This is a genomic window from Aeromonas sp. 2692-1 (assembly GCF_013085505.1).
Lineage (GTDB): Bacteria > Pseudomonadota > Gammaproteobacteria > Enterobacterales > Aeromonadaceae > Aeromonas > Aeromonas hydrophila.
Genome location: NZ_CP038513.1, coordinates 3,065,891 through 3,527,263, shown reverse-complemented (window position 1 = coordinate 3,527,263; position 461,373 = coordinate 3,065,891). Strand labels below are relative to the sequence as shown.

Here is a 461,373-nt window from a genome sequence, read left to right as displayed (position 1 = left end):
CGCGGGGGATCATGGCCAACATCGCCCCCTGTCCGGACTTTATCTCCACCCTGAAAAACCTATGGTGGCGGCTCGATCGGGCGCTCGATGAAGAGTCCCTCTACTACAGCGGCCTCATCTGCTCGCTGGAGGCGATCAAGAGCGGCTGCAGCGCGGTGATCGACCACCACGCGTCGCCCAACTTCATCAAGGGCTCCCTCAACGTGCTGCGCAAAGGGTTTGTGGAGGCGGGTCTGCGCGGCATGACCTGCTTCGAGACCACGGATCGCAACGGCGGCCTCGCCGAGCTGCAGGCCGGGGTGGAGGAGAACATATTGTTCGCGCAAGCCATCGATGCGGCCAAAGCCAAGGGGAGCGAGCCCTATCTGGTTGAAGCGCACATCGGTGCCCACGCCCCCTTCACCGTACCCGACGAGGGGCTGGCCATGCTGCGCGAAGCGGTGCAGGTCACCGGTCGCGGGCTGCATATCCATGTGGCGGAAGACAGATACGACATGGCCCACGGCCACCACCACCATGGCAAGGAGCCCATCGCCCGGCTGGACGAGTTTGGCCTTGTCGACAGCAAGACCCTGATCGCCCACGGCATCTACTTAAGCCCGGCCGACATCGAGCTGCTCAACAGCCGCGATGCCTTCCTGGTGCACAACGCCCGTTCCAACATGAACAACCACGTGGGCTACAACCTGCACCTGCCGGAATACCGCAATCTGGCGCTCGGCACCGATGGCATAGGCTCCGACATGCTCGAAGAGCTCAAGTTTGCCTACTTCAAGCACAAGGATGCCGGCGGGGCGCTCTGGCCAGACAGCTTTGCCCGCTTCCTCTGGAACGGCAACCGCCTGCTGGAGCGCAACTTCGGCGCCAAATTTGGCCGCCTGGAGCCGGGCTACAAGGCCGACCTCACCATTTGCGACTACGCCGTACCGACCCCGCTGGCACCGCGCAACCTCGGCGGCCATCTCGCCTTTGGCATGGGCTCATCCTCGGTCAACAGCGTGATGGTGGAGGGGCGCATGGTCTATCAGGATCGCGAGTTCGCCTTTGACGTCGAGCCCCTTTATGAGCAGGCCAGCAAGGTGGCGAGCCGCCTGTGGCAACGGATGGATCAGCTGGCCTGAGGCCACCCTCCGCACGTTTGGACTGGATTGCCCGCCCTGTGGATTTGCCCGGCGGCGGGCAGCAATAGTAAGGACGACACATGATTGAGCAATTCTTCCGACCCGAGCAACTGGGTCAGGCTTTGGAACTCAAGGCCCGCTTTGGCAACGACGCCGTCTACATGGGGGGCGGCAGCAAACTCAACGCAGCCCCGACCCGCACCGACAAGAAGGTCGCAATCTCGCTGGACAAGCTCGGACTTGGCCAGATTGAGCAGCAGCATGGTCAACTCCACATCGGCGCCACCGTCACCCTGCAAGCCCTCAAAGACGACCCCCGTACCCCGGCCGCCCTGTGCGAGGCGCTGGGGTTTGTCTACTCCCGCCATGTGCGCAATCAGGCCACCATTGGCGGCGAGCTTGCCTGCCAGCAGCAGGACTCCCCGCTGTTGCCGGTACTGCTGGTCCTCGAAGCCGTGGTGGTGCTGGAGAACAACCAGCTGCAACCCATCGATGCCTATCTGGCGGGCCAGCGCAAGGAGCTGGTACTGGGGGTGGTGTTGCCGGAGCCCGTGCTGCGCTGTGCCACTCGCCGCATCAGCCGTAACGCCGATGGTCTGGCGGTAATGACTGCTGCCGTGGCCCTCGATGCCCTTGGCGAGATGCGGGTCGCTGTTGCTGGCGTTACGCCGCAGCCGATGCGCCTGCGTGATGTGGAGCGCCGCGATCTGCACGATGCCGCGCTGGAGGCGGCTGTGAGCGAGCTGGTTGCTCCGCGCGAGGATCTCGGCGGCAGCGTGGCCTACAAGCGCTATATCAGCGGCGTGGTGGTGGCGGATCTGCTGGTGGAGTGCCAGCAGCAGGAGGTACAGGCATGATGGAACTCAACTTTACCCTGAACGGTGCCCTGCGCACCGTCATCGCTCCGGCGGGCGAGAATGCCCAGCGGGTGCTGTTCAACCAATGCCGGATGCACTCGGTGCGCAACAGCGACGACGGCTTCGGCTTTGCCGGCTCCGACGCCATCCTGTTCAACGGCAAGGTGATCAACGCCTCCCTGCTGATCGCCGCCCAGCTGGATGGGGCGCAGGTGCGCACCGCCGAGTCGCTGGGCAGCTGGAACCAGCTCAGTCTGGTACAGCAGGCGATGGTAGATGTGGGCGTGGTGCAGTCCGGCTACAACGATCCGGCTGCGGCGCTGATCGTCACCGACCTGCTTGATCGCCACCCCGAGCCCAGCCGTGATCAAATCGACGATGCCCTCTCGGGCCTGTTTCACCGCGATGGCGGCTACCAGCAGTTCTATCAGGCCATCGAGCTTGCCAGCTCGCGCCTCAAGGATCCCGATTACCTGTGCCAGATTGCCCCCGAGTTTCGTGACGACTTGCGCCACATCGGCAAGAGCTGCCCGAAAGTGGACGCCGCCAAGATGGTGCAGGCCAAGCCCTGCTACGTGGAGGACAGGGTCAGCGAGGATGCGCTGGTCATCAAGATGCTGCGAAGCCCCCATCCCCATGCGGTGATCACCAAACTCGACGTGAGCCGCGCCGAAGCCATGCCGGGCGTGGTGCACGTCATCACCCACCTCAACTGCCCGGATGTCTACTACACCCCGGGTGGCCAGAGCGCCCCCGAGCCGTCACCGCTCGATCGCCGCATGTTTGGCCGCAAGCTGCGTCACGTGGGTGATCGTGTTGCCGCCGTGGTGGCGGAGAGCGAAGCCATCGCATTGGCGGCGCTCAAACTCATCGAGGTCGAGTATCAGGTGCTGCCCGCAGTCATGAACATAGACGAGGCGATGGCCCCCAATGCGCCGCTGGTGCATGACGAGCCCATCGTCTACATGGCCGGTGCGCCAGCGGATCTGGAGCAGCAGAACGCCTGCTCGGTGCGCCGCGGCGACGAGCATATGATCATCAACTTCCCCATCGGCTCCCGCCCGCACGAGAACCTGGCAGCCAGCGTCCATGGCCAGATTGGCGATGTGGCCAAAGGCTTTGCCGAGGCGGACGAGATTGTCGAGCGCACCTACGAGTCGACCCAGGCCCAGCAGTGCCCGACCGAACCGCACATCTGCTTCACCTACATGGATGGGGAGCGTCTGGTCATTCACGCCTCCACCCAGGTGCCCTGGCACGTGCGCCGTCAGGTGGCGCGCATCGTCGGCATGAAGCAGCACCAAGTGCATGTGATCAAGGAGCGGGTAGGGGGCGGCTTTGGCTCCAAGCAGGATATCCTGCTGGAAGAGGTGTGCGCCTGGGCGACCAGGGTCACCGGCCGTCCCGTTACCTTCCGCTACACCCGTGAAGAGGAGTTCATCAGCAACACCTCCCGCCACGTGGCCAAGGTGAAGGTGAAAGTGGGGGCCAAGAAAGATGGCACCATCACCGCCATCGAGATGGATTTTCGTGCCAACACCGGCCCTTACGGCAACCACTCTCTGACGGTGCCGAGCAACGGGCCGGCGCTCTCCCTGCCGCTCTACCCGTGCGAGAACGTGCGCTTTACCGTCAACACCTACTACAGCAACATCTGCCCGACCGGGGCCTATCAGGGTTATGGCGCCCCCAAGGGCAACTTCGCACTGACCATGGCCATCGCGGAACTGGCCGAGAAACTCGGCATCGATCAGCTCGAGATGGTGGAGCACAACCGGGTGCACGAGGGGGACATCCTCAAGGTGCTGGGTGCCATCGGCGAGGGCAAGATGCCGACTTCTGTGCCCCACGCGGCCAGCTGTGCCCTCGAACCCATCCTCAAGCAGGGCCGCGAGCTGATTGCCTGGGATAGCCCCAAACCCGCCGACGGGGATTGGCGCATCGGTCGTGGCGTCGCCATCATCATGCAAAAATCGGGGATCCCGGACATCGATCAGGCCAACTGCATGGTCAAGCTGGAATCGGACGGCACCTTTATCGTCCACTCCGGTGGCGCCGATATCGGCACCGGCCTCGATACCGTGGTGGCCAAGCTGACTGCCGAAGTGCTGCACTGTCCGCTCGGGGATGTGCACGTCATCTCGGGCGACACCGACCACGCCCTGTTCGACAAGGGGGCCTACGCCTCGTCAGGCACCTGCTTCTCCGGCAACGCGGCCAAGAAGGCGGCCGAGAATCTCAAGGAGAAGATCCTGTTCCACGGTGCCGCCATGCTGGGCGAGCCGGTAGCCGATGTTGAACTGGCGTTCCCGGGCCTGGTGCGCGGCAAGTTGGGGGAGGTGAGCCTCGCCAAGCTGGCCCACAAGGCCGAGACCGGTACCGGCTTCGGCATCCTGGTGGGCACCGCCAGCTACATCACCTCGGAGCTCGCCTTCCCGTACGGGGCCAACTTCGCCGAGGTGGCGGTCAACGTCAGAACCGGCCAGATCCGGCTCGACAAGTTCTACGCCCTGCTCGACTGCGGCACCCCCATCAACCCGGAGCTGGCGCTCGGCCAGATCTACGGGGCGACCATGCGGGCCATCGGCCACTCCTTGACCGAGGAGATCTGCTACGACGGCAAGGGCATTCCGCTGACCCGGGATCTGAAGAGCTATGGCGCGCCCAAGATTGGCGACATTCCGCGCGATTTTCGGGCCTTCCTGGTACCGAGTGACGACAAGGTCGGCCCTTACGGCGCCAAGTCCATCTCGGAGATCGGGGTCAACGGCGCGGCGCCCGCCATCGCCACCGCCATCCACGACGCCTGCGGTGTCTGGCTGCGCAAGTGGCACTTCACGCCGGAGCAGATCCTGCGTGAACTGGGCAAGCTGGAGCAACAAGCGTCGGCATAACAAAAGAAAAGGTGAGGGGTGGGCGCAGGCTCGCCCCCAGCACCTGACGGCGGAATGAGTACTCCGCCCATATTCTGTGTGATGGGACAATCAAGATGTCTAAAACAACACGCAAGCACTCGGACCTGATTTACGCGCTCGAAGACAAACCTCCCTTTTACCAAACCCTGATGGGGGCCGTGACCCACCTGCTGGCCATCTTCGTGCCCATGGTGACGCCGGCTCTGATCGTGGGCGGGGCCCTTGGCCTCTCCACCGAGACCACCGCCTACCTGGTCTCCATGGCGATGATCGCCTCCGGCATCGGCACCTGGCTGCAGGTGAACCGCTACGGCCCCATCGGCTCTGGGTTGCTCTCCATCCAGTCGGTCAACTTCTCCTTCGTCACCGTGATGATTGCGCTTGGCAGCGCCATGAAAAAAGATGGCCTGCACGAGGAGCTGATCGTCTCGACCCTGCTCGGGGTCTCCTTCGTCGGGGCCTTCCTGGTAATGGGCTCCTCCTTCGTGCTGCCCTACCTCAAGCGGGTGATCACCCCGACCGTGAGCGGGGTGGTGGTGCTGATGATTGGCCTGAGCCTCATCAAGGTGGGGATCATCGACTTTGGCGGCGGCTTCTCCGCCATGAGCAGCGGCACCTTCGGCAAATACGAGAACATCGGCCTGGGGCTCTTGGTGCTCTGCGTCATCGTCGCCTTCAACTGCAGCAAGAGCCCCTTGCTGCGCATGAGCGGCATCGCCATCGGCCTGCTGGTGGGCTATGCGGTGGCCCTGATGCTCGGCATGGTGGATTTCTCCGCCCTTGAGAACCTGCCGCTCATCACTGTACCCATCCCGTTCAAGTACGGTTTTTCATTCGATCTGCACGCCTTCGTGCTGGCCGGCACCATCTATCTGTTGAGCGTGCTGGAGGCGGTGGGGGACATCACCGCCACCGCCATGGTCTCCCACCGTCAGATCCAGGGTCCCGAGTTTCAAAAACGACTCTCCGGCGGCGTGCTGGCGGACGGCCTGGTGTCGGTGATCGCCTCGGCGCTCGGCTCCCTGCCGCTCACCACCTTCGCCCAGAACAACGGCGTCATCCAGATGACCGGGGTGGCCTCGCGCCACGTGGGCAAGTTCATCGCCGTCATCCTGGTGCTGCTCGGCCTTTTCCCGGTGGTAGGGCGCTTCTTCACCACCATACCGTCGCCGGTGATGGGGGGCGCCATGGTCATCATGTTCTCCATGATCGCCATCGCCGGCGGGCGCATCATCATCAGTCACGGCTTCGATCGGCGCGAGACCCTGATCGTCGCCACCTCGCTCGGGCTGGGGCTCGGGGTCTCCTACGACCCGAACGTCTTCAAGGTGCTGCCGGCGGGGATCTACATGCTGGTGGAGAACCCCATCTGCGCCGGCGGCATCACCGCCATCATCATGAATCTGGTGCTGCCGCAAAGCCGCAGACGCCAGGCGGCCGCCAATGCCGCCGAGGCGGTGGAGCTGATCCAGCTGAGCGACAAGCCCGACACCCGTTTTGCCACCCGGCCCGCCTCGTCGGCCACAGCCCGCCAACAGGGGCTGGCGACGGACGAGGCCCAGGTGCGCGCCCCGCAAGTGGATCGCGGCTAACGAACAACAAGAGGGAATTGAGAGATGAAAAACGACAACTCCGTCAAGGCGGTGCGTGGCAGCTTCTTTGACATCACCCGGGTGGTGAGCCAGCCCGAGGAGATAGAGCCCAATGCCCGCCTCATCGAAGACGGCCTGCTGATCATTCGCAACGGCTGCATCGACTGGTTCGGCCAGTGGGAGGAGGGCCGTGATCGCATTCCGGCCCAGGTGCGGGTGCGCGACTATCGCGGCAAGATGATAGTGCCGGGCTTTGTCGATACCCACATCCACTACCCGCAAAGCGAGATGGTGGGGGCCTATGGCGAGCAGCTGCTGGAGTGGCTCAACCGCCATACCTTCCCGGCTGAGCGGCGCTACAACGATCTCGAGTACGCCCGCGAGATGTCCACCTTCTTCATCAAGCAGCTGCTGCGAAACGGCACCACCACGGCGCTGGTGTTCGGCACCGTCCACCCCGAGTCGGTGGATGCCCTGTTCGAGGCGGCCAGCCGCATCAACATGCGGATGATCGCGGGCAAGGTGATGATGGATCGCAACGCCCCCGACTATCTGCTCGATACTGCCGAGAGCAGCTATGCGCAGAGCAAGGCGCTCATCGAGCGCTGGCACGGCAACGGCCGCTTGCTCTACGCCATCACACCGCGTTTTGCCCCGACCTCGACCCCGGCGCAGCTGGCGATGGCGAGACGACTGCGCGAAGAGTACCCGACCACCTATCTGCACACCCACCTGTGCGAGAACAAGGACGAGATAGCCTGGGTGAAATCCCTCTTCCCGGCGCATCAGGGCTATCTCGACGTCTATCACCAGCACGGGCTGACCGGCCACCACTGCGTGTTTGCCCACTGCGTCCATCTGGAAGAGCAGGAGTGGGACTGCCTGAAGGAGACCGGCTCCACCATCGCGTTTTGTCCCACCTCCAATCTGTATCTGGGCAGTGGGCTGTTCAAGCTGCACAAGGCGTGGCACAAGCAGGTGAAGGTGGGGATGGGCACCGATATAGGCGCTGGCACCACCTTCAACATGCTGCAGACCCTCAACGAGGCCTACAAGGTGATGCAGTTGCAGGGCGAGCGCCTCTCGGCCTATCAGGCCTTCTACCTGGCGACCCTGGGCGGTGCCCATGCGCTGGGGCTGGACGAGCAGATCGGCAGCTTCGCGGTGGGTAAGGAGGCGGATTTCGTGGTGCTCGACCCGGTCGCCACCCCGCTGCAGCAGCTGCGCTACGACAACTCCACCACCCTGCGCGACAAGCTGTTCGTGCTGCTGACCCTGGGGGATGACAGATCCATCTACCGCACCTATGTGGATGGTCAGCTGGTGCACGAGCGGGGCTGATCCGGTTTTCACAGGAGAGGGGCGAGCATGCTCGCCCCGGGAACACGGCAGCAGGGGCCAGCGTGGTGCCTGCGCCGCACGACAGGCGAGGCGCTTGCCCCGCCACAGCAGGTGAAATGGCCCGGTTTTTTTTAGATGGCAAGTCAAACGTTTGCCTTGCCTGCCAACCCCATGATGCCGGCGACCGTGGCAGCAGAGATCCACGGCACCGACCGCCATTTCGTCACGACACATTCAGGGATGCAGGAAGGAGTCGGCCATGAGCCAGACAAACAGGATAAACGAGATGGACGGGGCAGTTGCGGACAAGGGGGCTGCGGCGGGACGACAGCCCGCCGGCGGCACGCTCGATCGCTACTTCATGATCAGCGAGCGGGGCAGCAACGTGCGCCAGGAGGTGCTGGCGGGGCTCACCACCTTCCTCGCCATGGTCTATTCGGTGATCGTGGTGCCCAGCATGCTCGGCAAGGCGGGTTTTCCCCCCGGCGCCGTGTTCGTGGCCACCTGTCTGGTGGCGGGCTTTGGTTCGCTACTGATGGGGCTCTGGGCCAAGCTGCCGATGGCCATCGGCTGCGCCATCTCGCTCACCGCCTTTACCGCCTTCAGCCTGGTGCTGGGGCAGCAGATCTCCATCCCGGTGGCGCTCGGCGCCGTCTTCCTGATGGGGGTGCTGTTTACCGCCATCTCGGTGACCGGGGTGCGCAGCTGGATCCTCGACAACCTGCCGATGGGGATCGCCCACGGCACCGGCATCGGCATCGGGCTCTTCTTGCTGCTGATCGCCGCCAACGGGGTGGGGCTGGTGATCAAGAACCCGCTGGAGGGGCTGCCGGTGGCGCTGGGGGCCTTTACCTCCATGCCGGTCATCATGTCTCTCATCGGGCTGGCGGTCATCGTCGGGCTGGAGAAGCTCAAGGTGCCGGGCGGGATCCTGCTGGTGATCATCGCCATCTCCATTTTCGGCCTCATCTTCGATCCGGCGGTCAAGTACCAGGGGCTGTTCGCCATGCCGAGCCTCGCTGACGAGCAGGGCAAGTCCCTCATCTTCAGCCTGGACATCATGGGGGCGCTCTCGCCGCTGGTGCTGCCAAGCGTGCTGGCGCTGGTGATGACGGCGGTGTTTGATGCCACTGGCACCATTCGCGCCGTGGCGGGACAGGCCAACCTGCTGGACAAGGATGGCCACATCATCAACAGCGGCAAGGCGCTCAGCGCCGACTCCATCAGCAGCATCTTCTCCGGTCTGGTGGGGGCTGCGCCGGCCGCCGTCTACATCGAATCGGCGGCGGGCACGGCGGCAGGCGGCAAGACCGGCCTCACCGCCACCGTGGTGGGGGTCTTGTTCCTGCTGATGCTGTTCCTCTCGCCGCTTTCCTACCTGGTGCCGGCCTATGCCACCGCACCGGCGCTGATGTACGTGGGGCTCTTGATGCTGAGCAACGTCGCCCGGCTCGACTTCGATGACTTCGTCGGGGCCATGTCCGGCCTGCTGTGCGCCGTCTTCATCGTGCTCACCTGCAACATCGTCACCGGCATCATGCTGGGCTTCAGCGCCCTGGTGATCGGCCGCATCTGCTCGAAGGAGTGGCGCAAGCTCAACGTCGGCACCGTCATCATCGCCCTGGCGTTGGTGCTCTTCTACGCTGGCGGCTGGGCCATCTAGTCCGCATCGCGTCCTTCTTTATCGCGGGGCCAGCCTCTCTTGGCCGGCCTCGCCCTTCAAACCGAACTCATACCATTTTGATAACGGGGCTTACCAGATTGATAACTCCGCCCGACCACTGGCGCCGCCGAGTCCTCCATGGGCTGCTGCTGCGGGGCCGGCCACGGCCATGACGGAGAGCCTGATGGGCGCCGGATGGGATCTTCTTCACACTTCTTCCCTTTGCTCGCCGCCTTTGCCCCCCGGTTGGCCCGACGTGCCGGAAACGGGCGCATATCTTGCTGTTTTTTATACCGGTTCTGATTTTTTCTGCCTGACAAAGGACTTGCATATGTCCATAGGATTACCGCTCAAGCGGGTGGATGCCGAGGCCAAGGTGACCGGCAGCGCCCGCTACACCGATGACAACATCATGCTCGGGATGCGCCACGCCAAATACGTGCGAAGCCATATCGCCCACGGCAAGGTGCTCACCATCGATGCCAGCGAGGCGCTGACCCTGCACGGGGTTGAAGCCGTGTTCACCCACGAGGATGTGCCCACCACCTGTTTTCGTACCGCCGGTCACGCCTGGTCTCTCGATGAGACCAAACGGGACGTGAAAGACCGCCGCCTGCTCACCGACCATGTGCGTCACTTCGGCGATGGTGTCGCCATCGTGGTGGCGCGCGATCCGCTGGTCGCCGAGAAGGCCGCCGCCCTGGTCAAGGTGACCTACGAGCCGCTGCCGGTGATGACGGATGCGGCCAGCGCCCTGGCCGAGGGGGCCTGTCCCATCCACCGGACCGGCAACCTGCTGCGCCAGAGCCAGATCCGGGCGGGGGAGCCGGAGCAGGCCATCGCCGCCGCCGACTTGCAGTTCAAGGGGCACTACCAGACGCCGGTGGTGCAGCACTGCCATCTGGAGACGGTCACCTGCTACGCCTACATGGATCAGCCGGACCACATCATCGTCGTCACCAGCACTCAGATCCCCCAGATTGTGCGCAGCCGGGTCGCCAAATCCCTTGGCCTGCCCTGGTCCAGCGTGCGGGTGATCAAGCCCTACATGGGAGGCGGTTTTGGCAACAAGCAGGATGTGCTGGAAGAGCCGATGGCGGCGTTTCTGAGCTACCAGCTTGGCGGCGTGCCGGTCAAGGTGACCCTGAGTCGGGAGGAGTGCTTTTTTGCCTCCCGCACCCGCCACGGCTTTGCCATCGACGGCACCCTTGGCATCAACCGGGATGGCACCCTCAAGGGGTATCAGCTGGACGTGCTCTCCAATACCGGCGGCTATGCCTCCCACGGCCACTCCATCGCCAGCGCCGGCGCCAACAAGATAAGCTACCTCTATCCGCGCAGCGCCTTTGGCTATGACGCCAAAACCTTCTACAGCAACCTGCCCACCGCCGGTGCCATGCGCGGTTACGGCGCGCCGCAGGTGGTGTTTGCCCTCGAATGTATGCTGGACGATGCTTGCGCCGAGTTGGGTCTGGATCCGCTTGCGGTGCGCATCGCCAACGTGGCGCGCGAAGGGGACGTCAATCAGGTCAACCAGAAGACCATCTACAGCGCAGGGCTCCCTGAGTGTCTGCGTCGGGGCGGCGAGCAGTTTGAGTGGGAGCGGCTCAAGGCCGAATGTCTGGCGCAGGATCCTACGAGTCGGGTACGGCGCGGCATCGGGGTGGCGTGCTTTAGCTATGGCTCCAACACTTATCCGGTGGGGGTGGAGATCGCCGGCGCCCGCATGCTGCTCAACCAAGATGGCACCGTCAATCTGCAGATCGGTGCCACCGAGATAGGGCAGGGCTCGGACACCGTTTTTGCCCAGATGGCGGCCCAGACGCTGGGCATTCCGTTTGAGCAGATCCGGGTCATCTCGACCCAGGATACCGACATCACCGCCTACGACCCAGGCTCGTTCGCCTCGCGCCAGAGCTATGTGGCGGCCCCTGCCATCCATCAGGCGGCGCTGCAACTTCGGGCCCGCATCCTCTCGCTGGCGGCCCAGCTCTGCCATCAGGATGTAGGGTCGCTCACCCTGATCGACGGTTACGTGGTGCTGGCGGGTGCGCCGGACAAGGTGCTGATCAGCGTCGCCGAGGTGTCGGTCAACGCCTACTACCACCTCACCATCGGCGGCCAGATCACCTCGGAAGTCTCCCACAAGACCACCACCAACCCGCCGAGCTTTGGCTGCACCTTCGTCGATCTCAGTGTCGATATCGATCTCTGCAAGGTGATCATCAACCGCATTCTCAACCTGCACGATGCCGGCAAGATCCTCAATCCGCAGTTGGCGGAAGGGCAGGTGCACGGCGGCATGGGGATGGGGATCGGCTGGTCCCTGTTCGAGGAGATGATCATCGACGCCAAGACCGGCGTGGTGCGCAACCCCAACCTGCTCGACTACAAGTTCCCCACCATGCTGGATTTGCCCGAACTTGAGTGCGACTTCGTGCAGACCTACGAGCCCCAGTCGGTCTATGGCCACAAATCCCTGGGGGAGCCACCCATCATCTCGCCGGGCCCGGCGATCCGTAACGCCATTCGCATGGCGACCGGGGTCGCCATCAACGAGCTGCCCATCACCCCCAAGACCCTGTTCCGGGAGTTTGTCGCGGCGGGTTTGATTGGCGAGGGAGCAGGGGAGGAGCAACACCATGTTTGATATTGCCCGTTACTACAAGGCCCACAGCGTGGCCGAGGCGGTCGCCCTGCGCCAGGCCGACCCCGAGGCGCGCCTGCTGGCCGGTGGCACCGATGTGATGATCCAGCTCCATCACCTCAACGCCGCCTATCGTCATATCGTCGATATTCACGACTTGCCCGAATTGAAGGGGGTGAGCGAGTTGGCCGACGGCGCTATTCGTATCGGCTCCGGCACCACCTTTACCGAGCTCATCGAAAACGAGCTGGTGCAGCGCCGCCTGCCGATGCTGGCGGAAGCCGCCGCCACCATCGCCGGCCCGCAGATCCGCAACGTCGCCACCTATGGCGGCAACATCTGCAACGGCGCCACCAGTGCCGACTCGGCGGCGCCCACCGTCGCACTGGAGGCCGAGCTGGAGATCGCCGGCCCCGATGGCACGCGCCGCATTCCCATCGCCGGCTTTCACACCGGCCCCGGCAAGGTGGCGCTGCAACCGGCGGAGATCCTGGTGGCGTTTCACTTTGCCCCGGACGCGCACCCCCAGGTGGGCTCCCACTACTTCAAGTACGCCATGCGGGGCGCCATGGACATCGCCACCATCGGCTGCGCCGCCTACTGCCAGATTGAGCATGGCCACTTCAAGCGCCTGCGGCTGGCTTATGGGGTGGCGGCCCCGACGCCGGTGCGCACCCCGCACGCCGAAGCGGCGGCCGAGGGGCAACCCCTGACTCGCGCCACACTGGCCGCCATTGCCGAGGCGGTGGTGGCCGACGTGGCGCCGCGTTCCTCCTGGCGGGCAGAAAAGGAATTTCGCCTGCACCTGATCAAAACTCTGGCGCAGCGGGTGATCACCTGCGCCGTCGAACGTGCCGGAGGCAAGATCCTATGATGCAACCGCAAAGCTGTCCCACTGTTGCGATCCAGTGCGAGATCAACGGCAAGCCTTACTCCTATGCGGTGTCGCCTACCATGTCGCTGCTTCACTTCCTGCGCGGGCAGGGGCTTATCAGCGTGAAAGAGGGGTGCAGTGTCGGTGAGTGCGGCGCCTGTACCGTGCGGGTGGATGGCACCGCCATCGACAGCTGCCTCTATCTGGCGGTGTGGGCCGATGGCAAATCCATTCGCACCGTGGAGGGAGAGCGCAGAGGCAACGAGCTCTCCGACGTGCAGCAGGCCTTTATCGACGAGGGGGCGGTGCAGTGCGGTTTTTGCACCCCGGGCCTCGTGATGGCGAGCGCCGCCCTGCTCGACAAGACAGATCGCCGACCCTTGACCGAGGCGGAGATCCGCCGCGGCCTGTCGGGGAATCTGTGCCGCTGCACCGGTTATCAGAACGTGGTGCGGGCGGTGAAAAAGTGCTGCAAGGGGTGACGGGGTCGCCCCTTGATTAGCTTCCCAAACCGTCGTTCGGCAGCGAGGTGACAGCGCCTGAAATAGGCCGGGAGGTTATTTGCACCCCGCCGCTCAAGCGCGCATCCCGTTATTTCGGGTGGGCAATGGGGAGCACTCATCCCGTGTTGCCCACCTGCTCGCCTGAATAATAAACAATCGGCTGCGTGCGGCGGCCGGTGGGTGGCAAGCGACTGTTTTTACGCGATATGTCAGCTTGTGTCGCCATCTTGTGCGCCGCCTTTGCCTATTGGCGACAGCAAATACCGGCGGGCGGGAAATAACGGAAAATAATGGCAAGGGGTCTGAAAAAAGCCCCCTTTTTTGTCACGTGGTCGCAACATTTTTCTGTAATTGTTAGCCAGCTCGCGGTGACCCTTCGCTGAAACGGGCAGAGTAGGCGCCATGGTCGGCGAAGGCCGCCATGATGCGCAATCAGGGTTGTAATCAGGTGCTGCGGCCCGTCTGGCGGGGCGCAAAACATAACATCAAAAAGAAAAAGGAAACTGGCATGTCAGGAAGACACTCTCTGGTAGCGCTGGCCGTCGGGCTGGCGCTGGCGGGACCGGCACAGGCACAGCTGCTCATCAGCGAATACCTGGAAGGCTCGGGCAACAACAAGGCGGTGGAGCTGAGCAACCTCGGCAGCGACCTCGTCGATCTCTCCCAGTATCGGTTGGCACTCTACGCCAACGGCAAACCCATCAGCGAATCACCCACCAACAATCTGGCGCTGCAAGGTACGCTGGCCCCGGGCGCCACCCTGGTGCTGGCCAACCCCTCCGCCAGCAGCGAGATCCTGGCCAAGGCCAACCGCACCAGCGGCAACCTGGTGTTCAACGGTGATGACGCCCTGGTGCTCTATCGCGGCAGCGAGATAATCGACAGCTTCGGCCAGGTGGGGGTGGATCCGGGCACGGCCTGGGTGTCGGGCAACGTCTCGACCCTGGACATGACCCTGCGCCGCAAGGCCACCGTCACCATGGGGCGAACTGATGCAACCGCCCCCTTCGATCCGGCGCAGGAATACGTAGCCGCCCCGAAAGATGACGCCAGTGGCCTAGGCTGCAGCGGCGATGGTCCCTGCGATGGCACCCAGCCGCCAGCCTTCGTCTGCCCGGTGGACAGCCTGGTGCCGGTGCCCGCCATTCAGGGCCCGGGCACTAGCAGCCCGCTGGTGCCGGCCGGCAAGTTCGAATCGGAACAGGCCTACGCCACCCGCGGCGTGGTGACCCAGGTGGTCAGTGGCCTCTACAAGGGCTTCTTCATTCAGGATGAGCAGGGGGACGGCGATCCGGCCACCTCCGACGGCCTCTTCGTCTACACAACCAAGGCCAATGCTGCCATCGTGCCGGGCGCCGAGGTGTGCGTCTCGGGCAAGGTGAAGGAGTATTTCAACCAGACCCAGCTCAACGCCGACGAGCTGGTGGTGACCCGGCCGCTGGGGGCCACCCCGGCCGCGGTGGATCTGCTGCCGGTGGCGGGAGAAAGCCTGAGCCAACTGCTGGAGCGTCACGAGGGGATGCAGGTACGGCTGGTGCCGGGCTCCAGCCTGGTGGTGACCCGCAACTTCAGCTTCGATTACGACGGCAAGCGCAACAACCTGGTGCTGGCCTATGGCGCGCCGCTTATCAAGTCGACCCAGAAATTTGCCGCCATGAGCCAGGAGGCGAGCAACTGGGCCCTGCGCAACCAGCAGAACCAGCTGGTGGTGGAGACTGACGCCAAGGCGCCGGACGGTGTGCTGCCCTGGTTCCCCGGCTTCAACGCCGAGGATGGCTACCTGCGCATCGGCGACAAGCTCAACGGGCTGGAGGGGGCGCTTGGCTACTCCTACAACCTGTTCCGACTGGTGGCCAGCAACCGCATTGACGCGAGCCAGATAGATCACAGCGGCTGGGATCGGGTGGAAACGCCGGAACTTGCCGAGGCGGGTGATCTGCGGGTCGCCAGCTTCAACGTGCTCAACTTCTTCACCACGGTCGTGGGGGGCGATGCCAACCCCACCGGCAGCAACCGGGGCGCCCCGACGGTGGCGGAGTTCGAGCTGCAGCGCACCAAGATCGTCAGCGCCATCACCCGCCTCAATGCCGACGTGGTGGGGCTGATGGAGATCGAGAACAACGGCTACGGCGACAACTCCGCCATCGCCAACCTGGTGGCGGCCTTGAACGCTGCCCAGCCGGATGAGGCGGATCACTACCGCTGGATTGCCTCGCCGGATGGCAAGCCCATCGGTACCGATGCCATCACGGTGGGGCTCATCTACCGACCCGCCAAGGTGGCCCCGGAGGGGGCCGCCAGCCTCATCGCGCTGCCGGTGCAGCAGGCTGAGGCGGTGGATGCCAGCGGTAAGCCGGTGACCATCAATCAGGGGATGCGCGAGTCGCTGGTACAGCGCTTCAGCTCGCCCAAGGGAGATGCACCGCTGACTCTGGTGGTCAACCATCACAAGTCCAAGGGTTCCGCCTGCTTCGAGGATTACCCCGACTACGCCACTGCCGATCCGCTGGATGGCCAGGGCCACTGCAATGCGCTGCGGGTCTCCGCCGCCAAGGTGCTGGGGGAGCATCTCAAGGATTTGGCCGGGGATCTGCTGCTCATCGGCGACATGAACGCCTACGGCATGGAGGATCCCATCCGGGTGCTGACCAACTATGATCCGGCCGCCCAATCGCGCCAGATCATGAGCGCCTCCTTCACCACTCTGGCGGGCCAGCCCTTCGAGGAGAGCGGCAGCGCCCTTGGTAAGGGGTATGGCTTTATCAACCTCAACACCCGCTTCCACGGCACCGACACCTACTCCTACAGCTACGAAGGGGAGCTCGGCAACCTGGATCACGCCCTGGCAAACCCGAGTCTCGCGGCCAAGGTGATCGGCATCGAGGATTGGCACATCAACTCCGCCGAGAGCAACTTCTTCGAGTACGGCAGCAAGTACAGCGGCCAGCTGGCGAAATCCGAAGGGCCCTTCAGCGCCTCGGATCACGATCCCGTGCTGGTGGCCATCCAGTATCCGCTGCCGCCCGCCGGGGTATTGAGCCTCGAGAGCGCCGCTGCCAACGTGGAGGAGGGCAACACCCTGGCCTTGAGCGTGGCGCGCCGCGACGGCAGCTATGGTGAGGCCAGCGTCAGCTACCGCATTGCCTACGGCAGCGCCGATGCCAACGACGTGGCGCCGCTCACCGGCACCCTGCACTGGGCCGCCGGACAGAGCGACAGCCAGACCATCAGCATCCCGGTGAAGAGCGACACCCTGCGCGAGGGGGACGAGACCTTTACCCTGGAGCTGTTTGACCCGAGTGGCGCGACCCTGGGCGAGCAGCATCAGACCCTGGTGACCATCAAGGACAAGCTGGCGCCGTCCACCATTTCGCTGGCGCGCGCCAGCCTGACGGTGAACGAGGGGCAGTGGTTTGCCGAGATACCGCTGGTGCGCAGCGGCGATCTGAGCAAGCCGGCCCGGGCCCGGGTGGCCCTTGACGGGGTCACGGCGCGCTGGGGACTGGATTTCCTGCCATGGTTCGGTCAATCGGTGAGCTGGGCCGCGGGCGAGGGGGGCAGCAAGTCGGTCAAGGTGCTGATCATCGATGACTGGTTTGTCGAGCCCACCGAGCAGTTCAAGGTGAGCCTGGCGGCGCTGCAGGGTGGTCAACCGGGTAACCTGCAGGAGACCCGGGTCGACATTCTGGACAACGACAAGTCCTGGTGGCCCTTCGGTCGCCACTGAGGATGATTTCTCAATATGAAAAGGGGCCTGCGGGCCCCTTTCTGTTGTCAGCCACCTTGCTGTTGTCAGCCGAGAGCGCCGAAAACAGCGAGGCCCATCACCAGGATGGGCCTCTGAGTTGGACACGCTGACGGGATCAGCTGCCGCTCTGGGATCCGTCGATCACCAGCTTGCCATCCTTGACCGGGATGGTGGCACCGGGAGCCTTGTTCATGCGGATCACCCCTTCCTGACCGGCGAGGCGGTAGGTGACGTCATAGCCCAGGGTGCGGGTGCTGCTCTCCTGCACCGTCTTGCAGCGCTGCTCGGTGGTGGTATAGGTATCACCGGCCTGCATGTTGCCCTGCACCTGGTTGCCGGCATAGCCACCCGCCACGGCGCCTGCGGCGGTCGCCACCTTCTTGCCGTTACCGCCGCCGAACTGGTTGCCGAGGACGCCGCCCAGTGCCGCGCCGACCACGGTACCCAGGATCTTGTGCTCGTCCTGCACCGGTTTGCGGTGGGTCACGGTGACGTTGCGACACTCCTGACGGGGGGTCTTGATGGTCTCGGTCACCGCTTTGCTGGCCAGCACTTCGGCGAACTGAGGCTGTGATGAAAACAGGGATCCGCTGGCGGCGGCTGACAAGGCCAGCGCAGAGGCCACACCGATCCCGACTCCTGCCAACATGGATTTGTTCATTTTCTCTTCTCCTCAAATGCATCACGGGATGCGTCTCTTGCTTGCGGTCATCTTGGCACAAGGGCAAGGAGGCACAAGGCAAAGCCGGTGCGGGCACGACAGCCCCTGACTGCACCGAAAAGAGCCTCGTCAAAAAGGTGTCGGGCTTTGGCGACAAGGGGCGGGGGGAAGGCAGCAAAAGCGATCTGCGAGTGGCATTTTGCGATTCAGCTGGGCCTGTTTTCCCATTTTGCGCCAATCTGCTGCCGCCGCCGATTGGCGCAGTGGCAAACAAGGGGGGCCTAGTCGTCAACAAGGGCCAGTCAGGGTGCGCCAACCGCTTGATAAATCACTGTTGCCAGAATGGCTGGCGGCCGATAACAGATCACGGCAAGCATTATGCTTGCTCTGTTGGCAGAGAGGATCAATCGCGCGTCTCTGGCGGCCCGCACCCATGTGAGCCGGCAGGCGCCACCCGCAGTCAGGCTCGTTCGGCTGCGGTCATCCGGTCAGCAAGGGGGTTCATATGTCGATGCTGCCAAGATGGATACAACCGGCCGTGCAGGCCGGCATCATCACCCGGGAACAAGCCCAGCGGCTGCTGGACTCCCTCTATCAACCCCTCTGTGAGACGGCGCAGGAGCTGCCCGCCGACCTTGCCGACATCAGCCTCAAGCTCTTCTGTTTTCGCCAGCAGCACAGGGTGCGCCACTAGTTCCCTCAGAGCTGCGTCTTGGATAAGGCATGACCCCCGCCTAGGCGGGGGCCATGTGCCCTAGATCAGCATCACCTGCGCCACCAGCATCAGGGCGCCGAAGCCCAGCACGAAGCCCACCATGGGCAGCACGAACCTGACCCACTGGTTGAACTGGATGCCGAGCATCTGCAGGGTGACCAGTACCAGCCCGGTGGGGGCCAGGAACAGCATGGCGTATTGTCCCCAGTTGTAGGCCGACACCACTATGTAGCGCGGGATCATCACGGTATCCGCCAGCGGCGCCATGATGGGCATGGAGAGCACCGCCAGCCCCGAGGAGGAGGGCACCACCAGCCCCAGCAGGGTGAACACCAGCATCTGGGCCACCGCAAACACGGCGCCGTGCATGCCGGCCACCAGACTGGAGGCATAGGCCAGGATGGTATCCGAGATCATCCCCTGATCCAGCACCAGGTTGACCCCCCGCGCCAGCCCGATGATGAGCGACACCGCCACCAGCTCGGACGCGCCCTGGGTGAAGGCCTCGACCGCCTCTTTCTCCCTGAGGCCGGAGATGAAGATGATGACGATGGCGACGGCAAGGAAGGAGGCCGCCATCTGCGGGAACCACCAGCCAGCCATGGAGACGCCCCACACCATCAGGGGGAAGGCGAGGATGAACAGGGTCAGGATGATCTTGCGGCGCAGGGTGAAGGGGACTCCTTCATCGAGGGATCCCTCTTTGAGGAAACGGGCCCGGAAGCTCTCTCTGTCCTCATAGGTGTAGGAGAAGGCCGGGTTGGCCTTGATCTTCTTGCAGTACCAGTAGAGATAGGCGATCACCACCAGGGTGCCCACCAGGCAGCCGACGGCGCGAACGCTCAGCCCCTCGGTAAAGGGGATGCCGGCGGCGTTGGAGGCGATCACCACCGAGAAGGGGTTGATGGTGGAGAAGGTGGTGCCCATGGAGGCGGCAAGGAAGATGGCCCCCACGCAGACGATGGCGTCATAGCCGAGCGCCAGAAAGATGGGCACCAGGATGGGATAGAAGGCGACGGCCTCCTCCTCCAGTCCGCAGGTGGTGCCCCCCAGCGCCATCACCAAGCAGACCAGCGCCACAAACAGGAACTCGTTGCCGCGGGTCTTGCGCGACAGCGCCACCAGCCCGGCGTTGAAGGCCCCCGTCTTGTTGATGACGCCGATAAGCCCCCCCAGCACCAGGATGAAGACGATGATGTCGGCCCCCTCTATCGTGCCCTTGACCATGCTCACCGCCACGTCGGAGAGCCCCTTCGGCGCCTGGGCCAGCCGCTCATAGGTGCCGGGGATGGCGATGGGCTTGCGGATGGTACCGTTGACGAACTGCTCCACCCCGATATTGATGTCGAGTCTGGTCAGTTCATCCTGAGTGGCGGGCACTCGCTGGGTTTCCCCTTGCGGCGTATTGATGGTCAGCATATGGCTGGCGGCATTATAAGAGAGCTTGGCATAGGCGCCCGCCGGAATTATCCAGGTGAGGGCGATGGCCAACAACATGATCAAAAACAAAATGGTAAACGCGGTGGGAAATTGTCTGCGGGTCTGGGTATTCGGCTCGGCACACATAAAATGCTCCTCGATAAAGCAGGTTCGGGCTCGGCGGAATATCGGGTCGATAGGGTTCCTTCGTCATGCAGCGGGAGTGCGCAAACTCACTGGTTGTAGCGCATCGTATGGCGAGAAATCTGGCCTGATATTGAACATCCGGTAGATTGTTTCACCAAGAAACCATAACCCGCCGAGGGGAAGCATGAACAGCGCTGCGGGCCTGCTTTATGGAAGCCGTCACAAAATATATTTAATGAGAAATCCGTCATTAATTTATTGGCAATAAATCGATGTGCTTGCTTATGCCATAAATATCCAGACAGCGGTTTTTATAAATATATCGATATCGATAAACCTGCAACCTGATATGGCCAGCTTGCATGCCAACATCAGCATATTCATTATTTGCCGGGTTTTATGCCGCAGATATTTGCAGTCGATATTTGTCGCTGAAAAAACAGGCACCAGCATGCAGTTCGGTCAGATTGGCGGCGCCAGCTCGGCGCCTCTAAGACGTTTTGCTAATACCTGTGGCCATCACCTCGCGCTAGGCTGTGATCCCCGATACGAGCACCCTCTGGCAGGACGCCAGAGGATGGTTGCCGGCGCTCCCGGGAGCGCACCGCTTTTGCTACCTGCGAGGAAGGAACCCGATGACAGAGCAGAACATCTATCAGCGCGATCTGGAAAAAAATCCCGCCAATTATGAGGCGCTGACCCCCATCAGCTTTCTGGGGCGGGCCGCCCGAGTCTACCCCGACTATCCGGCGCTGATCCACGGCCCCCTGCGCCAGAGCTGGGCCCAGACCGAGCAGCGTTGCCGCCAGCTGGCCTCGGCCCTGCGCCGCCGCGGCATCGGCGAGGGGGATACCGTCTCCATCGTCGCCCCCAATACCCCGGCCATGTTCGAGGCCCACTTCGGGGTGCCCATGAGCGGCGCCGTACTCAACACCATCAACACCCGGCTCGATGCCGAGTCGATGACCTTTATCTTCCAGCATGCCCAGAGCAAGGTGGTGCTGGTGGACCGGGAGTTTGGCGCCGTGGTGCGCAAGGCGCTGACATTGATTGAACTCGCGCCGCTCCTCATCGCCATCGACGATCCCCTCTACCGAGAGGGGGAGCTGGTCAGCGACCTCGACTATGAGGCGTTTCTTGCAGAGGGCAATGGGGATGAGCCCGGCTGGCTGCCGCAAGATGAGTGGCAGGCGATTTCCCTCAACTACACCTCCGGCACCACCGGCAACCCCAAGGGGGTGGTCTATCACCATCGCGGCGCCCACCTCAATGCGGTCAACAACGTGCTCTCCTGGGAGCTGCCCAAGCACAGCGTCTATCTCTGGACCCTGCCGATGTTTCACTGCAACGGCTGGTGCTTCCCCTGGACGCTGGCGGCGACGGCCGGGGTGAGCGTCTGCCTGCGCCATGTGCAGGCGACAGCCATCTATGAGGCGCTGCACGAGCACAAGGTGACCCATTTTTGCGCCGCGCCCATCGTACTCAACATGCTCAACAACGCCGATCCGGCCCTCAAACGCGGGCTCGACCACCCCATCAAGGTGATGACGGCAGGGGCGGCGCCCCCCGCCACCGTGATCGCCGGTATGGAGGCGATGGGGATCGCCGTGACCCACGTCTACGGCCTCACCGAAACCTATGGCCCCTGCGTGCTGTGCGAGCCGCAGCAGAGCTGGCAAGGGCAGGATGCCACCACGCTGTCGCGTCTGAAAGCACGCCAGGGGGTGGCCTCACCCCTGCAGGGGGAGATGCGGGTCATCAACCCGGTCAGCGGCGAGCCGGTCCCCCGGGACGGCAAGACCATGGGCGAAATCGTGCTGCGCGGCAATGTGGTGATGAAGGGCTATCTCAAGAACCCGGTCGCCAGCGCCGAGGCGATGGCGGAGGGGTGGTTTCGCAGCGGCGATCTGGCGGTATGGCACCCGGACGGTTACGTGGAGATCAAGGACAGATCCAAGGACATCATCATCTCCGGCGGGGAGAACATCTCCAGTCTGGAGGTGGAGGACGTGCTCTATCGCCATCCCGATGTGGACGAGGTGGCGGTGATCGCCATGCCGGACGAGAAGTGGGGGGAGGTGCCCTGCGCCTTCGTCAAGCTCAAGGAGGGGCGCGAACTCACCCAGGCCGAACTGATTGCGTTTTGCCGCGAGCAGATGGCCCACTTCAAAGCCCCCAAGCGCGTCATCTTTACCCCGCTGCCGAAAACCTCCACCGGCAAGGTGCAGAAATTTATGCTGCGCCAGCAGCTGGGGTAGGAGCTAGCCACTCTTATCCAACGTTTTGAGTTGGTGCCATTTTGCCTGGAGCAATATGGCGCCAAATTTCTATGTTCATCAAATTCTTTCGGGACTCACTCTGGTAACATCCTGCTCAATAATCGGGGCAGGTAAATATTATGACGCGTGCAAAATTAGATTGGACAAATTCCATTGTATGGGGTGGTCCTGGAGCCATTGAAGGGGTAAAAGAAACGCTCGCAGGAGATCGGCTGGACCGCGCTCGCTATGCCGAGTTTATGACCAATTATCTGGCGACAGAGGGCAAGCAGCGCAACTATGTGCTGAACCTCAATGCCGAATGGGGGGCGGGCAAGACCTGGTTTATCAAGCGCTGGTATATGGAGCTGAAACAGCACTATCCCACCGTCTATATCGATGCCTGGCAGCAGGACTTTTCTGATGATCCCTTATTGACGGTCATTTCGTCGATAATTGAACAGTTGAAAGAAGAAGCAGGTAGTCGACAGCTGTCCCCCTATCTATCGACCAAATTAGCATCATTGTTAAAAGCAACTGCGCCGATAGTAACCAAGGCTCTGTTTAAAAAAATCTCTGGCATCAATATTGATGAAGTCCAAGAGGTCATTACGGCTGATGACGCGGGTAAACTGGTTGAATCACTTTTTCAAGATACTCGCAAAAAGACAGAAGCAGTACAGTTGCTCAAGCATGAGATAAAGCAGTGGGTAGAGGCTATTATTGGCAAGAAAAAGAAACAGTCACCAGCATTTATCCTGATTGATGAGTTGGATCGTTGTCGCCCTTCCTATGCGGTAGAAATGCTGGAAACCATCAAGCATATTTTCGATATCCCCGGTGTGGTCTTTGTCTTGGCAACGGATACCGAGCAGTTACAACATGCCATAAAGGTAATATATGGTGAAGGATTTGATGCATCTGCTTATCTAAGGCGTTTTTTCAGACGGCAATTTTCCTTAAAGGAAATATCAAAAGCGTCATTCATTGAAAGCTATATGACTCTTGATGATGCATCATGTGAGCATATTTTCCCAAGATTTAAAAAATTAAGCGAATTGTCATTGTTATTATCCGTAATCGCAGATGCTTTTAATCTTAAACTTAGAGATATTGAGCAGTACATAGACAAGGTAATGGCTGCAATATCGAACGTTAGTGATGATTTTGATTTAGTGGTTTTTTCCATACTTCTTTTATCCAAAGAGTATGAACCTAACTTCTATAGGCAGATAGTTAGTTTAGAACTATCACTTAGAAATGATAGTTCTAAACCAGTCTCCAACATTGGGTTCTACGAAAGATTTAAATTCAATAAAGAATTGAGTTTTTATGTTCCTTTGGAGAACAATCGTTCAGAGCTTTTAAAAGCTGACATAAGTATATCAAAGTACATAGGTTGTTTCTTTTACTCCATCAAAAATAACGCTCAATTAGTTGCGGCAAAGGAAGGCATTTCGATAGGCGGAATATTGGGTAAACATTCAATTGATTCATTTTCAGAGGCTAGGCATGAAGAAGCGCTATTGGCATATTATTTGGCGAATCAGAGTTTCAATATTAATGAGTATCAAGATCTTGTTGAGCTAGCATGCAATTTAAAATAGAAATGGGCATACGCCCATTTCTGTACAGAAATATTATTTCTGATGGCGCTCATAAAGCCGCTGTACCACATCCTTCAACGCCAGCCCTTCGTTTTGCAGCAGCACTGTGAGGTGGTAGAGCAGGTCGGCGGATTCGTTGATGAGCTCCTCCCTGTCTTTCGCCATCGCGGCCAGTGCCACTTCGACACCCTCTTCACCCACCTTCTGGGCAATGCGCTTGGTGCCCTTTGCATAGAGGCTGGCGGTGTAGCTGGTGGTCGGATCTGCGCCTTTGCGTGCTGCCAGGATCTGCTCGAGCTCGGCCAGGAAGCCAAGCGGCGGCACAGGGTGGCCGTCGAAGCAGGAGGGGTTGCCCAGATGGCAGGTGGGGCCGACGGGGTTGGCAGCGATCAGCAGGGAGTCCTGATCACAGTCGGTGGTGATGGCGACCAGCTGGAGCACATGGCCCGAGCTCTCCCCCTTGGTCCAGAGGCGTTGCTTGCTGCGGCTGAAGAAGGTGACCTGGCGGGTCGCCAGGGTTTTATCCAGGGCTTCCCGGGTCATGAACCCCTGCATCAGCACTTCGCCGCTGGCGGCATGCTGGACGATGGCGGGGAGCATGCCGCCACATTTTGCCCAATCCAGGCGTTCGGCGAGCGACTGCTCGTTGTTTACTGCTTGATTATTCACGGATGGCGACTCCTTCGGTTTTCAGCCAGCGTTTCAGTTCGGGAATGGGGATAAGGCCTTTGTGGAACACGGAGGCAGCCAGCGCCCCATCCACGTCGGCGAGGGTGAAGGCATCGCGAAAGTGCTCCATGGCACCGGCGCCGCCGGAAGCGATGAGCGGCACCTTGCAGATGGCCCGCACCAGCTTGAGTTGCTCGAGATCATAGCCCTGGCGCATGCCATCCTGGTTCATCACGTTCAGCACGATTTCACCGGCGCCACGCTTTTGCGCCTCCTGCACCCAATCCAGGGTATGCCAGGCGGTGGTGCGGGTGCGGCTCTCGTCGCCGGTAAACTGTTTGACCTGATAGTGACCGCTCTGCGCATCAAAATAGGAGTCGATGCCCACCACCACGCACTGCACGCCGAAGCGTTCGGCCAGTCGGGTGATGAGGGTTGGGTCGGCCAGCGCCGGCGAGTTGATGGAGACCTTGTCCGCCCCGAACTCCAGGATCTGGCGGGCATCCTCCACGCTCTTGATGCCGCCGGCAACGCAGAAGGGGATGTCGATGACTTCGGCCACCCGGCTTACCCAGCTCTTGTCCACCACCCGCTCATCGCTCGAGGCGGTGATGTCGTAGAACACCAGCTCGTCGGCCCCTTCGCTGGCGTAGCGGCGGGCGAGCTCGACGATGCCGCCCATCACCTCGTGATTACGAAACTGCACTCCCTTGACCACCACGCCATCTTTGACGTCGAGGCAGGGGATAATACGCTTTGACAACATGCTCGTTGCTCCATGTAAAGCACTGTTAAAACTAACGTTGTTGCCAACGGGCCCAGGGGCCCGGCGGCGAGTGAAAAAGGTGGCTTGCATGCTTTAACAGCGGGTTCCTGAGCGGGAAAAGAGACCCGAAACGGGCGGCGTCTTCACTCGGGGGAGTACCACTATATGCACGACTTTATTCAGTGATTCAACCCTTTATCCAGCTTGCTCGCGCCCTGATGCCGGCTGGTGCCAGCAGGCGCCTGGCCGCTCAAGCCTGGCTGAGAGCCATCTGTTGCCAGCAGCTCACGAAGGGTGAGCAGGGCACCGTCAAAATCAAACACTTTCAGCTGGCGAGCCAGGATCTCGCCTGGCGTCCCCAGGGTGAGCAGCAGAGGGGCCGCGTACTGCTCAAACAGCGGGATCACGGCGGTGTCGCTCTGCACCAGCAACTCCTCAATCTGGCGCAGCAGCTGTTGTTGCCAGTGGCTGCCAAGCGGCGCGGCGTTCGCGGCGGGGCTGGGGTCTTCCTCCCCCAGCAGACTTGGCAGTTCGCTGAGGAGGCGGGAAATGGGGGCCATCCGCTCGGCCAGGGTCTGGCTGTTGTTGGCCAGCTCCTGTTCCAGTTGTTGGCTCTGGGCGGCCAGTTCCACCAGCCCGAGGGTGCTGGCCACCCCGCGCAGGGTGTGGAGCAGCCGGCTGGCGGCTGGCCTGTCGCCAGCGTGCAAATGGCTCTCCAGCTGCTGCATGTCCTGGCTGTGCTCGCTGGCGAAGTGGCGCAGCAGGGCGACGTATTTGCTCTGGTTGCCCTGCAGCGCCGCCAGCCCCTGTTGCAGATCCAGCCCGGGCAGATTTTGCAGGCGGGTGAGGGGACCGGTCAGCAGGTCGGTCGTCCGCCGCTGGTATCTGGGAGCTGCGGCCGTGCTGCTGGGCAGCCACTGCTGCAGCGCCTCGAACAGCTTGGTGGGGGTCACCGGTTTGGCGATGAAGTCGTTCATGCCGGCGGATTTGCAGGCCTTTCTGTCTTCTTCGAAGGCACTGGCGGTCAGCGCCAGAATGGGGACCTGCTCCCAGCCCGGCAGGGCCCGGATGGCCCGGGTGGCGCTGTAGCCATCCATCAGCGGCATCTGTATGTCCATCAGGATGAGATCGAACGGGTGCTGGCTGACGCGCTCCAGCGCCTCTTGGCCATTGACCGCCGTCTCGATGACGAGGCCGCTGTTGTTGAGCAGTTCCAGCACCACCTCGCGGTTGATGGCGTTGTCCTCCACCAGCAGTACCCTGGCGTGGTTGGCAAAGAACAGGGCCTGCTGCACCGTCTGTTCGAGCGCTGCCGGTTGCTGCGGTTCGCCCTGACCCACCGCGAGACGGGCGGTAAACCAGAAACAGCTGCCCTTGCCAAGGGCGCTGGTGACCCCGACTTCCCCGCCCATCAGGGTGGCAAGCCGGCTGGTGATGGCCAGCCCAAGGCCGGTGCCGCCATATTTGCGGGTAGTGGAGACATCCGCTTGTTCGAAAGCCTGGAACAGCTTCTCGCTCTGCTCCGGGCTGATGCCGATGCCGGTATCCTCCACCTCGAAGCGCAGCAGATAGCCGCCGGCAAGCGGGCGATCCAACCGGACCCGCAGGGTGACCGAGCCCTGCTCGGTGAATTTGATGGCGTTGGCCGCGTAGTTGAGCAGCGCCTGACGCAGGCGGGTGATGTCGCCGTGCACCCAGGCCGGGGTATCGCCGATGTCGACTATGATGGTGAGCCCCTTGGCGCGCGCCTGCTCGCTCATCAGGGCGCTGACGTTGTCCAGCATGGCGGTAAGGGAGAAGTCGCTCTGCTCCAGCGCCATCTTGCCTGCGTCGATCTTGGAGAGATCCAGGATGTCGTTGATGATGGTGAGCAGGTGCTGGGCGGCGTTGTCGATCTTCTCCAGTCGATCCTGCTGGGTGTGATCCGGCGTGTCGCGCTTGAGCAGGTAGGTGAGCCCCAAAATGGCGTTCATCGGGGTGCGGATCTCGTGGCTCATGTTGGCCAGGAAGGCACTCTTGGCGCGGTTGGCACTCTCTGCCCGTTGATGGGCCTGAGCCAGCTGCAGGGTGCGCTCGTTGACCATCTCCTCCAGGTGGTAGCGGTACTGATCGAGCTCCTCGCCGAGCTGCTTCTTCTCGGTGATGTCGGCCTGCACCGTCACGTAGTGGGTCACGGCCCCGTTCTCCTGGCGAATGGGAGAGACGGTAGCGAGCACCTGATAGTGGGAGCCGTCCTTGCGCCGGTTGATGAACTCGCCGTGCCAGCGCTGGCCGCGCTTGATGGCATCCCACAGGGCGATGTAGGTGGCCTTGGGGGTGAGGCCGGAGCGCAGCAGAGAGGGAGTCTGTCCTATCACTTCGCTCTGCTGGTAGCCGCTGGCAGCCAGGAAGGCGACGTTGACATATTCGATGCGGGCCTGGGTATCTGTGATGAAGACGCCATCCGGGCTCTGCTCCAGGGCGAGCGAAAGCTGGCGCAACTGCTGCTCGGCCTGCTTGCGCTCGGTGATGTCGAGGTGAATGCCGAGCAGGCGCAGCGGGCGCTGCTGGGCATCCCGGTAGATGCTGCCCTTGCTGCTGAGCCAGCGTACATCGCCATTTGGCAAGAGGATGCGAAATTCGATCTCGATGGGTTTGCCGCTTGCCGGCAACTCGGCCAGCAACTTGTCGAGGCGGGGCTTGTCGTCCGGGTGCAGACAGCTGTGCCACTGCTTGAATTCGCTGAGCTGTTCGGCGCTGCGGCCATAGAGGCGGGCGCATTCGGGCGAGAAGAAGAGCCGGCCGCCCTGCATGTTCCACTCCCAGATCCCGACATGGGCACCCTCCTGGGCCATCAGCAGCCGCTGCTCGCTCTCGCGCAGGGCGCTGCTGGTGGTTTCGGCGCGGATGCGGGCGCTGATGGCGTCGTCCATCAGGTTGAGCGCCGCCAGCCTGGCACGGCGCTGGGTATCGAGGGCCACCTGCTGGTTGTGCAGCAGTTGCTGCTCGGCCAGCTTGCGTTCGGTGATGTCCTGCACGGTGCCATACAGCTCGACGATGGTGCCGTCGTTGGCGCGCAGGGCGGCGCCGCGGGCGATGATCCAGATGGGTTCGCCCTGCTCGTGGATCACCTCGGCATCGCACTCGTAGGGCAGGCCATCTTGCAGACAGCGTTCGACTGACTGGGCGATGGTACGCCAGCCATCCTGGGTGAAGTACTTTCTCACCTCGGGGTAGATGGCCGGGGGCAGGGAGGGATCGCGACCATAGATACGGTAGATCTCCGGCGACCAGAAGTGGCTGTCATCGGCGATGTTCCAGCGCCAGTTGCCAATCTTGGCCAGGTGCTGGGATTCGCGCAGGATCCCCTCGTTGCGACGCAGCGCCTCTTCGGTCTCCTTGCGTTGCTGGTGATCCTCGATGACCGAGATGAAGTAATCCGGTTTTCCCTTGAGGTCCTTGACCAGCGCCACCGTCAGGGTGATCCAGAGGACCTCGCCGCTCTTGCGCAGATAACGCTTTTCCAGGGTGTAGTGCTGACGCTCACCCGCCAGCATCTGGGTCACATAGGTCTGGTCGATGAAGAGGTCATCCGGGTGGGTGATCTGCTGGAAGGTCATATTCATCAGCTCGTCGGCCTGGTAGCCCAGCATGTCGCACAACCGCCGGTTGACCCGCAGCCACTTGCCCTCTGGAGAGACCAGGGCGATACCAACTGCGGCCTGCTCGAAGGTAGCCTGGAAGCGGGTTTCGCTTTGTTGCAGGCGGGACTGGATGCTGCTGAGCTCCTGCCAGCGTTGGGTTTCCCGGGCGCGGGAGCGGTGTATGGCTGCACTGAGCAGGCTGATAAGGATGCCGTTGGCGATCAGAATGCCCCACTGCACCAGATCCTGCCCGGATCCAATGCGCAGTTCGTGAAGCGGAGCGAGCAGGAAGTAGGTGGTGAGCAGACTGCTCACCAGGGTACAGAGCAGGCCTGGCAGCAGGCCGCCGAGCAGGGCGCAGACGGTGATGGGCAGCATGAACAGCACCAGCAGCGGCCGCTCGCCAAAGGCGATGGGCAGCTGGACCCGGATCTGCAGCATCAGCACGGGCAGCAGCACCGCCAGCAGGCAGACCCCCCAGCGCTGTCTGGGGGGGCGAGGGAGCCACAGTGAAGACCAGCGCGTCATAGGGACTCCTCCGGCGGGGTAGGGGCCTGCGGATAGGGAGGCTGTTGCCCGAGCTGAAGCGACAGCTCGTTGATCTTGTGCTTGAGGGCCAGCATGGCCAACTCCCGGTCCACCATCACCTTGTTGAACCGCTCCAGTTCATTGTTTTGCTGACGGAGCTCGCTGGCCTGACGGGTCAGGGCCTGCTCGACCTGTTCGCGCTCGGTGACATCCAGCAGCAGGCCAAGCACGGCAGGCTGGCCGCGATAGTCGACGCGGCGCCCATAGAGCTCCATCTCGATGTTCTGGTGGTCGTGGTGCAGGGCGGTGAAGCGGGTGTGGATCTCGCTGTCTTCCTGTTCGCAGCGCTGCAACTGCTCAGCCACCCTGGCGCTGTCTTTCGGACTGGCGAGGGCGTGCAGGGTGCCAATTTTGAGCAGGGTAGCGGTCGAGGCGTAGCCGAACAGGCGGGCAAAACCTGGGTTGATGTAACAGAGCTGGCCCTGCTGGATGATGTAGATGCCGGCCAGTGACTGTTCCACCAGGGCGCGAAACAGCCCCTCCCGCTCACGCAGGCCCGCTTCGGCCCGCTTGAAATCCGTGATGTCGCGAGAGATGCCGAAGATGCCTATCACCTGGCCATCGCTGTCCTGCAGCGGCCCCTTGGTGGCGAGAAACACCCGCTCGCCGCCTGGCAGGGTCAGGTACTCCTCCTGGGTCTGTACCCGGTTGTTGGCGATCACCTGTTCACCCAGCGCCATCAGCATGCGGGCCTGATCGGGGGGAAAGATGGCCATGTCGTCCTGACCCAGCATCTCGCTGGCGGATTTGCCGACAAACTGGCTGGCGGCGCGGTTGAACAGAATGTATTTGCCCTCTCTGTCCTTGGCGAAGATGGCATCTTCCGAGCTGTCGGCGATGGCGGAGAGCAACTGCAGCGCCTGCAGGCGGCCGGCCTGGGACTGGCGAACCTGCTCGGCCATCTGCAGCCGGGTGTGCTGGCGCAGCAGTACAATGCCGGTGTTGGCGATAAGCAGCACCAGCAGGCCAATGAGCCCGATCCAGATGCTCTCTTTGAGCTGCGCCCGGGTGAGTTCGGCTTTGTCTATCTTGGCCAGCAGATACCAGTCGGTGCCCATGACCGGCTGTACGGTGCCAAATACCGGCGTGTTGCGGTAATCCTTGCCAAAGAAGAGCGCCTTGCCCTCTTCATTGCGACTCTGCTGCAGGAACTGGGCTGCCAGCAACTCCTTGCTGCTGACGGGCAAATGCAGGGTGAGGGCCGAACCGGGGCGATAGCGCACATCGTTGAGAAACTGGATCTGATCGCCGCTGCGGCGAAACAGCAGGGCCTCACCGCTGCTGTCCGGCACCGGCCAGGATTTGAGAATGTTGTTGAGCCAGTCACTGCGGCTTATCTGCAGCACGATGAAAGGTGACTTGTCGCCCGCCATGGGGAGTGGGGCGATAAAGTCGAGGCGGGCTTGACCCTGTTCGTCCAGATAGGGGCCGACCCGGGTGATGCTACCGCTTTTTGCGTCCTTCAATGCTGCGCGCAACTGGGCGCTCAGGCCGCTGGCATCCGGGGTGTGCCACAGCAGGTTGCCCTCTGGCGAGAGCACGCTGGCGGCACTGAAGCGGCGAATGGAGATAAATTCGTCCAATTTGGTCATCAGGTTGGCATGACCGGCCCGGGTGGCCTGGGCCTCGCGATAGAGGGCCGCGTACAGCGGATTTTCAAACAGAATGTGGGCGTCAAATTCCCGGGCGCTGAGCCATTCGGTGATGCGCTTGCTCTTGAGATCGGCAATGGTCTCGAGCCGGGCTGCCTCCTTGTCCTGGGTCAGGTTGATGTTCTGGGCGATGGCCATGGCGGTCAGGGTCAGGATCAGGCCGTTGAGCAGCACGAACGGCAACAGCTGGCGCCGGGTAGGGGAAGTGGTCACCGTCGGCTGGTCGATGCGCCGGCGCAGCATGGTATAGAGCATGGTGGCGGTGATGAGGATGAACAGCCACCCCTTGATGGTGCTGGCCAGCGCGAACTGGGCCGGGGTGCTGAACAGCCACTCCACCGCCTTGTCGGAGAGCAGGATCCACAGGCTCGCCACCGCGGCATAGGTGAGCACGACGTTGAGCACATGGGCCCGGGTCAACGAAGGCTGCTCAGCCATGTCTGGCCTCATTGTCATCCTGGTAGCGCTCGGCGATGGCGACGAACTGCTCGAAATGGTTGTCAAACGCCGTCACCACATCCGGGTCGAAATGCTGGCCGCTGCCGGAGAGGATCAGGGCGCGGGCCTCCTCATAGGGCATGGCCGCCTTGTAAACCCGCACATTGATCAGCGCATCGAACACGTCCGCCAGTGCCATCAGGCGGGCCGAGAGCGGGATGGCGTCCCCTTGCAGGCCGTCGGGATAGCCGCTGCCATCCCACTTTTCGTGGTGCCAGTGGGCTATCTCCTTGGCCAGGGTGAGAAACACCAGTGGCTGCTCGATATCCCGTTCGGCCTCTTCGATGGCGTCGCTGCCGAGCTTGGCGTGGGTGCGCATGATCTGCCACTCCGCCGGGGTCAGCTTGTCCGGCTTGAGCAGGATCTGATCCGGAATGCCCACCTTGCCGATGTCGTGCAGCGGCGCCGAGCGGCTCAGCAGATCGATGTAGCGGGGGGTCAGGGTGTCGGTAAAACGGGGATGACTGGCCAGCGCACAGGCCAGTTGCCTGACATAACCCTGGGTGCGCAAGATGTGATTGCCGGTCTCGGGGTCGCGGATCTCCGCCAGATGGGCGAGCGCCCGGATGGAGACTTGCTGGATGAGGTCGTTCTCGGTCATCCGGCGTGCCACCTCGGCCTCCAGCGCCGCGTTCTGATGCTGCAGGCCGTCGCGGGCCTGTTTGGCCTCCAGTTGGGTGCGCACCCGCGCCTGGACGATGGCCGGTTTGATGGGTTTGGTAATGTAGTCGGCGGCTCCCAGCGACAGGCCGTACTCCTCGCTCTGGGGGTCGGCGAGGGCGGTGAGCAGCACCACAGGGATTCGACTGGTTACAGGGGTAATACGCAGCTGTTTGAGCACCTCATAGCCGTCCATGCCAGGCATCATCACATCCAGCAGGATGAGATCCGGGATTGTCTTGCCAGTGGCGATCCGCAGACACTTCTCCCCGCTCTGGGCGGCGAGCACCCGATAGGTGGGAGAGAGCAGGTCGGTCAGCACCATCAGATTTTCGGGTGAGTCATCGACAATCAGGATGGTGGCGGAGTGAGATGTAAACATAGATCCTCCGTGACGTTGTCTCAGTGAATTCGAGTATAGAGTCAATTGTTACCAAGTAATAAGGACTTACCTCGATTTACCCCTTGATGAAGAGGCTTCCGGCCGGACGGCCCGGCAGGGAGCCTCTCTCTCAATCGACGTCCTGATGGCGACGCTGCGGCTTGCTTACAGGCTGCCATTCCCCCAGCAGGCGATGGCATCCCCTACCGAGAACTTGCCCTCCAGCAGGGCGCGGCCGAGGATGATCCCCTTGACCCCTGAGCCCTTGAGCGCCTCGATGTCTTCGATGCCGCCAATGCCGCCAGAGGCCTGAAAACCGACGCTCGGATAACGGGCGCAGAGATCCCGGTAGAGTTCGACGTTGGTGCCTGAGAGGGTGCCGTCACGGCTGATGTCGGTGCAGAGCACGTGCTTGAGACCGGCAGGGAGGAAGCGCTCGATCAATGCTTCGATGGTCACCCCGCTGTTCTCCTGCCAGCCGGCCACCGCGATATGGCGATTGCCCTGGGCATCAATGTTGACGTCCAGCGCCAGCACGATGCGCTCGGGGCCGTATTTTTCCATCCAGCTGGCCACCAGATCCGGCGATTTGACGGCGGTGGAGCCGATCACCACCCGGCTGACGCCAGCGGCCAAGAGGTCTGCCACATCCTGCTCGCTGCGCACGCCGCCCCCCACCTGCACCGGTGCTTCGGTGGCCGACAGCAGCTGGGCGATGAGGGGGAGCTGGCGCGCCTTGGCATCCTTGGCACCATCAAGGTCCACTAGGTGCAGTTGCACCGCCCCCTGGGAGACATATTCGTCGAAGCGGGCCTGCGGGCTGTCGCTGTAGGCGGTCTTCTGAGCGTAGTCGCCCTGATAGAGCCTCACGACTTGGCCGTTAATCAGATCAATGGCTGGAATAATCATCCTTGTTACAGCTCCAAAAAGTTTTGCAGTAGGCGGGCACCGGCCGCGCCGGAGCGCTCCGGGTGGAATTGGGCGCCAAAGAAATTGCTGCGCTCTGCAACCCCGCCCACGATGGCGGTGAAAGGCTTGCCGTAGTCACAGGTCGCCAGCGTCGCTTCGGTTACCTCCAGCGCATAGGAGTGTACGAAGTAGAAGTAGCTGCCGCTCGGGATCCCCTTGAGCAGAGGATGGGTCTCGTCGTGCTCAATCTGGTTCCAGCCCATGTGGGGTAGGCGCAGGTTGCCCACCTCCATCAGCTTGATCCTGCCCGGTACTATGCCAAGACAATCGATCAAGGCATGGGTCTTGCCATCGGCAGCCATGCTCTCTTCGGACGCCTCCGCCAGCATCTGCATGCCGAGGCAAAAACCGAGCAGCGGCTGCTTGGCGGCGCGAATGAGTGGCACCAGCCCCCGTTCGTTGAGATTCTTCATGGCGGCCACCGCGGTGCCGACGCCGGGCAGGATCAGCTTGTCCGCCCGCTCGATGTCGGCAGCTTCGCGGGAGACCCGCGGCTGCACGCCGAGGCGCTCGAATGCCATGCGCACCGAGGCGAGGTTCGCGCAGCCGGTGTCGATGATGACCAAGTTCTGTTTCGTCATCACAGCACTCCCTTGCTGGAGGGAAGCTCGCTCCCTTCCACCCGAATGGCCTGGCGCAGGGCGCGGCCAAAGCCCTTGAACAGCGCCTCCACCTGATGGTGGGTGTTGCCGCTGCCCACCTTCATCTGCAAGGTGATGGCCATGGCGTCCGAGAGGGAGCGGAAGAAGTGGGGCACCATCTCGGTGGCCATCTCGCCCACGCTGTCGCGGCCAAAACCGCTCGGGCAGTCGAACACGAAGTAGGGGCGGCCGCTCAAGTCGAGCGCGGTGGCCACGTCCAGCTCGGTCAACGAGGGGGCCTGGGCACTGTCATTGGCGCCGTCAACCAGGCGGGGGCGACCGTCGATCACCGCCTGCACCTCGTCCATCGCCAGCACGAAGCCGAAGCGGCCGATGCCGCGCTTGTTGCCAAGGGCCTGGCGCAGCGCCTGACCCAGAGCCAGCCCGACGTCTTCCACCGTGTGGTGATCGTCGATGTGCAGATCGCCGCTCACTTTGAGCTTGAGCCGAAAACCTGCGTGGGTCGCTATCTGATCCAGCATGTGATCAAAGAAGCCGATACCGGTGGCGATCTGGTTGCCGCCGCTCTTGTCTAAATCCACCGCCACCTGAATGCGGGTCTCCTTGGTGTAACGCTCCACCTCGGCCACGCGTCCCTTGGACAGCAGCTGATCACGGATGGCGAGCCAGTCGTGATCTTGCGGGTGGTAGCGGATCCCGCGAATGCTCATGTTGTCGGCCAGTTGCAGATCGGTCTGTCTGTCACCAATCACAAAGGAGTTGGCAAAGTCGATGCGACCGGAGGCGAGATATTCCTTCACCAACCCGAGGTGGGGCTTGCGGCAGCTGCAGCCATCGGTGGGAAAGTGCGGGCAGATCAGCACCTGCTCCCAGTTCACCCCTTGTGATTCGAACAGGTGCATCATCAGGTCGTGGGGGGGCTGGAAGTTCTCCAGCGGCAGGCTGGCGGTACCCAGCCCGTCCTGGTTGGTCACCATCACCAGCACGTAGCCGGCGGCCTGCAATTCGCGCAGCACTGGAATGACCATGGGCTCGAAGCGCAGCTTGGCGAGGCTGTCCACCTGCTTGTCGGTCACCGGCTCTTCAATCAGGGTGCCGTCGCGGTCGATAAACAAAAACGGGGTCTTCATCGCTACATCCTTGTCTTAAAAAGAGGGAGAGGGCAGGTCACGCAATACCGCCAGCACGGCGTCCATCTCGCCCTGATAGCCGATGGTGACGCGAATGCTGTTGTCCAGGCCCGGCTTGCTGGAAAAATCCCGCAGTATGATGCCGGCGGCCTTCATGGCGGCAAAGACAGCGGCGCCATCCACAAAGCGCACCAGCACGAAGTTGCCCTTGTCCTCGAACACCTCCTTCACGCAGGGCAGGGTTGCCAGCGCGGCCTTGAAGGCGGCTTTTTGCTTGTTGAGCTCCACCACTCGCTCGCCCATCAGCTCCAGTCCCATGGGGGAGAGGGCCTGCGCCGCGATCTGGGCGATGGGCTCGGGGATGGGATAGGGGGCGATCACCTTGGCCAGCATGGCGATCACCTCGGGGTGGCCTAAGGTAAAGCCGCAGCGGATCCCCGCCAGGGCAAAGGCCTTGGAGAGGGTGCGGGTCACCACCAGATTGGGGAAGCGGGCCAGCAGGTCCACCACGGACGCCTCGGGGCAGAACTCGATATAGGCCTCGTCCACCACCACGATGGCGCGATCCCGGGCTTTCTCCAGCAGTGCGATGAGACCATCGCGGCCCACCAGATCTCCGGTGGGATTGTTGGGGGAGCAGAGGAACACCAGCTTCACGTCGGAAAGGCGATCGGCAATGGCGGGCCAGTCAGGCTGGCGGCTGGCGGTGAGCGGCTGCTCGACGATACCGACACCGCAGGTCTCGGCGCTGATGGCGTACATGCCGTAAGTGGGCGGGCAGATCAGGATCTGATCTTCACCCGCTTCGCAGAAGGTGCGGATCAAGAGCTCGATGGCCTCGTCGGCACCGCGGCTCACCAGCACCTGATCGGGGTTGACTCCGGCGTAGGCGGCATAGCCATTCACCACCTCGGCCGGCTGGCACTCGGGGTAGCGGTTGAGACGGCTGCCCTCGATGATGAAGGGATAGGCCAGCGGCGCCTCGTTGGCGTTGAGCCAGACGTGGCCCTTGCCGCCGATGCGGCGAGCGGATTGATAGGGGGTGAGGGCCCGCACCACGCGGCGCGCCAGGTTGGCAATGCTCATGACAAATCCTTCTGCTGTGCTGTTGGTTGGGACGTGGCGGCCAGGGCGTTCAACCTGAGGGTGACGGCATTCTTGTGGCCATCAAGCCCCTCGGCCTGGGCGATGCGCTCGACGATGGGACCAAGGCCCTGAATGCCGCGCTCGCTCAGCTCCTGCACCGTGTAGCGGCGCTGATAATCGGCGAGGCCCAGGCTGGAGCAGGTGCGGGCATAACCGTAGGTGGGCAGGGTGTGGTTGGTGCCGCTGGCGTAATCGCCGACCGACTCGGGTGTCCATGCCCCGAGGAAGATGGAGCCGGCATTCTCAAGCTGATCCAGTAGATCACGGGGAGCGCGGGTCTGCACGATCAGGTGCTCCGGCGCGTAGGCGTTGGAGATGGCGCAGGCTTCTGCCAGATCGTCGCAGAGGATCACCAGACTGCTGCCGAGCGCCTGGGCGGCGATATCGCGCCGAGTCAGCTTGGCCAACTGGCGCTTGATCTCGCCGTTGATGGCGTCGGCCAGCAGCGGCGAGGTGGTTACCAGCACCACCTGGCTGTCGGGGCCGTGTTCGGCCTGGGAGAGCAGATCCGCCGCCACGAAGGCAGGGTTGGCGCTCTCGTCGGCGATCACCAGCACCTCGGAGGGGCCGGCCGGCATGTCGATGGCGGCGCCGCGCCAGTCGCGCGACACCTGCCCCTTGGCTTCGGTCACATAGGCGTTGCCCGGGCCGAAGATCTTGTCCACCTTGGGGATGCTCTGTGTGCCGTAGGCCATGGCGGCGATGGCCTGGGCGCCGCCGATGGCGAACACCTTCTCGACCCCGCAGGCGCGGGCGGCGAACAGGATCTCGTCGCTGGCCGGGGACGGGGTGCAGAGCACCACTTCACGGCAACCGGCCAAGCGGGCCGGAATGGCCAGCATCATCACAGTAGAGGGGAGTGGCGCGCTGCCCCCCGGCACATAGAGGCCGACCCGGCTGATGGGCTGGGTGCGCAGCTCGCACACCACCCCGGGCTGGGTCTCCACCCGCACCACCGGCTGCACTTGGGCTGCGTGGAAGGTGCGAATGTTGGCAATGGCCGCCTCGATGGCGCCCTTGATGTCGTCACCCAAGCGGGCGCAGGCGGCCTCGATTTCGGCGTCGCTCACTTGCAGTTGCTGGCGCGGGGCGCGCTCGAAGCGCTGGCTCAGCTCGCGCAGGGCCTCGTCGCCCCGGCTGCGCACCGCAGCGATGATCTCCCGCACCACGGCGCCGATGTCGGCTTCGTCACTCAGGGCCGGCCGGGTCAGTACGTCGGCCTGCTGGGCGGGGGAGAGGGTCTTCCAGATCAGGGTCTGCATGATGTCCCTTCCTTATTCCATCATTTTTTCGATGGGCAGCACCAGAATGGAGCTGGCACCCAGCGCCTTGAGCTGTTCCATGGTCTCCCAGAACAGGGTCTCGCTGGAGACGACGTGCAGCGCCACCTGGTTGGTCTCGCCCGCCAGCTGCATGATGGTGGGACGCTCGGCGCCCGGCAGCAGATCGGTGATGGCATCGAGCTTGTCCTTGGGCGCGTGGAGCATGATGTACTTGCTCTCGCGCGCCTGCTGCATCCCCTGAATGCGGGGCAGCAGGGTGTCGATGATCTTCTGCTTGGCATCGGACAAGGGGTTGGGGGCCTGCACCAGTACTGCCTTGGAGCGGTAGATCACTTCCACTTCTTTGAGGCCGTTGGCCTCCAGGGTGGCGCCGGTGGAGACCAGATCGCAGATGGCATCGGCCAGGCCCGCGCGCGGCGCCACTTCCACCGAACCGCCCAGCATCACGCTCTTGAAGCTAAGCCCTTTTTCATCGAAGAAACGCTTGAGCAGCCCCGGGTAGGAGGTGGCGATGCGCTTGCCGGCGAGGCTCTGTGGCCCGGTGTAGGTGACGTCGTCCGGTACCGCCAGGGAGAGGCGGCAGCCGCCGAAGTCGAGCTGCTTGAGGGTTTTGACCGCAAAGGGCTGGCCCTGGGAGGCGCGGATGAGCTGCACCTCTTCCAGCACGTTCTCGCCGATGATGCCAAGGTCGACCACCCCTTCCATCACCAGTCCCGGGATGTCGTCATCGCGCACCCGCAGGATGTCGATGGGCATGTTCTCGACATGGGCGATGAGGCGCTGTTCGCGCAGGTTGATCTTGAGGCCGCAGCTCTTGAACAAGGCCTGGGAGTCCTGGCTCAGACGACCGGATTTTTGCATGGCGATGCGCAGACGTTGTGTTTCCATTGCTCGATTTCCTTCTAGTCAAAAACGAAAAAGCCCTCGGAAGTCAGTGCTTCCGAGGGCTTATGAATCTTGCGGTCCTTTTGGAAGTCACCAGTTAAGTGTCTTCCAGCAGTCAACCTCCTGAAAGACTATTCGGGATGATGATGGTGGTGATGAGTCTTCAGGCTGGTGAACTGCATGTAATTAATCCTTTACAAATAAGATGTCGTAGTTGACGCCCGATTTAAACTACCTGCCTTGACGGAAAAAGCAACCGGAAAATGTGATTTGGTCGATTAAAGTTGAGAAAACGGTTTTCTGGTCGATAACTAGACAAGGTGAGCCAGAGGAGGCGACATCATGCCCAGCCAGGACCTGTTATTCCCCATTCTGCCCCGGGCACCGGCTGCCCCGAGCAGTGACGACATCAAGCGGGAAGTGACCCAGATCAGCCAGAAGCATCAGCTGCGCAAGACCAGTACCGACAACGGTGACTCCCAGCAGCGCCAGCAACCTTATCCATCGGCCAAGCGTGATCAGCCAGCACCTGAAGAGGACGATCACAAGCCGGATCCCGATCACCAGATCGATCTCTTCGTCTAGGCGCAGAATCAGTCCCGCTTTTGCCACACTTTTGGCATAATGCCCCCTTTTGCTGCGGGACGCCCTTTTGACCATCCAGACCCTGTTCAAGCCAGACGGCCCTCTGGCCAGCCATATCGACGGCTTCAAAGCCCGTGCCCCGCAACTGGAGATGGCCGAGGCGGTGGCGCGTGCCATCAAGGAGCATGGTCGCTTGCTGGTGGAGGCGGGCACCGGTACCGGCAAGACCTACGCCTACCTGGTGCCTGCGCTGGAATCCGGCAAACGGGTGGTGATCAGCACCGGCTCCAAGAACTTGCAGGAGCAACTTTTCTACCGGGATCTCCCCACCATCACGGGGGCGCTCTCCTACACCCCGCCGGTGGCCCTGCTCAAGGGGCGCAGCAACTATCTGTGCATCGAGCGGATGAACCGGCTGCTCAGCGAATCCCACCTGCAAAAACCGGAAGTGCTCAATGATCTGGTCAAGGTGAAGTCCTGGTCCACCGCCACCGACAACGGCGACGTGGGGGATATTCCGGGGCTGCAAGAGAATGCCGAGATCCTCGCGCACGTCACCAGCACCAATGAAAATTGCCTCGGTCGCGACTGCCCCTATTACGACGACTGCCATCTGGTGGTGGCTCGCCGCCGTGCCATGGATGCCCAGGTGGTGGTGATCAACCACCACCTCTTCTTCGCCGACATGGCGGTCAAAGACACCGGATTTGGCGAGTTGGTGCCCGAAGCGCAGGTCTACGTGTTTGACGAAGCCCATCAGTTGCCCGAGATCGCCACCAACTACTTCGGCAAATCGGTGGGCAGCCGCACCATCCTGGATCTGGCGCAGGATATCCAGCTCGCCTATCGGGCCGAGGCCCACGACATGGCCCAGCTCGGCAAGGCGGCCGACCGGCTCGCCATCGCCAGCCAGGATCTGCGGCTCGCCTTCGGGGTGGACGGTGGGCGCGGCAACACCCGCGACATGCTGCGCCAGCCGCTCTGGGGCCAGGCGCTGGCCCGCCTCAACGATGCCCTCGGACTCTGTTATGAAGTGTTGAAGCTGGCGCTCGGGCGCGGCGAGCAGCTGGATCACTGTTTCGAGCGGATCAGTGAGCTGCGCACCCGCTTGGGAGAGGTATTGGCCATCAACCAGACCGGTTTCTCCTACTGGTACGACTGCTCGCGGCTGCACTTTACCCTTAACCTGACACCGCTGTCGGTGGCCGAGCGCTTTGGCGCCGAGGTGCTGCGTCCCGAGGTCGCCTGGGTGTTTACCTCGGCCACCCTGACGGTGGACATGCGCTTTGATCACTTCAAAGCCGAGCTGGGGCTGGCCGGCAGCGCCGAGCTTATTCTCGACAGCCCGTTCGACTATGGCGAGCAGGCGCGGCTGTGCGTGCCGCGCTTTCTGCCCGAGCCCAATGCCTTTGGCCGTGGTGAGCAGCTGGCCAATCTGATGATCCCGCTCATCAACAAGACGCCGGGGGGCTGTTTCTTTCTCTGTACCAGCCATCAGGTGATGCGCCAGGTGGCCGAGGTGCTGCGCCGGGAGATCGGCCGTACCGTCCTGCTGCAGGGGGAGGACAACAAGCAGCGATTGCTCAAGGAGTTCGTCGAGAATGGCCGCGCCGTGCTGGTGGCGACCAGCAGCTTCTGGGAGGGGATCGACGTGCGGGGGGCGGCGCTCTCCTGTGTTATCATCGACAAGCTGCCGTTTGCCAGCCCCGATGATCCGCAGCTTAAAGCGCGAGTGGATGACTGCAAGCTCAGGGGCGGTGATCCCTTCGCCGATATCCAGCTGCCGAAGGCGGTGATCGCCTTGAAACAGGGGGTGGGGCGGCTCATCCGTGATCGCGGCGATCACGGAGTACTGGTCATCTGTGATCCCCGCATGGTCAACAAGCCCTACGGCGCCACCTTCATCAAGAGTCTGCCCGCCATTCCACGGACCCGGGAGCTGGCGATGCTGGGAAATTTCTTCGAGCAGCAGGCGCTCGCCGGGCGGTGAGCGCGTTTGCGCTGGTGCGGCCGGGCAAGCTTGCAACATTTTGAAAAACTGCTGGTACTGTCTGCTTGCAGATAATGTAATTGACTGATTTTATAGAGATTGGAAAGCATGAACGAGTTGAAGATCCTGGCCGTTGATACCGCCACCGAAGCCTGCTCCGCCGCCTTGCTGGTGGGGGAGCAGGTGTTCTCCCGCTGGGAGGAGGCACCGAGGGATCACACCCGCAAGATCCTGCCCATGGTTCAGGCTGTGTTGGACGAAGCCGGGATAACCTTGGATGAGCTCGATGCCATCGCCTTTGGCCGTGGTCCCGGCTCCTTTACCGGGGTGCGCATCGGCATCGGTGTGGCGCAGGGTCTGGCATTTGGGGCCGGCGTGCCGCTGATCGGCATCTCCACCCTGGCCGCCATGGCGCAAGGTGCCCATCGTCTGGATGGTGCCGAACAGGTGCTGACCGCTATCGATGCGCGGATGAACGAGGTCTATTTCGGCCGCTATGAGCTGGTCGATGGCCGCATGCAGCTGGTGGGCGACGAGGTGGTGAGCGACCCGGCGGCACTGGTTGACGCCCGTGGCAAGCTGGCGGGTCGGGTGACCTGCGTTGGTACCGGTTTTGAAACCTATGGCGAAATTTTAAGTGGCCTTGCCGATGAGCTGGCGGTGAGTCAGGTACGCTTCCCGGCGGCGCTGGACATGCTGCCGCTGGCGCGCAGCGCCTGGCTGGCGGGCGAGGCGGTGGCGGTGGAGCAGGCGACCCCGGTCTATTTGCGTGACAAGGTGACCTGGAAGAAGCTGCCGGGCCGCGAATAAGGGTGGGAGTGGCAGGCATGTCGCTTACGCCGATGGGAACATGCCCCATTGCGGGTGGTTGACAGGCCGGTTTCATCCGGCCAGAGGAGCGTGACATGTTGAAGCGTGCAATGGTGATGGGGGCCGCAGGGCTCTTGCTCGGTGCCTGCAGCTCGGTCCCGAAAGAGCTGGCCTATGAGCCCGCCAACCAGCTGGTGGCCTACCAGCCGGCCCTTGCCGGCCTGGAGGGCAAACCGGCCCGCTGGAGCGGGGTCATCTCGGCGGTACACAACAAGGCGGATCAGAGCGTCATCGAAGTGGTCTATCTGCCGCTCAAGTCCAACGGGGTGCCGGAGCAGACCGAGCAAAGCCCCGGTCGTTTTCTGGCCATCATGCAGGGCTTTGTCGACCCGACCCTCTATGCCAAGGGGCGCAGCCTGACGGTGCTCGGCACCATCGACAAGCCGCTCGACAGCCAGATAGGCGAGCACAAATACCGTTTCTCGGTGCTCAAGGTGACGGGCAGCAAGCTGTGGCCGCCGGTCAAGGAGGTGGAGGTTCGCTATGTGGATCCCTACTTCTACGACCCCTTCTATGATCCCTACTGGCCGAGACGGCCACTGCGCCGCTAGGGCCGGGAGTGAAGACCGTGCTGCAGGAGCGCTTCCTGACCCTGGCCGATGGCCGCCGGGTGGCCTTGCTTGAGAGTGAGCCGGTGCCGGGTGAGCAGACCAGCAAACCCTTGCTGGTTGCGCTGCATGGCTGGCTCGACAACAGTGCGAGCTTTGTGCCCCTTGCCCCCTATCTGACCCACTTTCAGCTGGTCTGCATCGATCTGCCGGGGCACGGTCACTCGGATCACAAGAGCACGCCCTATGTGTTCGTCGACTGGCTGGACGATCTCTACCAGATCGCCCAGGCGGCGGGCTGGACGACATTCACGCTGCTTGGTCACTCCCTCGGGGCCTTGATCGCCTCCGCCTATGCCGGGGTCTTTCCCGAGCAGGTGGAGCGACTCATCCTGCTGGAGGGGCTCGGGCCTCTCAGCCAACCCGACGAGGCGGTGCCGGAGCAACTGCGCCGCGCCATCCTGAATCGCAGTCGTACCCGCGAGCGAGCCTCCCAGGGTTTTGCGTCCATCGATGAAGCGGTGGCGGCGCGCTGCAAGGTGGCCGACATTGGCCCGGATTCGGCACGCCTCATCTGCGAGCGGCAGCTGGCAGCACGGGCAGGGCGCTGGCACTGGCGCAGCGATCCTCGTTTGCGGGATCTCTCCCCCATGCGCATGAGCGAAGGGCAGGCCCAGGCGCTGATCCGGGCCATTGCCTGTCCTGTGCTGTTTATTGCCGGCGCAGAGGGTTTTGCCAGCCTGCAGGCGCAGTGGCAACAGCGTCATGCCGCGTTTGCCCAGATAGAGAGGGTCGTTTTGGCGGGAAACCACCATTTTCATATGGAAAATTCGGCAGAGACCGCGGTTTGTATCGAAAAATTTTGTCAAATTCGGTAGAATCGACGGCTTTCAATAATTCCAGGTTTGTCTTCTCCCTCACATTTTTCCGTTGTTAATTTGCTGTTAATTGATGTTGCCCTATGTAAATATGGGCGGCATTAGAGTATGAGCTTAAAACAACTGCTTGAAATGGATGTGAACAGGGACGGAGGCAACACAGTGAGCGCACAGGTGCTAGTTATGCAGGAGAAGTTCGTGGAAAAAGTCTGGCTGAAGCGTTATCCAGAAGGGGTGCCCGCCGAGATCAATCCAGACCAATACAGCTCCCTGGTCGAGATGTTTGAAGAGTCGGTGAACGAATTCGCCGACCAGCCTGCCTTCGTCAACATGGGGCAGACCATTACCTACCGTCGCCTCGAAGAGCAGTCCCGCGCCTTTGCCGCCTACCTGCAAAACGAGCTCAAGCTCAGCCAGGGTGACAGGGTCGCCGTGATGATGCCCAACCTGCTGCAGTACCCCATCGCGGTGTTCGGCATCCTGCGTGCCGGCATGATAGTGGTCAACGTCAACCCGCTCTACACCCCGCGCGAGCTGGAACATCAGCTCAAGGACTCCGGTGCCAAGGCCATCGTCATCGTTTCCAACTTTGCCCATACCCTGGAAAAAGTGGTGTACGACACCCCGGTCAAACACGTGATCCTGACCCGCATGGGGGACAACCTGGGCCTGGCCAAGGGCACCCTGGTCAACTTCGTGGTGAAATATGTCAAGAAGCTGGTGCCCAAATACAATCTGCCCCATGCCAGCACCATGCGCCAGGCGCTGGCCAAGGGCCGCTATCTGCAGTACATCAAGCCCGAGATCAACAACGACGATCTGGCCTTCCTGCAGTACACCGGCGGCACCACCGGCCTCTCCAAGGGGGCCATGCTGACCCACCGCAACATGATTGCCAACGTGGAGCAGTGCCTCGGCGTCTATGGCCCCATGCTGGAACGGGGCAAGGAGTTTGTGGTCACCGCACTGCCGCTCTACCACGTGTTTGCATTGACCGTGAACTGCCTGCTGTTCATGCGCATCGGCGGTTACAACCTGCTCATCAGCAACCCGCGCGACATCCCGGGCTTTGTCAAAGAGATCAGAAAGTATCCCTTTACCTGCATCACCGGGGTCAACACCCTGTTCAATGCGCTGGTCAACAATGGCGAGTTCCAGTCGATGGACTTCTCCCGGCTGAAGCTGACCATAGGTGGTGGCATGGCGGTGCAGCGGGCGGTGGCCGAACAGTGGAAAGGGCTGACCGATACGCCGCTGCTGGAAGGCTACGGCCTGACCGAGTGTTCGCCGCTGGTGAGTGTCTGCCCCTATGATCTGCTCGACTACAACGGCTCCATCGGCCTGCCGGTCTGCTCCACCGACATCCGGCTGGTGGATGATGCAGGTCAGGTGATCCACGAGCTTGGCAAACCCGGCGAGATGCAGGTGCGTGGCCCGCAGGTGATGAGCGGCTACTGGCAGCGGCCGGAAGCCACCGCCGAGGTGATGCAGGATGGCTGGCTCTGTACCGGCGACATCGCGGTGTGCGACGAGCAGGGCTTCTTCAAGATCGTCGATCGCAAGAAGGACATGATCCTGGTCTCCGGCTTCAACGTCTATCCGAACGAAATTGAAGACGTGGTGGCGCTGCACCCGAAAGTGCTGGAGGTGGCCGCCGTCGGCGTGCCGCACAAGGTCTCCGGCGAGCTGGTGAAGATCTTCGTGGTCAAGAAAGATGCAAAGCTGCAGGAAGACGAGATTATTGCTCACTGCCGCAAACATCTGACTGCCTATAAGGTGCCGAAACTGGTAGAATTTCGTGACGAACTTCCCAAGACCAATGTGGGCAAGATCCTGCGCCGCGTGCTGCGCGACGAGGAGATTGCCAAGCAGTAACCGGCGTGGCGCTGCCAAGCAGCATGCCGTCGTTATGCAAAACCGTGGGTCAGCCCACGGTTTTTTCTTTTGGCCCTGATCAACGCGCAGGCACAGATGCACTATCAACTCATTTCACAGCAAGCCGAACTGGATCAGTATCTCGCCTCCCTGGCCGACGTTCCCCTGGCCATCGATACTGAATTCGTTCGCACCCGCACCTACTATCCCCAGCTGGGCCTGTTCCAGATCTATGACGGTGAGCATCTGGCACTGCTGGATCCGCTGACCCTGGATCTCTCCTCCCTCTGGCAACGGCTCGGCCGGGCAGGGCAGATCGCCATCTTGCACGCCTCCGGTGAAGATCTGGAGCTTATCCAGCATCAGGCGGGCCATCTGCCCAACCAGATGCACGACACCCAGCTGGCCGCCGCCTTCCTGGGTTACGGGGTATCGGTCGGTTTTGGCGCCCTGGTCAACGAGTTTCTCGCGGTGGAGCTGGAAAAGGATCAGGCCCGCACCGACTGGCTGGCACGCCCGCTTACACCTCGCCAGCTCGAGTACGCGGCGGCCGACGTGTTTTATCTGCTGCCGCTCTACGAGAAAGTGATGGCCAAGCTGCATGAAAGCGGCAAGTTCGCCTGGTTCGAGCAGGAGTGCCAGAACCACTCCGCCCGCAAGACCCAGACCAGCGATCCCCGCCAGGCCTATCTCGACATCGTCAATGCCTGGCAACTGGGGCGTCGTGAGCTGGCGATCCTGCGTGAGCTGGCCGCCTGGCGTCAGCAGGAGGCGGTGCGCCGTGATCTGGCCCTCAACTTCGTGGTCAAAGAGCTGCACCTGTTCAAGGTGGCGGAGCGCAGACCCACCTCCTTGCGCGATCTGAACGAGCTAGGGCTGGCCCCCATCGAGATCAAGATCCACGGCAAGCGGATGCTCGACATCGTGGCCGCGGCCCAGCAGAGCGATCCCGACAGCTGGCCCGAGCCCATTCGCCGGCTGGTGGACTACCCCCAGTACAAGGCCGAGCTCAAGCGCATCAAAGGGATGGTGGAAGAGAAGGCCAAGGCCAGCAACATTCCGCCCGAGCTGGTGGCCAGCAAGAAGATCATTCACCAGTACTTCACCTGGAGCTGGCGCATGAGCGACGAAGAGCGCGCCCGGGCCGACAAGCCGATGCTGCTGCAGGGCTGGCGCCATGAACTGGTTGGCCACTTGCTGGCACAGTGATCACAAAACAGAAAAAGGGGGCCCTCGGGGCCCCTTTTTTTTGCTGGTGTTACTGCAGCGGATAGCGGTAGCGAGCCAGGATTTGCCCGTACTCCGGGCTCTGCAGCAGGGCCCGGATCGCCTCATCAAGCCGTTGCAACTGCTGCGGCGTGGTGGTGCGACGACTCAGCATCAGGTGGACCGGGGTCTGCTGGATGTCGAGCAGGGTGGTCAGCTGATCGAGGGGGATCCCGGCCAGATTGAGCTGCTGCAATCCCATGGGGTCCATGACAACCCCCTGGATCCGGCCAGCCAGCAGCAGCTTGATCAGCGGTTCCATTTTGAGCCTTACCAGCAGTCGCTGCTGCATCTGGGGTGACTGCATGAAGGTGCGAAAATCGGTGCCGTAATCAAAATCACGCAGCAGGCCGATGGTGAAGTCCGGCCGGGAGAGCAAGTCGGAGAGCTGGGTTATCTCCTGCCAGCGCCCCTTGTCTTGACGGCGGATGAGCAGCACTGTCTCTTCATTGCGATAGGGCAGGGTAAAGCGGGCATACAGGTCGCGCTCGGCGGTCTGGTTGGCGGACATGGTCAGTTGGATGGTGCCGAACTCCAGCTCGCGCAGCACGCGGGCCCAGGGCATCTCGCTGTAGTTGGCGTGAAACCCAGCCCGGTTGAAGATGGCTTCCAGCAGGTCGATATCCAGCCCCTGCAGTTGCTGCTGTTCGTCACGAAAGCTGAACGGGTGCCAGCTTGACCAGCCTACCAGCAGCGACTCTTGCGCCCAGGCGGAGCAGCACAAACACCATAACAACAAGACTCTGTACACGGAGATGTCCCTGTTCAGCGTGGTTGTTGTTGATTATTGAATAGAAATGTCGGGCTGACCAGCCCGTAGGAGAGGATGCACGGACGTGCATCCCTCAGAGTTCGTGGGCGTGGAATCCCTTGCGATAGCGGGCTTCGCAGCGCGGGCAACGTTGCAGGGTCGGGTCCTGTTCCAGCTGTTCGATGGCCAGCGGCTCCTCGCAGTCGGAACAGAGGCCATAGAGGCCCAGATCCATCTGACAGAGGGCGGCATCGATGCGTTTGAGGCGAGCCACGCTCTGCTCCACCTTGGGCAGGTCGAGGCGGCTGGTCAGATCAACCAGTTGATCCCGCTCGCAGTGATCCACCTTTTCTGCCCACTCGTCACGCCGACAGGCTTTGAGCTGACCGATCAGCTCTTCTCTTACTTGCGCCCAGTCAGTCAGCAGGCGATCACGCCACACGGCCAACTGAGCTTGCGTCATTTCACACACACTAGCCCCCAACAGACGAATTACGAATCTGGGGCAGTATAGGGAAGCGACAGGATTATCAAGATGATATGCGTCAAGTAAAGGACGGTTAGATCACAGTTTTCGACGCCTGCAGCAAGGCATCCCGGATGGGATGGGTCTCCTTGAGTACCCGGATTTCCCCAAACAGCCGATCCGCCTCGGGATACTCCCGCTTGAGATAGCTGAACCACTGCTTGATCCGGCTCGGGTAGTAGTCCGCCTTCTCGCTCGCCAAGTCCTGCTCGGTGTAGCTCACCATCAGCTGCAGTACCTCGGCCCAGCTCATATGGGCGCAGCCGGTTTTCATCACGTTGGCCAGATTGGGCAGGGAGATGGCGCCGCGGCCCACCATCAGGGTATCGCAGCCGGAGACCTGGGCGCAGGCGAGGGCATCCGCATGATCCCAGATCTCGCCGTTGGCGGTGACGGGAATGGGCAGGGCACGGCGAATGGCATCCACATACTCCCAGTGGGCCGGCGCCTTGTAGCCTTCGCGCTTGGTGCGGGCGTGCACGGCCAGCTCGTTGGCGCCGCCTTGATGCACTGCCTGGGCGTTCTCCAGATAGAGCTCTTTGTCATCGTAGCCGAGGCGGATCTTGGCGCTCACCGGCAGATGGGCAGGCACCGCTTCGCGCACCGCCTTGACGATGCGATAGATGGTCTCAGGCTCTTTGAGCAGCACGGCGCCCCCCTTGCTCTTGTTGACCGTGGGGGCGGGGCAGCCGAAGTTGAGATCGACGCCGGGGGAGCCGAGTTCGATGGCCCGCAGCGCGTTTTCGGCCAGCCATTCGGGGTGCTGGCCCAGCAGTTGTACCCGCACCGGGGTACCGGCCCGGGTCTTGCCGTCCTGTTTGAGCTCGGGGCAGAGGCGATGGAACACCTTGGCCGGCAGCAGCTGATCGACCACCCGGATGAATTCGCTGACGCAGAGGTCGTAATCGTTGACGGAGGTGAGCACCTCCCGCATCAAGTGATCCAGCACCCCCTGCATGGGGGCCAAAATAACGCGCATAACCGGTTCCGAAGGGCAAACAGAGAAAAAAGAGCGCAGATTGTAGTGGTAACGGGGCAGGTTGTCAGCCGTCATGCCACGGGAATGGGCGGGTTCAGGCCATTACTGGCGCGCAAACCCCGCAATCCGGGCCATCAGTTGCCATGATAATGGGAATCGTTGTCAACATGGGGGCGGATCCTGTTAGGATGACGAAAGGGCATGGTAAGAGGGGTTGTGATGAAACGTTGGTGTTTGATGGGGTTGGGCTGGCTGGCATTCGTGACCGGCATCATCGGCATCGTGCTGCCCCTGTTGCCGACCACGCCCTTCATGCTGCTGGCGGCGGCCCTGTTTGCCCGCTCGTCACCCCGTTTTCACCGCTGGCTGCTGGCCCATCCCTGGTTCGGGCCGCCCATTGCCGACTGGCAGCAGTATCGCGGCATTCGCCGCCATGCGCGGCGGCGCGCCATCCTCTTCATTCTGCTCTCCTTCTCGATGTCGCTGGCGGTGGTCCCCCTGCTGTGGGTCAGGCTGCTGCTCATTGCCATAATGGTGATCCTGCTCACCTGGTTAATGCGTCTGCCGGTGCTGGAGCCAGTTGCAATGGAGAAGTGAAGTCCCTAAGCTATTGCGGCAATAATGCTATGGAGTCGGCCTGTCATTTTTGCGTGACGGGCCTTTTTATTTCCCGCTGGCGGGAAGCTGAGAGAAACGACCATCTGCGTCGAAAAACAAACGGTCAAACCATGAATCCGGAAACCCTGAAATTTATCGAAGCGAGCATCAAGACCATTCCCGACTATCCGAAGCCGGGCATCCTGTTTCGCGACATCACCAGCCTGATCGAGAATGCCGACGCCTTCAAGGCCACCATCGATCTGCTGGCCAATCACTATCGTGATCAAGGGATCACCAAGATTGTCGGTACCGAAGCGCGCGGCTTCATCTTCGGCGCGCCGGTAGCCTACGCCATGGGTCTGGGCTTCGTGCCGGTTCGCAAGCCGGGCAAGCTGCCCCGCGCCGTCATCGAAGAGTCCTATGCCCTTGAATACGGCACCGACACCCTGCAACTGCACACCGACGCCATCGTGCCCGGTGACAAGGTGCTGGTCGTGGACGATCTGCTGGCCACTGGCGGCACCGTCGATGCCACCGTCAAGCTCATTCGCCGTGCCGGCGGTGAAGTGGTTGATGCCGCCTTCATCATCTCCCTGCCGTCCCTCGGTGGTGATGCCCGCCTGACTGCCGCCGGCGTCAAGGTGGTTTCTCTGGTCGAACTGCCGGGCGAATAAGCCCTCAGTCTCACCAAGCAGGCAGGTCTCGTCAGCCTTGCCTGCGTCCAGACCGGTGCCCGTACGGGCATCGGTTTGAAATTCAAGCGATCCCTCCCGCCCTGGCCGATAGCCGATACAGCCCGCCCCGCATTTGTGTTAGCATCCAGCCTCAATGCCTTGTCATCCCTGCATCGAGATCTATGAGCTATCAGGTTCTGGCGCGTAAATGGCGCCCCCATACGTTTGAACAAGTGGTAGGCCAGCACCATGTGCTGACCGCCTTGACCAACGCCCTGGATCAGGGACGGCTGCATCACGCCTATCTGCTGAGCGGCACCCGCGGGGTCGGCAAGACCACCATCGCCCGCATCCTGGCCAAGAGCCTCAACTGCGAGCAGGGGATCAGCAGCCACCCGTGCGGGGTGTGCGACACTTGCCGCGAGATCGATCAGGGCAACTTCGTCGATCTGCTGGAGATCGATGCGGCGTCGCGCACCAAGGTGGAAGACACCCGCGAACTGCTCGACAACGTGCAGTACCGGCCGGCCCGTGGCCGCTTCAAGGTCTATCTCATCGATGAAGTGCACATGTTGTCGCGCCACAGCTTCAACGCGCTGCTGAAAACCCTGGAAGAGCCGCCCCCCTATGTGAAGTTCCTGCTGGCCACCACGGATCCGCAGAAGCTGCCGATCACCATCCTCTCGCGCTGCCTGCAGTTTCATCTGAAGAGTCTGGATCAGACCCAGATCGCCAAGCAGCTCGAATGGGTGCTGGATCAGGAGGGGCAACCCTTTGAACCGCGCGCCCTGCTGGCGCTGGCCAAGGCGGCTGACGGCAGCATGCGCGATGCCCTGAGCCTGACCGATCAGGCGCTGGCTCACGGCAATGGCAGCGTGCGCCTCGACAGCGTGCTGGCCATGCTGGGTACGCTCGATCATCGCCATCTGCACCAGCTGCTGGAGGCGGTGCTGCGCCAGGATGCGCCGGCCACCATGGCCAAGATCACCGAAATCGCCACCTTGGGACCCGACTTTGATCAGCTGCACGCCGAGCTGGAAGGGCTGCTCCATCGCATCGCCATGGCCCAGCTGTTACCGGCCAGCGTGCAGGAGCAGGGGGCGGACGCCGATGCCCTGCTGCAGCTGGCCCAGGCCATGAGCCCGGAAGAGGTGCAGCTCTGCTATCAAATCGTGCTGGGCGGCCGTAAAGACTTGCCCTGGGCCCCCGATGGCCGCACCGCGCTGGAGATGACTTGCCTGCGGATGCTGGCCTTCTCGCCCCGGCGTGAAGTACTGCACCCCGCCAGCCTGACGGCGCTGCCCCCTGCCATGGGAGGGTTGGCGACAGAGGCGAGAAGTGGCGCAGCGGCGCCGGGAAAGTCCCAGGGGGCTGAGCCGGCCCCGGCTGCCAGCGCAGCGCCACTGGCTCCGTCAGCGGTTGCATCCGCCGTGCCTGCAGCGACCATGGCCCCTGTAGTGATGGTTGAGCCAGCAGCTGTCGAGCCTGCTTTGGAGAGACAGGATAACGGCGCCGAGCTGGATCCGCTGTTTGCCGAGCAGGATGAGTTGCTGCGCGAGGCTGAGCAGATGGGTTACGAGGCGGTGACGTTGCCGGCCGCGTCCGGCGACCTGCCGGCTGAGGCGTCTGTAGCTCCCCCTTCAGTGCCTGTCATGGCCGAGTCCGAGCCCGAATCAATCCCGCAGGCCGAGGTTGTGGCCGACACAGATACCGTCCCCTCGACGGTCTCCAGCATGCAAAGCCTGCTTGGCAAGCGCAATCTGCTGCGCAGTCGCCTGCGTAGCGAACCGTCTGCGGCTACCAGCGCTGCGCGCACAGCGCCCGCCAAACCGGTGGCTGCCGCCAGACCGGCAACGGTGATGCAACCAGCCGCCGCCACGCCAGCCCCGGCTTGTGAACCGCAACCGGCGCGGGTTGATGGGCAAGGGCAGGCGTCTGCCCGGCCAGCCCTGCAGACGGGGTATGACGACTTGCCGCCGCTCGATGCCTATGAAGAGAGCGGCAGCGACTACGAAGAGTATTTGAGCCAAGGTTTCAGCGATGCGTTTGCCAGTGCCCCTCTGCCGGAGCGGGCTGCCCAGGCGGTGCCACCGGCGCCTCTCCCCGCGGCCGTGACACGTCCTCAGTCAGACGATCTGCCGCCCTGGGATCTGGACGGCAGTGCACCTCGGCAGGCTAGCGCTGCGCCTGTTGCGGCCCCCGTGACGGCCTCTCGCGAGGTCGTTGTCAGCGAGCCGGTGCCTGCTGTCTCGGTGATGGAAACCATCGACTGGGACGAGCTGGAGGGTGACAGCCAGCCGCAAGCGGGAGAAGTGGCGGCCAGATTGATCCCGTCCTCCCTGCTGAACAGCTGTGGCGATCCCTGGGCTGAGCTGATTGCTCGCACCGGCGTCGGTGGTCGGCTGCGTCAGCTGGCCATCAACTCGGTCATGAGCCAGCAGGGGGACAAGGTACTGTTGACCCTCAAACCGGAGCAGCGCCATCTGATCAGCGACAGGGCACGGGCCGATCTGGCCGAGATCATCGGCCCCGAGCTGGGGCAACCGGTGCAGGTGGAGGTCACGCTGGGCAACGTGCCTGAGCAGGAAACGCCGCTGGAGATAGAACATCGCCTCTATCTCGGGGTGCGTGAGCAGGTCACCCGGGATCTGGAGCAGGATCCCAACGTGCAATTTTTGCAGCAGCGATTCGGCGCCGTGCTTCACCACGACAGCATAGAGCCACTGAGTCGCTGACAAACACCATGCCGGGCCTGGTGCCCGGTTGAAAAATGGTTTGGCTGTCCCCACTTAGGACGGGTAAACCCACGGCCCGGCGCTGGATGCCGGATTTCAAGACGAGAGACGACATATGTTTGGTAAAGGTGGAATGGGGAACCTGATGAAACAGGCCCAACAGATGCAAGAGCGCATGCAGAAGATGCAAGAGCAGCTTGCCCAGATGGAAGTGGTTGGTGAAGCCGGCGCTGGCATGGTCAAGGTCACCATGGCCGGTAGCCACAGCGTGCGCCGCATCGAGATCGACCCGAGCCTGATGGAAGATGACAAAGAGATGCTGGAAGATCTGGTGGCCGCAGCCGTCAACGATGCCGTGCGTCGCGTGGAAGAGCAGAACAAGAGCAAGATGGGCGAACTGACCGGCGGCATGCAATTGCCCCCCGGCTTCAAGTTGCCGTTCTAAGCTCGGCCTGGCAGGGCGCGCCGCACCGCGTTTTTTGCGCACGATGGCGTGACCAGATGACACCGCGGATACAGAGATGTATCCGCGGTGTTTTTTTATCCGGTTTGCAAGGCGATAGCCGGTCTTGTTTGGTTGCCTGAAGGCGTACAACTGCGCAGTGCTAACCAAGCCATGTGGGAGCAACTATCAAGGGTGGCAGCGTCCCTTCACCCAATAGATGGCTCGGGCATCCTTGTCTACCCTGGGGTGGCCTGTCGCCAGTAGCCGGTAAGGCAGCCCTGCCAGCAACTCGGCCAGTTGAAACTGCGGATCATCCTGGTTGATGAGCAGGCTGGTATAGACGGGGTCCTGGCAGGTCAAAATAGCATTGAGGCGGGTCTTGTCGACATTGGTTATTTGCCAGTTGCCATATACCGAGAATAATCCGCGTTCGGTTTCACCAAATTGCCAGCCAGCAATATTGGCGCGTTGTGCTATCGGTATTTTAAACAAGAAATGTTGGGTGTCATCTTTCATATTCTTGGCGGCATCAATGGCGGGGTAGGCCAGAATAAATGTCAGCATGAACATAATACCGGCAGCGCTGGCCAGCAAGGTCGCGCCATGTATTTCACGCCAGCGCCACAACTGTTCTACTGCGAATATAAGAAATATGGCCGCAAATACATGCCGCCAACCCAGCGTACTGATGACCCTGAGCACCTTGTCGGGTATTTCCAGCGGCAACAGCGGCAGATAAAAGGGGGCCGTCAGCAGCGCCAGTGCAAACAGGAACATGAACAAGGTCCAGCCACGACCATAACCATTGAGCCAGCGAGGCCAGCAGACGCTCAGTTGCCCGATCATCAGGGCAAAGACCGGCATCAGTGGAAAGAGGTAGAGAGTCCGCTTGGTGGAAGCAATGCTGAGCAGCAGCAGGGTGCCCAGCGCCCAGCTCAGCAGAAACAGGCGGGAGGTGCTCCACTGCTTTTGCCTCAGGGTCTGCCAGCACCAGAGCAGCACCAGGGGCAGCCAGGGCAGGGTGTATTCGGCCAGCCCGCCAAGGTAAAAGAAGTATTCACCGGGCTTGATGTGACCGAGTTCGGTCGAGCTGCCCGTCAACCTGCCCACCTGATTTTGCCAGAACCACTGCTGCCAGAGCGACTCCCCCTCAGGATGCTGCCACAGGGCCAGCAGCCAGCCGGCGATAGGGGTGATAAACAGAAGGGTCATGCCGAGGTGCTGTATCACGAAGCGGCCTCCCTCCTGGCGTGCAAGATGGCGTTTGAGTGCCGGCAGAAACAGCGCCAGCCAGCCGAAGAAGAGGGTGATGGGGCCGATGGGGCCCTTGACCAGAAAGCAGAGGGAGAGCCCAAGCCCTGCACACCAGAGCATGTGCTGGCGATCCGCCAGATACCATTCGGCAAATGCCCACATGGTGAAGGCGACGAAAAAGGCGAGGCTGGTATCGACCCGGATCCAGTGGCTGTTCATGATGAAGCCTTCCATGGTTCCCAGAGCGACCACCGACCAGAGGGCGGCAGTGCTGGAGCCCAGTACCCGTCTGGCCAACAGGCCGGTGAACAGCAGGGTTGCCATGGCCCACAGCGCCCCTACCAGACGCAGCGCCACCGTGACGCCGAGGTTGTCGTGCAGCAGGGCAAGAAAGGGAATGGTGAGGATGTAATAAAGGGGCGGTTTTTCGATGAAGCTGCTGCCGCCCAGCGTCGGGATGGCCAGTTCACGGCTGGTGAACATCTCCCAGGCGATGGCTGCCTCGCGAGGCTCGTCAGGGGTCCACAGCTGGTGCCCAAACTGGCCCATCAGGGGGATGGCCAGCACCATCAGCAATAATCCGTACAGATGCGTATTAGGGGTTGTATTAGTGGGTTGCATGAGGTCCTCTCGGCAGGCAAGGCTGCGTTTTGACAACGAACGGTCTGACACCCGTGGTTTGAGAATGGGTCATGGTAATATCCATATTGATAAAGGCTCACCACACTAAAATGTCGATGTTCAATCTAGTATCACATATTCTTATGGATGCTAATGAACAAGTTGTTACCAAATATTACTTAAGACGTTTACCTTTATTGTGGTGAGACATTGTGTCTTGTTTCACCATTCGTCAATAAATACCTCGATGGCTTCATTTACACTTCTGATTTGGTCATCACTGAAGTGCTTGGCGAACCCTTAATAAATATGTTGACCATATATTGAGATTCCTGAACGTTGTTATGCTTTTATTTTTGCATATCAGTTTTCTGGAGCTCGATATATGCGACTTCCTGATGGAAGGTGCACCAGGTATCGAGGCAATGGCGAAGGTAGGCAGAGCAGATGCATTGTGTTGGGATCTTCGCTTGACTGGATACGTCAACAGCAAGTGAGGTGATAGCGTCTTTTGGGTGTGCTCATTCTGCAGCCAGATCACCGCCAGCTGATCCACGTTGACCGAGACGATGAGGAGAATGCCGGCGACGAAGGTCGAGATAAAGCGCTTCGAGTTGCCGAGAGTACTTTGGTGGTTGCCCCTATCCGGACAAGTTGCCAGCCAATACGCTCGAATCGAGGAGTGCGTAGCGCCAGCGGCAGACCCAGAATAACTGGGGCAACGGCCCGGCTGGCGGGATGATTTTGTCGCTGCAGTGCAACTTGTCGCAACAAATGGCGTGAAGGAAGTGGTTTTGCGTGCAATCGACCGTTGGACTGGCCTGTTGCCTTGTTGCAGACAAACCCAACATCAACGACAAAAATCATATAAAACATTAACTTGGATTTAAGATTTTCGCTTTCGAAGACGCTTATGTCGTTTCATCATTACTATTTATGGATCAGTTATAAAACCTTTGTTCATTTGACTACTTTTCGCGTTTCTCATTGCAGAGTAAGATGCCACTTCAATAAAAATAAGAATTAGGAGTTCGGGTGTGAAGGCATTAGTAAAAGAAAGGGTATCGCCCTATATAAGCCAGTTATATGAGTGCGGTATTAATGATTCTGACATTAAGTTGGTGGTGGATCAGTTCCGCTCCGACGTGTCGGGCAGCTCGTCGCTGTTCCTGTTGCGCGATGATGACAAGAGCGACGGCATCAAGCTCTTCGCGAGCGGCTTGACCGAGGCCCAGCAGCAGTTCTACGTCCAGCACCATCGCCAGGATGTGTGGTTCAATCACTATCTGGACAAGGGCTGCCAGGGGATCGTCAGCGCCAACACGCTGTCCAACTCGGCGGGTCTGCTGGCCAGCTTCGGCGCCCAGTTCGCGGCCGGTGGTGTCTGCCGGGTGAAGGGGCGGGGACTTAGCAGCCTGTGTACTTATCGGGCGGCCACCCAGGATGATTTCAGTGCCCAGGAAATTTCTTCCCTTGGCGAAGTTTATTCTGGTCTTGCGGCCTGGAGCCAACATTATTGGAACCTGCTGGCCCTGGAAACCCAGAACTATCAGCTGCAACAGCTGGTGAAAAACCACAATAAACCCAGCGCCATCGTGGATGACAAAGGGCATATTCATTATTCCAACGTGGCCTTCAATCGTATTGCTGACGAAAACGTGGAGTTGCGGGCAGGCAATGGTATTTTCTCGCTGCAAAATAAGGAGCAACAGCGCCAGTTCAAAGAGATATTGAATGGCTTTGCCTATCTGCTGCCCGGTGCCAGCGCTTATATGTCCATTCCCCGTCAGCCCAATCTGCGGCCGTTGCTGATCCAGTGCACCCTGATGAGCGGTCTCAACCGCTTCGAGCGGTATGTGGAAGTGGTACTGCGGGATCCCGAACACTCCTTCAACCCCGACATCGAAGCGCTGGCCAGTCTCTATCCGCTCACCATCGGCGAGAAAGAGTTGCTGGTGCTGATGAGCAAGGGCTACAGCAGCAACGACATCGCCGAGCTGCGCGGTGTCAAGGTGGAAACTGTGCGCTCGACACTGAAAGGGGTCTTCAAGAAGACCGATTGTCACAGCCAGAACGAGCTCTTGCTGTTGCTGCAATCCATCTCCTGATCCATGCAAGCTATGCTTGGAGTGAGCTGGACATAGTGCCCGGCTCGCGCCTCCCGGCCGGGAGGCCGGTTGGGGGAATGCAGGATGGAATCACTCAAGGCAAAGGATTATATGCAGACTCGGCCCATCACCTTCAGCGCAGAGATGATGGTGCAGGCGGCGGTGGAAAAATTTCTCAACAGCCGCCAGCTTGGCGGCCCCGTGGTGGATGGGCGGGGCCATCTGGTGGGCTGGGTCTCCGAGCAGGACTGCATCGCCGTCATGTTGAAAGAGGCCTATCACTGCGAACAGGTGGCCCAGGTACGGGACGTGATGCGCAAGGAGGTACTGGCCGTCGGCCCCGATACCAGCATCCTGGAGCTGGCCGAGATGATGATGGGGCAAAAACCCAAGATTTACCCGGTGGTGGAGGAGGGACATCTGCTCGGGGTCATCAGCCGCCACGACGTGATGCAGGCCATCCACGCCCAGCTGGGAGCCTGCTTCGTGCGCAAGGCGCGGGCCTGAACTCGGCTGATGGGGGTACTGTTGTCATCCCAAGAGCAGGCATCTGGCCTGCTCTTTCTTATGGTGATGGGGAGTGCCGCCTACCCGGATAACGCCTCTTTCATCGCCCTCGCGGCCGCTTTAAGGCTTGCACCCTCCGGCCTCGCTCTTTAGGATCTCTCCCAGCTATCGATATGGCCCTCTTGCCGGGCACTCTTTTAAGGAATTCGTACCTTGTCTCTCTCTATCGAGGCGCTGCGCCGCCGTCTCCCTGCCTGCATGAATCTCGACGCCCGCCGTCTCTCCAGCCGTCTGCACGGGGCCAAGAAGCTGCCCGAGGGCAAACAGGCGGCCGTGCTTGAGACCATCGCCGCCGATCTGGATGCGGCACTGGCGCGTTATCAGTCCCGTCTGGCAGGCGTACCCAAGGTCACCTATCCGGACAACCTGCCGGTCAGCCAGAAGCAGTCGGAGATCGCCAAAGCCATTGAAGAGCACCAAGTGGTGATCATCGCCGGTGAAACCGGCTCGGGCAAAACCACCCAGATCCCCAAGATCTGTCTGGCGCTCGGGCGTGGAGTGAAGGGTTTCATCGGCCACACCCAGCCGCGTCGTCTGGCGGCCCGCACCGTGGCGGCCCGCATTGCCGAAGAGATGGAGTCCGAGCTCGGTCACTACGTGGGCTACAAGGTGCGCTTTACCGATCAGGTGAGCGAACAGACCCACATCAAGCTGATGACCGACGGTATTCTGCTGGCGGAGATCCAGAACGACCGGATGCTCACCCAGTACGACACCATCATCATCGATGAGGCCCACGAGCGCAGCCTCAACATCGATTTCATCCTAGGTTACTTGAAGCAGCTGCTGCCAAGGCGCCCCGACCTCAAGGTGATCATTACCTCGGCCACCATAGACCCGCAACGCTTCTCCCGCCATTTCAACAAGGCACCGGTGATCGAGGTCTCCGGTCGCACCTATCCGGTGGAGGTGCGCTACCGTCCGCTCACCAGTGATAAAAGTGAAGGGCTGGAGGAGCGCGACGAGCTGCAGGGGATCTTCGATGCAGTGGAAGAGCTGGCCCGCGAGGGGCTGGGGGACATCCTCATCTTCATGAACGGCGAGCGGGAGATCCGCGATACCGCCGATGCCCTGCGCAAGCTCAACCTGCGCGACACCGAGGTGCTGCCGCTCTACGCCCGCCTCTCCAACGCAGAGCAGAACAAGGTGTTCCAGCAACACGCCGGGCGGCGCATCGTGCTCGCCACCAACGTGGCGGAAACCTCGTTGACGGTGCCGGGCATTCGCTACGTCATCGATCCGGGCACCGCCCGCATCAGCCGCTACTCCTGGCGTACCAAGGTGCAGCGCCTGCCTATCGAGCCGGTCTCCCAAGCCAGCGCCAACCAGCGTAAGGGTCGCTGCGGCCGGGTGGCGGACGGTATCTGTATCCGCCTCTACTCCGAGGAGGATTTCAACGGCCGCCCGGCCTTCACCGACCCCGAGATCCTGCGCACCAACCTGGCCTCCGTCATCCTGCAGATGCTGGCGCTCGGCCTTGGCAACATGGAGGCCTTCCCCTTCGTCGAGCCACCCGAGTCGCGCCATATCAAGGATGGCCTGACCCTCTTGAAAGAGCTGGAGGCGGTGCGCGAGCTGCCCGCCACGGGCGATCGCGAAGCGAAACTGCAGCTGACCGAGACCGGTCGCCAGCTCTCGCGCATCCCCCTTGATCCGCGTCTGGCGAAGATGGTGATCAGTGCGGCGCAGACCGGCTGTCTGAGCGAAGTGATGGTGATCACCGCGGCTCTCAGCATTCAGGATCCTCGCGAGCGGCCCATGGAGAAGAAGCAGGCCGCCGATGAGCAGCACAGACGCTTTGAGGACAAGGATTCCGACTTCCTCGCCTTCGTTAACCTCTGGAACTATCTGAAAGAGCAGCAGGATTCCCTTGGCAGCAACCCGTTCCGCCGCATGTGCCAGAAGGAGTTTCTCTCCTACCTGCGGGTGCGCGAGTGGCAGGACATCCATTTCCAGCTGCGTCAGACGGTGAAAGAGCTGGGTTTTAAAGCCAACCATGAACCGGCGGATTTCAAGACGGTGCACTGCGCGCTGCTGACCGGCCTTTTGAGCCACATCGGCAACAAGGATCTGGAAAAGCCCGAGTTCCTCGGGGCCCGCAATGGCCGTTTCCACCTGTTCCCGGCCTCGGGTCTGTTCAAGAAGCCGCCCAAGTGGGTGATGGCCGCCGAGCTGGTGGAGACCTCGCGCCTCTACGCCCGTATCAACGCCAAGATTGAACCCGAGTGGGTGGAGCCACTGGCGGGCCACTTCATCAAGCTGCACCACAGCGATCCCCACTGGTCGAAGAAAAATGGTGCCGTGATGGCCAAGGAGAAGGTGACGCTTTATGGCCTGACCCTGGTCAATGAGCGCACCATCAACTTCAGCCGTATCGACCCGGCGCTGTGCCGCGAGCTGTTTATCCGCCGCGCCCTGGTGGAAGGGGATTTCGAGACCCGTCACCGTTTCTTTGGCGATAACCGCAAGCTGCTGGCCGAGGTGGAGGCGCTGGAGCACAAGTCCCGTCGGCGCGACATCCTGGTGGATGACGAGGATCTGTTCCGCTTCTACGATGCCCGCTTGCCAGAGGAGGTGATCTCCGCTCGCCATTTCGACAAGTGGTGGAAAGAGGCGCAAAAGCAGGACGCCGAGCTGCTCAACTTCGAGAAAGAGATGTTGATGAAGGGGGATGCGGCCCACATCAGCGATCTCGACTACCCCAACTTCTGGCAGCAGGGGCGCCTCAAGCTCAAGCTGACCTATCAGTTCGAGCCGGGGGAGGCGGCGGATGGCGTGACCCTGCATATTCCGCTGCCGCTCCTGAATCAGGTGGAGGTGAAGGGGTTCGAGTGGCTGATCCCGGGGCTTCGTCACGAGCTGTTGGTGGCCCTCATCAAGTCGATGCCAAAGCCGATGCGCAAGAACTTCGTGCCGGCGCCCAACTATGCCGATGCACTGCTCGCCAGCATCAATCCCGAGCAGGGGCCGCTCTTGGACGAGATGGAGCGCCAGCTGCGCCGCATGACCGGCGTGACCGTGCCCCGTGAATCCTGGGACTGGAATGCGGTGCCCGATCACCTGAAACTCACCTTCCGGGTGGTGGACGACAAGCACAAGAAGGTAGCGGAAGGCAAAAATCTGGAGGCCTTGAAAGAGTCGCTGCGCGGCAAGGTGCAGGAGACCCTCTCCCAGGTGGCGGACGATGACATCGAGCAGTCCGGCCTCACCCTGTGGAGCTTTGGCGAGCTGCCCCAGGAGTACAGCCAGAAGCGGGGCGGGTTTGAGGTGAAAGCCTATCCGGCCCTGGTGGATCAGAAGGATTCGGTCGCCATCCAGCTGGTGGAGAGCCCGGTGGTGCAGCAGCAGCTGATGTGGGCGGGCCAGCGCCGGCTGGTGCTGCTCAACGTGCCATCGCCCATCAAGTATCTGCAGGAGAAGCTGCCCAACAAGGCCAAGCTGGGGCTCTATTTCAACCCGTTTGGCAAGGTGGCCGAGCTTATCGACGACTGTATCGCCTGTGGTTGCGACAAGCTGATTGAGCAGCACGGCGGCATGGCGTGGGACGAGGCCGGTTTCGAGGCACTCAAGGAGTATGTTCGCGCCGAGCTCAACGATGCGGTGGTGGAGGTGGCCAAGCAGGTGGAAGCCGTGCTGACCCTGTCCCACGAGATCAAGAAACGGCTCAAGGGCAAGATGCAGCTCGACACCGCCTTTGCCATGTCGGACATCCAGCAGCAGCTCGGCAACCTTATCCATAAGGGCTTTGTCACCGAGACCGGCTGGCAGCGGCTGCCTGACTTGTTGCGCTACCTGCGGGCCATCGAGCGGCGCCTGGAGAAGCTCGCCATCGATCCCAACCGGGATCGGGTCTATATGCTCAAGGTGCACAGCGTGGAGTCGGAGTACAAGGCGCTGCTGGCCAAGATCCCCAAATCCCAGCTTATTCCCATCGAGGTGGCCAATATCCGCTGGATGATCGAGGAGCTGCGGGTATCGTTTTTTGCCCAGAATCTGGGGACCCCCTATCCGGTCTCCGATAAACGGGTGCTGAATGCTATCGCTCAGTGCTAATCTGCTGTAAAGGAGAGAGGCCGGTGCCGTGTTGCCGGCCGGTTGGACGCTGACGGAGGAGCAAGGATGCTTGGAATCTGGTTAGGGATGGCGATGGTCAACATCAGTGGCTATCAACCCATTGCCGAGCAAACCTGGGTGCAACTGAACCCGGAATACTACCCGCTGCAACGCACCCCGCCCGCCATGTTCGTGGCCTGGCGGGGCAATCAATTTCCCACCCTGGAACTCAAGAAGAAGAAGGGGCGCTGGCAGGTGCTGTTTCCGGCCAGGCTGGTGCCCCCATTCGATCTGTTCGAAGGGGAGGCCGAGCTCTCCAAGGCCTATCTGGCCAGGTTAAGGCGCATTGACGAGGCGGCCTACGGGCTGGCACCCGTTGCGGTACCCCCTTACCAGCACCATGCGCAGCAAGAGGTGGCCACCCTTGGTGTGCCCTTCATGGCCGAGTTTGCCGCGCCGCAGCGACCAGGTCAGCCCCGTAGCAATAGTACAGAGGATGCCGAGCCCCTGCTGGCCGTTCTGAATCTGCGAGCAGCAGACTGGCAAGCGCCTACGATACTGCTTGCTCAAGCAGGTGAGGCGCAGGATCCCGCTCTGGTTTCACTGGCGAGCGAGCCGACCGGCAGTACCCTCACGCTGGCGGCGCCAGCGGCGGGCGGCAAACGGGTATGTCATCAGGTCGCGGCGGGGGAGACGCTCTGGCGTATCGCCGCCATGCTGGCCCAGAGCGGTACCGTGACGGGGGCGGCAGGGGATACCTACAGCTATCTGCTGGCTATCGTCGATGACAATCGGGCGCTGATGGGCAATGGCATTCGGGTCAAGGCCGGAGACACCCTGTATTGTCCGGCGCCGCAGACCCTGGCCCGCTTCGATGCCCTGAGCCCAGCCCAGCGGCAGCAGCGCTTTGCCCGGTTGGAGCAGGGGCGTTAAGGTCTCTTGTCACTGTTCGGGGCCCGTGATAGTATGCGCCCTCGTTTTGCGAGGTGCTGACCGGTCGCAGTCAACACCATACATTCATCTATATGAGATAAACATTATGTCTTTCGTATTCCAAGCTGAAGTCCGTTCTGACCTGGGGAAAGGTGCGAGCCGCCGCCTGCGTCATGCTGACCAAGTTCCTGCCATCGTTTACGGTGCAGGCAAAGAAGCCCAGTCCATCACCGTTGACCACAAGAAATTCATCCTGGCCCAAGAAAAGCCGGAATTCTACGAGTCTGTACTGACTCTGGTTATCAACGGCGAAGAAGTTAACGTGAAAGTGAAGGCTATCCAGCGTCACCCGGTACGTTACAAGCTGGTTCACCTGGACTTCGTTCGCGTTTAATCGACAACGAACGTTCCAGTAAAGAGGCCACCCAATTGGGTGGCCTCTTTGTTTTTACAGCGTTTTTCCCCGATAAAAATAAAATACTCAAATAGTACTGTTAGTCTTTACTTGTAGGCATGATTGACAGCAACACACCAACTGTGATGCTCTGGCATCTACAAAGTATTCGAACAAGTCCAAATACGGGGTAATGTTGACCGTGATGAAGGGAATCATACGGGGATATTTCCTGCTGTTCACACCCATTCTGGTACTGGTTTTGGTGGGTGGGTATCTGCTGGGTGACGCACTGATCGAGCGCGAGCTCTACCGTGTACGCAGCGATGAGAGCACCTTCCTGTCGCTCGCCAGCGGTCGTCTCGACGACGAACTGGCGGTGCCGCTGCGCCATGTGCGCAGCATGTCTGAAGAGCCCATCCTGCTCGAAGCGGCGGGTCGCAACGAGCGTGACAACATTGCCGCCCAGTTTACCGTGCTGATGAACCGCAATCCTGACTACGCCCAGGTGCGTTGGCTGGCGCCGGATGGCATGGAGTTGGTGCGCTTCAATCGTCAGGGCCAGCATCTGCAGCGTGTTCCCGATGACCAGCTGCAAAACAAAAAGGATCGCTACTATTTCCGCGATGCCATGGCGCTGCCCTGGGAGCGGATTTACGTCTCGCCGCTCGATCTCAACGTCGAGCAGGGGGTGATCGATCGCCCCTTCAATCCCATGATCCGTATTGCCAAGCGCCTGCGCCTGGGGGATCGCGATCTGGGTTTGCTGCTCATCAATGTGCAGGCTGGCCGTATGCTCAAGGTCTTTGCCAACAGCAGTGGCAGAGCCGCCGATCACACCATGCTGCTCAATCAGGATGGCTATTGGCTGCGCAGCCCGGATCCGGCACAAGAGTGGGGCTTCATGCTTGAGCGTCCGGACCTCACCTTGAAGCAGTTTTCTCCCCAGGCCTGGCAGGCATTCTTGGGGGCTTCGAGTGGCCAGGTTGAGCTTGCCGATGGTCTGTGGAGCTGGACCACGCTGTACCCGGCACTGAATCACGATCAGCTGGCCTGGAAGGCTGCCTCCATGGTGCCACGCAGCGAGCTGCTGGCCATTCGCACTCATATCTGGGGGATCATCTCGGCCACTTGCGCCATCTTGCTGTTGCTGTTCGGCGCCGCAGTGGCCTCGCTGGTGCTCAGCCGGCATCGGGAGCAGCTGGCGCAGCAGGAGGCGGCCAGATTGGCGCGGGTCAAAGGGGATTTCATCGCCAACATGAGCCACGAGATCCGCACCCCCATGAACGCCATCATGGGGCTGGCCTACCTGCTCGAACAGGGGGGGCTCGACGATGGCCAGCGCGCCCTGGTGCGCAAGATCCATCAGGCCGGGCAGGCTCTGCTCGGGATCATCAACGACATCCTCGATTTCTCCAAGATTGAATCGGGCCGGCTCGAGCTCGAGCAGGTGCCATTCAGCCTGGAAGAGGTGCTCGATCATGTGGCGGCCATCATGTCCACCTGCGTTGGCAACAAGCACCTCGAGCTGGTGGTGAGCAGTGCCCCCGAACAAGCCGCCCACCTGGTTGGGGACGCCCTGCGCCTCGAGCAGGTATTGCTCAACCTGACCGGCAACGCCATCAAGTTCACCGAGCGCGGGGAGGTGGAGGTCAAGGTCGAGCTGGAAGCCGAGCAAGACGGCATGGCCACCTTGCTGTTTCGGGTGCGTGACACCGGGATTGGCATTCCGCCCGAGCAGCAGGCCAACATCTTCAATGCCTTCTCCCAGGCCGACTCCTCTACCAGCCGCCGTTTTGGGGGAACCGGGCTCGGCCTGACCATCAGTCGCCGCCTGGTGAACCTGATGGGGGGCGACATCGGCGTCACCAGCGAACTGGGCAAGGGGAGCGAGTTCTGGTTCCGTGTCCGGCTGGAGCAGGTAGAGCGGCCCGAGGCTTTCCACGAGCGGTTGCAGCACGTCTCGCTGCTTATCGCCGACGACAACCAGGTAACCCGCGACACCCTGTCGATGACGGTGGGTTCCCTCGGCTGGCAGTCACGGGTGGTGGAGTCGGGCGAGCAGGCCTTGCACCATCTGCTGCGGCAGGGGGAGCGTTTCGACGTGATCCTGCTCGACTGGATCATGCCGGGCATGGACGGTCTCGAGACCTGCGTGGCCATTCGGCGAGCCTTCGAGCAGCAGGATCGCTCGCCCATCATCATCATGGCAACGGCCTATTCCCAGGAAGAGTTGATGCGTCGCCCCGGCTCGGAGCAGGTGGATCTGGTGTTGCACAAGCCGGTCACCGGTTCCAGCCTCTACAACGCGGTGGCACGCCTCATCCATGAGAAGCGCGAGCATGTGGATCTGCTGGAGAGCGGCCAGCGCCGTCTGCGCCTGCCTGGCGTTCACATACTGCTGGTCGATGACAGCGACATCAACCTGGAAGTGGCAACCCGCTTGCTGCAGCGGGAGGGGGCCGAGGTGATCACCGCCATTGACGGGGAGCGGGCCCTGGCCTGTCTTGCCGATCCGGCGCAGCGTATCGATCTGGTGCTCATGGACGTGCAGATGCCGGTGATGGATGGCTACGAGGCGACCCGTCGCCTGCGCCAGCTGCCGGGACACAAGGAGACGCCCGTGCTGGCACTCACCGCCGGGGTGTTCAAGGATCAACGCGAGGCAGCGCTGGCCTGCGGCATGAACGATTTCATCGCCAAGCCGCTCGACGTGGAGCAGCTCATCGCGACCCTGCTGCGTTACCTGCCCGACAGTGTGGTGCCGCTCACGATCAGCGACGCGCCACCTGCCGTGGAGCCGGTGGCCGGCATTGACATCGATACCGGGCTTCGCAACTGGGGTGAGGCCTCCGTCTATCTCAAATACCTGCGCCGATTCCGCGATGACTACATGACGGTCGGTACCGTGCTGCCGGACTACATCGCCCAGCACGAGACTGATGCGGCCGCGAGCCTGACACACAAGCTCAAGGGAGTGGCGGGCAGTCTGTCGCTCACCGATGTGGCGCGCATCAGTGCAGAACTGAATGAGGCCATAGAGCAGGGAGGGGACACCAGCCAGCTGATGGCTCCGTTCCTTGAGGCGCTGGAACGGGCGCAGCAGGCCATCGACCTCTATGCCGGACGCGAGCCGGGGGCCGTCAGCTCCCCGCTGGCGCAGGGTGAGGCGCAGGAGGTGTGCCTGCACGCCCTGCGTGAGGCCCTTGTGAGCGAGGATCTGGAACTGATTGAACCTGCGCTGGGTCAGGCCAAGAGTTACTTGCCTGCTGAGCTGGTGAGCGAGATCAGTGCGGCCCTGGAGCTGTTCGATATCCAGCTCGCGACCTGCAAGCTGGAAGGGTATCTGGACAATCGGGAGGCACCTGGATCATGAATCGACCGCGCGTGTTGATCATCGACGACGAACCGAGCAACCTCGGGCTGTTGCGGCAAATCCTCAAGGAGGAGTACAGCCTGTTTTTCGCCAAGGGCGGTGAGGAGGGGCTGGCCGCCGTGGCGCGCCACGAACCGGCCCTGATCCTGCTTGACGTGCGCATGCCTGACATGGACGGCTACGAGGTGTGCCGCAGGCTCAAGGCCGATCCCGCCCACGCCGGGATCCCGGTGCTGTTCATCACGGCGAGCGACAACCCGGACAGCGAGAGCCAGGGGTTCGAGGCGGGCGGGGTGGATTACATTTACAAGCCGGTCTGCCCAAGCACGGTGCGCGCCCGGGTGCGCACTCACCTCTCGCTGGTGCGCCTCGATCAGCTCGAGCGCAGTTACCGCACCGCCATCGTGATGCTGAGCGAGGCGGGTCACTACAACGACACCGACACCGGGGTACATATCTGGCGCATGGCCGCCTATGCCCGAGCCCTGGCCGACGCGGCGGGCTGGAGTGCGGATCAGTCCGAGCTACTGGAGCTGGCGGCCCCCATGCACGACATGGGCAAGATTGGGATCCCCGATCACATCCTCAAGAAGCCCGGTCCTCTCACCGAAGAGGAGTGGGCCATCATGCGCACCCATCCGCGCATCGGTTACGAAATCTTGAAGCGCTCAGACGGGCTCATCTTCCGCATGGCGGCGGAGATTGCCCTGCATCACCACGAGAAGTGGGACGGCTCGGGTTACCCCGCAGGAGAAACCGGCGAAGGGATCCCCGAGGCGTCGCGGATCGTGGCCATCGCCGATGTGTTTGACGCCCTGAGTGTGCGTCGCCCTTACAAGGAGCCCTGGCCCCTGGAGCAGGTGCTGGCGACGATGCGTGACGGCGCCGGCCAGCACTTTGATCCCCGGCTGCTCGCCTGTTTTCTCGAGATCATGCCGGAGATCTTGCGCCTCAAGGCCCAGTGGGACACCCGCGAGGAGCGGGGGATCACCAGATAGGTTGTGTCAGGTAGGGATTGCTTGCCTGCTCGCGGCCGAATGTCGAGCTGGGACCGTGGCCGGGGATGAAGACGATGTCATCGCCAAGGGGCAGCAGGGTCTCGGTGATCGACTTGATCAGCGTCCCGTGATCGCCACGGGGAAAATCGGTCCGACCTATGCTGCCGGCAAACAGCACGTCGCCCACCCAGGCAAGCCGCTCGGTTTGAGAGAGCAGCACCACATGGCCCGGGGTGTGGCCAGGGCAGAAGTACACCTCCAGCTCGCATTGACCCACCTTTACCTTGTCACCTTGCTCAAGCCAGTGATCCGGCGTGAACGCGGGGGTATGAGCGAAGCCAAACATCTGGCTCTGCTGGGGCAGCATGTCGAGCCAGAACGCATCCTCTTTGTGGGGGCCGGTGATGGCCACCCCGGTTTTCTCCCGCAGCTCGGCAGCGGCACCCACGTGATCCAGATGACCGTGAGTCAGCAGGATATGGGTCAGGGTCAGCCCGCGTTTGGCGATGGCGGCCAGCAGCTTGTCCGCTTCGCCGCCCGGATCGATGAGGGCGGCCTGATGGGTCTCGTCACACCAGATGAGGGAGCAGTTCTGGGCAAACTGGGTGACCGGGATCACCTCGAATTTCAACATATGGGGTCCTCTTGATGGGCCGCTGATTCAGGCACGCTGCTTGGCAAAGAAGTCGAGACAAGCCTGCTTGTCACCCTGAAAGATGATGCGCTCGCGCTTGTTGCCAAGCTGGTAAAGGTACATGGGATCGTAATAGCGGGTCAGCAACAGGGTGATCCAGGCCAGGTGCAGCGAGGTATCACCGCTGCTGGCTTGCTCGGCGAGCGCGCTCTGCATCAGGGTGTCCAGCTCGCGATGGGCCTGATCACCGAGCCGGCGCTTGAGTCTGGCCAGTGCATCGGTCAGGTAAGCGGCAAACAGTGGCCAGCCCTCTTCGGCGCCAAACATCGCCTGATAGCGCAGCCAGAGGTCGTGCACATAGTCCTGGCGGATCTGTTCGGCGCGCTCTTCTTGCGGCACCTCGACCACCACCAGCGGTGCCTGGCTCATGGCATCGAACAGTGGATTGGGCAGGCAGCAGCGGCCGATGAGGCGGCTCTCATCCTCCACCACGAACGCCTGCTCACCCTGATGGCGGCGCTTGAGCAGCTCGATGGCCAGGTTGTTTTCAAAGTTGATGTTGCTGGGCTGGCCGCCAGGCAGCTGGCCAAACGACGACCCCCTGTGATGGGCATGGCCTTCCAGATCCAGCGCCTGGGCCACCTCGGCCAGCATGTGGGTCTTGCCGGAGCCGGTCATGCCGGTCAGCACGGTCCACTGGCACTGCGCCGCTGCTCCATCGAGGGTGTCGATGAGGAAGCGGCGCAGATCCTTGTAGCCGCCAGCGATCCGCGGGCGAGTGACCCCAGCTTCATGCAGCCACTGCTGCACCGTTTGCGAGCGCAGGCCGCCGCGAAAGCAGTAGAGCACGGCATCCGGTTGCCGGCGCAGCTGGGCCAGCCAGCCCTCGAGGCGTTCTGCCCGTACGGCGCCACCGACCAGTTGATGGCCCAGTGCGATGGCGGCCGCCTGCCCCTGCTGCTTGAAGCAGGTACCGACCTGGGCCCGCTCATCATCCGTCATCAATGGCAGATTGGTCGAGCAGGGGAAGGCCCCCTCCTTGAACTCGATGGGGGCGCGCAGGTCGATGAGCGGAACGTCATCGAGAAAAATTCGGGCGTAATCCGTGGCCAGTGGCAGTGCACTCATTGGACAACCTCGATGAACTGGTTGCCGGTGCGGGCCTGCAGCTGGCCGACGGGGGAGAGGGTCAACCCTGCCTGTGCGGCAATGGCGAGGAGCTCGGCTTCACTTTCTTTACCGACGGCTACCAGCAGGCCGCCGCTGGTCTGCGGGTCGCACAGGATGTTGCGGGTGCGATCATCCATGGCGTCTAGCTTGTCACCATAGGAGTCGAAGTTGCGCAGGGTACCGCCCGGTACGCAGCCCTCACTCAGGTAGTAATCCACCTCGTCCAGCAGCGGCAGCGCCTTGAAGTCCAGACGGGCACTGACGCCGGAACCTTCGCACATCTCCAGCAGATGGCCGGCCAGACCAAAGCCGGTCACGTCGGTCATGGCATGCACACCGGGCAGTTCGGCAAAGCGCTGTCCAATCTTGTTGAGGGTGCACATGGCGTTGGGGGCCAGTTGCTCGTGCTCGGGTTTGAGCTTGCCCTTCTTCTGGGCGGTGGTGAGGATACCGATGCCGAGAGGTTTGGTCAGATAGAGGGTGTCACCCACCTTGGCGGTGTCGTTCTGCTTGATGGCGTCGAGCGGCACGATACCGGTCACCGCGAGGCCGAAGATGGGCTCGGGGGCATCGATGCTGTGGCCGCCGGCCAGAGAAATTCCCGCTTCGTGGCACACCTGGCGGCCGCCGTCGATCACCTGCTGGGCCACTTCCGGCGCCAGGGTGTTGATGGGCCAGCCGAGGATGGCGATGGCGACGATGGGTTTGCCGCCCATGGCGTAGATGTCGCTGATGGCGTTGGTGGCGGCGATGCGACCGAAGGTGAAGGGGTCATCGACGATGGGCATGAAGAAGTCGGTGGTGGAGACGATACCCTGACCGTTGCCGATATCGACCACGGCCGCGTCATCCTTGCTGCTGTTGCCGACCACCAGTGTCGGGTCGTCAAAGCCCGGAATCTGGCTCTTGAGAATGGTGTCGAGCACCTTGGGAGAGATTTTGCAGCCGCAGCCAGCGCCGTGGCTGTATTGGGTCAGACGAATGGAAGACATACTTTCCCCTTGTGTGTGCAAACTTGCGTGTACAAATAAGTGCAGCGGCTCTGTGGAGCCGTCAAATGTGCGCGTATGCGCGCGAAATTCGGGTGGCCTTGGCTGGCTTTGAGCGCAGCGATGTCAGGCAGCCGTGCAAGGCAGTCTGGCAGGACGGGGGAGGAGAGGCGACAGATGCGCCGGCGCAGCCCCGCCAAGGGCCACAGGACGGGCCATTATGCCACAAATGGCCGCTCTGGTTCGAACTGGAATTCACACAAAGCGCAGGGAATTGGCGGGTTTAGAGAAAGGGGGCCGCCCTCGCCATGACGCAGGCAAGGCTCTCCCCCGGCGTAGCCCCGAAGGCGAGCCGTGCTGCCATCGGGGCTATCTTTGGTGGGGAACTTAGCCGGCTTGCTCCATCACCGGCTGGCGCGCCTTGCCGAGCCGGCGCAGGCGCCGTTGCAGCGGCCGCTCCAGCAGGGTGTAGCTCAGCGCCGAGAGCCCGATCAGCACAGCCAGCATCAACAAGGTGGCCAACACACCCAGCAGCGGGTTGGTCTGGGCGTACCACCACTCGGTGAGCCCTGGCGCCAGATAGTGGACAAGCTCGCAGCCGGTGAGCAGCACCAGCGCGTGCAGCAGGTAGATGGAGTAGGAGAGATCCCCCAGCCAGTTGGTGAAGCGGTTATCCAGGAGGCGCAGCAGCGGGCTCTGGCGATCGCCCTGGCAGGCGGCAATCCAGATCAGCAGCACGTAGGTGCTGATCAGCAGCAGGGTCAGCTGCGGCGTCATGGTGAACTGTATCAGCGCGAAGGGGAGCAAAAAGGCGAGCAGCAGCGGCAGATCCCACTGCATCATGGGCCACTGGCGGGCAGCCTTGACCTTCGGCAGCAGCCAGAGGCCGAGCACGAATTCACTCACCCCGCGCCCGATGGCCAGTGTCCCGCTGGTGACATCCAGGGTACCCCGGCTGTGCACGATAAAGGCCAGCACCGTCAGGGCCAGCAAGGGGGCGAGGTTGCTCCAGCGGCTGCGGGTGACGGCGAGGGGAATGAGCAGCGGAAACAGCAGATAGCTAATCCACTCCACGCTGAGCGACCAGGCAGCGAAGTTCCAGGTCAATCCGTGATCGGTCACCACCTGCAGCAGCAACAGGCTGCTTGGCAGCGCCTCGGCCGGGGTAAAGGGTGAGCCGAAAGGAGGCATCCCCCCCCACTCCCACATCTTGAACAGGGGACCGGCGTAGAAGCCAATCCCATGGTGGGCCTTGTAGAGCTCCCAGCCCACCAGCAGCAGCAGGGTTACCAGGTAGAGGGGATAAACCCGGGTCAGCCGCAGCCAGAGGAAGTGGCCATAACTTATGGTGCGGGGCGTGCGGGCGAAGGCCTCCCCGTAGACGTGGGCCAGCACCAGTCCGCTCAAAATAAAGAACAGATCGACCCAGAGGTAGCCGTTTTCGATGAGTTGGGTGTGGCCGGCGATCGACTCCATCCACTGGGGAAAGAGCAGCAAGCGGGCGTGGAACAGCACCACCATCAGGGCAGCGATGCCCCGCAGCGGCGTCAACAGCGGCAATGATTGATTCATGACGGGATCCTTGATGATGTTCAGCTTGGCCTGACATCGATTTTTGTTGTGGTGCCGCTCATCAACCCTGATGAGTCGGCTGCCCAGGCTTGGCGGCCACAGGCGGGATCACCCTACCTAAAAGAGAGCCATACGGGTGTGATTTTCGTCATGAATGCGCATTTATCATCCAAAAACCAGCAAGGGATCAGTGCTACAGCGAAGGTGAAGAGGGGATCTAGACTAGGGAAGTCATCCATCAGCGTGCAAGGAGCCTCCCGATGAAACTCTATGCCCATCCTTTCTCATCCTACAGCCAGAAGGTGTTGATCGCCCTCTACGAGAATGCCACCCCGTTCGAGTACCGGAATCTCGAAGAGCCGGCGGCCAACGCCGAACTTGCCGCCCTCTGGCCACTCAAGCGCTTCCCGGTGCTGCTGGATGACGGTCGCTGCATTCTCGAGAGCAGCACCATCGTCGCCCATCTGCAGGCGCACCACCCGGGCCCCGTCTACCTGATCCCGCCTGGCGATGCGGGCCTGGAGGTGCATATGCTGGATCGCGTCTTCGACAACTATGTGATGACGCCGATGCAAAAAGTGGTGCTGGATGCACTGCGCCCGGTCGCGGATCGCGACCGTTATGGCGTAGCGGAGGCCCGCGAGCTGCTCGATCAGATCTACCCCTGGCTCGATCAGCGGCTCGAAGGGCGCCACTGGATTGCCGGTGCTGGCTTCACGCTGGCCGATTGCGCCGCCGCCCCCTCGCTCTTCTACGCCGACTGGGCTCACGAGATCCCCGCTGGCTATGGCCGTCTGCGTGCCTATCGCGCCCGTCTGCTCAATCATCCCTCCATCGTGCGGGCAGTGGAGGAGGCCAGGCCATTTCGGCACTACTTCCCGCTGGGTGCGCCGGCGCGTGATTGAGCGGGATGGTTTGTGGCGGGCGGGCATTGCCGCCCCGGGCAATGTGCGAGGCGGGGTCAATTGCAGGGGAAAAACAGTAATATTCACTCGGTTGAGTGAGTATGCATTTATGGCCGATGTTTCCCCGAGGAATTTTTAATGTTGATGCGTAATATTTCATTTTTTTGCATAAAGAAAGTGCCAGGAATGTCTCTGCTGGCGGGCTGTGTATGCCATGTCTGGGTGAAAGAGAGGTGAGAAGCGGGCTAACGATGCGGCAATTCTAGATTGAGGATGGCTGCAGTCAGTCGAAGAGGATTGTTGGGGTCATCCATCGCTGCTGGTGGCAGAGTCAGGGTGAGGGTGAGGGTGAGGGTGAGGGTGAGGTTATCTCTTTGGCGGCCGCATAAAAAAAGCCCGCTAAGATAGCGGGCTTTTTGATGGCTTGCCGAGCCCAGCCCTGGCCCGGATCTGAAACCGGGGACAAGGGAGCTGCGCTGGTCTGCTCGGCTTAGCGGGCGCGCACCACCAGCCCCTTGAGGTAGAAGCCTTCCGGATAGGCGGTACCGATGGGGTGATCGGAGGCCTGGGACAAGAGCTCCAGGATCTGGGCGTCGCGGCCGGCATCGAGCGCCGCATCGGCGACGATCTTCTGGAACAGGCTCTGCTCCATCAGGCCGGAGCAGGAGTAGGTCAGCAGTACGCCACCCGGCGCCAGCAGCTGGAACGCCAGCATGTTGATGTCCTTGTAGCCGCGGCAGGCACCCAGCAGCTGGGCCTTGCTCTCGGCAAACTTGGGCGGATCCAGCACGATGACATCGAACTTCTCGCCCTTCTCGCGGTATTCACGCAGCAGCTTGAACACGTCGTGACGGACGAACTGGGTGTTGCTGGTATCCAGCCCGTTCAGTTCGGCGTTCTGGCGGGCGATATCCAGCGCGTTCTGGGAGAGATCGACGTTGACCACTTCCTTGGCGCCGCCCTTGAGGGCGTAGACGCCAAAACCACCGGTGTAGCAGAAGCAGTTGAGCACCCGCTTGCCTTCGGTGTACTTGGCGGCAGCCTGGCGGTTGTCCCGTTGATCCAGATAGAAACCGGTCTTGTGGCCGTTGCGGATGTCTACCAGGATCTTGACGCCGCCATTCTCCTCGATCACCACCGGCTCGGTCGGGGTCTCGCCATAGATGACGCCGGTGCGTTCTTTCAGCCCTTCCTTCTTGCGTACCGCCACGTCGGAGCGCTCATAGATGCTGCACTCTGGGTAAAGGGTACGCAGCGCTTGGGTGATCAACTCGCGCTGGAACTCGGCACCGGCGGAGAGAATTTGGCACACCAGAAAGTCGGCATAGCGGTCGATGGTCAGACCCGGCAGGCCGTCGGATTCGGCGGCGCATAGGCGGTAGCCGGTGAGGCCTTGGCGCTTGATGAGCCCATCGCGGGACTCCTGGGCGTATTTGAGGCGACGGATGAAGAAGTCGAGATCGACGGTTTCATCTTTGTCGAAGGTCCAGACCCGGGCACGGATCTGGGAGCTGCCGGACCAGGCACCGCGGGCGAGCCACTTGCCATCCTGGGTGTAGATCTCGACGGTATCGCCATCGATGGGGTTGCCCTGTACCCGCTCGATCCCTTTGGAGAAGATCCAGGGGTGGCGACGCAACAGGGATTTTTCGCGGCCTTTGACGAGATAGATGGAAGCGCTCATGGGGGTTGCCAGATGGTCAAAAGAAAAGGGGCCACATTCTATGTGGCCCGCTGGCAAAACTCAAACAACCTTGGCAGATAGCGTCAGGCTTTGGGAGCTTGCTAATCAGATTTTTAGCCCCTTCAATGCCTGTGCCAGCTCGGTGGCGGTGGCCTTGAGGCCGGCGGTGCCGGCCACCGAGGCGCTGGCGGACTCTTCCACCTGACCCGCTTCGTGGCGCACCTGATCCAGATTGCGGGTGATCTCCTCGGCCACCGAGCTCTGCTGCTCGCTGGAGGTGGCGATCTGGGTGCTCATCTCCAGCACCGCATCGCTGTGGTTGCTGAGTTTGTCGATGTCGAGCCCCACTTCGCTGATCAAGGCCTGGCTGCTGGCGGCGCGACCTACGGTTTTCTCCATGATGTCGTTCAGCGCGCCGGTGCCGGCCTGCAGCTCTTCGATCATCTGCTGGATCTCCACCGTGGCCTGCTGGGTGCGGCTGGCGAGGGTGCGAACCTCGTCGGCCACCACCGCAAAGCCGCGGCCCTGCTCGCCGGCACGGGCCGCCTCGATGGCGGCATTGAGGGCCAGCAGGTTGGTCTGCTGGGAGATAGCATTGATGACGTTGACCACTTCGTTGATGCGATTGGCGTTGTGGGTCAGCCGTTCCACTGCGCCGGAGGCGTTGCCGATCTCGTCGGCCAGGGTACGGATGGCGGTGATGGTGCGCGATACCCGGGCGGCGCCGTTGGCTGCCTCTTCGCTCGACTGGCGGGTCTGCTGCAGGGTGTCGTTGGCGTTGCGGGCCACTTCACGGATGGCGGCAGACATCTGCTCCATGGCGGCGGCCAGGGAGTCCATGTGCTGGCGCTGGGAGCGGGCCATGCTCTCACCCTCGCTGGCATGATCGCGAAACTCGTCGGCGGCCAGGGTGAGCGCCTCGGCGGACTCTTCCACCAGTTGCACTATCTTGTGCTGGCGGTCGGTGAACCTGTCGATGCTGCCCGCCAGAATGGAGAACTCGTCCCGTACCGGGAAGAAGTTGAGGCGGAAGGTGAGGTCGCCATCCGCCACGGTCTGCAGTGCCTTGTTGGTTGAGTAGAGCGCACCGGAGACAAAGGTCATCAGGTAGTGGGTGACCAGGGCCAGCAGGGCGGCCAGCACGGCGATGATGGTGAGCGTGGTGCTCTGACTATCCCACATGGAGTAGCGGGAGGCATCCAGGGTGCCGGTGACGACCCCGGCCTGACCGGCGCTGGCGCCGTATCGATAGATGTCGCCTTGCCGGGTTAACCCTGTGCTGCCGGTCGGGCTCAGGGTGAGCTCGGCCGGCAGGGTGAGACCGGCGTGCTGGCTTGCTAGCTGGGCGCTGAGTTCGACCCGCTGCTTGAGCTGATCCAGGCGCAGCTGCATCTGTTGCTGGTGGCCGTCTGCCAGCAGATACCAGCTGAGAAAGGCGATGAACAGCAGTGGGCACCAGAAGGTGATGAGAAATTTTTCGCTGATCGTGAGGTGAATGAGATAACGGTCAACCCACCGAAACTTTACTTCTTTCATAATGGTATTGCGTCCTGCAAGGGGATGAGAGTGTCGCGCTCATTATCGCCTTGGGGGGAAATTTCTTAAGGGGAAGGTGTGAGAAATGGGAGAGCAATCGTTTGTCGTGCGAGTGTGGGGCCTGGTTCAGGGGGTGGGGTTTCGTTACTTCACCCGGGAGCGGGCGCTACAACTGGGGCTGCGGGGCCACGCCTACAACCTGGAAGATGGCTCGGTGGAGATCCTCATCTGCGGGCCGGAGCAGAGCGTGCAAATGATGCTGGGTTGGCTGGAGCGCGGGCCGCGCACCGCCGAGGTGACCCGGATGGAGTATGAAGTGGCGCCGCCACCCAAGGGGAGCGGCTTTCATACCAATTGAGCGCCTTGCCACGCCAATTACGCCGAACAGCCATGAAAAACGGGAGCCACACAGGCTCCCGTTTGCATTGATGGCACTCTTGAGTCAGCCGGCCTGGGCGGCATCGGCGACGGCCTGGGTCTTGGCGAGCACCGCCTGCAGGGCGGGGCGTTTGGCCAGACGATCCCGATAGGCCGCCAGCTTGGGGGTAATGGTCTGCTCGAAGCGGGTGGCCCACATCAGGGTATGGGCCAGCAGCAGATCGGCGATGGTGATCTGCTCCCCGAGCAGGTAACCCTGCTCGGGTACCCAGGATTCGGCGATGGCCGCCGCCTTGTCGAACTCCCACTTGGCGGTGGGGAAGATGGCCGGCAGACGTTGGGCCTCGGGCAGGGCGAAGCGGTGCTTGCCGATGGTCCACAGCGGCTGCTCCAGCTCGCAGGTGATGAAACTGACCCACTGGGCGTGCAGCGCCGAGGCCTGGGTTCCTCTGGCTGGCAGCCAGTTTGGGCCATACACCTCGGCCAGGTACTGCATGATGGCGGCAGATTCGGTCAGCACGAATTCCCCGTCCTTGAGCACCGGCATTTTGCCGCCCGGGTTGAGGGTCAAAAACCAGTCGCTGCGGTTCTCGCCCTTGGCGAAGCCGAGAAACTGGAACTGCCATGCCACGTCCAGCTCTTCCAGTAACCAGGATACGCGCAGGGCCCGGCTGACGGGGGTGCCATATAAGGTGATCATGCTTGCTCCTTGCCTGATGAAGGGGGCCATGGGCCCGAAGTGAATCGCCAGTCTAGGCAAATTACCCAGGTGCAACAAGCACCGAAAGGGTGAAGCGCGCCCACAACCCAGGGCGTTCAGTGGGGAGAGGAGAGAGGGAAGGGGGCGAAGAGGGCAAATAAAAGGCTCAGTCCCAGTTATGTGTTGAAAGGCTAACCTTGAAGTAGGTCATCACCTTGAGGGCCGCCATCATGGATACCCAAGCCTTTCAACATCTACTGTCCCTCTTCCCATTGCTCACTTTGCGTCAGCGTCGTCTCGCGCAACAGGAACTCACCACCCCTCACCCCATCACCTCGTTGGCCGCTCAACTTCCCGCATGCCAATGCTGCCCTCACTGTCAGGCCGAGGCCACACTGCTGGCCCCCTGGGGCTGGTCTCGAGGGCTGCGCCGTTATCGCTGCAAGCAGTGTTTGCGCACCAGTTCCGTGCTCACGAACACGCCTCTCGCCCGACTTCGCAAGCCACAATGCTGGGAAGATTATGCACAGGCCCTCATCGACGGTCTGACCGTCCGGCAGGCGGCGCTCCGCTGTGGGGTCGGTAAAAACACCGCCTTTTTGTGGCGTCACCGCTTCCTGAAGGCCATGGCTAGCCACCAGGCGGTACGGGAAGAGGGTATTGTCGAGGTCGATGAGACCTTCTTCCTGGAGTCGTTCAAAGGACAGCGCGGATTGTCCCGCCCGGCCCGCCATCGTGGCGGTAAAGGCCGTACCCGAGGCACAGGACCGGATTACATCCCGGTGATAGTGGTGCAAGACCGGGCAGGCCACCTGGCTGACTTCCAGTTGGAACAGTTGAATGCCAGGGCGGTGAAGGCAGTGCTTCAGCCGCTTATCGCCCCGGATGCCGTCCTGTGCAGCGATGGTGCCGGGGTGTATGCGAGTTTCAGCGAGAGACTGGGGATAACACACCAAGTGGTGCGCAATCGAGCGGGAGAGCGGGTGGTGGGTGCATATCACATCCAACATGTGAACGGGTACCACAGGCGATTGAAGGAGTGGATGGAACGGTTCCATGGGGTCGCGACCCACTATCTGAGGAATTATCTGGGTTGGCGAAGGATGTTGGAGCGCTATGGGCGGGAAGTGAATATCTCACGTTGCTTGCATGAGGCGCTGGGGCGCCCCATGCAACACGTAATTGGGACATAGCCAAATAAAAGGGAGGCCGCAGGCCTCCCTCGTTGCTTGATGACCGGGCAGTGCTTACTTGACACGCATGCCGGGCTGGGCGCCTTCCTGCGGCTCCAGGATCCAGAGATCCTTGCCGCCCGGGCCTGCCGCCAGCACCATGCCTTCGGACATGCCAAAGCGCATCTTGCGCGGGGCCAGGTTGGCCACCATCACGGTCAGTTTGCCTTCCAGATCTTCCGGGTTGTAGGCGGACTTGATGCCGGCAAACACCTGACGGGTCTCACCGCCGATATCCAGCTGCAGCTTGAGCAATTTGTCCGCTTCCGGTACCGCTTCAGCCTTCTTGATCAGGGCCACCCGCAGGTCAATCTTGGCGAAGTCGTCGTAGCTGATGGTCTCGCTGATGGGATCGTCTACCAGCGGGCCGCTCGCTTTCGGTGCCTGCTCTTTGGCCAGATCTTCCTTGGATGCGTCGATCATGGCTTCGATTTTGGCCGGTTCGATGCGGGAGAACAGCGCTTTGAACGGGGCAACGGTGTGATCAACCAGCGGCATTTCGACACCATCCCAGCTGAGGGTTTCCCCCAGGAAGGCTTCGGCGCGCTCGGCCAGCAGCGGCATCACCGGCTTCAAGTAGGCCATCAGCACCCGGAACAGGTTGATGCCGACGGAGCAGACCGCCTGCAGCTCGGCGTCAGCGCCTTCCTGCTTGGCGATGACCCAGGGAGCCTTGTCATCCACGTAGCGGTTGGCCTTGTCGGCCAGCGCCATGATCTCGCGGATGGCGCGGCTGAACTCGCGGCTCTCGTAGGCCTCGGCGATGGCAGTGCGGGCGTTGGCGAACTCGGCGTACAGCTCGGGCTCGGCACAGGTTGCCGCTAGCTTGCCGTCGAAACGCTTGGCGATGAAACCGGCGTTGCGGGAAGCGAGGTTGACCAGCTTGTTGACCACGTCGGCGTTGACGCGGGCGACGAAGTCATCGAGGTTCAAGTCCAGATCGTCGATGCGGCTGTTGAGCTTGGCGGCGTAGTAGTAACGCAGGCACTCCGGATCCAGATGGTTGAGATAGGTGGAAGCCTTGATGAAGGTGCCCTTGGACTTGGACATCTTGGCACCGTTGACGGTCACGTAGCCGTGCACATTGACCTTGGTCGGCTTGCGGAAACCGGCGCCTTCCAGCATGGACGGCCAGAACAGGCAGTGGAAGTAGGCGATGTCCTTGCCGATGAAGTGGTAGAGCTCGGCCTCGGAGTCCGCCTTCCAGTAGCTGTCGAAATCGATGTCGCCGCGCTTGTTGCACAGGTTCTTGAACGACGCCATGTAACCGATGGGGGCGTCCAGCCAGACGTAGAAGTACTTGCCCGGGGCGCCGGGAATTTCGAACCCGAAGTAGGGGGCGTCACGGGTGATGTCCCACTGCTGCAGGCCGCTTTCGAACCACTCCTGCATCTTGTTGGCCATCTCCTCCTGGATGGCGCCAGAGCCGCGCACCCACTCTGCCAGCCATTTTTCAAACTGCGGCAGATCGAAGAAGAAGTGTTCGGAGTCCTTCATCACCGGGGTAGCGCCGGAGACGGCGGATTTCGGATCGATAAGCTCGGTCGGGCTGTAGGTGGCGCCGCAGCTGTCGCAGTTGTCGCCATACTGCTCCGGGGACTTGCACTTGGGACAGGTACCCTTGACGAAGCGGTCCGGCAGGAACATGGACTTTTCCGGATCGAACAGCTGGGAGATGGTGCGGCTCTTGATCTTGCCGCCGGCCTGCAGACGGCCGTAGATCAGCTCCGCCAGCTCGCGGTTCTCGTCGCTGTGGGTGGAGTGATAGTTGTCAAAACTGATGTTGAACCCGGCGAAGTCGGCCTGGTGCTCCTTGGAGACGGCCGCGATCATCTCTTCCGGGGTGATCCCCAGCTGTTGGGCCTTGAGCATGATCGGGGTGCCGTGGGCATCGTCGGCACAGACAAAGTGCACCTGGTGACCGCGCATTCGCTGATAACGAACCCAGATATCGGCCTGGATGTGTTCCAGCATGTGGCCAAGATGGATGGAGCCATTGGCATAGGGAAGGGCGCAGGTTACCAGCATTGTACGAGGATCAGTTGCCATATAGTCGTTCTTGATGTGCTTGTTGGGATGATAGAGTGCCGTGCATGTTACCCGAATTGGGGGTAGCCTGCCTAGGGTTGTGGCTCGTCCGCCCTGCCGGCACACGCTGGTCGACCAGCAGGCAAGCCACTGATTTGTGTGCGGTAACCGTTCACCTCAAGATAAAGACAAGATAATGAGGAGTTAATGGTGATTGATTCAGTAAAACAGATCCTCGCCGAATTTAAGCCAGCTGGCTGGAGCAAGGATCTGGTGGCTGCCGGCTTCGTGCGCAGCATCGACAAACAGGGCTCGACGCTGACCATCAAGCTGGTGCTGCCCTTTGCAGGCCACTCCCTGTTTGAGCAGATCAAGCAGGAGTTTGACGCCCGCCTGCGCAGCGCCACCGGCGCCACCCGTATCGACTGGGTAGGCGAAATCGAGGTCGCCAGCTTGCCGCGAGCGCAAGGGCTGGCGGCGGTGCAGGGCATTCGCAACATCATCGTGGTTGCCTCCGGTAAGGGCGGGGTGGGCAAGTCCACTACCGCGGTCAACCTGGCGCTGGCGCTGCAAAAAGAGGGGGCGCGGGTCGCCATTCTAGATGCGGATATCTACGGCCCCTCCATTCCGACCATGACCGGGACCTTGAAGGAGCGTCCTGTCAGCCATGACGGCAAGCTGATGGAGCCGGTGATGGCATGCGGCCTCAAGAGCAACAGCATCGGTTATCTGGTGGCCGAGCAGGATGCCACCATCTGGCGTGGCCCCATGGCGAGCAAGGCGCTGGCCCAGATCCTCCACGAGACCCGCTGGGGCGAAGTGGACTATCTGGTGGTGGACATGCCGCCGGGTACCGGCGACATCCAGCTGACCCTGGCCCAGCAGGTGCCGACCACGGCGGCGGTGATCGTCACCACGCCGCAGGACGTGGCGCTGGCGGATGCCCGCAAGGGACTGGCCATGTTCAACAAGGTCAGCGTGCCGGTGCTTGGCATCATCGAGAACATGAGTTACCACGTCTGCAGCGCCTGTGGTCATCATGAGCCGCTGTTTGGTACCGGTGGTGGCCAGAAGATGGCGGAACAGTATCAGGTGGCACTGCTTGGCCAGCTGCCGCTGCACATCGACATCCGCCAGCACATGGACGATGGCTGTCCGACCGTGTTCGGCGCCCCGACCGGGGAGCTGGCAGAGGCCTATCTGAAACTGGCTCGTCGGGTGGGAGCTGAACTCTATTTCAGCGGTAAACCGATTGCGACCCCCCTCTATGCCATGGCGCTGGATGAATAATCGGCGGTCGACCGCCTGGGGTGGATTTGAGGGTGGGCATGGCTCACCCTTTTTTATATAATGGATCGGTTTAAACCATCCCCACTGCTCTTCTCTTTAGGTATTTTCAATGTCTGATACTCAACATTCGTGTGTGATCATCGGTATTGCTGGTGCATCCGCTTCCGGCAAGAGTCTTATAGCCCAAACCATCTATGAAGAGCTGGTGGCCGAGCTGGGAGCCGGTCAGATTGGCGTGATCACCGAAGATTGCTACTACCGCGATCAGACCCACCTGACCATGGAAGAGCGGGTCAAAACCAACTATGACCACCCCAACGCGCTGGATCACGACCTGCTGGTCCAGCACCTGAGCCAGCTGGTGCAAGGTGATGCGGTCAATATTCCCCAATACTCCTATACCGAACATACCCGCATGAGTGAAGTGACCCCGTTCGCACCGCGCCGGGTGATCATTCTGGAAGGGATCCTGCTGCTGACCGACAGCCGCTTGCGGGATCTGATGGATGCCTCCATCTTCATGGATACGCCGCTCGACATCTGCCTGCTGCGCCGTCTGGTGCGTGACGTGCAGGAGCGTGGCCGGACCATGGATTCGGTGCTCAAGCAGTACCAGAAGACGGTACGCCCCATGTTCCTGCAGTTTATCGAGCCTTCCAAGCAGTACGCGGATGTGATCGTCCCCCGTGGCGGCAAGAACCGCATAGCCATTGACATGCTCAAGGCGCGTATTCGCCACATGTTGATTGGTTGAGAGATATCAAGCCGGGTGATGCCCGGCTTTTTTAAATGAACAATTTGTCAGGAGAGTCGCCCAATGCGTCTTTGTGATACCGATATCGAACGTCATCTGGATGAAGGCAAGATCGTCATTGAGCCCAGACCCGGTATTGAACGGATCAGCGGCGTCAGCGTCGACGTGCTGCTGGGCAACGAGTTTCGGGTGTTTCGCGATCATACCGCCCCCTATATCGATCTGAGCGGCCCCAGCAGCGAAATGGCCGACGCCATCGATCGGGTGATGAGCGATGAGATCCATGTGCCGGATGGCGAAGCCTTCTATCTGCACCCTGGCCAGCTGGCCCTGGCGGTGACCTATGAATCGGTCACCCTGCCGGCCGACATCGTCGGCTGGCTCGACGGCCGCTCTTCCCTGGCCCGCCTCGGGCTGATGGTGCACGTGACCGCGCACCGTATCGATCCGGGCTGGTCCGGCCGCATCGTGCTGGAGTTCTACAATGGCGGCAAGCTGCCGCTGGCGCTGCGCCCCAAGATGAAGATCGGTGCGCTGAACTTCGAGATGCTCTCCGGTGTGGCGGCACGTCCCTACAACAAACGGGAAAACGCCAAGTACAAGAGCCAGCAGGGTGCGGTTGCCAGCCGCATCAATCAGGACTGAGAGCGGGTCGACAGTCGAGCCGTTGGCAATATGTTAAAAGAGGGCGCTGATTGCGCCCTTTTCCTATTCGCTTCGGCAGGTGGATGTGGCGAAGAGGGCAGGGCGAGGGAGTGTTCTTGCCTGCCATTTGTACAAGTACGGCGAGACGGTCGGTCGAAAATTGACGGAGCCTAAGTCGGTGAGAGTGGCTTTTGCGGCATGCTGATGATGAATTGTCCCCATTTGGGAACTGTTTTTGTCAGGCAAGGTCTGTTTAATTAATCAAGGACAAGCCGCATGGTGACTGGCTCTAAGCTATTTGCAGGCGAAATGCTCTTTTTTTTTCTTACTGAAATATTTCAACAACGGGTATGGCGTTACCAGCCTTCTGGCATAATCCGCCGCAACTCATAAACAGGTTCGTTTTTTATGTTTGAAATGTTTAGTGGTTTGGGTTTGTGGTGGTCAATCGGTTTGGTATTGGCCGTTTTTTTTGTGTTGGCCTATGAATTCATCAACGGCTTTCACGATACCGCCAACGCGGTAGCAACGGTTATCTATACCAAGGCGATGCCGGCACACATGGCGGTAGTTGCCTCCGGTTTGTTCAACTTTGCCGGGGTAATGATGGGTGGTCTGGGGGTGGCTTATGCCATTGTCCACCTGTTGCCCATCGATCTGCTGCTGGGGATGGACTCCACTCAGGGTCTGATCATGGTGTTCTCCCTGCTGTTTTCCGCCATCGTGTGGAATCTGGGTACCTGGTTCTTCGGGATCCCGGCGTCCAGCTCACACACGCTGATCGGCTCCATTCTGGGGGTAGGTGGCGCCTATGCCTGGATCAGCCATCAACCGCTGCAGGAAGGCATCAACGTCGCGAAAGCCATCGACATCATGCTTTCCCTCATCATCTCTCCTACCGTCGGTTTCATCATCGCCGCGCTGCTGTTGTTCGCCATGAAACGCGTCTGGCAGGGCAGCAAGATCCACAAGACCCCGGAAGAGCGTCTGCTGGTGGATGGCAAGAAGCATCCGCCGTTCTGGGCGCGTCTCACTCTGGTGGCATCTGCCATGGGCGTGAGCTTTGTGCACGGTTCCAACGATGGCCAGAAGGGTATTGGTCTGGTGATGCTGGTGCTGATCTGCATGGCTCCTGCCTATTTCGCACTGGACATGAACAGCCGCTCTTATGACCTGGATCGCACCCAGGATGCCAATCAGCGCATCATGGAGATCTATCAGCGCAACCATGAGCAGGTTTCCAAGGTCGTGAACTTCAGTGTGCCTGCCCAGGCCCAGGAAGAGTTGATGACTCACTGTTCTGCTGATGGTGCTCTGCAGGCCATGGCCACGCTGGACAATCGTCTTGCCCAGGTGCGGACCTATGAAGAGATGGACCTGACCGACCGCCGTGAAGTGCGCCGCCTGCTGCTGTGCATCGACGATACCGCTCGCAAGGTGTCCAAGCTGCCGCTGCCGGCCAAAGAGCTGACTGACCTTGCCAAATGGCGCAAGGATCTGACGGCCACTGCCGAATATGCACCGACCTGGGTCATCGTCTCCATCGCGCTGGCGTTGGGCTGTGGCACCATGGTGGGCTGGCGTCGTATCGTCTACACCGTAGGCGAGAAGATTGGCTCCTCCGGCATGACCTATAGCCAGGGGATCGCCGCCCAGATCACCGCTGCCGCTTCCATCGGCGTGGCAAGCTTGACCGGGATGCCTGTATCGACCACCCACATCCTCTCCTCTGCGGTAGCGGGGACCATGGTGGCCAACAAGTCGGGTCTGCAGAGCCAGACCATCAAGACTATCCTGATGGCCTGGGTGCTCACCCTGCCGCTGACCATGCTGCTCTCTGGTGGCCTATTCCTGATCAGCCATCATCTGTTCAGCTGATTACAGATACCAAAAGAGTGTTGAGAAAGGGCCCTTGCGGCCCTTTTTTCATGGCCTCAAAACGGATGTGTGATGCCTGCCTCCCGCCAGCCGGGTTTCCAATTTGATCATTCTTTATATGCCATCAAACTAAATTTTCCATCCAATCAATTACTTCTCTCACCTACTAAGATCATCCCCACCCATCAACAGGCATTCAAAACAGAGGGAGGTTGCAGATTGGGCATCTTTTGCGGTTAATACCCCCTGCATAGGGTGCTGCGAGAGTCATGGAGCTGCTCGGCTAAGGTTGATGCCTGCCATCTCATGGCACATGACTGCCTAAATTAGCAGATGGGATTACTTGTGTTGGCGGCAGTGGAAGAGAGGTCTTTGCCTGCATTGGTCGGCAGTACGTCTGGAGTACCGAGAGGATGGAAGGTCGAATGGCCAACCGATGCCAGTTGATAGAGGCATACGCACTTCAAACCGACTTCGAGATAAGTAGCAGGCTTGACCATGCAGTTCATGTACACCAGTGTCGTCAAAGACGTATACACACAGCGCGATATTTGCATCTAGTGCCGGTTCTTATCTTATCCACTCTGCCTAAACCAGGAGCCATACAGTCGCAGCAGCAGGAAGACAAAACAAGGAGTGTGGATTGAGCCGCAGCGAGCCAATGGCCGTGGTTATTCAATATGATGATGAAGACTTGGGGCTATAAGTGCTAGTAGGTTGGTCGTGGCGTGGTAAAGGGACTGGTAACCGAGACGAGCTGACGGTGCTATGCCGCACGCACATAAAAAAAAAGAGCCACACAATGTGTGGCTCTTTTTGTCAGACTAGTGAGTCATCAAGGACGACCGGCCGGGCTGGTTGCAACGTTGACGGCAGCGGTGCTGCCGCCATGGCGACCTGAGCTTGCCACTTCACTGCGCACCAGCGGCGCATGATCCACCGGCTCGCGTACCGGCAGGGCAGGGGCAGCAGCCGGTGTTGCCATTGGCGCAGAGGCCTTGCGGGCACCGGCCAGCAGGCCACCACCACGTTTGACTTGCTTGGTCACAGGGGCGGCTACGGCAGCAGCTACCGGAGCCTCGTCAGCGATGACAGGCTCAGCGACCGGAGCTGGCTGTTCAACCACCAGAGGGGCAACCTCGGCTACAACCACTGCCGGAGCCGCTTCTTCAACTGCTGGAGCAGCAGGTGCCGCTTCAACCACGGCAGTTTCGATGGCCGGAGCCTCGACCGCAACGGCTTCCGCAATGACCGGGGCAGCAACTTCTGCAACCACTGGCTCGTTGACAACCGCTACCTGGGCTTCTTCAGCAACTACCGCTTCGGTTACCACTGGCTCTGCGGCCACGACTTCAGCCTGCTCGTGAGCCTCGGCCACAACGGCTTCAGGCACGACATGCTCGGTCAGCGCAGCAGAGGCCTGCAGGGCGGCGGCAACCGCTTCAGCACTGGGGATGGTGATGACAGGAACTGCCGGCTCTTCCACTTTCACCTGAGCGGCATCTGCCTGGGCAGCTGCAGTCAGGGTAGGGGTAGTGCCTTCGGCAGACTGCTCTTCATCTTCACGCTGGCTGCGGGCATCTTCATTGATGCGCTTGCGACGCTGGCCTTCGATACGCTGATTGCGCGGCGTACGGCGGGAACGACGCTGGCCTTCGGCCTGCTCATCGTGCTGCTCTACTGCGTCGGAGGCTTCTTCGGCAACAACCGGAGCATCGGCAGGCAGGGCGGCAACGTCGCTGGCCGGGGCATCGACCCGGATCTGCTTGCGCAGTTGACGGCGTTCGCGGCGCTCAGCCACTTTCTGCTCTTTTTCCAGACGCGGCTCGTCGTTGACCATGATGGCATCGACGGTTTCTACCGCGTCAACGACCACTTCGGCGCGAGGTTCACGCGGAGCACGGGGTTCACGAGCCGGGCGCGGTGCGCGGGGTGCGCGTTCCTGACGCGGCTCACGAGCCTCGCGAGGTTCACGTTCCATGCGCTGTTCACGCACTTCGCCACGGGCTTCACGCTCCTGGCGCGGCTCACGCTCTTTGCGGGGACGACGGTTGCGGCTTTCACCACCTTCACGGTTGGCACCCGCTTCCCGCTTCTCTGCGGTATCGGCAGGGCTGCGGTTACCACGGTTGTCATCACGACGACCACGCTGACCACGGCTGCGGGTTTCATCACGTTGATGACGATGACCCTCATCCTTGCGTGCTTCGCGCTGGGCTGCCGGTTTGTCGGCAGGAGCCTTCACGTCGGCAGGGGCGGTGTCGGAACCGAACAAGCCGGAGATGGCCTTGAACAGTTTGCCAAACAGACCGGCTTCGGGCGCGGCCGGTGCTGCGGGAGCCACGACCGGGGCCGGCGCGGCGGGGGCCGGCTGGGGCGCCTGGACAAAACCTTGCAACAGCGGTTGTTCGCGCTCGATCACCTGAGCCTGCTTCGGCTGGTAGACCGGCTTGGCAATCTCGGTTTTCAGCTCGTAGCTGGCCGCTTCCGGGATCTCGTTCTGACGGATGCGGGTCACTTCGTAGTGCGGGGTTTCCAGATGCTGGTTCGGAATGATGTAGACACGCACATCATTGCGCTGTTCCAGGCTGGCGATGGAGGCACGCTTCTCGTTGAGCAGATAGGCGGCAACATCCACCGGCACCTGACCGTGAACCTGCTCGGTGTTGTCCTTCATGGCCTCTTCTTCGATGAGACGCAGGATGGACAGCGCCAGTGATTCGTTGTCACGGATCACCCCCTGACCCTGGCAACGAGGGCAGATATGGCTGCTGGACTCGTTGAGGGAGGGACGCAGACGCTGGCGAGACATCTCCAGCAGACCGAAACGGGAGATCCGGCCCAGCTGGATGCGGGCACGATCCTGATGCACCGCTTCACGCAGACGGTTTTCCACTTCGCGCTGATGACGAACCGGGGTCATGTCGATGAAGTCGATGACGATCAGGCCACCCAGGTCGCGCAGGCGCAATTGACGGGCAATTTCGTCGGCCGCTTCCAGGTTGGTTTGCAGCGCCGTCTCTTCGATATCGCCGCCCTTGGTGGCGCGGGAGGAGTTGATATCGATGGAGGTCAGTGCTTCGGTCGGATCGATGACGATGCTGCCGCCGGAGGGCAGACGCACTTCACGCTGGAAGGCCGACTCGATCTGGCTCTCGATCTGGAAGTGGTTGAACAGGGCAACTTCACCCTTGTACAGCTTCACGCGATTGAGGAAATCGGGACGAACCAGCTCGATATGCGCCTTGGCACGCTCGAAGATGACCGGGTTGTCGATCAGGATCTCGCCGACATCGCGACGCAGGTAGTCACGGATGGCACGCACAATGACGTTGCTTTCCTGATGGATCAGCACCGGCGCGGAGCGGCTCTGTGACGCCTTGTGGATGGAATCCCAGTGGTTGAGCAGAACGTTCAGATCCCATTCCAGCTCTTCCGGAGATTTACCCACACCGGCGGTACGCACGATGAGGCCCATGCCGTCCGGCACGGTCAGGCCGCTCAGGGCTTCTTTCAGTTCAGTCCGTTCATCACCTTCGATACGGCGGGAGATACCACCGGCGCGAGGATTGTTCGGCATCAGTACCAGGTAGCTGCCGGCCAGACTGATAAAGGTGGTGAGGGCTGCACCCTTGGTGCCACGCTCTTCCTTGTCGATCTGGACGATCACTTCCTGGCCTTCGCGGACCACTTCTTTGATGTTGGGACGACCCTGATAGGAGTAACCGGAGGGGAAGTAATTGCGGGCGATTTCCTTTAACGGCAGGAAACCGTGGCGCTCGGCGCCATAGTCGACAAAAGCAGCTTCAAGACTGGGTTCTACGCGGGTGATTTTGCCCTTGTAAATGTTCGCTTTTTTCTGCTCGTGTCCCGGACTTTCAATATCCAGATCGTAGAGCTGTTGTCCGTCAACCAGCGCTACGCGCAACTCTTCTTCCTGAGTCGCGTTGATTAGCATTCTTTTCATTGAGTTCTCGTTATTTTGTCATTTTGATTTCCTCCACAGGATCCTGCCGGCGCCGGCCTCGGGTCTTCAGCATACTGGGGCAACCTCCCGGTTGGGGTATGCATGAGGCGCAAACTAAGGGCACTCTGGTCCAGCCTTCTCGAGAAGGCATGAAAAGGATACCGGTGTGGAGACAAATTAGCGGTTCTGTTTGCGTTCTCCATGCGCTGTACCTCGCACCCGGGAACCGTCATGTTCTTGTATACACGGTGTTTCGGGATTGGGTGGCATAAATTTTGGCCACTTAGTACAAGGCTTGAACACAATGACAAAACCTTGTTTATTATCCCATTTAAACCACTTTTATAGCAAGGCGCCATTTTTCAACAAAGCATGCAGCCAAGGGCCGCCGGCAGTGTTAAAATCCGCGCCATGACACAGATACATCAACAAGTGCAGCTGCTCACCATCGAAGCTGAGCATGAAGGGCAGCGCATCGACAATTTTCTCAAGACTCAGCTAAAGGGCGTCCCCAAGAGCCTGATCTATCGCATCCTTCGCAAAGGGGAAGTGCGCGTCAACAAAAAGCGCATCAAACCGGAATACAAACTCTGCACGGGCGACGAGGTACGGGTCCCCCCGTGCGGGTTGCCGAAAAGAATGAATTGCCCTCGGCCAATCTCGGCAGCATCCAGCGTCTGGAGAGCCAGATCCTGTTTGAAGATGACGCCATGATCGTGCTGAACAAGCCGTCCGGCATGGCGGTACACGGCGGCAGCGGCCTGAGCTTTGGCGTGATTGAAGGGCTGCGTGCCCTGCGCCCGGAAGCCCGTTTCCTCGAACTGGTGCATCGGCTCGATCGCGACACCTCCGGTGTACTGCTGGTTGCCAAGAAGCGCAGCGCTCTGCGCAGCCTGCATGAGCAGCTGCGGGTCAAGACCATGCGCAAGCAGTACCTGGCGCTGGTGCGTGGCCAGTGGCAGCCTCACGTCAAGGTGGTCAATGCGCCGCTGCGCAAGAATGACCTGCAATCCGGCGAGCGGGTAGTGCGGGTCAGCAGCGATGGCAAGCCCTCCGAGACGCGTTTCCGGATTGCCCGTCAGTTTGCCGAGGCCACCCTGGTGGAGTGCAGCCCGATCACCGGTCGTACCCACCAGATCCGGGTGCATACCCAGCATGCGGGTCACCCCATCGCCTGTGATGACAAGTATGGAGAAGCCGCATTTGACGATAAAATGCGCAGCCAGGGGCTGAAACGACTGTTTTTGCATGCCTGGAAGCTGAGCTTCATCCATCCGGCCGATGGCCGCGAGATGCAGGTGGAAGCCCCGCTGGCCCCCGAACTCGACGACTTCCTGAACAAGTTGGCCCGCTGATGCAGACCATCCGGCTCGCCATCTTCGACTGGGACGGTACCCTGATGGACTCGGTGGGCCGGATTGTTGCCTGTGTGGCGCACGCGGCGGGTGATTGCGGTGAGCCCGTGCCCACCGCCGTCGAGACGCACCAGATCATCGGTCTCAGTCTGGAGGTCGGTATCCCCCGGCTGTTTTCTCTGGAGCAGGGGAGTGAACGAGCCAACGCCCTGATCGCCCGCTATCGCCACCATTACGTGCATGACAGCACACCCAGCCCGTTGTTTGCCGGGGTGAGGGAGCTGTTGCAGCATTGGCATGCACAAGGGGTGGCCCTGGCGGTCGCCACCGGCAAGTCACGGCGTGGATTGGACAGGGTACTGGATGAAACCGGGTTGCGGCCGCTCTTTGCCGCCACGCGCGGGGCGGACGAGGCCAACTCCAAGCCCGATCCTCTGATGCTGACGCAAATTCTGGATGAGCTGGGCATTGCCCCGCACCAGGCGGTGATGATCGGCGATTCCATCCACGACATGGCGATGGCCGAGGCGCTGGCCATGCCGCGGATCGGGGTGAGCTGGGGTGTGCACGACCGTACACGCTTGCTGACCCATCATCCACTGGCGGTGGTCGATACCATGGCGGAGCTTCAACGGTTGCTGAGTTAGCTTTGCGATATGACTGATGAATAAATGAAAAACGGGAGCCTTGGCTCCCGTTTTTCATGGCTGGTGTACCGCTCCCATCAGGGCAGGGCGATACTGTGGCGGGCCAGCAGCTCGATCAGGCCGATCAGCGGCAGGCCGATCAGCGCATTGGGATCGCGCCCTTCCAAGGCCTTGAACAGCACGATCCCCATGCCTTCACACTTGAAGCTGCCGGCACAGTCGAGGGGCTGTTCAGCTTCTACATAGCGGCGGATGGCCGCCTCATCGAGCTGGCGAAAGTGAACGGTGAAGGGTTCTATCAGCTGTTCGGCGCGTCCAGACGCGGCGTCCAGCACGCACAGGCCGGTATAAAAGGTGACGCTGCGTCCCTGGGCCGCCATCAGCTGGGCCACCGCTCGCTCGACCGTTCCCGGCTTGCCCAGGATCCGGCCATCACAGACGCACACCTGATCCGAGCCGATGATCAACCCCTGATCATGCTGGTCGGCGATGGCACGGGCCTTGGCATGAGCAAGGCGTGCCACCAGCGTTTGTGCATCTTCACCGGGCTGCACAGATTCATCAACATTTGGCGCTGCGCACTCAAAGGGGAGGCCCAGCTTTTCCAGCAGGGCTTTGCGGTAACGGGAGGTGGAGGCGAGGATCAGGGGACGCGACATGACAATCAGGTATCCAGGTTCAGAAACGGGCAGGCGTGGATGGTATCGCCCCCGTGCGGCGAGGGCAAATATCGCCGCCATTCTCTCCAGCATGTCGAGATTGGAAAACACCGCTATCGGCTTATTCATCCGGCCTGACGCTATAGTGCCCCGTCGATGCTACCCATTCGCTGAGGAGTCACCATGGGCCGTTACATGCTCTGCTGTTTTTTGATGATCACGCTCTACCCGGTAGGGATCGATCTCTATCTGGTGGCGTTGCCCAACATAGGCGCCAGCCTTCAGGCCAGCGAGGCTCAGCTGCACACCGCGTTTTCCCTCTATCTGCTCGGCATGGCCGCGACCGTCCCGCTGGCCGGCCTGCTGGCAGATCGCCACGGTCGCAAGCCAGTGATCCTGAGTGGGGCCGGCTTGTTTATGCTGGCGTCGCTACTGGCCGCCAGCGCCGACGACCCTGCGCAGTTTCTGCTGGCACGGGTGTGCCAGGGGGCAGGGGCTGGCGCGCTCTACATCATGACCTTCACCGTGCTGCGAGACGTGTTGCCACCGGCCCGGCTGGCGGCCGTGCTGTCGGCAATCAATGGGGTCATCTGCGTGATCCCCGTGCTGGCGCCGCTGCTCGGCTACCTCATCCTGACCGGCTTCCCATGGCCTGCCATCTTTCAGGCCATGGCGCTGCTCGGCGGCGTGGTGCTGCTGATCAACCTGCTGGGGCTGAAAGAGAGCCTGCCGGCGCACCCTGAGCCATCCTCGAGTGCGTCAGCAGCCCGCTTTGCCTTCTTGCGAGTGCCGCAGTTCCTCTGGATGTGTGGGCTGAGCAGTGCCGGCATGACCTGCATTCTGACCTACGTCAGCACTTCGCCCATGATCCTGATGACCCAGAAGGGGCTGGCAACCGCAGAGTATGCCCGCATCATGATGATCATGGCGATGATCAGCATGATCACCTCCTTCTTCGCCCCCTTGTTGCTGCGTCGGCTTCACAAGCACAACTTGCTTGCACTGGCCCACGGTGGATTGGGATTGGCGCTGCTGCTGATCCTGGCCTCTCATCTTGAGAGCTCCTGGGGCCTGTGGCTGCTGCTGGCGGGCTTTGCCTTCACTTGCATCGGTTTTTCCGCGAGCTTCGGCATCGCCATGGGCGAGGCGCTGGCCAGTTGCCGTCATCAGATAGCCCTTGCCAGCGCCACCCTCTGTCTTGCCCAGATAACCGTGAGCGCCGGCTATATCTGGCTGATGGGGTGGCTTGGCTGTGCACCCAGCACGCTGCTTGCCTGTGCCCTGCTCGGCACCGTGTTACTCTATCTGCTCTTTCGCGCCCTGGGGCCGGTCTTCGACAGCCCCGCCCACGGCGCCCCGGTCATGGAGAATCCCTGAGCATGCGTCCCTTGATCGACCTCGATCTCAATTTGTTGGTGGTATTTCGGCTGTTGCTGCAAGAGCGCAGTGTCACCAAGGCTGCCAAGAAACTCAATGTCACGGCGCCCACCGTCAGCAAGGCGCTGGCGCGGCTGCGCGACTGGTTCGACGACCCGCTGTTCCTTCGCACTCAGCGGGGGTTGGAGCCCACCAATCTGTCGCTCACCCTGGAAGAAGAGCTCAAGGAGTGGTTCCAGCTATCGGGCAACATCGCCTCTCTCTGCGGCAATGCCATTCCGGCGGGGGCCGCGTTCAGGCTGGTGTTGGAGTCGCCCTTTTACATCAGCTTTCTCAATGATCTGCCCATGGTGATTTATGAAACCTATCGCAAATCGACCATCCGGATCATGAACTGGGACCATCACTCCCTCAACGACATCATCAATGGCGATGCCGATCTCGGCTTCTGTGCGAGGGAAACCCACCCCAGCTCGCTGGCCAGGGTCAACCGGTTGCCCTATTACATCGATCACGAGGTGTTGTTTGAAGACAGGCCCATGGTGTTTTTGCGCAAGGATCACCCGTTGCTGGCCCGCACCTGGAACCTCGACAACTTCCTCGCCTATCCCCATGTCAGCGTGGTGTGGGAGGCGAGCGATGCCTGGGCGCTCGACAGCCTGCTGGATGATGAGGGGCTCAGCCGGCAGGTGCCGATCCGGGTCTCCAGCTTCGAGCAGGCGCTGCACATCGCAGCCCAGTCTGACCACGAACTGATCGCGGTGGTGCCCTCCTATTGCGCCAGCTATGCCCGCCAGCACCACGACAATCTCATCTCCTTGCCGCTGCCACTGGATGAAGCCCTGTACCGGCAACTCGACATCGCCTTCATCCTGCTCTGGCACAAGCGCAACAACCACAACACCAAGGTGCTGTGGCTGCGCGACGAGATCAAACGGCTCTACCACCAGCATATCGGGGCAACCGGCGCAGGTTAACCCTGACCTCTACCTCGCAGGGCTAGAAAAACGGCTATAAGCATAGGAATGGGCAAGGCGGGGTCATGGATGATGAGAGCCGGGATATGGCTGTTATGGTTGCTTTGCGTGCCGGCCTGGGCACAGGGCTGGCACCTGCAGGCGGGGGAGGCGGGCATATTGCTCTGGAGCCGGGCTCACCCTCCCGGCGCCTTTCTGGCTTTGCGCCTGGAGATGAACGTGGCTGCTCCGCCGTCGGCGCTGCTGGCCGTGCTGCGTGATACCGCCCGCCATCAGGAGTGGCTGCCCCAGAGCCTGGAGGTAAGGGTACTGGCCAAGCCGGCACCCGATGAAGATCTGGTCTATACCCGGCTCTCTGCGCCCTGGCCGGTGCAGGAGCGGGAGCTTATCACCCACTCCCGCCTGCAACGCCTGCCAAATTGCGCCCTGGTGCTGACGGTATGGGCCGCCCCTGATGCACTGCCACCTTACCCCGGTCGGGTGCGGATCCGCACCAGTGAAGGACGCTGGGAGGCGGTGCCGCAACTCAACGGCACCACCCTGATACGCCTCGAAACTTATACCAACCCGGGTGACAACCTGCCTGGCTGGCTCATCAACCCCATCGCCGCCCAGGCGGCGCTGGACAGTTTTCGAGCCATCCGTCTCCTGATGGAGGCCATCCCACCCGAACCTTGCCCTTGCGCCCATATGCGGCAGGGGCGTCAAGTCGGGCTGTGCGGCAGCCATCCATGAACCCCGTTGGGGCAGGGGAGTGGTTGAGCCACCTGCGCTGTGAAATGCTGCTGTCAAGGAGTGAGCCGGATCCCCACCGTCAGCGCAAATGCGGCCAGGATCCGGTGTCGGATCCGTTGGTTTATGGCATAATCAGCCACCGGTGAGCGCAAGTTCCGCCATGTGCGGGGGTTGTGAGGTTAAAATCATCGGCGGTAAGGACTTTTTCCTTTGACTATCAGTTGTTGGACCTATAATATTCGCGCCCTATGCAAAAGGTGAAGTTGCCCGTAAAGGTTGATCCAGTCCGTAGTGCCTCGAAGCTGCTCGATTATGTCGGGATAGTGGAAAAGTCGCAGATGCCCAGGCTGGAGGAATCAACCGCAGGCTTGCAGAGTGATATCGATGTATCGCTGCACTTTGGCAAAGATGTCCAGAAGTTGACCGTTATGAAAGGCACTGCCCATGCCAAGGTTGACCTGGTTTGCCAGCGTTGTGGAGAAACATTCGAGCATCTCTGTGAAGCTGAATTTATCTACACTCCGCTGTTCGAGAGAACAAACGAGGAAGAACTGCCGGAAGCTTATGAGCCCATTGAGTTGGACGAAAACGGCGAGATGGATCTTCATCAAATCCTGGAGGATGAACTCATCCTCTCGTTGCCGCAGGTGGCCATGCATCCCATGGATGCGTGCCCGCGCGGTAACATGGAGATGACCTGGGGTGAAATCGAACCTGCTGATGAGCGGCCGAATCCCTTTGCAGTTCTTGAAGAGCTTAAACGTAAGTGAATTTAGGAGTTAGCCTACAATGGCCGTACAACAGAACCGTAAAACCCGTGCCAAGCGTGGCATGCGTCGTTCCCACGATGCGCTGACCACCGCTGCCCTGACTGTTGATCAGACCAGTGGCGAAATCCATCGTCGTCACCACGTGACTGCCGATGGTTTCTACCGCGGTAAAAAGGTAATCGCTTAAGGATTGCCTTTGTCTACGCAAACTGTCGCGCTAGACATCATGGGGGGAGATATTGGCCCCTCGGAAACAGTGCCTGCCGCCGTGCAGGCACTGTCTCTTTTACCCCAGTTGAAACTGATCCTGGTCGGTGACCAACACCAGACCACCCCTCTTTTGCAGCAACATGGCTTGCTGAATCATCCCCGCGTTCGTTTCGTGCATGCATCCCAGGTGGTTGGCATGGGCGACAAGCCGATCGTGGCGCTGCGCACCCTGAAAGACTCCTCCATGCGGGTCGTCCTCAATCTGGTGAAGGCCGGCGAGGCCGATGCCTGCGTCAGCGCCGGCAATACCGGTGCGCTGATGGCCATGGCCAAGTGCGTGCTCAAATCCCTGCCCGGGGTCGACCGACCCGCCCTCATCAAGGCGCTGCCCACCCTTTCCGGCAAACGTACCGTGATGCTGGATCTTGGCGCCAACGTCAGCTGCGATGCCGATACCCTGCTGCAATTTGCGGTGATGGGCGCCGTGGTGGCTGAAAAGGTGGAGGGCATTGCCACTCCCAGGGTGGCCCTGCTCAACGTGGGGGAGGAGGAGATCAAGGGCAACGATCTGGTGCGCCACAGTGCCGAGTTGCTGCGCCAGTGCCAGGCGCTCAACTTCGTCGGTTTTGTCGAAGGGGACCGGATCTTCAGCGGTGAGTGCGACGTGATCGTCTGCGACGGTTTTGTCGGCAACGTGGCCCTCAAGACGGCGGAAGGGGTCGTGCGGATGATGGCCCAACTGGCCGGATATCCCCGCAAAAAACGCAGTTTTCTTGGTCGTATCGCCGGATTTATGTTCAAACGGCGTTTTTCTTACCTGAACCCCGACCAGTATAACGGTGCAAGTCTGTTAGGATTGCGCGGCATTGTGGTAAAAAGCCACGGGCGGGCCGAACGGCGCGCCCTGTGTAACGCGATCCTGCTGGCCGCGCAAGAGGCCAAGCATCAACTTCCATTGCAAATAGCAGATCGCCTTGAATCTGTCTTTTCCGACAGGGATCTATAAGAACTCTATGCATAGCAAAATTTTGGGTACTGGCAGTTATCTGCCGAACTCGGTACGTACCAATGCCGATCTCGAACAGATGGTGGAAACCAGCGACGAGTGGATTGTGGAGCGTACCGGGATCCGTGAACGTCGCATTGCCGGTGCCGATGAAACCGTCGCCACCCTGTCTCACCAGGCCGCTCTGCGCGCCCTGGACGCGGCGGGCCTGACCGCTGCCGATCTCGACATGATAGTGCTGGCCACCACCAGTGCCGAGAATGCCTTCCCGGCCGCCGCCTGTGAATTGCAGGGCCTGCTCGGGGTGCAAGGGATCCCGGCCTTTGACGTGGCCGCCGCCTGCGCTGGCTTTACCTACGCGCTCTCCATCGCCGATCAGTTCGTCAAATCCGGTGCCGCTCGCCACGTACTGGTGGTCGGAGCCGATGTGCTGTCACGGATGTGCGATCCGGAAGATCGCGGCACCATCATCCTCTTTGGTGACGGGGCAGGGGCCGTGGTGATCGGCGCCAGCGACACGCCGGGCATTCTCTCCACTCATCTGCATGCGGATGGCCGCTACGGTGATCTGCTCAAGCTGCCGCAGCCGCGCCGCGGTATGCCGGGGGCCGAGCTTGAAGCCTACATGTACATGAAGGGCAACGATGTGTTCAAGGTGGCGGTCACCCGTTTGAGCGAGATCGTCACCGAAACCCTGGCTGCCGCCGGCATCGCGCCGAGCGAGCTGGACTGGCTGGTGCCTCATCAGGCCAACTTCCGCATCATCAGCGCCACCGCCAAGAAGCTTGGCATGGGGCTGGACAAGGTGGTGCTGACCCTCGACAAGCACGGCAACACCTCTGCCGCCTCCGTGCCCATCGCCTTCGATGAAGGGGTGCGTGACGGCCGGATCAAACCGGGCCAGCTGGTATTGCTGGAGGCCTTCGGCGGTGGTTTTGCCTGGGGCTCGGCGCTGGTTCGCCTCTGATCGTGGTCGGGATGAGCAATCTGGCTCATCCTGCCGCTCTCATTTTTGTCTTATCTAAAGGAATCAATGATGACCCAATTTGCCATTGCCTTCCCGGGACAGGGCTCCCAAACCGTCGGCATGCTGGCCGAGCTGGCCGAACAACATGCCGTGATCAAGGAGACCTTCGCCGAGGCGAGCCAGGTGCTGGGTTATGACCTGTTTGCCCTGGTGATGAATGGTCCGGCCGACGATCTGAACAAGACCTGGCGCACCCAGCCCGCCTTGCTGACAGCCTCTGTCGCGCTGTGGCGCCTGTGGCAACAGCAGGGTGGGGCCACCCCCGCCGTGATGGCCGGCCACAGCTTGGGTGAGTACTCCGCCCTGGTGTGCAGCGGTGCACTGGCCTTTGCCGATGCGGTCAAACTGGTCGAGCTGCGTGGTCTGGCCATGCAGGAAGCCGTGCCGGAAGGCACCGGTGCCATGGCCGCCATCATCGGCCTGGACAATGACGCCATCGCCGCCAACTGCGAAAAAGCGGCACAAGGACAGGTGGTCTCCCCGGTCAACTTCAACTCTCCGGGCCAGGTGGTCATCGCTGGCCACAAAGAGGCCGTCGAGCGTGCCAACGTGCTGATGAAAGAGTCCGGCGCCAAGCGTGCACTGCCGCTGCCGGTCTCCGTGCCTTCTCACTGCGCCCTGATGAAACCTGCCGCAGAAAAATTGGCAGCTGCGCTGGACGGGATCGAGATCAAGGTTCCTGCCATCGCTGTCATCAATAATGTCGACGTATCCTGTGAACAGGATCCGGCCGCCATCAAACAGGCTCTGGTGCGTCAGCTGTTCAGCCCGGTTCGTTGGACCGAGACTGTCGAGCGGATGGCCAATGAGGGGGTTACCCTCGAGATCGAGATGGGACCGGGCAAGGTATTGACCGGGCTCGCCAAGCGCATCGACAAGCGCGTGGAAGGTATTCATGCCAACGACGCCGCCTCTTTCGAGCAGGCGCTGGCCCAGATCAAGTAAACAGGAGCAAGTAATGAGCTTTACCGATAAGGTTGTGTTGGTGACAGGTGCCAGTCGTGGCATCGGCCGTGCAATTGCCGAAACTTTTGCGGCCCGTGGCGCCAAAGTAGTCGGCACGGCGACCAGCGAGAGTGGCGCCGAGGCGATCAGCGCCTATCTGGGTGAACAGGGTTGCGGCATGGCACTGAACGTGACCAGCCAGGAATCCATCGAAGCCGTCTTCGCCGCCATCAAGGCGCGTTTTGGCGACATCGACATCCTGATCAACAACGCCGGTATCACCCGTGACAACCTGCTGATGCGGATGAAGGACGATGAGTGGAACGAGATCATCGACACCAACCTCACTTCCCTGTATCGACTGAGCAAACCGGTGCTGCGCGCCATGATGAAGAAGCGCAATGGCCGCATCATCAGCATCGGCTCCGTGGTGGGCACCATGGGCAATGCCGGTCAGGTCAACTATGCTGCCGCCAAGGCGGGGCTGGTTGGTTTTACCAAGTCGCTGGCCCGTGAAGTGGCCTCCCGCGGCATTACCGTGAACGCGGTTGCCCCCGGTTTCATCGAGACCGATATGACCAAGGCGCTCAATGAAGAGCAGCGTGCCGGCATCATGAGCCAGGTGCCTGCCGCTCGTCTGGGCGACCCGAAAGAAATTGCCGCTGCTGTGGTATTCTTGGCATCGGATGATGCCGCCTACATCACTGGCGAAACCCTGCATGTTAATGGCGGGATGTACATGGTGTAATCAATTTGTCGTGAGATCTGTTCAAATTTGCGATAGTACGCCGAAGTTTGGCGAATTTCGTGGTTTGACCAGCGGCAAGCCACTTGCAAACTCACGTCAATTGAATAAACTACCCCAACCAGACGCAATAGCGTATTTTTAAAGGAAAATTCAGGTCATGAGCAACATCGAAGAACGCGTAAAGAAAATCATCATCGAACAACTGGGTGTTAAAGAAGAAGACGTTAAGAACGCTGCCTCCTTCGTCGACGACCTGGGCGCTGACTCTTTGGATACCGTTGAACTGGTAATGGCGCTGGAAGAAGAATTCGATACCGAAATTCCTGATGAAGAAGCCGAGAAGATCACCACTGTTCAAGCGGCTATCGACTACATCACCGCTAATCAGGAATAAGTTCCTGTTCTGAAAGAAGCGGCCCAAGGGCCGCTTCTTTTATGTTTACCCCTTTTCAAAACACCTCTCGGAGACTACCTCAGTGTCAAAACGCAGAGTCGTGGTGACCGGCTTGGGGATGCTTTCCCCGGTAGGCAACACTGCCGAATCCAGCTGGCAAGCCTTGCTCAACGGGCAGAGCGGCATTTCTCCCATCGAACACTTTGATGCCAGCGAGTTTGCGACCCGTTTCGCAGGCCAGGTCAAGGATTTCGATCCCGAGCAGTACGGTATCAACCGCAAAGAAGCTCGCAAGATGGATCTCTTCATCCAGTACGGTATCGCCGCAGGCATACAGGCACTGGATGATGCCGGTCTCGTCATCAACGAGGCAAATGCCGAGCGCGTCGGTGTGGCGATCGGTTCCGGTATCGGCGGCCTGGGTCTGATTGAACAAAACCACAGCAGCCTGGTCAACGGCGGCCCCCGCAAGCTGAGCCCCTTCTTCGTACCGTCCACCATCATCAATATGGTGTCCGGTCATCTCTCCATCATGAAGGGTCTGCAAGGGCCGAACATCGCCGTGACCACCGCCTGCACCACAGGTACCCATGCCATCGGCATGGCCGGCCGGATGATCGCCTACGGTGATGCGGACGTGATGGTGGCCGGCGGCGCCGAGAAAGCCTCCACCCCGATGGGGATGGGCGGTTTTGCGGCGGCCAAGGCGCTCTCCAACCGCAACGACGAGCCCACCAAGGCCAGCCGTCCGTGGGATAAAGATCGCGATGGTTTCGTGCTGGGTGATGGCGCCGGGGTGCTGGTGTTGGAAGAGTACGAACACGCCAAGGCCCGCGGCGCCAAGATCTACGCCGAGCTGGTCGGTTTTGGCATGAGTGGCGATGCCTACCACATGACGGCGCCTCCCGCTGATGGCAACGGTGGCGCTCGCGCCATGCAAAATGCCATCAAGGATGCCGGCATCGCCCCCGAGCAGGTGGGTTATATCAACGCCCACGGCACTTCCACCCCCCTGGGTGACGTGGCCGAACTGCGTGGCATGAAAGCGGTGTTTGGCGAGCATGCCAAATCCCTGATGATCAGCTCCACCAAGTCGATGACCGGTCACCTGCTGGGTGCCGCCGGCGCCATCGAGGCGATCATCACGGTACTGGCGCTGCGCGATCAGATGGCGCCGCCCACCATCAACCTGGACAACCCGGATGATGAGTGCGATCTGGACCTGGTGCCTCATGTTGCCAAGGCTGGCGACTTCGAATATGCCCTCTCCAATTCCTTCGGTTTTGGTGGCACCAATGGCTCACTGATCTTCAAACGCGTATAATTCGCCCTGGGCGGATAGTATGGGCCCGATACGACAGTATCGGGCCTTTTTTATCGGAGGGATCCTTTTGCTGATCAATGGAATACCGACAGACAGCGTTTCCGCCATGGATCGTGGCCTGGCTTATGGCGATGGCCATTTCACCACCTTGCTGGTCAAGGATGGTCGACCCGTCTGGTGGCCGGCTCACCTGGCACGGCTGCAGCAAGCGAGCGCCAGACTCGGACTTGCCGAGCTGGACTGGCAACGCCTTGGTGATGAGGTCGCCGGGATGGCTCGCGACCAGACGCTGGCGGTGATCAAGGTGATGCTGACCCGAGGCTGTGGTGGCCGGGGGTATGATGGCACTGCCTGCCATGCGCCGACCCGGATCCTGTCGCTGGCCGCTTACCCGGCTCACTACCCGGCGTGGCAGCAGACCGGCATTCCCCTGCTGGTATGCCAGCAACGATTGGGCGATGCCCCCATGTTGGCGGGCCTCAAGACCCTCAACCGGCTGGAGCAGGTGCTGCTGAAAAGCGAACTTGCGGCGCGTTCGGGAGTCGAAGGTATAGTCTTGAACAGCCGGGGATTTCTGGTAGAAGGGGTCAGTGCCAATCTGTTTTGGCGCCGTGGCAGAACGGTGTTTACGCCGGATCTTACCCACTGCGGCATAGACGGCATCATGCGGCGCCATGTGATGGCGATGCTAAAACAGATGAGCATTGAACTGCGTGTCGTGGAGGCTCCACTGGAGTCACTGTGGCAGGCCGAAGAGGTATGGCTGACCAATACCCTGATGGGCATAGTGCCGGTGACCGGCATCGGGGAGACCCAATATGCCAGTCCGGTATTGATCCGCCGTTTACAGGAGCGTTTGGTCATTGAAGTTTAATCGGCTTTACACCCTGCTCGCGGGCGCGGCGCTGACAGTCGCCGTGGCCGGGGGCTATGTACATTACAAATGGCAGCAGGTGGAGACGCTCACCAACAAGGGGCCAACCCGCCTCTTTACCGTCGAGAAGGGGGCCCATGCGGCGCGCCTGATCGCCGAACTGGGGGAGGGGGAAACCAGCCCCTGGGCGGTGCGGCTCTGGCTGCGCGGTCACCCCGAGCTGGTTGCCATCAAATCCGGCACCTATGAGATCAAGGAAGGGGCTCCCCTCAAGGAGACCCTCTCCCTGTTCGCCTCCGGCAAGGAGTTTCACTTCAGCCTGACCTTCGTTGAAGGATCCCGTTTCGAGGATTGGCTGAAGCAGCTGGCCAGCGCCCCTTATCTGGAGCGGTTGACGGTGGAGCAGAGCGAAGCGGATCTGGCTCAGGAGCTTGGCATCGACAATGGCAAGCTGGAGGGGTGGTTCCTGCCGGAAACCTACGCCTATACCACTCATGCCAGCGATATTTCCATCTTGCGTCGCGCCTATCAGGACATGCGAGCCCTCCTGCAGCAGAGTTGGGACAAGCGCCAGGCCAATCTGCCTTACAAGACCCCTTACGAGGCGCTGATCATGGCCTCTATCATCGAAAAAGAGACGGGGATGCCGGAAGAGCGTGCTCAGATTGCCTCGGTATTCGTCAATCGCCTGCGCCTTGGCATGAAGCTGCAGACCGATCCCACCGTCATCTACGGGGTGAAGGACAGGTATGATGGCAACATCCGCCGCAGCGACCTGACCGACGTGAACCCCTATAACACCTATGTGATCGACGGCTTGCCGCCCACGCCCATCGCCATGCCGGGCAAGGCTTCCATCGAGGCGGCGCTTAACCCCAAATCGACCGACTACCTCTATTTTGTCGCCAAAGGGGGCGGTGCCCACTACTTCTCCAAGACCCTCGATGAGCACAATCGGGCGGTCCGCGAATACATATTGAAGAAACCCTAATGTCTAAATTTATCGTGATTGAAGGACTGGAAGGAGCAGGGAAGAGCTCCGCGGTGCGTTATGTGACCGACTATCTGCATGGCCACGGCGTGGCTCGGCTCGAGTGTACCCGTGAGCCGGGCGGTACTCCGCTGGCCGAGCGGATGCGGGCCATCGTCAAGGAGGTGCACGACGAGCGCCTCACCATCGAAGCCGAACTGCTGCTGATGTACGCCTCCCGGGTCCAGCTGGTCGAGACCCGTATCAAGCCGGCCCTGGCTGACGGCATCTGGGTGGTAGGTGATCGCCACGATCTCTCGTCCCAGGCCTATCAGGGTGGTGGCCGCGGCATCGATGCCAACCTTATCGGTGCCATTAAACGGGCCGTGCTCGGCGACTTCAAACCGGATCTGACGCTCTATCTCGACATCGATCCCGCTATCGGCCTGCAACGGGCCCGCCACCGCGGTGAGCTGGACCGGATCGAGCTCGAGCAGCTCAGCTTCTTCGAACGCACCCGCCAGCGCTATCTGGAATTGGCCGCTGCCGATGAGTCAATCAAGGTGATCGATGCCGGCCAAGCGCCGGAGCAGGTCAAGGCGGCCATCGAGACTGCACTGGCCCACTATCTGAAAGATGAGCCCTCATGTATCCTTGGTTGATCCCGGACTGGCATGCCTTGAGTCAGACCGCCGCGGCCGGTCGACTCGGTCACGCCTGGTTGCTGCTCGGCGATCCCGGTCTTGGCAAGGAGCAGCTTGCGGAACAATTGGCGCGCTTGCACCTCTGCCATCGGCCCGAACGGGGTGAGCCCTGTGGCCAATGTCACTCCTGCCAGCTGTTTGAGAAGGGCCATCATCCGGATCTGGGCACCCTGACGACGGAGAGCAAGACCATCGGGGTCGAGGCTATCCGCGAGATCTGTTCGCGCCTGCAGAATTCGGCCCAGCTTGGTCGCGGCAAGGTGGTGATCATCCCCGATGCGGAGCGCATGACAGAGTCGGCCGCCAACGCCCTGCTCAAAACCCTGGAAGAACCGGCCGGCGACAGCTTGCTGCTGCTGATCGCCTCTCAGGTTTCCCGTCTGCTGCCGACCATTCTCAGTCGCTGTCACAAACATGTCTGCCAGTTGCCCGCCGAAGGTGAGACGGTGCGCTGGTTGGCCGAGCAGGGTCATCAGGCCACGCTGGCCCAGGTACGGATCTGCCAGGGGGCGCCGCTGCGGGTGCTGCGCTATATCGAAGAGCAGCAAGACAGTGCCCGCCGGGATCTGCTGGAGAGTTTCCTTGCGCTGGCGCAGACGCCGACCCGGGCCAACCATGTGTGCGGTCTGCTGGGGAGCGATACACAGGTCAGGCTGCACTGGTTGCAGCTGTTCTTGTGCGATGCCCTCAAGACGCAGGCAGGTTGTGGCCATCATCAGCTGGCGATGCCGGATCTGACGGCGCTCAGCCAGCAACTTGCCGAGCTTCATTCCAGCGAGAAGCTGCTGGAGGCAGAGCAACAGCTGGTCGAGCTGAAGATGGTCTGTCAGCCGGGGCAGCTCTCCAATCCCACCATCCATCTGATGAACTGGCTGACTCGCTGGTTATAGATCTAGCTACAAAGGTTTTATATGTTACTCGTTGATTCCCATTGTCATCTCGATCGCCTGAGCTATGGCAGCAAGCAGACCAATATGGCCGATGTGCTGGCCAAGGCCGCCGAGCAGGACGTGGGATATTTTCTGTGCGTGAGCGTCACCCTGGTGCAGTTCCCGACCATGCTGGAAGCGATCGCCCCTTATCCTCAGGTATTTGCCTCCTGTGGTGTGCACCCTCTCAATCAAGAGCCTGGCGTCGATGCCGCCTTGTTGCTGACCCAGGCAGCAGATGAAAGGGTGGTGGCCATCGGTGAGACCGGGCTCGACTACTTCTATTCGCCGGAGAACAAGGAAGTACAGCAGGCTTCTTTCCGCGAGCATATCCGGGTGGCCCGTACCTTGAACAAGCCCCTCATCATCCACACCCGCGATGCCCAGCAAGATACCCTGCAGATCATGCGCGAAGAGGGGGCTGAGCAGGTCGGCGGGGTGTTGCACTGCTTCACCGAGTCGCTCGAGATGGCGGAGGAGGCCATGGCGATGGGTTTTTATATCTCCATCTCCGGCATTGCCACTTTCAAGAATGCGGCTGCTCTGCAGGCGGTGGTCAAGGCGCTGCCGCTTGAGCGGCTGCTGGTTGAAACCGACTCACCTTATCTGGCACCTGTTCCGCACCGGGGCAGGGAGAACGAGCCGGCCTTCGTACGTGACGTGGCCCAGTTTATCGCGGATCTGCGGCAAATGTCGCTGGCCGATTTGGCCCAAGCGACCAGTCACAACTTCTTCGAGTTGTTCAAGTTGGCAAAGCGATAAAACAAACAACGCCCCGCATAGCGGGGCGTTTTACTATGACAATCGACACTATCATGACCAACCCAAAAACGATCACGGTAGGTCGTTATCTCTCACTTGGTGTAGTGGATGCTGATGAGATCAAATCACCAACCGCTGATAAACGAAGCTGGGTTCAGAGGGTATTTGAGGAATAAATGAGGGGGCTGAAATGGGTAAAAAGGATTCTTCATAAGTATCGATAATATTCATTATCGATACTTGATAGATCTGCAAGATCCTGTAAGATCCAACGAAACTTCGCATTAAATCATAGAGTTAAGTGAACTACCCAGATATCCAGGCTCAAACTCAACAGGCTTTGCAGAGTGTCTTCGATCCTCAACTGAACAGCCGGGCCAGACGCTTCCTGCGCAGCGCCAAAGCCGATTCCACCCTCAATGCCTATCAGGCCGATACCCGCATCTTCGTGTTCTGGTGCCAGCTGCATGGGCTCGATCCGCTGCAGACTACCCATCATCACATCATGAACTTCCTGGCGGATCAGGCCGACGGCATCCTGGCGGACTGGGTCTGGCTGGACAAGGAAGAAGGGAGGGCGGAGCTGCGTAACGGTGAACCCCGCAAACCGGCCACCCTGGTAAGACGGCTCGCCGGCATTCGTTATGCCTTCAAGCAGAAGGGGATCCACCCCATGCCGACCGAGCACGCGGAGATAAAGGAGATGATGCGGGGCATAGTGCGGCTCGGTGACAACCGCAAACACAAAACGGGGGCGCTGACCCTCAAACCGCTGGCCTGTGTGCTCGACGAAATCGACACAGGCAATCTGGCGGGACTGCGGGATTACACCCTGTTGTTGCTGATGTTCAGCGGCGCCTTGCGACGCTCGGAGGCGGCAAGAATTGAAGTGGATGATCTCCATTTTGTGGGGCAGGGGATCCGTCTTCGGCTCAAACCCAGCAAACATCAGCTGCATGAGACGGAGATCGCCCTGGTGCCCGGCAAACAATATTGTCCGGTGTCGGCACTGGCGCGCTGGCTCAAACAGAGCAGGATCAGCGAGGGCGCCCTGTTTCGCCGCATGAATCGCTGGGGTCAGCTCATGCAGGAGCCGCTCGGTCCGCAGGGTATCAACCTGATGATCAAGCGGCGTACCGGTCAGGCCATCGACGATCTCCAGGTCAGCGGCCACAGTCTGCGCCGCGGCTTCATCACCTCGGCGGTCACCGCCGGCAAACCGATGAACAAGATCATCGAAGTTACCCGCCACAAGGACATCCGCACCTTGCAGGAGTATTTCGACGATGCCCACAAGTTCTCGGATCACGCCCTGGATGGCTTGCTTTAAACCAACTGCGTCACTGATTTTTTTATGTTAAATGATATCTTGTTGATCCAATGATATATTTGCAGCGCACTGAACTCACCCCATCAAGAGGGGGAGAGTCAGGCTCCTCACGTTCGTCAGCGGATGGTGAAGAATCGATGAGAGATAACAGGCGATAAAAATCAAAGTTGCAAGGTGATATGAGCCAGGAAATGAAAGTGAGCAGTGCGCAAGACAACGCCGAGCGGCAGCGCCAGCACGTGAAACGCAAGCAGGAAACTCACAGCCGATTGCAATGCTGGATCAGCAATCGCCACGCCGAACGGTTGGCCATGCTGGGGTTGCAACTCGAAGACAGCCAGGCCTCTCTCATCGAGCAGGCCATCGATCTGCTCTATCAACATGAGCTTGAACAGAAACAAACCACGCCGCATGTCGAAGTTCCAGAGCCGGCAGAGGTGCTCGAGTAAACGTACCGGCGGCATGATGCTTCATTGCTAGATGCGAACGGCGAGCATAAAAAAAGCCAGGTACGAATTCCTTGTACCTGGCATAGGGGAATTGGCTCCTTGCAGAGCCGTGCGCTAACTGGTGTTCGGATAGCCTTAAGCTTAGACAAGGCTCAAGGCTTTTCAAGATCCACGTAAAAGTTCAACCGGAGTGTGGGTTTTCCTGCTCCAACAACACTCGTTACACAAACAGATTGTTGTCGCGCACCAGCTCGCGGGGCAGGGCATTCTTGACCCGGCTGCCCACCCATTTCCCCATGCCCAAGGTATGACCCTGATAGCGGACGATCACCTCACCAGTGCCGGCGGCTTGCTCAGGCCATACATCCCGCCCCATCATGAACTCCCGCGCATCAGCAATGCCGAGCTCGACGAATCCCTTGCTCGCACCGTCACCATAGGCCAGCGCCCACTCATGGGTCAGCCGATACCCCTTCTTGAAGTTCTCCGCCAGTTTCAGCCCGATGCGATCGAAACGCAGCTTGCCCTGTACCTGTTCGAACAGCTGGGGGAAGAGCCAGATCTCCTCGCTGCGGCCAAACAGATTTCCCTGCGGCACGACCCCGAAGGCGGCTTCAATCTCGCGCAACATGGGCTCGGACTCTTTGGCCGGCAGCGGCAAGAAGGGGAACTTGCCGAGCTTGCCCGGTTTGAACATGGTGTTGGGCACGGAGTGGTGCTTGCGCAATCTGGCGACGAAAAAGCCTTCACTGTCGAAAATTTGGGGCCAAACGTGCAGGTATCCTTCCGGCGTGCATGCCTGCTCTGCAGCGGGGAAGAGATCGGCCAGCGAGTCAAAGCTGAACGCATCGCCGAACTTGTCCAGCAGTGACTGACAGACGGCCTGGTTCTCCTGCAGGCTCAAGGTGCAGGTGGAGTAGACCAGCACGCCGCCCGGTTTGAGGGCATGAAAGGCACTCTCCAGCAATCCCTGCTGCACCACCGCAATCTCGTCGATGCTCTCGATGCTCCAGTTGCGCAAGGCATCTTCATCCTTGCGCACCGTGCCCTCGCCGGAGCAGGGGGCATCGAGCAGGATGGCATCGAAGGTCTCCGGCAACCACTGGCCGAAGACCTTGGCATCGAAGTGGGTCATGCCCACGTTGGTCACGCCGCAGCGCTGCAGATTGGCGCTGAGCACCTTGAGCCGGCTGCTGGAGTACTCGTTGGCAACCAGCATGCCCTGGTTGTTCATCAAGGCCGCGATCTGGGTGGTCTTGGAGCCGGGGGCCGCCGCCGCGTCCAGCAGCATGCCATCGCGCCGGGTCTGCTCGCAGGCAAACAGGGCGGTGACCGGCAGCATGGAGCTCGCCTCCTGAATGTAGAAGAGACCGCTCAAATGCTCGGCGGTGTTACCAAGGGGCACGCTCTCGTCTTCACGGCTGAGCCAGAAGCCGGTGTCGCACCAGGGCACGGGATCGAGCTGCCAACCGAGAGGCTGCATCTGCGCTACAAATGCCGCCACCGAGATCTTCAGGGTATTGACCCGAATGCTGCGCCGCAGCGGTCGTCGACAACTGGCCACGAACTCATCCATGGAGAGGTGCGCCGGCATGATGGCCGCGATATGGCGCAAGAAGTGATCGGGAAGATAGGTGTTGTCGTGCACGGTGCAGTCTCGTTGACCGAAAAAGAGGGGCGACATCTTATCACAAGGGTAGGAATATTCTGAAAGCGCGGCGGGTAAAAACAAGCCCGGCACAGTACCGGGCTTGGGTGAGCATGGGTGAGCATGGGTGAGGGGAGAGATCAGGGCTGGATGCGGGGGCTCCACTCCTGCCACTCTTTCTCAGCCTTGGCATGCAGCGGGTAGCTGTGACCGGCCTTGACGGTCGGCCCCATCTCTTTCTCCGGAGTGTTGAAGGCGATGCCGCCGGCGAGCAGGCTCTGCACCGTCTCCACCTCGATGGTGCCACCGGTCAGGCCGATATCTGCCTTGACCCCGGAGACATTCCAGAAGCGGGAGTTGGCCCGCACCAGATGGGCGTACTCCTGCTCCACGTTGACGTCGATCAGCACCTCGCTGCCATCGCGGGCCAGCGCCACCTTGGTCACGCTGCCCACCACCATCTTGCGAAACAGCAATGGGCTGCCGACGCTCAAACCGTTGACCGACGCGCTCTTGAGGGTGAGCGCCAGACCGGCCGGGCCGCTTTGGCTGAGGGGGAAGCGCTCCTTGCCAGCGCCCTGGCCGGGCTGCGCCTCCACAAAGGCGCCCTTGATCAGGGTATCGAGGTGGGCCACGCCGCCCAGCCCCAGCTTGGCCTGGACCAGGGTAAAGCGGGCACCAGACTGCAGGAAGCGCGCGGCATACTGGCCATCCAGCTCGGCCTTGAAGATCACCTGGCCCAGGGTCGGCTCCAGCTCAATCTGTTCAATCTTGCCGATGTCGACCCCGCGGTAGCGGATCGGGCTGCCGACTCCGAGTCCCGGGTTGCTGTCGGCCACCAGGGAGAGGGTCCGTACCTTGGCCTTGGCCTGCTCCTTGCTGTCAAACAGCTGGTGACTGCTGCGGCCCGTGCCGAGCCGATCGAATTCGATGGCGCCGCGCAGCAGGGTGGCGAGATTCCCCACCTTGACCTGCACGCCATCCACCCGCACCCGGGTATCCAGCGCCGGCTTTTTCCAGAATTGCGGCTGCTGCTCCAGCAGGGGGGCATAGACACCGGCGATCTCGAGTTCGATCTCCACCCCCTCCTTGGCGGCGCGCAGCGCATTGACCTTGCCCGCTTCGAGCCCCAGATAGAGCACGGGGGAGCCGATGCCGATGCCGTCAGCCTGTTCCGCCTTCAAGATCCAGCGACGGGGCTTGGCATCCCGGGTGCCGAGCAGGGCCAGCTCCTGGCTGGGATAGAGCCGGTTGACCCGCTCGCCGGCGGGGGCCTGCACCAGCTTGATGCCGCCGCCGATCCAGGCGCTGGCCGGACTGGTTTCCACCTTGATGCCGCTCAGGTCGGCATCGATCTGCAGCGGCGCTGCCCGATAGAAACGGGCCCGGCTCAGCAGATGCTGATACTGGCTCTGCACGACCAGGGCCACGCTGGCATTGCCGCCGCCATCCAGGGTGAGCTGGCTGATCTGACCCACCTGCAAGCCCTTGTACCAGAGCGGTGCCCCCTCGTTGAGGCCGGCCAGATCATCGGCCTGCAACACCAGCTTGATGCCACCCGGTTGTTCTTTGCTGCTCAGGGTCATGGCCTTGACCCGCTCGCCCGCCACATAGTCGAGGCGAATGGCCGGGCCCGCCAGCAGGCGATCCGCATGCTTGATGCCACCGGCGCCGAGGGAGACGCTCTCCCACACCAGACGGCTGTTGCCGGTGATCCGAAACGCCTGCTCCGGGTTGATCAGCGCGGTCACCACCCGGCCCTTGTCGGTCAGGCGAATGGGGTCGAGGCGTCCAATTTCGATGCCTTCGAACAGGATCGGCATCCCCTCCTTGATGGGCAGATCCCCCGCCTGGATGGCGATCCGCTCGCCGCGGGCCGCTTCAGCCAACCCTTTGTAGAGGGTAAAGACCTGGCCTTTTTCCGGCTCCGGAGAGTCCTTGGGAGAGTCGAAGGCGATGCCGCCGCTCAGAATGGAGGTAAGACTGCCGGCCTCCACGTTCACCCCGGCCAGGCTGAAGGAGCCCTTGATGCCGCTGATGTTCCAGAAGCGGGTATCGGCCTTGATGAGGTGCTCAAAACGCGGCTCGATCACCAGATCCAGGATCACGTTCTGGTTCTCTTCGCCAAGACGGGTGTTGATGACGCTGCCCACCTCGATGCCGCGAAAATAGAGTTTGGCGCCGATGCCGACCGAGCCGAGCGAATCGGCAGTCAGGTGCAGCATCCGCCCCTGGGCCTGATAACCAGGGGGAGGGCCGTCCAGCGCGTCGAACTCCTCCTGCAGCGGGTTGTTGTCTCGGCCGGGCTGCAGGTTGATGTAGTTGCCGGAGACCAGGGTATCGAGGCCGGAGATCTCGGTGAGCGACGCCTTGGGGCTCACCAGCCAGAAATCCGAGCCTTTGCGGATGAGCGGGCGGGCCCGGCTGTCAATCTTGGCCAGCACGGCTATCTTGCGGCCATCCTCGGCCAGCTCCAGCTCCTGCACCACCCCGATGGCGACCCCCTGATAGCGCACCTGGGTCTTGCCCGGCAGGATACCGTTGCCCTGGGCGAAGTTGATGCGGATCAGCTGGCCACTGCTGGCAAACTGCTGGTAGATGAAGCCCCCCGCCAGCAACAGGGCGATAAAGGGCAGCAACCAGACGGGTGACAACCAGCGACGCTTCTCAATGACGGGTTCAGCCCCGATCATACCGACTCCTTAATTGGCTGAGATAAACAGCAGTTCAGATAAAGACAAACAGTTTCAGGCATATGTGATGGCCGACCCTAGCGGGCCGCCTTGTCCCACAGCAGGCGCGTATCCAGCATGCGGGCCGACATCATGGTCAGCACCACCACGCCGGCAAAGGCGGTGGCGCCGGGGCCGGCCCGCACGTTGAGCAGTACGCCACGATCCACCAGGGCCACCATCAGCGAGATGACGAACAAGTCCAGCATGGACCAGCGGCCGATGAAATCGATGATGCGATACATGATGAGCTGGCGTTTGCGGCGCACCGGCTTGGTTCGCTGCAGCTGCCAGCAGATCCAGCCCAGCCCCAGGATCTTGCCCACCGGCACTATGATGCTGGCGGTGAGGACGATGGTGGCGATGCCCGACATCTTGCTGCGATAGAGCATCATGATACCGCTGAAGATGGTGTCGGACTGCAACAATCCCTTGTTGTAGAAATGGGTGATGGGCAGCAGGTTGGCGGGCAGCAACATGAAGCTGGCCAGCGCCAGCAACCCCCAGGACCAGGCCAGGGAGTGGGGAATGCGCACCTGCAGCCGGCTATGACAACGAGGGCAGACGCTGCCCGCCTGATAGCGCACCAGCAGGCCGCAGGTGTGGCAGCGGCAGAGCCCCAGTTCACGGGCGCTGGTCTGGGACATGGTCCGGCTCCTCCAGCGGTACTCGCTCCCAGTAGGGGGCCGGGTCAAACAGGATCAGCAGGGTCAGGTTGAGCAACATCAGGATCCCCAGGCTCAACAGACCGCCGCCGAGGCGTACGTCGGCGATGTCGATCAGCTTGAACAGGGCAACCAGCAGGCTGACGATATAAACCTCCAGCATGGCCCAGTGACGAAACACCTCCACCGCCTTCAGGGTCGGCGCCAGTATGTGCCAGCGTTTGGCGAGGCCCGAGGCCAGCGCAAAGATCCCGAGCAGCAAGCCCACCGGCGCCAGCACGGCGCACCAGAACACCAGCCCCGCCACCCAGATCTCGTGCTCGAGCAGCAGCACCATGATGCCCTTGAGAAGGTTGGCGTCCGAGTTGACGCCGGCCAGGCGCAGGTAGATCAGCGGTTCGAAGAAGGCGGACGGGAGCAACAGGAAGCCGGTGATGGTCAGCGCCATCAATTGGGAGGGGCGAAATGCATAGCGCCCGTACAGATGCTGGTGACAGCGGGGGCAGTGGGCGTGGCGCCTCAGCGGCAATAACTTGCGTTCGATCAGCAAGTCGCAAGCCGGGCAGACGATCACGGGATTGAGATCCGACATTACGATTCAACCTGTTGAAGGAATTGGTGAAATTTACCCTAAAACCCGCGTCCTGTCTTGCCTGGCGGGGGCATGCCACGAAAGTATGATTGACGTTAACGTAAACGTGATATTAGATAGTCTCACCAGACAAGTGAAAGGAGTCATGATGTCCAGCCTTACCCCCTCGGCAGGCCTGCGTTTTCGCACCGCCCTCGCCAACGAACGCCCCCTGCAGATCGTCGGCACCATCAATGCCTACATGGCGCTGATGGCGGAGCGCAGCGGCTTTCAGGCCATTTATCTGTCAGGCGCCGGCGTTGCCAACGCCTCCTATGGCCTGCCGGATCTCGGCATGACCTCCCTCAACGATGTACTGATCGACGCCGAACGCATCACCGCAGCCACCCGTGTGCCACTGCTGGTCGACATCGACACCGGCTGGGGCGGGGCATTCAACATCGCCCGCACCGTGCGCGCCTTCGAGCGGGCCGGAGTAGCCGCCGTGCACATGGAAGATCAGGTGGCCCAGAAGCGCTGTGGCCATCGGCCCAACAAGGCGGTGGTCTCGCAGGAGGAGATGTGCGATCGCATCAAGGCGGCGGTGGATGCCCGGGAGAATGGCGAGTTCGTCATCATGGCCCGCACCGATGCGCTGGCGGTAGAAGGGATTGGCCCGGCGCTGGAGCGCGCCGCCGCCTATGTGGCCGCCGGGGCCGACATGATCTTCGCCGAGGCGGTGACCGAGCTCGGTCAGTATGACCTGTTCAAGCAGGCGGCCGGGGTGCCCATTCTCGCCAACATGACCGAATTCGGCAAAACCGAGCTGTTCGACAAGGAGGCGCTCGCCGCCCACGGTGTCGACATGGTGCTCTATCCCTTGAGTGCCAGCCGGGCGGCCAATCAGGCGGCCCTCAACGTCTATCAGCACCTTCGCCAGGATGGCCATCAGCGGGCCGTCGTCGACACCATGCAGACCCGGGAGTCGCTCTACGACTTCCTCGGTTATCACCACTACGAGCAGACGCTGGACCGTCTGTTTACATCCAGGGACTAGGAGGAAAGGCAATGGGACAGCAAAAACCGTTGGGTGGCGCCGGCCTGCGTGGCCAGAGCGCAGGGGAGACCAGCATCTGCACCGTGGGCAAGAGCGGCACCGGGCTCACCTATCGCGGCTATGACATCCAGGAGCTGGCCGATGGCGCCCAGTTCGAAGAGGTCGCCTACCTGCTGCTCAAGGGCGAGCTGCCGGACGAGCAGCAGCTCGAAGATTACAAGCGGACGCTGCGCAGCCTGCGCACCCTGCCTGCCGCCCTGCTGGAGGTGCTCGAACGCATTCCCGCCGACGCCCATCCCATGGATGTGCTGCGCACCGGCTGCTCCATGCTCGGCGATCTGGAGCCGGAAGATGGCTTCGAACACGAGCATGAAGTGGCGGATCGGCTGCTGGCCGCCTTCCCGGGCATTCTCCTCTACTGGTACAAGTTCAGCCACGACGGGGTACGCATCGCCCTCGACACCGACGAGGAGTGCATCGGCGGCCACTTCCTGGCACTGCTGCACCAGAAGGCGCCGAGCGAGCTGGAGCGCCAGGTAATGCACGTCTCCCTCATTCTCTACGCCGAGCATGAGTTCAACGCCTCCACCTTCGCGGCGAGAGTCTGCGCCTCGACGCTCTCTGACATGTTCTCCTGCGTCACCGCGGCCATCGGCACCCTGCGTGGCCCGCTGCACGGCGGCGCCAACGAGGCCGCCATGGCGATGCTCGAACCCTGGCAGGATGAGGCCCAGGCGCGGCGCGAGCTGCTGGCCAAGCTCGCGGCCAAGGAGAAGATCATGGGCTTTGGCCACGCCGTCTATCGCACCTCGGATCCGCGCAACGTCATCATCAAGGGGTGGTCGGCCAAGCTGGCCGAGGCAGTGGGCGATGACCGGCTCTACCGCGTCTCCTGCGAGGCGGAGAAAGTGATGTGGGAAGAAAAAGAGCTCTTCCCCAACGCCGACTTCTTCCACGCCAGCGCCTATCACTACATGGGGATCCCGACCAAGCTGTTCACCCCCATCTTCGTCTGCTCGCGGGTCACCGGCTGGTGCGCCCACGTGATGGAGCAGCGCGAACACAACCGGATCATCCGCCCGAGCGCCGATTATGTTGGTCCGGCGCCCCGTCATTTCGTCTCGCTGCAGCAGCGATAAACATGGGCGGCCCTGTCACTCCCTTGCCTCACCCGACCCCGGCAGCACCGGGATCGATGCGCGCAGAGGGACGGGCAGGGCGCCGTTTCATCACCCTGTTTCATTCACAACAACGATAAGGAAGTCACGATGTCCGCCAACGTCGACGTCAACCACAGACCAGACCCCGATCAGGTGCTGGTCGATATTGCCGATTACGTCTGCAATCACCCCATCACCAGCCAGGCCGCTCTCGATACCGCCCGTTACTGCCTGATGGATACCCTGGGTTGTGGCCTCTTGGCCCTGCGTTTTCCCGAGTGCACCAAACACCTTGGTCCCATCGTGCCGGGCACCGTCGTGCCCTTCGGGGCCCGGGTACCCGGCACCCAGCTCTGCCTCGACCCGGTCAAGGCGGCCTGGGATATCGGTGCCATCATCCGCTGGCTCGATTACAACGACACCTGGCTGGCCGCCGAGTGGGGTCACCCCTCCGACAACCTGGGTGGCATCCTCGCCACCGCCGACTGGCTCTCCCGCACCCGGGTGGCCGAAGGCAAGGCGCCGCTCACCATGAGTGATGTGCTGACGGCCATGGTCAAGGCCCACGAGATCCAGGGGGTGCTGGCGCTCGAGAACTCCTTCAACCGGGTCGGTCTCGATCACGTGGTGCTGGTGAAGGTTGCCAGTACCGCCGTGGTGACCCACATGCTGGGCGGCAGCCGCGATCAGGTGATCGATGCGGTTTCCCAGGCCTGGGTCGATGGCCAGAGCCTGCGTACCTACCGTCATGCGCCCAATGCGGGGTCGCGCAAGAGCTGGGCGGCGGGGGATGCCACCTCCCGGGCGGTGCGCCTGGCCCTTATCACCATGAGCGGCGAGATGGGGTATCCCGGCGTGCTGAGCGCCCCCAAGTGGGGCTTCTACGACGTGCTGTTCAAGGGTAACCAGTTCGCCCTGCACCAGGGGTACGGCAGCTATGTGATGGAGAACGTGCTGTTCAAGATCTCCTATCCCGCCGAGTTCCACGCCCAGACGGCGGTGGAGTGCGCCATGAAGCTGCATGAGCAGGTGAAGGGACGCCTCGACGAGATTGACCGCATCGAGCTCACCACCCATGAGTCGGCCATTCGCATCATCAGCAAGGTCGGCACCCTCAACAACCCGGCCGACCGGGATCACTGCCTGCAGTACATGGTGGCGGTTCCGCTCATCTTCGGGCGACTCATCGCCGAGGATTACGAGGACGCCGTGGCCATCGATCCCCGCATCGATGGGCTGCGAGCCAAGATGGTGGTGCAGGAGGACAAGCGCTACAGCCGCGAGTATCTGGAAGCGGACAAGCGCTCGATTGCCAACGCCATCCAGGTCTTCTTCAAGGACGGCACCCACACCGCCAAGGTGGAGGTGGAGTACCCGGTCGGTCATCGTCGCCGCCGCGAAGAGGGGATCCCGCTGCTGGTAGAGAAGTTCCGCCACAACCTGGCCACCCGCTTCCCGGCCAAACGGTCCGAGGCGATCCTGGCCCTCTGCCAGGATGGCAAGCAACTGGCCGCCACCCCGGTGCACGCCTTCATGGACCTGCTGGTGATCTGACCGCTCGCCTATCGGCGCACAGCCATAAACGAAAAGCGGGCCACTCGGCCCGCTTTGTGATGTTTGACTGCATGTCTGCCCGCATGGCTCCCTGGGTCAATCCAGTACTGTGTCGTCGCCCGCCAGCAGCGCCTGCATGATGGCCGTCTCGCGGCTGGCGATGGTCTCGAGAAACTCGTTGGCCCGCCCCATGTGGTGACACACCCGGTAACCCCGTTCGACAAAGGTAAACAGCTCGCCCAGTCCCGCCAGATGGGCCGGCCCCGAGATCAGCTTCAAAGTCGCCCCGAGCAGCGACTTTCTGGCCAGCCGGTCCAGGGTCATCCCCAGTTCGTTGACCAGTTGCAACTGATGACGGCGACGCGCTTCTTCCCCGACCTCCTGATAGGCGAGGGCATAGGTCTTGGCGTTCAGCCGCGCCATGCGACCACTGCGACGCAGCGCCACCACCATCAGGTAGTCGAGCTCCTCGGAGAGGGCATCGAGTTCAATGGCCTGCGCCAGCACCTTGAGACCGGATTCCGGCAACAGTCGCTCGGCGGTCGGCATCACCCGCATCACGTCTGCATCCCGGCGGGCACAATCTCCCGGCCCGTAGAGATCGGTCAGGAAGAACTGCGCGGCCGGCCCGTAGCGCTTGCTCTCCAGCAGATCGCGGTGGGTACGCCCCAGCCGATCGGCCTGCCATTGGCGCAATGCGTCCCTGTCTTGCTGATCCTGCGGATGGGTGCGCATCTGCTCGCGCAGCGCGGCCACCCGGTTGAGCTGGCGATAGAGTCGCGCCAGAGTACTCTCTTCATCCGGTTGCGGGTCATCGAATGGTTGTTGCTGTTGGGTCATCTGCTGCTCTCTTGACCTGTTTCCAATGGCCTGTCACGGATAGACATGACGACAGGCGGCGTCTTGCCGAGGCTCGTCACGTGTTGCCGGCCCAGTGTAACGCGGCGGCAGCCCAGGCGGAATCGATGGAGCTTTTACTCAACAGGCTTTGTTAAGTGAGTCCCAAAAATGTTGCAAATGGCTTTCACTTGTTTGATTCATGTGTTTAATATCAATAAATGTTGTCATCGCTCAGAGAGTTAGCATGTTTCTATACGATCCCCTTGCCGGCAGCAGCCTGTCGACCATCCAGGTCAGCCGCCAACACCCGCTCGGCCTCGCCGGCGCCAGACTGGCCGCCGAAGCCATCGCCCAGGACATGAGCGAAGAGTACGAACTCGACTGCGAGTGGGAAGACGAGGAGAAGACCCGCTTACTGTTTCGTGGCGCCGGGGTCAACGGCTCTTTGTTCCTCACCGAGGATACCCTGTCGCTGGAGGTGCGCCTCGGCCTGATGCTGTTGCCGGTACGCAGCGTGCTGGAGCAGGAGATCCTCGAATACGTCGATCAGCGCCTGCCTTGCCCAACCCGGCGCTGATGAGGCCAATAAATACTGATCCAGCGCAAGAAACAATCATGAAATAACCGATTCCACTATCGTTACCCGGCCTGATATTTATTATTAAAAGGGCCATGCACACTTTGTTTGTTTTATTTTAAGGGGCATGAAAATTGCCTCCATTTTTGTCATGAAACATCATCTTGAATTAATCGATGTGCAGTTTCACCAACATATAAGTGCTATTTGTTCATTCACTCCTGATCAAGCCAATTCATGAAACGACAGGAGACAAATAACGCGAAACGATAGGGATAATACATGTCTGTGTGTGAACTCATCTCCTGTGTCGATACCGCCTGGCTGCGGATGGACCGGCCCAACAACTTGATGCAGATCGTCGGCGTGCTGATGTTCGACGGTCAGCTGGATGAAGCCATCTTGCGGGAGAGCCTGCTGCACACAGTTCGGGTACAGCCGCGCTTCGGGCAGAAGGCCTGTCTGGAAGGGGGCGAATACTACTGGCGCACCGATCCCGACTTCGACCTCGACCTGCACCTCAAGCGGGTGATTCTGCCAGGCAAGGCCGGCAAGGTCGAACTGGAGCGGCTGGTGGCCGACTTTGCCTCCACCCCGCTCAACCACCAGCGCCCGCTGTGGGAGATGCACCTGGTGGATACCTCTCTGGGCGGCCAGGCGCTGGTGGTGCGTTTTCACCACGCCATGGGGGACGGCTTCTCCCTGGTGCGGGCCATGCTGACCATGATGGACGAGAGTCCGGTGGCGCCCCCCAGGCCACAACCCGAGCCGGTGGCCAATGACGACGGCGACGAGGAGCACGATCAGCAGGGCAGTCGCCTGTTGCGGGCCGGCCTCAAGCTGACCGGCACCCTCTGGTCCAAGTACGTCGAGGTACTGACCCATCCCACCAAGGCGATGGACTACCTCAAGACCAGCCGGGACGTGACCGCCGAGCTTTACACCATCGCCACCCTCTCCGACGATGCCAATACCCGGCTCAAGGGGGAGACCGGCAGCACCAAGCGGGTAGCCTGGTCAGAACAGATCCCGCTGCCGGACGTGAAGGCGGTAGGACGGGTACTCGGCTGCTCGGTCAACGATCTGCTGATCGCCGCCACCGCCGGCGCGTTTCGTCACTACCTGCTGGAACAGGGCGACCAGACCGACATCGACATCCGGGCGCTGGTGCCGGTCAACATGCGCGCCCCGGACGACAAGGGGGCACTTGGCAATCGCTTCGGGCTGGTGGCACTGGATCTGCCCCTCAACATCGAGCACCCGCTGCAGCGGCTCTATGCGGTGCGGGATCGGATGCAGGCGCTCAAGTCCTCCCTGCAACCGGCGGTGGTGCTCAACCTGCTGGAAGTGATGGGCATGGCCCCCAAGGCGGTGCAGCAGCAGGCCATCGACATCCTCTCTGCCAAGGCCAGCGCGGTCATCACCAACGTGCCGGGCCCGCAGCAGACCCTCTATCTGGCCGGCGCCCGCCTGCGTCAACCGCTGTTCTGGGTGCCCCAGGCCGGCGACATCGCGGTCGGCGTCTCCATTCTCTCCTATGACAACAAGGTGCAGCTCGGCCTCATCACCGACAAGAAGCGGGTGCCGGACCCGGATCTCATCGTCGAGCGCTTCGCCGTGGAGTTTGAGCAGTTGCTGCTGCTGGTGTTGATGGAACCGGACCTGATCTACGATCCCGACATGCTGGATCTGCTGCTGCACGGCTGACCGCGCCACTCTTGCAAGACGAGGAGCCGGCAAGAAAAGAAGTCTAAAGAGAAGAGGCCAACCCAAGGGTTGGCCTCTTTCATTGCGGCAATGGCACCTTACTCGTCCGCCAGCTCCTCGCGGGCGGCTTCCACGTCGAGCCGCTCCATGGCATCCAGCGGCTTGCACGCGGCGGCCTCGCCGTAGAGCGCCTCGGCGGCCGCTATCTTGCTCTTGCCGTGCATCATCACCATGGCATTGGCGTACTCCATGCGGGCGATGGCGGAGTGGGGGATGATAGCCAGCGCCGCCTTGAAGTGACGCTCGGACTCATCCTTCTTGGCGCCGTAGGTGATGCCGCCGATCATGGCCCCCAGCTTGTCGATGATTTCCGCATGCCAGGCACCGAAGGCGATATGGGCTTCCGCGTGATCAGGTTCAAGGATCAGCGCCTGCTCCAGGCTGCTCTTGATCTTGTCACCGATACCGATGGAGAGCGCCTTGGAGACCGAGATCACCTGGCTGTAGCGACCCAGCGCCAGGGCGTGGAAGTACCAGGCGTTGACGTTGTCTGGCTGGCGTTTTTGCAGCTTCTCGGCGTTGCTGGCGGCCAGCTCGAATGCTTCGCGCTTGGCATACTTATCATCCAGCAGGTAGCTGGCGTGGATCACCAGCGCCTTGTTCGCCACGTTGAGGCCATCCTCGCCGGCGCCCAGCCCTAGGCTGACGGCGCGGGCGAAATCACCGGCGTGATAGGCGCGCCAGGCTTCCTGCACCTGTTCATCTTCGGGCCAGGGCTCGGCATCCCCCTGGTGCAGCCGTTCCCAATGCTGCGCAAGGCGCTCCCCGGCATAGTCATAGGCCGCGTCCGGCCAGGGGAAGGGGGTGAAATCGGACAATTTGGGCTGTGAAGTGGTCATATGATTCTCCCTGTTAAAAACACAATCAAATACACGATGCTGTCAGCTCGCCGTGGTGGCGGGCTGATAATGGGTGGCGATGGCATCCAGATCGGCGCGGGCATCGGCTCGTAGCCGGGGGGCCACCAGCTGCATCACCTGAAACACCCCGAGCGCGATGTCGGCATCGGCCCGCGGATGCAGCGCCCGCTGGTAGGAGATCCAGAAGGTCCCGACCAGCGCGATGTTGGCGGCCAGCGCCGTCACCTGCGTCTCATCGCCTTGCAGCAGGCCGCTGCGCCAGAGGCTGTGACAGATGGCGGCGGCGGTCTGCTCCTTGCGCCGCAGCAGAGCCGAGAAGCGCAGCTCCACCTTGTGGTTGCCGCTCATCAGGGTGCTGATGTCGTAGTAGAAAAAACGGTACTTCCAGATGAGTTCGAACATCAGGTGCAAGAAGAACCAGATGTCCTCCGCCTCGTTCAACGGCGGGGTAATGGTATCGAGCAGGTGGGCCATCTCCTGTTCGAACTCGCCGAACAGGGCGTTGACGATCTCCTCCTTGTTGTGAAAGTGGTAATAGAGGTTGCCCTGACTCATCTCCAGCTCGGCCGCGATGGCGGAAGTGGTGACGGTCGGCTCGCCCAGCAGGTTGAACTGGGCGAGGGCGGTGGCCAGGATGCGATCCCGCGTGCGCCGCTTGGGTTTGCAGTCCATGCTACTCCTTCGATTGCCGGCGACCCTTGCCGCCATAGCGGCGGGTCAGCCAGTGCTGCAGCTGGGTCAAAGAGGCATCCAGCGCCGCCACCGAGCCGGTGCCCGGGGTCAGCAGGGAACGCTGTTCATCGGCCAGCGCGCCCAGATCCAGTTCCAGCCCATGTTTGGCGAGGATGGGGCCAAGCTCGGCCCGTCGCCGCCAGAGATCCTGGCGGGTATGCTGGAAGGCGTGCTCGCACAGATGGCGCCGATCCCGGTAACTGAACACATTGGTAAAGAACATCTCGCCGTCCGCCGAGGAGGGTTCGAACAGCAGGGCATCCGCCTCCGGATACTGGTGCTTGTAGCGATCCATCCCCACGTGCATGCGCGAATGGATGATGGCGCGAAACGTCTGGGCCAGCACCACCGGCAGGCCGCGATCCACCAGCTTGGCGGGGTGTTCGCTGGCCAGTCCCGCATCAAAGGGCACCAGCGGATTGATGCAAAACACCAGGTCGGCCCCCTCCTGCAGGGCCACCGAGGCGTGCAGCGTCTTGATCAGCGCCCCGTCCACGTAGTAGCGGCCATCGATGAGCGAGGGCGGGAACAAGCCGGGCAGGGCGGCCGAGGCCTGCACCGCGGCCGAGATGGGCACCTGGTCTAGCCCCGGGCTGCCGAAGGCCACCGCGCGGCCGGTATCGAGCTCGGTAGCGATCACGAACAGCCGGCTGGCAAGCTCACGAAAGTCGTTGCTGCGACCGGGGCGGGAGAAAAACTGGGTGAGGATCCGATCCACCCCGCGGCTGTCGAACATGCCGGTCGGGATCGCTCGGGACAACCCCTGCAACGAGCCGAGCAGGCTCTTGTTCCAGGGAGAGGAGAGATAGTCGGCCAGACACGTCAGCACCAGCGGTGGCAGCGAGGTAAGCCGGTCAAAATACTCCCCGAAGGCAGGACGCAGCAGGGTGGAGGGGTCGAAGAACTCGCCGGTGTCATCGCTTAACAGGATCCGCACCAGCTTGTCCGGCGAGATGCCGTTGGCCAGCGCCGAGGCGATCACCGCACCCGAGCTCACCCCCACATAGATATCGGCCTGCTCGAAACGCAGCCCCTTGATGCTGTCGGCCAGGGCGGCGCAGGCTCCGATCTCGTAGATCCCCCCCAGAGGTCCCCCTCCGGCGAGGGCAACCGCAATCGTGCTCATGATTTGCCTCCCTTCTCATGCAAAACCGGCCCAGCAGAGGGCATGGGCCGGTGGATCATTACGCAATCAGAACAAGCCGGTCAGTGGATCAGAAGAGCGTGGTTTCACTCTTCTCCTTGACCTCTTTGGCCACGCTCTCCACTTCCGTTGCCAGTGCTTTCACCTCTTCCTTCACCTTGGCGATGGGGGCGGCGGCTTTCTTGACCGGCGGCTTTTTGGCTGCCACCGGCTTCTTGGCCGCGGCGGCGGCAGGCTTGGCCTCGTCAGCCGGGGCAACGTCATCCAGGTCCTGGGCATCGATCAGCTGCTGTACCACCTCGGTCAGCTCGGCCATGCGCTTGGAGAGCTTGTCGATGTCCTTGCGGGTCGGGATGCCAAGGCTGGCGACGGCGCGGGCCACGCGATCCTCGAACACCTGCTCCAGACGTCCCCAGGTACCGGCAGTCTTGTCGGTCATGGCAGCAATCTTCTCGTCTGCGCTCTGGCGGGTACGGGTTTGCAGGGCTTCCCCTTCCTGCACCAGGGCTTCGAAGATTTTACCGCCTTCTTCCTGGGCTTTGGCATAGGCACCCAGACCCGCCAACCAGATCTGCTGGGTGGACTCCTTGATGGTGGAGGTGAGTTGGTTGTCGGTCACCGAACTTGCCAGTGCTTTCAATTTTTTGGCCATGACAATCTCCTTGCTCGTGATATAGATGATGGTAATGACAACAACCTTGATATATTCGTTGTGGCATTACTTGGCTTTCATCCTCAGTCTATGGAGAAAAAATAGAGGGTTCTACCTAATAACGGAACAAGCAACCCTGGTAATTTTGGTCTGGGTCACGAAGAATGATATTCGAATGAATATTTTGCGTTAAATCGTGATATATCTAACAGCAACTAACAACCCAATCAGTAAGGGATATAAATACCATGGACTATTTCATCACGGGGGGCAGCGGCTTTATCGGTCGCCGGCTGATTAAAAAAGTGCTGCAGCGCCCGAATAGCCGGGTGCATTTCTTGATGCGTGCCGCCCATCTCGATCGGGTACCCGATCTGCTGGCCTACTGGGGGGTTGAGGCTGATCGCGCCATCCCCGTGGTCGGCGACATGACCCACCCGCTGCTCGGAGTGGGCAGTGCCGAGCTGGAGCCCCTCATCGGCAAGGTCGACCACTTCCTGCATCTCGCCGCCATCTACGATCTCAACGCCAAGGCGGGCATTCAGCAGCAGGTCAATGCCGAAGGCACCCGTCAGGCCCTGCAACTGGCCGAGCAGCTCCAGGCCCGCTGTTTCCATCACTGCAGCTCCATCGCGGTGGCCGGTCTGTTCGACGGCCTGTTTCGGGAAGACATGTTCGATGAGGCCGAACACCTCGACATGCCCTATTTCCAGACCAAGCACGAAGCCGAAGGAATAGTGCGCAAGGAGAGCACGCTGCCCTGGCGCATCTATCGACCCGGTATCGTGGTCGGTGATGCCAACACCGGCGAGATGGACAAGGTGGACGGCCCCTACTACTTCTTCAAGACCATCCAGAAGCTGCGCCGCATGCTGCCGCCCATGCCCCTGAGCCGGCCATTCGCATCAATGCGGCCCTGTTCAGCTTCATTCCCCGCCATCTGATGACCATGCTGATGGCGCTGACGCCGGTGCGGCGCATTCGCGATGCCGCCATTGCCGATCTGGGGCTGCCCAAGGATATCTTCCGGCTCATCAACTATCCCACCCGCTTCGACAACCGCGAAACCCAGCGGGTACTGAAGGGGACCGGCATCGAAGTGCCGCCGCTGCACAGCTATGCCTGGCGACTGTGGGATTACTGGGAGCGTCACCTCGACCCCGAGCTGTTCATCGATCGTACCCTGCGCGGCCGGGTCGAGGGCAAGGTGGTGCTGATCACCGGTGCCACCTCCGGCATCGGCAAGGCCACGGCAAGAAAGCTGGCCGAGGCGGGGGCCAAGGTACTGACCATCGCCCGGGACGAGCACAAGATTGCCGAGACCCAGGCCGAGTTTGCCGAGCTGGGACTGACCCTGCAGGTCTATCAGGGGGATCTGGCCGATCTCGCCCAAGGGGAGGCGATCACCCGCCAGATCGTAGCCGAGCATGGCGGGGTGGACATCCTCATCAACAATGCCGGTCGCTCCATCCGCCGCGCCATCGAGGACTCCTTCGATCGCTTCCACGATCTCGAACGCACCATGCAGCTCAACTACTTTGGCACCCTCAAGGTGATCATGGGGCTGCTACCCACCATGATCGAGAAGAAGAAGGGCCACATCATCAACATCTCCTCCATCGGAGTGCTGACCAATGCGCCGCGCTTCTCCGCCTACGTCGCCTCGAAATCGGCGCTCGATGCCTGGGTGCGCACCGCGGCCTCCGAGTTTGCCGACAAGGGGGTCAACTTCTCCATCATCAACATGCCGCTGGTGAAGACCCCCATGGTAGCGCCCACCAAGGTGTATGAGCAGGTGCCCATGATGACCCCGGAAGAGGCCGCCGATCTGGTGTGCGACACCATCATCAACAAGCACGTGCGACTGGCTACCCGGCTCGGGGTGTTCGGCCAGGTGATCCATGCCCTGGCGCCGCGAGTGGCCCAGGTGATCATGAACACCAGCTTCCGCACCTTCTCTGACCCTAAGGAGGGCAACGAGTCCAAGGCCTCGGCGGATCAGATGGCGGTCTCCACCCTGATCAAGGGGATCCACTTCTAGGGGGACGACAGCGAACTGAGGTAGCAAAAACGGAAAGGGCCTGAGCAATCAGGCCCTTTTCATTTGCGGCTGCGGGCGGGAGAGCAGGGTCAACAACAAGGCCGTGGTACGGCGGGAGTAGAGCAGGGAGAGATGGCCGAGGGCGGCGAGCTCCACGTCCTCCATGCCATCCAGCCGTTGGCGGGACTGGGGCAGCACGAAGTTGTCGTGGCTGGTGCGCACCGAGACCCCGGGCACGCAGAGCGGCACGGCGGCAAAGCGCTGCAGCCAGCCGGAGCCGGGCTCCATCTCGCGGGCATTGTCGCCCAGCCCCAGGGTCGCCAGTTGGCTGCCCTGATGGGGGGTGGCCAGGGTGATGAGCTGGGCCACCTTGTCACCGCCCGCCACCGCCAGATAGTCGCGGCACACCAGGCCACCCATGCTGTGACCGATCAGCACCAGTTGCGACGCACCGGTGGCGGCCAACACCTCGTCGATGCGCTTGGCCAAGAGCGGCACCATGTCGTCGAGATGGCCGAAAGGAGGGGTCAGGGTGACCGTCGCTACCGTATGGCCGGCAGACTCCAGTCTGGCTCGTTGCACCCGCCAGATGCCGCGACTGCAACCATAACCGTGGATCAGCAGCAGGGGCAGGGGGGAGGGCGTCAGCCTGTCTGGCGCCATCAGCCAGCGTTCGAACGGCAGCAACCAGGTGAAGGTCAGCAGGTAAGCGGCTATCTCCCGTCCCACCATGGGCAACCATTCTCGCCAGCCGATGGCAGGCACCGGGTAGAAGCGGGAAAAGCCCCAGGTCAGCAGCACCACCAGGGTGCGCAGCCCCAACAGGGCCACCACCACGAACAGAATGGAGAGCGGCAGCGAGAGGCCGATGACCAGATGGGCGATGCCCCCAAGGAGCGTCACCTCAACCAGCAGCAGGATCAGGAGTTGCTTTGTGATCGTCATGGCCTAATCATCCGACCAGTTTGGCATGGAAGTCAAATGACCCTTTCATCAATGTGATGACAGGCGCGCAATCACCCGTCGGCGCGACAATCAAACACTTCTGCATAGGGTTATTTGCAATACTGTATATCCATACATATACTTGTATTCACTATCAGAAGGAGGACGCCGCGATGGCCGTTGAGATCAAATATGTTGTGGTACGTGGGGGAGTGGAGAAGATGACCTTTGCCAGCAAGAAAGAGGCCGATGCCTATGACAAGCTGCTGGACACTGCCGATGAGTTGATGCATTTGCTGGCGGGCGCGCCCGTTCGCCTTGAACCGGATCAGCAAGAGAGTCTGGCCTTCTACCTGGCCGAGCAGCGTGATCTGCTGCAAAACGTGCTGCGCGGGGCCAAGGGGCAGGGGAGCGGCAAGTCGGAGCCGCAAGAAGAGCAGAGCGAGTCGAGCAAACCAAAAGACAAATCCCTCAAGCGGGTAGCGTGAGGACGACACGGGGGAGGCTGCCCGTCACAGCATGAAAACAGCCTCAATTTATGCATCGATGAGAATTTTAAAGCATTTACATGGATATTTACCCCGAGAATTTTCCAACCAAGGTGCATATCCATTGAATAAATACACTATGCAGCATCAGCTGTTGATAGCGGTGCTGTTCGCTACACAGCATCGACGTTCCAGTCCCACGTGGTGCCGATAACCCCATTTATCGGCATCACCATCACGCAGGCCCCGAGCCGAGTCTCTCATCCACAAGCATCATCATGACCACTATGTTACTTCCACCCGCCATGCCGCTGTTCGATGGTCTGGCCTACCTGGAGGCGGGCAACCCTCAGGTCAATCAATACCTTGCCAACCTCAGCCTCAACGATGTGCCCGATGCCGGGTTGGTCTACGAGCTCGCCGTCGACTGGCTGCTGGAGCAGCGCAACAGCGAGAACAACTACAAAACCTATCGCAGTGAGCTGACTACGTTTTTGCACTGGTGCTTCGGCGAAATGCGCATCAGCCCCAAGGATCTGACCCGGCGCATCATGATGCGCTATCTCGATTACTGTCAGGCGCCGCCGGCGGCCCTGATTGCCTATCGCAACGTAGCCCAGTTCGTGCTCGACAAGGAGTGGGGAGAACGACTGCCCAATCCCCAATGGCGACCTTTCCTTGGCAAGCGGGAGCTGGGCCGCGAGCTACCGTACCGCCTCAGCGAACAGGCCATGAAGACCAAGCTCGCCATTCTGTCTGCCTTCTTCCAGTTCTTGATCCAGGAGGAGTACATGGACCGCAACCCGGCGCTGTTACTGCAACGGGTGAAGCGCTCAATGCAGCAGGAGCCGGACGACCATGGCCAGGCCTTCAGCGAGCTGCAGTGGTCCTATGTGATGCAGGCTGCCGACCTGCTGGCGGCCGGATCACCCGAGCAGCACGAGCGCAGCCGCTTCCTGATAAGCCTGATGTACGCCTGTTACCTGCGGATCTCGGAAGTGGCGGCAAGGCCAGGATTTACCCCCGTCATGGGTCAGTTTCGCCGCGATGGTAAAACCGGCGTCTGGGGCTATTTCATTCCCCGCAGCAAGGGTGGCAAGCGCCGCACCGTGGCGGTGTCCCATGCCTTGCTCGAGGCCCTCAAACGCTATCGGACGTTTCTCGGTCTCTCACCATTACCGGCGCCCGATGAGCAGACTCCGCTGTTTGTGCGCCACAAGGCTGCAGCACATGGCCGGGAACAAGGTGAGCTCAACGCCAACCTCGGGATCCGCCAGCTGCGTGACCTGGTGATGAGCGTCATCCAGGCCGCCGCCGAGTTGGCAGAAAAAGATGGGTTTGTGCAGGACGGCGCCGAGATGCGCAACCTGACACCACACTCCATTCGTCATACCGGCATCACCCACGACATCAATCTCAACGGGCGGCCGCTATCCCATGTGCAGGCCGATGCGGGCCATGACAGCATCGACACCACCTCAAAGTATCTGCACACCGGCAACAGCGAGCGCCACGAAAGTGCCAATCACAAACCGCTGGATCGGTTGCACGACAATGAGAGATAACGAAGAGAGAAGTTCAGGAGCATGGCTGTAATGACCAGCGTTTTTTAACCGACATCATTCCGGATTCTTCCACAACCCAGCACCGCGCATAATGTGAACAGTGGTTATGTTGAACACTAGGCCCCCTGCCACAATCGAGCGGGGCAGGGGGCTTAGAGGTAGGAGGGATGTGGGACAGCTCGCTGGCATCATCCAGACGCCCGAGAATGTTTAATATAACCCGTGTTATGCGAGGCCAGGCGGCGGTCAGTCGCCTAGCTTCTCCGTGTGGGTGATGAGCATCCATCCCCTGATCAGTTTTCTGATGGCAACCTTGTCCTCTTCTGGCAGCTCTTCGATGGCCTTGGACAGGTACGTCATTGTCTCTGTGGTTTCCCCATAAACAATTTCATCAAGTGACACCCCTAGCGCGGTAGCGATAGGGATGATCGTCTTTATCAGCGGGTTTTCCTGCTCACCACTTTCCAGCCGGGACAGTTGCGACTTCGATATGCCGCATTTTTCGGCCAAGTCTTGTTGGCTTAGTCCTGCCTGCTTACGTATGCGTTTTATATTGTCGCCTATATGCGTCATTTCGCGGCCTCTTGGTGTATGCCTGCTGATTTTACATCACCTAGTTGCATACGTGCGGACTCGGTTGTATGCTTGCCCACATCGAGTTGTATGGGTGCGCACTTAGCGCAGTACCTCATAGGGGCAGGGAATGACCACTTTTTCAGCCGTTGTTAAGCCAGAGCGCAATGTGTATTGGCAGGATGAGCCAACTGGCGACATCTCCGCTTGCGTGGCTGGTCAGGTTGAGTTCTTCCGCGACCTCGCCGAGCTATGCCGTTATCTCTCACTGACTTACCCCGATTTTGACTTTGTGCCGGTCGAAGTGACCGCGGACACATGGCGCGGGTTCTATGACCAAGGAGTCTTTTTCGATGACTGGTCATAACCCGAAAACCAAAATCGACTTTCTGTCGTTCACCTTCACTCCCGAGCCGCTCAAACGTATCACTGAGCTGGCAAAGCAGGGCGCTTTGCTCAAGGCCATTCCGCGCTTTGATATCAAGTCCTCTGTTTTGGCTGCTGCCATGCCTGCGCCTGCTGCCAATGGCCTGATTTATCGCCGGCCGGCACCGGTAGAGCCGGCACCGCAAACCCGAGCCCAAGCAACCGAGCAACGTTTACGGTCTGCGGCCTATCCAGAGCCGCTTTATGTCGAAGTCGAGCAGGATGTGCCTGCCGTGGTCACGCCTTCCATGACTCAAGCCATGGAGACGGTATTGGCCTCTAAGTACACCGCTCGCGCCGATATCCACCGCGAACTCAAGGCCGTCTGCGCCAGCCTGCTTGATTTCTCTGAATTTGAGGTCAACCCGGACGGCAAGTATTGGGACGCCTATAACGACTTGATCCACTGCTACGGAGTGCAGTTTCTCGATGCCCTATGTTGTGGCGAACTGGAGATTTTCTTTGAAGAGCTCAATTACCAGATTGGTGTACCGATCCCTGCGCCTCGCTTTACCGTCCGCCATCGTCGCGGGGGTCTGCACGGCTACAGCTATAGTGGTGACATTCTTATCGATGGAATTGCTTGTGGCCTTGTGGCTTGGGGAGCTGCCAACCACGGCTGCATGGTTTCCTTCACTGGAGCCGGATGTGATGGATTGGACTTTGACGCTCTTTACCGTGTCATTTCTGTGGTGCCTGGGCTCCGTATTACTCGAGTTGACCTCGCGCTGGATGATTACTCAGGCTCGGTTATATCTTATCTGCGAGCGGTCGAAGCGGCGGAATTAGGCCATTTTCACCCGGCTCGCGGTATGGCTCCCAAGTGGATGGCCATTCAAGCTGGGGAGTTTATTCCCGAGGTTCACAATGCCATGGCCAAGCGCTTTGGCATGATCGCGTCTTCTGGCTGTTCCTTCTATATCGGCTCTCGCGCTAATGGCAAATGTGGTCGCATTTATGAGAAGGGCAAGCAGATGGAGTCTGCCGAATATCCCGACTGGGTGCGCGCCGAAGGCGAGCTACACAGTAAAGACCGCGTTATTCCGCTGGATGTGCTGATAAACCCAGACCCTTATTTCGCGGGCATGTATCCGCAATTTGCCAAGTGGCTGGATGAATTGGTCAAAGTGCGTATTCCGGCGAAGTTGAACAGCCATTCCGGCCAACGTGAACACCCTGATCCTTAACGCGCTCACGTCACCCCGTTTCTAACTCGAGTGTTCAGATTGGGTCAACTCACTTCTCCTCTTTCTCATCGATTCTCCCTTCAGTGACAGCCGGTGAGCGTTGTGCATCAGCCGGTCCAGGATCGCATCTGCCAGAGTGTTGTCCCCCAAGCTCGCGTACCACTCTTCCGTTGGCAGCTGACTGACCACGACCGTCGAGTATTTCCCGTACCGATCATCCATGATCTCCAGCAGGGCGTTGCGCTGCTCGGCATTCACCGCTTCCAGTCCCCAGTCATCCAGGATCAGCAGCTCTATCCTTGCCAGTTGACCCAGCAGTCTGGCGTAACTGCCATCTACCTTGGCCTGGCTCAGCTCAAGTAGCAGACGCGGCAGCCGGTAGTAACGAGTGCTGTGCCCCTGCTGACAGGCTTGGTAGCCCAGCGCACAGGCTAGGTAGGTTTTTCCGCAGCCACAGGGGCCGGTAATGAGCAGGTTCTGGCCCCGGCGCAGCCACTCTCCTTGGGCCAGGTTTGCCACCTGTGACCGCTCCAGGTTGCGTGCAGACTGGTAGTCCACCTCTTGCACCGTGGCCTGGAGTTTGAGCCTCGCCTGCTTGACCAGCCGAGCTTGTTTACGCTGCTCCCGGCTCAGTTGTTCGTGTTCGACCAGCAGGCTTAGCCGCTCGATGAAGGGCAGCCCTTCGTAGGTACTTGCCTGTTCCAGTTGTTGTTGCACGGCATCCGCCATGCCGGTCAGTTTCAGGTGTCTCAAGCGGGTCAGCGTTTGTTGGGTCATGGGACGTATCCTCTTTAGTGGAAGCTCTGGGGGCCACGGATGTTCTCGTGCTCTTGCGGTAACTCTGGGTAGCTCAGCGGGCTTGCGGGCAGTTGGTCGCGGCCACTGGTCAGCACCGACTTGAGCTGTTTGAGTCGCACCAGACCTTCCCGGTTGGCCAACTGGCAACAGGCTTCAACCCGTGATGGCGGATACTCCCGGCTAAGACTCAGCAGCCCCAGGCAGAGTCGGTATGCCTGCTCGGCATGGGCTTTCTCTTCCAACCGTTCGCTAACCCAGCACAAGGTGCTCGGTCCGATGTCAGCAGCCCACTGTTTAAGACGCCCTGGGGTCCAGCGTTGCTGCTTGCTGTGACGTTCCGGCATGTGCTCAGGGAGCGTGCTCATCCCCGGGATGGTTTTACGTGGATGGCTCGCGACCAGCTGTTGCTGGTGATAGACCTGAAGCAGTGTGTCGCCTGCATGGAGCTCCAGTTGCTGACCCACATACTGGTGCGGCACCGAGTAATGGTGCTGCTCATAACTGACGTGATAGTCGATGTTGACCTTGACCGTTTTGATGGCGACATAGCGATAGGGATGCACCGGCAGTGGTCCCAGTGCCGGGCGGTCCAACTGCTCAAATGCGTCACGTCGGTTACCGGGCAGTTGCTTGAACGGACGCTCGTTGAGTTCGTTCAGCAAGGCACGGATGCACTGGTTGAGTTCGGCAAGCGAGAAGAAGGTCTGATGGCGTAGACGGGCCAGGATCCAGCGCTCGACGATCTGCACACCCACCTCCGCCTTGGCCTTGTCCTTGGGCTTGTAAGGACGAGCTGGCATCACCGCCACCTGATAGTGCTCGGCCAACTGCTGGTAGCTGGGGTTGAGCTCGGGATCGTATCGGCAAGCCTTGCTGACACCGCTCTTGAGGTTGTCGGGGATCAGCAGTGCCGGTGTCCCGCCGAAAAACTCAAAGGCACGGACATGGCTTTGCAGCCAGTCCGGCAGTGACTGTGACCAGGTGGCCTCGGCAAAGGTGTAGTTGGACGCACCGAGCACGGCGACAAAGACTTGTGCCTGACGGACCTCACCCGTAGTCGGCGACACGATGGGCACCGTGGGCCCGCAGTAGTCGATAAAGAGCTTTTCCCCCGCCTTGTGGATCTGGCGCATGGAGCGCTTTTGCAACTGACACCAGGACTTGTAACGGTCACAGAACTGGGAGTAGCTGTAACAGCTATTGGGATAGCGCTGGGTGTACTCCTCCCAGAGCAGCTGTTTGGAGACCCCCTTGCGCTTGAGCTCCTGATGGACAGAGGGCCAATCCGGCACAACATGGCGGGCCGAGATGGTGGTATCGGCCTGCGGATAGAACAGGGCAGCCAGTCGGCCATCATCAAGCTCGGTAGGTAAGGGCCAGGTAAGGCCGAGCGCCTGGGCACTTTTGAGGAGTTTCTGGATGGAGCCGACACTGACCTTGGTACAGATACTGATTTGGCGAACAGAGAGGTCAGCTTCCAGCCGCAGTCGCAGTACTTCACGAATTTTACGCATTGCAATCCTCTTGGCAGACATAGGCTCTTCCCTGGCAAAAGGGAGAGCGTATCAAAGGTTTTTAAATCAATGCGTTAAGGATGATTCCGGTGAATGTGAACAGTGATTCCGGGATGTTGAACACTGTTTCCGGAAAGGAGGGGCGAAGTGTTCAGGTTGAACCGGAATGAGCGTTCACATTGGTCCGGAAATGGTGTTCACGTTGAATCGGAATTGGTGTTCATGATCGGCCGGAATATGCACAAAGAAGTAACCGAGCCGGTACGGATAACCACGTTTAAGAACAAATTCAAGACTTGCCGCGATAATGCTGTGACCAATATGTCCAGAATGGCAGGTCGTCTGGTCAACTATCTAAAGAATGTCGAAGGATTGGCGAGCGATTCCATTGTGCGTCAATTAATTGGGCATTTAGGCCCTGATGATGTACCGGTGCGGCTGCTGATGCCGCTGCCACCAGAGTTAGACGAAATACCGCTTTTCGAGCCCAACTGAACGGGCATTAATAATCCAAGTGGAGAGTAAAGATATGTCGAAAATTACTGGCGTAATGGTGCTGTGTGTGACCCATGGCAAAGGTATTTCCCGCAAAGGTGCGAGCCCTAAGCCGTATGATTTTGCCAACGTGCAATTCTTGGTGCCTGCCACCAATATTGATATGCCCGAGTGCCAAATCAATAACTGGGGCTTTGAGGCCAAGGAAATGCCCCTCAAGAATGACCCGATCATTCTGGCTAATATCGCTGACTGTCCCAAGCTTCAGCCCATCACCCTGCTGCTGGAAGCTGACCCACGCAACCCGGCCCGAAATATCGTGGCTGGCTTCGAGATTGAAGGCGGGGCCAAACAGGACGAATTCGGCTCTCTCCAGAAAAAACCGTAATAACCCGGTGCCTGAGGAGGAGGAGCGAAGACGTGCAGCGAGCGACGACGAGGGCACCAAATAAATGATCTGCGTTGATTTAACTTCCGAAGGGTACGTAAAACAGGCCCCGCCGGAAACATGCTCTTACGTGCTCTTGACTTCTCAAGAGCACATTAAACTCACCGATATATCCAACTGGTTTCAGTTCGATATATCGATTGTGGGAATTGCCTTTAGCTCTGGGATTGTATTGTGGGCTTTGGGTTTAAAAGTGGGCGCTATTGCCCGGTTAATTGTTGGTGCAAAAAGAGGATAAACGAAAATGCCTAATTTCTTCCGTAACGGTTGTATTGCTCTGGTTGGTTCTGTCGCTGCTATGGGTGCCGCTCATGCCGAAGGTGGCATCGCTGAGGCTGCCGGTAAAGCCCTGGACTCTGCCCAGTCAGACGTCACTATCACCGCGCCCAAGGTCATGATGGTGGTGGCGACTGTGGTCGGTGTCGGCATCCTGATCAACATGATGCGCAAAGCCTAAGCCATGTCTTTGCTCATCGGGACGCTGTGGTTCCTGTTCTTTGTTGAAGGCTACAGGGCATCGTTTTCGATATGACACAAAGGCGGCTCCGGTCGCCTTTTTTATTGGGAGGTAGTGTGCGCATTGGTCTGTTTTTACTGCTGTTTCCTTCGCTGGCCTTCGCCATTGGGGGCTGTCCGGTTGGGGTGCAGCTGGGCAACGTCACCATGGCTACGCGCTTGCCGGTCTGCCTCAAGTTTGAAGGTTCTGAGCATGGCGGCTGCCTTGTTAACTGCAAGGGTGTGTGTGTCGAGCTTCCCTTGGCGAATACCAAGGGGCCGGTCGAGACGACAGGGACCACCTGTAGCTGGTCTGACTCCAACGGCAGCGGGAACGGCGATTCTGACGGCAGCGGCAATACACCAGATGAAGGGAATGGCGGTGGTGTGGTGAATGGTTGGGATTTCTTTCAGCCGGTCATTGGTGACGCGACAGGGACGTCTGTTTCTGGTTCTGTTGCCAAGCTAAATAAAAACCTTGGTTCGGCTCTTCATCAGCTGATAGATGGTACTAAGCAGGATTCAAATAATATTAATTCTATTGCTCACAGTGCTGAGTCACTTTATCGCGATATGAAAACAAGCCTCTATCATTTGGATAGAATGGCTAACGATATTTATCAATCTAAAAATGCTACAAATGAAATTCTGGGGCGCATTAATGCGTCCAACGATTTATTGCAGTCAATAAATTCAAAGATGGGCTCTTCTGGTTCTGGTTCTGGTTCTGGCTCTTCTGGTGTTGGTGATTCTGCTCAAGCTGAAAAAATATATAACGAATTAAAGCAAATTAACGCTAATACATTCGGCCCTGACTTTGCCCAAACACATATAGGTGCAAACTTTTATGATTTGGTTAGGGGTTATCAGTGGGATGTTTCCAGTATTAAAGATAGCACTCACGAGTTGAATAGCACTTTTAATAATTTTTATTGGAATACTGCGCAAGATTTGCGAAATAACAGCATTGAAATGAATCGCAATATTAAGGCCATTGCTGAGTCATTAAAAAATGGCGGTACAGGTGGCGGTGATGGTTCGGGCGGTACGGGTAGTGGTGGCGAAGGGCAGGGGATTGATTATTCTAAAATGCCCGGCTCTGGTGAAAATCCGCTGCATGTCGCCGGTGCCGAATATAGCTCAAATCTTTGTAAGGGTGGGGCTGAGTGTTTTTTTGACTTGGAAACCATCAATAATAAATACAAAGAAACCAAGAGTCAGCTTACTAATACTTATGACGGAATAAAAACAGAAATGGCTGATGCATTCCGTTATAGCTTTAGTGGGTCAGCAGGGGTGCCAAAGTGTTTTGATATGTTTTCGATGTTCGGTCATTCTTATTCCATCTGCCCGGATGCCGGGGGCTATTGGGAGATGTTGGCGGCCATCTTGATGTTTATCTTTTACTTTATCGCACTGATGATAGTGGCTAAGAGGTGATATATGGAGTGGTTGGGTGATTTGTTTAATGGATTTTTCAGCGACATATATCAACTCGCGGTGCAGTTTGCAGCGTGGATAAGTATTAAGTTGGCTATTCAGTGGGTGGAGTTCAAAATATTCCTGCTCACTTTTTCATGGGATGTTGCCAAACAAATTTTAATTAATTTGCAATTCAGCGATTTGATATCGGCTTCATTTAATAATCTGCCTGCGGAAATGAAAGGGATTCTTTTATATCTACGCCTTGATAAGGGCATTTCGATAATAACTCAGGCTTTTATTGCTCGCTTTTTGCTGAATATGTTTGGGTGGTGATCCATGTCTATCAAAATCCATCACGGTGCGCCGGGCTCTTACAAGTCGTCAGGGGCCATTCATACCGATGTTCTGCCAGCCATCAAGGCGGGCCGCCACATCATCACCAACGTGCGCGGATTCACGGCTGAGCGTTGCAAGGAGGTGCTGGGCAAGGAGGTGCCTGACGAATTCGAAGTGACCTATATCGAGACGGAATCCCAAGAGGGGCGCGATAAGTTGGCCCGCTTTTACCACTGGGCACCCAAGGGCGCTTTCTTCCTGGTCGATGAAGTGCAGCGGGTGTTTCCGCCAGCGTGGCGTCAGAGTGATTTAGATCGGCTCGATTATCCCGGTGGGCCTGATGTGGCCAAGGAAGATGGCAGGCCGGAAACCATTGATGTGGCCTTCGATATGCACCGGCACCATAACTGGGATTTCGTGTTTACCACGCCAAATATCAAGAAGGTGCATCAGGTTATCCGGGCTGCCGCAGAGACCGCGATTCGCCATACCAATATGGCGATATTGGGGATAGGCGGCCGGTATAAGACCGTCCTTCACCTGTCAGATAACTCCGGCTCATCCATGTCCGATGTGCTGCAAGCCAAGCCGTTCAATAAGGTGCCCAAGTATGTTTTCAAGCTTTATGACTCGACTACAACCGGTAAAGTCTCGGATACAATTGCGGGTAGCTCGGTATTACGAGACCCTAAAGTATTGTTTTTTCTGGCGGTGTGGGGACTCTGTTTATTTTTTGGTTTCATCAAGCCTGAATATATTGATGCTCCCGCTAAGGCCGCTGAAACCACTTCTGCCGCTGCTCCGGCTGCTGGGGAGGTGGGTAGTTCGGCCCCTTCTGATGTACGTCCTAGTGGCGCTCCTGCTGCGTCTGCTGCTGGTGTCCTTGCTATAGGGCCGTTTGCGGGCCATCAGCTGATTATCAGCTGCCATATCCTGATAAAGGATCAGCGGGGAGAGTACCGGGTCCAATATTGTTTTTCGCTGCGCAAAGGGGATAACGTGCAGCCGCTCGATGCGGACGATTGGCCCGATGAACTGGCTAGGGTGGATCCAATGAGTGCATGCCATGCGGTGGTGAAGTATCAGGGGCAGCCTGTGGACGTATATTGCGACCCGGAAGGCGATACCTTGCGCCGGAAATACAATGCGGGCCTCTTTGCCGGGGTCAAAAATACAGGGAAACCCAGTGATGACCAGTCATGAAAATGATACCCGGACATAAATACATGCGACCGCGTGACGCGAATGTTTATGTTAAATTGCGGCTCCAATTGCGCCAGTGAACAGGGGCGGGAGCCCCTATAAGCCGCTCCCGTCCGTTGATTTAGCCTCCTGACGTCTCCCGGCGAAACACGCCCATCTGGCCCCGAGCCCGGATCACCCCCTTTCCTGCAAAACCGGTCTTTACTGCCCCAGTTCCAGTGCCCAGCCGAAGGCTATGGGGCACGGTTAGCGCCTTCCTTGGCCTCCTGTCGTAGACAAGCCGCTCTCACAGCGTCAGCTTGTTTTGGGGCTTTCTGTGTGGCTTTGGGGTTGCTTGGCTGCCAAGCCCCCCGGGTAGTAATACGGGGGGAATTCTTCCACCGATGCCAAACCCTGGGCACGCTTCTTTGAAAGCCCAGCCCGCAGGGCTGTTATCTCTTACTTGTGCAATTGACTCCCAGGATCGGCAATGATCAAATCCGCTTATCTGATGTTGTTGGGGGAGGGTACCTGGTGCCAATCTTTGTTCCTGTGTTTATGCTCGCCATGCTGTATGGATTCGTCCGCCTCATCCTTAGCGGGGATCTCTCCGATGATATGCTGACGGTTTGTTATTTCGCTGTGGCGTTCATAACCGCTCCGGTTTTGTTTGGCTGTCTGCTGATGGGGCTTGCTTGGGTTACTGATTGGTCAGAGCAACGGGCACGTGCCAAGCGGATAGCTCGGTGCAAGGCGGCAAAGGCCGCCAAGCTGGCCAATCTCAGTTGATGCCGATAAACCTATTTATCGGCGATAAGTTTTTTGAACATCTCGCCAATCCTCTGGACAAGGATTAGCACCATTGTCGAAGCCAAAGCCATTGCTGCGATGATCGGGTGAACTTCCCATTTAGGTGCGAGATAAGCGAGGGTGGCAGCCAGGCCCCATTGCGCTAGCAATATGAAACCTTCTTTTTTGTTGGAAAACACATACTTGGCATACTTAGACAGCATGTCGACCATCGAGCAATTCCTTCTTTGTTTATGTATTGCAATTTTACCACTTCGGATGGCCTGTTTTGGTTGGGGGCATCTGAGTGCTGACATTTTGTCCAGGCCGCCATGTTACAATGGGACTCACTCTTGGGATAAGGCTTAGAAAATGGTTGATTTTGAATATGGTACTGAAGTGATTGCCGAAGGGCTTTCGCGGGCGATCATGATAGTTCAGGTTGTGAGACCGGATTCGATCGTGTGTTCGTACAAGGTGGGTGATGACCTTCATACGGTTGAGTTGAATCCAAAGTCTTTGCGCTTGGCGACCGCTGATGACAAGCCACAATCAGCACTGCTCATGCCATCACGGTATCGCAATGGCGCATAAAGCAATCAAGGGGCCTCTGGCCCCTTTGTCATGCCCCTAAGCCTGACCGCGCATAATGTGAACAGTGGTTATGTTGAACACTAGGCCCCCTGCCACAATCGAGCGGGGCAGGGGGCTTAGAGGTAGGAGGGATGTGGGACAGCTCGCTGGCATCATCCAGACGCCCGAGAATGTTTAATATAACCCGTGTTATGCGAGGCCAGGCGGCGGTCAGTCGCCTAGCTTCTCCGTGTGGGTGATGAGCATCCATCCCCTGATCAGTTTTCTGATGGCAACCTTGTCCTCTTCTGGCAGCTCTTCGATGGCCTTGGACAGGTACGTCATTGTCTCTGTGGTTTCCCCATAAACAATTTCATCAAGTGACACCCCTAGCGCGGTAGCGATAGGGATGATCGTCTTTATCAGCGGGTTTTCCTGCTCACCACTTTCCAGCCGGGACAGTTGCGACTTCGATATGCCGCATTTTTCGGCCAAGTCTTGTTGGCTTAGTCCTGCCTGCTTACGTATGCGTTTTATATTGTCGCCTATATGCGTCATTTCGCGGCCTCTTGGTGTATGCCTGCTGATTTTACATCACCTAGTTGCATACGTGCGGACTCGGTTGTATGCTTGCCCACATCGAGTTGTATGGGTGCGCACTTAGCGCAGTACCTCATAGGGGCAGGGAATGACCACTTTTTCAGCCGTTGTTAAGCCAGAGCGCAATGTGTATTGGCAGGATGAGCCAACTGGCGACATCTCCGCTTGCGTGGCTGGTCAGGTTGAGTTCTTCCGCGACCTCGCCGAGCTATGCCGTTATCTCTCACTGACTTACCCCGATTTTGACTTTGTGCCGGTCGAAGTGACCGCGGACACATGGCGCGGGTTCTATGACCAAGGAGTCTTTTTCGATGACTGGTCATAACCCGAAAACCAAAATCGACTTTCTGTCGTTCACCTTCACTCCCGAGCCGCTCAAACGTATCACTGAGCTGGCAAAGCAGGGCGCTTTGCTCAAGGCCATTCCGCGCTTTGATATCAAGTCCTCTGTTTTGGCTGCTGCCATGCCTGCGCCTGCTGCCAATGGCCTGATTTATCGCCGGCCGGCACCGGTAGAGCCGGCACCGCAAACCCGAGCCCAAGCAACCGAGCAACGTTTACGGTCTGCGGCCTATCCAGAGCCGCTTTATGTCGAAGTCGAGCAGGATGTGCCTGCCGTGGTCACGCCTTCCATGACTCAAGCCATGGAGACGGTATTGGCCTCTAAGTACACCGCTCGCGCCGATATCCACCGCGAACTCAAGGCCGTCTGCGCCAGCCTGCTTGATTTCTCTGAATTTGAGGTCAACCCGGACGGCAAGTATTGGGACGCCTATAACGACTTGATCCACTGCTACGGAGTGCAGTTTCTCGATGCCCTATGTTGTGGCGAACTGGAGATTTTCTTTGAAGAGCTCAATTACCAGATTGGTGTACCGATCCCTGCGCCTCGCTTTACCGTCCGCCATCGTCGCGGGGGTCTGCACGGCTACAGCTATAGTGGTGACATTCTTATCGATGGAATTGCTTGTGGCCTTGTGGCTTGGGGAGCTGCCAACCACGGCTGCATGGTTTCCTTCACTGGAGCCGGATGTGATGGATTGGACTTTGACGCTCTTTACCGTGTCATTTCTGTGGTGCCTGGGCTCCGTATTACTCGAGTTGACCTCGCGCTGGATGATTACTCAGGCTCGGTTATATCTTATCTGCGAGCGGTCGAAGCGGCGGAATTAGGCCATTTTCACCCGGCTCGCGGTATGGCTCCCAAGTGGATGGCCATTCAAGCTGGGGAGTTTATTCCCGAGGTTCACAATGCCATGGCCAAGCGCTTTGGCATGATCGCGTCTTCTGGCTGTTCCTTCTATATCGGCTCTCGCGCTAATGGCAAATGTGGTCGCATTTATGAGAAGGGCAAGCAGATGGAGTCTGCCGAATATCCCGACTGGGTGCGCGCCGAAGGCGAGCTACACAGTAAAGACCGCGTTATTCCGCTGGATGTGCTGATAAACCCAGACCCTTATTTCGCGGGCATGTATCCGCAATTTGCCAAGTGGCTGGATGAATTGGTCAAAGAAGTAACCGAGCCGGTACGGATAACCACGTTTAAGAACAAATTCAAGACTTGCCGCGATAATGCTGTGACCAATATGTCCAGAATGGCAGGTCGTCTGGTCAACTATCTAAAGAATGTCGAAGGATTGGCGAGCGATTCCATTGTGCGTCAATTAATTGGGCATTTAGGCCCTGATGATGTACCGGTGCGGCTGCTGATGCCGCTGCCACCAGAGTTAGACGAAATACCGCTTTTCGAGCCCAACTGAACGGGCATTAATAATCCAAGTGGAGAGTAAAGATATGTCGAAAATTACTGGCGTAATGGTGCTGTGTGTGACCCATGGCAAAGGTATTTCCCGCAAAGGTGCGAGCCCTAAGCCGTATGATTTTGCCAACGTGCAATTCTTGGTGCCTGCCACCAATATTGATATGCCCGAGTGCCAAATCAATAACTGGGGCTTTGAGGCCAAGGAAATGCCCCTCAAGAATGACCCGATCATTCTGGCTAATATCGCTGACTGTCCCAAGCTTCAGCCCATCACCCTGCTGCTGGAAGCTGACCCACGCAACCCGGCCCGAAATATCGTGGCTGGCTTCGAGATTGAAGGCGGGGCCAAACAGGACGAATTCGGCTCTCTCCAGAAAAAACCGTAATAACCCGGTGCCTGAGGAGGAGGAGCGAAGACGTGCAGCGAGCGACGACGAGGGCACCAAATAAATGATCTGCGTTGATTTAACTTCCGAAGGGTACGTAAAACAGGCCCCGCCGGAAACATGCTCTTACGTGCTCTTGACTTCTCAAGAGCACATTAAACTCACCGATATATCCAACTGGTTTCAGTTCGATATATCGATTGTGGGAATTGCCTTTAGCTCTGGGATTGTATTGTGGGCTTTGGGTTTAAAAGTGGGCGCTATTGCCCGGTTAATTGTTGGTGCAAAAAGAGGATAAACGAAAATGCCTAATTTCTTCCGTAACGGTTGTATTGCTCTGGTTGGTTCTGTCGCTGCTATGGGTGCCGCTCATGCCGAAGGTGGCATCGCTGAGGCTGCCGGTAAAGCCCTGGACTCTGCCCAGTCAGACGTCACTATCACCGCGCCCAAGGTCATGATGGTGGTGGCGACTGTGGTCGGTGTCGGCATCCTGATCAACATGATGCGCAAAGCCTAAGCCATGTCTTTGCTCATCGGGACGCTGTGGTTCCTGTTCTTTGTTGAAGGCTACAGGGCATCGTTTTCGATATGACACAAAGGCGGCTCCGGTCGCCTTTTTTATTGGGAGGTAGTGTGCGCATTGGTCTGTTTTTACTGCTGTTTCCTTCGCTGGCCTTCGCCATTGGGGGCTGTCCGGTTGGGGTGCAGCTGGGCAACGTCACCATGGCTACGCGCTTGCCGGTCTGCCTCAAGTTTGAAGGTTCTGAGCATGGCGGCTGCCTTGTTAACTGCAAGGGTGTGTGTGTCGAGCTTCCCTTGGCGAATACCAAGGGGCCGGTCGAGACGACAGGGACCACCTGTAGCTGGTCTGACTCCAACGGCAGCGGGAACGGCGATTCTGACGGCAGCGGCAATACACCAGATGAAGGGAATGGCGGTGGTGTGGTGAATGGTTGGGATTTCTTTCAGCCGGTCATTGGTGACGCGACAGGGACGTCTGTTTCTGGTTCTGTTGCCAAGCTAAATAAAAACCTTGGTTCGGCTCTTCATCAGCTGATAGATGGTACTAAGCAGGATTCAAATAATATTAATTCTATTGCTCACAGTGCTGAGTCACTTTATCGCGATATGAAAACAAGCCTCTATCATTTGGATAGAATGGCTAACGATATTTATCAATCTAAAAATGCTACAAATGAAATTCTGGGGCGCATTAATGCGTCCAACGATTTATTGCAGTCAATAAATTCAAAGATGGGCTCTTCTGGTTCTGGTTCTGGTTCTGGCTCTTCTGGTGTTGGTGATTCTGCTCAAGCTGAAAAAATATATAACGAATTAAAGCAAATTAACGCTAATACATTCGGCCCTGACTTTGCCCAAACACATATAGGTGCAAACTTTTATGATTTGGTTAGGGGTTATCAGTGGGATGTTTCCAGTATTAAAGATAGCACTCACGAGTTGAATAGCACTTTTAATAATTTTTATTGGAATACTGCGCAAGATTTGCGAAATAACAGCATTGAAATGAATCGCAATATTAAGGCCATTGCTGAGTCATTAAAAAATGGCGGTACAGGTGGCGGTGATGGTTCGGGCGGTACGGGTAGTGGTGGCGAAGGGCAGGGGATTGATTATTCTAAAATGCCCGGCTCTGGTGAAAATCCGCTGCATGTCGCCGGTGCCGAATATAGCTCAAATCTTTGTAAGGGTGGGGCTGAGTGTTTTTTTGACTTGGAAACCATCAATAATAAATACAAAGAAACCAAGAGTCAGCTTACTAATACTTATGACGGAATAAAAACAGAAATGGCTGATGCATTCCGTTATAGCTTTAGTGGGTCAGCAGGGGTGCCAAAGTGTTTTGATATGTTTTCGATGTTCGGTCATTCTTATTCCATCTGCCCGGATGCCGGGGGCTATTGGAAGATGTTGGCGGCCATCTTGATGTTTATCTTTTACTTTATCGCACTGATGATAGTGGCTAAGAGGTGATATATGGAGTGGTTGGGTGATTTGTTTAATGGATTTTTCAGCGACATATATCAACTCGCGGTGCAGTTTGCAGCGTGGATAAGTATTAAGTTGGCTATTCAGTGGGTGGAGTTCAAAATATTCCTGCTCACTTTTTCATGGGATGTTGCCAAACAAATTTTAATTAATTTGCAATTCAGCGATTTGATATCGGCTTCATTTAATAATCTGCCTGCGGAAATGAAAGGGATTCTTTTATATCTACGCCTTGATAAGGGCATTTCGATAATAACTCAGGCTTTTATTGCTCGCTTTTTGCTGAATATGTTTGGGTGGTGATCCATGTCTATCAAAATCCATCACGGTGCGCCGGGCTCTTACAAGTCGTCAGGGGCCATTCATACCGATGTTCTGCCAGCCATCAAGGCGGGCCGCCACATCATCACCAACGTGCGCGGATTCACGGCTGAGCGTTGCAAGGAGGTGCTGGGCAAGGAGGTGCCTGACGAATTCGAAGTGACCTATATCGAGACGGAATCCCAAGAGGGGCGCGATAAGTTGGCCCGCTTTTACCACTGGGCACCCAAGGGCGCTTTCTTCCTGGTCGATGAAGTGCAGCGGGTGTTTCCGCCAGCGTGGCGTCAGAGTGATTTAGATCGGCTCGATTATCCCGGTGGGCCTGATGTGGCCAAGGAAGATGGCAGGCCGGAAACCATTGATGTGGCCTTCGATATGCACCGGCACCATAACTGGGATTTCGTGTTTACCACGCCAAATATCAAGAAGGTGCATCAGGTTATCCGGGCTGCCGCAGAGACCGCGATTCGCCATACCAATATGGCGATATTGGGGATAGGCGGCCGGTATAAGACCGTCCTTCACCTGTCAGATAACTCCGGCTCATCCATGTCCGATGTGCTGCAAGCCAAGCCGTTCAATAAGGTGCCCAAGTATGTTTTCAAGCTTTATGACTCGACTACAACCGGTAAAGTCTCGGATACAATTGCGGGTAGCTCGGTATTACGAGACCCTAAAGTATTGTTTTTTCTGGCGGTGTGGGGACTCTGTTTATTTTTTGGTTTCATCAAGCCTGAATATATTGATGCTCCCGCTAAGGCCGCTGAAACCACTTCTGCCGCTGCTCCGGCTGCTGGGGAGGTGGGTAGTTCGGCCCCTTCTGATGTACGTCCTAGTGGCGCTCCTGCTGCGTCTGCTGCTGGTGTCCTTGCTATAGGGCCGTTTGCGGGCCATCAGCTGATTATCAGCTGCCATATCCTGATAAAGGATCAGCGGGGAGAGTACCGGGTCCAATATTGTTTTTCGCTGCGCAAAGGGGATAACGTGCAGCCGCTCGATGCGGACGATTGGCCCGATGAACTGGCTAGGGTGGATCCAATGAGTGCATGCCATGCGGTGGTGAAGTATCAGGGGCAGCCTGTGGACGTATATTGCGACCCGGAAGGCGATACCTTGCGCCGGAAATACAATGCGGGCCTCTTTGCCGGGGTCAAAAATACAGGGAAACCCAGTGATGACCAGTCATGAAAATGATACCCGGACATAAATACATGCGACCGCGTGACGCGAATGTTTATGTTAAATTGCGGCTCCAATTGCGCCAGTGAACAGGGGCGGGAGCCCCTATAAGCCGCTCCCGTCCGTTGATTTAGCCTCCTGACGTCTCCCGGCGAAACACGCCCATCTGGCCCCGAGCCCGGATCACCCCCTTTCCTGCAAAACCGGTCTTTACTGCCCCAGTTCCAGTGCCCAGCCGAAGGCTATGGGGCACGGTTAGCGCCTTCCTTGGCCTCCTGTCGTAGACAAGCCGCTCTCACAGCGTCAGCTTGTTTTGGGGCTTTCTGTGTGGCTTTGGGGTTGCTTGGCTGCCAAGCCCCCCGGGTAGTAATACGGGGGGAATTCTTCCACCGATGCCAAACCCTGGGCACGCTTCTTTGAAAGCCCAGCCCGCAGGGCTGTTATCTCTTACTTGTGCAATTGACTCCCAGGATCGGCAATGATCAAATCCGCTTATCTGATGTTGTTGGGGGAGGGTACCTGGTGCCAATCTTTGTTCCTGTGTTTATGCTCGCCATGCTGTATGGATTCGTCCGCCTCATCCTTAGCGGGGATCTCTCCGATGATATGCTGACGGTTTGTTATTTCGCTGTGGCGTTCATAACCGCTCCGGTTTTGTTTGGCTGTCTGCTGATGGGGCTTGCTTGGGTTACTGATTGGTCAGAGCAACGGGCACGTGCCAAGCGGATAGCTCGGTGCAAGGCGGCAAAGGCCGCCAAGCTGGCCAATCTCAGTTGATGCCGATAAACCTATTTATCGGCGATAAGTTTTTTGAACATCTCGCCAATCCTCTGGACAAGGATTAGCACCATTGTCGAAGCCAAAGCCATTGCTGCGATGATCGGGTGAACTTCCCATTTAGGTGCGAGATAAGCGAGGGTGGCAGCCAGGCCCCATTGCGCTAGCAATATGAAACCTTCTTTTTTGTTGGAAAACACATACTTGGCATACTTAGACAGCATGTCGACCATCGAGCAATTCCTTCTTTGTTTATGTATTGCAATTTTACCACTTCGGATGGCCTGTTTTGGTTGGGGGCATCTGAGTGCTGACATTTTGTCCAGGCCGCCATGTTACAATGGGACTCACTCTTGGGATAAGGCTTAGAAAATGGTTGATTTTGAATATGGTACTGAAGTGATTGCCGAAGGGCTTTCGCGGGCGATCATGATAGTTCAGGTTGTGAGACCGGATTCGATCGTGTGTTCGTACAAGGTGGGTGATGACCTTCATACGGTTGAGTTGAATCCAAAGTCTTTGCGCTTGGCGACCGCTGATGACAAGCCACAATCAGCACTGCTCATGCCATCACGGTATCGCAATGGCGCATAAAGCAATCAAGGGGCCTCTGGCCCCTTTGTCATGCCCCTAAGCCTGACCGCGCATAATGTGAACAGTGGTTATGTTGAACACTAGGCCCCCTGCCACAATCGAGCGGGGCAGGGGGCTTAGAGGTAGGAGGGATGTGGGACAGCTCGCTGGCATCATCCAGACGCCCGAGAATGTTTAATATAACCCGTGTTATGCGAGGCCAGGCGGCGGTCAGTCGCCTAGCTTCTCCGTGTGGGTGATGAGCATCCATCCCCTGATCAGTTTTCTGATGGCAACCTTGTCCTCTTCTGGCAGCTCTTCGATGGCCTTGGACAGGTACGTCATTGTCTCTGTGGTTTCCCCATAAACAATTTCATCAAGTGACACCCCTAGCGCGGTAGCGATAGGGATGATCGTCTTTATCAGCGGGTTTTCCTGCTCACCACTTTCCAGCCGGGACAGTTGCGACTTCGATATGCCGCATTTTTCGGCCAAGTCTTGTTGGCTTAGTCCTGCCTGCTTACGTATGCGTTTTATATTGTCGCCTATATGCGTCATTTCGCGGCCTCTTGGTGTATGCCTGCTGATTTTACATCACCTAGTTGCATACGTGCGGACTCGGTTGTATGCTTGCCCACATCGAGTTGTATGGGTGCGCACTTAGCGCAGTACCTCATAGGGGCAGGGAATGACCACTTTTTCAGCCGTTGTTAAGCCAGAGCGCAATGTGTATTGGCAGGATGAGCCAACTGGCGACATCTCCGCTTGCGTGGCTGGTCAGGTTGAGTTCTTCCGCGACCTCGCCGAGCTATGCCGTTATCTCTCACTGACTTACCCCGATTTTGACTTTGTGCCGGTCGAAGTGACCGCGGACACATGGCGCGGGTTCTATGACCAAGGAGTCTTTTTCGATGACTGGTCATAACCCGAAAACCAAAATCGACTTTCTGTCGTTCACCTTCACTCCCGAGCCGCTCAAACGTATCACTGAGCTGGCAAAGCAGGGCGCTTTGCTCAAGGCCATTCCGCGCTTTGATATCAAGTCCTCTGTTTTGGCTGCTGCCATGCCTGCGCCTGCTGCCAATGGCCTGATTTATCGCCGGCCGGCACCGGTAGAGCCGGCACCGCAAACCCGAGCCCAAGCAACCGAGCAACGTTTACGGTCTGCGGCCTATCCAGAGCCGCTTTATGTCGAAGTCGAGCAGGATGTGCCTGCCGTGGTCACGCCTTCCATGACTCAAGCCATGGAGACGGTATTGGCCTCTAAGTACACCGCTCGCGCCGATATCCACCGCGAACTCAAGGCCGTCTGCGCCAGCCTGCTTGATTTCTCTGAATTTGAGGTCAACCCGGACGGCAAGTATTGGGACGCCTATAACGACTTGATCCACTGCTACGGAGTGCAGTTTCTCGATGCCCTATGTTGTGGCGAACTGGAGATTTTCTTTGAAGAGCTCAATTACCAGATTGGTGTACCGATCCCTGCGCCTCGCTTTACCGTCCGCCATCGTCGCGGGGGTCTGCACGGCTACAGCTATAGTGGTGACATTCTTATCGATGGAATTGCTTGTGGCCTTGTGGCTTGGGGAGCTGCCAACCACGGCTGCATGGTTTCCTTCACTGGAGCCGGATGTGATGGATTGGACTTTGACGCTCTTTACCGTGTCATTTCTGTGGTGCCTGGGCTCCGTATTACTCGAGTTGACCTCGCGCTGGATGATTACTCAGGCTCGGTTATATCTTATCTGCGAGCGGTCGAAGCGGCGGAATTAGGCCATTTTCACCCGGCTCGCGGTATGGCTCCCAAGTGGATGGCCATTCAAGCTGGGGAGTTTATTCCCGAGGTTCACAATGCCATGGCCAAGCGCTTTGGCATGATCGCGTCTTCTGGCTGTTCCTTCTATATCGGCTCTCGCGCTAATGGCAAATGTGGTCGCATTTATGAGAAGGGCAAGCAGATGGAGTCTGCCGAATATCCCGACTGGGTGCGCGCCGAAGGCGAGCTACACAGTAAAGACCGCGTTATTCCGCTGGATGTGCTGATAAACCCAGACCCTTATTTCGCGGGCATGTATCCGCAATTTGCCAAGTGGCTGGATGAATTGGTCAAAGAAGTAACCGAGCCGGTACGGATAACCACGTTTAAGAACAAATTCAAGACTTGCCGCGATAATGCTGTGACCAATATGTCCAGAATGGCAGGTCGTCTGGTCAACTATCTAAAGAATGTCGAAGGATTGGCGAGCGATTCCATTGTGCGTCAATTAATTGGGCATTTAGGCCCTGATGATGTACCGGTGCGGCTGCTGATGCCGCTGCCACCAGAGTTAGACGAAATACCGCTTTTCGAGCCCAACTGAACGGGCATTAATAATCCAAGTGGAGAGTAAAGATATGTCGAAAATTACTGGCGTAATGGTGCTGTGTGTGACCCATGGCAAAGGTATTTCCCGCAAAGGTGCGAGCCCTAAGCCGTATGATTTTGCCAACGTGCAATTCTTGGTGCCTGCCACCAATATTGATATGCCCGAGTGCCAAATCAATAACTGGGGCTTTGAGGCCAAGGAAATGCCCCTCAAGAATGACCCGATCATTCTGGCTAATATCGCTGACTGTCCCAAGCTTCAGCCCATCACCCTGCTGCTGGAAGCTGACCCACGCAACCCGGCCCGAAATATCGTGGCTGGCTTCGAGATTGAAGGCGGGGCCAAACAGGACGAATTCGGCTCTCTCCAGAAAAAACCGTAATAACCCGGTGCCTGAGGAGGAGGAGCGAAGACGTGCAGCGAGCGACGACGAGGGCACCAAATAAATGATCTGCGTTGATTTAACTTCCGAAGGGTACGTAAAACAGGCCCCGCCGGAAACATGCTCTTACGTGCTCTTGACTTCTCAAGAGCACATTAAACTCACCGATATATCCAACTGGTTTCAGTTCGATATATCGATTGTGGGAATTGCCTTTAGCTCTGGGATTGTATTGTGGGCTTTGGGTTTAAAAGTGGGCGCTATTGCCCGGTTAATTGTTGGTGCAAAAAGAGGATAAACGAAAATGCCTAATTTCTTCCGTAACGGTTGTATTGCTCTGGTTGGTTCTGTCGCTGCTATGGGTGCCGCTCATGCCGAAGGTGGCATCGCTGAGGCTGCCGGTAAAGCCCTGGACTCTGCCCAGTCAGACGTCACTATCACCGCGCCCAAGGTCATGATGGTGGTGGCGACTGTGGTCGGTGTCGGCATCCTGATCAACATGATGCGCAAAGCCTAAGCCATGTCTTTGCTCATCGGGACGCTGTGGTTCCTGTTCTTTGTTGAAGGCTACAGGGCATCGTTTTCGATATGACACAAAGGCGGCTCCGGTCGCCTTTTTTATTGGGAGGTAGTGTGCGCATTGGTCTGTTTTTACTGCTGTTTCCTTCGCTGGCCTTCGCCATTGGGGGCTGTCCGGTTGGGGTGCAGCTGGGCAACGTCACCATGGCTACGCGCTTGCCGGTCTGCCTCAAGTTTGAAGGTTCTGAGCATGGCGGCTGCCTTGTTAACTGCAAGGGTGTGTGTGTCGAGCTTCCCTTGGCGAATACCAAGGGGCCGGTCGAGACGACAGGGACCACCTGTAGCTGGTCTGACTCCAACGGCAGCGGGAACGGCGATTCTGACGGCAGCGGCAATACACCAGATGAAGGGAATGGCGGTGGTGTGGTGAATGGTTGGGATTTCTTTCAGCCGGTCATTGGTGACGCGACAGGGACGTCTGTTTCTGGTTCTGTTGCCAAGCTAAATAAAAACCTTGGTTCGGCTCTTCATCAGCTGATAGATGGTACTAAGCAGGATTCAAATAATATTAATTCTATTGCTCACAGTGCTGAGTCACTTTATCGCGATATGAAAACAAGCCTCTATCATTTGGATAGAATGGCTAACGATATTTATCAATCTAAAAATGCTACAAATGAAATTCTGGGGCGCATTAATGCGTCCAACGATTTATTGCAGTCAATAAATTCAAAGATGGGCTCTTCTGGTTCTGGTTCTGGTTCTGGCTCTTCTGGTGTTGGTGATTCTGCTCAAGCTGAAAAAATATATAACGAATTAAAGCAAATTAACGCTAATACATTCGGCCCTGACTTTGCCCAAACACATATAGGTGCAAACTTTTATGATTTGGTTAGGGGTTATCAGTGGGATGTTTCCAGTATTAAAGATAGCACTCACGAGTTGAATAGCACTTTTAATAATTTTTATTGGAATACTGCGCAAGATTTGCGAAATAACAGCATTGAAATGAATCGCAATATTAAGGCCATTGCTGAGTCATTAAAAAATGGCGGTACAGGTGGCGGTGATGGTTCGGGCGGTACGGGTAGTGGTGGCGAAGGGCAGGGGATTGATTATTCTAAAATGCCCGGCTCTGGTGAAAATCCGCTGCATGTCGCCGGTGCCGAATATAGCTCAAATCTTTGTAAGGGTGGGGCTGAGTGTTTTTTTGACTTGGAAACCATCAATAATAAATACAAAGAAACCAAGAGTCAGCTTACTAATACTTATGACGGAATAAAAACAGAAATGGCTGATGCATTCCGTTATAGCTTTAGTGGGTCAGCAGGGGTGCCAAAGTGTTTTGATATGTTTTCGATGTTCGGTCATTCTTATTCCATCTGCCCGGATGCCGGGGGCTATTGGAAGATGTTGGCGGCCATCTTGATGTTTATCTTTTACTTTATCGCACTGATGATAGTGGCTAAGAGGTGATATATGGAGTGGTTGGGTGATTTGTTTAATGGATTTTTCAGCGACATATATCAACTCGCGGTGCAGTTTGCAGCGTGGATAAGTATTAAGTTGGCTATTCAGTGGGTGGAGTTCAAAATATTCCTGCTCACTTTTTCATGGGATGTTGCCAAACAAATTTTAATTAATTTGCAATTCAGCGATTTGATATCGGCTTCATTTAATAATCTGCCTGCGGAAATGAAAGGGATTCTTTTATATCTACGCCTTGATAAGGGCATTTCGATAATAACTCAGGCTTTTATTGCTCGCTTTTTGCTGAATATGTTTGGGTGGTGATCCATGTCTATCAAAATCCATCACGGTGCGCCGGGCTCTTACAAGTCGTCAGGGGCCATTCATACCGATGTTCTGCCAGCCATCAAGGCGGGCCGCCACATCATCACCAACGTGCGCGGATTCACGGCTGAGCGTTGCAAGGAGGTGCTGGGCAAGGAGGTGCCTGACGAATTCGAAGTGACCTATATCGAGACGGAATCCCAAGAGGGGCGCGATAAGTTGGCCCGCTTTTACCACTGGGCACCCAAGGGCGCTTTCTTCCTGGTCGATGAAGTGCAGCGGGTGTTTCCGCCAGCGTGGCGTCAGAGTGATTTAGATCGGCTCGATTATCCCGGTGGGCCTGATGTGGCCAAGGAAGATGGCAGGCCGGAAACCATTGATGTGGCCTTCGATATGCACCGGCACCATAACTGGGATTTCGTGTTTACCACGCCAAATATCAAGAAGGTGCATCAGGTTATCCGGGCTGCCGCAGAGACCGCGATTCGCCATACCAATATGGCGATATTGGGGATAGGCGGCCGGTATAAGACCGTCCTTCACCTGTCAGATAACTCCGGCTCATCCATGTCCGATGTGCTGCAAGCCAAGCCGTTCAATAAGGTGCCCAAGTATGTTTTCAAGCTTTATGACTCGACTACAACCGGTAAAGTCTCGGATACAATTGCGGGTAGCTCGGTATTACGAGACCCTAAAGTATTGTTTTTTCTGGCGGTGTGGGGACTCTGTTTATTTTTTGGTTTCATCAAGCCTGAATATATTGATGCTCCCGCTAAGGCCGCTGAAACCACTTCTGCCGCTGCTCCGGCTGCTGGGGAGGTGGGTAGTTCGGCCCCTTCTGATGTACGTCCTAGTGGCGCTCCTGCTGCGTCTGCTGCTGGTGTCCTTGCTATAGGGCCGTTTGCGGGCCATCAGCTGATTATCAGCTGCCATATCCTGATAAAGGATCAGCGGGGAGAGTACCGGGTCCAATATTGTTTTTCGCTGCGCAAAGGGGATAACGTGCAGCCGCTCGATGCGGACGATTGGCCCGATGAACTGGCTAGGGTGGATCCAATGAGTGCATGCCATGCGGTGGTGAAGTATCAGGGGCAGCCTGTGGACGTATATTGCGACCCGGAAGGCGATACCTTGCGCCGGAAATACAATGCGGGCCTCTTTGCCGGGGTCAAAAATACAGGGAAACCCAGTGATGACCAGTCATGAAAATGATACCCGGACATAAATACATGCGACCGCGTGACGCGAATGTTTATGTTAAATTGCGGCTCCAATTGCGCCAGTGAACAGGGGCGGGAGCCCCTATAAGCCGCTCCCGTCCGTTGATTTAGCCTCCTGACGTCTCCCGGCGAAACACGCCCATCTGGCCCCGAGCCCGGATCACCCCCTTTCCTGCAAAACCGGTCTTTACTGCCCCAGTTCCAGTGCCCAGCCGAAGGCTATGGGGCACGGTTAGCGCCTTCCTTGGCCTCCTGTCGTAGACAAGCCGCTCTCACAGCGTCAGCTTGTTTTGGGGCTTTCTGTGTGGCTTTGGGGTTGCTTGGCTGCCAAGCCCCCCGGGTAGTAATACGGGGGGAATTCTTCCACCGATGCCAAACCCTGGGCACGCTTCTTTGAAAGCCCAGCCCGCAGGGCTGTTATCTCTTACTTGTGCAATTGACTCCCAGGATCGGCAATGATCAAATCCGCTTATCTGATGTTGTTGGGGGAGGGTACCTGGTGCCAATCTTTGTTCCTGTGTTTATGCTCGCCATGCTGTATGGATTCGTCCGCCTCATCCTTAGCGGGGATCTCTCCGATGATATGCTGACGGTTTGTTATTTCGCTGTGGCGTTCATAACCGCTCCGGTTTTGTTTGGCTGTCTGCTGATGGGGCTTGCTTGGGTTACTGATTGGTCAGAGCAACGGGCACGTGCCAAGCGGATAGCTCGGTGCAAGGCGGCAAAGGCCGCCAAGCTGGCCAATCTCAGTTGATGCCGATAAACCTATTTATCGGCGATAAGTTTTTTGAACATCTCGCCAATCCTCTGGACAAGGATTAGCACCATTGTCGAAGCCAAAGCCATTGCTGCGATGATCGGGTGAACTTCCCATTTAGGTGCGAGATAAGCGAGGGTGGCAGCCAGGCCCCATTGCGCTAGCAATATGAAACCTTCTTTTTTGTTGGAAAACACATACTTGGCATACTTAGACAGCATGTCGACCATCGAGCAATTCCTTCTTTGTTTATGTATTGCAATTTTACCACTTCGGATGGCCTGTTTTGGTTGGGGGCATCTGAGTGCTGACATTTTGTCCAGGCCGCCATGTTACAATGGGACTCACTCTTGGGATAAGGCTTAGAAAATGGTTGATTTTGAATATGGTACTGAAGTGATTGCCGAAGGGCTTTCGCGGGCGATCATGATAGTTCAGGTTGTGAGACCGGATTCGATCGTGTGTTCGTACAAGGTGGGTGATGACCTTCATACGGTTGAGTTGAATCCAAAGTCTTTGCGCTTGGCGACCGCTGATGACAAGCCACAATCAGCACTGCTCATGCCATCACGGTATCGCAATGGCGCATAAAGCAATCAAGGGGCCTCTGGCCCCTTTGTCATGCCCCTAAGCCTGACCGCGCATAATGTATATTATGTTAAATCAGCTATCTTGTTTCCTGTCACCACCTATTGAACTGTGTATAATGGCAACAATTGATCCTATCTCCGACCGGATGTCTTAAGTGGCTGAATTAACATCAGAACAATTAAAACCTGTTTTTGCGATTGAACAGTTTCCTGCCCTCAGCGAACTCGAACCCATTCCCTTTGCCGCCTTGCAACCCAGAGCCATTTCCGCCATCAAGCGTCTCGCCAGCTTTGATGGCGACTGCCCGGTCATGCTGCTCAACGGTTTTCCTGGGGTGGATTATGAAGGCGTTTGCCAGACGCTGATCGCCGCCTCCAACGGCAAGGATGGCGACCTGTTCGATCTCTGCTACACCGAGAATCTGAACAATCCGTTCAAGCCCATCTGGTTGCGCTTGCAACCCGGCACCGGCTTCGAGTTCTGTGAAATGGTCGGCGAATTGCTCAAGCTGATGAGCCATCATCTGGATGCCGAGCGCCTGGTCACCCGCATCATGCGCAAGCAGAACAACGATCCCAAGATCGATGACTTCCTCTCCGATCTGGCGGCGCACGTGGCTCAAGGGCTCGAATTCCAACATCCGGTACTCATCAACCTGCTGATCCACCATGAAGAGCAGGAAGCGCCGGTCATCTATGGACGGGATTTGAACTGGGATACCCTGTTTGGCTCCATCAACTATCAGACCGAGCAAGGTTCGGTTTATGCCAACCAGCACCTGCTGGAACCAGGTCTGCTGCGTCAGGCCAACGGTGGCTATCTTATTTTGCAGCTGGATGAGCTGCTGGATCAGCCCCATCTCTGGTTCAAGCTCAAGAACGCGATGCAAAAAGGCGAGCTGGACTGGAATGCCTATCAGGAAGGCAAGACCCTGACCCCCTTCTTCACCCCGGAAGCCACCCCCATCAAGCTCAAGCTGATCCTGGTCGGCGATCGGTTGGATGTGGCCGAGTTCCAGATGCTGGACCGCGACATGTCCGAGCGCATCTTCCTGCGCGCGGACCTGGTCTCCGAGGTGAACATCGAAGAGGATCTGCCTGATTATCTTCAATATCTGGCCTGGCTGCGCGAGCGCTGGGAGCTGCTGGACTTCACCCCGGCCGCCCTCGCCGCCCTTTGCCGCCACGCCAGTCGGCTGTGCGACCATCAGGAGTGGCTGTCGCTCTCCGAGGTGCAACTTTCTGCCATCATGCGGATGGCTGACAGCCTGGCACGCGAGCTGGAAGCGGACGTCGTCACCGACGAGCACATTCGCGGTGCACTGGAAGAGCAGGATTACCGCCTCAACTATCTGGTCGAACAGTCAGACCAGGGCGTCATCGACGGCCAGATCCTGCTGCAGACCGACGGTGAGGAAGTGGGCCAGATCAACGGCCTCTCTGTTATCCAGGTCTCAGGGCATCCCTATGATTTCGGCGAGCCGGTGCGCCTCACCGCCACAGTGCATCTGGGTGATGGCGATGTGGCGGACATCGAGCGCAAAGCGGAGCTGGCGGGTCATATCCACGCCAAGGCGATGATGATCATCCACGGTTATCTCTCCAACAAGTTCGGTGCCGAGAACCCTTCCCCGCTGTCGGCCAACCTGGTGTTCGAGCAGTCCTATCACGAGATCGATGGTGACAGCGCCTCGTTGACCGGTCTGTGTGCCCTGCTCTCTGCCCTCGCCCGCCAGCCCATCTACCAGCACTTTGCGGTGACCGGCGCGGTCGATCAGTTCGGCAATGTGCAGGCCGTCGGCGGCGTCAACGAGAAGATCGAAGGCTTCTTCCGGGTGTGCAAGATCCACGGTCTCACCGGTAAACAGGGGATCCTGCTGCCCGGCACCAATGCCCAGCAGCTCAACCTGTCCGATGAGGTGATCGCGGCCGTCGAAGCCGGCCAGTTCCATATCCATCCGGTGGATCATGTGGAAGAGGCCATCGAGTTGCTGACTGGTTGTGTTGCCGGTGAGCCGGATATGCCGGATACCCTGTTCGGCCGGATCCAGCAGCGGCTGGATGAGCTCAACGGCACCGACGTCATCAAGGGTGGCGTGCTGCGCCGCCTGCTTGGTCGAGTGTTCGGACGGTGAGAAAAGAAGTGATCGGAGTTGTTTAGCGAACAACTGTACGCTAAATTGGCCCGGCTTTGACCCATTTGAAGGATAAACAGCGTGACCGTAGACAATACCACCATTGATGCCCGCCTTTCCCTGTGTGAACAAGGCAAAGACTCGTTTACCCGTGAAGAGCTGCTCGCCTGCAGCCGTGGCGAACTGTTTGGTGAGGGTAACAGTCAGCTGCCCGCCCCCAACATGTTGATGATGGATCGCATCGTCAAGATCAATGACAACGGTGGTGAGCATGGCAAGGGCGAAATCCTGGCAGAGCTCGATATCACGCCGGATCTCTGGTTCTTCGATTGCCACTTCCCCGGTGATCCGGTCATGCCTGGCTGTCTCGGTCTGGATGCCATGTGGCAACTGGTCGGTTTCTTCCTGGGCTGGAAAGGCGGCCCCGGCAAGGGTCGTGCACTGGGGGTTGGCGAGGTGAAATTCACTGGCCAGATCCTGCCGACCGCCAAGAAAGTGACCTACAAGATCACCTTCAAGCGCGTCATCAACCGCAAGCTGGTGATGGGGATCGCCGATGGCGTGGTGGAAGTGGATGGTCGCCCGATCTACAGCGCAACCGATCTGAAAGTGGGTCTGTTCAAGGACACCACCGCATTCTAAGTGCTGACCCGCAGGTCAAACTGAACAACGTAAAGGGGCCATCATGGCCCCTTTCCTTTTGCAATGAGTGATGAAGTACCGGCTACTTCATGAAGAGGCCTGAGCCCCGCCCTTCCATGGCATCACGCCAACCACCAAGCCAATGCCCACGGGCATCCAGGCATTGATACGGACACGCTTCTTTCTGTTTGCCGACCACGCCAGCCTGATAACCACGAGCACGAGCTCTTTCCAGACGGTCCCGTTTTTGTCTCTTCATCATCTACGACCCTCTTCCGTGGAACAAAAAAAGCGACCAATTTTTCATCGGTCGCTTTCATCTTTACCCCAGGGGGTCGGCAGGGTCAAACAAAAAATTTCATGCTATCCGGTCATTGTGACACAAGACACTGAACCGCATTAATTTTTAGTGACACAACATTTTAGCGCTGGAAACGGCGCAGCCAGGCGAATGGCAGGGCCAGCAGAGTCAACCAGAACAGGCTGCCACCACCGCTGCCGCCATCCTGACCGGTCTGATTGTTGACCGGTGCGTTGGCGACCACATAACCGGCCGGATCGTTGTTCTTGTAGTCGGTTACCACCGGTGCCAGCTTGACGCTGACCACGGTAGCATTGGTGCGGTTGTTCAGATCGCTCTCGCTGTTGTAGCGATAAGCGGTGGCCGCAACGGTACCGTTGCTGCTGATGCCGCTGGCATAGGCGATGTGGTAGTAGTAACCGTTCTGGGTACACTGCTTGGCTCCTGCATCATCCAGACCACAGATGAGATCGTTCAGATACCAGTTGTTGCCGGTCGCCGCGTTGAGCAGGAAACCTTCCTGCATGCGGTTGGTACCGTTGACCACGGGCTGGGTCTGATGGCGGGAATCACGCCAGCCAACCACCATGTTGTGGTTGTTGATGGCGGCCGCTTCAGAGCCGGAGCCGCTGAGCGGCTTGTCCTGCAGGGAGACCACGGCGTTGGTGGTCGGCGTGTTCAGGTTGAACACGAACATCTCGACCGGGCGGTTCTGGCCCTTGTTGATGCGATAGAGCTGGTTGCCGATCACATAACCGTTGTCGTTGACCCCCACGGCCCAGCTGTGTTGCAGCTTGGCGTCATCCTTGCCGGGCTCGCCTTCGGCCAGCGGGATGATCTGGGTAGTGCCAACCTTGCTGCCATCCAGATCCAGTGTCCAGTAAGCGGCCAGGTTGCGACCGTCCAGGTAGTTGGTGCCGATCTCGCCGGTGGAGGAGTACCCTACCCCGTACAGATTGCCGTTGAATTTACCCACTCCGAGCGCGGAGGCGGTCTGCACCACTTCGTTGCGGGCGCGGGCATACTCGTTGGCCTGCAGCAGCTTGTTGAAGGTGCCGGTACTGTTGACCAGCCAGAAGCTGGCCTGGGTGTTGAGGCCCGGGCAGTAGCGGTAATCGCCGTACTGGCCGTCGTTGCCGGCAAAGCACCAGTTGTAGGTTTCGGAGTTGACGGCAATGTTCTTGCCGGTGGCGGCGGTACCGGTCACCAGATACTGGCCGTTGTCCAGCTTCTTGATGCTGGTCGGTACGCTCAGGCTGTGAGTGCCGGCGCCGTCTTTCAGCTCGACGGGGTTGCCCTCCTCGACCACGGCGAAGGCAGTGCGCAGCTTGCCACTCATCTTGTAGCCCGCCCGGGTACCGGGTACGTCGCCCAGCGCGGTCACCAGACCGTCTGTCTCGCCCAGCTGCACGTAACCTACGTTGTTGCGCTGGTCGACCCCGTCGAGGAAGTCACGACGCCACTGATAGGCGAAGTTGCTGTTGTCGTTCCAGAAGGAGTTGCAGACCGAGTTGGAGAGCATGCAGCCCTGCTCGAAACGGAAACGATCGACCAGGAAGTCGGCGAAACGCACGGTCGAGAAGTGCTCGGCCATGTTGTTCTTGGTATTGATCCCGATGAGCCCGTTGCCATCGCCGCTGATCCCGCTGGCGTACCCCTTGTCGGACGCATCGACAATGGTGAAAAAGGGACTTTGTGCCGCCTGGGCATGCAGGCTGGCGCTGACCAGAATGGCCAGCATGGATAATTGCTTTTTCATCTACTTCCTTAGTCCTGATGTTTCAACGCTTCCAACTCCTCCCAACGGGAGAAGGCTTGTTCCAATGCAGCCTCTGCTGCATTCAGGGCATCCAGTTTGGCTTGAGTCTGGTCGCTCGGCAGGGAGAAGAAACCGGGGTGGTTGATCTCGGTCTGCAGGGCATCCAGCTCTGCCTCCAGCTGTTCCAGTCGAGCGGGTAGATTATCCAGCTCCAGCTGCAACTTGTAAGAGAGCTTTTTGGCTTTTGTGGCAGCAGGCGCCGGCGCCACGACAGGCTCTGGCGTTTTGCTCTGCGCCTGTTTGGCGACTTGCTGCGCAGACTGCTGTGCCTGTTGTTGAGCGCGGGTGGCCATCATGTCGGCGTAACCGCCCACATAATCGCTGATCTGCCCGTCCCCTTCAAACAACCAGCAACCGGTCACGGTATTGTCGATGAAACGACGATCGTGGCTCACCAGCAACAGGGTGCCGGGGTAGTCCGCCAGCAGCTCTTCCAGCAATTCCAGCGTTTCGACATCCAGGTCGTTGGTTGGTTCATCGAGGATCAGTAAATTACTGGGCTTCAAGAACAATTTGGCCAACAGTAAACGGTTTTTTTCGCCCCCTGACAAGGCTTTCACCGGGGTGCGTGCCCGTTTTGGTTCAAACAGGAAGTCCTGCAGGTAACCGAGAATGTGGCGGGAGCGGCCGCGCACCATCACTTCCTGCTTGCCCTCCCCGACGTTGTCCACCACCGTCTTCTCGGGATCGAGCTGCTCGCGGTACTGATCGAAGTAGGCCACCTCCAGATTGGTGCCCCCCTTGACCGTGCCACGACTTGGGCTCAACTGGCCAAGCAGCAGCTTGATGAGTGTCGACTTGCCACAGCCGTTGGGGCCGACCAGCGCAATCTTGTCGCCGCGCAGCACCTGCAGATCCAGCCCCTGGAACAGGGTGCGATCACCAAAGTCCAGCCCCAGGCCTTCACTCTCAAATACCAGCTTGCCGGAGCGGCTTGCCTCGTCCAGCTGCAGCTTGGCCTTGCCCTGCAGTTCACGGCGCAGGGTCCGCTCCATCCGCATCGCCTTGAGGGCGCGTACGCGCCCCTCATTACGGGTGCGACGGGCCTTGATCCCCTGGCGTACCCACACCTCTTCCTGGGCCAGCTTGCGATCGAATTCGGCGTTCTTGAGCTCCTCGACCCGCAACCACTCCTCTTTCCCCTGCAGGTACTCGTCGTAGTTGCCGGGCCAGGAGGTGATCACGCCGCGGTCCAGATCGATGATCCGGGTCGCCAGCTTGTGGATGAACTCTCGGTCGTGGGAGATAAAGACGATGGCGCCGCGAAAATCCTTGAGGAACTCTTCCAGCCAGTTGATGGCATCGATGTCCAGGTGGTTGGTCGGTTCGTCCAGCAGCAACAGATCTGGATCGCAGGCCAGCGCGCGGGCCAGTGCCACCTTGCGCAGCCAGCCGCCGGAGAGGCTGTCGAGGGTCACGTCGGGATCCAGACCGAGCAGGGTCAGCACCTGGTTGATGCGGGTCTCGAACTGCCAGCCGTTCTGGTAGTCGAGCTGCTCCTGCAGCTGGCTCATCTTGCGGATGTTGGCATCGGAGGCATCGTGTGCCAGTTCCATGGAGATATGGTGATACTGCTTGAGCAGCTCCCCTACCCCGGCCAGCCCTTCGGCGGCGTAGTCAAACACGGTGAGCTCGCTCGACGCGGGGGGATCCTGCTCGAGACGGGTCACTTTCAAATCTTGTTGCAGCACCAGACGGCCGTCATCGAGCGGCAGTTCGCCGGCGATCACCTTCATCAGGGTGGACTTGCCCGCCCCGTTGCGCCCCACTAGGCAGAGGCGCTCGCCCCGCTCGATGGTGAGCTCGGCCTGATCGAGCAGCGGAAAATCACTGAACGACAACGACGCGCCGTGCAATGTCAAAAGAGCCATTCTTGTTCCTTATTGCTAATGAAAAAACGGGTGGCAGACTGGATCTCCCCCCGTTTCATCGTCAAATCGCCCGCTCACCCCTACCTGGCAAGCCACGCTTGCAGCTCAGCCAGGGTGAAGGGCCAACCCAGTTCACGCCCCGCCTCATCGCGCAGTACCGGAATGTGCACCCGATAGGTTGCCAGCCACTGCTCATCATCCATGATGTCGCACTGGCGAGTATCGGCCGCAAGACCAGCCTGCTCCACCAGCGCCCACGCCTGTTCGCACAGGTGGCAACCGTCGGTATGAAACAGGGTCAGCATCAGGCCTCAGCCTCCGCATGGGTGATGATCCAGCAGTTGTGGATATGCTGGTTGCGCTCGAAATCCTTGGGTCGAGTCTTGCCGGTGATGTTCTGGGCCTTGAGACCGATGGCCTCGAGACCGGCCAGATCCATCTTGAAGTGGCGCTTGTTGTTGGAGAACACCAGGGTGCCACCCGCGGCCAGCAGCCGCTTCAGGTGCTGCATCAGCAGCAGATGATCGCGCTGCACGTCGAAGCTCTCGTCCATCCGCTTGGAGTTGGAGAAAGTGGGCGGATCAATGAAGATGAGGTCGTACTGCTCGTCCGCCTCGGAGAGCCACTTCAGGCAGTCGGCCTGCACGAACTTGTGCTCTCGGCCCACCAGCGAGTTGAGGCGCATGTTGTCTTGTGCCCAGTTGAGGTAGGTGCGCGACATGTCCACCGTGGTGGTCTCGCTGGCACCACCCAACCCCGCGTGCACGGTGGCACTGCCGGTGTAGGCAAAGAGGTTCAGGAAGCGCTTGCCCTTGGCCATCTGACCCAGCATGCGACGGGTCTGACGGTGGTCGAGGAACAGACCGGTGTCGAGATAGTCATAGAGGTTGACCCACAGACGGGCACCGTACTCCTGCACTTCCATCCGGTGCTGCTCTTCGGAGAGCTTCTGGTACTGCTGTTTGCCTTCCTGACGTTCGCGCACTTTCAGGATCACCTTCTCGCCGTCCATGCCGGTCACCTTGATGGCGGCCTGTACCATGTCGAGCAGACGCTGGCGGGTCTTCTGGGCGGGAATGTCCTTGGGCGCCGCGTACTCCTGCACCACCAGATAGTCCTGATAACGGTCGATGGCGGCGTTGTATTCCGGCAGATCGGCATCGTAAAGGCGATAGCAGTCGAGGTTCTCTTTCTGTGCCCACTTCTCCAGGGTCTTCAAATTCTTGCGCAGACGGTTGGCAAAGTCCTGCGCCACCTCTTTCTGGGAAGCAACGGAGTCCTGTGCAATCTGGTAGTTGCGCAGCTGACACTCGAGGGCGCCGTTGAACAGGCGGTATTGCTTGTCGGCGCGCAGACGCAGGCAGCTCAAGAGTTCGGGGGATGCGGAAAGAATGGAGACTTTCCAGCCCTGGAAGCTGCGACGCAGGGCATCGCCGAGCGCCTGGTGGACTTCCAGCAGTGCCGGGAACTCGCCAAGACGCTCGCCATAGGGGGGGTTGGAGATCAGCATGCCGACCTGACGGGCCTCCCCTTCCACTGCCGGCATCGGCAGCGGGTTTTCCAGCGCAGTGACATCGGCCTGTTTGAAGGTGATGAGATGGGCCACGCCGGCGGCTTTGGCGTTGTCGCGGGCTTTGAGCAGCACGCGGCTGTCGGCATCGCAACCAAACAGCTTCACCTCGCAGCGCTGCATGCCGCGCTTGGCCCGTACTTGCGCCTCCATCAGCAGGCTCTGCCACAGCTCGCTATCGTGCTGCAGCCAACGATCGAACCCGAAGCGCTCGCGGCGCAGGGCCGGTGCCATGTCGGCGGCGATAAAGGCAGCTTCCACCAGCAGCGTACCGGAACCACACATGGGGTCCATCATGGGCTCGCCGGCCCAGCCGCTACGGGCAATCATGGCGGCGGCCAGGTTCTCTTTGAGCGGCGCTTCGCCGGTGCCCTGACGGTAGAAACGCTGGTGCAGCGCGGGGCCTGACAAGTCCAGCGTGATATTGGCCTTGCCCTTGCCCAGGTGCGCCATGATGCGAATGTCCGGCGACTTCTTGTCCACGTCAGGACGCACATGACCGCGCTTGGTAAAGCGATCGACGATGGCATCCTTGATCTTCAGGGCACCGTACTGGGTATTGCGAATGGCCGGATTGGTACCGGTAAAATCCACGGCAATGGTGGAGGTACCGGAGAAGTGCTCTTCCCAGGGAATGGTGTGAGCACCCAGATAGAGATCCAGGTCGTCATTCATCTGGAATTCGGACAGCACCAGCACGATGCGGGAGGCGAAACGACTCCACAGACAGGCCTTGTAGCCAATGGCCGGTTCGCCTTTGAAATGCACGCCAGCCACGGTCTCACGGACCTGCTCTGCGCCCAGGTTGGTCAGCTCGACGGCCAACAGGTTTTCCAGCCCTTTGGGGCAGGTTGCAAAAAATTCTTTCATCACGCTCACGGAGAACCCATAAAAATAGTGCCGCATTATACCTTAAGCCGCGATCCGGAGCAGCAAAAGCTTGCCAGTGACGGCATAAACAGAAGGCATCTGACATGCGCCGCCTCCTCCCTTTGGCCGTTCTGGCGAGGCATGCGCGCAGGAAGGATCTGACGAATAAAAAATGTACGGGCTGCTCAGCGCAGTTCAAACAATAACCTAGTTTGCTCGGGCATCTCTCATTGGCACGGTATTACCTTGCTGAGGCAGCAACCATATATGACATGGCCATGGTCAGGAATAGGTGAGCTATCCCGCTGCCATATCTGACAGGCGTCAAACAAGACTCAACTCGTTATTATTCCCACGACAGAGCAAGTCCTTTCTGTAAACCCCGTGTTTGGCTCTCCCGTTATCGTCCGTAAACGGGAGGGCTATTTTTTTCCTCCTCTCTCTGTTCATATCGCTATTGTCCGACTGTCACATCTATCAGGTTTCAAGAGAAACTACAGGATTTAGAATAATCCCGTGTTGTTGATACAACCGCTTATTCCTCCTGTAGTGTGTGTTTGCCGCCCTCTTATCAAATTGATCGGAGGGCATTTTTATCTGATGCCTATGAAACGCCAAAATCTGCGTTATACACGCTTTCATGATCATCCATTCGCAGCGGTTCAATGTGGCGCTAGTCCAATGTAAAAGACCCGCTTGATGCGGGTCTTCGCAATTAGCATGACAACATTAAATTGCCCAGCGCAAACCAAATGAGGTCACAGCCACATGTTTGCGACCAGGAACATTGTTCATCTTGGGCGCATACCCAATTTCCAAGGCGACATTTTTATAGCCCAGACTGACAATGGGCAGCATGGCGAAGCCATTGACTCCTGATCCATCGAGATAGCCAGCCTGCAAGCCCAAGCCGGCAAAAACACTCTCGGTGAGATACCACTCCTTGCGATACATAAAGCCGGCATAGGCGGCAAATTTCTCATAGGAGTCTTCATAACCACCGCCACGCAGCGAAAGCTTGCCGGTCTCCTGATTCCCCAAAAATGCCCAGTCTACCCCCAACCCCGGATTGATATTGTTAAAGTCACAGGTCTTGCCATGTGGGCCTTTGGCCTTCTCACATCCACTGTGTATGGATGCTCCGTAGACGAGAACCGATATATCTTCTGTCGCTGATGTGGTCAGAGGCAGAAGAAACAGACTACTGGTCAGTAGATACTTGTTTATTTTCATGAGTCATTTCCTTGATCATGCTACTTACACGTATCAACCAGATACACGCACATTATTACACTCGCATTTTGAGATTACGGAGTTTGCAGGAAAGCCTCAAGTGGCACAGTTCACGTTTTCAAGGATAGCGTCCGGCAGCAATAAAAAATAATCGCCCACCGTGAGGGGGAAATTCAGATTGGATTCAGAATAGCATGTTAAAAGGTGACATCTGGCTAATTTTAGCCCAGTTGCCATATGGTCATAAAACAGCCACAGTTGAAAAAGATCAACTCACCTGGCGATATTGCGCCTGTGCCACCGGCCTTGGGCTCATGCGATTGTTCATCACCTTGATAACGCCAAAACGTGGCAAGGTCTTGCTGGTGGTCAATATGAGATCGTCAGTCAGGTTCAAACAGACGCTGGCCTGTTCACCTGCTTCGATCACCAGAAACTCCCCTTTGCCGTGAGGAGTGCCCATGCACACCAGCGCACCGGTTTCGGGAATAATGGCGGGGTGGGTTTCCCCAAAGAACCAGCTTTGTGGCATCAGGGGTTTGTAAAAGCGGCTGACAGCGATGGCATTGAGTACCAGCTGAACCTGATGCGGTACGCTCCACTCCAGTTCGGCAACCCTGTCCATCAGCTGATAATAGAGCGCCGCATCATCCACGCAAAAAGGCTGGGTGGTGAAGGAACATGGGACAAGCTGTCGCCCTTTATATTCGGTGGCGAAGATCATGCGATCGGATAAATCCAGCATCAGACGATCATCATGAGCATCATAATGCCACTGCCAATTGTCATTGGGTTGGATACACATGCAGGTGCCCTTACTGAAAGTCGTTACTCGACTTTATTCCATGTCGAGAATTTCAGCAACTTTAAATAAAGGGCACCGATTTATTTCTTATATATGGGTCACAATCTCTTTGACCAGATCCGGCCCCTTATAAATAAAGCCGCTGTAAATCTGGACCAGACTGGCACCCGCTGCCAGCTTCTCGCGGGCCGCCATGGCACTGTCGATGCCACCAACGCCAATAATGGGCAGCGCACCATCCAGTGCCTTGGCCAGCAGGCGGATCACTTCGGTGCTCTTGTGCTGCAAGGGACGACCGCTGAGGCCACCCGCTTCAGCGGCATGGGGCATGTCATAAATCATGTCGCGCTCAAGGGTGGTATTGGTGGCAATCACCCCATCAATGCCATTTTTTATCAGAGACGCGGCCACCTGATTAATTTCATCCGGAGTCAAATCCGGCGCAATTTTAACGGCCAGTGGCACGTATTTCTTATATTGCGCGGCCAGCTCCTGCTGACGAACCTTGAGGGCGGCCAACAGTTCATCCAGCGCATCGCCATATTGCAGTGAACGCAACCCCGGCGTATTGGGGGAAGAGATATTGACGGCAATATAACCGGCATGGTCATACACCTTGTCCATGCAGATCAGGTAATCATCCTTGCCCTGCTCGATGGGGGTGTCCTTGTTCTTGCCGATATTGATGCCGATCACCCCCTGATATTTGGCCTTCTTGACCTGGGCAACCAGGTGGTCGACCCCTTTGTTGTTGAAGCCCATCCGGTTGATGATCCCCTCTGCCGGAATAACCCGGAACAGACGCGGCTTGTCATTGCCGCTCTGGGGTCTGGGGGTGACGGTACCGACCTCGATAAAACCGAATCCCATGGCCCCGAAGGCATCGATACACTCGCCATCCTTGTCCAGACCGGCCGCCAGACCCACCGGATTGGCAAAAGAAAGCCCCATGACAGTGACGGGGCGTTTGGGCAAGGAGTGGCGGAAGAAACAATCAAGCGGCGTACCGAGAAGGCGGGGCAAATATTTGATGGAGAGATCGTGTGCCTGTTCCGGGTTGAGCTTGAACAGGAAATGCCTAGCGAGAGGGTACAGCATGTTTGCTCCTTAAAAAAAGCCCCGGCAACTGGCCGGGGCTTTGGGTGTGATACCGCTGTTATGCCTTAACTGGCAATTACAGTGCTCGGCAATTCAACTGGAGCAGGTTCAACTCCCGCAAGGCCACCGAGAACTTGGCGAACTCGTGAGTGCTGGTGGTCTTGAAGTCGGCCAACATGTGGGTCCAACGGGACAAGAGTTGCTCATGCTCCGAAATCCAGTCGGCCAGTATGGTAGCGCATTCTCCCTGATCTTTGCACCCTTCCAGCACCACGGAAGTGAGGCTGCGCTGCTGCCAGTCCAGATCTTCGCGGAAGGAGGCCCGCGCCATCGCCTGCCAGTGGTTCCCCACCGGTTGATGGTTGATCTGGTCGAGGAACCAGTGCAGATCCAGCTTGGCGCCGAGGCGATAGTAGACGTTGGCGGCACGCAGGATGTCGGTCTTGTGCTCCGCGGCGATCTGCGCCAGATCCAGGCTGGAGAAGAGGCTGCTCATGTGGGCCACCTGACGGGCGATGGCTTGTGGCACTTGCTTGGCCACCAACGCCGCGACCGCCTGCTGGTGTTCGGCCACTTCGCTCTCGTCCATCACCTCATAGAGGTGCTGCCCCAGCGTCTCGAAGGCCGGGCGGAAGAAGGCGATGTTCTCGCTGATGCTCCAGCTGCGATTGCGGGCGCGCAGGAACCAGCGGGTGGCGCGGCGCACGATGCGACGGCTGTAGAACATCAGTTCGAGCTGGGTCTCTGCCCCCACCAGGTTGTCGCACCCTTCGATGTCGCGCCACAGCTGATTGAGGCCAAATACCTCGCGTGCCATGGCGAAGCAGCAGGCCACTTCCGCCACCGAGGCACCGGTCTCGTCTTTCATCCGGCTGGCGAAGTTCAGCCCCATGTCGTTGACCAGCATGTTGGCCACCCGGGTCGCGATGATCTCGCCGCGCAGCGGATGCTGGGCCAGTGCCGCCCCGAACTGCTGCTGCAGCTTGGCCGGGAAGCTGGTCACCAGCATGTTGGCGAGGAAGGGCTCGTCGGTCACTTCCGGGCAGTTGAGCTGCTCTTTCAGTACCATTTTGCCGTAAGCCACCAGCACTGCCAGCTCGGGTCGGGTCAGCCCCTGCCCCGCCGCCATCCGCTCGGAGAGCTCCTCGTCGGAGGGCAGGAACTCCAGGGCGCGGTCGAGCTTGCCTTCCCGCTCCAGCCCCTGAATGAAACGCTGCTGCTCCTTGAGCTGCTCGGCACCACGGAAACTGGTCACCGAGATGGACTGGGACTGGCGATAGGCGTTGGTGATGACAATCTGCGCCACGTCGTCGGTCATCTCATAGAGCATCTGGTTGCGCTGCTTGAGGGTCAGGTCACCGGCCGCCACCAGCTGGTTCAGCAGGATCTTGATGTTCACCTCGTTGTCGGAGCAGTCCACCCCGCCCACGTTGTCGGTGAAGTCGGTGTTGATGCGTCCACCCTGGCTGGCGTACTCCACCCGGCCCAGCTGGGTAAAGCCGAGGTTGCCGCCCTCACCCACGATGCGGGCCCGCAGATCGCGGCCATTGACTCGCAGCACGTCGTTGCTGCGATCGCCCACTTCGGCGTCACTCTCGCGGGAACTCTTCACATAGGTGCCGATGCCGCCGTTCCACAGCAGATCGACGTTCAGGCAGAGCAGCGCCTTGATCAGCTCGTTCGGCGCCATGCTGGCCTTGTCGGTGCCGAGCAGGGTCTGGATCTCGGGGCTCAGCTTGATGGACTTGGCCGAGCGCAAGAAGATGCCGCCCCCTTGTGATATCAGCTCCCGGTTGTAGTCATCCCAGCTGGAGCCGGGCAGTTCGAACAGCCGCTTGCGCTCGACGAAGCTCTTGGCCGCATTGGGGGTCGGGTCGATGAAGATGTGCATGTGGTTGAAGGCGCCCACCAGCTGGGTGTGCTCGGAGAGCAGCATGCCGTTGCCGAACACGTCCCCCGCCATATCGCCGATGCCGACGCAGGTGAAGTCGGTGGTCTGGCAGTTGACACCGATCTCGCGAAAATGCCGCTTGACCGATTCCCAGGCGCCGCGGGCGGTGATGCCCATCTTCTTGTGGTCATAGCCAACCGAGCCGCCGGAGGCGAACGCGTCGCCCAGCCAGTGGCCGTATTCGAGACTTATCTCGTTGGCGATGTCGGAGAAGGTCGCGGTGCCCTTGTCGGCGGCCACTACCAGGTAGTAGTCATCCTCGTCGTGACGCACCACGGATTTCGGCGGGATCACCTCGCCGCCGATGATGTTGTCGGTCACATCGAGCAGGCCGCGGATGAACAGACGATAGCAGGCCTTGCCCTCTTCCTGGATGGCAGCACGGGGGGCGCCTGCCGGCATCTGTTTGCAGTAGAAGCCGCCCTTGGCACCGACCGGCACGATGACTGTGTTCTTCACCTGCTGGGCTTTTACCAGACCCAGCACTTCGGTACGGAAGTCCTCCTTGCGATCAGACCAGCGCAGACCGCCACGGGCCACCTTGCCCCAGCGCAGATGTACCCCTTCCACCCGCGGCGAGTAGACGAAGATCTCGAACTTGGGCAGCGGCAGCGGCATGTCGGTGATGCTGGAGGGGGCCAGCTTGAAGGAGATGTAGGGCTTGATGTGGCCTGCCTTGTCCAGCTGGTAGTAGTTGGTGCGCAGGGTGGCGTCGATCATCTCCACATAGCGGCGGATGATGCGATCGTCGTCCAGGTTGGCGACCTGATCAAGCTTGGCGGCGAGCTGCTCGTGCAACTTGGCGGATGCCTTGGCATCTTGCGATGGCACCTTGGCGTCCTGCTTGCCGGCCGGATCAAGGCGCTGTTCGAACAGGGTGAACAACAGCTGGGCGATATCCGGGTAGCGGGTCAGGGTCTCTTCGATATAGGACTGGCTGAAAGAGACGCCGGTCTGCCGCATGTATTTGGCATAGGCGCGCAGCACCGAGACCTGACGACCGGTGAGGCCGGCCCCCAGCACCAGGCGGTTGAAGCCGTCATCTTCCAGCTGCTTGTTCCAGATGGCTGCGAAAGCCTGCTGGAAGCGCTGCTGGCTCTGCTCCAGATCGAACGGCTGCTCACCATGCAGCAGCATGGAGAAGTCGAGGATCCAGAAGATGTCGCCCGCCGGGGTGCGCACCTGATACGGGGTTTCGCCGATGACGCGCAGCCCCATGTTTTCCAGCATGGGCAGCACATCGGAGAGGTGGATGGGTTCGGTGCGGTGGAACAGTTTGAGGCGAACCCGGCGATCGTTCTCCTCCTCCTGGGCGCGGTAGAACAGCATGCCGAGCGGATTGGCTTCGCTCAGGTTGTCCAGCTCCATGATGTCGGCCACGGCAGAACCCGGCAGCACGTCTTCCTTGTAGGCGCGGGGGAAGGCGGTGCTGAAACGGCGGCGCAGTTCGTTGCCGCGGGCTTCACCGTAGTGAGAGAGCAGCACGGAGTCGAGGCGGTCGTCCCAGCTGCGGGCCGCTTCAATCAGGTTGTTCTGTACTTCGTTCACATCCACATCCACGTTGTTGTTGTTGACCCGCACTATGTAGTGGGTCCGTGCCAGCACGCCCTCGGTGAAGTAGACGTTGAACTCCACCTCTTCGCTGCTGCCAAAATATTTCTGCAGGATCTGCTGGGTCTTGACACGCAGCGCCGTGTTGTAGCGCTCCTTGGTGACATAGACCATGCAGGAGAAGAAGCGGCCGTACACGTCGCGGCGCACGAACAGGCGCAGCATGTCGCGCTCCTGCATCTCCAGCACGCCAAGACCGGTGGCCAGCAGCTCCTCTTCACGGGCCTGGATCAGCTCGTCGCGCGGGTAGGTTTCCAGCACGTTCAGCAGCGCCTTGTAGGCGTGGGAGCCCTTCTCGTGACCGGAGGCGGCCATGATGTGCTCGAGACGGTGACTGATGAGCGGGATCTGGGTCGCGCTGGTGTTGTAGATGGAGGAGGCATACAGGCCGATGAAGCGATCTTCCCCCACCACCTTGCCGTGCTCGTCGAAGCGCTTGATGCCGATGTAGTCCACATACGCCGGGCGATGCACCCGTGACTTGCTGTTGGACTTGGTGAGGATCAGCAAATCAGAACTCAGCGCCGCGTGACGGGCACTGGCCGGCATGTTGCCAAGGCGCTGCCCCACTTCCTTGATGGAGTTCTTCATCAGACCCAGGCTGGAGTCGGCCTGGGGCAGGATCTCGTGATCCCCCTCCACCGCCTTGACGTCATAGCGGCGATAGCCCATCAGGGTGAAGTTATGGGCGGCTACCCACTTGAGGAAGGCAACGCAGGAGTCCACTTCGGCCTGACTGACCGGGTTCTTGCGCTTGGGCAGCTCGTCGATGATCTCGTTCAAACGTGCCAGCATCGGCTGCCAGTCACCGACCGCTAGGGCCACTTCACCGGCCACGGAGTTGAGCTCGGCGGTCAGCCCTTCCATCTGCTCCTCGCTGGTGAGGTGATCGATTTCGATGAGGAAGGCGGTCTCGACCGAGGTCTGTTCGGCACTGTTGTCGAGATCCAAAATGGCGCTGATCTTGCCTTCGTTGCCGCGAATGAGGTGCAGCGGCTGGTGCAGCATCATGTGCGCCGTGATGCCCCGGCGCTTGAGCGCCATGCGGATGGAGTCCACCAGGAAGGGGGAGTCCTGCAGGATGATCTCGACGATGGTATGGGGAGACTGCCAGCCATGGCGGGTCAGCTCGGGATTGTAGACCCGGATATAGGGGGAGGTCGAGGTGCGCTGGTTGAGCGCATTCCACAGGCTGAGCGCGGCGCCATAGAGATCGCTGTCATTGCGATCGTGCAGATCGGTGCTCGCCATGTTGCCGTAGAACTTGGCGACGAAGCACTCGACCAGGGAGGCACTCTTCTTGGGCAATTTCTGATGGATCAGGCTGAGAACGTTTTCGAGCAGAACTGAGGTAGGGGCGTCTTTCAATGCCATTTCTATATTCCTTATCGGACGACATTAACCACCGACACAGAGACATCCACCCTGGATGCCCACCGGTACAGAGTTGCTGCGAAGTGTAATGTCTTGGATCAAGGAAGGCGAGCAAAGGTGATAATGAGTTGTTAAAAACAAGGGTCAGATCACGCCTTAAGCTGTGAAAAATTTTGCCGTTCTGGCAAAAAACAGAAAATCCCACTGGGTGGTTACGGATTTACCGGATAGATAGTGACTGAAAGCAGTGAATTGCGCGGAAATATGTTCAAGTTTTGTTAATTTATGCGTTCGAGGCTGATAAAGCGATAATCATCCTGGGTTTTGAGGCGAAAATAGCCATGTACCCCGCTGATGGCGACGAAAGGCCGGATTTTCTCAATGCCCAGCTCCAGGGTCAGCCCCTGCTCGCTGCGTACCACCAGCCGTTTGGCATGGCCCTGATACATCAGCATGACCTCGTCGTGGCTCAGGGACAGGCGAAAGGTAAACTGCTTCACGATGACTCCTCTGGTCTGATAAACGGCCCGGGTGTTGAAAGGGTGGGAGATGGCTCCCCCACCCCGTCGGGTTTACTGCTGCAGTGCCTTGCTCACCTTCTCGAACAGATCCCGCGCCAGCCCCTCGAGGTTGGCCAGACGGGTCAGCTCGGTGCGGATCAGCGCCTTGCGCCCCTCATCGAGCCGCTTGAACTGGATGAGCGGGGTGATGAGGCGGGAGGCCACCTGCGGGTTGACCTCGTTGAGCTCGATCAAGAGATCGGTCAGGAAGCGGTAGCCGCGACCATCGCGCGCATGGAACTGCACCTGGTTGTTCATGGCAAAACTGGCCACCAGCGCCCGCAACCGGTTCGGGTTGCGGATGCTGAAGATGGGATGCGCCATCGCCAGCTTTACCTCCTCCAGCACGTCTTCCGCCGGCTTGCTACCCACCAGTCGCAACCAGTTGTCCAGCACCAGCCCATCCTTGGCCCACTTGCCTTCGAAATCGGCCAGCAGCTCGGAGCGGCACGGCAACAGATGGCTGTTGGCCACCTGCAGCGCTGCCAAGGTGTCGGTCATGTTGTCGGCGGTGGCATATTGCTGGCGTACCAGCAGATCGGCACTGCCGGCGTCGAGCGCCGCCAGATAGCCCAGCACGACCCCCTTGAGCGCCCGCTTGGCCATGTCGGTATGCACCACCTGATACGCCGGCAGGCGCAGCGCCTCGTAACTGCTCGTCAGACGGGCACCGAAGGCGTGGGCCAGCGAGGTGTGGATCTCGTTGCGCACCTGATGGATGGCATCGATGTCGGCCACCTCGAACAACTCGGCCAGGGTCGCTTCACCCGGCAGCGCCAGGATCTCCGCCTTGAGGGCCTGGTCCAGCTCGCCATCGTCCAGAATGGCGACAAAGGCCGCCAGCAGAGTCTGGGAGAGCTCAACCCCCTGCCCGTGCTGGACCCGGGCCACACCGTCGATGACTGCCTTGTTGATCAGCATCTGCGCCGCATCCCAGCGAGCAAACTCGTTGCGGGCATGGCGCATCAGGAAGGCCAGCGCTTCGTCGCTGTAGTCAAAATGCAGCTTGACCGGCGCGGAGAAGTCCCGCAGCAGGGAGGGCACCGGCTTGACCGCCACCCGATCAAACACAAAGGTCTGCTCCGCTTCCAGCACGTCGAGCACGTTGCCGATGGCCTTGCCCTGATACTGCAACGGAATGACGGCCCCTTGCTCATCATAGAGTTCGATGTCGAGCGGAATATGCAGCGGCAGTTTTTGCGGCTGATCCTGGGTCGGCGGGGTGTGCTGGCTCACGTGCAGACGATAGACGCCGCTTTCGGCATCGTACTCGTCGGTCACGGTGAGCTCGGGGGTACCGGACTGGCTGTACCAGCGGCGGAAGCGGCCGAGATCCACCCCGGAGGCGTCTTCCATCGCCTGCACGAAGTCGTCACAGGTAACGGCCTGACCGTCAAAGCGCTCGAAATAGAGGCGCATGCCCGCCTGGAAGGCGGCCTCACCCAGCAGGGTGTGCAGCATGCGGATCACTTCCGAACCCTTCTCGTAGACGGTAAGGGTGTAAAAGTTGTTCATCTCGATCACCACATCCGGGCGGATGGGGTGGGCCATGGGGCCGGCATCTTCGGCAAACTGCGGGCCGCGCACGGTGCGCACGTTGTTGATGCGATTGACCCCGCGTGAGCCCAGATCGGAGGAGAACTCCTGATCCCGGAACACGGTCAGCCCCTCTTTCAGGCTGAGCTGGAACCAGTCGCGGCAGGTGACCCGGTTGCCGGTCCAGTTGTGGAAGTATTCGTGGCCGATCACCCGCTCGATGCCGTGGTAGTCGCTGTCGGTGGCGGTAGCCGGGTTGGCCAGCACGAACTTGGAGTTGAAGATGTTGAGCCCCTTGTTCTCCATGGCGCCCATGTTGAAGAAGTCCACCGCCACGATCATATAGATGTCGAGGTCGTACTCGAGGCCGAAGCGCTGCTCGTCCCAGCGCATGGAGTTGATGAGGCTCTCCATGGCGAAACCGGCGCGGTCCAGGTTGCCCTTGTCGACGAAGATCTCGAGGGCCACCTTGCGGCCGCTCTTGGTGACGTAATGGCTGCGTTCAACGTCGAAGTCCCCGGCCACCAGGGCAAACAGGTAGCTCGGCTTGGGGAAGGGATCCTGCCACTGCACGAAGTGGCGGCCGTCACCCAGATCGCCGCTGTCGACCTTGTTGCCGTTGGAGAGCAGGAAAGGGAACTGGGATTTGTCGGCGGTGATGCGGGTGCTGTAACGGGCCAGAATATCGGGCCGGTCCAGGTAATAGGTGATGCGCCGGAACCCTTCCGCCTCGCACTGGGTGCAGTAGGCATCGCCGGACTTGTAGAGCCCTTCCAGCGCGGTGTTGGCAGCCGGATCCAGCAGGGTCACGATGGTCAGCACGCATTCGGCCGGCAGGTTGAACAGGGTCAGGCTGCTCTCGCCCTGCTCGTACTGGGTGAAGGGTACCCCGTCCACGCTGACGCTGTGCAGGGAGAGCCCCTCCCCATCCAGCACCAGCGGTTCATTGTGCTCGCCATTGCGCCGCAGACGGGAGATGGCGGTCACCTGGGTCAGCGGTTCCTGCAGCTGAAAGTCGAGATCGATGCTGTCGATCCAGTAGAGCGGAGCCCGGTAATCCTGGCGATATTTGGCCGTCATGGCCTGGGAGTGATCGGTCATTATTGTTTGCTTCCACGCTTGTAATTGACGTGTCAGAGGCTGTCACAACCGGTTGGCAGGGTCAAATAGTTTGCATTCAGGCAAAAGAAAGGGCGACCTCAGTCGCCCTTGTTAATTAATTGACTCACTGATGATCAGCTGCGTTTGCTGAGCTTGGCCAGGTCCGCCGTGATGTTGGCAGCCTCGACCAGATACTCGTCGGGGGCCTCGAAATCGGCAGGCAGTTCATCCAGACTCTTCACCGCCGGCTTGCCGAGACGGGCAAGGCGCTCATTGGTACGTTTGAGAGCCTTCTCGTCCTGCTTGGCTTGATCCGCCAGACGTTCCGCCTCGTTGAGGGAGACCGACTTCTTGTCTTTCTCCTCCTTGTAGTCGGCAATGTCCTGCATCACGTAGGCAAACTCCGGATCCTTATTGATCCGTGCCTCGTGGGCAGACTGCAGCTTGGGCAGCAGGCTGGCGAAGTTGCCGAGCTTGTCGTACTTGGCCGATGCAATCTTGTCCCACGGCAAGGCATTGAACTCGCGGCTCTCGCCCGTCTCTTCCGGCGCCACCGCAGCCGGGAAGCTGATGTCCGGAGCGACGCCCTTGTTCTGGGTGCTGCCACCGTTGATCCGGTAGAACTTGGCGATGGTGTACTGCACGTGACCGAGCGGCTGCTCGTAGAAGTCGTACACCTTGGCGAGGCTGCGATGCTGCTGCACCGTACCCTTGCCGAACGAGTTTTCGCCGAGGATCAGTGCGCGGCCGTAATCCTGCATGGCGGCGGCAAAGATCTCGGAGGCCGAGGCGCTGTAGCGGTCGATCATCACCGACATGGGGCCGCCGTAGTAGACGTTGCCGTCGTCATCACCGTTGACGGTGATACGGCCCATGTGATCCCGGATCTGCACCACGGGACCGCTGGCAAAGAACAGGCCGCTCAGGGCAGAGGCTTCAGTCAGCGCGCCGCCGCCGTTGCCACGCAGATCGACGATGAGGCCATCGATCTTCTGCTTGTTGAGGCTGGAGAGCTCCTTGATCACGTCATCGTGCAGGTTGACGTAGAAACTCGGGATCTCGAGCACCCCGATCTTCTTGCCTTCGGCGGTGATCACCTTGGACTTGGCGGCTCGGTCTTCCAGGCGCACCTTGTCGCGCACCAGCTCGATCTGCTCGGTCTTGGCAGCGGCGCCCTTGCCACGCTGGATCTCCAGCTTCACCTTGCTGCCTTTTGGTCCCTTGATGAGTTCGACCACGTCGTCGAGACGCCAGCCGATCACATCGACAATCTTGCCGTCGTCCTGCCCTACCCCGACGATCTTGTCATCAGGCTTGAGGTGGTTGGACTTGGCAGCCGGGCCACCGGGCACCAGGGAGCGAATGACGGTGAAGTCATCCTCGGCCTGCAGCACGGCACCAATCCCCTCCAGCGAGAGGTTCATCTCGGTGTTGAAACGATCGGCGCTGCGCGGAGACAGATAGCTGGTGTGCGGTTCGATGGCGCGAGCGAAGGAGTTCATGAAGAGCTGGAACACGTCCTCGCTCTCGGTCTGGGACATCCGCTTGATGGCGTTGTTGTAACGCTTGCCAAGCAGTTCCTTGATCTCGGGCCACTCCTTGCCGCTGAGCTTGAGGCTCAGGGCATCGAACTTGACCCGCTGGCGCCACAACTCATTGAGTTCGGCTTCGTCTTTCGGCCAGGCCGCCCCTTCCCGATCAAAGATATAGTTGTCGGGCTGGGTAAAATCGAAAGGAGTATCGAGCAGTTTGAGGGCGTATTCGAACCGCTCATAACGCCGCTGCTGACTCAGATTGAACATCTCGTAAGCCGGGGCCAGCCGTCCTCTCTCGAGGTCGGTGTCAAAACCGGTACGGTACTTTTCAAAGCGGCTGATATCAGAGGCCAGAAACAGGTTGCGGCTGTAGTCCAGATTCTCCAGATACTTGTCAAAGATCACGGAGGAAAAGGCATCGTCCAGCTTGAACTGCTTGTAATGCGAGCGGGTAAACAGATTGGCAATTCGCTTGCTAGCCGTAGCATGTTGGCTCTCCTGAGCCAACACAGGCAAATCACTTTCCTTGAGCACCGGCTCGATGGCCTGTGCAAGCCCGGCAAGCGCCAGGCTACAGGCAACGAGGGAAAAACGAATTACGCCATGCTTCAACATTTGTCTCCTTAGAGAACCAGGTGCTCGAATTTGACCCGCAGCATCATGCCGGTCTGCAATTGAACCTGAACGTCATCCTTGGTCACTTCCTTGATGGTGGCCGGCACCGGAGACTTGCCCAGCACAACCCGGACGCCCTGATCCACTTTCAGGGTAGCGGCATCCACTTTGACCAGCGGTGCTTCGACAGCGACGGGAGCAGCCTTGGGAGCGGCTTTCGGCTTGTCGGATTTGGCGGCAGCATCGGCCTTGCGCGGGGCCGGACGACGTGGCTGCTTGGCCTTCTCTTCCTTGGTGTTGGTACGACGGCTGGCAAAGACACGCTCTTTGCTCTCTTTGAGGGCTTGCTTGGCGTGCTCGATGTGCTCTTCGGTGAGCAGCTCGCCCGGATTGCCGTCCAGATCGACACGGGCCTGGCCGGCCTTGAGGCCATGCAGGTAACGCCAGCTGGAGGTGTATTGACGCAGAGCAGAACGCAGCATGGTCTTGGAGACTCTGGCGTCGTCAGCAAGACGCTCGGCCAAATCCTGGAAGATGCCAATCTTGAGCGGCTTGGCCTCTCCTTCAGCGATGAAGCAGGCCGGGAATTTCTCGACCAGGTAGGCAACGATCTCTTTACTGTTCTTCAGCTTCTCAGTGTTTTCCATGTATAACCTTGGCTTTCATATAAACGCGCGGGCACACCCGAGCACAACAAAGGCCCCATTATAGAGAGCTTGGGGCCTTTTGCGAACCATCAAGCAATGACTTAGAGCATGCTTTCCAAAATTTGCACCGTTTCTTCCAGTCCAATCCGGTCTTGCGCATCAAAGCGGTTAAAGATTGGACTATCGATATCCAGTACGCCAATGATCTCGCCACCACGCCGCAGCGGGATCACGATTTCGGCATTGCTGGCACCGTCGCAGGCGATGTGACCTTCAAACTGGTGCACGTCGTCGATGAGCTGGGTCTTGCCCTCGGCCACCGCCGTACCACATACCCCGCGCCCGACCGGAATGCGCACGCAGGCCGGCTTGCCCTGGAACGGGCCGAGCACCAGGGTCTCACCCTGCAACAGGTAAAAGCCGACCCAGTTGATGTCGGCCAGCTCCTGGTTGAGCAGTGCAGACAGGTTGGCCAGGTTGGCGATGAGATCCGGCTCCCCTTCCAGCAATGCCTGGGCCTGCTGGTTGAGGGTGCGATAAAATGCTTGTTTTTCAATCATGATTAAATGAACTTCACTCCCTGACAATCAGTGCAAGGTAACGCCCCGCCTGAAAAATTCAAATCAATTTTCACCTCACCCCCCATCCTTTCTTCAATCAGGCGAGGCATTTAGCGGGCGACGGAGAGCGCCAGTTGCTGGCGCTGGCCATTGCTCCACTCGATATTGAGCAGCCAGACCATCATCGGCGAGGTGCAGGATCCCACCAGGGTAGTCCCCTGCCAGCCTTGCTCGGTGGCCTCAAAGTTGACCGGAATGGTCCCCATGAACATGTCCCGCCCCTCCAGCCATGCTTTTACCGGCGTCACGGCCGGCTCGCCGCCCTGAAGCTGTATCACAAAGTCACGTTCGGCCTGCACCGGCAGCGATGCGATGCGGGCGATCAGCGGCTTATTCCCCGCTTGCAGGGGGCATGAGCTGTGGGACAGATCACAAATCTGATCTTTTTCTGATCCCGCCACCGCCGTCTGTACGTTGCCGAACCAGGTTCGATAGGCAACCAATCCGAGCAAAATGGCCAGGACGATCGCCAAATGGACAATTTTGCGTGAAGTGAGTCTCTCTTTCATGAAAAAACAGCCTTGTAAGATGTCTGAAAAATGACATTTTCGTGATCTCGCGCAAGGTAAATAATTGAACAGGCGAGACCCAACGGAGCCAAATATATCACTGTTTATACTGTTATTTTACCTGTCAGTTCAGTATCATTCCCATTGAATTTTCATTTAGCTACTTTTTGCTTTTCCTTTTATTAACAGTTGTTAACAAGAGAAAAGGCAGTAGCCAATGAAGTCGGTCCACGTCACTGGACACAAAATCAAACAACAGCAGCATCGGAAGCGGAATACAACGATGAGCCATACAACTAACCATCCTGAGTACAACTACACCGTTGTTCGCCAGTTCACCATCATGACGATTGTCTGGGGAATTGTCGGCATGTCGGTTGGCGTACTGATCGCAGCCCAGTTGATCTGGCCTGCCCTCAACTTTGATACTCCCTGGCTGACTTACAGTCGCCTTCGCCCTCTGCACACCAACGCGGTCATCTTCGCGTTTGGCTGTAGCGCCCTGATGGCGACCTCCTTCTATGTGGTGCAACGCACCTGTCAAACCCGACTGTTCGGCGGCAAGCTTGCCTCCTTCGTGTTCTGGGGCTGGCAGGCAATCATCCTCTCGGCCGCCATTTCGCTGCCGCTGGGATACACCACCTCCAAGGAGTACGCAGAGCTGGAATGGCCGATTGATATCGCCATCACCATCGTCTGGGTCGCCTATGCCGTGGTCTTCTTCGGCACCCTGGTCAAGCGCACCACCTCCCACATCTATGTGGCGAACTGGTTCTTCGGTGCCTTCATCATCACGGTGGCCGTGCTGCACATCGTCAACAACATGGAAGTGCCGCTCTCGGGCATGAAATCCTACTCCATGTACTCTGGCGCCATGGATGCCATGGTGCAGTGGTGGTATGGCCACAACGCGGTAGGCTTCCTGCTGACCGCCGGCTTCCTCGGCATGATGTATTACTTCGTGCCCAAGCAGGCGGGTCGTCCGGTCTACTCCTACCGTCTCTCCATCGTTCACTTCTGGGCGCTGATCTCCCTCTACATCTGGGCCGGTCCGCACCACCTGCACTATACCGCGCTGCCTGACTGGGCCCAGTCGCTGGGCATGGTGATGTCCCTGATCCTGTTCGTGCCCTCCTGGGGCGGCATGATCAACGGCATCATGACCCTCTCCGGTGCCTGGCACAAACTGCGTTATGACCCCATCCTGCGCTTCCTGATCGTGTCCCTGTCGTTCTACGGCATGTCCACCTTCGAAGGCCCGATGATGGCGATCAAGACCGTCAACGCCCTCTCCCACTACACCGACTGGACCATCGGTCACGTCCACTCCGGCGCACTGGGCTGGGTTGCCATGGTCTCTATCGGTGCCGTGTACCACCTGATCCCGAACCTGTTCGGCCAGGGCCGCATGTACAGCATCAAGCTCATCAACGTCCACTTCTGGCTGGCTACCGTGGGCACCGTGCTCTACATCGTCGCCATGTGGATTTCCGGGGTGATGCAGGGTCTGATGTGGCGTGCAGTCAACGACGACGGCACCCTGACCTACAGCTTCGTAGAAGCGCTGCAGGCCTCTTATCCCTTCTACTTCGTGCGCTTCCTGGGTGGCTGCTTCTTTGTCACCGGCATGTTGCTGATGGCCTACAACGCCTATCGCACCATCACTGCGCCCAAAGGTTCCCTGGAACCTGTCGCACAGCCAGCATGATTGAAGAGGTCAAAGCATGAGCAACAATAACCGTCACGAGATCTTTGAAAAGAGCGTTCCCATGCTGGTGGTCGGCATCATATTTGCCATCAGCCTGGGGGGCCTGGTCGAAATCACCCCGCTGTTCTTCCAGAAGCAGACCACTGAGCCGGTCGAAGGCCTCAAGCCTTATACCGCTCTGCAGATGGAAGGGCGCGACATCTTCATCCGCGAAGGCTGCACTGTCTGCCACAGCCAGATGATCCGTCCGTTCCGCGCCGAAACCGAGCGTTATGGCCACTACTCGGTCGCCGGTGAGAGCGTGTGGGAGCACCCCTTCCTGTGGGGCTCCAAGCGTACCGGCCCGGATCTGGCCCGGGTTGGCGGTCGTTATTCCGACGACTGGCACCGTGCTCACCTGATCAACCCGCGCGACGTGGTGCCCGAGTCCAACATGCCCGCCTTCCCCTGGCTCGACACCAACGTGCTGACCGGTGAACTGACTGGTAAGAAGCTGGCCCTGTTCCGCGATCACTTCGGCGTACCCTACACGGATGCCGACATTCAGGGTGCCGGTGAGGCCGTGAAGGGCAAGACCGAGCTGGATGCGCTGGTAGCCTATCTGCAATCACTGGGTCATGCCCTGAAATAAAGGAGTCAGGATATGGATTACGGCACATTTCGCGGCCTGTATACCCTGCTGTTGATGGCCATCATGATCGGCATCATCGTCTGGGCCTACAGCAAGCGCCGCAAGACCTCCTTCGATGAGGCTGCCAATCTGGTTTTTGCCGACGACGAGCAACCCAGTGCTGATAACAAGAACGCAGGAGCGAAACAATAATGAGCACTTTGTTTAGCATTTTTGTCACCGTCATCAGTCTGGGGACCATCCTCGGCTGCTTCTTGCTGCTGGTCTGGTGCCTGCGCGACAAGATGGGGGTGGAAGAGGGCAAGTCCATGGGACACGCCTTCGACGGCATCGAAGAGATCAACAACCCGCTGCCGAAGTGGTGGACCTACATGTTCCTCTTCTTCATCGTCACCGGTCTGGTCTATCTGATTGCCTTCCCGGGCCTTGGCAACTTCAAGGGCGTACTGGGCTGGCAGAGCTCCAACCAGGACGTACGCTCGCTGGCCGAGTCCAAGGCTGCGGCGGCCTCCGCCAAGGCTGAAGGGCGCGCGGTGGAGTACGATCGCGAGCTCATCAAGGCCGACGAGATCTACGGCGCCAAGTTCCGCGAGCTGGCCTATCAGGCCGATGGCAAGACCTATCGTGCCATCGAAGAGATCGCCGCCGATCCGGAGGCCCGCAAGGTGGGTCAGCGTCTGTTCCTGCAGAACTGCTCCCAGTGCCATGGCTCCGATGCCCGCGGTGGTCGCGGTTTCCCGAACCTGACCGACAGCGAATGGCAATGGGGCGGCGCGCCCGACCAGATCAAGACCACCATCATGGGCGGTCGTCAGGGCGTGATGGCAGCCTGGGGCGAGATCCTCGGCAAGGACGGGGTCAAGGAAGTGGCCTCCTACGTGCTGAGCCTCTCCGGTCGCAAGGTGGACATGGTGGAAGCCAAGAAGGGTGAAGCACGCTTCACCATCTGCGCCGCCTGTCACGGTCCGGACGCCAAGGGTGGCATCGCCTTCGGGGCGCCAGATCTCACCAACAACACCTGGCTCTATGGCGGTTCCCGTCAGGTGGTCGAGCAGACCATCACCCATGGCCGTCACGGCGTGATGCCGGCCTGGAAGGATATTCTGGGTGAAGACAAGGTGCACCTGCTCGCCTCCTACGTTTACAGCTTGTCCCACAACGACCAGCAAAATAAGCAGTAACATGTGATAAACACGTGATTACTCAGCAAAAAGCCTCGACTCTTCGAGGCTTTTTGTTATCTTATGTTGACTGAAATTCCTCTGTTTCGTTAATCACTGGTTTCACGGTAGTAGCACTATGTCCCAACCCTGGTATCGCCAATTCTGGCCCTGGTTCATCATCGCCCTCCCGACCGCAGCCGTGATCGGCAGCATCAGCACGGCGATCATCGCCAGCAAGGATGGCGTCAACCTGGTGGCCGAAGACTATTACAAGCAAGGCAAAGAGATTAATCAGGATCTCAGCAAGTTTGATCGCTCCGAAGCCCTCAACATCCACATCGCGCTGGAGGTCAACGGCAACGAGCTGACCCTCAAGCCGCTGTCGGGGGATATCCCGGCCGGCCAGGCGCTCTACCTCTCCCTGTTTCACCCCACCCTCGCCGGCATGGACAGCGAGCACATGGTGACCGCCGACGGCAACGGCGTCTATCGCCTGCTGCTCGACAAGCCGCTCACCGGCAAGTGGCATGTGCGGGTGGATGCCTTCAACCACGAATGGCGGCTGCAAGAGACTGTCCAGCTCCCCACCAAGGCCCCCGTCGAACTCGATCCCAAAGGACGCTGAGTCATGAGCCGTCCTGTTCACCATGACACGCCGGCAGCAACCGGCGCTTCACTGCTTTTGCCGACAGGCCGGGCGGCCTGCGGCCAGCTGTCATGAGCGGCTGCTTTCACTGTGGTGAGCCGGTACCCGCCGGCAGCCGCTATGCCCTCGAGATAAGAGGCATAGTCCAGCCCATGTGCTGCCCCGGTTGTCAGGCGGTGGCGGAAACCATTCTGGAGTGCGGCCTGGCCAGCTACTACGAGCACCGCACCGCCCCCGGCACCAAGGGCGAGCTGGTACCCGCAGAGCTCGCCGCCCTCACCCACTACGATCTGGCCGAAGTGCAGCAGGATTTTGTCACCGACAGCGCCACCGGCAGCCACAAGGTGCGCGAGATCCAGCTAACGGTGGAAGGCTTGACCTGCGCCGCCTGTGCCTGGCTCATCGAACGTCATCTGGGCAACCTGGCCGGGCTGCACTACATCAACGTCAACACCACTACCCACCGGGCCCGCATCAAGTGGGATCCGGACCGGCTCTCTTTGAGCGACATCCTCAAGGGCTTTGCCAAGATTGGCTATCGCGCCTACCCCTTCCAGACTCACCAGCAGGAAGCGCTCTATGCCAAAGAGGTGCGCAGCTACATGTTCCGGCTGGCACTGGCGGGGCTCGGCTCCATGCAGGTGATGATGTGCGCGGTGGCGCTCTACATGGACCTCTTCATCAGTGTCGAAGAGGAGTTCATGGTCTACTTCAAGTGGATAAGTCTGCTGCTCTCCACCCCCATCATGATCTACTCGGCCCAGCCCTTCTACGTGGGCGCCTGGCGCAGCCTCAAGCAGGGGCACCTCTCCATGGACGTGTCGGTGTCGTTGGCGCTGATCGGTGCCTTCGTCGCCTCCATGTGGGCCACCGTGTTCAATACCGGTGAGGTCTATTACGACTCCATCACCATGTTCGTCTTCTTCCTGCTGCTGGGGCGCTTCCTCGAGCTGCGGGCCAGACGCAAGGCCTCCGAGTCGAGCTCCAACCTGGCGCGGCTGGTACCCATCATGGCCACCCGGCTCGATGAGGATGGCGAACACGAAGTGGCCGCCAAGACGCTGCAGGTTGGCGACCGGGTGCGAGTGCTGGCGGGGGCCACCCTGCCGGCGGATGGCACCATACTGCTTGGGCAGGCCAGCCTCAACGAATCCATGCTGACCGGCGAACAGCTGCCGCTGCTCAAGCAGGCGGGGGATGCCGTCTATGCCGGCACCATCAACACCGACGCCCCCCTCGAGATCCGGGTCAGCCATCGTATCGAAGAGTCGCGCCTGGCCCAGATCATGCGGCTGCAGGATCACGCGCTGGACGACAAACCGGCCATCGCCCAGATGGCGGACGTGCTATCCCGCCACTTCATTCTGGTGCTGCTGTTCATCGCCGCTGGCGTCTGGACCTTCTGGCATTTCCATCAGCCGGAGCAGGCCTTCTGGGTCACCCTGGCGGTGCTGGTCGCGACCTGCCCCTGCGCCCTGTCGCTGGCCACCCCCACCGCGCTCACCTCGGCCACCGCCCACCTGACCCGTGCCGGCATCCTGCTGCGCCGCGGTCACGTGCTGGACGTACTGACCCGAGCCAACCGCATCGTGATGGACAAGACCGGCACCCTGACCACCGGCAACATCAGCCTCACCAGCACGGAGGCCTTGGGTAATCTCGACGAGACGCGCTGCCTTGCCATCGCCCGCGCCCTGGAGGCCTATTCCGAACACCCCATCGCCCGCGCCTTTCGCAGCAACGCCGCAGAGGACGCCGTGCTGCTGGCGGCCAGCAAGGTGACCCCCGTCATCGGACACGGTATCGAAGGGGTGATCGACGGTCGTCACTATCGCCTCGGCAGTGCTCGCTGGCTCGGCATCAACGATACCCACGCAGCGCAAGCGGACGGGCTGGTCATCTATCTGGCCGACGAGGATCGGGCGCTCGCCCGTTTCCTGCTGACCGACACCCTGCGCCCCGATGCGAAGGCGCTGATCCAGGCCTTCAAGGCGGCCGGCCTCAAGACCACCATCCTCACCGGCGACAGCTCGGCCCAGGCCGACGAGGTTGCCCGCGAGCTGGGGGTCGACGAGCTGGTCAAGGGCGTCACGCCGGATGGCAAGCTGGCCTACCTCAAGGAGCACGAGACCCGCGGCGACATTAGCATCATGGTGGGAGATGGCATCAACGACGCCCCTGTGCTGGCCGGCGCCCACGCCTCCTTCGCCATGGCCGGCGGCACCGATCTGGCCAAGAACAGCGCCGATGCCATCTTGCTGGCCGACGATCTCTCCCGCCTGCTGGATGCCCGCGCCCTGGCGCTGCGCACCCGCAAGATCATCAAGGAGAACTTCGCCTGGTCCATCGGTTACAACCTGCTGGTACTGCCGTTGGCGGCGAGCGGCTGGCTGCCCCCCTACGTGGCGGCGGCGGGCATGTCATTGAGCTCCCTCATCGTGGTCACCAACTCCATGCGGCTCAACCGCTGAGCCGTGGCCACAGGGACAGACAGGGTGAAGGGAGCTGGCTACGCTCAGGCTCCCTTCACCATCACATCGACGGGTCTGCGGCCACCAAGGTGGTGTACCATAACCCTTTTCATTGCAAGGCTTGCTGCATGAACATCATCTTCGTCCTCATCCCCATCGCCATCCTCTTCGTCATCATCGCCGGCGCCGTCTTCTTCTGGGCCATTCGCTCCGAACAGTTTGAAGATCTCGACCGCCAGGGTTCCAATATCCTGTTCGATGAAGAGCAACCCGCCCCCAAACACGTCGAACACGAGCACAAAGATGACGGCCACCCTTGATCTGCTGGGCGCCCTGCTGGTGGGACTGGCTGGCGCCGGCCACTGCATCGGCATGTGCGGCGGTGTCTCCGCCGCCCTCTCCATGGCCATTCCTGCCGAGAAGCAGCACTTCTGGGGCCGGCTCGGTTACCTGCTCAACTACAACCTCGGCCGGATCTTGAGCTATGTGATTGCCGGAGCCTTGGTCGGGGGGCTGCTGGCCACCACCAGTGAACTCGGCGCGGGCAAGCACGCCATCGCCGGCCTGCGGCTGGTAGCGGCCTTCCTGATGATTGCCCTCGGGCTCTATCTCGCCGGCTGGTGGCAGGGGGTGTTGCTGCTCGAGCGCATTGGCACCAGGTTGTGGCCCCGCCTCAAGCCGCTGGCGGGCAAGTTCATCCCCTTCACCTCGGCCTGGCAGGCACTGCCGTTTGGCATGGTGTGGGGCTGGCTCCCCTGCGGGCTGGTCTACTCCATGCTGACCTGGAGCGCAGCGGCGGGATCCGCCGGCGGTGGAGCGCTGATCATGCTCTTTTTCGGCCTCGGCACCCTGCCGACCCTGTTTGCGCTGGGGGGGCTGGCGGATCGGCTGCGCTACTGGCTGACCCTGCGCAGTTTGCGCCTTGGTGGCGCCCTGCTGCTCATCGCATACGGGCTGCATACCCTCTGGATCGGGATTGCGTCCTTTTGAAACCCTATCCAAAACGGATGAGTTGATGGTAAACTTGTTTGATATAAATCAATTATTCGTATGAGCCTATGATCCCGGAAAAGAAACCTGGCAGACGTATTCAGAGCGGTGGCTGTGCAATTCATTGCCAGGATTGCAGCATCAGCCAGCTCTGCATTCCCTTCACTCTGAACGACAATGAACTCGATCAGCTGGACAGCATCATCGAGCGCAAGAAGCCTATCCAGAAGGGTGAAGAGTTGTTCAAGGCCGGCGATGAGCTCAAGTCGCTCTACGCCATCCGTTCCGGGACCATCAAGTCATACACCATCACCGAACAGGGTGACGAGCAGATCACTGCCTTCCACCTGGCTGGCGATCTGGTCGGCTTTGACGCCATCCACAAGCAGGCGCACCCCTCCTTCGCCCAGGCGCTGGAAACCGCCATGGTGTGCGAGATCCCGTTCGACGTGCTCGACGATCTCTCCGGCAAGATGCCGAAGCTCCGCCAGCAGATCATGCGGCTGATGAGCAACGAGATCATGGGCGACCAGGAGATGATCCTGCTGCTCTCCAAGAAGAATGCCGAAGAGCGCCTCGCCGCCTTCCTGCACAACCTGTCGGTGCGCTTCTCCGAGCGTGGTTTCTCCGCCAAGGAGTTCCGCCTCTCCATGACCCGCGGCGACATCGGCAACTACCTCGGCCTCACCGTCGAGACCATCAGCCGCCTGCTGGGCCGCTTCCAGAAGTCCGGTCTCATCAGCGTCAAGGGCAAGTACATTACCGTACTGGATCACGTCGCCCTCGGTGTCATGGCCGGTGCAACCCGCCCCCCCTGCGGTTAAGCTTCCTCTCTCTGGTGCCGGATCGGTTTACCCCGAAATTTGATCCGGCACACGTCCCCCCTTCTCCTCCTGAGCTAAGCTGTAATGGCTAAAGGTCTGCCATCATTGGTATTTTTGCCAAGGAGGAGGAGAACATGGTCAAGTACCGAAAAATTCTGGTGGTCATCAACCCGGAAGAAGAGCGGCAAATCGCCCTCGAACGTGCGGTCAAGGTAGCCGAGCTGGATGAAGGCGCCCAACTGACCCTGTTGCTCACCATTTACGACTTCTCGTATGAAATGACCGCCATGCTGTCGGTGGATGAGCGGGAAGAGATGCGCCACGGAGTGATTGCCCAGCGCCGCGAATGGCTCGACGACATTCTCAAACCCTACCGCGCCCGAGGACTGGATTGCGAGATCAAGGTGGTCTGGCACAACCGTCCCTTCGAATGCATCATTCAGGAAGTGCTGGAGCAGCGCCACGATCTGGTGGTCAAAGCCACCCACCACCACTCCTTCCTGCAAACCTTCATCTTCACCCCCACCGACTGGCATCTGCTGCGCAAGTGCCCCTGCCCCGTGCTGCTGGTGAAAGAGGGTCATTGGCAGCGGGGCGGCAACATCATCGCCGCCATCAATTGCTCCAGCGACGATCAGGATCAGAAGCTGCTCAACGAGCGGATCACCGAAGAGGGGATCGCCATCGCCGAGCTGCTCGGCTCCAACCTCTATCTGGTCAACACCTATCCGGGCACCCCGGTCAACGTGGCCATCGAGCTGCCGGAGTTTGACCCCAACGCCTACAACGACGCCATTCGCAAACACCACGAGAGTCTGCTGCTGAGCCACGCCGACAAATACGGCATCGGCCATCTCTGGACCCGGGTGGCGGAAGGCCTGCCCGAAGAGGTGCTGCCCGATCTCGCCGGCGAGCTGCAGGCCACCCTGATGATCATGGGGTGCGTCGGCCGCACCGGGCTCTCCGCCGCCCTGCTCGGCAACACCGCCGAACACGTGGTGGATCGTCTCGCCTGCGACATGCTGATCCTCAAGCCCGCCGATTACAGCTGCCCGGTCGATAGCCGCCGTCCAGCATAAGCCTTTCTTGCCCTCCCCCGGGACATGGCTATAATAAGCCGCTTATTTTTGTCCCGGGTTTCAGGTCATGCTAGAAGAGCTTAACGCCAAAGAAAAATACAGTTTCAACAAACTGCAGAAGCGCCTGCGGCGCAACGTAGGTCAGGCCATCGCCGACTTCAACATGATTGAAGAGGGTGACAAGGTCATGGTGTGCCTGTCCGGCGGCAAGGACAGCTTTGCCATGCTCGACATTCTGATGAGCCTGAAGGCCAGCGCCCCCATCCACTTCGATCTGGTTGCAGTCAACCTGGATCAGAAGCAGCCCGGCTTCCCCGAGCACGTGCTGCCCGAATACCTGACCACCCTCGGCATCGACTTCAAGATCGTCGAAGAAGATACCTACGCCATCGTCAAGGAGAAGGTGCCGGAGGGCAAGACCACCTGCGCACTCTGCTCCCGCCTGCGCCGCGGCATTCTCTACCGCACTGCCCAGGAGCTGGGCTGCACCAAGATTGCCCTTGGCCACCACCGCGATGACATCCTCGAGACCCTGTTCCTCAACATGTTCTACGGCGGCAAGCTCAAGTCCATGCCGCCCAAGCTGGTGAGCGACGATGGCAAGAACGTGGTGATCCGCCCGCTCGCCTACTGCAAGGAGAAGGACCTGGTGCGCTACGCCGAGGTCAAGGCCTTCCCCATCATCCCGTGCAACCTGTGCGGCTCCCAGGAGAACCTGCAGCGCCAGGCCATCAAGCAGATGATGCAGGAGTGGGATCGCCGCTTCCCGGGTCGTCTCGAGACCATGTTCACCGCCATTCAGGATGTGATCCCGAGCCACCTGCTCGATCACAAGCTGTTTGACTTCAAGAGCATCAACCGCGACTCCGGCATCATCGACGGCGGCGACAAGGCGTTTGATCCGCCCGAGCTGCCCAAGGCGCCGCTGTTGGACATCGACGAGATGGACATGCTGGACGTCATTGAGGTGCGCTAAGCCCACCTCAGCCATAAAAAAGGAGCGCCTGGCGCTCCTTTTTCATTTTTATGTCGGCCACCCTCGGTAGCGGCTCAAGATGGGCTAGCCCTTGTGCAGCCAGGGAGTCAACCGCAGGATCTCCCCCTGCAGCTGCAGCTTGCCCTCGGCAAACGCCGCCAGCTGGGCGTTACTCAGCAGCAATTGTCCCTCCTGCCAGGGCAGTGGCAGCTGGCGAGCACCGTCGATGAGGTAGGCGGTGCCGCTTGGCTGCACCAGGCTGACCCTCACCCCCGTCATCTCGGGCAGGAAATATTTGCCAACCATGCCGGCCAGCTTCTCCAGCAGGCTCTGCATGTCGTGCTGGCGGCCCGTCAGCTCGCTCACCTTGAGCTCCCACCGACTGTCTGCCAGCGGCGGCACATCCGCCATCACCTGTACCGACAGATCGCAGGCCTCATGGGGCTCGGTGAGCCCCACCACCACGGTCGCCTTGTCGAGATTCAGATCGTCGTCATAGGGCAGCCGCAATTCGCTGTCGATGGTCACCTCGGCCGCCACGTCCCGATCCAGGGTCGAGACCCGGGCCGAGGTGAGCAGGCAGCGCCGGCCATTTTGCTGATCGGTCAGATAAAAGCCCAGCCTGGCGTGACCAAACTCCCCTTTGGCGAAGGTCTTCATCTGGCTGTAGAAGGTGCCGTACTGCAGCTCAAGGGAGGGCTGCGCCACTGCCAGCATGGGCACCATCAGCAGCGCGGCCGCCATCCCGTATCGATTGTTCATATGCCATCCTTTTGCATCACGCATCTGTACGCGCCGCTATCTGTTGCTGTTGTCTGACGCCCTGCATGCCCGTCAGGCGTTGAAATGATCGGGGCCCTGGCTCACCTCGGTCACTTCGACCGCCACCCCGCACAGATCCCGGTAGAGGATCCCCTTGCAGTTGAAATAGAGCGGTGCCACCCAGATAAGTCCCAGCCCCATGGGGATCAGCGCCAGGAAGAACAGCGCCATCATGACCCCGTGCAGCAGCACTATGCTGGGCCAGCCGCGGGCAAACAGGCGCAGGGAGACCAGAATGGCCTGCACCGGCGACAGGCCGCGCTCCAGCACCAGCGGCACGGTAAACACCAGCCCCATGCCGATCAGGGCCGACGGAATGAAGGCCAGCATCACCGGCAGACCCAGCAGTTCGAACAGCGGGCCGAACAGGCTGGTGATGAGGCTGCCGAGCAGACTCAGGCTGCCAAGACGCAGGAAGTGGCGAAAGAAGTCGAATACCTGGCTTGGCCGGGCACGGACCCCCACCGACTGCTGCAAACCCAGCATGTCGAGGGAGGAGGTCATGGGCGACATGATGATGGTGATGAGCAGGCTCAGCACCAGGGCCACGTCCATCCCCCCTTCCTGATTGACATAGGGAGCGAGCAGGGTGTTGCTCAGCAGCATCCAGATGGCCGTCACCCCGACGATGGCCAGCAGCAAGCCGAATCCGGTGCGCCGCGTCTGTTGCCAGCTCTCCTGCAATACCCCCTTGAGGTCGAGACGATATCCCTGGCTCAGGGACTGTTCGAGGGAACCACCTATCCGCATTTTGTTACTCAATTGACTATCCAACATCCGAAAAACTGCTATTCAGGGAGCACATTATAGCGATTTGACCCGGCATGCGTAGCCGTTTTTCCCGCGCGGCTGCGCTCAAAAAGCCTTTGATTTCATCAGCCCCCATAGTCCAGGCCAGGATCCCCTCCTTGGCCGACGGCAACCAGGGGCGTAGGATGCCAGGCGACAGTGCGGATTTTTTTGCGCGTCCCGCCCTACCCGGGATCACAGGGGTACGCGCTTCACAAGGAGATGTTCATGTCTGATTTGACCCTCTATCTTGCGCCCGGTACCTGCGCCATGGCCGTGCGTATCGCCCTCACCGAAGCCGGTGCCCCTCACCGGATCAAGCAGCTGGATCTGGCGGCCGGCGAGCAGCGCTCCCCTGCCTATCTCGCTATCAACCCCAAAGGCCGAGTGCCGGCTCTGGTGACCGAGCGGGGCGTGCTCACCGAGACGCCGGCCTTGCTGCTCTATGTGGCGCAGCGTTTTCCCAATGCCGGGCTGGCGCCGTTGAACGACCCCTTCCTGCTGGCTAGGATGCAAGAGGTACACGGCTTTCTTGCCGCCACTGTGCACGTCGCCCATGCCCATGGCCGGCGCGGCAGTCGCTGGGCCGATGACCCGCAGGCCATCGCCGCCATGCAGGCCAAGGTACCGCACAACATGCGCGAGGGCTTTGCCGAGATTGAACGCCATTATCTGGCCGGCCCCTGGGTGCTGGGGGAACGGTTCAGCCTGGCCGACATCTACCTGTTCGTGGTGGCGAGCTGGCTCGAGGGCGACGGGGTGGCCATCAGCGAGTTTCCCAAGGTAGCGGATCACTATCGGCGCATGCTGGCACGCCCCGGCGTGCAGCAAGGGCTCGCCCTTTAATCCTCTCGTTGCAGGTGCCAGTGCTCTTCTGGCACCTGTTTTTCCCCGCTTTCCCCTCGCCATTGAGATCGTTTTCACATTTCTGCCATCTCTTGGTGGATCAAAACCGCCTGAGCGCCTATCTTCCAATTCATGACGCAACCGGTTGCGTAACCGGTTGCCTAGCTAACATCAGATACGCGGGCATAGCCTGCCGAGGTGCTGTATGAAACGAGGCGTACTGCTCAATGCTCCCCTGAGTGCCCTGGTGGCACGGATGGGTCACACCGACGAGATCACCGTCTGCGATGCCGGCCTGCCCATTCCGGCAGGCCCGGAGCGGATCGATCTGGCGCTGATGGCGGGGACGCCGAGCCTTGAAACCGTGCTGACCGCCCTGCTCACCGACCTGGTGGTGGAGAAGGTGATCATGGCAAGCGAGATCAAGCAGATCAGCCCCGCTGCCCATCAGACGCTGGTGGATCAGCTGGAGGCGCACGCCGCCGCCCAGGGCAAGCCCATCACCATCGAATACTGCCTGCACGAGGAGTTCAAAACCCGCTCTCGCCAGAGCAAGGCCATCGTGCGCAGCGGCGAGGTGACCCCCTACGCCAACCTCATTCTCTGCGCCGGTGTGGCGTTTTAAATTCCCAAGGAAGCAGCTATGAGCAACGCCAATATGCTCCCCTCGCCCATTCTGGCTCTTTCCGGGATCGTCAAGACCTTCCCCGGGGTGCGCGCCCTCGATGAGGCGGGCCTCAAGGTCTATCCGGGCCAGGTGATGGCCCTGCTCGGCGAAAACGGCGCCGGCAAGTCCACTCTGATGAAGGTACTGACCGGCATCTACCAGGCCGATGCGGGCAACATCAGCTATCGCGGCCAGCCGGTTCACTTCAAGGGCCCCCGCGACTCCCAGGATCAGGGGATCAGCATCATCCACCAGGAGCTGAACCTGCTGCCGGAATTGTCGATTGCCGCCAACATCTTCCTCGGCCGCGAACCCCGTACCCGTTTTGGCAGCATCGACCACAAGCAGCTGCGCGAACGGGCAAGCACCCTGCTGGCACGACTTGGCGTCAAACACGGCCCGGATACCCGGCTCGGGGATCTCTCCATCGGCGAACAGCAGATGGTGGAGATCGCCAAGGCGCTGTCGTTCGATGCCAGCGTCATCATCATGGACGAGCCCACCGATGCCCTCACCGATACCGAGACCGAGCAGCTGTTCGTGGTTATCCGCGAGCTGCGTGAGCAGGGCTGCGGCATCGTCTACATCTCCCATCGCTTGAAGGAGATCTTCGAGATCTGTGATCGGGTCACCGTGCTGCGCGATGGCAAGTGGATCGGCGAGCAGGCGGTGAGCGAGCTCGACGAAGACGGGATCATCGAGATGATGGTGGGTCGCCGGCTGGAAGAGCAGTACCCGCGCCTCGCCCGCGAGCTCGGCCCGGTCAGCCTGCAGGTCAAGGATCTGGCCGGTCCCGGCGTGCGCGGAGTGAGCTTCTCCCTGCGTCAGGGTGAAATTCTGGGCTTCAGCGGCCTGATGGGCTCCGGCCGCACTGAGCTGATGAAGCTCATCTACGGTGCCAGCCCCATCAGCGCCGGTGACATTACCGTGGATGGCCACGCACTGGTCCCCAAGAGCCCGGCCGATGGCCTGGCCGCCGGCATTGCCTACATCTCCGAGGATCGCAAGGGCGATGGCCTGGTGCTGGAGCTGTCGGTGCGCGAAAACATGAGCCTGTGCGCCCTTGGCGAGTTCATCAGCCACGGCAAGATTGACGGTCAGGCCGAGCGCCAGGCGGTGGGCGACTATGTGCGCCTGTTCAACATCAAGACCCCGAGTCAGGATCAGCTGATCAAGCTCCTCTCCGGCGGCAACCAGCAGAAGGTGGCCATCGCCAAGGGGCTGCTGACCAGGCCCAAGGTGCTGATCCTGGACGAGCCGACCCGCGGCGTCGATGTCGGCGCCAAGAAGGAGATCTATCAGCTCATCAACCAGTTCAAGAAGGAGGGGATGAGCATCATCCTGGTCTCCTCCGAAATGCCGGAAGTGCTCGGCATGAGTGATCGCATCATGGTGATGCACGAAGGGCGCATCAGCGCAGAATTCAACACCCGCGATGCCAATCAGGAGAAGCTGATGGCAGCGGCAGTCGGTAAACAGTGGCAAGCAGAGCAAGAGGCAGCACAATGACAACCCAAACCCTTTCCCGCCGCGGCGTCATGAGCAAGGCCTGGTGGATCGAGAACAAATCCCTGGTGGCGCTGCTGGTGCTGATCGGCGTGGTCTCCTTCCTGAGCCCCAACTTCTTCACCGCCGACAACCTGCTCAACATCCTGCGTCAGACCTCGGTCAACGCCATCATGGCGGTCGGCATGACGCTGGTCATCCTCACCGCTGGCATCGATCTGTCGGTCGGCTCGGTACTGGCCCTGTGCGGCGCCCTGGCCGCCACCATGGTCGCCATGGAGCTGCCCATTGCCCTGGTGATCCCCCTCACCCTGGGGGCCGGCGCCCTGCTTGGCGGCATCAGCGGCCTCATCATTGCCAAGGGCAAGGTACAGGCCTTCATCGCCACCCTGGTCACCATGACCGCCCTGCGCGGCGTCACCATGGTCTATACCGAGGGGCGCCCCATCTCCACCGGTTTCAGTGACGGCGCCGATCACTTCGCCTGGCTGGGTACCGGTTACCTGTTCGGTCTGCCGGTGCCCATCTGGCTGATGGCCATCGTCTTCCTGCTGGCCTGGTTCATGCTCAACCACACTCGCCTGGGTCGCTACATCTATGCCCTGGGCGGCAACGAATCGGCCACCCGCCTCTCCGGCATCAATGTGGACCGGGTGAAGCTCGCGGTGTATGGTCTGTGCGGCATGCTGTCGGCACTGGCCGGGCTCATCGTCACTTCCCGCCTCTCCTCCGCCCAGCCGACCGCTGGCATGGGGTACGAGCTGGATGCCATCGCCGCCGTGGTACTGGGTGGCACCAGCCTGATGGGGGGCAAGGGCCGCATCATGGGTACCCTGATCGGAGCCTTGATCATCGGTTTCCTCAACAATGCCCTCAACCTGCTCGACGTATCGTCCTATTACCAGATGATCGCCAAGGCCAGCGTGATTTTGCTCGCCGTGATGATCGATAACAAAAGCAAGTAAGCACACACAAGGAATGAAATGATGAAAAAGCTCAATACCCTGCTCGCTGCCGCCATCATGTCCGTGCTGGGCACCGCCCAGGCCGCCGATCACACTCTGGCCATGGTGGTCTCCACCCTCAACAACCCCTTCTTCGTCACCATGAAGGAAGGGGCCGAAGCCAAGGCCAAGGAGCTTGGCTACGAGCTGGTGGTGCTGGACTCCCAGAATGACCCGGCCAAAGAGCTCTCCAACATGGAAGATCTCACCGTGCGCAAGGTCAACGCCATCCTGATCAACCCGACCGATTCCGAAGCGGTGGGCAACGCCATTCGCCTCGCCAACAAGGCCAACATCCCGGTGCTGACCCTGGACCGCGGCGCGGCGCAGGGTGACGTCAAGGCCCACATCGCCTCCGACAACGTGGCGGGTGGCAAACTGGCCGGCGATTTCATCACCCAGAAGCTGGGTGCCGGTGCCAAGGTGATCCAGCTGGAAGGGATCGCCGGTACCTCCGCCGCCCGTGACCGCGGCGAAGGCTTTGCCCTAGCCGTGGCCGCCAACAAGCTGGAAGTGCTGGCCTCCCAGCCCGCCGACTTTGACCGCACCAAGGGTCTGAACGTCATGGAGAACCTGCTGGCCGCTCACCCGAGCGTGCAGGCGGTGTTCGCCCAAAACGACGAGATGGCGCTGGGTGCCATCCGCGCCGTGCAGGCCGCCGGCAAAGAGGTGATGATCGTCGGCTTCGACGGCACCGACGATGGCAAGGCCGCCGTGGCCAAGGGTAAACTGGCCGCCACCGTGGCCCAACAGCCCGCCCTGATCGGCGCCATCGGCGTGGAAACCGCCGACAAGGTGCTCAAGGGCCAGCCGGTGGAAAAATCCATCCCGGTTCCGCTGCAAGTGGTCAGCAAGTAAGTTGACGGGGGGAGGTTCGCCTCCCCCTTTTCACTCAAGCTTTACGGTGCCTCCCGGCCTGGATCCGGCTTTCGTGTCCATGCCAAGATGCATCAGGAGTACTCAACATGAATCGTCTCGTCGTTCTGGGCAGTGTCAATGCAGACCACGTGCTGCGCGTTCCCCACTTTCCTCGCCCGGGTGAAACCCTGACCGGCCACAGCTATCAAGTGGTGCCCGGTGGCAAGGGCGCCAACCAGGCGGTGGCCGCCGCTCGGCTAGGTGCTGAAGTCTCCTTTATCGCCCGCATCGGCGATGACGCCATCGGCCACCAGATGAAGACCGGCTTTGCCAAAGACGGCATCGACGTGAGCGCCGTCGAGCTCGACCCCAAGCTCCCCACCGGCATTGCCATCATCTATGTGAGCGATGAGGGGGAGAACAGCATCGGTATCTCCGCCGAAGCCAACGGCGCCCTCACCCCGGCCGTGGTGAAAAGCCATGAAGCGATGCTCGCCGCCGCCCACACTCTGCTGCTGCAGCTGGAAGTGCCGCTGGAGAGCGTGCTGGAAGCCGCCCGCCTGGCCCGAGCCCACGGCACCCGGGTGGTGCTCAACCCCGCCCCCGCTCGCCCGCTCTCAAGCGAGCTGCTGGCACTGGTCGACCTCATTACCCCCAACCAGACCGAAGCCGAGCTGCTGACCGGCGTCAAGGTCACCGACGAGGCGAGCGCAGCCGAGGCGGCTGCCCGCTTCCACCAGATGGGCATCGGCGAGGTGATGATCACCTTGGGGTCGCAAGGGGTCTATTGCAGCAAGGGGCAGCAACAAGCGCTCATCCCGGGTTTTAGGGTCAAGGCGGTGGACACCACGGCGGCCGGCGACACCTTCAACGGCGCCCTGCTGGCGGCTGAGCTCGCCGGCGCCGACTTTGACGCCGCCGTACGCTTTGCCCACGGCGCCGCAGCACTCTCCGTCACCCGGTTTGGTGCCCAGAGCTCCATCCCGAGCAAGCAGGAGGTCGACGCCTTCCTGCTTGAGCAGACTGCGCAGGGGCACTGATGGCCAATATCAAGGAGGTGGCGGCGCTGGCGGGGGTGTCGACCACCACCGTCTCCCACGTCATCAACGAGACCCGTTTCGTCGCCGAGGAGACCCGCGAGCGGGTCTTCAGTGCCATGCGCGAGCTCAACTATGCCCCGAGCCTGGTGGCCCGCAGCCTCAAGGTGAAGGAGACCAACAGTATCGGCATGCTGGTCACCACCTCCAGCAACCCCTTCTTCGCCGAGGTGGTGCGCGGGGTGGAGCGTTATTGCTTCGAGCAGGGCTACAACCTGATGCTGGGCAACACCGAGGGCCAAGCCGAGACGGCGCTCTCCTACCTCAAGATGATGCTGCGCAAGCGGGTCGACGGCCTGCTCATCATGTGCAGCGAGGGGCAGCAGGAGGTGTTCAACCAGCTCGACTGGCTCAAGAGCCTGCCAGTGGTGGTGATGGACTGGGGGATGGAGAGCGCCGACGTGGACCTCATCGCCGACAACTCCCATCGTGGCGGCTACCTGGCGACCCGCCACCTGCTGGGGTTGGGTCACACCGCCATCGGCTGCATCACCGGCCCCCACAGCCGCGCCCCCGCCAACCAGCGTCAGGCGGGCTTCGAGCAGGCGATGCAGGAGGCCGGGCTCACCGTCAACCCACAGTGGGTCCAGGAGGGTGACTTCGACTGCGCCAGCGGCCACCAGGCGATGACCCGCCTGCTGGCGCAGCCCGAGCGCCCCAGCGCACTGTTCGTCTGCAACGACATGATGGCGATGGGGGCCATCAGCGCCGCTCATCAGGCGGGACTGGTGATCCCGCGCGATCTCTCCATCGTCGGCTATGACAACGTGGCACTGGCCGAATTCATGTCGCCGCCGCTCACCACCGTCAATCAGCCGAAAGAGGAGCTGGGCCGCCTCGCCGTCACCCGGCTGCTGGCGCGCATCAATGGCGAGGCGGTGGCGGATCATCTGATCACCGTCGACCCAGACCTGGTGATCAGGGATTCCTGCGCCCCCCGCCCCTGACATTCACCTGCAATACCTGCAATAAAAGCGCAAGGCGACCCTGGGGTCGCCTTGCTGCGTGTTGTCTCTGGCCGGTTCAATACCACTCTTTGTGCTCAGGCCAGCTGCCTTGCCTCACCGCCCGCCAGCACCTGCAGTTGCACCAACCCCAGTCGCCGGGCCAGCGGCTGCAACAGCTCGCTGTGCTCTGCGTCATCTGGCAACCAGTAACGGACAGGCCAGCCGGCCGCCAGCTGGGCCGGGGTGGCGCTGCCAATGTCTCTGAGCGCCAGGGTGCAACCCTGCTGCCGCAACCCCGCCAGCAAGGCTGCATCCGGCTGCAACATCGGCACCAGCAGCACCAGCGGCCTGCGGGAGGAGTCCGGCAGATAGGCCACGACATGGGCCAGCTGGGCCTGGTTGTCGAGCGGGAGCAACAACGCCCGCCCATCGGCATGCTGCGCCTCGTGCGCTTGCAGCAGCCGGGCCAGCACGGGCCCCAGCACGCCGCACTCCTGCAGCCAGCGCATCTGGCAGGGCGCCCCCTGCTCACGCCAGTAGAGCGTCATTTGCCACAGGTCGTTGCCCTGCCCGTCCGTCAGCCCCTGCAACGCCACTCGCAGCGGCGCAGGCTCGTGCCCGGCCAGCCAGTCGCGCAGCTGGTGAAGCTGATGCTGACTCAACTGCAACTGCTGCAGCATGGCCGGCTCGAACCAGCAGATGTCCCCCTCCTGGCTGCGTTTGGCCTGATTGAGGGCCAGGATGGCCTGATCCAGCAGCCGGCCGGCATCTTGCTGCTGCGCCTTGGCCACCCCGAGCCGACAGGCCAGATCGAAGCTGCACTCCCGGGTCACGAACTCGAAATGGAGCAGGTTCACCAGCTCATGAATGCGAGTCTCCAGCGCGCCATCCGCACGGGTCAACACCACTGCAAACTCGTCGCCACCGAGCCGGTAGGCATGGCCACCGTGTGCCTGCTGCAGCTTGTCGGCCACCGTCTGCAACAGCCGATCTCCGACCTGATAACCGAGCAGATCATTGACCTGCTTGAAGCGCTTGAGATCGAGCACCACCAGGGCGCTCGCCTCGCCGGCATGCAGGGCGCGGGAGAGCTGCTCCTGCAGGGCACGGCGGTTGCCAAGCCGGGTCAGGGGATCGAGCAGGGCGAGCCGGCGATTCGCCAGATTGGCGCGAATGAGGGCAGCCACCAGGGCGCCGCCGGTCAGCAACAGGATCAGTTGCCAGATCTGCAGCCAGAACAGGCTGCTGCGGATCTGGCTGACCGAGCGCTCCCGCTCCTGGCCGGAGAGGATCTGATCCCCTATCTGCTCGATGAGGTGGGTCTGGCTGGTGATCGTCTCCTGCAAGCGAGCAAGCTCGGCCCCCTCGCGCAGCGCACCGGCCTCCATCTGGGGTTCGAGCTGCTTGATCTGCTCGAACAGTCTGGCCAGCGCCTTGCCAAGCCCGTGCCGCTGGCGCGCCTCGGCGGTTTCACTGCTGATGAGGAAGATATCGAGCCGGTTCCACAGCAGATCGTAATCGAGGCTCAGGGTCTCCATCGTCAGCCGGCCGGCCCGATAGAGCTGCAGATCGTAGAGGAAACGCTGGGATTCGAGCATCACCTGGCTGATGTTCCAGTGGATATTGCGGTAGAAGGTATCGACCAGCTGCTCCTGGCGATGCTGCAGATAGAGGCTGCTGCCCGAGGAGAGCAGAAACAGCAGCGACACCGCAACCAACAGCAGTTTGTGGCGGGATAGCCCCATCAATCGACGATCTCGATGCGGGTCACCTGCCACACCATGCAGTTGTGGATGGCGGGCACGTCCAGCTTGGGATAGGTGGTGAACGGAATGAGCAGCCAGAGCGGCCCCTTGTTGCGCCGGGTCAGCGGCTTGCCGTCCTCCTGGCGCGCCAGGGTCAGCGGCACGCCGTCGAACAGGGCCAGATCCACCACCTGCTGATAGCCGTTGAGGGCCGAGACGGCGATCTTGCGGGCATCCAGGATCCCTTGCGCCGCCAGCACGGCCGCCAGGGTCGGCCCGCGATAGTGGTGGGCGCCCTGGGTCCAGGGGGTGGTGGTGGTGAATTCGGTCTGCGGCAAGGCGGACAGGGCCGCCTCATCGAGGGTCACTTGCTGGCCACTTGGCAGCACCAGAGTCATCAGGGGGATCGAGGCCGATGCGCCGGCACTGGCCAGCATCAGGAGGAAAAAAGCGATCCATTGCTTTACTGCGGTCATGGTAATTTGCGCCAACTGCGTCCCATTTTTTGTGGCTGCCAGTGTGGCGATTTCACCGGTTCATTGCAACTGTCCAGTCGCACAATAGCTCAGGGACCGCGCATCTCCATCCAGTTGTGGCCCTCGATCTGCGCTGGTTGGTGGACGCCACAGCTTTGCAGCAGCTCATCCACGTAGGCCGGCACCAGCAACGAGGCCGGACCGTAGCGCTTCTCGTCAAACTGGCTGCCCACTTCGCTCGGTTCGAGGTTGAGCTCGATGGTGTGGGCTCCGTTCAATCCCGCCTCGTGCACGAAACCGGCCGCCGGATAGACGGCGCCCGAGGTACCGATGGAGATGAACAGATCGCACTGGGCCAGCGCGCTGTAGATGCGATCCAGCCCGAGCGGCATCTCGCCGAACCAGACCACGTGCGGGCGCAGCGGCTGGGGAAACTGGCAGCAGGTGCACAGCTCCTCCTGCTGCAGATCGCCGCGCCACTCGATCACCTGGCCCGAGCCCGGGCAGCGCGCCTTGAGCAGCTCCCCGTGCATGTGAATGAGGTTCTTGCTGCCGGCGCTCTCGTGCAGGTTGTCGATGTTCTGGGTCACCAGGGTGACGCAGCCCGGCAGCAGGCGCTCGAGCCTGGCCAGCGCATAGTGAGCCGGATTGGGGTGGATGTGGGGTTGCTGCAGTTGGTGGCGGCGGGAGTTGTAAAAGCCCTGCACCAGGGCGGGATCCCGTGCGTAGCCCTCCGGCGTCGCCACGTCTTCGACCCTGTGATCTTCCCACAGACCGTCACAGGCGCGAAAGGTCTTGATGCCCGACTCGGCCGAGATGCCGGCACCGGTAAGAATGACGATGTGTTTCGCTGACTGCACCATGACTGACTCCCTCTGACGACCTCTCTGGCTGACCTTAGCACAGGGTGAAAAACCGGCCTATTCGCCCTTGGTCTTATGACGCGGTTACAGGGTGTCGAGCACGCTCAGATCGAGTCGCACGAACACCAGCTCCCGCCCTGTCACCAGGGTGAGCGGCAAGCCCAGCCCGCGCAGCAGCGCCAGCATGGGGCGATTCTGGGGTAGCACCTCCGCCGTCCACTCGCGAATGCCTTCGGCGCGCGCCAGCAAGGCCAGCGCCAGCAGGATGCGCCGCCCCGCCCCCGGTGCTGAAAGTGATCGGCGACGATGCAGGAGAACTCGGCCCGATCCGGGTGCAGCCGCCGCCGGATGGACTGGGCTTGGGCCAGCGGTCGCCCCTGACCGTCGGTCAGCAGCAGCCCAATCTGCTGCTCCTTGGGGTAATCGAGGAAGAAGGCGAGCTGCTCGTCACTCGGGATCTGCTTGGCGCGCATGAAACGCAGGTAGACGCTCTGCTCGCTGAGTTCGCCATAGGCGGCCCTGATCCGCTCGGGATCGGCTCCCGCCAGCTCCTGCAAGCGGCAAGGAATGCCTCCCACCTCCATCATCAGTGGCAGGGCTGCCCGCGAATGAGGATGCAGCCAGCCGGCCAGGGCGCGCCGCAAGCGGGCCTCGTCCGGTGGCCAGCAGAGATAGCGGGCCACCGTCTACCAGCGCCCCGCCACGCCCTGATCGCGCCACAGGTTGCTGTCCAGCAGGTTGAAGGGATCGTCCAGATAGAGGGCGATCCCGAGCTCCCTGGCCCGGTTGATGAAGCGCCCCAGCAGGGAGTCCGGGGTCATGGCTTCCAGCCCGGGCAGCAGACTCTGTCCCAGCAGCAGGTGCTGCAGCGGCATCCGCTCCAGCAAGTCGAACGGAATGTGCTGATCATTGTCCAGCAGCAGTGCCAGCTTGGCCCCCGCCAGACTGGCCTGCAACACCAGGGCAAAACGCTCCGCCTGGCTCAGCAGGTGGTCGCGCCGGTGGATGAGCAGAGTGAGCTCGCCAGGCTCCCTGCCCTGCTGGACCAGCCACTCGCGTACCCGCTCCCAGCGCGGCGGCAAGCCGGTCACCGCCAGCCAGATGGGCAAGGGCGACGGGGGATCGGACAATAGCCCGAGCAGTCCTTTCTCTTCTCCCTGCCAGGTGCGGATGGTGCGGCGCAAGCCGCTCAAGCGGCGCTGACGCTGCGGCCCCAGATAGAGCGTCTTGAGCAGCCGCAGCAGATCGTCGGCCAGCAGCGGCTTGGCCAGGGCGGCCAGCACGTTGAAACCGGCGTCGTGCAGCAGGCGGCGGGCCCCGTCGATCAGAGTCTGATCGTGGGCCGAGAGCAGCACGATGGGCAAGCCACTGTGCTGGTATTGGGGCTGGCTCATCAGCAGGCTGATGGCATCCTGCTCCACCAGACTGAGATCGCTCACCAGCAGCTTCACCTCGCCGCCGGCCAGCGCCTTGATGCAGGCGTTGCCATCCTGCACCCACTGACAGGGCACCCCCAGCCCCTTGATCTCCTGCTGGATGTGGGCCCCCTGAAACGGGTGATCCTCCAGCAACAGCACCTGGGTCTGGGCCAGCCACTCCTGCCACGCCAGGTAGCGACCATTGACCCCCGCCAGCCAGTCATCGGTGAGGCGATAGACACCCTCGGCCAGCGCCGTCAGCTGCGGCAGATAGTCAGCTCCCACATGGGAGTCGGGATCAAACAGGGCGATGGCACCGGCGGCAAACAACCCTTCCCACTGCCAGCAGGCATCGGGGCGGGTACGGCGCAAGGTGGCGAACTCGGGCAGCTCGACGGCCTTTGCCGTCCGATAGGCGACCCCGTCCAGGGCGTAGATGGTCACGGGGTGAAACAGGCGCTCGTCCGTCTCTTCCGAGTTCAGCAACGCCAGTAACTCTTCATCTGTGATGATCATGTCAGAGCCTCTCACGTAGTCGCCGGCACACCTCATCCAGAGCTTGCCGCAGCGGGGGTAGCAGGGATTGCCGTGGATCCCGTTTCCACTGCTCGATCACCTGAACAAGCGGGGTGGCCCCCACCATTTTGGCGGCCCCCTTCATCTTGTGTAAAGCGGCTTCAAGCGCCATCTCGTCCCCTTGTGTGACGCAGCGCTCAATGTCGGCCAGATCCTGCCCGGTCGCGTCCAGATAGAGCGGGATAAGCTCCGGCGCCAGCAGCGACACCTCCTGCGCTGCCCAGACCTCCCCTTCAGCCGGCAGATCGCTTTGAGGGAGTGATTCGGGTGCGGGCGCCTGGTCGGGCTCGCCCAGGCCGCGCAGCAGGTTGGCCAAGTCTTTGAGCAGCAGCGGCTTGTCCAGATGCCCGCGACAACCACAGCTGGCCAGCTGCGCCGCCGCCTGCTCGCTGAGATCGGCGGTGATGACATAGGTGGGCAGATGCTGCCAGCGCGGCGAGTCACGCAGCTGGCGGCAGAGCTCGGCGCCGTCCATCACCGGCATCTGCAGGTCGGTCAACACCAGATCGACCGTCTCATGCTGCAGGATGTCGAGCGCCAGCTGGCCGTTGGCGGCGCTGATCACCCGGGCCCCCAGCTGGGTCAGCTGCATGCTGATCAACACCCGGTTCACCTCGTGATCTTCGACCAGCAGCACCCGCATCCCCTGCCCCGGCAGCGTGATCATGCCCTGGCTAGAGGGCACCAGCCTTGGCTGCATCAGACTCACCACCGAGCCCGGCACCCAGGGTTCCCCCTGCCAGTCCCAGTAGCGCAGCCCCTGCTCATCCAGCCGGACGCTCAATACCGGGCCGGCCGGATCGTCCTGCAAATCCAGCTCGCCCAGCCAGGGCAGCAGATAGTCCCGCTCCGCCTCGCCGAGTTGCACATGCACGCAGGCCACCCTTGGCCGCCAGCGCGGCATCTCCTGCAGCAGCACCAGTGGCAGCGCACAGAGGAAGCGGCTGCCGCCGGTCGGCCGCGGCTCGACCCGGATCTCGCCCCCCATCTGCTCCATCAGCTGGCGACAGATGGCAAGTCCGAGCCCGGTGCCCTGGGCTCGCGGCTGACCCGCCTCCCCGCCCTGCTCAAAGGGCAGGAACAGGCGCGGCAACAGCTCGGCACTGATGCCGGGTCCCTCATCGTCCACTCCGCACAACAGCTGGGAGCCAGCGCGGCGGGCCCACAGCACCACCTCGCCACGGGAGCTGAACTTGATGGCATTGGCCAGCAGGTTGTGCAGCACCTGCTGCACCCGGTGGGGATCCAGCTCCACCTGGGCGGGCAGTCGATGATCGAGATCCAGCCGCAGTTGCAGGCGCTTGGAGCGAGCCTTGGACCAGTGCACGGCCGCCACGTGCTCGCACAAATCCACCAGATCGGTGGGCTGCAGCGAGAGCGCCAGCTGCCGGTTCTCGTTGCGACTGAAGTCCAGCACGTCGTTGAGCAGACCCAGCAGCTCGTCCCCCGCCTGGCGGACGTGGGCCAGTGCCGAGCGCTGCTCGGCATTGAGGGAGGTGTGGCTGAGCCACTCCAGCAACCCCAGAATGGCGTTCATGGGGGTGCGAATTTCGTGGCTCACCGCCGCGAGGAAACGTCCCTTGGCCAGCACCGCCTGCTCGGCCCGCTCGTGGGAGGCCTGCAGCGCCTGCTCCTGCTCGACCCGGGTCGTGACATCCTGCACCACTCCGTACACCCGCCAGCCCTGCTCGGACTGGCTGCGCCCCCGGCCGTAGAACTGCAGCCAGCGGGTGCCCTTGCCAGGATGCTCATAGCGCAGCGCGTAGGAAAAAGGCTGACCGGCCTGCAGCATCTCCAGCATGGGGGCCTTCATCTTGCGCCTGTCATGTTGATCCAGCCGGCCCAGCGCCTGACCGGGATTGCGGCGGATCTGCTGACTGGCCAGCCCCAGCAGCTCGTAGCTGCCACGGCTGATGAACTCTACCTGGGCGATGCCTTCTCGCTGCAGCAGGAACTGGATCACCACCCCGGGCACCGTATTGGTCAATGCCCGCAGGCGGCGCTCGGCCTGGCGCAGCAAGCGGGTACGCTCGCGCAGGGCGCTGATGTTGGAGAGCGCGATGAGATCCCCCGCCGGCGACTGCTTGCCAAGCTGAAGCGGGATCTGAGCATAGGAGTAGACCTGATCACCCAAGGCCATCTCCCCCTCGCCCCCCTGCAACTGGGCCTCTGGCAGGTGCAGCTCGGCCAGGTAGCGCGCCTCCAGCCGCTTGGCCTGCTTGTTGCGCTTGATGATCTCGCCCTGGTTGTCCCGCAGAAACACCGGCACCGGCAGCGCCTGGAACAGGGACTCCCTGAACTGGCTCTCCAGCGCCAGGGTCTGCTCCATCTCCTGACGCTGGCTCACTTCCCGGGCCAGCTGCTGGCGGGAGCGCCAGATCAGCCAGATGACGCCGGCACTGATCAACAGCGCCAGCGACACCGACCCCAGCCAGATCCCGTAGCTGACCCCGGCTTGCTGGGTCAGCACCAGCCGGCGCCAGCGCTGATTGAGATCGTCATTCTGCTTGCTGGTGAAGGCCATCAGACTCTGTTCCATCACCCCGGCGAGTCGCGGGCTGTGATGGCTGATGGCAAATCCCAGTCCGAAGCGTTGAGGTAGCTCCCTGATATCCAGCCCGTCCAGCTGGTTGTTGCGAAGCGGGTATTGCAGCTGGTAGAGCTCGGCCAGCATGGCGTCGGCCTCACCGCTTTGCACCGCCGCAAGCCCCTGCGCCAGGGTGTCGCTTTTGCGCCAATGATGTTCGCCACCCAGCCGGGCCAGCATCGCTTCGTCATAGAGGGTAGCGGGCACCACTATGTCGCCCTTCACCGCAGCCAGCGTGTCGAACGACTTCGCCTTGCGACTGACCAGGGCATAGCGATTGAGCGCCATGATGCGGGTAAAGTCGAAGGCAGCGGTCAGCGCCGGCGTCTCCAGCAGGCCGGCCATCATGTCTGCCTCACCGCTGCGCAGCTTGGCCAACGCCTCTTCCTTGCTGGCGGTCGGGATCACGTGGAAGTTGAGCCCGGTCTGCTGGCTCACCTGCCGCAGTACGTCGGCGCTCCACCCCTTGAGTTCTCCCTGCTCGTCGAGACCGCTGTAGGGCATGAAATCCGGGTTGACGACCAGCTTGATGGCACGGGAGGTGCCGACCAACCAGGCCTGCTCCTTGTCGGTGAAGTGCAGCGGGTTGATGTCCTGCTCCCCCTGCGCCAGATAACGGTCCAGATCCTTATAGAGGGAGCCGGGCGGCAGATAACGGATGGCGGTATCGATGAGCTCGCGCAGTTCCGGCTGGTCGCGCATCATCAGCCGGTAGCTCACCACCAGTTCATCGCTGCGCAGCCGGCGCAGCCGCAGCCCCTGATCCGGGTATTCGCGCATCAGGTAGCGCAATTGCAGATAGTCACCGAGATAGGCGGTCCCCTTGCCAGCCGCCAGCGCCGCATACCAGTTGTCCGCCTCGGTCAGGGGCAACTGGGTTGAGCGGGGATAAAGTGCCTTGAGCACCTCGTTCGCCTGCCAGATGGGGGATACCAGGAAGGTCGCCCGCTCCAGATCGCCGCGATAGAGGATAGCGGACTCGGCCTCCAGCATGGCACGACTGAGCGCCATGCCCGGCAGGGCCTGCAATGAAGGACCGACATTGGGAATGAGATCGCAGCGCCCCTCCTGCAAGCCGCGCTGCACCGCCGACCAGTTGGGCAGCTTCTCGTGCAGGAGCGGAAAAGGGAGCTGCTCTGCCAACCGCTCCATCTGATCGATCAGCAAGCCTCCCGACTCTTCGAGATAAGGCGGCCGGATCAGCGCCGGATAACAGATGGTCAGCGACTTGGTGGCATCGGCATACGCCTTGGCCGCCGTGGAGAGGGGGAGATCCATCGCCTGCAGTGGCGCAGCCAGCAACAGGCCTAACAATAGGCTGGTTTTTCTCATGAAAAAATAAAAGCCAGGCGGCTGCCTGGCTTTTTGTCACTCGTTGGGCTCAACATTTTCGACCCTGGCCTTGAGCTTCTGACCAGGGCGGAAGGTGACCACCCGCCGGGCGCTGATAGGAATATCTTCGCCGGTTTTCGGGTTACGTCCAGGACGCTGGTTCTTCTCACGAAGATCAAAGTTACCGAAGCCTGAAATCTTGACTTGTTCACCACGCTCAAGCGCTTGTCTGATCTCTTCAAAGAAGGCTTCCACCATATCTTTGGCTTCACGCTTGCTCATCCCGAGCTGGGTGAACAGGTGCTCTGCAATGTCGGCTTTGGTAAGCGCCATAGATCAATCCCTCAAGGATGCATTCAACTCTTCACCAAGGGCCCGCACGACATTGTCTACGGTCTCGGCAATCTCTTTCTCCTCCAGAGTGCGCTGGGTGTCTTGCAGAACAAGACTGATGGCCAGGCTCTTCTTGTCCTCTGCCATGCCAGCACCCTGGTATACGTCAAACAAGTTTATTCCAACTACCTGATTTCCGCCAACTTTTTTAATTACTGCGAGGACATCACCGGCCAGGACATGACGATCAACCACCACGGCGATGTCACGACGGTTGGCAGGGAACTTGGAAACCTCGGCAGCAACCGGCACCTTGGCCGGGGTCAGCTTGTCCAGCTCCAGCTCGAACATCACGGCGCGGCTCTTCAGACCCAGCTTCTTCTCGAGGCTCGGGTGGATCACGCCGATGTGGCCGATGACCACGCCATTGCGCAGGATGGCGGCGCTCTGGCCCGGGTGCAGGGCGCTGTGCTCGGCACGCTCGAAGCTGAAGGTGGCTCCTTCGGCGGTCAAGTCCAGCACCGCTTCCAGATCCCCTTTCAAATCAAAGAAGTCGGCAGCGCGGCTCTTGATGTCCCAGTGCTCGTCGCTCTGGTTGCCGGTGATGATGCCGGCCAGTATGGGCTCCTGACGGATGCCGTTCTCGGCGTTTTCGTCTTTGATGAAGCGCAGGCCCTGTTCGAACAGGCGCACCCGTGGCTGCTGACGGTTCTGGTTGTAAACCACGGCCTGCACCAGACCCGGGAACAGAGAGACGCGCATGGCGGACATCTCGACCGAAATCGGGTTCGGCAGCACGATGGCATCGCTCTGCGGGAACAGGGTCTGCTGAGCCTTGGGATCGACGAAGCTGTAGGTGATCGCTTCCTGGAAGCCGCGATCAACCAGCAGGTCGCGCACGCGCTTCAAGGTCACCTGCCCTTCTGCCTGCTCCACCATCGCCAGAGAGGCGGCGGGTTTGAGGTTCGGGATGTTGTTGTAGCCGTAGATGCGGGCCACTTCCTCGATGAGGTCTTCCTCGATGGCGATATCGAAACGCCAGGAGGGAGCCAGCGCGGTCCAGCCGTCGGCTTCAATGGTTACCTGCATGCCTAGGCGGGTCAGGATCTCGACCACCTGAGCATCCGCCACGCTGATACCGATCACCTTGTCGAGCTTGGTGCGACGCAGCTTGATGGGGGCCGCTTTGGGCAGGTGGGCATCGGATTTGACCTCGATGACCGGACCGGCTTCACCGCCACAAATGTCCAGCAGCAGACGGGTGGCTCTGTCCATCACCTTGGCCTGCAGCTGCGGATCCACCCCGCGCTCGAAGCGGTGGGAGGAGTCGGTGTGCAGACCATAAGCACGGGCACGGCCAGTGATCGAGAGCGGCGCGAAGAAGGCGCACTCCAGCAGGATGTCGGTAGTGGTCTCGGAGACACCGGTGCGATCGCCGCCGAAGATGCCGGCCATGCAGGCAGGACCTTTGGCATCGGCAATCACCAAAGTCGTCTCTTTGAGCTTCACCTCGTTGCCATCGAGCAGAGTCATCGGCTCGTCGCTACGAGCGCGGCGCACCACCAGTTCCCCTTCAAGCGTCGCCAGATCGAAGGCGTGCATCGGCTGACCGTATTCCAGCAGCAGGTAGTTGGTGATGTCGACGATGGCGTCGATGGAACGAATACCGCCACGGCGCAGCTTCTCCTGCATCCAGAGCGGGCTCTGGGCGTGCAGGTCCAGCCCCTTGATGACGCGGCCCAGATAACGGGGGCAATCAGCCGGCGCTTCAACCCGGATCGGGAAGCTAGCGTCGATGGTGGCAACAACTGGCGCCCAGGTCGGCTCGACCACGTCCACGCTGTTGAGCACGCCGATTTCACGGGCCAGACCCGCGATGCCGAGGCAATCGGCACGGTTCGGGGTCAGATCCACGTCGATGCTGACGTCGTTGAGCGCGAGGTATTCGCGGATATCGGTACCGATGGGTGCATCCAGCGGCAGCTCGATGATGCCATCGGCTTCGACGTCGATCCCCAGCTCGCTGAAGGAGCAGAGCATGCCGTGAGACGGCTGGCCGCGCAGCTTGGCTTTCTTGATGGTGAAATCACCCGGCAGGGTCGCCCCTACTTTGGCTACGCACACTTTCAGGCCGGTGCGGCAGTTCGGCGCGCCGCAGACGATGTCCAGCAGCTCGGCCTCGCCCACGTTGACCTTGGTCACCCGCAGCTTGTCGGCGTCCGGGTGCTGGGCGCACTCGACCACTTCACCCACCACCACGTTGTTGAACTGGCCGGCCACAGCTTCCACGGCGTCCACTTCCAGACCGGCCATAGTGATCTGCTCGGCCAGTGCGTTGTCACTCAACTCGGTGCGGACCCACTCCATCACCCAGGATTTACTGAATTTCATGTTCTCTCGCCCTTACTTGAACTGCTTGAGGAAGCGCAGATCGTTTTCGAAGAAGGCACGAAGGTCGTTGACCCCGTAACGCAGCATGGTCAGGCGCTCAACGCCCATGCCGAAGGCAAAACCGGAGTATTTTTCCGGATCGATGCCGACCGAACGCAGCACGTTCGGGTGCACCATGCCGCAGCCCAGCACCTCCAGCCACTTGCCGTTCTTGCCCATCACGTCCACTTCGGCGCTCGGCTCGGTGAACGGGAAGTAGGAAGGACGGAAGCGAATGGTCAGGTCTTCCTCGAAGTAGTTGCGCAGGAAGTCGTGCAGGATCCCTTTCAGCTCGGTGAAGCTGGCATGCTCGTCGACCAGCAGGCCTTCGACCTGGTGGAACATCGGGGTGTGGGTCATGTCGTAGTCATTACGATAGACGCGGCCCGGCGCAATGATGCGGATCGGCGGCTGCTGATGTTCCATGGTGCGGATCTGCACACCGGAGGTGTGGGTACGCAACATCAAATCAGGATTGAAGTAGAAGGTATCGTGATCGGTACGCGCCGGGTGATGAGCCGGGATGTTCAACGCATCGAAGTTGTGGAAGCCATCTTCAATCTCGGGACCACGGGCAACCTTGAAGCCCATCTCGCCAAACAGGCGTTCGATGCGCTCGATGGTGCGGGTCACCGGGTGCAGACCGCCATTTTCGATGCGGCGGCCCGGCAGGCTGACGTCGATGGTCTCGGCTGCCAGCTTCTGGTTCAGCACGGCGACTTCGAGGGCTTCACGACGCTCGTTCAGGGCATCCTGAACCTGCTGTTTGGCCTGGTTGATCACGGCGCCCGCGGCAGGACGCTCTTCAGCAGACAGGGCGCCCAGGCCCTTCATCTGCTCGGTAAAAAAGCCCTTTTTACCCAGATATTTGACCCGGATTTCGTCAAGGGCGGCGATGTCGCTTACGCCCTCAATTTCGGCCCTGGCTTGGCCGACTACTTCTTCAAGCTGTTGCATGTCTTCCTCGTCACCACTCCCGGTACAGGAGCCTTTAGGCTAAATAAGGTCAAGAGGGGAATAATACAAAAAAAGCCCCTTCACTGACCATAGTTAAGGTGCCCTTTTCTCCCTAGAAATCATTTTGTTATCAAGTAGGGCTTCGAGCCGGACCGGCTTCTTCTTCGTGATTGGTTACACACAATTTTAGTTTGATGGCATATGGAGCCATATGTATGGCTATCATGATGGTAGAGACATCACCGTCTGCAAGCGGCAAATGACAGACAACAAAAAAGGAGGCCTGAGCCTCCTTTTAGCATTTATAACAGAACCGGATTAAACCAGAGCTGCTTTGGCCTTTTCAACCAGGGCGGTGAAAGCCAGCTTGTCGTGAACGGCGATATCGGACAGGATCTTGCGATCGATCTCGATGGAAGCCTTCTTCAGACCGTTGATCAGACGGCTGTAGGACAGACCGTTCTGACGGGCTGCTGCGTTGATACGAGCAATCCACAGTTGACGGAACTGACGCTTTTTCTGGCGACGGTCACGGTAGGCATACTGACCAGCTTTGGTTACCGCTTGTACCGCTACGCGGTAAACACGGGAACGGGCGCCGTAGTAACCCTTGGCGGCTTTCATTACTTTCTTGTGACGAGCGCGAGCGGTCACACCACGTTTAACTCTTGGCATTTTTCACATCCCCCCTTATGCGTACGGCAGACAAGCGACAACACGTTTGTGGTCGGCAGCGGAAACAAAGAACTTCGGTCCCAGCTGACGCTTACGCTTACTGCTCTTCTTGGTCAGGATGTGACGCAGGTGGTTGTGCTTGCACTTGAAGCGACCTGAGCCAGTCTTCTTGAAGCGCTTTGCGGCGCCCCGGTTGGTTTTCATCTTCGGCATTTCATACTCCGCATTGTGAGTGACAACAAAATCGCAAGGCGAACCGACTCATGGGGCTGACCCCATGAGTCAATTTCTTGTGGGCCTTAAGATTTCTTCTTAGGTGCGAGGACCATCACAGCTTGACGGCCTTCGACTTTCGGGAACGATTCGACTACGGCCAGCTCTTCCAGATCGTTCTTGACGCGCTCCAGAACCTTGATACCAAGTTCCTGGTGGGCCATTTCACGACCACGGAAGCGCAGGGTGACCTTTGCCTTGTCCCCGTCTTCCAGAAAGCGAACCAGGTTGCGTAGTTTTACCTGATAGTCGCCTTCGTCGGTGCCAGGACGGAATTTGATTTCCTTGACCTGGACGACTTTCTGCTTTTTCTTCTGTTCTTTGGTGGTCTTGCTCTTTTCGTAGAGGAATTTGCCGTAATCCATGATCCGGCAAACGGGCGGCTCAGCGTTCGGACTGATCTCGACCAGATCCACTCCGGCCTCAAGGGCCAAGTTCAGGGCATCCTGGATGGAGGTGATGCCAATGGCTTCACCATCCAGACCAGTCAGACGAACTTCTTTCAGACGGATCTCTTCGTTGATCCGGTGAGCGCGGGCTTGCGGTTGCTTGCCCAGTTTTTTTCCGCCTTTTATAGCTTATTCCTCCACTTTCTTTTGTCCGCGGGTCTGAACTTCCTGGGTCAACAGAGCAATCAGCTCTTCAACAGGATAAGTGCCCAGGTCAGCCCCTTTACGAGTACGCACTGCAATCTTGCCGGCTTCTACTTCTTTATCGCCGCAGACCAGCATGAAGGGTACTCGCTTCAAAGTATGCTCGCGGATTTTAAAGCCAATCTTCTCATTTCTCAAGTCCGCTTTTGCGCGAAGGCCCGCATCATTCAATGCTTTGGCTACTTTCACTGCATAATCGGCCTGATTGTCGGTGATATTCATGACCACGGCTTGAGTCGGTGCCAGCCAGGTCGGGAACAGCCCGGCGTACTCTTCGGTCAGGATCCCGATGAAACGCTCCAGCGAGCCCAGAATGGCGCGGTGGATCATCACGGGAACATGACGTTCATTGTCTTCACCCACGTAGGTGGCGCCCAGACGGCCCGGCAGGGCAAAATCGAGCTGCACGGTACCACATTGCCACGCACGATCAAGGCAATCGTGCAGGGTAAATTCGATCTTGGGACCGTAGAAGGCCCCCTCACCCGGCTGCAGATCGTACTTCAGGCCGTTCAGCACCAGGGCTTCGGCCAGCGCGGCCTCGGCGCGATCCCAGGCTTCATCGGAGCCGATACGCTGTTCCGGACGAGTGGAGAGCTTGACCACGATGTTCTCGAAGCCGAAGGTGCCATAGACGTCGTAGACCATGCGGATACAGGCTGACACCTCTTCCATGATCTGCTCTTCGGTACAGAAGATGTGCGCGTCATCCTGGGTAAAACCACGTACCCGCATCAGGCCGTGCAGGGAGCCTGACGGCTCGTTGCGGTGGCAGGAGCCGAACTCGGCCATGCGCAGCGGCAGATCGCGGTAGGATTTCAGACCCTGGTTGAAGATCTGCACGTGACCCGGGCAGTTCATCGGCTTGATGGCGTACTCGCGGTTCTCGGACTGGGTGGTGAACATGGCCTGGGCGTATTTCTCCCAGTGACCTGAACGCTCCCACAGCACGCGATCCATCATGAAGGGGCCTTTCACCTCCTGATAGTCGTACTCTTTGAGCTTGCCGCGGATGAAGGTTTCCAGCTCACGGAAGATGGTCCAGCCATCGTTGTGCCAGAACACCATGCCGGGCGCTTCTTCCTGCATGTGATACAGGTCGAGTTGCTTGCCGATCTTGCGGTGGTCGCGCTTGGCGGCCTCTTCGAGGCGCTGCAGGTAAGCCTTGAGCTGCTTCTTGTCGGCCCAGGCGGTGCCGTAGATGCGCTGCAGCATCTTGTTGTTGGAGTCACCGCGCCAGTAGGCGCCGGACATCTTCTGCAACTTGAAGTGGTGGCAGTGACGCATGTTGGGCACGTGCGGGCCGCGACACATGTCGATGTACTCTTCGTGATGATACAGACCAGGCTGGTCATCACGGGCAATGTTCTGATCCAGGATCTCGACCTTGTAGGTCTCGCCACGGGCTTCGAACACGTCACGTGCTTCCTGCCAGGAGACCTTCTTCTTGATGACGTCGTAATCCTTGGCGGCCAGCGCCAGCATGCGCTCTTCCAGCGCCGCCAGATCTTCGTCGGTCAGGGTACGATCGAGATCGATGTCGTAGTAGAAACCGTTGTCGATGACGGGACCGATGGCCATCTTGGTCTGGGGCCAGAGTTGCTTGATGGCATGACCCAGCAGGTGAGCACACGAGTGGCGCAGGATGTCCAGACCTTCTTCGTCTTTGGCGGTGATGATGGCCAGGGAGGCATCGGCTTCGATCAGCTCGCAGGCATCCACCAGTTCACCGTTTACCCGACCGGCAATGCACGCCTTGGCGAGACCGGGACCGATGTCCGCGGCCACATCCATGACGGAAACGGCGTGGGCAAATTGACGTTGGCTGCCATCAGGCAGAGTAATGATTGGCATTATGTGTTTCCTTATACAGTGGTGCCCCCTACCAAAGGGCACATGCGGGATGGAAAGATTCATTCAAAAATGGGTGATGTTCTGGCTCTCCACAGCACTTTGCGAAGGCGCCCTGCGATGCAAACAACCCGTTCAACGTCGCAAGACAAACCAAAAACCGGACCATGCTACCAGAAGTAGGCGGGGCTGTATCGGGTTTGCTGAGGTTTTCTACAGTCAGATGAAGTGCTTGGCAGCTATTCCCCCAGCAGGGGCTGCCAGTTGAAATCGAATGTGGAGCTCCCCTCCTGCGCCAGTTCCAGCTCCTGCAGCACCTTGAGCGCCAGCTGATTGCCCTGCTTGGCGGCCTGATAGAGCCACTCCTTGGCACGGGGCAGATCGACCCGTCCGCTGACCCCCATCAGATGCAGCACGCCCACCTTCAACATGGCGGGCACATCGCCGTTCTTGGCTGCCAGCTCCATCCAGTGAAACGCCTCGCGCAGATCCCGCTTCACCCCGGCCCCCCGCAGGTAGACCTCCCCCAGCCGGTATTGGCCGAAGGCATCCCCCGCCTGCGCCGCCTGACGATAGAGCGTGATGGCCCGGCTGATATCCTGCTCGCTCCCCTGCCCCACTTCATGGCTCCAGCCCATCAGCGCCTGGGCCCGTGGCTGGCCCTGTTCGGCCAGCGGCGACCAGATCCGGGTCGCCTCATCGAAGTGACCGGTGCGCCAGGCGCGATTGGCCGAGGCCAGCTCCTGCTCGGTGGAGAGCGGGATCAGGCGCCAGATAACCAGCGCAATGACAGCGATGAAGAGCCAGCGGGAGGTGATGGGTGCCATGATGATTTCCGTGATCCAGTTCGCATTTCGTCTATGTAAACGAAATGTAGCGCCGCGATCAAGCAAGAGATCCCTTTGACATGCTTTTTATGGCCGGCTGAGCCAGCAGGGCTTGCATTCGGCAATGGGGGCCAGCATGATACCTGTATGTATAAACAGTACTGGTAAGGTGCGATGGCAGGTCGAGGCAGTTCCCACAATGTTGATCACCGCTTCAGTGGCCAGCGGGTCGATGCGGTCGACGACGGCTGGTCCCAACCCGAGTGGGAAGCGGCATTTGCCGCCAGCGATCCCCACACCGAGGTGACGGAGATCAGCGCCCGCAGCATCATCAGTTACAACAGCTCTCCCGACGTCCCTTTCAGCCGCTCCATCAACCCCTATCAGGGCTGTGAGCACGGCTGCATCTATTGCTACGCCAGACCGAGCCACGCCTATCTCGAGCTCTCCCCCGGCCTCGACTTCGAGACCCGCCTGTTCGCCAAGCTCAATGCCGCCGAGCTGCTGCGCCGGGAGTTTGCCAGACCCGCCTATCAGCCGCAGACCATAGTGCTGGGAGCCAATACCGACCCCTATCAGCCCATCGAGCACCACTATCGCCTCACCCGCGAGCTATTGACGGTGATGCTGGCCCACCGCCATCCGGTCGGGATCATCACCAAGAGCGCCATGATATTGCGCGACCTCGATCTGCTGACGGAGCTGGCCCGGGAGGAGCTCTGCCAGGTGATAGTATCGGTCACCACCCTGAATGAGACGTTGCGGCGACAGCTGGAGCCAAGAGCCAGCACCGGGGCCGGCCGGCTCAAGGTGGTGGAGAAACTGGCCGGCGCCGGCGTGCCGGTCGGCGTGCTGGCGGCCCCCATGATCCCGCGGCTCAACGAGCCCGAGCTCGAGCAGATCATCAAAAGCGCTGCCGAGGCCGGAGCCCATTGCGCCGACTATATCCTGCTGCGACTGCCCCACGAGCTGGCGCCGCTGTTCAGTGACTGGCTTGATGAGCACTATCCCGGCCAGAAGGAGGCGATCCTCAACCAGCTGCGAGCCAGCCGGGACGGCGCCCTCAACACTCCCGCCTTCGGCAGCCGGATGCGGGGAGAAGGCCAGTTTGCCGATCTGCTGGCCCAGCGCTTTCGGTTGATTGCCAAGCGGCTCGGGCTCGGCAAGCGCCATTTTCAACTGCGCCAGGATGCCTTCATCCGCCCTGGCGAGCAGTTGCGGCTGTTCTAGGCCCCCGTCAAGCCCGCCACGGGCAAAGCCTCAGCCCCTTGGTCGCGACGCACTGGCCTTGCTGCGGTGGGCAATCAACTCGGCGGGCAATCGGGCTGGCTCATGTGCCACCTCAGGTTCATGTTCGCCTGCCCGCGCATCCATCTCTGCCTCGCTCCATACCCGGCTCCACCAGATCTCCCACATTACCCAGCTGGTCATGACATGCTCCTGGCAGGCGTTGCCTGCGTTTATGGTGGTTTCTCTCCAACGGGAGCAGCATGGCTGGCCGCCATGACAGAGCGATGACATTCACATGAAGGAGCCGTGTCGAGGCCATGATCCCATCAGGGCAACCCTGGCAAGCAGTGCCCGTTCGTCCTGCCATGACAGGCAAGACTGGACAGGGGAAAAAGAAAGAGAAGAAAGGAGGATAGCGGGGGACGCCAGCGACAAGCGAGCCAATGAAAAGAGCGGCCATGAGGCCGCTCTTTGGTATCGGATAAAGGGGAGCGATTATTCGTCGCCCGCTTCACCTGCATCGACAGCACCGGTGTCCGCTGCGGTATCGGTGCCTTCAGACACCTCCCCTTCAACGGCCAGCACTTCGTTTTCGTCTTCGTCGCTCTCGGCAACCCGCTGCAGACCGACCACGGTCTCGTCTTCACCGGTACGGATCAGACGCACACCACCGGTGTTGCGGCCGATGACGCTCACCTCAGACACCCGGGTACGTACCAGGGTACCGCCGTTGGTGATCAGCATGATCTGGTCGGTATCTTCGACCTGGATCGCATCGATCACCTTGCCGTTGCGCTCATCCACCTTGATGGAGATGACGCCCTGGGTACCACGGCTCTTGGTCGGGTACTCGTCGAGCGCGGTACGCTTGCCGTAACCGTTCTCGGTGGCGGTGAGGATGGCCCCGTCGCCACGCGGCACGATGAGGGACACCACCTTGTCACCGGCGCCCAGCTTGATGCCGCGCACACCGGCAGCGGTACGCCCCATGGGACGTACGCCCTTGAAGGTGCCCTTGCTTTCGGTGCCTTCGCCGTTGTCGCTGCCATCATCATCGTTGCCGGCGTCGTCGTCGGTTTCAACTTCGTCAGTGGCATCGGCATCAGCGCGACCGCTGCCTTCCGCGAAGCGAACAACCTTGCCCGCATCGGAGAACAGCATGATCTCGTTGCTGCCATCGGTGATGTCCACCCCGATCAGCTCATCACCCTCTTTCAGGTTGATGGCGCGGATGCCGGAGGAGAGCGGACGGCTGAAGTCGGACAGGCTGGTCTTCTTCACGGTACCGTTGGCGGTGGCGAAGAACACATACTTGTCGGCGTCATATTCCTTGACCGGCAGGATGGCGGTGATGCGCTCACCCTCATCCAGCGGCAGCAGGTTGATGATCGGACGACCGCGAGCGCCACGGGACGCCTCCGGCAGCTGATACACCTTGAGCCAGTAGACCTTGCCACGGGTGGAGAAGCACAGAATGGTGTCGTGGGTGTTGGCCACCAGCAGACGCTCCACAAAATCCTCTTCCTTGATCCGGGTGGCCGACTTGCCACGACCACCGCGGCGCTGGGCCTCGTAGTCGGAGAGCGGCTGATACTTCACGTAACCCTGGTGAGACAAGGTCACGACCACGTCTTCCGGGGTGATCAGATCTTCGATGTTGATCTCGGCACTGGACATGCTGATCTCGGTACGACGCTCGTCGCCGTACTGCTCGCGCACGGCCAGCAGTTCGTCACGGATCACTTCCATCAACCGTACCGGGCTCGCCAGGATGAACAGCAGCTCGGCGATGAGATCCAGCAGAGATTGGTACTCTTCCAGGATCTTCTCGTGCTCGAGGCCGGTCAGCTTGTGCAGACGCAGGTCAAGGATGGCCTGGGCCTGCTGCTCGGTCAGGTAATAGTGACCTTCGCGGATGCCGAACTCGGGTTCCAGCCACTCGGGGCGGGCTGCGTCGTCACCGGCTTTCTCCAGCATGGAGGCCACGTTGCCGAGCTCCCAGCCGCGGGCAACCAGGCCCGCTTTCGCGTCGGCCGGGGTCGCGCTGTGGCGAATGAGTTCGATGACCGGGTCGATGTTGGCCAGCGCCACCGCCAGACCTTCCAGGATATGAGCCCGATCCCGCGCCTTGCGCAGTTCGAACACGGTCCGGCGGGTCACCACTTCACGGCGGTGCAGCAGGAACGCATCCAGGATCTCTTTGAGGTTCATCACCTTGGGCTGGTTGTTATCGAGCGCCACCATGTTGATGCCGAACGTGGTCTGCATCTGGGTGTGCTTGTAGAGATTGTTCAGCACAATCTCGCCGGACTCGCCGCGCTTGATCTCGATAACGATGCGCATGCCGTCCTTGTCGGACTCATCGCGCAGGGCACTGATACCCTCTATCTTCTTCTCTTTGACCAGCTCGGCGATCTTTTCGATCAGCCGCGCCTTGTTCACCTGATAGGGGATCTCGTGAACGATGATGGTCTCGCGACTGGTCTTCTCGTCCACCTCCACTTCGGCCTTGGCACGCACATAGACGGAGCCACGACCGGTACGGTACGCCTGCACGATGCCGGAACGACCGTTGATGATGCCACCGGTGGGGAAATCCGGGCCGGTGATGTAGGTCATCAGCTCGTCGATGGTGAGGTCGCCGTTCTCGATCAACGCCAGACAGCCGTTGACTATCTCGGTGAGGTTGTGAGGCGGAATGTTGGTCGCCATGCCCACCGCAATACCGGAGGAGCCGTTGACCAGCAGGTTGGGAACCTTGGTGGGCATGACAGCCGGGATCATCTCGGTGCCGTCATAGTTCGGCACCCAGTCCACGGTCTCTTTGTCCAGATCGGCCAGCAGCTCGTGGGAGATGCGGGCCATCCGCACTTCGGTGTAACGCATGGCGGCGGCGCTGTCGCCGTCGACCGAACCGAAGTTGCCCTGACCATCGACCAGCATGTAACGCATGGAGAAATCCTGCGCCATGCGAACGATGGTGTCATACACGGCACTGTCGCCGTGCGGGTGATATTTACCGATTACGTCACCGACCACACGGGCCGATTTTTTATAGGGCTTGTTCCAGTCGTTCCCCAGCTCGTTCATTGCATACAGAACGCGGCGGTGAACCGGTTTCAAGCCATCACGCACATCCGGCAGAGCTCGTCCTACGATCACGCTCATGGCGTAATCAAGATAGGAACTCTTGAGCTCTTCTTCGATGTTGACCGGCGTGATCTCTCTGGCCAGATCGCTCATAGAAAGCCTTAATCCCTAATTAGTTGTTCTTTGGCTTAAACAGCGCGACATGGTAACACACTGAGCCAAATACCTTAAGCCACAAATCCGGTAACAAGTCGGGCTGGTGTGACAAAGTCCGTCCGTTATAATGCCCGCCAGGACAACAGATTGCGCGCGCCCCACCCAGCCTGCGCGCCCTTGCCACAGGATCATCAAAAAATGCACAGTGATGCCAATGTCGATCTGACAGAAATTGCCAAATTCGAAGCCATCGCCTCCCGCTGGTGGGACATGGAGGGAGAGTTCAAGCCGCTGCACCAGATAAACCCGGTGCGCCTTGACTGGATCACCGACAAGAGCGGCGGCCTGTTCGGCAAGCGCATCCTCGACATCGGCTGCGGCGGCGGCATTCTCGCCGAGAGCATGGCCCGCCGGGGCGCCAAGGTCACCGGCATCGACATGGGCAAGGAGCCCCTCGGGGTCGCCCGCCTCCATGCCCTCGAGGCGGGAGTAGAGCTCGAGTATCGCCAGATCACCGCCGAGGCCCACGCCGATGAGGCCCCCGGCCAGTATGACGTGGTCACCTGCATGGAGATGCTGGAGCACGTGCCGGATCCCGCCTCCGTACTGCGCGCCATCGCCACCCTGGTGCGCCCGGGCGGCAAGGTGTTCGTCTCCACCATCAACCGCAACCCGAAAGCCTATCTGATGATGATCCTCGGCGCCGAGTACCTGATGAAGATGGTGCCCAAGGGTACCCACGACCACAAGAAGTTCATCACCCCCGCCGAACTGTGTCGCATGGGTGAGGCGGCAGGCCTGCTGGTACGGGACATGAGCGGGGTGCACTACGCGCCGCTCTCCAACAGCTTCAAGCTCGGTCGCAACGTCGACGTCAACTACATGGTGGCGTTCGAGCGCCCGGAGCAAGGCTGATGACGACCCACTCTGCTGCGCCCCTTGGCTGCGTGCTGTTCGATCTGGACGGCACCCTGCTCGACACCGCGCCCGATCTGGGGGCGGCCGTCAACCACGTGCTGATAAACGAAGGCTTTGCCCCCCTCTCTGACCACATCATCCGTCAGACCACCTCCCACGGGGCGCTCGGGCTGCTCAGGGCCGGTCTTGGTGACGAGCTGCTGGAAGAGCTGGGCGCCACCCGCCTTCGCACCGCCCTGCTCGACTACTACGCCGCCAACCTCTGCGTTGGCACCCGTCCCTATGAGGGGATGGTGGATCTCATCGAGTGGCTCGACGAGAAGCAGCTGCCCTGGGGCATCGTCACCAACAAGCCGGGCTTTCTCACCGAGCCGCTGCTGGCGGCCCTGCCCGAACTCGCCAGTTGCGGCGTCACCGTCAGCGCCGACACCCTGCCGGTGCGCAAGCCCGACCCCGCCCCCATGTACTTTGCCTGCGACCAGCTTGGCGTCGAGGCGAGCCACTGCCTATATGTGGGAGATCACGTGCGCGACATCGAGGCCGGCCGCAACGCCGGCATGCGCACCGCCGTCGCCGGCTGGGGTTATCTCAATGACGACGAGGATCCGGCCCAGTGGGGGGCCGATCTGCACTTTGACACCGTGCAGGCCCTGCACCACTGGCTTCGCTACGAGCTGGGCTGAGATTGCCAGCCCGTGCCGGGCAACTCTGGTACAGGACGCAGACAACAGAGATGGATAACAAAGGCAGCTTTGCCGCCAAAGGATGGCCAGATGAGCACTGTTGACTGATCGCGGCAGAGCCTTGGCAGTGACCACGGGGGATCCCTGGCGATCCCTCGTTTTGGCGGTTTGACAAGCAGGGAAGCGGCGAGATCGGACACCTTTTGACCCTTGCTGCACAAGGGATAATCAGGCTGAATTTGCTAGTAAAAACACCCCCTTTTCGCAAGCAAAAAAAGTTATTTAAATTTTCCATGTTCGATCATCAGACTTGCATTTACCGGATCGGACAGATGAAAACCCACTCGCTGTGAGCGTCCACTAACACAGAGCGGAACACCCACAATTTATCCACAGCTAATCCCTTATCCACAGATTGCAAAGCCGGGCCGACCTCACTATCTTGTAGCTCGAAATCAAAATAACACTATATCTTGTGATTCATCGCACAATAGGTCCCCACCTCCCACGCCTCTCACAGGCCTGGAGGCGAACGCCGTGCGATGGTTTTTCGGGAATCAACTAAAGGTCATCAGCCAATGAACTTGTTTGTGACGAAGCGTAACGGCCACAAAGAACCCATCGATCTGGATAAAATTCACCGCGTGCTCGACTGGGCTGCCGAGGGTCTCGACAACGTGTCGGTCTCCCAGGTGGAACTCAAGTCCCACATCCAGTTCTATGACGGCATCCGTACCGCCGATATCCACGAAACCGTCATCAAGGCCGCTGCTGACCTGATCTCCGAGCAAAGCCCGGACTACCAGTACATGGCCGCCCGCCTGGCCATCTTCCACCTGCGCAAGAAGGCCTACGGCCAGTTCGAGCCGCCCCACCTCTATCAGCATGTCGCCAAGCTGGTGGACATGGGCAAGTACGACAAGCACCTGCTGGAAGACTACAGCCAGGCCGAATTCGAGGAGCTGAACCAGCACCTGGATCACTGGCGCGACATGGACTTCTCCTACGCGGCGGTCAAGCAGCTGGAAGGCAAGTACCTGGTCCAGAACCGCGTCACCGGCGAAATTTACGAGAGCCCGCAGTTCCTCTACATCCTGGTAGCGGCCTGCCTCTTCTCCAAGTATCCGAAAGATACCCGTCTGGACTACATCAAGCGCTTCTATGATGCGGTCTCGACCTTCAAGATCTCGCTGCCGACCCCGATCATGAGCGGCGTGCGCACCCCGACCCGTCAGTTCAGCTCCTGCGTGCTGATCGAGTGCGACGACAGCCTGGATTCCATCAATGCCACCGCCAGCGCCATCGTGCGTTACGTCTCCCAGCGCGCCGGCATCGGCATCAACGCCGGCCGCATCCGTGGTCTGGGTAGCCCGATCCGTGGTGGCGAAGCGTTCCACACCGGCTGCATCCCCTTCTACAAATACTTCCAGACTGCCGTGAAGTGCTGCTCCCAGGGCGGCGTGCGCGGCGGTGCGGCCACCCTGTTCTACCCGCTGTGGCACACCGAAGTGGAGAGCCTGCTGGTTCTGAAAAACAACCGCGGCGTGGAAGAGAACCGGGTCCGTCACATGGACTACGGCGTGCAGATCAACAAGCTGATGTATCAGCGCCTCATCAAGGGCGGCGACATCACCCTGTTCTCCCCGTCCGATGCACCTGGCCTGTACGATGCCTTCTTCGCGGATCAGGACAAGTTCGAAGCGCTCTACGTCAAGTACGAGCAGGATCCGAGCATTCGCAAGAAGACCCTCAAGGCGGTCGATCTCTTCTCCCTGATGATGCAGGAGCGCGCCGGTACCGGTCGCATCTACATCCAGAACGTGGACCACTGCAACACCCACAGCCCGTTCGATCCGAGCGTGGCGCCGGTGCGCCAGTCCAACCTCTGCCTCGAAATTGCGCTGCCCACCAAGCCGCTCAACAACGTGGATGACGAAGAGGGCGAGATCGCGCTCTGTACCCTGTCCGCCTTCAACCTGGGTGCCATCGAGAAGCTGGAAGATCTGGAAGAGATGGCAGATCTCGCCGTGCGCGCCCTGGATGCCCTGCTCGACTATCAGGACTACCCGCTCAAGGCCGCGATGAAGGGCAGCATGAACCGCCGTACCCTGGGGATCGGTGTCATCAACTACGCCTACTACCTGGCGAAGAACGGTGCCCGCTACTCCGACGGTTCCGGTCTGGCGCTGACCCACCGCACCTTCGAGGCGATCCAGTACTACCTGTTGAAGGCCTCCGTGCAGCTGGCCCGCGAGTTCGGCCCCTGCCCGGCCTTCAACGAGACCACCTATGCCCAGGGGATCCTGCCCATCGATACCTATAAAAAGGATCTGGACAACCTGTGCAACGAGCCGCTGCACCTGGACTGGGAAGCCTTGCGCGAAGAGATCCGCACCGTGGGTCTGCGCAACTCCACCCTGACCGCCCTGATGCCGAGCGAGACCTCCAGCCAGATCTCCAACGCCACCAACGGCATCGAGCCGCCGCGCGGTCTGGTGTCGGTCAAGGCCTCCAAGGACGGCATCCTCAAGCAGGTGGTGCCCGAGTATGACCGTTTGAAGGATCAATACGAACTGCTCTGGAAGCAACCGAGCGTCGATGGTTACCTGCAGCTGGTCGGTATCATGCAGAAGTTTGTGGATCAGGCGATCTCCGCCAACACCAACTATGATCCCGCCCGTTTCGAAGGCAACAAGGTACCGATGAAGCAGCTGCTGAAGGACTTGCTGACCGCCTACAAATACGGCCTCAAGACCCTCTACTATCACAACACCCGTGATGGTGCGGACGATGCCCAGACCGATCTGCAAGATGACGGTTGTGCCGGCGGCGCCTGCAAGATCTGATGAACCGGGCGGGAGCATGAAGCTCCCGCCCTCCTGTTTCCCCTTATTCAAGACATTCAAATCACCATGGCCTATTCAACGTTCTGCCAGACCCAAAACGACCAGCTCAAGGAGCCGATGTTTTTCGGCCAATCGGTCAACGTGGCCCGTTATGACCAGCAAAAACACGAAGTGTTCGAACGGCTGATCGAAAAGCAGCTCTCCTTCTTCTGGCGCCCGGAGGAGGTGGATGTCTCCCACGACCGCATCGACTTCCAGGCCCTGCCGCCCCACGAGCAGCACATCTTCATCTCCAACCTGAAGTACCAGACCCTGCTGGATTCCATCCAGGGTCGCAGCCCCAACGTGGCGCTGCTGCCGCTGGTCTCCATTCCGGAGCTGGAGACCTGGATCGAGACCTGGGCCTTCTCGGAGACCATCCACTCTCGCTCCTACACCCACATCATCCGCAACATCGTCAACACCCCCGCCCAGGTGTTCGACGACATCGTCACCAACGAGCAGATCCTCAAACGCGCCGGCTCCATCAGCCACTTCTACGACGATCTGATCGAGGCGACCGCGCTCTACAACCTGCACGGTGAAGGCACCCACCGGGTGGCCGGTCGTGACGTGACCATCACCTTGCGCGAGCTGAAAAAGAAACTCTATCTGTGCCTGATGAGCGTCAACGCGCTGGAAGCGATCCGCTTCTACGTCAGCTTCGCCTGCTCCTTCGCCTTCGCCGAGCGCGAGCTGATGGAAGGCAACGCCAAGATCATCAAGATGATCGCCCGCGACGAAGCGCTGCACCTGACCGGGACCCAGCACATGCTGAACCTGATGCGCAGCGGCCAGGACGACCCCGAGATGGCCGAGATTGCCGCCGAGTGCGAGCAGGCCTGCTTCGAGCTGTTCAAGGAAGCCGCCATTCAGGAGAAGGAGTGGGCCGAGTACCTGTTCCAGGACGGCTCCATGATCGGCCTGAACAAGGACATCCTCTGCCAGTACGTGGAGTACATCACCAACCTGCGCATGAATGCGGTGGGTCTGCAGCCAGCCTTTGCCGGGGCCAAGCAGAACCCGATCCCCTGGATCAATACCTGGCTGTCGTCCGACAACGTGCAGGTCGCCCCGCAGGAAGTGGAAGTGAGCTCCTATCTGGTAGGTCAGATCGACAGCGAAGTGAATGCCGAAGACCTGGGTGATTTCGAGCTGTGAGTGACGCCACCGGCACGCTGACCCCTGCCCCGCACGCGGCCCCCGCCCAGAGCGACGCAGGCTCGCCACGGGTGCATACCCAGGATGGCGTGCTGCACGCCCATCCCGGCGAGAGCGTGCTGGAAACCCTGGAGCGCCACGGTCATCACGTGGAGTTCCAGTGCCGCAGCGGCTATTGCGGCGCCTGCCGTACCCCGCTGCTGGCAGGCAAGGTGCACTATGCCGCCGTACCGCTCGCCTTTGTCTCAGAGGGTGAGTGCCTGCCCTGCTGCTGCAAACCGGTGGGCGCCATCCGGCTGGACATCAAGAAGCGCTGAGCCCCCCTCAGGTTCGCGTCAGCAAACAAAAAGCCGCCGGATTGCTCCGGCGGCTTTTTTACATCCATCTCTATGCCTGGTGAGCGGGCGGCTGATGCGCCACCCGCCCCCACAGGGCCTTACAGCCAGGGCGCGGCGGTCGGCCCATGGTGCAGACCCAGCTTCCAGACCCTGCCGAAGTGCTTGTAGTGACCGGCCGCGACACCGGCCTTCTCGCCCATGCCGTGGTACAGATCGAGGTGGCCCTTCTTCACCGCACCGCCCACATCCAGCGCGATCAACAGCCGCAGCTGGTGCTTGCCGGTCCAGTTGCCCTCTTTGTCCAGCAGCGGCACTTCCGCCAGGATCGGCGTGCCCATCGGCAGCAGGGTCTTGTCGGCGGCCACCGCCGCCATCGGCAGCAGCGGAATGCCGGCAGCCCCGATCACGTCGTTGGTGGGGCGACGCTCGAAGAAGACATAAGAGGGGTTCTGCTCCACCAGCTCCTTGACGCTCTCCTCCGGCTGACGGTTGGCCCACTCCTTGATGGCTTTCATGGACATCTGCTCCTTGGGCACTTCGCCGCGGTCGATCAGCACCCGGCCGATGCTGACGTAACCATGACCGTTCTTGCCGCTGTAACCCAGATATTGCAGCCGATCGTCGTCGCCATAGTGAACGAAGCCCGAGCCCTGCACGTCCATCAGGAAGTTGTCGATGAGGGACTTGCTGTAGCCCAGCTCCAGCCCGCGGTTGGCCAGGGCCCCCTGATGGATCTGGGCCCGACTCGGGCAGCGCCCGCCGCATTTGGGCATGGCATAGATGGGGTACTTGTACTTGGCGTCCGGGCGGTGACGCACCTCCAGCACCGGCGAGTAATAACCGGTGAACAGCACGTTGCCCATCCGATCCGAGCCGCCCAGCTGGGCCAGGCTGATGCCATAACGGGTGATCTGAGCGGGATCGCCACCATTGGCCACCCAGCGGGAGAGTTGATGGTAAAGCTCACCATAGCGGCGGGTCATCTTGCCGGAGCGCTCCAGCACCAGCCGGCTCTGGGGGCCGAACTTGCTGTAGTCGGCGCGCTGTCGGCTGTTGACCCGCTCCACTCGCACCAGATCATCAGGCAGGGGACCGTCCAGATACTGCTTGCCCAGATTTTCCGGCACCTCGCAGTTGAGAAAACATCTGGCATCGGGTTTGTTTTTGGGCACCTGGGCTTGCTCAGAGTTGCCCGCACAACCGGCCAACCCCAGCACTGCGGCGGTCAGCCAGTAAGCGTGTTTATTCATATGTCCTCATATAACACCAAGGGTTATGTTCGGCGGGGAAGATGCCAAATTTGCAGGGGGAAAGCAAACGCCTTCAGGCCTGTGACGGCGGATTTCTCCAAAGGGGATCTTCTGGGTTATAACAAGGTAACAGGGTGTGAGAGGCCATGGATGGAACAGCTCGAAATCTTCCCGCTGCAGAGCCCCTGCATCGGGGTCTGCGAAGTGAACAACAAGGGCTACTGCAAGGGGTGTCTGCGCAGCCGCGAGGAGCGTTTCAACTGGCTCACCATGAGCCATGCCCAGCAGCAAGAGGTGATGCGCCTGTGCCGTGGTCGCAAGGCGCGGGTGGAAGCCGCCCGCCGCAAGGCACAGGAGGGTGCCCAACCCGGGCAGCCGGAGCAACCTGGCTGGGATTTTTAAACCCAACCCTTCTTTTATCCCTCTTTACCCCTCCCTTTGCGCCACCCGCACCAGCTCGCTGAACGCCACGAACAGGTGGTAGAAGGTGCTGGCCGGTGCATGGCCGGTCAACGGCGCCCCCGTCACATCCACCTGATCTATCCACTGACCCGGCAGCGCCGGCATCAGGTAATAGTCAAAGATCCGCCCCACCACCTCACCAATCCGGCGGGCTGTCTCAGCCTCCCCTCGCCGCTCGTAGGCTGCCAGCAGCGCCTTGAGCTGCTCGGTCTGGCACCAAAGCCGGCTGGTCGCCCGATGAGGCAGCCCGTCATCGGTAAGCTCATCCATCACCAGCCCGGTCGGCCCGTGGCCGTGAGCGGTGGCAAAGCGGGTCAGGATGGTGATCCCCTCGTCTATCTCGCGCTCACTCGGTCCATATTCCCACCCTTGCGCCAATGCCCGATAGCGGGCCAACAGCCAGCACCACTCGTAGTGATGACCCGGGTCGATCAGGTGCGAATCGGGATGGGTCGGGAGCAGCCGCTCATCGAAGAACTCCCGCAGCAAGACGGGCTCCAGAAAGCGCTGGCGAAACAGCTGATAGAGCCGATGGGCGCGCCCTTGCCAGCGCGGCTCATCAAAGCACTCCGCCGCCACCAGCAGCGCTTCGAACAGATGCATATGGGGATTTTGACTGCGCGGCGCGCTTGGCGGAAAGCGGGAGTGAAACCCGCCGCACAGGGGATCGGCAAAGAGCAGTTCGATGGCCTGATAGCGCGACTCGGCCTGCTGCTGCCAGCGCGGCTCGCCGCTCAAGCGGTAGAGCCAGCACTCGGCCAGCAGGGCAAAGGCGTATTCGTAGCAGCACACCGCACTGTCGGCGGGCGAGCCATCGGCATTGAGGGAAAACAGCTGGTTGCCGGCACCATCAGCAAAGTGCCTCATGCCGAACATGGCGCAGCGCTCTGCCAGCTCGCCCCCCTCATACCAGCCGAGCAGGGCGGCGTGACTGAACACATAGATCTGGCGGCTCTGCACCCGAAAACGAATGGGCTGCCAGAGCGGCGCGCCTGCGCCATCCAGCCCTTCGGCAAACAGCCCCCGCTCCCAATCAAATCCGCTTGCCCCCCAGTGAGGTAGCGCCTCCTCCACCAGCCAGCGTCGGCAGCGCTGCGCGGCCTCTCTTATCTCGTCATGCATCTCAGCACCTCTCCAGCCAACCCATCACCCAAGCCCATAAAAAGGGAGAGCCCTGCTCTCCCCTGTCTGTGCTCACCTCAACTCTTGAACGGCCTAGAACAGCCCGACGGCGACCCCGACAAAGGCCACTACCAGCAGCCCCAGCATGGCCTTGACCGGCGAGACGTTGCGCCTGGCCATCAGATACCAGGTGCCCAGCACCACCAGCAGCGGCATCAGTTTGGGAAAGATGCCGTCCAGCATGGCCTGCAGCTGGATGTTGACCCCGTCGGAGGTGACGAAATCGAGCCCGGTGGAGAGATTGACGTAACTGGCCGCCACCCCGCCCATCACGAAGACCCCGAGCAGGGAGAGCGCCTCGCGCAGCTTGACCGACTCCGAGCTCACCAGTGCCTCCACCGAGCCGGTTCCCATCCGGTAGCCCTTCATGAACAGCATGTAGGAGCCGGTGATGACGATGGCGTTGAAGCTGATGATGTAAAAGAGCGGTCCCAGCACGCTGCCGCCGGCGGCCAGCGCCATGCCGATGCTGAGCAGAATGGGCACCAGCATGCCCGGGATCATGGAGTCCCCGATCCCGGCGATGGGCCCCATCAACCCCACTTTCAGGGTGTTGATGGTCTCGCCATCGATCCGCTCGCCGTTGGCCCGCTTCTCCTCCAGCCCCACCGCCAACCCGTTGATGATGGCGCCAAGCTGAGGCTCGGTGTTGTAGAAGGAGGCGTGACGCTTCATCGCCTCCGTCCGCTCCACCTTGCCGGGATAGAGTTTTTTCAGCGCCGGCATCATGCCAAGGCAGAAGCCGAACGATTCGAGTCGCTCGAAACTCATGGAGGAGAGGTTGTACATCATCCAGGCGCGCCAGCAGGCACGCAGCTCCTTGGGAGTGAGAGCCACCGGCGCCTTGTTCACCGGCTGGCCCGCTTGCAGCTTTGCATCCATCAGAATTCATCCTCATCGTCGGTTTGGGTGGCAGCGCGGGCAGCCGGTGCAGGGCGCGGCTCCGGCTTGTAGTTGTAGTGGATGAGCGCAAGCAGGGCGCCGATCATCACCAGCCCCACCATGTTGAGCTTGAGAAAGACGATGCCGACAAAGCCCACCAGAAAGTAGATCAGCATGCTGCTCTGCTTGATGATCTGCTTGAGCAGGATGGCGATGCCGACCGCCGGCAGTATGCCGCCCACCACCGTCATGGTGCGGATCACCAGCTCCGGCAGGTTGTTCATGAAGCCTTCGATGTACTGGTTGCCAAAATAGACGGCGATGAAGGTGGGCACGAAGCGCAGCACGAAGTTGCTGGCCTGCGGGAAGATGGCGCTGTTGAGGTATACCCCCTGCTCGTCCCCCTGCTCCAGCGCCACGTCGGCCCTGTGGTTCCAGTAGGAGTTGAGCACCATCATGAAGTTGAAGAGGATGGTGCCGGCGATGCCGATGGTGGCGGCAATGGCCACCGCCACCGACGGCTCCTTGCCCGACAGAATGCCCAGCGCAATGGCCGGAAAGGCGACGAAGTTGAGATCCGCCGGCATGGAGCCGCCCGGCGTCACCATGGCGATATAGACCGCCTGCACCGCCACCCCGATGAGGATCCCGGTCTGGATATCACCGAGGATGGCCCCCACCAGCATGCCAGAGACCAGCGGACGGGTGATGGTGTACCAGCCCCCGGTCAATCCCAACAGCCAGGGGCTGCTGAGGGCACCGAGATAACAGAGTATCCCGATGAGTGTTGCTTCCAGAAACATGATGTCTGCTCCCTATTTCAGCTTTTTCTGGGCATCCGCCCAGCTGTAGTGGCTGGCATCCGGCACCAGCCGAAAGTCAATGTCGTGGCCAAGGCCGGCCAGGTAGTCGAAGGCGGCGATCTCCTGCGCCGTGACCGACTGGTTGGGGCCTATGGTGGTGGTCTGTTCGCGGGCACTCATGGGCCCGACGTTGATCTTGCCGTTGTGGTTCTCAAGAGAGATGCCGGCGGCGCAGAGCCGCTGCAGGGTGACCGGCGACTTGCCAATCACGAAGTAGCGCTTGTCGCTGGCGATCACTTTGGGCAGCTTGGCAATCGCCGTCGCCACGTCGAACAGCCACACCCGGGTGTCCGGCACAGCGCCGATCATCACCTGGGAGAGCAGCGGATCGGCCGCCACCTCGTCATCGATCGCGACGATGCCGTCGCAAGGCAGCTCTCTGGCCCAGCGCGTCACCAGCTGGCCATGGATCACCCGATCGTCAATGCGTACAAATGAAATCGCCATCTCGCTCTCCTAGAAGTTGTCGTCTTGCTGGTGCGCAGCCGCCGGGGCCGCGATCACCATGGATTCCAGCGCCTGGGCCAGCAATTGGCGGGCCGCCTCGTGCACATCCACGGCATCCAGCAGCTCGGCGCTCATCAGCAGCATGGGGAAGTTGACCCCGGTCACCACCGCCAGCGGCTGTGGCCATTCGGGGTCAAACGCGAAGCGGCACGCCACGTTGTAGGGGGTGCCGCACTCCATGTCACACAGCACCAGCACCCCGTCAGCCCCTGCGCCATGGCGGCGCAGGGTCTGTGCAAACTCGCTGCGAAAGGCCTCGATCCCCCCCTCTTCGGTGAGGGAGACGGTCGCCACCGCGGGCAGTTCGCCGTAAACCATGCTGGCGCTGGCCAGCAGGGCCGGCGCCAGTGAACCATGGGTTGCGATAAGGATCCTCAGCATCTTGGTTACCCCCTCACATAGGCCTTGATGGTGGCGATGGTCGCCCCTTCACTCTCGCCGCTCGGGCGGATGCGATAACGCCCTACCGAGGCCGGTACGATGAAGGTCTCGGCGTAGTGCACCACAAACGGCGCGAACGCATGATCGGGGCTCTCCACCGTCGCCTCTCGTCCCTCGATCAGATTGAGTACCTGCACGGTACCACCGGTGTCATGCTCCACCGGCACACTGAACCAGTGGCGACGGGTCTCGATGAATTCCCGCTCGTGCAGCCCGGTGCGCTCCTCGCGCCAGCCCGGCCCCTCGGCGATGAGCTCGATGCGATTGACCAGGTGCTCGCGGGTCCAGTCGGTGTCGCGCTCCCACTGGATCACCTTGCTGCCATGCGCCAGATGGATGGGGCGCGGGATGCCGTCGAGCCCGACCCGGCCCCAGTCCCACAGCTTGAAGGTGAAGATGTAGGGGGTGGCGCTGATCTCGAGCACCATGGCCCCCTCTCCCGAGCAGTGGACGGTTCCGGCCGGGATCAGAAAGTGATCGTGTTTACGGGCCGGAAAACGGTTGATGAAGCGCTCGTCGTCGAAAGGCTTCTCGCCGCGCTGGGCGGCGGCCAGATCCGCCAGCATCGCCTGCGGGTCGATGCCGGTGCGGGTGCCGAGGTAGACGCAGGCGTCCGGCTTGGCATCGAGCAGGTAGTAGCTCTCGTCCTGGGTGTAGTGCATGCCGAACTCCTGCTGGATGTATTCGGTCAGCGGGTGCACCTGCAGGCTGAGCGGCTGCCCCCCCACCGTGTCGAGGAAATCGAACCGGATCGGGAACTCGGCGCCAAAGCGGGCGTGTACCCGCTCCCCAAGCAGCGCGCTGGGCTGGCACAGCACCAGGTTTTGCGACGGGATCTCCACCCTGACCTCGCCAAAGCGCAGGTAGAGGCTGTTCTCTTCCGGTACGCAATCAAAGCACCAGGCATAGTTGGGTTGGGCTGGATCCAGATCGCACACCTGCTTCATCCACTGCCCGCCCCAGACCCCGGGGTCGAAGAAGGGTACCACCCGAAACGGCTGGCGTGCCGCCTGATGCAACCCCGCCAGCAGCGCCTGCCCCGTCACCAGGGTCGGCTTGCCTCGGGTATTGGTGTCGAGCAGGAAATCGATGGTGGGCAGCTGGGCCAGTTTATGGCGATCAAACACCCGCCACTCGATGAAGAAGGCGCGCTTGTAGCGGCGCAGTATGTCCTCCTCCTCGTTGCCAGCCCCCCAGTTGCCCAGCTCCTTGCGCCGCAGTCGCTGCTGGATCTCCCAGCGGGCGAGATCGGCATAGACCCGCACATCCCCTCTCGCCACCAGCGAGGCGCCACTGCCCATCACCACCACCAGGCCACGGGTTATCTCTGCGACCTGCCGCTGCAGACTAGCCAGCGCGGCCGGGTCAAAAAACTCCGCCATCTTGTGAGGGGCCAGCACGCCAAAGACCCGGTCCTCGGTGATGAAGCGCTCCAGCATCGCCAGCACTTTTGATTCCGGCAGGCGGGCCTGCTCCACCTCGATGAGCGTGTGGGGCCCGAACCTTGTCAGCAGCTGGCTACGCAGCTCGTCCTGATCCACGCCGTGATAGCAGTCGATCACCAGCACCACCCTTGCCCCACCTTGCCCGTCTGCCGCGGCCTGCAGTCGCCGGGCTATCTCGTGCCAGCCGGCGCAGGCGGCGCCCTCATGGCCGGCGACCACCACTTCCGGGAATTTGTCGTAGTTGGAGACGTAACTCGAATGAATCATTGGCTTGCTCTCTCGTTGATACCTACGAAAGAGATAAATCGATTAACCTGTTAACCACAACCTGATAAACAAGATTAACCTCATAAAATGGTGTATTTGATCGCCAAGATGGGCGAAATATGTGATCATGACAGCAATTTCATCATGGCAAGTTAACAAGAAAAGGTTAATCGATATACCTTTGAGGCCTACTCCCTGACAGGATCCATCCCATGAGCAATGTGACCGTTGCCGACATCGCCCGCCATCTGGGGGTGTCGACTGCCACCGTCTCCATGACCCTGCGCAACAAGGGGCGCATCTCCGAGCACACCCGCCAGCGGGTACTCAGGGCCATCGACGAACTCGGCTATGTCTACAACCAGACCGCCGCCAACCTGCGCAACAAGAGCAGCAACCAGGTCGGTCTGTTGCTGCACGACATCACCAACCCCTTCTATGCGGAGATGACGGCGGGCCTGAGCCGGGAGATGGAGCATCACGATCTGATGCTGTTTCTGGCCAACAGCGAGGAGTCGGCCACCCGGCAGCAGCAGTTCACCGACTCGCTGCAGCGCAACAACGCCGCCGGCATGGTGATCTGCGCCACCCAGACCACTCCCCGCAGCTTCTTCGAGAGCCTGCAACGCCGCCGCATGCCCACCATTCTGATCGTACGGCCGGTGCCGGACGTGGCGATCGACTTCGTCGGCACCGACAACTTCCTGGGCTGCCAGCTGGCGACCGAACACCTGCTGAAGCTGGGCCACCGCCACATCGCCTTTGTCGGGGGCAACCCTGCCTCCATCAGTCGCTCCCAGCGCCTCGGCGGCTACATGAGCAAGTTGCTCGAACACGGCATCTCTCCAAGACTGGAGTGGATCATCGGCTGCGGCGCCAGCCGGGTGGAAGGCACCCGTGCCATCACGGCGCTGCTGGAACAGCATCCCGAGGTGACGGCGGCGGTCTGCTATCAGGACGTGGTGGCGCTCGGCGCCATTCTGGCGCTGCGCAAGCTGGGGCGAGTCATCGGTCAGGACTTTGCACTGGTGGGCTTTGACGATCTGCCGGAAACCGCGCTGGTGGACCCGCCCCTCACCACCGTCTCGGTGGCGTCAAGGGAGATCGGCCGAAAAGCTGGCGAGCTGCTGCTCGAGCGGATGGCCGGCAACGACGAACCGGCCAAGAGCATCATCCTGCCCCCCACCCTGGTGGTGCGCCAATCCTGCGGCAGCCCCTAGCGGGCCGCCGCAAGCGCGGTTTCAAGTGGCTTGCCCAGCAGAAGTGACAATGCGGGGCGTGCCATCCTTCCCGGCCAGCACCCGCAGGCCAAAGCCGCGCGCTCCCAACGCACCGTAATCGTGACCCGCGACGGCGGACCAGACCGCCAGCGCCGAGAGCTGCGTCTCGCCGGTGTTGATGAGTCGATGGGCTACATGGCCTGGGATATGGTGCACGCTGCCGGCGAAGACCTGCTCCAGCCGGCAGACACCGGCCATATCCTGCAGCAGCAACACCCCCTGCCCGCACAACCCGAAGTAGTATTCCGCCTGCTCGGCGCGAGCATGGAGATGACCGCGGGTCATGAAGAACTCCTGGCCAACCCGGCCCGCCTCCAGATAGGTGACCCCCATGTTGAGATCCCCCTCGCCGCCATGGCCAGGCAACATGGCAACCCGATAGAGCCGTGTCTCTGACGGGAGCGCCGCCTCGGCATGCGGGTCAACAAAGAGGCCCTGCAGGTCGGCCAGGGTGGTGCTCTTTTCCACCAGCTCGGCGCCAGCGAGTCTACCGGTCGCAAAGTCAAGAATGGGGGGATCATGGGGATCATCATCTGCTCCTGGGGATCGGGTTATCGACAGGCGCGTCGGCGCCCTTCGGTGTCCCACGCTAGAGGGTTAATCCATTAACCACAAGCCAGGTTGCCCTACCCTCGTCACTTTCTTGAACAATAAATGTGGGCAATAAAAAAGCGGCCCAAAGGCCGCTCTCTTGTATGGCGTATCGCTGGTTAGCGGATTATGCCGTGGCCAGTTTGGCCTGCTCTTCACCGCGCTTGAGCATGGCGTAGGAGACACCGGTCAGCAGCGAGCCTGCCGCAATAGCCACGATATACATCATGACGTTGCTGATGGCGTGCGGGATGAACAGCACGAACAGACCACCGTGGGGCGCCATCAGTTCACAGCCGAACAGCATGGAGAGCGCACCGGTCAGGGCGCCGCCGACCATGCAGGCCGGGATGACCCGCATCGGATCCTTGGCGGCAAACGGAATGGCCCCCTCGGAGATGAAGCACAGACCCAGCACGAAGGAGGCTTTACCTGCTTCCTGCTCCGCCTTGATGAACTTGGTGCGGGCCAGGAAGGTGGCGATCCCCATCCCCAGTGCCGGCACCATGCCGGCGGCCATCACGGCAGCCATGGGGGCGTAGGTTTTGGAGGCCAGCAGGCCGACCCCGAAAGCGTAAGCCGCCTTGTTGACCGGGCCACCCATGTCGAAGCACATCATGGCGCCGATGATCACACCCAGCAGCACGGCGTTGGCGGAGCCCATGTTGTTGAGGAAGGTGGTCATGGCATTCATGATGCCGGCCACCGGGCCACCCACGACGTAGATCATCACCAGGCCGGTAAACAGGCTGGCAAACAGCGGAATGATCAGGATCGGCTTGAGCGCTTCCAGGGTCACCGGCAGGCGCACCTTGTCACTCAGGTATTTGGCGCTGTAACCGGCCAGGAAACCGGCCACGATACCGCCAAGGAAACCGGCGCCCAGCGAGCTTGCCAGCATGCCGCCGATCATGCCGGGGGCGAGGCCCGGGCGGTCAGCGATGGAGTAGGCAATGTAGCCGGCCAGCACCGGGATCATCAGGGCAAAGGCGGAACCGCCACCGATCTTCATCAGAGCGGCAGCCAGGGTACCTTCCACCTTGAACGCCTCGATTCCGAACACAAACGAGAGCGCGATGATGAGGCCGCCCGCCACCACCATGGGCAGCATGAAGGAGACCCCGGTCAGCAGGTGCTTGTAGGGGCCGGCCTTCTCTTCTTTCTTGGGTTGGCTGGCGCCGCTGTGGCGATAGGTTTTCGCCTCGGTCCAGGCCTTGTCGAGCTCGGCACGGGTTTTCTTGAGCGCCGCGCCCGTGCTGGTGCGATAGACCGGCTTGCCGTCGAAACGGGCCATGTCCACCTCGATGTCGGTGGCGAGGAACACCAGATCGGCGGATGCAATCTCCTCGGCAGTCAGGGCGTTCTGGGCACCGACCGAGCCTTGAGTCTCGACGCGGATCTGATAACCCAGCTGTTTGGCCATGGTCTCCAGCGCTTCTGCCGACATAAAGGTGTGGGCCACCCCGGTCGGGCACGCGGTCACCGCCACGATGCGCTTGCCAGCGGCGGCCGGTTTGGCAGCAGCGGGCGCGGCTTGGTGGCGATAGACGCTGGCGCCGCTGGTTGCGGCTTCCAGCAAGGCGGCCGGATCCTGCAGGGCGAGATCCATACTGCCCTGATAGACCCGCTTGCCGTCATAGGCGGCGAGATCCACCGGGGCGCTGGCGACAACCAGCACCATGTCGGCGGCGGCAATCTGCTCCTTGCTCGGCACCTGATGGGGTTGCACGCTGGAGCCGACGTCGAGGGTGAGTTCCCAGCTAGCCAGTTTGGCCTGCTGTTCTATCCGTTTTGCAGCGAGAAAGCTGGTGGCAATGCCCGCCGGGCAAGCCGTAACCAAGATTGCTTTCATTGGGCATCTCCTGAGTTTTCCATTGAGGGGGTATGGCATTGAACCGGTGCCAGCGCATCCAGACGCTGTACGCGCACCTGCTCAAGCAAGGGGTTGAGCACACTGATATCGCTAAAACCGACCGCCACCTGGCTGACCGCCAGCGCGGAGACGGCAGTGGCCAGCCGCAGGGTCTGCTCCGGCGTCCAGCCAAGGCTGAGGCCATGGGCAAGACCTGCCACCAGGGAATCGCCGGCACCGACCGTGCTGACCACCTGCATGCGCGGCGGAATCGCCTGCCAGACGGCATCCGGAGCAAACCAGATCAGGCCATCGGCGCCGTTGGAGATCACCACGTTGGGGATCCCGCTGGCCTGTAGCGCGCGGGCACACTCGGCCTGCTCGCTCAAAGTCTTGATGGGGCGGCCCGCCCACTGGCTCAGCTCTTCCAGATTGGGTTTGACCAGGGTCGGTGCCGCCTTGATCCCTTCGCTTAACGCCGCGCCGCTGCAATCGAAGATCACCTGCTTGCCTCTGGCCTTGAGCAGGCGGATAAGATGGGCGCAGTAATCGGGGGCCACCCCTTTGGGCAGGCTGCCCGCCAGCACGAACCAGTCGGCGCGCGCTGCCAGTTCATCGATGGCCTGCTCCAGCGCGCCCACTTCCCCTTGGTGGATGGTGAGCCCCGGCAGATTGAGATCGGTGACCCGACCGGACTGCTCGGAGATCTTGACGTTGATGCGGGTGCTGCCCGCCACGCGCACGAAGTGATCGGCCAGGGCACGCTCCTCGAACAGGGAGGCAAAGCTCTGCTGGTTATCGGCGCCAAGCCAGCCGGTAACGCCCACCTCGCGGCCCAAGTCCTTGAGCACCATGGCAACGTTGATCCCCTTGCCCGCCGCACGCAAGTTCGCCTCGCTCACCAGGTTCACCTCGCCCAGGCTCATCGCCTCGAGACGGGTGGTGAGATCGAGCGCAGGGTTAAGGGTGATGGTCACTATGTCCATCAGTGCGCCCCCTCGCCCAGCCCGGCCGCAATGGCGGCGCCTATGCCCTTGAGCGCCGCTTCGGCATCCGGGCCTTCGACACGAAACGCCAGACGGTGCCCGCACTTGACGCCCAAACCGATGACCTTCATCAGGCTCTTGGCGGAGACCGCCTCGCCGCTGCCATCCAGATTCGCGACGCGAATATCGGATTCATACTCTTTGGCCACCTTGACCAGCATGGCGCCCGGACGGGCGTGCAACCCGTGGGGGTTGATGATGGTGAAGGTGTCGGAAAGACCGCTGGCCGGCCCCGCTTGCAGCATGGCCAACCCCTCGCCACCTGCCAGCGTGGCCAGCTGACCGGCTGCGGCCAGTTTGGCCAGATTGTCGAGCTGCACCAGATGGCCGCTATCTGCGGCGCACAGCAGCAGCAGGGCGCTGACCGGTTGCTCCCCTGCGTTCAGTGCAGTGCTAGGCGTTGCCAGCACCCAGCCGGTCTGGGCTGCTTGTGCCCGCGCCAGCCAGATGCCCTCGCCCAGGTAGGCGGGTTCACTTGCCAGCAGGGCGCTCACCATGGCGGCATCCCCCCAGCCGGCGGATTTGGCGCGGGCGGCTGCGCCCAGCAGCAGCTGGTCGCGATCGTCCGCCGGGAAATCGGCCAGGGTCAGGAACTGCACCTCTTTGGCCGCCGTCGCACCGGTCAGGATATTGATGATGGTGTCGGCATCGGTGGCCTCTTTCAATTGCGCCGCAGCCTGCTCGTCACCCAGCACATGGGTGAGCTGGCGCAAAATGCCCAGATGCTCGTCGGACTTGGCGGCGATGCCGATGGCGACGTAGGCGATCTGCCCCTCGTCCCACTCGATCCCCTGCGGGAACTGGGCCACCATGACGCCGGTGTTCTTCACCAGATGCCGGGTGTCGGTGGTGCCGTGGGGAATGGCGATGCCGCTGCCAAGATAGGTGGCGTGCTGCGCTTCACGCGCCAGCATGCCATCTACATATCCCGCTTCCACCAGACCGGCTTCGGTCAGTTTGCCTGCCAACAGGGCAATGGCTTCGGCCTTGGTCGCCACCGACTGCCCCAGCAGGATCTGCTGTCGCGCCAACTTCAACATAGAGATTCTCCATCAGGTGCCGGGCGGCCTGACCGTACCGGCTCATCAAACATAACCATTCGTACCACTCGCCTGCTGACAATAGACCGGATTGCATCCCTTCGCGGGTCATACCCGGTTTTTATGCCCGGCCATCGATTGTCTGCTGACAAGCTGAATCGTTTCACTTACACTCAGACTGAATCGTTTCAGCGAATTGATCAAGTACCCACAAAGAGTGCTTTTCAATGATATGATCCCGCGCACACTTTTCGGTGCCCTCACCAGGCAGTGCCCGTGGGCCTTGCAACTCAAACAGAGCCAACATGATGAAACTGGATGAAATCGCCGCCCTCGCCGGTGTCTCGCGCACCACGGCCAGCTATGTGATCAATGGCAAGGCCGACCAATACCGCATCAGCCAGGCCACCCGCGACAAGGTGATGGCGGTGGTCACCGCCCACAACTACCAGCCGGACAGCCGCGCCGCCTCCCTGCGCGGTGGCCAGACCAAGACCCTGGGGTTCATCCTGCCCGACCTGGAGAACGCCAGTTACGCCAAGCTCGCCAAACGGCTGGAGCAAGGGGCGCGGGTACAGGGTTATCAGCTGCTGATCGTCTGCTCGGAAGATGACCCCGCCACCGAGAAGGAGCTGGCCGAGATGCTGGCCAGCCGCCACGTGGATGCATTGCTGGTGGCCAGTTGCCTGCCGCCCGAAGATCCCTTCTACCTCGGCCTGCAGACGCGCGGCATCCAGGTGCTCGCCATCGACCGGGCCATGGCGGCCGACAAGTTCGTCACCGTGGCCAGCGAAAACCAGAAGGCGAGCTGCGATCTCACCGCCTCCCTGCTCTCGCCGGCAATCAAGCACATCGCCCTGATCACCGCGCTGCCGGCGCTCACGATCAGCCGTGAACGCAAAGCAGGCTTCGAGCAGGCCGTCGCCAGCCACAGCACCGCTTGCCATCTGTGTGAAGGGGCCCACTTCTCCCGCGCCGAAGGTTACCGCCTGATCAAGGCGCTGCATCAACAGCTCGGCCAGCTACCCCAGGCGCTGGTAGCCACCTCCTACATCCTGATGGAGGGGGTGCTCGACTATCTGCTGGAACAGGAGACCGACATGAGCCGGCTGGCCATGGCCACCTTCGGCGACGATCGCCTGCTCGATTTTCTCCCCTTCGGCATCAACTCCCTGCCCCAGCAGCACGATGCCCTCGCCAGCCAGGCGCTGGATCTGGCCCTCAAGGCGATTGGCGGTGAATACCAGTGCGGGTTGCACTATGTGAGCCGTACCCTCAAACGCCGCCGTTAATCCTCTCTGCATCGTGCGCCGCTGCGACCCGGTTCGCAGCGGCGCGTTTTTTCACCAGCCAAAGCGCACTCCTGTCATCTTTTATTTCCACTTATTCTGCCCACCCAGTACAAAATCCGCCTTTACACGCTTGTATCCAACATTTTAATTCGCTAAGTTGGCAACCATCTTTTACAACCAGCGGATTTTTCGTAACGATGGGTTCACTCCGATATTGCTAGCCTCCGGTCTCGACCCCGGAGGCGCCTTGCCAACACCTCATATGCCTGCTGCGCACGGCGCAGTTTCTCGATTCGGATGGACACCATGAATACCAAAACCCTGGGATGTACCCTGTTGATTGCCGGCACCACCATAGGCGCCGGCATGCTGGCCCTGCCGCTGGCCTCCTCCTCCCTTGGCGGGCCCGCCACCCTGCTGCTGATGATCGGCCTGTGGGGCCTGATGGCCTTTACCGCCATGCTGCAGGTGGAAGCCAGCCTCAACACCGGCAAGTGGTACCTGCACCAGCTGGCGGATCACCTGCTCGGCCCCTGGGGCAAGCGCATTGCCTCCTTCTGCATCCTGATGCTGTTCTACTCGCTGGCCTCCGCCTACATCAGCGGTGGCAGCAGCCTGCTGGCCCAGGCGCTGGCCGATGCCGGCCTGCCCCTCAGCCAGGAGCAGGCGGCCTGGGCCTTTACCCTGCTGTTTGGCGGCATGGTTTGCGTCGGCACCAAACAGGTGGATTACCTCAACCGACTGATGTTCACCGTCAAGCTGGTGATCATGGTGGCCGTCCTCGGGCTGCTGCTGCCGCGTGCCGAGGGGCAGCACCTGCTCTCCATGCCGCTCGGTCAGGGCTTGTTGCTGGCAGGCCTGCCGGTCATCTTCACCTCGTTCGGTTTTCACGGCTCCATCCCGAGCGTGATGCTCTACCTGGGGGACTGCCCCAAGCAGCTGCGCCGGGTGTTCGTGTGGGGCTCCGCCCTGCCGCTCATCCTCTACGTGCTGTGGCAAATAGCCATCCTGGGACTGCTCGGTCAGCAATCCCTGATCCAGACCGGCGGAGCGCTGGACAGCCTGCTGGCCAACGTCGGCAATCTGGTGAGCTGGCCCGCCTTCAACCAGGCGATGCACCTGTTCGCCGATCTGGCGCTGGCCACCTCCTTCCTCGGGGTGACGCTGGGACTGTTCGACTTCATGGCCAAGGTGACCCGTCGCAAGGACAACTGGCAGGGCCGTACCCAGACCGGCCTCATCACCTTCGTGCCGCCGTTGCTGTTTGCCCTCTACTTCCCGCAGGGATTCATCATGGCGCTTGGCTACGCCGCCATCGCGCTGGCAGTGTTGGCGGTGCTGCTGCCGGTGGCCCTGGTGTGGCAGAGCCGCAAGCGGGCCGAGGCGCACCACTACCGCGCCCCGGGCGGCGTGCTGGCCCTGGGCCTTGCCGGCGCCATGGGGGTGCTGATCGTCGGGGTGCAGATAAGCGTCAGCATGGGACTGCTGCCCGCGCTCTAAGCCAGAGCCGGTATTGCATGCCCCGATAGCAAAAAAGCAAGAGCCCCGCCAACCAAGTTGGCGGGGCTTTTTCTATGCCATCGGTATATGCCATCGATATAAAGGGACCCGCCGGCACGGTGATCATCTCCTTGATACATCAAGCGTTCATATATGCACCATGTATCGATACCCTGTATATATATGAACAGTTCTTGTACACTGATAACAGATCGCCTTTTTGGCAACAGAACACACGCTCAATCCAGCAAGGAGCCTGACATGGTCGCAACCGCACACGTGCAACGGCAAGATGGCGCCGTTGATCCCAGCAAGGCGCTGCCGGTGGTGTTTCGCATCCTCGACAAATGGCAGTGCAACACAGATGAACAGTTGCGACTGCTCGGTATCTCTTCGCGTTCAACATTGAACAAGTACAAAGAGTCCCACGGCGGGATCAGACTGAGTGCGGATCTGCAGGAGCGAATGAGCTACCTGCTCAACATTCACAAGAGCCTGCGGGTACTGTTCAGCGCGGACGAGAGCATCTATGGCTGGGTACGCAAGTCCAACAGCCACCCCTTCTTCGCCGGCCGCAGCGCCATGGAGGTGATGCAAGGTGGCCGCGTGGCCGATCTCTATGAGGTCGCTACCCGCCTGCACGCCTGGCGCGGAGGCATGGCCTGATGCAGACTCCCCCGCAGCGCGCATTCAAGGACGAGTCCGCCTACCGGATCATCCCGAGCCGCTACCCCACCATCTGCCTCTATGAGGATGTGGCCAACGCCGACGAACTGGAGGCGGTCTGGGCCATCGAGGCACTGACCAACGACAGGCTGAGGGAAGAGGCCGGCGAGCTGACGCGGGTGCCGAAAGCGGACTGGCTGGTGGGCTTGGCTGGCGGCAGCCATGTGATGGCCGCCTTCACCCACCTCAATCCGGAGGGGGCCCGTTTCACCACCGGTGATTTTGGCGGTTATTACTGCGCCCCCAGCCTCGACACCGCCATCAAGGAGACGGTCTACCACCAGGAGCGCGTCTTCGGCTACACCCGTGAACCCGCCCAGAAGGTGCAGATGCGGGTGATCCATGCCGAGTTCAGCGCCAGCCTGGTTGACATTACCGGCGAGGCCTTTCTCGCCACACCGCTCTACCATGCGACCGACTACGGATATTCCCAGGCCTTCGCCCGCGAGCAGAAAGCCCTGGATGTCGACGGCATCTGTTACCGCTCGGTGCGCCACAGCGGCCACGACTGCTACCTGCTCTATCGCCCGCGTCTGGTCAGCCGCGTCCATCAGCCCCGCCATCTGGAGTACCACTGGAACGGCAGCGCCATCGCCAACGTGCTGCAGATCACCCTCTATGGCGAGTGACGGGCACTACCCGCCTCACTCGACCGACTCCCGGATATACAAAAGCCCCGCCAGAGTGGCGGGGCTTTTTACATCAACCGAGCGAGGGAGCAGGCTCCCAGGCCGCTTACTGGTTGTGGGTAGCGCGACGGGGACGACGAGCCTGAGCCGGTTTGCCGGCGCCGCCTTCAGGGCGCTGGCCACCCTGGGGCTTGGGCTTGCCACCGTTACTGGAGCGGTTACCGCCGCCATTGCCACCGTTGGCAGAGCGACCGGCGCCCTGACGCTGGCCTTGACCTTGCGGGCGCGGCGCACGGCGCTGCTCGCTCGGATCGCGCGGCTCTTTGCGAAGCGGCGCACCGATGCCACGGGCGATGTTGTCGAGGGTCTCGCGGGAGGCTTCAAAACCGGCCACCTGCTCGCACGGAATGTTCTGCTTGGTCAGCCGCTCGATGGCCTTGATGAGCTTGCCCTCATCGGCCGCGACCAGGGAGATGGCGTGACCGGCGGCGCCGGCACGGCCGGTACGACCGATACGGTGCACGTAATCTTCCGCCACGTTCGGCAGCTCGAAGTTGACTACCTGCGGCAGTTTGTCGATGTCCAAGCCACGGGCGGCGATGTCGGTCGCCACCAGCACCTTGACGCTGCCATCCTTGAAACCGGCCAGGGCGCGGGTACGGGCACCCTGGCTCTTGTTGCCGTGGATGGCGGCGGCGCTGACGCCGTTCTTGTCGAGGGTCTCGGCAACGCGGTTGGCCATGTGCTTGGTACGGGTGAACACCAGCACCTGCTGCCAGTTGTTGCTGGTGACCAGGTGGCTCAGCAGGGCAATCTTGTTGGCCTTGTCACAGGGGTGTACCAGCTGCTCGATACGCTCGGCGGTGCTGTTGCGCGGGGTCACTTCGATCACCGCCGGGTTGTCCAGCAGGCCGGTGGCCAGCTCGCGGATCTCGTCGGCGAAGGTGGCGGAGAACAGCAGGTTCTGGCGCTTCTTCGGCAACAGGGCCAGGATGCGGCGGATGTCGCGGATAAAGCCCATGTCGAGCATGCGATCCGCTTCGTCCAGCACCAGGATTTCCACTTCGTCGAACTTGACGGCGTTCTGGTTGTACAGATCCATTAGGCGGCCCGGGCAGGCCACCAGCACGTCCAGACCACGGCGGGTGGCCATCATCTGCGGGTTGATGCTCACGCCGCCAAATACCACGTGGCTGCGGATCGGCAGGTGTTTGCCGTAGTTGCGCACGCTCTCGCCTACCTGGGCGGCCAGCTCGCGGGTCGGGGTCAGCACCAGGGCACGGATGCGATTCGGGGAGACCTTGCGCTTGCTTTCAGTCAGACGCTGCAGCATCGGCAGGGTAAAACCTGCGGTCTTGCCGGTCCCGGTCTGGGCGGCGGCCATCAGATCACGGCCAGCCAGTACCGCCGGGATCGCTTGTTGCTGAATGGGAGACGGGGTGTCGTAGCCTTGCTCGGCAACGGCACGCAACAAGGGTTCGGCCAGACCGAGGGAAGTAAAACTCATAGTTACCTGCTAGGGATAGGGGCGCCGACAATCCGGGATGGGGCTCCTCTGCTGAGCCGATGCCATCTCGCCAGACTCGGGCCTGTTGAGAACACAACGATTTCCCCGGGGAGCAGAGCAAAGGGGAAAGAATAGGGGCGCAGTCTAACGGAGTTATTGAGGAGAAACGAGAAAAATGTGACGTTCCTCCCAGCATGTTTGCCAAAAGCAGGTCACCGTCTCGCCCGGAAAAGCCGCTCAAGAACTCATTCGAATCAGGCTATGCTTGATGCCAGATAACGGCGATACCGCCGCATCCGTCCTGTACAAGGAGGTTCAGGTTCATGCGTGTTCATCTTCTGTCGGCCGCCCCTGGCTGGTTCTTGCTCTCCCTGCTGGCAGTTGGGCTCTGTCTGCCGCTGCAGGCCAAGCCCAGGCTGTCGGTGGCCTGGAGCCACTGGCCTCCGTTCAGTTACATCAATCCCCAGGGGACGCTGGATGGGCTGGACGTCACCCTGACCCGCCAGATCCTGAGTCAGGCGGGGCTGGAATCCCACTTTCGCAACCTGCCCTGGGCCAGGGCCATCCATCTGCTCGAACAGCAGCAGCTAGACGTGGCCATGGGGGCGCTCGATACGCCGGAGCGGCGCGCCTTTGCCCGCTTCTCGGTGCCCTATCGGCGCAGTACCTTCGTGCTGCTGAGCAACAACCCCATCCCGGGCCAGCGTGATCCCTGGCTGGCGGTGTCAGACCTGCCGCAGCTTTGCCAGCAAAGCCAGCTGCGCCTTGGCAAGCTGCGCGGCACCCGCCCCATCCAGCTGATGGAAGCGTGCCCCGCCCTCAAGAACGCGAGCGAATACAACGCCGATGACCGACTGGTCGATCTGTTGCTGGCTCGCCGGCTGGACGGCGTCATCATGGAGTGGCAATACGCCCGCTACCGGCTGCAACAGCTGGGGGCCGACGGCTTTATCCGCTGCCAGCTGCTGCTCCATCACCAACCGGTCAGCCTGATGTTTGCCAACTCGGCCGTCACCGACGAGCAGCTCACCCGGGTCAATGAGGTGATTGCCGGCCTGCCCCCACCCGGCCGTGACGTGGCGCCGCCCCCCTGCCGGCTCGACAACCCGGCGGCTGAGCAGGTGACCCCCGGCCAGTGATCATGCGCGATGAAGGTCCATGAAAAAGGCGACCCTGAGGTCGCCTTTTGACTGTGTCTGTGGCTGCACTACTCGATCAGCCGAGCAGTGAACAGGCCGATCAGCGCAGTTGCGGGGTATGCGTCAGCACGCCCTGGTTCTGGGCACGGTGGCGCAGCAGGTGATCCATCAGCACCAGTGCCAGCATCGCTTCGGCGATGGGCACGGCGCGGATGCCGACGCAAGGATCGTGGCGACCCTTGGTGATCATCTCGGTGGCCTCACCCTCGGTGGTGATGGTCTTGCCCGGTACCGTGATGCTGGAGGTGGGCTTTAAACCTAAGCTCACCACGATGTCCTGACCCGACGAGATGCCGCCCAGAATGCCGCCCGCATGGTTGCTGGCAAAGCCGGCCGGGGTCATCTCGTCGCGGTGCTCGGAGCCTTTTTGCTCCACCACCGCGAACCCGTCGCCGATCTCCACCCCTTTCACCGCATTGATGCCCATCATGGCGTGGGCGATGTCGGCGTCGAGACGATCGAACACCGGCTCACCGAGGCCCACCGGCACATTGCTGGCGATGACCTGCACCTTGGCACCGATGCTGTTGCCCTCTTTTTTCAGGTCTCGCATGTATTGATCGAGCGCTTCCAGCTTGCCCGCATCGGGGAAGAAGAAAGGATTCTGCTCGATCTGCGCCGCGTCGAAGGCTTCTGCCTTGATGGGGCCGAGCTGGGAGAGAAAGCCGGTGATCTCGATGCCGTGCACCTGCTTCAGGTACTTCTTGGCAATGGCCCCCGCCGCCACCCGCATCGCGGTTTCACGGGCGGAGGAGCGCCCGCCGCCACGATAGTCGCGCTGGCCGTACTTCTGGTGATAGGTGTAATCGGCGTGGCCCGGACGGAACAAGTCCTTGATGTCTGAGTAGTCCTTGGAGCGCTGATCGGTGTTCTCGATCAAGAGCCCGATGGAGGTGCCGGTGGTCTTGCCCTCGAACACCCCGGAGAGGATCTTCACCTCGTCCGGCTCGCGGCGCGGCGTGGTGTAGCGGGAGGTGCCGGGCTTGCGCCGGTCCAGATCCCCCTGCAGATCCGCTTCGCTGATCTCCAGTCCCGGCGGGCAGCCGTCGACCACGGCGCCCAGCGCCAGGCCGTGGCTCTCGCCGAAGGTCGTCACACGAAAGAGTTGGCCGAAACTGTTCCCTGCCATGAGTGCTCCTGCTTAGCTCTTGTAAATCGCGAAATAGTCCTGGTATTGCACCAGATCGGCACGGCTCATCACGAACACGCCGTGACCGCCGTTCTCGAACTCAACCCAGGTAAAGGGTACGTCCGGGAACTGGGCTTCCAGATGGATCATGCTGTTGCCCACCTCGACCACCAGCACGCCATCCTCTTTGAGGAAGTCGGCGGCATTGGCCAGCAGGCGCTTGGTGAGCTTGAGGCCGTCAGAGCCGGAGGCCAGCGCCAGCTCGGGTTCGTGACGAAACTCGTCCGGCAGATCCGACATGTCTTCGGAATCCACGTAGGGCGGGTTGGAGACGATGAGATCGTACTTGTCGCCCACCGGCAGATCGCGGAACAGATCGGAGCGGATCGGAATGACCTGCTGCTCCAGCCCGTGATCGTTGATGTTGCGCTCGGCCACGTTGAGGGCATCGACGCTGATGTCGATGGCATCCACTTCGGCTTGTGGGAACTCGTGGGCCATGATGATGGCGATGCAGCCAGAGCCGGTGCACAAGTCCATGATCCGGGTCGGCTCATGCTTGAGGAAGGGGGCGAAGCGGTTGGCCACCATCTCGGCGATGGGAGAACGGGGAATCAGCACCCGCTCGTCCACGTAGAACTCCCAACCAGCATACCAGGCCTTGTTGGTCAGGTAAGCAGCCGGTACCCGCTCCTGCACGCGGCGGATGATGAGCTCGGCGATGCGGTGCCGTTCGCTGGTGGTCAGACGGGAGTGGCGCATGCCCGGATCCACGTCCGGCGGTAGATGTAGCGCGGGCAGTACCAGCTGCACGGCTTCATCCCAGGCGTTGTCGGTACCATGTCCGTAGAAGATCCCGGCGTCGTTGAAACGACTCATGGCCCAGCGCAACATGTCCTGGATGGTGTGCATCTCGGCAACCACCTCATCGATAAATATCTTGTCCAAATCCACCTCCAAGTCGAGTAATATCCGGCCCGAGAATTCTATACAGCGAGCAAGACGAGTACCTGATGAAAAAAACGCCCTCACCGACAGACGAGGAAACCCAGCTGTTCCGCGATGCGATAAAAGGTACCCGGAAAATCAAGCAAGATACCATAAGGGCCGACCTGCGCCCGGTCAAGCAGAAACGCGAACTGCGTGAGAGCCGCGAAAAGCTTGGGGTTGACCACTATTTCAGCGATGAGTACCAGCCCCATCTCGAGGCCGATGGACCGACCCGTTACGTGCGCGAAGATGTGTCAAAATTCGAGCTTAAAAAGCTCAAGCGCGGCAGCTATCCGCCGGAGATCTACCTGGACCTGCACGGCATGAACCAGCAGCAGGCCAAACAGGAGCTGGCAGCCCTGCTGACCCTCTGCCAAAAAGAGAACATTCACGTCGCCTCCGTGATGCACGGCATCGGCAAGCATATCCTCAAGCAGCGCATTCCAAGCTGGCTGGCCCAGCACCCCAACGTGCAGGCGTTCCATCAGGCCCCCCGCGAGTGGGGCGGCGACAGCGCCATCCTGGTGCTGCTGGATATCGAGGAGTAACGCTCCCGCCTTCTGGCATGCTCTGACGCACGTCCAGAGCAGCATAAAAAAACCACCGCGACCTGGCGGTGGTTTTTTTATGGGCGCAGACGCCTCCTCGAACCTGCCGCTTCCACGTAACGCTTGAAGTTGTCGAGGATCCCCTGCCAGCCCGCCTGCTGCTGGGCCGGGGTGTGGCTCGTCTCGGCATCGAAGGTTTCCTGCACCCAGGTGCCACCCGGTTCGCTCGCAAACTGCACATCCACCTCGCGCCCGTCATCCATCACGAACGAGAGACGGGTCGGTGCTTCCACCCGGGTAAAGGTGCCGGTGAAATCAAAACCGGCGCTACCATCCTTGGCCGCCATGTGATGGCAAAAACGCCCGCCCACCACCAAGTCGACCCGGCTGCCGGTGGTGTGCCAGTCGCTGGAGGCTGCATTCCATCTGGCGATGCAGTCCGGATCGTTCCAGGCCCACCAGACGGCCTCTATCTCCTGCTCAATATGTGCCTCGATGCTGATCTTCATGACGCGCTCCGTGCTAGTTTGCTGTGGGATGACTGGCCATGCCGGCCAGCTCGCTTGCGGATGCCAGCAAGTAAAGCCCAGCGGATGGCGTCGAGCCAGTCCATCTGGCAGGACTGACCATCGCCAATCCAGTGGCAAGGCGTTCCTTCTGTCTACGGGACAAGGATCAAAAACGGCCGCACTATACTGAATATCAATACGTTATTCGCCATGGAGGTTGCATGTTCACACAGGGTTCCCATGCCGACATCAAGTCGTCTCTCGATGCCATCGGTGCCGCCGTTGCGGTGTTTTCCCTCGATGACGACGATCGCTTTACCCTGGTCTCCGCCAACGACACCTTTGCCCAGGCCTTCGAGCTGGACGTGCTGGGCAGCATCGGCAAGCGCCTGAACGAAATGTTTCCTCGCTACATCACCGGCAGCATCGAGCAGCCGATGCATGAGTGCGTGAGCCAGCAGACGGGGCTCGAGAGCGAACTGCCCATCGACACCCTGTCGCGCACCAGCTGGTGGCGTTTTGTCATCTCCCCCATCATTCCCGAGCAGTCACGCATCACCCGCATAATAGTCACCGCCATCGACATCACTGCCAAAAAGCAGCTGGAGGAGGCGCTCAAGATGAGCCGCAAGCGCTTCGAGGCGGTGGTCAACTCCGCCTACGACGGCATCATCAGCGTCAGCAGCGAGTCGCGTATCGAACTTATCAACACCGCCGCCTGCGAGATGTTCGGGGTGGACGAGAGCTACCTCGGCAAACGACTGGATACCCTGCTACCTCAGCGCTTTCGGGCCAACCACGACGGCTACTTCAAGGCTTTCAGCAACTCCCCCATCAACTCGCGCCCCATGCATGCCCGCGCCTCCGTGATGGGGCTGCGCCGCGACGGCAGCGAGTTTCCGCTGGAGGTGACCATCGCCAAGATCAACTTGGGTCAGACCACCGAGATGACCGCCATCCTGCGGGATATCTCAGAGCGGGCCCGGCTGGTGGAGGAGCTCAAGGTGGCGGCCACCACGGATCCCCTCACCGGGATCGCCAACCGGCGCCGCTTCGACGAGCTGGTCAAGCTGGAGATGCAGCGCTGTCAGCGCTTCGGCCACACCATGAGCCTGCTGCTGATCGACATCGATCATTTCAAGCAGATCAACGACACCTATGGCCATCAGCAAGGGGATCAGGCCATTCTCAGCCTGGTAAGACGGGTCGCCAAACAACTGCGGGAAGTGGACATGCTGGGCCGCTGGGGCGGCGAGGAGTTCATCGTGCTGCTGCCGGAAACCTCGCTGGAGCTGGCCTGGGCCAGTGCGGAGCGGATCCGCCTCGCCGTCGAGTCGCAGCTGCATCAGCTGGGCGCAGGCACCGAGGTATCGCTCACCATCAGCGTCGGCATCAGTGCCAGCCTGGGCCCGCAGGATACGGTGGAGCGCATGGTGCGCCGAGCCGATACCGCGCTCTATCTGGCCAAGAAACAGGGGCGCAACTGCTCAAGGAAGGCACTGCCAGATTCCCCCTGACAGACAATACACGCCAGGCCTGAGAAACCACTCAACAGGCCTGGCGCTTCCGGCTCAATTCAAGGCAGCGACGCCATGTTTGCTGCCTGGCCGGGCAAAGAAACCCAGCGGCCCGCCAGCGTCGCCACATGCAAGCGACACCTCAAGCACGGCCCCGTTGGCCAGCTGCCACTCGAAGAAGTCGTCAAATCCCGCCACGGTCAGCGCCCGGATCACCTTGGCCACCACGCCGTGCGCCACCAGCAGGACCATTTCTTGACGGCAGCTCTGCGCCAGTTCCGCCAACCCCTGCCCGACCCGGGCAATGACTTCGTCCAACGATTCGCCGCCAGGCGGCGCCTCGGCCCAGCGGCGGGTGATGTTGCGTGCCCACAGCGCAGGGTAACGCTCCCTCGCCTCTTGCTGGGTCAGCCCCTCGAACACCCCGACATGGCGCTCGCGAAAAGCGGGGGCGAGCGTCACCGGCAGCACCAGCTCGTCCGCCACCAGGGCCGCGCTTTGCCGTGCCCGCAGCAAAGGGGAGCTCAGCAGCAGCTGAAACGGGACCTGCGCCAAGGCCAGCGCCCTTGCCTGCACCCTGATCTGGGCCACCCCAGTGTCGCTCAGACCGATATCCAGCGCCCCCTGATAGCGCCCTTCGGCATTGGCCGGAGTTTGCCCGTGGCGCATCACCACCAGTTGCATTGTCTGTTCCTTTGATTGCGACCGATGCTCGCGCTGCCTCGCCCCGTTCTCACGGCTTGGGGGCAAACTGCTCGAACACCTGCTGACCGGTCAGGGTCGGTGTCTCGTTTTTCAGCTCGTAGAAATCGGGCTTTTCATCGATAAATATCTGACTCGCCAGTTGGAAGGGTTCGCTCTGAAACAGGCCGGCCGGCACTATGTACTCATCCGTCGGCAACAGGTGATAGAAAAGGTGGGTACCGCAGGTGGGGCAAAATCCTCGCTCCGCCCACTCCGAGGAGCGATAGGCCACCGGGGTGAGCCCGCGAAAGCGCACCTCCTTGCCACAGTGCACCGCAAACAGGGGGCCGCCCGACCAGCGTCGACAGGTGCTGCAGTGACACAGCCCCACCTCCTTGTGATCGCCGGCCGAGACCTCAATCCCGCCGCACAGACAATGTCCCTTCATCACTCCTCCTTGTGTCTTGTTGTCGCTTGCCGTTGCTGAGTGACCGCGCCATTGCAGCCACTGCCGGATCAGATGAGTACCATGTTGCGCCCTCGTCGGCCACCGCCCTCATCACAAAACCGGCTGCGGGATGACTCACGAGGCCGGCAGCCAACGCTCCTGCAATGCAATCCGGTTGCCTTCCAGGTCCTGAAACTCGGCCACCTTGATGCCCTCCCCAACCTGAGTCACCGGGTAGAGCAGTCTGGCCCCGGCCGCCTGGGCCGTCGCCATCACCCGTTCAATCTCGCTGACCGCGAGATAGATCCGCGTGCCATCGATACTGGGCACATAGCTCTCCCCTTTGGCCAAGGCGCCGGAGCACCCCTCCACCCCTTCTGTCAGCGGGAACAGCGCCATCTCGTTGCCATCAATCTGCATCAACTCAAACTCGATGCCAAACACACGGCGGTAAAACGCCGTGGCACGCGCCATATCCGTCACCGGGATTTCAAAATGCATGGCAATATTGAACATGAAGTCTCCTCTGATTTGCACTCATCGGCATAGTGATACCCCATTGCAGGGTAATGACCAATGTTTTCCAACCATTGAGCATGCCAGCTTCGGTAAAAATGAATATTCTGGCGATGGATACCTGACGAAAGAAGGCGGTAACTTAATAACGGTTCGCTGTCACCAACACCGGCCACAAGAAATATTATTCAATGGCACACACCCCAAATTAAAAAAAAGATCAGAGCGATATTTTCGACTGACTATACCCCCTCACCCGTTGTTATCGGGTATTTTTATCACCGAGCACGCTTATACGCTGATAAACATCCAGCACCGCACCCACCAAATTAAACACTGGCTTTATTTTTACAGGCCGGATATCGAAAAGGGGGACAATATGTCCCCCGACTTGGCATGAGAGGTGTGATCCATTACCGAATATATTGATACCAGCCGCTTTATGCTATTTCGCCGGCACCAGCACCCAGGGATCTCCCTTGCCCGGTTCATTGCCCTGGGTCCACCACTTGGCCTGATAGATGGCTCCCTTGTAGCTCACCTTGTTGCCCGCCGTGTAGACCTTGCTGGCGCTCCAGGCGGCCACATCCCCCACAGGGGGATCGGTCGGATCAACCGGCGCAGGATCCAGCTTGGCCACTACCCGCACCTTGGGCCAGTTGGCGTGGGAGCCGTAGAAGTTGGTCACGCACTTCTCGTAATCCCCCGGCACCAGTGCCGAGTAGGCTGTCTGGAACCCCACCAGCTCACATTCGAACGAGTAGCCGCCGGGCCGATCCGGATAGTATTTCCAGTTGCCGTCCCAGTTGGTGTAGAGCACGTCGGTGGCGCCGTTGAGGTTGAGGCTGCCATAAGGGGTCTGCTGCCAGCAGGTGTTCTTCTCGTCGGCCTTGACGGGGATCTGATAGTGCTCGGCCAGCCCTTCCCAGTAGCGGATGCGGTTGACCGGCTGTCCCTTGTTCTTGTTCTGCTCGCCGCACTCGATGCCGCCATTGATGACGTTGATGGTGGTACCGAAGCCGTAGCCGATGCCGGCGGCGATCTCGCGCTGGGAGGGCACCCAGGTGCGATCAATCACGTGCAACATGGCGGGTTTGGGTGCCTGTGGGGTCAGGAAGAACCAGATGGCGGAGGCGAGGTTGAGCCAGGAGTCCGCCACCAACCCGGGGTTGTTCAGCAGCACGGACGCATCGCCGTCAAACATCGCCTCGGAGAAGGCACCGTAGTTGAAGTGATAGGAGAGCTGCTTGGCGCCGCGGCCGAAATAACCCTGGCCTGTGCTGCAGGGCCACTTCTTGTTCTGCCAGTCGTTCTGGCCGCAACCGGTGGTGTAGCCGGTCTGCCCCTCCGACCAGCCCATCTCGCGCACGTGCACCAGCGCCTGCTGCCACTCCTCCAGCGCCAGCGGGTTGTCGGAGATATTCTCCTTGGCGATGTGACCGCCGGTCTCCTGGGCGAAATGGGCAAAGGCGGTGATGATGGATTTTTTGCAGATGGCATCGGCATCACGGCCATCGGTATATTCGCCGCAAAAAGCCGGGAATTTTCCGACCGCCCGCAAGAAGCGCTCATAGGTATATTCCGGCGCCGCCATCTGGGTTAAATAATCCCAATCCGATTCGGTGAATACCCGCTCAACCCGCTTGACGTTATCCGGATTGCTGGCCGCCCTTGTCTTGATGGCATCGACAATGGTATTGGAACGTGTCGCCAACGCCTTTGCCCAAATCCCGTACATGGGATTCGCCGTCTTGGTTTTTTCCACCGCTGCCAGATCCGGGGCGGAAATTACATATCCACCGGCATTTTGTGGGTCGGGTTGAATATTCATGGCATAACTTGGCAATGCGCAGGCAGCCGCAACCAGCCAGGCACAATGTGTAGGCTTGAACATAACAGACAGTCCTTATGTCAGAATAACGTCGGGATAAGAGTCGCCTCGAGAATAATCCTCCCGGCCACTAAATTCACGGTGAAAATTAAGAATGTTACCGGAACTGTGAGCCAATTCACTCTGCCAGTTGGTGAGAATAAAATGCATTGTGAAGCGATGTGATGGCGAGCCTTTCGGCTATATGAAAATAAACCGAAGAAAAATGAGAAACGAGCGGTCACGCCGCTCTTTCAACGACACGCTCCCATCAACGAGAAGCACCAAAGGGCAAACCGCACAGCGCTGCAACAGGCCCCGCCGCGACGAGGCCCGCCGCTTATCCGTGCCGTGCTCGCACCGCGCGGATCAGGATATTGCGGGGGGTCATGGGCTTGTCGCAAAATTCCCCCACCTCCACCCGGTAGCCCTGCTCTTGCAGGAAGAGGGCGCGATCCAACGCCAGCCAAAGTTCCAGCGGGCGACGAAACAGGTGACGCACCAGCTCCATGCGGGCGACATCGCCATAGCGCGCCTCCCCCTTTGCCAGAAACCCGGCGTAGTCGAGGCCGGCCGGCAACACCAGATCCTTTCGCTCGGCGGCCCAGCCACAGAAATCCTCGAAGGTGCCGGTCAGCAGGCTCTTTTGCATGTTGGGCACCGGCAGATACTCATCCACCCCGCGCACCTGGCGCTGCAGGCAGTCAAAGGCCAGCCGCCAGGCCACTTCCTGCTCACGCAGGCGGGCGATGCGGGCGCCGCCGGTGACCGTCTCCTGCAGCGGCAACTTCAGATCGCTCTTGGCAAGCTGCAGCACACTGGCCTTGGCCGGGCCGGAGAGCGGCCGGTAGTGGCTGGTGCGGATCAGGTGATAACAGCAGGGGGAGAGGGTCACCCCCTCGGCACCGCGCGCCGCCACCTGTTCAATCAGATGGGTGTGCAGCTCGCCGCAGGCGTGCAGCGCCATGGCGTGATGGGCCGGGGCGATCAGCTGGGCCGTCTCATCGGCGAAGGCATCGGCACAGACAAATGCCATCCGGGCACCGTCGCGAGCGGCCAGCTGGCGCCCCTCCTCGCACAATGGCGCCTGCAGCTCCAGGCTCAGCACCTCGGCTTGATGGTGCAGGGAGACCAGTCGCCCCAGGTGCCCCTTGCCCGCACACCACTCCAGATAGGGACCGCGGTGCGCGGGCAGACAAGCGGTGAAGGCTTCAATCTGGGCCTGCTTGCGCCCCGGCATGTACATCGCCATGGTCCGCTCGCACGGGATGGGCTCGGCCGTCAGGGTCGGCAACGCGCTCAGGGCATGCAGCGCCGAGCCCTGCGGGATCCAGGGGGCCAGCAGCTCGCACAGGGCAGGCATGTCGCCATCGAGCCGTTCAATCTCGGCCAGCGACAGGGCATTGAGGCGCTCAGCCAGTGCCGGCGCCGTCTTGGCAAAGGCAAGATCCAGGTGGTGGTAGGGTTGATATTGCCACCAGTGCCGGGCTTCGCTCAGCAGTCGATCCAGTTGTTGAAAACATTGAGCCAGCACGCGTGCCCCTGTTCTGCCGTCAAAATGGAGGCTCATTCTAGCGATCCCGCGTCAAAAAGCACTCTCATCTATGCTGCGCCATCACAGCTGTCCTGCCATCCTCCTATGCCAACTGGTTCCTTTGATGTTTCCAACGGCCGGCAGCGGGCCTGCGACCGGGTTTAGCCTGACAAACAGCGGGGTTTTGTGGTATATTCCGCCCCTTCATTATCTTGGCCTGCCCATCGCGGGCCATTTTACCAACGTGAATGGAACCAAAACATGACCATCAATGCCATCCTGCAAGCGCGCGCGGGCGCCAAGTGTGAACTGTGCGGTGCCGAACAGGCGCTGACTGCCTTCGCGGTCCCCCACTCTCCGGCCAGCGATGATGATCACAGCGTTGCCCTGTGCGACACCTGCCGTGGCCAGCTGGAGCAGCCGGCAACCACAGTGGTCAACCACTGGCGTTGCCTGGGCGACAGCATGTGGAGCCAGGTGCCTGCGGTACAGGTCATGGCGTGGCGCCAGTTGAAGAACCTCTCCGCTCAAGGCGAAGTCTGGGCTCAGGACATGCTGGACATGATGTACATGGAAGACGAGACCAAGGCCTGGGCCGAAGCGGGCATGGCCGGCGACGATGACGACAGCGTGCCCACCGTCGACTCCAACGGCGCCGTATTGGTCGAAGGTGACTCGGTGACCCTGATCAAGGATCTGGACGTCAAGGGCGCGGGCTTCACCGCCAAGCGCGGCACCCTGGTGAAGGGCATCCGCCTCACCAACAATCCGCTGCACATCGAAGGCAAGGTCAACGGCGTGCAGATCGTACTGGTCGCCGCCTACCTGAAAAAGGCCTGATCGCCCTCAGCCCTGCTAGCATGAGCGCCCCACGGGGCGCTTTTTTTGTGCCTGCCGATTGCCCGCCATCCCCCTCTTCTTGCCGCGAACCGTCGCGACACAAGGCCCTACACCGGCATGCTTTCTGCCGTTATTTTGAGCGAAAGGTTGGTGTCATCAGCAACCCTGTGGCACTCTGGCGTTTCATGGACTGACCTACCCCCGACACCGCAAGTGTCATCACTGCAAAAGGAGCACGCCAGATGGCCAAAGTCAGCAAGAAAGAGATCAAGCAGAAGATTGCCGCCCGCCTTGAGAAAATTGCCAAGCACGAGAGCAAGATCAAGAAGCTGAAGAAAGCCCTGAAATAAGGGCCGGCAGAACAAAAAAACCGCCTGATGGCGGTTTTTTTGTGGCGATATCAGTCGTAAACCCCATCCAGCAGCCATGCTTGCCAGCCCCTCGCCAGTACCAATACCTCCTGCTCCAGCCACCGACCCTGCCTGATCAGATGCATAAGCGCCTCTGCCAGCGGATTGCCCTGCCCGCCGGTCACCGAGGCTACCCACTGGCCTTCTCGCCAACAACCGCCGATGCGTCACTGGCAAACCCGGGACAAACGGCGCAAGCTGGTTGTCATACAGCCGCCCCGCTGCCGGGTGGGAGCAGGCCGGCGATACCTTCACAGGGGCTTTTCATGACGCAACCTACAGCACCGCAACCCGCCTCTTCCTGGCATCTTGCGGACATTCGCGAGCTGACCCGACTGTTCATTCAGGCCCTGCCTGCGACGATACAGCTCACCGAGGCCGTCCATCAGGCGGTATTGAGCGGCATGGGCTTCAAGGGGCGGGAGGAAGGAAAGACGGCGGGGATCACCGGACTGGTTTACAAGGGGGTATATGGCGCCGCCAGCGCGCTGGGCAGCGGTATCCATGCCCTGCTTGCCCATCTGCCGCCAGCCCCGCCTTTGCAGCAAATTCCCGACACGCCCAGCCGCGCGGCCCTGCTCGCCACCCTCAATGGCGTGATGGGGGACAAGCTGGTCGAGAGTCACAATGCCCTGGCCACCCCCATGACCCTGCGTTATCTCGGCAAGCCCTTGAGCTGGCCGGCCCTGCCGGCACAGCTGCCCCCTCGCGCACGGGTACTGCTGATGGTGCACGGACTGTGCATGAACGATCTGCAGTGGCAGACCCGGCATCAGGATGCGCTGGTCAATCACGGGGAGATGCTGGCCGAGGCGCTGGGTTACCTGCCCATCTATGTGCGCTACAACTCGGGCCTCTCCATCGTGCAGAACGGTCACGCACTGGCCCGTCAGCTGGAACAACTGGCAACCCACTGGCCCAGCGGCCTTGGCGAGATCAGCGTGCTGGCCTACAGCATGGGCGGACTGGTGATCCGCAGCGCCTGTCACAGCGCCGACCTGGCTGCCCAGACCTGGCCGGCCCACCTTAAAAACCTGTTGTTCCTCGGTACGCCCCATCATGGCGCACCGCTCGAATCCGCCGGCCACTGGCTGGAGCAATTGCTGCCGGCGACGGCCTACAGCAAGCCCTTCGTCAGGCTGGCACAGCTGCGCAGCGTCGGCATCAAGGATCTGCGCCACGGCAAGGTGATGGACTCATCTCCAACCCGGAATCCCCCTTCTTCCCCCTTGGCCGATCCTCGCGCCCCCTTGCCCCTGCCCGGCGGAGTGCGCTGTTTTGCCATTGCGGCCACCACGGCGGCCAAACGCAGCGTGCTGGCAGATCGGTTGATTGGCGATGGTCTGGTGCCCCTGCGCAGTGCCCTTGGCCTGCATGACGAGGCACGCCACCAGCTGGCCTTTCTCCCCGCCCATACCATGATTGCCTATCGCACCAGCCACATGGCGCTGCTCGGCAGCCCGCAGGTGGCTCGCCAGCTGCTGCACTGGCTAAAGAGCGATCACCAGGAGCAGAGCCCGGCTGGGGAGCACGACCCGCAATAGGCCAAAGCAGCCGGCTTGCCCCGACATAAAGTAAAAAACCGCCAGCTGGCGGTTTTTTTCATTGTCTGGCGATCACATCAGGCGGGCGCGGCCAAATACCCGGATTGAGCTGCCGGGCTCGGGGGGGATCTCGGCATGCAGGTGCGACGCCATCCCCATATCTTCCCCTTGAAAGAGATCGATGATGCCGCCGTGAGGCCAGTGCAGATCCCGCAGGTAACCGGCAAAGGCCGCGGTGGCGGCGCCGGTAGCGGGATCTTCATACACGCCACCATAGGCAAAGGGGTTGCGGGTATGAAACAGCTGCTCGCGGGCGGCATACGCCAGCAAGATGGTCACCAGCCCCTCTCGCTGCATCAGGGTTCGCCCCTCGGCCATCTGGTAGTGCATGGCCGCCAGGGCGGCGCGACTGTTGAGCGCCAGCACCAGATGATCGGCGCCGCCATGAATGAGGGCCGGTGGAATGCGGGGATCCAGGTCTGCCTGGGTATAACCAAACAGTGCCAGCGCGGCGCTCACCAGTTTGGCAGGGGCTGGTTTACTGCGAGTGGGGGGCGATTGCAGCGCCGCCTGCCACTCCCCTTCCCCGTCCAGCCAGCTCGAGACCGAGATGGTGGCCTGATTGAGTTGCAGCTGATACTCGCCGGCGCCAACCCGGCGGGCCAGCGCCACCCCGAGGGCAATGGTGGCGTGACCGCAGAACGGCACCTCGGCGGCGGGAGAGAAGTAGCGAACCCGCCACTGCCGTGGCCCGGCCTGCTCATCCACCGGCGTTGCTGGCGTGGGCAAGGGCGCGGCGAACGCGGTCTCCGAAAAGCCCACCTCGGCGGCGATGCGCTGCATCTCCTCGACACCGGGCAGCAGCGGCCCCAGCCAGACCCCGGCCGGATTGCCGCCGTTGGTACCGGTGGAGAAGGCGGCAATGCGCACCAACTCGGGTTCCCACTCACGCTCTGTCATCGCTCGCTCCTGACTGTCGCCGACATGATTGGCCTGCACTTGCCGCGGGCCGCTTTCCATAAGATAGCGAGCCCGCCGCGGCCGGTAAATTAAATGGTGCGCGGGTGCCGCTTGGGCGCCGCAGAACCGGGCCACAGCAGCTACGTTTGATGCGTGTCTGTATAAGGTCCTGTTGTGGAGCACCCTATGTATTCTTACACCCTCACCTTCAAGGAGGAGGTCGACAAACTGACCGCCCCCGAACATGAAATCAGCCTGCACACTCCCGCCCAGGCCGGTGATTTCATCATCCTCTCCGATGGCAGCCGTCATCAGGTGATGTTTGTCACCCACCGCGCCCACTACAGCAGCCTCTACCTCGACAAGGGGGTACGAGTGCCGCAGGGCTAGCGAAGCCGTCAGCCGTTGCAGACAACAAAAGCGCGGCCCTTGGCCGCGCGTTGAACGTTCCGGGTAGATCAAGGGATATCAGAGCACCTTGATCACCGGCTGGTGCATGATGGCAACCTCGTTCTGATAGACCACCAACTCACCCGGCGGCGTGCCCCGCTCACCCAAAACGGTCACGGCGCACTCGTAGCGGTAAGGGCCGCTGGTGAATAGATAGGTGTGGTTACCCCCCGTCCCCTCCACCCTGACGGTGCCATTGCTGAGCACCAGGTCCGGCTTGTCGCTGAGCGTCTTGCCCTTGGCCCAGGAGGCATAGCGATAACGGCCGTCACCCAGCTCATCGATGCGAATGGTAAATTTCTCGGTCTGCCACATCAGCTCAGGGCGCTGGTACTCCCGCAGGCCGGGATAAAGATCGCTTTTCTGTTTGGCGACAAGCTCGGCCTTGCGTTTTGCAGCCTGCGCCGTCTGATGATTGATGCTAATCACCTTGCCATCAAAATCCAGCCACACCTCGCCACTGCCCAGCATGATGCCGCGCCAGCCCATGGCCTGCCAATCCTGCCCGACCCGGGAACTGGCAATGCTGTTTAAAAGGGCGTCATCAAACACCTCGTCGAAACGGGCCACCATCTCGGACGGGCTCTTGATGACCGGGATGGGATACTCCTGCTTGAAGGGATACTTCATCTGACGGGCAAGGTCCTGTGGATCCCGCGCCTTGGCGGCATCGATCACCTTCTGTACCAGAGGGCGATACTCGGCGCCGAGCTGCGGCTCCTCGGCATACCCTGGCGCCATGGTCAGCAGCCAGCCCAACAGCGCCACCAGCACAAGCGCCCCCCCTCCGCGCACACGCCTTGACGACCAAGCGACGTTCCAGGAAACCTGCCACTGCATCTTGCTCATGCCCCCTCCTCAATCAGCTTGGCCATTATATATTCATCGACATATGCACCATCGACCCTCATCGTATTGCGTTTGACCCCTTCCACCTCGAATCCGCAGGCGCGGTATAGCGCACAAGCCCGGGCATTGTGACACATGACGCTCAACTCCATACGGGTAAAGCCGTGCGTCCTGGCCCACGCCTCCAGCGCAGACATCATTTTTTTGCCAAAGCCCTGTCCAGTTGTAGAGAGTTGAATGCCGATAACGCAATACAGTACATGTTTGTTGCGATTTGCCGGTTGACCGATGCCGACAATAAAACCAGCAATTTCGCCATGCTCCGACAATACCAGCATGACTTTGTTGTTTGCATCGACAAACGAGGCCAATATTTGAGCTTGCTCGATCTTTGTCGTGGTGCGCTCACCCGGCTCATAGAGCATAAAAGTTGTTTCATTGTCGAGTCTGTTCATCAAGGCCAGTAGGTTATCTGCATCCGATACCCGGACCTGTCTCACTTCCATCTATTTTCCCCTCCATGGGACTTTGTTTTTCCCGTTCAAATACGGCTACTGATCACGCCGGATCCGGCAACCAATATTCATAGAAATCTGTCTCGGCATGCTTGGGGTTGGGCCCCAAATATTGCCACCCGCAGCGCTGATAGAAACGCAGTGCCCGCGGGTTGAGACGGCTGACCGACAACACCACTCGCCGGCAGCCAGCCGGCCACAAGGTGCGACCGATATATTGCAGCAGCAGATCGGCCATGCCTTGACCACGCGCCTGTGGCGTCAAATAGATCAGATATATGTAGCCGGTTTCCGGTTCGGCTGAGACAGTGCAAAACTCCAGCTGCCCCACTATCTCGCCCCCTTGCCATACATGCAGATAATGCCACTCCTGGCTGGTCAGCCTCGTCGCCATCCGCTCCCGATAGCCCGCTAGAAACTCGTCAAATCCCTCGTCGCGGTGGAAGCTGCAAACATAGGCGTCCCGACGGGCCTCCACGCAAAACTCATAGTCACGCGCCAGGTTTATTTTTTTGAATTCGAGATTCATCGCCATCCTTGCCACTTTGCGGTGGCCAAACGACAGGTGATCAAGGCAGTGTCGATATGTCAAAACACGTTATTCAGCGCATTGGCAAACAGGCCAATCACATATGGCGTCAGCAAGCTGCAAACCAGCTCTCAACCGACAGAAAATAGGTGGCGAACACCCGCCCGGAGAGGTGCGTCTTCTCTACCCGGTTTGCCTTGCGGGCCAGTGCAGCATAAGCGGGACGGCTGTCCAGCAGATGAAAGCGGACTTCGGTATGCCCCATCTCCCGTGCCCAGCACATCATCTCCCTGAAGATGGCGATACCAGCCCCCCAGTGGGCCTGACCGATGACGATAGCCAGCTCGACGCCAGCCTCATCCGGTTGTATCCCGCACCACCCAGCCAGCTGCCCATGAATCAACACGGCTCGAACACGACACCCCGGCAGCTGGTTGATCCGTATTTTGTCGTCCATCCAGCGCCCAACCCCTTGCAGATCGAAACGTGGGTGATCAATCAGGTGTTTTCTGATCGTTGCGTCGTTGAGCAGCGGCAGAAAATCCGGAGCCAGCACATCGTCAAAATGTTTGAATTGCACTGTCATATATCAGCCTCAGCCTTGATTACCTCCGAGAAACAGGACCCAGCGAAGGCGTTTTCGACATCACATAGACCATGACCATCCACGTCACTGCCCTCGCTGTTTTTTCACCTTCTTCAACGCCATCTTGCGCTTTAGCGGCGAGAGATAATCGATAAACACCTTGCCCTGCAGGTGATCGATCTCATGCTGCATCACGATGGCCAGGAAATCGCTGCTCTTTACCGTGATAGGCACGCCATGGCGATCCAGTGCCGACACCACCACCGAGCCGTAACGCTCAACATCGGCATAATAATCCGGCACGGAGAGACACCCCTCTTGCCCAAACGCTGGTTCAGTGCTGCTTGTCACTTGCGGATTGATCAACACCAGCGGCTGATCCCGTGTCTCCGACAGGTCGATGATGACGATGGCTTCCTTGCGCCCCACTTGCGTGGCCGCCAGACCAATACCATTGTCGGTGGCATAGAGGGTCTCCAGCATGTCATCGATCAGGCCTTGCACGGTCGCAATATCCTCAACCGGTTCGGCTTTGATACCCAATCGCGGGTCGGGAACCGTTAAAATATCCAGTCTTGCCATGAGGGCTCTCCGTCAACTATTAGTACCTACGTACTCTTCTCTCGTCACCGGCCTGGACAAGGAGACGAACGCCGGCTCTTCCGCTACCACCTGATAACCGAGGCGCCGATAAAATTCTATTGCCCTCTGATTGGCGCTAAAGCTCGACAGGGTCACCCGGTGTCGCCCCTCAGATGCCGCTTCGCGATGCAACCGTGTCATGACGGCCGAGCCAAGCTGCCGGCCCTGATAACGGGGGAAGATAATCAACAGATGAACGTGCAGCGCATCGTCGTATGGCTTGCGGCAGAGCAGGCCGACTCGCGCCCTCTCAGCCAGGATCCACGAAAACCAGTGCGGCTCATATTCGCTGGTCAACCGCTCGCGCTGAAAGTCGTCATCCCAGCCAAACACCGCCTCGACATAGGGAAAGATCCCCTCCTTGACGGCTGCAAAGCGCTGTTCAAACTCACTTGGCGCTATCCCCGCCAGTTCGATCTCCATCCCACCTCCTCGGCTCAACCATCTTGGCGGCCTGATGACCGCCTCTCGTCAGACCGCCCACCCGCCATGGAGGTCATGTCGCTTGGTCCCAACATTGATTTTCATTTGGGTATCTTACCGAACAATCTGGAGATGAAAAGACGGCAGGCATAAACAGGCGGGATAAGAGCAATAAGCCCCCGTTCAACCTCTCGGTAGAGGATGCAGAGACGCAGATCAGGGGGGCGATGACGGGGTGGGACTGCGTCTAGGGCAGTACCTGAACATGAATGGAAATCGGGCCAACCTTGGGCCCGATGGGTTTAAGGGAGGCTCACCTCCTTCATAAAAATCAGCCGCAGCGGCTCTGCCAGCAGTGCCTCAGCCTCGGCGGCAAAGGCCTGGAAATAGTCCGTCTGGCAGTGACTGTCCAGCGCAGCCTGATTGACGAACGCCTCGCGCATGTAGAAGGTGCCCGGCTCGTCCTGCAATTCAAACAGCACGTAATCCAGGTTGCCCGGCTCGCGCCGCGTCGGCGCAATGAGCTTGAGCAGCTCGCGGCGCAGTGGCTCTCTCATGCCGGCCCGGGCCTTCAGCACGGCGATGGACACCCGTTTATCTTCACTCATCTTGGTCTGCTCCATTTTCTCAAGGGTAAGCAAAGGGGCCCAGAACCAGGCGCGGCCTTCGCGTCGAGCAGCAGTGTAAGAGGGGCGGCCTGGCGGGATATAGCCGGGCAGGATGGACACTCTGTTCAAGCCACTGAACGAATCAGCGCCTAGAGCGCCTCTATCTTCACCTTGATAAGCCCGGCGCGAGGATTGCCGATGGCGCTGAAGGCCGCTTTGGAGAGATCGATGATGCGCCCGCGCGGGAAATTGCCCCTGTCGTTGACCCTGACCACCACGCTCTTGCCGTTGGCGAGGTTGGTGACCCGCACCATGGCACCGAAGGGCAACTCCATGTGGGCGGCGGTGTTGGCGTGGCGCTGATAAGGCTCGCCGCTGGCGGTGCGCTTGTTGTGGTAGCGATCGGCGTAGTAGGAAGCGAGCCCCGTCTCGCTATAGCCGCGCCAGCTGCCGTCGTGGCTCTCGTCATAGCGGCTGCTGCAGGCGGCCAGCAACACGGTGAGCGACAGCAGCAGCCCCTTTCGCAAAAATTGCCCCTTTTCAACCATGTGCCTTGTCCTTGCTCCCCTGCGGGGTTGTCGATGCCAATGAAGCGGTAGCGGGCATGAGCGAACCAGCGTGGTGCCGGCCAGCCATAACCGCGCCGCTACTTTGCCACAGTTTCCAAACAAAACGGGAGGCCAAGCCTCCCGTTTTCATACCTCGTCCGTCAGCCTCTGTCAGGCGATCAGCTTGTCATCGGCAAAGCCGAAGCCACGCAGACCCACCACATGCACATGCTCGTGCTTGCCCTGCACCTTGCGGATGAGCTTGTAGGTGGTGCCCTTCTCGGGGCTGATGTTCTCGGGCGCCGCGATAAGCAGCTGCATATCCTGCCGCTCGCACAGCTCGAACAGGGTGGCGATGGATTTGCCATCCAGACGGGCCGCTTCGTCGAGGAACAACAGACGGCAGGGGGCGATATCCTTGCCGCGCAGACGGCGGGACTCCTCCTCCCAGCTGATCAGTACCATCAGCAGGATGGCCTGACCGGTACCGATCGCCTCGCCGGTGGAGAGCGCACCGCTCTCGGCCCGCAGCCAGCCATCGGCACCGCGCTGCACCTCGATCTCCAGCTCCAGATAGTTGCGATAGTCGAGCAGCACGTCGCCCATCACCTGATAGCTGCGATCCCCCTGCTCGATCTGCGGGTTCAGGCGCTGGAACAGCTTGGCCATCGCCTCGGAGAAACTGAGCTCCTTGTCGGCGAACAGATCGTTGTGCATGGCGGTTTGATCGGCCAGCGCCGTCAGCAGACGGGTGTGGGCCTCGCGGATATTGACGTTGAGGCGCACTCCACGCACAAGACCGAAGGCGATGTTCTGCAAGCCCTGGTTGAGCACCCGAATGCGGTTCTGCTCGCGGCGGATGATGTTGGTGATCTTGGCCGCCACCTCGTGGGAAGAGAGCGACAGATGGGTTTCCCGCTGCTTGAGCTCGTCAGCGAGGCGGGCCAGCTCGATCTCCATCTCCTCGATCGCCTCAACCGGATCATCGGAGCGGATGATGTCGTTGCGGATGCGATCTTTGAGGTAACGGTAGACCTGCACGTAGAAGGCCACCTTCTGCTCGGTGCTGCGGTTGCCCTCGGAGAGACGCAGCGCATCGCGCAGGGCCTCGTCGTGGGCCACCGCCACCCGCAGGGCGCCGAGGGCCTTGTCCGACATGGAACGCAGCTCGTCGCTGTCCAGATAAGCCAGCTCGCGCTTGTTGAGGCGCTTCTCGACGTCGGTCTCCCGCGCCAGTCGCACCACCCGCGACCAGCTCGCCTTGTGACCCACCAGAGATTTACGGGCGCTGTAGTAATCCTTGCCTTCCAGCTTGAGACGGCCACCGAGGGATTCGATCTCGCGCTTGGTGACCTGCAACTGGGCCTCGGCGCTGGTGCGACGGGAACGGGTACGGATCAGCAGCTCTTCAATCTCTTTCTTGTGGGCGCGCGCCTTCTCTTCCATATCGTCAGAGAGGGTCAGGCCCATGGCCGCCAGCTCCTGCTCGAACTCAGTCAGGGTCTGGCGCTTGGCCTCGACGCTGGAGTTGAGGGCAGTGCGCAGCTGCAACGCCTCGGTATGGCGCTGGGCAATCTGCTTGTTCTGCTCGCCAGCGGTGCGGGCCGCCAGCTCGGCCGCCTTAAGCTTCTCTTTGAGTCGCTCGCTCATCTCGGAGGCCTTGCCCAGCAGATCTTGCGCATCCTGATAGGCAAAGTGCGGCAGACGGGCCACCAGCTGATCGAGGGCGTAGCAACGGCGCTTCTGCTCGGCCAACAGGTCGCTCACCTCATCGTAAGCTGCCTGCAGCGCGGCAAGATCCTGCGGATCCTGGCGCAGCACCTGCACCATGGTTTCCAGCTTCTCCAGCGACTTGCCGTGTTTGGCGATAAAGGCTTCGGCTGTTTTAAGGGCCTCGACGTCGGCGTGAGCCGCCTCGAGGCGGGCAACCAGGTCCGTCTCGGCAAACAGGTGAGCAAAGGGCAGCATCCCCTGCACCAGCTGGATATGGCGGGTCAGCTGGGCGGCGGCCGCTTTGGCATCACTCAGCTGCTTGTCGCACTCGGCTATGGTTCCCTGCAGCATACGCTGCTCGTGCTGTTTGGCCTGCACTTCGGCTTCGGGGTCGGGGCGGAAGGCGATGTCCAGATGCTGGCCGATAAAGTCGCGGAAGTGGCCGTAGAGACGGTGATACTTCTGCTGCTCAAAGGCGGCCTTGGCGTAACCCTCGATGAGGCCCTCGCGTTCAAGGTCGAGCTGCTCGATCCGTTTTTCCCGGGCGGCACGACCAAACAGCGGCAGCTCGGGGTAGCGGGAGAAGCGCACCTGACGCTTGCTGGTGCGTACCAGCACGGCATCCCCCAGCTCGTCCGCTTCCACCAGATCCTCGTCAAAGGAGTCGGGGTTGCCCTGGATGAGGTAGATATCTTCCGGGCAATCTTCCAGCTTTTTCAGCCGCTCGATGGCCCCTTCAAGGTCGAGCACCACCAGGGCGCTGCGAGCCGGGCCGTAAAGCGCGGAGTAGTAAGGGGCATCGTCGATGGAGATGTCGTCATAGACATCGGAGAGCAACACGCCCCCCACCTGCTCGGCGATGCGGGCCAGGCGCGGATCCGCCTCGCCAGCCCCCAGCTGCAGGTTGCGAATTTGCAGCTCCAGCGCCTGTTTCTGCGCCGCGATGCGGTTGCTCTCCTGCTCGAACTCGCGCTCCTTGTCGAGCACGCTCTGCATGCCGGCCGAAAGCTCTTCGGCGGTAGTCAGCGGCAGACCGCTCTGCTCGCGCAGCTGCTCGAGCTTTTCAAAGGATTTGAGCCAGCGCGGCGCCAGCTTGGTCAACTCCGCAATATCACGGCCCAGCTGGGTGCCCTGATGCTCGAGGCTGGCGCGGCGCTGATTTACCTCCGCCTGTTGCTCGGAGAGCTCTTCCTGACGGGTGCGCTGGGCTTCGAGGAAGATCTCCAGCTCATCGCTGCTGGCAATCAGCTGGCCAGAGGCCTGCTGCAGCTCGTCACGCAGCTTGAAGAGACTCTTCTGGCTTTCGCTCTCTTTCTCGAGGCGAGCCAGCGCGGCGCGCAGCCCCTGCCCCTGGGCGATGCGGGCTTTGTCTTCGATGTGACGCTTGAGCAGTGCCTGCGCGGTGGACCAGGCGGCCTCGCGCACTGTCTCGGGGGCAATGCTCAAAAGCAGCGCCAGCGCCGCTTCGTGCTCGGCCACCGCCGCCTTGGCCAGCGCCAGCTGCTGCTCGGCCCCCAGCACCCGGCTGGTGAGGCTCTGCTCGGCGGCGCGGAACTGATGCAGGGTGTCGCTCGCCTGTTCGGCGGTCAGCCCCGGCAGCTCGCACTGCTCGCGGGCAGTCTCCAACGCCTGCACCGCCTGGCGGTACTGGATGGCGCGGGTTTGCTGGATATCGAGCGCCTGTTGGTAGTCGGCCAGCTGGGTCTTGAGGCTGTCTACCTCTGCCTGGGCCAGCTCCTTGCGCTCTTCCACCTCCAGCAGCTGGCCGTGGATCTCTTCCACCACCGCTTGTTGTTGCTCGAGTTTGTCAGAGAGATCCGCCAGATCGGCGCGGTACATCTCGATCTTCTTCTGCAAGCTGACGGCTGCCATCACCTTGGCCAGGTGCTCGGCGGCCGATTCCAGCTCGTCGGTCAGCAGTTTCTCACGGTTGGTGAGCTGCTCCACCTCGTCGGCCAGATAGATGGCGCGCTGCTTCTCTTCGGCCAGCAGGCGACGCTTGCCTGCCAGCTCCTGGCGGGCTTTGAGGGCCAACTCGGAGAGACGATTCTTCTCGGCGGCGTTGCGCACATAGTCGGCCGCCACATAGTGGGTGGTCTCGGTGATGAGGTTCTTGAACAGATCCCGCTGACCTTGCGTCTCCTTGATCGCCTCCAGGGTACGGCGGTTCTCGTAGATGGCCGCCTCCATGTCCTGGAACGCCTTGCGCACACCGGAGTTCTCCGGCAGCAGGTATTCACGCAGTGACCGGCTGATGGAGGAAGAGATGCCGCCGTAGAGGGAGGCTTCAATCAGGCGATAGAACTTGCCGCGATCCTTTTGATCACGCAGCTTCTTCGGCGTGATGCCGAACTCGAACATGAAGTTGTGATAATCGGTCACCGTATTGAACTTGGCGACTTTCAGCGCCCCCAGCTCGGCGGCGGCCCCCTTCAGATCGGCGAAGGCACGTACCCGCCCCTTGCCGTCATCGAGCTTCTCCAGCAGCAGATCGGTGGGTTGCAACTGCTCCGGCACATCCACCAGCGCAAACGGGGTGATGTTGACCTTGTTGTCGCGGTTGGCCACCTGCTCCAGGTGAACACCGACCCAGATCCGCTGCTCGCGGCTGTTCATCACTTCCAAAAGGGAGTAGCAGTGGCCGCGCTGCAGCTTGCCGTAGAGCCCCTTGTCGCGAGAAGCGCTGGAGGAGCCCGCCTCAGTGGTGTTACGGAAGTGAAGCAGCGACTGGTCGGGAATGAGCGCCGCAATAAAGGCCGCCATGGTGGTGGACTTGCCCGCGCCGTTGCCGCCGGACAGGGTAGTGACCAGCTGGTCGAGATCGAAGGTGCGGGCGAAGAAGCCGTTCCAGTTGACCATGGTCAGGGATTTGAATTTGCCTCTCACGACTTTGCCTCCATCTGGGCCTTGGATTTAACGCTGCAGGTCATCTTCCACCTCCAGTTCAAGCTGCTCTTCATCGAGATCCGCCTCGATATCCTCAAACAGCGAGTCGCTGCTCGGCATCTCGTCGTCGTGGAAGATGGCCTCGCCCTCCTGGATCATCCGCAGCTGGACGGCGCGCGGATCCTCATCGGAGCGCACATCGGCGGCAAAGCGGAACACCGATTCGTTGACCCGGAATTTGTCGCTGTTGCCAAGGGCGGTGATCATGCCAAGGCGACGCAGGCGGCGCATGGAGGTACGGATCTTCTCCAAGAGCTTCTTCTTGTCCAGATCGGTACCGCCGGAGCGGCTGTTGACCATCCGCAGCAACTGCTTCTCGTCAGCCAGGCTCAGCACCTCCTCTTGCAGTTCGCCCATGGCGAACACCCCTTCCGAGGCGAGCCGGTCCGGGCTCAGGTAGAGGTAACAGAGTACCTTGCCCACCAGCATGTCGAGCTCGGAGAGGACGGTGGTGCCGATGTCGGCGCTCGGGCGCGGGCGCAGATAGAAGAAGCCTTCCGGCGCCTTGATCAGTTCCACCTGATAGCGGCCATAGAAGATCTCCAGCTCCTGGTGGTACTCCACCAGCGCCGAGTGCTGTTCGAACTCGTCGGCACTGATGTGGCGACCGGAGCGCAAGGCGGTGTCAATGCGCGGAAACAAGGGGTTGGCAATCGCCTCTGCGAGCCGCAGCGGCAAGGGAAATTCAGTATTGATCAATGACATAGGCCTGAACCTTGGATCCAGCTTGGTTAATGGGTTTCCATGCGGGCTGACGATGCAGCTGGTGCTCGCCGCTGGCATGGCCCAGACGCACGGCCTGGTCGATCAGAAGACGCGCCACATCGAAGTGGGCATGGGCCGGGTAGTCCAGCAGGTATTCGCGCAGCACGTCGGCGAGATCCAGCTGCTGGCCCTGCTCGGGGTAGCGGGCCAGGTAGCGCTCGATGCGCTCGGCCAGCTCCTGGTTGATGTCCACCATCTCCATGTACTCCATCTCGAGGGGCACCTCGCCGGTCACCTCCTCGTCGTGGATGGCGATGGTCTCGTCGCGCAGCTCCAGCAGACGCGGCTCTTCGGCCACCCGCAGCAACCAGTTGTGTTGCTCGAAATTGCGGATGGAGTCGCGCAGCCGCTGGCTGAAAGCGCGGTTCTTGTCCATGTCGATGGCGTTGCGGATGAACTTGTGAACGTGCCTGTCATAGCGGGCCCACAGCTCGATACACTGCTGGCCCCAGCTGGTGATGACATCCAGCCGCCCCTGCAGGGCGTGGGTCAGCTCCTCGACGTGGAACAGATCCTCGCGCCCCTGCGCCGCCTCCTGAATGTTGAGCAGCCCCGCCTGCAGGCGGTGGCCGGCGGCGTCCAGGGTATCCTGCAGCTCGCGCAGGGTCTGGCCGGTCTCGTGCAGCAGTTTTTCGCAGCTGTGAATGGCGTCGACCCAGTTCTGGGTCAGCAGGGCCGCGATCTCGCTCTTGACCTGATTCTGCTGCTCATCCATGGCGCGCTGGGTCAGATCGATGCGCCCCAGGGTCTCTTCCAGCGAGAAGGTGAGCCGTGGCAGCACCTCGGCGTCCCACTGCTCGCGGGTGTTGGTCTCGAGCGCCGCCTTGCGGGCGGTGTCGAGCTCGGCCGCCAAATGCTCGAGCAAAATGGAGAGCTTGATGGAGTCAACCTGACGCTGATCCATGAAGAAATCGACGATGCTCATGCCAAGGCGCGACAGGCGATAGAGGCTCTCCCCCGCCACCATGTCGGTGTTGAAGCGCGACAGCAGCTGCTGGCGAATGAGATCGTTGATGGCGTTGTTGGCGCGACCGGTGAGGGTCTCGTCCATCTGGCCGAAGGCGTTGCTGACGTAGCCAAAGGCATCGTGCAGCGCCGCTTCCGACAGATCCGATTCATCTTCGGACAGCGTCTTGATTGCAATCAGAAAGGCCAGCCGATCGGTGGGCAGGTTCAACGCCAACCCCTCCTGCCTGACCCATCCCACCATTTCGGGCAGGGTACGGGATGTACTCATCATGATGTTGTCATCTCGTTGTTGTATTGGGCGCAAAGCCTTGCGCGCGGCTACATCCGGTAGCATCAAAAAAGGGGGCCTCAGCCGGTGGGTTTTTGCGCCATCACGTGGATATAGCGCCCCAGGGAGATAAACGGCTCTTGCCGGCAATATTGCAGCTCCATGGCCAGCAGATCATCGAACTTTTCTCGCTGATCCTGCTTGTGGCGCATGTAGTCGTGGATCACCCGCACCCCGGTCTTGCCGATGATCTTGAGCCCGCCCCGGCCAATCCAGTCGTAGACCTGCTCCGGCAGCTGGGGATTGGTGGGGGTCAGCGCAGTCTGGCGCTTCTTGTTGAGCCCCTGGCGCACGTAGTCAAAATTGCCCACCACCAGGCTCTGGAACAGCAGACCGTGACGGTTGTAAAAAAGCAGCGACAGTATGCCCCCGGCATTGACGAAAGGGAACAGACCGAGCAAGGTCTGGCGCGGCTCGGCGAGCCACTCCAGCACCGCGTGACAGAGCACCAGATCGAAGGTGCCGGTCACGTGTGCTTTAAGATCCTGAATGGGGCAATGGATGAGACGAATTCTGTCTTCCAGCCCCTTCTCGGCGATCTGGGTGCGGGCCAATGCCAGCATTTCCGCCGACAGATCGCACAGCTCCACCTGATGGCCCATGGCCGCCAGCTTCTGGGCAAAATAGCCAAAGCCGCCCCCCGCATCCAGGATGCGCAGCGGCCGGTTGCCAAGGCGGGCCAGGCAGGCTTCGATGTCGCTCCACACCACTGTGGTGCGGATGCGCCCCTTGGTGGAGTCATAAATGTTGCGGGCGAACTTGTCGGCGCGCCCGTCAAAACTTTGATCTTGCTTCAAGACGAACTCAACTCTGGCCACGGGAAACGGGCCTGACGAAAAAGAGGGTATTCTGTCACATCCCGAATTTGCTGAAAACTCAAGGCGCAGCTCCCTCCCCCGGGTGATGGAAAAAACATCGTTTGGCGCCCACTTTGCCCCCGTTTCGCACTTTGCGGGGTTGTGCGGGCAGGCCTGCACAACCTGTGCGCCTTGATGGCGCCATGCTGCCTTGGGAAGAGGCGCCTATACAAGGGCGCCAAAATCCTTAATAATTTTTTAATGCATTGTTATATAAGGAATAACAAGTGGACGCCCTGTTTGACCTCAAAAAGTGGCTGGGCCAGCTGCTGATGCCGCTCCCCTTCTCCCTCAGCCTGCTGCTGCTGGCGCTCTTGCTGCTCTGGTTCACCCGTTTCCAAAAGACCGGCAAGCTGCTGGCCACCCTCTCGCTGCTGCTGGTCACCCTGATGGGGATGCGACCGGTGAGCTACGAGCTGGCCCGCGGGCTGGAGCAGACCTTTCCCCCTTTTGAGACAAGCCAGCATCCCGACATCGAGGCCATCGTGGTGCTCGGCAACGGCCATGTCAGCGACCCGGCGGTGCCCGAGCGCTCCTGGCAGAACAATATTGCGCTGGCCCGCACCCTCGAGGGGGTACGGCTGGCTCAGGCTTATCCGCAGGCTGAGCTCATCTTCTCCGGTTATGTGTCCGGGGATCCCCTGTCGAACGCCGAGGTCAACGCCCGCATGGCAGTGAGTCTCGGCATTCCCCGCGCGCGGATGACGTTGTTTGAAAACAACAAAGACACCCACGACGAGGCGGTCAGTATCAGCCGTCATCTCAAGGGCAAGCAGGTGGCGCTGGTGAGCTCGGCAACCCATCTGCCGCGAGCCATGGCGCTCTATCAGGGGCAGGGGCTGAACGCCGTGCCCGCCCCCACCGACTACACCGCCAAGCAGAGTCAGGTGGCCCAGCCCCTCTACAGCTACCTGCCAAAAGGGCGCTATCTGATGTATTCCGAGGCTGCCATTCACGAATGGATTGGGGTATGGTGGGCCCGTTTGCGAGGGCAGGTTAACGATTGAGCAATCGAGCCTTTCATTCCTGATTTGGATCAGGAAAGCGAAAAAAAATTACGTCATTTGCCGCCGGGTCAGCTATCTTGGGCTCGGTTCAATTCATATAATGTCGCGCAATCAAATGCCTAGGAGATATACAAGATGAGACAGCACCTGGTAATGGGTAACTGGAAACTGAACGGCACCAAAGCTTCCGTCGAAGCTCTGATCAAAGGACTGACCCCGGCTGCTGCCGCTCATCCTTCTGTGCAAGTCGCCGTCTGCCCGCCGGTTATCTTTTTGGGTCTGGTTGAGCAACTGACCGCTGGCAGCAAGATTGCCTACGGTGCCCAGAACGCCGACGTTCACGAGTCCGGCGCCTTCACCGGCGAGAACGCTCCGTCCATGCTCAAAGCCTTCGGTTGCACCTACTCCCTGGTCGGCCACAGCGAGCGTCGTACCCTGCACGCAGAGACCGACGACGTGGTTGCTGCCAAGTACGAAGCCATCCAGAAAGGCGGCCTGATCCCCGTGCTGTGCATCGGTGAGACTCTGGCTCAGTTCGAAGCCGGCACCACCAACTCCGTGGTCGAAACCCAGCTCAAAGCCGTGATCGACCGTTGCGGTATCGCCTCCTTCGACAACGCCGTCGTGGCTTACGAGCCGGTATGGGCCATCGGCACCGGCAAGACTGCCACCCCGGAAATCGCTCAGGCCGTTCACGCTCACATCCGTCAGTACCTGGCCGGCTTCGACGCCGCCGTGGCTGCCAAGGTACAGATCCTGTACGGTGGTTCCGTCACCGGTGCTACCGCTGCCGACCTGTTCGGTCAGCCGGACATCGACGGTGGCCTGGTGGGTGGTGCGTCCCTGAAAGTGGACGACTTCTCCCAGATCATCGCTGGCGCGGCCAAGTAATCGGCTGCCATGGAGGGGGCGCTTGCCCCCTCCTGCATATCGCTTTTCCTATGGCAGCCGCCGCATCCCATAGGAAAGCCGATATAGTAAAAGTGGCTTGTCTCATTCAACCATTTCGTATTCGACAACTCAGATCCAGAGGCACTCATGACCAAACAAATCAAACGTATTGGTGTTTTGACCAGTGGTGGTGACGCACCGGGTATGAACGCAGCCATCCGCGCCGTGGTGCGCGCCGGTCTGCATCATGGCCTGGAAGTCTACGGCATCTATGATGGCTACCTCGGTCTGCACCAGGACCGTATCGTCAAGCTGGAGCGTCACAGCGTCTCCGACGTGGTCAACCGTGGTGGTACCTTCCTCGGCTCCGCCCGTTTCCCCGCCTTCAAAGATCCGAAAGTGCGCGCCGAAGCGATCGAAAATCTGAAAAAGCACGGCATCGACGCCCTGGTGGTGATCGGTGGTGACGGTTCCTACATGGGCGCCAAGAAGCTGACCGAAGAGGGTTTCCCCTGCATCGGCCTGCCGGGCACCATCGATAACGACATCGCCGGTACCGACTTCACCATCGGCTTTGATACCGCGCTGAACGTGGTGGTAGATGCCATCGACCGTCTGCGCGACACCTGCAGCTCCCACCATCGTATCTCCGTGGTCGAGATCATGGGCCGTCACTGCGGTGATCTGGCAATGTCCGCCGCCGTTGCCGGCGGTGCCGAGTACGTGATCGTGCCGGAAGTGGCGTTCGACAAGGACAAGCTGCTGCAACAGATCAAGGAAGGCGAAGCCAAGGGCAAGAAGCACGCCATCATCACCATCTGTGAGCACGTCACCGACGTGAACGCCCTGGCCAAGGACATCGAAGCCCTGACCGGCCGCGAAACCCGTGCCACCATCCTGGGCCACATCCAGCGTGGCGGTACCCCCACCGCGCGTGACCGCATCATGTCCAGCCGTATGGGCGCCTATGCCGTCGAGCAGCTGCTGGCTGGCCACGGTGGCCGCTGCGTCGGCATCCAGCGCAACGAGATGGTGCACCACGACATCATCGACTGCATCGAGAACCTCAAGCGCCCGTTCGATCAGGAGCTCTACGATCTCTCCACCACCCTGTTCTAAGCTCCGCTTTCAGGTTGCCGTGACAAAAGCCCTCCACTGGAGGGCTTTTTCATTAGGCCCTGCTCGCCACGCCGAGGCCATTACGCCACCTCGTTGCAACTATGCCTGCGCTCCTCGCAGCGCTTCCTCTGTTTATTGCCTGCTCACCATCCCCCTTCTTCGGCTAGGGCTCCTTGACCCGTTAACCGATTCAACCAGCATTGCTTCGATTCAGGACCACAGCAACGCGGTACACGGCCCTCTGCAGCCCGGCTTCTGCCGAGAACAGCACCACCTCTCTGCACACTCTTCTTGTCCTGCACCTTGGCGTTGCTGACAGCAGATGTTCCATCGGGCCGCCAACATGCTTGGAAAAGGTCCGAACAGAGACGAAAAGTGGGTCGGCAGAGCACCATCAGCAGAGAGTATTTTGCAAAAAGATGGGAAGAGACATGTCAGAAGGTGGCGTCACGACAGGGAAAAACCGTTCGACTGCGACAAAAACATGTTGGAGACGGAAAATGGCGCTGACAGCCGCCCAAACCATGGCGAGGTCATCACTCCCCCCTAAAAATCGTCATTTTTTGCCGACATAATTTTAAAAAAACAAAAAAGCCTCATATAAAACCCCTCTCCAGCGTCACAATGAAATGACCTAATGCATTGTTTTAATTGAAATAACTTAAGAAGTCACGTCTCTGCACCGCATGATATGACCATCTAGACGATAAAATGAGCTTAAAAATGCAAAAATGAAGCTTTCGGTGCGCACCAGACAGATTAAAGCCAATAAATGCAATCTACTATTGTTTTACCGCACAATTGTGGTATCTTGGTTCCATCAACAGTCAGCCAAGGGAGACAAAATATGAAAGAGTTTGTGGTTACTGCAGTTTTTACTGTGTTTTTCACTCTGGTTGCCGTCTCTCTGCCGTCACTGTCACAGCTTTGAGGCGGTTAGTTGCCCACTCAACGATCCTGATGGGCAACGACAGGCATCGCCGCGCTGGTTAATTCACCGCTTAATGTCATTTTTTGGTGGTTCATCGAAAACAGCGACCAATACTGCCATTAGTACGACCAAGCGAACATAATTACAGCTGCCTGCCAGAGGCAGCGCGTCAACAGGGGGATCCAGTGGCTCCCCCTGTTGCATTTGCGTCTGCGGGATTTACTCTTGCCCCCCTGCCCGTCACAATATCCGCTGGATTCGCCATGCAGGAATTACCATGACACAAGATGCGCTAAGCCATTGGCGTCGTGATCTTCATCGTCTGCCCGAAGCGGCCTGGTGTGAATTTCGTACCAGCTCCCTCATCGCCCACCACCTCAGTGAACTCGGTTTCTCCATCATGCTGGGCGACAAGCTGCTGGCCAGCAACCTCATCATGGGCCGCAACATCGACGTGCAGGCCCAGAAGGAGCGAGCCCTGCGCCAGGGAGCCCATCCGGACTGGCTGGGCAGGATAGAAGAGATAACGGGCGTGATGGGGCTGTGGGACAGCGGCCGTCCCGGCCCGACCCTGGCCTTTCGCTTCGACATCGATGCGGTGGAGGTCGAAGAGAGCCAGGATGAGCTGCATCCCCCCAGCCAGGAGGGGTGGCACTCGCGCAACGCCGGCTGGATGCACGCCTGCGCCCATGATGGCCATACCGCCATCGGGCTGGTACTGGCCGAGCGGATCGCCGCCCTCGCCAATCGGTTGAACGGCCGCATCAAACTGTTCTTCCAGCCCGCCGAAGAGGGCTGTCGCGGCGGCAAGGCGCTGGCCGCCGGCGGTCAACTCGACGACGTGGATGCCCTGCTGGCGCTGCACATCGGCATTCATGCCAACAGTGGCGAGTTGGTGGTCAATCCCACCGAGTTTCTCTGCTCCACCAAGTTCGACGTGGAGTTCATGGGGCGTGCCGCCCACGCGGGGCTTGAGCCCAACGCCGGCAGCAATGCGCTGGCGGCGGCCTGCATGGCCACCACCGCCATGCTCGGCATCGCCCGCCACCGCGACGGCATGACCCGCATCAACGTGGGCCAGCTCCATGGCGGCAGCGGCCGCAACGTGATCCCGGGTCACGCCCTGTTGCAGGGAGAGACCCGGGGCGCCACACCGGCCCTCAACGACTACATGTTCAGCCAGGTGCAGCAGATGGTGGAAGGGGCAGCCATGATGCAGGGCGCCACCTACCTCATCCGCAAGCAGGGTGAAGCCATCGGCATCGACAACAGTCCGTCCCTGCTCGAAGAGATCATCCCGCTCGCCCAGGCGCTCAAGCTGGAGACCGTCCATACCCGCCGTTTCGGTGCCAGCGAGGATGCGGGCTTTCTCATCGAACGGGTACAGCGAAGCGGTGGCGAGGCGGCCTACCTGATCCTGGGGGCCAATCTGGCGGCGCCCCATCATCACCCGGAGTTCGACTTCGACGAGGCCGTGCTGGCCCCCGGCGTGGCACTGCTGGAGTCCTGGCTGCTGACTCGCCTCGGCCGCTAGCCAAACAGCCGGATACAAACAAGGCAGCCCGTGGGCTGCCTTGTTTTTTTCACCCCTTGTACGGCAAGGGGATCTGCTGCGTCTACTGCCCCAGCACGATGGCCGAGAGGTGGGAGAAGTGGTGGATCTCGTGGGTCGCCTCGCACGGACCATCCTGGCGAGCCGGGTTGTACCAGCAGGTCGCCAGCCCCTGCGCCGCGGCGCCAGCGATATCGGTCTTGGGGTTGTCCCCCACCATCAGCACCCGCGCCGGATCCGGGCGCTGCATCAGCTCGAGGGCATGCTGGAAAATGGCTGCCGCCGGCTTGGTCACCTGTACCTCGTCCGAGATCACCAACGGCTCGAACCACTCGTTCCAGCCCAGCTTGTCGAGGCGGCCGCGCTGCGGCAGGCTGAAACCGTTGGTGATGATCCCCATCTTCACCTTGCTCTTCAACGCCTGCAGGGTCTCCACCACCCCCTCCAATGGCATGCTCAGGGCGATGATCTGCTGCAGGAAGGTATCGTTCATCGCCATCGGCGCCACGTCAACCTGTTCGGCAAAGAGCGAAAAACGGGTCTGCTGCAGGTGAGCGGCGTCAATCTCGCCAGAGTTGTACTGCTGCCAGAGCCGGTGGTTGAGGGCATGGTACTCCGCCATCTTGGGCGGGGTCGGCGTCACACCGTAAATGTGCAGCGTCTGCTCCAGCGCCTGGGCGACTGGGAAATCGAGCAGTGTTTCGTCCAGATCGAACAACACCCAGTCATAACTTGGTACTTTCACGGGATCCCTTACTGTTCTGGTTGATCAAATTCATTGCGCCGCCCCAGCGGGCCGGCCAGCAGATCCAGTGTCAATCTGACCCCGAATCCGGTCACCTCGCTGCTGACCACGCCATTGCCGCCCTTGTTGCGAAAACCGCTCAAGTCGAGGTGCAGCCAGGGGGTCTGGGCGGGTACGAAGCGGCTGAGGAAGCGGGCCGCATCGATGTGATCTGGCGAGGAGCCCGGCGCACACTGTAACAGATCGGCCCACTCGCTATCGAGGTTGTCGTCGTAGTCCTCATCCAGCGGGAAGGGCCAGATCCGCTCGCCGCTGCGCTGGCCAAGATTGATCAGCTCTCCCAGCCACTGGGGGCGGTTGGTGAAGGCGCCGCTGTAACGGCTGCCGAGTGCCCGCTTGCAGGCCCCGGTCAGGGTGGCGTAGTCGATCAGCAGATCCGGATTGTCCTGCACTGCCATGCAGAGGGTATCCGCCAGCACCATGCGCCCTTCGGCATCGGTATCCACCACCTCGATGGTGGTGCCGTTGAGGGCGGTCACCACCTCCCCCGGCCGGTAGGCGAGCGGGCCTATGTGGTTCTCGGCGATGGCGAGCCAGCAGTGCACCTCATAGGGCAACCTGGCCCGACTGATGGCGTGGAGCGCCCCCAGCGCCACCGCGCTGCCCCCCATGTCCAGGTGCATGCCATACATGCTGCCGGAGATCTTGAGGTTGTAGCCGCCCGAATCGTGGCAGATCCCCTTGCCCACCAGCGCCAGCCGCCGCACCGCATTGGGTGGGCAGTAGCTCAGCTTGACCATGGCGGCCTGGTTGTCTTCCGAGCCGCGCGCCACCGCGATGAAGGCACCGGCTCCCCGCTCGGCGAGTTGGGCCTGATCGTACTCATGCCACTGCCAGCCCTCGCTCTGGGCGAGCTGACGCACCCACTCCCGGTAGCTGCGGGCGGTCAGATCGGAGGCCGGCGACACCGCCAGATGGCGTGCTAGACCGTTGCCTTCCGCCTCGGCATAGATCCGCGCCAGATCCAGCACGCAATTGGGGGACACCGCAATCTGCTGGTAGCGCCAGGGATCTTCGCTACGATGCTTGTGACTGGGCAGCGGCACGTTGGCGGCCAGCAAGGTGGCCAGCATCAGTTCGGCCAACAGCGTGGTATCGGCCTCGTCAAAGCCTTCCAGGTGCAGCCCCAACCGCTCGATCTTGAGCCCGGCCAGCGGCGCAACCCAGCCGCGCACCTGCTTGTAGAGGGCATGATCGCGCGCGGGGTGTGCCGGCAGGAAGATCAGCAGTTGCAGGGTATTGTGCAGCACCAGGCTGTAGGGTGCTTTCTGCCCCAGCGCGATCTGGGCGCCGACGGCAGCAAACTCGGGCAGGGCCAGCAGGCTTTCGCGGCGATCTTCGGCGCAGATCAGCAGGTTGGCGGCCAGGCCGTTGGTGAGAACGGTAGCGAGGCCGGCGTCGTGAATGTCGATCTGCGGCGGCAGATAGGTAAATGGTTGCATCATTGGGCAAGGCCCTCATCCATGAAGAGATACCAGTGATGATACCCAACAAAGCGGGGTCACAGCCAGATTTGCACTTGAAAATCAATATCAAGCGTGAAGGCGGTACAAAGCAGAAAGACCGCGAAGGCGGCTGGATGAGAAGCTGAGGATTAGCGTAATAGAGAAAGGAAGTTGGTTGCGGGGGCCGGATTTGAACCGACGACCTTCGGGTTATGAGCCCGACGAGCTACCGAGCTGCTCCACCCCGCGTCCGAATTGTATTGCCACCACAAGAGACAGAGCAGTTGCCCCTTGCTGTCTTCGTTTTCACCGCAGGCGCTAGCGCTTGCCATGGACACAAATTAGTTGGTTGCGGGGGCCGGATTTGAACCGACGACCTTCGGGTTATGAGCCCGACGAGCTACCGAGCTGCTCCACCCCGCGTCCGAATTGTATTGCCACCACAAGAGACAGAGCAGTTGCCCCTTGCTGTCTTCGTTTTCACCGCAGGCGCTAGCGCTTGCCATGGACACAAATTAGTTGGTTGCGGGGGCCGGATTTGAACCGACGACCTTCGGGTTATGAGCCCGACGAGCTACCGAGCTGCTCCACCCCGCGTCCGAATTGTACTGCCACCACAAGAGACAGAGCAGTTGCCCCTTGCTGTCTTCGTCTCCACCGCAGGCGCTAGCGCTTGCCATGGATACAAATAGTTGGTTGCGGGGGCCGGATTTGAACCGACGACCTTCGGGTTATGAGCCCGACGAGCTACCGAGCTGCTCCACCCCGCGTCCGAATTGTACTGCCACCACAAGAAACAGAGCAGTTGTCCCTTGCTGTCTTCGCCTCCACCGCAGCGCTATGCGCTTGCCATGGACACAAATAGTTGGTTGCGGGGGCCGGATTTGAACCGACGACCTTCGGGTTATGAGCCCGACGAGCTACCGAGCTGCTCCACCCCGCGTCCGAATTGTACTGCCACCACAAGAGACAGAGCAGTTGCCCCTTGCTGTCTTCGTCTCCACCGCAGGCGCTAGCGCTTGCCATGGATACAAATAGTTGGTTGCGGGGGCCGGATTTGAACCGACGACCTTCGGGTTATGAGCCCGACGAGCTACCGAGCTGCTCCACCCCGCGTCCGAATTGTACTGCCACCACAAGAGACAGAGCAGTTGCCCCTTGCTGTCTTCGTCTCCACCGCAGGCGCTAGCGCTTGCCATGGATACAAATAGTTGGTTGCGGGGGCCGGATTTGAACCGACGACCTTCGGGTTATGAGCCCGACGAGCTACCGAGCTGCTCCACCCCGCGTCCGTATTTTTTCGTCCAGGCTGAGCAGTAGCCTGTTCGAATTCTCTTGTTTATCAAATCATTGCAAGGCAATCCTGATACAAGAACTCAGATGGTTGCGGGGGCCAGATTTGAACTGACGACCTTCGGGTTATGAGCCCGACGAGCTACCGGGCTGCTCCACCCCGCGTCTGAGGTCGCCAATAATAGGCGCCAGCGCTCAGATTGCAAGTAAATATCCTAAAAAAACTTCATTCGAAGATTAAACCGGCACAAATCGCAGGAATTTGCAACAGAGCGCCGATTTTTCAGACAAGCAGGTTTGGGGCCAGCTTGGCGCACTACACTCAGATGGTTTGTAACTCCTCGTTTTGGGTAGGTTTATCATGCGCATCTCCGCCGGTCATTGCCGTCAATTGGGGGCCACACCCGAGCACGACGGCGTCAACTTCGCCATCTGGGCTCGCCTCGCCAGCCGGGTCGAACTGCTGCTGTTTACCAGCGCCGACGACGCCACGCCGGAAGTGATCCCGCTCTCCCCCCGCCTCAACCGGACCGCCTACTACTGGCACATCCATATAGAGGGCATCGAGCTCGGTCAACGCTATGCCTATCGCATCCAGGGCCCCTGGCGCCCCTACTACGGCACCCGCTTCGATGCGGACAAGGTGCTGTTGGACCCCTACGGTCGCAGCATCGAGCTGGGTGCCAACTACGATCGCTGGGCGGCGGCCCGCCCCGGCAGCAACCTGGCGGAGTGTGCCAAGAACCGGGTGGTGGACACCCGCCACTACGACTGGGAGGGGGACAAGCTGCCCGCCCACTCCCTCTCCCGCTCGGTGATCTACGAGCTGCACCTGGGGGGCTTTACCAAGTCGCCGAGTTCAGGGGTCGACACCGCCCTGCGCGGCACCTACCTCGGTCTCATCGAGAAGATCCCCTACCTGCAATCCCTCGGCGTCACTGCGGTCGAGCTGCTGCCGGTGTTCCAGTTCGATCCCCAGGACTCCCCCAAGGGGCTCTCCAACTACTGGGGCTACAGCCCCATGTCGTTCTTTGCCCCCCACGCCCAGTACGCCAGCGGCGAGGATCCCCTCACCGAGTTTCGCGACATGGTCAAGGCGCTGCACCGGGCCAACATCGAGGTGATCCTGGACGTGGTCTACAACCACACCGCCGAGGGTGGCGACGATGGCCCCACCTTCTCGTTTCGCGGCATCGACAACGAGGCCTACTACATCCTCGACGCCAATCAGAAGGACACCAACTATTCGGGCTGCGGCAACACCTTCAACGGTGCCCACCCGGTGGTGCTGCGCATGATCATGGACAGCCTCCACTTCTGGCGCCAGGAGATGCACGTGGACGGCTTTCGTTTCGACCTGGCGGCCATTTTGTCGAGGGACGAATCGGGCCAGCCCCAAGCCAATGCGCCGACCCTGCGCACCATCGATACCGATCCCCGCATCGCCGACATCAAGCTCATTGCCGAGGCCTGGGATGCGGGGGGCCTCTATCAGGTGGGCAGCCTGGCCGGCGCCCGCTGGCGCGAGTGGAACGGCCAGTTCAGGGACGACGTGCGCCGCTTTCTGCGCGGGGATGACAACGCGGTGATGCCCTTCGTGGAGCGGCTGTGCGGCAGCCCGGACATCTACCACTACCATCACGCCGATCCGGAGAAGAGCATCAACTTCGTCACCTGCCACGACGGCTTCACCCTGTGGGACTGGGCCAGCTACAACGGCAAGCACAACGATGCCAACGGCGAGCAGAACCGGGATGGCTGCGATCACAACTTCAGCTGGAACCACGGCCAGGAGGGGCCGAGCGAGGATCCCCAGATCAACGCCCTGCGCCTGCGACAGGCCAAGAACATGATGGTGGCCACCCTGCTCTCGGTGGGCTCCCCCATGCTGCTGATGGGGGACGAGGTGCTGCGCACCCAGCATGGCAACAACAATGGCTACTGCCAGGACAACGACACCTGCTGGATGCAGTGGCAGCCCGATGCCATGGGCCAGGAGATGTTCCGCTTCATGAAGGAGCTGATCCAGTATCGCAAGCACCTGTTCCAGCGCCCGGAACAGGAGAGCATGCCGCTGTCGCTGACCGAGATCCTGCGCCACAGCGAGATCTGCTGGCACGGGGTCAACGCCGCCCAGCCGGACTTCAGCCCCCACTCCCACGCCATCGCCATGTCGGCCCTGTCGAGCGAAACCCGGCTGGCCCTCTACGTGCTGTTCAACGCCTACTGGGAGCCGCTCACCTTCAATCTGCCAAGCCCCCCCAAGGGAGTCGGTGGCTACTGGCGCCGGATCCTGGATACCGCCCTGCCCTCGCCCGAGGACATCAGCACCTTCGGCATGCCGCTGGAGGGGCTGACCCGGGAGTACCTGGCCCAGCCGCGCAGCAGTTGCCTCTTCATCTGCGGCGCCGACGACTTCTACTAAGGGGCTGCTTGCGGCCAGCAAAAAGCCCACCCCGGGCAACCGGGGTGGGCTTTTTCATGACGCCAGTCTGTCAGGCCAGCTGGTGCAGCACGCTGGTCGCCGCAAGCTGGGCGATGATGAGGCCACACAGGGCGGTGGAGACCACCACCGGGGCCGTCTCCTGCTGGCGATAGAGCGGGCTGAACCAGAGCAGCAAGGCCGCGATCAGCAGGGCTGCCTGGGTCAGCACGCCAGGGATCAGCGTATCGAGGCTGGCGCTGCTTCCCTGCCAGCCCACCAGCACCGCCAGCCAGAGCAGACTCAGGATGGCTGCCACCAGCCCGGCCAACGGCAGCAGGGTATTGAACGCCTGCAGGCGGTGACGGGCCCGCAACAGCATCAGATGGGCAAAGGCCGCCCCCAGCAGCACCATCTGCAGCAGACCGCCAAGCCAGCCCTGGATCTGCAGCAAGCCGATGCCATAGACCAGCAGCGGCATGGCCGGCAGCCAGAACAGCGTGGCGGGAATGGCGCGCTTGCCCTCCAGCCTGGATTGGGCCAGCGACAGCACCACCCCCAGGATCAGGGCGGCAGCTCCACTCCAGATCAGCCAGTCGGCCGCCTTGGCCTCCACCGCCAGCATCAGGGAGAGGCCGGTGATCACCCAGACCGAGAAGAGCTGGGTGGTGATCCGCGAGCGCTGGCCCGGGCAGAGATCACCGCGCCAGAGCACCAGGCCCAGGGCGATGAGGGCCCCCAGCGCCATCAGGCCGGTCAGGGGAAAGAGCCAAAAAGGGAGTTGGACAAACATGACGCCTCCAGCAGCAAGGATTCAGAACGCGCCGATGGGCGCCGGATGAAGGGGCCGAGTATACCCAAAGCCGCCGTCATCCCCAATCCCTGCCGGGAGCACGGCCGTCATTGAGCACTAGCCATCAGACATCGGCAACGGGAGCCGGCCGCCTTGCCAGCCAAGAATGCCGGGCCCTCGCCATCCGCTGCGGCCCGAGCTGGCAGCGGTCAGCCCTGGCCGCGGGCCAGCGCCACCACCCGGGCGAACATCTGACGCAGCACCGGCGGGATGTGCTCGCCGCCGAGCCGCTCCGCCTCCTCCACCACCGCCAGCGCCATGCCCGGCTTGCTGCGGTGGTGAATCGCCTTGTTGATGATGCGCCCGGCGTTGAGGGTCGAGCGCCCCCCCACACCGGCTTCACGCCGGAACACCGCCTCGAAGCCGTTGTGATAGAGGTAGTGCTCTATGTCCGCCGCCGGCAACTGGGTCAAGCGATCCCGCTCCCGCTCGCCCTTGAGCAGGGTGCGGGCCGAAGTGGCGTACTTGACCCCCGCCTCGTCGCCGTCGGTGAGCAGATGCCACTCGATGCCGAAATCCCGCGCCACCTTGATAAGCGGAGACTGGCCGCACTGGGCGAACTCGATGATCCGCACCCCCTCCGCCCGCAGGCTGTAGCCGCAGATCTGGGCGAGTTCGGAGAGCAGCCAGATCTCGGTCTCCCCCTCCACCAGCAGCCAGCAGCGGGCAAACATCGACATGGGGCGGTTGATGCGCACATGGAAGGCAATCTTGCGCAGATCGTCGCTGCTGTAGCGCTCGCCCCCCAGCTGATGGCAGACGATGTCCTGCTGGCGGCGCACCAGCCGGCGGATCTGGTTGAGGGGCAGCGAAGATAGCAGGTCCCCCGAATTGGTGGTGAGCAGCTTCTGCCCCGGCAACTGCTCCAGCAGCCCCCAGGCCAGCGCCAGCATGGTGGGGTGCAGACGGCTCTCCGGGTCTTCCAGGATCATGATGGGGCGCGCCCCCTGCTCCAGCTCCCGGTTGCCCCGTGCCTGCAGCAGGGTGGCCGCCATACCCGCCATCGCCAGCTGCAGCGCCCGGTTGTCGGCATTGCGCAGCAGCGCCTGCAGGTTGCCGGGGTTGCGCAGGGTCATGGGGCGATTGACGATCTCCCGCTGGCTGCGCGGCTTGTTCTTGATGGGGGCCAGCGCATTGAAGTAGTGATCCATCAGCTGGCGCACCGCCTGCAGCGCCTCCTTGAGCTCGGGCTCGCCGATGCGCTGGGGCTCGTCGATCAGCTTGTCGGCCAGCTCGCTCAGCCGGTGCTCGGAGAGATCCCCCCACTGCAGGGTCTCCACCCCGTTGCGGGCGGTACGGGCATCCCGCAGCCGGAACACTGGGTTCATGGTGATGAGCAGGCAGACCAGCTCATGGGCATCATCGATGGGCAGGCTCTTGCCGATGCCGTCGAGAAAGTCGTGGGTGGTGGTGACGCTGCCGTCGCTCTGCAGTTCGGCGCTGGCGCGGTAGTGAATTCGGTGAAACTTGTCCTTGTGCTTGACCCAGGCCGCGCCAAGTCTAGCCAGCCGGCGGGAGTGCAGGCACATCTGGGGTCTGTGCTCGCTGAAGGTGAGCACCAGTTGCAGGTGGCGAGCCGGCTCGAGTTCGGGATCTTCGGGCTGGTGGAAATCATCGCTGCTGAACTGATAGGGCTCGGCATCCTGACCCAGCAGACACCAGAGGGCGCGCAGCAGGCTGGACTTGCCCCAGGCGTTTTCGCCGATGAGCACTGTGGTGTTGTCCAGCCCGAGCGAGAGGCGATTTATTCCGCGAAAACCTTTGACTTCAATGCGTTCCAGAAACATGCGGCCATATCCAGTCCATCCTGATGGCGCAATAGTGGCAAAGTTGTCGGGAAAATCCTATCGGGTCGTGGCGATTTTCAGCGGGAACTGTGAGGAACGAGCGGTTCGGGCGGGGTCGGCATGCCAAGGCGGCCCTGAGGGGCATTCCAGTGGCTGAACCAGAGGTGGCGGGTACGGATCTGACGTTTGCGATGATTCAAGGGCAACTCCTGTGCAGGTTGAAGGAACGAGGCTCCCCCTCGTTGCCAACCAATCTGCCGCCTATCTGTGACAGGAGGATGACAGCTGGCTGCGCCACTGCCCTGGGGTCAGGCCGAATGCCTCCCGGAAGCGGTTGCCAAGGTGGGCCTGGGACGAGAAACCGCACTGGATGGCGATGCTGGCCAGGGAGTCGGCCCCCGCCAGCAGCTGCTTGGCCCGCTTGAGCCGCAGCCCCAGCAGGTAGCGATGGGGCGGGCAGCCGAGGCTCTGGCCGAACATGCGGGCAAAGTGGTATTCGCTCAGGCCCGCCTGCTGCGCCAGCTCGGCCAGGGTGACAGGTTCGGCCAGATGGGCCAGCAGGTACTCCTGCACCCGCCGGATCACCGCCGGCGCCAGGCCGCCGCGCACATCGGGCAGAGGCGGCGCCTCCCGGGTGTGGTGGCGATAGGCGTGCAACATCAGCATCCAGGCGCCGTGGGAGAGCGCCATCCGGTCCACCTGGTGCTGCCAGTCAAGCTGCATCAGCTGGCCCTGTACCAGGGTGGCGGCCTTGGGATCGTCGATGAAGGTCTTGTCTTCCAGCAGCAGGTGGCGCCCCTCCTTGTCGCACACCTCTTCGGCGATGCGGGTCAGGTGGGCCGGGGTGAAGTAGAGGTGGAAGAAGCGAAACTCCTCGCGCACCAGCCACTCGGATCTGTGGTGATCCGGCATGATGCACACCTTGCCGGTGCCGCCGTGGCCGCCCGGGCCGTCCAGCCGCTCGGTCTGCTCGCCCCCTTGCAGGTAAACGCTCAGGGTATGGTGGCCCGGCTTGTGGTAGCGGGTCTGATCATAACAGTTGCGCCAGCTGGCGACGCCGAGGCCGGGTTCCAGCCAGCAGGCGTTCTCCAGGCGCGCGCCCGTGCTGACCAGTGCATCGAATACTCCCGCCGGCTTAGTCTGCAGCACCCGCTCTGTTCCTCTTGTTGCTTGCCTGATGGCCCTTGTGCGCCATCTTAACGCGGCGCGGCGGCAAAGACTGCGGCTGCCTGCAAAAAACCGCAAGATGGTGTAAGCCCGCCACCGCCGCCCGCGGCATGCTGATCCCATGTCGTTGTCATCTCACCGGATACCCCATGAATCTGATGCTCTATCTTGCCACCATCCTTATCTGGGGCAGCACCTGGATCGCCATCGCCTGGCAGCTTGGCCCCATTCCTATCGAGGTCTCGGTGCTCTATCGCTTCGCCCTGGCGGCGCTGGCGCTGTTTGCCCTGCTCACCGCCAGCGGCCGTTTCCCGCGCCTGCCCTGGGCGGGCCAGCGTTATGCCGCCCTGCTCGGCGGCCTGCTCTTTTCCACCAACTTTCTCTGCTTCTATCACGCCACCCTCTACATTCCGAGCGGCCTGTCGGCGGTGATCTTCGCCAGTGCCAGCATCTTCAACGGCCTCAACCTCTGGCTGTTCGAGGGCAAACGTCCTGGCCTGCGCTGGCTGCAAGGATCCTTGCTGGGGCTCCTTGGCACCCTCTTGCTGTTCTGGCCGGTGCTGGCGGATGCGCAACTGGGTGCAAACGGCTGGAAGGGGCTGCTGCTCGCCTGCGGCGGCACCCTCTGCTTCTCGCTCGGCAACCTGGTCTCGGCCCGCGGCCAGCGCCAGGGCTACCATGTGCTGCAGCTGGTGCCCTGGGGCATGGTCTACGGAGTGGTGTTGCTGCTGGGCTGGGTCACCCTGCTCGGCCAGCAGCTGGTGATCCCGACCGACGGTCACTACCTGGCGGCCATGGTCTATCTCGCCCTGTTCGGCTCTGTCATCGCCTTCACCGCCTACCTCACCCTGGTGGGGCGGATCGGCGCCAGCAAGGCCTCCTACGCCACCGTGCTGTTCCCCCTGGTGGCGCTGACGCTCTCCACCTTCTACGAGGGGTTCGTCTGGCAGCCGGTGTCGGTGGTGGGGGTCATGATCAGCCTGCTTGGCAACCTGGTGATCTTCGCACCGCCCCTGCGGGAGTGGCGCCTGCGCCCCGTCAGGACGGCGAAGGATGCTTGATCCCAACCCCGTCAGCCCCTAAGGTAACGCCTTCCTACGCAGATGACGGGAGGCGATATGTTACTGGAAGGGCTGGAGACACTCTGCCTGCTGGCCAGCGAAGGCACCATGGCCAAGGTGGCCAGCCGGCTCTATATCAGCCAGTCGGCGGTGAGCAAGCGCATCGCCCAGCTTGAACAGCGCCTCGGCAAGAAGCTGGTCGAGCCGGACGGGCGCCAGATAAGGCTCACCCCCCAGGCACAAGAGCTGCTGGCCCGGGTCGCACCCAGCCTCGCCGAGATGAAGGGGGTGCTGGCCGACAGTCAGACCCTCACTGACCTGACTCCCCTGCCCGTCGCCTGCTCCGAGACCCTGCTGGCGGGTTACCTCGCCCGCTTCATGCACGACTACCTGCGACAGGATCCCCATCTCGCCCTCTCCACCCACCATACCCCGGTCATTCTGGCGCGAGTGCGCAGCGGCGATGCCCTGCTCGGCATCTGCGCCGGGCGCCTGCCACCTGGCCACGGCCTGGAGGCCAGCCTGCTGCTGGAGGAGCCCTTCTATCTGGTGGAGGGCGATCAGCGCGAGGGCGAAAACGCCGATCAAGGGCTGCGTCAGATCCTCACCATGGACCTGGACAACCCCTCCAACCGCTACCTGCGCGAACCGCTGGCGGCCCTTGGCCTCATCCCCGCCATGGAGCTCGACTCCTACCTGGCGCTGATCGAGCTGGCCAAGGCCGGCATCGGCCCTGTGCTGCTGCCGGCCGGCCTGCTGGCGCTGGTCGGCGCACAGGGGACCCAGGCTCGCCCCCTCGCCGGGCTCGCCCGCCCGCTGCACCTGGTCTATCGGCCAAACAGCCTCAAGCGTGCACGCATCGCCCAGCTGGTGCAGGCCCTGCAAGCCCACTTCCAGCCGCTGGCCGGCTGAGCGCCACAATGCAAAGGGGCCCGATCTTGCGGATCGGGCCCCCTTGTGTTGACTGCCAGTGTCAGCGAAAAGCGCTTACCCCAGCCAGGCAAACAGCTCGGGGTACTGGCTCCACACCAGCTTGGCGGACATCAGCAAGGAGACGGTCACCAGCAGCGGCTTGATGAGCTTTACCCCTTGCTTGAGTACCATTTTCGAGCCGAAACGGGCGCCGATGAACTGGCCCAGCGCCATGCAGAAGCCGACGCTCCACACCACCTTGCCCCCCAGCGCGAAAAACAGCAGCGAGGCGATGTTGGAGGTGAAGTTGAGCAACTTGGTGTGGGCGGTAGCCCGCGCCATGCCAAAGCCCGCCAGCGCCACGAAACCGATGGCAAAAAACGATCCTGTGCCCGGCCCGAAGAAGCCGTCATAGAAGCCCACCCCGCCGCCCACCAGCAGGGCGAACGCCATGGGAGCGAGGCGGCGGGAGCTCTCGGCATCGCTCACCCGGGGAGAGAAGAAGAAGTAGCAGGCGAAGGCCATCAGCAGGAAGGGCAGCAACCGTTCCAGGATGGCGGCGTCGATGGTCTGCACCGCTAGGGTGCCGAGCGCCGCGCCGATGAAGGTGCAGATCACCGCCGGCCAGATGATGTGCCACTCCAGCAGCCCCTTGCGGGCATAGAACCAGGTGGCGGAGAAGGAGCCAAAACTGCTCTGCAGCTTGTTGGTGCCAAGCACCAGCGCCGGCGGCATGCCGGTGGCGAGCAGGGCGGGCACCGTCAGCAGGCCGCCCCCGCCGGCAATGGCATCGATAAAGCCGGCCACCAGGGCCACGCCGAACAGGGCAAGCAGGGTAAACAGTTCCAATTCCATCCATAGCCTCACAACATTGACGAGGGCCGGCAAGGGCCCGCATGGCGCAGGCTCGCCATGAGCCTGATGAACAACGCTGGTCGCTATCCTAATAGGGCTTGGCTCATGAAGCTAACGAAACAGTGGCAGGCAATTGATTCCTGATTTTCATCAATTAATCCCCCCTGTGAAGCGGCTGACAAGCATGCCGGCCCCCTCACCCGTCTTGCTCAGGCGGCATCGGGCGCGCAGGTCGCCTCATTGCCCTTGATGTCGGCCAGCGCCCGCTGCAGATGGGCTTCATCCTCACCGGGAGCCCGGCTGACCCGGCCCGCCATGTAGCGGCTGCTGAAGAGATTGAACCAGAGCTGCAGTGCCTGCCCCGCCGCCAGCTCGCCGGCCACCTCCAGCACACAGGCCGCCACTTCGGCGGTGCACAGGTGCTCGTCGCAGTGCGCTACCCGCATGCCATAGGTGGAGAGCGCGTCGGGCTTGATGGAGAGCACCGGCAAGCCGTCCAGATAGGGGCTCTTGTTGAACATCTTGCGCGCCTCGGGCCAGGTGCCGTCCAGCAGGATGAACAGCGGCTTCTTGCCGGGGAGCGGGGTCACCACCGAGGTGAGCCGGGCCGGCTCCTTCTCGCAGGCGGGAAACACCACATAGGGCTGCCAGACGGGATCCGCCAGTAGGGCCAGCAGCTCGGGATGGGGCTTGGTGCGCGACCAGAGAAACGCCCAGGTGGTATCCGGCAGCACATCGGCGATGAGACGGCCGGTGTTGGAGGGCTTCATCGGCTCGCTGTCGTACATCAACAGGCAGAAGCCGGCCTCGGCCTTGAGCTCGGGGCGCCATTCGCAGGCACACCAGTCGTGGCGCAGCTGACAGGCTTCGCAGCGCGGCACGCTGCCGCCACGGGCGAGAAAGGGTCGGGTCGAGACGCTCTTGCGCCAGATGCGCAGGCGATTGACGGCGTGATCGGGAATTGGCTTCATGGAACGCGGCTCTGGCGATGCCTGTGGCAGGACAAAAAGGGGGCAGATTGTAACGAGCCGTCCACCGCGCAGCAAGGCCCCCCATCCGGGGCAAGCCGGGAGGCCACGCCTCTCTATACTTGGTCGTCAACCCATGCACCCACGCATGGGACACAGGAGGACGACGATGGCAGAACAAGATATAGCCCGCGAGCACGCCCTGGCCGAAGGCACTACCTTCACCTGGCACGAGCTCTATCTGCCCGATGCCGAGGCCGGGATCCGTTTCTACACCGAGGTGCTCGGCTGGGAGAGCCAGACCATGGCGATGGAAGGCGGCGACTACCCCATGCTGGTTGCCAATGGCAGGCCGATCGCCGGCGTGCAGGCCACCCGGGGCAATCCCGAGATGGCCGGCGTACCACCCCACTGGGCAACCTATATCGCGGTGGATGACGTCGATGCCAGGGTGCTCAGGGTCAACCAGCACGGCGGCAGCGTGGTGGTGCCCGCCATGAATATCCCGGGGGTCGGGCGCATGGCGCTGATCGCAGATCCACAAGGGGCGCACATCTGGCTGTTCACCCCTGAAGCCATGTGACATCGCCCATCGCAACAACGACAGAGGGGCCCGCGGGCCCCTCTTCATCATTCAGCTCGCCCTGCTCGGGCGCCGGCCTCAGACTGCCTTGCGCAGGATCTGCTCAAGGTAGTCGGCGAAGCGGTGACCGTGATGCTCCAGCAGTTTCGGGAACATGGAGATGGAGGTCATGCCCGGGAAGGTGTTGATTTCGTTCAGCAGGATCTCGCCCTCTTCGGTCAGGAAGAAGTCGATGCGCGACAGGTGGGTCAGTTTGAGCTGACGGAACGCCTTGAGCGCGTACTCGTGAATGGCATCAGCCTGCGCCTGGGTCAGCCCCTCGGCACGCAGTGCGGTCTCGGTGTGACTGGCGCTGCTGTACTTCTCTTCATAGGTGTAGAACTTGTCCTGCGGCACACAGATCTCGCCCGGGTAGGTGGCCACCAGCTCGTCACCGTACTGGTACACCGCCACTTCCAGCTCGCGCGGCTTGACCGCTTTTTCGATCAGCACCTGCTCGGAGTAATCGAAGGCATCGGCAATGCCCTTCACCAGATCCGCTTCGTTGCTGGCGGAGTAGCAGCCGACGGAAGAGCCCTGGGAGGCCGCCTTGATGAAGACCTTGCCCCACTTGGCCAGCGCGGCTTTCGCCTCGCTCAGCGCCGCGTCATTCTGCTCGGTCAGGAACAGATAAGGGGTGTTGGGGATGCCGATGGCGGAGAGCCACAGCTTGGTGCTGATCTTGTTGAAGCAGATCTTGCTCGCCTCGGCGTCGCAGCCCAGATAAGGCAGGCCCGCCAGCTCGAGGAAGGATTGCAGGTCGCCGGTCTCGCCAGGGTAGCCGTGGATGCAGGGCACCACGTAATCCACCGGGCGGGCCACGCTGTCAAACGACAGCAGCTTGTCCAGCCCCAGCTTGCATTCGCGGCCGTCGGCGCTGAGCCAGCGGTCGGCAAACATCTCGACCCGGGTCACGTCGACCCCAGGCAAAAGACCGAGCTGTTGCTCGAGAAAATTTGCGCTTCGCAGAGAGACTTCGTGCTCGGAGCCACCGCCGCCGCACAGCAGCAAGACATGCATGTTCTTCATTAGATGTGATCCCTTGGGAAAAGCGGCTTCGCCATCACCATTTAAAACCCAACCGCATTAAAACCGGACGAAGCCAGATACGAAGATAAGTGCGGGCCAGTGTAGCAAGGGAGATCAAGCCTTGTCAGCCGATGGGAGCCCCATCCGCCGACAACGGCCATAAAAATTCCCGCCTGTGTCAGAAATTGGATGAAAAGAGATCAACGCGGCGGATCGAGCCGGCCATTGCCGCTACCGTTGACTCGAAACCAGCCGGCGATGCTGTAGCGCTCCTGGTTGGCGGGCAGCACCTCGTGGGGGAACTCTTCGGATAGAAACAGCACCAGCCGCCCGCCCCGGGGCGAGACATCCATCAAAAACTGCTCGTCGTCATCGTACATCCGCAGCACCCCGCCCGCCTGGGGTTGCCAGTCGTTGTTCAAGTAGAACACCGAGGTGAGGCGGCGGTTGGAACGCCCGGCGAAGGCATCGCGATGGGTGGCATAGAAGTCGCCGCTGCGATAGCGGGCAAAGTGGGCCTCGTAGTCGAACAGCCCTAGCATCAGCATCCGGTTGGCGGCCAGCCGCAGTGCCTCCATGCGGGCCAGATAGTCGGCCACCGGCGCGCCGAGGGAGGGGTCGAGCCAGTGGATCTGATCCCGGCGAATGGCGCGGTTGTCCTGATGCAGGGCATCACGACCGATCCCCGCCGGCCGCCACGCATCCGGCAGACACGCCTTGAGGGCATCCACCTCGGCGGCGGTTAAAAAATCATCCACTATCACCCATCCCCGGGTGTATATGGCGTCCATGACGGCTTGATAGTCCAAGATTGACTCGCAACAAGTGGAGAGAGGGCGCTTTTTAGCGACTTCCAGGGCAAGACACAAACCGGTTTGCTTATCCTCAGAAGTCCCACCATCAATACGCTATCCGGGCGCACAAGGCCCCCATTATCTGGTCGCCATCGCCAGCCTGTGATCCGGCGCACTCAAATGGCCTCAGACCGGGCCGGATCTTTCATGGCAAAGGGGAAAGCGGCGCTTGCTCCGTGTCGTCGCGCCCGTTACCGTGGAGCGATACGCCCTGAATGGGCCCCATGCAACAGGAGTGCTTCATGTCATTGCCCGACCTTATCCTGCAACGCCTTGACGGTACCGAACTGCCCTTGTCCACCCTGCAAGGCCAGGTCGTGCTGGTGGTCAACGTCGCCAGCCGCTGCGGCTTTACCCCCCAGTACACCGGACTGGAGGCGCTTTATCGCGAACTGGGCCCACGCGGACTGGTGATCCTGGGCTTCCCCTGCGATCAGTTCGGCCATCAGGAGCCGGGGGATGCAGAGGAGATCGCCCGCTTCTGCTCCCTCGACTATCCGGTCAGCTTCCCCATCATGGCCAAGTGCGAGGTCAACGGCGAGCAGGCCCACCCCTTCTATCAGTGGCTAAAGAAGGAGAAACCGGGCCTGCTGGGGCTGGAGAACGTCAAGTGGAACTTCACCAAGTTTCTGATCGACCGGGACGGCAAGGTGGTTGACCGCTTTGCCCCCACCACCAAACCCGAGAGCCTGCGAGACGATATCCTGGCCCTGCTCTGAGGCCGCGGCACGCGGCGGCCGGACAACGCGACACGGCTGCTGCGTGCAGGCCGTGCATCTGCTATATTACGCCCCCGTTATCATTTCCATCTTGTGGCGGGTGCCAGCGCACCTGCCATCCGCTGAGCCCAAGGCTCACCAGAGGAGTCTCTCTCGAACATGTCATTCAACGAACTGGGTCTGTCTCCGCACATCCTGCGGGCCGTCAAGGAGCTGGGTTACGAACAGCCAACCCCCATCCAGCAACAAGCCATCCCCGCCATTCTGGCCGGACAGGATGTGCTCGGCGGCGCCCAGACAGGCACAGGCAAAACGGCCGGTTTCACCCTGCCCATGCTGCAGCGCCTGCTGGCCAACCATGGCCGTGGCCGCCGTCAGGTGCGGGCCCTGGTGCTGACCCCGACCCGCGAACTGGCTGCCCAGGTGGGTGAGAGCATCATCAAATATGCCCACCACCTGCCGTTTCGCACCCTGATCGCCTACGGCGGCGTCAGCATCAAGCCCAATCTGGACGCCATCAAGCTCGGCATCGACATCCTGGTGGCCACCCCGGGCCGTCTGCTGGATCTGCTGACCCAGGGGGCGCTGACCCTGTCCGAGCTGGAAGTGCTGGTGCTGGACGAAGCGGATCGCATGCTCGACATGGGCTTCATCGTCGACATTCGCCGTATCATGAAGGCACTGCCGGCCGAACGGCAGACCCTGCTGTTCTCCGCCACCTTCTCAAGCGAGATCAAGGCGCTGGCGGATGACCTGCTCAAAGAGCCCACCCTGATCGAGGTGGATCCCAGCAACACCGCCGCCGAGCAGGTGACCCAGCGCATCATCCAGGTCGATCGGGAACGTCGCCGCGAGCTGCTCTCCCACATGATCGGCCGTGGCAACTGGCAGCGGGTGCTGGTGTTCGTGCGCACCAAGCAGATCGCCGATCGCCTGGCCCAGCAGATGCAAAAAGACGGGCTCGATACCGTCGCCATCCACGGCGACAAGAGCCAGGGTGCCCGCAACCGGGCGCTGGCGGATTTTCGGGAAGGCAAGGTGCGGGTGCTGGTGGCGACCGACATCGCCGCTCGCGGCCTCGACATCGATCAGCTGCCCCACGTGATCAACTTCGAACTGCCCCAGATGGCGGAGGATTACATCCACCGCATCGGCCGCACCGGCCGCGCCGGTCGTGGCGGCGAGGCCATCTCGCTGGTGAGCCAGGACGAGCTGGGCCAGCTCAAGGGGATAGAGGCGCTGATCGGCCAATCCCTCTCGGTGGAGATCCTGGAAGGGTATGAGCCAAGCGGCAAGCCGAGCCGGCAGACCCTGCCAGGCAGCAAGCCGGTACAAAATCCGCCGCGCGCCCGTGGCGCCGCCAATGCCAAGGGCGGCAACGGCAAATCCGCCGCAGGCAAGAGCAAGGCAAAGAGCGATGGCGGCAAGAAGCCAGCCCCAGCCCGCAAGCGGGAAGTGGTGGGCGAGGATATCGGCTTTACCCCCATGCGCCGCCTGCCCAAGGCCCAGCGCGACGACTATCAGGACAACTCCAGCGAGGAGTAACAGGCCGTCCTGATCCCGTAATAACAAAAAACCGCCCGAGAGCGGTTTTTTACTGGGCCGGTGTCACTGGCCTGTCAGTGTCATATGCAGCAATGGATAGGGCTTGCCCTGCCCGTCCAGCGCCGAGCGCCCCACCACCTCGAAGCCCAGGCGGCGATAGAAGCCGAGCGCCTGCTCATTCTGCTCGTTGACGTCCACCCGGGTCGCCCCCAGCCGGGCGATGGCATCGGCCACCAGCAGGCGGCCCACCCCGCCCCCGCGCAGCGCGGGGTCGATGAACAGCATCTCGATGTTGCCCTCGTGCACCCCGCAAAAGCCGGCGATCCCCTGCTCACTGCGGGCGCAGGTGAGGGTCACGGCGTCAAAGTAGTGTTCCAGGATGAGCGCGCGCAGGGTGGCGATCTCCTCATCCGGCAAAAAATGGTGGGTGGCGCGCACCGACGCCTCCCACAGCGCGATCAGGGCCTGATAATCCCCGCGCACGGCCTGCTCCAGTCTCATATCGAACTCACTCAACAGATTGATTGTTCAGGGCCTGTCCGGTCGTCGCCATGGCGTCGACCTGCTTGAGGACAAACCCCTTCTCGATGCCGGCCCTGAAGCCAAGCGACGCATAGAGCCGGTGGGCCGCCTCGCGCCCCTCCCCCGACAGCAGCATCACCTTGTAGCAATCCTGCTGCCAGGCGAGCTCAAGGGCATGGGTCAGCAACTGCCGGCTGATGCCCCGGCGCCGAAACGCAGAGGCCGTCACCACGTGCTCCACCATGCCAAACGGCCGGCCGCCGTTGGTCAGGGTCGCGACCACGCCGAGCTGGCAGGTGGCCGCCAGCTGGCCATCCACCTCCGCCACCAGCAGGTGGAGATGGGGCTGCGCCAGCAAGGCCGTCAGCGCCGCGCGGGCAAGATCCGGTGCGAGCGCTGGGTCATGGGGGCGCAATTCCCGATAGAGCGCCAGCAGACCGGCCATGTCCTGCAGGGTACAGGCCCTGATGAGCGTCATTCCTCTTCTCCTTGAGCTGCGGGCGATGCGGCTTCACGCCTCGCGGGGGGCAAACATGATGATGGCCATGCCGCACAGGGCCACCAGCGACCCCACCAGATCCCACAGGCTGGGCCGGATGCCGTCCACCAGCCAGAGCCAGAGGATGGCCACGAAGATGTAGACACCGCCATAGGCGGCATAGACGCGCCCGGCCGCGGTCGGGTGCAGTGACAGCAGCCAGGCAAACAGCATCAGGCTCAACCCCGCTGGCAGCAACAGCCAGACGCTGCGCCCCTGGGTCAGCCAGAGATAGGGCAGATAACAGCCCAGGATCTCGGCCAGCGCCGTTACCAGAAACAACCCCATGGTTTTCAACTCGCCCATCGGCTACCCCATTGTTCAACAACGTGTTCGGCAAAAGAGCAATGGTAAGCCAAATGGCCGGGCCGGGTAAGCGGGATCAGGCAAGAAACGCGAGGGGGAAAGATAGCGGATACATGCTCGGCCGGCCTTCCCCCGCCAGTACGGGGGAAGGCCAGGTCATCAGCGGGTCTTGACCGCCTGCAGCAGCACCGACATGCCCGGCCCGAAGCGGCGGGCTCTGATGGCCTCGCGGATCGCCGCCTCGTCATAGCGGCTGGCCGGATAGAGCAGCACGCAGGCGGTGTCGCCGGGCTTGAGGAAGTGGGTCTCGCCAAACGGGGTATAGCGGGTGGCCCCGATGCTGATGAGGGCATGGGCCGGGCGCCCGGCCTGGGCCAGCAGTCCCTGGATGTGCTCGGCCGGCCCCTCGTCCTGCTGATGGTTGAACTTGTCGATGGCCCACGTCAGCAGCTGGCCGTGGAAGTAGCTGTAATCCACCGCCGCGCTGTCGACCCCATAGGGGTGCAGCTCGCCGTCCCGCTCCAGGTAGCAGGCGATGCGGTAGTCATCGAGCTCGCAGCCGGCGGCGAAATGGGACAGGGGCAGCAACGCGGGGGCCAGCCCCTTGCTCTCTTCGCCCCAGTTCTTCTTCTCGCTGATCTTTTTGGCGTTGGGACGGCGGATAGAGCAGTCGTTGTAGGCACCAAAGGCGCGCGGATGGATGGCCACCACCTGCTCCCCCGCGTACTCCAGCTCGCACCATAGCGCCACTTCCGGCTCTATCTGCACCTTCTCATCGCCGCTCACCGCCGCTTCCGGCAAGAAGATGGCGTCACCGCTCAAGGGGAAGACGCCGAGCTGGCCGGGGTGGCCCGGCACGTAGAAGGGGAACAGCGCCTTGGGGGCGCTGGTGTCGCGCACCACCACCGCCACGAAATCCGAGGCCTCGCCGGCCTGCTCCAAATGACCGGCGAAATTGCCCGCCACCCCGAGTCCGATAAACTTGCTCTCTGCTGTCACTTGCATCTTCTCACCTGCCTCATGCCAAAGCGAAGGCAGCGGCCCGGCACGGGGCGGCTGCCGCAAACGTGGCGAGGATTAAAACACAGGGATCTGCCCTCGCCCAGCCTGCACGCCCCATCCTGTGCGCCAGCGCGAACTTTTGCGAGCCGGTCGGCGAGCTTGTGAGCAACCGCCATACCCGCACTGGTTCGACCGTGTGCGGCGCCTGCCCTTGATCAGGGCAACAGGCAGCGCATTGATCAACCATGGCCCCCGGAAACAGATCGTTTCCACATCCTGCCGCCTTGCCCCTTGGGCCAGCCCGCCAACTTTGCTAGGCTGCCCGCCATGCCAATCCGCACACTCAAGGATGCCTGCCGATGTCAGCACAGCACTTTCAGGGCCGCTTCGAGGTCGAGTTCAAATACAGACTCGGCGATGTCGAGGCCTTCACCACTGCCCTCGCCGCCCTCAATCCCGAGGTGATGCTGGAGCGCAACCAGGAGCAGGACACCTACTTCGACACGCCGGACCGCAGCCTGAGCGCGGCGGGCAAGAGCCTGCTGATCCGCGCCATGCAGCCCTCCGGCATCCGGCTCTGGATCGTGAAGGGGCCCGAACCCGATCGCTGCGAGGCGGTCAACATCACCGACGCCGACAAGGCCATCAGCATGCTGCACACCCTGGGCTACCAGCCGATACTGACCCTTCGCAAAGTACGCAGCATCTATTTCGTCGGCCCCTTCCACGTCACCCTGGATCACCTGGCGGGGCTCGGCGATTTCGCCGAGCTGGCCATCATGACCGATGACGAAACCCTGCTGCCAGATTATCGCCAGCAACTGCTGTCCCTGGCCGCCCGGCTCGGGCTGGACCCCGACCGGCTGGAGAGCCGCTCCTATCGCACCCTGTGCGAACAAGCCACTACCCCATCACCAGAGAGACGTTCATGATCGACAAACTCGCCTGGCTGACCTTCAAGGATCAGCAACTGCTCTGTGCCCGCTCCCACGGCAAGCACATCTACTACATTCCCGGCGGCAAGCGCGAAGCGGGAGAAAGCGACGAGGCAGCGCTGATGCGCGAAATCGAGGAGGAGCTGGCCGTGGCCCTCCAGCCCGACACCCTGGCGTTTGCCTGCGAGTTCAGCGCCCAGGCCGACGGCAAGCCACAGGGGGTCAACGTCAGGCTGCGCTGCTACACCGGCGAGGCTGACGGCTCTCCCGTCGCCTCGGCGGAGATCGCCGAGCTGCGCTGGCTCGACAGCCGCCATATGGCCGAGATCTCGCCGGTTTCCCGGCTGCTGTTTGCCTGGCTGGTCGAACAGAAGCTCATCCGCTGAGGGAAGCCCGCCTGGAGGGCGTGATCGGGCGCACCCGGCGAGCGACAACGACTTGAAATTGGCGGCAGAAACGGCGAGTCTAACCAGTCATCCTGCCGCCGGTCCCGTTGGCGGCAGGCGCCGCGGCAGACCGGGCCGGCGGCGTGAACTTCGTTGACAAGGACTCCTGATGGACATAGTTGAGGTTGATACCACCCAGGGCATCAAACCTGCCCTCATCACTTTGCTGCAAGACAGCGTCGCCAGCGGCGCGTCGGTGGGCTTTCTGCCGCCGCTGACCGAAGAGCAGGGGCTCGTCTATTGGCAGGGCATAGAGACGGAGCTGGCCGCGGGCAGCCGCCGGCTCTGGGTCGCCTTCCTGCAGCACCAGCTGGTCGGTGCCCTCCAGCTCTCGCTGTGCACCAAGGCCAATGGCCGTCACCGCGCCGAGGTGGAAAAACTGATGGTGCACAGTCTCCACCGTGGCAAGGGGGTCGGCTGTGCCCTGATGGCCAGCATGGAGCAAGGGGCCAAAGAGGCCGGTCGCAGCCTGCTGGTGCTCGACACCCGGGTGGGCGATGCCGCCTCCCGCCTCTATCGCCAGCTGGGCTACCAGGAGGCGGGCCAGATCCCCGCCTTTGCCCGCAGTGCCGACGGCACCCTGGCGGCCACCCTCTTCTTCTACAAGCAGCTCTGAGCCGCGCACCGCCTCCGCTTCGCACGCCTCTACACTGCTCGCCCCTACTCTGTAGCCACAGTGCGCCCTCCCCATGGAGGGCGCGTTGCGTTACCCCTTCAGCTTTCAGAAAACAATCAAGACAGCATAAAGATTAATTTTGAGTCTGCTATAGCCCCATTTGCATATGATTGTTCCTTCACCTCAACCTAGACGAGGCGTATGGTGTGGCAGGAAGACCCGTTTGCATACCAAATGGATGCCACTCACTGCCTTGAGGAATACTGCATGCCTATCCTGCCTCGTACCGTCACCTCCCCCAAAAAGTTCATCATCGGCCACGATCTGCTGCCCCAACTCCATGATCACGTAAAAGATTTCGGCGACAACGCCCTGCTCGTCAGCGACGAGTTCATTCTGGAGCGAGTGCGGGAGGAGGCGCTGGCCGGCCTGCTGCAGGCAGGTCTGAAGGGGGCGGTCGAGAAGTTCAACTACGAATGCACCGACATCGAGATCCGCCGCCTGTGCGATCTGGCCGAGCAACAGGGGGCCAACGTCATCGTCGGCATCGGCGGCGGCAAGACCCTGGACGTTGCCAAGGCGGTGGCCTTCTACCTGCGCCGCCCCGTGGTGCTGTTTCCCACCATCGCCTCCACCGATGCCCCCTGCACCGCCCTCGCGGTGATCTACAACCCGGCGGGCGAGTTCGAGCGCTATCTGTTCCTGCCCCAGAACCCGGATGTGGTGATCGCCGACACCGCCATCATAGCGGCGGCCCCCGCCCGCTTCTTCGCCGCCGGCGTGGGTGATGCGCTCGCCACCTACTTCGAGGCCCGCGCCTGTTACCGGGCGGACGGCATCAATCTGGTGGGCAAGCGCCCCTCCCGCACCGGCCTCGGGCTGGCCCGGCTCTGCTACGAGCTGCTGGGGGAGAACATCGAGCTGGCGATGGACGCGGTGCGCCACCATGTCACCACCCCGGCGCTGGAGCAGACCATCGAAGCCACCATCTATCTGAGCGGCGTGGGCGCCGAAGCGGGCGGCCTGGCGGCGGCCCATGCGATCAACAACGGCATGTCGGTGGTGGCGGATCTGCACCGGGCCCAGCACGGCGAGAAGGTGGTGTTCGGCCTGCTCACCCAGCTGGTACTCGAGCGCGCGCCCCAGGCCGAGCTGGACGAGGTGATGCGCATCATCCAGCTGGCCGGCCTGCCCATGACCCTGCAGGAGATGGGGCTGAGCCGTTTCGTGGAGAGCGAGTGGCGCCAGGTGGCCAAGCTTGCCTGCGATCCCCTCGATACCATGGGCAACATGCCGATGAGCGTCAGCGAGCAGGATGTCTACCACGCCATGATCGCGGCCAATGCCATGGCCGAGCGCTACCGGACCCGTCACCCACGCGCCTGATCGGCACTCAAGCCAAGCCGTGATCACAGCGACAAGGCCGGCCCCTGCGGCCGGCCTTGTCATTCCCTGCCCGACCTGCTGCAATGGCCCCTTTATCTTTGGGACAAGGAGTCACCATGATATTGGAAGTCGCCCATTTGCAGGTCATCCCCGGTCAGGCTGCCACCTTCGAGCTGGCATTCTCCCAAGCCCAGCGCATCATCAGCACCATGCCGGGCTACGGCGGACACCAGCTCCAGCGCTCGCTGACCGATCCCCACCGCTATCTGCTGCTGGTCAACTGGCAGCGCCTCGAAGATCACACCCAGGGCTTTCGTGGCTCACCCCAGTACCAGCAGTGGAAGGCCCTGCTCCATCACTTCTACGATCCCTTCCCCACGGTCGAGCACTACCGGCAGGTCACCTTCGATGAGACAGAGCAGCGGAAACAGGATAACGGCCTGATCTGAACCAGATGCCCGGTGTCAGGACCAAGGTGACGGCTGAAGCGGCATTGCCTCGTTCGGTGTGCAAGCAGATAAGTGGCACGGGGGTGGGCTGTTAACCAAGAGAGAAGTGAGGAAGAGTGATCAGAGGGCCAAGCAGAACGCGGATCATCCGCGCCCAGACTTGGCCCCTGATGGGAAGATCAGGCCAACCGTTCGGCCCGCGCCTTGATCAGAGGGGCGGCAAAGGCCTCCTGAGCCGCGATCAGCTGCAACTCATAGGCATCGGCCTGCCAGGTGTGCAGTAGTACCGTATCCACCGCCGCATTGGTGCGCTCGAACGCGCTGACGGCATCGTAACCCGCCTGCAGATTGGCCAGCATCAGCGCGCTGATGAGATCCCCCACGCCCACCGGCTGGCGGGCAAACTCGTAGAGCGGGCGGTCGATCAGATAATCTCCCTCGGTGGTGGCCAGCAGCATCTCGAAACGACCCGGCTCACGGGCAGCGCGTCCAAGATGCTTGACCAGCACCATCTTCACCCCGCGCGCCAGCAGCTGATGAGCGGCGGCCCGCGTCTGCGCCAAATCCGTCAGATGGACGTCGCACAGGGTCTCCAGCTCCAGCAGATTGGGGGCCATGATGTCGGCCGCCGGCAGCGCCTTCTCGGTCAAGAAACGGGTCACCCCAGGGGCGACGATGCACCCTTTCTCTGGATGGCCCATCACCGGATCGCAAAAATAGATGGCGGCAGGATTGGCGGCCTTGACCGCGGCCACCACCGCCAGGATCTCGTCCCCCTGCTCCGCCGAGCCCAGATAACCGCTCAGCACGGCGTCGCAGTGCGCCAGCACCTCGATGTTCGAGAGCCCTTCGCACAGGGCGCTGATATGCCCTGCGGGCATCGCCATTCCCTGCCATCCGGCCGCATATTGGGTGTGATTGGAGAACTGCACCGTGTTGATAGGCCATACCTCCATACCGAGACGGCGCATGGGAAACACGGCGGCGCTGTTGCCGGCACAGCCGAACACCACGTGGGACTGGATAGAGAGAATGCGTTTCATCGACATCACCGCAGAGAAGAGTCAGGGGAAAGGCGCAATATATCGGATGAAGATATTGATCTTCCACCCTTGATCAGCACAAACCCTTATTTGGTCGGCAAAATCCTCGTTGACGCCCTGGTTGCCATCGCCATCACCGGCCCCCTCTGCACTGACATGCCGCAGCTTGCAACCGCAAACACGGCCGACGTGGTCTAATAAAGTGATACAAAGCTCTTGTTTGATGGCATATGAGATTAATAAATGGGCTTTTGGTGCGCAGAGCCATCTGATGGCGAGTAAACAAGCGGGTGTCTGTGGCAGCCCTGGCCCTCAGGCAGCAAGGCAGCAAGGCAGCAAGGCAGCAAGGCAGCAAGGCAGCAAGGCAATGTAGTGGAAGGAGGCCACGGCGTCGGTGCAAGTGAAGGTATAACCAGACAGCCAAAGGCCGGATCGGGCTAGTCGGCCCGATCCGGTTTATCAGGGGCGAGCAAAGTGGTAGACCCAACCCTCGTCCAAAGCCATCTCGGCAGGTGGCGCCACCAGTGTCGGCAACAGGGAAACGCTCCCCTTGGCGGCATATTGCAGCGCCATCAGGGCGCAGATGGCGGCGTCGTAGCGATCGGTCCCCGCCGTCACATCGGCCGGTAGATGCGCCAGCAGCTCGGCGCGCACCGCCGATGCCTTGCCCCCCACCTTGGCAAGGGCGGGATAGACCTCCAGCACGGCGCGATCGGCCTGCAGTTGCTGCTTGGGCACCAGCTGCAAGTCGGCCAGTCGGGGCAGCATGGCGAGCGCCAGGGTCGCGTTGTTGCCGAGCCTGTCGAAGGTGGCCGAGAGCGGCTTCTTGCCATATTGCCGGTGCAGCCAGCGCTCGCAGTCCCGATAGGCATAAGGGTTGTCTATCTCACGCTGGGGCACGGCGCACTCGGTCGCCCTCCCCGCCAGCAGCTCGCCCAAGGCGCGAGGAAACGCCAGCGGCGCGTCGATGCCCAGCGCCAACTGCGGGCAGGCCAGCACCTGCAGCAGGTGGATCTCGTCGTGCAGTGCCGGGCGCAGCAAGGCATCCAGATCCGGCGCAACCCGTGAGCTAAGTCGAAACAGGGGCGATACCCCAAACCAGTGCAGCCGCTGTTCACGCGCCTGCCACCCCACCACGGCCACCGCCTGGGCACTGCCCTGCCAGCCTCTTACGTCCCAGCCGATGCCGATGGCATCCATGTGTTCCATTGTCATGCCAGTGTCACCTCTGCACGCTATCAATGCAGCACAGGGTAATGGCTGGCGCCCCTAAAGCAAGGTTGGCGGCGCGGCTTAGAAGGATTTCTTGAAATTGATCAGCGGCAAGATGGGGAAAATCCCGTTCTCGGCGTAGTTGGCGAGGCCAATCTGCAGACCGTCCAGGTGCTTGGTGGCGTTGATGAAGCCCAGCTGGAAGGTGGTGCGCTCGGCATAGTTGACGAAGCCGACGTTGGCCAGGGCATTGCCCTTGGCGATGTTGACGGCACCCCAGTTGAGGCCCTGCACATTGTTGGTCAGGTTGACGAAGCCAAGGTTGACGCCCTTGTCCTGACCCTCGTGCCAGTTGACCGCGTTGATCGCCACCCCGCCAAACTGGTGGCGTACCCGGCCGGCACCGAGGAAGATACCAAGCTGCAGACCGGTGAATTGATCCACATCGGAGAGGGCGAAGACCGGCAGATCGACTCCCTTCACCTGACCGGTGCGCCCATAGAGCACAGAGGCTCTGGCCCCCTCGACCTGATGGGACGCGGGCAGATTGACGCCGGGCAAGGAGAGCTGGACAGGGGTACTGGCGTGGGCAACGCCGCCAAGGGCAGCAGCCCCCAGGGCAAGCAGCAGGCGAGCAGGTTTCATCGATGCATTCCTCAAGACTCAGGGAGTGGCGTCAGCCTATCAGCCCCGCGGCCTGGGAACGAGACCCGACGGACGTGGCTGCGTCACCCCTCGTCTGAATCGGGCCAGCCAAACTGGACAGACCAGCATCAATATTTCGCCAAAAATTAACATTTATATTATTTACATCAAGCCTCATTTGGTAACACAATGCCTAAACGTGCGTTTGAACAGAGCAAACGACACGTGACGACTTTAAGGATGTAGTCGAACGGATGTAACCGAAGAATGGGCCCATCGGCCTTTTGCAATACCCTTCTGCCAACCACGGAGACACGCGATGAATATGGACGTAATCAAGACCTTTACCGAGCAGATGCAAGGCTTTGCCGCCCCCCTCACCCGTTACAACCAGCTGCTGGCCAGCAACATCGAACAGCTGACCCGGCTGCAGCTGGCCTCCGCCAACGCCTATGCCGAGCTGGGACTGAACCAGCTGCAGGCCGCCGGCAAGGTGCAGGATGCCCAGAGCCTGGCGGCCCTCGGCACCGTCCAGCTGGAGACCGCCAGCCAGCTCTCCCGCCAGATGCTGGACGACATCCAGAAGCTCAACACCCTCGGCCAGCAGTTCAAGGACGACCTCGATGCCCTGGCTGCCGACGGCATCAAAAAGAGCACGGGCAAGGCCTGATATCCCCCTGGCTGCCCGCGACGGGCAGCCACATCTCCCCATGCTCCGTCACGACAGGCTCGCCCTGCGCCGGGGATGGGTGAAGGAGAGAACATGAGCCAATCATCTTACGGCCCGCTGTTCGAGGCCCTGGCCCACTACAACGACAAGCTGCTGGACATGGCCAAGGCGCAGACCGAGCGCACGGCCCAAGCCCTGCTGCAGACCAATCTCGACGATCTCGGCCAGGTGCTGGAACAGGGTAGCCAGCAGCCTTGGCAACTGATCAATGCCCAGATGAACTGGTGGCAGGATCAGCTCAAGCTGATGCAGCACACCCTGCTCAAAAGCGCAGGCCAGCAGAGCGAACCGCTCATCGCCCCCGAGCGCAGCGATCGCCGCTTCAAGGCCGAGGCCTGGAGCGAGCAGCCCATCTATGACTACCTCAAACAATCCTATCTGCTGACCGCCAAGCACCTGCTGGCTTCGGTGGATGCCCTCGAGGGGGTGCCCCAGAAGAGCCGGGAGCGGCTGCGTTTCTTTACCCGCCAGTACATCAACGCCATGGCGCCAAGCAACTTTCTGGCCACCAACCCGGAGCTGCTCAAGCTGACCCTGGAGTCTGACGGCCAGAATCTGGTGCGTGGACTGGCGCTGCTGGCCGAAGATCTCGAGCGCAGCGCCGATCAGCTCAACATCCGGCTGACCGACGAGTCCGCCTTCGAGCTGGGGCGGGATCTGGCGCTGACGCCGGGCCGGGTGGTGCAGCGCACCGAGCTGTATGAGCTCATTCAGTACAGCCCGATCACGGAAACGGTGGCCAGGACGCCGGTGCTGATCGTGCCGCCCTTCATCAACAAGTACTACATCCTGGACATGCGGCCCCAGAACTCCCTGGTGGCCTGGCTGGTCGCCCAGGGCCAGACGGTGTTCATGATCTCCTGGCGCAACCCGGGTCCGGCCCAGGCCGACATCGATCTCGACGACTACGTGGTGGACGGCGTCATCGCCGCGCTGGATGGCGTGGAGGCGGCCACCGGCGAGCGGGAAGTGCACGGCATCGGCTACTGCATCGGCGGTACCGCCCTCTCCCTGGCCATGGGCTGGCTGGCTGCCAGACGCCAGAAGCAGCGGGTTCGATCCGCCACCCTGTTCACCACCCTGCTCGACTTCTCCCAGCCGGGGGAGCTTGGCATCTTCATCCACGAGCCCATCATTGCGGCGCTGGAAGCCCAGAACGAAGCCAAGGGCATCATGGACGGGCGCCAGCTGGCGGTCTCCTTCAGCCTGCTGCGGGAGAACAGCCTCTACTGGAATTACTACATCGACAGCTACCTCAAGGGGCAGAGCCCGGTGGCGTTCGATCTGCTGCACTGGAACAGCGACAGCACCAACGTGGCGGGTAAGACCCACAGCAGCCTGCTACGCCGGCTCTATCTGGAGAACCAGCTGGTGAAGGGGGAGTTCAAGATCCGCCACACCCGCATCGATCTCGGCAAGGTGAAGACCCCGGTGCTGCTAGTCTCGGCCATGGACGATCACATCGCCCTCTGGCAAGGGACCTGGCAGGGCATGAAGCTGTTCGGTGGCGAGCAGCGCTTCATCCTGGCTGAATCGGGCCACATCGCCGGCATCGTCAATCCGCCGGACGCCAACAAGTACGGCTTCTGGCAGAACGACACCGAGGCCGCCAGCCCCGAGGCGTGGCTCGCCGGCGCAAGCCACACCCCCGGCTCCTGGTGGCCGCAGATGGCAGCCTTCATCCAGAGCCGGGAAGAGGATCCCGCCCCCCTCCCTGCCCGCATCCCGAGCGAAGGGCTGGAAGCGGCCCCCGGCAGCTACGTCAAGGTACGGCTCAACCCGGTCTTTACCCAGACCCCCGAGGAGGAGCCAGCATGAGCACGCTTCCCTTCGAGGTGGGCCAACAGGCCAGCCTGACCAAGCGGTTCGGTGCGGCAGAGGTCGAGGCGTTTGCCGGGTTGTCGGAGGATTTCAATCCGCTGCACCTGGATCCCGCCTTCGCCGCTACAACGCCGTTCGAGCGCCCCATCGTGCACGGCATGCTGCTGGCAAGCCTCTTCTCGGGGCTGCTGGGCCAGCAGCTGCCGGGCAAGGGCACCGTCTATCTCGGTCAGAGCCTCGCCTTCAAGCAGCCAGTGTTTGTGGGGGATGAGGTGACGGCAGAGGTGGAGATCATCGCCCTGCGCAGCGACAAGCCCGTCATCACCCTGGCCACCCGTATCCTGACGGCAACCGGCACCATCGCCGTCAGCGGTGAAGCCGTGGTGAAGTTCGGCTGAAAGCAGTTTGCCCCATGATCTCAGTCAGCCCGGCCACTGCCGGGCTGACTGCTATGGTGTGCGCCCCCAAAATGGTCTTGCAAGCCACAATTGCCCGCAGACATATCCCCTTGCCCTTTCCTTGACGGCCCGAACTGCCTAGAATAACCGCCCTGCTGTTTCAGCCATTCATCCACTAGAGGATTTCCCATGGAGACGTTTCTGCTCGAAGGCCACCCCTTCGTTGCCTTGTGCGACCTTATCAAACATCAGGGTTGGGCCGATTGTGGCGGTGCGGCCAAGGCGCTGGTCGCCGAAGGGCTGGTAGAGGTGGACGGTCAGGTCGAGACCCGCAAGCGCTGCAAGATCGTGGCCGAGCAGGTGGTCAACTTCAACGGCATGAAGGTCGTGGTGAAAGAAGGTGTCAGCCCCGAGATCCTCTGATCCCGACGCTCTGCCACGCAAGCGCTACCCAGCACAGTGGCCAAGCTGATAGTCAACTTCAACGGCATGAAGGTGGTCGTGAAAGAAGGCATCAGCCCCGAGATCCTCTGACCTTGCTTGAATAAGGGCGCCGACGCGCCCTTTGGCATTCAGCTGGCTTTGATCGACAGAGTCAGCACGAAGCGCGCCATCGCCTCATCCCCGTTCAGCGACGGACAGGTGGCCACCACCTGGATGGGGCGGTTGATGCGCTGACCGCTCGCCAGCGACTCGTCGATCATGGCGTCGATCTCCTCCCCGGCCGCGCAGTCAAACTGCACATCCCCCTCGGGCCGTTTCAGAAACTCCCCCTGCACATCCTTGAAGGCGAAGTGTACCTTCTTGCGCCGCTGCCGCCCCTTCTCCATCACCAGCAGACCGCCCACCAGATCGGCGCCGGTCGCCAGCGCGCCGAAGTACATGCTGCCCAGGTGGTTGCGGGTGCGCCAGCCGAGCGGAATGCGAATGCGCAGCGCCTTGGCGCTCATCTCTTCGATGACCGGGGCACAAAATCCGATGACGGGGATGTAGCGCCAGGCAAAGAGCCGCAGCGCCAGGTTGGCCTTCAAACGTTGCAAATCCATATGCGAACTGATCCGATGAGTTGATGTAAACAACATGTTGCCAGCATGGCTGGCGTTCGACAAGGACGCGGATCACGCTTGCCGTCATTTCCCCTCATCAAAAAAGAGGGAACCGCACGGGTTCCCTCTGCTCGTTCCTATGGCGATCAGGCCCGCTTCTCTTCCAGCCAGGCCCCCTGGCTCTGCATCTCGAACAGCTGGGCATAATGGCCGCCCAGCGCCATCAGCTCACCATGGCTACCCCGCTCGTTCACCTGACCGCGCGAGAGCAGCAGGATCTCGTCCGCATCGACGATGGTCGAGAGGCGGTGGGCGATGGCAATGGTGGTGCGGCCGCGGCGCGCCGCCGCCAGCGCCGAAGAGAGGGCCAGCTCGGTCTGGGAGTCCACGCTGGCGGTCGCCTCGTCCAGAATGAGGATGCGCGGATCCCCCACCAGAGCGCGGGCAAAGGAGAGCAGCTGACGTTGACCGGCGGAAAGGTTCTTGCCCCCCTCCTCCATCAGGGTGTTCAAGCCCTCCGGCAGGCTCAGCACGAACTCGGCCAGCTGTACCTCGGTCAGCGCCTGCCACAGCCGTGCCTCGTCGATACCGTCGCGGCCAAGGCGCAGGTTTTCCGCCAACGTCCCAACGAAGATGAAGGGATCTTGCTGGACCAGCCCGATGCTGCGACGCACCGCCGAGAGCGACAGGCTCGCCATCGGATGATCATCGAAGCGGATGGTGCCCTGATCCAGCGGGTAGAAACCCATCAGCAGGCTGATGATGGTGGACTTGCCGCTGCCGGTATGGCCCACCAGCGCCAGCATCTGGCCCGGTTTGGCGGTAAAGCTCACGTCCCGCAGCACCTGCTGCTCACCATCGTAGGAGAAACCCACCCGCTCGAAGCTCACCTGCCCCTTGAGCGGGCGCATCTCGCCCTCGGTGCTCTCGCGCTCTTCATCGAGCAGGGCAAAGACCCGCTCCCCGGCCACCATGGCCTGCTGCAGCTGGTTGAGCTGGTTGGTCATCTCGATGAGCGGCTCGATCATCCGCCCCAAATAGCTGATGAAGGCGTAGAGCACCCCCACCTGGATGGCGCCCTCCGCACTCAGCCCCTCGCGGGCAAACAGCGCCAACAGGCCGATCAGCACCATCATGTAGAAGAGATCGATGAGCGGGCGCAGCAGGATGCCGTTGATCTTGAGGCTCTTGAGGCGCGCCGCCCAGTGCTGCTGGTTCACCTCGGCAAAGGCGTTGGCGAAATGGCGCTCCTGCACCATGGCCTGGATGACCGGCATCCCCTGCAGCGACTCGTTGAGGCGGCTGTTGATGTCGGAGAGCAGGCTGCGGGTCGCCCGCACAACGGGCACGCTCAGTTTCTGATAGAGCCACATCACGCCACCCACCGCCGGTAACAGACAGGCACACACCAGCATCAGCCGCAGATCCAGCAGCGCCATGGAGATGAGGATGCCGCACAGCAGCACCACCTTCTGCACCAGCAGCCCGATCACCTGCACATAGAGGTTCATGATCGCCTCGGTGTCGTTGGTGATGCGGGAGATGAGCGAGCCGGAGCGATGCTGGTCAAAGTAGCGGGCCGGCAGCCGGATGGCGGTGGCAAACACCTGCTCGCGCAGTCGCTGCACCACCGCCTGGGCGATGCGGTTGAAACGCAGGGATTGCAGGTAAAAACCGGCCGCAGACAATACCTGCAGGCCGAGATAGCCGGCGGCGATGGCCGCGATGGCCGGCCACACCAGCTGGCGCGGCGCCAGATAGTCGTCGATGAACAGCTTGATGAGCAAGGGACCGGCCACTTCGGCGCCAGTAGCCAGCAGCAGGCAGATCCCCGCCTGAATGAGCCAGCGTGGATAACGGGCGCAGTACCCGAGCAGTCGTTTGATGGTCGGGTTCACAGGTACTCCTCCACGTCTTGTTTCAGCCGCTGATGATGAGGCACCAGGCCGGCATACCAGCACTCGGGGTCAGCGCCACACCGACTGAAGGCGCTCTTGATGAGTGGGCTCACAGGCTCTCCTCCACGTCTTGCTCGAGACGCTGGTAACGCACCATATCGGCGTACCAGCCGTTGTGGGCCATCAAGGCGCCGTGGCGACCCCGCTCACTGACATAGCCCTCTTCCAGCACCAGGATCTCGTCGGCCTGCTCCACCGCCGTCATCCGGTGGCTGACCAGGATCAGGGTGCGCTTGTGGGCCTTGAGGGCGTGCAGGATCTGCTGTTCGGTGTGGGCATCCACCGCCGAGAGGGCATCGTCGAGCACCAGGATGGGCGCCTCCAGCAACAGGGCTCGGGCGATGGCGAGCCGCTGTTTCTGACCGCCTGATAGGGTCACCCCCTTCTCCCCCACTTCGGTCTCATAGCCTTTGGGGAAACGGCTGATGTCGTCGTGCACGCAGGCGATGCGCGCCACCCGCTCAATCTCCTCCCGGCTGGCATCGGGGCGGCCGAGGGCGATGTTGGCGGCAATGGTGGTGGAGAAGAGAAACGGCTCCTGCGGCACATAGGCAAACTGACCGCGCAGCTCACCCAGCGCCAGCTGCGAGATGGGCACCTCCCCCATGCGGATCTCCCCTGCGGTGGGGTTGGCCAGTCGCATCAACATCTTGAGCAGGGAACTCTTGCCCGCGCCGGTGCGCCCGACGACTCCGAGCATGCCGCCGGCTTGCAGGGTGAAATCCACATTGCGCAGCAGAGTGCGCTGCTCGAGCTGGTAGCTGAGCGCCACGGCGCGCAGCGGAAAGGCCGAGGCCAGCGCCACCGGCTGGGCCGGCTCTTCGATGTCACTGCGCTCGGCCAGCAAGCTTTCAATCCGCGAATAGGCGGCGCTGCCACGCTCGATGATGTTGAACAACCAGGCGATGGCGAACATGGGCCAGATCAGCTGACCGAGGTACATGGTGAAGCTGGTGAGCTCCCCCAGGGTCAACTCATCACGCAGCACCAGGGCGCTGCCGCCCGCCACCGCTAGAAAGTAGGAGCAGCCGATACAGAGGTAGATGACGGGATCGAACTTGGCATCGATGCGGGCCACCGCCATGTTGCAGGCGCCCGCCTCCCGGGTCAGCTCGGCAAAGCCGCGATCTTCGAGCGATTCCACCGCATAGGACTTGAGCACCCGCACGCCGGAGAGCGCTTCCTGGGTCTTGTTGTTGAGCCGGGAGAAAGCACCCTGCGCTGCCTTGAACTCCTTGTAGATCTGGGTGCCAAAGCGGTTCATGAAAAACGCCATCACCGGCAACGGCAACAGGGAGAGCAGGGTCAGCTGCCAGGAGTACTGGCTGCACATGATGGAGAGCACCAGCACCCCGACGATGATGGAATCCACCAGGGTCAATACCCCTTCCCCGGCGGTCATCTCCACCGCCTGGATGTCGTTGGTGGCGTGGGCCATCAGATCGCCGGTACGATGGCGCTGATAAAAGTCCGGGCTCATGCGGGTGAAGTGGCTGAACAGCCGGTTGCGCAACACATAGGCGAGCCGGTAGGAGGCGCCAAACAGCATGACCCGCCACACGTAGCGCAGCAGATAGATGAGCAGACCAAGAGCGAACAGCCCGGCCAGATAGCCCGTCAGGGTTGCACTATCAAGGGACCCTTTGGCGATGCCATCCACCACCCAGCCCACCACCTTGGGCGGGATCACGGTCAACAGGGCCACCATCATCAACAGGGAGATGGCGATCAGGTAACGCCGCCACTGCTCCTTGAAGAACCAGCCCAGCCTTGCAAATACACTCACGTAGATATCCTTTGTCGCGACCGACCCAGGGCCGGCGCCCATCACGGGGAAACTCAATGCAATCGCCCCCGGCTGGGGGCGATACGAGGGGGTCATGATAGCCTGAAGCAAGCGGCTTGAGAATTATTGCTATTTCACCTGTTACAACAAGCGATCATCACGCTGTCCGAAGCCGGCGTACGGTGTTTCATGCTGCTCTCCGGTAAGCAGAAAGTGGGACACCTCCTCCCGGGTCAGACTGAACACCTGTTGCAACTGCTCCAGATCCTGCTCGGTCAGCTCCTCCTGCTGGCGCAACCGCCACTCCAGCTCACCGGCCATGATCTGCAGACGGGAGGCGGAAATATTGGCGGAGACCCCCTTGAGGGTATGCAGCAACCGGCAGGCGATATCGGGCTGCTGACGACGCAGGGCGGAGCGGATCTCCCACAGGTCGTCCTTGTGCTCCGACATGAACAGCTTGAACAGGATCTGCAGCGCCTCCTTGTCCTGCTCCAGCCGCCTGAGGGCATCCTCCAGATCCAGCCGCCTGAGGGCATCCTCCAGATCCAGCACTCCCATCAGGTCGGGCGGTTTCACCTCGAGCGGCACCCGCCGCTCGCCGCTGGCGCTCTTCACCCACTGCAGCAGGTTGTTGTAGAGATCGAGCTTGCTGACCGGCTTGGTGACATAGCCGTTCATGCCGACTCCGAGGCAACGTTCCCTGTCCCCCGGCATGGCGCTGGCGGTCAGGGCGATGATGGGGACATCGTGCTTGTCGACCATCTTGCGGATCTGGCGGGTGGCATCCAGCCCGTCCAGTACCGGCATCTGCAAGTCCATCAGGATCACGTCGAAGGGCTGCTCGGCCACCCGCTCGACCGCCTCCCGACCGTTGCCCACCACGGTCACCAGGGCATCGACCCGGCGCAGGTATTCGATGATGAGCTGCTGGTTGACCCGGTTGTCCTCGGCCAGCAGTACCCGGATGCCTTGCAGCAGCTCGCGAAAATGCTGCTGATCCCCCTGCGCCTCGGCCTGGCGGAACTGCTGATCGTGGGAGCTGCCGTTGAGCAGCTCGTCCACCTTGGCCAGCAGGGCATTCTCGGTCATCGGCTTGGGCAGGAAGTGGGTCAATCCCATGCTCTCCATCCGCCCATGCAGCCCCTCCTTGGCCCAGGCACTGGTCATCAGGATCGGCAGACGGCGCCACTGGCTGTGCTGATACATCTCGAGCGCCAGATCCAGCCCGTCTTCCTGCCCCATGCGCCAGTCCAGAATGGCCAGCCGGATATTCTGCCCCTCTTCCCGCAGCACCTGGCGAGCCCGGGAGAGGCTGTTGACCGCCATGACCCTGGCACCGGCCCGGCCCAGGATATCCTTGGCCAGATCCAGCACCAGCTCGTTGTCATCCATCACCAGCACCAGCGGCTGATGTTCGAAGAAGACCCGCCGCCCGGAGACGCCGTAGACCGCCTTGGTCATGGGGATCTCGAACTGGAAGACCGAGCCCGTTCCCGGCTTGCTCTGCACCGTGATCCGGCCCCCCATCAGTTCGACCAGACGCTGGGAGATGTTCAGACCCAGCCCGGAGCCACCGTATTTGCGGGTATTGCCTGCCTCCAGCTGGGTGAAGGGCTGGAACAGCTGGGCCTGTTTCTCCTCGGCGATGCCGATACCGGTGTCACGCACACTGAAACGCACCTGCATGGGGTGCTGGTTGACCAGGGTGATGGCTACTTCCACCTCGCCCCGCTCGGTAAACTTGATGGCGTTGTTGACCAGATTGACCAGCACCTGGCCGAGGCGCAGCGGATCGCCGCGCAGAAAATCCGGCACGGCCGGCGACTTGTTGATGATGACCTCGACCTGCTTGCGCTCGGCCAGGTCGGCAAACATGCCGGCCAGCGAGTCGATCTGCTCGCTCAGATCGAAGTCGATCTCCTCCAGGGTCAGCTTGCCGGACTCCACCTTGGTCAGATCCAGAATGTCGTTGATGAGCAGCAGCAGGGTATCCGACGAAGATTTGATCTTGCTGAGATAATCCCGCTGCTGCTGATCCAGCTCGGTCTGCAGTGCCAGCGAGCTGAACCCGATGATGGCGTTCATGGGGGTGCGGATCTCGTGGCTCATGTTGGCCAGAAAGTCGCTCTTGGCCTGGGCCAGCAAGCCGGTCTGGCGCGACAGCTCGCTCAGCTTCTGGTTGCGCCGCCACAGGGTCACCGCCACCAGCCCGAAACAGAGCATGGCCCCCCCCAATACCATCAGATAGAAGCGGCTCTTGAGGGAGGAGGCCTGCTCCATCTTGCTCTGCTTCCAGAGTGACAGCCCCTCCAGTTCGTGCATGTCGATGACCTGGTTGCGCAGCACGTGGTACTCCACCACCTGATGGCTGACATCCTCGCTCAGCTGGGCCAGCCCCGCCACTTCGGGATTGGCGGGATAGGCCGTCTTGAGGCGGCGCTGCAGGGCCTGCAGCCGCAGCTGCTCGCCCTTGTCCCAGCTGCGTTTGAGGTAGTGACTGAGCTGGGCCAGCTCGGTCAGGTCGATGGCAAGCGGAGAGTCTGCCGGCAAGGTGGCCAGCAAGCCGTTGAGCTGCTTTTGAAACGGCTGCTCTATGTACTCGATCGCCATCTCCATGGAATAAAGCTTGGCCAAGTCGAGCAAATAGCTGTCGATGTCATGCAACAGGGATTGGGAGTGGGGATTGTCGGCAGAGTCGGGATCGTTGCGCACCTGCCGCACGAAGCTGTCGAGGTTGCTCGACAACTGGTTGAGACGTTGTTGTACGTTGCCGTCGTTGGCCTTCTCGCGGCCAAGCAGATAGACGGTGTCGGTATTGACCCGGTTGAGGATCAACTCTGCGGCAACGCTGAGCTCGGAGGCCTTCTGCTGCTGGCTGAGCAGCTGCCAGCAATAGCCGGAAAACGCCAGCAGCGATACGATGATCAGGCTAAGCACAACACGATTGACCCGTGTCACATTATTCATCCCGTCTCGATTCTCATGTCATGGCCACGCATCCACCGACATCATGTCGACACAGGATAACTGGCTGTGAAAGATAACTGACTACTATGTTACCGTTACTCTGCCCTGTCAGTGCAATAAGATGTTGCAGGGCTTATGCATACAGGAATCAATTATGTCATTTATCACTACCTATTGTAGCCATTGCTTCACCAGGAACCGCCTGCCTGAAGAAAAAGTGGATTCAAACGCGAAATGCGGCCGCTGCAAGAGCGGGCTGTTCGCCACCACCCCGGTCAACGGCCAGGAGCAGCAGTTCAATACCCTGATCCAGTCCGACATCCCGGTCGTGGTCGACTTCTGGGCCAGCTGGTGCGGACCATGCCTTCAATTTTCACCTGTTTTTCAACAAGTTGCCAGTGAACTTGAACCAAGACTCCGCTTCGTCAAGGTCGATACCGAGCAACAAGCCGCCATTGCGGCCCGTTACGCCATTCGCAGCATTCCCACCCTGATGGTCTTCAAGCAGGGCAAGATGGTGGCACAGCGCAGTGGCTCCCTTCCTCCCAGTCTGTTCAAGGAGTGGTTGCACAGCTTCATCTAGGCCACAAATGATACCAATATGTTTAATTTGTGTTTATTTAATGTTTTCATTTACCTTGACTCTGTGAGTCCCGGCATGCTTTGACCAGTTCCCCCTGTTTCAAACGGGGGGATGAATGTAATCTCGGCAACACAACAACAACCATAAATTAACCGAGAGAACAATATGCACACATCTGCAGTACCCTCCACTACCCCATCACGCTGGCTGGACATCAAATCCGGGATCGTCATCCTGGATGTCTTGCTGCTCTGTGCCATGCTGGCCTGGCTCCCCTTTGACCCCAACGTCAACAAGGGGCTGGGGATCCTGGTCTTCATCGCCATCCTCTGGCTGACTGAAGCAATCAACATCACCATCACGGCTCTCTCCATCCCGGTACTTGCCACCCTGCTCGGGGTCTTTGACATGAGCAAGTCGCTGACTGACTTCGCCAACCCGGTGCTGTTTCTGTTCTTCGGCGGCTTTGCACTGGCCGCTGCACTCTCCAAACAGGGGCTGGATACCCAGATCGCTGCCAAGGTGATGCAGCTTGCCAGAGGCCACCTCGGCTGGGCCGCCATCGTGCTCTTCACCATCACGGCCGCCCTCTCCATGTGGATCAGCAACACCGCCACCGCCGCCATGATGATGCCTCTGGCTCTCGGCATGCTGAAAGGTCTCGATGCCCACAAGGAGCGCCGTACCCTGGTCTTCGTCCTGCTTGGGGTTGCCTACAGCGCCAGCATCGGTGGCATAGGCACCCTGGTCGGCAGCCCGCCCAACGCCATCGCAGCTGCCCAGATGGGGCTGGGTTTCACCGACTGGATGAAGTTCGGCATCCCGGTGGTACTCATCTTCATGCCGGTGGGCATCGGCTTGCTTTATATGGTGACCCGTCCCAACCTCTCCCATCAGGTCAGCACCGAGCAGGTCACCATCCAGTGGACCGGTCAACGCAAGATCACCCTGCTCATCTTCCTGACCACAGTACTGCTGTGGATCGGCTCCCAGCCCATTGCCAAGGCACTGGGAGGCATTCCCCAGTTCGATACCCTGATCGCCATGGGTGCCATCGTGGCCATTGCCATCAGCCGGGTGGCCAGCTGGGATGACATCAACCAGAACACCGACTGGGGTGTGCTGATGCTGTTTGGTGGCGGTCTCACCTTAAGCGCCATCCTCAAACAGACCGGGGCCAACGCCTTCCTGGCGGAGCACCTCTCCAACGGTCTGGCCACCATGCCGATCTTCATCATCCTGCTCTGTCTGGCCGCGTTCGTGGTGTTCCTGACCGAGCTGGTCTCCAACACCGCCACCGCCGCCCTGCTGGTGCCGCTGTTTGCCGGGGTTGCCCAGGCGCTGGGCGTATCGCCCATCGTCGTCTCCGTGCTGATCGCCGTTGGTGCCTCCTGCGCCTTCATGCTGCCGGTGGCCACCCCGCCCAACGCCATCGTGTTCGCCAGCGGTCATATCAAGCAGCGTGAGATGATGCGGGCCGGCCTGGTGCTGAACCTGGTCTTCACCGTCATTCTGACCCTGCTCGCCTACTTCATGGGTGACATACTGCACTGATATGCCGAGAACCAAGGCCCCTGACGGGGCCTTTTTATTGCCTCTTCTGCATGCAGTCTCGGCCAAACACTCACCCGTTCACCACCTGTGAACAGCCACTGTTCTCAGCCAAAAGAGCCGTATGGTGAAGGTTCTGGTTTGACGCTTCCCTCTTGTACTCTCTTTTTCTCAATCCCCCATCACCAACACCGCCCACTCAAAATAAAAAACCCCCGCATGGCGGGGGTTTACTGGTTTACCGTCTCATCAGCCGATGCTGCAGGGTTTCAGTTGCCAGATGCGATCCACATAGTCCTGGATGGAGCGATCGGAGTTAAACTTGCCCATGGTGGCCGAGTTGATGATGGCCTTCTTCGCCCACAGAGCCGGATCCCGATACCAGGTATCGATCAGCTTGTGGGCTTCCGAGTAGGAGGCGAAATCGGCCAGGGTCAGGTAGGGATCCCCTCCTTCCAGCAAGGAGCGCTTGATGGAGGAGAGCTCGCCCGGACGACCCGGCGTGAAGTAGTCGGTATCAAACCAGTCCAGCACGGCCTTGAGCTCGGAGTTGGCATAGTAGAAATCGTACGGGTTGTAGCCGCGGCCCTTCAATGCCTTCACTTCGTCCACGTTCAGACCGAAGATGGCGCAGTTCTCGGCTCCCGCCTCTTCGGCGATCTCGATGTTGGCGCCGTCCAGCGTGCCAATGGTGATGGCACCGTTGAGCGCCATCTTCATGTTGCCGGTACCGGAGGCCTCATAGCCGGCGGTGGAGATCTGCTCGGAGACATCCGCCGCCGGGATCAGCTTCTCGGCGAGGCTCACCCGGTAGTTCGGCATGAACACCACTTTCAGCTTGCCCTGGATGCGAGCATCGTTGTTGACCCGCTCCGCCAGCTTGTTGATGGCATAGATGATGTCTTTGGCCAGCTTGTACCCGGGCGCCGCTTTGGAGCCGAAGATGAACACCCGCGGGTGCATGTCATAGTCCGGGTTGGCCAGCAGGCGACGGTAGAGCGCCATGATGTGGATAAGGTTCAGCTGTTGGCGCTTGTACTCGTGCAGACGCTTGATCTGGACGTCGAAGATCGCCTCCGAGCTCACCTCGATGCCGGTTTCGGCCTTGATCACCTTGACCAGCTTCTCCTTGTTGTGGCGCTTGATGGTCATGAACTGCTGCTGGAATGCCTTGTCGTCGGCAAACTTGACCACGCTGCGCAGCTTGTCGAGCTGCAGCGGCCACTCTTTGCCCACCACCTCGTTGTAGAGTTCGGCAAGTTCCGGGTTGCAAGCCAGCAGCCAGCGACGCGGGGTCACCCCGTTGGTGACGTTGCACATCTTCTGGGGCCACAGCTCGGCATACTCGGGGAACAGGTCTTCCTTCACCAGCTTGGAGTGGATCTCGGCCACACCGTTCACCTTGGAAGAGCCAATGACACACAGGTTGCCCATGCGCACCTTGCGCACATCACCCTCTTCGATGATGGAGAGCTTGGCCTTGATGGCGTCGTTACCCGGCCACTTGGGTTCAACCAGCTCACTCAGGAAGCGGGCGTTGATCTCGTAGATCACCTCAAGATGACGGGGCAGCACCTTCTCGAACAGGCTGACCGACCACTTCTCCAGCGCTTCCGGCAGCAGGGTGTGGTTGGTGTAGGAGAAGACCTGATAGCTGATGGCCCAAGCCGAGTCCCAGGTCAGCCCCTCTTCGTCCACCAGCACCCGCATCAGTTCCGGGATGGCCACGGTGGGGTGGGTATCGTTGAGCTGGATGGCAATCTGGGCGGCAAAGTTGCTGAAGTCGGCGCCATGCACCCGCTTGTAGCGACGCATGATGTCCTTGATGGAGCAGGCACAGAAGAAGTACTGCTGGATCAGGCGCAGCTCTTTGCCCGCATCGGTCTCATCGTTCGGATAGAGCACCTTGGAGATGGTCTCGGCCTGGGCTTTCTCCGCCTGGGAATCGATGTAGCCACCGGCGTTGAACACGTCCCAGTCAAAGAACTCGGAGGCGCGGGATTCCCACAGGCGCAGGATGTTGACGGTATGACCGCCAAAGCCGACCACCGGGATATCCCAAGGCACCCCTTTGATCTTGCGGCCGGCGTGCCACACCTTCTTGAGGCCACCGTTGTCACCAAACACGGTCTCGACATAGCCGTAGAGCGGGATCTCCTGCACGGATTCCGGGCGGCAGATCTCCCAGGGGTTGCCATATTCACGCCAGGAGTCAGGGCGCTCAATCTGGCGGCCATCCTGAATTTCCTGACGGAACAGGCCGTGCTCGTAGTGGATACCATAACCGACCGCCGGGTAGTTCAGGGTCGCCAGGGAATCGATGAAGCAGGCGGCCAGACGGCCCAGACCGCCGTTACCGAGCGCCATGTCGGGCTCTTGTTCACACAGATCGGTCAGTTCCAGGCCGAGTTCACCCAGCGCCTCTTCGCAAACTTTGTATAGAGAGAGGTTGTGCAGGTTGTTAGAGGTCAGACGCCCCATCAGGAATTCAGCAGAGAGATAGTGAATCGCACGAGTATCTTTCTTGAAGTGAGTCTGCTGAGTACGGGTCAGGCGCTCGTACACCTGTTCGTTGACGGCGGCTGCGGTCGCTTTCCACCACGCTTCTGGCGAGGCTTTCTGTTCGCTTGTACCCAAGGTAGAACGCAGGTGACGCACGATACTCGCCTTGAGCTGATCTTTATCCAGTTGGAGATCCTGGTCTGTCTTCTTCTTGGTAGCCATAAACCATTTCCTTCGTTACAGAATAATAAATTGTTATCCCATCAGGGACCGGCGCTGTTGTTATCTCAGAATATGTTCCGGCGTGGGCATACTAGCTAAAGCCGCTGGTTTAAAAGTTAACGCAAGTCACACTTTAACGCATAAAAATGACAGTTCAAGCTTGAAAACCCTTTCCTGAAACCTGCCATTATGAATCTTCAATTTCATTAAAAATCATATAGTTAATCTCTTCATGAAAATATAAATACGTGAATAGGTTTTCAATGATTGCCAAGCGCTGAAAATCCTTGAAAATAACTGAAAATTCAGCGCACATTGAAAACGATTTCAATGTGCGCTGTTCATGAAAAGCAAAGACCAAGGCTGTGCAGTTGATTTCTGCGGGTCAACCATGGGCCTTGAACTGGTTGCTCATGGGGTCATAGTGATAGCCTATCTGCAATAAGCGGGTAGCCAGCTGATCCTCCGTCATGTCGTAGTAGGCCAGCAACTCTTCCAGCCCGTCACACTCCAGCCGCAGCTTCTCATTGATGATCCCGAGCAGGATATTGGCATCCAGTCGTTGCAAGGTGCTGACGTCCATCTCATCTCTCCTCTGTGCAAGACATACTGTATAACCATGGGCGTCCCCTCCTGCTTTGTCCATAGGCTAAAAAACACTCACCGCCAACACCAAATAAATAACCTTTATAATCAATACTATAGACTCACCCACTGCCAATTTGATCACATTTTAGAGCACAAATGGCTTGTCACTGGCACCAACAGAAACTACTGTATACGTATACAGCATGGTTATTCATACAGGACAAACATATGAGCCAGCCCATGAGTCAGCACCCCATCACCACCTCAGCCGGTATGAGCAATCCCTGGCCCACCCGGCATCAAGGCAACATGGATGATGAGCGTTACAGCGCAACGATTGCCCATGAAGCCCCGCTGCTTGATGAGCTGGTGAGACTGAGCCATGGCGATACCGGCTGGATCCTGTTGATTGCGCCACCCGGTCTGCCAGTAGCCAAGCAGTTGCAGGCACAGGGGATCAATCCCGCCAGAGTATTGGTGCTGCACAGCCCCAAGATCAAAAACTGGCAGCGGACGCTGGAACAGAGTCTGGGCAACGGCCGCTGCGCCGCCGTGCTGACCTGGCTGCCGGAACAGGTCATGCTGGATCGCGCCAAGTTGAGCAAGTTGGGGCAACGCTGCGGGGTACTGACCCGTTTCTTCGAGCCGGCCGCATCCTCTCCCGTCCACAGTGGTTCACTGGTCTATGGCGGGCAGGATGTCTATCTCAACCACTGACAGGTACCAAGAGTGCGAGGAGACGCCTTGCAGGATTGGCTGCTGAGTTGAACGGGCTTTTCGTTGGCGCTGAACAGCCCAGCAATCACTGAGTGACAAGAGCCCTGCAGCCATCAGACAACAGCGGCAAGTGCCTGCCGACAGACGGAAGTGGAGGCCGGCATTGAAAACAAGGCGCAGAGCCCCTCGCACCGAGCACAGTTGGCAGTTGGCAGTTGGCACTAATGCGACTGCACGCAGGCCAAAAGAGAAGGCGACCCTGGGGTCGCCTTCGTTCTGTCTACCATGGCTGCAGCGGTATAACGGTGGTATCGATAATAGTCATGCGCCGCGTCTGTTTACGCTGAGCCTCGAGACAAGTCTCAAGACCGTGAGTGAACAGCCATCAAACAGCTTTCGCTCACGCCAGTTTGCCGTCGAGCTCGGCAATCTTGGCAGACCAGTAAGCCGGGCCAGTCTCATGGATATTGTTGCCCTGAGAGTCGACCGCCACGGTCACCGGCATGTCTTCCACCTCGAACTCATAGATGGCTTCCATACCCAGGTCGGCAAAGGCCACAACCCGCGCCTTCTTGATGGCCTTGGCCACCAGATAGGCGGCGCCGCCGACGGCCATCAGATAGACAGCCTGGTGCTGCTTGATGCTCTCGACCGTCTTGGGGCCTCGCTCGGATTTACCGATCATGCCGATAAGGCCGGTTTCTCCCAGCATCATGTCGGTGAACTTGTCCATCCGGGTGGAGGTGGTCGGGCCGGCCGGGCCGACCACTTCGTCACGCACGGCATCGACCGGGCCGACGTAATAGATGAAGCGGTTGGTGAAGTCGACCCCTTCCGGCAGCCCCTCGCCTTTTTTCAGCATGTCGGCAATGCGTTTGTGAGCGGCATCGCGACCGGTCAGGATCTTGCCGGAGAGCAGCACGGTATCCCCGCTCTTCCAGCTGGCAAGCTCTGCCTTGGTGATGCCGTCGACATTGACACGGCGCACGTTGCCGCCGGCCGAGCGGGTGATCTCCGGCCAATCTTCCAGCTTCGGCGGGGTCAGCTCGGCCGGGCCGGAGCCATCCAGTTCGAAGTGCACGTGACGGGTAGCCGCGCAGTTGGGGATCATCACCACCGGCTTGGAGGCCGCGTGGGTCGGCGCAGATTTCACCTTCACATCCAGCACGGTAGTGAGACCGCCGAGCCCTTGGGCACCGATCCCCAGCTTGTTGACCTTGTCGTAGAGCTCGACCCGCAGCTTCTCTTCGGTGGTCTCCGGACCACGGGCGATCAGCTCTTGGATGTCGATATGCTCCATCAGGGCCTCTTTGGCCAGTACAGCCGCCTTCTCGGCAGTACCACCGATGCCGATCCCCAGCATGCCGGGTGGACACCAGCCGGCGCCCATGGTCGGCACGGTTTTGAGCACCCACTCCACCACGTCGTCGGAGGGGTTGAGCATCACCATCTTGGACTTGTTCTCGGAGCCGCCGCCCTTGGCCGCGATGCTCACTTCCACCTTGTCACCCGGGATCATGTCGATGTGCACCACGGCCGGGGCGTTGTCCTTGGTGTTCTTGCGACTGCCGGCGGGGTCGGCCAGCACGGAGGCGCGCAGCGGGTTGTCCGGATTGGTGTAGGCACGGCGGGTGCCCTCATCCACCATCTCCTGTACCGTCATGTCGCTGTCCCACTGCACCTGCATGCCGATCTTGACGAAGCAGGTGACGATGCCGGTATCCTGACACAAGGGGCGATGCCCTTCGGCGGACATGCGGGAGTTGATCAGGATCTGGGCCAGGGCATCCTTGGCGGCCGGGTTGATCTCGCGGTCATAGGCAGCCTTGGCGGCCTGCACGAAATCGAGGGGGTGGTAGTAGGAGATGTACTGCAGGGCGTCGGCGATGGAATCGATAAAATCCTGTTTTTTAATGATGCTCATATCATCCTCACTGGTCCTTGTCTCCGGCTCGATGCAGAGCAAGGGCTTCCATATGAGCCGTGCTTCGGTGGGGTGGTGCCAGGCGGCTTGCCTGTCGGCCCGATAAGACAACGGCGTGTTTTTTCTAAAAATTCCGGCGGCTATGATACGCTTGCCACCCCCGTACCGGCTAGGGAGCAGGCTGTAAACTGTTGCCTGTGTAACAAAAAATGAAACCAACGCTGCATATCCACCATTTTGATCACCAGACGGCGCTCCATGCCCTGTTCGCACGCCTTCATCATCTGCCCTGGGCCATGTTGCTGGAATCCGCCGGCCCGCTGGGAGCGGACAACCGCTTTGACATCATCACCGCCGATCCGCTGGCCACTTTGCAGACCGAGGGAGCGCTGACCCACATCGCGCAGGGAGATCAGCACGAATCCCATGAAGATGATCCGTTGACGCTGCTGGCCCAACGCCAACACGCCCTGCTGGGAGAGGTCATCAGTCAAGCGACCCCCCTGCCCTTCATCGGCGGTGCTCTCGGCCTGTTTGGTTATGATCTGGGCCGCCGTTTCGAGCGTCTGCCGAGCCTGGCCGCCCGTGACGTGACCATCCCGGACATGGCAGTCGGCATTTATGACTGGGCCCTGCTGCGGGACGTGGCAACGGGCGAGTGGCAGCTGGTGCACTGGGGCGATGAGGCCGGCCTTGCCCGCCGCCTGCAGTGGCTCAAGACGCAGCAGGCAACCGCCACTGAGCCCTTTGCCTTGCAGGGACGATGGCAGAGCAACATGAGCCGCGCGCAATACGGTGACAAGTTTGCCAAGGTCCAGGCCTATCTGGCCGCCGGGGACTGCTATCAGATCAACCTGACCCAGCGCTTCAGCGCGCCCTATCGGGGCGACGAGTGGCAGGCCTATCAGGCGCTGTCACAGGCCAACCGTGCCCCCTTCTCGGCCTTCCTGCATTTGCCGCAGGGCGCCATATTGAGCCTCTCCCCCGAGCGTTTCCTGTTGCTCGACCAGCGCCATATCGAGACCAAGCCCATCAAGGGCACCCGCCCGCGACTGGCCGATCCGGCACTGGATCAAGCCAGCGCCCTCGAGCTGGCTGGCGCCGACAAGGACAGATCGGAAAATCTGATGATCGTGGATCTGCTGCGCAACGACATCGGCCGGGTCAGCCGACCCGGCTCGGTCAGCGTGCCCAGCCTGTTTGCGGTAGAGTCTTTTCCGGCGGTGCATCACCTGGTGTCCACCATCCACGGCGAGCTGGACGCCCAGTGGCAGGCGGTGGACCTGCTGCGCGCCTGTTTCCCCGGCGGATCCATCACCGGCGCCCCCAAGATCCGGGCCATGGAGATCATCGAAGAGCTGGAGCCCCAGCGGCGCAACGCCTACTGCGGCAGCATCGGCTATCTGAGCCAGCACGGCCGGATGGATACCAGCATCTGCATCCGCACCCTGATCGCCGCACAGGGCCAGCTCCATTGCTGGGCCGGTGGCGGCGTCATTGCCGACTCCGACGTGGACGACGAATATCAGGAAACCTATGACAAGGTGGCCCGCATTCTGCCACTGCTGGACACACTGCGTTGAAAACCTGACAAAATGGATCACAGCAACTGGAGCGAAGAAGAATCGAGATGGAACGTGCCGAACTGCTGACCCGCTTTTTATTGCAACGCCCCGCCCCCGCCCACCGGCTGACGGTGGCAGGGCTCAAGCCCGCCGCCGTGCTGCTGCCGTTGGTCGAGCGGGCCGACGGCCTGCAACTGCTGCTGACCCGGCGCAGCCCGCACCTGCGCCACCACGCAGGGCAGATAAGCTTCCCCGGCGGCAGGCAAGATCCAGACGACCGGGACTTGATCCACACGGCGCTGCGGGAAACCCAGGAAGAGCTCGGCATAGTCCCTGCCCAAATAGAGGTGCTGGGTACCCTCACGCCCCTCAACACCGTCTCCCAATACGACGTGCTGCCGGTGCTGGGGCTGGTCACGGCCGACTATCAGCTCACCCTGAGCCGGGACGAGGTCGACCAGGCTTTTGAGGTGCCGCTCAACCACCTGCTGGATCCACGCCACCACATCGCGCTCACCATTCCCAGAGCCGATCACCTGCACACCATCTACTGGATCCCCTGGCAGCACCACTTCATCTGGGGCGCCACCGCCAGCATGATCCGCCAACTCTCTCGGCAACTTGCCATATAACATTTTGCCTACAAAGGATTGTGCAACATTCGCGCATTAACATTAAACTAACGTAGGTTTTTATAAAAAATAATTGATTAATTCTTCTTTCGATCACATTTCCACAAAAGAATGCGGGTTTGAGCCCCATAAAGGTGAATTTGATCAACATTTTTGATTAAAAAAACCGTATCCTTGCGCCGATTCAATAAAAACCACAATTCGGGGTGAGACACATGTCTAATACTGTCACCGGCGCACAGGACGTTGCGACCTCACAGGAGCAAGGAACCCGCTCCATCCAATCGCGTGGTTGGACCAAACAAGACACCAGCTGGGTGATCAGCCTGTTCGGCACCGCCGTCGGCGCCGGCATTCTGTTTTTGCCCATCAACGCCGGCATGGGTGGCTTCTGGCCACTGGTGGTGATGGCGCTGCTGGTCGGCCCCATGACCTACCTGGCCCACCGCGGCCTCGCCCGCTTCGTACTCTCCTCCAGCAGACCCGATGCCGACATCACGGAAGTGGTGGAAGAGCACTTCGGCGTGGGTGCCGGCAAATTGATCACCCTGCTCTACTTCTTCGCCATCTACCCCATCGTGCTGATCTACGGGGTGGGCATCACCAACACGGTTGAGAGCTTCATGGTCAACCAGTTGCAGATGACGGCGCCCCCGCGCTGGATCCTCTCCATCGTGCTGATCATGGGCATGATGTCGGTGATGCTGGCCGGTGAAAAACTGATGCTGAAGGTGACCGAGTTCCTGGTCTACCCACTCATCGCCATCCTGGTGGGGATCTCCTTCTATCTCATCCCGGACTGGACCGGCGCGGCCCTCTCCCAGATGCCGTCCGGCAAGGACTTTGCCATCACCCTATGGCTGACCATTCCGGTGCTGGTGTTCTCCTTCAACCACAGCCCGGCCATCTCCAGCTTCTCGCTGGCCCAGCGCCGCGATCACGGCGAGCACGCGGTCGAGAAGTCTGACGCCATCCTCAAGCGTACCGCCACCATCCTGCTCGGTTTCGTGATGTTCTTCGTCTTCTCCTGTGTGATGAGCCTGACCCCGGCGCAGCTGGCAGAAGCCAAGTCCCAGAACATCGCAGTGCTCTCCTACCTGGCCAACCAGCACGCGAGCCCCATCATCTCCTACTTCGGCCCGCTGGTGGCGTTCGTGGCCATCGTCTCCTCCTTCTTCGGCCACTACCTGGGTGCCCGTGAAGGCCTGAAGGGGATGATCGTCCAGAACCTGCGCAAGTCCGGCAAGGAGCCGAACCACAAGAAGGTCGAGATGTTCATCATCGCCTTCTTCATCCTGACCCTGTGGGGCACCGCGGTGATCAACCCCTCCATCCTCGGCATGATCGAGTCGATGGGCGGCCCCATCATCGCCACCATCCTGTTCATCATGCCGATGTACGCCATCAAGCGCGTGCCGGCCATGGCGAAGTATCAGGGCCATATCAGCAACGTCTTCGTGGCTGTGATGGGAATGGCGGCCATCTCCGCCATCCTCTACCAACTGCTCGGCTGACACTCGGCCATGCCAGAAAAAATGCCAGCCGGGTAACCGGCTGGCATTTTTTTATGGTGCCAACAGCAGCGGATGATGGCTCTCCAGCAGGCGAGCATGCACAGGCATGTTGGCCGATGCGCCACTCACATAACATCGTCCAAGCTCCCCATCCCGACGATTCCCCCGTCTTCTCTCGTCATCCTCCCTCGAACGGCAACCGACAATGGCTGACCCATGCCCCATGCAGCCTTATACAAGCCGGTGCCACACAGCCTGCCTGGCAAGGCGTTCTTCCGGGCTCTTGATGCGCCCACTGCATCAACTTCATCCGGCCCCCTCATCTCCTGCAGATGCGGACCGGACCAGCCCCCAGACCGCCAGACAATAAAAAACGCCCTCGAATGAGGGCGTTTTCAGTGGGGTGAAGGCGGTGCTATCAGGCTTCGCTGTTGGGCACGGGCGAGGCATCCAGCAGGGTTTCATCTTCGGCCATGCAGGCCGCGGCGGTGAACAGCACATCGGTGGAGCTGTTCAGGGCAGTCTCTGCAGAATCCTGCAGTACCCCGATGATGAAGCCCACGGCTACCACCTGCATGGCGATGTCGTTGCTGATGCCAAACAGGCTGCACGCCAGCGGGATCAGCAGCAGGGAGCCGCCGGCCACGCCGGACGCACCGCAGGCACTGATGGTGGCGACCACGGAGAGCAGAATGGCGGTGGCCAGATCCACTTCCATCCCCAGGGTGTGTACCGCCGCCATGGAGAGCACGGTAATGGTGATGGCGGCACCGGCCATGTTGATGGTGGCACCCAGCGGGATGGAGACCGCATAGGTGTCTTCCGGCAGGCGCAGTTTCTCGGCCAGCGCCATGTTGACCGGGATGTTGGCGGCGGAGCTGCGGGTAAAGAAGGCGGTTACGCCGCTCTCTTTCAGGCAGGTCAGCACCAGCGGATAGGGGTTGCGCTTGATCTTCCAGAACACGATCAGCGGGTTGACCACAAAGGCGATGAACAGCATGCAGCCGATCAGCACCACCAGCAGTTGGGCATAGCCGAACAGGGCGTCAAAACCGGTTTCCGCAAGGGTGGAAGCAACCAGGCCCAGAATGCCGAGCGGCGCGCAGCGGATCACCGCTTTCACGATGGTGGAAACCCCGTGGGACAGGTCGGTGATCACTGCCTTGGTTCCCTCGCTGGCGTGGCGCATGGCGATGCCAAGGCCGATGGCCCAGGCCAGAATGCCGATGTAGTTGGCATCCAGCAGCGCCTTGACTGGGTTGGTCACCACGTTGAACAGCAGGGTCTGCAGCACCTCGGTGATGCCGCCCGGCGGGGTGATCTCGGCACTGTTGGCCACCAGATGCAGGTTGGAGGGGAACAGGAAGCTGGCCACGACGGCGACCGCAGCAGCCAGGAAGGTACCCAGCAGATAGAGCAGCAGGATCGGTTTCATGTTGGTCTTCTGGCCCTGCTTGTGGCCGATGATCGCCGCCATGACCAGTACAAAGACCAGCAGCGGGGCGACCGCCTTCAAGGCGCCGACGAACAGGCTGCCGAGCAGGCCCGCTGTTTTGGCCCATTCCGGCATGAACATGGCAAGGAGGATACCGAAGACCAGACCGACCAGGATCTGGCTAACCAGGCTGGTACTGTTGACCAGTCTTACGAGGGGGTGTTGTTGTGTCATCAAATAGTCCCTGAGCACCGAAGTGCGTGAATCATTAGTCCTGTTGGCAACCGCTACGCCAGGCGACACCCATGTCACGGCTGGCGTCATCTGTCCCGGCAAGCTTTCTGTTGAGCCTGTCCGGTAACACACGGGATTGCGGACAAGGAATATCCCATCTGCAACCGCTTTTTTCCATATAATCACTGAAAAATATCCGGTTTACCTCACAAAAAAACCACAACAATGCGATAACACAATATCAACAGCATTCAAATGGATGCCGTTTTCCCTCGCTTGGCCATCCAGACACTCCCCGGCGGTGGTATCATGATGGTTTTTGCGCTGGAGCCCTGCCATGATCTCATCCCTGTTGACCCGTCACTTCGGCTTCGATCGGTTAAGACCGGGACAGGAGGCGGTGATCAGCCGATTACTGGCCGGCCAGAGTGCCGCCGCTATCTTCCCCACCGGCTCCGGCAAGTCCCTCTGTTATCAGTTGCCGGCGCTTGCCCTGCCCCATCTGACCCTGGTGATCTCGCCGCTGATTGCGCTGATGCATGATCAGCTCGCCTTCCTTCGTAGCAAAGGGATCGCCGCCGCTACCCTCGACTCGAGCCTGACCCCGAAGGAGAGCCGCCGGGTGATGCAGCAGGCCAGCGATGGCCAGCTCAAGATCCTGATGATCTCGGTAGAGCGGCTCAAAAACGAACGCTTTCGCCGTTTCATCCAACAGGTGCCGCTGTCGATGCTGGTGGTGGACGAAGCCCACTGCATTTCGGAGTGGGGCCACAACTTTCGCCCTGACTATCTCAAGCTGCCGGATTACCGCCGTGAATTGCAGATCCCGCAGGTGTTGCTGTTGACGGCCACCGCCACCCCGGCGGTCATGGCCGACATGCAGGCCAAATTCGAGATCGAGGATGAGGGACTCATCGTCACCGGCTTTTATCGCGCCAACCTGGACTTGGCCGTGGTACCGCTGCCTGACGAGGCTCGCGATAGCTGGCTGCATGCCGAGCTGGCTCGTGACCCCGCCGCACCGACCATCATCTATGTCACCCTGCAGCACACCGCAGAGCAGTGCGCCACCCGCTTGCAGCAAGCCGACATCAGGGCGCGCGCCTATCACGCCGGGCTCGATGCCACCCTGCGCAGCCAGATCCAGCACGACTTCATGGCCGGCAAACTGGACTGCATCGTGGCGACCATCGCCTTCGGCATGGGGATCGACAAGGCCGACATTCGCCGGGTGATCCATTACGATCTGCCCAAATCCATCGAAAACTACAGTCAGGAGATAGGCCGCGCCGGCCGGGATGGTCTGCCTTCCCGCTGCATGGTACTGGCCAATCGCAGCCAGTTGCCGGTGCTGGAAAACTTCGTCTATGGCGACACCCCGGACAGAGCGGCCATCGTCACCTTGCTCGAGATCCTGCAGCAAAGCGGCAGCGAGTGGGAATTTGGCTTGCTGCGCCTCTCCAACGACACCAATATCCGCCAGCTGCCGCTCAAGACCCTGTTGGTCTACCTGGAGATGGCGGGCATCATAGCGCCGGCCTACAGCTATTTTGCCGAGTACCGCTTCAAGTTCGTGCTGGACAAGGCCGACATCCTGGCCCGTTTCAATCCGGCGCGACGCCAGTTTCTGGAGCAAGTGTTCGCCAGTGCCCCGCAGGCGCGCAGCTGGTGCACCATGGACTTCGAGGCGCTCTGGCAGGGTTATCAGGGAGAGCGGTCGCGGGCCGCTGCCGCGCTGGATTACCTACAGCAGCAAGGCTGGATCGAGCTGGAGAGCAAGCAGATGACCGAGGTCTATCGGGTGCTACAGCAAGATCTGGACATAGCACCGCTGGCCGATCAGCTGCACGCACTGTTTGAAAAGAAAGAACAAAGCGAGCTGGCGCGTCTGCAGGCATTGCTGGGGTTCTTTACCTACAGCAGTTGTCTGAGCCATGAGCTGGCCCGCTACTTTGCCGATCAGGCCGCGCCCACCCATTGCGGGCACTGCTCAGTCTGTCGGGGAGAGGTGGCACAGCTTCCCTCCTTACCCAGCCGGACACTCCCCAATGAACAGGGGCTCAGAGCCTGGTGCGATCCGCTGGTAGCCCTGTGTCACAGCCGGGATCCCCGCATCCTGACGCGTTTCCTGTGCGGCATCACCACCCCGCTCACCACCCGGCTCAAGGCCAGAAGCCTGGCTGGATTCGGCCAGCTGGCGTCCCACCCCTTTGCCGATGTGCTGGCAGCCGTATCCAACATTTATGCCGCTCACCAACAGGAATAAGCGACTAAACATCGGGTGGAGCCCCAAAAAAAATAAGACCCTCGCATCTGCGAGGGTCAAGCCAACGGAAACGTGCTTAAACAGAGCTTTGTATCAGCAACCAGCCACTCTCTTGCTAAAGCGCTGACTGCCTGACACAGGGCCAATCTAGAGCAGTCTCAATGTAGCGTCAATGTAAAAATTAGAGCTAAAACACCAAACAAAACACTTTCCGCGCACGTAAACGTAATGCCGGTTCGTCTCATCTACGCCCTCCCCCTTGCCCCGTCTGTGCTGCAGCCAGTCTCCCAAATAAACGCGATGTCATTTCCATTTTCTGACAAACATTTATTTTTTATGTCTTTGACATTTACCTCACTATCGTGGCAAAAATAATTTAACAGTCAGTAACATAGGTGTGTCACTGATTGCGCCTTCCCGCATTGGGTCGGGAAGTACCCTTGCAAATTTAAACCAATAGTTGGTGATGGATTACTGGGGGCTGTTGACTAGGCTTAATGAGGTAAACAGAACAAAAGTAGTGATCCACTCTTTTCAGGGTAAGCGACTATAACGAGGGCAAAGTTATGGGCATCTTCGAGCATTATCAACAGCGATATGAGAAAGCCAGGGAAGAGGAATACACCATCCAGGAATTTCTGGATATGTGTAAGCAGGACAAATCCTGCTACGCCTCCGCCGCCGAGCGTTTGCTGGTCGCCATCGGCGAACCCGAAATGATCGACACCTCGGTCAACCCCAGACTCAGTCGCCTTTTCTCCAACCGCGTCGTGGCACGCTATCCCGCCTTCAAAGATTTCTACGGCATGGAAGAGGCCATCGAACAGATTGTCTCCTATCTCAAGCATTCCGCTCAGGGCCTGGAAGAGAAGAAGCAGATCCTCTATCTGCTGGGGCCGGTTGGCGGTGGTAAATCCTCGCTGGCAGAGAAGCTCAAATCCCTGATGCAGAAAGTGCCTGTCTATCGCATCAAGGGTTCACCGGTCAACGACCACCCCTTCTGCCTGTTCGACATCGAAGAAGATGGCGAAATTCTGGAGAAGGAGTACGGCATCCCGCGCCGTTATCTGCGCCCAATCATGTCCCCCTGGGTCGCCAAACGACTGCATGAGTTTGGTGGCGACATCACCAAATTCAAGGTGGAGAAGGTCAACCCCTCCATCCTCGACCAGATCGCCATCGCCAAGACCGAACCGGGTGATGACAACAACCAGGACATCTCCTCGCTGGTCGGCAAGGTGGATATCCGCATGCTGGAGCACTTTGCCCAGGATGATGCCGATGCTTACTCCTACTCGGGTGCGCTGTGCAAGGCCAACCAGGGGATCATGGAGTTCGTCGAGATGTTCAAGGCGCCCATCAAGGTGCTGCACCCGCTGCTGACCGCCACCCAGGAGGGCAACTACAACGGGACCGAGGGGCTCTCCGCCCTGCCCTTCGATGGCATCCTGCTGGCCCACTCCAACGAATCCGAATGGCAGCAGTTCCGCAACAACAAGAACAACGAGGCTTTCCTCGACCGGGTCTACATCGTCAAGGTGCCTTACTGCCTGCGTGTGTCGGAAGAGGTGAAGATCTACGAGAAGTTGCTGGTCAACAGCGAGCTGACCGATGCCAAGTGCGCCCCCGGCACCCTTGAACTGCTGGGCCAGTTCTCCGTGCTGTCGCGCCTCAAGGAGCCGGAAAACTCCAGCCTCTACTCCAAGATGCGGGTTTATGATGGCGAGAGCCTCAAAGACACGGATCCCAAGGCGAAGAGCTATCAGGAGTATCGCGACTACGCCGGCGTGGACGAAGGGATGAATGGCCTGTCGACCCGCTTCGCGTTCAAGATCCTCTCCCGCGTCTTCAACTTCGACCACGCGGAAGTGGCCGCCAACCCGGTACACCTCTTCTATGTGCTGGAGCAGCAGATCGAACGCGAGCAGTTCCCGCAAGAGCTGCATGATCGCTACCTTGAGTTCATCAAGGGCTATCTGACCCCGCGCTATGTGGAGTTCATCGGCAAAGAGATCCAGACCGCCTACCTCGAGTCCTACTCCGAGTACGGTCAGAACATCTTCGACCGCTACGTCACCTATGCTGATTTCTGGATCCAGGATCAGGAGTACCGTGACCCCGAGACCGGCCAGCTGTTTGACCGCGCGTCGCTCAACAGCGAGCTGGAGAAGATTGAGAAACCTGCCGGGATCAGCAACCCGAAAGATTTCCGCAACGAAATCGTCAACTTCGTGCTGCGTGCCCGGGCCAACAATGCAGGCCGTAACCCCAACTGGACCAGTTACGAGAAGCTGCGCACCGTGATCGAGAAGAAGATGTTCTCCAACACGGAAGAGCTGCTGCCGGTTATCTCCTTCAACAGCAAAACCTCAGCCGAGGAGCAGAAGAAGCACGATAACTTTGTCGAACGGATGATGGAGAAAGGCTACACCCGCAAACAGGTGCGACTGCTCTCCGAATGGTATCTCAGGGTACGCAAGTCATCCTGACCCTGACTGTTCAAGGGGGAGTTATGGCGCATTTTATCGACCGCAGGCTCAACGGCAAAAACAAAAGCGCTGTCAATCGGCAGCGCTTCATCCGCCGCTACAAGAAGCAGATCAAACAAGCGGTCTCTGATGCTGTCTCCAAGCGCAGCATTCAGGACGTAGACACGGGCGAGAGCATCAGCATCCCGACCAAGGATATCGGCGAGCCCCATTTCCATCAGGGGCAAGGCGGCAAACGGGAGATGGTGCATCCCGGCAATGACCAGTTTGTCTCCGGCGACAAGATTGACCGCCCCAAGGGAGGAGGTGGCGGTCAAGGCTCTGGTGAAGGGCAGGCTTCCAACCAGGGAGAAGGGGCGGATGACTTCGTCTTCCAGATCTCCAAGGATGAGTACCTCGATCTGCTGTTTGAAGATCTCGAGCTGCCTCGGCTGCAGAAAACCCAGCTCAACCAGCTGATGGAAGTCAAAACCTACCGGGCGGGCTACACCTCCAACGGGGTGCCCGCCAACATCAACGTGGTGCGTTCGCTGCAAAATTCGCTGGCCCGTCGGATGGCGCTGCAGGCCGGCAAGAAACGCCAGCTGCATGAGCTGGAAGATAGGCTGGCCCTGCTGGCGGCAGACCCCAACGAACATTTTGCCGAAATAGCCCAGCTCGAGAAGGAGATCAGGGAGCTGAAACGGCGGATCGACGCGGTCCCTTTCATCGACACCTTCGATCTCAAATTCAACAACTTCGTCAAGCGGCCCGTCCCCTCCAGCCAGGCGGTGATGTTCTGCTTGATGGACGTGTCGGGCTCCATGGATCAGGCCACCAAGGAGATGGCCAAGCGCTTCTACATCCTGCTCTATCTGTTCCTGAGCCGGACCTACAAAAACGTCGAGGTAGTCTATATCCGCCACCATACCCAGGCCAAGGAGGTGGACGAGCATGAGTTCTTCTACTCCCAGGAAACCGGCGGCACCATCGTCTCCAGCGCCCTCAAGATGATGAACGACATCATCAACGAGCGTTATCCTGCCCATCAGTGGAACATCTATGCGGCGCAAGCCTCGGATGGCGACAACTGGGCCGACGACTCACCACAGTGCCGGGAGATCCTGGCGCGGGACATCATGCCGCGAGTGCGGTACTACTCCTACATCGAGATCACCACCCGTGCCCATCAGACGCTGTGGCACGAATATGAATCGGTCGCCAGCGAGTTCCCTCACTTCGCGATGGAACACATTCGCAAGGTAGAGGATATCTATCCGGTATTCCGGGAGCTGTTCAAGAAGCAAGCGGCGTGAGGGAGGTCATATGGTAGAAACCGCAAGAAAAGTCGCACCGCTGGACGATGGCCCGGACTGGAACTTCGACCTGCTGGACATTTACCATCAGGAGATAGCCCGGGTCGCCAAATTCTATCGACTGGATACCTACCCCAACCAGATCGAGGTGATCACGGCAGAGCAGATGATGGATGCCTACTCCAGCGTCGGCATGCCCATCGGTTATCAGCACTGGTCATTCGGCAAGCGCTTCATTCACACCGAGCGCAACTACAAACGTGGCCAGATGGGGCTGGCCTACGAGATCGTCATCAACTCGGACCCCTGCATCGCCTATCTGATGGAGGAGAACACCATGCCGATGCAGGCACTGGTGATGGCCCACGCCTGCTACGGCCACAACTCCTTCTTCAAGAACAACTATCTGTTCAAGACCTGGACCGATGCCTCCTCCATCATCGACTATCTGCTGTTCGCCAAGAACTACATCACCGAGTGTGAAGAGAAACATGGCATCGATGCGGTGGAAAAGTTGCTCGACTCCTGCCATGCCTTGATGAACTTCGGGGTGGATCGCTACAAGCGGCCCCAGAAGATCTCGCTGGCCGAAGAGAAGCGGCGCCAGAAGGCACGGGAAGACTATCTGCAGACCCAGGTCAACGAGCTGTGGCGAACCCTGCCCAAGCAGCACAAGGCCTCCGGGGTGGAAGACAGGCGCTACCCGGCTGAACCACAGGAGAACATTCTCTATTTCATCGAGAAGAATGCCCCTCTGCTGGAACCCTGGCAGCGCGAGATAGTGCGCATCGTGCGCAAGATCAGCCAGTATTTTTATCCGCAAAAGCAGACCCAGGTGATGAATGAAGGGTGGGCCACCTTCTGGCACTACACCATCCTCAATCACCTCTATGACGAGGGCAAGATCAGCGATCGCTTCATGATTGAGGTGCTGCACAGCCACACCAACGTGGTCTACCAGCCCCCCTACAACAGTCGCTACTACTCGGGGATCAACCCCTACGCCCTCGGCTTTGCCATGTTTACCGACCTGCGCCGTATTTGCGAGAACCCGACCGAGGAGGACAAATACTGGTTCCCCGATTATGCCGGCAGCAACTGGGTCGATACCCTGCATTTCGCCATGCAGAACTTCAAGGATGAGAGCTTCATCAGCCAGTTTCTCAGCCCCAAGGTGATGCGCGACATGAAGCTGTTCGCCATTGATGACGACGATCTGAAGAACTATCTCAAGGTCTCTGCCATCCACAATGACGAGGGATACCGCCAGGTGCGCAATACCTTGTCGGCCCAATACAACCTGAGCAACCTAGAGCCCAACATCCAAGTATTCAACGTGGCGGTGAAGGGAGATCGCTCGCTGACGCTGCGCTACGTGCCGCACAACCGGATCCCGCTGGGGGACTCCCGTCACGAGGTGCTCAAGCATCTGCACCAGTTGTGGGGATTCGATGTGGTGCTGGAGCAGGACAATGGTGAACTGCCTGCCGATATCATCGGGCGTTGCCCGGAGAAAAAACCGGCTTGAGCAACCAGCCATCCGCCATAAAAAAACGCGCCATTTGGCGCGTTTTTCTTGCATCAGAATGCCATCAGTTGTCGCACAGATTGCTCGGCATGTCCTGACGCAGACGGGTCCACAGCTTACCTGACTCGATGCCGTACTGACGTACCGTCATGAACACGGCCTCGTGATTCTTGGTCTCGGCCAGGTTCAGCAAGGTCTTGTAGTAGGCATCGGCTGCTTCACGGGCCTGCTTGTCGGAGAAGTAGTAACGACCTACCCGGCTATATAGCCCCTTGAAGCCGTTGAGGATCAGGGCATAAATCGGGTTGCCGGAGGCAAAGGAGAGCTGGTGGTGCAGGCGATAATCAAACTCTGCATACGCTTCCGGGGAGTTCTCTACCGCGTCGGCACCGCGCAGGATCTCGGCGGCTTGCTCCGGATTGTTGCGGATCGCGCCACGAATGAAGATGGTGCAGATGTTGGTGCGCGCCGACAGCAGCTGGGCTACCAGATCCGGCACCTTGTCCTGATCCAGCCTGGCCAGGGTCTCCAGAATGTTGAGGCCAGAGGTTTCCCAGAAGTTGTTCACCTTGGTCGGTTTGCCATGCTGAATGGTGAGCCAGCCATCACGGGCCAGACGCTGCAGCACTTCACGCAAGGTGGTTCGAGTCACACCAATCAGCTCGGACAGCTCACGCTCGGCCGGCAAGATGGATCCTGGAGGAAAGCGATTGTTCCAGATGGACTCGATGATATATTCCTCGGCAAACCCTGCAGGGCTCTGCGCTTTTATGACCATGTAGTGACTCTGTTGTAGTACGTAAAAAGGCTCACGAATAATAGCAAAGCAGGGAGGGCTGGCAAGCAGAAGGTCGGTCCTCTGCTTACATAAGCAGGCCATTTTGTTAAAAATATGTGTTGATTGCTGCAATGGGTGCCAGCCAGCCCCATCGGTTGGCGATAAAACGGCCAATCTCGTGGGCAAGGCCGACTATGTTATTTATAGTTAATGCTCTTTTTGATTAAAATCATGAGGAATCAATCTGATAAGGGACAACATCCGGATGTTCTGGTCGAGCCTGTCTTGACTGCATAGACGCAGATACCAACCACAACACAGAGACCCACTATTATGCCAATCAGCTTAGGGCAAGCCTTTGCCAGGAACTTTCTGGGCAATGCGCCCCAGTGGTACAAGGCCGCTATTCTTCTATTCCTGCTGATCAACCCGATCGCCTTTTACCTCGATCCCTTCATCGCCGGCTGGCTGCTGGTCGTCGAGTTCATCTTCACGCTGGCCATGGCCCTCAAGTGCTATCCGCTGCAACCCGGTGGCCTGCTGGCCATCGAAGCCGTGTTGATCGGCATGACCTCGGCCGAGCAGGTCAAACATGAGCTGGTGGCCAATATCGAGGTACTGCTGCTGCTGGTCTTCATGGTGGCCGGCATCTATTTCATGAAGCAGCTGCTGCTCTATGTGTTTACCAAGCTGCTGATCCGGATCCACTCCAAGACCCTGCTTTCCTTGGCATTTTGTCTGGTCTCCGCCTTCCTGTCAGCCTTCCTCGACGCCCTCACCGTGATCGCCGTGGTGATCAGCGTCGCCACCGGCTTCTACGCCATCTATCACAAGGTCTCCTCTGGCAAGGAGTTCGGCAACCCGCACGATCACACCGATGATGACGCCGTCAACGAACTCAATCGCCAACATCTGGACGACTTTCGCGCCTTCCTGCGCAGCCTGATGATGCATGCCGCCATCGGTACCGCCCTCGGCGGTGTCTGCACCCTGGTAGGAGAACCGCAGAACCTGATCATCGGCGAGCAGGCGGGCTGGAACTTCGGCGAGTTTGCCATTCGCATGTCTCCGGTCACGGTGCCGGTGTTCATCTGCGGCCTGCTCACCTGTGTTCTGGTCGAAAAGTGCCGCTGGTTTGGCTACGGCGCCAAGCTGCCGGACGCGGTACGCCGCATCATGGAGGATTACAACCGCTATGAAGAGGCCGGACGTACCGCCCAAGACAAGGCCAAGCTCATCGTGCAAGCAGCGATCGCCCTCTGGCTGATCCTGGGGCTGGCCATGCACCTGGCGGCGGTGGGCCTCATCGGCCTGTCGGTCATCGTGCTGGCCACCTCGCTCACCGGCATCACCGAAGAGCACTCCCTCGGCAAGGCATTCCAGGAGGCGCTGCCCTTTACCGCCCTGCTGGCCGTCTTCTTCAGCGTGGTCGCTGTCATCATCGATCAGCAGCTGTTCAAACCGGTGATCCAGTGGGTGCTTGCCGCCGAGCCGGACGCCCAGCTCGCGCTCTTCTATCTGGCCAACGGCCTGCTCTCCATGGTCAGTGACAACGTCTTCGTCGGCACCGTCTACATCAACGAGGTGAAGACGGCGCTGCTCAACAATGCCATCAGCCGCGAACAGTTCGAGCTGCTGGCCGTGGCCATCAACACCGGGACCAACCTGCCGTCGGTGGCGACTCCCAATGGTCAGGCCGCCTTCCTGTTCATGCTGACCTCGGCGCTGGCACCGCTGCTGCGCCTCTCCTACGGGCGCATGGTGTGGATGGCTCTGCCCTATACCCTGGTGCTGGGACTGGTGGGTTTCTTCTCGGTGGAGATACTGCTCGGGCCGCTCACCGACTGGTTCTATCAGACTGGCTGGCTGGTGCTCGACAACGTCACGCCTGCGGTACTGCCCGCCCTGCATTGATGCCATAAGGGCCCATGCGGGCCCTTTCCTTTTGGCCCCTGCTCTGCTCTAATTCAGCCACTGTTTTTTCTGTGAGATCAACCAGATGATAGAGTTTCTGCGCCGTATTGCCGCCCATCGCCTGGCCTGGAGTCTGCTTGCAGCCTCTGCCCTGTTCCTCGAGTTGAGCGCCCTCTTCTTCCAGCATGTGCTGGGCCTGCATCCCTGCGTCATGTGCGTCTATGAACGGATCGCCACGCTGGGAGTCCTCACCGCAGGGCTGCTCGGCATGGTGGCACCGCAGAAATGGTACGTGCGCTGGAGCGCTCTGCTGTTGTGGGGATCCAGTGCCTTCTGGGGCCTGAAACTGGCGCTCAAGCATGTGGATTATCAGGTCAATCCCTCCCCCTTCAACGTCTGTGAAGGTTTTGTCGACTTCCCGAGCTGGGCGCCGCTGGATCAGTGGATCCCCTGGATGTTCTACCCGGATGGCGATTGCAGCGAAGTCACCTGGCAGTTCCTGAGCTTCTCCATGCCTCAGTGGCTGGTAGCCATCTTCGCCGCCTACCTGCTGGTGTTCGTCGTGGTGGCCATCGGCAATCTGGTCAAGGGTCGCTGCTGCAGCTAAGCCCGATAGCAGTACAAAAAAGAAGGGAGCCAGTGGCTCCCTTCTTTTTTATGTCATTCGGCTTCATCAGCCAGGCGCAGGGTGCTCAGGAAGCCGCCTTGCTGGCGTTCATTCTGGCCTTCACCATGCCGATCACCATGGGCAGCAGCGAAATGCCGATGATGCCGAAGATGAGCAGGGTAAAGTTCTGACGCACCACCGGCAGATTGCCAAAGAAGTGGCCGGCATAGACGAATGAAAGGACCCACAAAAGACCGCCCACCAGATTGAACGCCAGGAAGCGCGGATAGGTCATGGCGCCCATGCCCGCCACGAAGGGCGCGAAGGTGCGCACGATGGGCAGGAAGCGGGTGATGATGATGGTCTTGCCGCCATGCTTGGCGTAGAAGGCGTGAGTCTTGTCCAGGTAATCCCGCCGGAAGATTTTGGAGTCAGGATTGCGAAACAGCTGCTCGCCGAAGAAGTGACCTATGGTGTAGTTCACCACGTTGCCGAGCACCGCGGCGATGATCAGCACGGCGGCCAGGGTATGCACATCCAGCACGCTGCCCACGGTGAGCGCACCGGCGGCAAACAGCAGGGAGTCACCAGGCAGGAAGGGGGTTACCACCAGTCCGGTCTCGCAGAAGATGATCAGAAACAGGATGGCGTAAACCCAGATCCCATAGTTTTCAAACAGCTCTTTCAAGTGCACGTCGACGTGCAGGATAAAATCAATCGCAAACAGGATCAGATCCATTTTCTCATATCCATAAAGTGAACGGCGTGGAGTCTACGCCAATGCATTGAGCGCCACAATCTCCCCCACCATGCTCTTTCTTATCACACCCAAACACAACCGGCATGACATCATCAAATCAACGGGCGATGCAGCGGGCACGGCCAAGGCGGTCTACTCCCGCTCGGCGAGCGCCGCCCTCACGGCACCTGGCAGGCATAACTCCCAACCCCACAACAAGAGCAGCAGCAGGGTCGCATCGTCGAGCCAGCCAACAAATGGCACCACATCGGGGATGAGATCCAGCGGGCTGATGCCGTAGAGCAGGACCAGGATCACCAGCCCCCTGGCCCACCAAGGGGTATCGGGGTGACGAAAACCCCGATAGAGGCGGCGCAAACGCCGCCAGATCAGCCAGCGTCGGGCACCCGGCAAGGCACTCAACTCTCGATCAACTCGTTGCGCAGCCGCTGGATCTGGTCCCGCAGCGCTGCCGCCTGCTCGAACTCCAGATCCCGTGCATGCTGGAACATCTGCTCTTCCATCCGCTTGATCTCCTTGCTGATCTCGCTGGCGGAACGAGCATGGTACTCCCCTTGCGGCTCGGCGGCCTTGCGACTGCCCCGCCCGCTCTTGCCAGCACTGCGACTACCCCCCATGTCCATCACATCTCCCACCGACTTGTTGAGCCCCGTCGGGGTGATGCCATGTTCGAGGTTGTGGGCGTGCTGCAGGGCGCGGCGCCGCTCGGTCTCTTCGATCGCCACCTGCATGGAGTTGGTGATGGTATCCCCGTAGAGAATGACCTTGCCGTTGAGGTTGCGCGCCGCCCGGCCGATGGTCTGGATGAGGGAGCGGGTGGAGCGCAGGAAACCCTCTTTATCCGCATCCAGGATCGCCACCAGCGACACCTCCGGCATATCGAGCCCCTCCCGCAACAGGTTGATCCCCACCAGCACGTCGAACTTGCCGAGGCGCAGATCGCGAATGATCTCCACCCGCTCGACGGTGTCGATGTCCGAGTGCAGATAACGCACCCGTACCTCGTGATCCGCCAGGTATTCGGTCAGATCTTCCGCCATCCGCTTGGTGAGGGTGGTAACCAGCACCCGCTCCTCCACCGCCACCCGTTTGCGGATCTCGGAGAGCAGGTCGTCCACCTGGGTGGTGACCGGACGCACCTCGATCTCGGGGTCGAGCAGGCCGGTGGGGCGCACCACCTGCTGCACCACATCGCCACCGGACTTCTCCAGCTCGTAGGGGCCAGGGGTGGCCGAGACAAACACCGTCTGCGGCATCAGCGCCTCGAACTCGTCAAACTTGAGCGGCCGGTTATCGAGCGCCGAGGGGAGCCGGAAGCCGTACTCCACCAGGGTCTCCTTGCGGGATCTGTCCCCTTTGAACATGGCGCCGATCTGCGGCACCGTGACGTGGGATTCGTCGATGATGAGCAGCCCATCCCCCGGTAGATAGTCAAACAGGGTGGGCGGCGGCTCGCCGGGGGCACGACCGGAGAGGTAACGGCTGTAGTTCTCGATGCCGGAGCAGTAACCGAGCTCCTGCATCATCTCGATGTCGAACTGGGTGCGCTGACTGATGCGCTGCTCCTCCACCAGCTTACCCAGCGACAACAGCTGCTCACGGCGGCTCTTGAGCTCCTCCTTGATGTGCTCGATGGCTCCCAGGATGGTCTCGCGCGGGGTGGCGTAGTGGGTCTTGGGATAGATGGTGTAGCGCACTACCGTCTGTTCGATGGCGCCGGTCAGCGGATCGAACAGAGAGAGGCGCTCCACCTCCTCGTCAAACAGCTCCACCCGCAGGGCCAGCTTGTCAGATTCGGCGGGGTAGATGTCGATCACCTCCCCTCGCACCCGGAAGGTGCCGCGCTGAAAGGCCATGTCATTGCGGGTGTACTGCAGCTCCGCAAGGCGGCGCAGGATATCCCGCTGATTGATCAGGTCCCCTACTTTCAGGTGCAGCATCATGCTGAGGTAGGCTTGCGGATCCCCCAGACCGTAGATGGCCGACACCGAGGCGACGATCACCACGTCGCGGCGCTCCAGCAGCGCCTTGGTGGCCGACAGCCGCATCTGCTCGATGTGATCGTTGATGGAGGCATCCTTCTCGATGAAGGTGTCGGTGGTCGGCACGTAGGCTTCCGGCTGGTAGTAGTCGTAGTAGGAGACGAAATACTCCACCGAGTTGTCGGGAAAGAACTCCTTCATCTCGCCATAGAGCTGGGCCGCCAGGGTCTTGTTGGGAGCCAGGATCATGGTAGGGCGATTGAGGGTGGCGATGACGTTGGCCATGGTGAAGGTCTTGCCCGAGCCGGTCACCCCGAGCAGGGTCTGATGGGCAAGGCCGGATTCGATGCCATCGAGCAGCTGGGCAATGGCCCTTGGCTGATCCCCGGCGGGTTGAAACTGGCTGGCCAGCTGGAATAACTTGCTCATGACGACTCCCGGCAAAAAAACGCAAGAGCAGAAGTGTACTCCGAGATGGGGTGGGCTGGGTATCCACTCTGCCGGAAGAAGCGGCTATTGACCTCGAAATACGACCTCTGTATGATGCTCCTCCTTGCCTGATGTTCCCCCGTAGTTCAGTCGGTAGAACGGCGGACTGTTAATCCGTATGTCACTGGTTCAAGTCCAGTCGGGGGAGCCAATCTCCTCACCATCTCGGTGCAAGTTATCCACTTTAGTGCTTTCCTCTGCCAATTTTAATGCACAAGCCGCCTCCCGCGGTGACGCCTCCCTTTTGATTCCTCATCCGCCCCGGCAGCGTTTTGTTCTGCTGCGTCTAACTATTTGATTTTTATAGAAACAATTTATCTCAGGTATTTTTTGAACAGTCCTTGCAGCCCAGTATTGGCGCGGGATACAGCCTGATCACCAAGTTTCATAAACAGGGTTATCCACAGATTCTGTGGGTAAGTAGAGCAAAGCCAATGACGGCCTAGGCTGGCAGGCCATTGCCAGCGACGGGCGATGTTTTTCCCTGACAACCTGATTTTCTGCTGTTTTTGAGCGCCCCCCTGAATGGGTTGCCATCGCCGCCGACAGATGCCTTTTGCAGATATCTTTTCGCTATCCCGCACAACATGGGTCACTCCCTCTCGACACCCACCGATCGGCTCCCGGACTCATGCCATCCCCTTCAGTCAGATGTGCTGAAAAACCAGAAAACCGCCCAGCCAAACAGCAGAGAATAAATTTTCAAGCAGAGCGGAAAGACGAGGATCACAGATAGCAGGAATCACTAATTGACAGCGGGGCTGGCAGAGGGAAATAGAGGTCATCACCAGACCCGCCCCGCAGTTTCCCTCACACAGGCGGGCTACGTGGCGGGTTAGTGCCGATTAATCCTCCTTTGACGCTTCTTTATTGGTGAGGGATCCGGCACAATATCGGCCCCACTTTTTTCCTCGGTTTTTCCGGGCATGACCATAGATTTTGTGACACTGCTACATCAAAGCGACTCCCTGCTGCTGTTCGTGGTACTGGCCTTCGGCCTGCTGCTCGGCAAAGTCAGGTTCGGCAACTTCCAGATCGGCAACACCATCGGCGTGCTCTTTACCGCCCTGCTGTTCGGCCAGATGGGCTTCGAATTCACCGCCACCACGGAGAACGTCGGCTTCATGCTGTTCATCTTCTGCGTGGGGATAGAAGCGGGGCCGCACTTCTTCAGCGTCTTCCTGCGTGACGGCATCCACTACATCACCCTCACTCTGGTGATCCTGCTGACCGCCCTCTTCCTCACCGTGGGGCTGGCCAAGTTCTTCAACCTGGGGCCGGGCATGGCCGCCGGCATCCTGGCCGGCTCGCTCACCTCGACCCCGGCGCTAGTGGGCGCGCAGGATGCCCTGCGCAGCGGCCTGCTCAACCTGCCCCATCAGACCGACATGCAGTCGGTGCTCGACAACATGGGCATCGGCTATGCACTGACCTATCTGGTGGGGCTGGTAGGCCTGATGCTGGTGGTGCGCTACCTGCCTTCGCTGGCACGGCTCGACCTCAACACCGAGGCGCAGAAGATCGCCCGCGAGCGCGGCCTCTCCGACAACGAGAGCCGCAAGACCTACCTGCCCATCATCCGTGCCTACCGGGTCGGCCCGGAGCTGGCAGCCTGGATTGGCGGCCGCACCCTGCGCGAAACCGGTATCTACCCCCACACCGGCTGCTACGTGGAGCGGATCCGCCGCAACGGCATCCTGGCGAGCCCGGATGGCGACGCCGTCATTCAGGAAGGGGACGAGATCGCCCTGGTGGGTTACCCAGAGAGCCACGAGAAGCTCGACGTCAACTACCGCAACGGCAAGGAGGTGTTTGACCGCAACCTGCTTGACCTGCAGATCGTCACCGAAGAGATAGTGGTGAAAAACGATGCGGTGGTGGGTCGCCATCTGGTGGAGCTCAACCTCACCGAGAAGGGCTGCTTCCTCAACCGGGTGGTGCGCTCCCAGATCGAGATGCCGTTCGATCGCAACATCATGCTGCAAAAGGGCGACGTGCTGCAGATCAGCGGCGAGAAACAGCGGGTCAAGCTGCTGGCCAACAAGATCGGCTTCATCAGCATCCACAGCCAGACCACGGATCTGGTGGCCTTCACCACCTTCTTCGTGCTGGGACTGCTGATAGGCTCCGTCTCCCTGGTATTCGGCCAGCTGGAGTTTGGGCTGGGCAACGCCGTCGGCCTGCTGCTGGCGGGGATCCTGATGGGCTACCTGCGCGCCAACCACCCCACTGTCGGTTACGTGCCGCCGGGCGCCCTGCGTCTGGCCAAGGATCTCGGTCTGGCCGTGTTCATGGTGAGCACCGGCCTCAAAGCCGGCGGCGGCATTCTGGATCACCTGAGCCAGGTCGGTGCCGTGGTGCTCTTCTCCGGCATGCTGGTGACCACCCTGCCGGTGCTGGTGGGTTACCTGTTCGGGGTCTGGGTGCTGAAGATGAACCCGGCCCTGCTGCTCGGCGCCATCACGGGGGCCCGCACCTGCGCCCCGGCCATGGACGTGGTGAACGAGGCGGCCAACAGCTCCATCCCAGCGCTCGGCTATGCCGGCACCTATGCGGTGGCCAACGTCATGCTGACCCTGGCGGGCTCCTTCATCATCGGCTTCTGGTTCTAGTGCCAACGATCTAGCAGCAAGTACACCAACTCAAGGGGAGCCGTTATGGCTCCCCTTTTCGTTCATGCCTCTCTCCTTTTCGCCTAAGCCCCACCACCTCGCCCCCGCAGGATAGGGCCTATCGTGCTATGTGCCCCTCACCGACCAAACCCAATGAGCTAAAGCGCCCGCCCCATGCCGCTTACACTCAATGAAACACACGAGGGCATCGTCATGATACGGTTATGGATCCTTCTGGGCTGGCTGCTGTGCGGCCCGCTGCAGGCCGCCACGCCAGCACAAACCTCCCCCGCAGAGGAAGCCGACTCCGAGCCGGCCGCCTTGGCCTTCAGCAGCGATCAGCTGGCCCAGCCCCTGCTTGGCGATCTCGATGCCATGCTGGCACGGCGCACCATCCGGGTGCTCACTACCTACAACAAGACCGGCTATTTCATCTACAAGGGGGTGCAGCGGGGCGTCACCTACGACGCCTTCATCGAGGTGGAGAAGCGGCTCAACGAGCAGTTGCGCAAGCAAAAGAGCCTCAAGCGCCATCTCAAGCTGCACCTGGTCTTCATCCCGGTAGCGCGCGAGGCCCTGCTGGGAGCCCTCATCGCGGGCAAGGGCGACATCGCCGCCGCCAACCTCACCATCACCGAGCGGCGCAAACTGCAGGGGGTGCTCTTTACCGACCCTCTGCTGGAGAACGTGCGGGAGCTGCTCATCTCGGGGCCGGCCTCCCCCAAGGTGGAGAGCGCCGCCGATCTGGCCGGCCAACGGGTCTACGTGCGCCCCTCCTCCAGCTACTTCGAGAGCCTCACGGCCTACAACCAGGCGCGCAAGGCGGCGGGAGAGCCGCTTGTCGACATCCAGCCCGCCCCGGAGGCGCTGGAAGATGAAGATCTGGTGGAGATGGTCAATGCCGGCCTGCTGCCCTTCATCATCATGGACGAGCACAAGGCCCGGTTCTGGCAGAAGATCTTCCCCGCCATCCGCATCCATGAACAGCCGGTGTTCCGCCAAGGGGGGGTCATCGCCTGGGCGGTACGCAAGGAGAGCCCGCAGTTGCTGGCCATGCTCAACGAACAGATAGCCGCCCTGCGCGGCAAACACAGTGGCGACGCCATCCTGGCCCGCTATCTCAAGCAGAACAAATTCGTCAAGAGCGCCGCCGCCGACGCCGAGCGCCAGAAGTTTCTGCAGGTGGTGGATCTGTTTCGCGAATATGGCGAGAAGTACGAGGTGGACTGGCTGCTGATGGCGGCCCAGGGCTATCAGGAGTCGGCCCTCAATCACAAGGCGCGCAGCCACGTCGGCGCCATCGGCATCATGCAGATCATGCCCGCCACCGGCAAAGGGCTCAAAGTGGGCGACATCCGCCAGCTTGAGCCCAACATCCACGGCGGCGTCAAATACATGCGCTGGATGATCGACCACTACTATGCAGACGAGCCCATGACGGCCCTCGACAAGGCGTTGTTCTCGTTCGCCTCCTACAACGCCGGCCCCGCCCGGGTGGCACGGCTGCGCACCGAGGCCAAGAAACGGGGGCTGGATCCCAACGTCTGGTTTCACAACGTCGAGTACGTGGCGGCGGAGAAGATTGGGCCGGAAACCGTCACCTACGTCGGCAACATCTACAAGTACTACATCGCCTACAAGCTGGTGATGGAGCAGTTGCAGCGCAGGCAGCAGGCGACCGAGACCATCAAGCAGCAGGGCACCGGCGGCGACAAGGTCTCCGCCGCCCCCGCATCACAGGGATAAGCCAGCCCTTCATCCGCGAGGCTCCCCGTCTGACGGGGAGCCGCGCGCCTTTTTAGCCGTCACCAAAGCTCCATCCTGGCCACCTTCAGCCCCGCAATCGCCCAACCTCACATTGCCGTGACCAGAATGCACACAATGACCACAACAGCCTTAATAGCCATTACGGTCAGATTGTTTGCCGACCAATCATGATTAATTAACCTTCCTGCAACAATCACAAGGAGAACACCATGTTGCAAGGAACCCTCAAACGCACGTTGCTCTGCTGCCTGCTGGCCGCCAGCCTCGGCGCCCAGGCCAAGATCGACGAAATCCACTTCCTCATTCCGGGCGGCGCCGGCGGCGGCTGGGACAACACCGCCCGCGGCACCGGCGAGGCGCTGACCAAATCCGGCCTCATCACCACCGCCTCCTACCAGAACATCTCGGCCGGTGGCGGTGCCAAGGCCATCGCTCACCTGATCGAGACCTCGGCCCAGTCCGACAAGACCCTGATGGTCAACTCCACCCCCATCATCGTCAAATCCCTCTCCAAGGAGCTGCCGCAATCGTTCCGGGATCTCACCCCGGTGGCCGCCATCATCGCCGACTACCAGGCGCTGGCCGTGCCGCTGGACTCCCCCTATCAGAGCTGGCCCCAGCTGCTGGCCGCCTATCAGGAGAACCCCGCCAAGGTGAAGATTGCCGGCGGCTCCGCCCGTGGCAGCCTGGATCATCTGGTGGCGGCCATGACCTTCAAAAATGCCGGGGCCGATGCCGGCAAGCTGCGCTACGTGGCCTATGATGCCGGCGGCAGCGCCATGGCGGCGGTGCTGGCGGGGGAAACCCAGGTGCTCTCCACCGGCTTTGGCGAGGCGATGGAGGCGGTCAAGTCGGGCCAAATGCGGATCCTCGGCATGACGGCCCCGACGCGGATGCCGGATGCGAGCGAGGTGCCCACCTTCAGCGAGCAGGGCAACCCCACGGTCTTTGCCAACTGGCGCGGCTATTTCGCCTCCCCCGCCGTCAGCGCCGACAAGTCGGCCGAATTCGCCGCTCTGCTCAAGCAGATGTATGACAAGCCGGAGTGGGAGACGGTCCGTGCCCGCAACAACTGGACCAATCTCTACCAGGCCGGCCCAGAGTTCACCGCCTTTCTCATCCAGCAGGAGCAGCAGATCGGCGGCCTGATGCGCGAACTCGGCTTCATCAAGTAATCCCACTGTCGGCGGGCCTGGCCCGCCCATCGGAGTCATCCCATGCACCTGACCAAGGAGCGACTCGGGGGGCTGCTGTTTTTGCTGCTCTCCCTCGCCTACGGATATCACGCCACCCAGATCCCCGGCTACCCCGGGGACGAATATGAACCCTTTACCGCCAGCACCCTGCCCTATGCCCTGGCCGGCGCCGGCGCCCTGCTCTCCCTGCTGCTGATCTGCTTTCCGGGCGGCGAGCGGCTGCAGCGGGAGAGCGGCAACTGGCGGCTGGTGTTCGCCCTGCTGCTGCTGATGCTGACCTACGGCCTGGCCCTTGGCTGGCTCGGCTTTCTGGTCGCCACCACCCTGTTTCTCATCGGCGGGATCCGGCTGATGGGCGAGCAGAGCCTCGCCTTCGCCTGCAAGGTGAGCCTGCCGTTCACCCTCATCTTCTGGGCCCTGCTCACCAAGGGGCTCAACGTCTACCTCGAGCCGGGCCGGCTGTTCACCCAGTTGCTGGGATAAGGAGAACCCATGTTAGACGGCATTTTGCAAGGACTGGGCACCGCCATGCTGCCCATCAACATCTTCATGGTGATCGTCGGCTGTTTCGTCGGCACCTTCATCGGCATGCTGCCGGGCCTTGGGCCCGTCACCGCCATCGCCCTGATGATCCCCATCACCTACGGGCTGGATCCCGCCTCCGGCATCATTTTGATGGCCGGGGTCTATTACGGCTCCATGTTCGGCGGCTCCACCTCCTCCATCCTGATCAACACCCCGGGCTGCTCCGCCAGCATGATCACCGCCATCGACGGCTATCCGCTGGCCTGCAAGGGGCAGGCGGGCAAGGCGCTGGCCATCGCTGCCTACGCCTCCTTCACCGGCGGCACCCTGTCCGCCATCTTCCTGATGGTGGCGGCGCCGCTGCTGGCCAAGGTCTCCCTCTCGTTCCAGTCGGCGGACTACTTCGCCCTGATGGTGCTGGGGCTCTCGGCGGTGGCGGCCTTTGCCGGCAAGGGCCAGGTGCTCAAGGCGCTGATCATGGCGCTGTTCGGCATCATGCTCTCCACCGTCGGCATCGACCGCAGCGTCGGGGTGGACAGATTCACCTTTGGCCTGCCGGACTTGCGCGACGGCTTCTCCTTCCTGCTACTGGCCATGGCCACCTTCGCCCTGGCGGAGATCCTGATGACGGTGCTGCACCCGGGCAAGGACACCAGCAAGGAGGAGGCGCGCAAGATCCAGCAGCTCGGCTCCCTCAAGCTGAGCAGGGACGAGGTCAAAGAGATAGCGCCCCCCATCGCCCGCTCCTCGGTGATGGGTTTCCTCATCGGCGTGCTGCCGGGGGCCGGTGCCACCATCGCCTCCTTCATGGCCTATGGCGCCGAGCGCAACTTCGCCAGCAAGCGCAGGCAGGAGGAGTTCGGCAAGGGCAGCCTGACCGGCATCGCCGCGCCGGAGGCGGCCAACAACGCCGCCTCCAGCGGGGCCTTCGTACCGCTGCTGACCCTGGGGATCCCGGGCTCCGGCACCACGGCGCTGATGCTGGGGGCCCTTATCGCCTACGGCATCCAGCCGGGTCCGCGCCTGTTCATGGAGCACCCGGACGTGTTCTGGTCGGTGATCATCTCCATGTACCTGGGCAACGTGGTGCTGCTGATCCTCAACCTGCCGCTCATCCCCTATCTGGCCAAGATCCTGCAGGTGCCACGCCCCGTGCTCATCCCCATGGTGCTGCTGTTTTCGCTGATCGGGGTCTATCTGGTCTCCTTCAACACCATGGACATCTATGTGATGGCGCTGGTGGCGCTGATCGCCATCGGCCTGCGCCTGCTGGACTTCCCCATGGCGCCCATGCTGCTCGGCTTCATTCTGGGGGGCATGCTGGAGGACAACCTGCGCCGTGCCCTGGTGATCAACGACGGCTCCCTGAGCTTCCTGTGGGAGCGCCCCATCACCCTCGCCTTCACCCTGGTCACCCTGGTGATGCTGCTGTTGCCCGTGTGGCAGTGGTGGCAGGCGCGCCGCGCACCGGCCGCCACACTGCAATCCGAACCGAGCTGAGTTGACGGATCTCACACAGCAAAAGAGCGCCGACAGGCGCTCTTTTTATTGGCAAGACGAGATGAGTGGCAATTCGCTCAGGGCTGGCGATAACGTCGCTCCGGCCGGCCCACGGTGCCGTACTCCAGCTCCGGGCTCGCCAGCTGCTGGCCCACCAGAAACTCCAGATAGCGGCGCGCCGTGGTGCGGCTCACCCCGACCCGACCGCCGATCTCCTCGGCGCTGGCCCCCTGCGACCCCAGCGCCGCCAGCACCCGCTGCAGGGTGAGTCCGTCGATCCCCTTGGGCAGGCCGCCCGCCGCCACCTGCTGCAACGGCGTCCCCAGCAGGGCATCCACCACCTGCTGATCGATGTCGGCCAGCGCCGCCAGGGCGGCGCGGTTCTGGCAATATTTGTCGAGGGTGTCGCGCAGCCGCTCGAACACCACGGGCTTGAGGATGAAATCCACCACCCCGAGCCGCATCGCCTCCTGCAGGGCGCCGGCCTCCCGCGCCGCGGTGAGCAGTATCACGTCGAGGGAAGCCCCCGCCTGACGCAGCTCCCGCAGCAGGGCAAAGCCCTCGCCATCGGGCAACCAGACGTCCAGCAGCACCAGATCGGGCTTGAGGATCTCTATCTGCTCCCTGGCATCGAACAGGGTGAGCGCCACCCCCAGCACCTCGAACCCCGCCAGCCGCTGCACGAAGCGGCGGTGGATCTCGGCAATGGCCGGGTCATCCTCGACGATCAGGATCTTGATCACTCACACCTCCTTGGGAATGTAACAGACGACGCAACTCCCCTGCGCCGTGGCTTCGATGGTGATCTGCCCCTGCAGGGCATCCAGGGTCTTGCGCACCAGCGCGAGACCGATGCCGTGATCCGGCTCCGCCTTGCTGCTGACGCCCCGCTCGAACAACCTGTCCGCCAGTGCGGGATCGATCCCCCCCGCCCCATCTTCCACCTCCAGGATCAGATCCTGGCCGAGATCGCTCAGCGCCACCCGCACCGGCTGGTAGGGGGCACCGTGGCGACGAGTCGCCTCGAAGGCATTGTCGATGAGATTGCCCAGCACCGTCACCAGCTGGGAGCCGCTGACGCGAAGGGGAATGTCGTACAGGCGGGAATCCGGGTCCACCTCCAGCACCAGTCCCAGCTCGTGAGCCCTGTGGTATTTGCCGAGCAGCAGGCCGGCCACCTTGGGCTTGGCGATGGCGCTCATCAGGAAGCTGAGCAGGCTCTGCTCGGTTGCAGCCTCCCGCCCGATGAAGGCGAGCGCCTCGCGGGTGGCTCCGAGCTCGATGAGCCCGGCGATGGTGCCGAGCTGATTGTGGTGTTCGTGGGTCTGCACCCGCAGCAGATCGCTGTAGGCCTGCACCTGGGAGAGCTGGGCGCTCAGTTCGGCCAGCTCGTCCTTGCGCCGAAAGCTCGACACCGCGCCGATCAGCTTGCCATCGCGCACCAGCGGCAGCCGGTTGACGATGAGGGACTGGCCGTTGAGCACTATCTCCTCGTCAAACTGGGGGCGCGGATCCTGAATGAGAGAGAGCATGCGGCTCTCCGGCAGCAGCCGGGTGACGGGCTGGCCGATAGCGGCCCGGGCTGTCTGCTCGTCAAGGCGCAGCAAACGGATGCCATTGGGATTGAGGGAGGTGAGCCGGCCCTGCTCGTCGATGGTGAGGATCCCCTCGCGCACGGTGCGCAGGGTGCAGTCGAGTTCGGCATAGAGGCGGCCGATCTGCTCGGGCTCAAAGCCAAGGATGGCTCGTTTGTAACGGCGGGCCAGCCAGGCGGCGGCCAGGCTGTTGAGCAGCACGATGAGCAGGGTCATAGCGAGGCCGAAACGCAGGAACCCCTGCAGGTCCGCCTCGATATCCCGCACCAGATAACCGACCGAGACCACCCCGATGATCTGGCCGAGCTCATCGCGGATGGGGCTCTTGCCGCGCACCGAGACCCCGAGGGACCCTTGCGCGCGGGAGATATAGGCCTCCCCCTGCAGCGCCCGCCTCGGATCATCCCCCATCATGGGCTGGCCGATGCGATCCGCATTGGGGTGCACCAGCCGGCGCGCCTCTTTATCGCCGATGACGATGTAGCTGGCGCCGACCTCGGCGCGGATCCGCTCCACCAGCACATTGAGGCGGGCAGTGTCGGCCCGCTTCACCCCGGCCAGCACACCCGGCTCGCGGGCCACCAGCCGCGCCACGTCGAGGGCCTGATCCCCCACCTCGCGGTAGCGCTGCTCGGACACATAGTAGTAACTGGCCCCGCTCAGCAGCACCAGCTGCAGCAGACTGACCAGACAGAGCATGAGGAGGATGCGTCCTTGCAACCCCAGCTTCATGCCTCCTTGTCGCCTCGCAACAAGTCGAGCAGCAGGCTGCCGTCGCGCAGGGCCTTGTGCACCTGCACCGAGGTGGGCTTGGTGGGATCTTCGTAGAAGTGGGTGGATTCGATCTGCAGCCGCACCAGGTATTCGGCCGGCAACTGGCTTGCCAGCGACTGGTGCAGCATGGGGAACAGCAGCCGATCGGCGCGGGTGATTTCGCCCCCCAGCAGCAGCTTGCCCGGATTGAGCAGGCAGATGAGGTTGGAGAGCACCCGGGAGAGCCGCCCCGCCGCCTGATGGAGGATGTCCTGACAGAGGCTGTTGCCCGCCAGCGCCAGCTCGCACAGCTCGCGGATGGTGACGCTCTCGGGCAGATCGTACTCCTGCATCCGCTCGCGCAGATCCCGGTACTGGGCTTCGAGCGCCTGATTGGTCACCAGGGTGCAGGCACAGCCAAAGCCGCCGCAATAGCAGCGCTGACCGTAGGGTTCGAGCTGCAGGTGGCTGAGATCGCCGAGCAACGCACTCTCGCTCTCGATCAGCTGGCCGTTGACCACCATGCCGACCCCGATGTCGTTGTGCACGAACACCAGCACCGCATCGGCGCAGTTCTTGGCGGCCCCCCACTCACGCTCGGCCTGGATCCAGGTGCGCACGTCGCCACTCACCAGCACGGGCACCGCGAAGGCCTCCTGCAGGGTGGGACCGAGCGGCCAGTTGCGCAGATCGTAGAAGGGGAAGTGCTTGACCATGCCGGAGTGGCGCTCCACCTGGCCCGGCAGACAGAGGGCGATGCAGGCGAGGCGCAGCGCCTTCTTGGGCAAGAAGCCCTCGATGGCCCGCACCAGACTGGCCAGCAGGTCGGCGCGCTCCCCTTCGCTGAAGACATGGCGATGACGGGCAAGCGAGCGGCCGGCCAGATCGAACAGCGCCATGTCCACATAGCCACGGCCAAGGCGCATGGAGAGAAACTGGAAGCGGCGCTCGTTGATGCGCAGCAGGGTCTGGCGGCGACCGCGCCCCACCGAGCTCTCGCCACAGGTGACCACCAGACCGCCGTCGAGCAGCTCGCGGGTGATCTTGGTGATGCTGGCAGGCGAGAGGCCGGTCAAACGGGAGAGATCGGTACGGGACAGCTCCTTGTGCTCCTCCAGGCTGGCGTAGACCAGGCCATAGTTGAGCTGACGGATCAAATCGATACTGCCTTTCACGATCTCATTCATAGGGTACGGGGCAAGGGCTGACACAGAGGGGGGCAATTTTCACATATTATTGGTCAATCCCCAAATAAAGTGCGGCCTGAACCGGGGTTCAGGCCGCATCTTGTGAGGGACATCCCCCTCTTGTCACCCCATCAGTAGCGGAACTGGGAGACCAGCTTGCGCAGTTTGTCGCCGGTGCTGGCGAGATCACGGGTGGTGCTGTTGGACTCGACCGCCGCATCGGTCAGCTCGCTGACGATCTGCTGAATGGCCACCAGGTTCTTGTTGATCTCCTCGGAGACCGCGTGCTGCTCCTCGGCGGCGGTGGCTATCTGGATGTTCATGTCGTTGATGGTGCTGACCGCCATCACCATGCTGTCGAGGGAGGTGGCGATGTGGCTCGCCTCCTGCACCGTCTCCTGGCTGCGCTCCTCGCTCGCCTGCATCACGTCCACCGCCTGCTTCACCCCGCCCTGCAGGCGCTGCAGCATCTCGTTGATCTCCTTGGTGCTCTGCTGGGTGCGACCGGCGAGCGAGCGGACTTCGTCCGCCACCACCGCAAAGCCGCGCCCCTGCTCGCCGGCCCGGGCAGCCTCGATGGCGGCGTTGAGCGCCAGCAGGTTGGTCTGCTCGGCAATGCCGCGAATGACCTCCACCACGGATCCTATCTTGGCGGTCTCCTGCGCCAGCTGCTCGATGACGCCGGAGGCGGTGTGCACCTCGCCCACCAGCCGGTTGATGCTGTTGATGGCGGTGCCCACCACGCCGCGAGCGGCATCGGACTCGCGCGCCGCATCGCTGGTGGCGGTCGCCGCGTTGGAGGCGCTGGCCGCCACTTCCTGGGCGGTGGAGCTCATCTCGGTCACCGCGGTGACCACCTGATCGGTCTCCCGGCTGTGGCCGTGCATCTGATGGTCATAGTGCTCGCTCAGGTGGTGCAGTTTCTCCACCGCGCTGAACAGATGATTGCTGGTCTCCCCCACCTGGCTTACCACCGACTGGATCCGCGTCACGAAGCGGTTGAAGGCGGTGGCCAGCTGACCAATCTCGTCATGACTCTGCACCTTGAGGCGCTGGGTCAGATCCCCCTCCCCGTCGGCAATGTCGTTGAGGGCCGAGACCGCATCCGCCAGTGGCCGGGTGACCCGGTTGCCGATCACCACGGTGGCGGCCAGGGTCACCCCCAGGATCACCAGGATCAGCAGCACGCTGCTCTGCAGCGAGTCGCGCATGTTGCTCTCGCGCTCGGTGCGCAGCACCGCCAGCTCGTTGTCGATGTCATCGATATAAAAGCCGGTGCCGATGACCCACTGGTACTTGTCGAGCACCAGGTTGAAGGAGAGCTTGGGCGCATCCCGGCCGATGGAGGGCTTGGCGGTCCAGTATTCGGAGAAGCCGTCCCCCTGGCGCGCCGCCTTGACGATCTCCTGGATCAGCAGCTTGCCCTTGGCATCCTTGTCCTGCCAGCGGTTCTTGCCTTCCATCTCGGGGCGGGTGGGCAGCAGTATGGTGTTGCCCTGAAAGTCGTAGACAAAGAAGTAGCCGTCACTGCTGTAGCGCAGCGGCCGCAGCAGCTCGGTCACCTGCTTGCGCACCGCCGGGCTGTCTGGCTGGTTGTAGACGGCATCGATGGCGGTCTTGGCCAGCATCAGGTAGCTGCTGAGCAACGCCTTGCGATCCTTGATGGCATTTTCTCGCGCCACCACCAGATCGGCTTCCAGGTCACTCTTTGAAATCATGTAGTTGCTGAGATTGACCACCAGGGCCATCAGGAGCACGGGGACGGCTCCCAACAACAGAATTTTCTGCTTTAGCGTCATCTTTCACATCCTTGCAGCTATTTTTATGGGCGTTCCGTTCCTACCAGACCAGTATAGGATGCTGGTCGACGGGGACCCGCTTTCGCTACAATCCCCGCCCTCTATATCTATCGACTCTGATGGCCAGACACATGAACAAATGTCCTTGCGGTTCAACTCTTTCTCTCGAATTGTGCTGTGGATCACTGCATCGGGGCGCCGCTGCCCAGACCCCGGAGCAGCTGATGCGCTCACGCTACAGCGCCTTCGTGCTGGGATTGGGGGAGTACCTAGTGCACAGCTGGCACCCTGACTATCTGGGGGATCTGACTGCGGAGCAGCTCTCCCAGACCGACACCCAATGGGATGGGCTCGAGATCATCGCCAGCCAGGGCGGCCCTGATGACACCCTCGGCATGGTGGAGTTCAAGGCCTGGTTCATGGAAGGTGAAGAACGCCACTGCCTGCATGAGCGCTCCCGCTTCGTGCGCCATCTGGGGCGCTGGGTCTACACCGACGGTGAGCAGGATCCGGCGCCGCTGCGGGTGGGGCGCAACGACCCCTGCCCCTGCGGCAGCGGCAAGAAGTTCAAGAAGTGCTGCGGCTGAGCGCCGCGACTCGTGTCGACAGAGGGGGCCCAGCGGCCCCCTCTGCTGTTGCTGGAGTGTGACAACAATCACGATTTGCTCATTAACACCCCTTAGCTTGAGCGTTTGCGAACATTAACTTGGCCCATATCAAACATTTTCGCCCAGAGACAGGCCACACTGGCACCATCTGGAAGAGATGAGACGGGCAAGAATGAAAAGAATAACCACACAAGTCGTCATCATAGGGGGTGGCGCCACCGGAGCCGGCATCATGCGCGATTGCGCATTGCGCGGCATCGACTGCATCCTGCTTGAGCGGGACGACATCGCCGCCGGCACCACGGGCCGCAACCACGGCCTGCTCCACTCCGGCGCCCGCTACGCGGTGACGGATCAGGAGTCCGCCCGCGAGTGCATTCAGGAGAACCGCATCCTCAAGCGGATCGCCAGCCACTGCGTCGAGGACACCGGCGGCCTCTTCATCACCCTGCCGGAAGATGACATCAATTTTCAAACTACCTTCATGGACGCCTGCGCCCTGGCGGGCATCGACGCCCGCCAGCTGGATCCCGCCGATGCGCTGCGCCTCGAACCCAACGTCAACCCGGCGCTGATCGGTGCCATCCAGGTGCCGGACGGCACGGTCGATCCGTTCCGCCTGGCCGCCGCCAACGTACTGGATGCCAAGGAGCACGGCGCCCGCATCTTCACCCACAGCAAGGTGCTGGGGCTTTTGCGCACCCAGGATCGGGTGCACGGGGTCAAGGCGATCAACACCCGCACTGGTGAAGCGTTCGAGGTGGAGTGCCAGGAGGTGATCAACGCCGCCGGCATCTGGGGCCAGCAGATCTGCGAATACGCCGATCTCGGCATCCGCATGTTCCCGGCCAAGGGCTCCCTGCTCATCATGGATTACCGCATCAACCAGCTGGTGCTCAACCGCGCCCGCAAACCGGCGGACGCGGACATCCTGGTGCCGGGCGATACCATCTCCCTCATCGGCACCACGTCGAGTCGCATCGATTACCACAAGATTGACCAGCTCACCGTCGAGCCCGAGGAGGTGGAGGTGCTGCTGCGCGAGGGGATCAAGCTCGCCCCCATCATGGCTCGCACCCGTCTGCTGCGCGCCTACGCTGGCGTTCGCCCGCTGGTGGCGGTGGATGGCGACGAGTCGGGCCGCAACATCAGCCGTGGCATAGTGCTGCTGGATCACGCCGAACGTGACGGCCTCAAGGGGTTCAACACCATCACCGGCGGCAAGCTGATGACCTACCGGCTGATGGCCGAATGGGCCACCGATCTGCTGGCCAAGAAGCTGGGCAACAGCAAGCCCTGCCGCACCGCCGAACTGAGCCTGCCCGGCTCGCGGGATCCGGAGAAGGTCTCCGCCCCCGGCCTCTCGGTGCCAGCCGAAGGCTCGGCCCAGTACCGCCACGGCGAGCGGGTCATCGCCTTTTTCCGCGACAATCCCAAGGCCAACGCCCTTATCTGCGAGTGCGAGATGGTCACTGCAGGTGAAATCGAATATGCCCTGCGCGAGCTGGATGTGGACAACCTGGTGGATCTGCGCCGCCGCACCCGTCTGGGCATGGGCCCCTGTCAGGGGGAGCTGTGCGCCTATCGCGCCGCCGGCCTGATGCAGGAGTACGGCAAGGCCGACGGCCGTCAGGCGTGCGTCATGCTGCGCCAGTTCCTGGAAGAGCGCTACAAGGGCACCCGGCCGGTGCTATGGGGCGATGCCCTGCGCGAAGCCGAATTTACCTACTGGATCTACGAGGGGCTGTTCGGCCTTGGCGAGTGGACGGCCCCCCATCTGGTGGCCGAGCCGCCCTTCCCGCTCGATGCCAGCACCGCAAATCCCACCAAGGAGCGCAGCCATGAAATTTGACAGCATCGTTATCGGCGGCGGCATGGCGGGCCTCTCGGCGGCCCTGCGCCTGGCCGAGGCCGGCCAGAAGACCCTGCTGATGGCCTCCGGCCAGAGCGCCCTGCACTTCTCCTCCGGCTCGGTCGATCTGCTGGAGAGCGAAGGGGATCCCCGCGCCGCCCTGCCCGCCTTCATGGCCGCCAACCCCGAGCATCCCTACAACAAGGTGGGGCTGACCCATATCGCGGCGAGCCTCGATGATCTGCAGCGCCACTGCGCCGCGCAGGGATTACCGCTGTTTCGCCAAGAGCGTAACCACCAGCGGCTGACCCCCATCGGCACCCTCAAAGCCACCTGGCTCTCTCCCGATACCTGCGCCTGCGTGACCGATGCGCCGGCTCCCGACGCCATCCTGCTGGCGACCTTGGAGGGATTTCGCGACTTTCACCCCGAGCTCGCGGCGGCCAACCTGGCGACCCACACGCGCTTCGCCCACTGCCGCATCCTGACCGGGGAGCTCCGCCTGCCCCAGCTGGCCGAGTTCAGCCGTAATCCCCACGAGTTTCGCTCCGCCGACATCGCCCGCCTGTTCGACAAGCAGGGCAATGGCCAGCGTGACCTGCTGACGGATCTGGCCCGCGAGATCAGCCGCCTGGTACAGGAGAGTGGTGAGCCGCGCTGCCATCACCTGGTGCTGCCCGCCTGCCTGTCACTGGGGCTGGTCGGCCCGCGCCTGGCGGAGCTGGAGCAGCGCACCGGCTGCATCATCAAAGAGGTGGCCACCATGCCGCCGTCACTGATCGGCATGCGGATGCAGGAGGCGCTCAAGCGCCGCTTCATGGCCCTTGGCGGCACCTTCCTCACCAGCGAGCGGGTGCTGGGCGCCCGCTATGACGGTGACCGGGTGATTGGCGTGCACAGCCAGAATGGCGACGATCAGCTGTTCGAGGCGGACCACTTTGTGCTCGCCTCCGGCAGCTTCTTCAGCCGCGGGCTGGAGTCGCGTCTACGCGGCATTCGCGAGCCCATCTTCAACGCCGATGTGCTGAGCCTGCCCGAGCGCGACGCCTGGGCTGGCCGCCGCCTGTTCGACCACCACCCCTTCATGGGCTTCGGGGTCAAGACCGACGACAAGCTCAGGGTACTGCGTGGCGGCAAGCCACTCACCAACCTCTACGGCGCCGGCAGCGTGCTGGCGCACTACGATCCCATCAAAGAAGGTTCCGGCTCCGGCGTGGCCGTTGCCACCGGCTGGCAGGCTGCCGGTCACATTTTGAGTTCAGCCCAATGATGATTTTGTCCCACATCCCGTGCCTTCATACCCAACGGGAGGAGAACTGACATGCTACTGGATCATGCCAACCAAACTTTCGATCAGTGCATCAAATGCACCGTCTGTACCGCCTACTGCCCGGTGGCCAAGGCCAACCCGGCCTACCCCGGCCCCAAGCAGGCAGGCCCGGATGGGGAGCGGCTGCGCATCAAGAGCCCCGAGCTCTTTGACAGCGCCCTCAAGTACTGCACCAACTGCAAGCGCTGCGAAGTGGCCTGCCCGAGCGGGGTGCGCATCGGCGACATCATCGCCAAGGCCAAGCACCAGTACAGCGGCTTCAAGCCGGGGATCCGCGAGTTCGTGCTCTCCCACACCGATCTGATGGGCAGCATGTCCACCCTGATGGCCCCGGTGGTCAACTTCACCACCGGCCTCAAGCCGATGAAGCTGGTGCTGGACAAGGCGCTGGGGGTCTCCTCCCACCGCGATCTGCCCAAATACTCCCAGGGTACCTTCCGCGGCTGGTACAAGAAGCAGAAAGCGAGTCAGGCGCGCTTCGAGCGCCAGATCGCCTACTTCCACGGCTGCTACGTCAACTACAACCACCCGCAGCTTGGCAAGGAGCTGATGCAGGTGCTCAACGCCATGAACATCGGCGTCCAGTTGCTGGAGCGGGAGAAGTGCTGCGGCGTGCCGCTGATTGCCAACGGCTTCATGGACAAGGCCAAGCAGCAGGCAGCCTTCAACATCAAGCAGCTGGAGAACACCCTGCTCGGCAACGAGATGCCGCTGCTGGCCACCTCCTCCACCTGCGGCTTCACCCTGCGCGACGAATATCCCCACCTGCTGGAGCAGGACAACCACAAGGTGCGCGATCGCATCTCGCTGGTGACCCGCTTCCTGTGGAACGAGTTCTACAAGGGCAACAAGCCGGCGATGAAGCCGCTCAATCTGCACATCGCCTACCACACCCCCTGCCACATGGAGAAGATGGGCGGCGTCATCTATACCCTCGAGCTGCTGCGCGCCATCCCGGGCGTCAAGGTGACGGTGCTGGACTCCCAATGCTGCGGTATCGCCGGCACCTACGGCTTCAAGTCGGAGAACTACCAGACCAGCCAGGCCATCGGCGAAGGGCTGTTTGATCAGATAAACCGGCTCAAACCCGATCTGGTCATCACCGACTGCGAAACCTGCAAATGGCAGATCGAGATGAGCACACCCTTCCCTTGTGAACACCCCATCCACCTGCTGGCCAAAGCCTTGGCGTGAGATGAGCACCTCCGTATCCGCTTGCGAGCCCCCCATCCACCTGAGGGCCCGCTCGGCAAATACCAGATAGAAAAAGAGCCGGCAATTGCCGGCTCTTTTTATTCAGATCCTCTCCCATCAGGGGTGCTGGATGATCAGGCTGTGCTGATCCAGCATGCTCTGCAGGATGTCGTGGGAGGAGGTGCCGCCAAGCTGCCAGCTGCTCAAGTCCACCCCTTTCAGGGTGATCTGCTGGGTCACCTGGCCATCCCCTGCCGGCGACACCGAGAGGTTCACATCGCTCAGGCCGTTGCTCACGCTGGTCACCGACGCCTGCAAGTGGCCCAGCAAACCATCCACGCTGCTGTCGGTCACCCCCTTGAGCAGGTCCGCCAGATCGATCCTGTCCCCCTCTTCCGGATGGAAGTCGGTGATGGTGTCGATGGCGGGCTGGCCCGCGTTCCCCGCATCCCCCTGCTGCCAGACGAAGAGATCGCTGCCGGCGCCGCCGGTGAGGATGTCGTCACCCTTGCCACCCAGCAGGCGATCATCGCCCGCGCTGCCAAACAGCCAATCCCCCTGATCCGAACCCAGCAGGGTATGACCGGCCTGGGTATGGATGGTCACGGTATCGAGGGGGGAGCTGATGGTGGCCCCCCTGCGCTCGACTCGGCACTCAGCCCCAGCACATGGTCTCCCGCCGTCAGACCGTCCAGGTAGAGCGGCAGCGAGTGGCCACCTGGAATGAGCCAGTCACCGTTGCCGTCGGCATGGCCGACCGGCAGCCCCTGCTCATCCAGCACCTGGGCCCCCGCCAGGCCGCTGATGCGCAGCGACAGCTCGCCCGGTGCCGGGTTCACCACGCTGGCGGTCAGATTGAGGGGCACCATGGCACCCTGCAGGGCATGGATCTCGTGTATCCCCACCGTCAGGCTCGGCAGATCCGGTTCGGCCGTCACCGTGATGGTCACCTGGTCGGTGTCGCTCAAGGGCCCGCCTACGCCGCTGTTGCCCTGATCCGAGGTGGTGATGGTAAGGTTGTCCTCGCCCCAGAAATCCCTGGCCGGTTCATAGTGCAGGTTGCCGGCCAGCAGCTGGTTGAGATCGGCCAGCGATCCCACCAGGGTCATCTCGTTGCTGCCCGCCCCCTGTACCGAGACCGCGCCCGCAGCCCCCAGCAGGGTCAGCACCCCGTGCTCGACCCGCAGCACCATGGCCATGGGCGCACTGCCGGCATCCACATCCTTCACGCTGATGCCGGATAGCGATAGAGAGCCATCCTCTTTCACCGTCATGCTGCCCGGCAGCTGATTGACCGGCGCATCGTTGACCGGCAGCACCTCGATGGGCACCACGTCGGTGTCGCTCAAGGGGCCGCCGCTGCCGGTGTTGCCGCGATCATTGGTCACCATGGTGAGCTGATCCTGGCCGTTGAAGTCCTGCTCACCCAGATAGGTCACGCCGCCCGCCAGCAATGCATTGATGGCATCGAGCGAGCCGCTCAGCACCAGCGAGCCCGTACCGTTGCCGGTCAGGGCCACACCGCTGCCATCCGCCAGAGTGAGGGTGCCGTGCGCGACCGAGAGGCGCACCTTGATGGTGCTGTTGCCCGCATCCACATCCTTGACCTGCAGACCATCAATGCGGTAAGGCACATCCTCTTCGGCCACCAGCGGCGCCGTGGGCAGAATGTTCTCGGGCGCGTCGTTGACCGCCGCTATGGTGACATCGATGCTGCCCTTCACCTGTGGCCCCAGCGCGCCGTTGTCCAGACTCTGGGCGATCACCTCGAGTGTGAGGGTGCCATTGACGTCGTTGGTCACCAGCACCAGATTTGCCAGGTTGCCACCCACCGTGGTCACCTGCCAGTCGCCGTTCGGCAGTCTGATGGCCTCACCGGCCACCCCGTCAGGCAGGGCGATGGAGGCCTCTTCCGGCACGTTGCGGATGGTCACCCGCACCTGCTCGGCGCCATTTTCATGCACATTGCTCGCGTTCCCGCCGGTGGCGTGGGTATCGCGGGTCTCCAGCCCCAGATTGAGCGGGATCCTGTCGCCCTCCACCCCGCTGGCGGTGGGCAGCAGATCGCTGATGAGCGCATCCCCCACTGGATTGACGGTCACGGTGAAGCTGCCGCTGGTTTCAAGCGGCAGCACCAGCCCCTGGTCGAGGGTAAAGGCGCTCAAGGTGAGATCCAGGCTGCCGCTGAAATCAGCCGGCGGGATCAGGGTCAGCTTGGCAAAATCGGTGCCCACGGGGACCTGCCAGACACCGCCGCCATTGTTGACCGCCGGGGCCGAGAGGGTGAAACCATCCGGTACCCCCTTGATCTGCAGCGCCACTATCTGCTCAGAGCCATCGTTGTCGATGAGGGCGGCACCAAAGCCAGCCAGGCTGATGGCGCCATCCTCGTTGCCCGATACATCGTGCAGCGTGAGCACAGCCGGGTCGTTGACCGGTCTCACCTCAAAGCCGACCTGCCCGCTCCAGCTGCCGCTGTCGGTCACCAGCTGACCGCCGACCAGCGCGGTATCGACGACATCGACCTGGATACCGAGCGGCACCTGACCGCTGAAGTGCGCCTTGGGCACAAACACCAGATCTTTGAGGGCCGCCATGTCGTTCACGATCAGGGTGTTGACCGGCTGGCCGCTGCCATCGAGGAAGTAGCCATATTTTGCATCCACCGTGATGGTGACCCGCTCCACGGTTTCGAGGCCGCCACCCGCGATGGAGGGGCTGATATCGGCCAGTTTCACCGAGAGATCGAGGCGGATCTCGCTGTCTTCCAGATTGTCCGGTTGCCCGTCATGGTTGGTATCCAGCACGGTCAGCGTCAGCTCCGGGTGGCCGTCAGCGCCGCCATTCACATCGACCACGGGGGCCACATCGACCCGTACCGTGCTGCTGTCGACCTTGATGTCGCCACTGGCGGTATCCGTGTTGACCACCTTCACCTCGATATCGAGCGAGCCGGCAAAGTCCTGCGGCAAACCGAGGGTCAGCCCCTCCAGGCCCGCCAGTGACGGCGGCACCTTGATGACGTACTCACCGGTCGAGATGTTGTACTCGGCGCCGCTGATGGTGACGCCCGCCGGCAACCCCTTGAGGACGATGGTCACCTCGTCGCTGGCCTGATCGGCGGCGCCTATGTGGATCACCCCCTTGAGCTGGGTGCCGAAATCGACCCGGATATCCTCCCTGCCCACCAGCACGGCGTGATCGTCGATATCGACGGTCGCCGCCGGCTCCTTGTTGGTCGTCGGCGTCGCCTCGAAGGTCGCCTCCGTGGTGAGGCTCACCTTGACATGGGCACTGGCATCGCCATCGTCGCCCCGGTCGATCACCATGGCATCGATGCGGATCGGTTCGACCTTGCCGACAAACCCGTCCGGCGCATGCAGCTGGAAGCTGCCGAGATTGCCGGCCGGTACGATCCAGCTGCCATCACCGTTGTTGATGCCGCCGATCACCACGAATTGATCCCCTGCGCCGCCGTTCAACACCGGCAGGTTGATCACCAGATAGTCGATCTCCTCCACGCTGGAGGGGTCGAGATCGGTAAAGAGGAAACGCCCTGCCAGATCGATATCGGCCCCCCCCAACCCCACGAGTTCGCCGCCGGTCTGGGTCAGCACGCCATCGGGCTCCACCACCGCCTGAATATCGACGTGCAGATTGCCGTCGATCACCTTCTCGGCCACCGCGCCCGAATCCACATCATGCTGGGTCACGGTGACGTGGCTCTGGATAGTGGTATCCCGGTCACTGTCCTCCGGCGCCTTCACCAGCAATTGACCCCCGTTGAGCAGGCTGTCGAGCTGGGCGGCGGTCAGAGTGAGCTTGCCATCCAGCACGCTCAGCTGGCTCTCCACGCCGCCGGCACGCAGCCAGATCTGGTAGCCATCCTCCACCCCGGAGAGACTCAGCGCCGTGACCTTTTCGGCGCCATCGGTGAGGGTCGGCTGCCAGTCCAGCACGGTAAACTCATCTTCCAGACCCTGGCTGGTCTTGGCGTAGTCGGTGGCATCGATGGCCGGCTCCACCTTGATGGTGAGCGGCACGTCGAAGCGCTTGCTGTCGCCGTCGTTTTCGGTCACCACCACGTGGCCGATGAGGTGAATATCGGCGGTACTGTTGACCGGCGGCTGGATCTGCAGGTTGCCAAGGTTGGACACATCCACCTGATAGAGGGGGTTGCCCTTGCCGTCGAGCCCGGCAAACGTGAGAGTCAACGCCTTGCCGCTGCCATCAAATACCAGGGCCCCTTCCGGCAGCCCTTCCAGCACCAGGTTCAAGGTTTCCGAATGATCCAGCGGGGTGTCGGTCCACTCCCCGGAAGTCAGCTTGAAGTCCAGCGGGGCCCGGCCATCCTCCTGAACCGTGGTGGTGTAGCCATTGCCATCGGCGGTCCAGCCGGAGGTATTGAGGTCGAAATGGGGCTCGTCCACCACCCCCACCAGATCCACATGAATGGTCTGGGAGCCGGTCTCCTTCTCGTTCACCACGATGTGGGTCTGGCCATTGGCATCGGTCAGGGTGGCGCTGTCCTTGACCACTCCCTTGATGGTCAGATCGAAATCGACGTTGCTGTTTTTGGGCGGCTGCAGCTTGAGTTCGTTGATGCGCTCAAAAGGCACCTCGTAATAGCCGGCAGCATGCTGGCTGACCGCAACGCCTCCCAGCAGCAGCGTCGCCCCGGCGGGCAGGCCGCTGATGCGCACAAAGAGCTGCTCGGAGCCATCGCTGGTGTCACCCAGGTGGGCCAGGCCAATCTTGCTGCCCAGATCCAGCAAGGTATCCTCTTTGCCCTGAATGTCGCGCACGGTGAGTTTGGCGTCATCCGCCTGCGGATTGACGTTGATCACCAGCTCAATCTTCTCTCCCTGCGCCGTTCCCTGCCCCGGTGCTACCGGGGTCTTCTCCGTGCTCATCGGGGTCACCGACAGCTTGATGTCACCGCTGAAATCCTTGGCCGGGACCACGCTCACCTTGTTGATGTTGGCGGCCGAGACGCTGTAGAGCCCGCTGCCGTTTGGCTTGAGCTCAGCCCCGTTGAGCATGAGCGTACCCTTGCCCGCCTCCCACTTGATCTGGTAGGTCAGGGTCTCGGAGCCATCCGTATCGGTGAGGCCCGCCTTCACATTGAGCTTGATGCCACTGCTGTCTTCGCTGGTGTCGTAGTGCTTGCTGGTGTGACCTGCGTCCCACACCGGCTTGTCGGCCACACCGCGTACCGTGATGGCAAGATCGCCGATAACCGCCGCCGGGGCATCCCCCTCGGTCACCCCCACCTGCAACTGCACCTGGAAGTGCAGCGGCTGGCCCTGGTTGCTCCAGATAGACCAGTTGGCATCCGGCACAAAGGTCACCCCCTGGGCGCTGTAGTGCACGTTATCGCTGGTCACCATGGCCGCTGGCGGGACGATAAACCACTTGCCATCCGCGGTGGTGGCAAGGGCAACCCCGTTGTAATAGAAGGTGCCATGGGCATTGGCCGGCGCCTGGACAAGGAGCTGCTCCACATGCTCGCCCCGGTCGAAATCGCCGATATCGAGCTGCATGTTGATGGGGATGCCGGCGGCCGGATCCTGCGCCCCCTGATCTTCGTTGCCGGTTGCCGCAGTGACGGTGAAGCTCACCGGCTCGTCCCGCAGATGAAGGGTCAGCGTGCTGTCGGCGCGATCACCGTCGCCATCCACCAGATGGGCGGTGATGACCTGACTCAGCTCGGCATTGTCGTGATCAAAGCCGGGTGCCGGCGTGAAACGGTAGCTGCCATCGGCCGAGATGGTGAGAGAGCCCATTACCTGCTTGCCATCCGGGCTCATCACGTCCTGGGTGAGGGAGCCATTGACGGCATAGGTCTGGCCATTGATGGTGATCGACTCGACCCGGGCGCCATCAGCCCCTTCGTTGGCGGCTGGCAGCAGATCGCCGCTGACGGTGGCACTCCCCTCGTTCAGGGTATGCGCCAGCACGGTGCCAATGGGCATGTCATCTTGCACCGTCACGGTCACGCTGACATTGGGGCTGCGATCGCCATCGTGATCGGTGACAAAGAGCGGCACCTCGATGGCAAGATCATCTCTACCCTGCGCGCCGTGATCGAGCTGCCCCACCAGATAGACGCTGTAGTTGCCGCTGACGTCGAGGTGGATCCAGAACACTGCCTTGCCACCCTCTGCCGTGGCCAGATACCAGTCCGGGCTGTGGGCGGCCAGCGTCACTGCCTGACCGTTGGAAGTCAGCTGATTGGCCTGATTGAAGGCGGCCACGTCGAGCTCAAGGGAGGCAACCCGATCCGAACCGGCGCTGATGGTCACCTTGCCGCTGGCGGTTTCACCCCGATCGGAGGGCATGGTGCCCGGATGCTGGTCGGCAGCGCCATCGAGGGCAGACTCTTTCACTGCAACCGCGTCGATGGCCGAGATGACGGGATCCACGCCATCCGTCACCCTGATGGTGGTGGCGCCCTGGCTCTGGCTGCCGTCGCTGTCGGTGACCTGCACCGGCAGTGTCAGCTCAAGCTGGTCATCGGCGCCGTGATCCAGGTTGGTATGCACCGTCACCTGATAGTCGATGGTCGCGCTGGCATGAGCGCCTATGGTCGCCGGCACCAGCCCCAGAGTCACCGTCATCACCACCAGGCCGCCGGCCGTGACCGCCTGGAAACTGTGGCCATCGCTGCCCACCGCCTGCCAGGTCAAGGCCTCGCCATTGTGGGTGATGGGGTTGCCGTTGGCATCCACTACCTGGCCCGCAAAGGCCAGACGCACATCGACCACGGGGTCGGAATCGGCGGTGATGATGATCGTGCCGGTGGCATGCTGGTCATCGCCACTGCCGTTGACGCCATCGAAGCGCCCTTCGCCGAGGGTCACGCCGGTCAGCGTCAGCGTCGGTTTCTCTCCTTCACCAATCTGGATAGCGAGGGTGCCGCTGGTGCTGTCGTTGTTGCCGCCCGCCTTGTCGTAGTCGTTGACGTTCACCTTGATGGGCAGCTCGGTCACGGCGTTGGCGCCCTGATGGATCCCCTGATAGAGGGTCACCTGATAGTCAAAACCGTTCTTGCCCGCCTGATCCAGCGTGCCGACCAGCCGTACCTCAAACACCTCGACCCGCTGGCCATCCACCATCACAAAGCCCTTGAGCAGCTGGCTGCCGGGAATGGCGCTGTTGCCATCAACCAGCTTGTATTGCACCGGTTTACCCAATGCGGTCAGCGCAGGTTGTTCGTTAGCATCCGCAAAGGCCACCTCGACCACCCGATCCGACCCGGCTTGCACGTCAAAGTGACCGGTTTGGCTCAGGCTGTTGTTGCCGGTGAGCCCCCCTTCATCGAGGGTCACACCGGTGCCCGGAATAAAGCTCGGCGCCTTGCCATCCGCGATGGTGAGCGGCATCGTGGTAGCGATGCGATCGCCATCCATGTCGGCCAGAGTGACCGCCAGCGGCAGGTTGAGGGATTCGCTTCCTTGATGATCCAGCTCGCCCATAAGCGTGACCTTGGCGGTCACGCTCCAGTTGCCGCTTTGCTCGATCAGGCTCAGCTCGGCGTGCAGGATCTCGCGGCCATCTGCCGTGGTCCCAACCAGCTGGCCGTTGCCATCGAGGGAGAAGCTGATCAGGCTGCCGTGACTGGTGAGTCCGGTCAGGGTGCTCTGGATGGTGGCGATGTCAAAACCGAGGGAGGCTGGGTCGAGGGCATCGCTGCCGTGGGTCACCACGAAGCTCATGGTGCTGACCGCTGCCGCCTCCCCTTGCGCCATCTCGGTGATGGCGGTGCCGGTCACGGCGGAGATGGTCGGGTTGGCGCCATCCCCCACCGCCACGGTAATGGTGGAGGAGACCTTGTCGCCATCGCTGTCGGTCAGGGTCAGCCCCGCCGTCAGCAGCGCATCCGCACTGCCCTGATCCAGCGGTTGATGGAGGGTAAAGCCGTACTTGCCATCGTTGCCGAGGGTCAGCTCAAACACCAGCTTGCCATCGGGGGTACGCCCCTCGATGAGGTGATCGGCCACCGTGACCGTCACGCTCTGCTGGCCCGAGCTGAGCCCCTGCAGGCCCGGCTGGCTGGCGTCAAACGCGATGCTCACCAGCGGGTCGCTGCCCGCGGTGATGGCGAGCTCGCCGCCAAGGGTCTGGCCCAGCTGCCAGTCGCTGTCTTCGGTGAGGGTCAGGGAGACAGGGTCAACCTGCGGCAAGGCACCGTCGGTGATGGTGATGTTGAGGGTACCGAGGTTGCTCTGGTCCCCGTCAAAATCGCGGCCCACCACCTGCAGGCCCAGCTTGATGCTGTCGGTGGCCACCGGCTGATCCAGCACGCCGTTGAGCTCAAGATGGTACTTGCCATCGAGATCCAGGGTGACGGTCAGGATGCCCTTGCCCTCTGCGTCCAGCAGGGTGAGGAGATTGCCGTTCACCTGATAGCTGGTCGGCTTGCCGCCGCTGGTGAGCCCTGCCAGCGCCGGCTGGCTTGCCTCAAAGGTGAGAGAGACCAGTCGATCGCTGCCCACCGTGACCGGCAGCTGACCATCGATGCTCTGGTTGCCCCCCTCTTGCAGCGAGACCCCCTTGTCCAGACCGAGCGAAGGATCCCTGCCGTCGTCGATGGTCAGAGTCAGGTTGGCACTGGTGGTGTCGCCATCAATCTCGTTGGCGCTCACCTGCAACCCCAGCGAGAGGCTGTCGCTACTCTGATGATCGAGCGGGCCGGTGAGGGTGACCACCACCCGGCCGCCCACATCGCTGCCCTGCTGTTCGGCCAGCAGCTGGGCGCGCAACACCTCAACCCGCTGACCATTGTTGTCGAAGTAGTAGCCCAGCAGGGTGCGATCATCGGCAAATTCGAAGACAAGCGAATGACCATCGCTGGCCAGGCCCAAGCCATTGAGGATCGCCAGGGTGTCGCTCTGATTGCTGAACACCAGCGAATCGGCCAGCAAGGGATCGGCGGTGTGGCCAACCACGAAGCGGCTCTCCCCTACCACGGCGGCGCCGTTGGTAAAGGCATCCTCGATGAGGGTAATGGCCGGGATCTCGAAGCTCGGCGGATTGCTGTCCACCAGATTGATCACCAGCGGCGCTGTCACCAGATCACCGTCGCTGTCGCGGTATTCGAGGTTGAACGGCAGACGCAGGGTATCCTGGCCGTGATCCAGGCTCTGACTCCAGACGATGCGATAGCTGCCGTCATTGCCAAGGGTCAGGGAGAAGACAGTCGCCCCACCGGCAGTGGCGGTCAGGGTCTGGCCATTCATGGAGTAGCCAAGCGGCGCGCCCTGGCTGGCAAGCCCCAGCCCTGCCAATGCACTCTGGTCAGCGGCGAAGGTGACCTGCAGATTGCCATCGATGCCGGCACCGGTATTGAGGCTGCCGGTCGCCGTGACCGGGCCATCGGCCAGCCCGGCTTCGGACAGCGTGAGCGTCTCGCTCTGGCCGATCAGCGGCGCCCCGTCCAAGGCCGAGTTACCCGCCAGATCGGTGACGCTGGCGCGCACCTCAAAAGATTGCGTGATGCCAGAGAGATCAAGACCTGATACCTGCCAGCGGCCATCGGCCCCCACCAGGGCGGAGGTAGTGAGCAGCGCCTGCCCGTTGCTGCCAACCAGGGTGATGGTCACGCTCTGACCCGCTTCCACATTGGCGGTGGTGCCGCTCAGGGTGGCATTGCCGTTGCCAAAAAGAGCTGCCGCGTCGAGATCATCGATGTCGATGGCGGCCTGGGTATCGACCTCAATGGTGAGGATGTCGCTGGCCCGGTTGCCGGCGATATCCACCGAATCGACCCGAAAATCATGGGCCCCGTCTGCCAGCGTATCGGGCAGCTGATATTGCCAGTTGCCGTTGCCATCGACGGTGAGAGTGGCGAGCACGCTGCCGCCAAGGGACAGGGTAACGGTGGCGCCGGGCTCCCCCTTGCCCTGCAGCAGCGGGGTATTGTCGCGGGTCAGATCATCGCTCTGGCTGGCACCGGTGTCGCTCTCATCGGCCAGATCGAGGGTGATGGTGGTGATGGTATCGAGCAGGGTCTGACCCAGATCGCTGGCCCGGTTGCCGGCGGCATCCTGGGTATCGGCCTGAATGATGAGGGGACCGTCCACCAGCTTGCCGGTGAGGTCGCCAAAGTTGGCCTCCCAGATCAGGCCGGGCAGCACCACAGTAGTGACGGTGAGCCGGTTGCCATCCTGATCCAGCAGGGTGACAGTCACCGGCTGGCCGACTTCCACATCCTCCACGGTGCCGCGGATGATGACGCCGGTCGCCTCGTCGGCGTTGATGATGTTGTCGCTGGTCTGCGGCTCGGTGATGGTGATGGCGGCAAACAGATCCCGCTCGCCTTCCAGCAGCGGCTCGTCGCCCCTGGGCATGTCGGCGTGATCCGTGTCGAAGCCAGCCTCGGCCAGGGTGGCGTCATTGGTGCGATCGACCACCACGAAGCCCCCCGAGCTGGAACCGGCAACGCCGCCGATCGTGCCGCCTGCCGCCGGGTTGCCGGCGGCGCTCGCCTCGAACTGGGCGGTGGGATCGGTGCCTGCGCGGATCGCTGCCTGCAGGGCGGCCAGCTCGCTGTCGCCACCGCTTGTCGGCTCGGCTGGCTGCGCGATGGACGACGCCACCTCGACCGCAGCCTCCTCCTGATGAGCGAGCTCGACGGTGTCGGCCAGCTGGTAGCCGCCCCCCTCGCCACTCAGGATCCGGTCGCCCGGTTGCAACAAGACGCCGGCCCTGGCGCGCACTACGGTGCCATCGTCATGAATGACGAAGACGGTTCCCTCCAGTTGAGTCATGACGGTGGGTTTTTCGATACGCAGCTCGGCCATACAACCTCCAGCAAATATTGAGCGGGCCCGGTGCCAGGTCGGGTCATTTTGTGAGCGCTTATTTTATCGACATATCACTGGTGGATCCCCCCATAATTTCGACAGAAAATGTGCCACCCAAGCCATTTCATACGCTTTTTTGCACGTAAAACGTTTCCTTTGCGAGACAAGATTCCATATGAAGATGATCTGACAGGATCCCTTTCTGCGCGGACGGATCCAGTATGGCAAAAGGTGACGCAGCCGCCGCAGTCCCCCTGATTGAATCCGGCAATAAGGGGATCACCATGGCTCCCTTCCCTGAATTTAATAATGCATATCTATTCACAGGAAATTTTCTATCCCTAAATGAATACAGCTCGCGCCATTTGACGCACATTCCCTTGCGGGACGCGGGCTGGCGGGCCATGGCCGCCAGGGTATGTGGTGCACCGCATTAACAATGATGCAATAAGTTGAGTTTCCTCATAATTTAACCGGGATCTCATTTCCGCTCGTTGCCTGCTCCGACAATTGATCTAGCGCAATCCCGCTCCCGATAAATCATTATTCGTTTTACCCATTTGGTAATATCCAGCTCGAGCAATCGCATAAATACATGGGTTTTATTCACTAATAACAATTAATCGGCCTGCCTGCTCCTGCCTTGTGCGGGGGCTGATGCCCACATCCAGGATGGAACGGTCAGGCTTGGCAATGAGATCGATTTGGGAGTGATGATCGTGAGTTCACACAACAGACAGACCAGGCTGGGCCTCGCCGCCCTGCTGCTTACCACCTGCCTTGGCACCAGCGGCTGGGCACAGGCGGCCGACGAGGCACAACCCAAGGGCAAGATCGAGGCGCGCAGCGAGCTGTTCGCCAAGGATCACGCCGATCAGTTCACCAGCTGGAAAGGCACCAGCGAGAGCAAGGAGCGCACTGATGCCCTGGCGGAAGATCCGCAGATGGTGGTGCTCTGGGCCGGCTACCCCTTCTCCAAGGATTACAACAAGCCGCGCGGCCACTTCTATGCGCTGACCGACGTGCGGGAAACCCTGCGCACCGGCGCCCCCAAGACCGCTGAAGACGGTCCGCTGCCCATGGCCTGCTGGAGCTGCAAAGGCCCGGACGTGGCCCGCGTCATCGACGAGAAGGGTGAGGATGGCTACTTCAAGGGGATGTGGGCAAAAGGGGGCCCCGAGATCGTCAACACCATCGGCTGCGCCGACTGCCACGACACCGCCTCGAAAGAGTTCAAGGAGGGCAAACCCGCCCTGCACCTCTCCCGTCCCTATGCCGACCGGGCCATGACCGCCATCGGCAAGCCGTTCAAGGAGCAGGGGCGCTTTGATCAGCAGTCCCAGGTGTGCGGCCAGTGCCACGTGGAGTACTACTTCAGCGGCCCGACCAAGGCGGTGAAATTCCCCTGGGACAAGGGCACCACAGTGGAGCAGATGGAGCAGTATTACGATGAAATCGGCTTTGCCGACTGGACTCATGCCCTCTCCAAGACCCCCATGCTCAAAGCCCAGCACCCCGAGTACGAGACCTGGCGCGCCGGCATTCACGGCCAGAACAACGTCGCCTGCGTCGACTGCCACATGCCCAAGGTGCAGAACGAGCAAGGCAAGGTCTACACCGATCACAAGGTAGGCAACCCCTTCGATCGCTTCGACCAGACCTGCCGCAACTGCCACACCCAGAGCAAGGAGATGCTGCAAGGGGTGGTCAAGCAGCGCAAGGATGCCGTCACCGAGATCAAGCTCAAAGTCGAGAAGCAGCTGGTGCACGCCCACTTTGAAGCCAAGGCCGCCTGGGATGCCGGCGCCACCGAGGCCGAGATGAAGGACATTCTGCAGGACATCCGTCACGCCCAATGGCGCTGGGACTTCTCCATCGCCTCCCACGGGGTGCAGATGCACGCCCCGGAAGTGGCGCTGCGCATGCTGGGAACCGCTCTGGACAAGGCCGCCGATGCCCGCACCAAGCTGGCACGTCTGCTGGCCGCCAAGGGGATCAGCCACGAGATCGCCATTCCTGACATCTCCAGCAAGGAGAAGGCCCAGGCCGCTCTTGGCATGGACATGAAGCAGATGAACAGCGACAAGGCCCAGTTCCTCAAGACCACAGTCCCCGCCTGGGATGCCGAGGCCAAAGCGGCCGGACGGCTCGCACAATGACGAGGCATGCGGGCCCGCAGTGTCGGGCCCGCAGCCGGATGGAGGCTTCCTATGGGTGATTTAACAATGGATTTCTTACGACTGATGCTGATGGCAGCCATGCTGCTGACCAGCCTGCAGGGTCAGGCCGCCGATGCGGCGAACGCCCCTGCGGCCCTCTCTGCCACACCTGTCTCTGCTACACACGAGGTGGAGTTTTTGCGCAATCCCGATGCCGCCTGTACCGACTGCCACAAGGAGCAGGCATACGGCATGCACGGCAAGCACGGCCAGGCGACCAACCCCAACAACCTGGCGCCGGTCACCTGCACCAACTGCCATGGTCAACCCTCCCCCAAACACCGGGAAGGGGTCAAGGATGTGATGCGCTTTAGCGACAGCTTCAAGGACAAACAGAGTACCGAGAGCTACCCCATCGCCGAGCAGAACGGGGTCTGCATGAGCTGTCACGAGCCCAAACCGCTGCGCGAGGCGCTCTGGGCCCACGACGTGCACGCCACCAAGCTCACCTGCACCAGCTGCCACCAGCTGCACCCGGCCAAGGAGCCCATGGTGGCTATTCCGGAGAAGTCCCGCATCAAGCTCTGCGTCGACTGCCACAGCAAGCAGCATGAGGCCGTCAAGGCGGCCAAGGCGAATACCACCTCGGGCAAGGAGGCACAATGAGCTGCTCTCGCCGTCACTTCATGGCGGGGATGAGCGCGGGGGCCCTCATCATGATGACGGGGGCTGCTCGTGCCAACACCCGCTCCCTTGCCACCACCCTCGCCCACAGCCAGACCATCGACGGGATCCGCTACGGCATGATCCACGACGAGACGGCCTGCATCGGCTGTACCGCCTGCATGGATGCCTGCCGGGAGGTGAATCAGGTGCCAGAGGGGGTCTCGCGCCTCGAGATCATCCGCTCCGGTCCCATCGGCACCTTCCCCGATGCCGAGTACCACTTCTTTCGCAAGTCCTGCCAGCACTGCGACAACGCCCCCTGCGTGCACGTCTGCCCGACCGGTGCCTCCCATATCCGCAAGGAGGATGGCATCGTCGACGTCAACCCGGATCTCTGCGTCGGCTGCATGTACTGTCTGGCTGCCTGCCCCTATCAGGTGCGCTTTATCAACCCTGTGACCAAGGTGGCCGACAAGTGCGACTTTTGCCGCAAGACCAACCTGGCGGCGGGCAAGGAGCCGGCGTGCGTGGAATCCTGCCCCACCAAGGCGCTGGTATTCGGCAATCTGGATGACCCGGACAGCCCCATCGCCAAACGGCTGGTGAAGGAGACCACCTATCGCTACAAGCAGGCACTCGGCACCTCGCCCAAGATGTACCGTGTGCCCAAAGGGGAGATAAAGTCATGACCATGCAAGAGGCGTTTCACTTTCCTTCACTTGTCTGGGACTGGCCCATAGCCATCTATCTCTTTCTGCTCGGCATCTCCGCCGGGGCCACCACCCTCTCGGTGCTGCTGCGCCGCAAGGGGGCCGGCAGCGAGAGCGGCATCATCAAGGCGACTGCCATTCTGGCGCCGGTGAGCGTGGTGCTGGGGTTACTGATCCTCATCTTCCACCTGGCCCGCCCCTGGACCTTCTGGAAGCTGATGTTCCACTACCAGTTCGACTCCGTGATGTCGATGGGGGTCATGCTGTTTCAGGTCTACATGGCGGTGCTGTTCGCCTGGCTGGCGGTGGTGTTTCGCTCCGAGATCGAGACCTTGCGCAGTCACCTGCTGCAAGAGAAGCTCGCCTTTGTGGATGATCTCATCGCCTGGCTTGCCCGCATCGAGCGGCTGCTGGCGCCGATCTTGCTGCTGCTTGCCGTGCTGTTGGGGGCCTACACCGGCTTTCTGCTGTCGGCGCTCAAGACCTATCCGCTGTTGAACAACCCGGTGCTGCCGGTGCTGTTCCTCATCTCCGGCGTCAGCTCTGGCATCGCCTCCACCATCTTGCTGGCGGTCACCCTGTTCAAGGAGAACCATCACAGCCAGGGGGTGAGCTTCGTCCACCGCTTTGAGCGGCCGGTACTGGCAGTGGAGGTATTGCTGCTGGTCTGCTTCTTTACCGGCCTCTACTTCGGTGGCGGCCAGAAGGAGGCAGCCATGTGGGCCGCCATCGGCAGCGGCTTCTGGGCTCAGGTGTTCTGGCTCGGGGTGGTGGGCATCGGCATGCTGCTGCCCCAGTTGCTGGCCCTGCTGGCTCCCGCACCGCTGCGGGCCAAAAACGGCTATCTGGTGCTGGTCTGCAGCCTGACCCTGGTGGGGATCCTGCTGCTGCGCTACTTCGTGCTCTACGCCGGCCAGATGACGGTAGTTTAAAGGTATGATCACCAGCGCCAGCCACCCTCGGGTGACTGGCGCTTATTTGTTGCGATGAGTTGTTGCGATTGATTGTTGCCAGAAATGTGGATGTTATTCCCCAGCGCCGGTACGGTGCAGACGCTGCGGCATAACATAGACGAATGATTGACTGGAGGTTGTGTGCTGGCGGAGCTCGGCTATCTCTCACTGTTGCTGGCGACCGGGCTCGCCCTGCTGCAAGGGCTGCTGCCCTGGCTGGGGCTGCGGCTCGCCTCACGTCCGCTGCTGGGCTGCGCAGCGCCGCTGGCCCTCCTGGTCGCGCTCCTGCTGTTGGCCGCCCTGCTGCTGCTCGCCAGCTGTTTTGGCCTCGATGACTTCACCCTGGTCTATGTGGCCCAGCACGCCAACAGCGCCCTGCCGCTGGGCTTCAAGCTGGCGGCCGTGTGGGGCGGCCACGAGGGCTCCATGCTGTTCTTCGTCTTTGCGCTGGGGCTGTGGGGCGCGCTGGTGGCCCTTTGCTCCAGGCGGGTCGATCCGCTGATCCGCACCCGGGTCTTGGCCATCATGGGGCTGATCGTCGGGCTGTTTGGGCTCTATACCCTGATCTTCTCCAGCCCGTTTGACCGCCAGTTCCCGGGGCCACTGGAGGGGCGCGATCTCAACCCCATGCTGCAGGACATCGGCCTCATCATCCACCCGCCCCTGCTCTATCTCGGTTACGTCGGCTTTGCGGTCAACTTCGCCTTCGCCATGGCGGCGCTGCACTCGGGTCGGCTCGATGGCGCCGTGGCCCACTGGAGCCGTCCCTGGGCGCTCGGCTCCTGGGTGTTTCTCACCGCCGGTATCGTGCTGGGCTCCTGGTGGGCCTATTACGAGCTCGGTTGGGGTGGCTGGTGGTTCTGGGATCCGGTGGAAAATGCCTCCCTCTTGCCCTGGCTGCTTGGCACCGCTCTGCTGCATGCCCTGGTGGTGTGCGAGAAACGCGGCGCTTACGGCCACGCCGTGCTGCTGCTCTCCATCTTTACTTTCTCGCTGAGCCTGCTCGGCACCTTCGTGGTGCGCTCCGGGGTGCTCACCTCGGTGCACGCCTTTGCGGTAGACCCCAGCCGCGGCCTCACCCTCTTGTTGCTGCTCGGCTTGCTATTGACCTGCGCCCTCACCCTGTTTGCCCTGCGGGCGGACATTCGCGCCCCCTATGCCCGCTTTGGCTTGCTGTCAAAAGAGGGGCTGCTCGGCGCCACCATCCTGCTGCTTTGCGTGGCCTGTGCCAGCGTGCTGCTCGGCACCTTCTACCCCATGGTGTTCCAGTCGCTCCATCTGGGCTCACTCTCGGTGGGCGCCCCCTATTTCAATACCATCTTCGTGCCGCTGGCCCTCTGCCTGATGGCGCTGATGACCCAGCTGCCGCGCCTGCGCTGGCAGCATCTGGCAACCCAGCGCCGCATCAAGGTGCTGCTCCCATGCCTGTTCGGCCTGCTGGGGGGCGCCTTGCTGAGCCTCGCCTATCCCGAGCCGCTGCGAGGCGGTTGGCTGGGGCTCGCGGCCAACGTGCTGAGCCTCTGGCTGATGGCCAGCCTGCTGCTCCCGCTCTTGCAACCGACCTCGCTGCGCGCGCTCACCCTCAATCGGTTCGGCAGCCTGCTGGCCCACCTCGGGGTGGCGGTGTGCGCCCTCGGCATTGCGCAGGTGAGTCACCACAGTCAGGAGGGGGGCGCCGTGCTCGCCGCAGGCCAGCCCTATCGGCTCGGCGCCTTCGAGTTTCGCTATGAGGGGAGCGAGCCGATCATCGGCCCCAACTACACCGCCGAGCGCATCACCTTGAGCGTGCACCGGGAGGGCCAGGAGGTAGCCAGGCTCATCCCAGAGCGGCGCCACTACAGCGTGCGCACCATGAACATGAACGAACCCGGCATCGCGTGGGGAATGCTCGGCGATCTCTACGTGGTGCTTGGCGAAAAGATGGGGCCAGGCGCCTACGCCATGCGGCTGCACTACAAGCCGCTGGTGCGCTGGATCTGGCTCGGTGGCCTGTTGATGATGACGGGCGGCGCCCTGCGCCTGCTCGCCCGCCGGCCGCTGCTGGCTAACCATCCTGCGCCAGCTGCCGCCCCCTGCCCTCGGCTTGAACAGGAGACCTTATGAACGCCCGTCTGCGCCTGTTCGTGCCACTCGTGCTCACCCTGGGGCTCGGTGCCCTGCTCTGGCTCGGCCTTGGCAACAACCCCTACAGCCAGGATGAGGCCGTCGCCGGGCGCTCCCTGCCTGCCTGGCAGAGTGACGACCTGTTTGGCGGCGCCCCCATCCACACCGCGGCGCTCAAGGGGGAGCCCTTCGTGCTCAACGTCTGGGCCAGCTGGTGCCCCAACTGCCGCGCCGAGCATCCGCTGCTGGGTGAGCTGGCCAGCGCCGTGCCCCTCTATGGCCTCAACTATCGGGACAAAGGGGATGCTGCCCGCGCCTGGCTCACCGAGGCAGGCAACCCCTATCGCGCCGTGCTGGCGGACTCGGACGGCAAGTTGGCGCTGGAGCTCGGCGTCTACGGCACGCCGGAGACCTATCTCTTCGCCGGCGACGGCACCCTGCTGACCCGTCATACCGGGCTGCTCACCCGGGAAGTCTGGCAACGCCAGTTTGCCCCCCTGCTTGCAAAAGCCCGCAGCAACACCGCTAGCCAGCCCGACGTGGAGAGAGAAGTGGAGAGAGAAGTGGAGAAACAAGTACAGGAGAGCAAGCCATGAGCCGTCTCGGCCACGCCCTGATCGCACCGCTCTTGCTGGCCTTGAGCCTCGGGGCCCTTGCCAGCGGGGTCGACACCTATGAGTTTCGCCACCCCGAGCGGCAGGCCCGCGCTCAGGAGCTGGCCCGCGCCCTGCGCTGCCCCCAGTGTCAGAACCAAAACCTGGTGGAGTCCAACTCCCCCATCGCGCTGGATCTGCGGCTCGAGGTCTACCGCTGGGTGGACGAGGGGCAGTCTGATGAGCAGGTGATCGCCCGCATGACGGAGCGCTTCGGCGATTTCGTGCGCTACGATCCCCCCTTCAAGCGCAGCACGGCGCTGCTGTGGGGCGGCCCCGCCCTCTTGCTGTTGCTGGCGCTCAATCGCCTGCGCAGGAGCCTGCATCGCCGGCAACCGGCGCGGGTACCGCTTATTGGCGACAGAGCAGAAGGGATGCTCGCCCACGACCCCAGGGCCGAGCTGAACCGGCTGATCATGGCCGAGCAGCAGGCGGGGCTTGCCCCCCACAGCCGCCTCTACCGGGAGCTGGAGCTGGCCCGCCTCGCCAACGCCACCCCAACCGCCGAGCAAACTCTGCGCGAGCGGCTGGCCAAGGACCGCACCGCCCGTCCGCAGCTTAGCCTGCAGTCATGGATACTGCCTGGGGCCCTGCTGCTGGCGCTGATTGCCGGCATTTATGCCGGCACCGGCCGCTATCAGGCGTGGCAGGCTTATCAGTCGCGCCCCGATCCGCTGGCGGGATTGAGCCCGCGGGATCTGCAGGACAAGGAGCTGGGCGCCCTGCACCAGCGCCTGCAAGCCAACCCAGCCGATCTCGACGGCTGGGCGGCGCTCGGTCAGCTCTATCTCTATCGGGACGAGTACGACAACGCCCTGCTCGCCTACCAGCGCCTCGCCCTGCAAGAAGGGGGGGCCAGCGCCGCGACCCAGGCCGCCCAGGCCACCGTGCTCTACTACCAGGCAGGCCAGCAGCTCACCCCGGAGACGCTGCGTCTGCTTGATAGCGCGCTCAAGCAGGACAAGGGCGAGGTGAGCGCCCTGATGCTGCTCGCCTCCGATCACTTCCTGCACGGCCGCTACTCCCAGGCCATCGCCCTCTGGCAGCAGTTGCTGGACGAGGAGCGCCCCCGCATCAACCGGACCGCGCTGATCGAGGCGATCCAGACCGCCCGCATGATGGGAGGCTGACCGCACGCGTGATGGGGGCTGAATGCCCCTGTCACGTTGGGCCCGCACAAACGCCACCGGCAGGGAAATCACTTGCCAACCTCCCGTCGGCGGCCGAACAATAGGCGTCTATTGAACCTGTTTCTGGAGCCTATCCCATGATCCCCATTCGCTGTCACACCGTCTCCGGCGTCGCGCTCTCCACCGTCCAGGGCGAGACCAGGTTGCTGATGATGAAACGGGTCAAGGGCGGCTTCTGGTGTCATGTGGCGGGCACGGTCGAGGCGGGGGAAACCGGTTGGCAAACCATAGTGCGCGAATTTCGCGAGGAGACCGGCATCGTCGTGCACGAACTCTACAACGGCCAGTATCTGGAGCAGTTTTACGAGCACGCCACCAACACCGTCTGTCTGGTGCCGGTGTTCGTGGTCTACTGCCCGCCAACGCAGGCGGTGACCCTCAATCACGAGCACACCGAGTACCGCTGGTGCAACCTGGCCGAGGCCAGGGCACTGGCGGGCTTCCCCGGCCAGCAGGCACTCTATGATCACCTCTGGCACTACTTTGTCGAAAATAGCCCCTCGGCGCTGATGCGGGTGGCCATGACACCATAGCGGGTGCACGCCAAGAGCCCTGCCGTTATCCCCTTGATCCTGTGATGATCCACATCCGGCCATGGCGACCATCAGCCCATGTTGCCGCCCCTGATCAGGCCGTTTTCAGCAGAGATGATCACCCAGAATGAGCGAGAGACAGGAAACAAGCAGCAGAGAGAGGTAAAAGAGTGACTATCTGGCGGCCAGGGGGCGCCGCCAGCCGCGCACCGCGACCAGGTTCTCCATTCCTCCCTACCCCATCATTACTCGTATGAAGCCACCCATAGCCGCCATTACCGTTATTTCAAGGTGCGCCATCCCATAAAATTGAAATATCGGGCCATTAGACGTTGTGAAGCGTCAATTACCGTCATATAACTTAGCCAAATATCCCTGTCAGCCGTACGGTAGCGTCAAATCATGATTACTCGCCCTTTTCTTACCCTGTTGCTCGGTGCCTTCCTTGTTCCCGTCAGCATGGAGAGCGCCCAGGCCAATCCGTTTTCAGCCCAGTCCCACTCCCCCAACAGCTTTCTGGAGCAGCGCAACGATCTGGCGCTGAGCTCAGCCGCCTTCGTGGTGGCCAACCCGCGCACCGGTGAAGTACTGTCTGAGCGTAACGCCAACCGGGTGATGCCGATAGCCTCCATCACCAAGTTGATGACGGCACTGGTGGTGCTCGATGCCAACCAGCGGCTCTCCGAGATGCTGACCGTCACCATGGCCGACGTGGACAGACTCAAGGGCACCGGGTCGCGGCTGGCGGTGGGCTCGCGCCTGAGCCGGGCCGACATGCTGCACATCGCCCTGATGTCGTCGGAAAACCGCGCCGCCTCGGCGCTGGCCAGAAACTACCCGGGTGGCCAGCGCGCCTTCATCGAGGCGATGAATGCCAAGGCCCGCATGCTCGGCATGTGGAGCACCCAGTTCTCAGACAGTACCGGCCTCACTCCTCGCAACGTCTCCAGCGCCCACGATCTCGCCAAGCTGGTGGCGGCGGCATCCACCTATCCACTCATTCGCCAGTACTCCTCCACCGAGGAGCGCATGGTGCGCAATGGCAAGCGCCAGCTGCACTACCTCAACTCCAACCGGCTGGTGCGCGAAGGGAGTTGGCCCATCTCCCTCTCCAAGACCGGCTATATCCGCGAGGCGGGTCGCTGCCTGGTGATGGCCACCCAGATCAACCGCGAGCCGGTGATCATGGTGCTGCTCAATGCCGATACCCCCAATGCCCGGGTGGCCGATGCCAAACGGATCAAATCCTGGCTGGAGACTTCCGGTCGCATGAGCCTGACCGCCCAGTCCACTCCCCAGACCAAGCTGTTCAGCAGCCAGTAACGCGCCCGGCCATCATCGTCAAAAAGCCCCCGCACCTAGGTGCGGGGGCTTTTGTTGTTGAGCCTTTAGCCAAGCCTGCAGGCTACGACGCCGAAGTGCTGGCGCTCAGACCGGCTTGAGCCGCGCGGTGAAGTGACGCAGCAGCGGCGGCTCGTAGTCAAAGGTGAGCCCGCGAATGTCGCTGGCCCGCGCTTTCACCGCGATCAGGCAGTCGGCCACATAGTCCATGTGATCCCGGGTGTAGACCCGACGCGGAATGGTGAGGCGCAGCAGCTCAAAATCGGCCGCCTCCTGCTTGCCGGTGACGGGATCACGCCCGAGCAGCAGGGAGCCTATCTCCACCCCGCGCACGCCCCCTTCCAGATAGAGCTCGCAGGCAAGCGCATGGGCCGGGAACTGCTCGGCCGGAATATGGGGCAGCAGCTTCTTGGCATCCACAAACACCGCATGGCCGCCGGTGGGGGTCTGGATGGGAATGCCCGCCTCGGCCAGCCGCTCACCGAGATAGGCCACCTGACTGATGCGGTAGGTGAGATACTCCTCATCCATCCCCTCGCGCAGGCCAATGGCGAGCGCCGCCATGTCCCGCCCGGCAAGCCCGCCATAGGTGACGAATCCCTCCATCGCCACGCAGCGCACCTGCACCGCGCGAAACAGCTCGAGATCCTCTTTAAAGCAACAGAGCCCGCCGATATTGACCAGCCCGTCCTTTTTGGCCGACATGGTGAAGATGTCCCCCAGCGCAAACATCTGGTGCACTATCTCCTTGATGCTGCACTTGGCATAAGCCGGATCCCGCTCCTTGATAAACCAGGCGTTCTCGGCAAACCGGGCAGCATCGATCACCACCGGAATATGGTGGCGACGGGCCAGCGCCGAGACCGCCTCCATATTGGCCATGGAAACCGGCTGGCCGCCGGCGCTGTTACAGGTGACCGTGATGATGATGCCGGCCACGTTATCGGCCCCCAAGGTCTCGATGGTGTCGCTCAGGCGAGGGAGATCAAAATCCCCCTTCCAGGCGTAGGGGGCCGTGGTGTCGAGGGCTTTCGGGGTGAGCAGGTTGATGGCCCGCGCGCCAGCCAACTCCACGTGGGCCTTGGTGGTATCGAAGTGGTAGTTGGAGATGAAGACCGGCGCCTTGCCCTGGCAGCGCTTGACCAGCTCGGGGAAGAGGATCTGCTCGGCCCCGCGCCCCTGGTGGGTGGGCATCACATGCTGGTAGCCAAAAATCTCGCGCACCGCGCGCTCCAGCTCGACGAAGTTGCGGCTGCCCGCATAGGCTTCGTCCCCCATCATGATGCCGGCCCACTGACGGTCGGACATGGCACCGGTGCCACTGTCGGTCAGCAGATCGATATAGACGTCCTCGGCCAGCAGCAGGAAGGGGTTCCAGCCAGCGGCCTCGAGGGCGGCGCGGCGCTCGGCGCCAGTGGTCTGTTTGATGGGCTCGACCATCTTGATACGAAACGGCTCGGGTATACGACGCATAAAAGACTCCTCACCGGCGCAAGGCCAGTGTGTTTGAAATTGGGATTGGCAAAAAGGCCGGGGCGATCAGGGTCGTCCGGCTGACAAATTCAAACGGCAGGTGCCGCCAATCAGCGGTGAGGAAAGTCGAGGGTCAGAATGGGATCCCGGGTGTACCAGTGGGCGAGCAGGCAGGCTGCCCGGGGCGTAGCTGTCACGATTGGCATCACTCCCCTCCATGTCGGTTGTAAACAGTCGGTGGCCAATAAGATCCATTGATGGGTGCTGCCAGCGGGCAGCCTCGCCACGTTAACGGCAGGTTAATAGGCAGACAAGAGGCGCACCGCCGGGCTGTGCGCCTGCTCACAAAGCACCCATTCATCCGGCCCGATACCGGCAACGGTGATCCCACCCGCGCCCCGCTTCGTTAAGCTGTTATCCCGTTGACTTGACCCTGTTCACGCACCTCGTTGCCAACCATCGGAAGTCCCATGCATCGCAAAGCCCATCTGCCCGAGAAGATCTGCCCCGTCTGCCAGCGTCCCTTCAGCTGGCGGCGCAAGTGGGCAAATTGCTGGGAGGAAGTGCGCTACTGCAGCGAGCGCTGTCGCCGCGCTCGTCACCGCAGCCAGCAACCTGAAGGGGAGCAAGTCTGATGGAGCTGCGCCTGGTGCTCGGCGATCAGCTGAACGCCGGTCACAGCTGGTTTCGCACACCGGATCCAGCGGTCTGCTATCTGATGGCGGAGCTGCGCCAGGAGACCGACTACTGCCGCCACCATCGCCAGAAGGTGCTGGCCTTCTTTGCCGCCATGCGCGCCTTCGCGGCGGCTCTCAAAAAAGCTGGTCACCGCGTCTGTTACCTGACCCTTGATGAGAGCGCCCGCTGGCCCGACTTGCCCAGCCTGCTGGCAGCCCAGCTCGAAGCACATCAGGCCGACAGCGTTGCCTGGCAGAGCCCGGACGAGTGGCGCCTCGCCAGCCAGTTGAAAAGCTGGGCGGCAGGCCTGACCATCCCAGCCACCGAGGTGGAAAGCGAACATTTTCTCACCCCCCGCGATGGCTGGCAGCGCTACCCCCACAGCCGGATGGAGTTCTTCTACCGCGCCCTGCGCAAGCAATACAGGGTGCTGCTCGATGAGCGCGGCCAACCCCTTGGCGGGCGCTGGAACTTTGATGATGAGAACCGCGCCAAATTGCCGGCGAGCCAGCCCATCCCGACACCGCTCACCTTTGCCAACGAGGTGAGCGACATCGATGCCATGCTGACCCGCCACGGGGTCAGCACCATCGGCGAGGCAGATGTCAGCAGACTGCCCTGGCCCATCAGCCGGTGCCAGAGCCGCGAGTTGCTGGCCCATTTTCTGGCCCACTGCCTGCCCCATTTTGGCCGCTATCAGGATGCCCTGAGCGAGCGGGGCTGGAGCCTGTTTCACAGCCGCCTGTCATTTTCCCTCAACAGCAAGATGCTTCACCCGCTCGAGGTGATCCGCGCCGCCGAAGCCCACTGGCAGGCCAATCAGGGCACCATCACGTTGGCGCAAGTGGAGGGTTTTATCCGCCAGATCCTCGGCTGGCGCGAATTCGTGCGCGCCCTCTACTGGGAGAAGATGCCCGACTATCAGCGCACCAATTTTCTCGGGGCCAAGCGGCCGCTGCCCGGTTTCTTCTGGAGCGGCGAAACCAAGATGGCCTGCGTGCGTCACGCCATTGGCCAGTCTCTGGAGTATGGTTACGCCCACCATATCCAGCGGCTGATGGTGACCGGCAACTTTGCCCTGCTGGCGGGGATCGATCCTGACGAGGTGGATGCCTGGTATCTCGGCATCTATGTGGATGCCATCGAGTGGGTGGAGCTGCCCAACACCCGCGGCATGAGCCAGTTTGCCGATGGCGGCCTGATGGGCAGCAAGCCCTACGCCAGCAGCGGCGCCTATCTCGAGCGAATGGGCCACTACTGCAAGGGGTGCCACTATCAGGTCAAAGCCCGCAGCGGCGACGGGAGTTGCCCCTTCAACAGCCTCTACTGGCACTTTTTGTGGCGCAATCGGGACAAACTTGGCAGTAATCCCCGCCTCGCCTTGCCCTATGCCAACTGGGATGGCCAGGCCGCCGAACAGCAGCACGCCATCCTAGGGACGGCGGAGCAGTACCTGATCCGGCTGGAGCGGCTCTGACTGCCACAGCTAATACCAACAAGTCCACACTTTTCAACATTGAAAACCAGTTAAATAAATGTAAATAGATATATATCCCAATTATATCTACACCAGTTGAATATCCTGTGGCGGCTGATTAAGGTGAGGGCCCCAGTCAAGGAGAGACAAGATGGACATAGTGGTACTCGGTGGTGGCGTGGTCGGCGTGACCAGCGCCTGGTATCTGGCCAAGGCGGGTCACAAGGTGACGCTGCTGGAGCGGCGTGACGGGGTGGCCCTTGAAACCAGCCACGCCAATGCCGGCCAGATCTCCCCCGGTTACGCGGCCCCCTGGGCGGCCCCCGGCATTCCCCTCAAGGCCGCCAAGTGGCTGCTGCAAAAGCATGCCCCCTTCACGGTGCGACCGACTTCGGATCCCTTCCAGCTGCGCTGGATGCTGAAGATGTTTGCCAACTGCACCCCGGCGGCCTATGCGGTCAACAAGGGGCGCATGGTGCGGCTGGCCGAATACAGCCGCGACTGCATGAAGCTGCTGCGCGACGAGCTGAGCATCGATTATGAAGGGCGCCAGCTCGGCACCCTGCAGCTGTTTCGCAGTCAGGCCCAGCTCGATGCCAGCAAACGCGACATCGAGGTGCTGGAAGAGTACGGCGTGCCCTACCAGTCCCTCGATGCCGCTGGCTGTGAAGGGGCAGAGCCGGCGCTGGCCCGGGTACGCGGCAAGATAGTGGGCGGCCTGCGCCTGCCGGGCGATGAGACTGGCGACTGCTTCCGCTTCACCAAGGCCATGGCCGCGGAAGCGCAGCGACTGGGGGTCAAGTTCGTGTTCAACTGCGCCATCGACGAGATCGAGCTGGCGCAGGGACGCGCCGTGGCGGTGCGGGCCGGCGAGCAGCGCTTCAAGGCCGACGCCATCGTCTGTGCCCTCGGCAGCTATGCCACCGGGTTCCTGCGCCCGCTCGGGCTCGATCTGCCGGTCTACCCGGTCAAGGGCTACTCCCTCACCCTGCCGATGATCAACGCCGAGGCCTCGCCGCGCAGTACCGTGCTGGACGAAACCTACAAGGTGGCCATCACCCGTTTCGATGAGCGGATCCGGGTTGGCGGCATGGCGGAGCTGTCGGGCTACAACCTGGCCCTCAACCCGAAACGGCACGACACCCTGGCCATGGTGGTCGGTGATCTCTTCCCCGAGGGGGGCGACATCAGCCGCGCCGACTTCTGGACCGGGCTGCGCCCCATGACGCCGGACGGCACCCCGCTGGTGGGCCCAAGCCCCATCCCCGGCCTCTGGCTCAACACCGGTCATGGCACCCTGGGCTGGACCATGGCGGCGGGCTCGGGTCAGCTGCTGTGCGATCTCATCAGCGGCAGCGACACCGCCATCAGCGACGAAGGGCTCACCCTGGCCCGCTACGGCTGAGCCTTCTCCTCCGTCTCTTCCCGTTTCATCCCAAAGAGGGAGTGCCTGGCACTCCCTCTTGTTTTGACCCCAGTTTGTTTTGACCGCAGTTTGTTTTGACCCCAGTGCGGTTTATTCAGCCTCTGCCGCCGCGTAGCCAGGCATCAGGGCGGGCTGCGCCTGCCACACTCTGGCGGGATCCGGCTCGGCGATGGCGCTTGCCACCAGTTGCTGCAGCCAGTGGCGATGCAGCAACCAGATGGGATCCCCCAGGCGTCCCTGCTCCTTGGCGCACTGCTTGACTACATCCGCCGTCCGGTAGAAGTAGCGGATCAGGCTGGTGAGCTCGGGTTCGGGCCAGCGGCAACCAAAATGGCGCAGCCGCTCGTGCCAGAACGCCAGCTGGCCACGCTCGTGCTCCTGCTCGAGCCCGTGCAGGGCCGGGATGAGATCCATCGCCTGCCACAGGGCCCCGTAGCCGACGAAGCGCTCATCCAGTGCGTCCAGCGCCTGATCCAGCATGACCAGGGTCTGCGGCCAGTTGTCGGCCTGCTGGCGGATCTCTGCCTGCGCTTCGCACACCGCCGCCAGCCAGTCCATCGCCAGCCGGCAGATGATTGCCTCCTTGTTGGGATAGAGGTGATAGAGCGACTTGATGCCCACCCCGGCACGAGCGGCAATGGCATTGGTGTTGAGCGCCGCGAACCCCTGCTCCCGCAGCAACGCCAGGGTGGCCTGCTCGATGCGGGTCGCCACCTCCTGACTGCGCTGCTGCCGCGGCTGACGCCGCATGCAGAGCCCCTCTGGCAATGCGTGTTCCGCCATTGCGTCTCTCCCTCCATGGTCACCGAGTCTCATCACTACATGATGAGACAGACTCAACACAAGTCAAAAAAAGTGCAGCAATCACTGGCATTTTCCGGCGCAGCTGCAATAAACAACTGTGCTCATATTTGCAGTAATCACTGCAATCATACAAGGAGAGCATGCAATGGATGGCAAACAACACAACCACCGCCGGGGGCTTGTCGCCCTGTTGATGACGACCCTGCTCGGCGGCTGCCAGCAGGACAACCGCTCGCAGGAACCGACCAGCACCCTCTACTTCAACGGCAAGATTTACACCCAGGACGGCCAGCGCAGCCTGGCCGAGGCCATGGTGGTCGAGGATGGCAAGTTCCGCTACGTCGGCTCGCGCCAGGGGGCCGAATCCTTCATGACCAACGCCACCCGCCAGGTGGATCTGCAGGGACGCATGGTGCTGCCGGGGCTGCACGACAACCACATCCACCTGCTCGGCACCGTGGCCCTGCCCATGTGCGATCTGGATGGTCAGGCCGTCGATCTCGATCAGCTGGCCGCCAAGGTCAAGGCGTGCCTGCCCCGCTACGCCGGGCAGCCGGGCGAGTGGCTGGTGGTCAATCAGTGGTCCCCCTATGACGGCAATACCCCGACCGCGAGCCATGCCACCCTGCTGGCCGCCCTGGATGCCGTGGCGCCGGACAACCCGGTGGTGCTGCTCGGGGCGGACGGTCACGCCAGTGCCTACAACTCGCAGGCACTGGCCAGCGCCGAAGATCAGGATGGCAATCAGGTGGGCTTCAACCCCGCCACATTGGCGCCGGGCGGGGTGTTCGAGCGGTTCATCCCCTATGTGGACTTGACCAGCGGCGTCATCCGGGAGGGGGCCCGCAGCGTCATCCCGGTGCCGGACAGCGGGGTGCTGAGCGCCAGCGACGAGCGGGCCGCCGCCCAGTACGAGCAGATCCTGCCGGCCATCGCCACCCTGATGGCCTCGCGCGGCATCACCGGCGTGCAGGATGCCTGCGCCACCGACTTCATCCGCCAGCGCCTGCTCAGCATGCAGGCACGGGGGCTGCTGCAGATGCGCATCACCGCCGCCACCTGCTTCCACGAAGATGACTACAGCGGCAAGCTGGACATCGAGGGGCACCTGGCCAAGGCCACTCAGGTCAGAAGCGCCTTTGCCGGCAACCAGCTGATCAAGGCCGATGCGGTCAAGATCTTCCTCGACGGGGTGTTGGAGGGGGATCCCTTCACCGCACCGCCATTCCTGCCCAACGCCGGCATGCTGGAGAACTACCAGAATCCCCATCTGGCGCTGGATCCGGACAGTGGCCGGGTCACCATCATCGCCGACAGCGAAGACGCCGGCAGCAACGGCATCGTCAACTACCGGGAGGCGGATCTGAAGCGCTACGTCACCGCGCTGGACGGGGCGGGTTTTGGCATCCACATGCACAGCATCGGTGATCGCAGCACCCGGGTCGGGCTCGATGCGCTGGCCGCCGCCCGCGCCAGCAACGGCGACCGAGGCATCCCCCACACCCTGGCCCACCTGCAGGTGGTGCACCCGGACGATCAGCGCCGCCTCGGCGAGCTCGGGCTCTACCTCACCTTCACCTACGCCTGGACCACGCCCCAGCTCGCCTACGACATGCTGGTCACCCCCTTCATCCAGCCAACCAGGGCCGGCCAGTCCCTGAGCGAGGCACTCTACGATCCACTGGGTTATCTGCAGCAGGCCCTCTATCCGGTCGAGAGCAGCCGCAAGGCGGGTGCCATCCTGGTGGCGGGCAGCGACGCGCCGGTCGACAGCCGGGATCCCCGCCCGTTTGAAAACATGGCCGCCGGCATCGTGCGGGCGGCCGGCAGCGACGATGTATTTCGCACCAGCCAGCGCATCTCGCTGACCGAGATGCTGGCCGCCTACACCATCAACGGTGCCAGGGCGGTGCGCCAGGGGGAGATCACCGGCTCCATCGAGGCAGGCAAATCCGCCGACTTCATCGTGCTCGACCGGGATCTGTTCGCCCTGGTCGAGGCCGGCACCCCAGAGCAGATTGCCGACACCCGGGTCGAGCAGACCGTGTTTCAGGGCAACACGATCTACCCGGCCCCTTGAGCCAAGCCGCTGACAACAAAAAGGCCCCGCGAGGGGCCTTTTTTATGGACTGACCGGCGCGCCGGTTTCACCTTGCGCCGGATGCAGCGCCAGGTTGAACAGCGCCGCCACCATGTCCGACTGGGTCAGGATCCCCACCAACTGCTCGCCATCCACCACCGGCATGTGGTGCAGGCCGCCATCGGAGAAGGCGCCCACCAGATCGTAGAGCGGCTGATAGCGGCGGGCGGTCGACACGTTGCGGGTCATCAGATCCGCGACCCGCAGCTCGGCCAGGTCCGCGGCGCCTCGCGGCTGTTGCAGCGCCCGGTCGATCATCAGGTCGTGCAGGGTGATGATGCCGATCAGCCGGCCGGCCTCGTCCACCACCGGCAGCGCCTTCACCTGATGGTGGGAGAGCAGTTGCCAGGCCGCCATGGCCGGCTGCGGCGCCTCTATCAGGATCAGATCCCGCGACATCACGTCCTGCACCCGCACCGTGCCCACCCTGGCCCGCAGGGCGTGCAGCTGGGCCTCCTGCAGCAGCGCCTGCAGATCCTGGCGGCTGATGTCGAGCAGCTCGCCGTGCTTTTCCAGCGCAAAGTCGATGTCCGCCGCCCGGGTCGCCACCCGCCCGCTCGGCTGGGGATCGGCGGTCTGGTGGCGGTTGGGCTGGGCCTGACCGCTGTTGGGATAACGGCGCCCCAGCAGCCGGTTGTAGCAGAGCGCCAGTAGCAGCAACAAGAGCGAATTGAGCAGCACAGGCAGCAGCACATAGCCGACCCCGAGCTGGCGGATCCCCTCGCCGCCGATGACTGCGGTCAAGGCCACGGCGCCGCCGGGCGGATGCAGGCTGCGGGTGAGAAACATGGCGGCGATGGCCAGCATCACGGCAAGGGCGGCAGCCAGCGCCGGATCCGTCACCAGGCTGGCACTCAGCACCCCCATCAGCGCCGAGACCCCGTTTCCCACCACGATGGACCAGGGCTGGGCCAGCGGGCTGGCGGGCGCGGCAAACAACAGCACGGCGGAGGCCCCCATGGGGGCGATCAGCCAATGGACCTCAAGCCCCAGCCCCCACCGACACAAGAGGGCGGTACCCAATAGCCCGACGAAGGCGCCCAGGGCGCCGTAACAACTCTCTTTGATACTGGTATTGGTGGATACCGGAAAAAAATCCCTGAACTGCATGGGGCTCCTGCGCGGATAACATTTATTTCAAATACGCAATTTTAACGGCATCCCCTCGCCCAATACCACCGCCAGATGCAGCCAGGCCCCTCTTATTTGGTGACGCGCGGCCTCATGGGAGTCACACAGCCATCCCTCTGCTCCCCGCGCTCGTCACCAAACTGTGATGCAGCAACAAATTCTTACAAAAAAGCTGCTGACGACCCCCTTTTCCCCTTCTCTTAACACGTCCTTAAGAATCGCAGTGTCATCTTGAGTTCATCTTCATGCACGGAGCCACTACTTATGAGCACCATCAGAGATGCCCTTCGCCGCTTCGACGGCCAGCGCCGCTGCTGGACCGCCGGGCTGGAGCGGGCCGCCCTCGCCTGGCTCGCGCGTCAAGGCCGACTGCCGGCAAGCAGCCAGCCTCCCCAGCGGATCCTGGTCATTCGCAGTACCTGCCGTATCGGCAACAACCTGTTTTTGCTGCCCTTCTTGCAAAAGGTGCGCAGCGCCCACCCCCACGCCGAGATAGAGCTGGTGTGCAGCGGCGGCCAGCTGCTCCCCTTCCTGGCCGATCTGCAACTGCAACGCATTCATCCGGTCAAGCTGCAGGGCAAACGGCTGCTGGCCTCCCTGTCGGTGCTGTGGCGGCTGCGCCGTCAGCACTACGATCGGGTCTACGTGCCCTTTGCCTCCAGCACCGATCACCTGATCGCCGGCTGGGTGAAGGCGCGCGAGAAGCTGGGCTTTGACGATGCCAAGGGCGATGCCCTGTTTCCCCAGCCCCTCACCCCCAACCAGCACTGCCATTACGCCCACCAGCCGCTGCAACTGCTCGGCATGTACGGCCATCTCGCCGATCAGATTGAGCTCGGCAGCTTGCTGCACAGCGCCAGCCCACGGCTGGTGGCACTCAGGCATGACTACCCGGCGCGGCCGCTCATCGGCTTTTTCACCGGGGCCCGCAAGGGCAAGGGGCTCTCTCTGCCCCAGTGGCAACGACTGCTCGGGGATCTGCGCCGCCACTACCCCAGCGCCCTGCTGATCCAGCTCGAGGATCCCGCCGATCCCCAGCCCCGACTCGGGGACGTGCAGGTCTCCCTCGCCAGCCTGAGCGAGCTGGCCCGCTTTGCCGGTGGCCTCTCCCTCTTCGTCAGCGGCGACACCGGGCCGCTGCACCTGGCCGCCGCCAGCGGCGTGCCCTGCCTCGGCCTCTTTACCCAGACCGATCCCGCCCGCTACGGCTGCCTCGGCGCCCAGCACCTCAATCTGGTGATCGGTGATCGCAATGCCATCCCCCTCGATCACCACTGGCTGGCCGAGGCGCTGGCAAGGGAACCCCAGCCGCAGCAGCTGCCGAGCGCCCCCTCGCCCGTCCCAAGCCCGGGGCTTGCCAGCGGCGCCTTTGTCGTCACCCTCTGAGGAGCGTCAACCAACAAAAAAAGAGGGAAGGCTTGCGCCTTCCCTCGTTCGTTATGCCCGAACTCTCTTGTTGTTTGCAGATGCTCTTCAGGCCAGCTCGGCACGCAGCGCCTTGGTGGCATCGACCATCACCTTGAGGGCCGCCTCGGTCTCTTCCCAGCCGCGGGTCTTGAGGCCGCAATCCGGGTTGACCCACAGCCGCTCGGCCGGGATCTGCTTGGCCGCCTTGCGCAGCAGGCCTTCAATCCAGCTCTGGCTCGGCACGTTCGGCGAGTGGATGTCGTAGACGCCCGGGCCGATTTCGTTGGGGTAGTTGAAGCGCTCGAACGCTTCGAGCAGCTGCATCTGGCTGCGGCTGGTCTCTATGGTGATCACGTCCGCATCCAGCGCCGCCACCGCCTCGATGATGAGGTTGAAGTCACTGTAACACATGTGGGTGTGGATCTGGGTGCTGTCCGCCACCGGGCTTGCGCTCAGACGGAAGGCCCGCACCGCCCAGTCGAGATAAGCCTGGTGATCCTGTTTGCGCAGGGGCAGACCTTCACGGATCGCCGGCTCGTCGATCTGGATGATCTTGATGCCGGCGGCTTCGAGATCTGCCACCTCGTCGCGAATGGCCAGGCCAATCTGCAGGGCGGACTGCTCGCGGCTCACGTCTTCGCGCGGGAAGGACCAGCAGAGGATGGTCACCGGGCCAGTCAGCATGCCCTTGACCGGCTTGTCGGTCAGGCTCTGGGCAAACTTCGTCCACTCAAGGGTCATCGGAGTCGGCCGGTCGATGTCACGGGTGATCACCGGCGGCTTGACGCAGCGCGAGCCATAGCTCTGTACCCAGCCGAAGCGGGTGATGGCAAAGCCATCCAGCAGCTCACCGAAATACTCCACCATGTCGTTGCGCTCGGCTTCGCCGTGCACCAGCACGTCCAGCCCGATGGCCTCCTGGCGCAGGATGGCATCCTTGATCTGGGCCTGAATGCCCGCCTCGTAGGCCTGGTCGTCGATGCGACCGGCCCGCCAATCCTGGCGCAGCACCCGAATTTCCGAGGTCTGCGGGAAGGAGCCGATGGTGGTGGTCGGCAACAGCGGCAGCTTGAGATCATTGCGCTGGGCCTCGGCCCGCACCGGGTAGGCGCTGTGGCGATCGAAATCGCTGTTGGTCAGGCTGGCGAGCCGTGACTGCACCGCCTTCTTGTGGACCCGGCTGTCGGACTCCCGATCGACTATGGGCTGGCTGTAGGCAGTGATCTTGTCCAGCTCCCCGCCGTTGAGATGGTCAGCCAGCAGCCCCAGCTCGTAGCATTTTTGCAGGGCAAAGGCGAACCAGCTGCGGGTCTGGGCATCCAGCTCCAACTCGAGGGTCAAGTCCACCGGGCTGTGCAGCAAGGAGCAGGAGGAACCAACCCAGAGCCGCTCGCCAAGCTTATCCTTCAGCGATTTTAGAGTCGGTACCAGCTTGGCCAGGTTGGCACGCCAGACGTTGCGACCGTTGATGACCCCTGCCGAGATGACCCACTGGGCCGGCAGGTGCGGGACCAGCGTCTCCAGCTGCTCGGGGGCCGCCACCAGATCCAGGTGCAGGCCATCCACCTTCAGGCTGGTGATGATGTCGCGCTGATGGGCTACAGAGCCGAAATAGGTGGTGAGCAGCAGCTTGCAGGGGCCGGCCAGACGCTCGTAAGCGTTGAGATAGGCCAGCCGCCACTCGTCCGGCAGGTCCAGCGCCAGCGCCGGCTCGTCGAGCTGCACCCACTCCACCCCCTGGGCGGCCAGTTTCGCCAGGATCTCCTGATAGACGATAAGCAGGCGATCGAGCAGCTCGAGGCGGGAGAAGCCGCTCTCTTTCTCCTTGCCAAGCCAGAGGTAGGAGACAGGGCCCAGCAGCACCGCCTTGACCGGTAGCCCCAGCGCCTTGGCCTCTTCCACTTCGTCAAACAGCTGGCTCCAGCCCAGTTTGAAGCGCTGGTCGCGGCTGAACTCGGGCACCAGGTAGTGGTAGTTGGTGTTGAACCACTTGGTCATCTCGGCGGCGGCAGCGGCCGGGCCGGTCGGCGCACGACCACGGGCGACCCGGAACAGAGTATCGAGATCGGTGTCGCCATGGCGGTGGCGGGCGGGGATGGCATCCACCAGCAGGCTGGTGCCGAGCACCTGATCGTACCAGGCGAAGTCACCCACCGGCAGCAGGGTCACACCGGCCTGTTGCTGGGCCTGCCAGTGACGCTCACGCAGGCTCTTGCCGGTGGCGATGAGTTCGGCCTGGCTGGTTTCGCCGCGCCAGTAGGATTCGAGGGCAAATTTCAGCTCGCGCTTGGCGCCGATACGGGGAAAGCCCAGGGTGTGTGCGCAGGTCATAGGTTCCATTCCTTATGCTCATTCATCTGATGGTGAACTGGATGATTTAGCCATCCAGATGTTTACACATCCAAAATGACAAGATAAGGTGGCGTTGGCTATTGAATCCTTTTCAACTGGCTCTCAAGAAATTCTCAAGGCGGGCAGCAAGCCGCCGCCCAGGCACAACAAGGAGGGATACCATGGCGGTGTCAAGCAACCCGGGGATCGACATCAAGCACCTGAAAACGGTGAGCGCGCTGGCCGAGCAGGGCTCGCTGGCCGGGGCCGCACTGACCCTCAACCTCACCCAGTCCGCCCTCTCCCACCAGCTAAAAGAGCTGGAGACCCGCCTCAACCTGGAGCTCTATCTGCGCAAGAGCCGCCCCCTGGTGCTGACTGCGGCCGGCAACCAGTTGCTGGGGCTGGCCCGCCAGGTGCTGCCGGCACTGGCGCAGACCGAGAAACAGCTGCAGGCCCTGCACAGCGGCGAGGCCGGTCGCCTTCACCTGGCGCTCGATTGCCACAGCTGCATCCAGTGGCTGCTGCCGCTGTTGCCCGATTTTCGCCGCCAATGGCCGGGGGTGGATCTGGAGGTGGAGTCGGTGCCGGGCTTTGATGCCATCAGCGCCCTGCTCGGCGGCCAGCTCGACTTGCTGCTCACCTCGGATGTGCAGGCGCGCGGCGATCTCCACTTCGAGCCGCTGTTCGCCTTCGAGCTGGTGCTGGTGATGGCGCCGGATCACCCCCTCTGTGGGCAGCAGACCATCAAGCCTGAGGATCTGCACCCCGAGGTGCTGCTGGTCTACCCGGTGGAGCGGGCGCGGATGGACGTGTTCAGCCGCTTCTTGCAGCCGGCCGGCATCGAGCCCGCCCGCTGCAAGCCGGTGGACAACACCTCCGTGATGCTGCAGATGGCCGCCGCCGGCTTGGGTGTCGCCGCCCTGCCGCGCTGGGCCTGCGAGGAGTTTGTGCGGCAGGGCTTGCTCGAAGCCAGGCCGCTGGGGGGCGGAGTCCGCCGTCATATGTACGGCGCCGTACGCGCCGCCGACCGGGATCAAGCTTGTCTGCAGAGCCTGTTTGAGCGCATTCGCAGCAAGATGGGCGACGTGAAGGCACAGTAATCTGCAGGAGCAAGGACGCTGTGCCGACCAGGATCAGCTGTAGCTGTGGACGGCACAGCCTGCTTGAGCGCATTCGTATCAAGATAGGCGACCTAAAAGCGCAGTAAAAAGCCGCCTGAGGGCGGCTTGTCATCACGCAGGGCTTCGCTATTCAAGCCCCCTCTTCACAGCTCGCCGCACCCTGTCGCCGCGGGCAGTTGGCACACAGCTCACCATCACGGCGCTTGTAGTGCAGGCAGCAGCGCTGGCGCACATAACCGACCAAGCCGGCCGCTGGCTGCCAGCCCGCCAGATGCTCGGACGGCAGGCCGCAGGCGGCAAGCCAGTGCGGCGCATGGGCCGCCACCTCGGCGGGGCTTATCTCGTCAAAGAACGCGGGCACCCGCACCAGCGCCGCCAGCAGATCGTCCGCCAAGAGCGGACGCACGAAACCGGGCCGCAGCCGCTGCGCCTGCCCGAGCGCTGCGAACAGTCCCTGCCAATGGGCCTGCAACCGCTCCCCCGCCGTCTTGATCAAGCGCTCCAGATCTCCCTTGATCATGGGCTCGGCCGGCAGAGTAAAGCCCGATACCAGCCCATCCTGATAGCCCTGCCCCAGCCTCTCCAGCGCCGGCACGGCCCGCAGCCGATAGACGGCCACCATGGCCAGATAGATGGATTGCCAGCAGAGCATGCCCCAGCTGCGGGTGAGCCAGTAGGCGGGGCCCGCCTCCGGATGGGCCACCCGCCAATACTCGTGCAGCGCGGCCGCCACCTCGGCTGGCGTGGCCTGCTTGGTCGCCGTCAACAGCGCCGCAGCCTCACCGGCAGCCACCAGCCGCCCCTTGAGGGACGGGATAAGCCCGGCGGCGGCGGCGAACAGGGCGCCGTGATCCGCCAGCGCCTGCAGATCCGGCTCGCGCCGCGCCCCCGGGCTGCGGGCACGACGGCCGGTGCTGCTCATGGGGTGAGAGAGTCCCGGGCGCGGCCCGGGACGCAAGGTCAGAATACGTATTTGAGTCGCGCCTCCACGCTGCGCTCTGCGCCGAACCAGCAGTTGTTCTGGTCGTAGCAGGAGTAGTAGGTCTTGTTGAACAGGTTGCTGGCACTGAGTGACACCTCCACCCCTTGCAGACGCTGGCTGAGCTGGGCCAGATCGTAGGAGGCGGCCATGTCCATCAGCAGGTAATCCGGCACCGTATCGGTGTTGGCGGCATCAAGCTGGGCTTCCCCCACATAACGCAGGCCAGCCCCCAGGCGCGCTCCTTCCAGCGGGCCGGCCGGCAGGTAGTTGCTCCACAGCGATGCCATTTGCTTGGGCACCCAGACCGGGGTCTTGCCCTGCAGGCTGGTGGTGTCGCGGGTGATCTCCATCTCCTGACGGGTATAGCTCAGCGCCAGATCCCAGCGGCTGGTGAGATCGAGTTTCCCCTCCAGCTCGACCCCCTTGGAGACCATCTCGCCGGTCTGCAGCTTGGGCCCGTAGACATTGTCCGGATCCGTCACCAAGGCATTTTGCTTGGTGATGTGGAACGCCGAGAGAGTGGCGGTCTTACTCATGTCCTCGGAGAGGAACTTGAGCCCCCCCTCCCACTGCCGGCCGGTGGCCGGTTTGAACGCCTGGCCTTGCTTGTCCGCTCCCGCCACCGGTTCGAAGCTCTCGGCATAGCTCACATAGGGCGAGAGGCCGTGATCCAGCTCGTAGAGGGCACCGAGGCGCAGCGAGAGGTTGTCCTGATCAATCTGGGCCAGGCTGTTGCTCACCGCACCCTGATAGAGGGTCCGGCTGTCGGTATCCATCCGGTAGCGGTCGTAGCGGGCGCCGCCGATGGCCACCAGCCGATCGAGGCGCACCTGATCCTGCAGATAGAGGCCGCTCTGGTACTGGCGGATGGTGCGGTTGTCCTGATAGTTGAAGGCCAGGTCTGCCGGCACTATCTGCTGGTGGTTCGGGTTGAAGATATCGATGGCAGGGGCAGAGTAGCCGAGGGTATCCCGGTAGAGAATGCGCGCATCCAGATACTGGTAATCCACCCCGATTAGCAGGTTGTGCTGGGCCTTGCCAGTCTGCACCTTGCCCGCCAGCTGGTTGTCGATGACAAAGCCGCGAGACTCTTCATCGGTCAGGTAAGCGTTGCGGGCCAGGGTGCGGTTATCGGCCGCCAGCGCCGCGTTGTAGGTGTTCTGCTGATTGGCCGAGGCATCCATGTAGCGGGCGTTTTGCAGCAGCTGCCAGTTGGCGTTGAAGTCGTGGCTCAGCTTGTAGCCGAGCAGGGTCACCTCCCGGCTGTAGTGATTCCAGTTTTCATCGCCAAGGAAAGTATCGCTGCCCAGCTGGCCAAGCGGGTTGGATTTGACCGAGCCGCTGGCCGGCACCGTGGTGTAGATGCCGGCTTGCGGGTCTTTCTGGTAATAGAGGTTGAGGTTCAGCAGGGTGCGGTCACTCAACTGCCAGTCGAGAGAGGGCGCCAGCACGTAGCGCTCCTCCTCTGAGGTCACCGCCTGGCCGCCTTTCTGACGGGCCAGCCCCACCAGCCGATAGGCAAATTGATCGTTGAGGGCACCGGTGCTGTCGAGGGTCAGCTCCTTGAGGGTGCCCGTCCCGCTCGCCACGCTGACGCTGTGCCTGGCTTCCCGCTGGGGGCGCTTGGCGATGAGGTTCACCATGCCGCCGGGGGGCATGCTGCCGTAGAGCACGGAGGTGGGCCCCTTGAACACCTCCAGCTGCTCGATGGCCACCGGATCGATCTGGGGCTGCAGGTTCCAGTCGTTGTACTGCAGCAGCAGACCGTCGTAGAAGTTCTGGTAGTTGTCAAAGCCGCGAATGTTGAACAGATCCAGCCGGTTGACCGCCCCGCCCCGCAGCTCGGTGTTGACGCCAGGCACGTAGCGCAGCGCCTCGCTCACCGAGCTGACGCCGCGCTGTTCCAGGGTGTCCCCCTCCACCACCGAGATGGCCTGGGGCGTCTCCAGGGGGTCGAGCCGGGTCTTGGTCGCGGTGTTGCGATAGGTCTCGCCGAGCACGGTCAGGGTCTCGTCGGCCCGGGTCTGTGTCGGGCGCTCGGCAGCAGCTGCCTGCACAGGGCCAGCCAACAGGGCGGAGAGGGTCGCAGCGACCAGGGTCAAAGGGAGGTGAGTGGCGTACATCTGATCCTCGAATGCAATGAGTGAATAGTAACAAATCTCATTTGCATTTTATTGGGTCATTTTGCCCTTGAATTAACAATTTGGGGCATGTTGGCGCGAAAGAGAGAGAAAATGCGGCTACGCTGGCCCCATCCGGCAACCTAAACTGACGGCAGCAACGCAGGCGATGTCGAATGGATAGCAACGCTGGGCAGAGCGCCCTGAGGTTGTCTGCGCCACCACAGCCAGGTACGGTGAAGCAAAACGGGAAAGAGGGAATAGCCGTGTCAGAGAGGGGCGACGGGCAGCCAGTACTCCATGCGGGCATCCGGCTGGTTGCCGTCAAAATCGGGGGCGTAGCGCTCCAGCTCGAAACCGTCCACCCCGCGATAGCCGGAGCTCGGCAGCCAGTGCAGGATAAACCAGTTGAGGGTCTGTCCCAGCTGGCTGACCGGGCCCACGTGGCTTAGCACCGCGTAGGTCTGGGCCGGCACCGGGAGGCGCGCCAGACCGGCAGGCACGCTGGCCCCCTCCTCCATCACGCTGCCCGCCCAGTAGGGGAGCGACTCACCGGCGCCAGAAACATCCACCACCCCCACCCGCTCCTGCCCTGGCGGCAAACCGCCCGCCGTGCGCAGGGCGCGCCAGATGGCGGGCACCGTCTGCTGAAAGTCAGGAGCAGCGGCAAACAGCCCGCGGATCTGCCCCTTCACCCCTTGCAGAATAAAACCCGGCTGGCTCTCGATCCGCACCTGTACCAGCCTGGCAGGCATGGGTTGCGGCAGGGTAGCCCGCACCAGGGGGGTACGCAGCCCCAGCCGCAGACCGCGCTTGCGATAAGCCAGCGGTGAACAGCCAAATTGCTGCTTGAAGGCGCGGCTGAAGCTCACCTCGGAGCCAAAACCGTAACAGAGCGCCAGATCCAGCACCCGCTGGCGGCCAGAGAGCAGCGCCTCTGCCGCCTGGCTCAGCTTGAGCTCGCGCACATAGTGGGCCACCGTCAGCCCCGTCTCATGGAGGAACACCCGCTGCAGCTGCCAGCGCGACCAGCAGCTCTGCTCCGCCAGCTCGGCCAGCCCCAGCGGCAGATCCAGGTTGGCATGGATGTAGTCGAGCACCCGCTCGATGCGAGTCAGCTGGCTGTGCGGCTGGGGCACGGCGCCCGGAATGGGGAACAAGATGGTCATGACGAGATCGGATCTGGGCTGTCGGCAAGGCGCTGCGCGCAAGGCCCCCATTAAACATGGCCGCGACCTTGGCGGCAAGTGCTGGTCGCTGCGCTCACCCCGGCCCCTTGCCCACCCCTTAGGCCAGCGCGTCAAGCCAGCTTGGCAGACTGTCACAAAAGTGACGCGTTTGCCTGTCAGATTGTTTGAAAACAAATATATCAATTACCTCAAAAAGCCCATAAAGTCCTCGTTCGAATCTTTTATGCAGGGAGAGCCAAGATGAAGAAAGTTGCCTTGATCACCGGAGCCCGTGGCGGCATCGGATCCGCCATCACCACCGCCTTGCTGGCCCAGGGGTATCGCATCATCGCCACCCACTCCAGCCCCAACGGGGCGGCGGCGCACGACTGGTACGGGGAGCAGGGTTTTCGGCCGGATCAGGTGCGGCTGCTGGCGCTGGACGTCGCCGACACCGCCATGTGCCGCGACACCCTGGGCCGATTGCTGCAGGATGAAGGGCGGGTGGACGTGCTGGTCAACAATGCCGGCATCACCCGGGACGGGGCCTTCAAGCGGATGACCCCGGAGCAGTGGTTCGAGGTGATCCACACCAACCTGTGCAGCCTCTACAACGTGACCCAGCCGCTGTTCGACGCCATGTGCGAGCAGCGCGATGCCCGCATCATCAACATCTCCTCGGTCAATGGTCAGAAGGGACAGTTCGGTCAGGTCAACTACTCGGCCGCCAAAGCGGGCATGCTGGGCTTTACCAAGGCACTGGCGGCGGAAGGAGCCCGCTTCGGGGTGACGGTCAACGCCATCGCCCCCGGCTACACCGCCACCCCCATGGTAGAAGCGATCCGCACCGACATCCTCGACAGCATCAAGGCCGACATCCCCATGCGCCGACTGGCCAAGCCGGAAGAGATCGCCGCCGCCGTGGTGTTTCTTGCCAGCGAGGCGGGTGCCTATATCACCGGCGAGACCCTGGCCATCAACGGCGGCCTCTACATGAAGTGAGGCCGGGCCTGGTCTCACCGGCATTGCATCGACAGAGGGCAGCCCGCGGGCTGCCCTCTTTGTTTGCACCTTGTTTGCTCCGGCCAACCGGAACGGCCTTCTTCCTTGCCCCGGCTACGGACGTGTCGCCGCGGCCCCCACCGGTTCGGCGAAGTGGCTGCGCAGGGCGGCGATCACCCGGCGCACCTTCTCCGGGATCTCCCGCTGCGGGGTGATGGCGTGGATCTCCATGGGTGGCACCCGAAAGCCCGGCAGCAGTTCCAGCAGGCGACCCGAGGCGAGATCGTCGGCAATCTCCCCCTCCGGCTGCAGCGACACCCCCTGCCCCGCCAGAGTGAACTGGCGCAGCGGCAGCACGTTGTTGCAGACCACCCGCGGCTTGGGTTTGACCCTGTGCCCCTGCCCCTTCTCGTCGAAGAAGGTCAGGCCGCCGCTCAGCATATCGGCGGCCAGCCAGTCATGATCCAGCAGCGCCTCCGGGCTGCGCGGGGTGCCCTTGCGCGCCAGGTAGGCGGGCGAGGCGCACAGCAACATCCGGGTCTGGCCCAGCTTACGCGCCACCAGGGTGGAGTCCGAGAGCGTGCCGACCCGCAGCGCCACGTCGATGCGCTCGGCAATGAGATCCCGCTTCTCGTCGTCGGCGATGATCTGGATGCACAGACCGGGGTGGGCCTGCAGCAGCGGCGAGAGCGCCCGCGCCAGCGGCTGGCCGGCCATCCCTACCGGCGCGGTGATCCGCACCTCCCCCAGCAGGCTGTCACGCACCTCCGAGAGGCGCAGCTCGGTCTGGTTGAGGGTCTGCTGCAGGGACTGGCACCCCTGCCACACCACCTCTCCCGCCTCGGTCAGGTTGAGGCGGCGGGTGGAGCGGTGCAGCAGGGTGAGGCCGAGCAGGCTCTCCAGCTGGCTGATATGCTGACTGACGGCGGAAGGTGTCATGCCGAGGGCCTTGGCGGCGCCGGTCATGCTGCCCGCCTCGACCACGGCGGCGAAGATGGCGTAACGTTTGAGCTGTTCCATTATTAAACCCAGCTTATAAGTGAATGCAATTTACAACGGATTATTAAATCACATTCGGGGGCGTAGGATAGCCCCATTCCAACAGTGAAGGAGAATCTCCCATGAAAATTGCCCTGATCGGTGCCAGCGGTTTTGTCGGTACAGCCATCCTCAACGAAGCCGTCAGCCGCGGCCATCACGTCACCGCCATCGTGCGTGACGTGAGCAAGGTCGCCGCCCACCCGCAGGTCACCGCCGTGGCGGTGGATGCCCAGGACAGCCAGGCGCTGGCCAAGGTGCTCAAGGGGCACGATCGGGTGATCAGCGCCTACAACCCGGGCTGGACCGCCCCGGACATCTACGACCAGTACCTCAAGGGGGCCAGCGCCATCGTGGCCGCCGCCGTCGCGGCCAACAGCTGGCTGCTGGTGGTCGGCGGTGCCGGCAGTCTGGAAATTGCCCCGGGCGTGCAACTGGTGGATACCCCGGAGTTCCCGGCCGAGTGGAAACAGGGTGCCCTGGCCGCCCGCGACGGCCTCACCGCCCTGCGCCGTGAAACCACCCTCGACTGGCGTTTCGTCTCCCCGCCCGTGTTCCTGGAACCCGGCGAGAAGCGCGGTGGCTACCGGCTCGGTGCCGATCAGGTGCTGTTCAGCGGTGAACAACCCGCCGGGATCACGGTCGGCGATCTGGCCGACGGCGTGCTCAACGAAGCGGAAAAACCGGCCCACCTGCGCCAGCGCTTCACCCTGGGTTACTGAACCTGAGCCAGGCACCACACCGGGCAGCAACGTCCGTCACACAAAGGGAGGCATCAGCCTCCCTTTTTGCATCTCTGTATTTGGGCATCTCTGCATTTTGCGCATCACTGTGCTGCCAGCGATGCTCGCCTCTTTTGGGCTCAAATCGCGCTCACATTGCGCTAAAGCCGGCACATGCCGGGTCAGGCCAACATGGGTGCCAAGTGCGCCGGTATATTGCCATTATCGCCGCTCAATCGGCAGCCACCCGGATGGGTGGCGAATTCTATTTCGATTTTTGTATATAACTAAGAATAATTTGTTGTTTCCTTCTCATAACTCCGAACAGTAGCATCTCCCTCAATCCAAATGGCGCCATCCCTGGCAACAGGGCGGTGGCCGGTTCATCGGTCAGGGCGTCGTCGTTTTCATGTCAAGTGTGCGGGTAGCATCCCGCCCCTGACCAGTGAGGAGGTGCACATGGAACATTCACCACTGCCGATCATCGATCTCGCCGCGCTCGACGGCGCCCCCGAGACCCGTCGCCAGATGTTGGCCACCCTTGGCCGGGCGGCCCGCGAGGTGGGCTTTTTCTATCTGATCGGCCATGGCCTGAGCGAGCAAGAACAGCAGGAAACCCTGGCGCTGGCGGCCCGCTTCTTCGCCCTGCCGCAGCAGGAGAAGCTGGCGGTGCAGATGGTGCACTCCCCCCACTTTCGCGGCTACAACCAGGTGGGGGCCGAGCTCACCCGGGCACGGCCGGATCTGCGCGAGCAGTTCGACATCATGAACGAAGAGGCCGCCCTCGATGCCGCCAGCCTGCAGCATCCCTGGCAGCGGCTCATCGGCCCCAACCAGTGGCCGACCGCCCTGCCCGAGATGAAATCTCACCTGCTGGCGTGGCAGGAGCGGCTGAGCGCCATCACCCTCACCCTGCTGGCCGCCTTCGCCGAGGTGCTGGAGCAGCCGGCCGGGGTGTTTGATGACAGTATTCACGGGGCGCCCCATCAGCATATGAAGCTGATCCACTATCCGGGGCAAGCCGCAGGGGGCAGCGGTCAGGGGGTGGGCGCCCACAAGGATCCCGGCTACCTGACCCTGGTGATGCAGGACCATCACTCCGGACTCGAGGTTGAGACGGCCGACGGCTGGATCTCGGCACCTCCCCTGCCAGGCGCCCTGGTGGTCAACATCGGCGAACTGCTGGAGCTCGCCTCCAACGGCTACCTCAAGGCCACCCTGCACCGGGTGCAGAGCCCGCCGCCCGGGGTATCGCGCCTCTCCTGCGCCTTCTTCATGGCGGCGCGGCTGGATGCGACCGTGCCGCTGCTCAACCTATCCCCCGCGCTGGCGGCGCAGGCACAGGGGCCCGAGAGCGACCCGACCAACCCGCTCTTTTATCAGGTGGGGGAGAACGTGCTCAAAGGGAGGCTGCGCTCCCACCCGGATGTGGCGGCCCGCCACTATGGCGTCGCCCCGGCGTCGGCCAATGCGCAGACAAGCAGCGAACAGACGGCAAAGCGCGATCGGCGCGAGCCACAACTCGCCTGACGCTGCCATACCTAATAGACGGGGAGCGCCACGGCGCCCCCCTTCAAATGACACAAGCAGATGACACAAACAGTTGGGCCACAGCCTGGCAATGACGGAGCAATACAATGAAATTCAAGACCATGAGCGTGCACAGCGGCCAGCGGATCGATCCCCAGACCGGCGCCCTCACCACCCCGCTCTACCAGAGCAGCACCTTCAGCTACTTCAACGCCCAGGCGGGCAAGGAGCGCTTCGCCGGTCAGGCTCCCGGCTTCATCTACAGCCGCTTTGGCAACCCCACCACCGCCGAGCTGGAGCAGAAACTGGCGGCGCTGGAAGGGGCCGACGAAGCGCTGGTGGTGGCGAGCGGCATGGCGGCGGTGAGCGCCATCATGTATGCCCTGGCCGACAGCGGTGATGAAGTGGCCTATATCGGCCCGCTCTACGGCGGCACCGATGCCTTCCTCAAGCAGACCTTCAGCCGCGCCGGCATCAAGGTCACCGCCTACGAGAGCGATCAGGATCTGCTGGCCAACATCCGCCCCACCACCAAGGTGGTACTGTTCGAAACCCTGACCAACCCCACCCTCAAGGTGGTGGATCCGCGGGTGGTAGTGGAAGCGGCCCGCAAGGTGGGCGCCATTACGGTGTGCGACAACACCTTCCTCACTCCCTATCTGCTGCGTCCGCTCGAGCTTGGCATCGACATCGTCATGCACAGCGGCACCAAGTACCTGGGCGGCCACGGCGACATCATCGCCGGGGTAGTGGCGGGCTCTCACGCGCTGATGAAGTCGATTCGCACCGTGGCCCTCAAGCACATCGGCTCCCCCATCGGCCCGCAGGAGGCCTACCTGTTGCAGCGCGGGGTCAAGACCCTGCCCCTGCGCATGGATGCCCACCTGCACAACGCCCAGAAGGTGGCCGACTTCCTGGCCGCCCACCCGGCGGTGAAGAAGGTGATCTACCCTGGGCTGGCCAACCATCCGGGCCACGATGCCCTCGGCGCCTTCGCCAGCGGCTTTGGCGGCATGGTGAGCATCGAGCTGGAAGGCGGCTTTGCCCGTTGCGCCACCCTGCTCGACAACCTGCAACTGTTCGTGCAGGCGGTGAGCCTCGGCGATCTCGAGAGTCTCGCCTGCCATCCGGCCAGCACCACCCACGCCGCCATGGATGAGGCGAGCCGCCTCGCCGCTGGGGTCAATGACGATCTCATCCGCTTCAGCATCGGGGTGGAAGACGCCGACGATCTGATTGCCGATCTGGCCGCCGCCCTGGCCCTGATCTGACCGTCCGCCACTTTTGAGCGCAAAAAAACAGCCCGCCCCCTGCCAGGGGGCGGGCTGTTTTGCTTGCGGCAATCGCCCGATAGGGGCAACCCGCTAGGGCGTGGCAGAGAGGCGCTGCAGCGGCCAGCCCAACGCTGCCAGCTCGGGGGCCAGCGTCTTGGTATCCCCCACCACCAGGATCACCATGTCGTCGGGATCGAGCCAGCTGCGGGCCAGCTCACGCAGGGTAAAGGGAGAGAGCCGGCTCACCTGCTGCACCCGCTGCTCCACATAATCCTCTGGCCACCCCTTGAGCAGGATGGGCAGCATGTACTCCATTTCCTGCGGCAACGTCTCGTAATCGAGCGCCTGCCCATTGAGCACCCGATCCCGCAGGGTGCGCACCTCCAGCCGGGTCGGCCCCAGCCGCTGGTACTTGTCGAGCTCCTGCAGGATCTGCCGCAGGGCCGCCCCGGTCACCCCGCTGCGCACGCTGCTTTGCAGCAGGAAATGGCCCGCATCGGCATTGCCGTCGAAGGCGGCGTCGATAAAGTAGGTGTAACCCAGCTCCTCGCGCAGCCGGATGTGCAGCCGCTCGGCGAGGGACACATTCATCAGCCGGGTCAGGTAGTGTTCGCCGAAGGCATCCTCCGCCATGGCGCGCCGCCCCACCCGGATCTGGCTGAGCGCCGCCCCGGGATTGTCCAGCAGATAGATGGCCCGCTTCGCCTGCTGGCCGCGCCAGCCGAGGGAGTGCAGGGCCGGCGGCTGACCGGCAGGCTCGACCAGAAAGCCGAGGGCCTTCATCACCCGCTCCTGGGCCAGATCCCCGCTCACCACCACCTGGGCTTCCCCGCTGCGATAGACCGACTGATAAAAGTTGCGCACATCCTCGAGCGTCAGCGCGCGCACACTGGCCAGCAGATCCGGCCGCTTGCGCCCCTCGAGCAGGGCGCCGAACTGCCAGTCCGCCTGCCACTGGGGATCTTGCATCAGCTGTTGTAGCCACTGGACATGATCAAAGCGGCTGCGCTCAAAATCGGCTACGCGCATGGCGGGCTGCTGCACCAGCTCCCGCACCAGTGCCAGCGTCTCGTCAAAATGGGAGGTGAGCCCCTCGATCTCGACGTAGCTGCGCCCCTCCCCATGATTGAAGCGAATGCTGGCCCCCAGCTGGCGGGCCCGCTCCTCGATGCTGGCCGCCTGCAACTGCTCACTGCCAAGGAAGAGCATGGCGTCGGCCAGGGTGGCGACCCCGCCCTTGCCCTCGGGTTCGGCCCGCTCACCGCCCGGCCAGCTGATGCTCATGGCAAAGGCCGGCACCTCGTCACTGTAGTGACCGAGCAGGGAGATCCGCTCACCCAGCTTGGCCTGCCACAGGGTCGGCATGGGCACCGGCAAGGCGCCGCCGCTGGCCGGCTCCTGGCGCCGGTCCAGGGTCTCCTTGATGACATGCGGCAGCAAAGAGGGGGTCGGCCGGGCCAGCGGCAAGGGGGGTGGCTCGACAAAGTTGGGGCTGCCCGCCTGCCATTCAGGGTGCTCGGCCGGCACCACGCTCAGCACCACCCTGGGCTTGTTCAGCACATAACGCGTCAACACCCGTTGCAGATCGGCCGGCGTCACCCGGGCAATGCGCTGGAGGTTGCGGTACTGGAAGTTGGGGTCAGCAAACAGGGTGTGGCCGGTGGCCAGCTGCTCCACCTTGCCGGCCACGCTGTCCAGCGGCCAGATCCGCAGGGCCCGCTGGGCATTGACCGAGTGGGCCAGTTGCTCGCGGGAGACGCCATCGCTGGCGAGCTGGCCGACGATCCGGTCGATCTCCGCCTTGATGGGACCAAGCTCGCCCCCTTTGGCCAGATTGGGCACCGCTTCAATCACCAGCATGCAGGCCAGCACGCCGCACTCCTGCCTGGCCGTCACCGAGACCAGCCGACCGCTTTGCTGCAGTTGTCGCTGCAACAGGCCGCTGGCTGAGCCCCCCAACTGATCCGCCAGCAGATCGAGGGCCTCGAAGTCGGGCTCGCGGGCGGAAACGGTCGGATAGGCCAGCACCAGCATGGGCTCGCTGACCCGATCCACCAGGGTGCGATAGCGGCTCTTCTTCAGCGTCACCGGACGCACCACCGGGCTTGTCTGGGTTGGTGACGGAGGCAGCGCGGCAAAATAGCGCTCGACCCAGGCCAGGGTCTGGGCCGGCTGAATGTCGCCACCGATCACCAGGGTGGCGTTGTTGGGCCCATACCAGCGCAGGAAGAACTGGCGCACGTCCTCCAGAGTGAGGCGATCCAGGTCCGCCACCCGGCCAAACGGCGTGTTGAAATAGGGGTGATTGGGGGGGTAGAGAGTGCGGTTGAGCACTTCCAGCACCCGGCCGTAGGGGGCAGCATCCACCAGGGTGGCACGCTCGTTCTTGGCAATGTCGCGCTTGGCCTCCAATTTCTGCTGGTAGAGGGTATCGAGCAGAAAACCCATGCGATCCGCCTCCAGCCAGAGCACCTTCTCCAGCTGATTGGCTGGCAGCGTCTGGTAATAACGGGTCTGATCCCGGGAGGTCAAGCCGTTGATGTTGCGCCCGCCCACCTGTTGCAGCAGCCGGATGTAGCCCTCCTCCCCCACGTGGGCCGAGCCCTGAAACATCATGTGTTCAAACAGATGGGCCAGCCCGGACTGGCCGGGGGCCTCTTCCGGCAGTCCAACCCGGTAGTGGACCGCCACGTGCACCAGGGGATCGGAGTGATCCTGGGTCAGGATCACCGTCAGGCCATTGTCGAGCCGATATTGCTGATAGGGGACGATCAGCGGATCGGCCACTTTTTTCTGCTCCTTGACCAGCACCGGGCCGGCCAAGGCCAAGACACTGAAGAAATAGAGCAAACTCCACACGACTCTCATGTTATTTCCCAATTTTCAAACCTGAACATTATTATTGGCGGTCGCTGCGCGTCGTCCATATCCAGCGCGCAACAACGAAAAAATGGCGACAGCACTCTGCAGGTGCCTCGCATTATTGATGACATGAATAATATTTTTGCCGGCAGCAATGTCTGCCCCGAGCCGACCAATGCAGCGGCCAAAGGCTGGCAGCCTGCAACCCGGCCGTTGTCGTCAGTGTAATCAATCAAGCCCCGAAGGGATATCAGCAACAGACGTGCTTTTGTAACAAGGTATATATCTGGCCCATCCGTCAACGCCCTTGAATAGCCTGAACGGCACTATTTAACCGTATTAACTTAACCGTGTTAACCGTGCCGGTTAACAGTACCGGAAAATATCGTCGGCCTGACGCTGCGCCCGCTGCTGGGAAATAAGTCTGCCGTTATTGAGTCACGAACAAATAAGCCAGGCGATTAGTCAATATTGATTCCATTAATAACAGCGGATGGCAGGCTCCTTGCTGGCTCTACTCGCCAGCCCACCCTTTTTGTACTCGCTGCCAACCGGCAGGGTTGGCAAAGGCGCAAAAAAAACAGGGGGCCGCGGCCCCCTGTTCATGCTGGCTGCAACCGGATCAACCGCGATCCAGCAGGATGTTGAGCATGCGGCGCAGCGGCTCGGCGGCGCCCCACAGCAGCTGGTCACCCACGGTAAAGGCGGCCAGGTACTCCGGCCCCATATTGAGCTTGCGCAGACGACCGACCGGGATGCTGAGGGTGCCGGTGACGGCAGCCGGGGTCAGCTCGCGGGCGGTGATGTCGCGATCGTTGGGGATCACCTTGACCCAATCGTTGTGGGCAGCCAGCAGGGCTTCGATTTCCGCCAGCGGCACGTCTTTTTTCAGCTTGATGGTGAAGGCCTGGCTGTGGCAGCGCAGGGCGCCAATGCGCACGCACAGACCATCCACCGGAATGGCGGCGTGTTCGATGCCCAGGATCTTGTTGGTCTCGGCCTGGCCCTTCCACTCTTCGCGGCTCTGGCCGTTGTCGAGCTTGGTGTCGATCCAGGGGATCAGGCCACCGGCCAGCGGCACGCCGAAGTTGTCCACCGGCAGGGTGCCGGAGCGGGTCTTCTCGGTGATCTTGCGCTCGATGTCGAGGATGGCAGAGGCGGGATCCGCCAGCTCCACCGCCACTTCATCGCGCAGCAGGCCCATCTGGGTGACCAGCTCGCGCATGTGGCGCGCACCACCGCCGGAGGCGGCCTGATAGGTGGCCACGCTCACCCACTCCACCAGATCGGCCTTGAACAGGCCACCCAGGGCCAGCAGCATCAGGCTGACGGTGCAGTTGCCGCCGACGAAGGTCTTGATGCCGTTGTTCAGGGCATGCTCGATGACGTCGCCGTTGACCGGATCCAGGATGATGACCGCGTCCTTCTCCATGCGCAGGGAGGAGGCGGCATCAATCCAGTAGCCCTGCCAGCCGGCGGCTTTCAGGCGCGGATAGACATCCTTGGTGTAGTCGCCGCCCTGGGCGGTGATGATGACGTCCTGTGCGGCCAGCGCCTCGATGTCGAAGGCATCCTGCAGGGTGCCGGCATCGACGCCGAAATTGGGGGCGGCCTCACCGGCCTGGGAGGTGGTGAAGAAGGTGGGCTGAATGCGGGAAAAATCCTTCTCTTCCTGCATCCGGCTCATCAACACCGAACCCACCATGCCACGCCAACCGACCAAACCTACTTTTTTCATAATGTCCTACCCTGGATAGCTGCTTATAGAAACCGAGTGTGATACCCGTGATCCCTTGTCCGGCGCGGGCCGTTTACAAGCGGTTCACAAAATATGGGTTGCGAAAAATGCGTCTGTCCACATTACGGATTGTGACGGCGGGTGCAAGTCGAATTGCGCAATATTCTGTGCCGTTCGCTGCAATATCCGTCAGCCTGGCCGACCTGCGGGCAGCCGGTTGGCATCCCGCCGCCACTTGGGGCATCATTGAGACCGACCGGCAGCCCCGCTGCCCCTCGGGGACGACCCCGAGGCCTCCTGATACGCAGGGACGACCCTGCTTCCTGCGGAATCTGCCTTATGTCCTGGTTGCTCCTGCTGTTGGCCGGCCTGTTCGAGGTCGCCTGGGCCATCGGCCTCAAATACACCGACGGTTTCAGCCGCCCCCTACCCACCCTGCTGACCCTGATCGCCATGGGGGTAAGCGTGCTGCTGCTCGCCATGGCGGTCAAACAGTTGCCCCTTGGTACCGCCTACGCGGTATGGACCGGCATTGGCGCGGTCGGCACCGTGCTGATGGGGATCTGGCTGTTCAACGAACCGGCCACCCTCGCCCGGGTGCTCTGCCTGCTGCTGATCATCGGCGGGATCCTGGGTCTGAAATTCATCGGCTGAGCCGTGACCGAGCTCGGTTGAATGGAGAGCAAAACGGGGCATGGGCCCCGTTTTTTGCCTGCCAAACGCGCCGACCCCTGCTATTATCTGCGGCCAAACATGAGCCAATAAAAATCAGGATATCGTGATGACCGACCACACTTTTATTCCCGGCAAGGACGCGGCGCTGGAAGACTCCATCGAACGCTTCCAGACCAAGCTGCAAGCCCTGGGGTTTGATATCGAAGAGGCCTCCTGGCTCAACCCCGTGCCCAACGTCTGGTCCGTGCACATCCGGGACAAGGAGTGCTCCCTCTGTTTCACCAACGGCAAGGGTGCCAGCAAGAAGGCGGCGCTCGCCTCCGCCCTTGGTGAATATTTCGAACGTCTCTCCACCAACTACTTCTTCGCCGACTTCTATCTGGGCGAGCAGGTAGCCAATGGCGACTTCGTTCACTACCCGAACGAGAAGTGGTTCCCCATCGAAGGGGATCAGCTGCCCGCCGGTCTGCTCGACAGCTTCACCCGCAAGTTCTACAACCCGGACGGGGAAGTGACCGCCGACATGCTGGTGGATCTGCAATCCGGCAACGAAGAGCGCGGCATCGTCGCCCTGCCCTTCGAGCGCCAGTCTGATCACCAGACCGTCTACATCCCGATGAACATCATCGGCAACCTGTATGTCTCCAACGGCATGAGCGCCGGCAACACCCGCACCGAGGCCCGCACCCAGGGGCTGTCGGAGGTGTTCGAGCGCCACGTGAAGAACAAGATCATCGCAGAGGCCCTCAGCCTGCCGCTGATCCCGAATGAGGTGATCGCCCGTTACCCCGGCATCAAGGCCTCCATCGATGCGCTGGAAGCCGAAGGTTTCCCCATCTACAGCTTCGACGCGTCGCTCGGCGGCCGCTACCCGGTCATCTGCGTGGTGCTGCTCAACCCGAGCAACGGTACCTGCTTTGCCTCCTTCGGCGCCCACCCGCGCTTCGAAGTGGCGTTCGAGCGCACCGTCACCGAGCTGCTGCAGGGCCGCAGCCTCAAGGATCTGGATGTGTTCGTGCCGCCCTCGTTCGACAACGAGCAGGTGGCGGATCACCACAACCTGGAAACCCACTTCATCGACTCTTCCGGCCTCATCAGCTGGGATCTGTTCAAGCAGGATGCGGACTTCGAGTTTGCCGACTGGGACTTCCGCGGTACCTCGCAAGAGGAGTTCGACCACCTGATCGGCATCTTCCACGAGCTGGAGCAACCGGTCTATATCGCCGACTATGAGCACCTGGGCGTCTACGCCTGCCGCATCCTGGTGCCCGGCATGTCCGACATCTATCCGGCCGAAGACCTGCTGCTGGCCAACAACACCATGGGTGCCCACCTGCGAGAGACCATCCTGGCGCTGCCGGCGCTGGAGTGGGACGCGGAGCAGTACATGGCGCTGTTCGACCAGCTGGATGAAGAGGGCCACGATGAGCGCACCCGAGTGCGCGAGCTGCTCGGCATCGCCGCCGCCAAGGGCACCGCCCTGCACACCCTGCGGGTGGGCGAGCTCAAAGCCATGCTGGCACTGGCTGCCGGCGAACTCGACACGGCGCTCGATCTCATCGACTGGACCATGGAGTTCAACCAGTCGGTGTTCCCGGCCGATCGCGCCAACTACTACCGTGCCCTGCGCGCCTGCGTCGAGCTGTTCCTGGATGAGGATCGCGACCCCGAGCAGTACCGCGCCGTGTTCACCCGCATGTATGGCGAAGAGACGCTGGCACAGGCCTGGGCCCACGCCAGCGGTGAAGCGCGCTTCCACGGGTTGGAAGCTGCCGACCTGTCCCTCAGCCAGTTCCCGCTGCATCAGAAGCTGCTGGCAGCCTATGAGAAGCTGCAGAAGGCCAAACGAGCCCACTCATGGGGCTGATGTGGTAGTATGTGAAGGGGCCCTGATGGCCCCTTTTGCTTTATGGTCGCCAGAGAGGCGGTTTGTTATTCAAAGATGAAATAAAAAACAAAAAATACCTCTTAGGGGGTTGCCAAACCGGGGCAGAGAATGCTGGGGAGATGCAAAGATGCCTTGCCAGTACCATTTTTAGGCGATGAAAAATAAATTGTTTAAAATCATTGCATTAAAAAATCAGCATTTATGTTTCAGCTGAAACCTGGTGTAAAGCAACGCTGCCGGAGGACTCAAATTTTTGTAGTAAAATTACATTCACAATCTGCAATTCTTGATCGGAGTCAATTTTGACGATCTGGCCCTTTGTTATGATTTCCACAGGCAAAACATCAGGTACATGAGAATTGAAAGCAGAATCTCCCTTTGATTGTCTCAAGCCAGAAGCCATCGCTGCACTGGCAGAAGATATCACCTATGCCAAGGCCACCAAGCCTGCATACAAGGTCATCCCCCTGGCCATCACCGCAGGCGCTTTCATCGCCATTGCTTTCGTCTTCTTCATCACGGTGACTACCGGTGCCGGCAATGTGGCCTGGGGCCTCAGCAAGCTGGTCGGCGGTCTCTGTTTCGCACTGGGTCTGATCCTCTGCGTACTGCTCGGTGCCGAGCTGTTCACCTCCACCACCTTGACTCTGGTGGCCAAGGCGGCCAACCGCATCACCTGGGCCCAGCTGTTCAAGAACTGGGGACTGGTCTACTTCGGCAACCTCATCGGCGGTCTCATCATCGTCGGCCTCATCATCATGTCGGCCGAATACATGGCGGCAGATGGTCAGTGGGGTTTGAACGCCCTCAAGGTAGCCCAGCACAAGATCCACCACACCTTCTTCGAGGCCCTTGCCCTCGGTATCCTCTGCAACCTCATGGTGTGTCTCGCCGTGTGGATGGCGTTCGGCGCCCGCAGTGCGACCGACAAGGTGATGGTCATGCTGCTCCCCGTCGCCATGTTCGTGGCCTCCGGTTTTGAGCACAGCATCGCAAACATGTTTATGATCCCGGTCGGTATCGCTATCCATGCGGTAGCAGGCCCGGAATTTTGGCAGGCCATCGGCCAGGACCCGGCGACCTTTGCCGACCTGACCGTATCCAACTTCGTCCTACACAACCTCATTCCCGTCACCATAGGTAATATCATTGGTGGTGGCGTCATGGTTGGTCTGACTTACTGGTTTATCTTCCGTCGTCATCATTAAGGATGATTGCGGGATACTACATCAATACCGTGTGAGGTAATGAAAATGGCAGAACTTAACGAACAGTTCCAAAAAGCATGGGAAGGCTTCGCGGCCGGTGAATGGCAGACCTCTGTCAACACCCGTGACTTCATCCAGAAGAACTACACCCCGTATGAAGGTGACGAGTCCTTCCTGGCTGGCGCGACCGAAGCTACCACCAAGCTGTGGGACAAGGTCATGGAAGGCATCAAGATCGAGAACCGCACCCACGCGCCGGTCGATTTTGATACCGACCTGCCCTCCACCATTACCGCTCACGATGCCGGCTATATCGATCAGAGCCTGGAGCAAATCGTTGGTCTGCAGACCGACAAGCCGCTCAAGCGCGCCATCATCGCCAACGGCGGTATCAAGATGGTCAAGACCTCTTGCGAAGTGTACGGTCGTCAGCTGGACCCGATGGTCGAGAAGATCTTCACCGAGTACCGCAAGACTCACAACCAGGGCGTGTTTGACGTTTACACCAAAGACATCCTGAACTGCCGCAAGTCCGGCGTCATCACCGGTCTGCCGGATGCCTACGGCCGTGGCCGTATCATCGGTGACTACCGTCGTGTTGCCCTGTACGGTATCGACTTCCTGATGGCCGACAAACTGGCCCAGTTCAAGTCCCTGCAGGCTGACCTGGAAAACGGCGTCAACCTGGAAGCCACCATCCGTCTGCGCGAAGAGATCTCCGAGCAGCACCGTGCCCTGGCACAGATGAAGGTAATGGCTGCCAAGTACGGTTGTGATATCTCCGTACCGGCCAAAAACGCCAAAGAAGCCGTCCAGTGGACCTACTTCGCCTACCTGGCGGCAGTCAAGTCCCAGAACGGTGCCGCCATGTCCTTCGGTCGTACCTCCAGCTTCCTGGACGTGTACATCGAGCGTGACCTGAAGAAAGGCCTGATCACCGAGCAAGAAGCCCAGGAGCTGATGGACCACATGGTCATGAAGCTGCGTATGGTTCGCTTCCTGCGTACCCCGGAATACGATTCACTGTTCTCCGGCGACCCGATGTGGGCTACCGAGACCCTGGCTGGTATGGGCGTTGATGGCCGTACCCTGGTCACCAAGAACAGCTTCCGTATGCTGAACACCCTGTACACCATGGGCCCGTCCCCTGAGCCGAACCTGACCATCCTGTGGTCCGAGAAGCTGCCGGTCGGTTTCAAGAAGTACTGCGCCAAGGTATCCATCGAGACCTCTTCCGTTCAGTACGAGAACGACGACCTGATGCGTCCGGACTTCAACAACGATGACTACGCCATCGCTTGCTGTGTGTCCCCGATGATCGTCGGCAAACAGATGCAGTTCTTCGGTGCCCGTGCCAACCTGGCCAAGACCATGCTGTATGCAATCAACGGCGGTATGGACGAGAAGCTCAAGATCCAGGTCGGTCCGAAAACCGAAATGGTCAAGTCCGAGTACCTCGACTACAACGACGTGATGGATCGTCTGGATCACTTCATGGACTGGCTGGCCAAGCAATACGTTGCCGCGCTGAACATCATCCACTACATGCACGACAAGTACAGCTACGAAGCCTCTCTGATGGCGCTGCACGACCGTGACGTCTATCGCACCATGGCGTGTGGTATCGCCGGTCTGTCCGTAGCAGCTGACTCCCTGTCTGCCATCAAGTTCGCCAAGGTCAAGCCGGTTCGTGACGAAGATGGCGTTGCCATCGACTTCGAAATCGAAGGCGAGTACCCGCAGTTCGGTAACAACGACGCTCGCGTCGATGACATCGCCTGCGACCTGGTTGAGCGCTTCATGAAGAAAATTCAGAAGCTGAACACCTACCGTGGTGCCGTGGCTACCCAGTCCGTGCTGACCATCACCTCCAACGTGGTGTACGGCAAGAAGACCGGTAACACCCCGGATGGCCGTCGCGCTGGTGCGCCGTTCGGCCCGGGTGCCAACCCGATGCACGGTCGTGACCAGAAGGGTGCCGTTGCTTCCCTGACTTCCGTTGCCAAGCTGCCGTTCGCTTACGCCAAAGATGGTATCTCCTATACCTTCTCCATCGTGCCGAACGCGCTGGGTAAAGACATGGAAGCCCAGAAAGCCAACCTGGCCGGTCTGATGGATGGTTACTTCCACCATGAGTCCAACCTGGAAGGCGGTCAGCACCTGAACGTCAACGTGATGAACCGTGAAATGCTGCTGGACGCCATGGAAAACCCGGAAAAATATCCGCAGTTGACCATCCGCGTATCCGGTTATGCCGTTCGCTTCAACTCTTTGACCAAAGAGCAACAGCAAGACGTCATCACCCGTACCTTCACCGCTTCTCTGTAATAGAGTCTCGGTGAACAAAAACCGGCGCCAAGGCGCCGGTTTTTTTATGCCTGATAGTCAGGGAGCATAGACCTGAAAACCTGCCGGCAAGCCCGGCACACCCCTCCTCTCACCCGCCTTGTTCAGGGCCGCTCTCCTGCCGCCAGACGGCGGTTGATATCGGCGATGACCGGGGCGATGTCGGCCAGGGTGTCGATGACATAGTGTGCCCCCGCCGCCCGCAGTTTTGCCTCCGCCGATGCGCGCCGGGCAGCGATCTCCGCTTCACCCATGGCGGCAAACTCTTCCCAGGTGGCGCCAAACTCGTTGCCGGAGACCGACAATCCCACCGTCCACATGCCCGCGTTCAACCCTTCGCTGATACCCGGCACGGCGTCGTCCACCTTGATGCAGCGATGCACGGCGCTCACTCCCAGCGCAATCACATTGGCCAGCGCCATCCAGGGGCCGGGGCGACCGCCAGCCTTGAGATCGTCGGTGGCGACCCAATGATCCGGCCGATAGCCGTGATCGGCCGCCGCCGGTACCAGCGTCTCCATCACCGGGCGGGGGTAACCGGAGCAGGAGCCGATTTTCATCCCCTGCCCCCGCAGAGCATCCAGCACCGGCAGCACCCCGGGAATGGGGGCGGCAAAGCGGGTCACGGCGGCAATCTGCAGCGGCATAAAGGTGTGATAGAGGTGGTCCACCTCGGCGTGGCTCATGGGGTGGCCAAAGTGGGCCTGCCAGCGCACAGCCACTGAGGGCAGACGGCCCAGCGCGGCGATATGATCCCATTTGCCCAGCCCCATGGGCTGGCGCGCCTCATCCAGGGTCACGGGGAAGTCATAGGCGCGGGCGAAGGCCTCGACGAAGATGGAGGTGGGGGCAAAGGAGCCGAAATCGACGACGGTACCGGCCCAATCGAGGATCAGCGCCTCTACGTCGGTGGCCGGCGGGATGGCAATTTGCAAGTCAGTCATGGTGGTGTTCCTGTTTCGGTGAAAGTGCGATCTCGCCAAGGGCGCGATCGAGAATGGTGATGGCGCGCACCAGATCGGCGCGAGCGATATTGAGCGGGGGCGAGAGCTGGATGACATTGCCCTGGGAGACCTTGAAGCTGAGCCCAAGCTCCAGACAGCGGTAGAGCAGCCGCTCGGCGGCCTGGCTATTGCGGGTACGACTCTGGTGATCGACCACCAGATCGAGCGCCCACAAAAGACCGATACCCCGCACCTGCCCGATCAGCGGGTGACGTTCGGCCAACTTGCCGAGCTCGGCCGCCATAAAGCGGCCATCCTCCTGCGCTTTTGCCAACAATCCCGCTTCGCGGATTGTCTCTATAGTGGCGAGGGCCGCCGCACAGCCGATGGGGCTCTTCTCGTGGGTGTAGTGACCGAGCGAGATGGCCGCCGCCTGATTGAAACGGTCGCGGGTGATAAGCGCCGCAAACGGCACCACCCCGCCCCCCAGCCCCTTGCCAAGGCAGATAATGTCGGGCTCGATGCCGAATTCCTCAAAGCTGAACCAGTGGCCGGTGCGACCCAGGGCATTGGGGATCTCGTCGACGATCAACAGCACCTTGTGGCGATCGCAGATCTCCCGCACCCGCTGCCAGTAGGCCTTCGAGGGCACTTGCACATCGGTGTTGCGGATGGGCTCGGCGATAAAGGCGCCGATCCCTCCCTCCTTCTCGATGACGTACTCCAGATAATCGGCGTAGTGCAGGTCATCCCCTTCCCCGCGATACCAGACACCGCGATAGCGGGTGGGGGAGGAATACGCTCCACCCCGGCCATCAGCGGGCCCATACCAGCGCGAAAACAGGCTTCGCCACCGACCGAGATGGCATCGAGGGAGGCACCGTGAAAGGCATCCCAGAGGGACACCACCTTGCTATTGCCGGTGATGAAACGGGCAAGCTTCAGGGCAATCCCCACCACCTCGCTGCCGCCGGGGGCGAACAGCACCCGGTTGAGATCGCCGGGAGCCAGTTCGGCCAGGGTGCGGGCACAGTCGATAGCGACCTGATGGGTGTAGCGGCGGGGCGCGAACGGCAGAGCGGCGAGTTGCTGCTGCACCGCGGCCACCACCCTGGGATGGCCGTGGCCCAGCTGATGGACGCTGTTGCCGTGAAAATCGAGGTAACGCTTACCCGATACGCTGGTCAACCAGCTCCCCTGCGCGCGCTCAAGCAGATCGAGACAGGGGGTGGAGAGGGCCTGATGGAGAAAGTAGCGGCTATCCTCCGCCAATCCGGCCTGTACATCTTCTCTCTGCCCAGCCCACCAGCGCGTTCGTCCCTCACCGAGGTTGATATCCCCTTCGCTGTCGGCGCAGCCGCTGCCGTGCAGCTTATCGTCATGTAAATCGCGGCCACGCAGATCGCAACCCTGAGCCAGCATGCTGGTCATCGCGCGTCCTCTTGCCAGTAGCAGGCGCTGGCCATGGCGGCAAGCAAGCCGCGCACCCGCTCTGGGGTCACATCACCGATATTGCCGATGCGAAAGCAGTCGGCTTGGGAGACCTTGCCCGGATAGATGACAAAGCCCTGTGCCTTGAGTCGCTGGTAAAAATCGGCGAAGCGGTAGTCTGGATGGGCCGGAGAGTAGAAGGCGGTGATGATGGGAGACTGCCACTGCTCGGGCAGCAGCGGCGCAAAGCCGAGGGCAGCCATGCCATCCACCAGCGTGCGCTGGTTCTCGCTGTAGCGCCGATGGCGGGCAGCAATGCCCCCCTCTTCGTCCAGCTCTCGCAGGGCCTGGGCAAAGGCGAGTACGGTATGAGTGGGCGAGGTAAAGCGCCACTTGCCCCCCTGCTGCTCCATGGTCTGCCACTGGGCATGCAGGTCGAGGGAGACCGAGCGGGCGCGACCGGCGCAGGCCGTGAGCGCCACGCGGCGAGCGATGACGAAACCAAAACCCGGCACCCCCTGAATGCACTTGTTGGCCGAGCTGATGAGAAACTCGATGCCAAGGCGCCCCATATCGATGGGGATACCGCCAAAGCTGCTCATGGCATCGACGATAAGACGAATGCCACGGCGCTGGCAGAGCGCAGCCACCTCCTCAAGGGGGTTGAGCATGCCGGTGGTGGTCTCGCAGTGCACCATGGCCAGATGGGTGATCTCGGGGTAGCGCGCCAGCATCGCCTCGATGGTGGCGGGTTCGGGGCGGGTGGTCTCGCCGCAGTCGAGCTCATGGTGACGCAAGCCAAGGCAGCGGGCCATCTCCCCCATGCGGGCACCGTAGGCGCCGTTGTTGATGATCAGCAGACACTCATCGACACCAATCGCCGAGCCCAACACGCTCTCCACCACATAGCTACCGCTCCCCTGCAGCAGCACGGCGCTGTAGTCACTTTGATATTCCGGGCCAGCGGCGAGGCGCACCAGCTCGCGGCGGATGGGCTCGACCACGCCCAGGTTATAGTCCGCATCCCAGGTGCAGCTGTCTTGCAGCATGGCGATGCGCACCGTCGCGGTGGTCGAGAGGGGGCCCGGGGTCAGCAGCAGGTAATCGACGGCGGCAGGGGCCGCAGGAATATGGGTCATGACTTCGCTCCTTTTGGTATATACCAGAATGAGCGCATTGTGGGTAACTGCCCCGCCAAGGTCAAAGGGGTGGCGCTACGTGCAACAAAAAATTCATTTTCAGCGCCGGGATCGCGATAATCTAGGAGGCCTGAACAACAGGGCCGACGCTGGTATCTACCAACGTGTTTTGACATCGCCGTTTAACGACCGGGCAGATAACCAGCCCTGCGCCCAGCCGATTGCACAACCAGGGATTTTCATGAGCAAACCGCAATATCTGCAGATCAAGGATGCCCTCGCCAACCAGATCCTGGCGGGGGGCCTGGCTCCCAACGACAAGCTCCCCTCCGAGCGACTGCTGGGGGAACTCTACGGCACCACTAGGGTCACCATTCGCGAGGCACTGGTGCAGCTGGAGGCAAACGGCCTTATCTATCGGGAGGATCGCCGCGGCTGGTTCGTCACCCCGCCGCGTTTCAGCCTCAATCCCAGACGCACCTCCAACTTTCACCAGATAGTGCGGGAGCAAGGGGGAGAACCGCGTACCGAGCTGCTAGAGAAAAGCCGCCAGGCGGTGCCGCCGGCGCTGATGGCACGGCTGCAGCTCAAGCCGTTTGACAGCCTCTTTCTGCTAAAACGGCTGCGCTACGCCAACGGGCGCGCCATCTGCTATTGCGAGAACCACTGCCTGCCCGAGCGGGTGCCCGGCCTGCTGGAGCTGGATCTCAACGGCAGTCTGACCGAGATCTACCAGGCCCATTACGATCTTCACTACGCCCGCATGCAGGTGCGCTTCTTCCCCACCGCCCTGCCGGACGAGGTGGCCAAGGCGCTGGGGGCCACCGCCGGTCTGCCCGCCCTGCGCCTCGAGCGACTCAACTTCGATCAGCACGGCCGGGTGCTCGACTTCGATCTGGAGTACTGGCGCCACGACAGTCTGGAGATCGAGGTGGATACCCAGGATTAGTCGCGGACAAATCAGGAACGGCAAAACGTCACGGAGCCGTCACGGTCACGTCATAAAGATCCCCTAGCCTCTCTCTCGACCAATCTGGTTTATACCAAGCCAATTTATATGGAGAAGAGGATGAAACAGGGAACCCATCTGCTGGCCGCCGCCGTGCTGGCCGCCACGACAGCCCCGGCACTGGCCGCCACCGATCTCACCGTCTACACCGCCTTCGAGCCGGAGCAGCTCGGCGAGCTGAAAACCGCGTTCGAGCGCCAGCATCCGGACATCAACATCAAGTGGGTGCGCGACTCCACCGGCGTGGTCACTGCCCGCTTGCTGGCAGAAAAAGCCCAGCCCAAGGCAGATGTGGTATGGGGACTGGCGGCCACCAGCCTGATGCAGCTCGATCAGCAGCAGATGCTCAATGCCTATGCCCCGAAAGGGCTGGACAAGCTCGACAGCCGCTTTCGCGACAGCAAGGCCGAGCCGCACTGGATCGGTCTGGACGCCTTCTTCAGCGCCATCTGCTTCAACAAGGTAGAGGCGGAGAAACAGGGGATCCCGGCCCCCACCAGCTGGGCCGACCTCACCAAGCCCATCTACAAGGGCAAGGTGATCATGCCCAACCCCAGCTCCTCCGGCACCGGTTACCTGAGCGTCGCCGGCTGGCTGCAGACCATGGGCGAGCAGCAGGGCTGGCAATTCATGAACGACCTGCACCAGAACATCGACCGTTACACCCACTCGGGCTCCGCCCCCTGCAAGCTGGCCGCCAGCGGCGAGACGGTGATCGGTATCTCCTTCGACTTCCCGGCTACCAGCCTCAAGGCCAAGGGAGCCCCCATCGAGGTAGTGTTCCCGAAAGAGGGGTCGGGCTGGGACATGGAAGCTGCCGCCATCATCAAGGGCACCCCCAAGCTGGAAGCCGCCAAGCAGCTGCTCGACTTTGCCGCCACCGAACAGGCCAACGCCCTCTACAACAAGTCGTTCGCAGTGGTTGCCATTCCGGATGTGGCCAAGCCCAGAGCCGGCTATCCCGCCAATATCAAGGGCCAGATGATCGACAACGACTTTAGCTGGGCTGCCCGCGAGCGCAATACCATTCTGGCCCAGTGGAGCGCCAGCTTCGATGGCAAGACCGAAGCCAAGCAGTAAGCATGAAGGGCGGCGGTTTGCTCACGCCACACATCGCAGCCAATCAACTGCCAGTCGAAGGCCAACCCAGGTTGGCCTTCGCTTTTTTGGCATCAACCCCATGTGTGTGTCGTCCTCAATGGGTGGAGCCCCGTCCATCCACACAGGGCCAAGCCACCAGCTGGCGCCCCGTCGTCATCTGACTGTCATCAAGCTGTCATCCCCCGATCACCTGACCGTCATACTTCACCTGCAAACTGGTATATACCAAATCAGTAGCGAGTCGAACCATGACCCAGCCCTATCTGGACATTCAACATCTCAACAAGCAGTTCGGTACTTTTCAGGCCCTCAAGGGGATCTCTCTGACCATTGAGCCGGGGGAGTTTGTCTGCTTTCTCGGCCCCTCCGGCTGCGGCAAGACCACCCTGCTCAGAGCCATCGCCGGGCTGGATCTGCCGGACAGCGGCGAGATCTGGCAAGGGGGGCGCAATATCTCCCAGCTGCCGCCCCAGCAGCGCGACTTTGGCATCGTGTTTCAGTCCTACGCCCTCTTCCCCAACCTGACGGTGGCGCAGAACATCGCCTTCGGCCTTGAGAATCAGGGACTGGCGCGGGATCTCATCAAGGAGCGGGTCGATCACTGGCTGGGGCTGGTGGATCTCACTGCCCAGTCCCACAAATACCCGAGCCAGATCTCCGGCGGCCAGCAGCAGCGGGTGGCGCTGGCCCGGGCGCTGGCCCTCTCCCCCGGCCTGCTGCTGCTGGACGAACCGCTCAGCGCGCTGGATGCGCTGGTGCGCACCCACCTTCGCAGCGAGATCCGCGCCCTGCAGCAGCGTCTTGGCATCACCACCATCATGGTGACCCACGATCAGGAAGAGGCGCTGACCATGGCCGATCGCATCGTGGTGATGGAAGGCGGCCGCATCGTACAGGTGGGCACCCCGCAGGAGATCTACCACCAGCCTGCCAGCCGTTTCGTGGCAAGCTTCGTCGGCACCATGAACTTCCTCGACACCCTGGTGCTGAGCCCCACTCAGGTGCGCCTTAACGAGCAACCGCTGCAACTCGCCAACCGGGCGGCGGCCGGCAGCAAATTGCAGGTGGCGATCCGCCCCGAGGCGATCACCCTGAGCGCGCCGAGCGAGCCATATCTTGGGCAACATGGCGTTGAAGCAACCATCGATCAGGTGGAGTTTCTCGGCGCCGCCCAGCGTCTTATCTGCACCGCCGACACCTATCTGGGCCCGCAGCAGATCCTGGTGGAGCGCCCGACCCACGAGCTGCCCCGCCACGAACAGGGTGGCTGGCGCAGCGGCATGCGCTGCTCGCTGCACTGGCCCGCCGCGGCGATGCAGCTGTTTGAAGGAGAACGCCCATGACTGCCCCCTTTGCGACCTCCTCCCTGCAGCCGCCAGCGCCAGCCCGGCAAGACACCCGCTGGCAGCGGCTCTGTCGCGGCTGGAGCCGGGATAAGCTGCTGCAACTGACCCTGCTTCTGCTCGGCATCGCCCTGCTGGTGGGGGCCTCTTGCTGCCGCTGCTCACCATGCTGCAAAAGAGCCTGCAAGATGAAAACGGCGTCTGGGTGGGCCTTGCCAACTTCAGCGCCTATTTCGACTCCCCTCATCTGGGGCGCACCATCGGCAACACCCTCTGGCTCGGGGTGCTGATCACCGCGCTGGTGGTGACCATCGCCTTTGGCTACGCCTACGCCCTCACCCGCACCTGCATGCCGGGCAAGCCCCTGTTTCGCCTCATCGGCCTTATTCCGCTCTTGATGCCCTCCCTGTTGCCCGCCATCAGTCTGGTCTACTGGTTTGGCAATCAGGGGATCGCCAAGGGGCTGCTCGGCGGCGAGAGCATCTACGGCCCCATAGGCATCGTCATCGGTCTTGGCTTCTGGTGCTTCCCTCACGCCCTGATGATCCTTATCACGGCGCTCGGTCAGAGCGACGCCCGCCTCTATGAAGCCTCCCGGGTGCTGGGCAGCAGCGGCTGGCGCACCTTTGTCACCGTCACCCTGCCTACCGCCCGTTATGGCCTGCTCAGCGCCGCCATCGCCGTCTTCACCCTCACCATCTGCGACTTCGGGGTGGCCAAGGTGATTGGCGGCCAGTACAGCGTGCTGGCCACCGACATCTACCGGCAGGTGATCGGAATGCAGAACTTCTCGCTGGGCGCCGTTGCCAGCGTCACCCTGCTGCTGCCGGCACTGTTGAGCTTTGCGCTGGAGCACAGGGTGCGCAGCAAGATGCAGGAGCAGAGCAGCACCAAGGCGGTGCCGTATCGCCCCAAGCCCCATCCGCTGCGGGATCTGCTGGCGCTCGGCTGGTGTTCGCTGTGGGCACTGCTGTTTCTGGCGCTGGTCGGGATGGCCGTTTACGGCTCCCTGGTGCAGTTCTGGCCCTACAACCTCGCTCTGACGCTGGATCACTACGCCTTTGACAGCAACAGCGTCTATGGCTGGCAGCCCTTTACCAACACCTTGCAGCTGGGCCTTTATACCGCGCTTATCGGCACCGTGCTGGTGATGGTGCTGGCCTGGGCACAGGAGAAGGGGCGCCACTTTGCATGGCTTCGCCAGTTGCTGCATCTGCTTGCCATGCTGTCGCTGGCGGTACCCGGCATGGTGCTGGGGCTGGGTTACATCTTCTTTTTCAACGGTAATCCGCTGTTTGGCGGCCTATACGGCACTCTCTATGGCACTCTGCCGCTGATGGTGCTCTCCTGCATCATCCACTACTACACCGTGGGTCATATGACGGCGCTGACCAGCCTGAAACAACTGCCCAAGGAGCTGGAGCTGGTGGCCATCTCATTGCGCATTCCGCTCTGGAAGGCGTTCTGGCGAGTCACCCTGCCCGCCTCCCTGCCAGCGCTCTTGGAGATCTTTATCTATCTGTTCGTCAACGCCATGACCACCACCTCGGCGGTGATCTTCCTCTATTCGAGCGACAGCGTGCTTGCCTCCATCGCCGTGCTGAACATGGAGGATTCCGGCGATACCGCCGCTGCCGCCGCCATGGCCACCCTGATCCTGCTGGCCGCCGCCACCGTCAAGCTGCTCCAGCTCTTTTTGAGCCGCGCCCTGCTGGATCGCACCCAGCGCTGGCGCCACCCATAACCTTATCGAGGAGTCATCATGTCCACTCTCCCCTTCTGGCTGGCCGAGGCGCTAGCCGCCGAACAGCCCGCGCCGCCTATCCCCCTTGTCGGCAACCACGAGGCCGATGTCTGCATCGTCGGCGGCGGCTTTACCGGGCTGTGGAGCGCCATCGCCCTTAAACAGGCCGAGCCACACTTGCGCATCATGGTGCTGGAGAAAGATCGCTGCGGCAGCGGTGCCTCCGGGCGCAACGGCGGCTGCCTGCTCACCTGGTCGGCCAAATACCTGACGTTAAAGCGCCTGTTTGGCGAGCAGCAGGCCGCCTGGCTGGTGCAAGGCTCCGAGCAGGCGGTGCACGAGATCGCCCGCTTCTGCGAAACGCACAACATAGAGGCGCAGCTGAGGGTCGAGGGCACCTGCTACACCGCCACCAGCGAGGCCCAGCGCGGCCTGATGGAGCCGGTATTGCAGGCGCTAAAGCGAGCCGGCCTTAACCAGTGGCAGGCGATTGCGGAGGGTGAGCTGGCGAGCCAGAGCGGCTCCCACGTTCATCTGGAGGGACTCTACAGCCCCCACGCGGGCTCGGTGCAACCGGCACTGCTGGTGCGCGGCCTGCTGCGGGTGGCGCGGGAGCTGGGGGTCGAGGTTTATGAGCACTCCCCCATGCAGCGCCTCGAAGGGGGCCAGCCATCGCGGGTGCAGACAGCGCAGGGCGAGGTGCGCGCCCGCAAGGTGGTGCTGGCCCTCAACAGCGCCATGGCGGCGCACTTTCGCGAGTTTCGCCGCAGTATCGTGCTGGTCTCCTCCGATATGGTGATCACCGACCCCGCGCCGGATGCACTGGCCGCCCAGCAGCTTGCGCACGGCCGCTCCGTGGTGGATGGCCGCACCTTTGTCCACTACTACCGTTCCACCCCGCAAGGGCGGCTGATGCTGGGCAAGGGGGGCAACACCTTCGCCTTTGCCAACCGCCATCTGGCCGAGTTCGATGCCCCGAGCCGTTATCTTGCCCCCCTCACCCGCACCCTGCGCCGCTTCTTTCCGGCGCTCAAAGAGGTGCCCATCGCTGCCAGCTGGTGCGGCGCCTCCGACCGCTCGGTAGATGGCCTCCCCTTCTTCGGCCACTGGCGAGGGCAGCCCAATATCGTCTATGGCCTCGGCTACTCCGGCAACGGGGTGGCGCAGAGCTGGATGGGTGGCCAGATCCTGGCGGCCTTGGTGCGCGATGAAGTGCTGCGGGAGGAGGACAAGCCGTGGCGCGACTGCGCGCTGGTCAGCGGCCCGCGCGGCTACTTTCCGCCCGAGCCGTTTCGCTGGCTGGGGGCCATGGCGGTACGCAACGCCATCCGGCGCAAGGAGCGAGCGGAAGATGAGAACCGTCCGGTGGCCTGGTATGACAAACAGCTGGCCAAACTTGCCGATGCGGCGGGCAAGGCGGACAAATAGGCACCTTCGCCCAGCGCTTTGGAAGGAGCCAGAAAGCCGAAGGGGCAGGAGAGTGATGACTCCCCTGCCCCTTCGCAGTTGGTACGGCTCGCGGCTGGCCCGATAGACAGGCCTGGCGTTAGCTGGCCCAGGTAATGATGTGATCGATCCAGTCGCCGGCATCCACCTCGTGCACTACCTTGCCGCGCACCGACTGGCCGGCCTGGTGCATGGCGCTGCGGCTGCCGGTGATAAGCGGATGCCACTCTGGCAGACTCTGCCCCTCCGCCAGCAGGCGATAGGCACAGGTCGAGGGCAGCCAGTCATATTCGGCAATCTTGTCGTGGGTGATCTGCAGGCAGTCCGGCTCTTTTTTAAAGCGGTTGCCGTAGTCGGAGCACTGGCAGGTCTTGGTATTGAGCAGGTTGCAGGCCACGTTGGTGAACACCAGCTCCTCGGTGTCCTCGTCGATCAGCTTGTTCAGGCAGCACTTGCCGCAGCCGTCGCACAGGGACTCCCACTCCGTCATGGTCATCTGTTGCAGGCTTTTTACCTGCCAAAAGGGGGCGTTCTGCACGGGTTCACTCTGCTGCATAAAAGTTGGCTCACTCAATACACTGACAAGCGCGTGGTTATACGCGCTATGGCCCGATTTTTCAAGGTTGGTGACGGTTTCGCCGATGAACTCCCTGCCGATACCCTCGAGCAGATTTACGATATCGAAGTCACTCGCATCGTCTGTATGCAGCAAGACTGATTTACCCAATCCAATAAGGCTCAGGCGGTAAGGCAGGCTATCAACTACGAGCGAAGCGGAGATGCCGCCAGCCCAGTGCCTTTACCAGCGAAATGCCGACCCCTGAGCCGGCATTTTTATGGAGCAGCGTGATTGTCAGACCTGACAGCGAGGAACACTGTGCAAGGCCAATGGCCTTGGTTTAATGTGCATTCGACTTGGCCCGTTCAATTCTGGCCGCACGAAGGCTATGGCATACAATACTGTCCCCCGATCGTCCTACGAATGGGAAATCGCTTATTGCGTTGCTATTCCATTAATACATTTCTGTCAATAAAGCCACAAAACAATATATTAAACACTATGACATACATGTTTCTTCACACCAGCTGTCATGGTAATGTAAATTTATATTTAAGAAGTTTTTACATCATACCTATTTAAGAGGCTCACCATGAATCCAGAAAAAATTCAATCTGATATCGATGCGCTGTTAACCTATATGAATGATTGCATGGAAAGCTTAGGTTCAACTATTAAGACTATTTATTTTGAATTTAATAATGATGAAAGTGATCGAGTAGCTATAGATAAGAAATTAGGTTGGTCAGAAGAACATTTGTTTAGGATTTTAAATATTTGTAACTCCCGTGGGCTTGTAATGAAAGCTTTTGGTGGCTTTTCAAACATTCAACTCACAGAAGAGGGGCAAAGCAGAGCTATCTCCATAAAACATGGCAGAAATCGCTCATATGAGTTAGGTGCCAGCATGCAAATATCAACATTAAATGTTAATGCACCCTCTCAAATTGGAAATGGAAACACTCAAAGCATCAGCAATGTTTTCAATCAATTAGTTCAAGACATTGACAATTCTCAAGCTTCAGTAGAGGAAAAGGACGAAGCAAAAAAACGGCTTGCTAAATTTCTCGAACACCCTCTTGTTAGCTCCATAGTCGGAGGGGTTGCAGGTTCACTAACTGGGCTGTTTTAATTATGAATGAACTACAGAAAACGATTAAGTTACGCTGTACTTTTTGTCACTCTGAACAGTTTGCAATACCTTATTCTGATTACACGCCCCCTAGCCATAGTTTTGTGGTATGTGCTAATTGTGGTAGAGAAAATGATGTTACATCCTTATTGATAACAGCAAAATCAAAAGGACTTTCGATTGCACAAGATTATGCGGAAGAATTAGTGGATAAAGTTAAATCAGATATAGCAAAAGCTTTTAAGAGCAGTAAGTACATAAAAATAAAGTGACCTAACGAACATTAAATATTTATAAAATATGCGGTGACTGTAGGTTCGAATAGCGAAGCGTATTCGGACGCAGGCGAAAAAAACAAACTATCCCCATAAAAAATGCCGCCCCAAGGGCGGCATTTTTATCAGAGATAACAGGCAAAAGAACTTACCAGCCGGTTACTTCACGCAGGGCCTTGCCGATATCGGCCAGGGAGCGCACGGTTTTCACGCCGGCATCTTCCAGGGCAGCAAATTTCTCGGCCGCGGTGCCTTTGCCACCGGCGATGATGGCGCCCGCATGACCCATGCGCTTGCCAGCCGGAGCGGTGACGCCCGCGATGTAGGAGACCACCGGCTTGGTGACGTGGGCCTTGATGTAGGCAGCCGCGTCTTCCTCGGCATTGCCGCCGATCTCGCCGATCATCACGATGGCTTCGGTCTGCGGATCGTTCTGGAACATCTCCAGAATGTCGATGAAGTTGGAACCCGGGATGGGGTCGCCACCGATACCGACGCAGGTGGACTGGCCGAAGCCCTCGTCCGTGGTCTGCTTGACCGCTTCATAGGTCAGGGTGCCGGAGCGGGAGACGATGCCCACCTTGCCCGGCTTGTGGATGTGGCCGGGCATGATGCCGATCTTGCACTCACCCGGGGTGATGACGCCCGGGCAGTTGGGCCCGATCATGCGCACGCCGGTTTCCTGCAGCTTCACCTTCACGTCCAGCATGTCCAGGGTCGGGATGCCTTCGGTGATGGTGACGATGAGCTTGATGCCGGCATCGATGGCTTCCAGGATGGCGTCCTTGCAGAACGGGGCCGGGACATAGATGACGGAGGCGGTGGCACCGGTGGCTTCCACGGCGTCACGGACGGTGTTGAACACCGGCAGGCCCAGGTGGGTGGTGCCACCCTTGCCCGGGGACACGCCGCCGACCATCTGGGTACCGTAGGCAATCGCCTGTTCGGAGTGGAAGGTACCCTGACCGCCGGTAAAGCCCTGGCAGATCACCTTGGTGTCTTTGTTGATCAGAACGCTCATTATTTGGCCTCCGCTGCTTTTACCACTTGCTGAGCTGCGTCAGTCAGACTCGTTGCGGCGATGATATTGAGGCCGCTGTCGGCCAGTTTACGGGCACCCAGTTCGGCATTGTTGCCTTCCAGACGCACCACCACGGGCACTTTCACCCCCACTTCCTTGACGGCGCCGATGATGCCTTCCGCGATCATGTCGCAGCGCACGATGCCACCGAAGATGTTGACCAGCACGGCTTGTACCTTGCTGTCGGAGAGGATGATCTTGAACGCCTCGGTCACCCGCTCCTTGGTGGCGCCGCCGCCGACGTCCAGGAAGTTGGCCGGGGAACCGCCGTGCAGGTTGACGATGTCCATGGTGCCCATGGCCAGGCCCGCACCGTTGACCATGCAGCCGATGTTGCCATCGAGCGCCACATAGTTCAGCTCCCACTGAGCGGCGTGCGCTTCGCGGGGGTCATCCTGGGACGGATCATGCATCTGGCGCAGCTTGGGCTGACGGTACAGGGCGTTGGCATCGATGTTGATCTTGCCGTCCAGGCAGTGCAGGTTGCCCTGGGCGGTGATCACCAGCGGGTTGATTTCCAGCAGGGCGAAGTCGCAGTCCAGGAACATCTGGCCCAGACCCATGAAGATCTTGGTGAACTGCTTGATCTGCTCGCCGACCAGACCCAGTTTGAAGGCCAACTCGCGAGCCTGATAAGGCTGCGGGCCAACCAGCGGATCGAGGGCGGCTTTGTGAATGAGTTCCGGGGTTTCGTGGGCGACTTTTTCAATCTCCACGCCACCTTCGGTAGAGGCCATGAAGACCACGCGGCGCGAACCACGGTCAACCACGGCGCCCAGATAGAGCTCCTTGGCGATGTCGGTGCAAGATTCCACCAGGATCTTGGTGACCGGCTGACCGTTGGCGTCAGTCTGATAGGTCACCAGGTTCTTGCCGAGCCAGTTCTGGGCGAAGGCACGGATCTCGTCCTTGCTCTTGGCCAGCTTGACGCCGCCCGCTTTACCGCGGCCACCGGCGTGGACCTGGCACTTGACGACCCAGGTGTTGCCGCCAATCTTGTCGGCCGCTTCGGCCGCTTCCTGCGGGGTGGCACAGGCATAACCTTCGGAGACCGGCAGGCCATACTCGGCAAACAGCTGTTTTGCCTGATATTCATGCAGATTCATAGATGCTCTATCCGTGTTGTAGGTATTTCCGTCCGGGGCTCGTGTTTCTCAATCCCCTGTGAAAGGGGTCAAGGCGACCCCTCGTTATCTTTCTAATTTCACTTTCACTCAGACGTTCCGTCGGGGCCGCGTTGGCCCCCGCTTGCCGCCGAACGGGAAGTCCGGCGGCAAGCTTGTGGCGCGAGCCGTCAAGCCAGAGGGCTTGCCGGTCCGGCCGATTTCTTTAGACGTCCAGCAGCAGACGGGTCGGATCTTCCAAGAGCTCCTTGATGGAGACCAGGAAGCCCACCGACTCGCGGCCGTCGATGATGCGGTGATCGTAGGAGAGCGCCAGGTACATCATCGGCAGGATCTCGACCTTGCCGTCGACGGCCATGGGGCGGTCCTGGATCTTGTGCATGCCCAGAATGGCGCTCTGGGGCGGGTTGATGATCGGGGTGGACATCAGGGAGCCAAACACGCCACCGTTGGTGATGGTGAAGTTACCGCCGGTCAGTTCATCCACGGTCAGCTTGCCGTCACGGCCCTTGCCGGCCAGGTCTTTGATGGCCTTCTCGATGTCGGCCAGGCTCATGTTGTCGCAGTCACGCAGCACCGGGGTCACCAGACCACGGGGGGTGGAAACGGCGATGCTGACGTCGAAGTAGTTGTGGTAGACGATGTCGTCACCGTCCAGCGCCGCGTTCACTTCCGGGTAGCGCTTGAGGGATTCCACCACCGCCTTCACGTAGAAGGACATGAAACCGAGCTTGATGCCGTGCTTCTTCTCGAAGATCTCGCCGTACTGCTTGCGCAGCTTCATGATGGGCGCCATGTTGATCTCGTTGAAGGTAGTCAGCATGGCGGTGGTGTTCTTGGCCTCCAGCAGACGCTCGGCGATGCGCTTGCGCAGACGGGTCATGGGCACGCGTTTCTCGGTGCGACCCGCCAGCGGAGCAACCGGCGCAGCCGGGGCTGCAGCGGCAACCGGTGCGGCGGCAGGCTTGTTGCCACCCTTGATGAAGGCTTCCACGTCTTCCTTGGTGACGCGACCGCCCTTGCCGGTACCGGTCAGCTTGGCGACGTCGATGTCATGCTCGGCCACCAGGCGGCGCACGGAGGGGCTCAGGCCATCGGCAGCGTCATCGGCCACCGCTTCGACCGGCTTCTCCTTGGTCTCTTCACCGGCCACCGGGGCAGGCTTGAGCATGGCGATCAGCTGGCGGGAGAGCACGGTGGCCCCTTCGCTTTGCAGGATGTCGCCCAGCACACCGGCTTCCGGCGCCGGCACTTCCAGCACGACCTTGTCGGTCTCGATGTCGACCAGCACTTCATCACGGGCAACCAGATCACCCGGTTTCTTGTGCCAGGTGGCGATGGTGGCATCCGCCACTGATTCCGGCAGGTCCGGTACTTTGATCTCGATAGTCATCTAATCAGTTCCTTGTTACTTCTTGGCCAGCAGGCTTGTTCCAGAGTCGGAGAGGGTCGGCGCAGCGGCGTGCCCTCTCCTTCGCAACGGGTTTATTCCAGGGTCAGCGCGTCTTCCACCAGGGCTTTTTGCTGCTTGGCGTGGACTGACATGTAACCGACGGCCGGTGAAGCCGACGCCGGGCGACCGGCATAACGCAGACGGGCATGGCTTGGCAGCACGCTGTCGTAGTGATGACGGGTGCAGTACCAGGCGCCCTGGTTCTGCGGCTCTTCCTGACACCAGACGAAGTCGGTGACATGGGCGTAGTCGGCCAGGATGGCGCGCACTTCCTCTTCCGGGAAGGGGTAGAGCTGCTCAATTCGCACCAGCGCCACATCTTGCTGCTCAGCCTTGCGACGGGCATCGAGCAGGTCGTAGTAGACCTTGCCGGAGCAGAACACCACGCGTTTGACGCCCTTCGGATCCAGCGCATCGATCTCGCCGATGGCGTTCTGGAAGGTGCCTTCGGCCAGCTCTTCGAGCTTGCTCACCGCCAGCGGGTGGCGCAGCAGGGATTTGGGCGTCATCACGATGAGCGGACGGCGCATCGGGCGCACCACCTGGCGACGCAGCATGTGGAACACCTGCGCCGGGGTGGACGGCACGCACACCTGCATGTTGTGCTGGGCACACATTTGCAGATAGCGCTCCAGACGGGCGGAGGAGTGTTCCGGGCCCTGCCCTTCGTAACCGTGGGGCAGCAGCATGGTCAGGCCGCACATCCGGCCCCACTTCTGCTCGCCGGAGGAGAGGAACTGATCCACCACCACCTGGGCACAGTTGGCGAAGTCACCGAACTGGGCTTCCCAGATGGTGAGGCCGGCCGGCTCGGCGCTGGCGTAGCCATATTCAAAGGCCAGTACCGCGTTCTCGGTCAGCACGGAGTCGTACACCTCGAACGGGCCCTGCTCGTCGTGCAGATTGCACAGCGGGGTGTAGGTGCTGGCATCGGTTTGGCTGTGCAGCACGGCGTGGCGGTGGAAGAAGGTGCCACGGCCGGAGTCTTCACCGGTGAAGCGGATGCGCGAGCCCTTGTCCACCAGGGTGGCGTAGGCCAGGGTCTCGGCAAAGCCCCAGTCCAGCAGCTTCTCGCCGGCGGCCATCAGGCGACGGTCTTCGTAGATCTTCTCGACCTGGCGCTGCAGCACGTGGGTGGCCGGGTACTGGCTGATGCGCTCACCGAGGGACTTCAGATGATCCATCGGCACTGTGCTGTCATAGGCCATGGCCCAGTCGTGACCCAGATAAGGGGTCCAGTCGACGGAGTGCAACTCCATCGGACGCCACTCCTTGCTCACCCGCTCACCGCGATCCAGGGTCTCGCGATATTCGTTGACCAGGGTAGTGGCCAGCTCCTGACTGATGCTGCCTTCCGCCACCAGCTGGTCGGCGTAGATCTTGCGCGGGGTCGGGTGCTGTTTGATCTTCTGGTACATCAAGGGCTGGGTCGCACTCGGCTCGTCGGCCTCGTTGTGACCGTGACGACGGTAGCAGACCAGCTCGATCACCACGTCGCGCTTGAAGGTGTTGCGGTAATCCAGCGCAATCTGGGTCACCAGCACCACGGCTTCCGGGTCATCGCCGTTGACGTGCAGCACGGGGGCCTGCACCGCCTTGGCGATGTCGGTGCAATATTCGGTGGAGCGCAGGTCACGGATGTAAGAGGTGGTGAAACCGACCTGGTTGTTTATGACGATGCGCACGGTCCCGCCCACGCCATAGGCACGGGTCTGGGACATGTTGAAGGTCTCGGCCACCACGCCCTGACCGGCCATGGCGGAGTCGCCGTGGATGGTGATGGGCAGTACGGTCGAACCGTCCTTGTCACCACGACGGTCCATGCGGGCACGGACCGAGCCGATGACCACAGGGTTGACGATTTCGAGGTGAGACGGGTTGAAGGCGAGCGCCAGGTGGACGTTGCCGCCCGGGGTGGCGAAGTCGGACGAGAAGCCCATGTGGTACTTCACGTCACCCGTGCCCCAGGATTCGCCGTGTTTGCCGGCAAATTCGTCGAACAGGTCCTGGGCGCGCTTGCCCAGCACGTTGATCAGCACGTTGAGACGGCCGCGGTGGGCCATGCCGATGACGGCCTCTTTGCAGCCCTGCTCACCGGCGCGACGGATCAGCTCCTTAAGCATAGGCACCATGGCATCGCCCCCTTCCAGGGAGAAACGCTTGGCCCCCGGGAACTTGGCGCCCAGGTATTTTTCAAGCCCTTCGGCGGCGGTCAGGCTCTCGAGGAAGCGGGTCTTCTCTTCCAGGGTGTAGCTGCCCGTCCCTTCGATGGATTCGAGACGCTGTTGCAGCCAGCGCTTCTCCTCGGTGGAGGTGAGGTGCATGTAGTCGGCGCCGATGCTGCCGCAGTAGGTTTTCTTCAGCGAGGCATACAGATCGGAGAGCACCATGGTCTCGCGACCGATGGCGTAGGAGCCCACGTTGAAGGTGGCCTCCATGTCTGCGCCCTGTAGGTTGTGAAACGCGGGATCCAGTTCGGCAACGGTTTCACGCGCCCAGAGGCCGAGCGGATCCAGATTGGCGTTTTGATGGCCACGGAAGCGGAAGGCGTTGATCAGCTGCAATACCCGCACCTGCTTGGCATCCACTTGCGGATCGGAGACGGGGGCACTGTAGCGGGAGGGATCCTTGGCCAGGCGACGGAAATAATCGCGGACTCGGGAGTGAGGTTGTTCTATCGCATGGCCATTGACCTGAGGCAGCGAGCTAAACAGGCTGCGCCACTCTTCGGCTACGGACTCGGGGTCTTCCAGGAAGGATTCGTACAAATCCTCAATATAGCTTGCATTCGCACCAGCCAGGTGAGATGACTCCAACCAGGCCTTCATCACGCCGTTATGCATTTCTATCCCTTGTACATCTTGTTCACTGCAGCGCAGCTTGTAGGGTTTAAATAGCCATCCAGCCATGGTGACGGATGGCTATCCAGAGGTCGGGCCTGGCGCGTGACGCCCTGGCCCTGATACTAAACAGCCCGATTGAGCAGCATCGACTTGATCTGACCGATGGCCTTGGTCGGGTTCAAGCCCTTGGGACAGACGTTCACGCAGTTCATGATGCCGTGGCAACGGAACACGCTGAAGGCGTCATCCAGATTACCCAGTCGATCGGTAGCCGCGGTATCGCGGCTGTCCGCCAGCCAGCGATAGGCGGCGAGCAGACCGGCCGGGCCGATGAACTTGTCCGGGTTCCACCAGAAGGAGGGGCAAGAGGTGGAGCAGCAGGCACAGAGAATACACTCGTACAGGCCATCCAGCTTGGCGCGCTCTTCGGGGGATTGCAGGTGCTCACGCACGGGCGGCAATTTTTCGTCGTTGATGAGGAAGGGTTTGACCTTCTCCCACTGGGTGTAGAACTGGGTCATGTCGATCACCAGATCACGGATCACCGGCAGGCCTGGCAAGGGGCGGATAACGACGTTATTGCCCTTCTTCAGCAGATCGGAGAGCGGGGTGATGCAGGCAAGACCGTTCTTGCCATTCATGTTGAGACCGTCAGATCCACAGACCCCTTCGCGGCAAGAGCGGCGGAAGGCGAGCGTGGGATCCAGCTCTTTGAGCTGGATCAGTGCATCGAGCACCATCATGTCGGAACCTTCAGGAATATCAAGACGATATTCCTTCATATGGGGGACGTTATCAACATCCGGATTGTATCTGTAGACAGAGAATGTGACGTTCATAGGGCTAGCTCCGCAATCAGTAAGTCCGGACCTTGGGCGGGAACGCCTCACGGGTCTTGGGTGACATGTTGACAGCGCGACGGGTCATGGACTCGGTGTCCGGATGATAGAGGCTGTGGCACAGCCAGCTTTCATCGTCACGCTCCGGGAAATCGAAGCGGCTGTGGGCGCCCCGGCTCTCGGTACGGAAGTTGGCAGCCACCGCGGTGGCATAGGCCGTCTCCATCAGGTTGTCCAGCTCCAGGCACTCGATGCGCTGGGTGTTGAACTCCTTGGAGGTGTCGTCCAGACGGGCGTTCTTGAGGCGCTCGCGGATGAGTTTCAGCTCGGCCAGCCCTTCGGCCATGGCATCGCCTTCCCGGAATACGGAGAAGTTGTTCTGCATGCAGCGCTGCAGGTCCTTGCGGATCTGCACCGGATCTTCACCGTCACGGCAATTTTCCCAGCGGTTGAAGCGGGACAGTGCGGCGTCGATATCGGCGTCGGAGGCGGCGCGGCCGTGCTCCATCTCGCTCAGGGTGTTGACCAGGTGCATGCCGGCGGCGCGGCCAAATACCACCAGATCCAGCAGCGAGTTGCCACCCAGACGGTTGGCACCGTGCACCGAGACGCAGGCGATTTCGCCCACCGCAAACAGACCGACCACCGGCACGTCGTTGCCGTCCTTGTCCTGGGTCAGGCACTGGCCGTTCACGTTGGTCGGCACGCCGCCCATCATGTAGTGGCAGGTCGGAATGATGGGGATGGGTTCCTTGACCGGATCTACGTGGGCGAAAGTGCGAGAGAGCTCGCAGATGCCCGGCAGACGGGATTCCAGCACCTCTTTGCCGAGGTGATCCAGCTTGAGCTTGATGTGCGGGCCCCAGGGACCGTCACAGCCGCGACCTTCGCGGATCTCGATCATGATGGAACGGGCCACCACGTCGCGACCGGCCAGATCCTTGGCGTTCGGCGCATAACGCTCCATGAAGCGCTCGCCGTCTTTATTGAGCAGGTAGCCGCCTTCACCGCGGCACCCTTCGGTCACCAGCACCCCTGCCCCGGCGATGCCGGTCGGGTGGAACTGCCAGAACTCCATGTCCTGCACGCCGACCCCGGCGCGCAGCGCCATGCCGACGCCATCACCGGTGTTGATGTGGGCGTTGGTGGTGGACTGGTAGATGCGACCGGCGCCGCCGGTGGCCAGTACGGTGGCCTTGGCCTTGAAGTAGACGACTTCACCGCTCTCCATGTCGATGGCGGTACAGCCAACGATGTGACCGTCCTGGTTCTTCACCAGATCCAGCGCATACCACTCGGAGAAGACGGTGGTCTTGTTCTTGACGTTTTGCTGATAGAGGGTGTGCAACAGGGCGTGACCGGTACGGTCGGCTGCCGCCGCGGTACGGGCCGCCTGCTCGCCACCGAAATTCTTGGACTGGCCACCAAACGGACGCTGATAGACGGTGCCGTTGTCGAAGCGGGAGAAGGGCAGGCCCATGTTCTCCAGTTCATAGACGGCCTCGGGGCCGGTCTTGCACATGTATTCAATGGCTTCCTGATCACCGATGTAATCGGAGCCCTTGACGGTGTCGTACATGTGCCACTGCCAGTTGTCGTCGTGGGCATTGCCCAGCGCAACCGTGATCCCGCCCTGGGCAGAAACCGTGTGAGAACGGGTCGGGAATACCTTGGATAACAGAGCGCAGCTCTTGCCGGATTGGGCAATCTGCAGCGCGGCGCGCATGCCGGCGCCACCGGCACCGATCACCACCGCATCAAATTCACGAGTTGGAATAGTCACCTTACACCCCCCACAGTACAACGAAGCCGGTCATCAGGTAGACGAACAGCACCACTACCAGGGCAAATTGCAGCGCACCGCGCAACCCCACCGGCTTGATATAGTCGGTCAGCACCTGCCACAGACCGATCCAGGCGTGGATCAGTACGCACAGCAGCGCCAACAGGGTGAACACCTTGGTGAAGGTTTTGGCGAAGAAGCCGGTCCACACCTCGTAGCTGATGTCGTTGAACGCGACAAAGCCCACCAGGTAGAGGACATAACAGGTCATGATGAGGGCGGTGGCGCGGATCAGGATGTAATCGTGAACGCCGCTGCGCCCGAAGGTTGCAGAATTGGTTACCATACCAGTACCCCCGCCAATACCGCCAAAACCGCGGTGATCACGAAGGCCACACGGGCACTCTGATTACCGGATTCCAGCTCTTCCCAATAGCCCATGTCCATGACCAGGTGACGCAGTCCGCCCACAATGTGGTAAGCCAGCGCAGTCAGGATCCCCCACAGCACGAATTTGACCAGGAAGTTGTCCATGATGGACACCACGGTCTCAAATCCTTCGGGAGAGGCGAGTGAAGTACCAAGCATCCACAGCAAGATTGAGAGCGCCACAAAGGTGATGACCCCTGAGACACGATGCAAGATGGAAGCGATGGCGGTGACAGGAAAGCTGATCGTCTGTAGGTCGAGGTTTACAGGTCTCTGTTTATTTTTCACGGCTTTGCCCACTCAGCTCCATTGAGCACGTTAGTTATTGTTTTTACACGCTTATGAGGGCATGGAGTGGCATTTGTTAGGTTTTTGTTACCAAAACAACTCAGGAAAGCCAAAAATAACATTTTCAATATCACATCTAGCTTTGCGAAAGCGTTTCAAACACCGACAGCCATCACCCACGAGGCGCAGTATATCGGCGGGCTTAACCAATGACAATCAATTAGCTACAAAGAAAACCCAAAACCGTAAACCAGATCCCACAACTCATTTAACAAATCATTAATGATCATCCAGCAAAATTGACAACAGCCCTGAACTCTGTTTCAAATAAGGCGCTCCAGCCGCCCTGGTACGGGTCAGAACCTTTGCCAGCGTCATCAAACTCGTAATAAAGTAGAGCTGGAATCAAATTATAAAAGAGCAAAGGAGACGTGCTATGGCTGATAAGATAGCCACCCTACATCTACCCGGTAAAGACCCGGTAGAACTCCCGATCCTGTCAGGAACTGTCGGACCCGACGTGATCGATGTCAGAAAACTGGGCGCGCAAGGGTACTTCACCTTCGACCCCGGTTTTATGGCAACCGGTTCTTGCAAATCATCCATTACGTACATAGATGGCGATCAGGGTGTCTTGCTGCACCGTGGTTACCCCATCGCCCAGTTGGCCACCCAGGCCAGCTATCTGGAAGTCTGCTATATCCTGCTGTACGGCGAGGCGCCCACCAAGGCGCAGTACACGGAATTCGAACGTCTGGTCACCCGCCACACCATGGTGCACGAGCAGATTGCCTTCTTCTTCCGCGGCTTCCGTCGCGACGCTCACCCCATGGCCGTCATGTGCGGCGTGGTCAGTGCGCTCTCCGCCTTCTATCACGATGCCCTCGACATCAACAACGAAGAACACCGCGAGATCTGCGCCTTCCGTCTGCTTTCCAAGATGCCGACCCTGGCCGCCATGTGCTACAAGTACTCCATCGGTCAGCCGTTCATGCAGCCGCGTAACGCCCTCTCCTATGCCGGCAACTTCCTGCACATGATGTTTGGCGTGCCGACCGAAGAGTACAAGGTCAACCCCATCGTCGAACGCGCCATGGATCGCATCTTCACCCTGCATGCGGACCACGAGCAGAACGCCTCCACCTCCACCGTGCGTCTGGCCGGCTCCTCCGGCGCCAACCCGTTTGCCTGTATCGCCGCGGGGATCGCCTCCCTGTGGGGACCGGCCCACGGTGGTGCCAACGAAGCCTGCCTCAAGATGCTCGAGGAGATCGGTTCCGTTGACCGTATCCCCGAATACATCGCCAAGGCCAAGGACAAGAACGATCCGTTCCGTCTGATGGGCTTCGGCCACCGGGTCTACAAGAACCACGATCCCCGTGCCACCGTGATGCGCGAAACCTGTCACGAGGTACTGACCGAGCTGCAGATCAAGGATCCGCTGCTGGACGTGGCCATGGAGCTGGAGCGCATCGCGCTCTCCGACCCCTACTTCATCGAGAAGAAGCTCTACCCGAACGTGGACTTCTACTCCGGCATCATCATGAAGGCCATTGGCATCCCCATGTCCATGTTCACCGTGATCTTCGCCATCTCCCGTACCATCGGCTGGATTGCCCACTGGAACGAAATGCACTCGGATCCGGATCAGAAGATCGGCCGTCCGCGTCAGCTCTATACCGGTCAGCCGCAGCGCGAGTTCACCCCGCTCGACCAGCGTTGAGTCACGGGTTTCGGATTTTTTGTTACAAAGGCGGTCATTGACCGCCTTTTTATTTGCCGCTCTAATGCCCCCCTTTCCATCGAAGGAGTTCATCATGAGACCACTGTTCCTCAGCGCCGCTGCCGCCCTGCTGCTCAGCGCCTGTCAAAGCGCCCCCACGCCAACCGCAGGCGAGACCCTCTACGTCAACAGCCAGCTGGTACATTGCGTCGGTGTCGGCCCCATGCAGTGCATGCAGGTGCGCAATGACGAGCAGCAGCCCTGGACCCTGTTCTATCAGCAGATTGAAGGCTTTCAGTTTGAACCCGGCTACCGCTATCAGCTGACCGTCAGCAAGGAGCAGCTCACCGATGTGCCGGCAGATGCCCCTTCCCTGCGCTACCAGCTCATCAAGGTCGTCAGCAAGCAGGCGGCGCGCTGATCAAAAAAGGCATCATTTGGAGATGCTTGTTCAGTTCATGACCCGGTTCTGGTACGCTGGTTGACGAATCCATTGTTTAATCAGCGTTTTCGGGCAGCCATGCCCTACCACTATGATCAAGATCCGCACGACCCGGGCCAACGACTGGCCCGCCATCATGGCCATTCAGGACGAGTGTTATCACCAGCTGGATCCTGAGCCCATCGAAGTCATGAGCAACAAGGCCGAACTGGCCCCCGCCAGCTGCTGGGTGGCCGAACATCAGGGCCAGGTGCTGGGCTATTTGCTCTGCCACCCCTGGCGCGCCCACCAGCCACCGCCGCTCTCCGTCCCCATTCAGCGCCTGGCCGGCAATGACGAGTTCTATCTGCATGATCTCGCCGTCTCACGGCAGGCCCGCGGCAAGGGCATAGGGCAGCGGCTGCTCGCCACCGCCCTCGCGTTTGCCGCAGACGAAGGGTTCGAGCACGCCGGTCTGGTGGCGGTACAGGATGCGCCGGCCTTCTGGCGCAAGCAGGGCTTCCAGCCGGCCAGTACTCGCAAGTCCCTCACCGAATATGGCGAGGGTGCGACCTACATGCGACTGCCACTGCCGCAACGGGGCTGACGATCACCCAATGAAAAAGGCGCCTTGCGGCGCCTTATTTGCAACTCATGGTGGGCTCATCAAGCCTTGAACTTGCTGAACACTAGGGAGGCGTTGGTCCCGCCAAAGCCGAAGCTGTTGGACATGACGGTATTGAGATCCGCCTCTTCGTACGCGCGCACGATGGGCAGGCCTTCGGCCTTCTCGTCCAGGGTCTCGATGTTGATGCTGGGGGCGATGAAGCCGTGTTCCATCATCAGCAGGGAGTAGACAGCCTCGTGCACGCCGGCAGCACCCAGAGCATGACCGGTCATGGCCTTGGTGGCGGAGAGCTTGGGCGCATTGCTGCCAAACAGCGTCTGGATCGCTTCCAGCTCCTTGGTGTCACCGACCGGAGTGGAGGTACCGTGGGTGTTGATGTAATCCACCTTGCCGACACCCTGCATCGCCATCTTCATGCAACGCACCGCGCCTTCACCGCTCGGCGCGACCATGTCGTAGCCGTCGGAAGTGGCACCGTAACCGGTGATCTCGGCATAGATGTGGGCACCACGGGCCAGAGCATGTTCCAGCTCCTCGACCACCAGGATGCCACCGCCACCAGAGATGACGAAACCATCGCGATCCGCATCATAGGTACGGGAGGCTTTTTCCGGGGTGTCGTTGTACTTGGTGGACAGGGCGCCCATGGCATCGAACTGGATGGTGGAAGACCAGTCCAGCTCCTCGCCGCCGCCGGCGAAGACGATGTCCTGCTTGCCGAGCTGGATCAGTTCCAGAGCGTGACCGATGCAGTGGGCAGAGGTGGCGCAGGCGGAGCTGATGGTGTAGTTGACACCCTTGATCTTGAACGGGGTGGCCAGGCAAGCGGAGGTGGTGGAGGACATGGTGCGCGGCACCATGTAGGGGCCCACGCGCTTGACGCCCTTCTCACGGGCGATATCCGCAGACTCGGAGGTGTTCTTGCCGGAGGCGCCACCGGAGCCGGTCACGATACCGGAACGCTCGTTGGACACCATCTCTTCCGGCAAACCGGCGTCTTCGATGGCCTGTTGCATGGAGAGATAGGCATAAGCCGCTGCATCGCCCATGAAACGCATGACTTTACGGTCGATCAGTTCAGACGGGTCGAGTTTGATGTTACCCCAGACACGGCTGCGCAGGTTGTACTGTTCGAACTGCTCGGAATAGGTGATGCCAGATTTGCCTGCTTTCAGGGAGGCCAGCACTTCTTCCTTGTTGTTGCCGATACTGGAGATGACGCCGATACCGGTGATCACTGCTCTTCTCATTAATTCATCTCGTCTGGAAAAACTGGCGCCAAGTCTACCCGCTTTCGGCTGCCAAACTGGTCTGCTTTCACGTAGAATGCCCGCGATTTTGTGACGCGAGCAGAGGAAAACGTGAGTCAAACATCCTTACATCATGCCCGATTGGACTGGAATGAAGCGGGAACTCCAGTCTCCAGTGAGTTCGGGGATGTGTACTTTTCCAATGATAACGGTCTAAGTGAAACCCGCTACGTCTTTTTGCAGCAAAATCGGCTGCCAGCGCGATTTTCGCATCACGATAGTGACATTTTCGTGATAGGTGAGACAGGTTTCGGCACAGGTCTTAACTTTCTGGCGACAATGGCCGCCTTTCTGGAACAGGCGCCCCAATCCGGCAACGGTGCCCGCCTCCACTTCATCAGTTTCGAAAAATACCCGCTGACCCGAGAGGATCTGCGCAAGGCGCTGGCCGCCTGGCCAGAGCTCGCCACCTTCAGCCAGCCCCTCATCGCGCAGTGGCCGCTGCCCGTCGCAGGCTGTCATCGGCTGCTCTTTGCCGGCGGCCGGATCCGGCTCGATCTCTGGTTCGGCGACATCAAGGAGATGCTGCCCCAGGTGCCCCACCCGGCAGACGGGCTGGTGGACGCCTGGTATCTGGATGGCTTCTCCCCCGCCAAGAACCCGGAGATGTGGACGCAAGAATTGTTCGACGGCCTGGCCCGCCTCGCGCGGCCCCACGCCACCATCGCCACCTTTACCTGTGCCGGCTTCGTGCGCCGCGGCCTGATTGCCGCTGGTTTTGCCATGCAGAAGGTGAAAGGACATGGCAGCAAGCGGGAGATGCTGGCCGGGGAGCGCGCAGAGAAACAGCCACAGCAGACCATCGCCCCCTGGTATGCCAGACCTGCCGGCCGTGCGGGCGAGGTGCTGCTCATCGGTGGCGGCATCGCCTCGGCCATGACCGCGCTCTCCTTGGTGGAGCGGGGCCGCAGGGTGACGCTCTTGTGTCAGGATGGCGAGCCGGCAACCGGCGCCTCCGGCAATCGGCAGGGAGCGCTCTACCCGCTGCTCAACGGCGAGCACGATGCCCTGTCGCGCTTCTATTCACTGGCCTTCGGCTTTGCCAGAAGCCGACTGCTGGCCCTGGCCAAGCGCCACCCCGTCGCCTTCTCGCTGTGCGGCGTCACCCAGCTCGGCTATGACGACAAGTCCGCCGCCAAGCTGGCCAAGATGGCGCAAGGCCCCTTCCCGCCCGAGCTGATGCAGGTACTTTCCGAGCCAGAGGTTGAGCAAGTGGTCGGCCTGCCCTGTGGTCACGGTGGTGTCAGCTATCCGCAGGGGGGCTGGCTCTGTCCGGCGGATCTCACCCGCGCCGCCATCCAGGAGGCGCAGGCCAGCGGGCTGTTTGAGGTGGCGTTCAATACCGAGGTGGTCGCCATGGCCGAACAGGCCGATGGCTGGCAGGTCGAGTCTCGTGACGGGCGCCGCTGGCAAGCCCCCAATCTGGTGGTGGCCGCCGGCCATCAGTTGCCTGCGCTCATCCCCTTTGCCGAGCTGCCGCTCTACCCGGTGCGCGGCCAGGTGAGCCATGTGCCTACCTCGGCGAGCTTGAGCAAGCTCAATACCGTGCTCTGCTACGATGGCTACCTCACTCCTGCCCACCACGATCACCACTGCATCGGCGCCAGCTATGGCCGCAACCAGACCGATCTCGAGTTTCGCGCCGACGAGCAGGCCCAGAACCAGGCGCGACTGCAAGCCTGCCTGCCACAGCAAGCCTGGCCCGCTGAGGTGGATGTGAGTGGCAATCAGGCCCGGGTCGGCGTGCGCAGTGCCAGCCGGGATCACCTGCCGGTGGTGGGGCCAGTCGCCAGCTTGGCCAACCTGGCGGATCACTACGCCGGACTGCAGGGCGATCAGCAGAACGCGGCGCCGTTGCCGCTGCATCCCGGCCTCTATGTGCTGGGGGCGCTCGGCTCGCGGGGACTCTGCTCGGCGCCCCTTTGCGGCGAGCTGCTGGCCAGCGAGATCTGTGGCGATCCACTGCCGCTGGCAGCCGATCTGCTGGAGGCGCTCCACCCGGCCCGCTACTGGGTGCGCAAGCTGCTCAAAGGTAAGCCGCTCCAGTGAGCATTTAGATGCTCGGCAAGGCGCAACAACAAAAAGGGCTCCCCGACGGGAGCCCTTTTTGTTCGCTCAAATCCTGTCGGGCTCAGATGCCCTTTGGCCAGTTAAGCCCCAGCTTGCGACCGTGATCGGTCTGCTGCTGCAACTGGCTGAAACGCTGGCGCGAGCTGGCCAGCACCCCCTGCCCCCGCTGCCAGGCCTGATATTCCAGGGCGGCGCAGTCGCGCTCCACCGGCAGCTGTGCCAGCTGGATGCCGAGCTGGCTGACGCTCTCCAGCAGTATGTCTTTGTGGCGGCTCTCGTAATCGAACATGGCGGCCACCAGCTTGTCCCACTTCTGGCGCTCGGCGGCGGAGGCCCTGGCCTTGTCCATCCAGTTCGGCACCATCACCTTGATCCGGGTGGTGACCCTGACCTGTTCCAGCTCGCAGCGCTGCGCCTCGGGACGGGTCTGCAGCTGCCAGGAGAGTTGGTAACTGGCCATGCCGATGTGGCCGTTGGCCCGGGCTGTTCCCGCGCTGGTCATCTGGCGCGCCAGGCTCGCCACGTCCGGCCCGGAAACCCGATAAAACTGAAAGTCTACCTTGATGTCAGGCACCGCCTTGATACCGGTGTAATGGGAACTCTCGGCCCCGGCCGTGGCGGCAAACAACATCAATGCCACCATGAAAACTTTGCTGACCATTCCCATCTCTGCTGCCTTGACCTCGTTGCTGGCGGGGTTGTTATTTTAATTAATAATCAACGCATTAATACTCGAAGCAGGAGATTAACCGCGATCCCCGCGACTGTCACCTACTCCCGTCACAAAGCCTAAGTGTCAGGTTGACAAGTCGCAACCCCGCACCGCCATTGATTTGCAAGCAAGATCACAAGTGATGCGCAACATCATGGTGAGATACCCCTTATTGGATAATAATCGCCGAGTTTTATGTCGATACATTTCGGGATTGGCCAGATTAACCTCCAAGTTGACGCCAGGAATGCATCCACCTTCATTCGTACTCAGGAACTCACTCTATGATGGAACTCCTTATCGGCACCCTGGTCACCCTGGCTGTGGGTCGCTACATCTTCAAGGGCTATTCGGCCACCGGGGTGTTGCTCAGCGGCGGCTTGCTGCTGCTGGCGATCACCGCCCTGATGGGCAAGGCGGTGCTGCCCACCAGCGTCACCTCCACCGGCCACGTGGCCACCGACATCTTCGAATACGTGCGCTTCCTGCTGGTGGATCGGGGCGGTGGTCTCGGCATGCTGATCATGGTGCTGTGCGGCTTCGCCGGCTACATGAGCCACATCGGCGCCAACACCATTTTGGTGAAGCTGGCCAGCAAGCCGCTTGGCATCATCAAGTCCCCCTACATCCTGCTGGTTGCCGCCTATCTGGTGGCCTGCGCCATGTCGCTGGCGGTGAGCTCCGCCACCGGCCTCGGCGTGCTCTTGATGGCCACCCTGTTCCCGCTGATGGTCAACATGGGGATCTCCCGTGGCGCCGCGGCGGCGGTGTGCGCCTCACCAGCCGCCATCATCCTGGCCCCCACTTCCGGGGACGTGGTGATGGCCGCCCAGGCCGCCAACATGGAGCTGCTCGATTTTGCCTTCAAGCTGACCCTGCCCATCTCGCTGGTGGCCATCGCCGCCATGGCGGTGACTCACTTCTTCTGGCAGCGTTATCTGGATCAGAAGGCCGGCGAGCACAACGAGGCGGTCGCCCCGAGCGATCTCATCACCGATGCCCCCGGCTTCTACGCCATCCTGCCCTTCACTCCCATCATCGGGGTGCTGCTGTTTGACGGCAAACTCGGGCCCAAGCTCGACATCGTCACCATCATTGTCATCTGCCTGGTGCTGGCCGCCCTGCTGGAGCTGGCCCGCAAGCGCAACGGCAAAGAGCTGCTGGACGGACTGCAGGTATGCTGGCGCAGCATGGCCGATGCCTTCGCCGGCGTGGTGATGCTGCTGGTGGGTGCCGGGGTGTTTGCCCAGGGCCTGATGGGGCTCGGCTTCATCGCCAACCTCCTGGATCTGGCCCAGAGCTTTGGTACCGGCGGCATCGTCATCATGCTGGTGCTGGTGGTCATCACCACCCTGGCCGCCTTTACCACGGGGTCCGGCAACGCTCCCTTCTACGCCTTCGTGGAGCTTATTCCCCATCTGGCCACCAGTCTGGGCGTCAACCCCGCCTACCTGGTGATCCCCATGCTGCAGGCCTCCAACCTGGGCCGCACCATCTCGCCGGTCTCCGGAGTGGTGGTCGCCTGTGCGGGGATGGGCAACCTCTCTCCGTTCGAAGTGGTCAAGCGCACCTCGGTGCCGGTCGCGGTCGGCTTGCTGGTGGTGATCCTCGCCACCCAGATCATGGTGCCCGCCTAAATTGACCGGGGCTCCCTGAGCGGATGCCCCGCCTCTATCTCGCGCTATCAGCCCGGCCTGCCGTCGGGCTGGTATCTCCCCCCGCCATTGGAGTAGACTCGGTGCTCTTTTTTCTCTAAGGAGGACCGAGATGAGTATTACGGTTCAACTTGCCCACTTCAGTGACTGCCACTCCCATTTCGATGGCGCTCCCATGCGCTTCGCCCCTGAAGGCGAGTCCGAGTGGCGCACCCAGTGTGGTGGCTACGCCCGCATCCTGACCCGGCTCAACACCTTGCGCCGACAAGCCGACGTGGCGGGCCAGACCTGCCTGTTCCTGCACGGCGGTGACACCTTCCAGGGCTCGCTCTATTTCAACCGCTTCAAGGGGCGCGCCAACGCCGACCTGCTGAGCCTGCTGCGACCGGACGCCATGGTGATCGGCAATCATGAGTTCGATCTGGGCAACGGGCCGCTGGTGGAATTTTTGCGCCAGCTCGACTTTCCGGTGCTGGCCGCCAACCTCGACAGCAGCCAGGAGCCGGCCGATGCCCCGCTGCGGCTGCGCGGCCTGCCCCAGTTGTATGATGCCAGCCGTCCCTGGTACCAGCGCAGCATCGACGGCGTCCCCTTCGCCCTGCTCGGCATCACGCTGCCGCAGATGGCCGCCATCGCCAGCCCCGATCCCCATACCCGCTTTCACGGCATCGAGCAGACCCTGAAGGCCGCGCTGGCAGAGATCAAGGCCGCCGACATCAGCCACATCATCCTGCTGAGCCACCTGGGGCTGGAGCAGGACAAACAGCTGGCCGAGCATTTCCCCGAGCTCAGCCTCATCATCGGTGGCCACACCCACAGCCAGCTGGGGGATCTGGCGCCGCTCGGTCTGACGAGCGAGGGCAGCTATCCGCTGATGCGAAACGGCGTCGCCATCCTGCACGCCGCCCACAGCGCCCTCTGCCTCGGGGTGTGCGAACTGACGTTTGACCAGCACGGCCGGGTAGCGCGCAGCCGTGGCCAGCTGGAGTGGCTGCCCTGGCAGCCCTGGCCGTTTGCCTCGACGCCGCCGGCCGGGCTGCACTTTTGCGAGCCGGCGCCCGAGCTCGAGCAACTGCTGGCCAAGCGCTACCGGCCCGAGCTCGAGACCATGACCCAGCGCATCGTGACCCGCCTTGGTGGGCCGCTGCACCACCAGCGGCTGCCCGATGCCAGCCTGCCGGCCGGCAGCCAGGTGGCGCCCCTGGTGGCCAGCGCCATGCTGGCCGGGGCCCGCGAGCAAGTCGGCCAAGTGGACTTCGCCCTGCACAATGCCGGCGGGGTACGTTGTTCCCTCGAACCCGGACCGCTCAGCGAGGCGGACATCGCCGGCCGCCTGCTGCCCTTCGCCATCCCGCTCACCCTCTATCGGGTGCACGGTCATGAGCTGGCCGAGGCGCTGGAGGGGGCCATCGACAACGCCACCAACAACGGCGTGACCGGCAATGGCAGCGGCAGCTTCCCCTATACCGCCGGAGTGCGCTTCTGTTATCAGGCAGACAAGCCCAAGGGGCGCCGGATCACCCGGCTGGAGTGGGAGCGCGCCCCCGGCCAGTGGCAGCCGATCGAAGCCGACGCCATCTACCGGGGGGTTTCCAGCGCCTACACCGCCTCCGGCAAGGAGGGCTATACCGCACTGGCCCGCACCCTGACCCAGCACAACCAGGAGCTCGGCATCACCCTGGCGGATGCCTTCATCCGCTGGGCCCGCTATCTGCCCGAGCTCGCCGCTGCGCCGGCACTGGTGGAGTATCAGGGGCCATCCACCCGGTAAGGATCTGCCGGGCCCCTTGGCGGTGGCCCGCCAGATCGCTTTAGCCGGTTTTGTCAGAAAGCGTGCCGCTTTCATGCCGTAAAGCGGCACTTTTACAAATTATTTCAAGCACATTCCCCCCGCCCATTGCATCGTGCTGTCAGGCTCGGCAAGATAGGCCCGCTTTCGAGACTTCCCAGCAGGAACAGGTCACCCATGAATCATGCCATCCGTTTTACCCCTCCTCGCGTCAATCCGGGCCTGCGGCCGCTGGTGATCCTGCTCACCGGCTTGCTGGCCTTGCTGTTCTGCCTGCGCAACCCGCTGTTCCACGGCATGGCGCCAGGCTTTGACGCCTCGCTGTTTGCGGTGATGGGCAAGATGTGGAGCGAAGGGGGCGTGCTTTACCGGGACATGATCGACATCAAGGGCCCCATGATCTTCGCCCTCGACGCCCTCGGCTACGGCCTTGGCGGCTTCTTCGGGATCTGGCTGCTGGAGTGGGCACTCTGCTGGCTGGGGCTGCTGGCCAGCTGGCAGGCGTTCGGCCAGCTCGGTCTCTCGCTGCGGGCCCGACTCGGCAGCATGCTGGCGGTGCTGGCGCTCTACGGCACCCGCTACTACTACGGCAACATGACCGAGGACTGGACGTTCCATCTGGCCCTCATCGCCCAGTGGGCCTTCATCACCATGCTGCTGGACAAGCGCTGCAGCTGGGGACCGGCGCTGGTGGCCGCGCTCACCTTTGCCATCGTCGCCTGGATGCGCACCAACAACGGCGCCTTCTGGGGTGCCTGGTATCTGGTGCTGTTCTGCCACTGGTGCCTGCGCGAACAGTGGCGCTGCGCCCTCTCCCTGCTCTGCTCCAGCCTGCTGGGACTGGCGCTCGTCGGCGGCCCGCTGCTGGCCTACTTCCAGCATCACAACCTGCTGGCCGAATTCAAATACTACGCCTTCGACATCTTCTTCGAGGGGAGCTACGGCAACGGCTTCTCGCCGGATGTGGGCAGTGTCGGCCTGCTGCGCACCGGCCTCATCATGCTGTTGCCCGCCTTCATCGTGCTGATGATGGGACGCCGTCAGGAGTGGTATCTGCCGGCCCTGTGCGCCACCCTGTTTGGGGTCATCTTCACCCTGATCGCCAACTCGGTCTCCGGCCACGTGTTCGATCACTACGATGTGCTCTATCTGCCGCTAGCCCTGCTGCCGCTCGCCTGCCTGCTGGATCGCAGCGAACAGCAGGCCGATGGCCTCGGCCTGCTCTGCATCTCGCTGGTGGTGCTGACCGCCAGCTGGCTGCTGGCCCAGCAGCTCGGTTATGGCTGGAGCACCAAGGAGTGGTCGCTGGAACGGGTGCGTGAAGTGCTCGGCAACAGCCTGTTGTGGGCGCTGCCAGTGCTCATCCTGGTGCCCCTGTGGCGCGCCTGGGATGTGCGCAGCGCCACCCCCTGGCTCGCCTCGCTCGCCATGCTGGCCCTGCTGCTCAACAACGCCTGGGAAGGCACCCTGAAGGGCACTCCGTTCAACCCGCCGGCCCAGGTGCGGGTCGATCGGATCAAGGCCGAGACCAGCCCCACCGACAAGATCTGGGTAGACGGCATCCAGCCGCAATATTACCTCTGGACCGATCGCCAGCCGGCCTCCGCCTACCTGTTCTTTGCCAACGTCAACCCACCCTACGACGTGCGCGAGCGGGTACTGGCCGACCTCAAGCGCCAGAGTCCCAAGTTCATCATCGCCAAGCCGGATCGGGTGGCCGATGAGCTCAAGAAGCCGAGCTCGCCCTCCAGTCTCGCCTTCTATCAATATCTGGTGAGCCAGTATGAAGAGGTGGATCCGGGCCTCTATCGCAGGCGTTGAGCCCCCCCTTGACCGAACAGGGCCGTCATCCCGTGATGACGGCCCTTTTCATTGCGCCAACGCAGGCAAGGCCCGAAACGGTAGGCAAGCGGCGACGCGCTGACTACAATGGCGCTCTTTTGATATGACGAGTAATGCAGACATGGCGGAACTGACCTACCTCGGTGGCTACCCCGAGCCCCTCAAGGCCCAGGTGCAACAGCTGATCGCGGCGGGCAAGCTGGGGGACGTGCTGGCCAAGCGTTATCCAGAGACCCACCTCATCCAGAGTGACAAGGCGCTGCTCGCCTACACCATGGAGCTGAAGAACCGCTACCTGAAAAGCTCGGCACCGCTTTCCAAGGTGATCTTCGACGGCAAGATCAACGTGATCAAGGATGCCCTCGGCCTGCACACCTATGTGAGCCGGGTGCAGGGCAGCAAGCTCAAGGCCAAGAACGAGATCCGCATCGCCGCCCTGTTCAAGGAGGCCCACCCGGCCTTCCTGAAGATGATCGTGGTGCACGAGCTGGCCCACCTGAAGGAGAAGGATCACAACAAGGGCTTTTATCAGCTCTGTCAGCATATGGAGCCCGACTATCATCAACTGGAGTTTGATCTGCGGCTCTGGCTCACCTGGCGCGATCTCGAACGGGCCACGCGCTGATCCCGACTGTTTCAAGGAGGAGACATGACTTCATTGCGCCGTTACCTTGCCGTGCGCCACTCAGGCCGGCGCCGGCCGCTCGGCCGCTGGCTGGTGGCACTCCTGTTGCTGAGCCCCTGGCTGCAAGCCGCCGAGCGTTGGCAGAGCGATGCCTATCTCACCGAGAGTTTCTTCGAGGTCGCCATGAAGCGGGAGTACGGCCACGAACAGAACGTGCACTTCTCCCGCTGGGAACAGCCCATCCGGCTCAAGCTGGTCAACGAATTTGGCGATAAGGCGCTGCAAAGCGAGGTGGTCAAAGTACAGAGCCAGCATCTGGCCGGCATCATAGGCCGTCCCATCACCCTGGTCAGCGAGCGACCCAACATCACCCTGATCATGACCGAACGCGCCAAGATGGCGAACTGGGCCAAGCGCACCATGGGGCAGGATGCCTCCGTCAAGACGGCGCTCAAGGAGGGGCTCTGCATGGCCAACTTCACCACCAATACCCGCCGCGAGATGGCCCGCGCCACCATCATCATTCCGGTGGATTACAGCCGGGCCAAGGGGCGCTTTCTCGACTGCGTGGTGGAGGAGCTCACCCAGGTGATGGGGTTGCCCAACGATTCGGACAAGGTGTTCCCCTCCATCTTCAACGACAACAGCATCGACAGCTTCCCGACCGGACTCGATTACGTGCTGCTCAAGCTTGCCTATCACCCGGCCCTGCAGGCCGGCATGACGGCCAGCGAAGTGCGTGCCGCCCTGCCCGTCGCCCTCAAGGCACTGCGCGCCAGCGGCGACATTGCCCAGGCCGATCAGCGGGTGCAGGTCAACAGTCTCAAACGCTGGGCCGGGCTTTGACGGTTGAGGATTAAAGGCTGAGTGCTGACGCACCATCGGCTCGGGAGCTCATCCCACCAGCAACAAAAAACGCAGCCTTGGGCTGCGTTTTTTCTGTCCATCCAGATTGCATGTATTCGACGCCCGACCCGGTGGGCTCAGGAGGCAACACTCTCCGGCATCCAGCTGTCGGCATTCTCCCACACCTCCTGCACCATGGCTTCTGCCAGCTCCTTGTCCTCCTTGCTTGCGCGGCTGACCGTCAGCGCCATGGCGCTGCCGGGGGCGACCCGCACATGCAGGTCGGGGAACTTCTCGCCCAGTTGCTTGAGCAGCTCCTGACGCAGCGCCTCCATGGTCGAGGTGGGCACCTGATGTTTTTTGTCGATGATGATTTCCAGACGCATAGGATACTTCTCCATGATTTATAACTGTATTTTTATACAGTAAAAATCAAAAGTAAAGCGCGTCATCAACCTCTTGTTGCCAACCCTGCTGCGGCATCACCAAACCCGGCCGGTTACCCCGCTTGCCGGGGAGGTGGAACCTTGTTTGGTGTACCGCCCCATCATCACACAAGACAAAAAGTTGTTGATATCTATTATCAACAAAGGCATGATTCACTTGTTATGTTATAACAACCAAAACATAAGGCCAGCATCATGCGTCCCGACATTCACCCCGAGTACCGTCAGGTTCTGTTCCACGACCTGACCGCCAACACCTATTTTCTGGTGGGATCCACCCTCAAGACCGATCGCACCAAGCTGTGGGAAGACGGCAACACCTACCCCTATGTGACTCTGGATGTCTCCAGTGCATCACACCCCTTCTATACCGGCAAGCAGAAGCAGGTCAGCAAGGAAGGTCAGGTCGCCCGCTTCGGCCAGCGTTTCGGTCAGTTCTTCAACAAAGGAAAAGCGCAGTCATGAAAGTCCTCTCCTCCCTGAAATCAGCCAAGTCGCGCCACCCCGATTGCCAGATTGTCCGCCGCCGCGGCAAGCTGTTCGTGATCTGCAAGAGCAACCCCAGGTTCAAGGCCCGTCAGCGCTGATCCGCAGCGCCATCAAAACAAGGCCCTCATGGGAGGGCCTTGTCCATTTATCACTCCGGCATCACGCCGAATCTGCCGCTGTTGAAATCATCAATGGCCTGCACTATCTCCTCATGGCTGTTCATCACGAAGGGGCCGTGACCCACGATGGGCTCCTCGATGGGCTCACCGCTCAGCAGCAGCACAGTAGCGTCGCTGTTTGCCTCGATCAGCACCTGCCGCCCTGCCCGGTCCAGCACCACCATCTGCGCCTCCCGGGCGATGGTACTGCCGTTGACCTGCACGGTCCCCTTGAGCACGATGAGTGCGCCGGTCCAGCCTTCGGGCAACTCGAGTGTGCTGACGCTACCCTGCACCAGACGCAGATCCCAGACATGCAACGGACTGAAGGTATGGGCCGGGCCACGGACCCCCTCAAACTCGCCAGCGATGACTCTCACCGACCCCGCGTCGCTGGCCAGTGCCACCGTCGGAATGTCGCCCACCAGGATGGGCTGGTAACCGGGCGGCGTCATCTTGTGCCGACTCGGCAGATTCACCCACAACTGCACCATCTCGAGCTCACCGCCCGACTCACTGAACGCCGGGGCGTGAAATTCCTCGTGCAGGATACCGGCGCCAGCGGTCATCCACTGCACGTCGCCCGGACCTATCACGCCGCCCTGACCAGTCGAATCCCGGTGCGCCACTTCGCCCTTGTAGACGATGGTCACCGTCTCGAAACCGCGATGGGGATGTTCACCCACCCCGCGCGGCCGGCTGGTCGGCGTGAAGTTGGCCGGGCCGGCATAGTCGAGCAGCAGAAAGGGGCTCAGCTGCTTGCCGTGGCTGTTGTAGGAGAAGAGAGAGCGTACGGGAAAGCCGTCGCCTACCCAGTGAGGACGGGGGGCGCTGTAAACGCCGAGGATCTTTTTCATCTGTCGCTCCTGACATATCCGGTGGAATTGAACACTGGAGACAGCATAGTTTCGAGACGAACAGGTGAGTAGACTGCTAAATTGGGCATCAGCGTCCTATTTTTGGAACGATGAGAGCACCCTATGCAGGATCTGAACGATCTCTACTATTTCGTCCAGGTGGTGGATCACGGCGGCTTTGCCCCCGCTGGCCGCGCCATCGGCATGCCCAAATCCCGCCTCAGCCGCCGGATAGCGCAGCTCGAAGAGCGGCTCGGCGTGCGGCTGCTCCAGCGCTCAACCCGTCAGTTTGCGGTGACCGAGCTGGGCCGCACCTACTACGAACACTGCAAGGCGATGCTGGTGGAGGCCGAGGCGGCGCAGGCCGCCATCGAGATGATCCGGGCCGAGCCCTGCGGGCTCATCCGCATGAGCTGCCCCATCGCCCTGCTGCACACCCATATCGGCCCCATGCTGGCGGATTTCATGGCCCGTCACCCGCAGATCAGGGTCGAGCTGGAAGGGACCAATCGGCGGGTCGACCCCATCGCCGAAGGGGTTGATGTGGCCATCCGGGTCAGGCCACCGCCGCTGCAGGATAGCGAGCTGGTGATCCGGATACTGGCGCAGCGTCGCCAGTGCCTGGTGGCCAGCCCGGCACTCGTCGCACAGCGGGGCTTGCCCGCCGCACCGGCGGATCTCCACGGCTGGCCCAGCATGGGGCTGGGGGCGCCGCGGCAGCACTACCTCTGGTCGCTGTTCGGGCCGCAGGGGGCGCATGCCGACCTCACCCACCAGCCCCGCTTCGTCACCACCGACATGGTGGCGCTGCGCAGTGCGGCGCTGGCCGGGGTCGGGGTGGTGCAACTGCCGCTGTTGATGGTGCAGGAGCAGCTGACCGCCGCCACCCTGGTCAAGGTGGTGCCTGCCTGGGAGCCGAAGCCCGAGCTCATCCACGCCGTGTTCCCCTCACGGCGCGGCTTGCTCCCCTCGGTGCGGGCCCTCATCGACTATCTGGTGGAGCGCTTCGCCGCCATCGACGAGGAGTGATGAAGAAAGCAGCGGCTCCCTGCCTCAGGCTGCCACCCCATCATGGGGTGACCACTGATGGAACAGGATGGGCCGCGGCCTCAGGCAAGAGGGGTCACAGCGGGGTGGCGCATTTGCGGTATTCGGTGGGGCTGACCCCCACCCGCTTTCGAAACACCCGCGAGAAGTAGAGCTGATCGTCATAGCCCACCTGCTGGCCTATGGTGGCCACCGACAGCGGCGTGGTCTGCAGCAGCAACTTGGCCCGCATGATGCGCTGATCCTCGCGCCAGCGCACTATGCTCACCCCCACCTGCTCGCGAAACAGGTGGGCGAGGCGCGAGGGGGACAAGAACACCTGCTCCGCCAGTGCCTCCACCGAGATTTCGGCGCAGAGCGACTCGCTCAAGATCTGGCACGCCTGGTGAACCCGGTGGTCGATGGCGGGATAGGCATCCAGGGAGGAGGCTTCGTAGCAGCGAATCAGCAGCCGCTCCAGCAGGTTCATCGCCAGCTGCTCCGACATGGGCCGCAGCTGCTGGTGGGTCTCCTCGATGTCGAGGAACAGAGCATCGAACTCGGCGAGCAAGGCGGCGTCCGCCAGTTGCAATCTCCCCACCCGCTCCGTCACCTGCGGCCACTTGAGCCAGTCGGCCCAGTAGGCCCGCGGCCGGAAATAGACCCAGCGGTGGTACCACGCTTGCGCATCCGGCGCCCGGCCGTAATGGTGCACCGCCGCCGGCGGAAACAACAGCAGATCGCCTGGCTCCACGGTGAAGGCCTGCTCCCCCTGAAAGATCTGCCCCTTGCCCCTGATGGTCAGATTGACGATGAAGCCCTTCATCCCCTGAGGCCGGTCGATGATGAAGTCGAGCGCACTCCCCTGCTCGATGGGGGTCATGCCCGAGACCAGGAAGACGTCGAAGGCATAGCCCGGCAGCAGGGGGTTGAGTTGTTTCGGCTTCTCTTTTTGCATCGAAGACATGGCGGAAAACAGCGCTTGGGTAAAAAAATCGGCTTGGGCCATTGTAAAGACTCACCTTGGGAACGCGCTATCCGGCGCGCGGCGCCGTGTGAAATTGGTGAACTGGCTCACAACGGGATGTGTCGTGAGCCATGGTGTCACCCTGGGCAGACCCGCTGAACGCGGGCCTGCACCGGTTGGACAGGGATCAGACGCGCGCCTTGCGTACCTGCTTGTAGCGGTCGAACAGCACGGCGGCGAGCAGGATGAGGCCACGCACCACGTACTGGGCAAACGGGGAGATGTTGAGCAGGTTCATGGCGTTCTCCATCAGTCCCAGGATCAGCACCCCGGCGATGATGTAGGAGATCTTGCCGATCCCCCCCTTCATGGAGACCCCTCCCAGCACGCAGGCGGAGATAACCACCAGCTCGAAGCCGATGGAGGTCATCGGCTGGCCCGAGGTCATGCGCGAGGCGAGAATGATACCGGCGATGGAGGCAATCAGCCCGGTCATGGTGAAGATGATGATCTTGGTGCGCACCACGTTGACCCCGGCCAGGCGCGCCGCCTCCTCGTTGCCCCCCATGGCCAGGGTGTTGCGGCCGAAGGTGGTCTTGTTGAGCAGCAGGCCGAACAGCACGAAGCAGACGGCAGTCAGCCAGACCGGGGTCGGAATACCGAGCAGGGCGGAGTTGCCAAGCTCGAAGAAACGCTCCTCGACGATGCCCACCGCCTTGCCGTCGGAGATGATGTAACCCACCCCGCGCGCCATCTGCATGGTGGCGAGGGTGGTGATGAGGGCGTTGATCTTGAACTTGGCCACGACGATGCCGTTGATGAGGCCAAACAGCACCCCCACCGACATGCCGGCCAGGATGCCGACCGTGATGCTCTCGGTGGCGTTGATGCCCACCGCGCAGGCGACGCCGGAGCAGGCCACCACTGAGCCCACCGACATGTCGAACTCGCCGGAGGCGAGGCAGAACAGCATGCCGCAGGCCACCATGCCCGACATGGAGACGGCGAGCCCGAGCCCGCGCATGTTGATCAGGCTGGCGAAGTTGGGTACCAGCACGCAGGCCAGCAGGAACAGGATGGCGAAGATCACCAGCATGCCATATTGATCCCAGACGCGGGCCAGTTGCAGACGGGAGCCGCTGGCCGTCGCGACGCTGGCGGCCTGGCCGACTGAGGTAGTAGTTGTCATGGTATTTCTCCTGAAAATTCCGGGTGCTATCTCGTTGCGGTCAGCAGCTCAACGGGCCGGCATGGCCAGATTGAGCGCCTTGACCTCGTTGGCCTCGTCGTGGGAAAGCTCGCCGGCGATCTCCCCCTCCCGCATGACCATGATCCGGTCCGCGATGCCCAGCACTTCCGGCAGCTCGCTGGATACCACCACCACGGCGATACCCACCTTGGCCAGATCGTAAATCACGTTGTAAATCTCGTTCTTTGCCCCGACGTCGATGCCGCGGGTCGGCTCGTCGAGCAAGATGACCTTCATGTCCTCGGAGAGCCAGCGCCCCAGAATGGCCTTCTGCTGGTTGCCGCCGGAGAGGTTCATGATGGCCTGCTGGGGAGACGGGGTCTTGACCCGCATGTCGCGGATCCGCAGCCTCGCGTTCTCGTCTTCCCACTGCTGGTTGATCCAGAAGCCCCCCCACGCATGGTGACGGCGGGCACTGATGTTGATGTTCTCCTGCACCGAGTGGATGGGGATGATGCCGAGCGCCTTGCGATCCTCGGTACAGAGCATGATGCCGCTGCGAATGGCGTCGATGGGGCTGCCGATGACCACCGGCTTGCCGAACACCGCGATCTCGCCGCTGTGCATCTTGTCGGCGCCGAAGATGAGCTTCATCAGCTCGCTGCGCCCGGCCCCCACCAGTCCGAAGATGCCGAGGATCTCCCCCCGTTTGACCTCGAACGACACCGGCGCCTTGAGCCCAGGCCCCATCAGGTTATCTACCTTGAGGCCCGCCTCGCCGAGCGCCCTTGGGCTGTAGCCATAGATGTCGGTCAGCTCGCGCCCCACCATGGTCTTGACCAGCAGATCCCGGTCCACCTCGGCCATGGAGGCGAAGGTGCGCACAAACTGGCCGTCCTTGAAGACCGTGATGGCGTCGCACAGGGCGAAGATCTCGTCCATCCGGTGGGAGACGTAGAGAATGACCTTGCCCTCGTCGCGCAGCTGACGAATGACCCGAAACAGCTGCTCAATCTCACGCGACGACAGGCTGCTGGTCGGCTCGTCGAAGGCGATGACGCTGGCATCCCGGGTCAGCGCCTTGGCTATCTCCACCATCTGCCACTGCCCGAGCGACAGGTACTTGAGCGGCGTCTCGGGGGAGACGTCCATGCCGAGGCGCGCCAGCTGCCTGGCCGCATCCTGGTAGAGCTTCTCCCGATCGATGACCCTGCGCCGGGTCGGCAGCTGACCGAGGTAGATGTTCTCTGCCACCGTCATCTCGGGCACCAGGTGCAACTCCTGATAAATGATGGCGATCCCGCTCTCCAGCGCATCGACCGTGCTCTGAAAGACCCGCTCCTGGCCGGCCAGCTTCACCACCCCGGTGGTGGGCGATTGAAAACCGCTCAGGATCTTGAGCAGGGTGGACTTGCCCGCGCCGTTTTCCCCCATCAGCGCGTGCACCGTGCCCTGCTGGCAGCAGAAGGAGACGTTCTTCAGCGCCTTGACGCCGGGAAACTCCTTGCTGATGCCGCAAAACTCCAGATAAGGAACTGACTGATTCATGTTTCACTCCAGCCGACCGGCATGGCGCACAGTGCCATGCCGGTCTCGGTGTCAGGGTTTAAGGCGTCAATCACAGACCTTTCTTCTGCAGCTCGACCTTGAAGTTGTCGCGGGTGATGAGTACCACGTCGGTCACCTCGGTGAACTTGGCCGGTTCGGCGCCGTTGACCACCCAGTCATGGAGCATCTGGATGCTCTTGTAACCGTGCACGTCCGGGCTTGGCAGCAGGGAGCCGAGGAAGCCGGTGGCGCTGGACTTGGAGAGCTCGTTCACCGCATCCACCCCGTTGATGCCGATGCCGATGACGTTCTCGGCCTTGAAGCCCTGCCCTTCGGTGGCGCGCACGCCGCCGAGCACAGTGTTGTCATTCATGCCGACGATGAGCCAGTTCTTCACCTCGGGGTGCTGCACCAGCATGGAGTTGGCGGCATCCAGCGCCCCCGGAATGTCGTTGGCCTTGGTGGGTGAGCGGTAGATCTGGGCCTCGGGGAAACCGGCGGCCTTGAGCGCGCTCAAGGAGCCCTCGACCCGGCGGCGGGCGGTGTCGAGCTCGTCGGCGGTGATGGCGAGCACCCCGGTCGCCTTCACGTCCCACTGACGTTTTTGCATCTCCTTGTAGAGCTCCTGGCCCTGGCGTTCACCAATCTTGGTGGCGGCCATCATCACCAGCGGCACCTGCTCCATGGGCTGGCCCTTGGCGTTGACGAACTGGTCGTCCACCGTGATGACCTTCAGATCCATGCTGTTGGCCTTGGCCATGATGGCAGCCCCGAGCTTGGGGTCAGGGGTGCAGATGACGAAGCCCTTGGCGCCGTTGGCCGCCAGGCTGTCGATGGCATTGAGGGTCTTCTCGCCATCGGGGACGGCGATCTTGATTACCTCGAAACCGAGATCCTTGCCCGCCTTGTCGGCGAAGTTCCATTCGGTCTGGAACCAGGGCTCCTCCGGCTGCTTGACCAGATAGCCCAGCTTCAGCGCCTCGGCCGAGAAAGCAGAATTTGCCATACCAAGGGCAAACCCCATTGCGATCATGCTGTTAACGATTTTGTTCATGCGAGTGTCTCCAGGTGTTCTATCAATCCATGTATCCACGCCGTGCTGCTCCTTGAGGCAATCAAGTCGCAGCCATATAAAAACATGCTTAAACAGGACGTTATTGTTGTTGCTAGTTGAGCAAACCAAGTTGTAATCGTTTTCACATGGAAAAATGGAGAGCAGGATCACGCCATGAAATTGCAGCCGTTTTGTCTATGTTTTCAGCAAAATAATCACATAGCCGATCTTCGATGGCCGTCACCCTCTTGCCGGCATAGCGTTTAAATCCATATTTCCAGCAGCCAATGGCTAACCGCCCGTCCGGTCCATCTCCTATGGTTCCTCACCAGTCACCCCTCATTGATGGTCAGGAGCACTTATGTCTGAGCACCCCAGGTCCGAGCAGATCACCATCGGACTCGATTTCGGCAGCGATTCGGTCAGGGCACTCGCCGTGCGCTGCCACGACGGCGCCGAGCTGGCAACCCAGGTCGTCTATTACCCGCGCTGGCAGGCCGGTCGTTACTGTCAGCCGGTCACCAACCAGTTCCGCCACCACCCCCTCGACTATCTGGAATCCATGGAGCAGGCGGTGGTGGCGGTGGTGAGCCAGCTCACCCCGCGTCAGCGCGCCGCCGTGCGCGGCATCGGGGTGGACAGCACCGGCTCCACACCGGCCCCCATCGACGAGGAGGGCCGTGTACTGGCCCTGCGTCCGGAATTTGCCGACAACCCCAACGCCATGTTCGTGCTGTGGAAGGATCACACCGCCATCGAGGAGGCCGAGGCTATCACCGCCCTGTGCCACGGCGGCCAGTTCCCCGACTACAGCCGCTACATCGGCGGGGTCTACTCCTCCGAGTGGTTCTGGGCCAAGATCCTGCACGTCTCCCGCAATGACGCGGCGGTGCGCGCCGCCGCCTGCAACTGGATCGAGCTGTGCGACTGGGTCCCCGCCATCCTGAGCGGCACCCAGGCCCCGGCCGACATCCGGCGCGGGCGCTGCTCCGCCGGCCACAAGTCCCTCTGGCACCCGAGCTGGGGCGGCCTGCCCCCCGCCGAGTTTCTCAACGCACTGGATCCGCTGTTGACCGAGGATCTCGACTACCCCCTCTTTACCGACAGCTGGACCGCCGATCTGCCGGTCGGCACCCTGACCCCCGAGTGGGCGGAGCGGCTGCATCTCTCCTGCGAAGTGGTGATCGCCGGCGGTGCCTTTGACTGCCACATGGGGGCGGTGGGTGCCGGGGCCGGCAACAATGCGCTGGTCAAGGTGATAGGCACCTCCACCTGCGACATCCTGATCGCCGACGAAGCCACCATCGGCGATCGGGCCATTGCCGGGATCTGCGGCCAGGTGGACGGCAGCGTGGTGCCGGGCATGGTGGGGTTGGAAGCGGGACAATCGGCGTTCGGTGACATCTATGCCTGGTATCAGCGCCAGCTCGGCTGGCCGCTGGAGAGCCTCGCCGCCCAGTATCCGGAGCTGCGCACCGCCATCGAGGCCCACAAGCAGGAGCTGCTGCCAAGCCTCGCCGCCGCCTGGGAGCAGAAGCGCGATCTCGCCCACCTGCCGGTGGTGCTCGACTGGTTCAACGGTCGCCGCACCCCCTACGCCAACCAGCGCCTGCAGGGCACCGTCACCGGGCTCAACCTCGGCACCGATGCACCCGACTTGTTCGGTGCTCTGGTGGCCTCCACCGCTTTCGGGGCCCGCAGCATCATGGAGTGCATGACCAGTCAGCAGGTGCCGGTGGAGCAGGTGATCGCCCTTGGCGGCATCGCCCGCAAGTCGGCCACCGTGATGCAGACCTGCGCCGACGTGATGAACAGGCCCATCCAGGTAGTGGCCTCGGATCAGTGCTGCGCCCTGGGGGCGGCCATCTTTGCTGCCGTGGCGGCCGGGAGCCACGCCGATGTGGCCAAGGCCCAGCGCCACATGGCGAGCGCCGTGGAGCGCACCCACCAGCCTGACCCTGAGCGGGTCGTCGAATACGAGCGCCTCTACCAGCGCTACCTCGCCTGGGGCGCCGCCGCCGAGCCGCTCTACAACCGGGGGGTACCGGCATGAACCTCAAGATGCTCAAGGAGCAGGTGCTCGTCGCCAACCTGGATCTGCCGCGCCACGAGCTGGTGACCTTCACCTGGGGCAACGTCAGCGGCATCGACCGAGAGCGCAATCTGGTGGTGATAAAGCCGAGCGGCGTCAGTTATGAGCGGATGCT

General features: G+C 61.2%; 386 protein-coding genes, 9 tRNA genes, 6 pseudogenes and 1 other annotated feature (2 of these 402 only partly in view). Of the genes and pseudogenes, 218 read left to right on the top strand and 183 right to left on the bottom strand.

What is annotated here, in order from left to right; genetic code table 11:
* The 10 genes from ssnA to E5E97_RS16540 form a co-directional block, all read left to right on the top strand.
* A protein-coding gene (gene ssnA / locus E5E97_RS16585; protein ID WP_171280584.1) for a putative aminohydrolase SsnA crosses the window boundary here: on the top strand, positions 1 to 1,121 show its 3' portion. It extends 208 nt beyond the left edge of the window; the window shows 1,121 of its 1,329 coding nt (coding positions 209–1,329); its start codon lies off the left edge, out of view; its stop codon occupies positions 1,119 to 1,121.
* Positions 1,122 to 1,201: 80 nt separating this feature from the next.
* A complete protein-coding gene (ygfM, locus tag E5E97_RS16580; RefSeq protein WP_171280583.1) occupies positions 1,202 to 1,978 on the top strand; it encodes a molybdopterin-dependent oxidoreductase FAD-binding subunit in 777 nt (258 codons plus the stop codon).
* Positions 1,975 to 4,872: a molybdopterin-dependent oxidoreductase Mo/Fe-S-binding subunit gene (locus E5E97_RS16575; protein WP_216368122.1), complete on the top strand. Its 2,898-nt coding sequence runs from the start codon at positions 1,975 to 1,977 to the stop codon at positions 4,870 to 4,872. The genes ygfM and E5E97_RS16575 overlap by 4 nt, the downstream gene beginning before the upstream one ends.
* A 95-nt stretch (positions 4,873 to 4,967) precedes the next feature.
* On the top strand, positions 4,968 to 6,485 hold the full coding sequence (locus E5E97_RS16570; protein ID WP_118881182.1) for a nucleobase:cation symporter-2 family protein: 1,518 nt from the start codon (positions 4,968 to 4,970) through the stop codon (positions 6,483 to 6,485).
* Between the two features lie 24 nt (positions 6,486 to 6,509).
* Entirely contained in the window at positions 6,510 to 7,826 is a 1,317-nt protein-coding gene (guaD, locus tag E5E97_RS16565) for a guanine deaminase (RefSeq protein WP_118881183.1), read from the top strand.
* A 286-nt stretch (positions 7,827 to 8,112) separates the two neighbouring features.
* Entirely contained in the window at positions 8,113 to 9,489 is a 1,377-nt protein-coding gene (locus E5E97_RS16560; protein WP_118881184.1) for an NCS2 family permease, read from the top strand.
* A gap of 331 nt (positions 9,490 to 9,820) precedes the next feature.
* Positions 9,821 to 12,139, top strand: coding sequence for a xanthine dehydrogenase molybdenum-binding subunit XdhA (xdhA, locus tag E5E97_RS16555; protein ID WP_171280582.1), 2,319 nt, complete (start codon positions 9,821 to 9,823; stop codon positions 12,137 to 12,139).
* A complete protein-coding gene (gene xdhB / locus E5E97_RS16550; RefSeq protein ID WP_118881186.1) occupies positions 12,132 to 13,010 on the top strand; it encodes a xanthine dehydrogenase FAD-binding subunit XdhB in 879 nt (292 codons plus the stop codon). Before xdhA ends, xdhB begins: the two co-directional genes overlap by 8 nt.
* Positions 13,007 to 13,492 (top strand): xanthine dehydrogenase iron sulfur-binding subunit XdhC, encoded by a 486-nt coding sequence (xdhC, locus tag E5E97_RS16545; RefSeq protein WP_118881187.1) that lies wholly within the window; start codon positions 13,007 to 13,009, stop codon positions 13,490 to 13,492. The genes xdhB and xdhC overlap by 4 nt, the downstream gene beginning before the upstream one ends.
* 529 nt (positions 13,493 to 14,021) lie before the next feature.
* Positions 14,022 to 17,240, top strand: a complete 3,219-nt coding sequence (locus E5E97_RS16540; RefSeq protein WP_118881188.1) for an ExeM/NucH family extracellular endonuclease — start codon at positions 14,022 to 14,024, stop codon at positions 17,238 to 17,240.
* 136 nt (positions 17,241 to 17,376) lie between these two features.
* Here the strand turns inward: E5E97_RS16540 and E5E97_RS16535 are convergent, their stop codons facing one another.
* Positions 17,377 to 17,922: a glycine zipper 2TM domain-containing protein gene (locus tag E5E97_RS16535; protein WP_010633922.1), complete on the bottom strand. Its 546-nt coding sequence runs from the start codon at positions 17,920 to 17,922 to the stop codon at positions 17,377 to 17,379.
* Positions 17,923 to 18,427: 505 nt separating this feature from the next.
* Between E5E97_RS16535 and E5E97_RS16530 the strand changes: the two genes are divergently transcribed.
* A complete protein-coding gene (locus E5E97_RS16530) occupies positions 18,428 to 18,616 on the top strand; it encodes a hypothetical protein (RefSeq protein ID WP_017764436.1) in 189 nt (62 codons plus the stop codon).
* A gap of 60 nt (positions 18,617 to 18,676) precedes the next feature.
* Here E5E97_RS16530 and E5E97_RS16525 read toward each other — a convergent pair whose 3' ends face one another.
* Positions 18,677 to 20,203 (bottom strand): YfcC family protein, encoded by a 1,527-nt coding sequence (locus E5E97_RS16525; protein ID WP_171280581.1) that lies wholly within the window; start codon positions 20,201 to 20,203, stop codon positions 18,677 to 18,679.
* A gap of 635 nt (positions 20,204 to 20,838) precedes the next feature.
* Here E5E97_RS16525 and E5E97_RS16520 point away from each other — a divergent pair.
* Positions 20,839 to 22,461, top strand: coding sequence for an acyl-CoA synthetase (locus E5E97_RS16520; protein WP_171280580.1), 1,623 nt, complete (start codon positions 20,839 to 20,841; stop codon positions 22,459 to 22,461).
* Between the two features lie 140 nt (positions 22,462 to 22,601).
* Positions 22,602 to 24,068 (top strand): P-loop NTPase fold protein, encoded by a 1,467-nt coding sequence (locus E5E97_RS16515; protein ID WP_171280579.1) that lies wholly within the window; start codon positions 22,602 to 22,604, stop codon positions 24,066 to 24,068.
* A 33-nt stretch (positions 24,069 to 24,101) separates the two neighbouring features.
* On the opposite strand, the gene hisIE is transcribed toward E5E97_RS16515, so the two are convergent.
* The 11 genes from hisIE to hisG form a co-directional block, all read right to left on the bottom strand.
* On the bottom strand, positions 24,102 to 24,737 hold the full coding sequence (gene hisIE / locus E5E97_RS16510; protein WP_171280578.1) for a bifunctional phosphoribosyl-AMP cyclohydrolase/phosphoribosyl-ATP diphosphatase HisIE: 636 nt from the start codon (positions 24,735 to 24,737) through the stop codon (positions 24,102 to 24,104).
* Entirely contained in the window at positions 24,730 to 25,503 is a 774-nt protein-coding gene (gene hisF / locus E5E97_RS16505; RefSeq protein WP_139390465.1) for an imidazole glycerol phosphate synthase subunit HisF, read from the bottom strand. Before hisF ends, hisIE begins: the two co-directional genes overlap by 8 nt.
* 179 nt (positions 25,504 to 25,682) lie before the next feature.
* The gene (locus tag E5E97_RS16500) at positions 25,683 to 29,654 is read right to left on the bottom strand and encodes a PAS domain S-box protein (protein ID WP_171280577.1); all 3,972 of its coding nucleotides are present in this window, start codon (positions 29,652 to 29,654) and stop codon (positions 25,683 to 25,685) included.
* On the bottom strand, positions 29,651 to 31,804 hold the full coding sequence (locus E5E97_RS16495) for a PAS domain-containing protein (protein WP_171280576.1): 2,154 nt from the start codon (positions 31,802 to 31,804) through the stop codon (positions 29,651 to 29,653). The genes E5E97_RS16500 and E5E97_RS16495 overlap by 4 nt, the downstream gene beginning before the upstream one ends.
* Entirely contained in the window at positions 31,797 to 32,906 is a 1,110-nt protein-coding gene (locus E5E97_RS16490; protein WP_118881197.1) for a two-component system response regulator, read from the bottom strand. Before E5E97_RS16490 ends, E5E97_RS16495 begins: the two co-directional genes overlap by 8 nt.
* A 165-nt stretch (positions 32,907 to 33,071) precedes the next feature.
* Positions 33,072 to 33,815 (bottom strand): 1-(5-phosphoribosyl)-5-[(5-phosphoribosylamino)methylideneamino]imidazole-4-carboxamide isomerase, encoded by a 744-nt coding sequence (hisA, locus tag E5E97_RS16485; RefSeq protein ID WP_171280575.1) that lies wholly within the window; start codon positions 33,813 to 33,815, stop codon positions 33,072 to 33,074.
* A 5-nt stretch (positions 33,816 to 33,820) separates the two neighbouring features.
* Positions 33,821 to 34,456, bottom strand: a complete 636-nt coding sequence (gene hisH, locus E5E97_RS16480; protein ID WP_118881199.1) for an imidazole glycerol phosphate synthase subunit HisH — start codon at positions 34,454 to 34,456, stop codon at positions 33,821 to 33,823.
* Entirely contained in the window at positions 34,456 to 35,607 is a 1,152-nt protein-coding gene (hisB, locus tag E5E97_RS16475) for a bifunctional histidinol-phosphatase/imidazoleglycerol-phosphate dehydratase HisB (protein WP_118881200.1), read from the bottom strand. The genes hisH and hisB overlap by 1 nt, the downstream gene beginning before the upstream one ends.
* A gap of 15 nt (positions 35,608 to 35,622) precedes the next feature.
* The gene (gene hisC, locus E5E97_RS16470; protein WP_118881201.1) at positions 35,623 to 36,693 is read right to left on the bottom strand and encodes a histidinol-phosphate transaminase; all 1,071 of its coding nucleotides are present in this window, start codon (positions 36,691 to 36,693) and stop codon (positions 35,623 to 35,625) included.
* Positions 36,690 to 38,015 (bottom strand): histidinol dehydrogenase, encoded by a 1,326-nt coding sequence (gene hisD, locus E5E97_RS16465; RefSeq protein WP_171280574.1) that lies wholly within the window; start codon positions 38,013 to 38,015, stop codon positions 36,690 to 36,692. Before hisD ends, hisC begins: the two co-directional genes overlap by 4 nt.
* Before the next feature lie 12 nt (positions 38,016 to 38,027).
* Positions 38,028 to 38,924, bottom strand: a complete 897-nt coding sequence (gene hisG / locus E5E97_RS16460; protein ID WP_011706053.1) for an ATP phosphoribosyltransferase — start codon at positions 38,922 to 38,924, stop codon at positions 38,028 to 38,030.
* A 28-nt stretch (positions 38,925 to 38,952) separates the two neighbouring features.
* Positions 38,953 to 39,077 (bottom strand) — a sequence feature (His leader region).
* 186 nt (positions 39,078 to 39,263) lie between these two features.
* On the opposite strand from hisG, the gene E5E97_RS16455 reads away from it, so the two are divergent.
* The 7 genes from E5E97_RS16455 to rnd all read left to right on the top strand — a co-directional run bounded on the left by E5E97_RS16455 (position 39,264) and on the right by rnd (position 46,876).
* Entirely contained in the window at positions 39,264 to 39,506 is a 243-nt protein-coding gene (locus E5E97_RS16455) for a hypothetical protein (protein WP_011706055.1), read from the top strand.
* A gap of 67 nt (positions 39,507 to 39,573) precedes the next feature.
* Positions 39,574 to 41,496 carry an ATP-dependent DNA helicase gene (locus E5E97_RS16450; RefSeq protein WP_024945368.1) on the top strand — a complete coding sequence of 641 codons (1,923 nt, stop codon included), beginning with the start codon at positions 39,574 to 39,576 and terminating at the stop codon, positions 41,494 to 41,496.
* 108 nt (positions 41,497 to 41,604) lie between these two features.
* Positions 41,605 to 42,306, top strand: a complete 702-nt coding sequence (tsaB, locus tag E5E97_RS16445; RefSeq protein ID WP_162901933.1) for a tRNA (adenosine(37)-N6)-threonylcarbamoyltransferase complex dimerization subunit type 1 TsaB — start codon at positions 41,605 to 41,607, stop codon at positions 42,304 to 42,306.
* Positions 42,307 to 42,401: 95 nt separating this feature from the next.
* Positions 42,402 to 42,917, top strand: a complete 516-nt coding sequence (locus E5E97_RS16440) for a Slp family lipoprotein (RefSeq protein ID WP_016350775.1) — start codon at positions 42,402 to 42,404, stop codon at positions 42,915 to 42,917.
* 8 nt (positions 42,918 to 42,925) lie between these two features.
* Positions 42,926 to 43,792 carry an alpha/beta fold hydrolase gene (locus E5E97_RS16435; protein ID WP_162901934.1) on the top strand — a complete coding sequence of 289 codons (867 nt, stop codon included), beginning with the start codon at positions 42,926 to 42,928 and terminating at the stop codon, positions 43,790 to 43,792.
* A gap of 198 nt (positions 43,793 to 43,990) precedes the next feature.
* Positions 43,991 to 45,667, top strand: coding sequence for a long-chain-fatty-acid--CoA ligase FadD (gene fadD / locus E5E97_RS16430; RefSeq protein WP_118882270.1), 1,677 nt, complete (start codon positions 43,991 to 43,993; stop codon positions 45,665 to 45,667).
* Positions 45,668 to 45,763: 96 nt separating this feature from the next.
* Positions 45,764 to 46,876 (top strand): ribonuclease D, encoded by a 1,113-nt coding sequence (rnd, locus tag E5E97_RS16425; protein ID WP_171280573.1) that lies wholly within the window; start codon positions 45,764 to 45,766, stop codon positions 46,874 to 46,876.
* 49 nt (positions 46,877 to 46,925) lie between these two features.
* Here the strand turns inward: rnd and E5E97_RS16420 are convergent, their stop codons facing one another.
* The 3 genes from E5E97_RS16420 to dusC all read right to left on the bottom strand — a co-directional run bounded on the left by E5E97_RS16420 (position 46,926) and on the right by dusC (position 49,189).
* Entirely contained in the window at positions 46,926 to 47,684 is a 759-nt protein-coding gene (locus E5E97_RS16420) for an ABC transporter substrate-binding protein (protein ID WP_011706063.1), read from the bottom strand.
* Between the two features lie 94 nt (positions 47,685 to 47,778).
* Entirely contained in the window at positions 47,779 to 48,147 is a 369-nt protein-coding gene (locus tag E5E97_RS16415; protein WP_011706064.1) for an RNA polymerase-binding protein DksA, read from the bottom strand.
* Positions 48,148 to 48,244: 97 nt separating this feature from the next.
* Positions 48,245 to 49,189 carry a tRNA dihydrouridine(16) synthase DusC gene (gene dusC / locus E5E97_RS16410; protein ID WP_118881204.1) on the bottom strand — a complete coding sequence of 315 codons (945 nt, stop codon included), beginning with the start codon at positions 49,187 to 49,189 and terminating at the stop codon, positions 48,245 to 48,247.
* Between the two features lie 219 nt (positions 49,190 to 49,408).
* On the opposite strand from dusC, the gene E5E97_RS16405 reads away from it, so the two are divergent.
* The 4 genes from E5E97_RS16405 to E5E97_RS16390 all read left to right on the top strand — a co-directional run bounded on the left by E5E97_RS16405 (position 49,409) and on the right by E5E97_RS16390 (position 53,643).
* The gene (locus E5E97_RS16405; protein WP_118881205.1) at positions 49,409 to 49,786 is read left to right on the top strand and encodes a YbaN family protein; all 378 of its coding nucleotides are present in this window, start codon (positions 49,409 to 49,411) and stop codon (positions 49,784 to 49,786) included.
* Between the two features lie 131 nt (positions 49,787 to 49,917).
* Entirely contained in the window at positions 49,918 to 50,463 is a 546-nt protein-coding gene (gene apt / locus E5E97_RS16400; protein WP_016350746.1) for an adenine phosphoribosyltransferase, read from the top strand.
* A gap of 182 nt (positions 50,464 to 50,645) precedes the next feature.
* A complete protein-coding gene (dnaX, locus tag E5E97_RS16395; protein ID WP_118881206.1) occupies positions 50,646 to 53,198 on the top strand; it encodes a DNA polymerase III subunit gamma/tau in 2,553 nt (850 codons plus the stop codon).
* Positions 53,199 to 53,313: 115 nt separating this feature from the next.
* Positions 53,314 to 53,643, top strand: a complete 330-nt coding sequence (locus E5E97_RS16390; RefSeq protein ID WP_017408384.1) for a YbaB/EbfC family nucleoid-associated protein — start codon at positions 53,314 to 53,316, stop codon at positions 53,641 to 53,643.
* A 186-nt stretch (positions 53,644 to 53,829) separates the two neighbouring features.
* Here the strand turns inward: E5E97_RS16390 and E5E97_RS16385 are convergent, their stop codons facing one another.
* On the bottom strand, positions 53,830 to 55,518 hold the full coding sequence (locus E5E97_RS16385; RefSeq protein WP_118881207.1) for a glycosyltransferase family 39 protein: 1,689 nt from the start codon (positions 55,516 to 55,518) through the stop codon (positions 53,830 to 53,832).
* A gap of 1,037 nt (positions 55,519 to 56,555) precedes the next feature.
* On the opposite strand from E5E97_RS16385, the gene E5E97_RS16380 reads away from it, so the two are divergent.
* The 7 genes from E5E97_RS16380 (at position 56,556) to E5E97_RS16350 (ending at position 67,947) form a co-directional block, all read left to right on the top strand.
* Positions 56,556 to 57,626, top strand: a complete 1,071-nt coding sequence (locus E5E97_RS16380) for a transcriptional regulator (RefSeq protein ID WP_011706072.1) — start codon at positions 56,556 to 56,558, stop codon at positions 57,624 to 57,626.
* Positions 57,627 to 57,710: 84 nt separating this feature from the next.
* Positions 57,711 to 58,133, top strand: a complete 423-nt coding sequence (locus E5E97_RS16375; protein WP_016350742.1) for a CBS domain-containing protein — start codon at positions 57,711 to 57,713, stop codon at positions 58,131 to 58,133.
* A gap of 213 nt (positions 58,134 to 58,346) precedes the next feature.
* The gene (gene hrpA, locus E5E97_RS16370) at positions 58,347 to 62,246 is read left to right on the top strand and encodes an ATP-dependent RNA helicase HrpA (RefSeq protein WP_171280572.1); all 3,900 of its coding nucleotides are present in this window, start codon (positions 58,347 to 58,349) and stop codon (positions 62,244 to 62,246) included.
* 66 nt (positions 62,247 to 62,312) lie between these two features.
* Positions 62,313 to 63,179 (top strand): hypothetical protein, encoded by an 867-nt coding sequence (locus tag E5E97_RS16365; RefSeq protein WP_171280571.1) that lies wholly within the window; start codon positions 62,313 to 62,315, stop codon positions 63,177 to 63,179.
* A gap of 106 nt (positions 63,180 to 63,285) precedes the next feature.
* The gene (gene rplY, locus E5E97_RS16360) at positions 63,286 to 63,573 is read left to right on the top strand and encodes a 50S ribosomal protein L25 (protein ID WP_024945378.1); all 288 of its coding nucleotides are present in this window, start codon (positions 63,286 to 63,288) and stop codon (positions 63,571 to 63,573) included.
* Positions 63,574 to 63,778: 205 nt separating this feature from the next.
* A complete protein-coding gene (locus E5E97_RS16355; RefSeq protein WP_171280570.1) occupies positions 63,779 to 66,949 on the top strand; it encodes a response regulator in 3,171 nt (1,056 codons plus the stop codon).
* Positions 66,946 to 67,947 (top strand): HD domain-containing phosphohydrolase, encoded by a 1,002-nt coding sequence (locus E5E97_RS16350; protein WP_011706078.1) that lies wholly within the window; start codon positions 66,946 to 66,948, stop codon positions 67,945 to 67,947. Before E5E97_RS16355 ends, E5E97_RS16350 begins: the two co-directional genes overlap by 4 nt.
* On the opposite strand, the gene E5E97_RS16345 is transcribed toward E5E97_RS16350, so the two are convergent.
* The 4 genes from E5E97_RS16345 to E5E97_RS16330 all read right to left on the bottom strand — a co-directional run bounded on the left by E5E97_RS16345 (position 67,937) and on the right by E5E97_RS16330 (position 72,312).
* On the bottom strand, positions 67,937 to 68,581 hold the full coding sequence (locus E5E97_RS16345) for an MBL fold metallo-hydrolase (protein WP_011706079.1): 645 nt from the start codon (positions 68,579 to 68,581) through the stop codon (positions 67,937 to 67,939). The two genes, E5E97_RS16350 and E5E97_RS16345, sit on opposite strands and share 11 nt — an antisense overlap.
* A gap of 27 nt (positions 68,582 to 68,608) precedes the next feature.
* Positions 68,609 to 69,709 (bottom strand): tRNA 2-selenouridine(34) synthase MnmH, encoded by a 1,101-nt coding sequence (gene mnmH / locus E5E97_RS16340; RefSeq protein WP_171280569.1) that lies wholly within the window; start codon positions 69,707 to 69,709, stop codon positions 68,609 to 68,611.
* Complete coding sequence (gene selD / locus E5E97_RS16335) at positions 69,706 to 70,743, bottom strand: selenide, water dikinase SelD (RefSeq protein ID WP_171280568.1); 1,038 nt, start codon at positions 70,741 to 70,743, stop codon at positions 69,706 to 69,708. Before selD ends, mnmH begins: the two co-directional genes overlap by 4 nt.
* Positions 70,744 to 71,127: 384 nt before the next feature.
* Positions 71,128 to 72,312, bottom strand: coding sequence for an acyltransferase (locus E5E97_RS16330; RefSeq protein WP_171280567.1), 1,185 nt, complete (start codon positions 72,310 to 72,312; stop codon positions 71,128 to 71,130).
* A 260-nt stretch (positions 72,313 to 72,572) separates the two neighbouring features.
* On the opposite strand from E5E97_RS16330, the gene E5E97_RS16325 reads away from it, so the two are divergent.
* Positions 72,573 to 73,217 carry a glutathione S-transferase family protein gene (locus tag E5E97_RS16325; protein WP_171280566.1) on the top strand — a complete coding sequence of 215 codons (645 nt, stop codon included), beginning with the start codon at positions 72,573 to 72,575 and terminating at the stop codon, positions 73,215 to 73,217.
* A 490-nt stretch (positions 73,218 to 73,707) separates the two neighbouring features.
* On the opposite strand, the gene E5E97_RS16320 is transcribed toward E5E97_RS16325, so the two are convergent.
* Together E5E97_RS16320 and E5E97_RS16315 are read right to left on the bottom strand one after the other, a co-directional pair.
* A complete protein-coding gene (locus tag E5E97_RS16320) occupies positions 73,708 to 74,901 on the bottom strand; it encodes a class I SAM-dependent methyltransferase (RefSeq protein ID WP_029300865.1) in 1,194 nt (397 codons plus the stop codon).
* Positions 74,902 to 75,006: 105 nt separating this feature from the next.
* The gene (locus tag E5E97_RS16315) at positions 75,007 to 76,437 is read right to left on the bottom strand and encodes a methyl-accepting chemotaxis protein (protein ID WP_171280565.1); all 1,431 of its coding nucleotides are present in this window, start codon (positions 76,435 to 76,437) and stop codon (positions 75,007 to 75,009) included.
* 85 nt (positions 76,438 to 76,522) lie between these two features.
* Here E5E97_RS16315 and E5E97_RS16310 point away from each other — a divergent pair, with 85 nt between their 5' ends.
* On the top strand, positions 76,523 to 76,795 hold the full coding sequence (locus E5E97_RS16310; RefSeq protein WP_005300975.1) for an acylphosphatase: 273 nt from the start codon (positions 76,523 to 76,525) through the stop codon (positions 76,793 to 76,795).
* 84 nt (positions 76,796 to 76,879) lie between these two features.
* Here the strand turns inward: E5E97_RS16310 and E5E97_RS16305 are convergent, their stop codons facing one another.
* Positions 76,880 to 77,515 (bottom strand): glutathione S-transferase family protein, encoded by a 636-nt coding sequence (locus tag E5E97_RS16305; RefSeq protein ID WP_171280564.1) that lies wholly within the window; start codon positions 77,513 to 77,515, stop codon positions 76,880 to 76,882.
* A gap of 230 nt (positions 77,516 to 77,745) precedes the next feature.
* On the opposite strand from E5E97_RS16305, the gene E5E97_RS16300 reads away from it, so the two are divergent.
* On the top strand, positions 77,746 to 78,708 hold the full coding sequence (locus E5E97_RS16300; RefSeq protein WP_171280563.1) for an IS1595 family transposase: 963 nt from the start codon (positions 77,746 to 77,748) through the stop codon (positions 78,706 to 78,708).
* A 54-nt stretch (positions 78,709 to 78,762) separates the two neighbouring features.
* Here the strand turns inward: E5E97_RS16300 and metG are convergent, their stop codons facing one another.
* Positions 78,763 to 80,796 (bottom strand): methionine--tRNA ligase, encoded by a 2,034-nt coding sequence (gene metG, locus E5E97_RS16295; RefSeq protein ID WP_029300869.1) that lies wholly within the window; start codon positions 80,794 to 80,796, stop codon positions 78,763 to 78,765.
* 186 nt (positions 80,797 to 80,982) lie between these two features.
* Between metG and apbC the strand changes: the two genes are divergently transcribed.
* The 4 genes from apbC (at position 80,983) to E5E97_RS16275 (ending at position 85,342) form a co-directional block, all read left to right on the top strand.
* Positions 80,983 to 82,065 (top strand): iron-sulfur cluster carrier protein ApbC, encoded by a 1,083-nt coding sequence (apbC, locus tag E5E97_RS16290; RefSeq protein WP_113994988.1) that lies wholly within the window; start codon positions 80,983 to 80,985, stop codon positions 82,063 to 82,065.
* Positions 82,066 to 82,174: 109 nt separating this feature from the next.
* Positions 82,175 to 82,819, top strand: coding sequence for a uridine kinase (udk, locus tag E5E97_RS16285; RefSeq protein WP_011706091.1), 645 nt, complete (start codon positions 82,175 to 82,177; stop codon positions 82,817 to 82,819).
* A gap of 63 nt (positions 82,820 to 82,882) precedes the next feature.
* Positions 82,883 to 83,464, top strand: coding sequence for a dCTP deaminase (gene dcd / locus E5E97_RS16280; RefSeq protein WP_011706092.1), 582 nt, complete (start codon positions 82,883 to 82,885; stop codon positions 83,462 to 83,464).
* A gap of 408 nt (positions 83,465 to 83,872) precedes the next feature.
* Positions 83,873 to 85,342 carry an inorganic phosphate transporter gene (locus tag E5E97_RS16275; RefSeq protein ID WP_168967472.1) on the top strand — a complete coding sequence of 490 codons (1,470 nt, stop codon included), beginning with the start codon at positions 83,873 to 83,875 and terminating at the stop codon, positions 85,340 to 85,342.
* Between the two features lie 835 nt (positions 85,343 to 86,177).
* On the opposite strand, the gene rne is transcribed toward E5E97_RS16275, so the two are convergent.
* The gene (gene rne, locus E5E97_RS16270; protein ID WP_171280562.1) at positions 86,178 to 89,309 is read right to left on the bottom strand and encodes a ribonuclease E; all 3,132 of its coding nucleotides are present in this window, start codon (positions 89,307 to 89,309) and stop codon (positions 86,178 to 86,180) included.
* 411 nt (positions 89,310 to 89,720) lie between these two features.
* Between rne and rluC the strand changes: the two are divergent.
* A pseudogene (gene rluC, locus E5E97_RS16265) lies at positions 89,721 to 90,664 on the top strand (23S rRNA pseudouridine(955/2504/2580) synthase RluC).
* Positions 90,664 to 91,311: an HAD family hydrolase gene (locus tag E5E97_RS16260; RefSeq protein ID WP_118881221.1), complete on the top strand. Its 648-nt coding sequence runs from the start codon at positions 90,664 to 90,666 to the stop codon at positions 91,309 to 91,311. The pseudogene rluC and the gene E5E97_RS16260 overlap by 1 nt, the downstream one beginning before the upstream one ends.
* A gap of 77 nt (positions 91,312 to 91,388) precedes the next feature.
* On the opposite strand, the gene E5E97_RS16255 is transcribed toward E5E97_RS16260, so the two are convergent.
* On the bottom strand, positions 91,389 to 91,970 hold the full coding sequence (locus E5E97_RS16255) for a nucleoside triphosphate pyrophosphatase (RefSeq protein ID WP_171280561.1): 582 nt from the start codon (positions 91,968 to 91,970) through the stop codon (positions 91,389 to 91,391).
* Positions 91,971 to 92,153: 183 nt separating this feature from the next.
* Between E5E97_RS16255 and E5E97_RS16250 the strand changes: the two genes are divergently transcribed.
* From E5E97_RS16250 to E5E97_RS16165, 18 genes are all read left to right on the top strand, one after another.
* The gene (locus E5E97_RS16250) at positions 92,154 to 93,347 is read left to right on the top strand and encodes an MdtL family multidrug efflux MFS transporter (protein WP_171280560.1); all 1,194 of its coding nucleotides are present in this window, start codon (positions 92,154 to 92,156) and stop codon (positions 93,345 to 93,347) included.
* Between the two features lie 2 nt (positions 93,348 to 93,349).
* A complete protein-coding gene (gene yidZ, locus E5E97_RS16245; protein WP_017764484.1) occupies positions 93,350 to 94,324 on the top strand; it encodes an HTH-type transcriptional regulator YidZ in 975 nt (324 codons plus the stop codon).
* A gap of 69 nt (positions 94,325 to 94,393) precedes the next feature.
* A complete protein-coding gene (locus tag E5E97_RS16240) occupies positions 94,394 to 95,059 on the top strand; it encodes an START domain-containing protein (RefSeq protein WP_171280559.1) in 666 nt (221 codons plus the stop codon).
* 248 nt (positions 95,060 to 95,307) lie between these two features.
* Positions 95,308 to 95,829 (top strand): 23S rRNA accumulation protein YceD, encoded by a 522-nt coding sequence (gene yceD / locus E5E97_RS16235; protein WP_011706102.1) that lies wholly within the window; start codon positions 95,308 to 95,310, stop codon positions 95,827 to 95,829.
* Between the two features lie 19 nt (positions 95,830 to 95,848).
* Positions 95,849 to 96,016: a 50S ribosomal protein L32 gene (gene rpmF / locus E5E97_RS16230; RefSeq protein WP_005300935.1), complete on the top strand. Its 168-nt coding sequence runs from the start codon at positions 95,849 to 95,851 to the stop codon at positions 96,014 to 96,016.
* Between the two features lie 9 nt (positions 96,017 to 96,025).
* A complete protein-coding gene (plsX, locus tag E5E97_RS16225) occupies positions 96,026 to 97,045 on the top strand; it encodes a phosphate acyltransferase PlsX (RefSeq protein WP_029303012.1) in 1,020 nt (339 codons plus the stop codon).
* 7 nt (positions 97,046 to 97,052) lie between these two features.
* On the top strand, positions 97,053 to 98,012 hold the full coding sequence (locus tag E5E97_RS16220; protein ID WP_016350719.1) for a beta-ketoacyl-ACP synthase III: 960 nt from the start codon (positions 97,053 to 97,055) through the stop codon (positions 98,010 to 98,012).
* Positions 98,013 to 98,081: 69 nt separating this feature from the next.
* Entirely contained in the window at positions 98,082 to 99,017 is a 936-nt protein-coding gene (gene fabD / locus E5E97_RS16215; RefSeq protein ID WP_118881225.1) for an ACP S-malonyltransferase, read from the top strand.
* Between the two features lie 13 nt (positions 99,018 to 99,030).
* Positions 99,031 to 99,765 (top strand): 3-oxoacyl-ACP reductase FabG, encoded by a 735-nt coding sequence (gene fabG / locus E5E97_RS16210; RefSeq protein ID WP_005300916.1) that lies wholly within the window; start codon positions 99,031 to 99,033, stop codon positions 99,763 to 99,765.
* A gap of 157 nt (positions 99,766 to 99,922) precedes the next feature.
* Positions 99,923 to 100,159 carry an acyl carrier protein gene (gene acpP, locus E5E97_RS16205; RefSeq protein WP_005300909.1) on the top strand — a complete coding sequence of 79 codons (237 nt, stop codon included), beginning with the start codon at positions 99,923 to 99,925 and terminating at the stop codon, positions 100,157 to 100,159.
* An 82-nt stretch (positions 100,160 to 100,241) separates the two neighbouring features.
* Positions 100,242 to 101,483 carry a beta-ketoacyl-ACP synthase II gene (fabF, locus tag E5E97_RS16200; RefSeq protein WP_011706107.1) on the top strand — a complete coding sequence of 414 codons (1,242 nt, stop codon included), beginning with the start codon at positions 100,242 to 100,244 and terminating at the stop codon, positions 101,481 to 101,483.
* Positions 101,484 to 101,502: 19 nt separating this feature from the next.
* Positions 101,503 to 102,357 (top strand): aminodeoxychorismate lyase, encoded by an 855-nt coding sequence (pabC, locus tag E5E97_RS16195; protein WP_171280558.1) that lies wholly within the window; start codon positions 101,503 to 101,505, stop codon positions 102,355 to 102,357.
* Positions 102,347 to 103,348 (top strand): endolytic transglycosylase MltG, encoded by a 1,002-nt coding sequence (gene mltG / locus E5E97_RS16190; protein ID WP_171280557.1) that lies wholly within the window; start codon positions 102,347 to 102,349, stop codon positions 103,346 to 103,348. Before pabC ends, mltG begins: the two co-directional genes overlap by 11 nt.
* A complete protein-coding gene (gene tmk / locus E5E97_RS16185; RefSeq protein WP_171280556.1) occupies positions 103,348 to 103,989 on the top strand; it encodes a dTMP kinase in 642 nt (213 codons plus the stop codon). Before mltG ends, tmk begins: the two co-directional genes overlap by 1 nt.
* Positions 103,974 to 104,921: a DNA polymerase III subunit delta' gene (gene holB / locus E5E97_RS16180; protein ID WP_171280555.1), complete on the top strand. Its 948-nt coding sequence runs from the start codon at positions 103,974 to 103,976 to the stop codon at positions 104,919 to 104,921. The genes tmk and holB overlap by 16 nt, the downstream gene beginning before the upstream one ends.
* 21 nt (positions 104,922 to 104,942) lie before the next feature.
* The gene (locus E5E97_RS16175) at positions 104,943 to 105,722 is read left to right on the top strand and encodes a TatD family hydrolase (protein ID WP_171280554.1); all 780 of its coding nucleotides are present in this window, start codon (positions 104,943 to 104,945) and stop codon (positions 105,720 to 105,722) included.
* Positions 105,723 to 106,023: 301 nt separating this feature from the next.
* Positions 106,024 to 107,052, top strand: a complete 1,029-nt coding sequence (locus E5E97_RS16170) for a site-specific integrase (protein WP_253265092.1) — start codon at positions 106,024 to 106,026, stop codon at positions 107,050 to 107,052.
* A 179-nt stretch (positions 107,053 to 107,231) separates the two neighbouring features.
* Complete coding sequence (locus E5E97_RS16165; protein WP_029303018.1) at positions 107,232 to 107,501, top strand: RepB family protein; 270 nt, start codon at positions 107,232 to 107,234, stop codon at positions 107,499 to 107,501.
* A 220-nt stretch (positions 107,502 to 107,721) separates the two neighbouring features.
* Here the strand turns inward: E5E97_RS16165 and rsmF are convergent, their stop codons facing one another.
* The 4 genes from rsmF to E5E97_RS16145 all read right to left on the bottom strand — a co-directional run bounded on the left by rsmF (position 107,722) and on the right by E5E97_RS16145 (position 113,138).
* Positions 107,722 to 109,149 carry a 16S rRNA (cytosine(1407)-C(5))-methyltransferase RsmF gene (gene rsmF, locus E5E97_RS16160; protein ID WP_171280553.1) on the bottom strand — a complete coding sequence of 476 codons (1,428 nt, stop codon included), beginning with the start codon at positions 109,147 to 109,149 and terminating at the stop codon, positions 107,722 to 107,724.
* Between the two features lie 140 nt (positions 109,150 to 109,289).
* Positions 109,290 to 111,842: an MlaD family protein gene (locus tag E5E97_RS16155; RefSeq protein WP_044799991.1), complete on the bottom strand. Its 2,553-nt coding sequence runs from the start codon at positions 111,840 to 111,842 to the stop codon at positions 109,290 to 109,292.
* A 77-nt stretch (positions 111,843 to 111,919) separates the two neighbouring features.
* On the bottom strand, positions 111,920 to 112,528 hold the full coding sequence (locus E5E97_RS16150) for a paraquat-inducible protein A (protein ID WP_016350707.1): 609 nt from the start codon (positions 112,526 to 112,528) through the stop codon (positions 111,920 to 111,922).
* Positions 112,506 to 113,138 carry a paraquat-inducible protein A gene (locus E5E97_RS16145; RefSeq protein ID WP_016350706.1) on the bottom strand — a complete coding sequence of 211 codons (633 nt, stop codon included), beginning with the start codon at positions 113,136 to 113,138 and terminating at the stop codon, positions 112,506 to 112,508. The genes E5E97_RS16150 and E5E97_RS16145 overlap by 23 nt, the downstream gene beginning before the upstream one ends.
* A 148-nt stretch (positions 113,139 to 113,286) precedes the next feature.
* Between E5E97_RS16145 and prpB the strand changes: the two genes are divergently transcribed.
* From prpB to E5E97_RS16130, 3 genes are all read left to right on the top strand, one after another.
* Positions 113,287 to 114,174, top strand: a complete 888-nt coding sequence (prpB, locus tag E5E97_RS16140; protein ID WP_024945212.1) for a methylisocitrate lyase — start codon at positions 113,287 to 113,289, stop codon at positions 114,172 to 114,174.
* 11 nt (positions 114,175 to 114,185) lie between these two features.
* A complete protein-coding gene (prpC, locus tag E5E97_RS16135) occupies positions 114,186 to 115,313 on the top strand; it encodes a 2-methylcitrate synthase (protein WP_118881233.1) in 1,128 nt (375 codons plus the stop codon).
* Positions 115,314 to 115,442: 129 nt separating this feature from the next.
* Positions 115,443 to 116,888, top strand: a complete 1,446-nt coding sequence (locus E5E97_RS16130) for a bifunctional 2-methylcitrate dehydratase/aconitate hydratase (RefSeq protein ID WP_118881234.1) — start codon at positions 115,443 to 115,445, stop codon at positions 116,886 to 116,888.
* 96 nt (positions 116,889 to 116,984) lie between these two features.
* Here the strand turns inward: E5E97_RS16130 and E5E97_RS16125 are convergent, their stop codons facing one another.
* Positions 116,985 to 117,728 (bottom strand): hypothetical protein, encoded by a 744-nt coding sequence (locus E5E97_RS16125; RefSeq protein WP_118881235.1) that lies wholly within the window; start codon positions 117,726 to 117,728, stop codon positions 116,985 to 116,987.
* 199 nt (positions 117,729 to 117,927) lie between these two features.
* Here E5E97_RS16125 and E5E97_RS16120 point away from each other — a divergent pair, with 199 nt between their 5' ends.
* Both E5E97_RS16120 and E5E97_RS16115 read left to right on the top strand, forming a co-directional pair.
* Complete coding sequence (locus E5E97_RS16120; protein WP_171280552.1) at positions 117,928 to 118,305, top strand: polyhydroxyalkanoic acid system family protein; 378 nt, start codon at positions 117,928 to 117,930, stop codon at positions 118,303 to 118,305.
* Positions 118,306 to 118,587: 282 nt separating this feature from the next.
* Complete coding sequence (locus E5E97_RS16115) at positions 118,588 to 120,012, top strand: wax ester/triacylglycerol synthase family O-acyltransferase (RefSeq protein ID WP_171280551.1); 1,425 nt, start codon at positions 118,588 to 118,590, stop codon at positions 120,010 to 120,012.
* A 98-nt stretch (positions 120,013 to 120,110) separates the two neighbouring features.
* On the opposite strand, the gene E5E97_RS16110 is transcribed toward E5E97_RS16115, so the two are convergent.
* From E5E97_RS16110 to E5E97_RS16095, 4 genes are all read right to left on the bottom strand, one after another.
* Entirely contained in the window at positions 120,111 to 120,911 is an 801-nt protein-coding gene (locus E5E97_RS16110) for a hypothetical protein (protein ID WP_171280550.1), read from the bottom strand.
* A gap of 42 nt (positions 120,912 to 120,953) precedes the next feature.
* Positions 120,954 to 121,604, bottom strand: a complete 651-nt coding sequence (locus E5E97_RS16105; protein WP_016350698.1) for a TetR/AcrR family transcriptional regulator — start codon at positions 121,602 to 121,604, stop codon at positions 120,954 to 120,956.
* 1 nt (position 121,605) lies between these two features.
* Positions 121,606 to 122,790 carry a patatin-like phospholipase family protein gene (locus E5E97_RS16100; RefSeq protein ID WP_139390417.1) on the bottom strand — a complete coding sequence of 395 codons (1,185 nt, stop codon included), beginning with the start codon at positions 122,788 to 122,790 and terminating at the stop codon, positions 121,606 to 121,608.
* 88 nt (positions 122,791 to 122,878) lie between these two features.
* Positions 122,879 to 123,460, bottom strand: a complete 582-nt coding sequence (locus tag E5E97_RS16095; RefSeq protein WP_024945221.1) for a phasin family protein — start codon at positions 123,458 to 123,460, stop codon at positions 122,879 to 122,881.
* A gap of 248 nt (positions 123,461 to 123,708) precedes the next feature.
* On the opposite strand from E5E97_RS16095, the pseudogene E5E97_RS16090 reads away from it, so the two are divergent.
* A pseudogene (locus tag E5E97_RS16090) lies at positions 123,709 to 125,501 on the top strand (SDR family oxidoreductase).
* A gap of 48 nt (positions 125,502 to 125,549) precedes the next feature.
* On the opposite strand, the gene E5E97_RS16085 reads toward E5E97_RS16090, so the two are convergent.
* Positions 125,550 to 126,446, bottom strand: a complete 897-nt coding sequence (locus E5E97_RS16085) for a triacylglycerol lipase (protein WP_162901939.1) — start codon at positions 126,444 to 126,446, stop codon at positions 125,550 to 125,552.
* A 173-nt stretch (positions 126,447 to 126,619) separates the two neighbouring features.
* Here E5E97_RS16085 and E5E97_RS16080 point away from each other — a divergent pair, with 173 nt between their 5' ends.
* On the top strand, positions 126,620 to 126,934 hold the full coding sequence (locus E5E97_RS16080; RefSeq protein ID WP_118881240.1) for a YebG family protein: 315 nt from the start codon (positions 126,620 to 126,622) through the stop codon (positions 126,932 to 126,934).
* Positions 126,935 to 127,212: 278 nt separating this feature from the next.
* Positions 127,213 to 128,499, top strand: coding sequence for a site-specific integrase (locus E5E97_RS16075; protein ID WP_118881241.1), 1,287 nt, complete (start codon positions 127,213 to 127,215; stop codon positions 128,497 to 128,499).
* 246 nt (positions 128,500 to 128,745) lie between these two features.
* Here E5E97_RS16075 and E5E97_RS16070 read toward each other — a convergent pair whose 3' ends face one another.
* Positions 128,746 to 129,072, bottom strand: a complete 327-nt coding sequence (locus tag E5E97_RS16070) for a helix-turn-helix domain-containing protein (RefSeq protein ID WP_139397662.1) — start codon at positions 129,070 to 129,072, stop codon at positions 128,746 to 128,748.
* A gap of 130 nt (positions 129,073 to 129,202) precedes the next feature.
* On the opposite strand from E5E97_RS16070, the gene E5E97_RS16065 reads away from it, so the two are divergent.
* On the top strand, positions 129,203 to 129,439 hold the full coding sequence (locus E5E97_RS16065; protein ID WP_171280549.1) for a hypothetical protein: 237 nt from the start codon (positions 129,203 to 129,205) through the stop codon (positions 129,437 to 129,439).
* Positions 129,405 to 130,685, top strand: a complete 1,281-nt coding sequence (locus tag E5E97_RS16060; protein WP_253265091.1) for a replication initiation factor domain-containing protein — start codon at positions 129,405 to 129,407, stop codon at positions 130,683 to 130,685. The genes E5E97_RS16065 and E5E97_RS16060 overlap by 35 nt, the downstream gene beginning before the upstream one ends.
* 21 nt (positions 130,686 to 130,706) lie before the next feature.
* Here E5E97_RS16060 and istB read toward each other — a convergent pair whose 3' ends face one another.
* A complete protein-coding gene (gene istB / locus E5E97_RS16055) occupies positions 130,707 to 131,462 on the bottom strand; it encodes an IS21-like element ISAs29 family helper ATPase IstB (RefSeq protein ID WP_000194037.1) in 756 nt (251 codons plus the stop codon).
* A gap of 14 nt (positions 131,463 to 131,476) precedes the next feature.
* Positions 131,477 to 133,018 carry an IS21-like element ISAs29 family transposase gene (gene istA, locus E5E97_RS16050; RefSeq protein WP_001274811.1) on the bottom strand — a complete coding sequence of 514 codons (1,542 nt, stop codon included), beginning with the start codon at positions 133,016 to 133,018 and terminating at the stop codon, positions 131,477 to 131,479.
* 126 nt (positions 133,019 to 133,144) lie between these two features.
* On the opposite strand from istA, the gene E5E97_RS16045 reads away from it, so the two are divergent.
* The 7 genes from E5E97_RS16045 (at position 133,145) to E5E97_RS16015 (ending at position 138,167) form a co-directional block, all read left to right on the top strand.
* Entirely contained in the window at positions 133,145 to 133,492 is a 348-nt protein-coding gene (locus tag E5E97_RS16045; protein WP_216368120.1) for a hypothetical protein, read from the top strand.
* A 34-nt stretch (positions 133,493 to 133,526) separates the two neighbouring features.
* The gene (locus E5E97_RS16040; protein WP_171280547.1) at positions 133,527 to 133,880 is read left to right on the top strand and encodes a hypothetical protein; all 354 of its coding nucleotides are present in this window, start codon (positions 133,527 to 133,529) and stop codon (positions 133,878 to 133,880) included.
* A gap of 304 nt (positions 133,881 to 134,184) precedes the next feature.
* The gene (gene aerA / locus E5E97_RS16035) at positions 134,185 to 134,397 is read left to right on the top strand and encodes a flexible pilin (protein WP_029303045.1); all 213 of its coding nucleotides are present in this window, start codon (positions 134,185 to 134,187) and stop codon (positions 134,395 to 134,397) included.
* Between the two features lie 116 nt (positions 134,398 to 134,513).
* Entirely contained in the window at positions 134,514 to 135,875 is a 1,362-nt protein-coding gene (locus E5E97_RS16030; RefSeq protein ID WP_253265090.1) for a hypothetical protein, read from the top strand.
* Between the two features lie 3 nt (positions 135,876 to 135,878).
* Positions 135,879 to 136,193, top strand: coding sequence for a DUF2523 family protein (locus E5E97_RS16025; protein ID WP_139397650.1), 315 nt, complete (start codon positions 135,879 to 135,881; stop codon positions 136,191 to 136,193).
* A 3-nt stretch (positions 136,194 to 136,196) separates the two neighbouring features.
* Entirely contained in the window at positions 136,197 to 137,399 is a 1,203-nt protein-coding gene (locus E5E97_RS16020) for a zonular occludens toxin family protein (protein ID WP_171280546.1), read from the top strand.
* 513 nt (positions 137,400 to 137,912) lie between these two features.
* Positions 137,913 to 138,167, top strand: a complete 255-nt coding sequence (locus E5E97_RS16015; RefSeq protein WP_171280545.1) for a hypothetical protein — start codon at positions 137,913 to 137,915, stop codon at positions 138,165 to 138,167.
* A gap of 11 nt (positions 138,168 to 138,178) precedes the next feature.
* Here E5E97_RS16015 and E5E97_RS16010 read toward each other — a convergent pair whose 3' ends face one another.
* The gene (locus E5E97_RS16010) at positions 138,179 to 138,400 is read right to left on the bottom strand and encodes a hypothetical protein (RefSeq protein WP_171280544.1); all 222 of its coding nucleotides are present in this window, start codon (positions 138,398 to 138,400) and stop codon (positions 138,179 to 138,181) included.
* A 139-nt stretch (positions 138,401 to 138,539) separates the two neighbouring features.
* On the opposite strand from E5E97_RS16010, the gene E5E97_RS16005 reads away from it, so the two are divergent.
* On the top strand, positions 138,540 to 138,761 hold the full coding sequence (locus E5E97_RS16005) for a hypothetical protein (protein WP_171280543.1): 222 nt from the start codon (positions 138,540 to 138,542) through the stop codon (positions 138,759 to 138,761).
* A gap of 210 nt (positions 138,762 to 138,971) precedes the next feature.
* On the opposite strand, the gene E5E97_RS16000 is transcribed toward E5E97_RS16005, so the two are convergent.
* Positions 138,972 to 139,298 carry a helix-turn-helix domain-containing protein gene (locus tag E5E97_RS16000; RefSeq protein WP_139397662.1) on the bottom strand — a complete coding sequence of 109 codons (327 nt, stop codon included), beginning with the start codon at positions 139,296 to 139,298 and terminating at the stop codon, positions 138,972 to 138,974.
* Between the two features lie 130 nt (positions 139,299 to 139,428).
* Here E5E97_RS16000 and E5E97_RS15995 point away from each other — a divergent pair, with 130 nt between their 5' ends.
* The 8 genes from E5E97_RS15995 (at position 139,429) to E5E97_RS15960 (ending at position 145,775) form a co-directional block, all read left to right on the top strand.
* Positions 139,429 to 139,665, top strand: coding sequence for a hypothetical protein (locus tag E5E97_RS15995; RefSeq protein WP_171280549.1), 237 nt, complete (start codon positions 139,429 to 139,431; stop codon positions 139,663 to 139,665).
* Positions 139,652 to 141,100, top strand: coding sequence for a replication initiation factor domain-containing protein (locus tag E5E97_RS15990; protein ID WP_171280548.1), 1,449 nt, complete (start codon positions 139,652 to 139,654; stop codon positions 141,098 to 141,100). Before E5E97_RS15995 ends, E5E97_RS15990 begins: the two co-directional genes overlap by 14 nt.
* 34 nt (positions 141,101 to 141,134) lie before the next feature.
* On the top strand, positions 141,135 to 141,488 hold the full coding sequence (locus tag E5E97_RS15985; RefSeq protein ID WP_171280547.1) for a hypothetical protein: 354 nt from the start codon (positions 141,135 to 141,137) through the stop codon (positions 141,486 to 141,488).
* Between the two features lie 304 nt (positions 141,489 to 141,792).
* On the top strand, positions 141,793 to 142,005 hold the full coding sequence (gene aerA / locus E5E97_RS15980; protein ID WP_029303045.1) for a flexible pilin: 213 nt from the start codon (positions 141,793 to 141,795) through the stop codon (positions 142,003 to 142,005).
* 116 nt (positions 142,006 to 142,121) lie between these two features.
* Entirely contained in the window at positions 142,122 to 143,483 is a 1,362-nt protein-coding gene (locus E5E97_RS15975; protein WP_253265089.1) for a hypothetical protein, read from the top strand.
* A 3-nt stretch (positions 143,484 to 143,486) separates the two neighbouring features.
* The gene (locus E5E97_RS15970) at positions 143,487 to 143,801 is read left to right on the top strand and encodes a DUF2523 family protein (protein ID WP_139397650.1); all 315 of its coding nucleotides are present in this window, start codon (positions 143,487 to 143,489) and stop codon (positions 143,799 to 143,801) included.
* 3 nt (positions 143,802 to 143,804) lie between these two features.
* The gene (locus E5E97_RS15965) at positions 143,805 to 145,007 is read left to right on the top strand and encodes a zonular occludens toxin family protein (RefSeq protein WP_171280546.1); all 1,203 of its coding nucleotides are present in this window, start codon (positions 143,805 to 143,807) and stop codon (positions 145,005 to 145,007) included.
* Positions 145,008 to 145,520: 513 nt separating this feature from the next.
* Positions 145,521 to 145,775: a hypothetical protein gene (locus E5E97_RS15960; RefSeq protein WP_171280545.1), complete on the top strand. Its 255-nt coding sequence runs from the start codon at positions 145,521 to 145,523 to the stop codon at positions 145,773 to 145,775.
* A gap of 11 nt (positions 145,776 to 145,786) precedes the next feature.
* Here E5E97_RS15960 and E5E97_RS15955 read toward each other — a convergent pair whose 3' ends face one another.
* Positions 145,787 to 146,008, bottom strand: coding sequence for a hypothetical protein (locus E5E97_RS15955; protein WP_171280544.1), 222 nt, complete (start codon positions 146,006 to 146,008; stop codon positions 145,787 to 145,789).
* Positions 146,009 to 146,147: 139 nt separating this feature from the next.
* Here E5E97_RS15955 and E5E97_RS15950 point away from each other — a divergent pair, with 139 nt between their 5' ends.
* The gene (locus E5E97_RS15950; RefSeq protein ID WP_171280543.1) at positions 146,148 to 146,369 is read left to right on the top strand and encodes a hypothetical protein; all 222 of its coding nucleotides are present in this window, start codon (positions 146,148 to 146,150) and stop codon (positions 146,367 to 146,369) included.
* Positions 146,370 to 146,579: 210 nt separating this feature from the next.
* On the opposite strand, the gene E5E97_RS15945 is transcribed toward E5E97_RS15950, so the two are convergent.
* Positions 146,580 to 146,906, bottom strand: coding sequence for a helix-turn-helix domain-containing protein (locus tag E5E97_RS15945; RefSeq protein WP_139397662.1), 327 nt, complete (start codon positions 146,904 to 146,906; stop codon positions 146,580 to 146,582).
* 130 nt (positions 146,907 to 147,036) lie between these two features.
* On the opposite strand from E5E97_RS15945, the gene E5E97_RS15940 reads away from it, so the two are divergent.
* The 8 genes from E5E97_RS15940 to E5E97_RS15905 all read left to right on the top strand — a co-directional run bounded on the left by E5E97_RS15940 (position 147,037) and on the right by E5E97_RS15905 (position 153,383).
* The gene (locus E5E97_RS15940) at positions 147,037 to 147,273 is read left to right on the top strand and encodes a hypothetical protein (RefSeq protein WP_171280549.1); all 237 of its coding nucleotides are present in this window, start codon (positions 147,037 to 147,039) and stop codon (positions 147,271 to 147,273) included.
* Complete coding sequence (locus tag E5E97_RS15935) at positions 147,260 to 148,708, top strand: replication initiation factor domain-containing protein (protein ID WP_171280548.1); 1,449 nt, start codon at positions 147,260 to 147,262, stop codon at positions 148,706 to 148,708. The genes E5E97_RS15940 and E5E97_RS15935 overlap by 14 nt, the downstream gene beginning before the upstream one ends.
* Before the next feature lie 34 nt (positions 148,709 to 148,742).
* Positions 148,743 to 149,096 (top strand): hypothetical protein, encoded by a 354-nt coding sequence (locus E5E97_RS15930; RefSeq protein ID WP_171280547.1) that lies wholly within the window; start codon positions 148,743 to 148,745, stop codon positions 149,094 to 149,096.
* A gap of 304 nt (positions 149,097 to 149,400) precedes the next feature.
* Complete coding sequence (gene aerA, locus E5E97_RS15925) at positions 149,401 to 149,613, top strand: flexible pilin (protein ID WP_029303045.1); 213 nt, start codon at positions 149,401 to 149,403, stop codon at positions 149,611 to 149,613.
* 116 nt (positions 149,614 to 149,729) lie between these two features.
* Positions 149,730 to 151,091 (top strand): hypothetical protein, encoded by a 1,362-nt coding sequence (locus E5E97_RS15920; RefSeq protein ID WP_253265089.1) that lies wholly within the window; start codon positions 149,730 to 149,732, stop codon positions 151,089 to 151,091.
* Positions 151,092 to 151,094: 3 nt separating this feature from the next.
* The gene (locus tag E5E97_RS15915; RefSeq protein WP_139397650.1) at positions 151,095 to 151,409 is read left to right on the top strand and encodes a DUF2523 family protein; all 315 of its coding nucleotides are present in this window, start codon (positions 151,095 to 151,097) and stop codon (positions 151,407 to 151,409) included.
* 3 nt (positions 151,410 to 151,412) lie between these two features.
* Positions 151,413 to 152,615: a zonular occludens toxin family protein gene (locus E5E97_RS15910; protein ID WP_171280546.1), complete on the top strand. Its 1,203-nt coding sequence runs from the start codon at positions 151,413 to 151,415 to the stop codon at positions 152,613 to 152,615.
* Positions 152,616 to 153,128: 513 nt separating this feature from the next.
* Positions 153,129 to 153,383, top strand: coding sequence for a hypothetical protein (locus E5E97_RS15905; protein ID WP_171280545.1), 255 nt, complete (start codon positions 153,129 to 153,131; stop codon positions 153,381 to 153,383).
* Between the two features lie 11 nt (positions 153,384 to 153,394).
* On the opposite strand, the gene E5E97_RS15900 is transcribed toward E5E97_RS15905, so the two are convergent.
* Positions 153,395 to 153,616, bottom strand: a complete 222-nt coding sequence (locus E5E97_RS15900; protein WP_171280544.1) for a hypothetical protein — start codon at positions 153,614 to 153,616, stop codon at positions 153,395 to 153,397.
* Between the two features lie 139 nt (positions 153,617 to 153,755).
* On the opposite strand from E5E97_RS15900, the gene E5E97_RS15895 reads away from it, so the two are divergent.
* From E5E97_RS15895 to fabA, 3 genes are all read left to right on the top strand, one after another.
* The gene (locus E5E97_RS15895; RefSeq protein ID WP_171280543.1) at positions 153,756 to 153,977 is read left to right on the top strand and encodes a hypothetical protein; all 222 of its coding nucleotides are present in this window, start codon (positions 153,756 to 153,758) and stop codon (positions 153,975 to 153,977) included.
* Between the two features lie 154 nt (positions 153,978 to 154,131).
* Entirely contained in the window at positions 154,132 to 156,111 is a 1,980-nt protein-coding gene (locus E5E97_RS15890) for a Lon protease family protein (RefSeq protein WP_118881242.1), read from the top strand.
* Between the two features lie 81 nt (positions 156,112 to 156,192).
* The gene (gene fabA / locus E5E97_RS15885) at positions 156,193 to 156,753 is read left to right on the top strand and encodes a 3-hydroxyacyl-[acyl-carrier-protein] dehydratase FabA (protein WP_016350690.1); all 561 of its coding nucleotides are present in this window, start codon (positions 156,193 to 156,195) and stop codon (positions 156,751 to 156,753) included.
* An 82-nt stretch (positions 156,754 to 156,835) separates the two neighbouring features.
* Here the strand turns inward: fabA and rmf are convergent, their stop codons facing one another.
* The 15 genes from rmf to E5E97_RS15810 all read right to left on the bottom strand — a co-directional run bounded on the left by rmf (position 156,836) and on the right by E5E97_RS15810 (position 178,379).
* The gene (gene rmf, locus E5E97_RS15880; RefSeq protein WP_010674759.1) at positions 156,836 to 157,012 is read right to left on the bottom strand and encodes a ribosome modulation factor; all 177 of its coding nucleotides are present in this window, start codon (positions 157,010 to 157,012) and stop codon (positions 156,836 to 156,838) included.
* A gap of 163 nt (positions 157,013 to 157,175) precedes the next feature.
* A complete protein-coding gene (locus E5E97_RS15875; RefSeq protein ID WP_029303051.1) occupies positions 157,176 to 158,813 on the bottom strand; it encodes a DUF3466 family protein in 1,638 nt (545 codons plus the stop codon).
* 8 nt (positions 158,814 to 158,821) lie between these two features.
* Positions 158,822 to 160,744 (bottom strand): ABC transporter ATP-binding protein, encoded by a 1,923-nt coding sequence (locus tag E5E97_RS15870; protein WP_118881243.1) that lies wholly within the window; start codon positions 160,742 to 160,744, stop codon positions 158,822 to 158,824.
* A gap of 80 nt (positions 160,745 to 160,824) precedes the next feature.
* Complete coding sequence (locus tag E5E97_RS15865; RefSeq protein WP_171280542.1) at positions 160,825 to 161,049, bottom strand: glutaredoxin family protein; 225 nt, start codon at positions 161,047 to 161,049, stop codon at positions 160,825 to 160,827.
* On the bottom strand, positions 161,049 to 163,220 hold the full coding sequence (gene rlmKL / locus E5E97_RS15860) for a bifunctional 23S rRNA (guanine(2069)-N(7))-methyltransferase RlmK/23S rRNA (guanine(2445)-N(2))-methyltransferase RlmL (RefSeq protein ID WP_171280541.1): 2,172 nt from the start codon (positions 163,218 to 163,220) through the stop codon (positions 161,049 to 161,051). The genes E5E97_RS15865 and rlmKL overlap by 1 nt, the downstream gene beginning before the upstream one ends.
* 693 nt (positions 163,221 to 163,913) lie before the next feature.
* Entirely contained in the window at positions 163,914 to 164,417 is a 504-nt protein-coding gene (locus E5E97_RS15855; protein ID WP_024945229.1) for a hypothetical protein, read from the bottom strand.
* A gap of 268 nt (positions 164,418 to 164,685) precedes the next feature.
* Positions 164,686 to 165,222 carry a cell division protein ZapC gene (locus E5E97_RS15850; RefSeq protein ID WP_029303055.1) on the bottom strand — a complete coding sequence of 179 codons (537 nt, stop codon included), beginning with the start codon at positions 165,220 to 165,222 and terminating at the stop codon, positions 164,686 to 164,688.
* An 87-nt stretch (positions 165,223 to 165,309) separates the two neighbouring features.
* Positions 165,310 to 166,320, bottom strand: a complete 1,011-nt coding sequence (gene pyrD, locus E5E97_RS15845) for a quinone-dependent dihydroorotate dehydrogenase (RefSeq protein ID WP_113995028.1) — start codon at positions 166,318 to 166,320, stop codon at positions 165,310 to 165,312.
* Positions 166,321 to 166,396: 76 nt separating this feature from the next.
* Positions 166,397 to 171,256 carry an NAD-glutamate dehydrogenase gene (locus tag E5E97_RS15840; RefSeq protein WP_171280540.1) on the bottom strand — a complete coding sequence of 1,620 codons (4,860 nt, stop codon included), beginning with the start codon at positions 171,254 to 171,256 and terminating at the stop codon, positions 166,397 to 166,399.
* Positions 171,257 to 171,534: 278 nt separating this feature from the next.
* On the bottom strand, positions 171,535 to 171,756 hold the full coding sequence (locus tag E5E97_RS15835) for a DUF2835 domain-containing protein (RefSeq protein ID WP_005300804.1): 222 nt from the start codon (positions 171,754 to 171,756) through the stop codon (positions 171,535 to 171,537).
* Positions 171,757 to 171,828: 72 nt separating this feature from the next.
* Positions 171,829 to 174,453 carry an aminopeptidase N gene (gene pepN / locus E5E97_RS15830; protein ID WP_171280539.1) on the bottom strand — a complete coding sequence of 875 codons (2,625 nt, stop codon included), beginning with the start codon at positions 174,451 to 174,453 and terminating at the stop codon, positions 171,829 to 171,831.
* Positions 174,454 to 174,587: 134 nt separating this feature from the next.
* The gene (gene prc, locus E5E97_RS15825; protein WP_171280538.1) at positions 174,588 to 176,603 is read right to left on the bottom strand and encodes a carboxy terminal-processing peptidase; all 2,016 of its coding nucleotides are present in this window, start codon (positions 176,601 to 176,603) and stop codon (positions 174,588 to 174,590) included.
* Positions 176,604 to 176,611: 8 nt separating this feature from the next.
* Positions 176,612 to 177,250 carry an RNA chaperone ProQ gene (gene proQ, locus E5E97_RS15820; protein ID WP_011706143.1) on the bottom strand — a complete coding sequence of 213 codons (639 nt, stop codon included), beginning with the start codon at positions 177,248 to 177,250 and terminating at the stop codon, positions 176,612 to 176,614.
* A gap of 101 nt (positions 177,251 to 177,351) precedes the next feature.
* On the bottom strand, positions 177,352 to 177,810 hold the full coding sequence (locus tag E5E97_RS15815; RefSeq protein WP_011706144.1) for a GAF domain-containing protein: 459 nt from the start codon (positions 177,808 to 177,810) through the stop codon (positions 177,352 to 177,354).
* Positions 177,811 to 177,920: 110 nt separating this feature from the next.
* The gene (locus tag E5E97_RS15810) at positions 177,921 to 178,379 is read right to left on the bottom strand and encodes a hypothetical protein (RefSeq protein WP_118881248.1); all 459 of its coding nucleotides are present in this window, start codon (positions 178,377 to 178,379) and stop codon (positions 177,921 to 177,923) included.
* Positions 178,380 to 178,662: 283 nt separating this feature from the next.
* Here E5E97_RS15810 and ccoN point away from each other — a divergent pair, with 283 nt between their 5' ends.
* The 11 genes from ccoN to ttcA all read left to right on the top strand — a co-directional run bounded on the left by ccoN (position 178,663) and on the right by ttcA (position 188,867).
* Positions 178,663 to 180,087, top strand: coding sequence for a cytochrome-c oxidase, cbb3-type subunit I (ccoN, locus tag E5E97_RS15805; RefSeq protein WP_016350679.1), 1,425 nt, complete (start codon positions 178,663 to 178,665; stop codon positions 180,085 to 180,087).
* A 16-nt stretch (positions 180,088 to 180,103) separates the two neighbouring features.
* Entirely contained in the window at positions 180,104 to 180,718 is a 615-nt protein-coding gene (ccoO, locus tag E5E97_RS15800) for a cytochrome-c oxidase, cbb3-type subunit II (protein ID WP_005300783.1), read from the top strand.
* A gap of 12 nt (positions 180,719 to 180,730) precedes the next feature.
* Positions 180,731 to 180,910 carry a CcoQ/FixQ family Cbb3-type cytochrome c oxidase assembly chaperone gene (locus tag E5E97_RS15795; RefSeq protein ID WP_005300779.1) on the top strand — a complete coding sequence of 60 codons (180 nt, stop codon included), beginning with the start codon at positions 180,731 to 180,733 and terminating at the stop codon, positions 180,908 to 180,910.
* On the top strand, positions 180,910 to 181,899 hold the full coding sequence (ccoP, locus tag E5E97_RS15790; RefSeq protein ID WP_011706147.1) for a cytochrome-c oxidase, cbb3-type subunit III: 990 nt from the start codon (positions 180,910 to 180,912) through the stop codon (positions 181,897 to 181,899). The genes E5E97_RS15795 and ccoP overlap by 1 nt, the downstream gene beginning before the upstream one ends.
* A 118-nt stretch (positions 181,900 to 182,017) precedes the next feature.
* Positions 182,018 to 182,506: a FixH family protein gene (locus tag E5E97_RS15785; RefSeq protein WP_011706148.1), complete on the top strand. Its 489-nt coding sequence runs from the start codon at positions 182,018 to 182,020 to the stop codon at positions 182,504 to 182,506.
* 92 nt (positions 182,507 to 182,598) lie between these two features.
* Positions 182,599 to 184,998 carry a heavy metal translocating P-type ATPase gene (locus E5E97_RS15780; protein WP_171280537.1) on the top strand — a complete coding sequence of 800 codons (2,400 nt, stop codon included), beginning with the start codon at positions 182,599 to 182,601 and terminating at the stop codon, positions 184,996 to 184,998.
* Between the two features lie 128 nt (positions 184,999 to 185,126).
* On the top strand, positions 185,127 to 185,318 hold the full coding sequence (gene ccoS, locus E5E97_RS15775) for a cbb3-type cytochrome oxidase assembly protein CcoS (protein ID WP_024945238.1): 192 nt from the start codon (positions 185,127 to 185,129) through the stop codon (positions 185,316 to 185,318).
* Positions 185,302 to 185,988: a sulfite exporter TauE/SafE family protein gene (locus E5E97_RS15770; RefSeq protein ID WP_171280536.1), complete on the top strand. Its 687-nt coding sequence runs from the start codon at positions 185,302 to 185,304 to the stop codon at positions 185,986 to 185,988. Before ccoS ends, E5E97_RS15770 begins: the two co-directional genes overlap by 17 nt.
* 68 nt (positions 185,989 to 186,056) lie before the next feature.
* Positions 186,057 to 186,812: an FNR family transcription factor gene (locus E5E97_RS15765; RefSeq protein ID WP_005300768.1), complete on the top strand. Its 756-nt coding sequence runs from the start codon at positions 186,057 to 186,059 to the stop codon at positions 186,810 to 186,812.
* 134 nt (positions 186,813 to 186,946) lie between these two features.
* Positions 186,947 to 187,891, top strand: coding sequence for a universal stress protein UspE (gene uspE / locus E5E97_RS15760; RefSeq protein ID WP_005300766.1), 945 nt, complete (start codon positions 186,947 to 186,949; stop codon positions 187,889 to 187,891).
* Between the two features lie 67 nt (positions 187,892 to 187,958).
* On the top strand, positions 187,959 to 188,867 hold the full coding sequence (gene ttcA / locus E5E97_RS15755; RefSeq protein WP_011706151.1) for a tRNA 2-thiocytidine(32) synthetase TtcA: 909 nt from the start codon (positions 187,959 to 187,961) through the stop codon (positions 188,865 to 188,867).
* A gap of 84 nt (positions 188,868 to 188,951) precedes the next feature.
* Here ttcA and E5E97_RS15750 read toward each other — a convergent pair whose 3' ends face one another.
* Positions 188,952 to 189,629 carry a DUF2987 domain-containing protein gene (locus E5E97_RS15750; protein ID WP_171280535.1) on the bottom strand — a complete coding sequence of 226 codons (678 nt, stop codon included), beginning with the start codon at positions 189,627 to 189,629 and terminating at the stop codon, positions 188,952 to 188,954.
* Between the two features lie 72 nt (positions 189,630 to 189,701).
* Positions 189,702 to 190,439: a hypothetical protein gene (locus E5E97_RS15745; RefSeq protein WP_029303065.1), complete on the bottom strand. Its 738-nt coding sequence runs from the start codon at positions 190,437 to 190,439 to the stop codon at positions 189,702 to 189,704.
* A 267-nt stretch (positions 190,440 to 190,706) separates the two neighbouring features.
* Here E5E97_RS15745 and E5E97_RS15740 point away from each other — a divergent pair, with 267 nt between their 5' ends.
* The 7 genes from E5E97_RS15740 (at position 190,707) to E5E97_RS15710 (ending at position 197,403) form a co-directional block, all read left to right on the top strand.
* Positions 190,707 to 191,324, top strand: coding sequence for a glutathione S-transferase family protein (locus tag E5E97_RS15740; protein WP_171280534.1), 618 nt, complete (start codon positions 190,707 to 190,709; stop codon positions 191,322 to 191,324).
* A 205-nt stretch (positions 191,325 to 191,529) separates the two neighbouring features.
* Entirely contained in the window at positions 191,530 to 191,949 is a 420-nt protein-coding gene (gene rbsD, locus E5E97_RS15735) for a D-ribose pyranase (protein WP_171280533.1), read from the top strand.
* Between the two features lie 18 nt (positions 191,950 to 191,967).
* Complete coding sequence (rbsA, locus tag E5E97_RS15730; protein WP_171280532.1) at positions 191,968 to 193,500, top strand: ribose ABC transporter ATP-binding protein RbsA; 1,533 nt, start codon at positions 191,968 to 191,970, stop codon at positions 193,498 to 193,500.
* Positions 193,497 to 194,462: a ribose ABC transporter permease gene (gene rbsC / locus E5E97_RS15725; RefSeq protein WP_011706157.1), complete on the top strand. Its 966-nt coding sequence runs from the start codon at positions 193,497 to 193,499 to the stop codon at positions 194,460 to 194,462. The genes rbsA and rbsC overlap by 4 nt, the downstream gene beginning before the upstream one ends.
* A gap of 21 nt (positions 194,463 to 194,483) precedes the next feature.
* Positions 194,484 to 195,359 (top strand): ribose ABC transporter substrate-binding protein RbsB, encoded by an 876-nt coding sequence (rbsB, locus tag E5E97_RS15720; protein ID WP_010634030.1) that lies wholly within the window; start codon positions 194,484 to 194,486, stop codon positions 195,357 to 195,359.
* Positions 195,360 to 195,466: 107 nt separating this feature from the next.
* Entirely contained in the window at positions 195,467 to 196,399 is a 933-nt protein-coding gene (gene rbsK, locus E5E97_RS15715; RefSeq protein WP_024945246.1) for a ribokinase, read from the top strand.
* Positions 196,399 to 197,403 carry a substrate-binding domain-containing protein gene (locus E5E97_RS15710; protein ID WP_171280531.1) on the top strand — a complete coding sequence of 335 codons (1,005 nt, stop codon included), beginning with the start codon at positions 196,399 to 196,401 and terminating at the stop codon, positions 197,401 to 197,403. The genes rbsK and E5E97_RS15710 overlap by 1 nt, the downstream gene beginning before the upstream one ends.
* 95 nt (positions 197,404 to 197,498) lie before the next feature.
* Here E5E97_RS15710 and E5E97_RS15705 read toward each other — a convergent pair whose 3' ends face one another.
* From E5E97_RS15705 to E5E97_RS15640, 14 genes and pseudogenes are all read right to left on the bottom strand, one after another.
* A complete protein-coding gene (locus E5E97_RS15705) occupies positions 197,499 to 199,148 on the bottom strand; it encodes a diguanylate cyclase (protein ID WP_171280530.1) in 1,650 nt (549 codons plus the stop codon).
* Positions 199,148 to 199,624, bottom strand: a complete 477-nt coding sequence (locus E5E97_RS15700; protein WP_171280529.1) for a hypothetical protein — start codon at positions 199,622 to 199,624, stop codon at positions 199,148 to 199,150. Before E5E97_RS15700 ends, E5E97_RS15705 begins: the two co-directional genes overlap by 1 nt.
* An 89-nt stretch (positions 199,625 to 199,713) precedes the next feature.
* On the bottom strand, positions 199,714 to 200,487 hold the full coding sequence (cobB, locus tag E5E97_RS15695; RefSeq protein ID WP_102988812.1) for a Sir2 family NAD+-dependent deacetylase: 774 nt from the start codon (positions 200,485 to 200,487) through the stop codon (positions 199,714 to 199,716).
* Positions 200,488 to 200,571: 84 nt separating this feature from the next.
* Positions 200,572 to 201,170: pseudogene (locus E5E97_RS15690) on the bottom strand (GNAT family N-acetyltransferase).
* A 3-nt stretch (positions 201,171 to 201,173) separates the two neighbouring features.
* Positions 201,174 to 202,421: a response regulator gene (locus E5E97_RS15685; protein ID WP_171280528.1), complete on the bottom strand. Its 1,248-nt coding sequence runs from the start codon at positions 202,419 to 202,421 to the stop codon at positions 201,174 to 201,176.
* Position 202,422: 1 nt separating this feature from the next.
* Positions 202,423 to 206,382, bottom strand: coding sequence for a transporter substrate-binding domain-containing protein (locus tag E5E97_RS15680; protein WP_171281227.1), 3,960 nt, complete (start codon positions 206,380 to 206,382; stop codon positions 202,423 to 202,425).
* 54 nt (positions 206,383 to 206,436) lie between these two features.
* Positions 206,437 to 206,733, bottom strand: a complete 297-nt coding sequence (gene ihfA, locus E5E97_RS15675) for an integration host factor subunit alpha (RefSeq protein WP_005300715.1) — start codon at positions 206,731 to 206,733, stop codon at positions 206,437 to 206,439.
* Between the two features lie 3 nt (positions 206,734 to 206,736).
* The gene (gene pheT, locus E5E97_RS15670; protein WP_171280527.1) at positions 206,737 to 209,124 is read right to left on the bottom strand and encodes a phenylalanine--tRNA ligase subunit beta; all 2,388 of its coding nucleotides are present in this window, start codon (positions 209,122 to 209,124) and stop codon (positions 206,737 to 206,739) included.
* Positions 209,125 to 209,136: 12 nt separating this feature from the next.
* On the bottom strand, positions 209,137 to 210,120 hold the full coding sequence (gene pheS / locus E5E97_RS15665; protein ID WP_016350663.1) for a phenylalanine--tRNA ligase subunit alpha: 984 nt from the start codon (positions 210,118 to 210,120) through the stop codon (positions 209,137 to 209,139).
* Positions 210,121 to 210,438: 318 nt separating this feature from the next.
* The gene (gene rplT / locus E5E97_RS15660; RefSeq protein ID WP_005300683.1) at positions 210,439 to 210,795 is read right to left on the bottom strand and encodes a 50S ribosomal protein L20; all 357 of its coding nucleotides are present in this window, start codon (positions 210,793 to 210,795) and stop codon (positions 210,439 to 210,441) included.
* A gap of 15 nt (positions 210,796 to 210,810) precedes the next feature.
* Complete coding sequence (gene rpmI / locus E5E97_RS15655; RefSeq protein ID WP_005300673.1) at positions 210,811 to 211,008, bottom strand: 50S ribosomal protein L35; 198 nt, start codon at positions 211,006 to 211,008, stop codon at positions 210,811 to 210,813.
* An 86-nt stretch (positions 211,009 to 211,094) separates the two neighbouring features.
* On the bottom strand, positions 211,095 to 211,625 hold the full coding sequence (gene infC, locus E5E97_RS15650) for a translation initiation factor IF-3 (protein WP_208021905.1): 531 nt from the start codon (positions 211,623 to 211,625) through the stop codon (positions 211,095 to 211,097).
* Positions 211,626 to 211,646: 21 nt separating this feature from the next.
* On the bottom strand, positions 211,647 to 213,575 hold the full coding sequence (gene thrS, locus E5E97_RS15645) for a threonine--tRNA ligase (RefSeq protein WP_039213599.1): 1,929 nt from the start codon (positions 213,573 to 213,575) through the stop codon (positions 211,647 to 211,649).
* Positions 213,576 to 213,811: 236 nt separating this feature from the next.
* Entirely contained in the window at positions 213,812 to 214,399 is a 588-nt protein-coding gene (locus E5E97_RS15640) for a tetratricopeptide repeat protein (protein ID WP_026080375.1), read from the bottom strand.
* A 174-nt stretch (positions 214,400 to 214,573) separates the two neighbouring features.
* Between E5E97_RS15640 and E5E97_RS15635 the strand changes: the two genes are divergently transcribed.
* Positions 214,574 to 215,629, top strand: a complete 1,056-nt coding sequence (locus tag E5E97_RS15635) for a PA0069 family radical SAM protein (protein ID WP_171280526.1) — start codon at positions 214,574 to 214,576, stop codon at positions 215,627 to 215,629.
* Between the two features lie 30 nt (positions 215,630 to 215,659).
* On the opposite strand, the gene E5E97_RS15630 is transcribed toward E5E97_RS15635, so the two are convergent.
* Entirely contained in the window at positions 215,660 to 215,830 is a 171-nt protein-coding gene (locus E5E97_RS15630; RefSeq protein WP_171280525.1) for a hypothetical protein, read from the bottom strand.
* Positions 215,831 to 216,124: 294 nt separating this feature from the next.
* Positions 216,125 to 218,872: a DNA topoisomerase (ATP-hydrolyzing) subunit A gene (gene gyrA / locus E5E97_RS15625; RefSeq protein WP_171280524.1), complete on the bottom strand. Its 2,748-nt coding sequence runs from the start codon at positions 218,870 to 218,872 to the stop codon at positions 216,125 to 216,127.
* Between the two features lie 201 nt (positions 218,873 to 219,073).
* On the opposite strand from gyrA, the gene ubiG reads away from it, so the two are divergent.
* The 5 genes from ubiG (at position 219,074) to yfaE (ending at position 224,839) form a co-directional block, all read left to right on the top strand.
* Positions 219,074 to 219,790 carry a bifunctional 2-polyprenyl-6-hydroxyphenol methylase/3-demethylubiquinol 3-O-methyltransferase UbiG gene (ubiG, locus tag E5E97_RS15620; protein ID WP_016350657.1) on the top strand — a complete coding sequence of 239 codons (717 nt, stop codon included), beginning with the start codon at positions 219,074 to 219,076 and terminating at the stop codon, positions 219,788 to 219,790.
* The gene (locus E5E97_RS15615; RefSeq protein WP_171280523.1) at positions 219,790 to 220,476 is read left to right on the top strand and encodes an HAD family hydrolase; all 687 of its coding nucleotides are present in this window, start codon (positions 219,790 to 219,792) and stop codon (positions 220,474 to 220,476) included. Before ubiG ends, E5E97_RS15615 begins: the two co-directional genes overlap by 1 nt.
* A gap of 578 nt (positions 220,477 to 221,054) precedes the next feature.
* On the top strand, positions 221,055 to 223,322 hold the full coding sequence (gene nrdA, locus E5E97_RS15610; protein WP_016350655.1) for a class 1a ribonucleoside-diphosphate reductase subunit alpha: 2,268 nt from the start codon (positions 221,055 to 221,057) through the stop codon (positions 223,320 to 223,322).
* Between the two features lie 66 nt (positions 223,323 to 223,388).
* Positions 223,389 to 224,522 (top strand): class Ia ribonucleoside-diphosphate reductase subunit beta, encoded by a 1,134-nt coding sequence (nrdB, locus tag E5E97_RS15605; RefSeq protein ID WP_011706176.1) that lies wholly within the window; start codon positions 223,389 to 223,391, stop codon positions 224,520 to 224,522.
* Entirely contained in the window at positions 224,519 to 224,839 is a 321-nt protein-coding gene (gene yfaE / locus E5E97_RS15600) for a class I ribonucleotide reductase maintenance protein YfaE (protein WP_029300960.1), read from the top strand. Before nrdB ends, yfaE begins: the two co-directional genes overlap by 4 nt.
* Positions 224,840 to 224,958: 119 nt before the next feature.
* On the opposite strand, the gene mltA is transcribed toward yfaE, so the two are convergent.
* Positions 224,959 to 226,110, bottom strand: a complete 1,152-nt coding sequence (gene mltA / locus E5E97_RS15595; protein ID WP_011706178.1) for a murein transglycosylase A — start codon at positions 226,108 to 226,110, stop codon at positions 224,959 to 224,961.
* 150 nt (positions 226,111 to 226,260) lie between these two features.
* Here mltA and E5E97_RS15590 point away from each other — a divergent pair, with 150 nt between their 5' ends.
* A complete protein-coding gene (locus E5E97_RS15590; protein ID WP_171280522.1) occupies positions 226,261 to 226,512 on the top strand; it encodes a DUF1289 domain-containing protein in 252 nt (83 codons plus the stop codon).
* 24 nt (positions 226,513 to 226,536) lie between these two features.
* Here the strand turns inward: E5E97_RS15590 and E5E97_RS15585 are convergent, their stop codons facing one another.
* The 6 genes from E5E97_RS15585 to E5E97_RS15560 all read right to left on the bottom strand — a co-directional run bounded on the left by E5E97_RS15585 (position 226,537) and on the right by E5E97_RS15560 (position 232,159).
* A complete protein-coding gene (locus tag E5E97_RS15585) occupies positions 226,537 to 227,694 on the bottom strand; it encodes an AGE family epimerase/isomerase (RefSeq protein WP_171280521.1) in 1,158 nt (385 codons plus the stop codon).
* Positions 227,695 to 227,787: 93 nt separating this feature from the next.
* Entirely contained in the window at positions 227,788 to 228,636 is an 849-nt protein-coding gene (locus E5E97_RS15580) for a PTS system mannose/fructose/sorbose family transporter subunit IID (RefSeq protein ID WP_171280520.1), read from the bottom strand.
* Complete coding sequence (locus E5E97_RS15575) at positions 228,636 to 229,439, bottom strand: PTS sugar transporter subunit IIC (protein ID WP_171280519.1); 804 nt, start codon at positions 229,437 to 229,439, stop codon at positions 228,636 to 228,638. The genes E5E97_RS15580 and E5E97_RS15575 overlap by 1 nt, the downstream gene beginning before the upstream one ends.
* A 12-nt stretch (positions 229,440 to 229,451) precedes the next feature.
* Positions 229,452 to 229,946, bottom strand: a complete 495-nt coding sequence (locus tag E5E97_RS15570) for a PTS sugar transporter subunit IIB (protein ID WP_016350649.1) — start codon at positions 229,944 to 229,946, stop codon at positions 229,452 to 229,454.
* Positions 229,947 to 229,955: 9 nt separating this feature from the next.
* Entirely contained in the window at positions 229,956 to 230,387 is a 432-nt protein-coding gene (locus E5E97_RS15565) for a PTS sugar transporter subunit IIA (RefSeq protein WP_146062641.1), read from the bottom strand.
* A 5-nt stretch (positions 230,388 to 230,392) separates the two neighbouring features.
* On the bottom strand, positions 230,393 to 232,159 hold the full coding sequence (locus E5E97_RS15560; protein WP_171280518.1) for a class I mannose-6-phosphate isomerase: 1,767 nt from the start codon (positions 232,157 to 232,159) through the stop codon (positions 230,393 to 230,395).
* A gap of 212 nt (positions 232,160 to 232,371) precedes the next feature.
* Here E5E97_RS15560 and E5E97_RS15555 point away from each other — a divergent pair, with 212 nt between their 5' ends.
* Positions 232,372 to 233,379, top strand: coding sequence for a LacI family DNA-binding transcriptional regulator (locus E5E97_RS15555; protein ID WP_045789903.1), 1,008 nt, complete (start codon positions 232,372 to 232,374; stop codon positions 233,377 to 233,379).
* 21 nt (positions 233,380 to 233,400) lie between these two features.
* Here the strand turns inward: E5E97_RS15555 and E5E97_RS15550 are convergent, their stop codons facing one another.
* From E5E97_RS15550 to fruB, 4 genes are all read right to left on the bottom strand, one after another.
* The gene (locus E5E97_RS15550; RefSeq protein ID WP_253265088.1) at positions 233,401 to 233,907 is read right to left on the bottom strand and encodes a glucose-6-phosphate isomerase family protein; all 507 of its coding nucleotides are present in this window, start codon (positions 233,905 to 233,907) and stop codon (positions 233,401 to 233,403) included.
* Positions 233,908 to 234,157: 250 nt separating this feature from the next.
* Positions 234,158 to 235,882 carry a PTS fructose transporter subunit IIBC gene (gene fruA, locus E5E97_RS15545; RefSeq protein WP_118881273.1) on the bottom strand — a complete coding sequence of 575 codons (1,725 nt, stop codon included), beginning with the start codon at positions 235,880 to 235,882 and terminating at the stop codon, positions 234,158 to 234,160.
* Positions 235,879 to 236,868 (bottom strand): 1-phosphofructokinase, encoded by a 990-nt coding sequence (gene pfkB, locus E5E97_RS15540; protein WP_118881274.1) that lies wholly within the window; start codon positions 236,866 to 236,868, stop codon positions 235,879 to 235,881. The genes fruA and pfkB overlap by 4 nt, the downstream gene beginning before the upstream one ends.
* Positions 236,868 to 237,968 (bottom strand): fused PTS fructose transporter subunit IIA/HPr protein, encoded by a 1,101-nt coding sequence (fruB, locus tag E5E97_RS15535; RefSeq protein ID WP_171280517.1) that lies wholly within the window; start codon positions 237,966 to 237,968, stop codon positions 236,868 to 236,870. The genes pfkB and fruB overlap by 1 nt, the downstream gene beginning before the upstream one ends.
* Positions 237,969 to 238,273: 305 nt before the next feature.
* Here fruB and cra point away from each other — a divergent pair, with 305 nt between their 5' ends.
* The 4 genes from cra to E5E97_RS15515 all read left to right on the top strand — a co-directional run bounded on the left by cra (position 238,274) and on the right by E5E97_RS15515 (position 242,115).
* The gene (gene cra, locus E5E97_RS15530) at positions 238,274 to 239,260 is read left to right on the top strand and encodes a catabolite repressor/activator (protein WP_162901945.1); all 987 of its coding nucleotides are present in this window, start codon (positions 238,274 to 238,276) and stop codon (positions 239,258 to 239,260) included.
* Between the two features lie 306 nt (positions 239,261 to 239,566).
* A complete protein-coding gene (locus E5E97_RS15525; RefSeq protein WP_065480569.1) occupies positions 239,567 to 240,760 on the top strand; it encodes an aromatic amino acid transport family protein in 1,194 nt (397 codons plus the stop codon).
* 261 nt (positions 240,761 to 241,021) lie between these two features.
* Positions 241,022 to 241,426, top strand: a complete 405-nt coding sequence (locus tag E5E97_RS15520; protein ID WP_016350639.1) for an antitoxin Xre-like helix-turn-helix domain-containing protein — start codon at positions 241,022 to 241,024, stop codon at positions 241,424 to 241,426.
* Positions 241,426 to 242,115 (top strand): RES family NAD+ phosphorylase, encoded by a 690-nt coding sequence (locus E5E97_RS15515; protein ID WP_043122731.1) that lies wholly within the window; start codon positions 241,426 to 241,428, stop codon positions 242,113 to 242,115. The genes E5E97_RS15520 and E5E97_RS15515 overlap by 1 nt, the downstream gene beginning before the upstream one ends.
* A gap of 106 nt (positions 242,116 to 242,221) precedes the next feature.
* Here E5E97_RS15515 and E5E97_RS15510 read toward each other — a convergent pair whose 3' ends face one another.
* On the bottom strand, positions 242,222 to 243,622 hold the full coding sequence (locus E5E97_RS15510) for a DEAD/DEAH box helicase (protein WP_102988828.1): 1,401 nt from the start codon (positions 243,620 to 243,622) through the stop codon (positions 242,222 to 242,224).
* 323 nt (positions 243,623 to 243,945) lie between these two features.
* On the opposite strand from E5E97_RS15510, the gene E5E97_RS15505 reads away from it, so the two are divergent.
* On the top strand, positions 243,946 to 244,761 hold the full coding sequence (locus tag E5E97_RS15505; protein WP_171280516.1) for an ABC transporter substrate-binding protein: 816 nt from the start codon (positions 243,946 to 243,948) through the stop codon (positions 244,759 to 244,761).
* Between the two features lie 100 nt (positions 244,762 to 244,861).
* Here the strand turns inward: E5E97_RS15505 and aroC are convergent, their stop codons facing one another.
* Together aroC and prmB are read right to left on the bottom strand one after the other, a co-directional pair.
* The gene (aroC, locus tag E5E97_RS15500) at positions 244,862 to 245,950 is read right to left on the bottom strand and encodes a chorismate synthase (protein ID WP_016350634.1); all 1,089 of its coding nucleotides are present in this window, start codon (positions 245,948 to 245,950) and stop codon (positions 244,862 to 244,864) included.
* A 12-nt stretch (positions 245,951 to 245,962) separates the two neighbouring features.
* Positions 245,963 to 246,898 carry a 50S ribosomal protein L3 N(5)-glutamine methyltransferase gene (gene prmB / locus E5E97_RS15495; protein ID WP_024945276.1) on the bottom strand — a complete coding sequence of 312 codons (936 nt, stop codon included), beginning with the start codon at positions 246,896 to 246,898 and terminating at the stop codon, positions 245,963 to 245,965.
* A gap of 65 nt (positions 246,899 to 246,963) precedes the next feature.
* Here prmB and smrB point away from each other — a divergent pair, with 65 nt between their 5' ends.
* Positions 246,964 to 247,488, top strand: coding sequence for an endonuclease SmrB (gene smrB / locus E5E97_RS15490; RefSeq protein ID WP_011706199.1), 525 nt, complete (start codon positions 246,964 to 246,966; stop codon positions 247,486 to 247,488).
* 77 nt (positions 247,489 to 247,565) lie between these two features.
* Here smrB and E5E97_RS15485 read toward each other — a convergent pair whose 3' ends face one another.
* Entirely contained in the window at positions 247,566 to 247,997 is a 432-nt protein-coding gene (locus E5E97_RS15485) for an SRPBCC family protein (protein ID WP_118881277.1), read from the bottom strand.
* Positions 247,998 to 248,218: 221 nt separating this feature from the next.
* Here E5E97_RS15485 and E5E97_RS15480 point away from each other — a divergent pair, with 221 nt between their 5' ends.
* Complete coding sequence (locus E5E97_RS15480) at positions 248,219 to 249,514, top strand: diguanylate cyclase (RefSeq protein WP_076360815.1); 1,296 nt, start codon at positions 248,219 to 248,221, stop codon at positions 249,512 to 249,514.
* 54 nt (positions 249,515 to 249,568) lie between these two features.
* Here the strand turns inward: E5E97_RS15480 and E5E97_RS15475 are convergent, their stop codons facing one another.
* The 5 genes from E5E97_RS15475 to E5E97_RS15455 all read right to left on the bottom strand — a co-directional run bounded on the left by E5E97_RS15475 (position 249,569) and on the right by E5E97_RS15455 (position 254,602).
* Positions 249,569 to 250,198 carry a histidine phosphatase family protein gene (locus E5E97_RS15475; protein WP_118881278.1) on the bottom strand — a complete coding sequence of 210 codons (630 nt, stop codon included), beginning with the start codon at positions 250,196 to 250,198 and terminating at the stop codon, positions 249,569 to 249,571.
* A 49-nt stretch (positions 250,199 to 250,247) separates the two neighbouring features.
* Positions 250,248 to 250,646, bottom strand: a complete 399-nt coding sequence (locus E5E97_RS15470) for a GFA family protein (protein ID WP_118881279.1) — start codon at positions 250,644 to 250,646, stop codon at positions 250,248 to 250,250.
* Between the two features lie 135 nt (positions 250,647 to 250,781).
* Positions 250,782 to 251,162: a VOC family protein gene (locus E5E97_RS15465; RefSeq protein ID WP_171280515.1), complete on the bottom strand. Its 381-nt coding sequence runs from the start codon at positions 251,160 to 251,162 to the stop codon at positions 250,782 to 250,784.
* Between the two features lie 445 nt (positions 251,163 to 251,607).
* Complete coding sequence (locus E5E97_RS15460; RefSeq protein WP_171280514.1) at positions 251,608 to 253,056, bottom strand: chitinase; 1,449 nt, start codon at positions 253,054 to 253,056, stop codon at positions 251,608 to 251,610.
* 316 nt (positions 253,057 to 253,372) lie between these two features.
* Positions 253,373 to 254,602, bottom strand: coding sequence for a methyltransferase (locus E5E97_RS15455; protein WP_171280513.1), 1,230 nt, complete (start codon positions 254,600 to 254,602; stop codon positions 253,373 to 253,375).
* A 225-nt stretch (positions 254,603 to 254,827) separates the two neighbouring features.
* Here E5E97_RS15455 and E5E97_RS15450 point away from each other — a divergent pair, with 225 nt between their 5' ends.
* Complete coding sequence (locus tag E5E97_RS15450) at positions 254,828 to 255,406, top strand: alkylphosphonate utilization protein (RefSeq protein ID WP_162498673.1); 579 nt, start codon at positions 254,828 to 254,830, stop codon at positions 255,404 to 255,406.
* A gap of 676 nt (positions 255,407 to 256,082) precedes the next feature.
* A complete protein-coding gene (locus tag E5E97_RS15445) occupies positions 256,083 to 257,360 on the top strand; it encodes a triacylglycerol lipase (protein WP_118881283.1) in 1,278 nt (425 codons plus the stop codon).
* Between the two features lie 72 nt (positions 257,361 to 257,432).
* On the opposite strand, the gene E5E97_RS15440 is transcribed toward E5E97_RS15445, so the two are convergent.
* Entirely contained in the window at positions 257,433 to 258,320 is an 888-nt protein-coding gene (locus E5E97_RS15440; protein WP_118881284.1) for a PhzF family phenazine biosynthesis protein, read from the bottom strand.
* A 186-nt stretch (positions 258,321 to 258,506) separates the two neighbouring features.
* Between E5E97_RS15440 and E5E97_RS15435 the strand changes: the two genes are divergently transcribed.
* Positions 258,507 to 258,710, top strand: coding sequence for a hypothetical protein (locus E5E97_RS15435; RefSeq protein WP_024946319.1), 204 nt, complete (start codon positions 258,507 to 258,509; stop codon positions 258,708 to 258,710).
* 78 nt (positions 258,711 to 258,788) lie between these two features.
* On the opposite strand, the gene E5E97_RS15430 is transcribed toward E5E97_RS15435, so the two are convergent.
* The 12 genes from E5E97_RS15430 to cmoM all read right to left on the bottom strand — a co-directional run bounded on the left by E5E97_RS15430 (position 258,789) and on the right by cmoM (position 270,988).
* A complete protein-coding gene (locus tag E5E97_RS15430) occupies positions 258,789 to 259,610 on the bottom strand; it encodes a hypothetical protein (RefSeq protein WP_238427543.1) in 822 nt (273 codons plus the stop codon).
* A gap of 5 nt (positions 259,611 to 259,615) precedes the next feature.
* A complete protein-coding gene (locus tag E5E97_RS15425; RefSeq protein WP_118881286.1) occupies positions 259,616 to 260,125 on the bottom strand; it encodes a GNAT family N-acetyltransferase in 510 nt (169 codons plus the stop codon).
* Positions 260,126 to 260,177: 52 nt separating this feature from the next.
* Positions 260,178 to 260,663: an N-acetyltransferase gene (locus E5E97_RS15420; protein WP_118881287.1), complete on the bottom strand. Its 486-nt coding sequence runs from the start codon at positions 260,661 to 260,663 to the stop codon at positions 260,178 to 260,180.
* Positions 260,664 to 260,772: 109 nt separating this feature from the next.
* Positions 260,773 to 261,249: a GNAT family N-acetyltransferase gene (locus E5E97_RS15415; RefSeq protein ID WP_060389511.1), complete on the bottom strand. Its 477-nt coding sequence runs from the start codon at positions 261,247 to 261,249 to the stop codon at positions 260,773 to 260,775.
* Between the two features lie 84 nt (positions 261,250 to 261,333).
* Positions 261,334 to 261,831, bottom strand: a complete 498-nt coding sequence (gene def, locus E5E97_RS15410; RefSeq protein ID WP_118881288.1) for a peptide deformylase — start codon at positions 261,829 to 261,831, stop codon at positions 261,334 to 261,336.
* Positions 261,832 to 261,843: 12 nt separating this feature from the next.
* The gene (locus E5E97_RS15405) at positions 261,844 to 262,314 is read right to left on the bottom strand and encodes an N-acetyltransferase (protein ID WP_118881289.1); all 471 of its coding nucleotides are present in this window, start codon (positions 262,312 to 262,314) and stop codon (positions 261,844 to 261,846) included.
* Between the two features lie 302 nt (positions 262,315 to 262,616).
* Complete coding sequence (locus tag E5E97_RS15400) at positions 262,617 to 262,937, bottom strand: putative quinol monooxygenase (protein ID WP_162901946.1); 321 nt, start codon at positions 262,935 to 262,937, stop codon at positions 262,617 to 262,619.
* 134 nt (positions 262,938 to 263,071) lie between these two features.
* The gene (locus tag E5E97_RS15395; protein WP_162901947.1) at positions 263,072 to 263,470 is read right to left on the bottom strand and encodes a septal ring lytic transglycosylase RlpA family protein; all 399 of its coding nucleotides are present in this window, start codon (positions 263,468 to 263,470) and stop codon (positions 263,072 to 263,074) included.
* 171 nt (positions 263,471 to 263,641) lie between these two features.
* Positions 263,642 to 268,069, bottom strand: a complete 4,428-nt coding sequence (gene mukB / locus E5E97_RS15390; protein ID WP_171280512.1) for a chromosome partition protein MukB — start codon at positions 268,067 to 268,069, stop codon at positions 263,642 to 263,644.
* A gap of 27 nt (positions 268,070 to 268,096) precedes the next feature.
* Entirely contained in the window at positions 268,097 to 268,834 is a 738-nt protein-coding gene (gene mukE / locus E5E97_RS15385; RefSeq protein ID WP_011706220.1) for a chromosome partition protein MukE, read from the bottom strand.
* Positions 268,815 to 270,134, bottom strand: a complete 1,320-nt coding sequence (mukF, locus tag E5E97_RS15380) for a chromosome partition protein MukF (RefSeq protein ID WP_118881292.1) — start codon at positions 270,132 to 270,134, stop codon at positions 268,815 to 268,817. Before mukF ends, mukE begins: the two co-directional genes overlap by 20 nt.
* 77 nt (positions 270,135 to 270,211) lie before the next feature.
* A complete protein-coding gene (gene cmoM / locus E5E97_RS15375) occupies positions 270,212 to 270,988 on the bottom strand; it encodes a tRNA uridine 5-oxyacetic acid(34) methyltransferase CmoM (protein ID WP_118881293.1) in 777 nt (258 codons plus the stop codon).
* Positions 270,989 to 271,284: 296 nt separating this feature from the next.
* Between cmoM and elyC the strand changes: the two genes are divergently transcribed.
* The 4 genes from elyC (at position 271,285) to E5E97_RS15355 (ending at position 276,530) form a co-directional block, all read left to right on the top strand.
* Positions 271,285 to 272,055: an envelope biogenesis factor ElyC gene (gene elyC / locus E5E97_RS15370; protein WP_162902093.1), complete on the top strand. Its 771-nt coding sequence runs from the start codon at positions 271,285 to 271,287 to the stop codon at positions 272,053 to 272,055.
* Between the two features lie 135 nt (positions 272,056 to 272,190).
* Entirely contained in the window at positions 272,191 to 272,946 is a 756-nt protein-coding gene (gene tpiA, locus E5E97_RS15365; RefSeq protein WP_043122697.1) for a triose-phosphate isomerase, read from the top strand.
* A 147-nt stretch (positions 272,947 to 273,093) separates the two neighbouring features.
* Positions 273,094 to 274,065 carry a 6-phosphofructokinase gene (pfkA, locus tag E5E97_RS15360; RefSeq protein WP_011706225.1) on the top strand — a complete coding sequence of 324 codons (972 nt, stop codon included), beginning with the start codon at positions 273,094 to 273,096 and terminating at the stop codon, positions 274,063 to 274,065.
* 1,208 nt (positions 274,066 to 275,273) lie between these two features.
* Complete coding sequence (locus E5E97_RS15355; RefSeq protein ID WP_118881295.1) at positions 275,274 to 276,530, top strand: M20 family metallo-hydrolase; 1,257 nt, start codon at positions 275,274 to 275,276, stop codon at positions 276,528 to 276,530.
* A gap of 82 nt (positions 276,531 to 276,612) precedes the next feature.
* On the opposite strand, the gene yjjG is transcribed toward E5E97_RS15355, so the two are convergent.
* From yjjG to E5E97_RS15305, 10 genes are all read right to left on the bottom strand, one after another.
* Positions 276,613 to 277,293 carry a pyrimidine 5'-nucleotidase gene (gene yjjG / locus E5E97_RS15350; RefSeq protein ID WP_118881296.1) on the bottom strand — a complete coding sequence of 227 codons (681 nt, stop codon included), beginning with the start codon at positions 277,291 to 277,293 and terminating at the stop codon, positions 276,613 to 276,615.
* 8 nt (positions 277,294 to 277,301) lie between these two features.
* Complete coding sequence (locus E5E97_RS15345) at positions 277,302 to 278,798, bottom strand: leucyl aminopeptidase family protein (RefSeq protein ID WP_118881297.1); 1,497 nt, start codon at positions 278,796 to 278,798, stop codon at positions 277,302 to 277,304.
* A gap of 172 nt (positions 278,799 to 278,970) precedes the next feature.
* Positions 278,971 to 279,047, bottom strand: a tRNA-Met gene (locus tag E5E97_RS15340).
* 97 nt (positions 279,048 to 279,144) lie between these two features.
* Positions 279,145 to 279,221 (bottom strand) — tRNA-Met (locus E5E97_RS15335).
* A 97-nt stretch (positions 279,222 to 279,318) separates the two neighbouring features.
* Positions 279,319 to 279,395: transfer RNA gene (locus tag E5E97_RS15330), tRNA-Met, on the bottom strand.
* A gap of 96 nt (positions 279,396 to 279,491) precedes the next feature.
* Positions 279,492 to 279,568: transfer RNA gene (locus tag E5E97_RS15325), tRNA-Met, on the bottom strand.
* A gap of 96 nt (positions 279,569 to 279,664) precedes the next feature.
* Positions 279,665 to 279,741 (bottom strand) — tRNA-Met (locus E5E97_RS15320).
* 96 nt (positions 279,742 to 279,837) lie between these two features.
* Positions 279,838 to 279,914: transfer RNA gene (locus tag E5E97_RS15315), tRNA-Met, on the bottom strand.
* Between the two features lie 96 nt (positions 279,915 to 280,010).
* Positions 280,011 to 280,087: transfer RNA gene (locus E5E97_RS15310), tRNA-Met, on the bottom strand.
* A gap of 92 nt (positions 280,088 to 280,179) precedes the next feature.
* Positions 280,180 to 280,256 (bottom strand) — tRNA-Met (locus tag E5E97_RS15305).
* A gap of 196 nt (positions 280,257 to 280,452) precedes the next feature.
* Here E5E97_RS15305 and glgX point away from each other — a divergent pair.
* Positions 280,453 to 282,516 (top strand): glycogen debranching protein GlgX, encoded by a 2,064-nt coding sequence (glgX, locus tag E5E97_RS15300; RefSeq protein ID WP_171280511.1) that lies wholly within the window; start codon positions 280,453 to 280,455, stop codon positions 282,514 to 282,516.
* A gap of 70 nt (positions 282,517 to 282,586) precedes the next feature.
* On the opposite strand, the gene E5E97_RS15295 is transcribed toward glgX, so the two are convergent.
* The 4 genes from E5E97_RS15295 to E5E97_RS15285 all read right to left on the bottom strand — a co-directional run bounded on the left by E5E97_RS15295 (position 282,587) and on the right by E5E97_RS15285 (position 286,302).
* Entirely contained in the window at positions 282,587 to 283,306 is a 720-nt protein-coding gene (locus tag E5E97_RS15295; protein WP_101149332.1) for a hypothetical protein, read from the bottom strand.
* Positions 283,307 to 283,515: 209 nt separating this feature from the next.
* Positions 283,516 to 285,153 (bottom strand): ATP-dependent endonuclease, encoded by a 1,638-nt coding sequence (locus E5E97_RS15290; protein ID WP_171280510.1) that lies wholly within the window; start codon positions 285,151 to 285,153, stop codon positions 283,516 to 283,518.
* Between the two features lie 77 nt (positions 285,154 to 285,230).
* Positions 285,231 to 285,353, bottom strand: coding sequence for a hypothetical protein (locus E5E97_RS23690; RefSeq protein ID WP_256681955.1), 123 nt, complete (start codon positions 285,351 to 285,353; stop codon positions 285,231 to 285,233).
* A 61-nt stretch (positions 285,354 to 285,414) separates the two neighbouring features.
* The gene (locus tag E5E97_RS15285) at positions 285,415 to 286,302 is read right to left on the bottom strand and encodes a helix-turn-helix domain-containing protein (RefSeq protein WP_171280509.1); all 888 of its coding nucleotides are present in this window, start codon (positions 286,300 to 286,302) and stop codon (positions 285,415 to 285,417) included.
* 167 nt (positions 286,303 to 286,469) lie between these two features.
* Between E5E97_RS15285 and E5E97_RS15280 the strand changes: the two genes are divergently transcribed.
* Together E5E97_RS15280 and E5E97_RS15275 are read left to right on the top strand one after the other, a co-directional pair.
* Entirely contained in the window at positions 286,470 to 287,381 is a 912-nt protein-coding gene (locus E5E97_RS15280; RefSeq protein ID WP_162275679.1) for a DMT family transporter, read from the top strand.
* A 57-nt stretch (positions 287,382 to 287,438) separates the two neighbouring features.
* On the top strand, positions 287,439 to 288,293 hold the full coding sequence (locus E5E97_RS15275) for a LysR family transcriptional regulator (protein ID WP_118881301.1): 855 nt from the start codon (positions 287,439 to 287,441) through the stop codon (positions 288,291 to 288,293).
* A gap of 75 nt (positions 288,294 to 288,368) precedes the next feature.
* Here the strand turns inward: E5E97_RS15275 and E5E97_RS15270 are convergent, their stop codons facing one another.
* Positions 288,369 to 289,148 (bottom strand): TSUP family transporter, encoded by a 780-nt coding sequence (locus tag E5E97_RS15270; RefSeq protein WP_011706235.1) that lies wholly within the window; start codon positions 289,146 to 289,148, stop codon positions 288,369 to 288,371.
* Positions 289,149 to 289,357: 209 nt separating this feature from the next.
* Positions 289,358 to 290,119, bottom strand: a complete 762-nt coding sequence (locus E5E97_RS15265) for a tRNA-uridine aminocarboxypropyltransferase (RefSeq protein WP_118881302.1) — start codon at positions 290,117 to 290,119, stop codon at positions 289,358 to 289,360.
* A 166-nt stretch (positions 290,120 to 290,285) separates the two neighbouring features.
* Between E5E97_RS15265 and E5E97_RS15260 the strand changes: the two genes are divergently transcribed.
* Positions 290,286 to 290,699, top strand: a complete 414-nt coding sequence (locus E5E97_RS15260) for a VOC family protein (protein WP_029301010.1) — start codon at positions 290,286 to 290,288, stop codon at positions 290,697 to 290,699.
* 78 nt (positions 290,700 to 290,777) lie between these two features.
* Here E5E97_RS15260 and E5E97_RS15255 read toward each other — a convergent pair whose 3' ends face one another.
* Positions 290,778 to 291,767, bottom strand: a complete 990-nt coding sequence (locus E5E97_RS15255; protein WP_118881303.1) for a D-alanine--D-alanine ligase — start codon at positions 291,765 to 291,767, stop codon at positions 290,778 to 290,780.
* Positions 291,768 to 291,967: 200 nt separating this feature from the next.
* A complete protein-coding gene (locus E5E97_RS15250; RefSeq protein ID WP_162901948.1) occupies positions 291,968 to 292,576 on the bottom strand; it encodes a 2OG-Fe(II) oxygenase in 609 nt (202 codons plus the stop codon).
* Between the two features lie 287 nt (positions 292,577 to 292,863).
* Between E5E97_RS15250 and E5E97_RS15245 the strand changes: the two genes are divergently transcribed.
* Positions 292,864 to 293,340 carry a glutathione peroxidase gene (locus E5E97_RS15245; protein WP_016350595.1) on the top strand — a complete coding sequence of 159 codons (477 nt, stop codon included), beginning with the start codon at positions 292,864 to 292,866 and terminating at the stop codon, positions 293,338 to 293,340.
* A 159-nt stretch (positions 293,341 to 293,499) separates the two neighbouring features.
* Positions 293,500 to 294,885 (top strand): DEAD/DEAH box helicase, encoded by a 1,386-nt coding sequence (locus E5E97_RS15240; RefSeq protein WP_118881306.1) that lies wholly within the window; start codon positions 293,500 to 293,502, stop codon positions 294,883 to 294,885.
* 63 nt (positions 294,886 to 294,948) lie between these two features.
* On the opposite strand, the gene E5E97_RS15235 is transcribed toward E5E97_RS15240, so the two are convergent.
* The 4 genes from E5E97_RS15235 to E5E97_RS15220 form a co-directional block, all read right to left on the bottom strand.
* Positions 294,949 to 295,386 carry an acetyltransferase gene (locus E5E97_RS15235; RefSeq protein ID WP_118881307.1) on the bottom strand — a complete coding sequence of 146 codons (438 nt, stop codon included), beginning with the start codon at positions 295,384 to 295,386 and terminating at the stop codon, positions 294,949 to 294,951.
* A gap of 7 nt (positions 295,387 to 295,393) precedes the next feature.
* The gene (locus E5E97_RS15230) at positions 295,394 to 295,912 is read right to left on the bottom strand and encodes a GNAT family N-acetyltransferase (protein WP_257119911.1); all 519 of its coding nucleotides are present in this window, start codon (positions 295,910 to 295,912) and stop codon (positions 295,394 to 295,396) included.
* A gap of 6 nt (positions 295,913 to 295,918) precedes the next feature.
* Entirely contained in the window at positions 295,919 to 296,251 is a 333-nt protein-coding gene (locus tag E5E97_RS15225) for a YnfA family protein (RefSeq protein ID WP_011706244.1), read from the bottom strand.
* Positions 296,252 to 296,410: 159 nt separating this feature from the next.
* Positions 296,411 to 297,256 carry a DUF5718 family protein gene (locus E5E97_RS15220; protein ID WP_118881309.1) on the bottom strand — a complete coding sequence of 282 codons (846 nt, stop codon included), beginning with the start codon at positions 297,254 to 297,256 and terminating at the stop codon, positions 296,411 to 296,413.
* A gap of 356 nt (positions 297,257 to 297,612) precedes the next feature.
* On the opposite strand from E5E97_RS15220, the gene E5E97_RS15215 reads away from it, so the two are divergent.
* The 5 genes from E5E97_RS15215 (at position 297,613) to E5E97_RS15195 (ending at position 301,085) form a co-directional block, all read left to right on the top strand.
* Positions 297,613 to 298,185, top strand: coding sequence for a class IV adenylate cyclase (locus tag E5E97_RS15215; RefSeq protein ID WP_118881310.1), 573 nt, complete (start codon positions 297,613 to 297,615; stop codon positions 298,183 to 298,185).
* Positions 298,182 to 298,574: an NUDIX domain-containing protein gene (locus tag E5E97_RS15210; RefSeq protein ID WP_162901949.1), complete on the top strand. Its 393-nt coding sequence runs from the start codon at positions 298,182 to 298,184 to the stop codon at positions 298,572 to 298,574. The genes E5E97_RS15215 and E5E97_RS15210 overlap by 4 nt, the downstream gene beginning before the upstream one ends.
* Before the next feature lie 169 nt (positions 298,575 to 298,743).
* On the top strand, positions 298,744 to 299,250 hold the full coding sequence (locus tag E5E97_RS15205) for a GNAT family N-acetyltransferase (RefSeq protein ID WP_118881312.1): 507 nt from the start codon (positions 298,744 to 298,746) through the stop codon (positions 299,248 to 299,250).
* 267 nt (positions 299,251 to 299,517) lie between these two features.
* Positions 299,518 to 300,636 (top strand): glycerol dehydrogenase, encoded by a 1,119-nt coding sequence (locus E5E97_RS15200; RefSeq protein ID WP_171280508.1) that lies wholly within the window; start codon positions 299,518 to 299,520, stop codon positions 300,634 to 300,636.
* 116 nt (positions 300,637 to 300,752) lie between these two features.
* Positions 300,753 to 301,085, top strand: coding sequence for an antibiotic biosynthesis monooxygenase (locus E5E97_RS15195; protein ID WP_171280507.1), 333 nt, complete (start codon positions 300,753 to 300,755; stop codon positions 301,083 to 301,085).
* Positions 301,086 to 301,264: 179 nt separating this feature from the next.
* Here the strand turns inward: E5E97_RS15195 and pdxY are convergent, their stop codons facing one another.
* The 3 genes from pdxY to E5E97_RS15180 all read right to left on the bottom strand — a co-directional run bounded on the left by pdxY (position 301,265) and on the right by E5E97_RS15180 (position 303,985).
* A complete protein-coding gene (gene pdxY, locus E5E97_RS15190) occupies positions 301,265 to 302,128 on the bottom strand; it encodes a pyridoxal kinase PdxY (RefSeq protein ID WP_118881315.1) in 864 nt (287 codons plus the stop codon).
* Between the two features lie 459 nt (positions 302,129 to 302,587).
* Positions 302,588 to 303,343, bottom strand: coding sequence for a DUF429 domain-containing protein (locus E5E97_RS15185; protein ID WP_118881316.1), 756 nt, complete (start codon positions 303,341 to 303,343; stop codon positions 302,588 to 302,590).
* Positions 303,344 to 303,421: 78 nt separating this feature from the next.
* Complete coding sequence (locus E5E97_RS15180) at positions 303,422 to 303,985, bottom strand: phaC PHA synthase (RefSeq protein ID WP_118881317.1); 564 nt, start codon at positions 303,983 to 303,985, stop codon at positions 303,422 to 303,424.
* Between the two features lie 319 nt (positions 303,986 to 304,304).
* On the opposite strand from E5E97_RS15180, the gene E5E97_RS15175 reads away from it, so the two are divergent.
* The 4 genes from E5E97_RS15175 (at position 304,305) to ybcJ (ending at position 307,357) form a co-directional block, all read left to right on the top strand.
* On the top strand, positions 304,305 to 304,655 hold the full coding sequence (locus E5E97_RS15175) for a phasin family protein (protein ID WP_011706254.1): 351 nt from the start codon (positions 304,305 to 304,307) through the stop codon (positions 304,653 to 304,655).
* A gap of 93 nt (positions 304,656 to 304,748) precedes the next feature.
* Complete coding sequence (locus E5E97_RS15170) at positions 304,749 to 306,533, top strand: class I poly(R)-hydroxyalkanoic acid synthase (RefSeq protein WP_171280506.1); 1,785 nt, start codon at positions 304,749 to 304,751, stop codon at positions 306,531 to 306,533.
* Positions 306,530 to 306,934 (top strand): MaoC family dehydratase, encoded by a 405-nt coding sequence (locus tag E5E97_RS15165; protein WP_043122641.1) that lies wholly within the window; start codon positions 306,530 to 306,532, stop codon positions 306,932 to 306,934. The genes E5E97_RS15170 and E5E97_RS15165 overlap by 4 nt, the downstream gene beginning before the upstream one ends.
* Positions 306,935 to 307,123: 189 nt before the next feature.
* Positions 307,124 to 307,357: a ribosome-associated protein YbcJ gene (gene ybcJ / locus E5E97_RS15160; RefSeq protein ID WP_010674882.1), complete on the top strand. Its 234-nt coding sequence runs from the start codon at positions 307,124 to 307,126 to the stop codon at positions 307,355 to 307,357.
* A gap of 149 nt (positions 307,358 to 307,506) precedes the next feature.
* Here ybcJ and E5E97_RS15155 read toward each other — a convergent pair whose 3' ends face one another.
* The 4 genes from E5E97_RS15155 to E5E97_RS15140 form a co-directional block, all read right to left on the bottom strand.
* Positions 307,507 to 307,980, bottom strand: coding sequence for a DUF4442 domain-containing protein (locus E5E97_RS15155; protein ID WP_005300417.1), 474 nt, complete (start codon positions 307,978 to 307,980; stop codon positions 307,507 to 307,509).
* Between the two features lie 146 nt (positions 307,981 to 308,126).
* Complete coding sequence (locus E5E97_RS15150; protein ID WP_171280505.1) at positions 308,127 to 309,878, bottom strand: ABC transporter transmembrane domain-containing protein; 1,752 nt, start codon at positions 309,876 to 309,878, stop codon at positions 308,127 to 308,129.
* Positions 309,879 to 309,987: 109 nt separating this feature from the next.
* Positions 309,988 to 311,724 carry an ABC transporter transmembrane domain-containing protein gene (locus E5E97_RS15145; RefSeq protein ID WP_118881320.1) on the bottom strand — a complete coding sequence of 579 codons (1,737 nt, stop codon included), beginning with the start codon at positions 311,722 to 311,724 and terminating at the stop codon, positions 309,988 to 309,990.
* A gap of 141 nt (positions 311,725 to 311,865) precedes the next feature.
* Positions 311,866 to 314,694: a response regulator gene (locus E5E97_RS15140; RefSeq protein ID WP_171280504.1), complete on the bottom strand. Its 2,829-nt coding sequence runs from the start codon at positions 314,692 to 314,694 to the stop codon at positions 311,866 to 311,868.
* A gap of 154 nt (positions 314,695 to 314,848) precedes the next feature.
* Here E5E97_RS15140 and trxC point away from each other — a divergent pair, with 154 nt between their 5' ends.
* The gene (gene trxC / locus E5E97_RS15135) at positions 314,849 to 315,277 is read left to right on the top strand and encodes a thioredoxin TrxC (protein WP_043122629.1); all 429 of its coding nucleotides are present in this window, start codon (positions 314,849 to 314,851) and stop codon (positions 315,275 to 315,277) included.
* Positions 315,278 to 315,442: 165 nt separating this feature from the next.
* Complete coding sequence (locus E5E97_RS15130; RefSeq protein WP_171280503.1) at positions 315,443 to 316,831, top strand: DASS family sodium-coupled anion symporter; 1,389 nt, start codon at positions 315,443 to 315,445, stop codon at positions 316,829 to 316,831.
* Between the two features lie 246 nt (positions 316,832 to 317,077).
* On the opposite strand, the gene E5E97_RS15125 is transcribed toward E5E97_RS15130, so the two are convergent.
* Positions 317,078 to 319,552: a glycogen/starch/alpha-glucan phosphorylase gene (locus tag E5E97_RS15125; RefSeq protein WP_171280502.1), complete on the bottom strand. Its 2,475-nt coding sequence runs from the start codon at positions 319,550 to 319,552 to the stop codon at positions 317,078 to 317,080.
* Between the two features lie 385 nt (positions 319,553 to 319,937).
* Positions 319,938 to 320,135, bottom strand: coding sequence for a DUF4250 domain-containing protein (locus tag E5E97_RS15120; protein ID WP_005300391.1), 198 nt, complete (start codon positions 320,133 to 320,135; stop codon positions 319,938 to 319,940).
* Positions 320,136 to 320,368: 233 nt separating this feature from the next.
* Between E5E97_RS15120 and E5E97_RS15115 the strand changes: the two genes are divergently transcribed.
* The gene (locus E5E97_RS15115) at positions 320,369 to 320,857 is read left to right on the top strand and encodes a cell division inhibitor (protein ID WP_045525145.1); all 489 of its coding nucleotides are present in this window, start codon (positions 320,369 to 320,371) and stop codon (positions 320,855 to 320,857) included.
* A 400-nt stretch (positions 320,858 to 321,257) separates the two neighbouring features.
* Here E5E97_RS15115 and E5E97_RS15110 read toward each other — a convergent pair whose 3' ends face one another.
* Entirely contained in the window at positions 321,258 to 322,781 is a 1,524-nt protein-coding gene (locus E5E97_RS15110) for a fumarate hydratase (protein WP_024944465.1), read from the bottom strand.
* A 296-nt stretch (positions 322,782 to 323,077) separates the two neighbouring features.
* Here E5E97_RS15110 and pabB point away from each other — a divergent pair, with 296 nt between their 5' ends.
* The 3 genes from pabB to E5E97_RS15095 all read left to right on the top strand — a co-directional run bounded on the left by pabB (position 323,078) and on the right by E5E97_RS15095 (position 326,492).
* Positions 323,078 to 324,364 carry an aminodeoxychorismate synthase component I gene (gene pabB, locus E5E97_RS15105; RefSeq protein WP_238427548.1) on the top strand — a complete coding sequence of 429 codons (1,287 nt, stop codon included), beginning with the start codon at positions 323,078 to 323,080 and terminating at the stop codon, positions 324,362 to 324,364.
* 47 nt (positions 324,365 to 324,411) lie between these two features.
* Entirely contained in the window at positions 324,412 to 324,978 is a 567-nt protein-coding gene (locus E5E97_RS15100) for a CoA pyrophosphatase (protein ID WP_011706269.1), read from the top strand.
* Between the two features lie 215 nt (positions 324,979 to 325,193).
* Positions 325,194 to 326,492 (top strand): serine/threonine transporter, encoded by a 1,299-nt coding sequence (locus E5E97_RS15095; RefSeq protein WP_171280501.1) that lies wholly within the window; start codon positions 325,194 to 325,196, stop codon positions 326,490 to 326,492.
* A 418-nt stretch (positions 326,493 to 326,910) separates the two neighbouring features.
* On the opposite strand, the gene sstT is transcribed toward E5E97_RS15095, so the two are convergent.
* Positions 326,911 to 328,161: a serine/threonine transporter SstT gene (gene sstT / locus E5E97_RS15090; RefSeq protein WP_016350568.1), complete on the bottom strand. Its 1,251-nt coding sequence runs from the start codon at positions 328,159 to 328,161 to the stop codon at positions 326,911 to 326,913.
* Positions 328,162 to 328,498: 337 nt separating this feature from the next.
* Between sstT and E5E97_RS15085 the strand changes: the two genes are divergently transcribed.
* The 4 genes from E5E97_RS15085 to E5E97_RS15070 all read left to right on the top strand — a co-directional run bounded on the left by E5E97_RS15085 (position 328,499) and on the right by E5E97_RS15070 (position 335,739).
* Complete coding sequence (locus E5E97_RS15085) at positions 328,499 to 330,427, top strand: ATP-dependent DNA helicase RecQ (protein WP_118881327.1); 1,929 nt, start codon at positions 328,499 to 328,501, stop codon at positions 330,425 to 330,427.
* 566 nt (positions 330,428 to 330,993) lie between these two features.
* Entirely contained in the window at positions 330,994 to 332,916 is a 1,923-nt protein-coding gene (locus E5E97_RS15080) for a PrkA family serine protein kinase (RefSeq protein WP_011706273.1), read from the top strand.
* Positions 332,917 to 332,939: 23 nt separating this feature from the next.
* Entirely contained in the window at positions 332,940 to 334,211 is a 1,272-nt protein-coding gene (locus E5E97_RS15075; RefSeq protein ID WP_016350566.1) for a YeaH/YhbH family protein, read from the top strand.
* A gap of 10 nt (positions 334,212 to 334,221) precedes the next feature.
* Positions 334,222 to 335,739: a SpoVR family protein gene (locus tag E5E97_RS15070; RefSeq protein WP_118881328.1), complete on the top strand. Its 1,518-nt coding sequence runs from the start codon at positions 334,222 to 334,224 to the stop codon at positions 335,737 to 335,739.
* Between the two features lie 64 nt (positions 335,740 to 335,803).
* Here the strand turns inward: E5E97_RS15070 and fadR are convergent, their stop codons facing one another.
* Positions 335,804 to 336,517: a fatty acid metabolism transcriptional regulator FadR gene (gene fadR / locus E5E97_RS15065; protein ID WP_016350565.1), complete on the bottom strand. Its 714-nt coding sequence runs from the start codon at positions 336,515 to 336,517 to the stop codon at positions 335,804 to 335,806.
* 333 nt (positions 336,518 to 336,850) lie between these two features.
* Between fadR and nhaB the strand changes: the two genes are divergently transcribed.
* Positions 336,851 to 338,431, top strand: a complete 1,581-nt coding sequence (gene nhaB, locus E5E97_RS15060) for a sodium/proton antiporter NhaB (protein WP_118881329.1) — start codon at positions 336,851 to 336,853, stop codon at positions 338,429 to 338,431.
* 85 nt (positions 338,432 to 338,516) lie between these two features.
* Positions 338,517 to 339,038, top strand: coding sequence for a disulfide bond formation protein DsbB (dsbB, locus tag E5E97_RS15055; RefSeq protein ID WP_016350563.1), 522 nt, complete (start codon positions 338,517 to 338,519; stop codon positions 339,036 to 339,038).
* Between the two features lie 85 nt (positions 339,039 to 339,123).
* Here dsbB and E5E97_RS15050 read toward each other — a convergent pair whose 3' ends face one another.
* The 3 genes from E5E97_RS15050 to uvrB form a co-directional block, all read right to left on the bottom strand.
* Positions 339,124 to 339,777, bottom strand: coding sequence for a DedA family protein (locus E5E97_RS15050; protein WP_011706279.1), 654 nt, complete (start codon positions 339,775 to 339,777; stop codon positions 339,124 to 339,126).
* 153 nt (positions 339,778 to 339,930) lie between these two features.
* Positions 339,931 to 340,200: a YkvA family protein gene (locus E5E97_RS15045; RefSeq protein ID WP_011706280.1), complete on the bottom strand. Its 270-nt coding sequence runs from the start codon at positions 340,198 to 340,200 to the stop codon at positions 339,931 to 339,933.
* Positions 340,197 to 342,209 carry an excinuclease ABC subunit UvrB gene (gene uvrB / locus E5E97_RS15040; protein WP_011706281.1) on the bottom strand — a complete coding sequence of 671 codons (2,013 nt, stop codon included), beginning with the start codon at positions 342,207 to 342,209 and terminating at the stop codon, positions 340,197 to 340,199. Before uvrB ends, E5E97_RS15045 begins: the two co-directional genes overlap by 4 nt.
* A gap of 135 nt (positions 342,210 to 342,344) precedes the next feature.
* On the opposite strand from uvrB, the gene E5E97_RS15035 reads away from it, so the two are divergent.
* The 6 genes from E5E97_RS15035 to E5E97_RS15010 all read left to right on the top strand — a co-directional run bounded on the left by E5E97_RS15035 (position 342,345) and on the right by E5E97_RS15010 (position 349,869).
* A tRNA-Asn gene (locus E5E97_RS15035) sits at positions 342,345 to 342,420 on the top strand.
* Between the two features lie 775 nt (positions 342,421 to 343,195).
* A complete protein-coding gene (locus E5E97_RS15030; RefSeq protein WP_011706282.1) occupies positions 343,196 to 344,881 on the top strand; it encodes an aspartate:alanine antiporter in 1,686 nt (561 codons plus the stop codon).
* Positions 344,882 to 345,094: 213 nt separating this feature from the next.
* Positions 345,095 to 346,627 (top strand): lytic transglycosylase F, encoded by a 1,533-nt coding sequence (locus E5E97_RS15025; protein ID WP_171280500.1) that lies wholly within the window; start codon positions 345,095 to 345,097, stop codon positions 346,625 to 346,627.
* A 230-nt stretch (positions 346,628 to 346,857) separates the two neighbouring features.
* Positions 346,858 to 347,823 (top strand): tripartite tricarboxylate transporter substrate binding protein, encoded by a 966-nt coding sequence (locus E5E97_RS15020; protein ID WP_118881332.1) that lies wholly within the window; start codon positions 346,858 to 346,860, stop codon positions 347,821 to 347,823.
* A gap of 42 nt (positions 347,824 to 347,865) precedes the next feature.
* On the top strand, positions 347,866 to 348,327 hold the full coding sequence (locus E5E97_RS15015) for a tripartite tricarboxylate transporter TctB family protein (protein ID WP_118881333.1): 462 nt from the start codon (positions 347,866 to 347,868) through the stop codon (positions 348,325 to 348,327).
* Between the two features lie 9 nt (positions 348,328 to 348,336).
* Complete coding sequence (locus E5E97_RS15010; protein WP_171280499.1) at positions 348,337 to 349,869, top strand: tripartite tricarboxylate transporter permease; 1,533 nt, start codon at positions 348,337 to 348,339, stop codon at positions 349,867 to 349,869.
* Between the two features lie 77 nt (positions 349,870 to 349,946).
* Here the strand turns inward: E5E97_RS15010 and E5E97_RS15005 are convergent, their stop codons facing one another.
* The 4 genes from E5E97_RS15005 to E5E97_RS14990 form a co-directional block, all read right to left on the bottom strand.
* The gene (locus E5E97_RS15005; protein ID WP_171280498.1) at positions 349,947 to 350,612 is read right to left on the bottom strand and encodes a response regulator; all 666 of its coding nucleotides are present in this window, start codon (positions 350,610 to 350,612) and stop codon (positions 349,947 to 349,949) included.
* Positions 350,613 to 352,196: a sensor histidine kinase gene (locus E5E97_RS15000; protein ID WP_171280497.1), complete on the bottom strand. Its 1,584-nt coding sequence runs from the start codon at positions 352,194 to 352,196 to the stop codon at positions 350,613 to 350,615.
* Positions 352,193 to 353,404, bottom strand: a complete 1,212-nt coding sequence (locus E5E97_RS14995) for an ROK family transcriptional regulator (protein WP_024944477.1) — start codon at positions 353,402 to 353,404, stop codon at positions 352,193 to 352,195. Before E5E97_RS14995 ends, E5E97_RS15000 begins: the two co-directional genes overlap by 4 nt.
* A gap of 131 nt (positions 353,405 to 353,535) precedes the next feature.
* The gene (locus tag E5E97_RS14990) at positions 353,536 to 355,203 is read right to left on the bottom strand and encodes a methyl-accepting chemotaxis protein (RefSeq protein ID WP_011706289.1); all 1,668 of its coding nucleotides are present in this window, start codon (positions 355,201 to 355,203) and stop codon (positions 353,536 to 353,538) included.
* Between the two features lie 119 nt (positions 355,204 to 355,322).
* Here E5E97_RS14990 and E5E97_RS14985 point away from each other — a divergent pair, with 119 nt between their 5' ends.
* The 4 genes from E5E97_RS14985 (at position 355,323) to glpC (ending at position 360,187) form a co-directional block, all read left to right on the top strand.
* Positions 355,323 to 355,790, top strand: a complete 468-nt coding sequence (locus E5E97_RS14985) for a YchJ family protein (protein ID WP_339354937.1) — start codon at positions 355,323 to 355,325, stop codon at positions 355,788 to 355,790.
* Between the two features lie 193 nt (positions 355,791 to 355,983).
* Complete coding sequence (glpA, locus tag E5E97_RS14980; protein ID WP_139389436.1) at positions 355,984 to 357,663, top strand: anaerobic glycerol-3-phosphate dehydrogenase subunit A; 1,680 nt, start codon at positions 355,984 to 355,986, stop codon at positions 357,661 to 357,663.
* The gene (gene glpB / locus E5E97_RS14975) at positions 357,653 to 358,933 is read left to right on the top strand and encodes a glycerol-3-phosphate dehydrogenase subunit GlpB (protein ID WP_016350550.1); all 1,281 of its coding nucleotides are present in this window, start codon (positions 357,653 to 357,655) and stop codon (positions 358,931 to 358,933) included. Before glpA ends, glpB begins: the two co-directional genes overlap by 11 nt.
* A 51-nt stretch (positions 358,934 to 358,984) precedes the next feature.
* Complete coding sequence (gene glpC / locus E5E97_RS14970; protein ID WP_171280495.1) at positions 358,985 to 360,187, top strand: anaerobic glycerol-3-phosphate dehydrogenase subunit GlpC; 1,203 nt, start codon at positions 358,985 to 358,987, stop codon at positions 360,185 to 360,187.
* 117 nt (positions 360,188 to 360,304) lie between these two features.
* Here the strand turns inward: glpC and E5E97_RS14965 are convergent.
* A pseudogene (locus tag E5E97_RS14965) lies at positions 360,305 to 370,992 on the bottom strand (retention module-containing protein).
* Positions 370,993 to 371,216: 224 nt separating this feature from the next.
* Here E5E97_RS14965 and E5E97_RS14960 point away from each other — a divergent pair.
* The 10 genes from E5E97_RS14960 (at position 371,217) to pbpG (ending at position 381,285) form a co-directional block, all read left to right on the top strand.
* Positions 371,217 to 371,432, top strand: coding sequence for a hypothetical protein (locus E5E97_RS14960; protein ID WP_171280494.1), 216 nt, complete (start codon positions 371,217 to 371,219; stop codon positions 371,430 to 371,432).
* A 276-nt stretch (positions 371,433 to 371,708) separates the two neighbouring features.
* Positions 371,709 to 373,154 (top strand): ammonia-forming nitrite reductase cytochrome c552 subunit, encoded by a 1,446-nt coding sequence (gene nrfA, locus E5E97_RS14955; RefSeq protein ID WP_049048700.1) that lies wholly within the window; start codon positions 371,709 to 371,711, stop codon positions 373,152 to 373,154.
* Between the two features lie 51 nt (positions 373,155 to 373,205).
* Positions 373,206 to 373,820 carry a cytochrome c nitrite reductase pentaheme subunit gene (gene nrfB, locus E5E97_RS14950; RefSeq protein ID WP_011706296.1) on the top strand — a complete coding sequence of 205 codons (615 nt, stop codon included), beginning with the start codon at positions 373,206 to 373,208 and terminating at the stop codon, positions 373,818 to 373,820.
* Positions 373,817 to 374,509: a cytochrome c nitrite reductase Fe-S protein gene (nrfC, locus tag E5E97_RS14945; protein WP_130632454.1), complete on the top strand. Its 693-nt coding sequence runs from the start codon at positions 373,817 to 373,819 to the stop codon at positions 374,507 to 374,509. The genes nrfB and nrfC overlap by 4 nt, the downstream gene beginning before the upstream one ends.
* On the top strand, positions 374,506 to 375,462 hold the full coding sequence (nrfD, locus tag E5E97_RS14940) for a cytochrome c nitrite reductase subunit NrfD (protein ID WP_171280493.1): 957 nt from the start codon (positions 374,506 to 374,508) through the stop codon (positions 375,460 to 375,462). The genes nrfC and nrfD overlap by 4 nt, the downstream gene beginning before the upstream one ends.
* Before the next feature lie 162 nt (positions 375,463 to 375,624).
* A complete protein-coding gene (nrfE, locus tag E5E97_RS14935) occupies positions 375,625 to 377,586 on the top strand; it encodes a heme lyase NrfEFG subunit NrfE (protein ID WP_171280492.1) in 1,962 nt (653 codons plus the stop codon).
* Positions 377,583 to 378,182, top strand: coding sequence for a DsbE family thiol:disulfide interchange protein (locus tag E5E97_RS14930; RefSeq protein ID WP_171280491.1), 600 nt, complete (start codon positions 377,583 to 377,585; stop codon positions 378,180 to 378,182). Before nrfE ends, E5E97_RS14930 begins: the two co-directional genes overlap by 4 nt.
* Complete coding sequence (nrfF, locus tag E5E97_RS14925) at positions 378,179 to 379,369, top strand: heme lyase NrfEFG subunit NrfF (RefSeq protein WP_171280490.1); 1,191 nt, start codon at positions 378,179 to 378,181, stop codon at positions 379,367 to 379,369. Before E5E97_RS14930 ends, nrfF begins: the two co-directional genes overlap by 4 nt.
* A gap of 137 nt (positions 379,370 to 379,506) precedes the next feature.
* Positions 379,507 to 379,962, top strand: coding sequence for an NUDIX pyrophosphatase (locus E5E97_RS14920; protein WP_171280489.1), 456 nt, complete (start codon positions 379,507 to 379,509; stop codon positions 379,960 to 379,962).
* A 402-nt stretch (positions 379,963 to 380,364) separates the two neighbouring features.
* Positions 380,365 to 381,285: a D-alanyl-D-alanine endopeptidase gene (gene pbpG / locus E5E97_RS14915; protein ID WP_011706303.1), complete on the top strand. Its 921-nt coding sequence runs from the start codon at positions 380,365 to 380,367 to the stop codon at positions 381,283 to 381,285.
* A gap of 105 nt (positions 381,286 to 381,390) precedes the next feature.
* Here the strand turns inward: pbpG and E5E97_RS14910 are convergent, their stop codons facing one another.
* Positions 381,391 to 382,776: a tryptophanase gene (locus E5E97_RS14910; protein WP_171280488.1), complete on the bottom strand. Its 1,386-nt coding sequence runs from the start codon at positions 382,774 to 382,776 to the stop codon at positions 381,391 to 381,393.
* A 470-nt stretch (positions 382,777 to 383,246) separates the two neighbouring features.
* Between E5E97_RS14910 and E5E97_RS14905 the strand changes: the two genes are divergently transcribed.
* From E5E97_RS14905 to E5E97_RS14895, 3 genes are all read left to right on the top strand, one after another.
* The gene (locus E5E97_RS14905; protein WP_171280487.1) at positions 383,247 to 383,411 is read left to right on the top strand and encodes a DUF2256 domain-containing protein; all 165 of its coding nucleotides are present in this window, start codon (positions 383,247 to 383,249) and stop codon (positions 383,409 to 383,411) included.
* A complete protein-coding gene (locus E5E97_RS14900) occupies positions 383,411 to 384,931 on the top strand; it encodes a cryptochrome/photolyase family protein (protein WP_171280486.1) in 1,521 nt (506 codons plus the stop codon). The genes E5E97_RS14905 and E5E97_RS14900 overlap by 1 nt, the downstream gene beginning before the upstream one ends.
* A gap of 151 nt (positions 384,932 to 385,082) precedes the next feature.
* Positions 385,083 to 386,336 carry a D-amino acid dehydrogenase gene (locus E5E97_RS14895; protein WP_011705831.1) on the top strand — a complete coding sequence of 418 codons (1,254 nt, stop codon included), beginning with the start codon at positions 385,083 to 385,085 and terminating at the stop codon, positions 386,334 to 386,336.
* 111 nt (positions 386,337 to 386,447) lie between these two features.
* Here the strand turns inward: E5E97_RS14895 and E5E97_RS14890 are convergent, their stop codons facing one another.
* Positions 386,448 to 387,140 (bottom strand): TetR/AcrR family transcriptional regulator, encoded by a 693-nt coding sequence (locus E5E97_RS14890; protein ID WP_162516669.1) that lies wholly within the window; start codon positions 387,138 to 387,140, stop codon positions 386,448 to 386,450.
* 166 nt (positions 387,141 to 387,306) lie between these two features.
* On the opposite strand from E5E97_RS14890, the gene E5E97_RS14885 reads away from it, so the two are divergent.
* A complete protein-coding gene (locus E5E97_RS14885) occupies positions 387,307 to 389,241 on the top strand; it encodes an amidohydrolase (RefSeq protein ID WP_171280485.1) in 1,935 nt (644 codons plus the stop codon).
* A 42-nt stretch (positions 389,242 to 389,283) separates the two neighbouring features.
* On the opposite strand, the gene E5E97_RS14880 is transcribed toward E5E97_RS14885, so the two are convergent.
* Positions 389,284 to 390,411, bottom strand: a complete 1,128-nt coding sequence (locus E5E97_RS14880) for an HPP family protein (protein ID WP_171280484.1) — start codon at positions 390,409 to 390,411, stop codon at positions 389,284 to 389,286.
* Positions 390,412 to 390,696: 285 nt separating this feature from the next.
* On the opposite strand from E5E97_RS14880, the gene E5E97_RS14875 reads away from it, so the two are divergent.
* The gene (locus E5E97_RS14875) at positions 390,697 to 391,818 is read left to right on the top strand and encodes a glycosyltransferase family 9 protein (RefSeq protein ID WP_171280483.1); all 1,122 of its coding nucleotides are present in this window, start codon (positions 390,697 to 390,699) and stop codon (positions 391,816 to 391,818) included.
* 87 nt (positions 391,819 to 391,905) lie between these two features.
* Here the strand turns inward: E5E97_RS14875 and metE are convergent, their stop codons facing one another.
* The gene (gene metE, locus E5E97_RS14870; RefSeq protein WP_171280482.1) at positions 391,906 to 394,170 is read right to left on the bottom strand and encodes a 5-methyltetrahydropteroyltriglutamate--homocysteine S-methyltransferase; all 2,265 of its coding nucleotides are present in this window, start codon (positions 394,168 to 394,170) and stop codon (positions 391,906 to 391,908) included.
* A 182-nt stretch (positions 394,171 to 394,352) separates the two neighbouring features.
* Between metE and E5E97_RS14865 the strand changes: the two genes are divergently transcribed.
* A complete protein-coding gene (locus E5E97_RS14865; RefSeq protein ID WP_171280481.1) occupies positions 394,353 to 395,273 on the top strand; it encodes a LysR substrate-binding domain-containing protein in 921 nt (306 codons plus the stop codon).
* A 151-nt stretch (positions 395,274 to 395,424) separates the two neighbouring features.
* Here E5E97_RS14865 and E5E97_RS14860 read toward each other — a convergent pair whose 3' ends face one another.
* The 3 genes from E5E97_RS14860 to E5E97_RS14850 all read right to left on the bottom strand — a co-directional run bounded on the left by E5E97_RS14860 (position 395,425) and on the right by E5E97_RS14850 (position 399,643).
* A complete protein-coding gene (locus E5E97_RS14860; RefSeq protein ID WP_171280480.1) occupies positions 395,425 to 396,216 on the bottom strand; it encodes a siderophore ferric iron reductase in 792 nt (263 codons plus the stop codon).
* 38 nt (positions 396,217 to 396,254) lie between these two features.
* Entirely contained in the window at positions 396,255 to 398,399 is a 2,145-nt protein-coding gene (locus tag E5E97_RS14855) for a TonB-dependent siderophore receptor (protein WP_171280479.1), read from the bottom strand.
* 266 nt (positions 398,400 to 398,665) lie between these two features.
* On the bottom strand, positions 398,666 to 399,643 hold the full coding sequence (locus tag E5E97_RS14850; protein WP_171280478.1) for an AraC family transcriptional regulator: 978 nt from the start codon (positions 399,641 to 399,643) through the stop codon (positions 398,666 to 398,668).
* Positions 399,644 to 399,826: 183 nt separating this feature from the next.
* Here E5E97_RS14850 and E5E97_RS14845 point away from each other — a divergent pair, with 183 nt between their 5' ends.
* Entirely contained in the window at positions 399,827 to 400,567 is a 741-nt protein-coding gene (locus E5E97_RS14845) for an SDR family oxidoreductase (RefSeq protein WP_011705821.1), read from the top strand.
* Positions 400,568 to 400,681: 114 nt separating this feature from the next.
* On the opposite strand, the gene E5E97_RS14840 is transcribed toward E5E97_RS14845, so the two are convergent.
* Positions 400,682 to 401,587, bottom strand: coding sequence for a LysR family transcriptional regulator (locus tag E5E97_RS14840; RefSeq protein ID WP_011705820.1), 906 nt, complete (start codon positions 401,585 to 401,587; stop codon positions 400,682 to 400,684).
* 101 nt (positions 401,588 to 401,688) lie between these two features.
* On the opposite strand from E5E97_RS14840, the gene E5E97_RS14835 reads away from it, so the two are divergent.
* The 3 genes from E5E97_RS14835 (at position 401,689) to E5E97_RS14825 (ending at position 405,128) form a co-directional block, all read left to right on the top strand.
* Positions 401,689 to 402,327 carry an NAD(P)-dependent oxidoreductase gene (locus tag E5E97_RS14835; protein WP_019838689.1) on the top strand — a complete coding sequence of 213 codons (639 nt, stop codon included), beginning with the start codon at positions 401,689 to 401,691 and terminating at the stop codon, positions 402,325 to 402,327.
* Positions 402,328 to 402,786: 459 nt separating this feature from the next.
* A complete protein-coding gene (locus E5E97_RS14830) occupies positions 402,787 to 403,857 on the top strand; it encodes an isopenicillin N synthase family oxygenase (protein ID WP_118881354.1) in 1,071 nt (356 codons plus the stop codon).
* Positions 403,858 to 403,964: 107 nt separating this feature from the next.
* Complete coding sequence (locus E5E97_RS14825; RefSeq protein ID WP_101615215.1) at positions 403,965 to 405,128, top strand: PLP-dependent aspartate aminotransferase family protein; 1,164 nt, start codon at positions 403,965 to 403,967, stop codon at positions 405,126 to 405,128.
* Positions 405,129 to 405,221: 93 nt separating this feature from the next.
* Here E5E97_RS14825 and E5E97_RS14820 read toward each other — a convergent pair whose 3' ends face one another.
* Together E5E97_RS14820 and asd are read right to left on the bottom strand one after the other, a co-directional pair.
* Positions 405,222 to 407,999, bottom strand: coding sequence for a pitrilysin family protein (locus E5E97_RS14820; protein ID WP_118881355.1), 2,778 nt, complete (start codon positions 407,997 to 407,999; stop codon positions 405,222 to 405,224).
* A gap of 616 nt (positions 408,000 to 408,615) precedes the next feature.
* Complete coding sequence (gene asd / locus E5E97_RS14815) at positions 408,616 to 409,731, bottom strand: aspartate-semialdehyde dehydrogenase (RefSeq protein WP_077096509.1); 1,116 nt, start codon at positions 409,729 to 409,731, stop codon at positions 408,616 to 408,618.
* Positions 409,732 to 410,070: 339 nt separating this feature from the next.
* On the opposite strand from asd, the gene sugE reads away from it, so the two are divergent.
* The 4 genes from sugE (at position 410,071) to pflB (ending at position 415,830) form a co-directional block, all read left to right on the top strand.
* Positions 410,071 to 410,385: a quaternary ammonium compound efflux SMR transporter SugE gene (gene sugE, locus E5E97_RS14810; protein ID WP_011705814.1), complete on the top strand. Its 315-nt coding sequence runs from the start codon at positions 410,071 to 410,073 to the stop codon at positions 410,383 to 410,385.
* Positions 410,386 to 410,512: 127 nt separating this feature from the next.
* A complete protein-coding gene (gene ycaO / locus E5E97_RS14805; protein WP_016350518.1) occupies positions 410,513 to 412,273 on the top strand; it encodes a 30S ribosomal protein S12 methylthiotransferase accessory factor YcaO in 1,761 nt (586 codons plus the stop codon).
* A gap of 380 nt (positions 412,274 to 412,653) precedes the next feature.
* Positions 412,654 to 413,502, top strand: a complete 849-nt coding sequence (gene focA, locus E5E97_RS14800) for a formate transporter FocA (protein ID WP_011705812.1) — start codon at positions 412,654 to 412,656, stop codon at positions 413,500 to 413,502.
* A gap of 45 nt (positions 413,503 to 413,547) precedes the next feature.
* Entirely contained in the window at positions 413,548 to 415,830 is a 2,283-nt protein-coding gene (gene pflB / locus E5E97_RS14795; protein WP_016350517.1) for a formate C-acetyltransferase, read from the top strand.
* Positions 415,831 to 415,952: 122 nt separating this feature from the next.
* Here pflB and phnX read toward each other — a convergent pair whose 3' ends face one another.
* From phnX to phnW, 3 genes and pseudogenes are all read right to left on the bottom strand, one after another.
* Positions 415,953 to 416,792, bottom strand: a complete 840-nt coding sequence (phnX, locus tag E5E97_RS14790; RefSeq protein WP_118881356.1) for a phosphonoacetaldehyde hydrolase — start codon at positions 416,790 to 416,792, stop codon at positions 415,953 to 415,955.
* A pseudogene (locus E5E97_RS14785) lies at positions 416,785 to 418,223 on the bottom strand (aspartate aminotransferase family protein). Before E5E97_RS14785 ends, phnX begins: the two are co-directional and overlap by 8 nt.
* Positions 418,220 to 419,362, bottom strand: a complete 1,143-nt coding sequence (gene phnW / locus E5E97_RS14780) for a 2-aminoethylphosphonate--pyruvate transaminase (RefSeq protein WP_118881358.1) — start codon at positions 419,360 to 419,362, stop codon at positions 418,220 to 418,222. The pseudogene E5E97_RS14785 and the gene phnW overlap by 4 nt, the downstream one beginning before the upstream one ends.
* Before the next feature lie 241 nt (positions 419,363 to 419,603).
* On the opposite strand from phnW, the gene phnR reads away from it, so the two are divergent.
* The 5 genes and pseudogenes from phnR to E5E97_RS14755 all read left to right on the top strand — a co-directional run bounded on the left by phnR (position 419,604) and on the right by E5E97_RS14755 (position 425,987).
* Positions 419,604 to 420,311, top strand: a complete 708-nt coding sequence (gene phnR, locus E5E97_RS14775; protein WP_026141379.1) for a phosphonate utilization transcriptional regulator PhnR — start codon at positions 419,604 to 419,606, stop codon at positions 420,309 to 420,311.
* Between the two features lie 120 nt (positions 420,312 to 420,431).
* Positions 420,432 to 421,451 (top strand): putative 2-aminoethylphosphonate ABC transporter substrate-binding protein, encoded by a 1,020-nt coding sequence (locus E5E97_RS14770; protein WP_118881360.1) that lies wholly within the window; start codon positions 420,432 to 420,434, stop codon positions 421,449 to 421,451.
* 269 nt (positions 421,452 to 421,720) lie between these two features.
* Positions 421,721 to 422,815, top strand: a complete 1,095-nt coding sequence (locus E5E97_RS14765) for a putative 2-aminoethylphosphonate ABC transporter ATP-binding protein (protein WP_118881361.1) — start codon at positions 421,721 to 421,723, stop codon at positions 422,813 to 422,815.
* A pseudogene (locus tag E5E97_RS14760) lies at positions 422,812 to 424,559 on the top strand (putative 2-aminoethylphosphonate ABC transporter permease subunit). Before E5E97_RS14765 ends, E5E97_RS14760 begins: the two are co-directional and overlap by 4 nt.
* Positions 424,560 to 424,577: 18 nt before the next feature.
* Positions 424,578 to 425,987, top strand: a complete 1,410-nt coding sequence (locus E5E97_RS14755; protein WP_171280477.1) for an FAD-dependent oxidoreductase — start codon at positions 424,578 to 424,580, stop codon at positions 425,985 to 425,987.
* A 118-nt stretch (positions 425,988 to 426,105) separates the two neighbouring features.
* On the opposite strand, the gene E5E97_RS14750 is transcribed toward E5E97_RS14755, so the two are convergent.
* The gene (locus E5E97_RS14750) at positions 426,106 to 426,561 is read right to left on the bottom strand and encodes a YcgN family cysteine cluster protein (RefSeq protein ID WP_005300228.1); all 456 of its coding nucleotides are present in this window, start codon (positions 426,559 to 426,561) and stop codon (positions 426,106 to 426,108) included.
* 595 nt (positions 426,562 to 427,156) lie between these two features.
* Here E5E97_RS14750 and E5E97_RS14745 point away from each other — a divergent pair.
* Entirely contained in the window at positions 427,157 to 427,696 is a 540-nt protein-coding gene (locus E5E97_RS14745; RefSeq protein ID WP_171280476.1) for a hypothetical protein, read from the top strand.
* 2 nt (positions 427,697 to 427,698) lie between these two features.
* Positions 427,699 to 427,968: a hypothetical protein gene (locus E5E97_RS14740; RefSeq protein ID WP_216368119.1), complete on the top strand. Its 270-nt coding sequence runs from the start codon at positions 427,699 to 427,701 to the stop codon at positions 427,966 to 427,968.
* Between the two features lie 151 nt (positions 427,969 to 428,119).
* Here the strand turns inward: E5E97_RS14740 and sucD are convergent, their stop codons facing one another.
* The 8 genes from sucD to sdhC all read right to left on the bottom strand — a co-directional run bounded on the left by sucD (position 428,120) and on the right by sdhC (position 437,823).
* On the bottom strand, positions 428,120 to 428,992 hold the full coding sequence (gene sucD, locus E5E97_RS14735; RefSeq protein WP_005300222.1) for a succinate--CoA ligase subunit alpha: 873 nt from the start codon (positions 428,990 to 428,992) through the stop codon (positions 428,120 to 428,122).
* Positions 428,992 to 430,158 carry an ADP-forming succinate--CoA ligase subunit beta gene (gene sucC, locus E5E97_RS14730; RefSeq protein WP_011705801.1) on the bottom strand — a complete coding sequence of 389 codons (1,167 nt, stop codon included), beginning with the start codon at positions 430,156 to 430,158 and terminating at the stop codon, positions 428,992 to 428,994. Before sucC ends, sucD begins: the two co-directional genes overlap by 1 nt.
* 223 nt (positions 430,159 to 430,381) lie before the next feature.
* Entirely contained in the window at positions 430,382 to 431,569 is a 1,188-nt protein-coding gene (odhB, locus tag E5E97_RS14725; protein WP_011705800.1) for a 2-oxoglutarate dehydrogenase complex dihydrolipoyllysine-residue succinyltransferase, read from the bottom strand.
* Between the two features lie 92 nt (positions 431,570 to 431,661).
* Complete coding sequence (gene sucA / locus E5E97_RS14720; protein ID WP_024945410.1) at positions 431,662 to 434,472, bottom strand: 2-oxoglutarate dehydrogenase E1 component; 2,811 nt, start codon at positions 434,470 to 434,472, stop codon at positions 431,662 to 431,664.
* Positions 434,473 to 434,594: 122 nt separating this feature from the next.
* The gene (locus E5E97_RS14715; RefSeq protein WP_011705798.1) at positions 434,595 to 435,311 is read right to left on the bottom strand and encodes a succinate dehydrogenase iron-sulfur subunit; all 717 of its coding nucleotides are present in this window, start codon (positions 435,309 to 435,311) and stop codon (positions 434,595 to 434,597) included.
* A gap of 16 nt (positions 435,312 to 435,327) precedes the next feature.
* A complete protein-coding gene (sdhA, locus tag E5E97_RS14710; RefSeq protein WP_011705797.1) occupies positions 435,328 to 437,094 on the bottom strand; it encodes a succinate dehydrogenase flavoprotein subunit in 1,767 nt (588 codons plus the stop codon).
* Position 437,095: 1 nt separating this feature from the next.
* Entirely contained in the window at positions 437,096 to 437,440 is a 345-nt protein-coding gene (gene sdhD, locus E5E97_RS14705; protein WP_011705796.1) for a succinate dehydrogenase, hydrophobic membrane anchor protein, read from the bottom strand.
* A complete protein-coding gene (sdhC, locus tag E5E97_RS14700; RefSeq protein ID WP_011705795.1) occupies positions 437,434 to 437,823 on the bottom strand; it encodes a succinate dehydrogenase cytochrome b556 subunit in 390 nt (129 codons plus the stop codon). The genes sdhD and sdhC overlap by 7 nt, the downstream gene beginning before the upstream one ends.
* A 424-nt stretch (positions 437,824 to 438,247) precedes the next feature.
* On the opposite strand from sdhC, the gene E5E97_RS14695 reads away from it, so the two are divergent.
* From E5E97_RS14695 to E5E97_RS14685, 3 genes are all read left to right on the top strand, one after another.
* The gene (locus E5E97_RS14695) at positions 438,248 to 439,534 is read left to right on the top strand and encodes a citrate synthase (protein ID WP_005300205.1); all 1,287 of its coding nucleotides are present in this window, start codon (positions 438,248 to 438,250) and stop codon (positions 439,532 to 439,534) included.
* 94 nt (positions 439,535 to 439,628) lie between these two features.
* Positions 439,629 to 439,955, top strand: a complete 327-nt coding sequence (locus E5E97_RS14690) for a DUF4377 domain-containing protein (RefSeq protein WP_024945411.1) — start codon at positions 439,629 to 439,631, stop codon at positions 439,953 to 439,955.
* A gap of 112 nt (positions 439,956 to 440,067) precedes the next feature.
* Positions 440,068 to 440,562 carry a GNAT family N-acetyltransferase gene (locus E5E97_RS14685; RefSeq protein ID WP_118881365.1) on the top strand — a complete coding sequence of 165 codons (495 nt, stop codon included), beginning with the start codon at positions 440,068 to 440,070 and terminating at the stop codon, positions 440,560 to 440,562.
* A gap of 59 nt (positions 440,563 to 440,621) precedes the next feature.
* On the opposite strand, the gene fabB is transcribed toward E5E97_RS14685, so the two are convergent.
* The gene (gene fabB / locus E5E97_RS14680) at positions 440,622 to 441,833 is read right to left on the bottom strand and encodes a beta-ketoacyl-ACP synthase I (RefSeq protein ID WP_016350500.1); all 1,212 of its coding nucleotides are present in this window, start codon (positions 441,831 to 441,833) and stop codon (positions 440,622 to 440,624) included.
* 90 nt (positions 441,834 to 441,923) lie between these two features.
* Here fabB and mnmC point away from each other — a divergent pair, with 90 nt between their 5' ends.
* Positions 441,924 to 443,942: a bifunctional tRNA (5-methylaminomethyl-2-thiouridine)(34)-methyltransferase MnmD/FAD-dependent 5-carboxymethylaminomethyl-2-thiouridine(34) oxidoreductase MnmC gene (gene mnmC / locus E5E97_RS14675; RefSeq protein ID WP_171280475.1), complete on the top strand. Its 2,019-nt coding sequence runs from the start codon at positions 441,924 to 441,926 to the stop codon at positions 443,940 to 443,942.
* Positions 443,943 to 444,024: 82 nt separating this feature from the next.
* Here mnmC and E5E97_RS14670 read toward each other — a convergent pair whose 3' ends face one another.
* A complete protein-coding gene (locus tag E5E97_RS14670; RefSeq protein WP_162275670.1) occupies positions 444,025 to 444,624 on the bottom strand; it encodes a DUF922 domain-containing Zn-dependent protease in 600 nt (199 codons plus the stop codon).
* A gap of 335 nt (positions 444,625 to 444,959) precedes the next feature.
* Here E5E97_RS14670 and dcuC point away from each other — a divergent pair, with 335 nt between their 5' ends.
* The 5 genes from dcuC to E5E97_RS14645 all read left to right on the top strand — a co-directional run bounded on the left by dcuC (position 444,960) and on the right by E5E97_RS14645 (position 451,432).
* Complete coding sequence (gene dcuC, locus E5E97_RS14665) at positions 444,960 to 446,312, top strand: anaerobic C4-dicarboxylate transporter DcuC (protein WP_016350497.1); 1,353 nt, start codon at positions 444,960 to 444,962, stop codon at positions 446,310 to 446,312.
* A 130-nt stretch (positions 446,313 to 446,442) separates the two neighbouring features.
* On the top strand, positions 446,443 to 448,101 hold the full coding sequence (locus E5E97_RS14660; protein WP_171280474.1) for a bifunctional UDP-sugar hydrolase/5'-nucleotidase: 1,659 nt from the start codon (positions 446,443 to 446,445) through the stop codon (positions 448,099 to 448,101).
* Between the two features lie 195 nt (positions 448,102 to 448,296).
* Entirely contained in the window at positions 448,297 to 449,940 is a 1,644-nt protein-coding gene (locus E5E97_RS14655; protein WP_029303209.1) for a hypothetical protein, read from the top strand.
* A 142-nt stretch (positions 449,941 to 450,082) separates the two neighbouring features.
* Positions 450,083 to 450,586, top strand: coding sequence for a M48 family metallopeptidase (locus E5E97_RS14650; protein ID WP_011705787.1), 504 nt, complete (start codon positions 450,083 to 450,085; stop codon positions 450,584 to 450,586).
* A 24-nt stretch (positions 450,587 to 450,610) separates the two neighbouring features.
* Positions 450,611 to 451,432 (top strand): DUF2927 domain-containing protein, encoded by an 822-nt coding sequence (locus E5E97_RS14645; RefSeq protein WP_073349992.1) that lies wholly within the window; start codon positions 450,611 to 450,613, stop codon positions 451,430 to 451,432.
* A 137-nt stretch (positions 451,433 to 451,569) separates the two neighbouring features.
* Here the strand turns inward: E5E97_RS14645 and E5E97_RS14640 are convergent, their stop codons facing one another.
* Positions 451,570 to 451,818, bottom strand: coding sequence for a DinI family protein (locus tag E5E97_RS14640; RefSeq protein WP_011705785.1), 249 nt, complete (start codon positions 451,816 to 451,818; stop codon positions 451,570 to 451,572).
* A gap of 255 nt (positions 451,819 to 452,073) precedes the next feature.
* Here E5E97_RS14640 and E5E97_RS14635 point away from each other — a divergent pair, with 255 nt between their 5' ends.
* Together E5E97_RS14635 and ykgO are read left to right on the top strand one after the other, a co-directional pair.
* Positions 452,074 to 452,343, top strand: a complete 270-nt coding sequence (locus E5E97_RS14635) for a type B 50S ribosomal protein L31 (RefSeq protein WP_010634187.1) — start codon at positions 452,074 to 452,076, stop codon at positions 452,341 to 452,343.
* The gene (gene ykgO / locus E5E97_RS14630) at positions 452,340 to 452,465 is read left to right on the top strand and encodes a type B 50S ribosomal protein L36 (protein ID WP_005300174.1); all 126 of its coding nucleotides are present in this window, start codon (positions 452,340 to 452,342) and stop codon (positions 452,463 to 452,465) included. The genes E5E97_RS14635 and ykgO overlap by 4 nt, the downstream gene beginning before the upstream one ends.
* A 50-nt stretch (positions 452,466 to 452,515) precedes the next feature.
* Here the strand turns inward: ykgO and E5E97_RS14625 are convergent, their stop codons facing one another.
* Positions 452,516 to 453,382, bottom strand: coding sequence for a pirin family protein (locus E5E97_RS14625; RefSeq protein ID WP_171280473.1), 867 nt, complete (start codon positions 453,380 to 453,382; stop codon positions 452,516 to 452,518).
* Positions 453,383 to 453,505: 123 nt separating this feature from the next.
* On the opposite strand from E5E97_RS14625, the gene E5E97_RS14620 reads away from it, so the two are divergent.
* Positions 453,506 to 454,411, top strand: a complete 906-nt coding sequence (locus E5E97_RS14620; protein ID WP_171280472.1) for a LysR family transcriptional regulator — start codon at positions 453,506 to 453,508, stop codon at positions 454,409 to 454,411.
* Positions 454,412 to 454,505: 94 nt separating this feature from the next.
* Here the strand turns inward: E5E97_RS14620 and araC are convergent, their stop codons facing one another.
* The 4 genes from araC to E5E97_RS14600 form a co-directional block, all read right to left on the bottom strand.
* On the bottom strand, positions 454,506 to 455,417 hold the full coding sequence (gene araC, locus E5E97_RS14615) for an arabinose operon transcriptional regulator AraC (protein WP_045790020.1): 912 nt from the start codon (positions 455,415 to 455,417) through the stop codon (positions 454,506 to 454,508).
* Positions 455,418 to 455,562: 145 nt separating this feature from the next.
* On the bottom strand, positions 455,563 to 456,564 hold the full coding sequence (gene araH, locus E5E97_RS14610; protein ID WP_171280471.1) for an L-arabinose ABC transporter permease AraH: 1,002 nt from the start codon (positions 456,562 to 456,564) through the stop codon (positions 455,563 to 455,565).
* A 48-nt stretch (positions 456,565 to 456,612) separates the two neighbouring features.
* Positions 456,613 to 458,112 (bottom strand): L-arabinose ABC transporter ATP-binding protein AraG, encoded by a 1,500-nt coding sequence (gene araG / locus E5E97_RS14605; protein ID WP_171280470.1) that lies wholly within the window; start codon positions 458,110 to 458,112, stop codon positions 456,613 to 456,615.
* 70 nt (positions 458,113 to 458,182) lie between these two features.
* Positions 458,183 to 459,166, bottom strand: coding sequence for an arabinose ABC transporter substrate-binding protein (locus E5E97_RS14600; protein ID WP_029301096.1), 984 nt, complete (start codon positions 459,164 to 459,166; stop codon positions 458,183 to 458,185).
* Between the two features lie 361 nt (positions 459,167 to 459,527).
* On the opposite strand from E5E97_RS14600, the gene E5E97_RS14595 reads away from it, so the two are divergent.
* Both E5E97_RS14595 and E5E97_RS14590 read left to right on the top strand, forming a co-directional pair.
* Positions 459,528 to 461,219: a ribulokinase gene (locus E5E97_RS14595; RefSeq protein ID WP_171280469.1), complete on the top strand. Its 1,692-nt coding sequence runs from the start codon at positions 459,528 to 459,530 to the stop codon at positions 461,217 to 461,219.
* A protein-coding gene (locus E5E97_RS14590) for an L-ribulose-5-phosphate 4-epimerase (RefSeq protein WP_118881372.1) crosses the window boundary here: on the top strand, positions 461,216 to 461,373 show its 5' end (the start). It continues 541 nt past the right edge of the window; the window shows 158 of its 699 coding nt (coding positions 1–158); its start codon is at positions 461,216 to 461,218; its stop codon lies beyond the right edge, outside the window. The genes E5E97_RS14595 and E5E97_RS14590 overlap by 4 nt, the downstream gene beginning before the upstream one ends.

What these genes read in the sequence shown, in the direction of transcription:
- pepN (WP_171280539.1), bottom strand. Translation starts at nt 174,453, where the DNA reads ATGACCGATCACTCCCAGGCCATGACGGCCAAATATCGCCAGGATTAC.
- pabC (WP_171280558.1), top strand. Translation starts at nt 101,503, where the DNA reads ATGGGCCCGATACGACAGTATCGGGCCTTTTTTATCGGAGGGATCCTT.
- pheT (WP_171280527.1), bottom strand. Translation starts at nt 209,124, where the DNA reads ATGAAATTCAGTAAATCCTGGGTGATGGAGTGGGTCCGCACCGAGTTG.
- E5E97_RS14855 (WP_171280479.1), bottom strand. Translation starts at nt 398,399, where the DNA reads ATGTACGCCACTCACCTCCCTTTGACCCTGGTCGCTGCGACCCTCTCC.
- E5E97_RS16495 (WP_171280576.1), bottom strand. Translation starts at nt 31,804, where the DNA reads ATGGCTGAGCAGCCTTCGTTGACCCGGGCCCATGTGCTCAACGTCGTG.
- E5E97_RS16000 (WP_139397662.1), bottom strand. Translation starts at nt 139,298, where the DNA reads ATGACGCATATAGGCGACAATATAAAACGCATACGTAAGCAGGCAGGA.
- sstT (WP_016350568.1), bottom strand. Translation starts at nt 328,161, where the DNA reads ATGACACAACAACACCCCCTCGTAAGACTGGTCAACAGTACCAGCCTG.
- E5E97_RS16490 (WP_118881197.1), bottom strand. Translation starts at nt 32,906, where the DNA reads ATGTTTACATCTCACTCCGCCACCATCCTGATTGTCGATGACTCACCC.
- E5E97_RS14890 (WP_162516669.1), bottom strand. Translation starts at nt 387,140, where the DNA reads ATGGCGGAACACGCATTGCCAGAGGGGCTCTGCATGCGGCGTCAGCCG.
- guaD (WP_118881183.1), top strand. Translation starts at nt 6,510, where the DNA reads ATGAAAAACGACAACTCCGTCAAGGCGGTGCGTGGCAGCTTCTTTGAC.
- fruB (WP_171280517.1), bottom strand. Translation starts at nt 237,968, where the DNA reads ATGTTGAAGTTGGCGCGACAGCAGATCCTGCTGGGGCAGTCGGTGGCG.
- prpB (WP_024945212.1), top strand. Translation starts at nt 113,287, where the DNA reads ATGTCCAGCCTTACCCCCTCGGCAGGCCTGCGTTTTCGCACCGCCCTC.
- ttcA (WP_011706151.1), top strand. Translation starts at nt 187,959, where the DNA reads ATGCTAGAAGAGCTTAACGCCAAAGAAAAATACAGTTTCAACAAACTG.
- E5E97_RS14715 (WP_011705798.1), bottom strand. Translation starts at nt 435,311, where the DNA reads ATGAACGTCACATTCTCTGTCTACAGATACAATCCGGATGTTGATAAC.
- E5E97_RS15740 (WP_171280534.1), top strand. Translation starts at nt 190,707, where the DNA reads ATGTCTGATTTGACCCTCTATCTTGCGCCCGGTACCTGCGCCATGGCC.
- rbsD (WP_171280533.1), top strand. Translation starts at nt 191,530, where the DNA reads ATGAAACGAGGCGTACTGCTCAATGCTCCCCTGAGTGCCCTGGTGGCA.
- hisD (WP_171280574.1), bottom strand. Translation starts at nt 38,015, where the DNA reads ATGCAGACCCTGATCTGGAAGACCCTCTCCCCCGCCCAGCAGGCCGAC.
- E5E97_RS16405 (WP_118881205.1), top strand. Translation starts at nt 49,409, where the DNA reads ATGAAACGTTGGTGTTTGATGGGGTTGGGCTGGCTGGCATTCGTGACC.
- E5E97_RS14660 (WP_171280474.1), top strand. Translation starts at nt 446,443, where the DNA reads ATGAGTATTACGGTTCAACTTGCCCACTTCAGTGACTGCCACTCCCAT.
- mukE (WP_011706220.1), bottom strand. Translation starts at nt 268,834, where the DNA reads ATGTCATTGATCAATACTGAATTTCCCTTGCCGCTGCGGCTCGCAGAG.
- rplY (WP_024945378.1), top strand. Translation starts at nt 63,286, where the DNA reads ATGTCTTTCGTATTCCAAGCTGAAGTCCGTTCTGACCTGGGGAAAGGT.
- E5E97_RS16060 (WP_253265091.1), top strand. Translation starts at nt 129,405, where the DNA reads ATGACCAAGGAGTCTTTTTCGATGACTGGTCATAACCCGAAAACCAAA.
- E5E97_RS15245 (WP_016350595.1), top strand. Translation starts at nt 292,864, where the DNA reads ATGTCATTGCCCGACCTTATCCTGCAACGCCTTGACGGTACCGAACTG.
- E5E97_RS16570 (WP_118881182.1), top strand. Translation starts at nt 4,968, where the DNA reads ATGTCTAAAACAACACGCAAGCACTCGGACCTGATTTACGCGCTCGAA.
- E5E97_RS15430 (WP_238427543.1), bottom strand. Translation starts at nt 259,610, where the DNA reads ATGCAGTGGCAGGTTTCCTGGAACGTCGCTTGGTCGTCAAGGCGTGTG.
- E5E97_RS15635 (WP_171280526.1), top strand. Translation starts at nt 214,574, where the DNA reads ATGGCAGGTCGAGGCAGTTCCCACAATGTTGATCACCGCTTCAGTGGC.
- rnd (WP_171280573.1), top strand. Translation starts at nt 45,764, where the DNA reads ATGCACTATCAACTCATTTCACAGCAAGCCGAACTGGATCAGTATCTC.
- E5E97_RS15420 (WP_118881287.1), bottom strand. Translation starts at nt 260,663, where the DNA reads ATGAATCTCGAATTCAAAAAAATAAACCTGGCGCGTGACTATGAGTTT.
- nrfD (WP_171280493.1), top strand. Translation starts at nt 374,506, where the DNA reads ATGACCATGCAAGAGGCGTTTCACTTTCCTTCACTTGTCTGGGACTGG.
- E5E97_RS14600 (WP_029301096.1), bottom strand. Translation starts at nt 459,166, where the DNA reads ATGAACAAAATCGTTAACAGCATGATCGCAATGGGGTTTGCCCTTGGT.
- E5E97_RS15415 (WP_060389511.1), bottom strand. Translation starts at nt 261,249, where the DNA reads ATGACAGTGCAATTCAAACATTTTGACGATGTGCTGGCTCCGGATTTT.
- E5E97_RS15175 (WP_011706254.1), top strand. Translation starts at nt 304,305, where the DNA reads ATGAATATGGACGTAATCAAGACCTTTACCGAGCAGATGCAAGGCTTT.
- rpmI (WP_005300673.1), bottom strand. Translation starts at nt 211,008, where the DNA reads ATGCCGAAGATGAAAACCAACCGGGGCGCCGCAAAGCGCTTCAAGAAG.
- E5E97_RS15945 (WP_139397662.1), bottom strand. Translation starts at nt 146,906, where the DNA reads ATGACGCATATAGGCGACAATATAAAACGCATACGTAAGCAGGCAGGA.
- E5E97_RS16020 (WP_171280546.1), top strand. Translation starts at nt 136,197, where the DNA reads ATGTCTATCAAAATCCATCACGGTGCGCCGGGCTCTTACAAGTCGTCA.
- E5E97_RS15900 (WP_171280544.1), bottom strand. Translation starts at nt 153,616, where the DNA reads ATGGTCGACATGCTGTCTAAGTATGCCAAGTATGTGTTTTCCAACAAA.
- E5E97_RS16560 (WP_118881184.1), top strand. Translation starts at nt 8,113, where the DNA reads ATGGACGGGGCAGTTGCGGACAAGGGGGCTGCGGCGGGACGACAGCCC.
- E5E97_RS15180 (WP_118881317.1), bottom strand. Translation starts at nt 303,985, where the DNA reads ATGAAACCTGCTCGCCTGCTGCTTGCCCTGGGGGCTGCTGCCCTTGGC.
- smrB (WP_011706199.1), top strand. Translation starts at nt 246,964, where the DNA reads ATGAAAAAAACGCCCTCACCGACAGACGAGGAAACCCAGCTGTTCCGC.
- E5E97_RS15515 (WP_043122731.1), top strand. Translation starts at nt 241,426, where the DNA reads ATGCAGACTCCCCCGCAGCGCGCATTCAAGGACGAGTCCGCCTACCGG.
- E5E97_RS16075 (WP_118881241.1), top strand. Translation starts at nt 127,213, where the DNA reads ATGACCACTATGTTACTTCCACCCGCCATGCCGCTGTTCGATGGTCTG.
- E5E97_RS15850 (WP_029303055.1), bottom strand. Translation starts at nt 165,222, where the DNA reads ATGTGTATCCAACCCAATGACAATTGGCAGTGGCATTATGATGCTCAT.
- E5E97_RS14985 (WP_339354937.1), top strand. Translation starts at nt 355,323, where the DNA reads ATGGCCAGACACATGAACAAATGTCCTTGCGGTTCAACTCTTTCTCTC.
- E5E97_RS15440 (WP_118881284.1), bottom strand. Translation starts at nt 258,320, where the DNA reads ATGACAGAGCGTGAGTGGGAACCCGAGTTGGTGCGCATTGCCGCCTTC.
- ygfM (WP_171280583.1), top strand. Translation starts at nt 1,202, where the DNA reads ATGATTGAGCAATTCTTCCGACCCGAGCAACTGGGTCAGGCTTTGGAA.
- E5E97_RS15985 (WP_171280547.1), top strand. Translation starts at nt 141,135, where the DNA reads ATGTCGAAAATTACTGGCGTAATGGTGCTGTGTGTGACCCATGGCAAA.
- trxC (WP_043122629.1), top strand. Translation starts at nt 314,849, where the DNA reads ATGTCATTTATCACTACCTATTGTAGCCATTGCTTCACCAGGAACCGC.
- fabG (WP_005300916.1), top strand. Translation starts at nt 99,031, where the DNA reads ATGAGCTTTACCGATAAGGTTGTGTTGGTGACAGGTGCCAGTCGTGGC.
- E5E97_RS16005 (WP_171280543.1), top strand. Translation starts at nt 138,540, where the DNA reads ATGGTTGATTTTGAATATGGTACTGAAGTGATTGCCGAAGGGCTTTCG.
- E5E97_RS14880 (WP_171280484.1), bottom strand. Translation starts at nt 390,411, where the DNA reads ATGCAGTTCAGGGATTTTTTTCCGGTATCCACCAATACCAGTATCAAA.
- nrfC (WP_130632454.1), top strand. Translation starts at nt 373,817, where the DNA reads ATGAGCTGCTCTCGCCGTCACTTCATGGCGGGGATGAGCGCGGGGGCC.
- araC (WP_045790020.1), bottom strand. Translation starts at nt 455,417, where the DNA reads ATGGCCCAAGCCGATTTTTTTACCCAAGCGCTGTTTTCCGCCATGTCT.
- E5E97_RS16455 (WP_011706055.1), top strand. Translation starts at nt 39,264, where the DNA reads ATGCCCAGCCAGGACCTGTTATTCCCCATTCTGCCCCGGGCACCGGCT.
- sugE (WP_011705814.1), top strand. Translation starts at nt 410,071, where the DNA reads ATGTCCTGGTTGCTCCTGCTGTTGGCCGGCCTGTTCGAGGTCGCCTGG.
- E5E97_RS15295 (WP_101149332.1), bottom strand. Translation starts at nt 283,306, where the DNA reads ATGTTTGTCCAACTCCCTTTTTGGCTCTTTCCCCTGACCGGCCTGATG.
- udk (WP_011706091.1), top strand. Translation starts at nt 82,175, where the DNA reads ATGTCTGATACTCAACATTCGTGTGTGATCATCGGTATTGCTGGTGCA.
- E5E97_RS15995 (WP_171280549.1), top strand. Translation starts at nt 139,429, where the DNA reads ATGACCACTTTTTCAGCCGTTGTTAAGCCAGAGCGCAATGTGTATTGG.
- ycaO (WP_016350518.1), top strand. Translation starts at nt 410,513, where the DNA reads ATGACCGACCACACTTTTATTCCCGGCAAGGACGCGGCGCTGGAAGAC.
- E5E97_RS14905 (WP_171280487.1), top strand. Translation starts at nt 383,247, where the DNA reads ATGCATCGCAAAGCCCATCTGCCCGAGAAGATCTGCCCCGTCTGCCAG.
- rpmF (WP_005300935.1), top strand. Translation starts at nt 95,849, where the DNA reads ATGGCCGTACAACAGAACCGTAAAACCCGTGCCAAGCGTGGCATGCGT.
- fruA (WP_118881273.1), bottom strand. Translation starts at nt 235,882, where the DNA reads ATGAAAGCAATCTTGGTTACGGCTTGCCCGGCGGGCATTGCCACCAGC.
- E5E97_RS15710 (WP_171280531.1), top strand. Translation starts at nt 196,399, where the DNA reads ATGGCCAATATCAAGGAGGTGGCGGCGCTGGCGGGGGTGTCGACCACC.
- sdhD (WP_011705796.1), bottom strand. Translation starts at nt 437,440, where the DNA reads ATGGTAACCAATTCTGCAACCTTCGGGCGCAGCGGCGTTCACGATTAC.
- dsbB (WP_016350563.1), top strand. Translation starts at nt 338,517, where the DNA reads ATGATAGAGTTTCTGCGCCGTATTGCCGCCCATCGCCTGGCCTGGAGT.
- E5E97_RS15010 (WP_171280499.1), top strand. Translation starts at nt 348,337, where the DNA reads ATGTTAGACGGCATTTTGCAAGGACTGGGCACCGCCATGCTGCCCATC.
- E5E97_RS16305 (WP_171280564.1), bottom strand. Translation starts at nt 77,515, where the DNA reads ATGATCACCTTATATGGCACCCCCGTCAGCCGGGCCCTGCGCGTATCC.
- E5E97_RS14930 (WP_171280491.1), top strand. Translation starts at nt 377,583, where the DNA reads ATGAACGCCCGTCTGCGCCTGTTCGTGCCACTCGTGCTCACCCTGGGG.
- E5E97_RS16025 (WP_139397650.1), top strand. Translation starts at nt 135,879, where the DNA reads ATGGAGTGGTTGGGTGATTTGTTTAATGGATTTTTCAGCGACATATAT.
- hisG (WP_011706053.1), bottom strand. Translation starts at nt 38,924, where the DNA reads ATGGAAACACAACGTCTGCGCATCGCCATGCAAAAATCCGGTCGTCTG.
- E5E97_RS14685 (WP_118881365.1), top strand. Translation starts at nt 440,068, where the DNA reads ATGATCAAGATCCGCACGACCCGGGCCAACGACTGGCCCGCCATCATG.
- E5E97_RS15445 (WP_118881283.1), top strand. Translation starts at nt 256,083, where the DNA reads ATGACGCAACCTACAGCACCGCAACCCGCCTCTTCCTGGCATCTTGCG.
- E5E97_RS15475 (WP_118881278.1), bottom strand. Translation starts at nt 250,198, where the DNA reads ATGCAACTGGTGGTGATGCGCCACGGGCAAACTCCGGCCAATGCCGAA.
- E5E97_RS15765 (WP_005300768.1), top strand. Translation starts at nt 186,057, where the DNA reads ATGATCCCGGAAAAGAAACCTGGCAGACGTATTCAGAGCGGTGGCTGT.
- E5E97_RS16315 (WP_171280565.1), bottom strand. Translation starts at nt 76,437, where the DNA reads ATGAAAGAAGTAAAGTTTCGGTGGGTTGACCGTTATCTCATTCACCTC.
- E5E97_RS16330 (WP_171280567.1), bottom strand. Translation starts at nt 72,312, where the DNA reads ATGAATCAATCATTGCCGCTGTTGACGCCGCTGCGGGGCATCGCTGCC.
- E5E97_RS15525 (WP_065480569.1), top strand. Translation starts at nt 239,567, where the DNA reads ATGAATACCAAAACCCTGGGATGTACCCTGTTGATTGCCGGCACCACC.
- E5E97_RS14820 (WP_118881355.1), bottom strand. Translation starts at nt 407,999, where the DNA reads ATGAGAGTCGTGTGGAGTTTGCTCTATTTCTTCAGTGTCTTGGCCTTG.
- metG (WP_029300869.1), bottom strand. Translation starts at nt 80,796, where the DNA reads ATGGCAACTGATCCTCGTACAATGCTGGTAACCTGCGCCCTTCCCTAT.
- E5E97_RS15395 (WP_162901947.1), bottom strand. Translation starts at nt 263,470, where the DNA reads ATGGTTGAAAAGGGGCAATTTTTGCGAAAGGGGCTGCTGCTGTCGCTC.
- E5E97_RS15155 (WP_005300417.1), bottom strand. Translation starts at nt 307,980, where the DNA reads ATGGATTTGCAACGTTTGAAGGCCAACCTGGCGCTGCGGCTCTTTGCC.
- E5E97_RS16145 (WP_016350706.1), bottom strand. Translation starts at nt 113,138, where the DNA reads ATGTCGGATCTCAATCCCGTGATCGTCTGCCCGGCTTGCGACTTGCTG.
- E5E97_RS16150 (WP_016350707.1), bottom strand. Translation starts at nt 112,528, where the DNA reads ATGTCCCAGACCAGCGCCCGTGAACTGGGGCTCTGCCGCTGCCACACC.
- E5E97_RS15940 (WP_171280549.1), top strand. Translation starts at nt 147,037, where the DNA reads ATGACCACTTTTTCAGCCGTTGTTAAGCCAGAGCGCAATGTGTATTGG.
- aerA (WP_029303045.1), top strand. Translation starts at nt 134,185, where the DNA reads ATGCCTAATTTCTTCCGTAACGGTTGTATTGCTCTGGTTGGTTCTGTC.
- rbsK (WP_024945246.1), top strand. Translation starts at nt 195,467, where the DNA reads ATGAATCGTCTCGTCGTTCTGGGCAGTGTCAATGCAGACCACGTGCTG.
- proQ (WP_011706143.1), bottom strand. Translation starts at nt 177,250, where the DNA reads ATGGAAAACACTGAGAAGCTGAAGAACAGTAAAGAGATCGTTGCCTAC.
- rne (WP_171280562.1), bottom strand. Translation starts at nt 89,309, where the DNA reads ATGAAAAGAATGCTAATCAACGCGACTCAGGAAGAAGAGTTGCGCGTA.
- glpB (WP_016350550.1), top strand. Translation starts at nt 357,653, where the DNA reads ATGAAATTTGACAGCATCGTTATCGGCGGCGGCATGGCGGGCCTCTCG.
- pbpG (WP_011706303.1), top strand. Translation starts at nt 380,365, where the DNA reads ATGATTACTCGCCCTTTTCTTACCCTGTTGCTCGGTGCCTTCCTTGTT.
- E5E97_RS16540 (WP_118881188.1), top strand. Translation starts at nt 14,022, where the DNA reads ATGTCAGGAAGACACTCTCTGGTAGCGCTGGCCGTCGGGCTGGCGCTG.
- E5E97_RS15110 (WP_024944465.1), bottom strand. Translation starts at nt 322,781, where the DNA reads ATGAGCATCATTAAAAAACAGGATTTTATCGATTCCATCGCCGACGCC.
- E5E97_RS15210 (WP_162901949.1), top strand. Translation starts at nt 298,182, where the DNA reads ATGATCGACAAACTCGCCTGGCTGACCTTCAAGGATCAGCAACTGCTC.
- E5E97_RS15470 (WP_118881279.1), bottom strand. Translation starts at nt 250,646, where the DNA reads ATGAAGGGACATTGTCTGTGCGGCGGGATTGAGGTCTCGGCCGGCGAT.
- E5E97_RS16515 (WP_171280579.1), top strand. Translation starts at nt 22,602, where the DNA reads ATGACGCGTGCAAAATTAGATTGGACAAATTCCATTGTATGGGGTGGT.
- E5E97_RS14995 (WP_024944477.1), bottom strand. Translation starts at nt 353,404, where the DNA reads ATGAATGAGATCGTGAAAGGCAGTATCGATTTGATCCGTCAGCTCAAC.
- fadR (WP_016350565.1), bottom strand. Translation starts at nt 336,517, where the DNA reads ATGGTCATAAAAGCGCAGAGCCCTGCAGGGTTTGCCGAGGAATATATC.
- E5E97_RS15485 (WP_118881277.1), bottom strand. Translation starts at nt 247,997, where the DNA reads ATGAAGATCAGCATCGAGGCACATATTGAGCAGGAGATAGAGGCCGTC.
- E5E97_RS16130 (WP_118881234.1), top strand. Translation starts at nt 115,443, where the DNA reads ATGTCCGCCAACGTCGACGTCAACCACAGACCAGACCCCGATCAGGTG.
- E5E97_RS16010 (WP_171280544.1), bottom strand. Translation starts at nt 138,400, where the DNA reads ATGGTCGACATGCTGTCTAAGTATGCCAAGTATGTGTTTTCCAACAAA.
- araH (WP_171280471.1), bottom strand. Translation starts at nt 456,564, where the DNA reads ATGACAACTACTACCTCAGTCGGCCAGGCCGCCAGCGTCGCGACGGCC.
- E5E97_RS15030 (WP_011706282.1), top strand. Translation starts at nt 343,196, where the DNA reads ATGACCATAGATTTTGTGACACTGCTACATCAAAGCGACTCCCTGCTG.
- nrdA (WP_016350655.1), top strand. Translation starts at nt 221,055, where the DNA reads ATGAACTTGTTTGTGACGAAGCGTAACGGCCACAAAGAACCCATCGAT.
- tsaB (WP_162901933.1), top strand. Translation starts at nt 41,605, where the DNA reads ATGAACGAGTTGAAGATCCTGGCCGTTGATACCGCCACCGAAGCCTGC.
- E5E97_RS16345 (WP_011706079.1), bottom strand. Translation starts at nt 68,581, where the DNA reads ATGTTGAAATTCGAGGTGATCCCGGTCACCCAGTTTGCCCAGAACTGC.
- E5E97_RS15570 (WP_016350649.1), bottom strand. Translation starts at nt 229,946, where the DNA reads ATGGCGATTTCATTTGTACGCATTGACGATCGGGTGATCCATGGCCAG.
- pflB (WP_016350517.1), top strand. Translation starts at nt 413,548, where the DNA reads ATGGCAGAACTTAACGAACAGTTCCAAAAAGCATGGGAAGGCTTCGCG.
- E5E97_RS16125 (WP_118881235.1), bottom strand. Translation starts at nt 117,728, where the DNA reads ATGACCCAACAGCAACAACCATTCGATGACCCGCAACCGGATGAAGAG.
- sucD (WP_005300222.1), bottom strand. Translation starts at nt 428,992, where the DNA reads ATGAGCGTTCTGATCAACAAAGACACCAAGGTGATCTGCCAGGGCTTT.
- E5E97_RS16080 (WP_118881240.1), top strand. Translation starts at nt 126,620, where the DNA reads ATGGCCGTTGAGATCAAATATGTTGTGGTACGTGGGGGAGTGGAGAAG.
- E5E97_RS15745 (WP_029303065.1), bottom strand. Translation starts at nt 190,439, where the DNA reads ATGCGGATAGGTGGTTCCCTCGAACAGTCCCTGAGCCAGGGATATCGT.
- nrfF (WP_171280490.1), top strand. Translation starts at nt 378,179, where the DNA reads ATGAGCCGTCTCGGCCACGCCCTGATCGCACCGCTCTTGCTGGCCTTG.
- E5E97_RS15425 (WP_118881286.1), bottom strand. Translation starts at nt 260,125, where the DNA reads ATGGAAGTGAGACAGGTCCGGGTATCGGATGCAGATAACCTACTGGCC.
- E5E97_RS15505 (WP_171280516.1), top strand. Translation starts at nt 243,946, where the DNA reads ATGCGTGTTCATCTTCTGTCGGCCGCCCCTGGCTGGTTCTTGCTCTCC.
- nrfA (WP_049048700.1), top strand. Translation starts at nt 371,709, where the DNA reads ATGATCGTGAGTTCACACAACAGACAGACCAGGCTGGGCCTCGCCGCC.
- aerA (WP_029303045.1), top strand. Translation starts at nt 141,793, where the DNA reads ATGCCTAATTTCTTCCGTAACGGTTGTATTGCTCTGGTTGGTTCTGTC.
- E5E97_RS14960 (WP_171280494.1), top strand. Translation starts at nt 371,217, where the DNA reads ATGGCAAAAGGTGACGCAGCCGCCGCAGTCCCCCTGATTGAATCCGGC.
- E5E97_RS16385 (WP_118881207.1), bottom strand. Translation starts at nt 55,518, where the DNA reads ATGCAACCCACTAATACAACCCCTAATACGCATCTGTACGGATTATTG.
- E5E97_RS15705 (WP_171280530.1), bottom strand. Translation starts at nt 199,148, where the DNA reads ATGGGGCTATCCCGCCACAAACTGCTGTTGGTTGCGGTGTCGCTGCTG.
- E5E97_RS15200 (WP_171280508.1), top strand. Translation starts at nt 299,518, where the DNA reads ATGCCTATCCTGCCTCGTACCGTCACCTCCCCCAAAAAGTTCATCATC.
- E5E97_RS16095 (WP_024945221.1), bottom strand. Translation starts at nt 123,460, where the DNA reads ATGGCCAAAAAATTGAAAGCACTGGCAAGTTCGGTGACCGACAACCAA.
- E5E97_RS14635 (WP_010634187.1), top strand. Translation starts at nt 452,074, where the DNA reads ATGCGTCCCGACATTCACCCCGAGTACCGTCAGGTTCTGTTCCACGAC.
- sucA (WP_024945410.1), bottom strand. Translation starts at nt 434,472, where the DNA reads ATGCATAACGGCGTGATGAAGGCCTGGTTGGAGTCATCTCACCTGGCT.
- E5E97_RS16530 (WP_017764436.1), top strand. Translation starts at nt 18,428, where the DNA reads ATGTCGATGCTGCCAAGATGGATACAACCGGCCGTGCAGGCCGGCATC.
- E5E97_RS14765 (WP_118881361.1), top strand. Translation starts at nt 421,721, where the DNA reads ATGACCCAGCCCTATCTGGACATTCAACATCTCAACAAGCAGTTCGGT.
- E5E97_RS14770 (WP_118881360.1), top strand. Translation starts at nt 420,432, where the DNA reads ATGAAACAGGGAACCCATCTGCTGGCCGCCGCCGTGCTGGCCGCCACG.
- E5E97_RS15750 (WP_171280535.1), bottom strand. Translation starts at nt 189,629, where the DNA reads ATGAACAATCGATACGGGATGGCGGCCGCGCTGCTGATGGTGCCCATG.
- uvrB (WP_011706281.1), bottom strand. Translation starts at nt 342,209, where the DNA reads ATGAGCAAGTTATTCCAGCTGGCCAGCCAGTTTCAACCCGCCGGGGAT.
- E5E97_RS14595 (WP_171280469.1), top strand. Translation starts at nt 459,528, where the DNA reads ATGTCTGAGCACCCCAGGTCCGAGCAGATCACCATCGGACTCGATTTC.
- E5E97_RS15785 (WP_011706148.1), top strand. Translation starts at nt 182,018, where the DNA reads ATGTCCCAACCCTGGTATCGCCAATTCTGGCCCTGGTTCATCATCGCC.
- E5E97_RS15260 (WP_029301010.1), top strand. Translation starts at nt 290,286, where the DNA reads ATGGCAGAACAAGATATAGCCCGCGAGCACGCCCTGGCCGAAGGCACT.
- E5E97_RS15640 (WP_026080375.1), bottom strand. Translation starts at nt 214,399, where the DNA reads ATGGCACCCATCACCTCCCGCTGGCTCTTCATCGCTGTCATTGCGCTG.
- tmk (WP_171280556.1), top strand. Translation starts at nt 103,348, where the DNA reads ATGTCTAAATTTATCGTGATTGAAGGACTGGAAGGAGCAGGGAAGAGC.
- glgX (WP_171280511.1), top strand. Translation starts at nt 280,453, where the DNA reads ATGCGCATCTCCGCCGGTCATTGCCGTCAATTGGGGGCCACACCCGAG.
- araG (WP_171280470.1), bottom strand. Translation starts at nt 458,112, where the DNA reads ATGAATCAGTCAGTTCCTTATCTGGAGTTTTGCGGCATCAGCAAGGAG.
- ybcJ (WP_010674882.1), top strand. Translation starts at nt 307,124, where the DNA reads ATGGAGACGTTTCTGCTCGAAGGCCACCCCTTCGTTGCCTTGTGCGAC.
- pfkB (WP_118881274.1), bottom strand. Translation starts at nt 236,868, where the DNA reads ATGGACATAGTGACCATCACCCTTAACCCTGCGCTCGATCTCACCACC.
- E5E97_RS15225 (WP_011706244.1), bottom strand. Translation starts at nt 296,251, where the DNA reads ATGGGCGAGTTGAAAACCATGGGGTTGTTTCTGGTAACGGCGCTGGCC.
- E5E97_RS14620 (WP_171280472.1), top strand. Translation starts at nt 453,506, where the DNA reads ATGCAGGATCTGAACGATCTCTACTATTTCGTCCAGGTGGTGGATCAC.
- E5E97_RS14895 (WP_011705831.1), top strand. Translation starts at nt 385,083, where the DNA reads ATGGACATAGTGGTACTCGGTGGTGGCGTGGTCGGCGTGACCAGCGCC.
- xdhB (WP_118881186.1), top strand. Translation starts at nt 12,132, where the DNA reads ATGTTTGATATTGCCCGTTACTACAAGGCCCACAGCGTGGCCGAGGCG.
- E5E97_RS16110 (WP_171280550.1), bottom strand. Translation starts at nt 120,911, where the DNA reads ATGACCACTTCACAGCCCAAATTGTCCGATTTCACCCCCTTCCCCTGG.
- E5E97_RS15240 (WP_118881306.1), top strand. Translation starts at nt 293,500, where the DNA reads ATGTCATTCAACGAACTGGGTCTGTCTCCGCACATCCTGCGGGCCGTC.
- E5E97_RS15170 (WP_171280506.1), top strand. Translation starts at nt 304,749, where the DNA reads ATGAGCCAATCATCTTACGGCCCGCTGTTCGAGGCCCTGGCCCACTAC.
- hisH (WP_118881199.1), bottom strand. Translation starts at nt 34,456, where the DNA reads ATGACGAAACAGAACTTGGTCATCATCGACACCGGCTGCGCGAACCTC.
- fabD (WP_118881225.1), top strand. Translation starts at nt 98,082, where the DNA reads ATGACCCAATTTGCCATTGCCTTCCCGGGACAGGGCTCCCAAACCGTC.
- pabB (WP_238427548.1), top strand. Translation starts at nt 323,078, where the DNA reads ATGTTGCTGGAATCCGCCGGCCCGCTGGGAGCGGACAACCGCTTTGAC.
- E5E97_RS16500 (WP_171280577.1), bottom strand. Translation starts at nt 29,654, where the DNA reads ATGACGCGCTGGTCTTCACTGTGGCTCCCTCGCCCCCCCAGACAGCGC.
- E5E97_RS16250 (WP_171280560.1), top strand. Translation starts at nt 92,154, where the DNA reads ATGGGCCGTTACATGCTCTGCTGTTTTTTGATGATCACGCTCTACCCG.
- E5E97_RS15700 (WP_171280529.1), bottom strand. Translation starts at nt 199,624, where the DNA reads ATGACCGCAGTAAAGCAATGGATCGCTTTTTTCCTCCTGATGCTGGCC.
- selD (WP_171280568.1), bottom strand. Translation starts at nt 70,743, where the DNA reads ATGTCTTCCATTCGTCTGACCCAATACAGCCACGGCGCTGGCTGCGGC.
- E5E97_RS14670 (WP_162275670.1), bottom strand. Translation starts at nt 444,624, where the DNA reads ATGGTCAGCAAAGTTTTCATGGTGGCATTGATGTTGTTTGCCGCCACG.
- E5E97_RS15685 (WP_171280528.1), bottom strand. Translation starts at nt 202,421, where the DNA reads ATGATCATCACAGATGAAGAGTTACTGGCGTTGCTGAACTCGGAAGAG.
- rlmKL (WP_171280541.1), bottom strand. Translation starts at nt 163,220, where the DNA reads ATGCGGCACTATTTTTATGGGTTCTCCGTGAGCGTGATGAAAGAATTT.
- E5E97_RS15265 (WP_118881302.1), bottom strand. Translation starts at nt 290,119, where the DNA reads ATGAAGCCAATTCCCGATCACGCCGTCAATCGCCTGCGCATCTGGCGC.
- E5E97_RS15215 (WP_118881310.1), top strand. Translation starts at nt 297,613, where the DNA reads ATGTCAGCACAGCACTTTCAGGGCCGCTTCGAGGTCGAGTTCAAATAC.
- E5E97_RS14990 (WP_011706289.1), bottom strand. Translation starts at nt 355,203, where the DNA reads ATGACGCTAAAGCAGAAAATTCTGTTGTTGGGAGCCGTCCCCGTGCTC.
- E5E97_RS16040 (WP_171280547.1), top strand. Translation starts at nt 133,527, where the DNA reads ATGTCGAAAATTACTGGCGTAATGGTGCTGTGTGTGACCCATGGCAAA.
- metE (WP_171280482.1), bottom strand. Translation starts at nt 394,170, where the DNA reads ATGACCTGCGCACACACCCTGGGCTTTCCCCGTATCGGCGCCAAGCGC.
- prpC (WP_118881233.1), top strand. Translation starts at nt 114,186, where the DNA reads ATGGGACAGCAAAAACCGTTGGGTGGCGCCGGCCTGCGTGGCCAGAGC.
- E5E97_RS14695 (WP_005300205.1), top strand. Translation starts at nt 438,248, where the DNA reads ATGGCTGATAAGATAGCCACCCTACATCTACCCGGTAAAGACCCGGTA.
- dcd (WP_011706092.1), top strand. Translation starts at nt 82,883, where the DNA reads ATGCGTCTTTGTGATACCGATATCGAACGTCATCTGGATGAAGGCAAG.
- E5E97_RS15990 (WP_171280548.1), top strand. Translation starts at nt 139,652, where the DNA reads ATGACTGGTCATAACCCGAAAACCAAAATCGACTTTCTGTCGTTCACC.
- E5E97_RS16065 (WP_171280549.1), top strand. Translation starts at nt 129,203, where the DNA reads ATGACCACTTTTTCAGCCGTTGTTAAGCCAGAGCGCAATGTGTATTGG.
- E5E97_RS15565 (WP_146062641.1), bottom strand. Translation starts at nt 230,387, where the DNA reads ATGCTGAGGATCCTTATCGCAACCCATGGTTCACTGGCGCCGGCCCTG.
- E5E97_RS15865 (WP_171280542.1), bottom strand. Translation starts at nt 161,049, where the DNA reads ATGCTGACCCTGTTTCATACCGACGGTTGCCACCTGTGCGAACAGGCG.
- E5E97_RS16320 (WP_029300865.1), bottom strand. Translation starts at nt 74,901, where the DNA reads ATGAGCGCTTCCATCTATCTCGTCAAAGGCCGCGAAAAATCCCTGTTG.
- E5E97_RS16310 (WP_005300975.1), top strand. Translation starts at nt 76,523, where the DNA reads ATGGGAGAGCAATCGTTTGTCGTGCGAGTGTGGGGCCTGGTTCAGGGG.
- E5E97_RS16070 (WP_139397662.1), bottom strand. Translation starts at nt 129,072, where the DNA reads ATGACGCATATAGGCGACAATATAAAACGCATACGTAAGCAGGCAGGA.
- nrfB (WP_011706296.1), top strand. Translation starts at nt 373,206, where the DNA reads ATGGGTGATTTAACAATGGATTTCTTACGACTGATGCTGATGGCAGCC.
- E5E97_RS15455 (WP_171280513.1), bottom strand. Translation starts at nt 254,602, where the DNA reads ATGAGCCTCCATTTTGACGGCAGAACAGGGGCACGCGTGCTGGCTCAA.
- E5E97_RS16440 (WP_016350775.1), top strand. Translation starts at nt 42,402, where the DNA reads ATGTTGAAGCGTGCAATGGTGATGGGGGCCGCAGGGCTCTTGCTCGGT.
- dcuC (WP_016350497.1), top strand. Translation starts at nt 444,960, where the DNA reads ATGATGGAACTCCTTATCGGCACCCTGGTCACCCTGGCTGTGGGTCGC.
- E5E97_RS15955 (WP_171280544.1), bottom strand. Translation starts at nt 146,008, where the DNA reads ATGGTCGACATGCTGTCTAAGTATGCCAAGTATGTGTTTTCCAACAAA.
- E5E97_RS15590 (WP_171280522.1), top strand. Translation starts at nt 226,261, where the DNA reads ATGGAACAGCTCGAAATCTTCCCGCTGCAGAGCCCCTGCATCGGGGTC.
- glpC (WP_171280495.1), top strand. Translation starts at nt 358,985, where the DNA reads ATGCTACTGGATCATGCCAACCAAACTTTCGATCAGTGCATCAAATGC.
- E5E97_RS15520 (WP_016350639.1), top strand. Translation starts at nt 241,022, where the DNA reads ATGGTCGCAACCGCACACGTGCAACGGCAAGATGGCGCCGTTGATCCC.
- hisC (WP_118881201.1), bottom strand. Translation starts at nt 36,693, where the DNA reads ATGAGCATTGCCAACCTGGCGCGCCGCGTGGTGCGGGCCCTCACCCCC.
- phnW (WP_118881358.1), bottom strand. Translation starts at nt 419,362, where the DNA reads ATGACCCATATTCCTGCGGCCCCTGCCGCCGTCGATTACCTGCTGCTG.
- E5E97_RS15100 (WP_011706269.1), top strand. Translation starts at nt 324,412, where the DNA reads ATGGAACGTGCCGAACTGCTGACCCGCTTTTTATTGCAACGCCCCGCC.
- E5E97_RS15085 (WP_118881327.1), top strand. Translation starts at nt 328,499, where the DNA reads ATGATCTCATCCCTGTTGACCCGTCACTTCGGCTTCGATCGGTTAAGA.
- yceD (WP_011706102.1), top strand. Translation starts at nt 95,308, where the DNA reads ATGCAAAAGGTGAAGTTGCCCGTAAAGGTTGATCCAGTCCGTAGTGCC.
- E5E97_RS15405 (WP_118881289.1), bottom strand. Translation starts at nt 262,314, where the DNA reads ATGGAGATCGAACTGGCGGGGATAGCGCCAAGTGAGTTTGAACAGCGC.
- holB (WP_171280555.1), top strand. Translation starts at nt 103,974, where the DNA reads ATGTATCCTTGGTTGATCCCGGACTGGCATGCCTTGAGTCAGACCGCC.
- E5E97_RS16100 (WP_139390417.1), bottom strand. Translation starts at nt 122,790, where the DNA reads ATGAGCACGATTGCGGTTGCCCTCGCCGGAGGGGGACCTCTGGGGGGG.
- E5E97_RS14825 (WP_101615215.1), top strand. Translation starts at nt 403,965, where the DNA reads ATGAAATTCAAGACCATGAGCGTGCACAGCGGCCAGCGGATCGATCCC.
- E5E97_RS14650 (WP_011705787.1), top strand. Translation starts at nt 450,083, where the DNA reads ATGGCGGAACTGACCTACCTCGGTGGCTACCCCGAGCCCCTCAAGGCC.
- E5E97_RS15400 (WP_162901946.1), bottom strand. Translation starts at nt 262,937, where the DNA reads ATGGAGCAGACCAAGATGAGTGAAGATAAACGGGTGTCCATCGCCGTG.
- E5E97_RS15205 (WP_118881312.1), top strand. Translation starts at nt 298,744, where the DNA reads ATGGACATAGTTGAGGTTGATACCACCCAGGGCATCAAACCTGCCCTC.
- yidZ (WP_017764484.1), top strand. Translation starts at nt 93,350, where the DNA reads ATGCGTCCCTTGATCGACCTCGATCTCAATTTGTTGGTGGTATTTCGG.
- hisB (WP_118881200.1), bottom strand. Translation starts at nt 35,607, where the DNA reads ATGAAGACCCCGTTTTTGTTTATCGACCGCGACGGCACCCTGATTGAA.
- E5E97_RS15510 (WP_102988828.1), bottom strand. Translation starts at nt 243,622, where the DNA reads ATGAGTTTTACTTCCCTCGGTCTGGCCGAACCCTTGTTGCGTGCCGTT.
- ccoS (WP_024945238.1), top strand. Translation starts at nt 185,127, where the DNA reads ATGAACATCATCTTCGTCCTCATCCCCATCGCCATCCTCTTCGTCATC.
- E5E97_RS16520 (WP_171280580.1), top strand. Translation starts at nt 20,839, where the DNA reads ATGACAGAGCAGAACATCTATCAGCGCGATCTGGAAAAAAATCCCGCC.
- tpiA (WP_043122697.1), top strand. Translation starts at nt 272,191, where the DNA reads ATGAGACAGCACCTGGTAATGGGTAACTGGAAACTGAACGGCACCAAA.
- E5E97_RS14910 (WP_171280488.1), bottom strand. Translation starts at nt 382,776, where the DNA reads ATGCGTCGTATACCCGAGCCGTTTCGTATCAAGATGGTCGAGCCCATC.
- E5E97_RS15130 (WP_171280503.1), top strand. Translation starts at nt 315,443, where the DNA reads ATGCACACATCTGCAGTACCCTCCACTACCCCATCACGCTGGCTGGAC.
- asd (WP_077096509.1), bottom strand. Translation starts at nt 409,731, where the DNA reads ATGAAAAAAGTAGGTTTGGTCGGTTGGCGTGGCATGGTGGGTTCGGTG.
- fabB (WP_016350500.1), bottom strand. Translation starts at nt 441,833, where the DNA reads ATGAGAAGAGCAGTGATCACCGGTATCGGCGTCATCTCCAGTATCGGC.
- ykgO (WP_005300174.1), top strand. Translation starts at nt 452,340, where the DNA reads ATGAAAGTCCTCTCCTCCCTGAAATCAGCCAAGTCGCGCCACCCCGAT.
- E5E97_RS15025 (WP_171280500.1), top strand. Translation starts at nt 345,095, where the DNA reads ATGATACGGTTATGGATCCTTCTGGGCTGGCTGCTGTGCGGCCCGCTG.
- E5E97_RS15355 (WP_118881295.1), top strand. Translation starts at nt 275,274, where the DNA reads ATGACACAAGATGCGCTAAGCCATTGGCGTCGTGATCTTCATCGTCTG.
- sucC (WP_011705801.1), bottom strand. Translation starts at nt 430,158, where the DNA reads ATGAATCTGCATGAATATCAGGCAAAACAGCTGTTTGCCGAGTATGGC.
- E5E97_RS15270 (WP_011706235.1), bottom strand. Translation starts at nt 289,148, where the DNA reads ATGGAATTGGAACTGTTTACCCTGCTTGCCCTGTTCGGCGTGGCCCTG.
- E5E97_RS15615 (WP_171280523.1), top strand. Translation starts at nt 219,790, where the DNA reads ATGACGACCCACTCTGCTGCGCCCCTTGGCTGCGTGCTGTTCGATCTG.
- ccoP (WP_011706147.1), top strand. Translation starts at nt 180,910, where the DNA reads ATGAGCACTTTGTTTAGCATTTTTGTCACCGTCATCAGTCTGGGGACC.
- gyrA (WP_171280524.1), bottom strand. Translation starts at nt 218,872, where the DNA reads ATGAGCGATCTGGCCAGAGAGATCACGCCGGTCAACATCGAAGAAGAG.
- E5E97_RS15780 (WP_171280537.1), top strand. Translation starts at nt 182,599, where the DNA reads ATGAGCGGCTGCTTTCACTGTGGTGAGCCGGTACCCGCCGGCAGCCGC.
- E5E97_RS16525 (WP_171280581.1), bottom strand. Translation starts at nt 20,203, where the DNA reads ATGTGTGCCGAGCCGAATACCCAGACCCGCAGACAATTTCCCACCGCG.
- E5E97_RS14875 (WP_171280483.1), top strand. Translation starts at nt 390,697, where the DNA reads ATGAGCACCATCAGAGATGCCCTTCGCCGCTTCGACGGCCAGCGCCGC.
- E5E97_RS14655 (WP_029303209.1), top strand. Translation starts at nt 448,297, where the DNA reads ATGAATCATGCCATCCGTTTTACCCCTCCTCGCGTCAATCCGGGCCTG.
- E5E97_RS16175 (WP_171280554.1), top strand. Translation starts at nt 104,943, where the DNA reads ATGTTACTCGTTGATTCCCATTGTCATCTCGATCGCCTGAGCTATGGC.
- E5E97_RS16365 (WP_171280571.1), top strand. Translation starts at nt 62,313, where the DNA reads ATGCTTGGAATCTGGTTAGGGATGGCGATGGTCAACATCAGTGGCTAT.
- E5E97_RS15275 (WP_118881301.1), top strand. Translation starts at nt 287,439, where the DNA reads ATGTTACTGGAAGGGCTGGAGACACTCTGCCTGCTGGCCAGCGAAGGC.
- E5E97_RS16325 (WP_171280566.1), top strand. Translation starts at nt 72,573, where the DNA reads ATGAAACTCTATGCCCATCCTTTCTCATCCTACAGCCAGAAGGTGTTG.
- E5E97_RS14830 (WP_118881354.1), top strand. Translation starts at nt 402,787, where the DNA reads ATGGAACATTCACCACTGCCGATCATCGATCTCGCCGCGCTCGACGGC.
- E5E97_RS15070 (WP_118881328.1), top strand. Translation starts at nt 334,222, where the DNA reads ATGGTAGAAACCGCAAGAAAAGTCGCACCGCTGGACGATGGCCCGGAC.
- E5E97_RS15195 (WP_171280507.1), top strand. Translation starts at nt 300,753, where the DNA reads ATGATATTGGAAGTCGCCCATTTGCAGGTCATCCCCGGTCAGGCTGCC.
- hisA (WP_171280575.1), bottom strand. Translation starts at nt 33,815, where the DNA reads ATGATTATTCCAGCCATTGATCTGATTAACGGCCAAGTCGTGAGGCTC.
- E5E97_RS14750 (WP_005300228.1), bottom strand. Translation starts at nt 426,561, where the DNA reads ATGCAGCAGAGTGAACCCGTGCAGAACGCCCCCTTTTGGCAGGTAAAA.
- E5E97_RS16275 (WP_168967472.1), top strand. Translation starts at nt 83,873, where the DNA reads ATGTTTGAAATGTTTAGTGGTTTGGGTTTGTGGTGGTCAATCGGTTTG.
- E5E97_RS15185 (WP_118881316.1), bottom strand. Translation starts at nt 303,343, where the DNA reads ATGACAATGGAACACATGGATGCCATCGGCATCGGCTGGGACGTAAGA.
- E5E97_RS14690 (WP_024945411.1), top strand. Translation starts at nt 439,629, where the DNA reads ATGAGACCACTGTTCCTCAGCGCCGCTGCCGCCCTGCTGCTCAGCGCC.
- E5E97_RS15450 (WP_162498673.1), top strand. Translation starts at nt 254,828, where the DNA reads ATGACCATCAATGCCATCCTGCAAGCGCGCGCGGGCGCCAAGTGTGAA.
- mltA (WP_011706178.1), bottom strand. Translation starts at nt 226,110, where the DNA reads ATGAATAAACACGCTTACTGGCTGACCGCCGCAGTGCTGGGGTTGGCC.
- E5E97_RS15120 (WP_005300391.1), bottom strand. Translation starts at nt 320,135, where the DNA reads ATGGACGTCAGCACCTTGCAACGACTGGATGCCAATATCCTGCTCGGG.
- E5E97_RS15630 (WP_171280525.1), bottom strand. Translation starts at nt 215,830, where the DNA reads ATGACCAGCTGGGTAATGTGGGAGATCTGGTGGAGCCGGGTATGGAGC.
- xdhC (WP_118881187.1), top strand. Translation starts at nt 13,007, where the DNA reads ATGATGCAACCGCAAAGCTGTCCCACTGTTGCGATCCAGTGCGAGATC.
- uspE (WP_005300766.1), top strand. Translation starts at nt 186,947, where the DNA reads ATGGTCAAGTACCGAAAAATTCTGGTGGTCATCAACCCGGAAGAAGAG.
- E5E97_RS16120 (WP_171280552.1), top strand. Translation starts at nt 117,928, where the DNA reads ATGTGTTTAATATCAATAAATGTTGTCATCGCTCAGAGAGTTAGCATG.
- E5E97_RS15930 (WP_171280547.1), top strand. Translation starts at nt 148,743, where the DNA reads ATGTCGAAAATTACTGGCGTAATGGTGCTGTGTGTGACCCATGGCAAA.
- E5E97_RS15465 (WP_171280515.1), bottom strand. Translation starts at nt 251,162, where the DNA reads ATGTTCAATATTGCCATGCATTTTGAAATCCCGGTGACGGATATGGCG.
- E5E97_RS14640 (WP_011705785.1), bottom strand. Translation starts at nt 451,818, where the DNA reads ATGCGTCTGGAAATCATCATCGACAAAAAACATCAGGTGCCCACCTCG.
- E5E97_RS15165 (WP_043122641.1), top strand. Translation starts at nt 306,530, where the DNA reads ATGAGCACGCTTCCCTTCGAGGTGGGCCAACAGGCCAGCCTGACCAAG.
- E5E97_RS15840 (WP_171280540.1), bottom strand. Translation starts at nt 171,256, where the DNA reads ATGGCATTGAAAGACGCCCCTACCTCAGTTCTGCTCGAAAACGTTCTC.
- E5E97_RS14625 (WP_171280473.1), bottom strand. Translation starts at nt 453,382, where the DNA reads ATGAAAAAGATCCTCGGCGTTTACAGCGCCCCCCGTCCTCACTGGGTA.
- ccoO (WP_005300783.1), top strand. Translation starts at nt 180,104, where the DNA reads ATGAGCAACAATAACCGTCACGAGATCTTTGAAAAGAGCGTTCCCATG.
- hisF (WP_139390465.1), bottom strand. Translation starts at nt 25,503, where the DNA reads ATGTTGTCAAAGCGTATTATCCCCTGCCTCGACGTCAAAGATGGCGTG.
- E5E97_RS15555 (WP_045789903.1), top strand. Translation starts at nt 232,372, where the DNA reads ATGAGCAATGTGACCGTTGCCGACATCGCCCGCCATCTGGGGGTGTCG.
- E5E97_RS15875 (WP_029303051.1), bottom strand. Translation starts at nt 158,813, where the DNA reads ATGAAAAAGCAATTATCCATGCTGGCCATTCTGGTCAGCGCCAGCCTG.
- E5E97_RS15280 (WP_162275679.1), top strand. Translation starts at nt 286,470, where the DNA reads ATGAATCTGATGCTCTATCTTGCCACCATCCTTATCTGGGGCAGCACC.
- E5E97_RS16260 (WP_118881221.1), top strand. Translation starts at nt 90,664, where the DNA reads ATGCAGACCATCCGGCTCGCCATCTTCGACTGGGACGGTACCCTGATG.
- pfkA (WP_011706225.1), top strand. Translation starts at nt 273,094, where the DNA reads ATGACCAAACAAATCAAACGTATTGGTGTTTTGACCAGTGGTGGTGAC.
- E5E97_RS15125 (WP_171280502.1), bottom strand. Translation starts at nt 319,552, where the DNA reads ATGGCTACCAAGAAGAAGACAGACCAGGATCTCCAACTGGATAAAGAT.
- E5E97_RS16255 (WP_171280561.1), bottom strand. Translation starts at nt 91,970, where the DNA reads ATGTCGCGTCCCCTGATCCTCGCCTCCACCTCCCGTTACCGCAAAGCC.
- rbsC (WP_011706157.1), top strand. Translation starts at nt 193,497, where the DNA reads ATGACAACCCAAACCCTTTCCCGCCGCGGCGTCATGAGCAAGGCCTGG.
- E5E97_RS15290 (WP_171280510.1), bottom strand. Translation starts at nt 285,153, where the DNA reads ATGTTTCTGGAACGCATTGAAGTCAAAGGTTTTCGCGGAATAAATCGC.
- apt (WP_016350746.1), top strand. Translation starts at nt 49,918, where the DNA reads ATGAATCCGGAAACCCTGAAATTTATCGAAGCGAGCATCAAGACCATT.
- E5E97_RS15480 (WP_076360815.1), top strand. Translation starts at nt 248,219, where the DNA reads ATGTTCACACAGGGTTCCCATGCCGACATCAAGTCGTCTCTCGATGCC.
- E5E97_RS16355 (WP_171280570.1), top strand. Translation starts at nt 63,779, where the DNA reads ATGAAGGGAATCATACGGGGATATTTCCTGCTGTTCACACCCATTCTG.
- E5E97_RS15970 (WP_139397650.1), top strand. Translation starts at nt 143,487, where the DNA reads ATGGAGTGGTTGGGTGATTTGTTTAATGGATTTTTCAGCGACATATAT.
- E5E97_RS16390 (WP_017408384.1), top strand. Translation starts at nt 53,314, where the DNA reads ATGTTTGGTAAAGGTGGAATGGGGAACCTGATGAAACAGGCCCAACAG.
- pdxY (WP_118881315.1), bottom strand. Translation starts at nt 302,128, where the DNA reads ATGAAACGCATTCTCTCTATCCAGTCCCACGTGGTGTTCGGCTGTGCC.
- E5E97_RS15935 (WP_171280548.1), top strand. Translation starts at nt 147,260, where the DNA reads ATGACTGGTCATAACCCGAAAACCAAAATCGACTTTCTGTCGTTCACC.
- E5E97_RS15585 (WP_171280521.1), bottom strand. Translation starts at nt 227,694, where the DNA reads ATGCATGACGAGATAAGAGAGGCCGCGCAGCGCTGCCGACGCTGGCTG.
- E5E97_RS15870 (WP_118881243.1), bottom strand. Translation starts at nt 160,744, where the DNA reads ATGGCTCTTTTGACATTGCACGGCGCGTCGTTGTCGTTCAGTGATTTT.
- prc (WP_171280538.1), bottom strand. Translation starts at nt 176,603, where the DNA reads ATGTTGAAGCATGGCGTAATTCGTTTTTCCCTCGTTGCCTGTAGCCTG.
- E5E97_RS14835 (WP_019838689.1), top strand. Translation starts at nt 401,689, where the DNA reads ATGAAAATTGCCCTGATCGGTGCCAGCGGTTTTGTCGGTACAGCCATC.
- E5E97_RS15345 (WP_118881297.1), bottom strand. Translation starts at nt 278,798, where the DNA reads ATGATGCAACCATTTACCTATCTGCCGCCGCAGATCGACATTCACGAC.
- E5E97_RS16115 (WP_171280551.1), top strand. Translation starts at nt 118,588, where the DNA reads ATGTCTGTGTGTGAACTCATCTCCTGTGTCGATACCGCCTGGCTGCGG.
- E5E97_RS15075 (WP_016350566.1), top strand. Translation starts at nt 332,940, where the DNA reads ATGGCGCATTTTATCGACCGCAGGCTCAACGGCAAAAACAAAAGCGCT.
- E5E97_RS16535 (WP_010633922.1), bottom strand. Translation starts at nt 17,922, where the DNA reads ATGAACAAATCCATGTTGGCAGGAGTCGGGATCGGTGTGGCCTCTGCG.
- E5E97_RS15910 (WP_171280546.1), top strand. Translation starts at nt 151,413, where the DNA reads ATGTCTATCAAAATCCATCACGGTGCGCCGGGCTCTTACAAGTCGTCA.
- E5E97_RS16300 (WP_171280563.1), top strand. Translation starts at nt 77,746, where the DNA reads ATGGATACCCAAGCCTTTCAACATCTACTGTCCCTCTTCCCATTGCTC.
- E5E97_RS15815 (WP_011706144.1), bottom strand. Translation starts at nt 177,810, where the DNA reads ATGATTGAAAAACAAGCATTTTATCGCACCCTCAACCAGCAGGCCCAG.
- rbsA (WP_171280532.1), top strand. Translation starts at nt 191,968, where the DNA reads ATGAGCAACGCCAATATGCTCCCCTCGCCCATTCTGGCTCTTTCCGGG.
- E5E97_RS15965 (WP_171280546.1), top strand. Translation starts at nt 143,805, where the DNA reads ATGTCTATCAAAATCCATCACGGTGCGCCGGGCTCTTACAAGTCGTCA.
- E5E97_RS16105 (WP_016350698.1), bottom strand. Translation starts at nt 121,604, where the DNA reads ATGGACTGCAAACCCAAGCGGCGCACGCGGGATCGCATCCTGGCCACC.
- nhaB (WP_118881329.1), top strand. Translation starts at nt 336,851, where the DNA reads ATGCCAATCAGCTTAGGGCAAGCCTTTGCCAGGAACTTTCTGGGCAAT.
- pheS (WP_016350663.1), bottom strand. Translation starts at nt 210,120, where the DNA reads ATGCAACAGCTTGAAGAAGTAGTCGGCCAAGCCAGGGCCGAAATTGAG.
- pyrD (WP_113995028.1), bottom strand. Translation starts at nt 166,320, where the DNA reads ATGCTGTACCCTCTCGCTAGGCATTTCCTGTTCAAGCTCAACCCGGAA.
- aerA (WP_029303045.1), top strand. Translation starts at nt 149,401, where the DNA reads ATGCCTAATTTCTTCCGTAACGGTTGTATTGCTCTGGTTGGTTCTGTC.
- E5E97_RS15050 (WP_011706279.1), bottom strand. Translation starts at nt 339,777, where the DNA reads ATGGATCTGATCCTGTTTGCGATTGATTTTATCCTGCACGTCGACGTG.
- E5E97_RS16220 (WP_016350719.1), top strand. Translation starts at nt 97,053, where the DNA reads ATGCATAGCAAAATTTTGGGTACTGGCAGTTATCTGCCGAACTCGGTA.
- istA (WP_001274811.1), bottom strand. Translation starts at nt 133,018, where the DNA reads ATGTCTGCCAAGAGGATTGCAATGCGTAAAATTCGTGAAGTACTGCGA.
- E5E97_RS14920 (WP_171280489.1), top strand. Translation starts at nt 379,507, where the DNA reads ATGATCCCCATTCGCTGTCACACCGTCTCCGGCGTCGCGCTCTCCACC.
- xdhA (WP_171280582.1), top strand. Translation starts at nt 9,821, where the DNA reads ATGTCCATAGGATTACCGCTCAAGCGGGTGGATGCCGAGGCCAAGGTG.
- E5E97_RS15255 (WP_118881303.1), bottom strand. Translation starts at nt 291,767, where the DNA reads ATGAAGAACATGCATGTCTTGCTGCTGTGCGGCGGCGGTGGCTCCGAG.
- glpA (WP_139389436.1), top strand. Translation starts at nt 355,984, where the DNA reads ATGAAAAGAATAACCACACAAGTCGTCATCATAGGGGGTGGCGCCACC.
- nrdB (WP_011706176.1), top strand. Translation starts at nt 223,389, where the DNA reads ATGGCCTATTCAACGTTCTGCCAGACCCAAAACGACCAGCTCAAGGAG.
- E5E97_RS15080 (WP_011706273.1), top strand. Translation starts at nt 330,994, where the DNA reads ATGGGCATCTTCGAGCATTATCAACAGCGATATGAGAAAGCCAGGGAA.
- thrS (WP_039213599.1), bottom strand. Translation starts at nt 213,575, where the DNA reads ATGCCAATCATTACTCTGCCTGATGGCAGCCAACGTCAATTTGCCCAC.
- rplT (WP_005300683.1), bottom strand. Translation starts at nt 210,795, where the DNA reads ATGCCAAGAGTTAAACGTGGTGTGACCGCTCGCGCTCGTCACAAGAAA.
- def (WP_118881288.1), bottom strand. Translation starts at nt 261,831, where the DNA reads ATGGCAAGACTGGATATTTTAACGGTTCCCGACCCGCGATTGGGTATC.
- E5E97_RS14865 (WP_171280481.1), top strand. Translation starts at nt 394,353, where the DNA reads ATGGCGGTGTCAAGCAACCCGGGGATCGACATCAAGCACCTGAAAACG.
- phnR (WP_026141379.1), top strand. Translation starts at nt 419,604, where the DNA reads ATGAGCAAACCGCAATATCTGCAGATCAAGGATGCCCTCGCCAACCAG.
- E5E97_RS15020 (WP_118881332.1), top strand. Translation starts at nt 346,858, where the DNA reads ATGTTGCAAGGAACCCTCAAACGCACGTTGCTCTGCTGCCTGCTGGCC.
- cobB (WP_102988812.1), bottom strand. Translation starts at nt 200,487, where the DNA reads ATGGTGCAGTCAGCGAAACACATCGTCATTCTTACCGGTGCCGGCATC.
- E5E97_RS15115 (WP_045525145.1), top strand. Translation starts at nt 320,369, where the DNA reads ATGAGCCAGCCCATGAGTCAGCACCCCATCACCACCTCAGCCGGTATG.
- E5E97_RS14745 (WP_171280476.1), top strand. Translation starts at nt 427,157, where the DNA reads ATGAATCCAGAAAAAATTCAATCTGATATCGATGCGCTGTTAACCTAT.
- E5E97_RS15435 (WP_024946319.1), top strand. Translation starts at nt 258,507, where the DNA reads ATGTATTCTTACACCCTCACCTTCAAGGAGGAGGTCGACAAACTGACC.
- E5E97_RS14740 (WP_216368119.1), top strand. Translation starts at nt 427,699, where the DNA reads ATGAATGAACTACAGAAAACGATTAAGTTACGCTGTACTTTTTGTCAC.
- mnmH (WP_171280569.1), bottom strand. Translation starts at nt 69,709, where the DNA reads ATGAGTGCACTGCCACTGGCCACGGATTACGCCCGAATTTTTCTCGAT.
- E5E97_RS15770 (WP_171280536.1), top strand. Translation starts at nt 185,302, where the DNA reads ATGACGGCCACCCTTGATCTGCTGGGCGCCCTGCTGGTGGGACTGGCT.
- aroC (WP_016350634.1), bottom strand. Translation starts at nt 245,950, where the DNA reads ATGGCAGGGAACAGTTTCGGCCAACTCTTTCGTGTGACGACCTTCGGC.
- E5E97_RS16165 (WP_029303018.1), top strand. Translation starts at nt 107,232, where the DNA reads ATGAGCCAGGAAATGAAAGTGAGCAGTGCGCAAGACAACGCCGAGCGG.
- istB (WP_000194037.1), bottom strand. Translation starts at nt 131,462, where the DNA reads ATGACCCAACAAACGCTGACCCGCTTGAGACACCTGAAACTGACCGGC.
- E5E97_RS16375 (WP_016350742.1), top strand. Translation starts at nt 57,711, where the DNA reads ATGGAATCACTCAAGGCAAAGGATTATATGCAGACTCGGCCCATCACC.
- phnX (WP_118881356.1), bottom strand. Translation starts at nt 416,792, where the DNA reads ATGACTGACTTGCAAATTGCCATCCCGCCGGCCACCGACGTAGAGGCG.
- E5E97_RS16085 (WP_162901939.1), bottom strand. Translation starts at nt 126,446, where the DNA reads ATGACGATCACAAAGCAACTCCTGATCCTGCTGCTGGTTGAGGTGACG.
- E5E97_RS14860 (WP_171280480.1), bottom strand. Translation starts at nt 396,216, where the DNA reads ATGAGCAGCACCGGCCGTCGTGCCCGCAGCCCGGGGGCGCGGCGCGAG.
- cra (WP_162901945.1), top strand. Translation starts at nt 238,274, where the DNA reads ATGATGAAACTGGATGAAATCGCCGCCCTCGCCGGTGTCTCGCGCACC.
- E5E97_RS15235 (WP_118881307.1), bottom strand. Translation starts at nt 295,386, where the DNA reads ATGAGACTGGAGCAGGCCGTGCGCGGGGATTATCAGGCCCTGATCGCG.
- E5E97_RS16350 (WP_011706078.1), top strand. Translation starts at nt 66,946, where the DNA reads ATGAATCGACCGCGCGTGTTGATCATCGACGACGAACCGAGCAACCTC.
- E5E97_RS15580 (WP_171280520.1), bottom strand. Translation starts at nt 228,636, where the DNA reads ATGGATGCAAAGCTGCAAGCGGGCCAGCCGGTGAACAAGGCGCCGGTG.
- rbsB (WP_010634030.1), top strand. Translation starts at nt 194,484, where the DNA reads ATGAAAAAGCTCAATACCCTGCTCGCTGCCGCCATCATGTCCGTGCTG.
- acpP (WP_005300909.1), top strand. Translation starts at nt 99,923, where the DNA reads ATGAGCAACATCGAAGAACGCGTAAAGAAAATCATCATCGAACAACTG.
- E5E97_RS15140 (WP_171280504.1), bottom strand. Translation starts at nt 314,694, where the DNA reads ATGAATAATGTGACACGGGTCAATCGTGTTGTGCTTAGCCTGATCATC.
- E5E97_RS14885 (WP_171280485.1), top strand. Translation starts at nt 387,307, where the DNA reads ATGGATGGCAAACAACACAACCACCGCCGGGGGCTTGTCGCCCTGTTG.
- ubiG (WP_016350657.1), top strand. Translation starts at nt 219,074, where the DNA reads ATGCACAGTGATGCCAATGTCGATCTGACAGAAATTGCCAAATTCGAA.
- E5E97_RS16155 (WP_044799991.1), bottom strand. Translation starts at nt 111,842, where the DNA reads ATGATCGGGGCTGAACCCGTCATTGAGAAGCGTCGCTGGTTGTCACCC.
- E5E97_RS15220 (WP_118881309.1), bottom strand. Translation starts at nt 297,256, where the DNA reads ATGCAAGTGACAGCAGAGAGCAAGTTTATCGGACTCGGGGTGGCGGGC.
- mukF (WP_118881292.1), bottom strand. Translation starts at nt 270,134, where the DNA reads ATGATGAGTACATCCCGTACCCTGCCCGAAATGGTGGGATGGGTCAGG.
- E5E97_RS15810 (WP_118881248.1), bottom strand. Translation starts at nt 178,379, where the DNA reads ATGAAAGAGAGACTCACTTCACGCAAAATTGTCCATTTGGCGATCGTC.
- E5E97_RS14645 (WP_073349992.1), top strand. Translation starts at nt 450,611, where the DNA reads ATGACTTCATTGCGCCGTTACCTTGCCGTGCGCCACTCAGGCCGGCGC.
- E5E97_RS15855 (WP_024945229.1), bottom strand. Translation starts at nt 164,417, where the DNA reads ATGAAAATAAACAAGTATCTACTGACCAGTAGTCTGTTTCTTCTGCCT.
- E5E97_RS15095 (WP_171280501.1), top strand. Translation starts at nt 325,194, where the DNA reads ATGTCTAATACTGTCACCGGCGCACAGGACGTTGCGACCTCACAGGAG.
- apbC (WP_113994988.1), top strand. Translation starts at nt 80,983, where the DNA reads ATGGTGATTGATTCAGTAAAACAGATCCTCGCCGAATTTAAGCCAGCT.
- E5E97_RS15000 (WP_171280497.1), bottom strand. Translation starts at nt 352,196, where the DNA reads ATGAAGCTGGGGTTGCAAGGACGCATCCTCCTCATGCTCTGTCTGGTC.
- E5E97_RS15795 (WP_005300779.1), top strand. Translation starts at nt 180,731, where the DNA reads ATGGATTACGGCACATTTCGCGGCCTGTATACCCTGCTGTTGATGGCC.
- odhB (WP_011705800.1), bottom strand. Translation starts at nt 431,569, where the DNA reads ATGACTATCGAGATCAAAGTACCGGACCTGCCGGAATCAGTGGCGGAT.
- ihfA (WP_005300715.1), bottom strand. Translation starts at nt 206,733, where the DNA reads ATGGCGCTTACCAAAGCCGACATTGCAGAGCACCTGTTCACCCAGCTC.
- E5E97_RS16240 (WP_171280559.1), top strand. Translation starts at nt 94,394, where the DNA reads ATGATGAGAGCCGGGATATGGCTGTTATGGTTGCTTTGCGTGCCGGCC.
- E5E97_RS14840 (WP_011705820.1), bottom strand. Translation starts at nt 401,587, where the DNA reads ATGGAACAGCTCAAACGTTACGCCATCTTCGCCGCCGTGGTCGAGGCG.
- E5E97_RS14755 (WP_171280477.1), top strand. Translation starts at nt 424,578, where the DNA reads ATGTCCACTCTCCCCTTCTGGCTGGCCGAGGCGCTAGCCGCCGAACAG.
- E5E97_RS14900 (WP_171280486.1), top strand. Translation starts at nt 383,411, where the DNA reads ATGGAGCTGCGCCTGGTGCTCGGCGATCAGCTGAACGCCGGTCACAGC.
- dusC (WP_118881204.1), bottom strand. Translation starts at nt 49,189, where the DNA reads ATGCGCGTTATTTTGGCCCCCATGCAGGGGGTGCTGGATCACTTGATG.
- E5E97_RS15915 (WP_139397650.1), top strand. Translation starts at nt 151,095, where the DNA reads ATGGAGTGGTTGGGTGATTTGTTTAATGGATTTTTCAGCGACATATAT.
- dnaX (WP_118881206.1), top strand. Translation starts at nt 50,646, where the DNA reads ATGAGCTATCAGGTTCTGGCGCGTAAATGGCGCCCCCATACGTTTGAA.
- ccoN (WP_016350679.1), top strand. Translation starts at nt 178,663, where the DNA reads ATGAGCCATACAACTAACCATCCTGAGTACAACTACACCGTTGTTCGC.
- E5E97_RS15950 (WP_171280543.1), top strand. Translation starts at nt 146,148, where the DNA reads ATGGTTGATTTTGAATATGGTACTGAAGTGATTGCCGAAGGGCTTTCG.
- E5E97_RS15560 (WP_171280518.1), bottom strand. Translation starts at nt 232,159, where the DNA reads ATGATTCATTCGAGTTACGTCTCCAACTACGACAAATTCCCGGAAGTG.
- E5E97_RS16415 (WP_011706064.1), bottom strand. Translation starts at nt 48,147, where the DNA reads ATGACGCAAGCTCAGTTGGCCGTGTGGCGTGATCGCCTGCTGACTGAC.
- E5E97_RS15015 (WP_118881333.1), top strand. Translation starts at nt 347,866, where the DNA reads ATGCACCTGACCAAGGAGCGACTCGGGGGGCTGCTGTTTTTGCTGCTC.
- rmf (WP_010674759.1), bottom strand. Translation starts at nt 157,012, where the DNA reads ATGAAGAGACAAAAACGGGACCGTCTGGAAAGAGCTCGTGCTCGTGGT.
- E5E97_RS15575 (WP_171280519.1), bottom strand. Translation starts at nt 229,439, where the DNA reads ATGTTTCTGGAAGCAACACTCATCGGGATACTCTGTTATCTCGGTGCC.
- E5E97_RS14845 (WP_011705821.1), top strand. Translation starts at nt 399,827, where the DNA reads ATGAAGAAAGTTGCCTTGATCACCGGAGCCCGTGGCGGCATCGGATCC.
- E5E97_RS15460 (WP_171280514.1), bottom strand. Translation starts at nt 253,056, where the DNA reads ATGTTCAAGCCTACACATTGTGCCTGGCTGGTTGCGGCTGCCTGCGCA.
- E5E97_RS16575 (WP_216368122.1), top strand. Translation starts at nt 1,975, where the DNA reads ATGATGGAACTCAACTTTACCCTGAACGGTGCCCTGCGCACCGTCATC.
- E5E97_RS15895 (WP_171280543.1), top strand. Translation starts at nt 153,756, where the DNA reads ATGGTTGATTTTGAATATGGTACTGAAGTGATTGCCGAAGGGCTTTCG.